This is a genomic window from Aureimonas sp. AU20, assembly GCF_001442755.1.
Lineage (GTDB): Bacteria > Pseudomonadota > Alphaproteobacteria > Rhizobiales > Rhizobiaceae > Aureimonas.
The window spans coordinates 2,892,171-3,339,711 of the sequence record NZ_CP006367.1; the positions used below are offsets into that span (position 1 = coordinate 2,892,171).

General features: G+C 66.6%; 445 protein-coding genes, 9 tRNA genes, 3 other RNA genes, 1 pseudogene and 1 other annotated feature (2 of these 459 only partly in view). Of the genes and pseudogenes, 159 read left to right on the plus strand and 299 right to left on the minus strand.

The window, feature by feature from the left end; translation table 11 throughout:
- Positions 1–93 carry the 5' end (the start) of an SOS response-associated peptidase gene (locus tag M673_RS12940; RefSeq protein ID WP_061976437.1) on the minus strand. The gene continues 642 nt to the left of window position 1, outside the view, so 93 of the gene's 735 nt are visible here — the first part of the coding sequence; it begins with the start codon at positions 91–93; its stop codon lies off the left edge, out of view.
- A 130-nt stretch (positions 94–223) separates the two neighbouring features.
- Between M673_RS12940 and M673_RS12945 the strand changes: the two genes are divergently transcribed.
- The 4 genes from M673_RS12945 (at position 224) to M673_RS24270 (ending at position 2,446) form a co-directional block, all read left to right on the plus strand.
- A complete protein-coding gene (locus M673_RS12945; protein WP_061976438.1) occupies positions 224–670 on the plus strand; it encodes an NUDIX hydrolase in 447 nt (148 codons plus the stop codon).
- A 115-nt stretch (positions 671–785) separates the two neighbouring features.
- On the plus strand, positions 786–1,196 hold the full coding sequence (locus M673_RS23695) for a TIGR02301 family protein (RefSeq protein ID WP_187301266.1): 411 nt from the start codon (positions 786–788) through the stop codon (positions 1,194–1,196).
- An 86-nt stretch (positions 1,197–1,282) separates the two neighbouring features.
- Entirely contained in the window at positions 1,283–1,543 is a 261-nt protein-coding gene (locus tag M673_RS12955) for a hypothetical protein (protein ID WP_061976439.1), read from the plus strand.
- Positions 1,544–1,570: 27 nt separating this feature from the next.
- Positions 1,571–2,446, plus strand: coding sequence for a hypothetical protein (locus tag M673_RS24270; protein WP_148640067.1), 876 nt, complete (start codon positions 1,571–1,573; stop codon positions 2,444–2,446).
- A gap of 33 nt (positions 2,447–2,479) precedes the next feature.
- On the opposite strand, the gene M673_RS12965 is transcribed toward M673_RS24270, so the two are convergent.
- Positions 2,480–3,820 carry a dihydroorotase gene (locus M673_RS12965; protein WP_374755555.1) on the minus strand — a complete coding sequence of 447 codons (1,341 nt, stop codon included), beginning with the start codon at positions 3,818–3,820 and terminating at the stop codon, positions 2,480–2,482.
- 111 nt (positions 3,821–3,931) lie between these two features.
- On the opposite strand from M673_RS12965, the gene ygfZ reads away from it, so the two are divergent.
- Genes ygfZ through M673_RS12980 form a run of 3 tightly spaced genes read left to right on the plus strand, consistent with a single transcriptional unit; the run spans position 3,932 to position 5,948 of the window.
- Positions 3,932–4,777: a CAF17-like 4Fe-4S cluster assembly/insertion protein YgfZ gene (gene ygfZ, locus M673_RS12970; RefSeq protein ID WP_061977837.1), complete on the plus strand. Its 846-nt coding sequence runs from the start codon at positions 3,932–3,934 to the stop codon at positions 4,775–4,777.
- The gene (locus tag M673_RS12975; protein WP_061976441.1) at positions 4,774–5,436 is read left to right on the plus strand and encodes an HD domain-containing protein; all 663 of its coding nucleotides are present in this window, start codon (positions 4,774–4,776) and stop codon (positions 5,434–5,436) included. Before ygfZ ends, M673_RS12975 begins: the two co-directional genes overlap by 4 nt.
- The gene (locus M673_RS12980; protein WP_061976442.1) at positions 5,433–5,948 is read left to right on the plus strand and encodes a tyrosine phosphatase family protein; all 516 of its coding nucleotides are present in this window, start codon (positions 5,433–5,435) and stop codon (positions 5,946–5,948) included. The genes M673_RS12975 and M673_RS12980 overlap by 4 nt, the downstream gene beginning before the upstream one ends.
- Here the strand turns inward: M673_RS12980 and recO are convergent.
- The 9 genes from recO to rpoZ all read right to left on the minus strand — a co-directional run bounded on the left by recO (position 5,931) and on the right by rpoZ (position 13,773).
- Positions 5,931–6,665 (minus strand): DNA repair protein RecO, encoded by a 735-nt coding sequence (recO, locus tag M673_RS12985; RefSeq protein ID WP_061976443.1) that lies wholly within the window; start codon positions 6,663–6,665, stop codon positions 5,931–5,933. The genes M673_RS12980 and recO overlap by 18 nt on opposite strands.
- Positions 6,666–6,771: 106 nt before the next feature.
- A complete protein-coding gene (gene era, locus M673_RS12990; protein WP_082639438.1) occupies positions 6,772–7,722 on the minus strand; it encodes a GTPase Era in 951 nt (316 codons plus the stop codon).
- A gap of 86 nt (positions 7,723–7,808) precedes the next feature.
- Positions 7,809–8,534 carry a ribonuclease III gene (rnc, locus tag M673_RS12995; RefSeq protein WP_061976444.1) on the minus strand — a complete coding sequence of 242 codons (726 nt, stop codon included), beginning with the start codon at positions 8,532–8,534 and terminating at the stop codon, positions 7,809–7,811.
- A complete protein-coding gene (gene lepB, locus M673_RS13000; RefSeq protein WP_061976445.1) occupies positions 8,522–9,256 on the minus strand; it encodes a signal peptidase I in 735 nt (244 codons plus the stop codon). Before lepB ends, rnc begins: the two co-directional genes overlap by 13 nt.
- A 169-nt stretch (positions 9,257–9,425) precedes the next feature.
- Positions 9,426–9,833 carry a holo-ACP synthase gene (gene acpS / locus M673_RS13005; RefSeq protein ID WP_061976446.1) on the minus strand — a complete coding sequence of 136 codons (408 nt, stop codon included), beginning with the start codon at positions 9,831–9,833 and terminating at the stop codon, positions 9,426–9,428.
- The gene (locus M673_RS13010) at positions 9,830–10,426 is read right to left on the minus strand and encodes a DUF2062 domain-containing protein (protein ID WP_061976447.1); all 597 of its coding nucleotides are present in this window, start codon (positions 10,424–10,426) and stop codon (positions 9,830–9,832) included. The genes acpS and M673_RS13010 overlap by 4 nt, the downstream gene beginning before the upstream one ends.
- A gap of 27 nt (positions 10,427–10,453) precedes the next feature.
- Positions 10,454–11,032 (minus strand): orotate phosphoribosyltransferase, encoded by a 579-nt coding sequence (pyrE, locus tag M673_RS13015; RefSeq protein ID WP_061976448.1) that lies wholly within the window; start codon positions 11,030–11,032, stop codon positions 10,454–10,456.
- A 40-nt stretch (positions 11,033–11,072) separates the two neighbouring features.
- On the minus strand, positions 11,073–13,253 hold the full coding sequence (locus M673_RS13020) for a RelA/SpoT family protein (RefSeq protein ID WP_061976449.1): 2,181 nt from the start codon (positions 13,251–13,253) through the stop codon (positions 11,073–11,075).
- Positions 13,254–13,365: 112 nt separating this feature from the next.
- A complete protein-coding gene (rpoZ, locus tag M673_RS13025; RefSeq protein ID WP_061976450.1) occupies positions 13,366–13,773 on the minus strand; it encodes a DNA-directed RNA polymerase subunit omega in 408 nt (135 codons plus the stop codon).
- Positions 13,774–14,007: 234 nt separating this feature from the next.
- Here rpoZ and M673_RS13030 point away from each other — a divergent pair, with 234 nt between their 5' ends.
- On the plus strand, positions 14,008–14,610 hold the full coding sequence (locus tag M673_RS13030) for a LabA-like NYN domain-containing protein (protein WP_061976451.1): 603 nt from the start codon (positions 14,008–14,010) through the stop codon (positions 14,608–14,610).
- A complete protein-coding gene (locus tag M673_RS13035; RefSeq protein ID WP_061976452.1) occupies positions 14,607–15,299 on the plus strand; it encodes a uracil-DNA glycosylase in 693 nt (230 codons plus the stop codon). The genes M673_RS13030 and M673_RS13035 overlap by 4 nt, the downstream gene beginning before the upstream one ends.
- A 4-nt stretch (positions 15,300–15,303) precedes the next feature.
- Here M673_RS13035 and M673_RS13040 read toward each other — a convergent pair whose 3' ends face one another.
- The 3 genes from M673_RS13040 to dapA all read right to left on the minus strand — a co-directional run bounded on the left by M673_RS13040 (position 15,304) and on the right by dapA (position 17,429).
- Positions 15,304–15,888, minus strand: a complete 585-nt coding sequence (locus M673_RS13040; protein ID WP_061976453.1) for a peroxiredoxin — start codon at positions 15,886–15,888, stop codon at positions 15,304–15,306.
- 89 nt (positions 15,889–15,977) lie between these two features.
- Entirely contained in the window at positions 15,978–16,454 is a 477-nt protein-coding gene (gene smpB, locus M673_RS13045) for an SsrA-binding protein SmpB (RefSeq protein ID WP_061976454.1), read from the minus strand.
- A gap of 90 nt (positions 16,455–16,544) precedes the next feature.
- Positions 16,545–17,429, minus strand: a complete 885-nt coding sequence (gene dapA, locus M673_RS13050) for a 4-hydroxy-tetrahydrodipicolinate synthase (RefSeq protein WP_061976455.1) — start codon at positions 17,427–17,429, stop codon at positions 16,545–16,547.
- Between the two features lie 315 nt (positions 17,430–17,744).
- On the opposite strand from dapA, the gene M673_RS13055 reads away from it, so the two are divergent.
- Together M673_RS13055 and M673_RS13060 are read left to right on the plus strand one after the other, a co-directional pair.
- Complete coding sequence (locus M673_RS13055; RefSeq protein WP_061977839.1) at positions 17,745–19,940, plus strand: lytic transglycosylase domain-containing protein; 2,196 nt, start codon at positions 17,745–17,747, stop codon at positions 19,938–19,940.
- Positions 19,941–20,183: 243 nt separating this feature from the next.
- Positions 20,184–22,178 (plus strand): BCCT family transporter, encoded by a 1,995-nt coding sequence (locus tag M673_RS13060; protein WP_202814320.1) that lies wholly within the window; start codon positions 20,184–20,186, stop codon positions 22,176–22,178.
- Between the two features lie 108 nt (positions 22,179–22,286).
- Here the strand turns inward: M673_RS13060 and M673_RS13065 are convergent, their stop codons facing one another.
- The 7 genes from M673_RS13065 to M673_RS13095 all read right to left on the minus strand — a co-directional run bounded on the left by M673_RS13065 (position 22,287) and on the right by M673_RS13095 (position 30,848).
- Complete coding sequence (locus tag M673_RS13065; protein WP_061976457.1) at positions 22,287–24,005, minus strand: glycerol-3-phosphate dehydrogenase/oxidase; 1,719 nt, start codon at positions 24,003–24,005, stop codon at positions 22,287–22,289.
- Positions 24,002–24,778, minus strand: coding sequence for a DeoR/GlpR family DNA-binding transcription regulator (locus M673_RS13070; protein ID WP_061976458.1), 777 nt, complete (start codon positions 24,776–24,778; stop codon positions 24,002–24,004). The genes M673_RS13065 and M673_RS13070 overlap by 4 nt, the downstream gene beginning before the upstream one ends.
- Complete coding sequence (locus tag M673_RS13075) at positions 24,778–26,310, minus strand: FGGY-family carbohydrate kinase (RefSeq protein WP_061976459.1); 1,533 nt, start codon at positions 26,308–26,310, stop codon at positions 24,778–24,780. The genes M673_RS13070 and M673_RS13075 overlap by 1 nt, the downstream gene beginning before the upstream one ends.
- A gap of 200 nt (positions 26,311–26,510) precedes the next feature.
- Positions 26,511–27,455 (minus strand): D-ribose ABC transporter substrate-binding protein, encoded by a 945-nt coding sequence (locus M673_RS13080; protein ID WP_061976460.1) that lies wholly within the window; start codon positions 27,453–27,455, stop codon positions 26,511–26,513.
- Positions 27,456–27,538: 83 nt separating this feature from the next.
- The gene (locus M673_RS13085; protein ID WP_061976461.1) at positions 27,539–28,627 is read right to left on the minus strand and encodes an ABC transporter permease; all 1,089 of its coding nucleotides are present in this window, start codon (positions 28,625–28,627) and stop codon (positions 27,539–27,541) included.
- Positions 28,628–28,653: 26 nt separating this feature from the next.
- Positions 28,654–30,189, minus strand: coding sequence for a sugar ABC transporter ATP-binding protein (locus M673_RS13090; protein ID WP_061976462.1), 1,536 nt, complete (start codon positions 30,187–30,189; stop codon positions 28,654–28,656).
- Entirely contained in the window at positions 30,189–30,848 is a 660-nt protein-coding gene (locus M673_RS13095; protein ID WP_148640068.1) for a DUF2291 family protein, read from the minus strand. Before M673_RS13095 ends, M673_RS13090 begins: the two co-directional genes overlap by 1 nt.
- Positions 30,849–31,275: 427 nt before the next feature.
- Between M673_RS13095 and M673_RS13100 the strand changes: the two genes are divergently transcribed.
- The 4 genes from M673_RS13100 (at position 31,276) to M673_RS13115 (ending at position 36,619) form a co-directional block, all read left to right on the plus strand.
- Positions 31,276–32,241 carry a sugar-binding transcriptional regulator gene (locus M673_RS13100; protein ID WP_061976463.1) on the plus strand — a complete coding sequence of 322 codons (966 nt, stop codon included), beginning with the start codon at positions 31,276–31,278 and terminating at the stop codon, positions 32,239–32,241.
- Positions 32,242–32,467: 226 nt separating this feature from the next.
- Positions 32,468–34,108 (plus strand): FGGY-family carbohydrate kinase, encoded by a 1,641-nt coding sequence (locus tag M673_RS13105; protein ID WP_061976464.1) that lies wholly within the window; start codon positions 32,468–32,470, stop codon positions 34,106–34,108.
- Positions 34,108–35,619, plus strand: a complete 1,512-nt coding sequence (locus M673_RS13110; protein ID WP_061977841.1) for a glycerol-3-phosphate dehydrogenase — start codon at positions 34,108–34,110, stop codon at positions 35,617–35,619. The genes M673_RS13105 and M673_RS13110 overlap by 1 nt, the downstream gene beginning before the upstream one ends.
- A gap of 67 nt (positions 35,620–35,686) precedes the next feature.
- On the plus strand, positions 35,687–36,619 hold the full coding sequence (locus M673_RS13115) for a sugar phosphate isomerase/epimerase family protein (protein ID WP_061976465.1): 933 nt from the start codon (positions 35,687–35,689) through the stop codon (positions 36,617–36,619).
- A gap of 136 nt (positions 36,620–36,755) precedes the next feature.
- Here the strand turns inward: M673_RS13115 and M673_RS13120 are convergent.
- Positions 36,756–36,840, minus strand: a tRNA-Leu gene (locus M673_RS13120).
- A gap of 132 nt (positions 36,841–36,972) precedes the next feature.
- Positions 36,973–37,057 (minus strand) — tRNA-Leu (locus tag M673_RS13125).
- Positions 37,058–37,232: 175 nt separating this feature from the next.
- Here M673_RS13125 and lipB point away from each other — a divergent pair.
- The 4 genes from lipB (at position 37,233) to M673_RS13145 (ending at position 40,134) form a co-directional block, all read left to right on the plus strand.
- Positions 37,233–37,994, plus strand: a complete 762-nt coding sequence (lipB, locus tag M673_RS13130) for a lipoyl(octanoyl) transferase LipB (protein ID WP_082639441.1) — start codon at positions 37,233–37,235, stop codon at positions 37,992–37,994.
- 5 nt (positions 37,995–37,999) lie between these two features.
- Entirely contained in the window at positions 38,000–38,452 is a 453-nt protein-coding gene (locus M673_RS13135; RefSeq protein ID WP_061977843.1) for a YaiI/YqxD family protein, read from the plus strand.
- A gap of 84 nt (positions 38,453–38,536) precedes the next feature.
- Positions 38,537–39,358 (plus strand): cytochrome b/b6 domain-containing protein, encoded by an 822-nt coding sequence (locus M673_RS13140; protein WP_061976466.1) that lies wholly within the window; start codon positions 38,537–38,539, stop codon positions 39,356–39,358.
- Positions 39,355–40,134 (plus strand): molybdopterin-binding protein, encoded by a 780-nt coding sequence (locus tag M673_RS13145; RefSeq protein ID WP_061976467.1) that lies wholly within the window; start codon positions 39,355–39,357, stop codon positions 40,132–40,134. Before M673_RS13140 ends, M673_RS13145 begins: the two co-directional genes overlap by 4 nt.
- 6 nt (positions 40,135–40,140) lie before the next feature.
- On the opposite strand, the gene M673_RS13150 is transcribed toward M673_RS13145, so the two are convergent.
- The 53 genes from M673_RS13150 to M673_RS13405 all read right to left on the minus strand — a co-directional run bounded on the left by M673_RS13150 (position 40,141) and on the right by M673_RS13405 (position 82,801).
- Positions 40,141–40,872 (minus strand): ATP12 family chaperone protein, encoded by a 732-nt coding sequence (locus M673_RS13150; RefSeq protein ID WP_061976468.1) that lies wholly within the window; start codon positions 40,870–40,872, stop codon positions 40,141–40,143.
- A 21-nt stretch (positions 40,873–40,893) separates the two neighbouring features.
- Positions 40,894–41,592: an HAD-IA family hydrolase gene (locus M673_RS13155; RefSeq protein ID WP_061976469.1), complete on the minus strand. Its 699-nt coding sequence runs from the start codon at positions 41,590–41,592 to the stop codon at positions 40,894–40,896.
- A gap of 3 nt (positions 41,593–41,595) precedes the next feature.
- Positions 41,596–42,588: an RluA family pseudouridine synthase gene (locus M673_RS13160; RefSeq protein WP_061976470.1), complete on the minus strand. Its 993-nt coding sequence runs from the start codon at positions 42,586–42,588 to the stop codon at positions 41,596–41,598.
- An 80-nt stretch (positions 42,589–42,668) separates the two neighbouring features.
- Positions 42,669–43,052 carry a fluoride efflux transporter CrcB gene (gene crcB / locus M673_RS13165; protein ID WP_061976471.1) on the minus strand — a complete coding sequence of 128 codons (384 nt, stop codon included), beginning with the start codon at positions 43,050–43,052 and terminating at the stop codon, positions 42,669–42,671.
- 6 nt (positions 43,053–43,058) lie between these two features.
- The gene (locus M673_RS13170; protein ID WP_061976472.1) at positions 43,059–44,408 is read right to left on the minus strand and encodes a replication-associated recombination protein A; all 1,350 of its coding nucleotides are present in this window, start codon (positions 44,406–44,408) and stop codon (positions 43,059–43,061) included.
- Positions 44,409–44,421: 13 nt separating this feature from the next.
- A complete protein-coding gene (locus M673_RS13175; RefSeq protein WP_374755556.1) occupies positions 44,422–45,849 on the minus strand; it encodes a DegQ family serine endoprotease in 1,428 nt (475 codons plus the stop codon).
- Positions 45,850–45,996: 147 nt separating this feature from the next.
- Positions 45,997–46,167, minus strand: a complete 171-nt coding sequence (locus tag M673_RS24635) for a hypothetical protein (protein ID WP_156421120.1) — start codon at positions 46,165–46,167, stop codon at positions 45,997–45,999.
- A 263-nt stretch (positions 46,168–46,430) separates the two neighbouring features.
- Entirely contained in the window at positions 46,431–47,456 is a 1,026-nt protein-coding gene (locus tag M673_RS13180; RefSeq protein ID WP_061976474.1) for an NAD-dependent epimerase/dehydratase family protein, read from the minus strand.
- Between the two features lie 91 nt (positions 47,457–47,547).
- Positions 47,548–47,973 carry a 50S ribosomal protein L17 gene (gene rplQ / locus M673_RS13185; protein WP_061976475.1) on the minus strand — a complete coding sequence of 142 codons (426 nt, stop codon included), beginning with the start codon at positions 47,971–47,973 and terminating at the stop codon, positions 47,548–47,550.
- A gap of 141 nt (positions 47,974–48,114) precedes the next feature.
- Positions 48,115–49,134, minus strand: a complete 1,020-nt coding sequence (locus M673_RS13190; RefSeq protein ID WP_019998928.1) for a DNA-directed RNA polymerase subunit alpha — start codon at positions 49,132–49,134, stop codon at positions 48,115–48,117.
- A gap of 134 nt (positions 49,135–49,268) precedes the next feature.
- The gene (rpsK, locus tag M673_RS13195; protein ID WP_019998927.1) at positions 49,269–49,658 is read right to left on the minus strand and encodes a 30S ribosomal protein S11; all 390 of its coding nucleotides are present in this window, start codon (positions 49,656–49,658) and stop codon (positions 49,269–49,271) included.
- A 116-nt stretch (positions 49,659–49,774) separates the two neighbouring features.
- Positions 49,775–50,143, minus strand: coding sequence for a 30S ribosomal protein S13 (rpsM, locus tag M673_RS13200; protein ID WP_061976476.1), 369 nt, complete (start codon positions 50,141–50,143; stop codon positions 49,775–49,777).
- A gap of 212 nt (positions 50,144–50,355) precedes the next feature.
- A complete protein-coding gene (locus tag M673_RS13205; RefSeq protein ID WP_061976477.1) occupies positions 50,356–50,949 on the minus strand; it encodes an adenylate kinase in 594 nt (197 codons plus the stop codon).
- Positions 50,946–52,289 carry a preprotein translocase subunit SecY gene (gene secY, locus M673_RS13210; RefSeq protein WP_061976478.1) on the minus strand — a complete coding sequence of 448 codons (1,344 nt, stop codon included), beginning with the start codon at positions 52,287–52,289 and terminating at the stop codon, positions 50,946–50,948. The genes M673_RS13205 and secY overlap by 4 nt, the downstream gene beginning before the upstream one ends.
- 200 nt (positions 52,290–52,489) lie before the next feature.
- On the minus strand, positions 52,490–52,969 hold the full coding sequence (rplO, locus tag M673_RS13215; protein ID WP_061976479.1) for a 50S ribosomal protein L15: 480 nt from the start codon (positions 52,967–52,969) through the stop codon (positions 52,490–52,492).
- Positions 52,970–52,984: 15 nt separating this feature from the next.
- Positions 52,985–53,188 carry a 50S ribosomal protein L30 gene (gene rpmD / locus M673_RS13220; protein ID WP_061976480.1) on the minus strand — a complete coding sequence of 68 codons (204 nt, stop codon included), beginning with the start codon at positions 53,186–53,188 and terminating at the stop codon, positions 52,985–52,987.
- Positions 53,189–53,253: 65 nt separating this feature from the next.
- Positions 53,254–53,811, minus strand: coding sequence for a 30S ribosomal protein S5 (rpsE, locus tag M673_RS13225; protein ID WP_061976481.1), 558 nt, complete (start codon positions 53,809–53,811; stop codon positions 53,254–53,256).
- A 170-nt stretch (positions 53,812–53,981) separates the two neighbouring features.
- On the minus strand, positions 53,982–54,344 hold the full coding sequence (gene rplR, locus M673_RS13230) for a 50S ribosomal protein L18 (RefSeq protein ID WP_061976482.1): 363 nt from the start codon (positions 54,342–54,344) through the stop codon (positions 53,982–53,984).
- A gap of 11 nt (positions 54,345–54,355) precedes the next feature.
- The gene (gene rplF / locus M673_RS13235) at positions 54,356–54,889 is read right to left on the minus strand and encodes a 50S ribosomal protein L6 (protein ID WP_061976483.1); all 534 of its coding nucleotides are present in this window, start codon (positions 54,887–54,889) and stop codon (positions 54,356–54,358) included.
- A 43-nt stretch (positions 54,890–54,932) separates the two neighbouring features.
- Positions 54,933–55,331 carry a 30S ribosomal protein S8 gene (rpsH, locus tag M673_RS13240; protein ID WP_061976484.1) on the minus strand — a complete coding sequence of 133 codons (399 nt, stop codon included), beginning with the start codon at positions 55,329–55,331 and terminating at the stop codon, positions 54,933–54,935.
- 12 nt (positions 55,332–55,343) lie between these two features.
- The gene (gene rpsN / locus M673_RS13245) at positions 55,344–55,649 is read right to left on the minus strand and encodes a 30S ribosomal protein S14 (RefSeq protein ID WP_061976485.1); all 306 of its coding nucleotides are present in this window, start codon (positions 55,647–55,649) and stop codon (positions 55,344–55,346) included.
- Between the two features lie 21 nt (positions 55,650–55,670).
- Entirely contained in the window at positions 55,671–56,234 is a 564-nt protein-coding gene (gene rplE, locus M673_RS13250) for a 50S ribosomal protein L5 (protein WP_061976486.1), read from the minus strand.
- Complete coding sequence (gene rplX / locus M673_RS13255; RefSeq protein ID WP_061976487.1) at positions 56,227–56,550, minus strand: 50S ribosomal protein L24; 324 nt, start codon at positions 56,548–56,550, stop codon at positions 56,227–56,229. The genes rplE and rplX overlap by 8 nt, the downstream gene beginning before the upstream one ends.
- A 12-nt stretch (positions 56,551–56,562) precedes the next feature.
- Positions 56,563–56,931, minus strand: coding sequence for a 50S ribosomal protein L14 (gene rplN / locus M673_RS13260; protein WP_061976488.1), 369 nt, complete (start codon positions 56,929–56,931; stop codon positions 56,563–56,565).
- 70 nt (positions 56,932–57,001) lie between these two features.
- Positions 57,002–57,247, minus strand: coding sequence for a 30S ribosomal protein S17 (rpsQ, locus tag M673_RS13265; protein ID WP_061976489.1), 246 nt, complete (start codon positions 57,245–57,247; stop codon positions 57,002–57,004).
- Positions 57,248–57,261: 14 nt separating this feature from the next.
- Positions 57,262–57,462, minus strand: coding sequence for a 50S ribosomal protein L29 (gene rpmC, locus M673_RS13270; RefSeq protein WP_061976490.1), 201 nt, complete (start codon positions 57,460–57,462; stop codon positions 57,262–57,264).
- A gap of 12 nt (positions 57,463–57,474) precedes the next feature.
- Positions 57,475–57,888, minus strand: coding sequence for a 50S ribosomal protein L16 (rplP, locus tag M673_RS13275; protein ID WP_058599894.1), 414 nt, complete (start codon positions 57,886–57,888; stop codon positions 57,475–57,477).
- A 24-nt stretch (positions 57,889–57,912) separates the two neighbouring features.
- Positions 57,913–58,635: a 30S ribosomal protein S3 gene (gene rpsC / locus M673_RS13280; RefSeq protein WP_061976491.1), complete on the minus strand. Its 723-nt coding sequence runs from the start codon at positions 58,633–58,635 to the stop codon at positions 57,913–57,915.
- A complete protein-coding gene (rplV, locus tag M673_RS13285) occupies positions 58,635–59,021 on the minus strand; it encodes a 50S ribosomal protein L22 (protein WP_061976492.1) in 387 nt (128 codons plus the stop codon). The genes rpsC and rplV overlap by 1 nt, the downstream gene beginning before the upstream one ends.
- Position 59,022: 1 nt before the next feature.
- Positions 59,023–59,301 (minus strand): 30S ribosomal protein S19, encoded by a 279-nt coding sequence (rpsS, locus tag M673_RS13290; protein ID WP_061976493.1) that lies wholly within the window; start codon positions 59,299–59,301, stop codon positions 59,023–59,025.
- A gap of 12 nt (positions 59,302–59,313) precedes the next feature.
- On the minus strand, positions 59,314–60,150 hold the full coding sequence (gene rplB / locus M673_RS13295) for a 50S ribosomal protein L2 (protein WP_061976494.1): 837 nt from the start codon (positions 60,148–60,150) through the stop codon (positions 59,314–59,316).
- Between the two features lie 25 nt (positions 60,151–60,175).
- Positions 60,176–60,469 (minus strand): 50S ribosomal protein L23, encoded by a 294-nt coding sequence (locus tag M673_RS13300; protein WP_061976495.1) that lies wholly within the window; start codon positions 60,467–60,469, stop codon positions 60,176–60,178.
- Positions 60,466–61,086, minus strand: coding sequence for a 50S ribosomal protein L4 (rplD, locus tag M673_RS13305; RefSeq protein ID WP_061976496.1), 621 nt, complete (start codon positions 61,084–61,086; stop codon positions 60,466–60,468). Before rplD ends, M673_RS13300 begins: the two co-directional genes overlap by 4 nt.
- On the minus strand, positions 61,086–61,808 hold the full coding sequence (rplC, locus tag M673_RS13310) for a 50S ribosomal protein L3 (RefSeq protein WP_061976497.1): 723 nt from the start codon (positions 61,806–61,808) through the stop codon (positions 61,086–61,088). Before rplC ends, rplD begins: the two co-directional genes overlap by 1 nt.
- A gap of 65 nt (positions 61,809–61,873) precedes the next feature.
- On the minus strand, positions 61,874–62,182 hold the full coding sequence (gene rpsJ, locus M673_RS13315; protein ID WP_007066362.1) for a 30S ribosomal protein S10: 309 nt from the start codon (positions 62,180–62,182) through the stop codon (positions 61,874–61,876).
- A 172-nt stretch (positions 62,183–62,354) separates the two neighbouring features.
- Positions 62,355–63,530, minus strand: a complete 1,176-nt coding sequence (gene tuf, locus M673_RS13320; RefSeq protein ID WP_061976498.1) for an elongation factor Tu — start codon at positions 63,528–63,530, stop codon at positions 62,355–62,357.
- 68 nt (positions 63,531–63,598) lie between these two features.
- Positions 63,599–65,689 carry an elongation factor G gene (gene fusA / locus M673_RS13325; RefSeq protein ID WP_061976499.1) on the minus strand — a complete coding sequence of 697 codons (2,091 nt, stop codon included), beginning with the start codon at positions 65,687–65,689 and terminating at the stop codon, positions 63,599–63,601.
- Between the two features lie 30 nt (positions 65,690–65,719).
- Positions 65,720–66,190 (minus strand): 30S ribosomal protein S7, encoded by a 471-nt coding sequence (rpsG, locus tag M673_RS13330; protein ID WP_061976500.1) that lies wholly within the window; start codon positions 66,188–66,190, stop codon positions 65,720–65,722.
- Positions 66,191–66,222: 32 nt separating this feature from the next.
- Positions 66,223–66,594 carry a 30S ribosomal protein S12 gene (gene rpsL, locus M673_RS13335; RefSeq protein WP_019998957.1) on the minus strand — a complete coding sequence of 124 codons (372 nt, stop codon included), beginning with the start codon at positions 66,592–66,594 and terminating at the stop codon, positions 66,223–66,225.
- 404 nt (positions 66,595–66,998) lie between these two features.
- Positions 66,999–71,198 carry a DNA-directed RNA polymerase subunit beta' gene (gene rpoC / locus M673_RS13340; protein ID WP_061976501.1) on the minus strand — a complete coding sequence of 1,400 codons (4,200 nt, stop codon included), beginning with the start codon at positions 71,196–71,198 and terminating at the stop codon, positions 66,999–67,001.
- A gap of 140 nt (positions 71,199–71,338) precedes the next feature.
- Positions 71,339–75,490, minus strand: a complete 4,152-nt coding sequence (gene rpoB / locus M673_RS13345; protein ID WP_061976502.1) for a DNA-directed RNA polymerase subunit beta — start codon at positions 75,488–75,490, stop codon at positions 71,339–71,341.
- 262 nt (positions 75,491–75,752) lie between these two features.
- Entirely contained in the window at positions 75,753–76,127 is a 375-nt protein-coding gene (rplL, locus tag M673_RS13350) for a 50S ribosomal protein L7/L12 (protein ID WP_061976503.1), read from the minus strand.
- Between the two features lie 51 nt (positions 76,128–76,178).
- Positions 76,179–76,697 (minus strand): 50S ribosomal protein L10, encoded by a 519-nt coding sequence (gene rplJ / locus M673_RS13355; protein WP_061976504.1) that lies wholly within the window; start codon positions 76,695–76,697, stop codon positions 76,179–76,181.
- 358 nt (positions 76,698–77,055) lie between these two features.
- A complete protein-coding gene (gene rplA, locus M673_RS13360; RefSeq protein ID WP_061976505.1) occupies positions 77,056–77,757 on the minus strand; it encodes a 50S ribosomal protein L1 in 702 nt (233 codons plus the stop codon).
- 4 nt (positions 77,758–77,761) lie between these two features.
- Positions 77,762–78,190, minus strand: a complete 429-nt coding sequence (gene rplK / locus M673_RS13365) for a 50S ribosomal protein L11 (RefSeq protein WP_061976506.1) — start codon at positions 78,188–78,190, stop codon at positions 77,762–77,764.
- A gap of 143 nt (positions 78,191–78,333) precedes the next feature.
- On the minus strand, positions 78,334–78,864 hold the full coding sequence (gene nusG / locus M673_RS13370) for a transcription termination/antitermination protein NusG (RefSeq protein WP_061976507.1): 531 nt from the start codon (positions 78,862–78,864) through the stop codon (positions 78,334–78,336).
- Positions 78,865–78,886: 22 nt separating this feature from the next.
- The gene (secE, locus tag M673_RS13375) at positions 78,887–79,087 is read right to left on the minus strand and encodes a preprotein translocase subunit SecE (protein WP_061976508.1); all 201 of its coding nucleotides are present in this window, start codon (positions 79,085–79,087) and stop codon (positions 78,887–78,889) included.
- Positions 79,088–79,217: 130 nt separating this feature from the next.
- Positions 79,218–79,293 (minus strand) — tRNA-Trp (locus M673_RS13380).
- 53 nt (positions 79,294–79,346) lie between these two features.
- On the minus strand, positions 79,347–80,204 hold the full coding sequence (locus M673_RS13385) for a hypothetical protein (protein ID WP_061976509.1): 858 nt from the start codon (positions 80,202–80,204) through the stop codon (positions 79,347–79,349).
- Between the two features lie 5 nt (positions 80,205–80,209).
- The gene (locus M673_RS13390; RefSeq protein ID WP_061976510.1) at positions 80,210–80,908 is read right to left on the minus strand and encodes a hypothetical protein; all 699 of its coding nucleotides are present in this window, start codon (positions 80,906–80,908) and stop codon (positions 80,210–80,212) included.
- Positions 80,909–81,151: 243 nt separating this feature from the next.
- Positions 81,152–82,327: an elongation factor Tu gene (tuf, locus tag M673_RS13395; RefSeq protein WP_061976498.1), complete on the minus strand. Its 1,176-nt coding sequence runs from the start codon at positions 82,325–82,327 to the stop codon at positions 81,152–81,154.
- A 291-nt stretch (positions 82,328–82,618) separates the two neighbouring features.
- Positions 82,619–82,692: transfer RNA gene (locus tag M673_RS13400), tRNA-Gly, on the minus strand.
- 24 nt (positions 82,693–82,716) lie between these two features.
- Positions 82,717–82,801, minus strand: a tRNA-Tyr gene (locus M673_RS13405).
- Between the two features lie 259 nt (positions 82,802–83,060).
- Here M673_RS13405 and M673_RS13410 point away from each other — a divergent pair.
- Positions 83,061–83,927 (plus strand): TrmH family RNA methyltransferase, encoded by an 867-nt coding sequence (locus tag M673_RS13410; protein ID WP_061976511.1) that lies wholly within the window; start codon positions 83,061–83,063, stop codon positions 83,925–83,927.
- A 9-nt stretch (positions 83,928–83,936) separates the two neighbouring features.
- On the opposite strand, the gene M673_RS13415 is transcribed toward M673_RS13410, so the two are convergent.
- Positions 83,937–84,143: a hypothetical protein gene (locus M673_RS13415; protein WP_061976512.1), complete on the minus strand. Its 207-nt coding sequence runs from the start codon at positions 84,141–84,143 to the stop codon at positions 83,937–83,939.
- A gap of 175 nt (positions 84,144–84,318) precedes the next feature.
- On the opposite strand from M673_RS13415, the gene M673_RS13420 reads away from it, so the two are divergent.
- Both M673_RS13420 and M673_RS13425 read left to right on the plus strand, forming a co-directional pair.
- Entirely contained in the window at positions 84,319–84,858 is a 540-nt protein-coding gene (locus M673_RS13420) for a TRAP transporter small permease subunit (RefSeq protein WP_061976513.1), read from the plus strand.
- 24 nt (positions 84,859–84,882) lie between these two features.
- Positions 84,883–86,481, plus strand: a complete 1,599-nt coding sequence (locus tag M673_RS13425) for a TRAP transporter large permease subunit (RefSeq protein WP_061976514.1) — start codon at positions 84,883–84,885, stop codon at positions 86,479–86,481.
- Between the two features lie 59 nt (positions 86,482–86,540).
- On the opposite strand, the gene M673_RS13430 is transcribed toward M673_RS13425, so the two are convergent.
- Together M673_RS13430 and M673_RS13435 are read right to left on the minus strand one after the other, a co-directional pair.
- The gene (locus M673_RS13430; protein WP_061977844.1) at positions 86,541–87,611 is read right to left on the minus strand and encodes a TRAP transporter substrate-binding protein; all 1,071 of its coding nucleotides are present in this window, start codon (positions 87,609–87,611) and stop codon (positions 86,541–86,543) included.
- 173 nt (positions 87,612–87,784) lie between these two features.
- Positions 87,785–88,879 (minus strand): TRAP transporter substrate-binding protein, encoded by a 1,095-nt coding sequence (locus M673_RS13435; RefSeq protein ID WP_061976515.1) that lies wholly within the window; start codon positions 88,877–88,879, stop codon positions 87,785–87,787.
- Between the two features lie 221 nt (positions 88,880–89,100).
- Between M673_RS13435 and M673_RS13440 the strand changes: the two genes are divergently transcribed.
- Positions 89,101–89,176 (plus strand) — tRNA-Thr (locus M673_RS13440).
- Between the two features lie 55 nt (positions 89,177–89,231).
- Here M673_RS13440 and M673_RS13445 read toward each other — a convergent pair.
- Both M673_RS13445 and M673_RS13450 read right to left on the minus strand, forming a co-directional pair.
- Positions 89,232–89,582, minus strand: a complete 351-nt coding sequence (locus M673_RS13445) for a hypothetical protein (protein WP_061976516.1) — start codon at positions 89,580–89,582, stop codon at positions 89,232–89,234.
- Positions 89,540–90,268: an acyltransferase family protein gene (locus tag M673_RS13450; RefSeq protein ID WP_061976517.1), complete on the minus strand. Its 729-nt coding sequence runs from the start codon at positions 90,266–90,268 to the stop codon at positions 89,540–89,542. Before M673_RS13450 ends, M673_RS13445 begins: the two co-directional genes overlap by 43 nt.
- A 333-nt stretch (positions 90,269–90,601) precedes the next feature.
- Between M673_RS13450 and M673_RS13455 the strand changes: the two genes are divergently transcribed.
- From M673_RS13455 to modC, 4 genes are all read left to right on the plus strand, one after another.
- Positions 90,602–91,045 (plus strand): hypothetical protein, encoded by a 444-nt coding sequence (locus tag M673_RS13455; RefSeq protein WP_148640070.1) that lies wholly within the window; start codon positions 90,602–90,604, stop codon positions 91,043–91,045.
- 153 nt (positions 91,046–91,198) lie between these two features.
- On the plus strand, positions 91,199–91,342 hold the full coding sequence (locus M673_RS24640; RefSeq protein WP_156421133.1) for a hypothetical protein: 144 nt from the start codon (positions 91,199–91,201) through the stop codon (positions 91,340–91,342).
- A gap of 23 nt (positions 91,343–91,365) precedes the next feature.
- A complete protein-coding gene (modB, locus tag M673_RS13460) occupies positions 91,366–92,070 on the plus strand; it encodes a molybdate ABC transporter permease subunit (protein ID WP_061976519.1) in 705 nt (234 codons plus the stop codon).
- Positions 92,067–93,170, plus strand: a complete 1,104-nt coding sequence (gene modC, locus M673_RS13465; protein ID WP_061977845.1) for a molybdenum ABC transporter ATP-binding protein — start codon at positions 92,067–92,069, stop codon at positions 93,168–93,170. Before modB ends, modC begins: the two co-directional genes overlap by 4 nt.
- Here the strand turns inward: modC and M673_RS13470 are convergent.
- Together M673_RS13470 and M673_RS13475 are read right to left on the minus strand one after the other, a co-directional pair.
- Complete coding sequence (locus M673_RS13470; RefSeq protein WP_061976520.1) at positions 93,167–93,724, minus strand: hypothetical protein; 558 nt, start codon at positions 93,722–93,724, stop codon at positions 93,167–93,169. The two genes, modC and M673_RS13470, sit on opposite strands and share 4 nt — an antisense overlap.
- Positions 93,724–95,871, minus strand: a complete 2,148-nt coding sequence (locus M673_RS13475) for a glycoside hydrolase family 3 N-terminal domain-containing protein (protein WP_061976521.1) — start codon at positions 95,869–95,871, stop codon at positions 93,724–93,726. Before M673_RS13475 ends, M673_RS13470 begins: the two co-directional genes overlap by 1 nt.
- 189 nt (positions 95,872–96,060) lie before the next feature.
- On the opposite strand from M673_RS13475, the gene M673_RS13480 reads away from it, so the two are divergent.
- The 6 genes and pseudogenes from M673_RS13480 (at position 96,061) to M673_RS13505 (ending at position 101,980) form a co-directional block, all read left to right on the plus strand.
- Positions 96,061–96,993 carry a transglutaminase family protein gene (locus tag M673_RS13480; protein ID WP_061976522.1) on the plus strand — a complete coding sequence of 311 codons (933 nt, stop codon included), beginning with the start codon at positions 96,061–96,063 and terminating at the stop codon, positions 96,991–96,993.
- Between the two features lie 74 nt (positions 96,994–97,067).
- Entirely contained in the window at positions 97,068–97,883 is an 816-nt protein-coding gene (locus M673_RS13485; protein ID WP_061976523.1) for a transglutaminase-like domain-containing protein, read from the plus strand.
- Positions 97,884–98,003: 120 nt separating this feature from the next.
- Positions 98,004–98,225 (plus strand): annotated as a pseudogene (locus M673_RS13490) (DUF2171 domain-containing protein); the annotation flags it as partial.
- Between the two features lie 83 nt (positions 98,226–98,308).
- Complete coding sequence (locus M673_RS13495; RefSeq protein ID WP_061976524.1) at positions 98,309–99,466, plus strand: SMP-30/gluconolactonase/LRE family protein; 1,158 nt, start codon at positions 98,309–98,311, stop codon at positions 99,464–99,466.
- A gap of 187 nt (positions 99,467–99,653) precedes the next feature.
- Positions 99,654–101,276 (plus strand): peptide chain release factor 3, encoded by a 1,623-nt coding sequence (locus M673_RS13500; RefSeq protein ID WP_061977846.1) that lies wholly within the window; start codon positions 99,654–99,656, stop codon positions 101,274–101,276.
- 125 nt (positions 101,277–101,401) lie between these two features.
- The gene (locus M673_RS13505; protein ID WP_061976525.1) at positions 101,402–101,980 is read left to right on the plus strand and encodes an NADPH-dependent FMN reductase; all 579 of its coding nucleotides are present in this window, start codon (positions 101,402–101,404) and stop codon (positions 101,978–101,980) included.
- A gap of 21 nt (positions 101,981–102,001) precedes the next feature.
- Here M673_RS13505 and pncA read toward each other — a convergent pair whose 3' ends face one another.
- A complete protein-coding gene (pncA, locus tag M673_RS13510) occupies positions 102,002–102,631 on the minus strand; it encodes a bifunctional nicotinamidase/pyrazinamidase (RefSeq protein ID WP_061976526.1) in 630 nt (209 codons plus the stop codon).
- Between the two features lie 135 nt (positions 102,632–102,766).
- On the opposite strand from pncA, the gene M673_RS13515 reads away from it, so the two are divergent.
- On the plus strand, positions 102,767–103,195 hold the full coding sequence (locus M673_RS13515; protein ID WP_061976527.1) for a DUF4174 domain-containing protein: 429 nt from the start codon (positions 102,767–102,769) through the stop codon (positions 103,193–103,195).
- Between the two features lie 3 nt (positions 103,196–103,198).
- On the opposite strand, the gene M673_RS13520 is transcribed toward M673_RS13515, so the two are convergent.
- Positions 103,199–104,029, minus strand: a complete 831-nt coding sequence (locus M673_RS13520) for a polyphosphate kinase 2 family protein (protein WP_061976528.1) — start codon at positions 104,027–104,029, stop codon at positions 103,199–103,201.
- A 162-nt stretch (positions 104,030–104,191) separates the two neighbouring features.
- Here M673_RS13520 and M673_RS13525 point away from each other — a divergent pair, with 162 nt between their 5' ends.
- The 4 genes from M673_RS13525 (at position 104,192) to M673_RS13540 (ending at position 111,108) form a co-directional block, all read left to right on the plus strand.
- Positions 104,192–107,503 carry a helicase-related protein gene (locus tag M673_RS13525; protein ID WP_061976529.1) on the plus strand — a complete coding sequence of 1,104 codons (3,312 nt, stop codon included), beginning with the start codon at positions 104,192–104,194 and terminating at the stop codon, positions 107,501–107,503.
- Positions 107,500–108,387 (plus strand): metallophosphoesterase, encoded by an 888-nt coding sequence (locus tag M673_RS13530; protein WP_062215205.1) that lies wholly within the window; start codon positions 107,500–107,502, stop codon positions 108,385–108,387. Before M673_RS13525 ends, M673_RS13530 begins: the two co-directional genes overlap by 4 nt.
- A gap of 299 nt (positions 108,388–108,686) precedes the next feature.
- Positions 108,687–109,727 carry an SOUL family heme-binding protein gene (locus M673_RS13535; protein WP_244493232.1) on the plus strand — a complete coding sequence of 347 codons (1,041 nt, stop codon included), beginning with the start codon at positions 108,687–108,689 and terminating at the stop codon, positions 109,725–109,727.
- Between the two features lie 103 nt (positions 109,728–109,830).
- Positions 109,831–111,108, plus strand: a complete 1,278-nt coding sequence (locus tag M673_RS13540; protein ID WP_082639450.1) for a cytochrome P450 — start codon at positions 109,831–109,833, stop codon at positions 111,106–111,108.
- Here the strand turns inward: M673_RS13540 and M673_RS13545 are convergent.
- Positions 111,095–111,436 (minus strand): cupin domain-containing protein, encoded by a 342-nt coding sequence (locus M673_RS13545; protein ID WP_061976531.1) that lies wholly within the window; start codon positions 111,434–111,436, stop codon positions 111,095–111,097. The two genes, M673_RS13540 and M673_RS13545, sit on opposite strands and share 14 nt — an antisense overlap.
- A gap of 352 nt (positions 111,437–111,788) precedes the next feature.
- Between M673_RS13545 and rplM the strand changes: the two genes are divergently transcribed.
- The 4 genes from rplM (at position 111,789) to argC (ending at position 114,827) form a co-directional block, all read left to right on the plus strand.
- Positions 111,789–112,253, plus strand: a complete 465-nt coding sequence (gene rplM, locus M673_RS13550; protein WP_061976532.1) for a 50S ribosomal protein L13 — start codon at positions 111,789–111,791, stop codon at positions 112,251–112,253.
- The gene (gene rpsI, locus M673_RS13555; protein ID WP_061976533.1) at positions 112,253–112,726 is read left to right on the plus strand and encodes a 30S ribosomal protein S9; all 474 of its coding nucleotides are present in this window, start codon (positions 112,253–112,255) and stop codon (positions 112,724–112,726) included. Before rplM ends, rpsI begins: the two co-directional genes overlap by 1 nt.
- A 147-nt stretch (positions 112,727–112,873) precedes the next feature.
- Positions 112,874–113,845, plus strand: a complete 972-nt coding sequence (gene speB / locus M673_RS13560) for an agmatinase (protein ID WP_061976534.1) — start codon at positions 112,874–112,876, stop codon at positions 113,843–113,845.
- 52 nt (positions 113,846–113,897) lie between these two features.
- Positions 113,898–114,827: an N-acetyl-gamma-glutamyl-phosphate reductase gene (argC, locus tag M673_RS13565; RefSeq protein WP_061976535.1), complete on the plus strand. Its 930-nt coding sequence runs from the start codon at positions 113,898–113,900 to the stop codon at positions 114,825–114,827.
- Positions 114,828–114,831: 4 nt separating this feature from the next.
- On the opposite strand, the gene M673_RS13570 is transcribed toward argC, so the two are convergent.
- The gene (locus M673_RS13570) at positions 114,832–115,923 is read right to left on the minus strand and encodes a COX15/CtaA family protein (RefSeq protein WP_061976536.1); all 1,092 of its coding nucleotides are present in this window, start codon (positions 115,921–115,923) and stop codon (positions 114,832–114,834) included.
- 214 nt (positions 115,924–116,137) lie between these two features.
- Between M673_RS13570 and M673_RS13575 the strand changes: the two genes are divergently transcribed.
- Complete coding sequence (locus tag M673_RS13575) at positions 116,138–116,356, plus strand: DUF2842 domain-containing protein (protein WP_061976537.1); 219 nt, start codon at positions 116,138–116,140, stop codon at positions 116,354–116,356.
- Here M673_RS13575 and M673_RS13580 read toward each other — a convergent pair.
- Complete coding sequence (locus tag M673_RS13580) at positions 116,353–118,305, minus strand: hypothetical protein (protein ID WP_061976538.1); 1,953 nt, start codon at positions 118,303–118,305, stop codon at positions 116,353–116,355. The two genes, M673_RS13575 and M673_RS13580, sit on opposite strands and share 4 nt — an antisense overlap.
- A 193-nt stretch (positions 118,306–118,498) precedes the next feature.
- Here M673_RS13580 and M673_RS13585 point away from each other — a divergent pair, with 193 nt between their 5' ends.
- Complete coding sequence (locus M673_RS13585) at positions 118,499–119,056, plus strand: polysaccharide biosynthesis/export family protein (protein WP_061976539.1); 558 nt, start codon at positions 118,499–118,501, stop codon at positions 119,054–119,056.
- Positions 119,057–119,150: 94 nt separating this feature from the next.
- Positions 119,151–120,692, plus strand: a complete 1,542-nt coding sequence (locus M673_RS13590; RefSeq protein ID WP_061976540.1) for an undecaprenyl-phosphate glucose phosphotransferase — start codon at positions 119,151–119,153, stop codon at positions 120,690–120,692.
- Positions 120,693–120,734: 42 nt separating this feature from the next.
- Here the strand turns inward: M673_RS13590 and M673_RS13595 are convergent, their stop codons facing one another.
- Positions 120,735–121,079: a RidA family protein gene (locus M673_RS13595; protein ID WP_061976541.1), complete on the minus strand. Its 345-nt coding sequence runs from the start codon at positions 121,077–121,079 to the stop codon at positions 120,735–120,737.
- 127 nt (positions 121,080–121,206) lie between these two features.
- Positions 121,207–121,383, minus strand: coding sequence for a hypothetical protein (locus M673_RS24645; protein ID WP_156421134.1), 177 nt, complete (start codon positions 121,381–121,383; stop codon positions 121,207–121,209).
- 276 nt (positions 121,384–121,659) lie between these two features.
- Here M673_RS24645 and osmF point away from each other — a divergent pair, with 276 nt between their 5' ends.
- A complete protein-coding gene (gene osmF, locus M673_RS13600) occupies positions 121,660–122,571 on the plus strand; it encodes a glycine betaine ABC transporter substrate-binding protein OsmF (protein WP_061976542.1) in 912 nt (303 codons plus the stop codon).
- Positions 122,572–122,654: 83 nt separating this feature from the next.
- On the opposite strand, the gene M673_RS24650 is transcribed toward osmF, so the two are convergent.
- The 8 genes from M673_RS24650 to M673_RS13635 form a co-directional block, all read right to left on the minus strand.
- On the minus strand, positions 122,655–122,819 hold the full coding sequence (locus M673_RS24650) for a hypothetical protein (protein ID WP_187301267.1): 165 nt from the start codon (positions 122,817–122,819) through the stop codon (positions 122,655–122,657).
- A gap of 66 nt (positions 122,820–122,885) precedes the next feature.
- Complete coding sequence (minE, locus tag M673_RS13605; protein ID WP_061976543.1) at positions 122,886–123,155, minus strand: cell division topological specificity factor MinE; 270 nt, start codon at positions 123,153–123,155, stop codon at positions 122,886–122,888.
- Positions 123,152–123,967, minus strand: coding sequence for a septum site-determining protein MinD (minD, locus tag M673_RS13610; protein ID WP_061976544.1), 816 nt, complete (start codon positions 123,965–123,967; stop codon positions 123,152–123,154). The genes minE and minD overlap by 4 nt, the downstream gene beginning before the upstream one ends.
- A gap of 60 nt (positions 123,968–124,027) precedes the next feature.
- Positions 124,028–124,777, minus strand: coding sequence for a septum site-determining protein MinC (gene minC / locus M673_RS13615; protein WP_061977849.1), 750 nt, complete (start codon positions 124,775–124,777; stop codon positions 124,028–124,030).
- Positions 124,778–124,989: 212 nt separating this feature from the next.
- Positions 124,990–125,853 carry a formyltetrahydrofolate deformylase gene (purU, locus tag M673_RS13620; protein WP_061976545.1) on the minus strand — a complete coding sequence of 288 codons (864 nt, stop codon included), beginning with the start codon at positions 125,851–125,853 and terminating at the stop codon, positions 124,990–124,992.
- 108 nt (positions 125,854–125,961) lie between these two features.
- On the minus strand, positions 125,962–126,723 hold the full coding sequence (locus M673_RS13625) for an SDR family NAD(P)-dependent oxidoreductase (RefSeq protein WP_061976546.1): 762 nt from the start codon (positions 126,721–126,723) through the stop codon (positions 125,962–125,964).
- A gap of 84 nt (positions 126,724–126,807) precedes the next feature.
- Complete coding sequence (locus M673_RS13630; protein WP_061976547.1) at positions 126,808–127,284, minus strand: TspO/MBR family protein; 477 nt, start codon at positions 127,282–127,284, stop codon at positions 126,808–126,810.
- Between the two features lie 12 nt (positions 127,285–127,296).
- On the minus strand, positions 127,297–127,794 hold the full coding sequence (locus tag M673_RS13635) for a DUF3429 domain-containing protein (protein WP_061976548.1): 498 nt from the start codon (positions 127,792–127,794) through the stop codon (positions 127,297–127,299).
- Positions 127,795–127,929: 135 nt separating this feature from the next.
- On the opposite strand from M673_RS13635, the gene M673_RS13640 reads away from it, so the two are divergent.
- A complete protein-coding gene (locus tag M673_RS13640) occupies positions 127,930–129,054 on the plus strand; it encodes a glycosyltransferase family 4 protein (RefSeq protein ID WP_148640072.1) in 1,125 nt (374 codons plus the stop codon).
- 171 nt (positions 129,055–129,225) lie between these two features.
- Complete coding sequence (locus tag M673_RS13645; RefSeq protein ID WP_061977850.1) at positions 129,226–130,377, plus strand: DegT/DnrJ/EryC1/StrS family aminotransferase; 1,152 nt, start codon at positions 129,226–129,228, stop codon at positions 130,375–130,377.
- Positions 130,378–130,416: 39 nt separating this feature from the next.
- On the opposite strand, the gene M673_RS13650 is transcribed toward M673_RS13645, so the two are convergent.
- Genes M673_RS13650 through rfbC form a run of 4 tightly spaced genes read right to left on the minus strand, consistent with a single transcriptional unit; the run spans position 130,417 to position 133,895 of the window.
- Complete coding sequence (locus M673_RS13650) at positions 130,417–131,376, minus strand: rhamnan synthesis F family protein (RefSeq protein ID WP_061976550.1); 960 nt, start codon at positions 131,374–131,376, stop codon at positions 130,417–130,419.
- Entirely contained in the window at positions 131,373–132,257 is an 885-nt protein-coding gene (rfbD, locus tag M673_RS13655) for a dTDP-4-dehydrorhamnose reductase (protein ID WP_061976551.1), read from the minus strand. The genes M673_RS13650 and rfbD overlap by 4 nt, the downstream gene beginning before the upstream one ends.
- A 5-nt stretch (positions 132,258–132,262) precedes the next feature.
- Entirely contained in the window at positions 132,263–133,321 is a 1,059-nt protein-coding gene (gene rfbB / locus M673_RS13660; RefSeq protein WP_061976552.1) for a dTDP-glucose 4,6-dehydratase, read from the minus strand.
- A gap of 1 nt (position 133,322) precedes the next feature.
- The gene (rfbC, locus tag M673_RS13665; protein WP_061976553.1) at positions 133,323–133,895 is read right to left on the minus strand and encodes a dTDP-4-dehydrorhamnose 3,5-epimerase; all 573 of its coding nucleotides are present in this window, start codon (positions 133,893–133,895) and stop codon (positions 133,323–133,325) included.
- Between the two features lie 141 nt (positions 133,896–134,036).
- Between rfbC and rfbA the strand changes: the two genes are divergently transcribed.
- The 6 genes from rfbA to M673_RS13695 all read left to right on the plus strand — a co-directional run bounded on the left by rfbA (position 134,037) and on the right by M673_RS13695 (position 140,420).
- Entirely contained in the window at positions 134,037–134,909 is an 873-nt protein-coding gene (rfbA, locus tag M673_RS13670) for a glucose-1-phosphate thymidylyltransferase RfbA (RefSeq protein WP_061976554.1), read from the plus strand.
- A 146-nt stretch (positions 134,910–135,055) separates the two neighbouring features.
- Positions 135,056–135,895 carry an ABC transporter permease gene (locus M673_RS13675; protein WP_061976555.1) on the plus strand — a complete coding sequence of 280 codons (840 nt, stop codon included), beginning with the start codon at positions 135,056–135,058 and terminating at the stop codon, positions 135,893–135,895.
- Positions 135,896–135,901: 6 nt separating this feature from the next.
- Positions 135,902–136,657 (plus strand): ABC transporter ATP-binding protein, encoded by a 756-nt coding sequence (locus M673_RS13680; protein ID WP_061976556.1) that lies wholly within the window; start codon positions 135,902–135,904, stop codon positions 136,655–136,657.
- 403 nt (positions 136,658–137,060) lie between these two features.
- The gene (locus tag M673_RS13685; RefSeq protein WP_187301268.1) at positions 137,061–138,473 is read left to right on the plus strand and encodes a circularly permuted type 2 ATP-grasp protein; all 1,413 of its coding nucleotides are present in this window, start codon (positions 137,061–137,063) and stop codon (positions 138,471–138,473) included.
- 121 nt (positions 138,474–138,594) lie between these two features.
- Positions 138,595–139,536: an alpha-E domain-containing protein gene (locus tag M673_RS13690; protein ID WP_061976558.1), complete on the plus strand. Its 942-nt coding sequence runs from the start codon at positions 138,595–138,597 to the stop codon at positions 139,534–139,536.
- 137 nt (positions 139,537–139,673) lie between these two features.
- Complete coding sequence (locus M673_RS13695; RefSeq protein WP_061976559.1) at positions 139,674–140,420, plus strand: proteasome-type protease; 747 nt, start codon at positions 139,674–139,676, stop codon at positions 140,418–140,420.
- An 11-nt stretch (positions 140,421–140,431) separates the two neighbouring features.
- Here M673_RS13695 and M673_RS13700 read toward each other — a convergent pair whose 3' ends face one another.
- The gene (locus M673_RS13700) at positions 140,432–140,794 is read right to left on the minus strand and encodes a gamma-butyrobetaine hydroxylase-like domain-containing protein (RefSeq protein ID WP_061976560.1); all 363 of its coding nucleotides are present in this window, start codon (positions 140,792–140,794) and stop codon (positions 140,432–140,434) included.
- Positions 140,795–140,901: 107 nt separating this feature from the next.
- Between M673_RS13700 and moaA the strand changes: the two genes are divergently transcribed.
- Both moaA and M673_RS13710 read left to right on the plus strand, forming a co-directional pair.
- Positions 140,902–141,936, plus strand: coding sequence for a GTP 3',8-cyclase MoaA (moaA, locus tag M673_RS13705; protein WP_061976561.1), 1,035 nt, complete (start codon positions 140,902–140,904; stop codon positions 141,934–141,936).
- A gap of 75 nt (positions 141,937–142,011) precedes the next feature.
- Positions 142,012–142,248 carry a YMGG-like glycine zipper-containing protein gene (locus M673_RS13710; RefSeq protein WP_061976562.1) on the plus strand — a complete coding sequence of 79 codons (237 nt, stop codon included), beginning with the start codon at positions 142,012–142,014 and terminating at the stop codon, positions 142,246–142,248.
- A 166-nt stretch (positions 142,249–142,414) separates the two neighbouring features.
- On the opposite strand, the gene M673_RS13715 is transcribed toward M673_RS13710, so the two are convergent.
- On the minus strand, positions 142,415–142,684 hold the full coding sequence (locus tag M673_RS13715) for a hypothetical protein (RefSeq protein ID WP_061976563.1): 270 nt from the start codon (positions 142,682–142,684) through the stop codon (positions 142,415–142,417).
- A 305-nt stretch (positions 142,685–142,989) separates the two neighbouring features.
- Between M673_RS13715 and M673_RS13720 the strand changes: the two genes are divergently transcribed.
- The 6 genes from M673_RS13720 (at position 142,990) to M673_RS13745 (ending at position 148,066) form a co-directional block, all read left to right on the plus strand.
- On the plus strand, positions 142,990–143,898 hold the full coding sequence (locus tag M673_RS13720; protein ID WP_061976564.1) for a DMT family transporter: 909 nt from the start codon (positions 142,990–142,992) through the stop codon (positions 143,896–143,898).
- Complete coding sequence (mobA, locus tag M673_RS13725) at positions 143,895–144,515, plus strand: molybdenum cofactor guanylyltransferase (RefSeq protein WP_082639451.1); 621 nt, start codon at positions 143,895–143,897, stop codon at positions 144,513–144,515. Before M673_RS13720 ends, mobA begins: the two co-directional genes overlap by 4 nt.
- A 107-nt stretch (positions 144,516–144,622) precedes the next feature.
- Positions 144,623–145,420, plus strand: a complete 798-nt coding sequence (locus M673_RS13730; protein WP_061976566.1) for an ABC transporter substrate-binding protein — start codon at positions 144,623–144,625, stop codon at positions 145,418–145,420.
- Positions 145,421–145,624: 204 nt separating this feature from the next.
- On the plus strand, positions 145,625–146,338 hold the full coding sequence (locus tag M673_RS13735; protein WP_061977851.1) for an ABC transporter permease: 714 nt from the start codon (positions 145,625–145,627) through the stop codon (positions 146,336–146,338).
- On the plus strand, positions 146,335–147,123 hold the full coding sequence (locus M673_RS13740; RefSeq protein WP_061976567.1) for an ABC transporter permease: 789 nt from the start codon (positions 146,335–146,337) through the stop codon (positions 147,121–147,123). Before M673_RS13735 ends, M673_RS13740 begins: the two co-directional genes overlap by 4 nt.
- Positions 147,124–147,196: 73 nt before the next feature.
- Positions 147,197–148,066: an NAD(P)-dependent oxidoreductase gene (locus M673_RS13745; protein WP_061976568.1), complete on the plus strand. Its 870-nt coding sequence runs from the start codon at positions 147,197–147,199 to the stop codon at positions 148,064–148,066.
- Between the two features lie 19 nt (positions 148,067–148,085).
- Here the strand turns inward: M673_RS13745 and M673_RS13750 are convergent, their stop codons facing one another.
- Entirely contained in the window at positions 148,086–148,571 is a 486-nt protein-coding gene (locus M673_RS13750; RefSeq protein WP_061976569.1) for an Lrp/AsnC family transcriptional regulator, read from the minus strand.
- A gap of 56 nt (positions 148,572–148,627) precedes the next feature.
- Positions 148,628–149,320 carry a uracil-DNA glycosylase family protein gene (locus tag M673_RS13755; RefSeq protein WP_374755569.1) on the minus strand — a complete coding sequence of 231 codons (693 nt, stop codon included), beginning with the start codon at positions 149,318–149,320 and terminating at the stop codon, positions 148,628–148,630.
- 76 nt (positions 149,321–149,396) lie between these two features.
- Here M673_RS13755 and M673_RS13760 point away from each other — a divergent pair, with 76 nt between their 5' ends.
- The 3 genes from M673_RS13760 to M673_RS13770 are packed head-to-tail and all read left to right on the plus strand — an operon-like array spanning position 149,397 to position 151,850.
- Positions 149,397–150,902, plus strand: coding sequence for a sensor histidine kinase (locus M673_RS13760; protein ID WP_061976570.1), 1,506 nt, complete (start codon positions 149,397–149,399; stop codon positions 150,900–150,902).
- A gap of 47 nt (positions 150,903–150,949) precedes the next feature.
- Positions 150,950–151,153, plus strand: coding sequence for a DUF1289 domain-containing protein (locus tag M673_RS13765; RefSeq protein ID WP_061976571.1), 204 nt, complete (start codon positions 150,950–150,952; stop codon positions 151,151–151,153).
- Between the two features lies 1 nt (position 151,154).
- Complete coding sequence (locus M673_RS13770) at positions 151,155–151,850, plus strand: retropepsin-like aspartic protease family protein (protein ID WP_061976572.1); 696 nt, start codon at positions 151,155–151,157, stop codon at positions 151,848–151,850.
- 6 nt (positions 151,851–151,856) lie between these two features.
- Here the strand turns inward: M673_RS13770 and M673_RS24655 are convergent, their stop codons facing one another.
- Entirely contained in the window at positions 151,857–152,009 is a 153-nt protein-coding gene (locus M673_RS24655) for a hypothetical protein (RefSeq protein ID WP_156421135.1), read from the minus strand.
- Between the two features lie 52 nt (positions 152,010–152,061).
- Positions 152,062–153,084: a tRNA dihydrouridine(20/20a) synthase DusA gene (gene dusA / locus M673_RS13775; protein ID WP_061976573.1), complete on the minus strand. Its 1,023-nt coding sequence runs from the start codon at positions 153,082–153,084 to the stop codon at positions 152,062–152,064.
- 293 nt (positions 153,085–153,377) lie between these two features.
- Here dusA and M673_RS13780 point away from each other — a divergent pair, with 293 nt between their 5' ends.
- The 7 genes from M673_RS13780 (at position 153,378) to M673_RS13810 (ending at position 160,954) form a co-directional block, all read left to right on the plus strand.
- On the plus strand, positions 153,378–153,659 hold the full coding sequence (locus M673_RS13780) for an acyl carrier protein (protein WP_019996367.1): 282 nt from the start codon (positions 153,378–153,380) through the stop codon (positions 153,657–153,659).
- 139 nt (positions 153,660–153,798) lie between these two features.
- Positions 153,799–154,995 (plus strand): beta-ketoacyl-ACP synthase, encoded by a 1,197-nt coding sequence (locus M673_RS13785; protein WP_061976574.1) that lies wholly within the window; start codon positions 153,799–153,801, stop codon positions 154,993–154,995.
- Positions 154,996–155,061: 66 nt separating this feature from the next.
- Positions 155,062–156,348, plus strand: a complete 1,287-nt coding sequence (locus M673_RS13790; protein ID WP_061976575.1) for a beta-ketoacyl-ACP synthase — start codon at positions 155,062–155,064, stop codon at positions 156,346–156,348.
- A gap of 22 nt (positions 156,349–156,370) precedes the next feature.
- The gene (locus M673_RS13795; protein WP_061976576.1) at positions 156,371–157,420 is read left to right on the plus strand and encodes a zinc-binding dehydrogenase; all 1,050 of its coding nucleotides are present in this window, start codon (positions 156,371–156,373) and stop codon (positions 157,418–157,420) included.
- Complete coding sequence (locus M673_RS13800; protein WP_061976577.1) at positions 157,417–158,337, plus strand: lipid A biosynthesis lauroyl acyltransferase; 921 nt, start codon at positions 157,417–157,419, stop codon at positions 158,335–158,337. The genes M673_RS13795 and M673_RS13800 overlap by 4 nt, the downstream gene beginning before the upstream one ends.
- Positions 158,338–158,443: 106 nt before the next feature.
- Entirely contained in the window at positions 158,444–160,399 is a 1,956-nt protein-coding gene (locus M673_RS13805) for a putative bifunctional diguanylate cyclase/phosphodiesterase (protein WP_061976578.1), read from the plus strand.
- Positions 160,400–160,624: 225 nt separating this feature from the next.
- Positions 160,625–160,954 (plus strand): response regulator, encoded by a 330-nt coding sequence (locus tag M673_RS13810; protein WP_061976579.1) that lies wholly within the window; start codon positions 160,625–160,627, stop codon positions 160,952–160,954.
- Positions 160,955–161,184: 230 nt separating this feature from the next.
- On the opposite strand, the gene M673_RS24660 is transcribed toward M673_RS13810, so the two are convergent.
- A complete protein-coding gene (locus M673_RS24660; RefSeq protein WP_187301269.1) occupies positions 161,185–161,331 on the minus strand; it encodes a hypothetical protein in 147 nt (48 codons plus the stop codon).
- A gap of 341 nt (positions 161,332–161,672) precedes the next feature.
- Here M673_RS24660 and M673_RS13815 point away from each other — a divergent pair, with 341 nt between their 5' ends.
- Positions 161,673–162,623, plus strand: a complete 951-nt coding sequence (locus M673_RS13815) for a lysylphosphatidylglycerol synthase transmembrane domain-containing protein (protein WP_061976580.1) — start codon at positions 161,673–161,675, stop codon at positions 162,621–162,623.
- A gap of 64 nt (positions 162,624–162,687) precedes the next feature.
- Here M673_RS13815 and M673_RS13820 read toward each other — a convergent pair whose 3' ends face one another.
- Positions 162,688–163,527: a DUF1194 domain-containing protein gene (locus M673_RS13820; protein ID WP_061976581.1), complete on the minus strand. Its 840-nt coding sequence runs from the start codon at positions 163,525–163,527 to the stop codon at positions 162,688–162,690.
- A gap of 232 nt (positions 163,528–163,759) precedes the next feature.
- Here M673_RS13820 and M673_RS13825 point away from each other — a divergent pair, with 232 nt between their 5' ends.
- Positions 163,760–165,493: a hypothetical protein gene (locus M673_RS13825; RefSeq protein WP_148640073.1), complete on the plus strand. Its 1,734-nt coding sequence runs from the start codon at positions 163,760–163,762 to the stop codon at positions 165,491–165,493.
- An 85-nt stretch (positions 165,494–165,578) separates the two neighbouring features.
- Here the strand turns inward: M673_RS13825 and M673_RS13830 are convergent, their stop codons facing one another.
- From M673_RS13830 to M673_RS13880, 11 genes are all read right to left on the minus strand, one after another.
- Positions 165,579–167,051 carry an aspartate aminotransferase family protein gene (locus M673_RS13830; RefSeq protein ID WP_061976583.1) on the minus strand — a complete coding sequence of 491 codons (1,473 nt, stop codon included), beginning with the start codon at positions 167,049–167,051 and terminating at the stop codon, positions 165,579–165,581.
- A 13-nt stretch (positions 167,052–167,064) separates the two neighbouring features.
- A complete protein-coding gene (locus tag M673_RS13835) occupies positions 167,065–168,078 on the minus strand; it encodes an NAD-dependent epimerase/dehydratase family protein (protein WP_061976584.1) in 1,014 nt (337 codons plus the stop codon).
- A complete protein-coding gene (locus M673_RS13840; RefSeq protein ID WP_061977853.1) occupies positions 168,078–168,518 on the minus strand; it encodes an EamA family transporter in 441 nt (146 codons plus the stop codon). The genes M673_RS13835 and M673_RS13840 overlap by 1 nt, the downstream gene beginning before the upstream one ends.
- A gap of 87 nt (positions 168,519–168,605) precedes the next feature.
- Positions 168,606–169,961: an FAD-binding oxidoreductase gene (locus M673_RS13845; protein ID WP_061976585.1), complete on the minus strand. Its 1,356-nt coding sequence runs from the start codon at positions 169,959–169,961 to the stop codon at positions 168,606–168,608.
- Entirely contained in the window at positions 169,954–171,396 is a 1,443-nt protein-coding gene (locus M673_RS13850; protein WP_061976586.1) for a UbiA family prenyltransferase, read from the minus strand. Before M673_RS13850 ends, M673_RS13845 begins: the two co-directional genes overlap by 8 nt.
- Before the next feature lie 176 nt (positions 171,397–171,572).
- Complete coding sequence (locus tag M673_RS13855; RefSeq protein ID WP_061976587.1) at positions 171,573–171,875, minus strand: YkgJ family cysteine cluster protein; 303 nt, start codon at positions 171,873–171,875, stop codon at positions 171,573–171,575.
- A 106-nt stretch (positions 171,876–171,981) separates the two neighbouring features.
- Positions 171,982–172,057, minus strand: a tRNA-Lys gene (locus M673_RS13860).
- A gap of 147 nt (positions 172,058–172,204) precedes the next feature.
- The gene (locus M673_RS13865) at positions 172,205–172,633 is read right to left on the minus strand and encodes a PilZ domain-containing protein (RefSeq protein ID WP_061976588.1); all 429 of its coding nucleotides are present in this window, start codon (positions 172,631–172,633) and stop codon (positions 172,205–172,207) included.
- A 212-nt stretch (positions 172,634–172,845) separates the two neighbouring features.
- Entirely contained in the window at positions 172,846–173,865 is a 1,020-nt protein-coding gene (gene ilvC / locus M673_RS13870) for a ketol-acid reductoisomerase (protein ID WP_061976589.1), read from the minus strand.
- Complete coding sequence (locus tag M673_RS13875) at positions 173,849–174,532, minus strand: TetR/AcrR family transcriptional regulator (protein ID WP_061976590.1); 684 nt, start codon at positions 174,530–174,532, stop codon at positions 173,849–173,851. The genes ilvC and M673_RS13875 overlap by 17 nt, the downstream gene beginning before the upstream one ends.
- A 115-nt stretch (positions 174,533–174,647) precedes the next feature.
- Complete coding sequence (locus tag M673_RS13880) at positions 174,648–175,775, minus strand: ATP-dependent DNA helicase (protein WP_061976591.1); 1,128 nt, start codon at positions 175,773–175,775, stop codon at positions 174,648–174,650.
- A 194-nt stretch (positions 175,776–175,969) separates the two neighbouring features.
- Between M673_RS13880 and M673_RS13885 the strand changes: the two genes are divergently transcribed.
- Positions 175,970–176,887 (plus strand): sugar phosphate isomerase/epimerase family protein, encoded by a 918-nt coding sequence (locus M673_RS13885; protein WP_061976592.1) that lies wholly within the window; start codon positions 175,970–175,972, stop codon positions 176,885–176,887.
- Between the two features lie 65 nt (positions 176,888–176,952).
- Here M673_RS13885 and M673_RS13890 read toward each other — a convergent pair whose 3' ends face one another.
- From M673_RS13890 to miaA, 6 genes are all read right to left on the minus strand, one after another.
- On the minus strand, positions 176,953–177,546 hold the full coding sequence (locus M673_RS13890) for a LysE family translocator (protein WP_061976593.1): 594 nt from the start codon (positions 177,544–177,546) through the stop codon (positions 176,953–176,955).
- 79 nt (positions 177,547–177,625) lie between these two features.
- Positions 177,626–178,207, minus strand: a complete 582-nt coding sequence (ilvN, locus tag M673_RS13895; protein WP_061976594.1) for an acetolactate synthase small subunit — start codon at positions 178,205–178,207, stop codon at positions 177,626–177,628.
- Positions 178,208–178,267: 60 nt separating this feature from the next.
- Positions 178,268–180,061, minus strand: a complete 1,794-nt coding sequence (locus M673_RS13900) for an acetolactate synthase 3 large subunit (RefSeq protein WP_061976595.1) — start codon at positions 180,059–180,061, stop codon at positions 178,268–178,270.
- A gap of 202 nt (positions 180,062–180,263) precedes the next feature.
- On the minus strand, positions 180,264–181,112 hold the full coding sequence (locus M673_RS13905) for a DUF1206 domain-containing protein (RefSeq protein ID WP_082639453.1): 849 nt from the start codon (positions 181,110–181,112) through the stop codon (positions 180,264–180,266).
- A 73-nt stretch (positions 181,113–181,185) separates the two neighbouring features.
- On the minus strand, positions 181,186–181,959 hold the full coding sequence (locus M673_RS13910) for a transporter substrate-binding domain-containing protein (RefSeq protein ID WP_061976597.1): 774 nt from the start codon (positions 181,957–181,959) through the stop codon (positions 181,186–181,188).
- A 99-nt stretch (positions 181,960–182,058) separates the two neighbouring features.
- Complete coding sequence (gene miaA, locus M673_RS13915) at positions 182,059–182,976, minus strand: tRNA (adenosine(37)-N6)-dimethylallyltransferase MiaA (protein ID WP_061976598.1); 918 nt, start codon at positions 182,974–182,976, stop codon at positions 182,059–182,061.
- Positions 182,977–182,994: 18 nt separating this feature from the next.
- On the opposite strand from miaA, the gene serB reads away from it, so the two are divergent.
- Both serB and M673_RS13925 read left to right on the plus strand, forming a co-directional pair.
- The gene (gene serB, locus M673_RS13920; RefSeq protein ID WP_061976599.1) at positions 182,995–183,876 is read left to right on the plus strand and encodes a phosphoserine phosphatase SerB; all 882 of its coding nucleotides are present in this window, start codon (positions 182,995–182,997) and stop codon (positions 183,874–183,876) included.
- Complete coding sequence (locus M673_RS13925; protein ID WP_061976600.1) at positions 183,876–184,430, plus strand: GNAT family N-acetyltransferase; 555 nt, start codon at positions 183,876–183,878, stop codon at positions 184,428–184,430. Before serB ends, M673_RS13925 begins: the two co-directional genes overlap by 1 nt.
- A 3-nt stretch (positions 184,431–184,433) precedes the next feature.
- Here M673_RS13925 and M673_RS13930 read toward each other — a convergent pair whose 3' ends face one another.
- The 4 genes from M673_RS13930 to M673_RS13945 all read right to left on the minus strand — a co-directional run bounded on the left by M673_RS13930 (position 184,434) and on the right by M673_RS13945 (position 189,327).
- Entirely contained in the window at positions 184,434–186,095 is a 1,662-nt protein-coding gene (locus tag M673_RS13930; protein WP_061976601.1) for a DegQ family serine endoprotease, read from the minus strand.
- Positions 186,096–186,340: 245 nt separating this feature from the next.
- On the minus strand, positions 186,341–187,375 hold the full coding sequence (gene hflC / locus M673_RS13935) for a protease modulator HflC (RefSeq protein ID WP_061976602.1): 1,035 nt from the start codon (positions 187,373–187,375) through the stop codon (positions 186,341–186,343).
- The gene (gene hflK / locus M673_RS13940) at positions 187,375–188,601 is read right to left on the minus strand and encodes an FtsH protease activity modulator HflK (protein ID WP_061976603.1); all 1,227 of its coding nucleotides are present in this window, start codon (positions 188,599–188,601) and stop codon (positions 187,375–187,377) included. Before hflK ends, hflC begins: the two co-directional genes overlap by 1 nt.
- A 183-nt stretch (positions 188,602–188,784) precedes the next feature.
- Complete coding sequence (locus tag M673_RS13945; protein ID WP_061976604.1) at positions 188,785–189,327, minus strand: dihydrofolate reductase; 543 nt, start codon at positions 189,325–189,327, stop codon at positions 188,785–188,787.
- Positions 189,328–189,516: 189 nt separating this feature from the next.
- On the opposite strand from M673_RS13945, the gene thyX reads away from it, so the two are divergent.
- The 6 genes from thyX (at position 189,517) to M673_RS23700 (ending at position 193,940) form a co-directional block, all read left to right on the plus strand.
- A complete protein-coding gene (thyX, locus tag M673_RS13950; protein ID WP_202814331.1) occupies positions 189,517–190,464 on the plus strand; it encodes an FAD-dependent thymidylate synthase in 948 nt (315 codons plus the stop codon).
- 104 nt (positions 190,465–190,568) lie between these two features.
- A complete protein-coding gene (locus M673_RS13955) occupies positions 190,569–191,981 on the plus strand; it encodes a sensor histidine kinase (RefSeq protein WP_187301270.1) in 1,413 nt (470 codons plus the stop codon).
- Between the two features lie 84 nt (positions 191,982–192,065).
- Positions 192,066–192,432, plus strand: a transfer-messenger RNA (tmRNA) gene (ssrA, locus tag M673_RS13960).
- Between the two features lie 54 nt (positions 192,433–192,486).
- Complete coding sequence (locus M673_RS13965; RefSeq protein ID WP_061976606.1) at positions 192,487–193,095, plus strand: SspB family protein; 609 nt, start codon at positions 192,487–192,489, stop codon at positions 193,093–193,095.
- Positions 193,096–193,101: 6 nt separating this feature from the next.
- Positions 193,102–193,290 (plus strand): DUF4169 family protein, encoded by a 189-nt coding sequence (locus M673_RS13970; protein ID WP_061976607.1) that lies wholly within the window; start codon positions 193,102–193,104, stop codon positions 193,288–193,290.
- Positions 193,287–193,940, plus strand: a complete 654-nt coding sequence (locus tag M673_RS23700; RefSeq protein WP_082639457.1) for a ribbon-helix-helix domain-containing protein — start codon at positions 193,287–193,289, stop codon at positions 193,938–193,940. Before M673_RS13970 ends, M673_RS23700 begins: the two co-directional genes overlap by 4 nt.
- 543 nt (positions 193,941–194,483) lie before the next feature.
- Here the strand turns inward: M673_RS23700 and M673_RS13980 are convergent.
- Positions 194,484–198,218 carry an AsmA family protein gene (locus M673_RS13980; RefSeq protein WP_061976608.1) on the minus strand — a complete coding sequence of 1,245 codons (3,735 nt, stop codon included), beginning with the start codon at positions 198,216–198,218 and terminating at the stop codon, positions 194,484–194,486.
- A gap of 195 nt (positions 198,219–198,413) precedes the next feature.
- Between M673_RS13980 and M673_RS13985 the strand changes: the two genes are divergently transcribed.
- On the plus strand, positions 198,414–201,038 hold the full coding sequence (locus tag M673_RS13985; RefSeq protein WP_061976609.1) for an ATP-dependent helicase: 2,625 nt from the start codon (positions 198,414–198,416) through the stop codon (positions 201,036–201,038).
- Between the two features lie 198 nt (positions 201,039–201,236).
- On the opposite strand, the gene M673_RS13990 is transcribed toward M673_RS13985, so the two are convergent.
- The 3 genes from M673_RS13990 to M673_RS14000 are packed head-to-tail and all read right to left on the minus strand — an operon-like array spanning position 201,237 to position 203,748.
- The gene (locus tag M673_RS13990) at positions 201,237–201,830 is read right to left on the minus strand and encodes a hypothetical protein (RefSeq protein WP_061976610.1); all 594 of its coding nucleotides are present in this window, start codon (positions 201,828–201,830) and stop codon (positions 201,237–201,239) included.
- Positions 201,827–202,300, minus strand: a complete 474-nt coding sequence (locus M673_RS13995; RefSeq protein ID WP_061976611.1) for a hypothetical protein — start codon at positions 202,298–202,300, stop codon at positions 201,827–201,829. The genes M673_RS13990 and M673_RS13995 overlap by 4 nt, the downstream gene beginning before the upstream one ends.
- Positions 202,301–202,350: 50 nt before the next feature.
- Positions 202,351–203,748 (minus strand): hypothetical protein, encoded by a 1,398-nt coding sequence (locus M673_RS14000; protein WP_061976612.1) that lies wholly within the window; start codon positions 203,746–203,748, stop codon positions 202,351–202,353.
- 403 nt (positions 203,749–204,151) lie between these two features.
- Here M673_RS14000 and M673_RS14005 point away from each other — a divergent pair, with 403 nt between their 5' ends.
- Entirely contained in the window at positions 204,152–204,658 is a 507-nt protein-coding gene (locus tag M673_RS14005; protein ID WP_082639460.1) for a BA14K family protein, read from the plus strand.
- A gap of 127 nt (positions 204,659–204,785) precedes the next feature.
- A complete protein-coding gene (locus M673_RS14010) occupies positions 204,786–205,265 on the plus strand; it encodes a BA14K family protein (RefSeq protein WP_061976614.1) in 480 nt (159 codons plus the stop codon).
- Here the strand turns inward: M673_RS14010 and M673_RS14015 are convergent.
- Positions 205,262–207,094, minus strand: coding sequence for an aminopeptidase P family protein (locus M673_RS14015; protein WP_061976615.1), 1,833 nt, complete (start codon positions 207,092–207,094; stop codon positions 205,262–205,264). The genes M673_RS14010 and M673_RS14015 overlap by 4 nt on opposite strands.
- A 186-nt stretch (positions 207,095–207,280) precedes the next feature.
- Between M673_RS14015 and M673_RS14020 the strand changes: the two genes are divergently transcribed.
- Together M673_RS14020 and M673_RS14025 are read left to right on the plus strand one after the other, a co-directional pair.
- Positions 207,281–209,077 carry an acyl-CoA dehydrogenase C-terminal domain-containing protein gene (locus M673_RS14020; protein ID WP_061976616.1) on the plus strand — a complete coding sequence of 599 codons (1,797 nt, stop codon included), beginning with the start codon at positions 207,281–207,283 and terminating at the stop codon, positions 209,075–209,077.
- Positions 209,078–209,344: 267 nt separating this feature from the next.
- Positions 209,345–210,553, plus strand: a complete 1,209-nt coding sequence (locus tag M673_RS14025; RefSeq protein ID WP_061976617.1) for an acetyl-CoA C-acetyltransferase — start codon at positions 209,345–209,347, stop codon at positions 210,551–210,553.
- Between the two features lie 57 nt (positions 210,554–210,610).
- Here M673_RS14025 and M673_RS14030 read toward each other — a convergent pair whose 3' ends face one another.
- Complete coding sequence (locus M673_RS14030) at positions 210,611–211,399, minus strand: EAL domain-containing protein (protein WP_061976618.1); 789 nt, start codon at positions 211,397–211,399, stop codon at positions 210,611–210,613.
- A 144-nt stretch (positions 211,400–211,543) separates the two neighbouring features.
- On the opposite strand from M673_RS14030, the gene M673_RS14035 reads away from it, so the two are divergent.
- Positions 211,544–213,742: an FAD-dependent oxidoreductase gene (locus tag M673_RS14035; protein WP_061976619.1), complete on the plus strand. Its 2,199-nt coding sequence runs from the start codon at positions 211,544–211,546 to the stop codon at positions 213,740–213,742.
- A 64-nt stretch (positions 213,743–213,806) separates the two neighbouring features.
- Here the strand turns inward: M673_RS14035 and M673_RS14040 are convergent, their stop codons facing one another.
- Positions 213,807–214,835, minus strand: coding sequence for a YihY/virulence factor BrkB family protein (locus tag M673_RS14040; RefSeq protein ID WP_061976620.1), 1,029 nt, complete (start codon positions 214,833–214,835; stop codon positions 213,807–213,809).
- Positions 214,836–215,260: 425 nt separating this feature from the next.
- Between M673_RS14040 and M673_RS14045 the strand changes: the two genes are divergently transcribed.
- Together M673_RS14045 and M673_RS14050 are read left to right on the plus strand one after the other, a co-directional pair.
- Positions 215,261–215,905, plus strand: coding sequence for a S24 family peptidase (locus M673_RS14045; RefSeq protein ID WP_061976621.1), 645 nt, complete (start codon positions 215,261–215,263; stop codon positions 215,903–215,905).
- Between the two features lie 73 nt (positions 215,906–215,978).
- Entirely contained in the window at positions 215,979–216,755 is a 777-nt protein-coding gene (locus tag M673_RS14050) for a thermonuclease family protein (RefSeq protein ID WP_061976622.1), read from the plus strand.
- Between the two features lie 72 nt (positions 216,756–216,827).
- On the opposite strand, the gene M673_RS14055 is transcribed toward M673_RS14050, so the two are convergent.
- Both M673_RS14055 and M673_RS14060 read right to left on the minus strand, forming a co-directional pair.
- Positions 216,828–218,489, minus strand: coding sequence for a lysine--tRNA ligase (locus M673_RS14055; RefSeq protein WP_061976623.1), 1,662 nt, complete (start codon positions 218,487–218,489; stop codon positions 216,828–216,830).
- A gap of 102 nt (positions 218,490–218,591) precedes the next feature.
- The gene (locus M673_RS14060) at positions 218,592–219,461 is read right to left on the minus strand and encodes a transporter substrate-binding domain-containing protein (RefSeq protein WP_148640075.1); all 870 of its coding nucleotides are present in this window, start codon (positions 219,459–219,461) and stop codon (positions 218,592–218,594) included.
- A 110-nt stretch (positions 219,462–219,571) separates the two neighbouring features.
- Here M673_RS14060 and M673_RS14065 point away from each other — a divergent pair, with 110 nt between their 5' ends.
- Complete coding sequence (locus M673_RS14065) at positions 219,572–221,533, plus strand: glycosyltransferase family 2 protein (protein WP_061976625.1); 1,962 nt, start codon at positions 219,572–219,574, stop codon at positions 221,531–221,533.
- On the opposite strand, the gene M673_RS14070 is transcribed toward M673_RS14065, so the two are convergent.
- Positions 221,506–221,751, minus strand: coding sequence for a DUF2188 domain-containing protein (locus M673_RS14070; RefSeq protein WP_061976626.1), 246 nt, complete (start codon positions 221,749–221,751; stop codon positions 221,506–221,508). The genes M673_RS14065 and M673_RS14070 overlap by 28 nt on opposite strands.
- 469 nt (positions 221,752–222,220) lie before the next feature.
- On the opposite strand from M673_RS14070, the gene M673_RS14075 reads away from it, so the two are divergent.
- The gene (locus tag M673_RS14075) at positions 222,221–222,640 is read left to right on the plus strand and encodes an NUDIX hydrolase (RefSeq protein WP_061976627.1); all 420 of its coding nucleotides are present in this window, start codon (positions 222,221–222,223) and stop codon (positions 222,638–222,640) included.
- 60 nt (positions 222,641–222,700) lie between these two features.
- Here the strand turns inward: M673_RS14075 and fdhD are convergent, their stop codons facing one another.
- Positions 222,701–223,507 (minus strand): formate dehydrogenase accessory sulfurtransferase FdhD, encoded by an 807-nt coding sequence (gene fdhD, locus M673_RS14080; protein WP_061976628.1) that lies wholly within the window; start codon positions 223,505–223,507, stop codon positions 222,701–222,703.
- Positions 223,508–223,758: 251 nt separating this feature from the next.
- On the opposite strand from fdhD, the gene M673_RS14085 reads away from it, so the two are divergent.
- The 3 genes from M673_RS14085 (at position 223,759) to ribB (ending at position 226,088) form a co-directional block, all read left to right on the plus strand.
- On the plus strand, positions 223,759–224,421 hold the full coding sequence (locus M673_RS14085) for a TerC family protein (RefSeq protein ID WP_061976629.1): 663 nt from the start codon (positions 223,759–223,761) through the stop codon (positions 224,419–224,421).
- Complete coding sequence (gene queF, locus M673_RS14090) at positions 224,418–224,885, plus strand: preQ(1) synthase (RefSeq protein WP_061976630.1); 468 nt, start codon at positions 224,418–224,420, stop codon at positions 224,883–224,885. Before M673_RS14085 ends, queF begins: the two co-directional genes overlap by 4 nt.
- A gap of 72 nt (positions 224,886–224,957) precedes the next feature.
- Positions 224,958–226,088 (plus strand): 3,4-dihydroxy-2-butanone-4-phosphate synthase, encoded by a 1,131-nt coding sequence (gene ribB, locus M673_RS14095; protein ID WP_061976631.1) that lies wholly within the window; start codon positions 224,958–224,960, stop codon positions 226,086–226,088.
- Positions 226,089–226,400: 312 nt separating this feature from the next.
- Here ribB and M673_RS14100 read toward each other — a convergent pair whose 3' ends face one another.
- On the minus strand, positions 226,401–227,672 hold the full coding sequence (locus tag M673_RS14100; RefSeq protein WP_061976632.1) for a porin: 1,272 nt from the start codon (positions 227,670–227,672) through the stop codon (positions 226,401–226,403).
- Between the two features lie 650 nt (positions 227,673–228,322).
- On the opposite strand from M673_RS14100, the gene M673_RS14105 reads away from it, so the two are divergent.
- Entirely contained in the window at positions 228,323–229,414 is a 1,092-nt protein-coding gene (locus tag M673_RS14105) for a pyridoxal phosphate-dependent aminotransferase (RefSeq protein ID WP_061976633.1), read from the plus strand.
- A 30-nt stretch (positions 229,415–229,444) separates the two neighbouring features.
- Here the strand turns inward: M673_RS14105 and M673_RS14110 are convergent, their stop codons facing one another.
- Entirely contained in the window at positions 229,445–229,708 is a 264-nt protein-coding gene (locus M673_RS14110) for a hypothetical protein (RefSeq protein WP_061976634.1), read from the minus strand.
- Between the two features lie 282 nt (positions 229,709–229,990).
- On the opposite strand from M673_RS14110, the gene M673_RS14115 reads away from it, so the two are divergent.
- Complete coding sequence (locus tag M673_RS14115; protein WP_061977856.1) at positions 229,991–230,341, plus strand: DUF2147 domain-containing protein; 351 nt, start codon at positions 229,991–229,993, stop codon at positions 230,339–230,341.
- 76 nt (positions 230,342–230,417) lie between these two features.
- Here the strand turns inward: M673_RS14115 and M673_RS24275 are convergent, their stop codons facing one another.
- On the minus strand, positions 230,418–230,699 hold the full coding sequence (locus tag M673_RS24275) for a hypothetical protein (RefSeq protein ID WP_148640076.1): 282 nt from the start codon (positions 230,697–230,699) through the stop codon (positions 230,418–230,420).
- Between M673_RS24275 and M673_RS14120 the strand changes: the two genes are divergently transcribed.
- Together M673_RS14120 and M673_RS14125 are read left to right on the plus strand one after the other, a co-directional pair.
- Complete coding sequence (locus M673_RS14120; RefSeq protein WP_061976635.1) at positions 230,692–231,963, plus strand: porin; 1,272 nt, start codon at positions 230,692–230,694, stop codon at positions 231,961–231,963. The genes M673_RS24275 and M673_RS14120 overlap by 8 nt on opposite strands.
- A gap of 283 nt (positions 231,964–232,246) precedes the next feature.
- Positions 232,247–232,591: a DUF2147 domain-containing protein gene (locus tag M673_RS14125; protein WP_061976636.1), complete on the plus strand. Its 345-nt coding sequence runs from the start codon at positions 232,247–232,249 to the stop codon at positions 232,589–232,591.
- A 207-nt stretch (positions 232,592–232,798) separates the two neighbouring features.
- Here the strand turns inward: M673_RS14125 and M673_RS14130 are convergent, their stop codons facing one another.
- On the minus strand, positions 232,799–233,506 hold the full coding sequence (locus tag M673_RS14130) for a glutathione S-transferase family protein (protein ID WP_061976637.1): 708 nt from the start codon (positions 233,504–233,506) through the stop codon (positions 232,799–232,801).
- Between the two features lie 177 nt (positions 233,507–233,683).
- Here M673_RS14130 and M673_RS24665 point away from each other — a divergent pair, with 177 nt between their 5' ends.
- From M673_RS24665 to sbmA, 4 genes are all read left to right on the plus strand, one after another.
- Positions 233,684–233,842 (plus strand): hypothetical protein, encoded by a 159-nt coding sequence (locus tag M673_RS24665; RefSeq protein ID WP_156421136.1) that lies wholly within the window; start codon positions 233,684–233,686, stop codon positions 233,840–233,842.
- Between the two features lie 76 nt (positions 233,843–233,918).
- Positions 233,919–235,421 carry an AMP nucleosidase gene (locus M673_RS14135; protein ID WP_148640077.1) on the plus strand — a complete coding sequence of 501 codons (1,503 nt, stop codon included), beginning with the start codon at positions 233,919–233,921 and terminating at the stop codon, positions 235,419–235,421.
- 4 nt (positions 235,422–235,425) lie between these two features.
- Entirely contained in the window at positions 235,426–236,451 is a 1,026-nt protein-coding gene (locus tag M673_RS14140) for an endonuclease/exonuclease/phosphatase family protein (protein WP_061976638.1), read from the plus strand.
- Positions 236,452–236,573: 122 nt separating this feature from the next.
- Positions 236,574–237,806, plus strand: coding sequence for a peptide antibiotic transporter SbmA (gene sbmA, locus M673_RS14145; RefSeq protein ID WP_061976639.1), 1,233 nt, complete (start codon positions 236,574–236,576; stop codon positions 237,804–237,806).
- 27 nt (positions 237,807–237,833) lie between these two features.
- On the opposite strand, the gene M673_RS14150 is transcribed toward sbmA, so the two are convergent.
- Positions 237,834–239,510, minus strand: a complete 1,677-nt coding sequence (locus M673_RS14150) for an electron transfer flavoprotein-ubiquinone oxidoreductase (RefSeq protein WP_061977858.1) — start codon at positions 239,508–239,510, stop codon at positions 237,834–237,836.
- A 161-nt stretch (positions 239,511–239,671) separates the two neighbouring features.
- Between M673_RS14150 and M673_RS14155 the strand changes: the two genes are divergently transcribed.
- Both M673_RS14155 and M673_RS14160 read left to right on the plus strand, forming a co-directional pair.
- Positions 239,672–240,568, plus strand: a complete 897-nt coding sequence (locus tag M673_RS14155) for a uracil-DNA glycosylase (RefSeq protein WP_244493234.1) — start codon at positions 239,672–239,674, stop codon at positions 240,566–240,568.
- A 124-nt stretch (positions 240,569–240,692) separates the two neighbouring features.
- Positions 240,693–241,943 carry an MFS transporter gene (locus M673_RS14160; RefSeq protein ID WP_061976641.1) on the plus strand — a complete coding sequence of 417 codons (1,251 nt, stop codon included), beginning with the start codon at positions 240,693–240,695 and terminating at the stop codon, positions 241,941–241,943.
- A gap of 9 nt (positions 241,944–241,952) precedes the next feature.
- On the opposite strand, the gene M673_RS14165 is transcribed toward M673_RS14160, so the two are convergent.
- Positions 241,953–242,903, minus strand: coding sequence for a DMT family transporter (locus M673_RS14165; protein WP_061976642.1), 951 nt, complete (start codon positions 242,901–242,903; stop codon positions 241,953–241,955).
- Between the two features lie 272 nt (positions 242,904–243,175).
- Between M673_RS14165 and pepN the strand changes: the two genes are divergently transcribed.
- Together pepN and M673_RS14175 are read left to right on the plus strand one after the other, a co-directional pair.
- Entirely contained in the window at positions 243,176–245,824 is a 2,649-nt protein-coding gene (gene pepN / locus M673_RS14170) for an aminopeptidase N (protein ID WP_187301271.1), read from the plus strand.
- 444 nt (positions 245,825–246,268) lie between these two features.
- Positions 246,269–248,473, plus strand: a complete 2,205-nt coding sequence (locus M673_RS14175; RefSeq protein ID WP_244493235.1) for a PAS domain-containing sensor histidine kinase — start codon at positions 246,269–246,271, stop codon at positions 248,471–248,473.
- A gap of 203 nt (positions 248,474–248,676) precedes the next feature.
- Here M673_RS14175 and M673_RS14180 read toward each other — a convergent pair whose 3' ends face one another.
- From M673_RS14180 to M673_RS14335, 32 genes are all read right to left on the minus strand, one after another.
- The gene (locus tag M673_RS14180) at positions 248,677–251,652 is read right to left on the minus strand and encodes a bifunctional [glutamine synthetase] adenylyltransferase/[glutamine synthetase]-adenylyl-L-tyrosine phosphorylase (RefSeq protein ID WP_061976644.1); all 2,976 of its coding nucleotides are present in this window, start codon (positions 251,650–251,652) and stop codon (positions 248,677–248,679) included.
- Complete coding sequence (locus M673_RS14185; RefSeq protein ID WP_061977860.1) at positions 251,642–253,060, minus strand: sensor histidine kinase; 1,419 nt, start codon at positions 253,058–253,060, stop codon at positions 251,642–251,644. The genes M673_RS14180 and M673_RS14185 overlap by 11 nt, the downstream gene beginning before the upstream one ends.
- Before the next feature lie 40 nt (positions 253,061–253,100).
- Positions 253,101–253,817, minus strand: coding sequence for a response regulator transcription factor (locus M673_RS14190; protein WP_061976645.1), 717 nt, complete (start codon positions 253,815–253,817; stop codon positions 253,101–253,103).
- 110 nt (positions 253,818–253,927) lie between these two features.
- Complete coding sequence (locus M673_RS14195; RefSeq protein ID WP_061976646.1) at positions 253,928–255,445, minus strand: Do family serine endopeptidase; 1,518 nt, start codon at positions 255,443–255,445, stop codon at positions 253,928–253,930.
- 120 nt (positions 255,446–255,565) lie between these two features.
- Positions 255,566–256,057, minus strand: coding sequence for a cytochrome c-type biogenesis protein (locus tag M673_RS14200; protein WP_061976647.1), 492 nt, complete (start codon positions 256,055–256,057; stop codon positions 255,566–255,568).
- 2 nt (positions 256,058–256,059) lie between these two features.
- Positions 256,060–258,039, minus strand: a complete 1,980-nt coding sequence (locus M673_RS14205; protein ID WP_061976648.1) for a heme lyase CcmF/NrfE family subunit — start codon at positions 258,037–258,039, stop codon at positions 256,060–256,062.
- Positions 258,036–258,539, minus strand: coding sequence for a cytochrome c maturation protein CcmE (gene ccmE, locus M673_RS14210; RefSeq protein WP_061976649.1), 504 nt, complete (start codon positions 258,537–258,539; stop codon positions 258,036–258,038). The genes M673_RS14205 and ccmE overlap by 4 nt, the downstream gene beginning before the upstream one ends.
- Positions 258,536–259,714 (minus strand): c-type cytochrome biogenesis protein CcmI, encoded by a 1,179-nt coding sequence (gene ccmI / locus M673_RS14215; RefSeq protein WP_061976650.1) that lies wholly within the window; start codon positions 259,712–259,714, stop codon positions 258,536–258,538. The genes ccmE and ccmI overlap by 4 nt, the downstream gene beginning before the upstream one ends.
- Positions 259,715–259,825: 111 nt before the next feature.
- Positions 259,826–260,233 carry a hypothetical protein gene (locus M673_RS14220; protein WP_061976651.1) on the minus strand — a complete coding sequence of 136 codons (408 nt, stop codon included), beginning with the start codon at positions 260,231–260,233 and terminating at the stop codon, positions 259,826–259,828.
- Positions 260,234–260,446: 213 nt separating this feature from the next.
- The gene (locus M673_RS14225; RefSeq protein ID WP_061977861.1) at positions 260,447–261,790 is read right to left on the minus strand and encodes an ATP-binding protein; all 1,344 of its coding nucleotides are present in this window, start codon (positions 261,788–261,790) and stop codon (positions 260,447–260,449) included.
- Positions 261,791–261,877: 87 nt separating this feature from the next.
- Positions 261,878–262,540, minus strand: a complete 663-nt coding sequence (locus M673_RS14230) for a response regulator transcription factor (protein ID WP_061976652.1) — start codon at positions 262,538–262,540, stop codon at positions 261,878–261,880.
- 35 nt (positions 262,541–262,575) lie between these two features.
- Positions 262,576–262,908 carry a hypothetical protein gene (locus M673_RS14235; protein ID WP_061976653.1) on the minus strand — a complete coding sequence of 111 codons (333 nt, stop codon included), beginning with the start codon at positions 262,906–262,908 and terminating at the stop codon, positions 262,576–262,578.
- A 79-nt stretch (positions 262,909–262,987) separates the two neighbouring features.
- Positions 262,988–263,194: a hypothetical protein gene (locus M673_RS14240; protein ID WP_061976654.1), complete on the minus strand. Its 207-nt coding sequence runs from the start codon at positions 263,192–263,194 to the stop codon at positions 262,988–262,990.
- Positions 263,195–263,234: 40 nt separating this feature from the next.
- Positions 263,235–267,113: a baseplate multidomain protein megatron gene (locus tag M673_RS14245; RefSeq protein ID WP_061976655.1), complete on the minus strand. Its 3,879-nt coding sequence runs from the start codon at positions 267,111–267,113 to the stop codon at positions 263,235–263,237.
- A 3-nt stretch (positions 267,114–267,116) separates the two neighbouring features.
- Positions 267,117–267,563, minus strand: coding sequence for an NlpC/P60 family protein (locus M673_RS14250; RefSeq protein ID WP_061976656.1), 447 nt, complete (start codon positions 267,561–267,563; stop codon positions 267,117–267,119).
- Positions 267,563–268,450, minus strand: a complete 888-nt coding sequence (locus M673_RS14255; protein ID WP_061976657.1) for a DUF2163 domain-containing protein — start codon at positions 268,448–268,450, stop codon at positions 267,563–267,565. The genes M673_RS14250 and M673_RS14255 overlap by 1 nt, the downstream gene beginning before the upstream one ends.
- A complete protein-coding gene (locus tag M673_RS14260; protein ID WP_061976658.1) occupies positions 268,447–269,073 on the minus strand; it encodes a DUF2460 domain-containing protein in 627 nt (208 codons plus the stop codon). Before M673_RS14260 ends, M673_RS14255 begins: the two co-directional genes overlap by 4 nt.
- A gap of 1 nt (position 269,074) precedes the next feature.
- A complete protein-coding gene (locus M673_RS14265) occupies positions 269,075–269,668 on the minus strand; it encodes a phage tail tape measure protein (protein WP_082639465.1) in 594 nt (197 codons plus the stop codon).
- Position 269,669: 1 nt separating this feature from the next.
- Entirely contained in the window at positions 269,670–269,900 is a 231-nt protein-coding gene (locus tag M673_RS14270) for a phage tail assembly chaperone (RefSeq protein WP_061976659.1), read from the minus strand.
- Positions 269,897–270,235, minus strand: a complete 339-nt coding sequence (locus tag M673_RS14275; protein WP_061976660.1) for a gene transfer agent family protein — start codon at positions 270,233–270,235, stop codon at positions 269,897–269,899. Before M673_RS14275 ends, M673_RS14270 begins: the two co-directional genes overlap by 4 nt.
- A complete protein-coding gene (locus tag M673_RS14280; protein ID WP_061976661.1) occupies positions 270,235–270,648 on the minus strand; it encodes a phage major tail protein, TP901-1 family in 414 nt (137 codons plus the stop codon). Before M673_RS14280 ends, M673_RS14275 begins: the two co-directional genes overlap by 1 nt.
- Before the next feature lie 81 nt (positions 270,649–270,729).
- On the minus strand, positions 270,730–271,143 hold the full coding sequence (locus M673_RS14285; protein WP_061976662.1) for a DUF3168 domain-containing protein: 414 nt from the start codon (positions 271,141–271,143) through the stop codon (positions 270,730–270,732).
- Between the two features lie 62 nt (positions 271,144–271,205).
- Positions 271,206–271,388, minus strand: a complete 183-nt coding sequence (locus M673_RS14290) for a hypothetical protein (RefSeq protein ID WP_061976663.1) — start codon at positions 271,386–271,388, stop codon at positions 271,206–271,208.
- Positions 271,385–271,717 carry a phage head closure protein gene (locus M673_RS14295; protein WP_061976664.1) on the minus strand — a complete coding sequence of 111 codons (333 nt, stop codon included), beginning with the start codon at positions 271,715–271,717 and terminating at the stop codon, positions 271,385–271,387. Before M673_RS14295 ends, M673_RS14290 begins: the two co-directional genes overlap by 4 nt.
- A gap of 1 nt (position 271,718) precedes the next feature.
- Positions 271,719–272,279, minus strand: coding sequence for a head-tail connector protein (locus M673_RS14300; RefSeq protein WP_061976665.1), 561 nt, complete (start codon positions 272,277–272,279; stop codon positions 271,719–271,721).
- 75 nt (positions 272,280–272,354) lie between these two features.
- Positions 272,355–273,608: a phage major capsid protein gene (locus M673_RS14305; RefSeq protein WP_061976666.1), complete on the minus strand. Its 1,254-nt coding sequence runs from the start codon at positions 273,606–273,608 to the stop codon at positions 272,355–272,357.
- Positions 273,596–274,147 (minus strand): HK97 family phage prohead protease, encoded by a 552-nt coding sequence (locus tag M673_RS14310; protein ID WP_061976667.1) that lies wholly within the window; start codon positions 274,145–274,147, stop codon positions 273,596–273,598. The genes M673_RS14305 and M673_RS14310 overlap by 13 nt, the downstream gene beginning before the upstream one ends.
- Positions 274,144–274,491, minus strand: a complete 348-nt coding sequence (locus M673_RS14315; RefSeq protein ID WP_061976668.1) for a DUF6107 family protein — start codon at positions 274,489–274,491, stop codon at positions 274,144–274,146. Before M673_RS14315 ends, M673_RS14310 begins: the two co-directional genes overlap by 4 nt.
- 19 nt (positions 274,492–274,510) lie before the next feature.
- Positions 274,511–275,707, minus strand: coding sequence for a phage portal protein (locus M673_RS14320; protein ID WP_061976669.1), 1,197 nt, complete (start codon positions 275,705–275,707; stop codon positions 274,511–274,513).
- A gap of 289 nt (positions 275,708–275,996) precedes the next feature.
- Positions 275,997–277,313, minus strand: coding sequence for a DNA-packaging protein (locus M673_RS14325; RefSeq protein ID WP_082639466.1), 1,317 nt, complete (start codon positions 277,311–277,313; stop codon positions 275,997–275,999).
- 44 nt (positions 277,314–277,357) lie between these two features.
- Positions 277,358–277,723 (minus strand): hypothetical protein, encoded by a 366-nt coding sequence (locus tag M673_RS14330; protein ID WP_061976670.1) that lies wholly within the window; start codon positions 277,721–277,723, stop codon positions 277,358–277,360.
- A 117-nt stretch (positions 277,724–277,840) separates the two neighbouring features.
- The gene (locus M673_RS14335; protein WP_082639467.1) at positions 277,841–278,335 is read right to left on the minus strand and encodes a YcgN family cysteine cluster protein; all 495 of its coding nucleotides are present in this window, start codon (positions 278,333–278,335) and stop codon (positions 277,841–277,843) included.
- Between the two features lie 180 nt (positions 278,336–278,515).
- Between M673_RS14335 and M673_RS14345 the strand changes: the two genes are divergently transcribed.
- The 3 genes from M673_RS14345 to M673_RS14355 all read left to right on the plus strand — a co-directional run bounded on the left by M673_RS14345 (position 278,516) and on the right by M673_RS14355 (position 281,925).
- Positions 278,516–280,690 (plus strand): transglycosylase domain-containing protein, encoded by a 2,175-nt coding sequence (locus tag M673_RS14345; protein WP_061976672.1) that lies wholly within the window; start codon positions 278,516–278,518, stop codon positions 280,688–280,690.
- 61 nt (positions 280,691–280,751) lie between these two features.
- Positions 280,752–281,339, plus strand: a complete 588-nt coding sequence (locus M673_RS14350) for a DUF1214 domain-containing protein (protein ID WP_061976673.1) — start codon at positions 280,752–280,754, stop codon at positions 281,337–281,339.
- On the plus strand, positions 281,332–281,925 hold the full coding sequence (locus M673_RS14355; RefSeq protein WP_061976674.1) for a DUF1254 domain-containing protein: 594 nt from the start codon (positions 281,332–281,334) through the stop codon (positions 281,923–281,925). Before M673_RS14350 ends, M673_RS14355 begins: the two co-directional genes overlap by 8 nt.
- Positions 281,926–282,149: 224 nt before the next feature.
- Here M673_RS14355 and M673_RS14360 read toward each other — a convergent pair whose 3' ends face one another.
- Entirely contained in the window at positions 282,150–282,347 is a 198-nt protein-coding gene (locus tag M673_RS14360; RefSeq protein WP_061976675.1) for a hypothetical protein, read from the minus strand.
- A gap of 310 nt (positions 282,348–282,657) precedes the next feature.
- Between M673_RS14360 and M673_RS14365 the strand changes: the two genes are divergently transcribed.
- Complete coding sequence (locus tag M673_RS14365; protein WP_061976676.1) at positions 282,658–283,779, plus strand: hypothetical protein; 1,122 nt, start codon at positions 282,658–282,660, stop codon at positions 283,777–283,779.
- A 393-nt stretch (positions 283,780–284,172) separates the two neighbouring features.
- On the opposite strand, the gene M673_RS14370 is transcribed toward M673_RS14365, so the two are convergent.
- From M673_RS14370 to M673_RS14380, 3 genes are read right to left on the minus strand one after another with little or no spacing between them, the layout of a single operon-like run.
- Entirely contained in the window at positions 284,173–284,520 is a 348-nt protein-coding gene (locus M673_RS14370; RefSeq protein WP_061976677.1) for a DUF1491 family protein, read from the minus strand.
- Between the two features lie 10 nt (positions 284,521–284,530).
- Positions 284,531–285,382 (minus strand): peptidoglycan-binding domain-containing protein, encoded by an 852-nt coding sequence (locus M673_RS14375; RefSeq protein ID WP_061976678.1) that lies wholly within the window; start codon positions 285,380–285,382, stop codon positions 284,531–284,533.
- Positions 285,324–286,961 (minus strand): sensor histidine kinase, encoded by a 1,638-nt coding sequence (locus M673_RS14380; protein WP_244493245.1) that lies wholly within the window; start codon positions 286,959–286,961, stop codon positions 285,324–285,326. The genes M673_RS14375 and M673_RS14380 overlap by 59 nt, the downstream gene beginning before the upstream one ends.
- 454 nt (positions 286,962–287,415) lie before the next feature.
- Between M673_RS14380 and M673_RS14385 the strand changes: the two genes are divergently transcribed.
- On the plus strand, positions 287,416–288,162 hold the full coding sequence (locus M673_RS14385; RefSeq protein WP_061976680.1) for a DUF5330 domain-containing protein: 747 nt from the start codon (positions 287,416–287,418) through the stop codon (positions 288,160–288,162).
- Positions 288,163–288,225: 63 nt separating this feature from the next.
- Positions 288,226–288,657: a SufE family protein gene (locus M673_RS14390; RefSeq protein WP_061976681.1), complete on the plus strand. Its 432-nt coding sequence runs from the start codon at positions 288,226–288,228 to the stop codon at positions 288,655–288,657.
- Here the strand turns inward: M673_RS14390 and M673_RS14395 are convergent, their stop codons facing one another.
- Both M673_RS14395 and M673_RS14400 read right to left on the minus strand, forming a co-directional pair.
- Positions 288,658–289,128 carry a DUF6456 domain-containing protein gene (locus M673_RS14395; RefSeq protein WP_061976682.1) on the minus strand — a complete coding sequence of 157 codons (471 nt, stop codon included), beginning with the start codon at positions 289,126–289,128 and terminating at the stop codon, positions 288,658–288,660. It lies immediately after the preceding gene.
- 2 nt (positions 289,129–289,130) lie between these two features.
- A complete protein-coding gene (locus tag M673_RS14400; RefSeq protein WP_061976683.1) occupies positions 289,131–289,535 on the minus strand; it encodes a helix-turn-helix domain-containing protein in 405 nt (134 codons plus the stop codon).
- Positions 289,536–289,756: 221 nt separating this feature from the next.
- On the opposite strand from M673_RS14400, the gene M673_RS14405 reads away from it, so the two are divergent.
- Positions 289,757–290,227 (plus strand): hypothetical protein, encoded by a 471-nt coding sequence (locus tag M673_RS14405; RefSeq protein WP_061976684.1) that lies wholly within the window; start codon positions 289,757–289,759, stop codon positions 290,225–290,227.
- On the opposite strand, the gene M673_RS14410 is transcribed toward M673_RS14405, so the two are convergent.
- From M673_RS14410 to M673_RS14420, 3 genes are all read right to left on the minus strand, one after another.
- Entirely contained in the window at positions 290,190–290,582 is a 393-nt protein-coding gene (locus M673_RS14410; RefSeq protein WP_061976685.1) for a winged helix-turn-helix domain-containing protein, read from the minus strand. The genes M673_RS14405 and M673_RS14410 overlap by 38 nt on opposite strands.
- 66 nt (positions 290,583–290,648) lie before the next feature.
- The gene (locus M673_RS14415) at positions 290,649–291,332 is read right to left on the minus strand and encodes a RibD family protein (RefSeq protein WP_061976686.1); all 684 of its coding nucleotides are present in this window, start codon (positions 291,330–291,332) and stop codon (positions 290,649–290,651) included.
- An 84-nt stretch (positions 291,333–291,416) separates the two neighbouring features.
- Complete coding sequence (locus M673_RS14420) at positions 291,417–292,484, minus strand: NAD(P)-dependent alcohol dehydrogenase (protein WP_061976687.1); 1,068 nt, start codon at positions 292,482–292,484, stop codon at positions 291,417–291,419.
- A 200-nt stretch (positions 292,485–292,684) separates the two neighbouring features.
- On the opposite strand from M673_RS14420, the gene M673_RS14425 reads away from it, so the two are divergent.
- Together M673_RS14425 and M673_RS14430 are read left to right on the plus strand one after the other, a co-directional pair.
- Positions 292,685–293,611 (plus strand): ribokinase, encoded by a 927-nt coding sequence (locus M673_RS14425; protein ID WP_061976688.1) that lies wholly within the window; start codon positions 292,685–292,687, stop codon positions 293,609–293,611.
- Positions 293,611–294,585 carry a sugar kinase gene (locus tag M673_RS14430; RefSeq protein ID WP_061976689.1) on the plus strand — a complete coding sequence of 325 codons (975 nt, stop codon included), beginning with the start codon at positions 293,611–293,613 and terminating at the stop codon, positions 294,583–294,585. Before M673_RS14425 ends, M673_RS14430 begins: the two co-directional genes overlap by 1 nt.
- Before the next feature lie 60 nt (positions 294,586–294,645).
- On the opposite strand, the gene M673_RS14435 is transcribed toward M673_RS14430, so the two are convergent.
- From M673_RS14435 to M673_RS14465, 7 genes are all read right to left on the minus strand, one after another.
- Positions 294,646–296,892, minus strand: coding sequence for a xanthine dehydrogenase family protein molybdopterin-binding subunit (locus tag M673_RS14435; protein ID WP_061976690.1), 2,247 nt, complete (start codon positions 296,890–296,892; stop codon positions 294,646–294,648).
- Entirely contained in the window at positions 296,892–297,875 is a 984-nt protein-coding gene (locus tag M673_RS14440) for an FAD binding domain-containing protein (RefSeq protein WP_061976691.1), read from the minus strand. The genes M673_RS14435 and M673_RS14440 overlap by 1 nt, the downstream gene beginning before the upstream one ends.
- Positions 297,872–298,375 (minus strand): 2Fe-2S iron-sulfur cluster-binding protein, encoded by a 504-nt coding sequence (locus M673_RS14445; RefSeq protein ID WP_148640079.1) that lies wholly within the window; start codon positions 298,373–298,375, stop codon positions 297,872–297,874. The genes M673_RS14440 and M673_RS14445 overlap by 4 nt, the downstream gene beginning before the upstream one ends.
- Before the next feature lie 158 nt (positions 298,376–298,533).
- Positions 298,534–299,682 carry an anhydro-N-acetylmuramic acid kinase gene (locus M673_RS14450; RefSeq protein WP_061976693.1) on the minus strand — a complete coding sequence of 383 codons (1,149 nt, stop codon included), beginning with the start codon at positions 299,680–299,682 and terminating at the stop codon, positions 298,534–298,536.
- 116 nt (positions 299,683–299,798) lie between these two features.
- Positions 299,799–300,650 carry a DUF2793 domain-containing protein gene (locus M673_RS14455; protein ID WP_061976694.1) on the minus strand — a complete coding sequence of 284 codons (852 nt, stop codon included), beginning with the start codon at positions 300,648–300,650 and terminating at the stop codon, positions 299,799–299,801.
- Positions 300,651–300,762: 112 nt separating this feature from the next.
- A complete protein-coding gene (locus M673_RS14460) occupies positions 300,763–301,725 on the minus strand; it encodes a DMT family transporter (RefSeq protein WP_061976695.1) in 963 nt (320 codons plus the stop codon).
- 411 nt (positions 301,726–302,136) lie between these two features.
- Complete coding sequence (locus M673_RS14465; RefSeq protein ID WP_082639472.1) at positions 302,137–302,736, minus strand: DNA-3-methyladenine glycosylase; 600 nt, start codon at positions 302,734–302,736, stop codon at positions 302,137–302,139.
- A gap of 249 nt (positions 302,737–302,985) precedes the next feature.
- Here M673_RS14465 and M673_RS14470 point away from each other — a divergent pair.
- Together M673_RS14470 and M673_RS14475 are read left to right on the plus strand one after the other, a co-directional pair.
- Positions 302,986–303,062 (plus strand) — tRNA-Met (locus M673_RS14470).
- A gap of 173 nt (positions 303,063–303,235) precedes the next feature.
- Positions 303,236–304,186: a Gfo/Idh/MocA family protein gene (locus tag M673_RS14475; RefSeq protein WP_061977866.1), complete on the plus strand. Its 951-nt coding sequence runs from the start codon at positions 303,236–303,238 to the stop codon at positions 304,184–304,186.
- A gap of 15 nt (positions 304,187–304,201) precedes the next feature.
- Here M673_RS14475 and mnmA read toward each other — a convergent pair whose 3' ends face one another.
- Positions 304,202–305,356: a tRNA 2-thiouridine(34) synthase MnmA gene (gene mnmA, locus M673_RS14480; protein ID WP_061976696.1), complete on the minus strand. Its 1,155-nt coding sequence runs from the start codon at positions 305,354–305,356 to the stop codon at positions 304,202–304,204.
- A 254-nt stretch (positions 305,357–305,610) separates the two neighbouring features.
- Between mnmA and sciP the strand changes: the two genes are divergently transcribed.
- Entirely contained in the window at positions 305,611–305,901 is a 291-nt protein-coding gene (sciP, locus tag M673_RS14485) for a CtrA inhibitor SciP (protein ID WP_026358527.1), read from the plus strand.
- 286 nt (positions 305,902–306,187) lie between these two features.
- Here the strand turns inward: sciP and M673_RS14490 are convergent, their stop codons facing one another.
- Positions 306,188–306,550 (minus strand): flagellar FliJ family protein, encoded by a 363-nt coding sequence (locus M673_RS14490; RefSeq protein WP_061976697.1) that lies wholly within the window; start codon positions 306,548–306,550, stop codon positions 306,188–306,190.
- Positions 306,551–306,925: 375 nt separating this feature from the next.
- Here M673_RS14490 and ctrA point away from each other — a divergent pair, with 375 nt between their 5' ends.
- Positions 306,926–307,621: a response regulator transcription factor CtrA gene (gene ctrA, locus M673_RS14495; protein WP_019996509.1), complete on the plus strand. Its 696-nt coding sequence runs from the start codon at positions 306,926–306,928 to the stop codon at positions 307,619–307,621.
- Between the two features lie 168 nt (positions 307,622–307,789).
- Here the strand turns inward: ctrA and M673_RS14500 are convergent, their stop codons facing one another.
- On the minus strand, positions 307,790–308,161 hold the full coding sequence (locus tag M673_RS14500) for a response regulator (protein ID WP_061976698.1): 372 nt from the start codon (positions 308,159–308,161) through the stop codon (positions 307,790–307,792).
- Between the two features lie 112 nt (positions 308,162–308,273).
- Positions 308,274–308,909: a histidine phosphotransferase ChpT gene (chpT, locus tag M673_RS14505; RefSeq protein WP_061976699.1), complete on the minus strand. Its 636-nt coding sequence runs from the start codon at positions 308,907–308,909 to the stop codon at positions 308,274–308,276.
- A 300-nt stretch (positions 308,910–309,209) separates the two neighbouring features.
- Here chpT and M673_RS14510 point away from each other — a divergent pair, with 300 nt between their 5' ends.
- Together M673_RS14510 and M673_RS14515 are read left to right on the plus strand one after the other, a co-directional pair.
- Positions 309,210–309,803 (plus strand): DUF1134 domain-containing protein, encoded by a 594-nt coding sequence (locus M673_RS14510; protein WP_061976700.1) that lies wholly within the window; start codon positions 309,210–309,212, stop codon positions 309,801–309,803.
- A gap of 205 nt (positions 309,804–310,008) precedes the next feature.
- A complete protein-coding gene (locus M673_RS14515) occupies positions 310,009–311,106 on the plus strand; it encodes a hypothetical protein (protein WP_061976701.1) in 1,098 nt (365 codons plus the stop codon).
- On the opposite strand, the gene M673_RS14520 is transcribed toward M673_RS14515, so the two are convergent.
- A complete protein-coding gene (locus tag M673_RS14520; RefSeq protein WP_061976702.1) occupies positions 311,045–311,866 on the minus strand; it encodes a TrmH family RNA methyltransferase in 822 nt (273 codons plus the stop codon). The genes M673_RS14515 and M673_RS14520 overlap by 62 nt on opposite strands.
- A gap of 162 nt (positions 311,867–312,028) precedes the next feature.
- Here M673_RS14520 and M673_RS14525 point away from each other — a divergent pair, with 162 nt between their 5' ends.
- Together M673_RS14525 and M673_RS14530 are read left to right on the plus strand one after the other, a co-directional pair.
- Positions 312,029–312,751 (plus strand): DUF2161 domain-containing phosphodiesterase, encoded by a 723-nt coding sequence (locus M673_RS14525; protein ID WP_244493238.1) that lies wholly within the window; start codon positions 312,029–312,031, stop codon positions 312,749–312,751.
- A complete protein-coding gene (locus M673_RS14530; protein WP_061976703.1) occupies positions 312,748–313,281 on the plus strand; it encodes a metallophosphoesterase family protein in 534 nt (177 codons plus the stop codon). The genes M673_RS14525 and M673_RS14530 overlap by 4 nt, the downstream gene beginning before the upstream one ends.
- On the opposite strand, the gene M673_RS14535 is transcribed toward M673_RS14530, so the two are convergent.
- From M673_RS14535 to M673_RS14550, 4 genes are all read right to left on the minus strand, one after another.
- Positions 313,264–313,653 (minus strand): response regulator, encoded by a 390-nt coding sequence (locus M673_RS14535; protein ID WP_061976704.1) that lies wholly within the window; start codon positions 313,651–313,653, stop codon positions 313,264–313,266. The two genes, M673_RS14530 and M673_RS14535, sit on opposite strands and share 18 nt — an antisense overlap.
- A 182-nt stretch (positions 313,654–313,835) precedes the next feature.
- Positions 313,836–314,363 carry a YbaN family protein gene (locus M673_RS14540; RefSeq protein ID WP_306302821.1) on the minus strand — a complete coding sequence of 176 codons (528 nt, stop codon included), beginning with the start codon at positions 314,361–314,363 and terminating at the stop codon, positions 313,836–313,838.
- 665 nt (positions 314,364–315,028) lie between these two features.
- Positions 315,029–315,103 (minus strand) — tRNA-Glu (locus M673_RS14545).
- Between the two features lie 50 nt (positions 315,104–315,153).
- Complete coding sequence (locus M673_RS14550) at positions 315,154–315,519, minus strand: hypothetical protein (RefSeq protein WP_061976705.1); 366 nt, start codon at positions 315,517–315,519, stop codon at positions 315,154–315,156.
- Between M673_RS14550 and M673_RS14555 the strand changes: the two genes are divergently transcribed.
- The 3 genes from M673_RS14555 to recQ all read left to right on the plus strand — a co-directional run bounded on the left by M673_RS14555 (position 315,518) and on the right by recQ (position 319,759).
- Positions 315,518–316,585 carry an RluA family pseudouridine synthase gene (locus M673_RS14555; RefSeq protein ID WP_061976706.1) on the plus strand — a complete coding sequence of 356 codons (1,068 nt, stop codon included), beginning with the start codon at positions 315,518–315,520 and terminating at the stop codon, positions 316,583–316,585. The genes M673_RS14550 and M673_RS14555 overlap by 2 nt on opposite strands.
- A gap of 239 nt (positions 316,586–316,824) precedes the next feature.
- Positions 316,825–317,736, plus strand: coding sequence for an RNA polymerase sigma factor RpoH (rpoH, locus tag M673_RS14560; protein ID WP_061976707.1), 912 nt, complete (start codon positions 316,825–316,827; stop codon positions 317,734–317,736).
- Between the two features lie 145 nt (positions 317,737–317,881).
- Complete coding sequence (gene recQ / locus M673_RS14565; protein ID WP_061976708.1) at positions 317,882–319,759, plus strand: DNA helicase RecQ; 1,878 nt, start codon at positions 317,882–317,884, stop codon at positions 319,757–319,759.
- Positions 319,760–319,996: 237 nt separating this feature from the next.
- Here recQ and M673_RS14570 read toward each other — a convergent pair whose 3' ends face one another.
- Complete coding sequence (locus M673_RS14570; RefSeq protein ID WP_061976709.1) at positions 319,997–322,012, minus strand: hypothetical protein; 2,016 nt, start codon at positions 322,010–322,012, stop codon at positions 319,997–319,999.
- A 241-nt stretch (positions 322,013–322,253) separates the two neighbouring features.
- Positions 322,254–323,546 (minus strand): adenylosuccinate synthase, encoded by a 1,293-nt coding sequence (locus M673_RS14575; protein WP_061976710.1) that lies wholly within the window; start codon positions 323,544–323,546, stop codon positions 322,254–322,256.
- Positions 323,547–323,857: 311 nt separating this feature from the next.
- On the opposite strand from M673_RS14575, the gene M673_RS14580 reads away from it, so the two are divergent.
- The gene (locus M673_RS14580) at positions 323,858–324,781 is read left to right on the plus strand and encodes a DMT family transporter (RefSeq protein ID WP_061976711.1); all 924 of its coding nucleotides are present in this window, start codon (positions 323,858–323,860) and stop codon (positions 324,779–324,781) included.
- Between the two features lie 73 nt (positions 324,782–324,854).
- Here M673_RS14580 and serA read toward each other — a convergent pair whose 3' ends face one another.
- The 15 genes from serA to M673_RS14655 all read right to left on the minus strand — a co-directional run bounded on the left by serA (position 324,855) and on the right by M673_RS14655 (position 342,341).
- Positions 324,855–326,447, minus strand: a complete 1,593-nt coding sequence (gene serA / locus M673_RS14585; RefSeq protein ID WP_061976712.1) for a phosphoglycerate dehydrogenase — start codon at positions 326,445–326,447, stop codon at positions 324,855–324,857.
- A 203-nt stretch (positions 326,448–326,650) separates the two neighbouring features.
- A complete protein-coding gene (locus M673_RS14590) occupies positions 326,651–327,826 on the minus strand; it encodes a phosphoserine transaminase (RefSeq protein WP_061976713.1) in 1,176 nt (391 codons plus the stop codon).
- Positions 327,827–328,027: 201 nt separating this feature from the next.
- The gene (locus tag M673_RS14595) at positions 328,028–328,813 is read right to left on the minus strand and encodes an outer membrane protein (RefSeq protein ID WP_061976714.1); all 786 of its coding nucleotides are present in this window, start codon (positions 328,811–328,813) and stop codon (positions 328,028–328,030) included.
- 218 nt (positions 328,814–329,031) lie between these two features.
- Complete coding sequence (locus M673_RS14600) at positions 329,032–329,829, minus strand: outer membrane protein (RefSeq protein ID WP_061976715.1); 798 nt, start codon at positions 329,827–329,829, stop codon at positions 329,032–329,034.
- Positions 329,830–330,045: 216 nt separating this feature from the next.
- Entirely contained in the window at positions 330,046–331,395 is a 1,350-nt protein-coding gene (glmM, locus tag M673_RS14605; protein WP_061976716.1) for a phosphoglucosamine mutase, read from the minus strand.
- Positions 331,396–331,617: 222 nt separating this feature from the next.
- Positions 331,618–333,555, minus strand: coding sequence for an ATP-dependent zinc metalloprotease FtsH (ftsH, locus tag M673_RS14610; protein WP_061977869.1), 1,938 nt, complete (start codon positions 333,553–333,555; stop codon positions 331,618–331,620).
- Positions 333,555–335,009 (minus strand): tRNA lysidine(34) synthetase TilS, encoded by a 1,455-nt coding sequence (tilS, locus tag M673_RS14615; RefSeq protein ID WP_061976717.1) that lies wholly within the window; start codon positions 335,007–335,009, stop codon positions 333,555–333,557. Before tilS ends, ftsH begins: the two co-directional genes overlap by 1 nt.
- Positions 335,009–336,010, minus strand: coding sequence for a tol-pal system protein YbgF (gene ybgF / locus M673_RS14620; RefSeq protein WP_061976718.1), 1,002 nt, complete (start codon positions 336,008–336,010; stop codon positions 335,009–335,011). Before ybgF ends, tilS begins: the two co-directional genes overlap by 1 nt.
- Positions 336,011–336,206: 196 nt before the next feature.
- Complete coding sequence (gene pal, locus M673_RS14625; RefSeq protein ID WP_061976719.1) at positions 336,207–336,764, minus strand: peptidoglycan-associated lipoprotein Pal; 558 nt, start codon at positions 336,762–336,764, stop codon at positions 336,207–336,209.
- A 93-nt stretch (positions 336,765–336,857) separates the two neighbouring features.
- Positions 336,858–338,192: a Tol-Pal system beta propeller repeat protein TolB gene (gene tolB / locus M673_RS14630; RefSeq protein WP_148640080.1), complete on the minus strand. Its 1,335-nt coding sequence runs from the start codon at positions 338,190–338,192 to the stop codon at positions 336,858–336,860.
- A 114-nt stretch (positions 338,193–338,306) separates the two neighbouring features.
- Positions 338,307–339,464 (minus strand): hypothetical protein, encoded by a 1,158-nt coding sequence (locus M673_RS14635; RefSeq protein ID WP_061976720.1) that lies wholly within the window; start codon positions 339,462–339,464, stop codon positions 338,307–338,309.
- Positions 339,465–339,471: 7 nt separating this feature from the next.
- Positions 339,472–339,972 (minus strand): protein TolR, encoded by a 501-nt coding sequence (tolR, locus tag M673_RS14640; RefSeq protein WP_061976721.1) that lies wholly within the window; start codon positions 339,970–339,972, stop codon positions 339,472–339,474.
- 42 nt (positions 339,973–340,014) lie between these two features.
- The gene (gene tolQ / locus M673_RS14645; protein ID WP_061976722.1) at positions 340,015–340,734 is read right to left on the minus strand and encodes a protein TolQ; all 720 of its coding nucleotides are present in this window, start codon (positions 340,732–340,734) and stop codon (positions 340,015–340,017) included.
- A gap of 283 nt (positions 340,735–341,017) precedes the next feature.
- On the minus strand, positions 341,018–341,473 hold the full coding sequence (ybgC, locus tag M673_RS14650; RefSeq protein WP_244493240.1) for a tol-pal system-associated acyl-CoA thioesterase: 456 nt from the start codon (positions 341,471–341,473) through the stop codon (positions 341,018–341,020).
- 46 nt (positions 341,474–341,519) lie between these two features.
- Positions 341,520–342,341: an MBL fold metallo-hydrolase gene (locus M673_RS14655; protein WP_061976724.1), complete on the minus strand. Its 822-nt coding sequence runs from the start codon at positions 342,339–342,341 to the stop codon at positions 341,520–341,522.
- A 205-nt stretch (positions 342,342–342,546) separates the two neighbouring features.
- Between M673_RS14655 and M673_RS14660 the strand changes: the two genes are divergently transcribed.
- A complete protein-coding gene (locus M673_RS14660) occupies positions 342,547–343,296 on the plus strand; it encodes a YebC/PmpR family DNA-binding transcriptional regulator (RefSeq protein ID WP_061976725.1) in 750 nt (249 codons plus the stop codon).
- Positions 343,297–343,353: 57 nt separating this feature from the next.
- On the opposite strand, the gene M673_RS14665 is transcribed toward M673_RS14660, so the two are convergent.
- The gene (locus M673_RS14665) at positions 343,354–344,418 is read right to left on the minus strand and encodes a serine hydrolase domain-containing protein (RefSeq protein WP_082639715.1); all 1,065 of its coding nucleotides are present in this window, start codon (positions 344,416–344,418) and stop codon (positions 343,354–343,356) included.
- Positions 344,419–344,629: 211 nt separating this feature from the next.
- Between M673_RS14665 and ruvC the strand changes: the two genes are divergently transcribed.
- From ruvC to ruvB, 5 genes are all read left to right on the plus strand, one after another.
- Positions 344,630–345,148 (plus strand): crossover junction endodeoxyribonuclease RuvC, encoded by a 519-nt coding sequence (gene ruvC, locus M673_RS14670; protein ID WP_061976726.1) that lies wholly within the window; start codon positions 344,630–344,632, stop codon positions 345,146–345,148.
- 65 nt (positions 345,149–345,213) lie between these two features.
- Positions 345,214–345,483 (plus strand): AbrB/MazE/SpoVT family DNA-binding domain-containing protein, encoded by a 270-nt coding sequence (locus M673_RS14675; RefSeq protein WP_061976727.1) that lies wholly within the window; start codon positions 345,214–345,216, stop codon positions 345,481–345,483.
- Positions 345,464–345,877: a type II toxin-antitoxin system VapC family toxin gene (locus tag M673_RS14680; protein ID WP_187301272.1), complete on the plus strand. Its 414-nt coding sequence runs from the start codon at positions 345,464–345,466 to the stop codon at positions 345,875–345,877. Before M673_RS14675 ends, M673_RS14680 begins: the two co-directional genes overlap by 20 nt.
- A complete protein-coding gene (gene ruvA / locus M673_RS14685) occupies positions 345,874–346,494 on the plus strand; it encodes a Holliday junction branch migration protein RuvA (protein ID WP_061976729.1) in 621 nt (206 codons plus the stop codon). Before M673_RS14680 ends, ruvA begins: the two co-directional genes overlap by 4 nt.
- A 153-nt stretch (positions 346,495–346,647) precedes the next feature.
- Positions 346,648–347,691 carry a Holliday junction branch migration DNA helicase RuvB gene (gene ruvB, locus M673_RS14690; protein ID WP_061976730.1) on the plus strand — a complete coding sequence of 348 codons (1,044 nt, stop codon included), beginning with the start codon at positions 346,648–346,650 and terminating at the stop codon, positions 347,689–347,691.
- A gap of 6 nt (positions 347,692–347,697) precedes the next feature.
- Here ruvB and M673_RS14695 read toward each other — a convergent pair whose 3' ends face one another.
- From M673_RS14695 to M673_RS14705, 3 genes are all read right to left on the minus strand, one after another.
- Positions 347,698–347,928 (minus strand): hypothetical protein, encoded by a 231-nt coding sequence (locus M673_RS14695; protein ID WP_061976731.1) that lies wholly within the window; start codon positions 347,926–347,928, stop codon positions 347,698–347,700.
- 116 nt (positions 347,929–348,044) lie between these two features.
- Positions 348,045–348,866 (minus strand): TIGR00282 family metallophosphoesterase, encoded by an 822-nt coding sequence (locus M673_RS14700; protein WP_061976732.1) that lies wholly within the window; start codon positions 348,864–348,866, stop codon positions 348,045–348,047.
- Positions 348,863–349,510 (minus strand): glutathione S-transferase N-terminal domain-containing protein, encoded by a 648-nt coding sequence (locus tag M673_RS14705; protein ID WP_061976733.1) that lies wholly within the window; start codon positions 349,508–349,510, stop codon positions 348,863–348,865. Before M673_RS14705 ends, M673_RS14700 begins: the two co-directional genes overlap by 4 nt.
- Before the next feature lie 150 nt (positions 349,511–349,660).
- Here M673_RS14705 and M673_RS14710 point away from each other — a divergent pair, with 150 nt between their 5' ends.
- Positions 349,661–350,209 (plus strand): CAP domain-containing protein, encoded by a 549-nt coding sequence (locus M673_RS14710; protein ID WP_148640081.1) that lies wholly within the window; start codon positions 349,661–349,663, stop codon positions 350,207–350,209.
- Here the strand turns inward: M673_RS14710 and M673_RS14715 are convergent.
- Entirely contained in the window at positions 350,163–350,711 is a 549-nt protein-coding gene (locus M673_RS14715; protein ID WP_061977872.1) for a 5-formyltetrahydrofolate cyclo-ligase, read from the minus strand. The two genes, M673_RS14710 and M673_RS14715, sit on opposite strands and share 47 nt — an antisense overlap.
- A gap of 240 nt (positions 350,712–350,951) precedes the next feature.
- On the opposite strand from M673_RS14715, the gene M673_RS24280 reads away from it, so the two are divergent.
- The gene (locus M673_RS24280; protein WP_061976735.1) at positions 350,952–351,383 is read left to right on the plus strand and encodes a hypothetical protein; all 432 of its coding nucleotides are present in this window, start codon (positions 350,952–350,954) and stop codon (positions 351,381–351,383) included.
- 99 nt (positions 351,384–351,482) lie between these two features.
- Here M673_RS24280 and ssrS read toward each other — a convergent pair.
- The 4 genes from ssrS to M673_RS14740 form a co-directional block, all read right to left on the minus strand.
- A non-coding RNA gene (gene ssrS, locus M673_RS14725) (6S RNA) lies at positions 351,483–351,641 on the minus strand.
- An 80-nt stretch (positions 351,642–351,721) separates the two neighbouring features.
- Complete coding sequence (gene bluB, locus M673_RS14730; RefSeq protein ID WP_061976736.1) at positions 351,722–352,357, minus strand: 5,6-dimethylbenzimidazole synthase; 636 nt, start codon at positions 352,355–352,357, stop codon at positions 351,722–351,724.
- Positions 352,354–352,707, minus strand: coding sequence for a cell division protein ZapA (locus tag M673_RS14735; protein ID WP_061976737.1), 354 nt, complete (start codon positions 352,705–352,707; stop codon positions 352,354–352,356). The genes bluB and M673_RS14735 overlap by 4 nt, the downstream gene beginning before the upstream one ends.
- A gap of 46 nt (positions 352,708–352,753) precedes the next feature.
- A complete protein-coding gene (locus tag M673_RS14740; RefSeq protein ID WP_061976738.1) occupies positions 352,754–353,035 on the minus strand; it encodes a DUF4164 domain-containing protein in 282 nt (93 codons plus the stop codon).
- A 437-nt stretch (positions 353,036–353,472) separates the two neighbouring features.
- On the opposite strand from M673_RS14740, the gene gap reads away from it, so the two are divergent.
- The 5 genes from gap to M673_RS14765 all read left to right on the plus strand — a co-directional run bounded on the left by gap (position 353,473) and on the right by M673_RS14765 (position 359,121).
- A complete protein-coding gene (gap, locus tag M673_RS14745; protein ID WP_061976739.1) occupies positions 353,473–354,486 on the plus strand; it encodes a type I glyceraldehyde-3-phosphate dehydrogenase in 1,014 nt (337 codons plus the stop codon).
- 5 nt (positions 354,487–354,491) lie between these two features.
- Positions 354,492–355,052 (plus strand): putative glycolipid-binding domain-containing protein, encoded by a 561-nt coding sequence (locus M673_RS14750; protein ID WP_061976740.1) that lies wholly within the window; start codon positions 354,492–354,494, stop codon positions 355,050–355,052.
- A 45-nt stretch (positions 355,053–355,097) separates the two neighbouring features.
- Positions 355,098–356,291: a phosphoglycerate kinase gene (locus M673_RS14755; protein WP_061976741.1), complete on the plus strand. Its 1,194-nt coding sequence runs from the start codon at positions 355,098–355,100 to the stop codon at positions 356,289–356,291.
- A gap of 28 nt (positions 356,292–356,319) precedes the next feature.
- On the plus strand, positions 356,320–357,045 hold the full coding sequence (locus M673_RS14760; RefSeq protein WP_061976742.1) for an SGNH/GDSL hydrolase family protein: 726 nt from the start codon (positions 356,320–356,322) through the stop codon (positions 357,043–357,045).
- Positions 357,046–357,303: 258 nt separating this feature from the next.
- Positions 357,304–359,121 carry a glucan ABC transporter ATP-binding protein/ permease gene (locus M673_RS14765; protein ID WP_061976743.1) on the plus strand — a complete coding sequence of 606 codons (1,818 nt, stop codon included), beginning with the start codon at positions 357,304–357,306 and terminating at the stop codon, positions 359,119–359,121.
- 22 nt (positions 359,122–359,143) lie between these two features.
- Here M673_RS14765 and M673_RS14770 read toward each other — a convergent pair whose 3' ends face one another.
- Positions 359,144–360,175 carry a ligase-associated DNA damage response exonuclease gene (locus M673_RS14770; protein WP_061976744.1) on the minus strand — a complete coding sequence of 344 codons (1,032 nt, stop codon included), beginning with the start codon at positions 360,173–360,175 and terminating at the stop codon, positions 359,144–359,146.
- A gap of 222 nt (positions 360,176–360,397) precedes the next feature.
- Here M673_RS14770 and M673_RS14775 point away from each other — a divergent pair, with 222 nt between their 5' ends.
- The 4 genes from M673_RS14775 (at position 360,398) to M673_RS14790 (ending at position 365,522) form a co-directional block, all read left to right on the plus strand.
- Positions 360,398–361,315: a class I SAM-dependent DNA methyltransferase gene (locus M673_RS14775; protein ID WP_244493242.1), complete on the plus strand. Its 918-nt coding sequence runs from the start codon at positions 360,398–360,400 to the stop codon at positions 361,313–361,315.
- 299 nt (positions 361,316–361,614) lie between these two features.
- Positions 361,615–362,250, plus strand: coding sequence for a YitT family protein (locus M673_RS14780; RefSeq protein WP_061977874.1), 636 nt, complete (start codon positions 361,615–361,617; stop codon positions 362,248–362,250).
- A 221-nt stretch (positions 362,251–362,471) separates the two neighbouring features.
- On the plus strand, positions 362,472–362,801 hold the full coding sequence (locus M673_RS14785) for a hypothetical protein (RefSeq protein ID WP_148640083.1): 330 nt from the start codon (positions 362,472–362,474) through the stop codon (positions 362,799–362,801).
- Between the two features lie 168 nt (positions 362,802–362,969).
- Positions 362,970–365,522, plus strand: coding sequence for a ligase-associated DNA damage response DEXH box helicase (locus tag M673_RS14790; protein ID WP_061976746.1), 2,553 nt, complete (start codon positions 362,970–362,972; stop codon positions 365,520–365,522).
- Here the strand turns inward: M673_RS14790 and M673_RS14795 are convergent.
- Both M673_RS14795 and M673_RS14800 read right to left on the minus strand, forming a co-directional pair.
- The gene (locus tag M673_RS14795) at positions 365,491–366,678 is read right to left on the minus strand and encodes an HPP family protein (RefSeq protein WP_061976747.1); all 1,188 of its coding nucleotides are present in this window, start codon (positions 366,676–366,678) and stop codon (positions 365,491–365,493) included. The genes M673_RS14790 and M673_RS14795 overlap by 32 nt on opposite strands.
- Before the next feature lie 97 nt (positions 366,679–366,775).
- The gene (locus M673_RS14800) at positions 366,776–368,260 is read right to left on the minus strand and encodes a SulP family inorganic anion transporter (RefSeq protein WP_061977875.1); all 1,485 of its coding nucleotides are present in this window, start codon (positions 368,258–368,260) and stop codon (positions 366,776–366,778) included.
- Between the two features lie 80 nt (positions 368,261–368,340).
- Positions 368,341–368,394 (minus strand) — a sequence feature (sul1 is cis-regulatory element that is thought to sense ions involved in sulfur or methionine metabolism; They are found in Alphaproteobacteria).
- Positions 368,395–368,529: 135 nt separating this feature from the next.
- Between M673_RS14800 and pdeM the strand changes: the two genes are divergently transcribed.
- Positions 368,530–369,240 (plus strand): ligase-associated DNA damage response endonuclease PdeM, encoded by a 711-nt coding sequence (gene pdeM, locus M673_RS14805; protein ID WP_244493247.1) that lies wholly within the window; start codon positions 368,530–368,532, stop codon positions 369,238–369,240.
- A gap of 4 nt (positions 369,241–369,244) precedes the next feature.
- On the opposite strand, the gene M673_RS14810 is transcribed toward pdeM, so the two are convergent.
- The 4 genes from M673_RS14810 to M673_RS14825 all read right to left on the minus strand — a co-directional run bounded on the left by M673_RS14810 (position 369,245) and on the right by M673_RS14825 (position 375,491).
- Complete coding sequence (locus M673_RS14810; protein ID WP_061976748.1) at positions 369,245–369,739, minus strand: DUF3429 domain-containing protein; 495 nt, start codon at positions 369,737–369,739, stop codon at positions 369,245–369,247.
- Between the two features lie 3 nt (positions 369,740–369,742).
- Positions 369,743–370,552 carry a TIGR02186 family protein gene (locus tag M673_RS14815; RefSeq protein WP_061976749.1) on the minus strand — a complete coding sequence of 270 codons (810 nt, stop codon included), beginning with the start codon at positions 370,550–370,552 and terminating at the stop codon, positions 369,743–369,745.
- A complete protein-coding gene (locus M673_RS14820) occupies positions 370,549–371,478 on the minus strand; it encodes a sulfite exporter TauE/SafE family protein (RefSeq protein WP_061976750.1) in 930 nt (309 codons plus the stop codon). Before M673_RS14820 ends, M673_RS14815 begins: the two co-directional genes overlap by 4 nt.
- A 125-nt stretch (positions 371,479–371,603) precedes the next feature.
- Positions 371,604–375,491, minus strand: a complete 3,888-nt coding sequence (locus M673_RS14825; protein ID WP_148640084.1) for a peptidoglycan-binding protein — start codon at positions 375,489–375,491, stop codon at positions 371,604–371,606.
- A 265-nt stretch (positions 375,492–375,756) separates the two neighbouring features.
- On the opposite strand from M673_RS14825, the gene M673_RS14830 reads away from it, so the two are divergent.
- Both M673_RS14830 and M673_RS14835 read left to right on the plus strand, forming a co-directional pair.
- Entirely contained in the window at positions 375,757–376,221 is a 465-nt protein-coding gene (locus M673_RS14830) for a MerR family transcriptional regulator (RefSeq protein WP_082639485.1), read from the plus strand.
- Positions 376,222–376,381: 160 nt separating this feature from the next.
- The gene (locus tag M673_RS14835; protein ID WP_148640085.1) at positions 376,382–376,585 is read left to right on the plus strand and encodes a hypothetical protein; all 204 of its coding nucleotides are present in this window, start codon (positions 376,382–376,384) and stop codon (positions 376,583–376,585) included.
- A gap of 116 nt (positions 376,586–376,701) precedes the next feature.
- On the opposite strand, the gene M673_RS14840 is transcribed toward M673_RS14835, so the two are convergent.
- Both M673_RS14840 and M673_RS14845 read right to left on the minus strand, forming a co-directional pair.
- Positions 376,702–377,580 (minus strand): 50S ribosomal protein L11 methyltransferase, encoded by an 879-nt coding sequence (locus M673_RS14840; protein ID WP_061976753.1) that lies wholly within the window; start codon positions 377,578–377,580, stop codon positions 376,702–376,704.
- 43 nt (positions 377,581–377,623) lie between these two features.
- On the minus strand, positions 377,624–378,259 hold the full coding sequence (locus M673_RS14845; RefSeq protein ID WP_082639488.1) for an SCO family protein: 636 nt from the start codon (positions 378,257–378,259) through the stop codon (positions 377,624–377,626).
- A gap of 89 nt (positions 378,260–378,348) precedes the next feature.
- On the opposite strand from M673_RS14845, the gene M673_RS14850 reads away from it, so the two are divergent.
- Positions 378,349–379,017 (plus strand): DapH/DapD/GlmU-related protein, encoded by a 669-nt coding sequence (locus M673_RS14850; RefSeq protein ID WP_061976754.1) that lies wholly within the window; start codon positions 378,349–378,351, stop codon positions 379,015–379,017.
- On the opposite strand, the gene M673_RS14855 is transcribed toward M673_RS14850, so the two are convergent.
- A complete protein-coding gene (locus M673_RS14855; RefSeq protein ID WP_061976755.1) occupies positions 378,992–380,188 on the minus strand; it encodes an MFS transporter in 1,197 nt (398 codons plus the stop codon). The two genes, M673_RS14850 and M673_RS14855, sit on opposite strands and share 26 nt — an antisense overlap.
- 197 nt (positions 380,189–380,385) lie before the next feature.
- On the opposite strand from M673_RS14855, the gene M673_RS14860 reads away from it, so the two are divergent.
- Complete coding sequence (locus M673_RS14860; RefSeq protein ID WP_061976756.1) at positions 380,386–381,390, plus strand: Tim44 domain-containing protein; 1,005 nt, start codon at positions 380,386–380,388, stop codon at positions 381,388–381,390.
- A 64-nt stretch (positions 381,391–381,454) separates the two neighbouring features.
- On the opposite strand, the gene M673_RS14865 is transcribed toward M673_RS14860, so the two are convergent.
- From M673_RS14865 to M673_RS24670, 28 genes are all read right to left on the minus strand, one after another.
- The gene (locus M673_RS14865; protein ID WP_061976757.1) at positions 381,455–381,754 is read right to left on the minus strand and encodes an AzlD family protein; all 300 of its coding nucleotides are present in this window, start codon (positions 381,752–381,754) and stop codon (positions 381,455–381,457) included.
- The gene (locus M673_RS14870; protein WP_061976758.1) at positions 381,751–382,443 is read right to left on the minus strand and encodes an AzlC family ABC transporter permease; all 693 of its coding nucleotides are present in this window, start codon (positions 382,441–382,443) and stop codon (positions 381,751–381,753) included. The genes M673_RS14865 and M673_RS14870 overlap by 4 nt, the downstream gene beginning before the upstream one ends.
- Before the next feature lie 166 nt (positions 382,444–382,609).
- Complete coding sequence (locus M673_RS14875; RefSeq protein WP_061976759.1) at positions 382,610–383,476, minus strand: 3'-5' exonuclease; 867 nt, start codon at positions 383,474–383,476, stop codon at positions 382,610–382,612.
- Between the two features lie 142 nt (positions 383,477–383,618).
- Complete coding sequence (ligA, locus tag M673_RS14880; RefSeq protein ID WP_374755567.1) at positions 383,619–386,114, minus strand: NAD-dependent DNA ligase LigA; 2,496 nt, start codon at positions 386,112–386,114, stop codon at positions 383,619–383,621.
- A gap of 87 nt (positions 386,115–386,201) precedes the next feature.
- Complete coding sequence (gene recN / locus M673_RS14885; RefSeq protein WP_061976761.1) at positions 386,202–387,875, minus strand: DNA repair protein RecN; 1,674 nt, start codon at positions 387,873–387,875, stop codon at positions 386,202–386,204.
- Between the two features lie 155 nt (positions 387,876–388,030).
- Positions 388,031–388,927 carry an outer membrane protein assembly factor BamD gene (locus M673_RS14890; protein ID WP_374700938.1) on the minus strand — a complete coding sequence of 299 codons (897 nt, stop codon included), beginning with the start codon at positions 388,925–388,927 and terminating at the stop codon, positions 388,031–388,033.
- 437 nt (positions 388,928–389,364) lie between these two features.
- Positions 389,365–390,306: a UDP-3-O-acyl-N-acetylglucosamine deacetylase gene (lpxC, locus tag M673_RS14895; RefSeq protein WP_061976763.1), complete on the minus strand. Its 942-nt coding sequence runs from the start codon at positions 390,304–390,306 to the stop codon at positions 389,365–389,367.
- A gap of 301 nt (positions 390,307–390,607) precedes the next feature.
- Complete coding sequence (gene ftsZ, locus M673_RS14900; RefSeq protein WP_061976764.1) at positions 390,608–392,194, minus strand: cell division protein FtsZ; 1,587 nt, start codon at positions 392,192–392,194, stop codon at positions 390,608–390,610.
- Between the two features lie 118 nt (positions 392,195–392,312).
- Entirely contained in the window at positions 392,313–393,641 is a 1,329-nt protein-coding gene (ftsA, locus tag M673_RS14905; protein WP_061976765.1) for a cell division protein FtsA, read from the minus strand.
- On the minus strand, positions 393,638–394,546 hold the full coding sequence (locus M673_RS14910; protein ID WP_061976766.1) for a cell division protein FtsQ/DivIB: 909 nt from the start codon (positions 394,544–394,546) through the stop codon (positions 393,638–393,640). Before M673_RS14910 ends, ftsA begins: the two co-directional genes overlap by 4 nt.
- Complete coding sequence (locus M673_RS14915) at positions 394,534–395,457, minus strand: D-alanine--D-alanine ligase (RefSeq protein WP_061976767.1); 924 nt, start codon at positions 395,455–395,457, stop codon at positions 394,534–394,536. Before M673_RS14915 ends, M673_RS14910 begins: the two co-directional genes overlap by 13 nt.
- Before the next feature lie 232 nt (positions 395,458–395,689).
- A complete protein-coding gene (gene murB / locus M673_RS14920) occupies positions 395,690–396,685 on the minus strand; it encodes a UDP-N-acetylmuramate dehydrogenase (protein ID WP_061976768.1) in 996 nt (331 codons plus the stop codon).
- The gene (murC, locus tag M673_RS14925; RefSeq protein WP_061976769.1) at positions 396,634–398,046 is read right to left on the minus strand and encodes a UDP-N-acetylmuramate--L-alanine ligase; all 1,413 of its coding nucleotides are present in this window, start codon (positions 398,044–398,046) and stop codon (positions 396,634–396,636) included. The genes murB and murC overlap by 52 nt, the downstream gene beginning before the upstream one ends.
- Before the next feature lie 29 nt (positions 398,047–398,075).
- Complete coding sequence (gene murG, locus M673_RS14930; protein WP_061977879.1) at positions 398,076–399,179, minus strand: undecaprenyldiphospho-muramoylpentapeptide beta-N-acetylglucosaminyltransferase; 1,104 nt, start codon at positions 399,177–399,179, stop codon at positions 398,076–398,078.
- 5 nt (positions 399,180–399,184) lie between these two features.
- Complete coding sequence (ftsW, locus tag M673_RS14935) at positions 399,185–400,351, minus strand: putative lipid II flippase FtsW (protein WP_061976770.1); 1,167 nt, start codon at positions 400,349–400,351, stop codon at positions 399,185–399,187.
- A 3-nt stretch (positions 400,352–400,354) separates the two neighbouring features.
- Positions 400,355–401,749, minus strand: coding sequence for a UDP-N-acetylmuramoyl-L-alanine--D-glutamate ligase (gene murD / locus M673_RS14940; protein ID WP_061976771.1), 1,395 nt, complete (start codon positions 401,747–401,749; stop codon positions 400,355–400,357).
- Positions 401,750–401,759: 10 nt separating this feature from the next.
- On the minus strand, positions 401,760–402,842 hold the full coding sequence (gene mraY / locus M673_RS14945; protein WP_061976772.1) for a phospho-N-acetylmuramoyl-pentapeptide-transferase: 1,083 nt from the start codon (positions 402,840–402,842) through the stop codon (positions 401,760–401,762).
- 4 nt (positions 402,843–402,846) lie between these two features.
- On the minus strand, positions 402,847–404,316 hold the full coding sequence (locus tag M673_RS14950) for a UDP-N-acetylmuramoylalanyl-D-glutamyl-2,6-diaminopimelate--D-alanyl-D-alanine ligase (protein ID WP_061976773.1): 1,470 nt from the start codon (positions 404,314–404,316) through the stop codon (positions 402,847–402,849).
- A complete protein-coding gene (locus M673_RS14955) occupies positions 404,313–405,764 on the minus strand; it encodes a UDP-N-acetylmuramoyl-L-alanyl-D-glutamate--2,6-diaminopimelate ligase (protein WP_061976774.1) in 1,452 nt (483 codons plus the stop codon). The genes M673_RS14950 and M673_RS14955 overlap by 4 nt, the downstream gene beginning before the upstream one ends.
- 275 nt (positions 405,765–406,039) lie before the next feature.
- Positions 406,040–407,761 carry a peptidoglycan D,D-transpeptidase FtsI family protein gene (locus M673_RS14960; RefSeq protein ID WP_061976775.1) on the minus strand — a complete coding sequence of 574 codons (1,722 nt, stop codon included), beginning with the start codon at positions 407,759–407,761 and terminating at the stop codon, positions 406,040–406,042.
- Complete coding sequence (ftsL, locus tag M673_RS14965; protein ID WP_061976776.1) at positions 407,758–408,117, minus strand: cell division protein FtsL; 360 nt, start codon at positions 408,115–408,117, stop codon at positions 407,758–407,760. The genes M673_RS14960 and ftsL overlap by 4 nt, the downstream gene beginning before the upstream one ends.
- Before the next feature lie 8 nt (positions 408,118–408,125).
- Entirely contained in the window at positions 408,126–409,157 is a 1,032-nt protein-coding gene (rsmH, locus tag M673_RS14970; RefSeq protein WP_061976777.1) for a 16S rRNA (cytosine(1402)-N(4))-methyltransferase RsmH, read from the minus strand.
- The gene (mraZ, locus tag M673_RS14975; protein ID WP_061976778.1) at positions 409,154–409,615 is read right to left on the minus strand and encodes a division/cell wall cluster transcriptional repressor MraZ; all 462 of its coding nucleotides are present in this window, start codon (positions 409,613–409,615) and stop codon (positions 409,154–409,156) included. The genes rsmH and mraZ overlap by 4 nt, the downstream gene beginning before the upstream one ends.
- Before the next feature lie 705 nt (positions 409,616–410,320).
- An RNA gene (gene rnpB / locus M673_RS14980) (RNase P RNA component class A) lies at positions 410,321–410,711 on the minus strand.
- 111 nt (positions 410,712–410,822) lie between these two features.
- Entirely contained in the window at positions 410,823–411,404 is a 582-nt protein-coding gene (locus tag M673_RS14985; RefSeq protein WP_061976779.1) for a lytic transglycosylase domain-containing protein, read from the minus strand.
- 201 nt (positions 411,405–411,605) lie between these two features.
- On the minus strand, positions 411,606–412,349 hold the full coding sequence (locus M673_RS14990) for an N-acetylmuramoyl-L-alanine amidase (protein WP_061976780.1): 744 nt from the start codon (positions 412,347–412,349) through the stop codon (positions 411,606–411,608).
- Positions 412,346–413,065 carry a J domain-containing protein gene (locus M673_RS14995; protein ID WP_061977880.1) on the minus strand — a complete coding sequence of 240 codons (720 nt, stop codon included), beginning with the start codon at positions 413,063–413,065 and terminating at the stop codon, positions 412,346–412,348. Before M673_RS14995 ends, M673_RS14990 begins: the two co-directional genes overlap by 4 nt.
- Before the next feature lie 182 nt (positions 413,066–413,247).
- Positions 413,248–413,487, minus strand: coding sequence for a hypothetical protein (locus tag M673_RS24670; RefSeq protein WP_187301273.1), 240 nt, complete (start codon positions 413,485–413,487; stop codon positions 413,248–413,250).
- A gap of 200 nt (positions 413,488–413,687) precedes the next feature.
- Between M673_RS24670 and M673_RS15005 the strand changes: the two genes are divergently transcribed.
- The gene (locus M673_RS15005) at positions 413,688–414,497 is read left to right on the plus strand and encodes a glycoside hydrolase family 25 protein (protein WP_061976782.1); all 810 of its coding nucleotides are present in this window, start codon (positions 413,688–413,690) and stop codon (positions 414,495–414,497) included.
- 70 nt (positions 414,498–414,567) lie between these two features.
- Positions 414,568–415,767, plus strand: coding sequence for a lytic murein transglycosylase (locus M673_RS15010; RefSeq protein WP_061976783.1), 1,200 nt, complete (start codon positions 414,568–414,570; stop codon positions 415,765–415,767).
- An 87-nt stretch (positions 415,768–415,854) separates the two neighbouring features.
- On the opposite strand, the gene M673_RS15015 is transcribed toward M673_RS15010, so the two are convergent.
- The 5 genes from M673_RS15015 to M673_RS15035 form a co-directional block, all read right to left on the minus strand.
- On the minus strand, positions 415,855–416,808 hold the full coding sequence (locus tag M673_RS15015) for a glycine--tRNA ligase subunit alpha (protein ID WP_061976784.1): 954 nt from the start codon (positions 416,806–416,808) through the stop codon (positions 415,855–415,857).
- A gap of 298 nt (positions 416,809–417,106) precedes the next feature.
- On the minus strand, positions 417,107–417,298 hold the full coding sequence (locus tag M673_RS15020; protein ID WP_061976785.1) for a hypothetical protein: 192 nt from the start codon (positions 417,296–417,298) through the stop codon (positions 417,107–417,109).
- 61 nt (positions 417,299–417,359) lie between these two features.
- A complete protein-coding gene (locus M673_RS15025; protein ID WP_148640086.1) occupies positions 417,360–418,238 on the minus strand; it encodes a S49 family peptidase in 879 nt (292 codons plus the stop codon).
- 72 nt (positions 418,239–418,310) lie between these two features.
- On the minus strand, positions 418,311–419,108 hold the full coding sequence (locus M673_RS15030) for a tRNA1(Val) (adenine(37)-N6)-methyltransferase (protein WP_082639492.1): 798 nt from the start codon (positions 419,106–419,108) through the stop codon (positions 418,311–418,313).
- A complete protein-coding gene (locus M673_RS15035; protein WP_061976788.1) occupies positions 419,086–419,313 on the minus strand; it encodes a putative signal transducing protein in 228 nt (75 codons plus the stop codon). Before M673_RS15035 ends, M673_RS15030 begins: the two co-directional genes overlap by 23 nt.
- 143 nt (positions 419,314–419,456) lie before the next feature.
- On the opposite strand from M673_RS15035, the gene M673_RS15040 reads away from it, so the two are divergent.
- From M673_RS15040 to moaB, 4 genes are all read left to right on the plus strand, one after another.
- Complete coding sequence (locus tag M673_RS15040) at positions 419,457–420,470, plus strand: polyprenyl synthetase family protein (protein ID WP_148640087.1); 1,014 nt, start codon at positions 419,457–419,459, stop codon at positions 420,468–420,470.
- 158 nt (positions 420,471–420,628) lie between these two features.
- Positions 420,629–422,464, plus strand: coding sequence for a tetratricopeptide repeat protein (locus M673_RS15045; protein ID WP_061976789.1), 1,836 nt, complete (start codon positions 420,629–420,631; stop codon positions 422,462–422,464).
- An 11-nt stretch (positions 422,465–422,475) separates the two neighbouring features.
- Entirely contained in the window at positions 422,476–423,387 is a 912-nt protein-coding gene (locus M673_RS15050; protein ID WP_061976790.1) for a 4-(cytidine 5'-diphospho)-2-C-methyl-D-erythritol kinase, read from the plus strand.
- Positions 423,384–423,935 carry a molybdenum cofactor biosynthesis protein B gene (gene moaB / locus M673_RS15055; RefSeq protein ID WP_061976791.1) on the plus strand — a complete coding sequence of 184 codons (552 nt, stop codon included), beginning with the start codon at positions 423,384–423,386 and terminating at the stop codon, positions 423,933–423,935. The genes M673_RS15050 and moaB overlap by 4 nt, the downstream gene beginning before the upstream one ends.
- A gap of 47 nt (positions 423,936–423,982) precedes the next feature.
- Here the strand turns inward: moaB and M673_RS15060 are convergent, their stop codons facing one another.
- Complete coding sequence (locus M673_RS15060) at positions 423,983–424,474, minus strand: hypothetical protein (protein ID WP_061976792.1); 492 nt, start codon at positions 424,472–424,474, stop codon at positions 423,983–423,985.
- Positions 424,475–424,670: 196 nt separating this feature from the next.
- On the opposite strand from M673_RS15060, the gene M673_RS15065 reads away from it, so the two are divergent.
- Both M673_RS15065 and M673_RS15070 read left to right on the plus strand, forming a co-directional pair.
- Positions 424,671–425,771 (plus strand): PA0069 family radical SAM protein, encoded by a 1,101-nt coding sequence (locus M673_RS15065; RefSeq protein WP_061977882.1) that lies wholly within the window; start codon positions 424,671–424,673, stop codon positions 425,769–425,771.
- Between the two features lie 289 nt (positions 425,772–426,060).
- The gene (locus M673_RS15070; RefSeq protein ID WP_061977883.1) at positions 426,061–426,753 is read left to right on the plus strand and encodes a ribonuclease HII; all 693 of its coding nucleotides are present in this window, start codon (positions 426,061–426,063) and stop codon (positions 426,751–426,753) included.
- 158 nt (positions 426,754–426,911) lie between these two features.
- On the opposite strand, the gene M673_RS15075 is transcribed toward M673_RS15070, so the two are convergent.
- From M673_RS15075 to M673_RS15190, 24 genes are all read right to left on the minus strand, one after another.
- On the minus strand, positions 426,912–427,394 hold the full coding sequence (locus tag M673_RS15075) for a F0F1 ATP synthase subunit B (protein ID WP_061976793.1): 483 nt from the start codon (positions 427,392–427,394) through the stop codon (positions 426,912–426,914).
- 12 nt (positions 427,395–427,406) lie between these two features.
- Positions 427,407–428,015, minus strand: coding sequence for a F0F1 ATP synthase subunit B (locus M673_RS15080; RefSeq protein ID WP_061976794.1), 609 nt, complete (start codon positions 428,013–428,015; stop codon positions 427,407–427,409).
- A gap of 73 nt (positions 428,016–428,088) precedes the next feature.
- Positions 428,089–428,313, minus strand: coding sequence for a F0F1 ATP synthase subunit C (locus M673_RS15085; protein WP_019996925.1), 225 nt, complete (start codon positions 428,311–428,313; stop codon positions 428,089–428,091).
- A 72-nt stretch (positions 428,314–428,385) separates the two neighbouring features.
- Positions 428,386–429,135 carry a F0F1 ATP synthase subunit A gene (locus M673_RS15090; protein WP_061976795.1) on the minus strand — a complete coding sequence of 250 codons (750 nt, stop codon included), beginning with the start codon at positions 429,133–429,135 and terminating at the stop codon, positions 428,386–428,388.
- Positions 429,136–429,253: 118 nt separating this feature from the next.
- Positions 429,254–429,586, minus strand: a complete 333-nt coding sequence (locus tag M673_RS15095) for an AtpZ/AtpI family protein (RefSeq protein ID WP_374755568.1) — start codon at positions 429,584–429,586, stop codon at positions 429,254–429,256.
- A 133-nt stretch (positions 429,587–429,719) separates the two neighbouring features.
- Positions 429,720–430,859, minus strand: coding sequence for a cell wall hydrolase (locus tag M673_RS15100; protein WP_061976797.1), 1,140 nt, complete (start codon positions 430,857–430,859; stop codon positions 429,720–429,722).
- 154 nt (positions 430,860–431,013) lie between these two features.
- A complete protein-coding gene (gene der, locus M673_RS15105; RefSeq protein WP_061976798.1) occupies positions 431,014–432,423 on the minus strand; it encodes a ribosome biogenesis GTPase Der in 1,410 nt (469 codons plus the stop codon).
- Positions 432,424–432,448: 25 nt separating this feature from the next.
- Positions 432,449–433,312: a tetratricopeptide repeat protein gene (locus tag M673_RS15110; RefSeq protein ID WP_061976799.1), complete on the minus strand. Its 864-nt coding sequence runs from the start codon at positions 433,310–433,312 to the stop codon at positions 432,449–432,451.
- A gap of 248 nt (positions 433,313–433,560) precedes the next feature.
- Positions 433,561–433,821, minus strand: coding sequence for a hypothetical protein (locus tag M673_RS15115; protein ID WP_061976800.1), 261 nt, complete (start codon positions 433,819–433,821; stop codon positions 433,561–433,563).
- A 100-nt stretch (positions 433,822–433,921) separates the two neighbouring features.
- Positions 433,922–436,054: a DUF1217 domain-containing protein gene (locus M673_RS15120; RefSeq protein WP_187301274.1), complete on the minus strand. Its 2,133-nt coding sequence runs from the start codon at positions 436,052–436,054 to the stop codon at positions 433,922–433,924.
- A 207-nt stretch (positions 436,055–436,261) separates the two neighbouring features.
- Positions 436,262–436,777 (minus strand): hypothetical protein, encoded by a 516-nt coding sequence (locus tag M673_RS15125; RefSeq protein WP_061976802.1) that lies wholly within the window; start codon positions 436,775–436,777, stop codon positions 436,262–436,264.
- Positions 436,774–437,127 carry a hypothetical protein gene (locus tag M673_RS15130; protein ID WP_061976803.1) on the minus strand — a complete coding sequence of 118 codons (354 nt, stop codon included), beginning with the start codon at positions 437,125–437,127 and terminating at the stop codon, positions 436,774–436,776. Before M673_RS15130 ends, M673_RS15125 begins: the two co-directional genes overlap by 4 nt.
- A gap of 72 nt (positions 437,128–437,199) precedes the next feature.
- The gene (locus tag M673_RS24800) at positions 437,200–437,628 is read right to left on the minus strand and encodes a rod-binding protein (protein ID WP_061976804.1); all 429 of its coding nucleotides are present in this window, start codon (positions 437,626–437,628) and stop codon (positions 437,200–437,202) included.
- 68 nt (positions 437,629–437,696) lie between these two features.
- The gene (locus M673_RS15140; RefSeq protein WP_061976805.1) at positions 437,697–438,101 is read right to left on the minus strand and encodes a hypothetical protein; all 405 of its coding nucleotides are present in this window, start codon (positions 438,099–438,101) and stop codon (positions 437,697–437,699) included.
- Entirely contained in the window at positions 438,098–438,853 is a 756-nt protein-coding gene (locus M673_RS15145; protein WP_061976806.1) for a flagellar biosynthetic protein FliR, read from the minus strand. Before M673_RS15145 ends, M673_RS15140 begins: the two co-directional genes overlap by 4 nt.
- Positions 438,850–440,940, minus strand: a complete 2,091-nt coding sequence (gene flhA / locus M673_RS15150) for a flagellar biosynthesis protein FlhA (RefSeq protein ID WP_061976807.1) — start codon at positions 440,938–440,940, stop codon at positions 438,850–438,852. Before flhA ends, M673_RS15145 begins: the two co-directional genes overlap by 4 nt.
- 219 nt (positions 440,941–441,159) lie before the next feature.
- The gene (gene fliQ, locus M673_RS15155; protein WP_061976808.1) at positions 441,160–441,426 is read right to left on the minus strand and encodes a flagellar biosynthesis protein FliQ; all 267 of its coding nucleotides are present in this window, start codon (positions 441,424–441,426) and stop codon (positions 441,160–441,162) included.
- A gap of 2 nt (positions 441,427–441,428) precedes the next feature.
- Complete coding sequence (flgD, locus tag M673_RS15160) at positions 441,429–441,842, minus strand: flagellar hook assembly protein FlgD (protein ID WP_187301335.1); 414 nt, start codon at positions 441,840–441,842, stop codon at positions 441,429–441,431.
- Positions 441,842–442,246 (minus strand): flagellar biosynthesis repressor FlbT, encoded by a 405-nt coding sequence (locus tag M673_RS15165; protein WP_244493248.1) that lies wholly within the window; start codon positions 442,244–442,246, stop codon positions 441,842–441,844. The genes flgD and M673_RS15165 overlap by 1 nt, the downstream gene beginning before the upstream one ends.
- Positions 442,247–442,307: 61 nt before the next feature.
- A complete protein-coding gene (flaF, locus tag M673_RS15170; RefSeq protein ID WP_061976811.1) occupies positions 442,308–442,658 on the minus strand; it encodes a flagellar biosynthesis regulator FlaF in 351 nt (116 codons plus the stop codon).
- A gap of 92 nt (positions 442,659–442,750) precedes the next feature.
- Positions 442,751–443,860 carry a flagellar hook-associated family protein gene (locus M673_RS15175; protein ID WP_061976812.1) on the minus strand — a complete coding sequence of 370 codons (1,110 nt, stop codon included), beginning with the start codon at positions 443,858–443,860 and terminating at the stop codon, positions 442,751–442,753.
- 14 nt (positions 443,861–443,874) lie between these two features.
- On the minus strand, positions 443,875–445,326 hold the full coding sequence (gene flgK / locus M673_RS15180; RefSeq protein ID WP_061976813.1) for a flagellar hook-associated protein FlgK: 1,452 nt from the start codon (positions 445,324–445,326) through the stop codon (positions 443,875–443,877).
- Between the two features lie 97 nt (positions 445,327–445,423).
- Positions 445,424–446,857, minus strand: coding sequence for a flagellar hook protein FlgE (locus M673_RS15185; protein WP_061976814.1), 1,434 nt, complete (start codon positions 446,855–446,857; stop codon positions 445,424–445,426).
- 214 nt (positions 446,858–447,071) lie between these two features.
- Positions 447,072–447,541 carry the 3' portion of a response regulator transcription factor gene (locus M673_RS15190; protein ID WP_061976815.1) on the minus strand. It continues 202 nt past the right edge of the window, so 470 of the gene's 672 nt are visible here — the last part of the coding sequence; its start codon lies beyond the right edge, outside the window — the gene reads right to left on this strand; it ends in the stop codon at positions 447,072–447,074.

Genomic DNA, 447,541 nt, shown 5'->3' on the forward strand with positions numbered 1-447,541 from the left:
GTTGTATCGCGGCGGAAAGGGTTCGACAGCGTCCAGATGGAAGCGGTCGGCGATCGCGCTCGGAGAGTCGGTCAGGGTAAAGCGGCCACACATAAGCCGAAGGTGGCGCGGCGCGGTGGCTCGGGCAAGACCCGGCGACAAAAGCGGTCGGTGCGGGGCGGTGAGAGCAAGCTTCGCGGGCGGGGTCTGGCGGCCCCCGGCCGAACCGGCTACCCCTTTCGCCATGACAACGCTCCGCCCCCTCCTCGGTGCCTCGATCTGCGTCCTTCGCGGCGAAGAGGTTCTTCTCATCCTGCGCGGCCATGCACCCTTCGCGGGCCTTTGGAGCCTGCCCGGCGGGCGGGTGGAGTTCGGCGAGCGGCTGGAGGACGCCGTGCGCCGGGAAGCCTTGGAGGAGACCGGCCTCGCCGTTACCGACATCGCCTTCGTGACGCTGCACGAGGCGATCGATGCCGCCAACGGCGCCCATGCCGTGATCGCGGTGTTCCGCGCCCTTGCCCCGATCGGCGCGAACAGCGCGGCGCTGGCGGGGGACGACGCGGCGGAGGTGCGCTTTGTCTCCCTGCCCGAACTGGAGGCGCTCGACGCGCGCGGCGAGACGACCGAGGGGCTGGCCGGCGTGGTGCGAGCGGCCTGGGGCCCGCATCGGGGCGAGGCCCTGGCGCGATAACCATATTGGCGGGATCTGGGCTGCCACAACAAGCTTGTCTTGCAATCTCCTTAATCGGCCGGCAAACCTCGGACGTATGATCCTTCGGCGCAATTTGCCTCAAATCTTGTGCGTTTTGAGCCTCGCCCTCGCCCCCTTGGCGAGCGGGCAGGCGCAAGCGCAGGACAAGAAGGGCAAGTCGGAGGAAAGCAAGCCTGCGGCCGAGGAGACCGTGAAACCGACCAACGCGGCCTATATGAAGCCGCTTGGACGGCTCGCGACGATTCTCGGCTCCATGCACTTTCTGCGCGGCCTGTGCGGGGATGCGGATGCCGATGTTTGGCGCGCCAAGATGGACGCGATTCTCGCGGCCCAGGCGCCCAACGAAGCGGATCGGCGCATTCTCGTGGCGAGCTTCAACCAAGGCTACCGGGCCTTCGCCTCGACCTATCGGATGTGTACCCCGGCTGCGACGGTGGCCATGGAAAGATACCGCCAGGAAGGCGCCAACCTTTCGCGAGAGATCAGCGCAAGGTACGGAAATTAAGATTGGATTAAGAAACGGGGTGGCCTGCCTCGTTTCGACCCGCGCATGATGCGTGAGGACAAGACCAAAAAGATGGAGTCATCGGCATGATCGATCTGCACGGTTCCGAACTCGACGAGATGATCATCGCCGAAAAGAAACAGGTCGCCATCGAGTATCACAACGAGGCCTGGGCCGACGGCATCTCCGACGGGATCGAGACCGAGATCCTGGCCGAGACCGCGATCGCCACCGCCGTCACAGAGCTCGTGCGCCGCTATGGCGAGACCGAGGTGCTCGACATGATCGACGCGCTGCGCAAGCGTGTGGAGTTCGGCGAGTTCAGGGCCGACCACACCCTGCAATAGGGCCTTTCCAGCTTTCCGAGGTTTCCCATGCCACCCCGTTCGTTCCGCGCGCTCCGGCTGACGGGGGCGCTGGCCATGGCGGTCGGCGTCTCCTCCCCCGCGAGCGCCTTCTCGCAGATCACCGACCAGGACGGCGCGAGCGCCAACCGGCAGGGTGGCATCGTGTCGGTGCCCTTGCCGCCGGTGCCGGACGCCGCACAGCCGAGCCCGCCCGCCGGCGAGAGCGCTCCAGCCGCAGCGCCGCCCGCGGGCGCGCCAGGAGCCCCTACGCCCTCAGCACCCGTCGCACCGGCCACCAATGCCGCGCCGGTCGCCGAACCGGCGACGCAAGCCCCACCCGCGCCCGCCACACCCCAGCCCGAAGCACCAGCAATGCCTCCCGCCGGGGGCGATCCTGATTCCGGCATCAGCCAGCCGCGCGCGGCGGACGTGCCGCCGGCCGAGATCTTCTACGGCGAAGAGAAGCTGCCCGCCCCGGTGAGGGATCTGCGCCGCAAGCTGATCGAGGTCGCCAAGACCGGCGAGATCGAAAAATTGAAGCCGCTCCTGGAAACCGGCCCCGAGGGCACGGCGGTCTCCACCAGCGACGACGGGCAGGACCCGATCGAGATTCTCAAGAACGCGTCCGGAGACGGCAAGGGTGTCGAGCTTCTGGCGATCCTCCTGGAAACGCTCCAGGCCGGCTATGTTCATCTCGACCCCGGCGGTGAGAACGAACTCTACATGTGGCCCTACTTCACGCAGGTGAATTTGGAGAAGCTGACAAAGCCGCAATTGGTCGAGCTGTTCGAACTGGTCACGGCGGGCGACTACGAGCGCATGGTCGGCAACGGGTCCTACGACTTCTACCGCGTCGGCCTGTCCCCCGAAGGACGCTTCGAGTTCTTCATCGCCGGCGACTGAGCGTCGCCGGCTTTTCCGTTTCAGAGATCGGTCTCAGGCGCGCGGCGCCAGCGTCTCCACGAAGCGCGCGGCCTCGCCGAGCGAGGTCTCCACCAACGCCCCGTCCCACATCACGCGCCGTCCGCGCACGATCGTGCCGACCGGCCAGCCCGTGACCTCGCGCCCGTCATGCGGCGTCCATTGCGACTTGGAGCCGATCCACGCGTCGCGGATCGTCTCGCGCCGCTTGAGGTCCACCACTGTGAAGTCGGCATCCCAGCCCACCGCGATCCGCCCCTTGCCGGACAGGCCGAAGATGCGCTGCGGGCCGGCGGAGGTAAGGTCCACGAAGCGCTCCAGCGACAAGCGCCCCTTGGCGATATGGTCGAGCATCACGGGCACCAGAGTCTGCACGCCGGTCATGCCCGAAGGCGAGGCGGGATAGGGCTTGGCCTTTTCCTCCAGCGTGTGCGGCGCATGGTCGGAGCCGAGCACGTCGACGATCCCCTGCTCGATGCCGAACCAGACGCCGTTGCGATGCCGAGCGTCGCGCACCGGCGGGTTCATCTGGAGCTTGGTGCCGAGCCGGGCATAGTCCTCGGCGGACAGCGTCAGATGGTGGGGCGTGGCCTCGCAGGTCGCGTTGGTCTTGTGGTCGGCGAGAAAGAGGATTTCCTCGGCGGTCGAGATATGGAGCACATGGATGCGGGCACCGGTCTCTTCGGCGATGCGCACCAGCCGCTCCGTGCACTGGAGCGCGGCCACCTCGTCGCGCCAGACGGGGTGCGAGGCCGGGTCGTTCTCGACCCGCAGGCTCATGCGCTCGCGCAGGCGAAACTCGTCCTCCGAATGGAACGCGGCGCGGCGGCGCGCGCGCTTCAGAATCTCCCGCACGCCCTCGTCGTCCTCCACCAGGAGCGAGCCGGTGGACGAGCCCATGAAAACCTTGATGCCGGCCGCGCCCGGCAGGCGCTCCAGTTCGGCGACGTCGGGCGCGTTCTCGCGTGTGCCGCCGACCCAGAAGGCGAAGTCGCAATGCATGCGATGATGCCCGCGCTTCACCTTGTCGGCCAGCGCCGCCTCGCTTGTGGTGAGCGGATCGGTGTTGGGCATTTCGAAGACGCAGGTGACGCCGCCAAGCACCGCCGCGCGAGAGCCTGATTCGAGGTCTTCCTTGTGCGTCGGGCCAGGCTCACGGAAATGAACCTGGCTGTCGATGACACCGGGCAGGATGTGGAGCCCGGTGCAGTCGATCTCCTCGCCCCCGCTGCCGGACGGTATCGCGCCGATCGCGGCGATCCGGCCGTCTCGAATGCCAATGTCGCGCAGGCCGATCCCATCCGCGTTGACGACGGTGCCGCCTCTCAGAACCCGCTCGAACCCTTTGCTCATCATCCCGTCCTTGCTTCTTGGCGCCGTTCCGTCAGATACGAATGAAGCTTCTAGCGAATGCCCCGGCGCATCGAAACCTCATTTGCCGGGCGCGCCGACATGGGATGTCCGTTCATGCCCTCCGCCCGACTGATCGACCGCGCCGTGCTTCTCGTCTCCGGGCCGGAGAGCCGCCCCTTCCTGCAAAATCTCGTGACCGCCGATCTCGACAAGCTCGCTGCCGGCGAAGCGCGGCCGGCCGCGCTGCTGACGCCGCAGGGCAAGATCCTGTTCGATTTCCTCGTGAGCCTGGACGGCGAAGCGTTGCGCCTCGATGTCGCGGCCTCAGCGCGCGGCGATCTCGCCAAGCGCCTGACGCTCTACAAGCTGCGCGCCAAGCTCACCATCGCACCGAGCGACGAGGCGGTGGCGGCGAGTTGGGACGAACCGGTGCCCGACGGCGCGCTTGTTGATCGGCGCTTTCCGGCAGGCGTCTATCGTCTCTACGGGCCGGCGGCAGAGGGTGCGGGCGAGGACCGGGAGGGGTTCGAGCAGTTGCGCCTTTCGGCCGGCATCGCCGAAGCGGAGCGGGACTTTCCCGCATCCGACGTGTTCCCGCATGATGTGCTGCTCGACCAGAATGAGGGCGTTTCCTTCCGCAAGGGCTGCTATGTCGGCCAGGAGGTCGTCTCCCGTATGCAACATCGCGGCACCGCGCGCCGTCGCATCATGATTCTTCGCACGGAGAGCCATCTGACGCCGGGCGCCGTGGTCGAGGCGGGGGGCAAGCCGATCGGCACGGTTCTCTCGGCGAGCGGCGGGCTCGGCATCGCCATGATGCGCATCGACAAGCTGGCCGACGCGCTTCGGGCCGATCAGCCCATCTCGGCCGACGGCGTGCCGGTCGAGGCGGAGGTGCCCTCCTGGGCCGGCTACACCCTGCCCGAGGCTGCGGGCGCCCCGACTGAAGGGGACGCATGAGCTCGGCGGCCCTTCCCAACGGCGCCGCCCGGCGCGCGGCCAAGGTGCCGCGCGTCTGGCAGCGCATGCTGTCGGGGCGGCGACTCGATCTTCTCGACCCCTCGCCGCTCGACATCGAGATCATCGACATCGCCCATGGGCTAGCCCGCGTCGCCCGCTGGAACGGGCAAACATTGGGCGACCACGCCTTCTCCGTGGCGCAGCATTCGCTGATCGTGGAGGAGATCGTCGCGGCCGAGGAAAACGACCCGCGCTGGCGGCTGGCGGCGCTTCTGCATGACGGGCCGGAATATGTGATCGGGGACATGATCTCGCCGTTCAAGGCCGTGCTCGGCGGCGACTATCGCAGCGTCGAGCAGAGGCTGCAGACCGCGATCCACCATCGCTTCGGCCTGCCGGCCGCGCTGCCGGCCCCGATCGCCCGTCTCGTCAAGGCGGCGGATCGCGTGTCGGCCCATTTCGAGGCCAAGCTCCTGGCCGGCTTCACGGCGGCGGAGGCCAACGCCCTGTTCGGCCGATCCGGCGCGCGCGCGCCGGACGAGGCGCTGTTTCGCCCCCTACCGGCCGCCGAGGTGGGCGAGGCCTTCCTGCATCGATTCCACACGCTCGATGGCGCGCTGCGCGCCCAGGCTTCGCTTCCCGAAAAGGCCCGCTCATGACCTATCTCGTCGTTTCCTCCCTTGCCGACCTGCCGGGCACCGTAGCGCAGCATGGCGCGCTCGACGTCGTCACGCTGATCAACGCCGACACGCCGGTGGAGCGACCGAGCGGCGTCTCGGCCGAACGGCACCTGTTCCTCGGCATGAACGACATTTCGGCGCCCTCCGAAGGCATGACGCATCCCGGCGAGAACCATCTGGAAGAGCTTCTGGAGTTCGGCATGCGCTGGGACCGGCAGCAGCCACTGGCGATCCACTGCTGGGCCGGCATCAGCCGCTCGACGGCAGCGGCCTATATCCTGGCCTGCGCAATCAACCCGGCGCTGGACGAAATGAAACTGGCGCAGGAGCTTCGCCGCCGCGCGCCCTCCGCCACGCCCAACGCGCTTCTGGTCGCCATCGCCGATCGCAAGCTGGGGCGCGACGGGCGGATGATCGAGGCGATCCGCTCCATCGGCCGGGGCGAGAACGCCTTCAGCGGCACGCCCTTCGTGCTACCGCTGGAGCTCTAAGCCGCGCTCTATCGCGCCGAGCGCGCCCGTGCGCGAGGCCGGCTCCTCCAGCGCGCGTGGCTCCCAGACATGGCGCGCCAGGAAGAAGCGCGTCATCCGAAACCCTTGCGCCAGACCCGTCCGGTCCGGCGCCTCGGCCTCGCCCGCGAGAAAGGCCGGCAAGGGAAGAAGCCGGTCCTTCCAAGGCTCGCCCGCCTCGCGGCTGACCGCACGTCCGGATTTGGGCGAGACATAGACCAGCTCGTCGCGCCGGCCCGAGGCCGCGCAGGTCTCCAAATCGAGGCCGAAGCCGAGATCTTCCAGCAGCATCACCTCGAAGCGCAGGATCAGGGCGCCCGCCAGAATCGGATTCTCAAGATGGGCGACGATGGTCTGGATCGCGTCGTAGAGGCGCGGGTGCGGATCGCGCTCCGGCAGGAGGCGGATATGGGCGGCCAGAAGCTGGATGCCGTGGAGCCCGACCGCGCTTTCCATCAGCCGCGCGGCGCGCAGGAGAACCGGCTCGATCGTCATGAAACCGAGATGCTCGTCCAGCCGCGCGCGCCAGGTGGCCTCGATCTGGTTGCCGGGCTGGAGAACCGGCTGGAGCTTGCGCGAGCGCCCACCCCGCACGAGGCCGAGATGACGCCCGCGCTCGCGCGTCATCACCTCCGCGACGGCGCTGGTCTCGCCGTGGCGGCGCACGCCGAGCACGATGCCCTCCTCGCGCCATTCCATGCAGGGTCTTCCGAAACGGAAAGGACCGCGAGGACGCCCCTCGCGGTCTGTTTGTTACTCAGAAATAAGATCGGCGGGACGCGCTTGCAACGCTGCCTGGCGCCGCTCAGGACGAGTAGTCGAGGCCCATCTCGCGATAGCGCTCGGGATCGTCGCCCCAGTTCTCGCGCACCTTCACGAACAGAAAGAGATGCACCTTCTGTTCGGCGGCCTCGGCGATCTCCTTGCGTGCGGCCTGACCGATGGCCTTCACCGTCTCGCCCTTGTGGCCAAGCACGATGGCCTTCTGCGAGTCGCGCTCAACATAGATTGTCTGCTCGATGCGCACCGAGCCGTCAGGCCGACTTTCCCAAAGCTCGGTCTCGACGGTCGAGGCATAGGGGATTTCCTGATGCAGGCGCAGGAACAGCTTTTCGCGCGTGATCTCGGCGGCCAGCTGGCGCAATGGCAGATCGGAAATCTGGTCTTCCGGGTAGTACCAGGGGCCTTCCGGCAGGCGAGTGGCGAGATAGGCCATGAGATCGTCGCAGCCCGAGCCGTTCAGCGCCGAGATCATGAAGACGCGCTCGAAATCGCCCTTGGCGGAGATTTCCTGCGTCATGCCGAGAAGCTTCTCGCGGCGGATCTGATCGACCTTGTTGAGCAGGAGGATCTTGGGCTGCTTCACGTCCTTGAGGCGCTGGAGGATGGTCTCGACCTCCTCGCTCACGCCGCGCTGCGCGTCGATGATCGGCAGAACAAGATCGGCATCCTTGGCGCCGCCCCACGCGGTGCGCACCATGGCGCGATCGAGCCGGCGCTTGGGGTTGAAGACGCCGGGCGTATCGACGAAGACGATCTGCGTCCGATCCTTGATCGCGATGCCGCGCACCAGGGCACGGGTCGTCTGCACCTTGTGCGTGACGATCGAGACCTTCGTGCCGACGAGCTGGTTGACCAGGGTGGACTTGCCGGCATTGGGCGCGCCGAGCAGCGCCACGAAGCCGGAGCGCGTCGGGGCGAGCGCGGTCTCGCCTCCCTCGGTGGCAGGCTGGTCGTTCGGCAGGTCGTCGGTCAATCGGCTCTCCTTGAATGGGCCGCTGGGAAGTCGGCCTCGGATCATCTTAGCACGGACGGCGCATCATGCGCGGCCCTGCCGGAATTTCAGTCCTCGCCCGAACGCTCGGACACCTGCCAGACACCCTCGCGGAGAAGGATCGTCTCGGCGGCGTTCTGCTCGGCGATGCGCTTGGAGCGGCCCCGCCCTTCGGCGGGCTCGCGATTGGGAACCAGGGCGCGAACGGTGAAGACCGGCTCGTGGTCCGGCCCGCTGCGCTCGATCAGGTCGTAGGTCGGCGGCACGCCGGCCTGCTTGTGCGACCATTCCTGCAGCTCGGTCTTGGGATCGCGCCGCGCCTCGCTGACGCTGTGGAAGCGCTCGCGCCAATGGGTCAGAATGAAGCGACGCGCCACCTCCAGCCCATGGTCGAGATAGATCGCGGCGATCAGCGCCTCGACGACATCGGCGCGGATGTTGCGGTTGCGGCCCGCCGCAGCGCGCTTCAAGTCGGCGCCGTGGCGAATGAACTCGGGCAGGCCGAGATCGTCGGCGACGGCCGCGCAGGTCTCAGCGCTTACCAGCGCGTTGAGCCGCAGCGAGAGATCGCCCTCGTCGGACTGGGGAAACAGCTCGAACAGCTTTTCCGCGACCGTCAGGCCGAGGACCCGGTCCCCTAAAAACTCCAGCCGCTCGTAGCTGGCCTGTGAGCCGGTGTTAGCCAGACTCGAATGCGTGATCGCGCGCTCCAGCCGCGCGCGATCCTTGAAGGTCAGGCCGAGGCGCTCTTCCAGCCGGTCGAGCGCGGGCGCCGATCCCCTCACCCGAGCCATGTCAGGAGCCGGCTCGGACGCAGACTCGTCGGCCAGCGCCACACTTCCAGCGGGGAGGCATCGTTCTCCATGGAGAAGAAGATCACCTGCGCCTTACCGACGAAGTTCTCGAAAGGGACGTAGCCGACGTCGAAGCGGCTATCGAGCGAGTTGTCGCGATTGTCGCCCATCATGAAATAATGCTCAGGCGGCACGACGAATTCGCGCGTGTTGTCGCCGATCGAATCGGGATCGGCGTCGAGCGTGACATAGCTCACGCCGTTCGGCAGGGTTTCCCGGAACTGCGGGATCTGCGTGCCGCCGCCCGTCACGAAGAAGCCGGCCGGCTCCTTCGGCACGGCCTGCCCGTTGATGTAAAGAACGCCGCCCTGCATCTGCACCCGGTCACCCGGCAGGCCGATCAGCCGCTTGATATAGTCGGTCTGCGGCTCGCTCGGCTTGCGGAACACGACGATGTCGCCGCGCTCGGGGTCGGAAGCGAGAATGCGCCCCTGGAACAGGTCCGGCGAGAACGGCAGCGAATATTTGGAGAAGCCGTAGCTCCATTTCGACACGAAGAGATAGTCGCCGATCAGGAGCGTCGGCATCATCGAGCCGGATGGGATCGAGAACGGCTGGAACAGGACGGTGCGGATGACGAGCGCCAGAAGAAGCGCCTGGACGACGACCTTGACCGTCTCGCCCCAGCCTTCCTTCTTCTTGCCTGCGGTCCGATCGACCATGCTAAACCCTTCCTGTTTGCCGCCCCGGCCTGCCTTCGCCGCGCAGACGGCCGAGGGCCGCCGAATGAGCGAGGGACATGAGGGGATTCGGCGCAAGACCCGCCACGGAGCCACGTCTGGAACGGCTCTGTAAAGCGTCGGCGGCTCTCAGGCAATCGTTAGAAAATTGTTAAGCCACCTCTTCCGGCAAGGCTTCGATGATGACGAAGGCCTGGGCCAGCGGAAAATCGTCGGTGATGGTGACGTGGATGACGGGGCGGTGGCCGCTGGGCATCAGCGCCGCCAGACGCTTTGCCGCGCCGTTGGTGAGCACCATGGTCGGCTTGCCGCCGGGCAGATTGACGACGCCCATGTCGCGCCAGAAGACGCCCTGCGCCAGCCCGGTTCCCAGCGCCTTGGCACAGGCCTCCTTGGCGGCGAATCGCTTGGCGTAGGAGGCCGCGCGCTGGGCCCGCCGTTCGGATTTGGCGCGCTCAACCGGCGTGAATACGCGGGCGACGAAGCGCTCGCCATGCCGCTCCAGGGTCCCCTCGACGCGGCGAATATCGATGAGGTCGCTGCCGATGCCGACGATCATGAGCGCACGTCCGACGGTGTGCGCACTGCCACGGGGCGCGTTCGCGCGGCGGTGCGCTCATGCGCGCGCCGCGCCCGGCTCGCCTGGAAAGAGGCCGCGCCGAAGCGCACCAGCGCGTAGGTGAGGCCGGCGAACCCCAGGCCGAGCGGGATCGAGCCGACCAGCATGGGCTTGAGATAGGGCTCCCAGATTGAGGCGATGTCGAGATGCGTCAGCGCCCTTTCCAGCCCCGGCGGGGCCGAGCCGTCAGGCACTTCGGCGCGCAGGATGGCGCGGCCGACCTCGTAGGTCGAGGCCCAGACGAGTGGGAAGGTCAAAGGATTGCCGGCCAGGCACCCCAGCGCCGCAGCCGCCATGTTGCCGGCGATGCAATAGGCGATGGCGAAGGCCAGGATGAAGTGGAAGCCGAGAAAGGGCGTGAAGGTGGCAAACACGCCCGCCGCAACGCCTGCCGCGATGGCATGGGGCGTAGCGCGAAGGCGCAGGACACGCTTCTGCATGTAGCGCAAGGACCGCCGCCAGGACCGGCGCGGCCAAAGCGCCCCGCGCAGGCGCTGCAGTCGTGTTTCAGGCTGGCGCCGCCGGAACAGCATTGGGAACCTAGCTTCCGAGAAGGAACGTCAGAGGGAGCGACTACCCGGCTTGATCGGCGCAATTGCGGCAAGCTCAGGCGGCAGATTGTCCGGATGATAGGCCGGGACTTCATATTGTGCGAGCGAGATCAGTGGGATACCGATATCGGCCTTGCCCGCCGAGCGGTCCACCACGCAGCCGGCGGCCAGCACCTCGGCCCCGAGGTCCCGCAGGCAGGTGATCGTCTCGCGGATCGATAGGCCCGTGGTGACGATGTCCTCCACGATCACCACGCGCGCGCCGGCCGGGATTTCGAAGCGGCGCAGGCGGAACGTGCCGTTCTCGCGCTCGACATAGATCGAGGGCGCGCCGAGATGGCGGGACGTCTCGTAGGCGGGAATGAGACCGCCGACGGCCGGGCCGACGATGAAGTCGATCGGCCCCTCGACGCCAGCGCGCAGCTTCTCGGCCAGCGCCTTGCACAGGGTCTCGGTATAGTGCGGATGCATGAAGACCCGCGCCTTCTGGAGAAAGATCGGGCTCCGCAGGCCGGACGTCAGAATGAAATGTCCTTCCAGAAAGGCGCCCGCCTTGCGGAAGATGTCGATGACGTCGTTCGTGTCCATGATGGTCCGGCCCAGCTTTCGTGTCGATTCCCTGCCGGGCTTAGCCGTTCACACGAACCACGTCTGTCACGCAAGGCTTTCCGCGCAACTGATTGAGCGTGCGCGTCAAATGCTGGAGGTCCCAGACTTCGAGATCCATCACCATGCTGGACACGTCCGGCGCGGTGGCCGCCATGCTCAGGGCGTGGATATTGGCGTCGTTGAGAGCGATCGTCTCGGCGATCTCGGCCAGCGCGCCCGGTTCGTTGAGCGCGGAAAGCTTGACGCGCGCGGGGAAGCGCTGCGTCATCTCGGCGTCGAGATCCCAGCGCACGTCGATCCACCGGTCCGGCACGTCGTCATAGGCAGTGAGCGCGGACGATTGGATGGGGTAGATCGTGATCCCCTGCCCCGGCTCCAGAATGCCGACGATGCGATCGCCCGGCACGGCGCCGTCCGAATTAAAACGCACGGGAACGTCCCCCTGCGAAAAGCCGTTCGGCCCGCCGTCGAGATGGCCCGGCAGGCGGAACACCATGCCCGCCCCGCCCGATTTGAGCGGGAACCAGCCGTCGCCGTCCGGCCGGGCGGCGGGGCGGGTGACACGCGTGTCCTGGAAGTCGGGATGCACGGCGCGGAACACGTCGTTGGAGGCGAGTTCCCCCCGTCCGACCGCCGCCAGCGCATCTTCCACTTCGCGATGTCCGACCTTGGACAGGTAAGGCTTCAGCCCGTCGCGGGTGAAGGTCTTGCCGGCGCGCTGGAAGGTGCGCTCCAGAATCTGTTGGCCGAGGCCGCAATATTGCTTGCGGATTGCAAGGCGCGTGGCGCGCCGGATCGCGGCCTTGGCCTTGCCCGTCACCGCGACACTTTCCCAGGCCGGCGGCGGTGTCGCGGCCTTGGAGCGGATGATCTCCACCTCGTCGCCATTGGCGAGCTCGGTCACCACCGGCATGATGCGCCCGTCGATCTTGCAGCCGACGCAGGTGTCGCCGACATCGGTGTGGACGGCATAGGCGAAGTCGATCGGCGTTGCGCCGCGCGGCAGGGCGATGAGCCGGCCCTTGGGGGTGAAGCAGAAGACCTGATCCTGAAACAGTTCGAGCTTGGTGTTCTCGAGGAACTCCTCGGGCTGGTCGCCCTCGGCCAGCATCTCCACGGTGCGGCGCAGCCAGGCATAAGCGGAGGACTCGGTGGACAGCGCGTGCTCGCCGTCCTTGTAAAGCTCGTGCGCGGCGATGCCGTATTCGGCGATATGGTGCATCGCCCGGGTGCGGATCTGCAGCTCGACGCGCTGGCGCGACGGCCCGACGATCGTGGTGTGGATCGAGCGGTAGTCGTTCTGCTTCGGGATCGAGATGTAGTCCTTGAACCGGCCGGGCACGAGAGGCCAGGTGCGGTGGACAATGCCGAGCGTGCGGTAGCAGTCCTCCTCGGTATCGACGAGGACGCGGAACCCGAAAATGTCGGAGAGCTGCTCCAGCGAAAGCGCCTTGCGCTGCATCTTGGAGAAGACCGAATAGGGCTTCTTCTGCCGGCCCGAGACCTGCGCCTCGATGCCGTTCTCCTTCAGCTTCTCGGTCAGCGTGCGCTCGATCTCGTTGATCGTCAGCGCGTGGCGCTCCATCAGCTCGGCAAGGCGCGTCGAGATCGTCTCGAAGGCTTCCGAGTTCAGGTGGCGGAAGGAGAGCGTCTCCAGCTCCTCGCGCATGTCCTGCATGCCCATGCGCCCGGCGAGCGGGGCATAGATGTCCATGGTCTCCTGCGCGATGCGCGCGCGCTTTTCCGGCTTCATGTGATGAAGCGTGCGCATGTTGTGCAGGCGGTCGGCGAGCTTGACCAGGAGAACGCGGATGTCGTCGGCGATGGCGAGCAGGAGCTTGCGCAGATTCTCGGCCTGCGCGGCCTTCTTGGACACGAGATCCAGGCGCTTGAGCTTGGTGAGCCCTTCCACCAGCTGGCCGATCTTGGCGCCGAAGAGCTGGTCGATCTCCTTGCGGGTGGCGTCCGTGTCCTCGATCGTGTCGTGCAGCAGCGCGACCGCGATCGTCGCCTCGTCGAGATGGAGCTTGGTGAGGATCGCGGCGACCTCGAGCGGATGCGAGAAATACGGATCGCCGTTCACGCGCATCTGCGCGCCATGCTTCTGCATCGCGTAGACATAGGCTCTGTTCAGCAGAGCCTCGTCGAGGTTTGGCTTGTAAGCCGCCACGCGCTCGACAAGCTCATACTGCCGCATCATGACCGGACGCCGTCTCCATCATCGAACGAAAAAGGGACGCCGGCCATCGAGCCGGCGTCCCCCAATATAGGTTGCAATGCGGAATCGGAGAAAGGGTCAAACCGCCCTAAGATTAGAAATCTTCGTTCTTTTCCGGCGGGATGAGCCCCTCGATGCCGGCCAGAAGCTCGTCCTCCGACATGCGGTCGAAGGCGATGTTGTCGTCCTCGTCCTCGCCGGCGGTGATGACGCCGTCGGCCTGCGACTCCACCAGCGCGCCGGCGGTCGGCGCGGCCGGCTCGGGCTCGTCCACCTCGACATGCTTCTGCAGCGAGTGGATCAGGTCTTCCTTCAGATCGTCCGGCGACAGGGTTTCGTCCGCGATCTCGCGCAGCGCGACGACGGGATTCTTGTCGTTGTCGCGGTCCACCGTGATCGGCTGACCCTGGGCGATCTGGCGCGCGCGGTGGCTGGCGAGCAGGACGAGCTCGAAACGATTCTCGACCTTATCGACGCAATCTTCTACGGTGACGCGGGCCATGGCCTGTCTCCTTGGGAACGGGGGCAATGAGCTGAACCGTCCGTGTAGTCTCTTGACAAATGAATCTCAAGGGGCAAGCGGCGCTTTATGCCGTCATCCCGGCCGGGCGTCCTGTTGGCAGGCCGCCGACATCACCCTATTGTGTGTCCCTGACCGATTGACCCGGCGCGCGTTTCGGCGCGCCGAGGACCCTGCGGCCTTGCCCGGCCTGCTCGCCTGACTGGAAAGCGAACGATGTTCGACCCCCGTGAAAAGATCGCCCTCTTCATCGACGGCGCCAATCTCTATGCCACCTCGCGCGCGCTCGGCTTCGACATCGACTACAAGAAGCTCCTGACCGCTTTCCAGAAGCGCGGCTACCTGCTGCGGGCCTATTATTACACCGCGATGATCGAGGATCAGGAATATTCCTCGATCCGCCCCCTGATCGACTGGCTCGACTACAACGGCTACACCGTCGTCACCAAGCCGGCGAAGGAATTCACGGACGCGATGGGCCGCCGCCGGATCAAGGGCAACATGGACATCGAACTCGCGGTCGACGCCATGGAGCTGGTGGAGACGGTGGACCACTTCGTCTTGTTCTCAGGCGACGGCGACTTCCGTTCGCTGGTCGAGGCCCTGCAGCGCAAGGGGCGCAAGGTTTCGGTGGTCTCCACCCTCGCCTCGCAGACACCCATGATCGCCGATGACCTGCGCCGGCAGGCCGACCATTTCATCGACCTTCGCTCGCTTCAGGGCGAGATCGGCCGCAATCCGGCCGAGCGCGAGGCACGGCTCGCCCGCCGCATCGAGGCCGGCACCGAGGACGCACTGCCGGCGGATGCGCAGGATTGAGCGCGCATCCCAGCCCCGCCAAGCAGCCCGCCGAGCCCGACGCCGTCGCCCCTCCGGCGGACTGCCCGATCTGCCCGCGCCTTGCCGCCTTTCGCCACGAATGGCGCGAGCGCGAGCCCGGCTGGCACAATGCGCCCGTGCGCTCCTTTCTGCCTAGGGAAGGCGCGGGAAGCGTGCGGCTTCTCGTCGTGGGTCTGGCGCCCGGGGTACGGGGGGCGAACCGAACCGGCCGTCCTTTCACGGGCGATTATGCCGGCGATCTTCTCTACAGCACGCTGAAGCACTTCGGCTTCGCGGCCGGGGAGTTCGAGGCGCGGCCGGACGACAGCTTGCATCTCGTGGGCGCTGCGATCACCAACGCGGTGCGCTGCGTGCCGCCAGAAAACAAGCCGACGGGCCAGGAAATCAACGACTGCCGGCGCTTCCTCTCGCCGACCATCGAAAGCCTCCCCTCGCTTCGCGCCATCGTGACGCTCGGGCGCATCGCCCATGACTCGACGCTGCGCGCGCTCGGCGCCAAGCTCAAGGACGCTCCGTTCAGCCATGGTGGCACGCATGAGGTCGGCGGCTTCCTGGTCGCGTCGAGCTATCATTGCTCGCGCTACAACACGAACACGGGCCGGCTGACGGAGGCGATGTTCCACGACGTCTTCGCAAACGTGGCCGAGCATCTGAAGGTCCAGCCCTAGCCCCTCACATGCGGGGGTGGCTGAGCGCCTCGCGATGCTCCGCCAGCCACTCCGCCACGTCCTCGGCGTTCCGGTCCGGCGGGAAGACGGGGTAGAAGACCTTCACGATCTCGCCATCGCGGGCGATCAGCGTCAGCCGCTTGAACAGCGTATCGCCGTCAACGTCGAAGACTGGGACGTCCAACATCTCGGCCAGTTCCACGGAGGCGTCGGAGAGAAGCGGGAACGGCAGATGCAGCCGCTCGGCCGCTTCGCGCTGATAGGCGGTGGTCTGCGTCGAAACCCCGAACACATGCGCAACGCCGAGCCTGTGCATCTCGGCGAAGTGATCGCGAAAGCCGCAAGCCTGCGGCGTGCAGCCGCGCGCGCCGGGAATCTCGTCCCAGCCGCCCGGCAGGGGCAGGCCCGGGCGCCCGGTCATGGGGTAGAGATAAAGAACGGCCAGACCCTTGAGCCGAGCGAGATCGACCTGCCCGCCCGCCGTGGAGGACAAGGCCAGGGACGGCAGCCGCCGCCCGGTCAGATGGGCCGCGCCGCCGTCGTCCAGCGGCGCTTCGAGCCCTTCCGGCAGAATGGTGAAGTCCGTCATGTCGCAACCTCCCGAATGCCAAGGCGGCATGCTGGAGCCGAACGCCGCGACGCGCAAGGAGGAATGCGCCCTGGTCGGCGCTCAGACGCTCAGTCGCGCCCGCCTTCCTTGAGGACGCGCTGCTTCTGGCGGTTCCAGTCGCGCTCCTTCATCGTCTCGCGCTTGTCGGGCGCGTTCTTGCCCCGCGCGACGGCGAGTTCCAGCTTCGCCCGTCCCTGCTCGTTGAAGTAGATCTTCAACGGCACGAGCGTCATGCCGTCGCGCTGCACGGCACCGGCGAGCCGGTTGCGCTGGGCGGCGTGGACGAGGATCTTCCGGCGCCGCTTCGGCTCGTGGTTGAAGCGGTTGGCCTGGAGATATTCCGGCACGTTGGAATTGATGAGCCAGATCTCCCCGCCCTCCTCCGTGGCGTAGGATTCGGCGATCGTCGCCCGGCCCTCGCGCAGAGATTTGACCTCGGTGCCCGTGAGCACCAAGCCGGCTTCCAGCGTGTCGATGATCTCGTAGTGGAAGCGCGCCTTGCGATTCTCGGCGGCGACATTGTTTCGAGCCGGCTTCTTGGCCATGGGTCCGTCCGGTTGCGGGACGGGCCAACTTATCTGCCCCGTCCGCTGCTGATGCTGTGACGCCTTAAGTGAGGGCGACGCCCGCGTTCGTCAATTCAGGAGGCCGGCATGGCGCAGCGCAGCGTCGATCGCCGCCTCGGTCGAGGCCTCGATCGGCACCAGCGGCAGGCGCACGACGTTGCGGCCTTTGCCGAGCCGCGACAGGGCGTATTTCGTGCCGCACAGACCCGGCTCGATGAAGATCGCCTTATGCAGCGGCATGAGACGGTCCTGGTATTCCAGCGCCTTGGCGAAGTCGCCGCTGAGGCACGCATCCTGGAACTCGGCGCACAGGCGCGGCGCGACATTGGCCGTCACCGAGATGCAGCCATGGCCGCCATGCGCGATATGGCCAAGCGCGGTCGCGTCCTCGCCCGACAGCTGGATGAAGTCCGTCCCGCAGGTGATGCGCTGCTCCGACACACGGTCGAGCTTGGCGGTGGCGTCCTTGACGCCGACGATATTGGGGAAGTCGTGCGCCAGACGGCCCATCGTTTCCGGCGTCATGTCGATCACCGAGCGGGGCGGAATGTTGTAGATGACGATGGGCTTCGTCACAGCGCGGGCGATCGCCGCATAGTGTTCGTAGAGGCCGCGCTGGGTCGGCTTGTTGTAGTAGGGCGTCACCACCAGAATGCCGTCCGCGCCAGCCTCCTCCGCCGAGCGGGCAAGGTCGATCGCCTCGACCGTGTTGTTGGAGCCCGCGCCCGCGATCACCGGCACGCGGCCGGCGGCGGTCTCGATGCAGAGCTCGACCACGCGCTTGTGTTCGGCATGGGTCAGCGTCGGACTTTCGCCCGTGGTGCCGACGGGAACGAGGCCGTGGGTCCCCTCCGCGATCTGCCATTCCACGAAGTCGCGAAACGCGCCTTCGTCGACGCTGCCGTCGGCGGCAAAGGGGGTCAAGAGAGCCGTCATCGAGCCCTTGAAGGTCATGTCGTCACTCCCGGCGACCGAATGAGGAGAAGGTCCGCCGCGCGAAGCGCAAGAGCCGGCAGCTTTCGACCATCCGCGCGGCCACCGGGCGACACTGAAGCGCACTCGGCCCGCTTACGGACGCGGCACCATAATAAAGCCGCCGAACGGAGACAAGCGACAACGAAGCGGCGAGACACGCCGCGCGTCTCCCTCGCCCGGCGGCGAGCGATGGCCGCGAGCATGGTTTACGAGTTCTTCATCGCGTTGATGGAAAGTCTGACGAACCGGCGCCTTTCGGGGCGCCTCTGTGATGGCAATGCAACGGGACGACCCATGAGAAACGCGATCCGCGCCAAGGCTCTTCTTCTGCCCGTCGTCATGGCGGCGCTGATGGCCGGTTCGGCGAATGCGGAATCGCTGCTCGACCGCATCCCGATGCCGAACTTCAAGATGCCGACGCTGGGCCTGGGGCGCGAGCGCCCCGCTCCCGAGCCGACGCCCGAGCGCTTCGGCGCGCCGCCGCCCTCCGGCAACCCGCTGCTGCGCCAGCCCGCCGCCCCGGCGCCGCGCGCTGCCGCGCCGGCCGACGCGACCGCCTTCACCTCCTCGATCGCAGCCATGGGCGCGCGCGTATCTAGCGTCGCGCCCATGCGAGGCGACCTGAAGGACGGGCTCGACGCGACCTGGCGCGACATCCCCCGCGCGTTGGCGATCCGCGAGGGCATGACACCCGGCTCGCTCGACCGGCATATCCTGTCCTGGGCCATCGCGCTGCGAGGCACGACCGACGTGCCCGCCGCCGAGATCGCCCACACCGCCATGGAGCTGCGCGGCTGGCCCGGCATGAAGACCATCCGCGCCAATCTGGAGCGCGCGCTGAACCGCGAGCGGATGCGCGCGCCCGATGTCGTGGCCGCCTTCGCGCAGGACGCTCCGCAGACTCCGGAAGGCGCCATGGCGCTCGCCCGCGCCTATATCGAACTTGGTCAGGCCGGCAAGGCCAAGGCGCTCGTCGTCCAGTCCTGGCGTACGGACAAGTTCGACAAGGCGATCGAGACGCAGATGCTCTCGAACTTCGGCGCGCTGCTGACCAGGGCGGACCACAAGGCCCGCATGGACATGCTGCTTTACGGCGACCGCGTTTCGGACGCGCAGCGCGTCGCCTCGCTCGCCAACGCCGAATCGCTGTTCCGCGCCCGCGCCGCCTCCATTCGCGGCGAATCCAGCGCCGACGCGCTGCTGGCCAAGGTGCCGGCGAACCTGCGGTCAGACCCCAGCTATCTCTTCACCGCCGCCGAGAACCTTCGCAAGAAGGATCGCATCGCGGAGGCAGCAGCACTGATCGAGCGCGCCCCGCGCGACCGCGCCAGCCTGGTCGACCCCGATGCGTGGTGGAACGAGCGGCGCATCATCTCGCGCATGCTTCTGGAGAAGGGCGACCGCAAGGCCGCCTACCGCATCGTCGCCAACCATTCCGCCGAAGGCCAGACCGAGGCGGTCGAGGCCGAGTTCCATTCCGGCTGGTACGCGCTGCGCTATCTCAACGATCCCGCGACGGCGGCCAAGCATTTCGGCCGCATCCAGCAGATCTCCTCGCGCCCCCTGTCGCAGTCCCGCGCCTTCTATTGGCTGGGCCGCGCGGCGGAGGCCGGCGGCCCCGGCAGCGCGCGAACCTATTACGAGCAGGCCGCACGCCACGCCGCGACCTTCTACGGCCAGTTGGCCGCCGCCAAGCTCGGCCGCAATCCCGGCCCGATCGCCTATCCCCGCCCGTCCGACAACGAGCGCCGCACGTTCGAAAGCCGCGAGGCGGTGCGCGCCATCAAGCGGCTGGAGCAGATCGGCTCGGAAAGCCGGGCCGACGCTTTGTACAAGGCGCTGGCGGACGATCTGACCAGCCCCGGCGAACTTGCCATCCTATCCTCCATGGCGGAGCGTCGCGGCGACCATGCGCTGGCGCTCACCGTCGGCAAGACCGCCTATGGGCGCGGCGTCAACGCCCCGGCGCTGGCCTTCCCGGTCGGCGTCATTCCCGAAAGCGCCAACATCTCGGCCAGCGGCAAGGCGCTCGCCTACGCCATCGCGCGCCAGGAAAGCGCCTTCAACCCGCGCGCCAAGTCCCCGGTCGGCGCGCTCGGCCTGCTGCAGGTCATGCCGGCCACGGCCAAGGGTCTCGCCAAGAACGCCGGCCTTCCCTATTCCGAGACGCGGCTCCTCAACGACACGTCCTACAACGCGCTTCTGGGCAGCCAGTATCTCGGCCAGCAGATCTCGAATTTCGACGGGTCCTACATCCTGACCTTCGCGGCGTACAATGCCGGTCCGCGCCGGGCGCGCGAATGGATCGACCGGTTCGGCGATCCGCGCGGCCAGAACATCGACAAGGTCGTGGACTGGATCGAGCTGATCCCCTTCACCGAAACGCGCAACTACGTGCAGCGCGTGATGGAGAACTATCAGGTCTACAAGATGCGCCTCGGCGCCGGCTTCGACATCGAGCGCGACCTGACGCAGGGTCGCCGGGGCTGATCGCCGGCGATCCGACCGCCCGCACGGGCGAGCCAACGGCCATACGCCTGTTCAAAAAAAAGCCCGCCTGCGCAACGTCGCGGGCGGGCTTTCTCGTGTGGGGAAAGGCTTTTGCAGGGCCGCCCGATCACCCTTCATGGCGAAAAAGTGTTCCCATGACCGGATCACGGCCTAGATCTGATAGCGGTCGCGCCGATCCTCCGGGCGCGGCATCGCTTTTCTCGCCCATGGAATGCCCTGCCCTTGCCCACATCGACCCTCAACAGGCCTGTCTTCTTCACGGCCAGCGCCATCATCGTCCTGCTTGCCCTGGTGGGCGTCGTTTATCCCGACGATTCCGCCCGCATCTTCTCGGCCGTGCAGGGTTTCGTTCTGGAAACCTTCGGCTGGTTCTATCTCCTGGCTGTCGGCATTCTGGTCGTCACGGTCCTCTTCCTGGCGGTGAGCCGCTACGGCACGCTGAAGCTCGGGCCGGACGATTCCGAGCCGGATTATCCCTATGTTTCCTGGCTCGCCATGCTGTTTGCCGCAGGCATGGGCATCGGCCTCATGTTCTACGCCGTGGCCGAGCCGATCCTGCATTATTCCGTGCCGCCGGAAGAGGCGCCGGGCAGTTTCGCCGCCGCGCGGCAGGCCATGTCGATCGTCTATTTCCACTGGGGCATCCACGCTTGGGCGATCTATGCCGTGGTGGGCCTGTCGCTTGCCTATTTCTCGTTTCGCTACAACCTGCCGCTCACGATCCGGGCCGGCTTCTACCCGCTGATCCGCGAGCGCATCTATGGGCCGATCGGCCATGCCGTGGACATCTTCGCCATCTGCGGCACTATGTTCGGCATCGCGACCTCGCTCGGCCTCGGCGTTCTGCAGATCAACGCGGGGCTGAACTATCTCGTGGGCGTGCCGCAGACGCCCTGGATTCAGGTCGGGCTGATCGCGCTCGTCATGGCGATGGCGACCGCCTCGGTCGTCTCAGGCCTCGACAAGGGCATCCGGCGTCTTTCGGAGGGCAATCTCCTCCTCGCCATCGTGCTCATGCTCTTCGTGCTCGTGGTCGGGCCGACGGAGTTCCTGTTCCGCGCCTTCGTCCAGAACACGGGCACCTATCTTTCCGGCTTCGTGGAGCGCACGTTCAAACTCTATGCCTACGAGCCGAAGAACTGGATCAGCGATTGGACCCTGTTCTACTGGGCCTGGTGGATTTCCTGGTCGCCCTTCGTCGGCATGTTCATCGCGCGCATCTCGCGCGGGCGCACGGTGCGCGAATTCGTGGTGGGCGTCCTGTTCGTGCCCTCCGCCTTTACCTTCTTCTGGATGACCGTGTTCGGAAACACGGCGATCTCGCTTGATATGGGGCCGGCCGCCGGGGCGATCGCGCGCGCCGTGGGGGAGGACATTTCGGTTTCGCTGTTCCAGTTCTTCGAATATCTGCCCTGGACGCTCGTCACCTCGACGCTCAGCTGCGCCCTTGTCGCCGTCTTCTTCGTCACCTCGGCCGATTCCGGCTCCATGGTGATCGACACGATTGCAGCCGGCGGCAACTCCAACACGCCGGTCTGGCAGCGCATCTACTGGTGCGCTCTGGAAGGGCTAGTGGCTGCGGCCCTGCTGCTCGCGGGCGGCCTTGGCGCTTTGCAGACCATGACGCTGATCACCGCCCTACCCTTTGCCTTCATCCTCCTGCTTCTGGCCTTCGGACTGGTGCGCGGCATGCGGGCGGACATGGCGCGGCTGACCGCCCATCGCGAGGCTCGCCCCGCCATCCGTGCCCGCTCGGCGGGGTGGCAGGCGCGGCTTGGCGCCATTCTCCACCAGCCGACCAAGCGCGACATTCTCGCCTTCATCGAGCGCACCGCTAGGCCGGCTCTGGAGGAGGTCTGCCGCGAGTTGAACAAGCGGGGTCTCGACGCCGCTACCGAGCGGGACGAGGACGGCGGCGCGACGCTGACCGTGCGATCCGAGGCAACGCGCAACTTCGTCTACGGCGTCAATCCGGCGGCCCGGCCCGCCATGGTCTTCTCCGCCGCCGACGCCTCTCGGCCGGAAGCACGGCGCGAGCAGGTCTGGGCCGCGCGCACGGCTTTCTCCGATGGCACACGGGGATACGACGTCGCCGATTTCAGCCGCGACGATCTGATCTCCGACGTGCTGGCGCAGTTCGAACGCTACCGCGTGCTGACGCAGGCGCCGAGCACCTCGCTCTATACCGGCTCGCCGGACCCGGCGCCGGCCACGTAGAGCATCTCCCGGCAAAACGAAGACGCTTGGCCGGGCTAAGCGATAGACACCGGAAACCGAAAGCATCACGGTCGGGAGGGCGGCACGCGCCCTCCCGTCCATGCTCCGTCAGAGCGTCACGCCATGGAGCGTGGTGAGGACCTGCCTCGTCTGTTCGCATTCCGCGATCTTTCGCTCCTCGCTCCAGCCCAAGACCTCGGCGGCGACATCCGCCAAACGCGCGAGCAGGTCGCCCGTCACCTCGCCCCGAACGGCCAGCGTCGTGCGACGCAGGACGAGATCGGTGAGATGCAGCACGCCCTCATGGCGCAGGAGATAGTCGAGCTCGGACAGGCTGTAGCTATCCGCCTCCGGTAGGCGATCGGCATCGCTCCACCGGCCGCGATGCGTGGCAATGGCGAGCGCCGTGGTTCCGTAGCGCGACAGGAGTTGGTCGATGCGCGCGGGCGCTAGCCCGGTTTCCCCGGCCGCGCGGACGATGAAGGCGTCGCGCGCCATGGCGTCGGCCGGAAAGTCGCGGCCGCCGCCGATCGGCAGATGCTGCGTGGAAACGCGGCGGCTGCGGCCAAGCCGGCCGAGGATCGTGTCGGCCACTTCCTCCGCGAAGCCCCGGAAGGTCGTCCATTTGCCACCGACCAGCGAGATGATGGGAAAGCCGCGCCCCTCGGCCGGCTCGATCACCGGCGCGGAATGATCGCGGCTGATAAGGCCGGGATTGGACGCGTCGGAGGCCGGCAGCGGCCGGATGCCGCTATAGGTGTAGACGATCTGGCCGCGATCGAAAGAAAGGCCCGGCAACAGACTGCGCAGGCTGTCGAGGAAGTAGTCGATCTCCTCCGCCTCGCAGCGGACCTCGTCCGGGTTGGCGGCCTTAATGTCGGTCGAGCCGACCAGCGCCCGGCCGAGATAGTCGAACACGAGGCAGATGCGCCCATCGTCCGCCTCGAAATAGATCATCCGTCCCGCAAGTTGGCGCAGGAGTTCGGGATGGTCGAGCAGGATATGGGAGCCCTTGGTGCCGCCGATCAGCTTCGAGGGCGCGCCGAGCGATGCGTTCACATGATCGATCCAGGGACCGGCCGCATTGACGGTGATGCGGGGCCGGACGGACAGCCGCCGCCCGTCCGGCGCGCGGAAGGCGACGCTCGAGTCTTCCGCGCCGATCAGCTCCGTGCCATTGGCCGCCGCCGAGCGGGGCGAGGCGCGCAGGCCGTCCTCCACCAGTTCGAGCACGAGGCGCTCGGGCCGGGCGATCTTGGCGTCGTAGTAGAGGCCGGTCGCCTTGATGGCGGGCGTCAGCATCGGCATATCGCGCAGCGACTTGGCCCGGCCGGAAAGCGTGTGGCGCGGCATGACGCGGTGGCGCGCGCCGTAAAAGTCGTAAAGCGCTAGCCCGATCTTGACGAGAACAGCGCCCCGGCTGCGCGGCGCGGTGGTGGAGCCCAGCAGCGTGCGCAGCGCTGCGCCGATCCCCTTGGTCCAGGAAAAGGCGGGGATGATCGTCGGCAACGGCTCGACGCAGTGGGGCGCGTTGCGCAGGAGCAGGTTGCGCTCCAGGGTCGATTGCGCGACGAGGCCGAACTCGCCCGTCTCCAGATATTTCAGCCCGCCATGGATTAGGCGCGAGGGCGCAGCGCTCGTCCCCGACCCGAAGTCACCCTTGTCGAGAAGGACGCAGGTCAGCCCCTGCTCGCAAAGGTCGCGGAACAGACCGGCGCCGTTGACGCCCGCTCCGAGGATGAGAACGTCCACCTCCGCCCCGTCGAGCGCGGCGAGGCGTTGCGGGTCGAAGAGCGGGGCGGATCGGGGCGTCGCGTTTACGTTCATGCGGGGTCGGTCTCCACGAGACGAAGCGGAATGCCGGAATCCTTCAGCGCGCGGGCGGTCTGCGGCGCGATGGCGGAGCTGGCGAGGACGGTGTCGAAATCGGCGAGATCGGCGAAGAGATGCAGGGCGGTCTTGCCGAACTTGGTGGAATCCAGAAGCAACAGGCGCCGGGCGCTGGCGGCCATCATCGCCTGCTTGGCGCGCACCATCTGCCCGTCTTGGATGAAGGCTCTGCGACCCGACACGGCCGAGGCCGAGCAGACCAGCACATCGGCCCGCAGCCGCGCCACCGCGCTCTCGCAGACATGGCCGATAAAGGCGTCGTAGGTCGGGTGGTAATGGCCACCGAGACAAATGAGGTCGATCCCCTCGCCATGCCGCACACGCTGGGCGACGCCGAGACTGTTGGTGACAATGGTCAGCGGCGCGCGCGTTTCCAGAAGCGGCGCCAAGGCGCTGGCGGTGGTGGAATCGTCCATCATCACCACCTGCCCCGGCTCGATCAGTTCGAGCGCCGCCCGGGCAAGCGCCTGCTTCTCTTCCGGCGCGACGGTCTCACGATAGCGGAACAGGCTCTCGTAGATGCCGCTCGGCTGGGCGGACACGGCGCCGTGCAACTTGCGCAGAACGCCCTGCGCGGCCAACTGGTCGATATGGCGGTGGACGGTCATGCGGGAGACGCCGAACTCGGCGACGAGATCGTCGATCCGCACCTGGCCGCGCGCAATGACGAAGCTCGCGATCTCCTCCCGCCGCGCGTCGCCCTTGCCCATCAAGGCCGCCCCGGAGAAGCCGCGCCGATCGCCTCCAGTTCGAGCCAGTAGGGCTTCATCGCCTCGGCCAGCCGGGTGAAGAGGCCGAAGCGCTCGTTCATCTCGGCCGCGCGTCGGGCATCGGGCTCGAACGTGCGCGTCACCACTGAGAGATCGCGCGGGTCGGCGAGCGGCGAGGCGTAGAGGCCGACGGACGCCCCGGCGCAGAGCGCCGCGCCGAAGGCCGCCGCCTCCTCCGTTCCCGGCACGCTGACCGGCATGGCGAGGACATCGGCGAAGAGCTGGGCGAAGGCGGGGTTGCGCGAGCCCCCGCCCGTCAGCATCGCGCTCTCGAAGGGAAAGCCGTCGCGCAGCGCGTCGACATGGGTGCGGTGGTTGAAGGCGATTCCTTCGAGCACCGCCCGCAGCATGTCGCTCCGGTCGTGCCAGCCATGAAGGCCGAGAAAGCTCGCGCTGGCTGCGTCGCCATGCGGCGAGCCGAAGAGATAGGGATGGAAGAACAAGGTGGAAGGCCGCGCGAAGGCCGCCTCCATCTCCGCCGCCAGAACCGCATGGATCGACTGGCCGGCCTCGATCGCGGCTTTCTGGTCGCGCTCGCAGAGCCGGTCGAGGAACCAGTCGTAATTGGCGGTGGAGGCCGGCGAGATCGACATGCTGTTCCAGCAACCGGGCTCGATGGCGTTGCGGCAGAACCAGCGCGGATCGGTGCGCGGCGCCTTGCTCACCACTTCGTTGATGGAATAGGTGCCGGCGACGATGCCGACGCAGCCCGGCCGATGAGCCGCAATGCCGAGCGCCGAAGCCGTCACGTCGTGCAAGCCGGCCGCGACGGGCGTGCCCGCGACGAGGCCCGTGGCTTCGGCGGCTTCGCGCGTCACCACGCCGGCGATCTCGCCCGAGCCGAACATCGGCGGCAAAGCCGAACCGAGCTCCGAAAGCCCGAACAACTCGAGCGCCTCGGCCGAATAGATCTGCGTGCGAACATCGGTGAAGGACGTACTCGCCTCGGTCCGATCGGTGCCGACCTCGCCGGTGAGGCAGAAGCGCAGCCAGTCCTTGCAGGCGAGGACATGGCCGATCTCTGCGAAGGTTTCCGGCTCTTCCGCCTTCAGCCAAGCGAGCAGCGCGGAAGGGGCCGAAACATGCGGCGTCTGCCCGGTCAGCGCGAGCGCCTTTTCGAAAAGCGGCCCCTGGCGCCAGGCAGAGACCAGATCCAGCGCCCGGCTGTCGAGCGACAGGATGCCGGGTCGCAGCGGGCGCCGGTCGCGATCGAGGAGATAGACCCCGTCGCCATGGGCCGTCGCGGCGACGGCGCGAATATCCTCCGCCGGCCGGCCTGACAAGGCGATCGCCTCGCGAATGGCCTCTGCGGTCGCCGTCCAGAGACCGGCGGGATCGCGCTCCACCCAACGCGGCCGGGGCATGGACTGCGGCACCCGCCGCCGCGCGACGGACAGCTGCGTTCCATCGATGTCGAAGACGACCGCCTTGGTGACGGTCAAACCATTGTCGATGCCAAGCAGGCTGGCCATGGGCGATCTCGCGAAGGACAGGCAGCCTCCCCGGCCGCACCAGACCCCGAATGTATCACCGGATGCCGATATTGTAACAGATGAATCCGATCATTTCGCCATTTTCGTCCCATGCCCCAAACACGAAAAGGCCGGCCGCAGCAGCGCTGCGACCGGCCCCAAAGCGTCGGGAAGATCGGGCCGGAAGCGACCCGGCCGCCTTACTCCTTCATGACGAAGGGCGAAGCGTAATCGTCCACATTGTCCTTGTTGATGATGATGCAGTCGAAGAGCTGCTTCTCGCTGGCAGCGCCCGTCTTGCCGGTCTTGATGAAGCTGTCGGCCTGACGCACGGCTTCCTTGGAGAAGACCGCGACCGGCTGCAGCACGGTGTAGGCGAGTTCGCCGGCCTTGATGGCGGCGACCGCGTCCGGCGAGCCGTCGAAGCCGCCGACCGTGATCTTCGACAGGGCACCGGCTTCCTTCAGCGCTGCGATGGCGCCGAGCGCCATCTCGTCGTTGCCGGAGATGACGCCGTTGATGTTCGGGTTGGCCTGCAGAAGGCTCTGCATCTTGGAATAGCCCTGGCGGCGATCCCAGTTGGCGACGTCCGAAGCGGCGAGCTTCAGGTCCGGGTACTGGCTGAGAACGGTCTTGTAGCCGTTGGAGCGCGTGGCCGCGTTGTTGTCCGAAGGCGCGCCGAGCAGCTCGACATAAGTGCCCTTGTCGCCGACCGTCTCGACCCAGGCCTGGGCGCCGAGCGCCGCGCCCTGCGCGTTGTTGGAGACGAGCTGAGCCTTGGCGAGGCCTTCCTGGTTGATCTCGGCGTTCACGAGGAAGACCGGGATGCCGGCCGCCACCGCCTTCTTCACCGCGCCGACCGAACCGTCCGCATTGGCGGGATCGAGAATGATCGCCTTGGAGCGGTTGGTGATCGCCGTGTCGATCAGGTTGCTCTCGGTGTTGGTGTCGCCCTTGTGCGAGGAGACCACCGCCTCGTAGCCGAGGTCCTTGGCGGTCTTGGAGGCGATCTCGCCTTCCGTGAACCAGTAGGGGTTGGACGGATCGTTGACGATCACCGTCACCAGCCCTTCGGCCGCGGCGGCGCCCGTGAAGGCCATGGCGACGATGCCCGCGAGCAGAAGGCTCTTGCCTTTTTTCAGCATGTTGTCTCTCCCTTGAAGTCTTTGGCTGGTGATGCGTCGGGCCCGGGCCGGGTCCGGCGTTTTCCGCGCGTCGGTCAGGCCCGTCAGGCCTTGGCTCCCTGCTGCGGGGAAGGCGTCGCAGCAGCCGCAGGGGCGCGCTTGGGGCGCCGGCCATACTGGATGCTGTTGAGAAGAACGGCGAGCACGATCACCGCGCCGGTGAAAACGGTCTGCCAGTAGGAGGACACGCCGATGATGACAAGGCCGTCCGACAGGAAGCCGATCACGAAGGCGCCGAGCAGCGTGCCGCGGATCGTGCCGCGCCCGCCGGTGAGCGCCGCGCCGCCGACGACCACGGCAGCGATCGCCGTCAGCTCGTAGGTGGAGCCGGCCGTCGGGCCCGCCGAGGTCAGCTGCGAGGACAGGACGAGGCCGGCGATCGAAGCGCAGACGCCCGACAGGACGTAGACCAGGATCTGCGTGCGCTTGACCGGCACGCCCGAGAGCTCCGCTGCGCGTGCGTTGCCGCCCGTCGCATAGACCCAGCGGCCGAATGCGGTGCGGGCGAGAAGGACGCTGCCGATGATGGCGATGACGATCAGGATGAGGACGCCGATCGGCACGCCGAACAGGCGGTTGAAGCCGAGCCAGTCGAAGCCGGTATTGCCGAGCTCGGCCCGGCCGCCGAGATTGTTGTAGGTCAGGCCGTTGGTCATCAAGAGCGCCACGCCGCGCGCGACATAGAGCACGCCGAGCGTCGCGACGAAGGCCGGCACCTTGAGATAGGCGATCAGCGCGCCGTTGAGGACGCCGATCAGCGCGCCGAGGGCGCAAGTCAGAACCACCACGGCCCAGACCGGCGGGTAGAGAATGACGCCCAGCATCGGCAGCGTGACGCCCTGCATCAGGAAGCCCGCGATGACGCCGGCGAGGCCCAGCGTCGAGCCGACGGACAGGTCGATGCCCCCCGTCAGGATCACCAGCAGCATGCCGATGGCCAGAAGGCCGAAGATGGCGACATGCGAGGACATGATGAGGAAGTTGTTCACCGTGAAGTAGAACGGCGACAGGATCGAGAAGACGACGATGATCGCGACGAGCGCGAAGAAGGCGCGTCCTTCCAGAAGCAGGCGGGCGAGGTCGAAGCCTTCGGACCCTGCCTTGGCGGATGGGGCGGCGGTGCTGGTGCTCATGATCGGGTTTCCCATCTCTTTCTGGTTCAGGCGACCACGGCTTCGCCCGACGCGGCCATGATCTTTTCCTTGGTGACGTCGGAGGGAAACTCCGCCGAAATGCGGCCCTTGCTCATCACGATGATTCGGTGGGCGACGCTCAGGCATTCGCTGACCTCGGAGGTCGAGAACACCACGGCGAGCCCTTCGCGCGCGCGCTCGGCCAGAAGCTTGAAGACCTCCGACTTGGCGCCGATGTCGATGCCCCGGCTCGGCTCGTCGAGCAGCACGACCTTCGGATGGGTCGCCAGCATCTTGCCGATCACGACCTTCTGCTGGTTGCCCCCCGAAAGCGACCCGATGGGCGCCGACCCGCCGGAGGTCTTCACGTGCACGCGGCGGATGGAGTCGGCCACCAGCCCCTCCTCCGCCCGCTGCGAGGTGAAGAGCCGGCGCGTGAACGCCTTGATGCTGGCGAGCGACAGGTTCTCGCCGACCGACATGGTCTGCACCAGCCCGTCGCGCTGGCGATCCTCGGGCACGAGCACGAGCCCGGCCTCGATCCGCTCGGCGATGGAGAGATCGGAAATGTCCTCGCCGCGCAGGAGCACATGCCCACCGCTGACTGGCACGCGGCCGGCGACGGCTTCGAGCAGCTCGGTGCGCCCTGCGCCCATCAGCCCGTAGATGCAGACGATCTCGCCGGCGCGCACGTCGAGCGACAGGCGATCCACCGCGTCCGCGCCGGACGGCAGCGTGACGCTCACGTCGCGAACCGACAGCGCGGTGTCGCCGAACGCGTAGCCGGACGGCGGCGAGCCGAGATCGAAATTCTCGCCCACCATGTGGCGGACGATCCATTCGAGATCGATGTTCTTGCGCTCGGCATAGGCCGTCATCGCGCCGTCGCGCAGCACCACGGCATGATCGGTGATCTGTAGGGCTTCTTCGAGATGGTGCGAGATGTAGACGATCGACACGCCCCGGCTCGTCAGGTCGCGGATCACCTTGAAGAGAACTTCGACCTCCGAGGCGCTGAGCGCCGAAGTCGGCTCGTCCATGATGAGGATGCGCGACTTCATCGACAGCGCGCGGGCGATCTCGACGATCTGCTGCTGGCCGAGACGAAGCTCCTCCACCGGCGTCAGCGGGTCGATGTCCTCTTCGAGTTCCAGCATCAGGGCGCGGGTGATCTCGGCCTCGCGCTCGAAATCGACGCCGGTCGCCGTTTGGATCTCGCGACCCATGAAGATGTTGTCGCGGACGCTGAGGTTCGGCGCGAGACTCAGTTCCTGGTGGATGATCGAGATGCCCCGGTCGCGCGCGTCGTTGGCGGAGCTGAACTGCACGGGCTCCCCGTCCAGCACGATCTCGCCGGAGGTCTGCGGCGTGACGCCCGACAGAATGCGCATGAGCGTGGACTTGCCCGCTCCGTTCTCGCCGAACAGGGTCGTCACCTGGCCGCGATGAATGTCGAAGTTCACACCCTTCAGCGCGTGGACGCTGCCGTAGGACTTGGCGACGTTTCGGGCCGAAAGGACGGTCTCGCCTTTCGTGAAGGCCGGGGCGGACGTCTTCGACATCACTGCACCGCCAGCTTGACGGGCGTAACCAGCCAGTTCTTGGCGTTCACGAGGCGGAACACGCCGGTGACCGCGACCGTCTTGCCGGACAGCGCCTTCACGTCGACGGGCGAGAGAACCTCGGCCTTCATCGCGTTGTTCAGCGCCGAGCCGGCGTCCTGATATTCGATCTGGTTGGTGAACTGGCCGAACTGGATCGTCCCCGTCGCATCGCGCAACTCCGTTCCGTTGATGGCCGGGCCGGTCTGGACGCGCAGCGTGGTGCCCTCCGGCATACCCGGCACAGCGATCGTGGTGATGCCCGCCTTCGGCTCGCTGGCCGTGCCGCTGAAGGAAACCGAGAACAACACCGTGCCGCCCGAGCTGACGCCGTATTTCTCGCTCGCCGCCGCCTTGTTCTCGAGGAGAGCGGCGGCCAGCGTCGGAGCGTCCACGGCCTTGGCGACCACCGCGTCGCGAATCTTGGGGAACTCGCTCTGGCCATAGGTCGCCGGCGAGAAGCCGGCCGGGCCGGCGGCCGCCTCGGAGCCGATGCGCACCACCACCGTGTCGTAGGCGATGCCGACGAGAAGCGCGAGGCTGACGAGCGAGGTGACGATCGTGCCGGTGCCGATCACGCGACGCTTCGCCTTGGGGGCGGTTAGGCCAGATACAGTCATGAAGCGACCTCCCATGAGGTTGAGGCCGGACACGCGGGCGAGATGTGCCCAGCCGGCCCCGGCCGAAGGATCGGCGGGTGTTGTCAGGCGTGGCGGGGACAGGCGCGCGGAAGCGAAAGCGCGGGTCGCCCGGATGGGCAAGGCGTCTTCGTCGTCGTGCTGCGCATCGGTCTGTCCTCCCACCTGAAGCCGGCCCGACCCGATCCTCCTCGCCGGGCGGCTTCCCATCAATTCGCACGGGGCTCGAAGCCCCGCCATCTCGCGTCTCGCGCCCGCCTTACCCTCTCTCACCCTGGTAAGGACAGCGAAGCATCCACGCTGTTCGGCCCCACTCGAACCCTTGTGACTTCGTTGACAAGGACGAGTCTGCGTGAAAGACTTTGCACCAATTGAAAAATAATTCAATACGCAAACCACGGGATCGGACATGGCACGGATCGCCACGAAGCGTGTCGATGACGACAGCCTCGCCATTCGCGCGGCTTGGCTCCACTTCGCCGCCGGCCTGACGCAGGCCGAGGTGGCGGAGCGGCTTGGCGTGTCCAACGTCAAGGCGCACCGGCTGGTCAGCTGGGCCAGCCAGTCCGGCGCCGTGAAGGTGACGATCGACGGCGACGTGACGGAGTGTCTGCGGCTGGAGGAGCGGCTCTGCCGGCGCTTTGGCATGAGTTACGCGCAGGTCGTTCCCAATCTCTACGAGGACGGGCTGCCGCTGCGCGCGCTGGGCATTGCCGGGGCGGGCTTCCTCAAGCGCGAGATCGAGAATTCGTCGGACAAGATCATCGGCATTGGCCATGGGCGCACGCTGGCGGCGGCGATCGCCGCCTCGCCGCGAATCGACTGCGGCTCGACCCGGTTCGTCTCGCTGATGGGCGGCCTGACACGCAACTTCGCCGCGAACCCGCACGACGTGATGTATCGTCTGGCGGAGCGGACGGGCAGCGCGGCCTATGTGCTGCCGGTTCCCTTCGTCGCCAATTCCGCCGCCGACCGGGACATTCTCCTGTCGCAGCGCGGCGTCGCCGACGTGTTCGATCTGGCGATGCGCGCCGACCTGATGATCGTCGGCATCGGCACGACCGAGCCCGACGCCCAGCTCGTGGGTGCTGGAATGATCGATCTGGAGGAAATCCGTGAGGTCCAGGCCGGCGGCGGGATCGGCGAAATCCTCGGCCATTTCTTCGACGAGACGGGCCAACCCGTCGAGACCTCGCTCGCGGCCCGCACGCTTTCGCCCGACCTCGCCTCGCTTTCGGGGCGACGCATCGTCGCGATCGCTGGCGGCGGGGCCAAGATTCGCGGCATCGGCGCCATTCTTCGCAGCGGCCTTCTCGCCGGTCTGGTGACCGACGAGGAGACCGCGACCGCGCTCATGGCCGACGAAACCGCCTGAGACGCCCATTAGAGGCAGATTAGGGATGGGGGCGACAAACGCGCGCTCGTTGCGTTTGCCCCATCACAAGACGAGACGCATCCGGCTGTCAGACGATCGGAACGATCGCGCCGCCGATGCCAACGGGGAGGAATTGGGATGCGAGGCTCGACCGCCCATCCATTCGGCCGGCGCACGCCGCAAGTGCGCGTATACGCGTCGGCCGGCCGGCACGCGGGAGCGCGCCATGTCTGACACCAGGGACATCCTGATCGGCATCGACGCCGGCACCTCGGTCATCAAGGCCGTGGCCTTCGACCTGGCCGGGCGGCAGCTCGCCGTCGCCTCCGTGTTGAACCATTACGCGATCGGGCGCGATGGCTCGGCCCGTCAGTCTCTTAAGCAGACTTGGGACGACTGCGCCCGCGCCTTGCGCGATCTCGGCGAGCGGGTCCAGGACTTGGCGCGCCGCACGGCAGCGCTCGCCGTCACAGCGCAGGGCGACGGGACATGGCTGGTCGGCGCCGGCAATCGGCCGGTGACGGACGCCTGGCTTTGGCTCGACGCGCGCGCCGCGCCGAGCGTGCGCCGGCTCGTGCGCTCGCCGCTGGAGCGCCAGCGCTTCGAGCGCACCGGAACGGGCCTCAACACCTGCCAGCAGGGTAGCCAGATGGCGCATATGGACGCCACCGCGCCCGAGCTTCTGGACGGCGCCGAGGTCGCGCTCCACTGCAAGGACTGGCTCTATCTCAATCTCACCGGCGTGCGGGCGACCGATCCCTCAGAGGCAAGCTTCACCTTCGGCGACTTCCGCACCCGGCGCTACGACGACACGGTGATCGAATCGCTCGGCCTGACCGCGCGCCGTCACCTCCTGCCCGAGATCGTGGACGGGACCGAGATCACCCATCCGCTGTCTCGCCAAGCCGCCGAGGCAACGGGCCTCCTGGCGGGAACGCCGGTGAGCCTCGGCTATGTCGACATGGTGATGACGGCCCTTGGCGCCGGCGTCCATGCTGGCGGCGCGCCGGCCGCCTGCTCCACGGTCGGCTCCACCGGCGTCCACATGCGCGCGGTGGCGCAGGGCGACGTGATGCTGAACGCGGAAGGAACGGGTTATGTCATCGCGCTGCCGGTTCCCGGCATCGTGACGCAGGTCCAGACCAACATGGCCGCGACGCTGAACATCGACTGGGTTCTGCGCGTCGCCGGGGATCTCCTCTCCGAGATGGGCAGCGAGATCAGCCACGGCGATCTGGTGAAGCGCATCGAGGGCTGGATGGAGAAGAGCCAGCCGGGCGCCCTCCTCTATCACCCCTATATTTCCGACACCGGCGAGCGTGGCCCCTTCGTGAATGCCGACGCGCGCGCCGACTTCATCGGCCTGTCCGCCAACCACCGTTTCCCCGATCTGCTTCGCGCCGTGGTGGAAGGCTTGGGCCTTGCCGCGCGCGATTGCTACGCCGCGATGGGCGATCTGCCGAAGGAGCTTCGCCTGACCGGTGGCGCCGCCCGTTCGCGCTCGCTGCGCGGTGTGCTGGCGGCCTGCGTGGAAGCGCCGGTGCGTGTATCCGCGCGCGAAGAAGCGGGCGCGGCGGGCGCGGCGATGATGGCGGCGGTCGCGGTCGGGGCCTATCCCACGATGGACGCTTGCATCGCGGAATGGGTGACGCCGCTTCTGGGCGAGCCGGAGGCGCCCGACGCCGGCCTGATCCGTACCTATCGCGGCCTCTTTCCGGCCTATTCGCAAGCCCGCCGCGCACTGGTTCCGGTGTGGAACACGCTGGCCGAGGTTCGCAATGCGGCGCCCGACGCGGGCGCCGAGGCCGAACCCGAACACACAGAACAGACACTCATCGCGGCGATATCCGCCGAAAGGAGCGCATGATGGCGGAACATCCGATGGTCGATCTCTTCGTGATCGGCGGCGGCATCAACGGCGCGGGCATCGCGCGCGACGCGGCCGGACGCGGACTGAAGGTCATTCTCTGCGAGAAGGACGATCTGGCGCAGGGCACCTCTTCGCGCTCGGGCAAGCTCGTCCACGGCGGCCTGCGCTATCTCGAGTATTACGAGTTCCGGCTGGTGCGCGAGGCGCTGATCGAGCGCGAGGTGCTGCTCGATTCGGCAAGCCACATCATCTGGCCGATGCGCTTCGTGCTGCCGCACAGCCCCGAGGATCGCCCGGCCTGGCTCGTGCGTCTCGGCCTGTTCTTCTACGACCATCTAGGCGGCCGCAAGCGCCTGCCCGGCACGCGCTCGCTGGACCTGCGGCGCGACCCCGAAGGTGCGCCGATCCTCGACCAGTACACCAAGGGCTTCGAATATTCGGACTGCTGGGTGGACGACGCGCGCCTCGTGGTGCTGAACGCCGTCGGCGCCGCCGAGAAGGGCGCGGAGATCCTGACCCGCACCGCCTGCACCAGCGCGCGGCGCGAGAACGGCCATTGGCGCGTCGAGATGCGCGACGAGCGCACCGGCAACACGCGCACGGTTCTCGCCCGCTGCATCGTCAATGCCGGCGGCCCCTGGGTGAACGACATCGTGGGTCGCGTAGCGGGCAGCAACTCGCGCCGCAACGTTCGCCTCGTGAAGGGTAGCCACATCATCGTTCCCAAATTCTGGGACGGCGACCACGCTTATCTCGTCCAGAACCACGACAAGCGCGTCATCTTCATCAACCCCTATGAGGGCGATAAGGCGCTGATCGGCACCACCGACATTCCCTACGAGGGGCCGCCGGAGCAGGTGAAGGCCGACGAGTCGGAGATCGAATATCTGCTCGCCGCAGTGAATCGCTACTTCAAGGAGAAGCTTCGGCGCCAGGACGTGCTGGAGACCTTCTCCGGCGTGCGCCCCCTCTTCGACGACGGCCAGGGCAATCCGTCCGCCGTCACGCGCGACTACACGTTCGATCTCGACGAGACCGGCGGCGCTCCGCTCCTCAACATTTTTGGCGGCAAGATCACCACCTTCCGCAAGCTGGCCGAACACGCCGTGCAGAAGGTGGCCAAGTTCTTCCCCAATATGGGCGGGGACTGGACGGCCGGGTCCAAGCTGCCCGGCGGCGAGATCGCCAATGCCGATTTCGTGCAGTTCAGCGAGGACATGCGCAACGCCTATCCCTGGCTGCCGCGCGGGCTCCTGCATCACTACGGCCGCCTCTACGGCGCGCGGATGGAGCGGCTCCTGGCGGGCGCGACCTCGATGGACGGGCTCGGCCGGCATTTCGGCGCCAAACTCTATGAGGCCGAGGTGCGCCATGTCGTCAACAACGAGTGGGCCTTGAAGGCCGAGGACGTCCTGTTCCGCCGCACCAAGCAGGGCCTACACATGAGCCCGGCCGAGCGCGAGGCCTTCGCGCAATGGTTCGACACTGAGCTCCTGCGCGCCGCCTGACGGAGGCCCGGCGCGGCTTGTGACGGTCGCGCCCCTTCCCCGTTCTTCGAATTCTCAAGGAGCCCCGATGGCCCTGACGCTGTCCCTCAACACCAATCCGCTGGTGAACCGCTTCGCCGACCCGGACGATCTCATCGAGACCGTGGCGCGGGACCTGCGCATCCGCGACCTGCAGCTAACGCACGAGTTCATCAACCCGTCCTGGCCGGCGCCCGTGATCCGCCGCCTGACCCGGCAGATGGGCGCCGCGCTGGAGCGCACCGGTGTACGCGTCACTTCCGGCATGACCGGACCCTATGGCCGCCTCAACCATTTCGGCCATCCCGACCGCGACGTGCGCCGCTACTATGTCGACTGGTTCAAGACCTTCGCCGACATCACCGCTGATCTCGGCGGCACGTCCGTGGGCACGCAGTTCGCGATCTTCACCTTCCAGGACTATGACGATCCGGCGCGGCGCGAGGCCCTGATCCAGACCGCCATCGACTGCTGGGCCGAGGTGGCCGAACACGCCAAGACGGCGGGCCTATCCTACGTCTACTGGGAGCCGATGTCGGTGGGCCGCGAGTTCGGTCACACGATCGCCGAGACCCTGGCGCTGCAGGACCGGCTGACGGCGGCCGGCATGGCGGTGCCGATGTGGATGATGGCCGATATCGACCATGGCGACATCACCTCGCCCAACCCCGACGACACCGATCCCTATGCCTGGGCGCGCGCCGTGCCGAAGGTCTCGCCGATCATCCACATCAAGCAGAGCACGATGGACAAGAGCGGCCATCGCCCCTTCACGGCCGAGCACAACGCCAAGGGCCGCATCCAGCCCGAGCCCCTGCTCCAGGCCTTCGCGGAGGGCGGCGCGGTGGACAACGAGATCTGCCTGGAACTCTCCTTCAAGGAGCGCGAGCCGAACGACCGGGCCGTCATCCCCGCCATTGCCGAGAGCATCGCCTTCTGGGCGCCGCATATCGACACCGGCGCATCGGATCTGAAGATCTGACGACGCGACAAGGCCGGCCTTCGGGCCGGCCTTCTCTTTCCGGTGAAGGAAAACCCACGCCGCGAACGCGCAAACGCCACCCGCGATCGGCTGGGATCGTTCGGATGGCTCGATATAGATCTTGTCTGGAAAAGAATGGTGCGGTCGAGAAGACTCGAACTTCCACGGGTTGCCCCACAGCGACCTCAACGCTGCGCGTCTACCAATTCCGCCACGACCGCACGCCGTGTTCCCGGGCTTCCACCGAGCGCCGATCTCGCGACCGGTTGGAAAGGCTGCAGGCAGCGCTTCCGATGTCGCAGAGCTCTAAGAGCGCCTGAGACAGGTCCTTCAAATTGGCATGAAGGAGAGAATGGTGCGGTCGAGAAGACTCGAACTTCCACGGGTTGCCCCACAGCGACCTCAACGCTGCGCGTCTACCAATTCCGCCACGACCGCACGTCGTGCCCGAGCTTTCGCTCAGGGCCGGCCTCGCGACCGGTGTGCGGCGTTTAGCAAACGGCCCCCAAGCGCACAAGCGTTTTCGCGGGCGCTCGCCGGATTTTCTTCGAAGCCCTTGATCGCGCACGCGAACGCACTTTGCAGTTTCGTCGTGGAAGGCTAGAGACATTCCATGGACGCTCCCTCTCCGCTCCCCCAGCCCAGCCCCCGACTCGCGACGCAGGCCGTGCGCTTTCAGGCGGCGGAACCGGGCGCGCCGGTCGAATGGATCTTCCGCGACGGGCTCATGCCCTACCCCGAAGCGCTGGCCTGGATGGAAGCGCGGGTGGACGCCATCTCGCGCGGCGCGGCGGCGGAAGCCGTGCTTCTGGTCGAGCATCCCGCGCTCTACACCGCCGGCACGTCGGCCCGGACGGCGGACCTTCTCCAGCCCGACCGCTTTCCCGTCTATGCGGCGGGGCGCGGCGGCGAATACACCTATCACGGGCCGGGCCAGCGCGTGGCCTATGTCCTGCTCGACCTCAAGCGTCGGCGCCCGGACATCCGCGCCTTCGTCTCCGCCCTGGAACATTGGGTGATCGAAACGCTCGCGCAGTATCACGTGCGCGGCGAACGCCGGGAGGACCGGGTGGGGGTCTGGGTGCCCCGGCCCGATAAAGCCCCTCTGCCCGGCGACGCTGGGGCGGAGGACAAGATTGCCGCGATCGGCATCCGCCTGCGCCGCTGGGTGACGTTTCACGGCATCAGCCTGAATGTCGACCCGGATCTCACGCATTTCTCCGGCATCGTGCCCTGCGGCATCGCCGGCTATGGCGTCACCAGCCTCGTCGATCTCGGCTTGCCGATCTCGGTGCCGGAGGTCGACAGCGTCTTGCGCGCCCAGTTCGAGACGGTCTTCGGCCCGACCGAAAGCCGCCCTTTCGAGGCCGCATGAGCAACCTGCCGCCGGTCCGTCTTCTCATCGACGCCGATGCCTGCCCCGTGAAGGACGAGGCGCTGGAAATCGCGGATCGCTTCAAGGCTGAGACGGTGATGGTGTCGAACGGCGGCCTGCGCCCGTCCCGCTATCCCGGCGCGCGGCTCGTCACCGTGTCGGCCGGGGCGGACGCGGCCGATCATTGGATCGCGGAAGAAGCCACCGCGAGCGACATCGTGGTGACGGCGGATATTCCGCTGGCCGCGCGGGCGCTGGAAAAGGGCGCGCTGGTCCTCCATCCCGACGGGCGACCCTTCACGCCGCAATCCATCGGCTACGCCCTCTCAATGCGCAGCTTCAACCAGCACTTACGCGAGACCGGCGAAAGCAAGGGGCTGAACAAGGCCTTCACGCCGCAGGACCGCTCGCGCTTTCGCGGCGAGCTCGACCGCGCCCTGCGACGGCTCACCGCATAAAAAGCCGCAGGCCGCCGCATCCCTGCCGGCTCGCGTGCCGTATATGAAGCATCAGCCTTTCGCCGATCGCATGGTGTTCGCCCGATGAAACTCACCGCCCCGCGCGACGGACCGCTTGTCCGCCGCCACGCCCTGACGACGCGCCTCACCCATTGGCTTTGGGCGCTCTGTCTTTTCTTCCTGCTTCTGTCCGGCCTGCAGATCTTCACCGCGCGGCCCGATCTCTATATCGGCCAGCAGTCGGGCTTCGGCTTCGACAACACGATCTTCTCGATCGGCGCAGCCTATCAGGACGGGCAGTTGACCGGCGTCACGCGTCTGTTCGGCTCGACCTTCGACACGACCGGATGGCTGGGCGTGATCGACCGCGCGGGAACGCCGCAGCCGCAGACCTTTCCGGCCTGGATGACGGTGCCCTCCTATCGCGATCTCGCGACCGGACGCGTCGTGCATTTCTTCTTCGCCTGGCTTCTGGCCGGCACGCTGCTGCTCTGGCTGCTCGGAAGCCTGTTCAACCGGCATCTGGCGCGCGACATCGTGCCCAAGGGGCGCGATGCCAAGCACCTGCCCCGCGACATCGCCGATCATGCCAAGCTGCGTCTCCATCATGGCCGCACCTACGGCCCGCTGCAGAAGTTCTCCTACTTCGGCGTCCTGTTCGTCGCTCTGCCGCTGATGATCGCGACGGGGCTCACCATGTCGCCCGGCATGAACGCTTATGCGCCGTGGCTGCTCGATCTCTTCGGTGGCCGGCAGACCGCGCGCACGATCCATTTTGGGATCATGCTGCTGCTCGTCGCCTTCTTTGTCGTGCATGTGGCGATGGTGCTGCTCGCCGGTCCGTTCAACGAATTGCGCTCCATGATCACCGGCTGGATGCGGATCGACCGGGAGGACGCCCGATGACCATCAAGCTCGATCGCCGCCGCTTCCTAACCGGGGCCGCCGTCGCCTCCACATCGGCGCTGGCGGGTTGTTTCGACCCGCTGTTGGCCAATGATTCGCAGGTGCGCGGCGTCTTGGAAAAGGCCAACGAACTCACCTATCGCGCCCAGCGCCTGCTTCTCGGCAGCGACCATTTGGCGCGAGAGTTCTCGGCCTCCGAAATCCGCCAGCCAATGCGCCCCAACGGAATCACCGATCCGCAGGACAACGACTATCTCACCCTGGCCGGCGGACAGTTCGAGGCCTATCGGCTGCAAGTCGACGGGCTCGTGGAACGCCCGGCGAGCTTCTCGCTCGGGGAGTTGCGCAACATGCCGCCCCGCACGCAGATCACTCGGCACGACTGCGTCGAGGGCTGGAGTTGCATCGCGCAATGGACGGGCGTGCCGCTGGCCCTCGTGCTCGATCAGGTCAGCCCCAAGCCGGCGGCCCGCTACGCCGTCTTCTCCTGCTTCGACACGATGGAGAACGGTTTCACCGGCCCGATCCGCTACTACGAATCGATCGACCTGATCGACGCCCGCCATCCGCAGACGATCCTCGCCTATGGCATGAACGGCCAGCCGCTGCCGGTCAGCAACGGCGCGCCGATCCGCCTGCGAGTCGAGCGGCAGCTCGGCTACAAGATGGCGAAATACGTCAGCGCCATCACACTGACCGATGGTCTTGCCGGGTTCGGCGACGGCGCCGGCGGATATTGGGAAGATCGTGGCTACGAATGGTTCGCCGGGATCTGACCTCGCTCACCGAGGGCGCGAGGCGTCCAGCATCAGCGCTGCCATGCGCATGTCCTCGAACCGGTTGGCGCGCCGGTTCTGCGCCTCGGCGTCCTCGCCCCACTGTTCGATGTTCCAGTCCTCGTCAATATGGGCGAGCGCCCAAGCCCGCTCGGCATCGAGGAAGCCCTCCGAGACCGCCAATGCCAGAAGCAGCGAGCCGGTCAGCGTCGTGATCTGATGCAGCGACGCGAGGCGAAACGGATCGACCTCGGCGCGCACCAGCGCACGCAGCGCCTCCACGGTCGGCTCGGGCTGCGCGACGAACATGACGCCGACGCCCCGCGCGAAGCTCTTCCCCGTGCGCTGGCTGGCCCAATCCATCACCGGGTCCCACCCTTCCGCCTGAAGGGCGGCAAGACGCTGCGGCTCCGCAGCGCGATAGGCCAGGAGATCGGTCTCGGCATAGCGGCCAAGGTCCTCGGCCACGCTCGCCGGGTCTGGTGCGACGCCATCGAGCACGGTGTTCACCAGCCGCGTCATCGGCATAGTGGCGGGGTCGATATGCGTGCCCTGCGCCCGCCATTCCCGCGCCACCTCCTCCGCCACCGCCCGAGCGGGAACGCTGAGCACGGCGCGCGAGGGCGTGCGCACCGCGCGCCCGTCGAGGCGGATCGAAAAGCCGCCCTCCTCCTCGACAAGGGTTACGTCGGTGTAGAAGCGCTTCGGCAGGTCCGGGCGGGCGGGCAGAGTGGACATCAGATTCTCCGGGATAAACGCCTAGCGGAGGGCGAGCCGTTCGGCGGCGGAGGGCGCGTTGGCCACCCAGTCGTCGATCCAGGCTTCCAGCCCCTCGGCCGTGGCGGCGACGGCGCTGGCGCCGTGGAACAGGAGTTCGTTGGTCGAGCCGGCGCCCCAGTCCACCCCGATCGCTTCCGCCCCGGCCGCCTTCGCCATCTGCATATCGTAGATGGCGTCGCCGATCACGACCGTGTCGGCCGGATCGACGCCGAGCTCGGCGCAGCATTCCAGAACCATCGCGGGATGCGGCTTGGACGGGCAATCGTCGGCCGTGCGCACGGCCAGAAACATTCCCTCAAGCCCATGCGCCTCGACGATCATCCGCACGCCCCGCTGCGACTTGCCGGTGACCATGCCGAGCAGCACCTCATCGCGCGCCGCCAAGCGGCGGAGCATCGGCTCGATCCCGGGGAACAGCGCCTCGGAATGAACGCCCTCGGCCCGCACGCGGTGGAACGCGTCCTTATAGGCTTGGACGAGACGGGGAAGTTCGCTCTCCGGGACGGTCGGTGCCAGGGTATGGATCGCCCGGTCGAGCGATAGGCCGATAATGCCCCGCACGGCCGCCTCCTCCGGGTCGGGCAAGCCCAATTCTTCGAAGCAACGTCGCATGGTGCCGACGATCAGGCCGAACGTGTCGGCCAGCGTGCCGTCGCAGTCGAAGAGGACGAGGTGCATGGATCAGTCGTTCTCGGCCGCTTCGTCGAAGCCGAAGAGGTTCCAAGTCTGGACCATGTGCGGGGGAAGCGGCGCGATCTGGTCGATCATCTTCCCGCGCCCGTCGGGATGGGGAATCGTGATGCGGCGGGCGTGGAGATGCAGTTTGTTCTGCACGCCGCCGGGGAACTCCCAATTGGTGTCGTGCTCGAAATATTTGGGATCGCCTAGGATCGGGTGGTTGATATGCAGCGCATGGACGCGAAGCTGGTGCGTGCGCCCGGTATAAGGCTCGAGCTCCACCCAGGAGAAGTTCTGCGCCACCTGATCGATCACGCGGTAATGCGACAGGGCGTGGTCGGCCCCCTCCTCGCCATGGCGCGCGACGCGCATCCGGTCGCCGTCGGCGGTCGCTTCCTTGACGAGATAGGTCGAGATGCGCCCGTCTTTGGGCTGCGGCACGCCCTTCAGGATCGCCCAATAGCGCTTCTTGGTGTCTCGCTCACGAAACGACTTTGTCAGCGCCACGGCCGCGCCGCGCGTGCGCGCCACGACCAGGATGCCGGACGTGTCGCGGTCGAGCCGGTGCACGAGGCGCGGCTTCTCGCCCTTCTTCGAACGCCAAGCCTCCAGCATCTTGTCGACATGGCGCGAGAGGCCCGAGCCGCCCTGCACGGCGAGTCCCGCCGGCTTGTTGAAGACGAAGACCTTCTCGTCCTCGTAGAGCAGCATCTGGCTTAGGACGTCGCCATCGTGCTTGTCGCGGATCGTGTTGGCCGTGAGCGGCGCCACCTTCAGCTTGGCGGACTCGCCGCCCATGGGCGGAATGCGGATCAGTTGGCCGGCTTCGACCCGCGTGTCGGTCTTGGCGCGACCGCCATCGACGCGCACCTGGCCCGAGCGCAGGAGCTTCTGCAGATGGCCGAAGCCGAGGCCGGGATAGTGAAGCTTGAACCAGCGGTCGAGACGCAGCCCCGTTTCGTCGGGCTCGACCCGGATCTGTTCCACGCTAACCATTGGTGACGTCCTTTTCGCTTTCCCCGGCCATAGCGCAAATACGCCGGGGCGGAAACGGCTTTGGCGCCCGAGGCTTCGCGTCAGAACAGATGGCGCGCCAGCGCAAGGCCCGCAAACAGCGCGCCGACGCCGACCAGGATCGATGCGGCGAGATAGAGGAAGGCCGTTAGCAGCGCTCCGCGCTCGGCCAAAACCGCGACATCGAGCGAGAAGGTGGAGAAGGTCGTGTAGCCGCCGAGGATGCCCGTGGCGAGAAACAGCCGCAGGGCCGCCCCGGCCGTGCCGGCATAGCGGCGCGAGAGATACTCGACGAGCACGCCCATGGCGAAGGAGCCGGTGACGTTGACGAAAAGCGTGCCGAAGGGAAAGGCCGGCCCGAACCAGCGCGTCGCGGCCACCGCCGCACCATAGCGTAGCAGCGAGCCGAGACCGCCGCCGACCGCCACGAGAACCACATTCAGCATCGAGGGTCAGCCCTTTCCGCCGCGCGCACGGCGCAGGCGATCCCACTCGTCCATGCGGGCCGCGATGCGCGCCTCCTCGCCTCGCTCGGTCGGGCGATAGAAGCTTTGCCGCCCCAGCGCTTCGGGGAAATAGTCCTGGCCGGAGAAGGCGCCCGGCTGGTCGTGGTCGTAGGCATAGCCCGAACCGTAGCCCTCTTCCTTCATCAGCTTGGTCGGGGCGTTCAAGATATGACGCGGCGGCAGAAGCGAGCCGTTTTCCTTAGCGACCCGCATGGCGGCCTTGTAGGCGGTATAGACGGCGTTGGATTTCGGCGCGGCCGCGAGATAGACGGTCGCCTGCGCCAAAGCAAGTTCGCCCTCGGGAGAGCCGAGATAGTCGTAGGCGTCCTTCGCCGCATTGGCGATCGAGAGCGCGCGCGGGTCGGCAAGGCCGATGTCCTCCACCGCCATGCGCACCAGCCGGCGGCCGAGGTAAAGCGGGTCCTCACCCGCATCGAGCATCCGGCAGAGATAATAGAGTGCGGCGTCCGGGTCCGACCCGCGCACCGACTTGTGCAGGGCCGAGATCAGATTGTAGTGCCCGTCCTGGCTCTTGTCGTAGACGGGCGCGCGGCGCTGCACGACGCGCTGCAGCGTCTCGGCGTCGAGCGTCTCCCCGGGCTTGGCGGCACGCCAGACCTCCTCGGCCAGCGTCAACGCCGCCCGTCCGTCGCCGTCCGCCATTCGCAGGAGAACGGCGCGTGCCTCCTCGTCCAGAGGTAGCGGCCGGTTCTCCGCCGCCTCGGCCCGCTCCAGGAGCTGCCGAAGGCTCGTCTCATCATGGGCGCGAAAGGTCAGGACACGGGCGCGGGAAAGAAGCGCGGCGTTCAGCTCGAAGGACGGGTTCTCCGTGGTCGCCCCGACGAGCACCACGGTTCCGTCCTCCATCACGGGCAGGAAACTGTCCTGCTGCGCTCGGTTGAAGCGGTGGATCTCGTCCACGAAGAGCAAAGTCTGGCGGCCGTTGGAGCGGCGCATCCGCGCCGTCTCGAACACTTTCTTCAGGTCGGCGACGCCGGAAAAGATCGCGGAAATCTGCTCGAAGGCGAAATCCACCTCGTTCGCCAGCAACCGGGCGACGGTCGTCTTTCCCGTGCCGGGCGGGCCCCAGAAGATGATGGAGCCGAGGCTTCCATTGGCGAGCATGCGGGTGAGCACGCCGTCCGGTCCGGTCAGATGCTCCTGCCCGACGACCTCGGACAGGCTCTGCGGGCGAAGCCGCTCGGCCAAGGGCGCGCCGCGCGCCGGGCCCTTGGGGTTCGCAGGCTTGTGGTTCGCGGGCCGGGCTTCCGGCGCATCCCCGAACAGATCGGCCATGCGCCGTCCTCCCTTAACGCACGAACTGGGTCAGCACCTTGCCGTCCCGCTCCACCTCCAGGCGCCAGCCGCGACGCCCGTCCTCCGCGCGTCGTTCGAGATCGGCCGACGAGGCCACTTCCCGCCCGTTCAGCGACAGGACGATATCCTTCGGCTGAAGCCCGAGCCGGGCGGCCGGGCTGCGCGGATCGACCTCGGTCACGACGACGCCACGCTTGGTCTGCGCCATCTCCAATTCGTCCGCAAGCCGGGGCGAGAGATTGGCAACGCTAGCGCCGGAGAAGGGTGTCTGGCCCTCCAAGCCGCGCTCGTCGCGCACCGGGGTCTCGGGCGCTTCGTCGAGTTCGAGGCGCACCCGCTCGGTCTTGCCGTCGCCGGAGCGCACCGTCAGGTCCGTCTGGCGCCCGAGGCCGGCGGTCGCGAGGCGATATCCCAGCGAATCGGGGCCTTCGATCGGGAATCCGTCCATCGACAGGACGACATCGCCGGGCCGCAGCCCCGCTTCCGAGGCCGGTCCGCCTTCCACGACGCCCTGGATCAGCGCGCCGGACGGCCTGTCCAGCCCGATCGCTTCGGCGATGTCGGACGTGACCGGCACGAAGCTCGCGCCGATGTAAGGCCGCAGGAACGGCCGTCCGTCGCGCGCGGCGTCGACGAAGGCGCGCACCATGTTGGAGGGAATCGCGAAGCCGATGCCGAGCGAGCCGCCCGAGCGGGAGAAGATCGCCGTGTTCACGCCGACCAGTTCGCCCTTCATGTCGATTAGCGCACCGCCGGAATTGCCGGGATTGATGGCGGCATCGGTCTGGATGAAATAGCCGAAATCGTCGGAGCCGAGATGGGTGCGCGCCAGGGCCGAGACGATGCCGCTCGTCACCGTCTGGCCGATTCCGAACGGGTTGCCGATCGCCAGCACGAGATCGCCGATCTCGGCCGAGTCCGAATCGGCGATCGGCACCACCGGGAAGGGCTGGTCCGACCCGATGCGCAGCACGGCAAGGTCCGCCCGCTTGTCCTTCAGGAGGATCTTCGCGTCGAACTCGCGCCCGTCGGCCAGCGCCACGCGCACCTCGTCCGCCCCTTCGATCACGTGGTTGTTGGTGACGATCAGCCCGGACGAATCGACGATGACGCCCGAGCCAAGGGAGGACTCGAGCCTTAGGCGACGAAGCTGATTGCCGAAGAACTGCTCGAAGAACGGGTCTCCCGCAAAGGGGCTGCGCTCGGGCACCCGTTTGGCGGCGTAGACATTGACCACCGCCTGCGCCGTCTTCTTCACCAGCGGCGCGAAGGTCAGCTTGATCTCTGCCTGGGCGCTCGGCGCACGCTCCACCGGCTGAACGGGAACCGGCATGTCGGCGGAGGGCTGTGCCGCCGCACCCTGCGCCAGACCCGAGACGGACAGGAGAAGGGCGGCCCCCGCCAGCTTTAAGCGTGTCATGCAATGCTCCATGGGACATGCGAACCGATGATTCGATGGCTCGCAGCTTCTGGCGCTAAATAGGGCTCAATCCCGGCAGAAGGGAGCGCCCATGAAAAAAGGGCCTCGCGGCCCTTTTCTCTCGATCTTATGCGGGAAGCGCCGAGATCAGCGCGCCACCACCGTCCGGTCCATCGAGACGGACGCCGTCTCGGGAAGCTCGGCCGTGGCGTAGCTGGCGGTCAACACGCCGAAGGCCAAGGTCGCGCCAAGGAGAGTCAGCACAGTACGACGCATCGAGAACCCGTCGGTTGGGATGGAATTGACGCGATTGTCCATGATTTTCGTTTATTCCGTGTAAAGCTTGCGACCGCTCGGGGGCGGTGATCCCGTTGCCTCGAAAATGCCATGGAGCCGAAAAGGTTGCCGGGCTCCGACACGTCTTTCGAGGGGGGTGTCTCCGTTGCAACAGCTATCGCACAGCCTCGCGCAAGCCCGCTATTACGCATCTGCAACAGGGGGCATTTGTCGAAAACTTCGGGCTTCACTTGTGGAGACTGGGTGAAACGCGAAATTGACTTCGCGTCTTCACCTTTCATTCATCATCTCACCAGACCGAAGCGGATCAACGACTCGCCAAGCGCGCGAACGGCCTCACGAGGCTCGCGAAACTCCATTCCCAACACCTCCCGTGCCGGGCCTGTGTCCAGCCGCTTCGCGTCCCCCAGTTCGGCGGCGAGCATACGCGCGCGCCGCGAAACGCGGGCGGCCAGCCGAATCGGAGTGGATGGGAAAAGATGTTTCGGCATGCGCCGCGCCAGCTGCGGAAAGGAGGCTCGCAACTCGTCTGCGATGTCCATCAAGCTCAGCGCCCCGCCGCTCACGATGAAGCGCCGCCCGGCCGCCGCCGGATGCGTCAGCGCCGCCACATGCGCCGCCGCCACGTCGCGGACATCGACTACGCCGAAGCCGATCTTGGGCACGGCGGGAATCCGTCCGCTCATCATCAGCCGCACCAATGTGGCCGACGTACCAAGGCGCTCGTCCAGCAGGGGGCCGAAGACGAGCGAAGGGTTGATCGTGACGAGCTCGGTTCCACTCCCGGCGAGGGTCTGCCACGCCGCCTTCTCGGCTTCCGTCTTCGAAACGGCATAGGGCGAGATACTCTCGCTTTCGACATTCGACACGTCGCGATCGGTGAAGAGCTTCGAACGCTCGCCCTCGTGCCCATAGAAGATGGACGCGACCGAGGAAGTCAGAACCACACGCTCGACATGGGCGGCCTTCGCGGCCTCTAGAACACGCACCGCCCCACCCCTGGCTTCCGGCACAAGCGCGAACTTGTCGCGCGGCTGCGAGGCGGGAAAGGGCGACGCCGTGTGAAGGACGAACCGACATCCTTCCACCGCCTCCCGCCAGCCCTCCTCCCGGTTCAAGTCCGCGCGGACGTTTTCGAACCGATCGACCGGCAAGCCGGCAGCTTGGAGCAGGCGTTGAAGCTCGACAGCACGGGCCGGGTCCCGCAGACTTCCGCGCACGCGAGCGCCCTCACGCACCAGCGCCAGAACGATATGCTTGGCGATGAAGCCGGTGCAGCCGGTGACGAGGACGGTTTCACCCTGGAGCATGGTCTCGGTTTCCTATGGCTCCCATGGGGAGAGGAGCCCCAAAAGTAAAAAGGGCCCCGAAGGGCCCTTTCCATATCGATATTAGCTGAAATTAGCTGGCGTCGGAGGCGGACGCCTCGGCTTCCAGGCGGGCCCGGTCAACGGCGCCGCGCGCATCGACGTCGCGATCGACGAACTCGATCACGGCCATCGGGGCGTTGTCGCCACGGCGGAAGCCGGCCTTGAGAACGCGAGTGTAGCCACCGTTGCGGTCTGCGTAGCGCGGAGCCAGTGTCGCGAACAGCTTCCGGATCACGGTCTCGTCGCGAACCTGGCTGATCGCCTGGCGGCGGGCGTGCAGATCACCGCGCTTGCCGAGCGTGATCATCTTCTCGACGATCGGGCGAAGTTCCTTCGCCTTCGGCAGCGTCGTCACGATCTGCTCGTGCTCGATCAGCGAAGCCACCATGTTGGCGAACATCGCCTTGCGATGCTCATGGGTGCGGTTGAGTTTACGGCCGCTATTACCGTGACGCATGTTCAGTCTCCATCATTAAGGTCCGACTCGCGCCGGGGACGGCATCCTCGCAACCCGGGTTGGCCCCGGTGCATGTGCCTTTGAATCTTTGGGCTAGTTCGAGGGGCCGGCGGCGAACCGCCGGCTCTTCATGACGTTGGATCAGTACTGATCTTCGTAGCGCTTGGCCAGGTCGTCGATATTCTCCGGCGGCCAGGCGTTCACTTCCATACCAAGATGCAGACCCATCGAGGCCAGCACTTCCTTGATCTCGTTCAGCGACTTGCGTCCGAAGTTCGGCGTGCGGAGCATTTCCGCCTCGGTCTTCTGGATCAGGTCGCCGATATAGACGATATTGTCGTTCTTCAGGCAATTGGCCGAGCGGACCGAAAGCTCCAGCTCGTCCACCTTCTTGAGCAGCGCCGGGTTGAAGGCGAGCTCGGCGATCTGCTCCTCGGCGCCGCGCACTTCGCGCTGCGGCTCCTCGAAGTTCACGAACACGGAAAGCTGGTCCTGCAGGATGCGCGCGGCATAGGCCACGGCGTCCTCACCGGTGATCGAGCCATCCGTCACGATTTCCATCGTGAGCTTGTCCTTGTTCAGGTCCTGCCCCTCGCGGGTGTTCTCGACCTTGTAGGACACCTTCTTCACCGGCGAGAACAGCGCGTCGACCGGGATCAGCCCGATCGGCGCATCCTCGGCGCGGTTCTGGTCGGCGGGCACGTAGCCTTTGCCGGTGTTGACCGTGAACTCCATGCGGATTTCGGCGCCCTCGTCGAGGGTGCAGATTTCGTGCTCGGGATTCAGAATCTCGATGTCGCCGACCGTCTGGATGTCGCCAGCGGTGACGACGCCCGGGCCGGACTTGCGCAGAACCATGCGCTTGGGGCCTTCGCCCTGCATGCCGATCGCGACTTCCTTCACGTTCAGGACGATGTCGGTGACATCTTCCCGCACGCCGGCGATCGAGGAGAACTCGTGCAGAACGCCGTCGATCTGGATCGCGGTGACGGCCGCGCCCTGGAGCGAGGACAGAAGAACGCGGCGAAGCGCATTGCCCAGCGTCAGGCCGAAGCCGCGTTCCAGCGGTTCAGCCACAAGCGACGCCTTCGTGCGGCTTCCGCCGCTCTTGAAGACGACCTGGTTCGGCTTGGTAAGGTTTTGCCAGTTGCTGGCGATCATGACGCGAGCCTTTCAGTAACGTCGCCACCATCCAATCGTGGCGAGTGATCTGATCGGGAAGGATCGGCTTCCCTCATACGGCGAAAGCCGCGCACCCGGGGGCGCGCGGCAATTCGATCGACCCTGACGGATCGTTAGACGCGGCGCTTCTTGCGCGGGCGCACGCCATTGTGCGGGATCGGCGTCACGTCGCGGATCGACGTGATCGTGAAACCCGAAGCCTGAAGCGCGCGCAGAGCCGACTCACGACCCGAACCCGGGCCGCAGACCTCGACTTCGAGGGTGCGCATGCCGTGTTCCTGCGCCTTCTTGGCGGCATCTTCGGCCGCAATCTGCGCCGCGAACGGCGTAGACTTGCGCGAGCCCTTGAAGCCCTGGGCGCCAGCCGAAGACCAGGCAATCGTGTTGCCCTGCGCGTCGGTGATGGTGATCAGCGTGTTGTTGAACGAGGAGTTCACATGCGCCACGCCGGAGATGATGTTCTTGCGTTCCCGGCGGCGGACGCGCTGCGCTTCTTTAGCCATTTTGTTTTTCCTTGGATCTCGACACCGCCGTAACACCGGCGGCTCCACCTGCCTCGAAGCGACGTTCGAGGCATGAATGCATCAGGCGAGCGCGAATGGCCCACCGCGCATCCAGATTACTTCTTCTTGCCTGCGATCGGCTTCGCCGGACCCTTGCGGGTGCGGGCGTTCGTGTGGGTGCGCTGACCGCGAACCGGCAGACCGCGACGATGACGCAGACCGCGATAGCAGCCCAGATCCATCAGACGCTTGATGTTCATCGAGTTTTCGCGACGTAGATCGCCCTCGACGCGGTAGTCGCGGTCGATGATTTCGCGAATCTGCAGCACTTCCGCGTCCGAAAGGTCGTTCACACGACGCTCGGCCGAAAGGTTGACCTTCTGCACGATCTCCGCCGCGAAACGCGGGCCGATGCCGTGAATGTACTGAAGCGCGATGACAACGCGCTTCCCGGTCGGGATGTTGACGCCAGCAATACGGGCCAAGGTAGCCTCCTTATGTCGCGGATCCGCCGCGACGAACCATGGTCGAGCGGTCTGGAACCGCTCTCTTCAAACGCGGAACGACCGGCGCCACCCCGCCGGGTGGCGAACCGATCGCTCATTTTTGCGCGAATTGAGCCGACCCTTATAAGATTCGGGGTCGTTTCGTCAAGTTGCCGATGTGACGGCCCGGTGACAAGACCGGGCCAGCAGGTTCAGGCGGCGACCGCCTGCTTGAGAATCGCGTCGATCTGCGTGCTCACCTCGTCGATCGAGGCCATGCCGTCGATCTGATGCGACACGCCACGCTCGCGATAGAAAGGCGCGACGGCCGCGGTCAATTCCCGGAACTCCACCAGCCGACGACGGAAGACGTCAGGCGTGTCGTCCTTGCGTACCGGCAGACCGGCGGCTTCGGTTTCGCGAGCGCGCTTCTCGATCCGGGCGACGAGCTTTTCCTCATCGACCTTGAACTCGATCACCGCGTCGATCGACAGGCCGCGCGCGTCGAGCATTCTGTCCAGCGCCTCGGCCTGAGCCAGCGTACGCGGAAACCCGTCGAGCACGAAGCCCTTGCGCGCGTCCGGCTGCTCGATGCGATCGGCGACGATGCCGATCACGATCTCGTCGGACACGAGCTGGCCCGCATCCATCACCGCCTGCGCCCGCTTGCCGATCTCCGTCTGCTTGGCGACGGCCTCGCGCAGCATGTCCCCCGTGGAGAGCTGCGGGATCGCGTATTTTTCGATGAGCCGATGGGCCTGCGTGCCCTTCCCTGCCCCCGGAGGTCCCAGCAAAATCAGTCTCATCGCGTTCCCCGTCTGCCTCCGCGCAGCTTCGCCTTCTTCACGAGGCCTTCATATTGATGGGCGAGCAAATGCCCCTGCACCTGCGCCACAGTGTCCATGGTGACCGATACGACGATCAAAAGCGAGGTCCCGCCGAGATAGAACGGGATGCCAGCCGCCGAAATGAGGATCTCGGGCAGAAGGCAGATCACCATGAGATAGATCGCGCCGATCACCGTGATGCGGGTCAGCACATAATCGATATAGTCGGCGGTACGCTCGCCCGGGCGGATGCCCGGAATGAAGCCGCCATGCTTCTTCAGATTGTCGGCCGTCTCCTTCGGGTTGAAGACGATGGCCGTATAGAAGAAGGCGAAGAACGCGATCATGGCGGCATAGAGCACCATGTAGAGCGGGCGACCGTGGCCGAGCGAGGCGATGATGCCCGTCGCCCAGCCGGGCAGCCGGCTCGTGTCGGAGAAGTTCGCGATCGTCACCGGCAGAAGCAGCAGAGACGAGGCGAAGATCGGCGGGATGACACCGGCGGTGTTGAGCTTCAGCGGCAGGTGTGACGTGTCGCCCTGGAACATCCGGTTGCCGACCTGGCGTTTAGGATACTGGATCAGCAGCTTGCGCTGTGCCCGCTCGAAGAAGACGACGCCGGCAATGCAGAGCACGACGACGACGATCACCAGAAGGATGATGGCCGTCGAGAGCGCGCCGGTACGGCCGAGCTCGAGCAGGTTCGCCATCGCCGACGGCAGGTTGGCCGCGATGCCGGCGAAGATGATTAGCGAAATGCCGTTACCGATGCCGCGCGCGGTGATCTGCTCACCCAGCCACATCAGGAACATCGTGCCGCCGACCAGCGTGATGACGCTCGACACAATGAAGAACGTGCCGGGATTCATGACGATGTTGCTGGAGGACTGAAGCCCCGCCGCGATGCCATAGGCCTGCACGGTCGCCAGAAGCACCGTGCCGTAACGCGTGTACTGGTTGATGACCTTGCGCCCCTGCTCGCCCTCTTTCTTCAAGGTCTCGAGCGAGGGAATGACCGAGGTCATGAGCTGGATGATGATCGAAGCCGAAATGTAGGGCATGATGCCCAGCGCGAAGATCGCCATGCGCCCGACGGCACCGCCGGCGAACATATTGAACAGCCCGAGAATGCCAGTCGACTGCTGCTGGAAAGCCTGCGACAGCGCATGCGGGTCGATACCGGGCATCGGGATGTAAGTGCCGAGCCGATAGACCAGCAGCGCTCCGAGGGTGAACCAGATGCGCTTCTTTAGGTCCTCCGCCTTCGAGAAGGCGGCGAAGTTGAGATTTGCGGCGAGTTGTTCCGCAGCGGATGCCATGAGTGAAATCTCTCCGGGTTGCCCCCGAGCGCAGGTTTCCCCTCCCCTGAACCGACACGATTCAGGAACGCTCATACTGCTTTGTTTCAAACGATTTTGCCGAAGGAAAGACAAGCGCTTTCCGTCTCAAAATGACGGAGATACGAAAAAAGCCGCCTGCGAGGCAGGCGGCTTTCCGTTTCAACCGATCGGACGAAGCCTTACGCCTCGACTTCGGCCTTGTTCTCGGAGACCGTCAGCGAACCGCCGGCTTTCTCGACTTTCTCGATGGCCGACTTCGACGCGCCATCGGCCGCGATCGTCAGCTTGGTGGAGACGTCGCCGTCGCCGAGGACCCGGAGACCATCGCGCTTGCGGCGAACGATGCCGGCCGCCTTAAGGGCCGCCACATCGATCACGGCCGAAGCGTCGAGCTTGCCGGCCTCGATGCCCTCGACGATGCGCGCGAGCGACACGATGTTGTAGTCCTTCGCGAAGATGTTCACGAAGCCGCGCTTGGGGAGACGACGGTACAGGGGCATCTGACCGCCCTCGAACCCGTTGATCGCCACGCCCGAACGCGCCTTCTGACCCTTCACGCCGCGACCACCGGTCTTGCCCGAACCCGAGCCAATGCCGCGACCGAGACGCTTGCGCGAATGCGTCGCGCCATCCTTATCGGCGATTTCGTTAAGCTTCATCATCTCGCTCCCGGCTTACTGGCCGTCGACGACGCGAACGAGGTGGCTGACCTTGGCGATCATGCCACGAACCGAAGGCGTGTCCTCCAGCGTGCGCGTGCGGTGCATCTTGTTCAGGCCCAGTCCGATCAGCGTCGAACGCTGGTCGCCCGGACGGCGAAGGGGGCTGCCGACCTGCTGAACGGTGACGGTCTTGCCCGTGGGGTTCTTCTCAGCCATGTCTAGGCTCCTCTGATCCTACGAAGAGATACGGCCGGGGCAGCGAAACCGCGCCCCTGCCCGCATCAATCTTCCGCGCCGCCGCCGACAACGTCGCGACGACGTGCCTGGAGCGTGGAATACTTGATACCGCGACGAGCGGCGACGTCCTTGGGGTGCATCTGACCCTTCAGCGCGTCGAACGTGGCGCGAACCATGTTGTAGGGGTTGGAGGACCCGAGCGACTTCGCGACGACGTCGTGCATGCCGACCGCCTCGAAGACCGCGCGCATCGGACCGCCCGCGATGATGCCCGTACCGGCTTCCGCCGTGCGCAGGATCACCTTGCCGGCGCCATGCCGACCGTGCACATCATGGTGCAGCGTGCGACCGTCGCGCAGCGGAACGAAGATGAGCTCGCGCTTGGCCGCTTCCGTGGCCTTGCGGATGGCCTCAGGCACTTCACGCGCCTTGCCATGGCCGAAACCGACGCGGCCCTTGAGGTCGCCGACGACGACGAGAGCGGCGAAGCCGAAGCGACGACCACCCTTCACCACCTTGGCGACGCGGTTGATGTGAACCAGCTTGTCGACGAAACCGTCATCCCGCTCTTCGCGGTCGTTGCGTTCGTTACGAGGCGCCATATCCTATCCTTGTTTTTTTCCGGAGGCGTCTTGGGAAAGATGCCGATCATGCGGCATCCGGCGGCGAGCGCCGACTCGGCGGCACCCGGCTTAAAGCATGAACGGCGCAGCGAGAAAACCCGCTTCGCCGCACATGCGAGCATCGATCCCGCCTATCGGGCGGGATACGATTAGAAGTTGAGACCGCCCTCGCGAGCGGAATCGGCCAGCGCCTTGACGCGGCCGTGATAAATGAACGCGCCGCGGTCGAAGACGACATCGGTGACGCCTGCCTGCACGGCACGCTCGGCGACGAGCTTGCCAACGGCCGCGGCAGCCGCCGCGTCGGCACCGGTCTTCAGGTCCCCGCGCAGCGACGTGTCGAGGGTCGAAGCAGCGGCCAGGGTCTTGCCCTGCGCGTCGTCGATGACCTGCGCGTAGATGTGCTTGGACGAGCGGTGAATCGAAAGGCGCGGACGGCCGTTCGAAACGGCCTTCAGCGCACGACGCACGCGGGACGCGCGGCGGCGGAGGAGTTCCTTCTGCGTAGCCATTTTTCCGAGCCTTACTTTTTCTTGCCTTCCTTACGGACGATCTTCTCGCCCGCGTACTTCACACCCTTGCCCTTGTAGGGCTCGGGACCGCGAAACTCGCGGATCTCGGCAGCGACCTGACCGACCTTCTGCTTGTCGATCCCGGTGATGACGATTTCCGTCGGCTTCGGGACGACAATCTGGATGCCTTCCGGCACCGGATACAGAACGTCGTGGCTGAAGCCCAGGGCGAGCTGGAGATTCTTGCCCTGCATGGAGGCGCGATAACCCACGCCGTTGATCTCGAGACGCTTCTCGAAACCGTCCTTAACACCCGAGAGGATGTTGACGATCATCGTGCGGGACATGCCCCACTTCGACCGAGCATCCTTCGACTCGTCACGCGGATCGACCTTGATCGAGCCCTCTTCCATCTTCACGAGGACTTCCTCGTTGACGACGAAAGACAGTTCGCCCTTCGGACCCTTCGCCTTGACCGTCTGACCGTCCACGGAGGCGGTCACGCCTGCCGGCACAGAAACCGGCTTCTTACCAATACGAGACATCGTTGAACCTGTCGATTAGTCGAAAACGGATCTCGGTGTCGCGTCAGAAGACGCGGCAGAGGATCTCGCCACCGACATTCTGTTCACGGGCAGCGTGGTCGGCCATGACGCCCTTGGGGGTCGACAGAACCGAGATGCCGAGACCGTTGGCGACATGCGGGATCGTCTTGGACGAGACGTACACGCGGCGGCCGGGCTTCGACACGCGGGCGATCTCCTTGATCACCGACGCGCCTTCGTAATACTTGAGCTCGATCGTGAACTCAGCCGTGCCGTTCTCGAAACGAGTTTCGGTGTAGCCACGGATGTAGCCCTCGTCCTTCAGGACGTCGAGGACGCGGGCGCGAAGCTTCGACGCGGGAGTCGACACAGTCGACTTGTTGCGCATCGTCGCGTTGCGAATGCGGGTCAGCATATCGCCGAGAGGATCGGACAAAGCCATCTCAGATGCTCCTTACCAGCTCGACTTGACGATACCGGGCACTTGGCCCGAGTTGCCGAGGTCGCGAAGCGCGATACGGCTCATCTTCAGCTTGCGGTAATAGGCGCGCGGACGGCCCGTCACTTCGCAGCGGTTGCGGATGCGCACCTTCGCCGAGTTCCGCGGCAGTTCGGCGAGCTGGAGCTGAGCGCGGAAACGCTCTTCCATGCTGGCCGACTGGTTCATCGTGACGGCCTTGAGAGCCTCACGCTTCACCGCGTACTTGGCGACTAGCTTTTCCCGCCGCTTGTTCTTCTCGATGGCGCTTTTCTTAGCCATTATCTGTCCTTTCGCCTGCCGTTACTGGCGGAACGGGAAGTTGAGCGCCTTGAGAAGGGCCCGCGCTTCCTCGTCGGTCTGCGCCGTCGTACACACGATGATGTCCATGCCCCACATCTGATCAACCTTGTCGTAATTGATCTCGGGGAACACGATGTGCTCCTTCAGGCCCATGGCGAAATTGCCACGACCGTCGAAGCTCTTGGGGTTCAGGCCGCGGAAGTCGCGAACGCGCGGAAGCGCGATCTGGACCAGGCGATCCACGAATTCATACATGCGGTCCTTGCGGAGGGTGACCTTCGCGCCGATCGGCATGTTCTCACGGACCTTGAAGCCCGCGATGGAGTTGCGTGCGCGGGTGATGACCGGCTTCTGGCCAGCGATCAACGCGAGGTCTTCGGCTGCCACGGTCGGCTTCTTCGAGTCGCCAGTGGCTTCACCGACGCCCATGTTGATCACGACCTTGTCAAGCCGCGGCACCTGCATCTCGTTCGCGTACTTGAATTCTTCAAGCAGCTGCTTACGGATCTCGGACTTGTAGACCGATTTCAGGCGCGGCGTGTACTGGGTGTTGGTGTCAGCCATCGATCTGTTCTCCCGAACGCTTGGCGAAACGGACCTTCTTGGCGTTCTCACCTTCACCGACGACCTTGAAACCGACGCGGGTCGGCTTGCCATCCTTCGGGTCGGCAACCGAAAGGTTGGAGAGATGAATCGCCGCTTCCTTCTGGACGATGCCAGCTTCCTGGCTGGCCGTCTGCTTCTGGTGGCGCTTCACCATGTTGACGCCGGAGACGACCGCACGGTCGTCCTTCGGCATCACCTGAGTGACGGTGCCGGTACGACCCTTGTCCTTACCGGCGAGTACGACGACTTTGTCGCCCTTCTTGATCTTTTGCATCGAGCCGGCTCCTTACAGCACTTCAGGTGCCAGGGAAATGATCTTCATGTGGTTCCGCGCGCGAAGCTCGCGGGGAACCGGTCCGAAGATACGGGTGCCGACCGGCTCTTTCTTGTTGTCGATGAGAACGGCCGCATTGCGGTCGAACCGGATCACCGAACCATCGGCGCGACGGATGTCCTTGGCGGTGCGAACGACCACCGCCTTCATCACGTCACCCTTCTTAACGCGGCCACGCGGAATGGCTTCCTTGATCGAAACGACGATGATGTCGCCGACCGAAGCATACTTCCGCTTGGAACCGCCCAGCACTTTGATGCACATGACACGACGTGCGCCGGAATTGTCCGCCACGTCGAGGTTTGTTTGCATCTGAATCATGTGAGGCCGCCTTCAAATAAACGAGCGGCCGGGGAGCGCGGGATCGCGCGCTTCACCCCGGCACAAGAGTTCAACGAGCCGCTGCTTCGCCTGCAACGACGATCCAGGTCTTGTCCTTGGAGATCGGACGGGTCTCCTCGATGGAGACCATGTCGCCGACCTTGAACTGGTTCGACTCGTCGTGCGCCTTGTACTTCTTGGACCGACGAACGGTCTTCTTGAAGAGCGGATGCGTGAAGCGACGCTCCACGAGCACGACGACCGTCTTGTCATTCTTATCGGAGACCACAGTCCCCTGCAAAACGCGTTTCGGCATAGTTTAATCTACCTTCAGGCCTTGGCCGTGTCCGCCTTCTGGCGGGCGATGGTCTTGATACGGGCGATGTCGCGGCGAATTTCCTTGACCCGAGCCGTATTTTCGAGCTGGCCTGTAGCACGCTGGAAGCGCAGATTAAACTGCTCTTTTTTCAGCTTGCCGAGTTCTTCGGTCAGTTCGTCCTGCGTCTTGGAGACGATATCGGAGGCTTTCATGATCCCTCCCCCTTATTCGGCGATGCGCTGAATGAAACGGGTACGGATCGGAAGCTTCGCCGCACCGAGACGAAGCGCCTCGCGAGCGACCTCCTCGGCAACGCCGTCGATCTCGAACATGATGCGACCGGGGGCGACGCGTGCCGCCCAGTATTCGATCGCGCCCTTGCCCTTACCCATGCGGACTTCGGTCGGCTTTGCGGTGACCGGAAGGTCGGGGAAGATACGGATCCACACCCGGCCCTGGCGCTTCATCTGACGCGTGATCGCGCGGCGAGCCGCCTCGATCTGGCGTGCGGTGACGCGCTCCGGCTCAAGAGCCTTGAGGCCGAACGTGCCGTAGCTGAGTACGGCGCCGGCCTTGGAAGCCCCGTGAATGCGTCCCTTGAACGCCTTCCGGAACTTCGTGCGCTTTGGCTGCAACATTTCATCTACTCCGGAGCTGGCCTATCAGGCGTGATCGCGATCGCGCTCGCGACGACGGTTGTTGCCGCCACCCGAGGCTTCACCTTCAACCGCGCGGCGCTCGGAAGCCATCGGATCGTGCTCAAGGATTTCGCCCTTGAAGATCCAGACCTTCACGCCGCACACGCCATAAGCCGTGTGCGCCTCGGCCGTGCCGTAGTCGACGTCCGCACGAAGGGTGTGCAGGGGCACGCGGCCCTCGCGGTACCATTCCATGCGGGCGATTTCCGCGCCGCCCAGACGACCCGAGCAATTGATGCGGATGCCTTCGGCGCCCAGACGCATCGCCGACTGGACCGCGCGCTTCATGGCGCGACGGAAGGCGATACGACGCTCGAGCTGCTGCGTGATACCCTGCGCGACCAGCGTCGCGTCGGTCTCAGGCTTGCGCACCTCGACGATGTTGATGTGCGTCTCGGCGTTCGTCATGGTCGAGAGCTTCTTGCGAAGCTTCTCGATGTCGGCGCCCTTCTTGCCGATCACGATGCCCGGACGAGCCGAATGGATCGTGACGCGGCACTTCTTGTGCGGGCGCTCGATGACGACCTTGGAGACCGCCGCCTGCTTCAGCTCGTTCAGAAGGTACTTGCGGATCGCAAGGTCCTCGTGAAGCAGCTTGCCGTACTCGTTGGTATTCGCGAACCAACGCGAATCCCAGGTCCGGTTGATGCCGAGTCGGAGGCCGATCGGATTGACTTTCTGACCCATTACGCGGCTCCCTCTTCGGCCACTTCACGCACCACGATCGTGAGGTGCGAGAACGGCTTCTCGACACGGCTCGCGCGACCACGGCCACGAGCGTGGAAACGCTTCATCGTGATCGACTTGCCGACGAACGCCTCGGAGACCACCAGGGCGTCGACGTCGAGATCATGATTGTTCTCGGCGTTCGCGATGGCGCTTTCCAGCGTCTTCTTCACGGTCTCGGCGATCCGCTTGCGCGAGAAGGTGAGGTCCGCGAGAGCGCGCTCCACCTTCTTGCCGCGGATCAGCTGCGCGACCAGGTTCAACTTCTGCGGGCTGACGCGGATGGTGCGAGCGACGGCCCGCGCCTCGTTGTCTTTGAGCGCCCGCTCAGTTTTGGCCTTGCCCATGTTACTTCCTCTTCGCCTTCTTGTCGGCGCCGTGGCCGTAATAGGTGCGGGTCGGGGAGAATTCGCCGAACTTGTGTCCGACCATATCCTCGTTGACCGTGACCGGGATGTGCTTGTTGCCGTTGTAGACGCCGAAGGTCAAACCGATGAACTGCGGCAGAATCGTGGACCGGCGGGTCCAGATCTTGATGACTTCGTTGCGACCGCCGGAGCGGACCTTATCGGCCTTCTTCAGCAGGTAGCCATCAACGAACGGACCTTTCCAGACGGAACGTGTCATGGAGTGTTTCCCTTACTTCTTGCGCTGATGGCGCGAGCGCATGATGAACTTGTCCGTGGACTTGTTCTGACGCGTCCGCTTGCCCTTCGTCGGCTTGCCCCACGGCGAGACCGGATGACGGCCACCCGAGGTGCGGCCTTCGCCACCACCATGCGGGTGATCGACCGGGTTCATCGCGACGCCGCGAACATGAGGCCGACGACCGAGCCAGACCGCGCGACCGGCCTTGCCCAGATTGATGTTGCCATGGTCCGGGTTGGACACGGCGCCGACCGTGGCGAAGCACGAGCCGGAAACGAGACGCTGCTCGCCCGAGTTCAGGCGAAGGATCGCCATACCCTGGTCGCGACCAACGAGCTGCGCGTAGGCACCGGCGGAGCGAGCAATCTGACCGCCCTTCTCCGGCTTCATCTCCACATTGTGGATGATGGTGCCGACCGGCATGGCCGAGAGCGGCATCGCATTGCCGGGCTTCACATCGACGCCGGTCAGGCCGGAGATGATCTGATCGCCGGCAGCGAGACGCTGCGGAGCCAGGATGTAGGCGAGCTCGCCGTCCGCATAGCGGATCAGGGCGATGAACGCAGTGCGGTTCGGATCGTACTCGAGACGCTCCACCGTGCCGGCGACATCAAGCTTGCGACGCTTGAAGTCGATCATGCGGTAGGTGCGCTTGTGACCGCCGCCCTGGTAGCGGGCCGTGATACGGCCCATGTTGTTGCGGCCGCCCTTCTGGGTCAGGCCTTCGGTCAACTGCTTGACCGGCTTGCCTTTCCACAGACCCGAACGGTCGACGATGACCAGCTGGCGCTGGCTCGGGGTGACCGGGTTGAAGCTTTTCAGTGCCATGTTCTCAATTCCTCGCGGCCAACCGTCAGAGACCGGTCGAGACGTCGATGGACTGGCCTTCGGCCAGCGTCACGATCGCCTTCTTCTGGTCGCTCTGGCGGCCGAGACGGCCCTTGAAGCGACGGGTCTTGCCCTTGCGGTTCAACGTGTTCACAGCGGTGACCTTCACGCCGAACAGGGCCTCGACGGCTGCCTTGATCTGCGGCTTGGTCGCGGTGTCGGGAACGTTGAAGATCACCTGGTTGAAGTCGGACACGAGGGTCGACTTCTCGGTGATCACCGGGCTGGTGATGACGTCGTAGTGACGAAGATCGGTCATTTGAAGCGCTCCTCGAGAGCCTCGACGGCCGCCTTCGACAGGACAAGCGTCTGACGGCGAAGAATGTCATAGACGTTGATGCCCTGAACCGGCAGCACGTCGATGTTCGGAAGATTGCGGGCCGAACGCGAGAAGTTCACGTCGAGCTCGGAGCCGCCGATGATCAGCGCATTGGTCCAGCCGAGACCGGCGAGCTGGGTGGCGACCGCCTTGGTCTTGCCGTCGCTCGATGCGATCTCGTCGACGACGATGAGGCCGCCCGACTTCGCCTTGGCCGAAAGTGCATGCTTCAGGCCGAGGGCGCGGAGCTTCTTCGGCAGGTCATGGGCGTGCGAGCGCGAAACCGGGCCGTGGGCCTTGCCACCGCCGCGGAACTGCGGAGCGCGAGCAGAACCGTGACGAGCGCGACCGGTGCCCTTCTGCTTGTAGAGCTTGGCGCCGGTGCGGGCGATCTCGGCACGGCCGAGCGTCTGGTGCGAACCCTGCTGTCGCTTGGCGAGCTGCCAACGCACGACGCGCTGAAGAATGTCCTCGCGGGGCTCGAGACCGAAGATCTCGTCCGCCAGCGTCACCGAGCCAGCTTCGCCGCCGGAAAGGGATGTGATCTTGATGTCCATTATTCCGTACCCTCGGAAGCGGCTTCAGCTGCCGAGCCGTTGTTGCCGGCCTGGCGGATCGCGGCGGGCTTGGGCGCGTTCGCGGGCAGCGGCACCTTGACCGCATCGCGAACCAGGATCCAACCGCCCTTCGAGCCCGGAACCGCGCCACGGATCAGGAGCAGGCCCTTGTCCGCATCGGTCCGGATGACTTCGAGGTTCTGGGTCGTCACGCGGGTCTGACCCATGTGACCGGCCATCTTCTTGTTCTTAAAGACCTTACCCGGATCCTGACGCTGACCCGTCGAACCATGCGAGCGGTGCGACACTGACACGCCGTGCGTGGCGCGCAGACCACCGAAATTGTGGCGCTTCATGGCACCGGCGAAGCCCTTACCGATCGAGGTGCCGGTGACGTCCACCAGCTGGCCCGCGACGAAGTGCTCGGCCGTGATCTCCGCGCCGATCTCGACGAGATTGTCGTCGGAAACGCGGAACTCGGCGACCTTACGCTTGGGCTCGACCGAGGCCTGGGCGAAGACGCCGCGCATGGCCTTGGACGTGTTCTTGACCTTGGCGAGACCGACGCCGAGCTGGACGGCGGTATAGCCATGCTTCTCCTGGGTCCGCTGACCCACGACCTGCAGGTTTTCGATCTTTAGGACCGTGACCGGAACATGCTCGCCTGCATCATTGTAGATGCGCGTCATGCCGACCTTCTGTGCAATCACACCTGAACGCATATATTCGTTCTTTCTTCAGAGGAACCTATCGGGTGTGTCGCCCGGTTCGGTTCTTGTTGAGCTCGTTAGAGCTTGATCTCGACATCCACGCCGGCGGCGAGATCGAGCTTCATCAGCGCGTCCACGGTCTGCGGAGTGGGGTCGACGATGTCGAGAAGACGCTTGTGCGTCCGCATCTCGAACTGCTCGCGCGACTTCTTGTCGATATGGGGCGAGCGGTTCACCGTGAACTTCTCGATGCGCGTCGGCAGCGGGATCGGCCCGCGCACGTTGGCGCCTGTACGTTTCGCCGTGGATACGATCTCGCGAGTGGAAGCGTCGAGCACACGATGGTCGAACGCCTTCAGGCGGATGCGGATATTCTGGCCGTTCATTGCATTCGTCCTTCCGTCGGAGACATGCCGGAGAGCCGGCGCTATCCGAGCGCTAAAACAGTCTTCAGCCAATTCAAACAGGACGCCTCAACGGCGTCCAAACCGCCCCGAAGGGCAAAGAGAACGCGGCGGTGTAGACCGCCGCGTTCTCTAATTCAAGTGTTTACGTCGATTACTCGACGATGCTGGCGACGATACCGGCGCCGACGGTGCGGCCGCCTTCGCGGATGGCGAAGCGCAGCTTCTCTTCCATGGCGATCGGAACGATCAGCTTGACGTCCATCGTCACGTTGTCGCCCGGCATCACCATCTCGGTGCCCTCGGGAAGCGTCACCACGCCCGTCACGTCCGTCGTGCGGAAGTAGAACTGCGGACGGTAGTTGGTGAAGAACGGCGTGTGGCGGCCGCCCTCTTCCTTGGTCAGGATGTAGGCCTCGGCCATGAAGCGCGTGTGCGGCTTCACCGAACCCGGCTTGCAAAGAACCTGACCGCGCTCCACGCCCTCGCGATCCACGCCGCGAACCAGCGCGCCGATGTTGTCGCCCGCCTGGCCCTGGTCCAGAAGCTTGCGGAACATCTCGACGCCCGTCACCGTCGTCTTCTTGGTGTCGCGGATGCCGACGATCTCGACTTCCTCGCCCACCTTCACGATGCCGCGCTCGACGCGGCCCGTCACCACCGTGCCGCGGCCCGAGATCGAGAACACGTCTTCGATCGGCATCAGGAACGGAAGGTCGACCGGACGCTCCGGCGTCGGGATGTAGGCGTCGACTTCCTTCATCAGCGCGCGAACCGCGTTCTCGCCGATCTCCTTGTTGGAGTCTTCGAGAGCGGCCAGGGCCGAGCCCTTGACGATCGGAATGTCGTCGCCCGGGAACTCGTAGAGCGACAGAAGCTCACGCAGCTCCAGCTCGACCAGCTCGAGCAGCTCGGGATCGTCGACCTGGTCCACCTTGTTCAGGAACACCACGATCGCGGGAACGCCGACCTGACGCGCCAGCAGGATGTGCTCGCGGGTCTGCGGCATCGGGCCGTCGGCCGCCGAACACACCAGGATCGCGCCGTCCATCTGCGCCGCGCCCGTGATCATGTTCTTCACGTAGTCGGCGTGACCGGGGCAGTCGACGTGCGCGTAGTGACGGTTCTCCGTCTCGTACTCCACGTGCGCCGTCGAGATCGTGATCCCGCGCGCCTTCTCTTCCGGCGCCGCGTCGATCTGGTCGTAGGCGCGGAACTCGCCAAAATACTTCGTGATCGCAGCCGTCAGCGACGTCTTGCCATGATCGACGTGGCCGATCGTGCCAATGTTCACGTGCGGCTTGTTGCGCTCAAATTTGCTCTTGGCCATTGCGGCACTCCATCAATTCGTTCGTTCGGCTCCTGGGAGCCAACAAGGGTTCGCCTTCGCCTGACGCGTCAGGCGAACTTCTTCTGGATCTCTTCCGCGACCTGGTTCGGGACCTGCTCGTAGTGATCGAACTGCATCGAGTACTGGGCACGGCCCTGAGACATCGAACGCAGCGTGTTCACATAGCCGAACATATTCGCGAGGGGAACCATCGCATTGACGACAGTCGCGATTCCGCGCGATTCCGTGCCCTGGATCTGGCCACGACGACTGTTCAAGTCGCCGATGACATCACCGACGTAGTCTTCCGGCGTCACCACCTCGACCTTCATGATCGGCTCGAGGAGCTTCGGACCCGCCTTCTGGATGGCTTCGCGGAAGCCAGCGCGCGAGGCGATTTCGAAAGCCAGGACCGACGAGTCGACGTCGTGATAGGCGCCGTCGATCAGCTCGGCCTTGATGTCGACCATCGGGAAGCCCGCGAGAGGACCCGAGGTCATCACTGAAGCGATGCCCTTCTGGACACCCGGCACGTATTCCTTGGGAACCGCGCCGCCGATGATCTTCGACTCGAACACGTAGCCCGTGGTGGGCTCGCCCGGCTCGATGTGCAGCTTCACGCGAGCGAACTGGCCGGTACCACCGGTCTGCTTCTTGTGCGTGTAGTCGACATCGGCCGCGCGCGTGATCGTCTCGCGATAGGCCACCTGCGGGGCACCGATATTCGCTTCGACCTTGAACTCGCGCTTCATGCGATCGACGAGAATGTCGAGGTGAAGCTCGCCCATGCCGGCGATGATCGTCTGGCCGGACTCTTCGTCCGTCTTGACGCGGAAGGACGGATCCTCGGCCGCGAGACGGTTGAGCGCGAGGCCCATCTTTTCCTGATCGCCCTTGGTCTTCGGCTCGATCGCGATCTCGATGACCGGATCGGGGAATTCCATGCGCTCCAGGATGACCGGCTTCAGCGGATCGCAAAGCGTGTCGCCCGTGGTGACTTCCTTGAGGCCAGCCAGAGCGACGATATCGCCGGCGAACGCCTCTTCGATGTCTTCACGCGAGTTCGAGTGCATCTGCAGCATGCGGCCGATGCGCTCGCGCTTTTCCTTCACCGTATTCTGGACGCCGGTGCCCTTGGTCAGCTTGCCGGAGTAGATGCGGCAGAAGGTGAGCGAACCGACGAACGGGTCGTTCATGATCTTGAAGGCGAGCATCGAAAGCGGCTCGTCGTCCGAAGACACGCGCGTCGTCTCGGTCTCGTTCTTCGGGTCGATGCCCTTGATGGCGGGCACATCGACCGGCGAAGGAAGAAAGTCCACCACGCCGTCGAGCAGCGGCTGAACGCCCTTGTTCTTGAAGGCCGAGCCGCAGAAGATCGGCGTGAACGTGACTTCGCAGGTGCCCTTGCGGATCAGCGCGCGGAGCTGGTCGTTGTCCGGCATGTTGCCTTCGAGATAGGCTTCCATGGCGGCTTCATCGACTTCGACCGCGGTCTCGATCATGAGCTCGCGATATTCCTGCGCCTGATCGGCGAGGTCGTCCGGGATCTCGACGACGTCCCACTGGGCGCCGAGCGACTCGTCGCGCCAGACCAGAGCCTTCATCTCGATCAGATCGACGACGCCCTTGAACTCGTTCTCGGCGCCGATCGGCAGCTGCACGACGATCGGACGCGCGCCGAGGCGGGTCTTGATCATGTCCACGCAGCGGAAGAAGTCCGCGCCCGTCTTGTCCATCTTGTTGACGAACATCATGCGCGGCACGTGGTACTTGTCGGCCTGGCGCCAGACGGTTTCCGTCTGCGGCTCCACGCCGGCATTGGCGTCGAGCAGCGCGATGGCACCGTCGAGAACGCGCAGCGAACGCTCGACCTCGATCGTGAAATCGACGTGTCCCGGCGTGTCGATGATGTTGAAGCGGCGCATTTTCTCATCGCGCCCCTTCCAGTAGGTCGTGGTCGCGGCGGACGTGATCGTGATGCCGCGCTCCTGCTCCTGCTCCATCCAGTCCATGGTCGCGGCGCCGTCATGGACTTCGCCGATCTTATGGGACTTGCCGGTGTAGTAGAGAATCCGCTCGGTGGTCGTCGTCTTGCCGGCATCGATGTGGGCCATGATGCCGAAATTGCGGTAGTCTTCGATCTTGTATTCGCGGGCCATCGGGCGTCGCCTTTCGGATTGAAGCCGGACTTACCAGCGGTAATGCGAGAACGCGCGGTTCGCTTCCGCCATGCGATGGGTGTCTTCGCGCTTCTTGACGGCGCTGCCGCGGTTGTTCGCCGCGTCGAGCAGCTCGCCCGAAAGACGATCGACCATCGTGGTCTCGTTGCGGCTGCGGGCCGCATTGATCAGCCAACGGATCGCCAGAGCCTGACGGCGCTCGGGACGAACATCGACCGGGACCTGATAGGTCGCGCCGCCGACGCGGCGCGAGCGCACTTCGACATGCGGCGCGACGTTCTCGAGCGCCTGATGGAAGATGCCGATCGCATCCTGGCGGGTCTTCTCGCCCATGATGTCGAAGGCACCGTAGACGATGCGCTCCGCCACCGACTTCTTGCCGTCATACATGACGGCGTTCATGAACTTCGTAACGACGAGATCACCGAACTTCGGATCCGGGTTGATCTCGCGCTTTTCTGCAGAGTGACGACGGGACATCGAATATTCTCTCTAAACTCGGTCGTTCAGGCTTACTTCGGACGCTTCGCGCCGTACTTGGAACGGCGCTGACGACGATCCTTGACGCCCTGCGTATCGAGCACACCGCGGATGATGTGGTAGCGCACGCCCGGAAGATCCTTCACGCGCCCGCCGCGGATCATGACCACGGAGTGCTCCTGAAGGTTGTGGCCCTCGCCCGGGATGTAGCCGATCACCTCGAAGCCGTTGACCAGACGCACCTTGGCGACCTTACGAAGAGCCGAGTTCGGCTTCTTCGGGGTCGTGGTATAAACACGGGTGCAAACACCGCGCTTCTGGGGATTGGCCTGGAGGGCCGGAACCGTGTTGCGCTCGCTTGGGCGAACGCGCGGCTTCCGGATCAGCTGGTTGATGGTCGGCATTCCAACCTTCCTTCTTCTCAAATCTCGGTTCGAAACGGTCGACGCCAGCCGCGATTCGAGCCGTATAGCTCATACGCGAAACCGGGCGTCGACCTCATCTAATAAGAGGTCTGCCCGGAATGAAGCAGAGGATTACGGGCAAAACCGCAATCGTGCGACCAGCAATGGTGCGTCTCGTTGAACGAAGCCTTGTTTGAGGAGCTAGTCCCGGACGCGTCGTCCGAGAAAACTGGTGCCTCACATCGGCTCTGTTGGCGGGTGTTTAACGATTCTACGACGCCTCGTCAAGCCCTGGTTCAGAAAGGGTTCTTGACAAGACGAACGGCAGCCACAAGGGCTCGCCGGTCTACGGAAAAGGGCCGCCCCATTGGGACGGCCCTCCCCTCTTTCGCTCCGCGCAGCGCTTATTCGGCGGCGTTGGTCAGGTTCGTCAGAAGCCGTTCGGCATTCGGAGACGTCGAGGCCTTGCGACGGTCGTCGATGATCAGGTCGTCGCGCGACGAAGCGATGCGACGCACCTGGGTCATCATGCCGCCCGTACCGGCCGGGATAAGACGGCCGACGATGACGTTCTCCTTGAGGCCCTGCAGCGTGTCCATCTTGCCGGCGACCGCTGCTTCCGTGAGGACGCGCGTGGTTTCCTGGAAGGACGCCGCCGAGATGAAGCTCGGCGTCTGCAGCGAGGCCTTGGTGATGCCCAGCAGAACCGGATTGCCGGAGGCAGGCTTTTTGCCTTCCTCTTCCAGCCGCTCGTTGACTTCGGCCAGCTCGATCCGGTCGACATTGTCGCCCGGAATATAGCCGGAGTCCCCGGACTCCACGATCTCGACCTTCTGCAGCATCTGGCGAACGATCACCTCGATGTGCTTGTCGTTGATGAGCACGCCCTGCAGACGATAGACTTCCTGGATTTCGTTCACGAGGTAGGAGGCCAGAGCCTCCACGCCGCGAATGGCCAGGATGTCGTGCGGCGCCGGGTTGCCGTCGAGAATGTGGTCGCCCTTCTCGATGACATCGCCTTCCTGAAGATGGAAGGGCTTGCCCTTCGGGATCAGGTACTCGACCGGCTCGATGCCGTCTTCGTGCGGCTCGATGATGATGCGACGCTTGTTCTTGTAGTCGCGTCCGAAGCGAACCGTGCCGTCGATCTCCGCGATGATGGCGTTGTCCTTGGGACGACGCGCCTCGAAAAGTTCGGCGACGCGCGGCAGACCGCCCGTGATGTCCTTGGTCTTCGCGCTTTCCATCGGAATACGCGAAAGAACGTCACCGGCCCGAACCTTGGCGCCCGGCTCGACCGAGAGGATCGCGTCCACCGACAGGAGGTAACGCGCATCGGTACCGCGCTGCAGCTTGGCGATGGTGCCGTCTTCCTTGCGGATGACGATCGCCGGCTTCAGATCGGAACCGCGTGGGTTGGCGCGCCAGTCGATGACCTGACGCTTCGTGATGCCGGTGGACTCGTCCGCCTGCTCCAGAACCGACAGACCTTCGACCAGGTCCTCGAACTCGATCACGCCGTCCATTTCGGTCAGAACCGGGCGGGTATACGGGTCCCATTCCGCGATGCGCTGGCCGCGACGGACTTGATCGCCATCGTCCACGAAGATTCGCGAACCGTAGGTGACGCGGTGCGAGGCCCGCTCCTTGCCCGACGGGTCGAGGATCAAGATCGCCATGTTGCGGCCCATGGCCACAAGACGGCCTTCCGAGTCGCGAACCACGTTGCGGTTGCGGATCTGGACGCTGCCTTCGTACGAGGCTTCCAAGAACGACTGATCGACCACCTGCGCCGTGCCGCCCATGTGGAACGTGCGCATGGTGAGCTGCGTGCCCGGCTCGCCGATCGACTGCGCCGCGATGACGCCGACGGCCTCACCCATGTTGACGGGCGTGCCGCGCGCGAGATCGCGACCGTAGCAGACGGCGCAGATGCCGGTGCGCACCTCGCAGGTCAGCGCCGAGCGGATTTTCACCGACTGCACGCCAGCCTTCTCGATGATGTCGACGTCGCGTTCCTCGACCGTGATGCCGCCCTTCACGAGCACGTCACCAGTGACGGGATGGAGGATATCCTCCAGCACCGTGCGGCCGAGAATGCGCTGGCCGAGCGTCGCCACCACCTGACCGGCGTCCACGATGGGCTGCATGGTCAGGCCGTTCGGCGTGCCGCAATCGGTCTGCGTGATGATGCAGTCCTGCGCCACGTCGACCAGACGACGGGTCAGATAGCCCGAATTCGCGGTCTTCAGCGCCGTGTCCGCGAGACCCTTGCGGGCGCCGTGGGTGGAGTTGAAGTACTCGAGAACCGTGAGGCCTTCCTTGAAGTTCGAGATGATCGGCGTCTCGATGATCTCGCCCGAAGGCTTGGTCATCAGGCCGCGCATCGCGCCGAGCTGGCGCATCTGCGTGGGCGAGCCGCGGGCGCCGGAGTGCGACATCATGTAGATGGAGTTCATCGGCTTCTGACGGCCGGTCTCCTCGTCGAACTCCACCGCGCGGATGCGGCTCATCATCTCGTCGGCGATCTTGTCCGTGCACTTGGCCCAGGCGTCGACGACTTTGTTGTACTTCTCGCCCTGGGTGATCAGGCCGTCATTGTACTGCTGCTCGTATTCCTTCGCGAGCGCCTGCGTCTCGCCGATCAACTTCGGCTTGGTCTCCGGAATGACCATGTCGTCCTTGCCGAAGGAGATACCGGCGAGGCAGGCATGCTTGAAGCCAAGCTGCATGATGCGGTCGCAGAAGATCACCGTGTCCTTCTGACCGCAGTGGCGGTAGACGGTGTCGATCATCTTGGAGATGTTCTTCTTCGTCATCAGGTCGTTGGCGATGTCGAAGGTGATCTTGTGCGTCTTGGGCAGAAGCTGCCCGATCAGCATGCGACCGGGAGTCGTCTCGTAGATCTTCGAGGTGGGATTTCCATCCTTATCGATCGAACGCACGCGGCCGCGGATCTTCGTGTGCAGCGTCACCGCCTTGGAGGCGACGGCGTGCTCGAGCTCCCCGAAATCGGCGAAGGCCATGCCCTGACCCGGCTCGTTCTCGTTCATGATCGAGAGATAATAGAGGCCGAGCACCATGTCCTGCGACGGCACGATGATCGGAAGACCGTTCGCCGGATGCAGGATGTTGTTGGTCGACATCATCAGGACGCGCGCTTCGAGCTGCGCCTCGATCGAGAGCGGCACATGGACCGCCATCTGGTCGCCGTCGAAGTCCGCGTTGAAGGCCGTGCAGACCAGCGGGTGAAGCTGAATCGCCTTGCCTTCGATCAGCACCGGCTCGAAGGCCTGGATGCCCAGACGGTGCAACGTCGGCGCGCGGTTCAGAAGAACCGGGTGCTCGCGAATGACCTCGTCCAGGATGTCCCAGACTTCCGGACGCTCCTTTTCGACCAGCTTCTTGGCCTGCTTCACCGTGGAGGAGAAGCCCTTGGCGTCGAGGCGCGCGTAGATAAAGGGCTTGAAGAGCTCGAGCGCCATCTTTTTCGGCAGGCCGCACTGGTGCAGCTTCAGGCTCGGGCCGGTCACGATGACCGAACGGCCGGAATAGTCGACTCGCTTGCCCAGCAGGTTCTGGCGGAAGCGGCCCTGCTTGCCCTTCAGCATGTCGGACAGCGACTTCAGCGGACGCTTGTTGGCGCCCGTGATGACGCGGCCACGACGGCCGTTGTCGAACAGCGCATCCACCGCTTCCTGAAGCATGCGCTTCTCGTTGCGGATGATGATGCCCGGCGCGCGCAGCTCGATCAGCCGCTTGAGGCGGTTGTTGCGGTTGATGACGCGGCGGTAGAGATCGTTCAGATCGGACGTGGCGAAACGGCCGCCGTCCAGCGGGACGAGCGGGCGCAGATCCGGCGGGATCACCGGAATGACGCTCATGATCATCCACTCGGGTCGGTTACCCGACTCGAGGAAGTTCTCAACGATCTTGAGACGCTTCATGAGCTTCTTGGTCTTGAGCTCGGACGTCGTCGTCGCAAGCTCCTCGCGCAGATCGCCAGCGATCCGCTCGAGATCCATCGAGGCCAGAAGCTCCTGGATCGCCTCGGCGCCGATCAGCGCAGTGAAGCTATCCTCGCCATATTCGTCCACCGCGATGAGGTACTCCTCCTCCGACAGGAGCTGATGCTCCTTCAGGGCGGTGAGACCAGGTTCGGTGACAATGTAGTTCTCGAAATAGAGAACCCGCTCGATGTCCTTCAGCGTCATGTCGAGCAGCGTGCCGATGCGGCTCGGGAGCGACTTCAGGAACCAGATGTGAGCGACCGGCGCGGCCAGTTCGATATGGCCCATGCGCTCGCGCCGCACGCGCGAGAGCGTGACCTCGACGCCGCACTTCTCGCAGATGATGCCCTTGTACTTCATGCGCTTGTACTTGCCGCACAAGCACTCGTAGTCCTTGATCGGCCCGAAGATGCGCGCGCAGAACAGGCCGTCGCGCTCGGGCTTGAAGGTCCGGTAGTTGATGGTTTCCGGCTTCTTGATCTCGCCGAAGGACCACGAAAGAATCTTCTCCGGGCTCGCGATCGAGATCCGGATCGAGTCGAACGTCTGCGCCTGCACCTGAGGATTGAAGAGATTCATAACCTCTTGGTTCATGGTGCTGTCTCCTTATGAGGCCCGGGGCCTCCCAACGCGCCGGGCGGGGCCGGCGCCAAGATCTATCCGCAAAGACCGATCGGCGCCCCCGCATGTGGGCGCCGATCCTTGGCCGCACAAGGCGGCGTTTGCGAGGCGGCTTACTCGGCCGCGTCGGGAAGCCGCTCGTCGGGCGTCCCGGAATAGGGCAGTTCGACCACCGTGTTGGCCAGATCGACGTCGAGGCCGAGCGAGCGCATTTCCTTGACGAGAACGTTGAAGCTCTCGGGAATGCCGGACTCGAAGGCGTCGTCGCCGCGCACGATCGACTCGTAGACCTTGGTGCGGCCCGCCACGTCGTCCGACTTCACGGTCAGCATTTCCTGCAGCGTGTAGGCGGCACCATAAGCTTCCAGCGCCCAGACCTCCATTTCGCCGAAGCGCTGGCCGCCGAACTGCGCCTTGCCACCGAGCGGCTGCTGGGTGACCAGCGAGTACGGGCCGATCGAACGGGCGTGGATCTTGTCGTCCACGAGGTGGTGCAGCTTCAGCATGTAGATGTAGCCCACGGTGACCTGACGGTCGAAGGGCTCGCCCGTACGGCCGTCATGCAGCGTGACCTGACCCGAACCGTTGAGCCCGGCCTTTTCGAGCATCTCCACGATGTCGCGCTCGTTGGCACCGTCGAAGACGGGCGTGGCGATCGAGACCCCCTTGCGCAGTTGCTTGGCGAGCGTGACGACGGATTCCTCGTCGTATTGCTGCACCTTTTCGTTGCGCTCGCTGTCGCCCATCAGTTCCGCGATCTCGTTGCGCAAAGGGGTGACGTCGTGGGTCTGCTGGTAGGCTTCGAGAAGCTCACCGATCTGCTTGCCCATGCCGGCGCAGGCCCAGCCGAGATGCGTTTCGAGGATCTGACCGACATTCATGCGCGAGGGCACGCCCAGCGGGTTCAAGACGATGTCGACATGCGTGCCGTCGGCGGTGAAGGGCATGTCCTCCACCGGAACGATGCGCGAGACGACGCCCTTATTGCCGTGACGGCCGGCCATCTTGTCGCCCGGCTGAATCTTGCGCTTGACGGCGACGAAGACCTTCACCTGCTTCATGACGCCCGGAGGCAGCTCGTCACCGCGCTGCACCTTCTCGACCTTGTCCATGAAACGCTGCTCCAGCGTCTTCTTGGACTCGTCGTAGACACTGCGAAGCCCTTCGAGCTCGGCCTGGACGCGCTCGTCCTCGACCGCGAACATCCACCACTGCGAGCGGGGATACTCGTTCATGACATCGGGCGAGACCTGCGTCCCCTTGCGGAAGCCGCGCGGGCCGGCGACCGCCGCCTGCCCGTCCAGCATCTCGACCAGACGACCGTAGACGTTGCGATCCAAGATCGCCTGCTCGTCGTCGCGATCCTTGGCGAGGCGTTCGATTTCCTCGCGCTCGATCGCCATCGCGCGCTCGTCCTTCTCCACGCCGTGGCGGTTGAAGACGCGCACTTCCACGACCGTGCCGTAGGTGCCGGGAGGCATGCGGTTCGACGTGTCGCGAACGTCCGAGGCCTTCTCACCGAAGATGGCGCGCAGAAGCTTCTCTTCCGGCGTCATCGGGCTTTCGCCCTTCGGCGTGATCTTGCCGACGAGGATATCGCCCGGCTGCACTTCGGCGCCGATATAGACGATGCCGGCTTCGTCGAGGTTCTTCAGCGCTTCTTCCGAAACGTTCGGAATGTCGCGCGTGATTTCCTCGGGGCCGAGCTTGGTGTCGCGCGCCATGACCTCGAACTCCTCGATATGGATCGAGGTGAAGACGTCGTCGGCGACGATGCGCTCGGACAGAAGGATGGAGTCCTCGTAGTTGTAGCCGTTCCACGGCATGAACGCGACGAGCACGTTCCGGCCCAGGGCGAGATCGCCGAGATCGGTGGACGGGCCGTCCGCGATGATGTCGCCGCGATTGACCCGGTCGCCCATCTTCACCAGCGGGCGCTGGTTGATGCAGGTCGACTGATTGGAGCGCTGGTACTTCATCAGACGGTAGATATCGACGCCGGACCGGCCGCCCTCGAGATCTTCCGTCGCGCGGATGACGATACGCGTCGCGTCGACCTGATCGACCACGCCGCCCCGACGGGCCGCGATGGCCGCCCCGGAGTCGCGTGCCACGACGGCTTCCATGCCCGTGCCGACGAACGGCGCTTCGGCGCGCACCAGCGGCACGGCCTGACGCTGCATGTTCGAGCCCATGAGTGCACGGTTCGCGTCGTCGTTCTCAAGGAACGGGATGAGCGCGGCCGCAACCGACACGAGCTGCTTGGGACTCACGTCCATCAGGTCGACATTTTCGCGCGGCGTAATGATCACGTCGCCGGCATGACGGCAGATGACGATCTCTTCGGCAAAGCGCATGTCGTCGGTCAGCACGGCGTTCGCCTGGGCGACGTGGTGCTTGGACTCTTCCATGGCAGAGAGGTAGACGACCTCCTTCGTCACCACCCCGTCCACGACGCGGCGATACGGGCTCTCGATGAAGCCGTACTTGTTGACGCGGGCGAAGGTCGCGAGCGAGTTGATCAGGCCGATATTCGGGCCTTCCGGCGTTTCGATCGGGCAGATACGGCCATAGTGCGTCGGGTGCACGTCGCGGACTTCGAAGCCGGCGCGCTCACGGGTCAGACCGCCGGGGCCGAGCGCCGAAAGACGACGCTTGTGCGTGATCTCGGAGAGCGGGTTGGTCTGGTCCATGAACTGCGACAGCTGGGACGAGCCGAAAAACTCGCGCACGGCTGCGGCCGCCGGCTTGGCGTTGATCAGGTCCTGCGGCATGACCGTGTCGATCTCGACCGAGCTCATGCGCTCCTTGATCGCGCGCTCCATGCGCAGCAGGCCGACGCGATACTGATTTTCCATCAGCTCGCCCACCGAACGCACGCGGCGATTACCGAGATTGTCGATGTCGTCGATCTCGCCCTTGCCGTCGCGAAGGTCCACGAGCGTGCGCACCACCGCAAGGATGTCTTCCTTGCGGAGCACGCGCACCGTGTCCTCGGCCGCCACGTCGAGGCGCATGTTCATCTTCACGCGGCCGACCGCGGAAAGGTCGTAGCGCTCGGAATCGAAGAACAGCGACTGGAACATGGCCTCGGCCGTGTCCATCGTCGGGGGCTCGCCCGGGCGCATGACGCGGTAGATGTCGAACAGCGCGTCCTGGCGGTTCTCGTTCTTGTCGGCCGCCAGCGTGTTGCGGATGTAGCCGCCGACCGTGACATGGTCGATGTCGAGAACCGAGATCTCCTCGTGCCCTGCGTCGAGCAGAACCTTCAGCGTCTTCTCGTCGATCTCGTCGCCGGCTTCGAGATAGATCTCGCCCGTTCCGTAGTTGACGATGTCCTCGGCCAGATAGTTGCCGTAGAGGTCTTCCTCGGTCGCCCGCAGGGCAACGACGCCCCGCTCCTTCATCTGGCGAGCCTGGCGCGCGGTGACCTTCTTTCCGGCTTCCACCAGCACTTCGCCCGAGTCCGCATCGACGAGGTCGGTCAGCGTCTTCTGGCCGCGCACGCGCTCGACCGAGAACGGGATCCGCCAGCCCTGCTTGCCCTTCTCGAACTTCACCACATTGTAGAAGGTCGAGAGGATTTCCTCGCCGTCCATACCGAGCGCCATGAGAAGCGACGTCACGGGAATCTTGCGGCGACGGTCGATGCGCGCGAACACGATGTCCTTGGCGTCGAACTCGATGTCGAGCCAGGACCCGCGATAGGGGATCACGCGCGCGGCGAAGAGCAGCTTGCCCGACGAGTGCGACTTGCCCTTGTCATGGTCGAAGAAGACGCCCGGCGAGCGGTGCATCTGCGAAACGATCACGCGCTCGGTGCCGTTGACGATGAACGTGCCGTTCATGGTCATCAGCGGCATGTCGCCCATGTAGACGTCCTGCTCCTTGATGTCCTTGATGGACTTGGAGCCGGTATCCTCGTCGACATCGAACACGATGAGGCGCAGCGTCACCTTCAGCGGCGCGGCATAGGTCAGGTCGCGCTGACGGCACTCGTCGACGTCGAACTTCGGCTGCTCGAACTCGTACTTGACGAATTCCAGCATCGAATGGCCGGCGAAGTCGGAAATCGGGAAGACGGAGCGGAAGACGGCCTGGAGCCCCTCTTCGGGGCGTCCGCCCTCGGGCTCGTCCACCATGAGGAATTGATCGTAGGAGGCCTTCTGAACCTCGATCAGGTTGGGCATTTCGGCGACTTCGGGGATCGACCCGAAAAACTTGCGTACGCGCCTGCGACCGCTAAACGTCGTCGTCTGAGACATCGTCGCTCCTTGCTCTCGTCAGTGCCCTTGACCGAAGGGCTGAACTCTTCTGTCCTCCCGCCGGGGAGGAACGCCTGTCGCGGTGGGCCCGCCGCGCGGCGTCAGACATGGGGGACTGCCGGCCAGTCCAGGTCTCCGGAGGGCCGAGGCGGCCTTCGGGAGACATGCACCGTGCGGCACGGGATGCCGCGAGCACGGAAGGCGGAACGGCAAAATGCCGCCCCGCCCGCCAGTTTTATCAGCAAGACGCCAAGTGGCGGTCTTACTTGACGTCGACCTTCGCGCCAGCCTTCTCGAGCTGGTCCTTGATCTTGGCAGCTTCGTCCTTGGAGACGGCTTCCTTGACCGGCTTCGGAGCGCCGTCGACGAGGTCCTTGGCTTCCTTGAGGCCGAGGCCCGTGATCGCACGGACTTCCTTGATGACGTTGATCTTGTTCGCGCCGGCTTCGGCGAGGATCACGTCGAACTCGGTCTTCTCTTCCACTTCGGCAACCGGGCCAGCGCCACCGGCGGCGGCAACGGCGACAGGAGCGGCGGCGGAGACGCCCCACTTCTCTTCGAGCATCTTCGAGAGCTCGGCGGCCTCGAGGACGGTCAGGCTCGACAGGTCATCAACGATCTTGGCGAGATCAGCCATGGGTGTATTCCTTTATGGTTCGAATGTTCTGAATGCAGCGAGGAACAAGCCTCACGCCGCCTCGTCCTTCTTGGCATAGGCCGCGAAAACGCGCGCGAGCTGAGCCGCGGGCGCTGCAACGACGGCTGCGATGCGGGTCGCCGGCGTCTGGATCATGCCCAGCAGCTTTCCGCGCAGTTCGTCGAGCGACGGAAGGGCGGCCAAAGCCTTGACCCCTTCCGCATCGAGGGCCGTGGTGCCCATCGCACCGCCGAGGATCACGAGCTTGTCGTTGCCCTTGGCGAAGTCGTTGGCCACCTTCGGAGCCGCGATCGGATCGGCGGAGTATGCGATCAGGGTCTGACCCTGAAACAATCCGTCGATCTTCTCGGCATCCGTGCCTTGAAGAGCGATTTGGGCGAGACGGTTCTTCGCGACTTTGACGGTTCCACCCTGCGCACGCATCTTCGTACGAAGATCGTTCATCTGCGCGACGGTGAGACCGGCATAGCGAGCCACCACGATCGAGCCGGAAGCCTTGAAGGCTCCGTTCAGCTCGGTGACGAACTCGCGCTTTTCCGCTCTGTCCACTGCCACTCTCCAGTTGGACCCTACCCTTGCAGGCAAGGTCCGGTTGCCGTTTGCCGTTCGGCGAACCGAACGACGCTCGAGGATCCTGTCCCCTTGGCTTCCCTGGATCCGCATGGGAACCGTAGACAACACAAGGCATTCAGAGGTTCGAACCGAAGGTCTTGGCCGGAGCCAACGAATTCGGATCTTTCCCCGTCTCATGCAGGCCGGAGGATTAAGACAGGCCGGACAAGTCCGAACCGTCGCCCGCAATCTTGGACAGGAAGCAAGGCCCGGGGGCCTTGCCCATCCGAACCGCCGAAGCGGTTCGAGATTCAGATGGAAGCCCCGATATGACTCAAGGGACTTCCGATTTCAATCATGCGCTCGGACGAACCGTGGCGGGATCGATCTTGATGCCGGGGCCCATGGTCGAGGAGACCGCGATGCGCTGGACATAGTTGCCCTTGGCGCCCGAGGGCTTCGCCTTGGTAACCGCGTCCGCGAACGCGCGGATGTTCTCGAGCAGGGCGTCGGAGCCGAACGAGGCCTTGCCGATGCCGGCGTGCACGATGCCTGCCTTCTCGACACGGAACTCGACCGCACCGCCCTTCGACGCCTTGACGGCGGCGGCGACGTCCATGGTCACGGTGCCAACGCGCGGGTTCGGCATCAGGCCGCGCGGGCCAAGAACCTTACCGAGACGGCCGACGAGGCCCATCATGTCCGGGGTCGCGATGGCGCGATCGAAGTCGATCTGGCCACCCTGGACCTGCTCGACGAGATCTTCCGCACCAACGATGTCGGCGCCGGCGGCGCGCGCTTCGTCGGCCTTGGCGCCGCGCGCGAAGACCGCGACGCGGACCGTGCGGCCCGTGCCGTTCGGCAGGTTGACGACGCCGCGGACCATCTGGTCGGCGTGACGGGGATCGACGCCGAGATTCATGGCGACTTCGATCGTCTCGTCGAACTTGGCGGTGGCGCGCTCCTTCAGGAGCGTGATCGCCTCGGCGAGATCATAGAGCTTCTCGCGGTCGATGCCCTCGCGGGCCTTCGCAGTGCGCTTTGCAATCTTGGCCATCGGTTCAGCCCACCACTTCCAGACCCATGGAACGCGCGGAGCCCATGACCATCGCCATGGCGGCATCGACGTCGTTCGCGTTCAAATCCTTCATCTTCTTCTCGGCGATCTCGCGGACCTGAGCCTGCGTGACCGAGCCAGCCTTGACCTTGCCGGGCTCCTTCGAGCCGCTGGTCAGGCCCGCCGCCTTCTTGAGGAAGAAGCTCACCGGAGCCGTCTTCATCACGAAGGTGAAGGACTTGTCGACGAAGTAGGTGATCACCACCGGAACCGGCGACCCCTTCTCCATCTCCTGGGTCTGCGCGTTGAACGCCTTGCAGAATTCCATGATGTTGATGCCGCGCTGGCCGAGGGCGGGACCGATCGGGGGCGACGGGGTCGCCGAACCGGCCTTGACCTGCAGCTTGAGCTGGCCTGCTACTTTCTTAGCCATAAGCTTCTGCCTTTTCGTTGCGCCGGAGAACCGGCCTTTGAACCCTCAGGCCCAGTGCAGATGTGCGGTTCGGATCTTGACGCGCCGGCTCAGCCTGCCTCACCTTCCGCACGTTTGGACCCTCGCTTGGAGGGCCCTTGCGATCAGATCTTTTCGACCTGACCGAATTCGAGATCCACTGGCGTCGCACGGCCGAAGATCGAAACTTCGACCTTGAGGCGGGACCGCTCGTGATCGACTTCCTGAACCACGCCGTTGAACGAGGCAAAAGGACCGTCCGAAACCCGGATCTGTTCGCCGACATCGTAGGAGACCGACGACTTCGGGCGCTCGACACCTTCCTGAACCTGGCTCAGGATATGAGTGGCTTCGGCTTCCGAGATCGGAACCGGCCGATTGTCCGGCCCAAGGAAACCCGTGACCTTCGGCGTGTTCTTGATGAGCGAGAACACCTGATCGGTCAGCTCGGCCTTCACCAGGACGTAGCCCGGGAAGAACTTGCGCTCGGAATCGACCTTCCTGCCGCGACGCACTTCCGTCACCTTTTCGGTCGGAACGAGGATCTTCTCGAACTTGTCCGAAAGCCCCTTCTGACGCGCCTGTTCCTCGATGGATTCGGCGACCTTCTTCTCGAAGTTCGAATAGGCGTGGACGATGTACCAGCGAGCGGCCATGAAATTCCTGCGATAAAGTCTTTTAGCGCCCGGCGCTCATAACGGCGCCGACACCATATCCGATCGCCTGATCGGCGACGAAAAGAAAGGTCGCGGCGAACGCGACCATGACGAAAACCATCACGGTCGAAATCATCGTTTCGCGGCGCGTCGGCCAAGTCACCTTGGAGACTTCGGTCCGCACCTGCTGCAGAAACGTGAAAGGATTTGTCTTAGTGGCCATGCACCGCTCACGGCAGAAGGCGCGAAAAGCTGGCTAGCCAGCCCTGCGCGCCGCGCGTCTGTTAAAAACTACATAAACCGACCCGAAGCGATTCACAAGGGGCTCTAGGTCAATTCGTGGAAAAGGAAACTGGCAGGGGCAGCAGGGCTCGAACCTGCGACCTGCGGTTTTGGAGACCGCCGCTCTACCAACTGAGCTATACCCCTGCGGGCGCTATCGCGGATTTCCGAATAGCCAGATCGTCGGTGATTTGCAAGCCCTATTGCTGCGCCTTGCTCTCGGCCAGCTTGGCCTTGCGCGTTTTCGGCTTCAACCGGCGCAGGAGCATGTCGAAGCGCCTTTGCGGCCGGGTCAGCTTCAAAAGATCGTCGATCGCGAGATTGGCCCCTTCCAGCCGCTCCGCCAGGACCTCCGCCGCGACATTCGACACCTCGCCCGCAGAGAACTGCGGGAAGCGGCGTGTGACCGCGCCCAGGAGATCATCCGCCACCGCGCCGGTCGTCCCCAAGCGACCAGAGCGCAGCAGGAGGCGCAGCACGATCTGCTCGAAGGTCCAGTCATGGTCGGCGAAGAGCTTCCACTTGGCGCTGCGCCGCGCGGTGAATCCGGCCAGAATCACACGCGAGTTCGGCGCGGCCTCCAAGAGGAAGAGCGCGAGCGCAAACCCGCTGGTCGCCAGATGCGTTGGCGGATAGAAGCCCGCGAGATCGGGGGCGAGATCGAGATGGCCGACCGGCTCGAAGATGCCGAACTCGGCAGGCGCGCTGAAACGCTCACTCTCCCCTGCCCTCAAATTGCAGATGCCATGGAAGCGTGGCGATCGCACGAGGCGAACGACATCGGCCACCTCGCGGCGATAGACGATATTGGCCCCCGCCGGACCGGACCGCGCGACAAGCAAGGACGGCCCGTCGAAGGGCCGATCCAGAACCTTGTAGACCTTATTGAAGAAGACGAAGAGCGCGTCGTCGCCATAGCGCTGGCGCAGCTCGTCGATATCGACCGCGTCGCTATTGGCGACCAGAAGGATCGTCGCAAACCTCCCGAAGAACGCGGGCCAGCTTGCCGCCGCCCGCTCTTCGCCCGCCAGTGGGAAACCCGCGCTCTCGCCCGCCATGCCGCTCAGGCCTTCGGCGCGCGCTGCGTGACGCTCAGCATGCGCTCGCGCATGGCGAACCATTCCTCGGCATAGTCGTCATCGCGGTATTCGTCGAAGTAAGGGCCGCCATCGGTGAAGTGAACGTTCTTGGCGGCGGGGTCGTGCTCGTATTCATTGACCAGCCAGTTCCAGCTCGCCGGCAGCTCGCCGATCTCGCTGTCGCTTTCCAGCCATTTGAACTGGTGCAATTCGAGGCCCGTGGCGGTGTTGACGAAGTCCGGCGTCAGGGCGCGGCAACGCGCATTGTTGAAGAGCATGACGCTCGACCAGTTCTTCTTCTCGTACTTGGTCTGCACCTGGCCGAGGAACTTGGTCTCGACCTTGGGCTGGTAGTCGTGCTTGACGCACATGACGGCGGCATTCTCGTCGCGCAGCGCCCAGAGTTCGGCGATGTCCGCGCGCATCAGCATGTCGCAGTCCATGAACAGGCTCCAGCCCTCGTAGCCGCTGAGATAGGGCACGAGAAAGCGCGAAAAGGAGAATTCGGTGGACTGGAGGGCGTTGCGCTCCCGCGTGAAGATCCCTTCCAGATGCGGCAGCACGATGGGCGAGAACAGGACGGGCATCGTCGCGTGTTCGATGATGCTCTGCGCGAGCACGTGATAGGCGACGACTTCCTTGGAGTCGAAGCCGACGAAGACGCGGGCGATCTCGGCATTCATGGCGGCATCCTTCCGTTGACGGCTGGGGCGTCGCGCGCGTCAAAGCCAGGGCGCAACCACCTCGGACCCAAGACTGCGGCGAGCGGAAACCCTGGCCCGTCAGCCGGGCTGAGTTTCCCAAGGCCTGCTCTAGTCCCCGCTCCCCTCGCCAAGCAAGCGAGAACGCTTCCAATCTTGGCAAGCGCCACAAACGAAAACGGGCCCCGAAGGACCCGCTCATGCTGTTCCAAAGGTTGGACAGACTTACTCGACGATGCTGGCGACGATACCGGCGCCGACGGTGCGGCCGCCTTCGCGGATGGCGAAGCGCAGCTTCTCTTCCATGGCGATCGGAACGATCAGCTTGACGTCCATCGTCACGTTGTCGCCCGGCATCACCATCTCGGTGCCCTCGGGAAGCGTCACCACGCCCGTCACGTCCGTCGTGCGGAAGTAGAACTGCGGACGGTAGTTGGTGAAGAACGGCGTGTGGCGGCCGCCCTCTTCCTTGGTCAGGATGTAGGCCTCGGCCATGAAGCGCGTGTGCGGCTTCACCGAACCCGGCTTGCAAAGAACCTGACCGCGCTCCACGCCCTCGCGATCCACGCCGCGAACCAGCGCGCCGATGTTGTCGCCCGCCTGGCCCTGGTCCAGAAGCTTGCGGAACATCTCGACGCCCGTCACCGTCGTCTTCTTGGTGTCGCGGATGCCGACGATCTCGACTTCCTCGCCCACCTTCACGATGCCGCGCTCGACGCGGCCCGTCACCACCGTGCCGCGGCCCGAGATCGAGAACACGTCTTCGATCGGCATCAGGAACGGAAGGTCGACCGGACGCTCCGGCGTCGGGATGTAGGCGTCGACTTCCTTCATCAGCGCGCGAACCGCGTTCTCGCCGATCTCCTTGTTGGAGTCTTCGAGAGCGGCCAGGGCCGAGCCCTTGACGATCGGAATGTCGTCGCCCGGGAACTCGTAGAGCGACAGAAGCTCACGCAGCTCCAGCTCGACCAGCTCGAGCAGCTCGGGATCGTCGACCTGGTCCACCTTGTTCAGGAACACCACGATCGCGGGAACGCCGACCTGACGCGCCAGCAGGATGTGCTCGCGGGTCTGCGGCATCGGGCCGTCGGCCGCCGAACACACCAGGATCGCGCCGTCCATCTGCGCCGCGCCCGTGATCATGTTCTTCACGTAGTCGGCGTGACCGGGGCAGTCGACGTGCGCGTAGTGACGGTTCTCCGTCTCGTACTCCACGTGCGCCGTCGAGATCGTGATCCCGCGCGCCTTCTCTTCCGGCGCCGCGTCGATCTGGTCGTAGGCGCGGAACTCGCCAAAATACTTCGTGATCGCAGCCGTCAGCGACGTCTTGCCATGATCGACGTGGCCGATCGTGCCAATGTTCACGTGCGGCTTGTTGCGCTCAAATTTGCTCTTGGCCATTCTTTCTACCTTGCGGAGCCTGTGAGAACCGGGCCGCGACATAACGAGTGCGATCGGGAAACACAAGCACCGGCCGAATCGCGACCCGAGGCGAAAGGTAAAAACTCCATTGAGAACGACGGCGAAAACTACGCAGAGCCGGCCCCGACGTCGGCCTTGGCGCTCAAGCGTCGGATAAACCGTGAGATCACACTTGGCGGCCGCCGTGCTTCACTGGAGACGCAACGACTGCAATCCGATCGGACAGGGCGATCGGATACGTCAGATTTATCGAAGTGGAAGAAAAGGTTCTGGAGCGGGTAGCGGGAATCGAACCCGCATATTCAGCTTGGAAGGCTGCTGCTCTACCACTGAGCTATACCCGCGTCAGAAATTCCCTGGAAAACATATGGTGGAGGGAGTTGGATTTGAACCAACGTAGGCTAAGCCAACGGATTTACAGTCCGTCCCCTTTAACCGCTCGGGCATCCCTCCATACTGCTTTCAGGGTCTGGAAGCAGGAAGCAATCGGCTGGCCGTCGCTTCGTGGGGGCCTTATGCAGCGGGTCGGCGCGCCTGTCAACACGCCATCACAAACATCCCCTATCGTTCCTGCGGCCTCTCTTTTCGGTGCCCATGGGTGGCCTTCCGCCCCGCCAAACCCGACCTTTCCTCGGGGTATCAAGGCGCCTTACCCGAGGCTTTTCGTGAAATGCCGCTATCCCTCGCTCGGCCGGATGCTCTAGAAAGCGGCATGACCGACGAGAAATATCCGACCCACACCCCCAAGGACGCGCATTACGCCAAGCTGCGGCGCGCCCATCGCGAGCGCACGCGGGGGCCCGACGCCTCCGAGCCGCACAAGAAGCCGCCCGTTCGCCCAGGCAAGTCCGGCCCGGCCGATCGTGTGCGCCTTTATGGCCTGCACACGGTCGAGGCTGCCCTGCGCAATCCCGAGCGCAAGCTCCATCGCCTCTTCGCCACGCGCAACGCGCTGAACCGACTGGAGTTGAGCGAATCGGACTTGCCCTGCCCGTTCGAACTCGTCGAGCCGCGCTTTCTCGACACGGAGCTCGGCAGCGATGCGGTTCACCAGGGCGTCATGCTGGAAGCCGATCCGCTGGGCACCAAGCGCCTGTCAGATCTTGGGGCGAGCGATCTGATTCTGGTGCTCGATCAGGTGACCGATCCGCACAATGTCGGCGCGCTTCTGCGTTCAGCCGTCGCCTTCGGCGCCGGCGCCGTCGTGACGACGAGCCGCCACTCGCCGCAGGAATCGGGCGTGCTCGCCAAATCCGCCTCCGGCGCGCTGGAGCTGATTCCCTATGTCCAGATCACCAACCTCTCGGACGCCTTGAGCGAAATCGCCTCGCTCGGCTTCCAGACGATCGGCCTCGATTCGGACGGCGAAGGCGAGTTGGAAACCTCCTTCGACGGCCAGCGAATTGCCCTTGTTCTGGGCTCGGAAGGCAAGGGCCTGCGGCAGAAGACGCGCGAGACCGTTTCAGTTCTCGCCCGCCTGGAAGTACCCGGCGCGATTCGTTCGCTCAACGTCTCCAACGCGGCGGCCGTCGCGCTCTATGCCGCGCGCCGCTTCATGACGGCCGCGCGTTCGGCCTGAATTAAACCGCTACCGGGCGGCTCGCGATCGGGCCGCCCGGTAGACATCCCCGATCGACACAAGCGAGCCGACGGGCTCCGGCTTCGCACCTTGGGAGTCCGCCTCCCCGGCGCCTCGCGCCTCCAATCGACCCAGCACCAGTCTCTCGAAGACGAGACGCCGTTCGAGCGTCTCGACCAGATGGCGCTGGCGCTCGATCCGTTTTTCCAGTCGCATGTCACTTCCACGTCAGATCCGGCCAGCCCAGCCTCTTGCGCACCCGCGCATGGGAAAAGGACTGGCTTTGTCCAGTGCTTATGTCATAGGCGAAGAGTGAACGCAGCGAGCGAGGCGCGGCGGATCGTTTCGCCTCCCGCGTGTCGCTTCGTCCTTTGCGTCGTTGGGGGAGACGATGAACGCATTTCTGCTCGTCAGTCGCGGCATAGACCGCCTTTCCGCGGGCTTCGCCGTGATCGCGGATTATCTCGTTCTCATCGCGGTTCTGGTCAGCGCCGGCAATGCGCTGCTGCGCTACACGCTGAACATCAGCACCAACGGGCTGCTCGAAGTGCAGTGGTACATGTTCGCCGCGATCGTCTTGCTGGGCGCGTCCTATACGCTGCGCATGAACGAGCATGTCCGGGTCGATCTCGTTTACTCCATGATGTCGGCGCGCGGGCGGATCCTGATCGACATCTTCGGCTTCGTGGTTCTGTTCCTGCCGGTGATCGGCTTTCTGTTCTACCTGACCTTTCCGTTCTTCTGGCGATCCTTCGTCACGGGCGAGGCGTCGATGAACGCGGGCGGGCTCATCCTCTGGCCGGCCAAGCTGACCCTGCCGCTCGGCTTCGGGCTTCTGTTCCTGCAGGGCCTGTCGGAGCTCATCAAGCGTGTGGCCGCTCTGAACGGGCTGCTGACGCTCGAGACCAAATACGAAAAGCCGCTTCAGTAATCCGGCGTCCGGGGGGACTTCTTCATGTTCGAATACGGTCCGATGCCGCCGATGATGTTCGGCGCGATGATCGTCTTTCTGCTGCTGGGCTTTCCGGTGGCTTTCACGCTCGCCGCCGTCGGAATGCTGTTCGGCGTTCTCGGCATCGTGTTCGAGCATTTCAACCCGTCTCTGCTGAACGCCCTGCCGCTGCGCTTCTACGGCGTGATCTCGAACGACCTCCTGCTCGCCATCCCTTTCTTCACCTTCATGGGCGCGATTCTGGAGCGCTGCGGCCTGGCGGAAGATCTATTGGAGGGGTCCGGCCAGCTCTTCGGGCCGATCCCTGGTGGCCTCGCCTATGCCGTGGTAATCGTCGGCGCGGTGCTCGGCGCCATCACCGGCACGGTCGCCGCCTCGGTCATCGCGATGGGCGTCGTCTCGCTGCCCGTCATGATGCGCTACGGCTACGACATGCGGATCGCGACCGGCGTCATCGCCGCCTCGGGCACGATCACGCAGGTCATCCCGCCATCTCTCGTGCTCATCATCCTGGCAGACCAGCTCGGCCGCTCGGTGGGCGACATGTATGCCGGCGCGATCGGCCCTTCGCTCCTGCAGATCGCGCTGTTCCTCGCCTTCATCTTCGTGGTCTCGAAGCTGCAGCCGCACCGCATGCCGCCGCTGCCGCCCGAGGCGCGCACCAAGAGCGGGCGCGAGCTTCTCTGGCAGGTCGCCAAGGGCATGGTGCCTTCGCTGGCGCTGATCTTCCTTGTGCTCGGCACCATGTTCATGGGCCTCGCGACGCCGACGGAAGCGGGCGCCATGGGCTCGGTCGGCGCCATCGTTCTGGCCGCCCTGCACCGCCGCCTGTCCTGGTCGCTGACCCGGCAGGCCATGGCCATGACCATGCGTCTCACCGCCATGGTGGTGTTCATCCTTATCGGCTCCACCGTCTTCAGCCTCGTGTTCCAAGGCATGGATGGCGGTCACTGGATCGAATATCTTCTGTCCCACATTCCCGGCGGGGTCGTGGGCTTCCTGATCTTCGTCAACATCTTCATCTTCTTCGTGGCGTTCTTCCTCGACTTCTTCGAGATCGCCTTCATCATCGTGCCGTTGCTGGCCCCCGTGGCGAACTCGCTGGGCATCGACCTCGTCTGGTTCGGCGTCCTTCTCTGCGTGAACATGCAGACGGCCTTCATGCACCCGCCCTTCGGCTTCGCGCTGTTCTACCTGCGCGGTATCGCGCCGCCCAACGTGAAGACCTCCGACATCTATCTCGGCGCCATTCCCTGGCTCGGCCTCCAGCTCATCCTGGTTCTGGTGCTGATCCTCTGGCCGCAGTCGGTGACCTACTTCATCAAGAAGGAAGCGGTGGTGGATCCCAGCACGATCCAGCTCAACATCCCGATGCCGGGCATGCAGAGCGCGCCGGGCGGCGCGCCCTCAGTCGGAGCTGCGCCGAGCTTCGGCCAGCCCGCCGCCCCCTCCTTCGGGCAGCCGGCGGCTCCAAGCTTCGGCGCGCCCGCTGCGCCCAGCTTCGGCCAACCGTCGGCCCCGGCAGCGCCGTCCTTCGGCCAGCCGCCATCGCCCGCCCCCACACCGGTGGCGCCCAGCTTCGGCGCCCCGACCCAGCCCTGAACGCAGAAAGCCGGCGGTCTCCCGCCGGCTTTCCAATTCGCGAAGAGGGCGCGAGCCGTCTACTTGCCCGCCGCCTGCTGCGAATAGCCGTAGGTGTCGTAGGAATATTCGGCGACGCGGAACCACTCGTAGACCTGGGACCGGAAGGTCTTCCAGGGATCGTAGATCGCCTTCCACTTCGGACTGCTCTCCGACAGCGAAGCGTAAAGCTTCATCGCCGAATCATAGGACGCATCGAGAATGTCGCGCGGCAGCGGCCGCAGCTGCACGCCCTTGCCGACGAGCGAGCGGATCGCCTGCAGGTTCTTCACGTCGTAGAGCGCCAGCATGTTGATGTTGACGGCCTTGGCGGCCGTGTCGAGCGCGGCCTTGTAGCCGGCCGGCAGAGCCTCGTAGCGCTCCTTGTTGAAGAGGAAATGCACGGTCAGCCCGCCCTCCCAGAAGGCGGGGTAATAGTAGAAGGGCGCGACCTGATAGAAGCCGAGCTTCTCGTCGTCATAGGGGCCGATCCATTCCGTCGCGTCGATCGTGCCGCGCTCCAGGGCGGGATAGATGTCGCCGCCGGCCAGCTGCTGCGGCACGACGCCGAGCGGTTCCAGCACCCGGCCGGCGAGGCCCGCGATGCGCATTTTCAGGCCCTTGAGATCAGCCACCGAATTGATTTCCTTGCGGAACCAACCGCCCATCTGAACGCCGGTGTTGCCTCCCGGCAGCGCCTTCACGCCGTAGTCGGCGAGGAACGCGTCGAACAGTTCGTTGCCGCCGCCGTGGTAGAGCCAGGCGTTCTGCTGGCGGGCGTTGAGGCCGAAGGGGATGGTCGCGCCGATGGCGAAGGTCGGGTCCTTGCCGACATAGTAATAGCAGGCGGTGTGCGCGGCCTCGACCGTGCCGCCCTGCACGGCGTCGAGCGCCTGCAACCCGGGCACCAGCTCACCGGCCGGAAACACGTCGATCTTGAACTTACCGTCCGTGATGTCGGACACGGCCTTGGCCAGAACCTCGGCGCCGCCGAAGATCGTGTCGAGCGTGTTGGGAAAGCTGGAGGTCAGGCGCCAGCGAACCTCCGGCGCGCTCTGCGCCAAGGCCGGCGCCGCCAGACCCGACCCGGCCGCGGCGGCACCTCCCGCCATGCCCGCTTGAAGAATGAATTTGCGACGATCCACGTCACGTCCTCCCTAGCTGCCCCCTCCTCGGGGTGCGGCATTCTGAGAGGACACAAGCGACGCGCGCAAGACGCGCGGCGCCTATCACGAAAGCGTGTGGAGGGGCGATCCGTCGAGCCGACCCTGCCAGGGCTCAGGCCTTACTTGCCGGCCGCCTGCTGCGAGTAGACATAGGTGTCGTTGGTGTATTCCGCGACGCGGAACCACTCGTAGACCTGCGTGCGGAACTGGCTCCAGGGATCGTACATCGCCTTCCACTTCGGGTTCGAGGCGTCGAGCTGGGAGTACAGTGTCTTCGCCGAATCATAGGCGGCGTCCAGCACGTCGCGCGGCAGCGGGCGAAGCTGAACGCCCTTGCCGACCAGCGAACGGATGGCGCGCATGTTCTTCACATCATAGTCGGCGAGCATCCGCGTGTTGCAGACGGTCGAGGCCGTCTCCAGCGCGGCGCGGTAGGTCGCGGGCAGTTCCTCCATCTTCACCTTGTTGAAGATGTAGTGGACCGTCGGGCCGGCCTCCCAGAAGGCGGGGTAATAGTAGAAGGGCGCGACCTGATAGAAGCCGAGCTTCTCGTCGTCATAGGGGCCGACGAACTCGGTGGCGTCCAGCGTGCCGCGCTCCAGCGCGGGATAGACGTCGCCGCCAGCCAGCTGCTGCGCCACGACGCCGAGCGGCGCCAGGACCTGGCCGGCGATGCCGGCAATGCGCATCTTCAGGCCCTTGAGATCGGCCAGCGAATTGATTTCCTTGCGGAACCAGCCGCCCATCTGCGTGCCCGTGTTGCCGCCGGGATGGGCGACCACGCCATAGTCGGCGAGGAAGGCGTTCACCGCCTCGTTGCCGCCGCCATTGTAGAGCCAGGCGTTCTGCTGTCGGGCGTTGAGGCCGAAGGGAATGGCCGAGCCGATGGCGAAGGTCGGGTCCTTGCCGACATAGTAATAGAGAACGGAATGGGCCGCCTCGACCGTGCCACCCTGCACGGCGTCGAGCGCCTGCAATCCGGGCACCAGCTCGCCGGCCGGAAACACGTCGATCTTGAACTTGCCGCCGGTGAGGTCCGACACGGTCTTGGCGAAGAGCTGCGAAGACCCGAACAGCGTGTCGAGCGTGTTCGGGAAGCTCGACGTCATGCGCCAGCGCAGGTTGGGCGTGCTTTGCGCGAGCGCGGGCGCCGCGAGCGTCAGGCTGGCGCCGGCCGACAAGCCGGCCGTTTGAATGAAACGACGACGATCCATGAATTCCCCCCAGGAGGCCCGCCTTCTCGCTCGAAGGCTCTGGCCGAATGCGATGCTGCTTAAGGCGTGAATGATGCGAAGGCTCGGCCGTGGACGCAAGGCACGAGACCGTCTCGGCCTCCCCCCGCCCCCGCGTTTCGAGACTTCCCTACACGAACTTACCCGAAACGAAAATTTAAAGGTGCAGCGCTCGCTGCAGCGTGATATCAACCGCCCCGGTCGCCGGCTTAGCTCAGCTGGTAGAGCACCTGATTTGTAATCAGGGGGTCGCGGGTTCGAGCCCTGCAGCCGGCACCATTCCTCCTTCCGATCCTCGATTTATGCGCTCATTGATAGCGCGCTCCGTCTCGTCTCAGGCGAGTTGCGGGCGCCGCGATGGCGCGAGAACGCGCTGTGCGGGAACCTCGACAAGCGCGCGGACGGCGAAAGCCAGGAGACCGACGACGAGCAGGGCCGTAAGAATGGAGAGCGAAGCAGAGACGCCCGCCTGTTGAAGCTGTCGGATCACGAAGAAGCCGATCGTCTCGTGGACGAGATAAAGGGCGTAGGACAGAGCGCCTAGACCGAGGCAGACGCGATTGTTCAGCGGACGAAGCCAGCCTTTGGCGCAGGCGAAGACGAGAGCGGCATAAAGCAGCGTCTTCGCCGGAGCCGTAAGGTCTAGCCGTTGCAGGACCGGCCATTCAGAAACGGCCGACGCCACGAAGGCAAGGCCGATGCCGAGGATGACCAGCGATGTCCCCTGCCTGCGATAAAGCCGGCAGGCGAAGAGGCCAAGCGCGAAGAGATAGGAAACTGAACGTTCAGGACGATCGAGAGGACGTCGATCGGCGTCTGCGGCGCATAGAAATTGCGCCCGGCGAAACTGAGATTCGCCGCGACGGAGAAGAGCAGCCAAGCCACCACGAAGCGATCGAAATGCCGCGCCCCGAGCCCGAAGAAGGCGCAGCCCGCCAAGGCGTAGAAGCCAATCTCGCGCGTCAAAGTCCAATAGGCGGCCTCGACATGGCCGAAGCCGATCAAGGTCGGCGCCATGGTCAGGCTGGCCAGCGCGTCCTCACCGCTGACGGACCGTGGGTTGAAGCCCGTCGCGGCGATGAGGCCGAATGTGAGAAAGAGGCAGGCGGCATAGGCGGGATAAAGGCGGGCGAAGCGAGCGCGCATGAAGGCGCCGAGACCGGCCGAGCGCTCCAGCGTCATGAGAATCACGAAGCCGCTGATGACGAAGAAGACGCGCACCGCGAAACCGCCCCAGGGCACGCTCAGCGCCGGTGGCGCGCCCAGCCAGTCGAAGCGCAGGGGATAACCGGCCGTGAAGTGGTAGAGCACCACGCTCGCCGCTGCGAGACCGCGCAAGGCATCGAGCTGCTGCAACCGAACCACCGCCATGGACCGAACGCTCCCTGCCGGCAGCCCGCATCGACGCGCCAACAGCCGGAAGCCGCGACAATGCCGCGCGGCACCGCTCCTGTCGATGACGGGCAGGCGAGAACCTCAGGTGATTCTTCTCAGGGTTGCGCCGCTTGCAGAGGATTCAATTCGAGATAAATCGCGCGCCCTGTGGTTCCGAGGCTTTCACCATGCGGCGATGCAACCCGGCCTCGGCAGGCCCGGACATGCCGTATGGCTGCGGATGGCTCGCAGTTTAACGAGTTTCTCCATTCGTCCTGCACGCGCCCCGCCCATCCTCGCCCCATGTTCGAACCGCGAATGGAGCAGACGGTGGCGAAGAAGATAAAAGCGGCGACGGCGCAAACCGCAGAGGGCGGCAAGCCTGCCAAGCGTGGCCTGTCGCGCAAGGTCAAGATCATGGCGGGCGGTGCCCTCGCCTTCGCCCTCGTGTCGGCCGCCGGCGGCACCTATCTCCTGACGCAGGCCTCCAGCCACGCGCCAGGCCGAACCGCCGAAGCCGAATCCCCCGCGAACGAGGGCATCCCCGTTCCCATGCCCGTGGTCAGCGTCGCGTCGGCGGCACAGGCCAAGCCCAGCGACTACCAGATCGTCCAGATCTTCAAGGGCGAGGCTCTCCTGGCGACGCGCGACAATCTCGTTCGCGTCAAGGTCGGCTCCTCCGCGCCCGGCATCGGGACGGTGACCGACATCCAGACCGGAACCAACGGCGGCGGCGCGGTGATCGGAACCGACGCGACGCTTCGCAGCCTCTGACGAAACCGAACCCGCAACGTTCGGACAGGCCGGCCCTCGTGCCGGCCTTTTCTATTTGCGGGTGCGGGATTTGTCCCCGCCCGGCCGGACCCGTCTTTCCCGCCGAAAATTCCCGCTATATCCAGATCGATATATCGGGACGGGGAATCACGCATGTCGATTCGGGAATGGCTGGCGAAGGGTTTCGCCGCTTGTGGTCTTGAGGACGCGCGCGCCTGTCTGGCCTTCCTGAAGAGCGAGAAGCCGAAGGCCCTGTTCCGCCAGCAGGGCTTCAGCATCCTGCCGACGAACTGCTAGCGCACGCAGCGGCAGACGCGCTCATGGAACCCTGGTGGGCCTTCAGCCCGGAAGAATGGACGGCCGTGCGGCTGAGCCTTCTGGTGGCCAGCGTCGCGACGCTGGCCAGCTTGCCCTTCGGCTTGCTGGTCGCCTGGCTTCTGGCGCGGGTGCGCTTCCCCGGCAAGACGGTGCTCAACGGGATCGTCCATCTGCCGCTGGTTCTGCCGCCGGTGGTCACCGGCTATCTGCTGCTGATTCTCTTCGGTCGGCGCGGCCCGCTCGGCGCCTTCTTCGAATCCTGGTTCGGCCTCGTCTTCTCGTTTCGGTGGACCGGGGCGGCGCTGGCCTCGGCTATCATGGGCTTCCCGCTCATGGTGCGCGCCATGCGCCTGTCGCTGGAGGCGGTGGACCGCAAGCTGGAGGACGCGGGCGCAACGCTCGGCGCGAGCCCCGCTTTTGTGTTCCTCACCGTCACCCTGCCGCTGGTCGCGCCGGGAATCCTCGCGGGCATGATCCTCGCCTTCGCCAAGGCGATGGGCGAATTCGGCGCGACAATCACCTTCGTCTCCAACATTCCCGGCCAGACGCAGACCCTGCCCGCCGCAATCTACACGCTGACCCAGGTTCCCGGCGGCGACGGCGCCGCGCTGCGCCTGACGGCGCTGTCGGTGGCCCTGTCCATGGGCGCGCTCATCGCGTCGGAATGGCTGGCGGCGCGGCTCGGCCGCCGGGTCTCCGCCGCATGAGCCTCGACATCGACGTTCAGCAGCGGCTCGGCGCCTTCGATCTCGACATCCGCTTTCGCGCCGAGGGGCGGCTGACCGTCCTGTTCGGGCAATCGGGCTCGGGCAAGACGTCGCTGGTCAATCTCGTCGCCGGTCTCGCCAAGCCTGACGCGGGGCGGATCGCGATCGACGATCGCGTTCTCTGCGACACGGCGCGCGGGCTTTTCTTGCCCGCCCATCGCCGCCGCATCGGCTACGTGTTTCAGGACGCCCGGCTTTTTCCGCATCTCAGCGTGCGCCAAAATCTCCTGTTCGGCCGCTGGTTCGCGCCGAGCGCCGAGCGCCGGACGGAGCTCGAGGCGGTGGTCGATCTCCTCGGCCTGTCGGCCCTGCTCGGGCGGCGGCCCGCCGGGCTTTCGGGCGGGGAAAAGCAGCGGGTGGCGATCGGCCGGGCGCTCCTCGCCAGCCCTCGGCTTCTCCTGATGGACGAGCCGCTGGCCGCGCTGGATGAAGCGCGCAAGGCCGAGATCATCCCCTATATCGAGCGACTGCGGGACGAGGCCGGCGTGCCGATTCTCTATGTCAGCCATTCCGTGACCGAAGTGCGCCGGCTCGCCTCGCATCTCGTCATGCTGGCGAATGGCCGGGTCGTGACCGAAGGGCCTGCGCGTAGCGTCATGGACCGGCTCGATCTCTTCCCTTTGGCAGCGGATCAGGAGCCCGGCAGCGAACTCGCCGGAAGGGTCCTGTCGCACGACCGCCCCTATGGGCTGACGGCCGTCGCGCTCGCGGGAGCGGTGTTCCAGCTTCCGAGCCTCGATGCCCCGATCGGTGCGTCGCTCCGCCTTCGCATTCGGGCGCGGGACGTGATGATCGCGACACGGCCGCCAGCGGGCCTGAGCGCGCTCAACATCGCGCCGGGCCGCATCCTTTCCATCGACTCGGCGGACCCGACGAGCGCGGATCTCCGGTTGGACTGCTCGGGCGACATCGTCCTCGCCCGCATCACCCGTCGCTCGGTGGAAGAGCTGGACCTCGCCGTTGGGCGCACCGTCTTCGCCATCGTCAAGGCGGTGTCGTTTCGCCGTCTCCCCCCGAACAAACCGGCGAGTCCGCATTAGCCGCGAAGCGTCCGCGCGAACGGTGCCAGCGAGGCTTCGAACCGGATTTGGCCATCGGCGTGCAGACGCTTCATGCCGCTAAGCGCGACGACGCAGCAGGCAAGTTCCGGCACCAAGCCGAGAAGCGTTGCGAGGCGATCCAGCGCCAAACCCGTCGGCGGGGGCGCGATGGACCAGGGCGCGGTGATCTGAGCCGGCCCCGGCTCGGCAAGCAGGCGGGCCAGCCTTTCCGGCGGCAGCGCGGTCAAGGCGGCGGGCGTGAGAAGCCGCCCCGCAAAGCCAGCCGGGCGCGTGCCGTCCGCCACGAGGAGATCCACGGCGTCGATCGCGAATCCTTCACGGACCAGCAAGGGGGCGGCCTGCGCCAGCGCCGCCTCCGCCGAAACAGGACCCGCCGTCTCCAGGGTGAGAATCAGCCGACCTCTCGCGCCCTCCGGCGCGGTCGCTCCCGCGCCCGTCGCGCCGACAAGGCCCGCCCCCGCTAGGGCAAGGCCGCCGGCAAGAACGTCGCGCCGGGTCGGCTGAAACCGGCGATCCCGCTTCGTCTCCCGCATCACGCCCCCCCTTCCTCGACATGGACGACCTGCCGCAGGAGCTGCGCCCGGTCCGCCGAAGGCCCGACGAGAATTTCATAGTCTCCGGGCTCGACAGCGGGCCGGAGGTCCGGGCCGGGAAAGGCCAGCGCCGAAACGGGCAGCGCCATCACGGTGCGCGCCCGCTCGCCGGGAGCAAGGCTGAGCCGGCTGAAGCCTTTCAGTTCGAGCAGCGGCCGGGCGACGCGCGCCACGGGCTTGCGAATGAAGAGAAAGACCGTTTCCTCGGCCGGGTGCTCGCCGTCGTTGAAGAGGTCCACCGCCACCGTGATCGTGTCCCCTCGCCTCGGTCTCGGCGGCTCGACGCCGAGCGCGGAATAGGAGACGCGGCCATAGGTCAGGCCGTAGCCGAAGGCGAAGAGCGGCGTCGTCGGCAGGTCGATATATTTGCTGGTGTAGTGCCCGTCCGAGGCCGGGCGCCCGGAGGGACGCTCGCCGAAGAAGATCGGCACCTGACCGACCGAGCGCGGCCAGGTGATCGGCAGTCGGCCGGAGGGCGAGGCGCGACCGGTCAGGAGGTCGGCGACGGCATGGCCGGCCTCGCTGCCGAGAAACCAGGTGGCGAGCACCGCGCCCGCCCGCTCGAACAGCCAGGGCACCGCGAGCGGCCGGCCGGAGGACAGGAGGACAACGGTCGGCCGGCCGAGGTCCAGCACCGCGCGGGCGAAATTGGCCTGGTCCCCCGGCAGGTCGAGCCCCGTCCGGCTTGCCGCCTCGCCGCTCATGTCGCGCGCTTCGCCAATGGCGAGGATCACCAGATCGGCCTCGCGCGCCAGGGCCAGAGCGGCGTCGGGGCCCGATTCGTCGGCTTCGTCCACGCCGACGCCGCGCGCATGGCCGATATCGCAATCGGGCCGCGCGGCGCGCAGGCCATCGAGAACGGTGACGCTGTCGCGCGCCTCGCCCGCGCCCGACCAGCTGCCCATCATGTCGGTCGGCGCATCGGCCAGCGGGCCGATCAGGGCGATGCGCTGGGGCCGCTCCGATAGGGGAAGAATGTCGCCGCGATTGCGCAGGAGAACGGCGGAGCGCCGCGCGGCCTCCCGCGCCAGCTCGCGATGCGCCGCCATCAAGGGCGCCGCCCCGTCCGCGCCCAACCCGCGCATGGGATCGTCGAACAGGCCGAGCCGCTCCTTGAGCTCCAGCACGCGCCGCACGCTCGCCTCGATCTCACCGAGCGTCACCAGCCCGCGCTGCAGCGCCAGCGGCAGGCCCTGCTCGTAGGCGCCGCTCATCATGTCGATGTCGACGCCCGCCCGCAGCGCCAACGCGGCCGCTTCCGCCAGATCGGTGGCGACGCCATGCGCCACAAGCTCGGCCACGGCGTTGTAGTCGCTGATCACGACGCCCCGGAAGCCCGCTTCGCCCCGCAGCCAGCCGTCGAGAAGCGGCCCGTTGGCGGTCATCGGCACGCCGGACAGATCGGAAAAGGCGGGCATGACGGCGGCGCAGCCGGCCGCGATCGCGGCCTGGAAGGGCGGCAGGTAGGTTTCCCGCAGCGTGCGCTCGGACATGTCGGTGGAGGCATAGTCGCGGCCCGCCGACGCCGCGCCATAGGCGACGAAATGCTTGACCGTCGCGGCCACAGTGCCGCTTTCGCCAAGGCTCTCACCCTCGAAGCCGCGCACCTTGGCCGCGCCGAACAGGGACTGGACGAACGCGTCCTCGCCCGCCCCTTCCACGACCCGGCCCCAGCGCGGGTCGCGCGACACGTCGAGCATGGGCGCGAAGGTCAGGGCGACGCCGTCCGCCGCCGCCTCCCGCGCGCTGGCCCGCGCCGTCTGTTCCCAGAGCGTGGGGTCGAAGGCCGCCGCCTCGCCAAGCGGCACGGGAAACACCGTGCGATGCCCATGCACAACGTCGAAGCCGAGGATCAGCGGGATCTTGAGGCGCGACTGCTCGATCGCGACGCGCTGAATGTCGCGCACCGCGCCGGGGCCGAAGACGTTGAGGAGGCTTCCCGCCCGCCCCTCGCGCACCGCGCCGGACGCGTCGCCGCCGATGATCGGGCCGGTCACGGAAAAGCCGGCGGCCAGCATGACGAGCTGGCCGATCTTCTCGCTCAGCGTCATCTGCGACAAGAGCGCTTCGATGCGCGGTCCCGACATGGCGACGTCTCCGACAGGGGCATGGGGCCTGCTGCGATTGTGCAATCGCGAAGGCGATGGTGGCAACGCCTATCGGCCGAGGCTGCGACGAGAATGAGGCTGGCGCGCCCCGCTCGCGGGCCGGCCGGCTTGCCGGGCCGGCCTCGCAACCGCTAAGCAAGGTCTTTAGACTTCATGGAAGGTGCTGGAATGACCGTCTTCTCGGTTCGCCACAAGACGGTGTTCTATTATGCCCGCCCGGTGTCCTTCGGCGAGCATCGGCTTCTGTTTCGCCCGCGCGACAGCTACGATCAGCGCCTGATCTCGTCCACGCTGGAAATCGAGCCCAAGCCGAGCGACACGAGGTGGATTCACGACGCCTTCGGCAATTGCGTCGCGCTCTACAGCTTCGAGGGTACGGCCAAGCGCCTGTCTTTCGACGCCCGGCTGACGGTGGACCATTCCCCGCAGGCCGCGCCGGACTTCCGCATCGACCCCGAGGTGCTGACCTATCCGTTCGAATACGGCGCGGACGACCGGATCGATCTCGGCCGCACGATCGAGCGCCATTATCCCGATCCCGGCGACGAGATCGGCAAATGGGCGCGCCGCTTCCTCGCCCCGGGCGAGCGGCACACCGACACGGGCAAGCTTCTGATGACGCTGTGCTACGCGATCCGCGAAAGCTTTTCCTACGCGCGGCGGCACGAGAAGGGCACGCAGACCCCGCTCGAGACACTGATGACGCGCAAGGGGACCTGCCGGGACTTCGCGCTCTTCATGATGGAGGCGGTGCGGTCGCTCGGCTTCGCCGCGCGTTTCGTCACCGGCTATATCTACGTTCCCGACCGCGACGGTTCGGACACGCTGGGTGGCGGCGCCACCCATGCCTGGGCGCAGGTCTTCCTGCCGGGCGCCGGCTGGATCGAGTTCGACCCCACCAATGGCATCGTCGGCAACAGGGATTTGATCCGCGTCGCCGTGGTGCGGGATCCCTCGCAGGCGACGCCCCTGTCGGGCACATTCTCGGGCGCCTCCACCGACAGTCTCGGCATGAAGGTGCAAGTGAACGTCACGACGGAAGACGAAACACCTCCCTCCTTGTCCCCGGCTCATCTGCTCAACAAGGATGCAAATTTCTAAAAGACTGGAACCTGTGCAGTTTTGATGGCTTCATAGCGAAGCGGCGATCCTCGCCGTGGAACCAGGAGTATCGAATGCGGATCAGGGCCGGCTTCACGCTTGGGTATGAGTGTGCTCAGTCCACGCCCATGCTGCTCATGTTGGACATCCACCCCTCGCGGCGGCACGATCTCTTGACCGAGCAGGTCCTGCAGTTCGACCAATATGTCCAGCCGCGCAAATACACCGATGGGTTCGGCAACAGCTGCACGCGTATCGTCGCGCCGCCGGGCCTCACGCATATCACCACCAGTTTCGACATTCAGGACACGGGCGAGCCGGACGAGGTCAACTGGGGCGCGATCCAGCACGAGGTGCAGGACCTGCCGGACGAGGTGCTGGTCTACCTCCTGGGCAGCCGGTACTGCGACACGGACAAGCTCGCCAGCTTCGCCTGGAGCCAGTTCGGCTACACCGCACCGGGTTGGGGCCGGGTGCAGGCGATCTGCGACTACGTGCACAACCACATCACGTTCAACTACCAGAACGCCGATTCCACTCGCTCGGCCTATGGCGGCTGGATCGACCGGACGGGCGTGTGCCGCGACTTCGCGCATCTGGCGGTGACGCTCTGCCGCTGCATGAACGTGCCGGCGCGCTACTGCACGGGCTATCTCGGCGATATCGGCGTGAGCTTCGTTCCCTCGCCCATGGATTTCAGCGCCTGGTTCCAGGTCTATCTCGGTGGCCGCTGGTACACGTTCGACGCGCGGCACAATTTCCCGCGCATCGGCCGCATCCTCATGGCCACGGGCCGGGACGCGACGGACGTCGCCCTCTCCACCAATTTCGGCTCGGCCATCCTGTCGCGTTTCGAAGTGGTGACGGACGAGCTGGTCGGCGTTTCCTGAGCCGCCCATCGAAAGTCGTCAGCCGCCTCACGAGGCGGGAACGGCCTCATCCGCTTCGGATTGCTGCTGGGACGGCGCCCGCTCGGGCGCCCCGAAGCCTCAAAGCGAGACGGTTGGACCATGGCGGACAGCACGCACATCCAAGAGCATATGGAGATCCTGGGCTCCGACGGCGATCATGTCGGGACGGTGGACCGCGTCGAGGGCGCGCGCATCAAGCTGACGCGCACCGACCCGGCGGCCGGCGGCGAGCATCACTTCATCCATGTGGATAGCGTGGACGCGGTCGAGGACGGGAAGGTCCGGCTCAACCGGACGGGCGCCGAGGCGCGGGACGAATGGGGCGTCGAAAGCGTCGGCGGGCCGGCCAGCACCACCTTGAAGGACGAACATCGCGCGGAAGCGGGCTCGGCGAGGGTCGGCCCATGAGACAGGCTTTCCACGCTCGCCGAGTGAACCTCGCCTCCACCCTGTTGGCCGCGACGCTCCTCTCCGCCGCCCCCGCGGCCCTGGCGCAGACAGCGGCGCCAGCCGCCGCGCCCAAGCTGGAAAAGCTCGCCGACTTTCCGCATCAGGTGACCGGCGTGACGGTGGCCGAGGACGGCCGCGTCTTCGTCAACTTCCCGCGCTGGACGGAGGATTCGCCGGTTTCCGTTGCCGAACTGACCAAAGCCGGCACACTGAAACCCTATCCCAGCGACGATTGGAACGCTTGGCGCAACGCCAAGAAGGACGAGATGGACCCGGCCAACCATTGGGTCTGCGTCCAAAGCGTCGTGGCGGACGGGCGCGGCCATGTCTGGGTGTTGGACGCCGCCGCGCCCGCGCAGGCGCTGCTCGTGCCGGGCGGGCCGAAGCTGGTGCGGGTCGATCTCGCCACCAACAAGGTCGGCCAGACCATCGCATTCGACGAGACGGCGGCGCCCCAAGGCTCCTATCTCAACGACGTTCGTTTCTCGCCGGACGGACGCCACGCCTTCATCACCGATTCGGGCGCCAAGGGTGCGCTTCTCGTGGTCGACCTCGAAAGCGGCAAGACAAAGCGCGTGCTCGACGGACACCCTTCGACGCAGGTCGAGAAAGGCCTCACCGTGAAAGCCGACGGCAAGCCGCTGCGCCGGCCGGACGGGCGCGGCGTCGAGTTCTCGGCGGACGGCATCGCCCTTTCGAAGGACGGGAAGCATCTCTACTGGCAGGCGATCAAGGGCAAGACGCTCTATCGCATCCCGACCGAAACGCTGGTCGGAGCAGGTCTCAAGGGCGAGGACGTGTCCAGCGCGGTGGAGCCCTTCGGCGAGAACGGCGTCGCCGACGGCCTTCTGATCGGGCGCGAAAGCGGCGCGATGTATGTTACCGCGCCGGAAGAGGACGCGGTGAAGCGGCGCGACCTCGCCGCCGGCCCGGCGGCCAAGCCGGAAATCCTGGTGAAGGACGACCGTCTGCGCTGGCCGGACACGTTCAGCGAAGCAACGGACGGTTCGATCTACGTCACGACCTCGCACATTCAGGACTCCGCCTTCTTCAAGCCGGACGCGCCCGCCAGCCTGCCGACACAGCTCTGGCGCATCAGCTTCGGCAAGTAGACATGATATGCGAGGGGCCGGTCAAACGCCGGCCTCTCGCCCTCCAAGCCTCTTCTCACGCCCTTGTAGGCGCAATAGAAAAGCGGCGCCGCGCTTGCAGCTAGGGCGCGCAAGCGGCATGGAGACGGCACGAGTGATTTTCGGCCGCGCTGTGATCGCGGCCCTTGAGACCACAGAGGCTGAATTCATGAGCGCCGCAACGGACCTGACGCAGGCTGCGTCCGCCGTGCCGACCGGCTATGCCGCCCGTCGCACCTTCGCCATCATCTCCCACCCCGACGCCGGCAAGACAACGCTGACCGAGAAGCTGCTCCTGGCCGGCGGCGCCATCAACATGGCGGGCGCCGTGAAGGCGCGCGGCGAGAACCGGCGTGCCCGGTCCGACTGGATGGAAATCGAGCAGTCGCGCGGCATCTCCGTCACCTCCTCGGTGATGACGTTCGAGCGCGAGGGCATCACCTTCAACCTGCTCGACACGCCGGGCCACAGCGACTTCTCGGAAGACACCTATCGCACGCTCACCGCCGTCGACAGCGCCATCATGGTGGTGGACGCGGCCAAGGGCATCGAGTCGCAGACGCGCAAGCTCTTCGAGATCTGCCGCCTGCGCGACATTCCCATCATCACCTTCGTCAACAAGGTGGACCGCGAAGGCCGCAGCCCGTTCGAAGTCCTGGACGAGATCGAGGAAGCGCTGGCGCTCACCGTCTCGCCGCAGGTCTGGCCGGTCGGCATGGGGACGGACTTCCAGGGTTGCTACGACTTCGCCCATGACGAGTTCATCTACTCCAAGACACGCGCCAACGGCCCTTGTGACAGCTTGAAGAAGGTCGATGGGCTCACCGACCCGGCCTTTACCTCGATGATCGCGCCCCACGTGCTGGAGCGCTTCGCGGAAGAAGCGGAGCTGGCGCGCGAGGGTTACGCCAGCTTCGACGTCGAGGCCTATCGGCAGGGTCACCTGACGCCTGTCGTGTTCGGCAGCGCGCTGCGCGACTTCTCTGTGGACCAGCTCCTGCGCATCGTGGCGCGCTTCGCCCCGCCGCCGCGCCCGCAGCCCTCCGACAAGGGGCCGGTGGCGCCGACCACCGACGAGGTCTCGGCCTTCGTGTTCAAGGTCCAGGCTAATATGGACCCGAACCACCGGGACCGCGTCGCGTTCGTTCGCTTCTGCTCCGGCCATTTCAAACGCGGCATGAAGCTGAACCATGTTCGCTCGGGCAAGCCGCTGGCGGTCAACAATCCCATCTACTTCTTCGCGCAGGAGCGCGCGCTGACGGAGGAAGCCTTTGCCGGCGACGTGATCGGCATTCCCAACCACGGCACGCTGCGCGTCGGCGACACGCTGACCGAGGGCGCGGCTTTCCGCTTCACCGGCCTGCCCTCCTTCGCGCCCGAGGTCATGCGCCGTGTGCGGCTGGAAGACACGATGCGCATGAAGCAGCTGCGCCGCGCGCTGGAGGATCTGGCGGAAGAGGGTCTGGTGCAGGTCTTCAAGCCGATGTTCGGCTCGAACTGGATCGTAGGAGTCGTCGGCCCGCTGCAGCTCGACGTTCTCGCCTCGCGCATCCGGGGCGAATACAAGACCGACATCGGCTTCGAGACCGTACCGTACGCCACGGCGCGCTGGATCTCCTCGCCCGACGAGCGCAAGCTCAAGGACTTCATGAAAGACAACACGATGAGCATCGCGCTCGACCGCGACGAGCGGCCCGTGTTTCTGCCCAAAAGCGACTGGGAGCTCCGCTACGCCCGAGAGCGCAACCCCGACATCTCGTTCGACGAAACGCGCGAGCTGGTCTCCGTCTGAATGGGCCGAGCGGTACCGTCGGGGGTGACGGATTGTTTCCTCCCGGCGGCGTTGACCGATCGCTGCTGCGTCGCGACATTCCGCGCAGCAAAAACCCGCTCCCGGGTAGATCCAAGAGGTTCGAGATGAAACAGGTCGCCGTTCTCGTCGGCTCGCTCCGCAAGGACTCCATCAACCGCAAGTTCGCCGAAGCGCTGGGCAAGCTGGCCGCCGGGCGTCTGGAATTCCGCTTCGTCGAACTCGGCGACGTGCCGATGTACAATGACGACCTGTTCGAGAACCTGCCGGCCTCCATCACGCGGCTGAAGAACGACATCGCCTCGGCCGACGCCGTGCTCTTCGTTTCGCCGGAATACAACCGCTCCTTCCCGGCCGTGCTCAAGAACGCCATCGACTGGGGCACCCGCCCTTATGGGCAGAATTCGTTCGCGGCCAAGCCCGGCGGTCTCGTCGGCACCTCACCCGGCGCGGCCGGCGGGGCGGCGGGCCAGAACCATCTGAAAAGCGTCCTCAACGTTGTGGACGTGGTGCTGATGGGCCAGCCCGAGGTCTATTTCCAGTACAAGCCCGAACTCTTCGCGGAAGACGGCTCGGTCAAGGACGAGGCCACCAAGGCGTTCCTGGAAGCCTACATCTCCCGCTTCGTGCAGTGGATCGAGCGCACGTCCGAGCCCAAGACCTCGGCCCAGGCCGACGCGGCCTGAGCTTGGTTCTCGGCCGGTCTCCTAGCCGAGATCGGCCGATGTGATTCGCATGATGCCGCGTGCGTCCATCTCGGCATGGGCGCGCGCCAGCGATCCACCCAGATCGATGCCGCGGCAGGCATCCTCGACCAGAACCACGTCCAGCCCCGCCTCGCGCGCGTCGTAACCCGTCCAGGCGACGCAGAAATCCGTGGCGAGGCCGCAAAGAAAGACGCGGCCGACGCCGAGATCCCGGAGATAGCCGGCAAGGCCGGTCGGCGTCGTGCGATCCGCTTCGCGGAAGCCGGAATAGCTGTCCACCGCAGGGTTCAGGCCCTTGCGGATGACCGCGCGCGCGTGGGGAATGTCGAGGCCGGGATGGAAGGCCGCGCCATCCGTGCCCTGGACGCAATGGTCGGGCCAGAGAACCTGCGTGCCGTAGCTCAGCTCCACCGTCTCGAATGGCGCCTCGCCATGCGTCGAGGCGAAGGAGGCGTGGCCGGCGGGGTGCCAGTCCTGCGTCAGCACCACATTCCGGAAGCGCCGCGCCAGCGTATTGGCAAGCGGCACCACCGCATCGCCCTCCACGACAGCCAGCGCGCCGCCGGGGCAGAAGTCGTTCTGCACATCCACCACCACCAGCGCGTTCTGGTCGCTTACCGTCAGGCCCATGGAATCGTCCCCTTGATCGTTGTGCCGAGCTAATCGCCTCGCCCCTCGCCTGCCAAGGGACTTGTCGGCGGGGTTCAGGAACGATCTCTCGCCTTCGTCGGTTCGAATCCGACACGCGCTGGAAAGGTAGCCCCGATGAAATGGACCCTTCTCATGGCGTCATTGATCTTGATGGCGGGTCTTTCCACGGCCTCCGCCCAAAGCGATCTCGACGCGCTTCGATGGAAGAATCGCATCCTGGTTCTCTTCGCGCCCTCGGCCGACGATCCCGCCTTCGTTCGCCAGAGCCGCACGCTCCTGGCCGACCGCGAGGCGCTAGCCGAGCGCGAGCTCGTGGTTCTCGGTGTTGCGGGCGACCGGGTGGAGACCCTGTACGGCGACCCGAAGGCTCGGCACGAAGCCGCCGCACTGCGCCGCCATTTCGGCCAGGCCGCCGCGTCGCCTTTCGAGGCGATCCTGATCGGCAAGGACGGCGGCGTGAAATGGCGGCGGGACGCGCCCTTCGACATCGGCGGTCTCAATGCGGTGATCGACGCGATGCCGATGCGGCGCGCCCTGCGCTGAGGTTCATCCCTTCCGCTTCTTCTTCTCCCGCTCCACCATGCGCTCGTACTGCTCGACCAGCTTCGGGTCGGCGGGCTTGGGCGAGAGATCGACGCCCTCCGACAAGCGGTCGGCGATCGTGCCGAGCGCCTCGATCCGGGCGAAGCGCTTGTCGTTGGCCGGCACCACCAGCCAGGGCGCGGAGCGGCTGGAGGTGCGCTCCAGCATCTCGTTGGCGGCGTCTTCGTACTCGCCCCATTTGTCGCGGTTGCGGAAATCCTCGTAGGAGAGCTTCCAACGCTTCAGCGGGTCCTCCATCCGATCCTCGAAGCGCTTCATCTGCTCGTCCTCGGTGATGAACAGAAAGAGCTTCAACACCCGCGTTCCCGCGTCCGTCAGCAGCCGCTCGAACTCGTTGATCTCGTCATAGGCCCGGCCCCATTCGGCGGGCTTGGCAAAGCCCTCCACGCGCTCCACCAGGACGCGCCCATACCACGAGCGGTCGAAGACGCAGATCTCGCCCTTGGCCGGCAGCCGCGCCCAGAAGCGCGAGAGATAGTGGTGCTGCAAATCCTGCGGCGTCGGCGCGGCGATCGGCCAGACCTTGAAGCCGCGCGGGTCCATCACGGCCGACATGCGGCGGATCGTTCCACCCTTGCCACCCGCGTCCCAGCCTTCGAACACGACCACGGCGCTGTCACCGGTGTGGAGATAGGCCTGCTGGATCTCGCGGAACTTCAGCTGGATGGCTTCCAGGCGGCTCTCGTAAACGTCCTTTTCGAGGCTCGAATCCATGTCGAGCCGGTTCAGCGGCCGGTTTGCCGACACCTCGGCGGTGTTCTCGTCCTTCGCCATCGCAGCCTTTTTCCCCTTGCTTTTGCCCGTCACTACCTAGCGCCGGCCGCCCCGCGTCCAGGGGCCTGAATCGAACCAGTCGGCAAACGAAGAGGGATCGTTGCGCACCAACATACGTTGGTAGGAAAGGCCGCGTGAGGCGGCTAGGAATTCAGGGAAACCATGCTGCAATCCGTGACGGTCGAAACGCAGGCCTCGAATGTCGATGCCCTGACGCCCCTCCATCCGCTCGGCGCGACGGCCGCCCTGATCCGCGACCGGGCGGCCGAGATCAAGACCCGCCCCCTCGTCTATGTCGCGCAGACCGTGCGCCGGGCGAAGGAGCTGATGGCGATCATCGAGGCCTTCGATCCCGGCCGACCCATGGCCTTCTTCCCGCCCTGGGACTGCCTGCCCTATGACGGAAGCTCGCCGTCGCGCTCGGTCATGGGGCAGCGCATGGGCGTTCTGCGCTGGCTGACCAACCGCGACAACAAGCCGGACATCGTTCTGACAACCGGCGAGGCGCTGCTTCACCGCGTGCCCCCTGCCCGCATCTGGTCCGGGCTGCACCGCGAGTTCCGGGTGGGCGATCCCATCGACATCGGCGAGGTCGAAGCCTTTTTGCGCGGTGTCGGCTATGTCTTCGACGACCGGGTGGACGAGCCGGGCGAGGCCGCGATCCGGGGCCGAGTGATCGACTTCTTTCCCGCCGCCTCGCCGCTGCCCTGCCGGATCGAGCACGAAGAGGGCCGCGTCACGGCCATCCGCTCCTACGACCCGGTGACCCAGCGCACGCTGGCCAGCAGCGACATGCTGATCGTCGATCCCGCGAGCGAGGTGCCCGGTGCCGCCCCACCGCCGGGCGGCGAGGCGGTGGGCCGTGAGCACTGGCTCTGCCAGCATTACGAGGGCGGGCTGGAAACGGTGTTCGACTATGTCGGAGACGCCGCGATCCTTCTGGAAGACGGCGTCGATCTGCGTGTCTCGTCCTTTCTGGAGACCGTCGCCACCGGCTTCGAGGAAGCCAGCCAGAGCAAGAACCGCCACCGGCCGCCCAAGCCCGAGCGCATGTATCTCGGTGCCGACGAATGGCAGGCAATGGTGGGCGGGCGGCTGGACGCCACCATCAACGAAGACGCGGGCGACGACGATTTCGAGCTTCCTCGCTTCGTGGCCGAAGACGCACCCTGGCGCGCGCTGGACGGTCTCCTGTCCGAGGAAGCTGCGGGTTCGACGGTCATTCTTGCGGCTCCGAACGCCGCCCTCCTGGCCGAATGGTCGCGCCGCTTCCGGCGCAATCTCGGCCGGCCCGTAAAGCTCGGCGCGACCTGGGACGGCGCGATGAAGGCCAAATCGGGCGCGACGCTCGGCCTCGTCCTGCCCGTCTCGCAAGGTTTCCGCGTGCCCGGCCACAAAGCCCTGGTCGTGACCGTTCAGGACATCGGCGGGTTGGCGGCCGTCGCCAGTCGAGCCGACCGCGCCTCGCCGCTCGTCCCGGCGGACGCGATGTTCTCGATCGGCGATGCGCTGGTGCATCTCGACCACGGGATCGGCCTGTTGGAGGGCCTGTCGGAGGTCGAGCAGGACGGCACCAAGCGCGACACGATCCGCCTTCGCTATGCCGACGACGCCACGCTTCTGGTTCCCGTGCGCGAAGTCGGCGCGCTCTGGCGCTATGGCGGCGCGGGAACGGGCGTCACGCTCGACAAGCTGAAGGGCGGCAACTGGATCGAGCGGCGCAACAAGCTGCTGCAGGCCGTTCATGCCACGGCTGAAGGGCTGGTCGCGATGGCGCGCGAAAAGGCCGAGCGCCGCTGCGCGCCCTCCAAGCCCGATCGGCGGGACTTCGAGCGCTTCTGTGGTCGTTTCCCGCACGAGCTTTCCGACGACCAAGCCTTGGCGGTCGATACCGTTCTGTCCGATCTCGCCAGCGGCAAGCCGATGGACCGGCTGGTCTGCGGCGATGTCGGCTTCGGCAAGACCGAGGTGGCGCTGCGGGCCGCCGCCGCCGTCGCGTTCGGCGGACGTCAGGTGGCGATCATCGCGCCGACCACGGTTCTGGCGCAGCAGCACGCCCGCACCGTCGCCCGTCGCTTCGCCAATTTCGGCATCGAGGTCGCGCAACTCTCCCGCCTTTCGACGCCGACCGAGGCCAAGCGCGTCAAGGCCGGGTTGGCGGACGGCTCGATCCGCGTGGTCGTCGGCACCCATGCCGTGGGCGGCAAGGGCGTCTGTTTCGCCGATCTCGGACTGATGGTGATCGATGAGGAGCAGCGCTTCGGCGCCAAGCAGAAGGCGACCCTACGCGCGCTCGGTGAGGACGCCCATCTCCTGACGCTGACGGCGACGCCTATCCCGCGCACGCTCCAGGCGAGCTTCGTCGGGCTCAACGATCTCAGCATCGTCGCGACCCCGCCGGTTTTGCGCCAGCCGATCCAGACCGTGGTGGCGCCCTTCGAGGACGACCGGGTGCGCGATGCCCTCTATCGCGAGAAGCGGCGCGGCGGCCAGAGCTTCGTCGTCTGCCCGCGCGTCGAGGACATCGAGCCCATGCGCGCCCGTCTCCAGCGCATCGCGCCGGACCTGCAGCTCGCCGTGGTCCACGGCCAGTTGCCGGCCGACGAAGTGGACGAGACCATGCTGGGCTTCACGGAAGGACAAGGCGACGTTCTTCTTGCGACCAACATCATCGAGAGCGGGCTGGACGTGCCGGCCGCCAACACGATGATCGTCTGGCATCCCGACCGGTTCGGCCTCGCCCAGCTTCACCAGCTGCGCGGACGCGTCGGCCGGGGGAGCCGGCGGGGCGTCGCCTATCTCCTGACCGAGCCGGGCCGGCCGCTGCCGCCCGAGACCGACCGCCGCCTGCGCACCCTGGAGGCGCTGAACCGCCTCGGGGCCGGCTTCGAGATCTCGGCGCGCGACATGGACCTTCGCGGCGCCGGCGAGTTGCTGGGCGAGGAGCAGGCGGGCCACCTCCAGTTCGTCGGCCTCGCGCTTTATCGCCATGTGTTGCAGCGCGCGCTGGCCGTGGCGAAGGGCGCTTCGGTGATTGACGAGTGGATGCCGGAGGTGGCGCTGGGCGTCGCCGGTCGCATCCCGGACGACTACGTGCCGGACGAGGAAACCCGGATCAATCTCTATGCCGAGATCGACCGGGCGCGCGATCGCGCCAGCCTCGAGGCGCTGGCCAGCGACATCGAGGACCGGTTCGGTAAGCCGCCCACTGCTACCCGCACGCTTCTCATGCTGGCGGAAGCGCGGGTGCGCTGCGCGGAACTCGGCATCGCCAAGCTCGCGGCCGGGCCGAAGGGCGTCGCCGCGACCTTCCGCACCAAGCCTGATGCCGAGGGCGCCCGAACCCGAAAGCTGCTGGCCGATTGGAAATGGACCGACATGAAGCTGGTCTACCCCGTCGCGACGGCCAGCGTGGCGGAGCGCTTCGAGGCGGCGACCGCGCTGTTCGACAGGGTGGACCCCGCGGAAGAATGAACCCAGCGCCCTGCCCGCCCGTGACCCGCCACCACGCGATCCCCGACGCAATCGAACGGATCGTCGCGATCGGTGACGTGCATGGACGGGCAGATTGTCTCTCGGCGCTTCTGCGGCACATGGAGGCGACCGATCGGGAAAGGGAAAAGACCGCGATCGTCCTTCTCGGCGATCTCGTGGACCGGGGCCCCGCGAGCCGGGAGGTTCTGGCGCTTGCGGCCGGCGCGCTCGGGCGCTGGCCGGACAGCGTCCTGTGCCTTGGCAATCACGACGACTGGTTTCGTCGCTTCCTGCTCGGCGATCCAGAGTTAGCGGACGGCATCGATCTCTGGCTGATGCAGGGCGGCGAGGAAACGCTTCTTTCCCTCGACGTCAATCCCGAGGCTCTCGGCCGGGCGCGCGACACGATCCGGCGGGACCATCCTGAAATTCTCGACCTGCTGGCCGCCAGCGCCATGCTCGGGACCTTTGGCGCCCTCGTCTTCGTTCATGCCGGGATCGATCCCAAACGCTCGATCGAAGCGCAGCGAAACCGCGACTGCCTGTGGATTCGCTCGCCCTTCCTCGACCATCGCGGCCCCCTGCCCGGCCTTGTCCTACACGGCCACACGCCGCAGACGCCACCGCTCGCGCATGTCACGGAAAACCGCATCTCTCTCGACACCGGTGCTTTCGCGACCGGCATCCTGACCGCCATAGATATCGACACGCGCCAAAGCGAGGCGCGGTTCTGGGCGACGCAACCGGGAAGTCTGGAGATTACGAGCGTCGAGCCACGTCTTCTGGAGCGCGGCTTCGGAACGGCGGTGGTGGCGAAGCCGGGTTCGCCCGGCGTCTATGCCCTCAGCTCCGCTCCGGCACGCCAACGATCGTCCGACGCCTGAAGCGCGAGACGCCGTTCCGCGCCAAAATCTGAGCAAAAAAAGGGGCGGCCGGAGCCGCCCAGTTTTGGCTGGAGTATCAGGCCATGAAAGAAACCTGATGCCTGTAAAGTGGTTGACCGCCGCGAAGGTTGCCAGAATCGTTACGAATCTTTCACGATCTCCCTTCGGCATTTTCCCACCGCGCCGCAACCAAGCGGGAAGCGCGACGTTATTGCACCGCTGGCAGGCTCGGCTTGCTAGGCGTGTTTCTGTCTGGCGATCGCACAGCGATACGCTCCAGCGAAGTTGAGGAGAACGACATGTTCCGCGACAAGCCTTCGACCTACGAGCGCGTGACGGACGCCTTGAGCGATATCGGCGAGCGTATCGGAGAACTCGAATCCCAGGTTGCGGACCGTCTCCACCTCCGTCCCTCCCGCACCGAGCGCGTCCGCCGCGCGGTGGAGCATGAGATCGACCGTCTCTACGGCAACACCGGCTATTCCCGCTATATTCCCGCATTCCTGAGTGGCTGGTCCCTGCCGTCGGCGAGCGAAGCCAAGTCGCAGCTCTACAAGGCACGCCGCTCGGTTGCCGACAGCGCCTCCGACGCGGGCCGCAGCTTGGCGGACGGCGCGTCCGACGCGCGCGATCGCCTTTCTTCCTACTCGCTGCCCTCGTTCTTCAGCGAGCGCGCCAGCCTCAAGGGCGGGCGTGGCTATCAGCGCGGCGTCGATTTCTTCCGCGAGCGTCCCAACACCTCGGCCGTCTTGATCGCCGGCGGCGCGATCGTTGCACTCGGCGCAGCATTCTATGTGTCGAAGAAGATCGCCGACCATGCCGAGGAGCCGGACTACGAGGTCGTGCGCCGCGACGGCGATTTGGAAGTTCGCGACTATGACGCGATGATCGTGGCCGAGACCGTGAAGACCGGCTACCACGAGAAGGCACGCCGTCGCGGGTTTGAAACGCTCTATGACTTCATCTCGTCCAACAACCGCTCGGGCAAAAAGATCGCCATGACGGTTCCGGTGCTGCAGCAGCTTTCCGAAAGCGAAGGCCGCACCAAGGGTTGGGCCGTACGCTTCATCATGCCGAAGAAGTACACCAAGGCCAGCCTGCCGACCCCGAACTCGCACGACGTGGCGATCAAGGAAGTCGACGCCAAGCGTCTGGTTTCCATCCGCTTCAGTGGCAACTTCACGGCCTCGACCGCATCGAAGAAGCTCATGACGCTCTATAACTACCTCGCGGACGAGAACCTGAAGCAGAAGGGCGACCCGATCTACGCGTTCTACAACGCGCCCTGGACGCCGGGCTTCATGCGCCGCAACGAGATCCTGATCGAAGTCGAGCGCTGAGCGCTCATCTCCTCTCATGAGAAAACGCCCGCCTTTCCCGGCGGGCGTTTTTCGTTCAGGCTACCCCTGCCGCCCTGATCCGTTCCATGCCGCCGAAGTCGTGATGCTCGATTCCCCCGCCGCCTCCACTCTGCCCCCGTCGTTTCACATAGAGGAAGATGGGCGCGCCTTTCGGCTGGATCCGCGCGATCCCCATTTCTTCGCGAACCCCTATCCGACCTATGTCGCGCTCCATCGGACCGCGCCGCTGGCCTTCTGGCACGAGGCGGGATGTCTTGCGGTCGTGTCGCATCCGCTCGTGGAGCGGGTTCTAAAGTCGCGCGATTTCGGCCGCGTCCTGTCGGAGGACGGCAGCGGCCGCGCCCCAGCGAGGGAGATCGCCGACCATCTCCGGCATTTCCAAGAGGTGGAAGCGCATTCGCTGCTCGATCTCGAAGCCCCCGCTCACACCCGTCTGCGCACGCTACTGACCCGCGCCTTCGTGTCTCGCCGGGTCGAGGCGCTGGCTCCTACGATTACGACCATTGCCCATGAGTTGATCGACCGTTTCGACCCGTCCGGCCCCGTGGAACTCGTCTCCGCCTTCGCCGAGCCGCTGCCCGTCGCCGTCATCGCCGGGTTGATCGGCGTTCCCCGCGAGGATGCCGGCCATCTCCTGCGCTGGTCGCACGCCATGGTCGCCATGTATCAGATGGGCCGCACGCCCGAAGTCGAACTGGCAGCGGATGCGGCGGCGCGCGAGTTCCGCGACTATCTCGTGGCGCTAATCGCCGAGAAGCGCCGTAAGACGGGCGACGATCTCGTCTCGGCCCTAGCGGAAGCCGAGACCGACAAGGGAAAGCTGAGCGATGCCGAACTCGTCTCGCTCGTGGTGCTGCTCCTCAACGCCGGTCATGAGGCCACGGTCCACCAGATCGGCAATGCCCTGGCCGCCTTCGCCCGGTCCGGCGTGCCGCTGGCGCCGCTGGCCGAGAACGAGCCGCTGCTGGAGCGCACGGTGGAAGAGGCTCTGCGCTTCGACACGCCGCTCCATCTCTTCCGCCGCTTCGCCCTTCGCGACGTTGAGCTTGGCAAAACGACGCTCAAGCGCGGCGAGGAGGTCGCCCTGCTCCTGGCTGCCGCCAATCACGATCCGACGGTGTTTCCAGAGCCCGACCGGTTCGATCCGTCGCGCCCGCGCATCCCGCATGTCTCCTTTGGCGCAGGCGTGCATTTCTGCATCGGCGCGCCGCTGGCCCGGTTGGAACTGAAGCTCGCTTTTCGCTCGCTCGCGGAGCGTTATCCCGATCTCCAGCCGATCGCGCCGCCGCGCTTTCGCGACAGCTACCATTTTCGCGGTGTCGAGCGGTTGGACGTCACCCTTCAGCCTAAAGGCGAATGACGTAACGCTTGCGCGTGGTCTCCTCCACGCGCCAACGCCCCTTGAAACCGGGGCGGATGACGAAGGCGTCGCCGGGCCGCACCCGGCGCTCCGCGCCGCCCTCTTCGATCAGCACCGAGACGCCGGCGACGATCTCGCAATATTCCCATTCCGTATAGTCGATCCGCCACTCGCCCGGCGTCGATTCCCAGACCCCGGCATAGAGCCCGTTGGCCTCCTCGATGTTCCAGGTCCGATGCACGGGATTGCCCGCAACAAGCTTTTCCGGCGTGGGGCGGCTTTCCTCCGGCTCGATCCCGTCGATGTCGACAGCGAGAAAATGGGACATTGGCGAAACTCCGAAGCGCGTTGGACGAAGCGCAATCTATCAGTTCGATCCAGCGTCGGCAGAATGGAACGCGGATAGCAGGTCGGCTAAGCCGGCGGAAAACGGGACATCCAAAACAATCTAGCTTGCGGTTCCTGGATACCAAATTTACGGTATCATGAAACCTCATACCTAAACTATTGTTTTAAATATTCTTTCCGACAGAAATGCAAGTTGCCTCGCATCACCCCGCCCTTGATCTTTCCATCCGACACCGTTATGGAACCGTCATCAAGAGCGGCGCGAGCCGCCTTTTTCGTATGGCCGGGGTCAAGTCCGCGGCTGACGCGTGACTGACCCAAAGGGTAGATTTATGAAGACCTTCTCGCAGAAGTCCGAGACGGTGGTGAAGAAGTGGATCGTCATCGACGCCGAAGGGCTCGTTGTCGGCCGTCTCGCCTCTCTCGTGGCGCTTCGCCTTCGCGGCAAGCACAAGCCCACTTTCACCCCGCATGTCGATGATGGCGACAACGTCATCATCGTCAACGCGGACAAGGTCGTGTTCACGGGCAAGAAGTACCAGGACAAGACCTACTACTGGCACACCGGCTATGCCGGCGGCATCAAGGAGCGCAAGGCGCGCGACATTCTCGAGGGCCGCTTCCCGGAGCGCGTCGTCGAGAAGGCCGTCGAGCGTATGCTGCCCCGCGGCCCGCTCGGCCGTCGCCAGTTGAAGAACCTGCGCGTTTATGCCGGTGCGGCGCATCCGCATGAAGCCCAGATGCCTGAGGCGTTCGACGTCAAGGCGCTGAACTCCAAGAACTCGAGGGCTGCATAATGGCCGACCTGACCTCGCTGCAGGGCCTCGCCGCCTCCGGCGCCACGGAAGTGGCCGCTCCGGTCCATGTCCAGAAGCTCGACGCCCACGGCCGCGCCTACGCGACCGGCAAGCGTAAGGACGCGGTCGCCCGCGTCTGGGTGAAGCCCGGCTCCGGCAAGATCGTCGTCAACAACAAGGACTTCGCGGACTACTTCGCCCGCCCCGTCCTGCAGATGGTGCTCCAGCAGCCGATCGTCGCGGCTTCGCGCGATGGCCAGTTCGACATCGTCGTCACGGTTGCCGGCGGTGGTCTGTCCGGTCAGGCCGGCGCGGTGCGTCACGGCATCTCGCGCGCCCTCACCTACTACGAGCCGGGCCTTCGCGCCGTGCTCAAGAAGGGCGGCTTCCTGACCCGCGACTCGCGTACCGTCGAGCGTAAGAAGTACGGCAAGGCCAAGGCCCGCCGCTCCTTCCAGTTCTCGAAGCGTTAATCGTCTTACCGCTTCACGATCGAACGAATGGGAAAGGGCTTCGGGAAACCGAAGCCCTTTTCGTTTGTCTAACGCTGGGCAATCGAGCGACTTCAAGCTGTCGCCGACTTGTTCTATCTCTGCGCCACACGTCGAAGCAGGAATTTCATGGCCAGCCAGTCGATCGACAACGCCTTCACCGCCCCCGCCACGCTCGGGGCCGCGAGCGATCCGACCTATGCGGGCGCCCTGTCCTTCATGCGGCGGCGCTTTTCCAAGGACGTGTCGGGCTCGGACGTCACCGTCTGGGGCATCCCCTTTGATTCCGCCGTTTCGAACCGGCCGGGCGCGCGCTTCGGGCCACAGGCGTTGCGGCGCGCCTCGGCGATCTTCGACAACGACCCGCAATATCCCTTCCATGCTGACTTCTTCGAGACGCTTTCGGTCGTCGATTATGGCGACTGCCTGCTCGACTATCGGCTGCCGGAGCGGGCGCATCTCGCCATGCGCGAGCAGGCCTCGGCGCTCTTGGAGAAGACCGGCTTCCTGCTGACGCTGGGGGGCGACCATTCCATCACCTTCCCGCTTCTGCAGGCTCATGCCGCCCGGCACGGCAAGCTCAGCCTCGTGCATTTCGACGCGCATCAGGACACCTGGCCGCTGGCCACCGACACCCATGGCCGGCCGCGTGTGGACCACGGCTCCTTCGTCTCGGCCGCTCTGCGTGAGGGGTTGATCGATCCCGACAGCTCGATCCAGATCGGCATCCGCACCCATGCGCCGGAAACCGGCGGGGTGGAAATCCTGTTCGGCCATGAGGTCGAGGACCTCACCTCCGCCGAGATCGCCAAGCGGATCTACGAGCGCACCGGCGGCACCAATTGCTATCTCAGCTTCGACATCGATTGCCTCGACGTCGCCTTCGCGCCCGGCACGGGCACGCCGGTCGCGGGCGGACCGTCCAGCGCCAAGATGCTCGCGGTTCTCCATCACCTGAAGAACCTTCAGCTCGTCGGCGCCGACGTGGTGGAAGTCTCACCGCCCTACGACCACGCCGACATCACCGCCGTCGCGGGCGCGACCGTCGCCATGTATCTTCTCGGCATTCTCGCCGACAAGAAAGCCGCTGTCGCGCGCTGACCGGCGCGCCGATTCGTCCTTCGCTTCCAACATTCAACAGGTCCAGACGCTCATGAAACCGCGCATCTTCATCGACGGCGAACACGGCACCACGGGTCTCCAGATCCGCGCCCGCATGGCGGATCGCAGCGACGTGGAACTCCTGTCGATCCCGGAAGCGGAGCGGCGCAACGCCTCGCTGCGCGAGGAACTTTTGAAGGCCGCCGACATCGCTATCCTCTGCCTGCCGGACGATGCCGCGCGGGAGGCTGTGGCCTTTCTCGGTCCGGACGCCTCGACCCGGGTGATCGACACCTCGACGGCGCACCGGGTCGATCCGAACTGGGCCTATGGTTTTGCCGAACTCGCCAAGGGCCAGGGCGAGGCCATCGCCAAGGCGCGGCTGGTCGCCAATCCCGGCTGCTACCCCACGGGCGCCATCGCCCTGCTGCGCCCCTTGCGGGACGCGGGGCTCCTGCCCGAGGGCCAGCCGGCGACGGTCAATGCCGTGTCGGGCTATACCGGCGGCGGCAAGCAGATGATCGCGCAGATGGAAGACGCCGCGCGCGAGGATCACATCGCCTCGCCGCATTTCCTCTACGGGCTCGACCTCGCCCACAAGCACCTGCCCGAGATGCGCGTCTTTGGCCGGCTCGATCGCGACCCGATCTTCGCCCCCTCGGTCGGCCGCTTCGCGCAGGGCATGATCGTGCAGGTTCCCATCCATGCCGATGCGCTGAACGGCGCCAGCGCCGAGCGGCTGCGCGAAGCGCTGGCCGACCATTATGCCGGCCAGTCGATCGTGGAAGTCGCGAGTGCGGAGGAAACGGCTGGTCTCAAGCGTCTCGACCCGACGGAACTCGCCGGAACCGACGGCATGAAGCTCTTCGTCTTCGGCTCGAAGGACGGCTCGCGCTTCAATCTGGTCGCCCTGCTCGACAATCTCGGCAAGGGCGCATCAGGCGCGGCGGTTCAGAACATGGACCTGATGCTGCGGGGCTGACCCGTCAGGCGAGGGCTGGAAGGGGGTACGCCCCCTTCAGCTCCCGCGCATGGAACACGGCACTGCCGAGCACGAGGAGCGCGCCGGCCTGATGCAGCAGCGCCCAGCCGATCGGCACCTGCAGCAGCAGCGTGGTGATTCCGAGCGCAGCCTGCAGCGTCACCATGCCCGCCAGATGCGTCGCCATTTTGGCATGGCGCGAGCCGGGCGAAAGCCGCCGCGCGGCAATCGCGTGAAGCACGGCGACGGTGAACAATAGATAGGCGCCGCAGCGATGCGTGAACTGCACCGTCATCACGTTCTCGAAGAAATTGCGCCAAGCGGGTGTCATCGCTAGGAGATTGGCCGGCACGATCTGCCCGTCCATCATCGGCCAGGTGTTGAAGCTCATGCCCGCATCGAGGCCGGCCACCAATCCGCCGAGATAGATCTGGAGAAGCGCGAGCCCGACGAGCAGGGCGCCGACCTTGGCCGAATGGCCCGTCGGCGGCGGCGCGATGCGGCGCGGCGACAGACCCTTGGCTATCCAGAGCGTCGCCGAAAAGATGATGCAGGCCATGGTGAGGTGGACGGCAAGCCGATACTGGCTGACCTCCGTGCGCTCCACGAGGCCCGAGGCCACCATCCACCAGCCGATGGCGCCCTGCAGGCCGCCCAGCGCCAGAAGACCGACGAGACGGGGCTTCAGCCAGGGCTCGACGCGGCCCGCGATCCAGAAGAAGGCCAGCGGCAGTGCGAAGGCGAAGCCGACGCTGCGCGCGAGAAATCGGTGCGCCCATTCCCACCAGAAGATGGTCTGGAACTCCGACAGGCTCATGCCCTTGTTGAGGATCTGATATTGCGGGATCTGGCGGTAGAGGTCGAACTCCTCCTGCCATTCCGCCTGCGACAAGGGCGGGATCATGCCGTGGATCGGCTTCCATTCGGTGATGGACAGGCCGGATTCGGTGAGGCGCGTTGCGCCGCCGACCACGACCAGCGCCAGGATCATGGCCGCCACACAATAAAGCCAAAGCCGGATCGCGCGGCGCGATCGCACCCGGCGGTCGTGCTCGCGGGACAGGGCTTGGAGGGGGGCCTGCGTCGATACGCTCATGTCAGTCTTGAAGCGCTTGGTGAAGAAGCCGCTTCATCCCCTTGTTTTCGGCCGATCGGCTCGGCAATCTGGCCTGAGAGCAAGGCTGGTTCGCGCGATCTCGGGCCGTTGGGGCGGAGGTTTGGTCCCAAGCGCCCCACTTGGCAAGAGCCATCGCGTCGCGGCATGGTCACGCTTTGGCGCGCCCGGGGCGCGAACGGCAGGGAGGGTCGTCATGCCCATCAGACTGAAGAAGCTCGTCGGCACGCTGCTTCTGGTCGTCTTCGTCGCCGTCTATGCCGTGCTCGCGACGGCCTATGCCACGCTTTATCTCTCGGCGTCAGCGACTTACGTGCATCTGCTCTACTTCTTCGCGACCGGCATTTTGTGGATCGTCCCGGCCATGTTCGTGATCCGCTGGATGGAAGGCGGCCGGGCGCAGCGGAACGGCTAGTTCGGCCGCTGGTCGCGAACCAGAATCATGTCGGCGAAGCCCTTGGCTTTGAGCTGGCTGGTCGCCGCTTCGATTTCCCGCTCCGAGCACCCCTCCACCCAGACGAGAAGCGCCGCTTCGGGGTCGAGAATGGCGCCCAGGAACGGCGCGTCGATGCGGCCGCAGTCGATCACCAGCGTCTCGTAGCTGCGCTCCATGAAGTCGAGCGCATGGCGTCGCTCGCTCCAGAGGCCGGGGCGGCTTTCGTCGTCCAGCCGATGGCCGCTGGCGACGATCTCGGCACCGGTCGCAAAGTCGCGCCGGGCGATCTCGGCAAAATTGGCGTCGCCCCGCGCGAGGTCGAACAGGCCTCGCGTGTCGGCCGGCAGGCCCATAGCGCGCGCGCCATCCTGCGCTTCGGAAAGATCGACCACCAGGACAGAGCGGCCGCGAAGCGCCAGACGCCGCCCGATATCGACGCCGAGCGTGCGCGTGTCGGCGCTTGCGGCCGAGACCACCACCGCGCGCGCGACCGCGCTGAACTTCAGCGCTTCGATCACGTCATCCACCATCGCGACGTCGGGATGGCCGGGTATCTCGGGTGCGGGCACTGGCTCCAGCGGAAGGCCGACCGACCCAGTCGCATCCTTCCCCTTCATCCGCCGCAACGGCATCGCCAGCGCGACGAAAAAGGCCGAGCCGAGAAATCCGACGACGCCGCCGGCAAGGGCAGCGGGCCAGAGCGACAGGGAGCGCGTCGTGAGCGGCAGAACCTTCTGGCGAATGGCCGGCGCCCCTGCCGAGGCGGGCTCGGGCGGAGGCTGGAAGGCCGGCGTTGCCAGGGCGGAGAGAACCTCAGCCTCGTCTCGCAGGCGCGCGAGATCGGCGCGGGCCGAAACCAGCGCACTAAAAAGGTCGGCTCGCTCCCGAGCGCGCTCGGCGGCCGTCTGTTGCGGGGTCGTGGGCTGCGCGACTGGCGCAGGCTTTTGTTCCGTTAACAGGCGCAGGGCCGCCGCGTTGGCGTCGCGCTGCGCCTCCAGCTGCGTTAGGAGCGTGTCGTGCCGCGTGGCGATCTCGCTATCGAGCTGTTGCAGACGCAGGCGGACGATGCGAACCCGGGGATGATCCGCGTTCAAGCTCGCGGCCAGTTCCTCGGCTCGGGGGCGAAGGCCGCGACGCTCGCGCATCAGAGCGCGCCAAGCGTCCCATCCACCCCAGCTTCCCGGCATGTCCTTCTGTTCGTCATCGCCCTCGACGGCGGCGATGGCGGCGTCCAATTCCGCGCGCCGGCTTTCGAGCGCCGCCTTCTGGCTGGGGTCCAGCAGCACGGGCGGGCTCGCACTGACGACCGGCTCCGCGGAAGGCGCAGGCCTGGCGTCGAAATCGGCGAGCTGCCGCTCCGCGTCAGTCACGCGCGCCTCGGCCCGCGCCAAGCGCCCGTCTATGTCGGCGTCCGCGACGGGAGGGGCTGGGGGCGGGCTCGCGGGCTCGACCTGTCGCGCCGGCTTGGGAGCTCGCGCCAGAAGCTGATCGGCGATGAATTGAACGCGGACCCGCGCCTGATCCGCGCTCGGTGCCTCCGCCCAGACCACACTCTTCGTTCCCGACAGGACCTGAATGCCGGTTCGCCGGCTCGCCGCCCCTTCCAGCGGCCCACGCGGCTGACCGACGAGGTCGAGAAGCGATCGCGACCCGTCCGCGCCGCGCTCCAACGTCAGGCCGGGTCCCGTGTCGAGACCGGGCTCGCGATCGGCGATCACCTGGATCTCGGCGGCCGTCCAGCTCGGCAGCGGCCCTCCCTCGGCGCTCATTTCGATACGCGCCCGGTGCACGGGGGGAACGAGCGACACTGCGAACGAGGCCGCCGCGCCGGAGAGCAAGGTCGCCGACGCGACGATGGCAAGCCGCCGTCCGATGGGCATCGGCCGCTTGTCTTCGCTCTGCGCTGGCATGACCCATTCCGGAGACATGGCTCGTTCTTCTTCTCAAGACTCGGCGCCCGAGGGCGCACCTGTTTCCTGCGGTTACGAGGGAAGGATACGGGGTTGGGCCGGCAGCACAAGGCACGGGCACATTTACGAGTGTTTAACCCTAATTCGAGATTGTGGGCGACAGAGTTCGGCCTGCTTCAGGCAATGGAAACATCTTGCGGAGTGGGAACGAATGCGCGCCGGGTTTGTGACACTCGCTTTGGTCGGTGCGGTCCTGTCCGGCTGCGTCACGGCCGCCCCGCCCGCGCCCGCCTTCCATGCCATGCTGAACCAGCCCTACAAGCTGGATGCGGGCGACCGGCTGCGCGTCACCGTGTTCGAGCAGGACAATCTCTCCGGCACCTATGCCGTGGACAAGTCGGGCTATCTCTCCCTGCCGCTGGTCGGCGCCGTTCCGGCGCGCGGCAAGACGACCCAGGAGATCGAGGCTGCGGTAACGGCCGCGTTGCGCAACGGCTATCTGCGCTCGCCCGACGTGTCCGTGCAGGTCGAGCAGTATCGCCCCTTCTTCATCATGGGCGAAGTCTCGAGCGGCGGCCAGTATTCCTACGTTCCCGGCATGACGGCGCAGAACGCCATCGCCATCGCCGGCGGCTTTTCCTCGCGCGCAGACCAGCGCACGGTGGACATTACGCGCCAAGTCAACGGACAGGTCATCACCGGCCGCGTCCTGATCTCCGACCCGGTTCTTCCCGGCGACACGATCTCGGTTCGCGAGCGCCTGTTCTGATCCGCGCCTGTTTCAATCGAAACCGAACTGCTCAGTCTCCTTTAGCCTTTTCCTGCTAACCCTTGGAATTAAGCGTTCGGGGCTGGCTGTCGAGATGAAAAGCAAGAAGCGGAAGGCCAATCTCTTCGAGCGCGAAACGGTTCGCGTCTACCGGCTCGCGGACGCGCCTGCGGGCGTCGCCGGCCAGACGGCCGAACTCCCGGTCAATGCCCGCCGCATGGCGCAGATGCTGGAGCGGCGCGGTCTGTCGCCGGGCCTCGCATGCGGGCTGGTGCGCCTGTTCGAGATCGCGGTGCTGGTGATCGGCGGCATCCTTTGCCTGCGCGTTGGGTCGGCCGGCTGGCTCCCTCTCGCGCTGTTCAGCACGCTTCTGGCGCTGGTGACGGTCGTCACCGTCAACATCCTGAACGGCTACGATTCGCTTCTTCTGCGCTCCCGCCGCGCGCAGTTCCCGCGTCTGGCCGGCGCCTTCGCCTTCGCCACGTTCGTGGCGATCTGCGCGGCCGAACTGGCGGACCGGCTGGACCGGCCATTTCTGGAAAGTCTGGCGCTTTGGGGCGCGAGCGGTTTCGCGATCCTCGGCGTGACGCGCGTCTGCCTTGGCGCGCGAATGCGCCTTTGGGTGCGCAACGGCTTCATGGAGCGGCGGGCGGTCGTGGTCGGCGGCGGCGGAGCGGCGGAGGCCTTCATCCGCCGGCTCGAAACCAATCCCGACAACGACGTGCGCATCTGCGGCATTTTCGACGATCGCAACGACGATCGCTCACCCGCCATCGTGGCCGGCTATCCCAAGCTCGGCTCGGTCTCGCAGTTGACGGAGTTCGCGCGCAAGGCGCGGATCGACATGCTGATCGTGACGCTGCCGGTCAGCGCGCAGGCGCGTCTTCTCACCATCATGCGCGAGCTTTGGGTTTTGCCGCTGGACATCCGCGTGGCAGCCTCCTCGCCGGACCTGCGCTTTCGCGCCCGGTCGCATTCCTTCCTCGGCGACATTCCGCTTCTCAACGCCTTCGACCGGCCGCTCGCGGAATGGGACATGGTGTCGAAGCGCTGCCTCGACCTCGTGGTCGGCCTCTTCGCCCTGGTGGCCCTGAGCCCCCTGATGGTGGCGACCGCCATCGCCATCAAGCTCGACAGCACCGGCCCGGTCTTCTTTCGTCAGAAGCGCCATGGCTTCAACAACCAGATCATCAATGTCTGGAAGTTCCGTTCGCTGCGGCACGAGATGTCCGACCCCACCGCGCGCCGGATCGTCACCCACAACGACCCTCGCGTCACCCGCGTCGGCCGCTTCATCCGCCGCAGCTCGATCGACGAACTGCCGCAGCTCTTCAATGTCCTGACGGGCGAGTTGTCGCTGGTCGGCCCTCGCCCCCACGCCGTGCACGCCCGCTCCAGCTTCGACCAGAACTTCACGGAAATCGTGGACGGGTATTTCGGGCGACACAAGGTCAAGCCGGGAATCACCGGCTGGGCGCAGGTCAATGGCTGGCGAGGCGAGATCGACGAAGGCGACAAGCTGCAGAAACGCTTCGAATACGATCTCTACTATATCGAGAACTGGTCGCTGCTTTTGGACCTTCGCATTCTCGCCTTGACGCCGATCAGCCTCTTTCGAAGCAGCGGCGCCTACTGAGACGAAGGCCGGCGCCCGAACTTAGGCGCCGGCAAAGCGGAGTCAGACCGCCGCGACGACGATGATCTCGACGAGATACTCGGGCGCCGCCAGCTTGGATTCACCGGTCGCGCGCGCGGGCGTGTTGTCCGGGTCGACCCAGGCGTCCCACACCGCGTTCATCGCGCCGAAATCCTTCATGTCGGCGAGCCAGATCGTCGCCTGAAGGAGCTTCGACTTGTCGGTGCCGGCCTCGGCCAGCAGGCGATCGATCTCGGACAGGACCGTCTTGGTCTGCGCCGTCACGTCCTCGCCGGGATTGCCGACCTGACCCGCCAGATAGACCGTGTTGCCGTGAACCACCGCACCGCTCATGCGACGGCCGGGCTGGATGCGACGAATGCTCATGCGTAATCCTTCCGAGTTCGGCTTGCTGCCGAGCGCGTTCTAAAGGCGAACGCATCGGGGCAGCAAGCCTTGTCGGCCTTGAGAAAGAAAGGTGTCGTGATGAAAATGACGGGCGAATCGGTCCGTCTTAGCGTGTGGCAAGCCCAGCCGCGCGCACGCCTTGCGCACGTTGCGAGCGCCAACGCGGCGAACTCGACGGGTGCTCGTAGAGATCGGCAAGCCGATCGACCATGGCCTGTTCCATGGCTTCGTTTTCGGTGATCAGACCCGCTTCGAGAGCGGTGACGATATCAGACGCGGTCATGAAAGTCCCCATTTCAGCAGGATCGCGAATCACCCGAACCGTCCGATTCGGCCTTCGTTCCGCTAATCCCTAAAAATTTATGGTGATCTCTTTGGGTGCCCAAACGATCGGGAGGGAGAACGGAGGGAAGGAGCCTCAGGAGGTCCGAGCTGTGGAGAAGAACCGGAGGTCCCCGCCCGCGCACTGGCGAAGGCTTCGCGCTGCTCCAATTTGCACCGGGAGATCAAACCTGCCCGGCCTCGCAATGGTCCGGATCGCTCGACCAGGAGACATTCGATGCGCCTTCCTCTTTTCGCAGCCGCCCTGCTGCTGGCTTCGTCGCTTGCGTCCGGCGCCGTGGCGGCCCCCGTGGTCGTGTCCAGCAAGATCGACACGGAGGGCGGCGTGCTCGGCAACATGATCATGCTCGCCCTGCAGCATGGCGGGATTGAGACGACCGACCGCATCCAGCTTGGCGGCACGCCGGTGGTGCGCAAGGCGATCACGGCGGGCGAGATCGACATCTATCCCGAATATACCGGCAACGCGGCCTTCTTCTTCAACCGTGCCGAAGACCCGCTCTGGAAGGACGCGGCCAAAGCCTACGAGGAAGCCAAGAAGCTCGATCTCGACGCCAACAAGATCGTGTGGCTGACGCCCTCGCCGGCCAACAACACCTGGGGCATCGCGCTGCGCGGCGACGTGGCGGACGCGGACAAGCTCGCGACGCTCAGCCAGTTCGGCCAATGGGTGGCCGGCGGCGGCGCGGTGAAGCTCGCGGCGTCCGCCGAGTTCGTGAACTCGGCCTCCGCCCTGCCTTCGTTCCAGACGACCTATGGCTTCACGCTAAAGCCGGACCAACTCCTCACCCTGTCGGGCGGCGACACGGCGGCGACGATCGCGGCCGCGGCGCAGAACACCAACGGCGTCAACGCCGCCATGGTCTACGGCACCGACGGCGGCATCTCGGCGGCGGGTCTCAAGGTGCTGGAAGACGACAAGGGCGTGCAGCCCGTCTACCAGCCCGCGCCGATCGTGCGCCAGGCAGTGCTGGAGGCCAATCCGAAGATCGCCGACGTTCTGAAGCCGATCTTCGAGAGCCTCGACCTCGTGACGCTGCAGGAGCTGAACGGGCGCGTGCAGCTGGGCGGCGAGCCGGCCCGCGCAGTGGCGCAGGACTATCTTCAGACCAAGGGTTTCCTGAAGTAGGCTTGGCCGAGCTTTGGAAGCAAGAAAGGCCCGGGCGCGTCATGCGGCCGGGCCTTCGATTCGTGCATGATGGAGGATGAATCCTACTGCTTCGTCTCGCTCTTGCGGGCCTGCGCTTCGCAGACCTCGACATGCTTGCGAAGCGCCTCGGTCGACAGGATCGACGCGATGGAGCGGATGTTGCGACCCTGCATCTGCGGAAGGTTCTGCACCTCCTGCAAACGGAGAAGAAGCTCGGCTCGGCTCATGGCTCTCCCCTTTTCCCTCTGGTTGGAACGGCCGTCACCAACCGGACCGCGAAGGCCCGGCTGGCGTCAGTGGGCCGTCAGGAGTCCCGCTTGCTGCGGGAGTTCGATATCGACCTCGAGGGTCGACATCTGATCTCGCTTGTCCATCTTGACCTTCACCTTGTCCCGATTGATCGGAACGTGGCGGGCGATCACGGCCAGGATCTCCTCGCGAAGCACGGCGACGAGGTCGGACTGGCCGATCTCGGCCCGCTCGTGCGCGAGCAGGATCTGAAGGCGCTCCCGCGCGGCGGGGGCGGTGGTGCGCTGTTTCTGAAAGAAGCTGAAAAGGCTCATGCAGCCCTCCGGCTGAAGAACTTGCCGAGGAGACCGCGCTTGTCCGACGGCACGTTCATGGGGACGGTCTGACCCATGAGCCGCTTCGCGGCGTCGGCATAGGCCCGGGCCGGGGCGCTCGAGGCGTCCGACAGCGTGACGGGCGTGCCGAGATTGGAGGCGCGAAGCACTTCCGGGCTTTCCGGCACGATGCCGAGCAGCGGGATCGACAGGATTTCGAGAACGTCGTCGACCTTGAGCATGTCGCCGCGCTCGGCGCGAATGGGGTCGTAACGGGTCAGAAGCAGGTGCTTCTCGATGCGCCCGCCATTTTCGGCGCGCAGCGTCTTGGAGTCGAGAAGGCCGATGATACGATCGGAATCGCGCACCGAGGAGACTTCCGGATTGGTGACGACGACGGCGAGATCGGCATGGCGCATGGCGAGCGTCGCGCCGCGCTCGATACCGGCCGGGCTGTCGCAGATCACCCAGTCGAACTGCGCGCGGAGCTGGTCCATGACGCGGTCGACGCCGTCCTGGGTCAGGTTGTCCTTGTCGCGGGTCTGCGAGGCCGGCAGCAGGCAGAGCGTGTCGACCCGCTTGTCGCGGATCAGCGCCTGGTTCAGGTTCGCGTCGCCCTGCACCACGTTGATGAGGTCGTAGACGACGCGCCGCTCGGCGCCCATCACGAGGTCGAGATTGCGCAGGCCGACGTCAAAATCGACCACGACGACCTTCTGGCCGCTCTGTGCGAGCGCTGCGCCCAACGCGGCGGTCGAGGTGGTCTTTCCGACGCCCCCTTTGCCCGATGTCACCACCATAACCTCAGCCATGTCAGGCCTTTCCTCGTTGTTTCGTTTCGTGCGGCCGTCGGACACTGCCGACCGCCGGGCTCAGTTCGAAAGCAGGACGGTCTTGAGAACCGTGTCGTCGAGCCAGATGTGAACGGGCTGGCCCAGAGTCTTGGGGTCGAGATCCTCGGCGGTCTTGTAGAGACCGTCGATGGCGATGAGTTCGGCTTCGAGCTTGCGGCAGAAGATGCGGGCGTTGGCATTGCCCGCCGAGCCGGCCAGCGCGCGCCCCCGCAGCGCGCCGTAGACATGGATCGAGCCGCCGGCGATGACCTCGGACCCGGACGCGACATGCCCGAGCACGGTGACGTCGCCCTCTGGGAAGATGATCGACTGGCCGGACCGGACCGGCGTCTCGATCAGCAGCGAAGGCGTGACGGGCGGCGGCACGAGGCGCGCTCCGGCGGGCGCGGCCTGAGGCGCGCTGCCGGGCTTGGTCGGCGCCGCGCTCGTCTCGTCCGGCATCTCGATATCGGCGGCGTTGCGGCCGCCCCGCATTTCGGGCGGCATTCCGGGTCCGAGAATGGAAGGCAGCGCGCCTTCGATGCCCATGACGCGGACATTGCGCTTGTTCAATTCGCTGAGGAGCTCGGCCAGCTGCTCGCGGGTGATCGGCAGGCCGGCCACGTCGAGGACGATGGGTCGGCCGAGAAAGAAGCCCGTGGAGCGGCGGGCCAGATCGTCCAGCTGCGCCAGCCAGTCGCGGAACGGCAGCTCGGGCGACAGGACCAGCGCCAGGAAGGATCGGCCGCGGAGGCGGACCGCTTTGCGGTTCGGTAGGACTTCGGTCATCTTCATTAACGCTTTGTTGCTGGTGGAGTTAAACCCCTCAGCCTTAACTGAGGGTTAACTCTCGGCCGAAGAGAGGCGGACGGAGGGAACAAACGGCACGATGGCCACCTTGGCGGAACCCCACGCCTCGCCGCCGGAAACAAAAAAGGCATCCCCTTCAGAGGGATGCCTCCGATGTCTCGCGTAGGGTCGCAGCGGGAGCCGCGCGCCGATCAGTCGCGGAAGATCACCGTCTTGTCCTTGTTGGGGATCACGCGGTTCTCCAGATGCCAGGCGATCGCCCGCGACAGGACGCGTCGCTCGATGTCGCGGCCCTTGCGCACCAGGTCGTCCGGCGAGTCCTGGTGCGATATGCGCTCCACGTCCTGCTCGATGATCGGCCCCTCGTCGAGATCGGCCGTCACGTAATGCGCCGTCGCGCCGATCAGCTTCACGCCGCGCCGATGCGCCTGGTGATAGGGCTTGGCGCCTTTGAAGCCGGGCAGGAACGAATGGTGGATGTTGATGCACTTGCCCGAAAGCCGCGCGGACAGCTCGTCCGACAGGATCTGCATGTAGCGGGCAAGCACCACGAGATCGGCGTCGGTCTCCTCTACGATGCGGACGATCTCGGCCTCCTGCTCGCGCTTGGTCTCGCGCGTGACCGGCAGGTAGTGAAACGGGATGCCGTCGAAATCGTGATGCGCATAGGTCTCGCGCGGATAGTTGGCGACGATGCCGACGATGTCCATGCGAAGCTCGTCGATGCGCCAGCGGTAGAGAAGATCGGCGAGACAATGGTCGAAGCGCGACACGAGGATCAGCACCTTCTGCCGATCTTCGGCCCCCGAAATGCGCCATTCCATGCCGAAACGCTCGGCGATGGCGCCGAAGGCGCCGGTCAGGCTCTCGATCCGCACCACGGATTCCACCATGGCGAAGCGCACGCGCATGAAGAAACGGCCGGTTTCGGGATCGTCGAACTGATGCGCCTCGCGAATATCCGCGCCATTGTCGAAGAGATGGCGCGACACGGCGGCGACGATGCCCGGGCGGTTCGGGCAGGACAGGGTCAGGATATGGTCGGGGCTGGGCACGAAGGCACTCCGGCGAAGACGGGAAACTGACCCTCCCCTAACCGATCGCGCCGCAGCATGAAAGAAAGCCGGCGGCGCGACGGGCAGGTCAGCGTGTCGCGATCGGGATCAGATCGACCCTGCTTCCACCATGTAGTTGTTGGCCGTGCACATGGCCGAGTCGTCGGACGCAAGGAACAGAACCATGCGGGCGAGATAGACCGGGTCGATCGGCACGGGCAGGCACTGGCGCTTGAGATGCGCGTTCAGCGCCTCTTCGGTTACCCAGAGCGTCTTCTGGCGCTCGGTCATGATCCAGCCCGGCACCACGGTGTTGACGCGAATGCGGTGCGGCCCGAGGTCGCGCGCGAAGGATCGCGTCATACCGTGCACGGCAGCCTTGGAGGTCGTGTAGACCGGCATTCCACCGCCCGCTTCCCACCAGGAATTGGAGCCGAAATTGATGATCGATCCGCCCCCAGCGGCGATCATGCCGGGCGCGACGGCCTGGATGGCGAAGAACAGGTGGCGCAGATTGGTGGCGATCCGCTCGTCGTAATAGTCGGGCGTTACGTCCTCCCAGCCGTGCCGATCGTCCCGCGCGGCGTTGTTGACGAGAACCGTGGCGGGGCCGAGCCGGGCATCGAGCTTGGCGAAGGCGGCGCGCAGGGCCTCGATGTCGCGCAGGTCGCAGGGCTCGAAGGCGACCTCGTGCCCCTCGCCCGTTATGGTCTCCGCGAGCTTGGCGCCGCCCGCCGCGTCGATGTCCACGAAGCCGACGCGCGAGCCCTGGTCCGCGAAGGCGCGCACCATGTCGGCGCCGATGCCGGACGCGCCGCCCGTGACGAGCACCGTGCGTCCGCTAAGGCTGGGATAGATGGCAAAGGACATGGTGTTCTCCCAAAGGCGGACCGGTGCCCGGCCGCTCGAAACCTGGGGCTTGGCCTCTGCGCTCCGGCCGGTCAAGTCTTCCAATTAAGCAAAGACCCCGCGATCGCGGTTCAAGCGCCAGACCGAAAGGTTGAGCGCCCCGGCGACGCAGACCCAGGCGAGGTAGGGCACGAGCAGTAGCGCGGCCGCTTGGCTGTGCGGCCAAAAAGCGAGGATGTTGGCCGCGATGGCCAGCGCCAGCAGCGTGATGTCGAGAAAGGCGAGATCGGGCCGCTTGCGCCCGAAGAAGAGCATCGACCAAAGAAAGTTCAGCACCATCTGCACGACGAACAGGCCGAAGGGGATGAGCACGAACCCCGCCTTTCGCCAGACAAGCCAGCCGCTCACCGCGATCAGAAGATAGAGCACGCTCCAGACGATGGGAAAGGCGCGGTTGGGCGGCGTCCAGGACGGCTTGACGAGCGTCCGATACCAAGTGCCCGGCCGGAACACGATGCCGCTCGCCGCGATCAGCGCGGAGAAGAGAACGAAGCCGACAAGGATCAGGATCGATGTTGTCATGAGAAGGCCTCCTCAGGCGAAGCCCGCGACCCGCAGGCCGAGCAAGGCGAGCGACAGGACCGCCAGTCCCATCTGATAGGGCCGCAACCCGGCGAAACTGCTCGGCACCTCGCCAGAACGCGCGGCCAGCGGGTCCAGAACGGCGAGCGAGAGATAGGCAAGGATCAGAACGACCGTCGCAGCCCCGAACCATTGCGCGCCCGTCAGGAGGATCGAGCCAAATCCTGCCAGAAACAACCAGAGCATCATGGCGAGCTGCGAAATCGTGGCGCCATCCGGCATGCGGAAGCTGACGCCGCGCCGGACGCCCGACAGGAACGTGACGATCGCGCCGGCCCAGATCAGCGTCAACGGCAGCACGGCGTCCGACCGCGCCGGCCAGACATAGAGCGACACCGCGCCGGCCGCGATCGGGACGATCGCGGCATAGGCGAAGAGGATGTCGATCAAGGGCGAACGGGTCGGTTCGCGGACGGGAATGGTGATCGTGTCAGGCGCGCGCTGGCTCATGCTGTGGCGAGCTAGGGGCGGCGTTCTTCGATTCCACTGCCGCCCCGGCTTTTCCACGCCATCCTCGCAGCGGCCCTTTCGGCCACGCCCGGATCGGGTTAGAGCGGGCGCATCGTCTCGAACACGGTCCCCGACTTGCCGAAGCTGCTTTTCGTCGTCACCGAAGACTGGTTCTTCGCCTCCCACTTCCTGCCCATGGCGCGCGTCGGGGTCGAGATGGGCTGGGAGGTCGTGGTGGTCGCCCGCGTGCGCGAACATGCGGGGGCGATCGAGGCGGTTGGCGCGCGGGTCGTGCCGCTGGAGGCCGAGCGGCGCAGCGTCAATCCGCTGCAGGCCCTGGCCACCGCCCGAAAGCTGGCCGCGATCCTGAAGCGCGAACGGCCCGATCTCGTCCACTGCATTTCGCTGAAGCCAATTCTCGTCGGCGGCCTTGCCGGCCGCATGGCCGGCATCCGCGCCCAGGTCTTCGCGCTGACGGGCCTCGGCTTTCTCGGCGCGCGGCAGGACGGCGCCGGGCGCCTCGCGCGCCGGGTCCTGCGCCTCGCGGTTCGCGGCGTGCTGGAGACGAAGGGCACGCATTATCTCTTCGAGAACCGCGACGACCCCCGGCTTCTCGGGCTGAGCCTCGACGATCGACGGGTCACGATCGTCAACGGCGCCGGCATCGACCCCGATCGCTATCCCGCCACATCCCTGCCCGGCGGCGCGACGCTGAAACTCGCGCTGGTCGCACGGCTTCTCTGGTCCAAGGGCGTGGACATGGCGGTGGAAGCGGTTCGCCTCGCCCGCGCCCGAGGCTGCGATGTCGCGCTCGATCTTTATGGCGCGCCCGATCCGTCCAATCCCAAGGCCGTTCCGCTAGAGACCTTGCGGGAGTGGACGGCAGGCGATGGCGTCCGCTGGCTCGGCGCGACGCGGGACGTCGCCTCGGTCTGGCGCGAGCACGATCTCGCCATTCTGCCCTCGCGCGGCGGCGAAGGCCTGCCGCGCACGCTTCTGGAATCCTCGGCCTGCGGGCGCGCCGCGCTGACCACGGACGTTCCCGGCTGCCGCGATCTCGTGCGCGACGGGGTGGACGGCTACGTCCTGCCGGTCGGCGACACCGAGGGTTTCGCGCGGCGCATCGAAGCTTTGGCGAGCGACCGCGCTCTGCTGCAATCCATGGGGAATAGCGCTGCCGCCCGCGTGCGAGGCTCCTATACCGAGCGCCACGTCATGGAGACGATTGCCGCTCTCTACCGCCGCCTCGTCGCCAGTTGAGCCGAGTGGGCGGGGAAAATCGCGTTCTTTTGACATCACGCGCGGGTCGCCCGGACGCATCAAACGTGATGCAGCGGCGCCACGCCCCGCTTGGAATTTTTGGCGCAATTCATTAGCGCTTTGCGCACCCGGAGGCGCCGGTCGCCCCCGGTTCGAAAAAAGGACGACATGATGACCCAAGCGATTCCGTTCATCGATCTGGCGACGCAGCGCGATCTCATCCGCGAGGGGATCGAGGCGCGTCTCGGCCGGATCATGGATCAGGGATCGTTCATCCAGGGGCCGGAGGTCGCCGAGTTCGAGGCCGGGCTGTCGGCCTTCAGCGGCATGGCGGAGACCGTCTCCTGCTCCTCCGGCACCGACGCGCTTCTGATGCCGCTCATGGCCTGGAACATCGGGCCCGGCGACGCCGTCTTCGTTCCCAGCTTCACCTTCGCGGCGACGGCCGAAGTGGTGGGCCTCGCCGGAGCGACCGCCGTCTTCGTCGAGGTTCTGCCCGACACGTTCAACATCGACCCCGAGCACCTCCGCCGCACCGTCGCCGCCATCGCCCGCGCCGGCGAGTTGCGCCCGCGCGCCATCATCGCGGTGGATCTCTTCGGCCAGATCGCGGACTACGCACCGATCCGCGCGGTGGCCGACGAGTTCGGCCTGAAGCTCATCTCGGACGCGGCGCAGGGCTTCGGCTCGACACGCGGCGGGCATCTGGCCGGCCATTGGGCCGACGTGGTGGCGACCAGCTTCTACCCGGCCAAGCCGCTCGGCTGCTATGGCGACGGCGGCGCGATTCAGACCGACGACGCCGAGCTTGCCGCGATCCTGCGCTCGATCCGCGTCCATGGCGGGGGCAGCGACAAATACGACAATGTTCGGCTCGGCCTCACCGCGCGGCTGGATTCCTTCCAGGCCGCCGTTCTCAACGAGAAGCTGGCGCTCTTCCCCGGCGAGATCGAGGCGCGCATGCGCATCGCCGCCCGCTATGGCGAGCATCTGGCCGGCGTCGCGCCGCAGACGATCGCGGGCGATGTCGTCTCGACCTGGGCGCAATATACGATCCGCGTCCCCGGCGGGCGGCGCGATGCGTTCATGGCCGAGATGAAGGACCGCGGCGTTCCGACCGTGATCTATTACGGCAAGGCCCTGCACCAGCAGACGGCCTATCGTCACTTCCCGGTCGGCGGCAACGGGCTGCCCGTGACCGAGGCGCTTTGCGGCGAGGTCGTGAGCCTGCCCATGCATGCCTATCTCGACGAGACGGTGCAGGATCGCATCGTCGAGGCGGTGGCAGACTCGCTGCGCGCGGTCGGCCTGCCCGCCGCCTAAACGCGAAAAGCGGGCAAGGCGCACCCGGCGCCCTGCCCCTCACCCGGCCTTGGGGCCGCGCTCGCGTCTCATGATCAGGCGGAAGCCGACTCGTGCGACGGCGAAGAGCGGGCGCGGCAGGTGGTGATAGAGATGATGCGCCACCAGCATCAGGCGCGGATGCCGGCGCCAGAGTTCCGGCACCGGGAGAATGAACGGGTTCTCCAGCGGCCGCAGTTCCGAGCGGGCCAGCGCTCGCAGGTCTTCCAGCGACGCGCCTTCGCGCGCTGCCCGGCGCAGCGCCGGAACGGCCTCGGCGGCCGTCGCGACGGTTCCCCGCCGCTCCGCCAGAAGCGCGAAAAGCCGCTCCAGCGCGTGGGCCGTGGTGCCGTCGAGCTGGCCCTTTTCGCGCTCGAACAGGGTTTCCAGTTTGGGCTCGGCCAGCGCTTCCAGCGCACTACGTCGAAACCAGAACATGGAACTGGCGGCGAAATGATCGGCCTCCAGCGCCTCCAGATCGAGCGGCAGTCGCAGCGCGCCGGCAACGCGCCTCAGCGCCTTGGCGTTGAGGCCGATCCGGCTTTCCAGAGGCAGCATGTGGTTGGCCGGGGCGACGAGGCCGAGCCTCGGCTCTTCCTCCATCAGGGCGAGCACGTCCGGCCCGGTCTCCGCTTCGTCGCGGCGAAGCAGGGTGCCGGTGAGGTGCTTGCGCCAGGCTTCGCCATCGCTGCGGTGCTTGGAGCGCTTGGTGTGGAGCTTCAGCCCGACCGAAAAGCTCGGGCCGACCTCGCGCAGCGCCCGCAGGAACGGCAGGACGTCCCGCCCCCGGTTTTCCACGTCGATGCGCCGCTGGCGCACGAGATGCGGGCTCTGCACCGTAACCAGTTCCAGCGCCGGGTTCGGGCAGGTCACCACGACCTCGAAGGGCCGATCGAAGCTTTCGGCGATCTCCAGCGCCATCTCCGCCCAGACATCGGCGTAGAAGGCATGGACGAAGATGACGGGAACGTCCGGCTTCAAGGCGCTTCGTTCGCGGCGAGCGCCGCCATGCAGCGGGTCACGCCGTCCGTCCAGACCGGCAGGGAATGGCCGAAGGCGGCGCGGAAGCGCGCGGTGTCGAGCCGCGAATTGGCGGGTCGGCGCGCCGGCGTCGGATAGTCCGCCGTGGTGATGGGCTCGACGCGAACCGTCTTGCCGCCCGAGGCGGCCAGGCGCTCGAACACGGCCTCGGCAAAGCCCGCCCAGGTCGTCTCGCCCTCGGCCACCATGTGGAACGTACCGCGTGCCTCCGGTGCGCCGGACACGAGCTTGCGGGCCACCGCCACGATGCCTCCCGCGATATCAGGCGCGTAGGTCGGCGTTCCCCGCTGATCGCCCACCACACGCAGTTCGTCCCGCGTCTGCGACAGGCGCAGCATGGTCTTCAGGAAGTTCGCGCCATAGGGACCGTAGACCCAAGCCGTGCGCAGGATGGCATGGTTCGGGTTCGCCTCCGCCACGAGCCGCTCGCCTTCCAGCTTGGAGCGGCCATAAACGCCCTGCGGCCCGGTCGGGTCGGTCTCGACGTAAGGCGCGCTCTTGTCGCCGGCGAAGACATAGTCGGTCGAGATGTGGATCACGGGAAGGCCGGCGGCCGCCGCAGCAGCGGCGGCGTTTCCCGCCCCTTCGGCGTTGACGGCGAAGGCCGCCGCTTCCTCGCTCTCGGCCTTGTCCACCGCCGTATAGGCGGCGGCGTTCACCACCGCGTCCGGCCGGTGTTCGGCGATCGCGAGATCGAGCGAGGCGCGGTCTGTGATGTCCAGCGCCGGGCGCCCGAGCGCCACGAGCTCAAGGTCGCCGCCCGACAGAGTCAGAAGCGCCTGCGCGACCTGACCGTCGCGCCCCGTCACGAGAAGCCGCATCCCGCTCAACCCTTCGCGCCGAGGCGCTGGCCGCTATAGCGACCCTCGCGGATCGGCTGCCACCAGTCGCGATTGTCGAGATACCAGCGGACGGTCTTTTCCAGACCCGTCTCGAACGTCTCCTCGGCCTTCCAGCCGAGTTCGGTCTCGATGCGCGTGGCGTCGATGGCATAGCGCAGGTCGTGGCCCGGGCGATCCGTCACGAAGTCGATCAGCGAGCGGCGCTTGGTGCCGTCCGCCAGCGGCGACAGGCGGTCCAGCGTGTCGCAGATCGTCTCGACCACAGCGAGGTTCGAGCGCTCGTTGCGCCCACCGATATTGTAGGAGCGGCCGATCTCGCCCTTGGTCGCGACCAGCGCCAGGGCGCGGGCGTGATCCGCGACGAAGAGCCAGTCGCGCACGTTCTCGCCCCGGCCGTAGACCGGCAGGCGCTTGCCCTCCAGCCCGTTCAGGATGATGAGCGGGATGAGCTTCTCGGGGAAATGATAGGGCCCGTAATTGTTCGAGCAGTTCGAAAGCACCACCGGCAGATGGTAGGTGTGGTGCCAGGCCATGACGAGATGGTCGGACGAGGCCTTCGACGCCGAATAGGGCGAGGACGGCGCGTAGGGCGTGTCCTCGGTGAAGAGGCTGTCGTCCAGCGGCAGGTCGCCGAAGACCTCGTCGGTCGAGATATGGTGGAAGCGGAAGGCCGCCTTGCGCTCGCCTGAGAGCTCTGACCAGTAGGCCCGCGCCGCTTCCAGAAGCTCGTAGGTGCCGACGATGTTGGTCTGGATGAAGTCGCCCGGCCCGTCGATCGAGCGATCGACATGGCTTTCGGCGGCCAGATGCATGATCGCGTCGACCTCTTCCCGGCGAAGGATGTCCAGCACGAAGGCGCGATCGAGAATGTCGCCCTTCACGAAGGTATAGCGCGGGTCGTCGGCGATCGAATCGAGCGAGGACAGGCTCGCCGCATAGGTCAGCTTGTCGAGATTGACGACGGAATGCTCCGTGTCGTTCACGAGATGCCGGCAGACGGCCGAACCGATGAAGCCGGCGCCGCCGGTGACGAGGATCTTCATGTCAGGCCTCGTTCTCGTAGACGAAGGGCGATTCGATGTCGCGAAGGTTCGGAGCCGCCTCGTCCTTGGCGGACAGGACCGGTTCGCGGCCGCCGAGAGGCCAGTCGATGGCGAAGTCCGGATCGTCGAAGCGGATGGAGCGGTCGTGCTGCCCGCTATAGGGCGCGCTCACCTTATAGAAGACCTCGGTGTGCGGAACGAGCGTGACGAAGCCGTGTGCGAAGCCGACCGGCACGAGGATTTGGTTGAAGCTTTCGGCCGAAAGCTCCAGCGACACCCACTTGCCGAAGGTCGGCGAGCCCTTGCGGATGTCCACCGCGACGTCGAGGATCTTGCCGCGCAGCACGCGAACCAGCTTGTCCTGGGCGAAGGGCGGTTCCTGATAGTGCAGGCCCCGCAGCGTAAACGCCTCGGCGGAGTAGGACTGGTTGTCCTGCATCCAGTCCTTATCGACGTTATTGGCGCGAAGTCGGTCGCGGTTGAAGGTTTCCGAGAAGAAACCGCGGTCATCCCCGAATTTCCTCGGCACGATTTCCAATACGTCCGGAATAGCCAGAGCGCGGACTTCGAGCATGAAACAACCTTCGCCTGTTGGTTTTGAAAGCGTTTAACGCTATTGCCCGGCTTGCGGCAAGAAGGGAAGCAGCGCAGCTTGGCTCCCGCCTGCCGGCTTGAACGGTTGGTTAATGTCGACAGGACGGATGGAGCAGTGGCGATGAAGGGCATCATTCTGGCGGGCGGAAGCGGCACGCGGCTGCATCCGATGACGCTGACGGCGTCGAAGCAGCTCCTGCCGGTCTACGACAAGCCGATGATCTACTATCCGCTGTCGGTCCTCATGCTGACCGGCATCCGGGACATTCTCATCATCTCCACTCCGCACGACCTGCCCCGCTTCCGCGCCCTGCTGGGCACGGGCGAGCGCTGGGGCATGAAGTTCACCTATGCCGAGCAGCCGAGCCCGGACGGGCTCGCGCAGGCCTATCTCATCGGCGAGGAGTTCGTCGGCGGCGAGAAGTCGGCGCTGATCCTGGGCGACAACGTGTTCTACGGCCACGGCCTGCCAGAGCTTCTGGGCAGCGCGGTGACGCGCGACAAGGGCGCCAGCGTCTTCGCCTATCATGTGAACGATCCCGAGCGTTACGGCGTCGTGGCCTTCGACGAAGCGGGCCGCGCCACCTCGATCGAAGAAAAGCCTCAGAATCCCGCCTCCAACTGGGCCGTCACCGGGCTCTATTTCTACGACGGGCGCGCCTCCGAGTTCGCCCGCGCGCTGAAGCCCTCGCCGCGCGGCGAGCTGGAGATCACCGATCTCAACCGCGTCTATCTCGAGGAAGGCTCGCTCAGCGTCGAATGCATGGGCCGGGGCTTCGCCTGGCTCGACACGGGCACGCCCGATTCGCTGCTGCAAGCGGCCGAATTCGTGCGCACGCTAGAGCATCGCCAGGGCTTCAAGGTCTGCTGCCCGGAGGAGATCGCGTTCAATCTCGGCTTCATCGACGCCGACCAGCTGACGCGCCTCGGCAAGGAACTCGGCAAGAGCCAGTACGGCGTCTATCTCCAGAAGATCGCCCAAGGCGGCCTCTGACCCCGGTCGCCTCGCGCTTGTTAGCAGCGGGGCGAATGGCTACTAGCTGAGAAGTCCGGGCGATCCGTCGCCCGGCAGCCTCCCGCTGCCCGCGTGCCGTGGAGGCGCCGGACCATCCGGCCCCGACAGAAGGACCATCGGATAGCATGGCTTTGACGGACGCTCCTGTTTTCGTCTCCACCGGTCACTCCGACCGGAAGGCCCGGATGCGCGAATGCGTGGCGGACTTTTCCAAGGGTCTGGGGATGCGCGAGCTCTGGCTGTTTCTGGGCTGGCGGGACGTGCGCAAGCACTACCAGCGCTCCGTGCTCGGCCCGTTCTGGCTGACGCTGTCCATGGGCCTGATGGTTCTCGGCCTCGGCATCCTCTATTCGCAGATCTTCGGGCAGGCGATCCACGACTACCTGCCCTTCCTGGCGATCGGCTTCATCATCTGGGGGCTCATCAGCGGCCTGATCATCGGCGCGTGCGACGTGTATTCCGGCGCCGCCGCCTCGGTACGGCAGGTGCGCATGCCGCTCAGCATCTACGTCTTCCAGTTCGTCTGGCGCCAGTTCATCACCTTCGCCCACAACTTCATCATCTATATCGTGGTGGCGATCTTCTTCGGCCTTTCGCCGGGGCTGAATGTGCTGATGTTCTTGCCCGCCCTCGTTCTGGTGGTGCTGAACGGCTTCTTCGTCACCATGATCCTGGCGCCGCTCTGCGCGCGCTTCCGCGACATTCCGATGATCGTGCAGAGCGTGGTGCAGATCGTGTTCTTCATGACGCCGATCCTGTGGGACCCCAAGCTCGTTCCCCAGCGCGCCGTCTTCCTTCAGGCCAACCCGTTCTACCATTTCATCGAGATCATCCGCGCGCCGCTTCTCGGCCGCGTGGCCTCGCTGGAGAACTGGACGATCTGCCTCGGGCTGACCGCCGTTCTCGGCTTCCTCGCCTTCCATTTCTTCGCGCGCTATCGCCCGCGCATCGCATATTGGGCCTGATCCCGAATGGCTTCGATCCAGTTCGAGAACGTCTCGGTCGACATTCCCGTCTTCAACGCGAGCAACCGCTCGCTGAAGAACAATGTCCTGTCCGCCGCCACCGGCGGCCAGATCCAGCCGCGCGACAGCGGCCGCATGGCCGTGCGCGCCATCGACAACCTGTCCTTCGAGCTGACGCATGGAACGCGGGTCGGCCTCATCGGCCATAACGGCGCCGGCAAGTCCACCATGCTGCGGGTCATCGCCGGCATCTACACGCCGACGGGCGGGCGCGTCACGGTCGAGGGCGACGTCGCGCCGATGTTCGACATCGGCTTCGGCATGGACCCGGACGCGACGGGCTGGGACAACATCATCCTGCGCGGCATGCTGCTTGGCTATTCCAAGCGCGAAATCCAGGAAAAGGCGCGCGACATCGCGCTCGTCAGCGATCTCGGCGAATTCCTCGACATGCCGCTGCGGACCTATTCGGCCGGCATGTCGACCCGCCTCGCCTTCGCCGTCTCCACCTCGATCAGGCCCGAGATCCTCCTGATCGACGAGGGCATCGGCGCCGGTGACGCGGCCTTCCTGGCCCAGGCGCGCGAGCGCATGCAGCGCTTCATTAGTGAAGCCGGCCTCCTCGTGCTCGCCTCGCATGCCGACGACCTCCTGCGCCAATGGTGCCGGACCGGCATCTGGATGGAGCACGGCCGAATGCGCATGCATGGCGAGATCGAAGAGGTTCTCGCCGCCTATCACGCCTCGCTCGCGGGCGGTTAAGCTTCGCCCCCCTCCTCAATCTAAGGACGCGCCTCCTCGAATACGGTTGGAGAGCATTCCCTTTTGGGTGGGGGTGTATCCAGCCGCTTCAGACGTCCGGACTGAGTCGCGCATCCCGCTTTCGCTAGGCCTCGTCGCGGTACGCCTGCCCTCGACTTGAGCAGAGAATGGATCGCGAGCACCAAGACCGAGCCACAACCTGCCCGTTCATTGATTCTCGTGTTCATTCACAGCCCGTTCGATCAGGGAATAAGCACCGAACGCTCAAACCCTGGGCGTGGTGAACTCGTCTTGAGCAGCTCCCCATCCCGCGCTGCAGGAATATCAGGAATGCCGCTCGGCGAGGCTTGGCATTTGCCCGGTTTGGCCCATTCTTGTCGGGTCGAAACGTGGGGGGTTCGGGTTGAGTGCATTTGACGAAATGCTGGCGAGCGAAGCGGGCGTGCGCGAGCCGTATCGACGGTTCCAGTCCTGGTTCGAGACGCAGGTTCCCCAGACCTTGGCCCGCAAGGCCGGCGAGGCGGAAGGCTTCTTCCGACGCACCGGCATCACCTTCAACGTGTATGGCGAACAGGAAGCGGCCGAGCGCCTGATCCCCTTCGACCTCGTTCCCCGCATCATCGCCGGCCGCGAATGGGCGCGCCTTGCCGAGGGCATCGAGCAGCGCGTGAAGGGCCTCAACGCCTTTCTCGACGACATCTATCACGATCAGGAAATCGTGAAGGCCGGCATCGTTCCCGAACGCCTCATCAAGGGCAACGAGGCCTTCGTGCCGCAGATGAAGGGCTTCCGCCCGCCCGGCGGCGTCTACACCCACATCATCGGCGTCGACATCGTGCGCACGGCTGAGAACCAGTTCTATGTCCTCGAGGACAACGCGCGCACCCCCTCCGGCGTCTCGTACATGATCGAGAACCGCGAGACGATGATGCAGATGTTCCCGGAGCTGTTCGCGCAGAACCGGGTGCGGCCGGTGGAGACCTATCCCCGGCATCTGCGCCGCTCGCTCCAGGCCGTCGCCCCCCCGGCCTGCAAGGGCACGCCACGCGTCGCCGTGCTCACCCCCGGCATCCACAATTCCGCCTATTACGAGCACGCCTTCCTGGCCGACCAGATGGGCGTCGAGCTGGTCGAAGGCACGGACCTCAAGCTGGTGGACGGGCGCATCGCCATGCGCACGACGCAAGGCTATCTGCCGATCGACGTGCTCTACCGGCGCGTGGACGACGCCTATCTCGACCCGCTCGAATTCAACCCGGACTCCGTGCTCGGCGTGCCGGGGATCATGGATGTCTACCGCAGCGGCGGCATCACCATCGCCAATGCCCCGGGCACGGGCATTTCCGACGACAAGGCGATCTATTCCTACATGCCGGAGATCGTCGAGTTCTACACCGGCAAGCCGGCGATCCTCGAAAACGTGCCGACCTGGCGCTGCGCCGAGGAACAGAGCCTGGCCTATGTGCTGGAGCACCTAGACGAACTCGTGGTGAAGGAGGTCCATGGCTCGGGCGGTTACGGAATGCTGGTCGGCCCCGCCGCCTCCAAAGGCGAATGCGAGGCCTTCGCCGCCAAGCTGCGCGCCCGACCCGGGAACTACATCGCCCAGCCGACCCTGGCGCTTTCCACCGTCCCAATCCTGACGGAAAAGGGCCTCGCCCCGCGCCACGTGGACCTTCGCCCCTTCGTGCTCGTGTCCGACACGATCAAGATCATTCCCGGCGGCCTCACCCGTGTCGCCCTCAAGGAGGGCTCGCTCGTGGTGAATTCGAGCCAGGGGGGCGGCACGAAGGACACTTGGGTGCTAGAGGACTGAACCGGAGGCGACAGGTCGGGCGGGTTCCCGCTCGGTCCCTGTCGCTCCCTTCACCAGCCCTTCCGCTCCCGGCGGAAGTTCCCGGCGGCGCGCCGCGCAAACAGGATCAGAATCGCGACAGATGGCACTTCTCGGACGCACCGCCAACGGACTCTTCTGGATGCAGCGCTATATCGAGCGGGCCGAGAACATGGCCCGGCTTCTCGACGCGGGTCTTCGTCTGTCGCTGACCAATCTTTCCGCCGAGCCCGACGAGTGGCAGTCCGTTCTGGTCTCGGCCGGCGTCGAGAACGGCTATCTCGCGAAGTACGAGAGCTTCGAGCCGGCGCAGATCATCGACTACATGCTTCGCGACTTCGACAATCCGTCGAGCGTGCTGTCCTCCATGGGTACCGCGCGCACCAACGGGCGCATGGTGCGCACGGCGTTGACGCGCGAGACCTGGGAGGCAATCAACGAAAGTTGGTTGATCCTACGCCAGCAGTTGGCAAGCCCGGTCGACGATCTGCCGGCCATCCTCGACCTCGTGAAGGCGCGCACAGCGCTGATCCGAGGCTCGTTCTACGGAACGATGCTGCGCAACCCGATCTTCGACTTCTGCAATCTCGGCACCTTCGTGGAGCGGGCCGACAACACCGCCCGCATTCTGGACGTGAAATACTGGGTGCTCATGCCCCGGCATTCCTCTGTCGGCTCCTCGCTCGACAATTATCAATGGGGCTCGATCCTGCGGTCGGTCTCGGCGCTGCGCTCCTATGCCTGGGAATACGACGCGGATCTGAGGGCCGTCGACATCATCGACTTCCTCCTCCTCAACCGGCGCATGCCGCGCTCGCTCGCCTATTCCTATCGCTGCATCCACGACAGTCTGGATTATCTCGAACGCGCCTATGGGCAGGAGCGCGAGTGCCACGCCACGGCCCGCGCCATCTCGGCCCGGCTGGAGCAGCACACCGTCACCGAGATCATCGAGGCCGGGCTTCACGAGTTCCTGGAAACGCTGATCCTCGACAACAACCGCCTGTCCAACGAGATCGCCCGAGACTTCAGCTTCTATTCCTGACCTCCCCATCCTGAAGGCTCGCGCAAGCCTCGGGGCCGTTTCGCGGCGCCGGGGCTTGTGATTGCGCGCGCGCACCGGCATATCCTCGCGCCCAAAGGCCCGTCTTCCGTCCACCCGGGGTCTCAGGAGCAGTCGAAGTGACCTATTGCGTTGGTCTTCTTCTCAATCGCGGCATGGTCTTCATGTCAGACACCCGGACCAATGCCGGGATCGACAACATTTCCGTGGTGACGAAGCTGCGCACCTGGAACGTGCCGGGCGATCGCTTCATCTGCCTCATGTCGGCCGGCAATCTGGCGACGACGCAGTCCACCATCTCGCTTCTGGAAGAGCGCGGCCTCGCCCCGCACCAGCGCACACCGACGCTTCTGACGCAGCCGAGCATGTTCCAGACGGCCAAGCTCGTCGGCGAGACGCTGCGCGAGGTGATCTCCTATACCAACGAACCCGGCAGCGAAGGTGGCAGCCGTTTTCTCGGCTCCTTCATCCTCGGCGGCCAGATCAAGGGCGGGCGCCCGCGCCTGTTCATGATCTATCCCGAAGGCAATTTCATCGAGGCGGGGCCGGATAATCCGTTCTTCCAGATCGGCGAGCACAAATACGGTCGGCCGATCCTGGTGCGCACCTACGAGCCGGAGATGGCGCTGGAAGACGCGGTGAAGCTGCTGCTCGTGTCGTTCGACTCCACGATCAAGTCGAACCTCTCGGTCGGCCTGCCGATCGACCTCCAGCTCTATGAGACCGACCAACTGGAAGGCGGCCATCGCCAGCGCTTCGACGATCGCGACCCCTACTACCGTCAGATCTCGGAAGGCTGGGGCGACGCGCTGAAATCGGCCTTCGACCAGCTCCCCCCCTTCAACGCCGTGCCGGCGAAAGTCTGACGACCGACCCCTTACGGATCGCGGCTGAGGCCCTTGGCCTCCAGCTCGGCGAGATAGGCGTTCCACAGCCGCTCGCCGTCCCGCGCGAGCTGCAGGAGGTACGACCACGTGTAGATACCGGTGTCGTGCCGATCGTCGAAGACGATGCGCACGGCATAATGACCGACCGGTAGAATATTGGCGATCGCGACATCGCGCTTGCCGCCGAGCGTCACGCGCTGGTCCGGCGAATGGCCTTGCACCTCGGCCGAAGGCGACAGGACGCGCAGCATCTCGGCCGAAATCTCGGCCGCCGGGGCACTGGGGAAACGCAAGGTCAGGCTCCGCCGGTCGGGCGAAACACGAATTTCCTGGGGGATCGGGCCTGCGGACATCGGGATTCTCCTCGGGCGCGGTGATGCGCCGGCTTGACCCGGTTGGCAAGCCTTTCCACATTCGGCTGACGACGCGAAGGAAAGGACGGCGGCTCCGGTCGCCCAGCATGAGCATCATCACGCCTCTCGCCCCGTCCGCCGGCAAGCCCGCGCTGATCGATCCGTTCCAGCGGGCGATCACCTATCTCCGGGTTTCGGTCACGGACCGCTGCGACTTCCGCTGCACCTACTGCATGGCGGAGGACATGGAATTCCTGCCCAAGCGCGACCTGCTCACGCTGGAAGAGCTCGACCGCCTGTCCACCGCCTTTATAGAGCGCGGCGTGCGGCGGCTGCGGCTGACGGGCGGCGAACCGCTGGTGCGCCGCAACGTCATGAGCCTCATCCGCTCCCTGTCCCGGCATCTCAGGAGCGGACAGTTGGACGAGCTGACGCTGACCACCAACGGCTCGCAGCTTCAACGCTTCGCTGGCGAGCTGGCCGATTGCGGCGTGCGCCGGATCAACGTGTCGCTCGACACGCTGGATCCCGACAAGTTCGCCCACATCACCCGGCGCGGAGAACTGCCGGCCGTGCTCGCCGGCATCGACGCGGCGCTGGCGGCCGGTCTCAAGATCAAGCTCAACGCGGTCGCGCTCAAGAACTTCAACGAGGGCGAGTTGCCCTTCATGCTGCGCTGGGCGCACGAGCGCGGCATGGACATGACGGTCATCGAGACCATGCCGCTCGGCGAGATCGACGAGGACCGCACTGACCGCTACCTGCCGCTGACGCTGGTGCGCAAGCGGCTGGAGGAGCGCTTCACGCTTGTCGACATTCCCTACAAGACCGGCGGTCCGGCGCGCTATGTCGAGGTGGCCGAGACCGGCGGCCGGCTCGGCTTCATCACGCCGATGACGCATAATTTCTGCGAAAGCTGCAACCGCGTCCGCATCACTTGCACCGGCACGCTCTTCATGTGCCTGGGCCAGGAGGACGCGGCCGATCTGCGGGCGGCGATGCGCGGCTCGGAGGGCGACGAGGCCCTGCACCGCGCGATCGACGAGGCGATCGGGCGCAAGCCCAAGGGGCACGACTTCGTCATCGACCGGGCGACCAAGCGCCCTGCGGTTTCGCGTCACATGAGCGTGACGGGCGGCTAGCGGCCAAAGTGGAACCGAGGGGCTGAACGCGGCGTTTGCCCGACATGTTAACGCCAGCGTCCGAAAGGCCCCGCCATGAAACCTCTCGTTAAATCCTCGCTTGCTCTCGGTGCGATCATGATGCTCGCGACCGGCTGCACCACGACAGAGCGCACGGTGGGCGGCGCTGCGATCGGCGGCGTCGGCGGCGCGGCCGTGGGCAACGCGGTCGGCGGTTCGGGCGGCGCGATCATCGGCGGTTTGGCCGGCGGCACCGCCGGCGCGCTCATCGGCCGCGAGTCCGGCCGCCGCGCGAATGGTTATTACTACTAGGCCTGTTTCGGCGAAGAATTGCAAAACACCCGCTTTCGACCTTTGAGGGTCGCAAGCGGGTGTTTTGGTTTGAACAGAGTACCGATGCCGCAGAGGGGGAAAAGGGCAAGTGCCCTTCCCTCCCCGATCAGGCTGCGATTTCACACACCTCGTAACCGCCTCGCGATTAGTCGCGACCGTCGCGATAGGCGTTCATCGCGCCGGCCGGCGAGATCGCATAGGCTCCGCCAGAGGAAGAGGACGGCAGCGCCGCCGCGAAAGCCAGCGGCATGACGCTCGCCGCCATCGCACTTGCGGCGGCTACGCCAAGGCTGCCGGGGCTCGCCAGCGGGGTGCTGGCGGTGTCGACGCGGGTCGGCTCGGCCCAGGTCGCGCGCCATTGCGCCAGTTGAAGCGTGCGCAGCGTGTCTTCGGTGGAGGCAAATCGATTGATCATGACGGGCGATCCAAACTCGAACCAGAAGCGGTCTATCCCAACAGTTTCGATGCATGCCGGTTGCGACGAGTTCGGAAAGATTAGCCGGCTCCGCCTTTCGGATGTCTTGGAGCAAAACCTAAGATTATAGGCATCGCTGCGATCGTTTTTTGAGGAGCAAGACCATGGGCGTGCTCGTGGCTGAGCTATCGACGCGGGGCATGACAAGCCCGGCTCCCATCATCCCTTCCCCGACATCGCCGCTCGCCTTCCACGGTGCGAGTCTCTAGAAGCGCCTCAACCGTCGCAGCCAAGCGGACCCGATCATGCCCCCATCAGGCGGCTTCCTAGCCGGTGAGAACGCGCGCGCCAGTCTTCTGATGATCGGCGCCATGGCGTGCTTCTCACTGAACGATATGATGGTGAAGCTTCTCTCGGCCACGATGGACTTTCCCCAGATCATGGCTCTCCGCGGCGTGATCGTTTCGACGCTCCTGATCGCGCTGGCCCTCTATCGCGGCACGCTGCGCCCGCTCGGCAGACTTCGCCATCGCAGCGTTCTCCTGCGCACCTTGGCCGATATCCTGACCACCGTCTCCTACATCTCCGCGCTCAAGCATCTGCCGCTCGGAAACGCCTCGGCCGTGTTCCAGGCTCTCCCCTTCACGATCACGATCGGCGCCGCGCTGTTTCTGGGCGAGCGGGTCGGCTGGCGGCGCTGGCTGGCCATCGCGGTCGGCTTTCTCGGCGTTCTCGTGATCCTCCGACCCACCGGCGACGGTTTCAACATCTATGCCGTGTGGGTTCTGGTGTCGGTCGTCTTCGCGGCCATGCGCGATCTCGTCACGCGGCGCATGCCGGCTTCGATCTCCTCGCTTCAGGTGGCGACGGTAACCTCCATCGCTGTCGCGACCACCGGCTTTCTCATGCTCCCCGCCGTCGGCTGGTCACCCGTCTCGGCCACCAACTGGCTGACGCTCGTGTTCGCGGCCTTCGCCATCGGCAGCGGCTATATCCTGATCGTCGCCTCCATGCGCACCGGGGACATGAGCTTCGTCGCTCCCTTTCGCTATTCCATCCTTCTCTTCGCCATGGTGCTCGGCGCCACGGTCTTCGGCGAGCGGCCGGACGTCTACGAGATCGCAGGGTCGCTGATCGTGGTGGGGAGCGGCGCCTACACGATCCACCGCGAAGGCGTGGTTCGCCGCATGGCGCGGCGGGCAGCAGCGGCGTGAGGCTGTTCGGTGCCGTGCTGGCGGGGGGCGGCGCGACGCGCCTCGGCGGCGTGCCCAAGCCCCTACTGGAGGTCGGCGGCCGAACCATGGCCGACCGCGCGCTCGATCCGCTCCGCCCTCACGCAGAGCGGCTCTTCGTCTCGACGCATCAGGGCGCGCTCTATGCGCCGCTCGGGCTCCGCACGGTGGAGGATGGCCGGCCGGACAAGCTCGGGCCGCTGGCGGGCCTCGCCGCGCTCGCCCGCGCCATTCGGCAGGAGACGGAAGCGCCCTTCCGGCTTCTCACCGTGCCTGGAGACACGCCCTTTCTACCGCCCGATCTGGCGATGCGGCTGCTGGATGGTGCCACGCCCGGCGAGGTTCGAGTGGCGAGCTTTCTCGGCCGCTGGCAACCCACCGTCGCGCTCTGGCCGGGCGAAGCGCTGGAGGGCCTGCCGGACTGGCTGGAAATCCCTGGGCGTGATCTGTCGATTCGCCGCTGGATCGAGCGCCATCCCCACCAGCCCATTGCGTTTCTGCACGTCTCGCAAGCGCCGGACGGCGATCCGTTTTTCAACGTCAACACGCCGGAAGACCTGGCGCGCGCACGCGGCTGTTTCGAGCCGGGGGAAAGGTGACCGCGACCGGAGCGAAGGCTTGCCAACGGGCGAAGCCAGCCCTTATTGCTTGTGGAATGGGCATGCCCTTTTGTCGGGCTGCCAGGCTTCTGCGAGAAGGTTGATCCATGCGATCCATCAAGACGGTTCTTTTCGCCCTGTCGGCGCTGGCGCTGACCTCGTCCCTCGCCTCGGCGCAGGAAAGCGACGCCAACAAGACCTGGACGGAGGTTCGTATCGGCTCCGAGGGCGCCTATCCGCCCTTCAACTCGCTCGACTCGTCCGGCCAGCTCAACGGCTTCGACATCGACATCGCCAATGCGCTCTGCGCCGAGATGAAGGTGAAGTGCACCTTCGTGACGCAGGACTGGGACGGCATCATCCCAGCCCTTCAGAACGGCCGCTTCGACGCGATCATGTCCGGCATGTCGATCACGCCCGAGCGCGAGAAGCAGGTCCTCTTCACCAACAAGTATTTCAACACACCCGGCGCCGTCGCTGTGCCGAAGGACTCCAAGATCGCCGACATCTCGGCCGCCTCGCTGGCCGGCAAGACGATCGGCGCGCAGGCCTCCACGACCCATTCCCAGGCGGCGGAGAAGTTCTTCCCCGACGCCGACGTGCGCGTCTATCCCACGGCCGAGGAATACAAGCTCGACATCGCGAACGGCCGCCTCGACGCCGTGACCGACGACATCGTCGTGCTCGGGCCCTGGCTGGAAAGCACGGAAGGCGCCTGCTGCAAGCTGCTCGGCACGCTGCCGATCGACGAGAGCGTCTATGGCAAGGGTCTCGGCATCGCCGTTCGCCAGGGCGACTCGAAGCTGAAGAAGATGTTCGACGACGCGATCGTCGCGATCCGCGCCAACGGCACCTACAAGACGATCCAGGACAAGTATTTCAAGTTCGACGTCTACGGCGGCTGAGCCATCGGCACCAGATGCCGGGCGGGGTGAGCGGCGGCCGAGCCGCCGCCCCGCCCTCTCCGCTTCATCCGCCGCACGGGCTGGTCGCGCCGCCGATCTTCCAAGCCAGCGCGCGAGGTGCTACCAGCGGCCTCCCCAATTCAAGGCCAGGGACCCGATGAGACCAGTCCGCAGAGGCGCCCTTCGCTGCGTCCGGTGCGCTTCGTGACGAGCGACTATCTCACGCTTCTGTCCTACGGCGCGGACGGCTGGGGCGACGAGCTTCTGTCCGGTCTTCTCGTCACCTTCTCGCTGGCGCTGGCGACCCTGCCCCTCGGCCTCGTTCTCGGCCTTGCCCTGGCGTTGGCCAAACGCGGTTCCGACCCGGCCTTGCGGCTGTCGGCCAATGTCTACACCACGCTGTTTCGCGGCCTTCCCGAGCTGCTCACGCTGTTCCTCGTTTATTACGGCGGGCAGAATTTGCTGAATTCCGTCAGCGGCGCGCTCGGCTTCGGCAATATTGAGATTTCCAGCTTCCTCGCCGGCATGATCGCGCTCGGCCTCGTGTTCGCGGCCTATTCCAGCGAGGTGTTCCTGTCCGCCTTCCAGGCCATTCCGAACGGGCAATGGGAAGGCGGCCGGGCGCTCGGCCTGCGCGAGCGGCGCATCTTCCGGCTGGTGGTCTTTCCCCAGCTGCTGCGAATCAGCCTGCCCGGCCTGTCCAATGTCTGGCTAAATCTTTTGAAGGACACTGCGCTCGTTTCCGTGGTCGGCCTCGCCGACATTCTTCGGCAGACCGGCGTCGCGGCGCGGGTGACGCGTGAATCCTTCTTCTTCTTCGCGCTGACCTGCGTCCTCTACCTCCTCCTCACCTTCGTCTCCTCGATCGCGCTTCGGCAGTTGGAGCGCTGGACCCGGCGCGGGGAGATGGCCCGATGAGCGTTCGAACCTTCGTTTCAAGGTCGAGTTGGGGCGGCCTCGCCACGCTCGGCGTGTGGCTGGCAGGCGGTATCGGCCTCGTCGCCTATCTCGTGTCGGCGTGGAACCCCGATCTCGTCGCGCGCTATGGGCCACTCTACCTCCAGGGCCTTCGCACCACGCTGATCCTCGTTTCCCTGTCCTATCTCTTCGGCATGGCGCTGTCCGTGCCGCTCGCCGCCGGGCGCCTGTCGCAGAACCGGCTGGCGCTGGCGCTGACGGGCGCCTATGTCGGCTTCTTTCGCGGCACGCCCCTGATCGCCCAGCTCTTTCTGATCTACTACGGCTTCGGCAGCTTCCGCCCCGCCTTCGAGGCGGTGGGTCTCTGGTGGTTCTTCCGCGAGGCCTGGTACTGCGCGGTGCTGGCGCTGGCGCTGAACACAGCGGCCTATCAGACCGAAATCCTGCGCGGCGCGATCCTCAGCATTCCCAAGGGCCAATGGGAGGGCGCCCGCTCGCTCGCCCTGCCGCGCTGGGTCACGCTTCGCCGGATCATCGCCCCGCAGGCGCTCATGGTCGCGCTGCGCCCCTATGCCAACGAACTGATTCTAATGGTGAAGGCCTCGGCCATCGTCGCCATCATCACGGTGTTCGATCTCTTCGGCGAAACGCGGCGCGCCTTCTCACGCTCCTTCGACTTCCAGACCTATGTCTGGGCCGCATTGTTCTATCTCGTGATCGTCGAGATCGTGCGCAACCTGACCGCGCTCGCCGAAAAGCGTCTGACGCGGCACCTCCAGCGCTGATCCCTCCTCTCCGCCACCGGACGGAATGATGCTATGGGGCAGCCAACCTCCATCCATGCGAAAGGCACGCGGCGTGGCGAAGACAGCTTTCATCGGACTGGGCGTCATGGGCTTTCCCATGGCCGGGCATCTCACGGCCAAGGGCGGGCACGAGGTCACGGTGTTCAACCGCACGACTGACAAAGCCGAGCGCTGGGCGAGCCAGCATGGCGGCGCCTTTTGCGCCACCCCGCGCGAGGCGGCCGAGGGCGCCGATTTCGTCTTCGTCTGTGTTGGCAATGACGACGACGTTCGCTCCGTCGTGCTGGGTGCGGACGGCGCCTTGGCCGGCATGAAGCCCGGCGCCACGCTGGTCGACCACACCACGGCCTCGGCGGAGCTTGCCCGCGAGCTCGACCAGGCGGCGCGCGAGAAAGGCCTGCGCTTTCTCGACGCTCCGGTGTCGGGCGGTCAGGCCGGCGCGGAGAACGGGGTTCTCACCGTCATGGTCGGCGGCGAGAGCGAGACATTCGAGGCGGCGCGGCCGGTGATCGATTCCTACGCCCGTATGGTCGGCCTCATGGGCCCGGCGGGCTCGGGCCAGCTTGCCAAGATGATGAACCAGATCTGCATTGCCGGGCTGGTGGAAGGGCTCGCCGAGGCCATTCATTTCGGCCAGAAGGCCGGGCTCGACATCGCCACCGTCGTGGACGTCATCTCCAAGGGCGCCGCCGGCTCCTGGCAGATGGAGAACCGGCACAAGACCATGGCCGCCGGGCAGTACGAGTTCGGCTTCGCGGTGGAATGGATGCGCAAGGATCTCGGCATCTGCCTCAGCGAAGCCCGCCGCAACGGCGCCTCGCTGCCCGTCACGGCGCTGGTGGACCAGTTCTATGCCGAGGTCGAGGCCGGCGGCGGCAAGCGCTGGGACACGTCTTCGCTCCTGTCGCGCTTGAACCGCTGACGCCGAATTGGCGGGAGGCTCAGGCCTCCCGCTGGTCCTTCTCCAGGATCATGTAGTCGAGCGGCAGTTCGGTGGTGGTCTTGATCCGCTCCATCGCGAAAGCGGAGGACACGTCGCGAATGTCGATCTTCGAGATCAGCCGCTTGTAGAACCCGTCATAGGCCGCGATATCGGGCACGACGACGCGCAGGAGATAATCCACGTCGCCACTCATGCGATAGAAATCAACCACTTCCGGAAATTCGTTCACCACTTCCGAGAAGCGCTTCAACCATTCCGACGAGTGCGAATGGGTGCGGATCGACACGAACACGGTGACGCGCGTGTTGACCTTGTCGGGATCGAGGATCGCGACGCGCCGGCGAATGACGCCTTCCTCCTCCAGCTTCTGGATTCGGCGCCAGCAGGGCGTCGTGGACAGGCCGACCCGTTTGGCGACATCCGCCACCGCAAGGGTCGCATCCTCCTGAAGCAGCCTCAGGATCTTCTTGTCCAAACGGTCCATGGCCGCCTCTCACATCTGCACAACGTGCACTTTGTACAACAGGCGGGGACGTCTTGTCAGAGCAGGCGCGCGATCCTCCGCCGAAGTTCAGGCAAAATCGTCTCCTCGAACCAGGGATTGCGCGAAATCCATCCGCTGTTGCGCCAGGAGGGATGGGGAAGCGGCAGAATCGTCGGCCCCTCGCGCACCTCGCCCGCACCCGCCCGCCAGAGGTCCAGCACCTCCGCAACGCTGCGCCCGGCCAACCCCGCTTTCCCCAGGTGCCAGAGCTGAGCGGCGCGGCCGACCGCCAGGATCAGCTCGAGCCGCGGCATGGCGGCGAACACCTCCCCATGCCAGCGCTGGCGGCATTCCGGGCGGGGCGGGCGGTCGCCGCCCTTCGGGTCGGTTCCGGGGAAGCAGAAGCCCATCGGCACGATGTTTATGCGCGCCGCGTCGTAGAACACGGCCTCGCCGACGCCCATCCAGGCCCGCAGGCGGACGCCGGACGGATCTGTGAAAGGCCGGCCGGAGCGATCGGCGAGATTGCCGGGCGCTTGTCCCGCGATACAGATGCGCGCGGTGTTCGACAGAGTGAACACGGGATTGGGCTCGCGCTCCAGCGGCGCGCCGAGCGGCATATCTCGGCAGATGCGGCAGGCGCGAATGCGCCGATCGAGCGAGGCGATCTCCCCGCCCTGTGCGTCCGGCCGGGCCACAGCGGGCGCCTTTTCGTGCGCGGGATGTCGTTCCTTGAGGCTTGTCACCAGCTCTTAATCCAATTTCTTAAGCTTTTCGCAAGAGCATGAGGGACCGTCTGCGCGGCAACCTCGTGTTCTAGAATTCATGTCCATTGCGGCCCCTCCTTCCCTGAACGAGAAGCTGCCCCGGCGCGGGCAGGTGCCGCGGCGTGGAGATGTCGCGGAGACCGTGCGCTCGGCGCGCGACCGGCTTCTGTCGCCCGCTGGCCTGCCGCCGCGCATCGAACTGGCGCTTCTGCGCCAGCATGTGTCGCAGCTTTTTCTCGGCCTGCCCGTGGTCGCGACGATCGTCGCGACGTTGGCCATCGCCATCGGGCTGCGCGAGACCCTGTTCGCCTGGAGCTGGATCGCCGCCAACATCGCCGGCTGTGGCCTCCTGGTTCTGGCCGTGCTCCGCTTCGAAACCTCGAACCGGCCGATCTTTCAGGCGCTGGCCTGGAAGCGTCTGTTTCTGGTCGTGCATTTCCTGGCGGGACTGCCATGGGCGCTGCTCTGGCTCTGGCCTTTGTGCGAATCGTGCGGCCTCGTCGATACGCAGGCCCTGCGCTTTGCCGCCTCCATGGGCGCGGTGGCGACGATCGCGATCATCGGCGCAGCGCTAGGCGGTGTCGTGGTCGCCATGTTCCTGCCCCTGATCGGCGCCCTTCTCTACCGGCTGGCGACGGGCACGAACGTTCTGGATCAGGCGATGCACGGGCTGCTGATCGGCGCCGTGCCGTTTTTCGCCCTGGTCGCCGACCGGCTGCGCAAGGGCGCGGTGGAGCGGCTGCGCCATCAGGCCGAGAAGGACCAGCTCGTGTCCGAGATCGAGACCGCGCGCATCCAGTCCGACGAGGCGCGCCAGCGGGCCGAGCATGCCAATCTCGCCAAGTCGCAGTTCCTGGCGACTATGAGCCACGAGTTGCGCACGCCGCTCAACGCCATTCTGGGCTTTTCCGAGGTCATCACCAACGAGATTCTCGGCCCCGTCGGCAATGCGACCTATAAGGACTATGTCCACGACATTCACAATTCGGGCCAGCATCTCCTGGATCTCATCAACGAGATCCTGGACCTGTCGCGCGTCGAGGCCGGCCGTTACACGCTGAACGAAGAGCCGCTGCTTCTGGCCGACACGGCGCGCGAGGGCATCGGCTATGTCCAGATGAAGGCCGACACCAAGCGCATCTCGATCGTCTCCGAGTTCGAGCCCAACCTGCCGCAGCTCTGGGGCGACCAGCGCTCGCTGCGACAGGTGGTGCTGAACCTCCTGTCCAACGCGGTGAAGTTCACGCCCGAGGGCGGCCGCGTCGTCTGCCGCGTGGGCTGGACGGCGGGCGGCGGGCAATATGTCTCGGTCAGCGACAACGGGCCCGGCATCCCCGAAGACGAGCTTCCGACCGTCCTCTCCTCCTTCGGGCAGGGATCGAGCGCGATCAAATCCGCCGAACAGGGAACGGGCCTCGGCCTGCCCATCGTCCAGGCGCTGATGGCCCTGCACAATGGCCGGCTGGACCTTAATTCCAAGCTCGGCCACGGCACGGAGGCCATAGCCATCTTCCCGCATTCGCGGGTGCTCGAAGTCATGCCGGCGCTGCAGGATTTCGTCTGACGAAACCTTCATTTGCGCCATCCCCGACCCCGCCCCATCTAGCCGACATGCCGACCCTTTCCCCACCCGCCACCTCGCCCTGCATCAAGGTCTGCGTCATCGAGCCCGCCAGCGGCTGGTGCCTGGGCTGCGGCCGTACGATCGAGGAAATCATGGCCTGGGGCTCGCTGAACGAGGGGGACAGGCTCACGGTCATGGCCGGGCTGCCGGAGCGGATGAGCGCGCTCGCGGCAGGGCAGGAGGCGAGCTGACATGCGCTTTCTCGCCATCCTGGTCGCCCTCTTCGCGGGCATCGTCCTTCACTGGGCCTATGGCGCGGGCGAGCCGGTGATCCCGGGGCTCGACAGCGACCGCACGGCTTCCCTCCTTTATCTCGGCCTGTGGTCGATGCTCCTCGGCAGCAGCGTCTTCGTGCTGTTTCGCCATCGCTGGGGTGAGGCGTTTCGTGCGCTCGTCATCTGGGGCTTCGCCTTTCTCGTGCTGATCGGCGCCTATGCCTATCGCGACGAGTTCGCAGCGGTGCGCAACCGCCTCATGGCCGAGCTCTGGCCGGGCTATGCCGTCAGCGCCGGCACGGGCGGCGAGGTCATGGCCGTACGCGCCGACGACCGGCATTTCCATGTCGACGCCATCGTCAACGGGCGTCCCGTCTCGTTTCTGGTGGACACCGGCGCCAGCGTCGTGGCGATCGACCCGGCGGTGGCGCGCCGGATCGGTATCGACACCGACCGCATCGCCTATACCAGCCGCATCCAGACCGCCAACGGCGTCGCCCGTGCGGCGGAGGTGACGCTCGAGAGCGTGCGCATCGGCTCGATCGAGCGCCGCAACGTGCGCGCCGTGGTGTCGGAAGGCTCGACTATCGGAAGCAGCCTTCTCGGCATGAGCTTTCTCGGCACGCTCGGCTCCTTCGAGTTTCGCGGCGACCGGCTCATCCTTCGCGATTGACGCGATCTACTTCGAGATCATGCCCAGGAAGAGATAGCCGACGATCGACAGATTGCCGATCAGGCCGAATGCCAGAACGACCCAGATGAACAACCAGAGCGGCGAGCGCTTCGGCTTGGAGAATGGGGCGGGCGGCGGGCTGGGGCGTTTGGCCTTCAAGACGACGGGTCCTTTTCGATTGCGGCGAGGTAACGGAAAACGAGTGCCGCCGTCAGGCCGCGTTCTCGGCAGTGGGCGGGGCGAGTTCGACATGCGAGAACGCCTCCAGGATCAGGTCCGGCGTGGCGTCCGGCCGCACGGCTCGCTCCGATAGGATCTGCCGCCAGCGCCGGGCGCCGGGCTGGCCCTGGAACAGACCGACCATGTGCCGCGTGACTTGGGCGAGACGCCCGCCCCGCGCCATATGCGCCGCCGCGTAGTCCGCCATCCGACTCAGAAGCGCGGGATAGTCGACGGGCTGCGCCGGACGGCCATGGATCAGCGGCCCAACCTCGGCGAGATCCGACGGATTGCCATAGGCGCCTCGTCCCATCATCACGCCGTCGAGACCCGAAAGCTGCTCCGCCGCCATGCGCACGCTGGTCAGGCCACCGTTCAAGCCGATGAACATACCCGGCATGCGCGCCTTCAGACGATGAACGCGGCCGTAGTCGAGCGGCGGAATGTCACGGTTTTCCTTGGGGCTGAGGCCCTGGAGCCAAGCCTTGCGGGCGTGGACCCAGATGGCCGAGACGCCGGCCTCGGCGGCCGCATCGGCCAGCGCGTCGAGCGCGGCTTCGGGGTCCTGCTCGTCCACCCCGATGCGGCACTTTACCGTCACGGGGATCGACACGGCGTCGCGCATCGCTGCGAGACATTCGCCCACCAGCGCCGGCTGCAGCATGAGGCAGGCGCCGAACGCGCCGGACTGGACCCGGTCCGACGGGCAGCCGACATTGAGATTGATCTCGTCGTAGCCGAACCCTTCCGCAATGCGCGCCGCCTCGGCGAGCTTGGCGGGATCTGAGCCGCCGAGTTGCAGCGCCAGCGGATGCTCCGCCGCGTCGAAGCCTAGCAGCCGTTCGCGATCACCATGCAGGACGGCGTCCGCCACGATCATCTCGGTATAAAGCAGCGCGTCCGGCGCGAGCAGCCGGTGGAAGAAGCGACACCGTCTGTCCGTCCAATCGATCATCGGCGCGACGGCGAAGAGCGGGCCTTGCGAGTAATGAGAGGGGCGTGGGGGGGCGGACATGGGACGTGCGGCTCTTCCGGTCTGACGGCTCCCGCCGGTGGAGGCGGCGTGCGGCTGGCGTCTGACCCCGACCGGGCCTGGGCGCGCCGACGGGAGCGGCATTTTCTTGGGCTTGCCCCTATATGCGTGACAAGACAGGCTTGCGCCACCCGCCGAGGGCTCGGGCGGGTGCGCGCTTGGCCATCCCGACTCGAGCGATCGGGGGCCTGGGCGCGGTGTGCTTTGCAAAATCGCCGTGATTGCCTATAGGGTCCCGACTCGATCAGCCAGCGCTCTTTGCGAAGGAAACCGTCTTGACTTCAACGTTCGACCGGGTTGCCGACATCATCGCCGAAACGAGCGAGATCGATCGGGACAGCATCACGCCGGAAAGCCACACGATCGACGATCTCGGCATCGACTCGCTCGACTTCCTCGACATCGTCTTCGCGATCGACAAGGAATTCGGCATCAAGATCCCGCTTGAGAAGTGGACCCAGCGTGTCAACGAGGGCGAGGCCAACACGGAAGAATATTTCGTGATGAAGAACCTCTGCGCCAAGATCGACGAGTTGCGCGCCGCCAAGGGCGCTTGAGCCGAGCATTGACGAACAGGATGCGCCGGCCGATCCGACGCATCCCCTGAAACGACGACCGACCCTCCGGCGAGCGCCCCGGCGTTCGCGACCTCGATCCGGCGCCCGCGCGCGCCCGGCTCGCGCTGAGAGACCTTTGATGACCCAAGCCGCCCGCGACGTTCTCATCACCGGACTGGGACTGGTTTCCTCCCTCGGAGAAGGCGTCGAGGCGCATGTCGCGCGGCTGACCGCGCCGGGAACCCCGCAGCCCGTGCTCGAGGCGGAGCGCTTCGCCCCTTATCTCCTCCATCCCCTGCCCCAGATCGACTGGAGCCGCCAGATCCCCAAGAAGGGTGACCAGCGGCAGATGGAGACCTGGCAGAAGCTCGGCGTCTATGCTGCGGGCCTCGCGCTGGAGGATGCCGGCATTCCCGCCGACGAGGCGACGCGCGCGGGCATCGACATGATCGTCTCGGCCGGCGGCGGCGAGCGGGACCCGGAGGTGGACGCGCTGGTCATGTCGCGCGCGCGCGGCCTCGCCGAGCCGCAGCCCCTGATGAACGAGCTTCTGTCGAGCGAGCTTCGCCCGACGCTGTTTCTCGCCCAGCTCTCCAATCTCATGGCCGGCAACATTTCGATCGTCCACAAGGTAACGGGCTCCTCTCGCACCTTCATGGGCGAGGAAAGCGCGGGCATGTCGGCGGTGCAGATCGCCAGCGCCCGCATCCGCTCGGGCCAGAGCCGGGTCTGCCTGGTCGGCGGCGCCTTCTCGGCCGAGCGCAAGGACCTTTTGACCAATTACGAACTCGGCGGCTTCCTCTTGCGCGACCAGTGGCTTCCGGTGCCGGGCCGCGCGGGCGAGACGGCTGGCCTCGCGCCCGGCAGCATGGGCGCCTTCCTGATCCTGGAAGACGCCGAGCACGCGGCTGAGCGCCATGCCACGGCCTATGCCAAGCTGCGCTTCGTGGCGGGCGATCGCGGCGGGCGGGACGATTCGGCCTTCCGCCGCCGCTTCGGACGCCTGTTGGACGAGGCGGATGCGCGGGACGAAGAGCTTCTGGTTCTCTCGGGCGCGACGGGCCTCGACGGGGTGACCGAAGCGGAGACCGAGCTTTTGCGCGAGCACTATCCTCACGCGGCCCATCGCGCCTATGGCACGGCGATCGGCCACGGGTTCGAGGCGCATTTTCCGGCCGGCGTGGCGCTCGCCGCCGCGCTGCTCGCGGCCCGCAAGCTGCCCTCGCCGGCGGCGGGCGGCGAGGAGCGGCCGGCCGAATTCGAGCCAAAGCGCGCGCTGGTGACCGGCGTCGGCCATGTGCGCGGCGAAGGCGTCTGCCTGATGGAAGCGGTCTGAGGCGGGCTTCAGCCACCTCACCCACGGATCGGCGCGGCGCACCGTGCCAGGGACGAAAAGACGATCATGGCTTCAAGCGATCTCGATTTCCTCGGCCGCCCGGTGGTCGCCATCACCGGCATCGGCGTCGTGTCCTCGCTCGGGCGCGGCGTCGCCGACAATTGGTCGGCGCTGGTGTCCGGCCGCTCCGGCATCCACACGATCACGCGCTTTGCCACCGACAATCTGCGCACCACGATCGCCGGCACGGTGGACTTCATGGCCGTCGAGCCTTGGAGCGGCATCGATCTTTCCTATGCGCTGGCGGAAGCGGCCGGCACCGAGGCGATCGCCATGGCGGGTCTCGACCCCACCGGTTTCGACGCGCCGCTGTTCCTGGCCGCCCCGCCAATCGAGCTGGAATGGTCGCAGCGCCTGGCACTCGACAAGCTGACCGGCGAAGCGCGCGAGGAAGCCGGCTATGACCGGCTGATGGAACTCGCCCGCCAGCACCGCTCGCGCGCCGTCTACGACCTCACCCTGTTCGGCGGCATTTCCGACCGATTGGCCGACAAGCTCGGCACGCGCGGCCTACCCGTCACGCTCTCCACCGCCTGCGCGTCTGGCGCCAGCGCCATCCAGCTCGGCGTCGAGGCGATCCGGCGCGGCGATGCGGAGCGCTGCATCGCCATCGGCACCGACGGCTCGGTCGGCGCCGAGGCGCTAATCCGCTTCTCGCTCCTCTCGGCTCTCTCGACGCAGAACGAGCGGCCGGAAAAGGCCTCCAAGCCTTTCTCCAAGGATCGCGACGGCTTCGTCATGGCCGAAGGCGCAGGCGCGCTGGTGCTGGAATCGCTGAGCGCCGCTAAGGCGCGGGGCGCCACCATCCTCGGTGTTCTGCTCGGCGTCGGCGAGAAGGCCGACGACTTCCATCGCACCCGCTCCAAGCCGGACGGCTCGCCCATCATCGCGACCATTCGCGCGGGTCTGGAGGATGCCGGGTTGCAGCCCGCCGACATCGGCTATGTCAACGCTCACGGCACCTCGACGCCCGAGAACGACCGTATGGAATATACCGGCCTCTCCGCGGTGTTCGGCGACGTGCTGACCGGCGTGCCCGTCTCCTCCAACAAGTCGATGATCGGCCACACGCTGACGGCGGCCGGCGCCATCGAGGCGGTGTTCTCGGTGCTTTCCATGCGCGAGGGCACGCTGCCCCCTACGATCAACTACGACCAACCCGACCCGGCCATTCCGCTCGACATGGTGCCCAATGCCGCGCGCTCGGCCGACGTTTCGGCGGTTCTCTCCAATTCCTTCGGCTTCGGCGGCCAGAACGTCTCGCTCGTGATCGGGCGCGAGCCGCGTAGCTAGGCTCCAAAGGGTTCATCTCTCCATGCAGGCTCTGCAGCTCGTCGCCGACAAGGATCTTCGCCGCGTCGAGATCGACGAACCCGGCGCGCCCGGTCCCGGCGAAGTCACCGTCCGCATCCAGGTCGTGGCGCTCAACCATATCGACGTCTGGGGCTGGCGGGGCATGGCCTTCGCCAAGCGCAAGATGCCGCTGACGATCGGCGCCGAGGCTTCGGGCGTGGTGGAGCGGCTGGGCGAAGGGACGTCCGGCCTCGTGCCCGGCCAGCTCGTGTCGATCTACGGCGCGCGCACCTGCGGCCTGTGCAAGGCCTGCCGCGAGAAGCGGGACAATCTCTGCGAGCACGTCTCGGGCGTCCACGGTTTCCATCTCGACGGCTTTGCGCAGGAACGGGTGAACCTGCCGGCCCGCCTTCTCGTCCCCGCCCCTCCGGGCTGCGACGCGGTCGGCGCTGCGCTCGCCCCCGTCACCTTCGGCACCGTGGAACACATGCTGTTCGACAATGCCAAGCTGGAGCCGGGCGAGACGATCCTCGTTCATGCCGGCGGCTCCGGCATCGGCACGGCCGCGATCCAGCTCGCCAAGCGCCATGGCGCGACCGTCATCACCACGGTCGGCTCCGACGACAAGATCGAGCCCGCGCGAGCCCTCGGCGCCGATCATGTGATCAATTATCGCACCGACCGCTTCGAAGGCGTCGTGCGCAAGCTCACCAAGAAGCGCGGCGTCGATGTCGTGTTCGAGCATGTCGGCAAGGACACGTTCGCCGGCTCCATGCTCTGCATGAAGCGCGGCGGGCGGCTCGTCACCTGCGGCTCGACGTCGGGCGTCTCCACCGAGATGAACCTGATGATGCTGTTCCAGCAGCAGCTGAAGCTCATGGGGTCCTTCGGCTGCCGCATGGAGAACATGGCCGACGCCATGCAGAAGATGGCGCGCGGCTTGGTGAAGCCGGTGATCGACACCGAAGTCGGGCTGGACGACATCGCCGTCGCGCTCGACCGGATGGAAGGGCGCCGCGTCTTCGGCAAGATCATCCTCCATATGGACCGTGGGACCGGCACCGCCGGATGAACCCGACGCTCGCCAAGGCCTGGAAGATCCAGAAGAAGACGCGCGACTTCCTGGCCGCCAAGGCGCTGTTCGCGATCCTGCGCGTCCTGCGCCTGCTTCCGGCCCGTCAGGGTCTGGAGGCGGCTGACCGCCTCGCCCGGATGATCGGCCCCCTCACCTCGCGCCACAAGCTGGCGGTCGAGAATCTGAAGCTCGCCTATCCCGAGAAGGACGCGGCCTGGGTCGAGACGACCGCCCGCGCCAATTGGGGCCAGATGGGACGCATCGCGGCCGAGTACGTGTTCCTGGACGAGATCTTCGACTTCGACCCCGAGCGGCCGCCGGGCGAAGGGCTGATCGAGGTCGATGGGATCGACCTCTTCCTGGAACTGCGCGACAGCGGCAAGCCGATCATCTTCTTCACAGGCCATCTCGGCTGCTTCGAGCTCTTGCCGATCTGCGCCGCGACCTTCGGTCTCGACGTGACCGCGCTGTTCCGCCAGCCCAACAATCGCTATGTCGCCCGCGAGGTTCTGGCCGCGCGCAAGACGCGGGGCGGTCATCTTGTGCCCTCCAAGGCGGGCGCGGCCTGGGCGCTTGCCAGCATTCTCGACCGGCAAGGCAAGGTCGGGATGCTGGTGGACCAGAAATTCGCCAAGGGCGTGCCGACGACCTTTTTCGGCCGCCCCTGCCGCACCAACCCGCTCCTGCCCAAGCTGGCCCGTCAGTTCGACTGCGACGTCTACCCCGCGCGCTCGATTCGCTTACCCAACGGGCGCTACAGGCTGGAACTGCAGCCCCGGCTCGACCTGACGCGCACGGAGACCGGTGAGATCGACATCGCGGCCAGCTGCCAACAGCTGAACGACGTGGTGGAAGGCTGGGTACGCGAGCATCCCGACCAATGGATGTGGTTCCATCGCCGCTGGCAGACGTAAGCCGCGAGCCGGATAAGGGAAAACCCGACCTTCCACGAGCACGAGGCCGCCCGGGCCAAGGATTTTTAAGGTTCTTCGTCTAAGGCTATCGGCAAGGGGAATGCCGATGCTTCGGAAACTGGGACGCAAATACGCCTCGACGGTGGCCGGCGCGATTGCCTTGCTGGCCGTGGTCGCGGCTGCCGGCTTCTATGCCGGACAAGGAGCGGTGGAATCCCTCGTGCAAGGCGAGGTAGAGACCAGGGCTCAGCGTTTCGCGTCCTTTCTGCTCGAAAATGGCCCCCAGCTCGACGCTCTCCTGACGGGCCTTTCCCGAACCGCCGACGCCGAGGTCGAGGCCCGCAACGCGGGCGCGGCAGCCAATCTCGTCAATTTCTCGATCTTCGACGCCAATGGGCACGAGGTCTTCACGCCGCGTTCGACGCGCCAGGAATGGCTCTTGCGCGAGCGCCCGGGCGGCACCGCGACGGGCGTTTCGCTTTCGACAGACTACCTGGAAAAGTCCGGCCCTTGGATCGCGGTGGACGGCGCATCGGGCAGCAAGCCGACGGCGACGCTTCCCCTGTTTCGGGACGGCCAGCGCATCGGATTTCTTTCCGTCAGCCCCGACATGGCAGAGGAACGGCAGCGTTTCGTGTCCGACATCTCGTCGGTTGCCGCCAGCCTCTTTGGGGCCGCCATCCTTGCGATCGGCGTTCCCGCCGCGATCTTCTTCCTGCGTCGCCGGATGATCGAACAGGTCAACGAGCGCATCGAATTCCTCGACAATTTCGACCCCCTGACGCACCTTCTCAACCGGAAGCGCTTTCAGGAACGGGCCGATGGCATCCTGGCGACGTCGCGCGCCACGCGCGAGCGCATGGCCCTTTGGGCGATCAACGTCACCAGCCTGTCGGACATCAACAGCGGCATGGGGCAACAGGTCGGCGACGAGTTGCTGCGCACCCTGTCGGAGCGCATCGGAGCGGTGATCGACAAGGCCGACCTGTTCGGCCGGATGAGCGGCGGCGACTTCCGCCTGCTCCAACGCAACAATCTGAGCGGCGTGCAGGCCGTGGAAACGCTCGCGCAGAAAATTCGCGAGACGGTGGAGATGCCGATCGAGATCGCCGGCCATACGATCGTGCCCAAGCTCGCCATCGGCGTGTCGCTCGTTCCCGATCATGGCCGCAACATTTCCGACATCGAGCGCCATGCCGATCTTGCCCGCACGGCGCACACGGAGGGCAAGTCCGGCTTCTACGCCGTGTTTGATCCGTCCATGGACGTGGAAGCGCATCGCCGGCGGCAGATCGAGCGCGACATGCGCATTGCCCTCAAGAACGACCGGTTCGAGCTCTTCTATCAGCCCATCGTCGGCGCCTCGGACGGCGTGCCCAAAGGTTACGAGGCGCTGATTCGCCTACCCGACGACCAAGGCGGATTCATCTCGCCGGGCGAGTTCATCCCGATCGCCGAAGCGCGCGATCTGATGAAGCCCATCAGCGACTTCGTGATCGACGAGAGCATCCGCCAGATCGCGCTCTGGCCCGAGCATCTCTACATGTCGATCAACCTCTCCCCAGCGCAGTTCCAGGACAACGATCTCGTCGAGATCGTCAGCTCGGCGCTCCAGCGCCACGGGGTCAGCGGCAACCGGCTTCAGATCGAGGTCGTGGAAACGTTGCTGCTCGAGCGCAGCGACATCGTGCTGCACCAGTTGCGCGGCCTGAAGCAACTCGGCATCTCCATCGCCATGGACGACTTCGGCACGGGCTATTCCTCGCTCGGCTATCTCTGGCGCTTCCCGTTCGACACGTTGAAGATCGACCAGTCGTTCATGCTCGCCTTCGACGCCGGGGAAGCCAATGTCCGGCAGATCCTCGAGACGATCATCTCGCTCGCCCACAATCTGGGCATGCGTGTCACCACCGAAGGCGTCGAGACCGCCGAGCAGGCGCGCATGCTCGCAGCTCTGCATTGCGACTCTCTCCAGGGCTTCCATTTTTCCCGGCCCAAACCCGCGCGGCAGATCGACATCGCCCCGAATGCGACTCTGCGCAAGGTTGAAGCCGCCGCTTGAGACCGTAAGACATGGCCGCACGCAAGCATCATGGCTCGCTACCATGCGGACTTATCGAGGCCCCTCTCTCTTTCCTGGCAAAGTCGAGCCTCTTTGATACTCTGGCCGCACGCGAGAGCTTGTTAAGAGTTAAATAATATTTACTTTAAATTGGAAATATTCTCAGCTCTTGCGCGAACCGAACCGAAGTCGGCGCATTCTATCTTCAGGCAACGGAGTTGTGTGATGCGTGTCCTGATTGTCGAAGACGAGCCGCTGATCGCGATGGATCTGGAAGACTTGGTGCTGGAAGCGTCCAATGCCGACTGCGTCTGGGCTCGAGATGTGGCGGGAGGCTTGATGCAGGTGGCCCGTGGCGTCGACTTCGCCCTTCTGGACTTCGACCTCGGTGGGCAGACCTCTCTCCCGGTGGCCCTGCGTCTGCAGGCGCAGTCCATCCCCTTCTGCTTCGTGTCGGGCAGCCTGTCCGACGTTCCGCTTTCGCTGCGGGCCGTTCCCAGCATCGCCAAGCCTTTCCGCCCCGCCGACATCCGGCGCCTGCTCGCTGTGGCCTGACGGCACGAGACGCAGTTCAGCCTTTCAAGGACAGTCGATCTGGCGTCGCGCCCGAAAAGGGCACGGCGCCAATTTCGTTTGCTTTGCGCCAGACTTTCACACGACGACGTTGAATGGCCGGAACATCATTCAGGTAGCATTGGCGTTTGTGCCGGACATGCCAAAAAGGCTGAACCGTCCATCGACGGTTCAGCCTTTCCAGATAGTCTTTGAGAGGAGGCGGCCTGCCGTTAGCGCGCGACATCCTTCACGGCTGCGCCCGTCGCATCGACGGTGTTGCCGACGTCGCGGCCGACGCCACGAACGGTGTTGGCGCATGCCGAAAGCGCCAGAGTGGCGACCAGGGCGAGAGCGACGGAAGTGACGCGACGGGGCATGCTGTGCTCCTATGGACGATGTTCTGGCCTCAAAACAAAGCTGCGGCGATTTGGTTCCCACAATTTCGTCACCTTCGCGACATGGCGAGGTCACGCACTGGGGATAGGCCCGACAGGATTGGGCGCGACGGGAGCGGCCGGGTTCGCCTTCGAAACCAGCCCGCCTCCGTTCGCGTCCTTGCGAGTGGGGAAATGGCTTTCTTCAAAGCCGCGTGTGCCCGATCCGTTTGCTTTGCCTTCACCATTTCAATGGCTTATGTGGCAAGGCGTTGGCAGCAGGAATACCGCGTCGAACGGCCGCCGGAAGGCGGGCCGGCGACACGGGGCGGGAAGGGATTCGCATGAAGTTGAAGGATGCCATCTGGCCCGTGATCGGCATCGGCGCCGTCGTATTTTCCTGCTGGCTCCTGTTCCGCGAAGTGCGGACCATCTCGCTGGACCAGATCTGGGCGAGCTTCACGGCCATCACGGGATGGCAATGGGCGGGTTCGCTCGCCAGCGCGGCGCTGGCCTATGTCATGCTCGCCTATTACGACCGGCTGGCGCTCCGCCATATCGGCCGCTCGGTGCCCTTCCCCTTCATCGCCGCGACATCGTTCGCCACCTATGCGCTGTCGCACAACATCGGCGCTTCGGTGTTCTCGGGGGCCGTGGTGCGCTATCGCGCCTATCGCTCGCGCGGCCTGTCGGGCTCCGAGATCGCGCTGCTGATCGCCTTCTGCTCCTTCACCTTCGGCGTCGGCGTGCTTCTGGTCAGCGCCGTGTCGCTCCTGATTCAGCCGGATATCATCCAGCGCTATTTCGACATCCACTCCTCCGTGCCACTTTTCATTGCCGGCGCGATCGTGGTGGCCATCGCCTTCTACGTGTTCGGAAGTTTTAAGGGCTTCCAGCCGCTGACCATCGGCAAATTCCACCTACACTATCCACGCCGCGACGTGGTGATCCGTCAGTTGATCGCGGCTCCGCTCGAAATCGTGGCCGCCGCCAGCATCATCTATTTCGCCCTTCCTCCCGAGCACAATCCGGGCTTCGTGGTGGTTCTGGCGATCTTCGTCGTGTCCTTCTCGCTGGCTCTGGTGTCCCACGCGCCTGGCGGCCTCGGCGTCTTGGAAGTGACCTTCCTCGCCGGGCTGTCGGACGTGCCGGAAACCAACGTCCTCGCCGCGCTCCTCGTCTTCCGCATCCTCTATCTTCTGATCCCCTTCGCCATCGCGATCGTTCTCGTGCTCCTGTTCGAGCAGAGCGCCCTGTGGCGTCGCAAGTCGGCGGACGGCCCCTCGCAGTCCTGACCGCGTCGGGCGTCTGGCGCGCGCAGCGAGCGGGCGCCTCGGCGCCGATGCGGCAAGGCCGGTTCTAGTTGGCGGGCCCCGCGTCGGTCGGCACGCGCCATTGCCGCTCACCGTCGAGGCAGGAGCCCTTGTCCGGCGCGCCGGCGGTAAGCACGACGCGCGCCATCTCGCGCGGCTTGCGCGGCGCGCGGTCGGCGAGTTCCAGAACCAGCTTGCGCCGGATCGCGTCGGGAAACTGGCTCCACTCAGTGACCGGGATCATGAAGGCGCCGGGGCCGCCGATCACGCATTGGCTGTAGTAGCGGTCGAGATCGGGCATCGATCCCCAGGCGTTAATGTCCTCCGCGCCGCCCTGCGTCATCAAAGGCAGGCCGTTGATGACGATGCCCTTGGCCACCGCCGCGTCGCGCGCCTCCAGCACCGGGCGGCCCTGGTTGTTGGCGCCGTCCCCCGAGATGTCGATGACCCGCCGATCGCCGGCATAGCCATTCCCATCGAATAGCTTTGCGGAAAAGTCGATCGCGGCCGAGATCGAGGTCCGCCTCTGGCGATCTGGCTCAGCCGTCGCCAGAAGCGTGGCAAAGCGCTCGGCGCTTTCCTGGCTGTCGATCAGCGTCCAGGGGATGACGACATTCTGGGTGAGATCGCCCGCCCATTCCACATAGGTGACGGCGACCCGCCCGTTGAGCCCGTCGCGGACGGCGTCCAGCACCTCCTTGCTGCGCCAGGCCGCGACATAGCCCTGGCGCTGGATGGACTGCTCGTCCTCGTTCATCGACCAGGAAATATCGACCGCCATCACCAGTTCGACATCGACCGGCAGATCCTCGGCCGCAGCCGGCCTTCCCTCCTCGATCGCGAGAAGGGCGAGGCATGCGAGCAAGGGGGTCCAAACGCCGCGCATGCAGGAATGGTGAAGTCTTCCTTACGATTTCGCAACAGGCCGGGCGCGAGTTTTTTTGCAAGGCGCCTCCCGGCCTTAGGCGAAAGGTCCGAAGGGCGATCAGCTTTGAAACACCCCTTTTTGCCCGGCTTAGCGCGAGAAAATGCGCTCTTTCGCATGGTCGTTCACTAGTCGTAACCGCGTTCGCGGCAGGATGGGTACAACCCGTTCGCAACTTCCGAGACCCGCGGATATGTCCACGACACCCCTGTCACGTCCGCTTGGCCCTAGGTCCCACCCGTGGCTCTACTGGCTGTCTCGGCGCGGCCATGGGCCGCTGGTGCTCTTCGTGCTGGCCGCCTGTGTCGTCGGGCTCTCGCTGCCGCTCACCCTGCCGCTCGGCCCGTTCTACTGGGACACGGTTCTTTACCTCGACGGCGGCAACCGCGTCCTGACAGGGCAGATCCCCTCGACGGACTTCTTCGCGCCGGTTGGCCCGCTCGGCTATTGGCTGTTCGCCGGCGGGCTTCGGCTCTTCTCGCAGCCACAGCCGCTGCTTCTCGCGCATTGGATGATGTTTCTCGTCACCCTGCCGCCCTTCCTTCCGGTCCTGCTGCGCGTGGCGAAGGAGCGACCGGCCCTCGCCTGGGGTCTTCTCCTACCGCTCGTGTTCTTTCAGCTCCTGCCCCTGAACGTCGAGCAGTTCTCCACCTTTCCGAGCTTCGACGGCTACGGGATGTACAACAGGCAGGTGTCGCAGGTTCTCTATGTGCTCGTCGCTGCCCTTCTGTTCGAGCGCCGCGCCGGGCTGCTCCTATTCGCGATCGCCTGGTGCTGCACGGCGCTGTTTCTTCTGAAGATCACCGGCTTCATCGTCGCCGGGCTGATCTGCCTTCTCGCCTTCGCGGCGGGCCGCGTGCCGCTGCGCGTCGCGCTGGGCGCGGTGGCTTGCTTCCTCCTCGTCCTGGCAGGGCTGGAGCTTCGCTTCGCGTTGGTCAGCCGCTACATTCTCGACATCGCGGCGCTGGTTCGGCTGAACGAGGGCGGCCTTGCCTCGCGTCTGGTTCAGGCCGCGTCGATCCATTTCGGGCTTTTCGGCGCGGGCTGCGCGCTTCTGGTCGGGCTGCTCGTCATCCAGTGGACCTCGGTGCGCGAGAGGCTGACGGCGCTCGGGGCGCGCCGCGATCTTCCCTCGCTCACCGCCGTGCTGGATCAAGACATCGTCTGGCTCGTCGTGCTGCTCGCCGGCGGCATTTTCTTCGAGTCGCAGAACACGGGCGATCAGGCCTTTCTCTTCCTCTGGCCGCTGCTCCTGCGCATTCTGTCGGGGCCGGCGGGGCGCTCCCTGCCCGTTCTCGTACTGGTCGGCGCGGTGGCGCTGCCGCCCTTCGTCAACGTGGCGCACCGGGCGGCGCGCGCGCTGATCGGTCAGATCTACTATGTCGATCTGCCGCTGCCCAACCTGAAGATCCTCGCCCAAGTGAACCAGCGGCCCGAACTGGTGGAGCGCGCCGAGGTCAATCTCGACATTCTCGGCCGCCGCAAGGAAACCTACGAGGCGTTTGCAGAGCACGGGCAGCTGCCGATCTATGCGATGTATGCCGATCTCGATTTCCAGGCGACCTGGCTGCTGGCGACCGATCAGGCGGTCGCGGCCATCCAGGCCTTTGAGGCGCGGGAGGGCGTGCGGTTCGAGACGATCATGACACTCAACTTCACCAACCCCTTTCCCTATCTTCTCGACCGTCAGGCGCCGCGACGGATCGCGATTGGGGCCGATCCATCGCGCGCCGTTCCGCCGCCCGACGCGGAGACGATCGCCGCCGTGCGCGGCACCGATCTCATTCTATACCCCACCTGCCCGATCACGCCCGCCAACATCGCCCTGCGGACCATCTACGAGGCGGGTCTTGCCGGCCACCGGACGGTGGAACTCTCGCCCTGCTGGACCGGCTATGTCCGGGAAGGCCTTCTGGAAAACCGGTGAGCGTCGGCAAGACCGCGCAAACGAAAGGGCCGGGTCCTCGAAGGACCCGGCCCTTTTTGCTTGGGCTGGAAGGGGGAAGCTTCGGTCAGCCAATCTGCGTCTTCACGAAATCCTTGACGATCGAGACGATGCCTCGGCCGAGAAGCGCGTCGAGCGCGTCGCAGAACTGGTCGACATGCTCCGGGTCGCAGATCAGCGGCGGCTCCAGGCGGATGACGTTGCGATTGTACTCGGTGAAGGCCACGAGACAGTCGTAGTCCTTGAGCAGAAGCGCGCCGACGAAGCCCGACAGCGAGCCCTTCAGCTTCTCGTCGAGCAGCGCCACCATCGGCCGAAGCGCGAAGGGCAGCGTCTGCGAGAAGTCGTGGAACTCCAGGCCCACCATCAGGCCGCGCCCGCGCACATCCTTGACGATGCTAGGATATTTCGCCTGGATCGCGGTCAGCCTGTCTTTCAGATAGGTGCCGACGGCCGCCGCGTTGCCGATCAGATCCTCGTCGTAAAGCGTATTCAGCGCCTCGATCGAGGTGGCGCAGCCCTCGCCGATGCCGCCGAACGTGGCGTGGGCGTGGATCATCGCCGTCTTTGGCGTGCCATAGGCCTTCATATAGACGTCGCGGCGCGCGACCATCGCGGCCATGGCCGCCTTGCCGCCGCCGAAGCTCTTGGCGAGCGCCGTCACGTCCGGGATCACGCCGTGATGCTCGAAGGCGTAGAAGCGCCCGGTGCGGCCGTAACCACACTGGACCTCGTCCGCCACCCAGATCACCCGGTGCTGGTCGCAGAGCGCGCGAACGCCCTGCCAATATTCGGTCGGCGCCTCGATGATGCCGCCACCGCCCTGCACGGTTTCCAAGACCACGACCCCGACATCGGGATCGGAGCGCACCACGGCCGTCAGCGCCTTCAGGTCGCCAAAGGGCACGCGATAGGTGTTCTCCACCAGCTTGAAGTCGCCGCGATAGAGCGACGAGTCGGTCAGCGACAGGACGCCCTTGGTCTTCCCGTGGAAGGAGTTCTCGGCATAGACGATCTTGCAATTGGTGCGGCCCGAGGCGCGCTCGGCGACCTTGATTGCCGCTTCCATGGCCTCCGAGCCGGACGAGCCGAGAAACACCATGTCGAGCTCGCCAGGCGAGCACGCCGCGACATTCTTGGCCAGCGCCGCCGCATATTGCGACAGGAAGGCGATGGCGATCTCGTGCCGCTTCTCGTCCTGGAACTGCTTACGCGCGGCGAGGATACGGGGGTGGTTGTGGCCGAAGGCTAGCGAGCCGAAGCCGCCGAAGAAGTCGAGAATCTTCCGGCCGTTCTGGTCGAAATAATACATGCCCTCGGCGCGCTCGACCTTCACCTTGTGAAAGCCGAGCAGCTTCATGAAATGAAACTGGCCGGGGTTGATATGCTCCTTGAATAGGTCCGCCATGGTGGCGAGATCCATCGCCTTGGCCTGTTCGAGGGAGAGCATGGCGGGCTTGGGCGGCCCGCGCCGGGGCGCCGGGGCGGGCGCGTCAGCGGCGTCGAGACGCGGGGCGGTGGTCATCGGGCGATCAAGCATCGAAGCTCAGTCCTCACTCGGCCGGATGGGGATAGGCGGAGCCGGGAGCCGAGTGCCCCACCTTCTTCGCGCGGTATTCGCTATAGGCGGCGATCAGCATGTCCTCGTCGCGGTACTGCGGCACCCAGCCGAGATCGCGCTTGCCCTTGGACACGTCGAGAACGCATTCCTCGTCGGCGATGAGGTACTGCTCGGGGTCCATCAGGGGCTTGTTCAGCCAGTCGAGGAAATCGAGCGTGCGCTTCACCGCGAAGCCCGGCGTCGGCACGAGGATCGACTTCGATCCGGCATGGCGCACGAGGTCGCCCAGGAGCTTCCTGACGGGCGGCGGGTTCAGCGAGCCGAGATTGTAGGCCTCGTTCGGCACGCCCGCCTTCCAGGCCAGGCGCGCGGCCTCGGCGCAGTCGAACACTGAGATGAACTGGTAGGGATTGCGTCCCGAGCCGATCATCGGCACCGGCAGGTTCGCGTCGATCAGCTTGAACAGCTTTTCCAGAATGCCGAGGCGACCCGGGCCGATGATGAGGCGTGGGCGAAACAGCGAGATGCGCATGCCGCGCTCGCGCCAGTCGGCGGCCAGATGCTCGGTGTCGAGCTTGGACTGGCCGTACTCGCCGAGCGGAGCGACCGGATGGTCCTCCGTCATGGGCGTGACGACCGTATGGCCGTAGATCATGTCCGTGGTGAAGTGGACGAGCTTGTGGGCGCCGGCCCGGTCCATCGCCTCCATGATGTGCTTCGTGCCGTCGTAATTGACGGGATAGAAGAAGTCGTGCCGCTTGGCCCGCACCTGGATCGGCGACAGCATCTTGGCAGACAGGTTGTAGACCATGTCGTCCGGCGCGATCGGCGCGGCCATCACGGCGTCGCGGTCGGTCACGTCGAGCGTGAGGTGGCGCACGCTGCCGTAATGCGGCAGGTCGCTCTTGGCAATGTCGAGGACGACGACCTCGGCGCCCTCCTCGGAGAGCTTCTGCGCGAGATGACGGCCGACGAACCCGTCGCCGCCGAAAATCACATGTTTCATCACCGGTTTCCTTCGATCGAATGGGTCTGGGCTTGCGCGGTCTGGGGCGCCTCGTCCGCCACGGTCTGGCTGCCGCCCCGGGCGATGAAGACCGTGCCGAGGCAGATCAGCGCGATGCCGCCGATGCGCGCGGGCGTCAGCGCTTCGCCGAACAGCGTCCAGGCGGCGAAGGCCACCACGACATAGGCCAGCGACAGGAAGGGATAGGCGTAGGACAGCTCGACCTTGGACAGGACGAAGAGGTGCGAGGCCATCGAGATCACGAAGGTCAGCAGCCCCAGGAACACGAAGGGGCTGAAGACGATCTGCAGGATCTTCAAAAGCGGATTGACGCCCGCGAAGGACAGCGGACCCAGTTGCATCATCCCATGCTTCAGAAGAATCTGCGCCGCCGCGTTGGTGAACACGGTGAACAGGATGAAGGGAATGTAACGGCTCATGCGCGCGCCCTTTCGTTCGAGCGCCCGAACCATGGCGCCGGGGGAACTGTTCGGGAGTTAAGACGGGAATGGTTTTCGCTCACAACCTCAACAAACACTTTCTGACGCTGGGGTAGCGGCGTCGAGGGAGGGAAGCGGCAGTCGAAGCGCCGTGCGCCGCCAGAAGTCCGACAGAAGCGCGGGATCGCGCAGAGCCTCGAGTTCGCGCCAGCGCGGAAAGGACGCGGCAAAGGTCGCCGGCGCCATGCGCGCGTCCTTGTAGGGATTGACCCGCCCGCCGGCTGCCACGACGATCGCATCGAGCCTATCCAGAAGCCGTTCGGTCCGGGGACCGAGATGGGGGAAGTCGAGCGTCAGCGTGTAGCCCTCCGTGGGAAAGCTCAGGAGACCGGGGCTTTGGAGAGCGCCGAAGCGCTTCAGCACGGTGAGGAACGACCCCTGCCCCGCTTCCAGAGCCGTTTCCATCAGCGCGCGCACGGTCTCGGCCGCATGGCGCGTGGGAACGAGGCTCTGGTGCTGGTGCAAGCCGCGCGGCCCGTAAAGTCGGTTCCAGCCGCCGATCCGGTCCAGCGGGTAGAAGAAGCCATCGAAGGGCACGGTGCGCCGGCTCATTCCGGGGCGGGCTTTGCGGAAGTACAGCTCGTTGAACGCGCGAAGGCCCAGGCCCCGCAACGGGCTGACCGGCGGCGTCCAGGGCACGGTGGCGAGCGGAGGCCGGGCGCGGCCCGTGCGGTCTCCCTCCGCCGCATGGTCGCCGCAGATGAGATGCCCGCGCCCGAAGGAGGTGCCGCGCGCCAGGGAGTCGATCCAGGCGACGGCGTATTCGTGGCGCTCGTCGGCCGCCTCGGCTCGCTCAAAATAGTCCGACAGGCGGCTGAAACGCTGCGTCGTCTCCAAGATCGACGCGGAGCCGACGCGCATCAACCGCAGGCGCAGGCGCGTGACGAAACCGGTGAGGCCCATGCCGCCGATCGTGGCGTGGAAGAGATCGGCATTTTCGCTCGCTGAACAATGCAGCGTGCCGCGATTCGAACGCTCTAGCTCGAAGCTCTCGACCCAGCGCCCGAACGTGCCCCGGCGGTGGTGGTTCTTGCCGTGGATGTCGTTGGCGAGCGCGCCGCCCAGCGTGACGAATTGCGTGCCGGGCGTGACCGGCAGGAACCAGCCTTGCGGCACGATCCGCTCCGTCACCTCGCGCAGCAGAACGCCGGCATCGGCATCGAGCAGCCCGGTCTCGGCGTCGAACCCGTGGATGCGCGCGCCCTGCGCGGGCGTCAGAAGCCATCCGGAATCGTTGAGGCAGCTGTCGCCATAGGAGCGGCCGTTGCCGTGCGGCAGCATCGTCTCGCCGGCCTGCGCCAGCCTGCCGTCAAAGGGCCGTCGCCTGCGCCCGCCCGGCGGCGGCGCGATCGTCCCGCCCCAGTTGTCGCCGGCATCACGCATAGGCGGCGGCCAGGAAGAGCAGCGCGCCGAGGCCGACCATGATCTGCGAGCGCCAGTCGCGCAGGATGAAGACCACGGGGTCGTCATGCATCTCGTTGCGCTTGGCGAGAACCCAGATTCGCACGATGATGTAGAGAACCAGCGGGCAAAGCGGCCAGATCAGATAGGGATGGGCCTGGAGCTGCCGGATCTCGGCGCTGTCGATGTAAAGCGCCAGAACCAGAACCGAGGCGAAGCCCGAGGCCATGCCGGCCTGCGCCAGCGTGTCGAGATCGGCGGGAACATAGCCCCGGCCCGTGGTGCGGCGCGAGGCGCCTTCGCCGAACTCGGCCAGTTCGACATAGCGCTTCACCAGCGCCAGCGAGAAGAAGAAGAACAGCGAGAAGGCCAGGAGCCAGAAGGACCCGACCGTATCGGCCGAAGCGGCGCCCGCCAGGATACGCAGGGTGTAAAGCCCTGCCAGCGTCAGCACGTCGATCAGGAGCATGCGTTTGAGCGCGAAGGAATAGGCGGTGGTCAGCACGAGATAGATGCCGAGAACGGCGGTGAACTCGATCGGCAAAAGCAGACTGAGGCCGAAGGCGGCCACGAACAGCCCGACGCCCGCCGTTACGCCGATCGGTATGGGCACCTGCCCGCTGGCGAAGGGCCGTCGGCGCTTGGTTCCATGGCGACGGTCCGCCGCGAGATCCAGAAGATCGTTGAAGATATAGACCGAGGAGGCCGCCATGGAGAAGCAGACGAAGGCCAGCATTCCCGCCAGCACCATCGGCACGTCGACATATTCGTGGTTCAGGACGATGGGCACGAAGAGAAGAAGGTTCTTCATCCACTGGTGCGGACGCATCGCCTTGAGAAGGGCGCGGGGCAGGTTCCCCTCCCCCTGGATCAGCCGGCTGGCGCGCTCGCTTTCCCGGTGCCAGCGCGCGGCCGCCCGGTCCGGCTGGACAACGGTCACGCCCTCGGCGGCGTCGAACAGGCAGAGATCGTCGCGCGAATTGCCGATATAGTCGAAGGGGGCGCCGGCGCGCTCGGCCGCGATGCGATCGAGCTTGCGCTCGGCGGACAGATTCTCGTCCCGGTTGCTGGCGATCACCCGATCGAACAGTCCGAGATGGTCGGCCACGCCTTGCGCCAGCCGCTCGTTGGCGGCCGTGGCGAGAACGATGGTGCGCCCGGTCTCGCGCTCGGCGCGCAGGGTTTCGACCACTTCCTCGCGATAGGGCCAGGTCGCGGGATCGACCTCGATCCCGGCCGCAAGCTCATGCTTGAGAACGGACTTGCCGGCCAACAGCCAGCCGAACAGGCGCCAGGCCTGCAAGGGGTTCTGGCGGGCGAACAGAAACAGGCTTTCCCAGAGCAGGTCGCTGCGAATGAGCGTGCCGTCCAGATCGACATAGAGAGGCCGATCGGTTCTTGCCTGGAGCGTATCCATCTGCGGCCGTCGTCGCTTGGTGAAATCGGACCCTATCGTTCCACCCTGGCGGGTTTCGTTCGCGTAAATCCGGCCCCCACGATTCGGTGAGCTGAGAACACCGTGAAGAAGCGCTTAAGAAAGCTGTCGCATTCCGTGCGATCGCGGCTCCCTGCCGCCGATCGCGAAAGCCCGGGTCAGTGGGCCAGCCCGTGGGCGGCGCGCGCCATCAGGCATTCCTCGTCGCCCGGCTGGCAGGTGCGGCAGACATGGGGGCGCAGCGGATAGATGCCGCATCCCGTCCGCTGGCCGACGATCCCCGTCAGCGCCATGCAGCGCTCGCCCTCGCAGCGCATGCCGGACAGATCGGCCGACACAAGTTCTGCGGGAATGCGATCGAGCTCTTCGTCGGTCTCGGTGGAGAAGCGCGGCCATTCCGAGGAATAAGAGCAGCAGGCGCCGCAGCTTTGACAATCGAAGGAAGATGCGTCCGCCGCCATAGTCTCAACCTTTCGAACGCGCTCATCCCGCCCACAAGCAAACCCGAGAGCTAAAAAAGCGCATGGGACCCCGGAGGGGACGTCTTGACTTCATCGGAAGGAGAAATGGTGGGTGATGTAGGGATCGAACCTACGACCCGCTGATTAAGAGTCAGCTGCTCTACCAACTGAGCTAATCACCCGAAGCGCTGTGTTTCGCGCTTTTCAGTGCCGGTCGGCGTCTGTGAGGCGGTGTATACGCAGGGCGATTGGCCCTGTCCACCCTCTTTTTGCACCGCCCTCGATTTTTCTCGTTTGTTCTTGTGCGACAAGGGCTTGCAGCGGATGCCTCAGCCGCGGTGCCAGGGAAGGCGAGAAGCGATGGAGATCGGCAGCGGCTTGGCGAAGAGGCGCAGCCCCTCCTCCGACTCGGCCTGGGCCACAAGACCGGCCATCGAGGCGGCATGGGGCACGACACTGACGGTCTCTTCCCCGTCATGCGCCACGTCGAGGAAATGGATGCCGGCGAAAAGCTCGCGGCGGTAGACCAGCTTGGCGGAACGGATCGCCTCGTCGTCGCCCATGCGGAACTCGAAATGCTTGGGCAGCGGCACCGAACCGTCGATCGTCAGTAGGGCGCCGGTCGCGGAAATGTTGCGAACGATGCAGTCCACCGTCGAATAGCGGTTGTTGAACAGAATCTGGGCGCGCTTGAAGATGCGGGTTCGAGGCGCGACTCGCCGTTCACTGCTGTCGGATTCCGGTTGCGCGAGAGCCATCACTCCGTTCCTTCGCCGATTTCACGACGTAGTTTTAGCTCGCAATGGTTTGTGCTCCCTGAATCCCCGGCCACGAAGTGGCCGCATACGGTTCTTTTTCTCGCCGTTTGCAGTTCCTGAACGAAATCGCCCGCCGGACGCGCGAGGCGTCCGGCGGGCGATCGTGATTCGAAAGCTTGGGCGGGGCGCGAACGGCGCCCCGACGGGATCGATTAGTTGCGAGCCTTGTCGACCAGCTGGTTCTTGGCGATCCAGGGCATCATGCCGCGCAGCTTCGCGCCAACTTCCTCGATCTGGTGCGCGTCGTTCACGCGGCGGATACCCTTGAAGCGGGCGGCGCCGGAGCGATACTCCTGCATCCAGTCGGAGGTGAACTTGCCGGTCTGGATGTCCTTGAGGACACGCTTCATCTCGGCCTTCGTCTCGTCCGTGATGATGCGCGGGCCGGTCACGTACTCGCCCCACTCCGCCGTGTTGGAGATGGAGTAGTTCATGTTGGCGATGCCGCCCTCGTAGATGAGGTCGACGATGAGCTTCACTTCGTGCAGGCACTCGAAATAGGCCATCTCGGGGGCGTAGCCACCCTCGACCAGCGTCTCGAAGCCGGCGCGGATGAGCTCGACCAGACCGCCGCAGAGCACGACCTGCTCGCCGAAGAGATCGGTCTCGCACTCTTCCTTGAAGTTGGTCTCGATGATGCCCGAGCGGCCGCCGCCGACGCCGCAGGCGTAGGAGAGCGCGAGGTCGAGCGCGTTGCCGCTCGCGTCCTGATGAACGGCCACGAGGCAGGGCACGCCGCCGCCCTTCTTGTATTCGCCGCGCACCGTGTGGCCCGGGCCCTTGGGCGCGATCATGACGACGTCGACGCTCTTCTTCGGCTCGATCAGGCCGAAATGGACGTTCAGGCCGTGCGCGAAGGCGATGGCCGCGCCGTCGCGCAGGTTGTCGGCGATCTCGGCCTTGTAGATGTCGGCCTGCAGCTCGTCCGGCGTCGCCATCATCAGGAGGTCGGCCCAGGCGGCCGCTTCCGCGACGTTCATGACCTTGAAGCCGTCGGCCTCGGCCTTCTGGCGCGTGGCGGAACCCTCCTTGAGGGCGATCGCGACGTTGCCGGCGCCCGAATCCTTGAGGTTCAGCGCATGGGCCCGGCCCTGGCTGCCGTAGCCGACGATCGCGACCTTCTTGGACTTGATCAGGTTCAGATCGGCATCGCGATCATAATACACGCGCATGGGTGTTTCCTCTCTCGTTGACGGGTGCGGCACAGGCCGCTTCGTGGGCCCCGTAAAGGGCCAGGAACTGCTGCGTCGCACGCCGGGCGTCCCGGTCGATCTCCGCGTCAGTGATGGGGGTTCGGTCGCCGAGCAGGAGGCGGATCTGCACGTCCCGCACGACGAGGCCGAAGAAAGTGCCGAAGGCGAGGTCCGCGTCGTCGAAGGCGAGCAGCCCCGCCTCGTGCGCGAGATCCAAGAAGGGCCTCAGCCGCGCGCGCAGCGCCACCGGGCCGTTTTCCAGGACGATCAGGCCGAGATCGTGATTGTCCGTGCCCGCCTGCCCGACGGCCACGCGGTTGAGCGCGATCGAGGTGCGGCTGGCGATGACGCGCAGCCAATCGGAGGCGAACTGCTCCAGCCCCTGCACCAGCGATTCCGGGCACAAGGTCTCGCGGCGCATCGGCAGCGCCCGCACCTTCGCGGCCTGCCACTGCACGGTCGCGGTCAAAAGCCCGTCGCGCCCGCCGAACCACTTGTAGAGCGTTTCCTTGGAGCAGCTGGCGCGGCGGGCGACGGCGGTCATGGTGAGCTTGTCGCCATCCTCGACCAGCAGCGACAAGGCAGCGTCGAGCACCGCCTTCTGGCGCTCGCTCAGGGCCTCGTCCATGGGGAAGATCGCACTCATCACCGCTCGACTCTTCGCCGCTCGCGTTTCGCCGGCCGCCCAACACGTACCGTACGTTACGGTTCGCACTACACAAGGCTCTGGCGCGAGGCAAGGGGGCAGAGCGTTCGTTCGGCTATTTCACGACGATCAGACGCTCGGCGGCGCGGGTGATGGCGGTGTAGAGCCAGCGCTCGCGCGATTCCTTGAAGGCCCAGCTTTCGTCGAAGAGCATGACGTCGTCCCATTGCGAGCCCTGCGCCTTATGGACGGTCAGGGCATAGCCATAGTCGAAATCGTCGTAGCGCTTCTTGGTGGCCCAGGGGATCTCGGCCGTCGGGTCCTCGAAGACCTGCTTCAGGAGCTTGATCTTGGCCATGCCCTTGTCGATGTCGTCATCGTCGGGCTTCACCAAGAGATTGGTGCCGGGCTTCACGGTTTCGGGCGAGGCCGTCATGACCTGCCAGAGCGAGCCGTTGAGCAGGCCTTTGGCCGGGTCGTTTCGCAGGCAGACGAGTTTGTCGCCCGACTGCGGCAATGCGCCGGTGAAGCCCTTCAACTCGCGCAGGCGATTGTTGTAGAGGCGGCGCGTGCGGTTGGTGCCGACCAGAACCTGATCGGCCGCCAGAACCTCGTCGCGGTCCACCTCCCGCTTGGTGATGACGCGCGCGGCGCCATGGTCGCCGAGCTGCAGCTCGCGCCCTTCCCGCGCGTCGAGCGCCAAGGCGAGGATCGGATTGTCGCGCGCCTGGCGGTGGATCTCCGTCAAGAGGAAATCCGGTTCGGCTTCGGTGAAGAAGCCACCGCCCGAAACCGGCGGCAACTGGCCGGGATCGCCCAAAACCAGGATGGGCGTGCCGAAGGACAGGAGATCGCGCCCCAGCGCCTCGTCCACCATGGAGCATTCGTCCACCACCACGAGCTTGGCCTTGGCGACCGGGCTCTGGCGGTTGAGCGAGAAGGTCGGCGACACGCGCGCCGTGCCTGTCGTCTCGTCCTCCGAAGCCTCTTCGCCGCGCGGGCGATAGATCAGGGAGTGGATGGTCTTGGCCGACTTGGCGCCCTTGGAGCGGAGCACCTGCGCCGCCTTGCCGGTGAAGGCGGCGAACTGCACGCCGCCTTCCACCCCTTCGGCGAAGTGGCGCGCGAGCGTCGTCTTGCCCGTGCCGGCATAGCCGAACAGGCGGAAGATCGGCTGGTCGCCGCGCCGCAGCCAATCGGCCACACGCGTCAGCGCCTCGTCCTGCTGCGGAGAGAATTTCATGGCGCGAGGCGTCGCAGAAAACCGCGCCTTTGCCAAGCGCTCGATGCAACCGGCGGCGCGCCGACGGCGAGGATCGAGCAGGTAGCATTGTAAAACCGTCATGGGCGCGAACTATGAGCAGTCTCGCGGCCGACCCACCCTCCCCGTTCGGGACGGCGGCCTTTCCCAGCGCCTCCAACCGAGAGACTCGCTCCATGTCCGGCATCATCTCCGCCATCGGCTTCTGCAACAACACCGGCCCCGGCGATCTGTCGACGCTCGACGCCTCGCTGCGCGCGGTCGCCGATACGGGCGCCGACGCCTGCGAAATCGGCATCTATGGCGAGGAGATCATCGCCGGTGGGCGCGTCATCGAAGATCGCCTCGCCCGCGTCGCCGCCATCGCTTCCAACTATCGGTTCCGCAAGCTGTCGCTGCACGGGCAGATCGTCTCCAACTTCATGGACCGCGAGAATCTGCACCTTCAGAAGGGGGTTGTGCGGGCCATGTTGGAGCTTTGCGATCGTCTGGGCGCCGGCGTGCTGGTCCATCATTGCGGCTCGGCCCAGTTGACCGAGGGCGTGACGCCAGCCGATCTCGATCAGATGGAGCGCGAGGCGCTGTTCGAGATGGCGGAGGTCGCCAAGACCTACGGCACGCGCATCGTGCTGGAAAACATCTTCACGACCGAGCCCGGCCAGTATCGTCAGACGCCGACCCAGGTCGCCGAAACCGTGCGCGCCATCGGCCACGCCAACCTCGCGGCGCTGATCGACTTCGGCCATGCCTATATCGAATCGCGCTACAAGGGCCTCGACTTCCGCGCCGAGCTGCGCGCCATGGCGGACGTGACCGGCCACCTGCATGTGCACGACAATTTCGGCCTGCCCTACACGACGAAGACATTCTACCACCGGGCCGAGGCCACGGCGCTCGGCATCGGCGATCTGCACCTGCCGCTCGGCTGGGGCGATATCGCTTGGGAGGACATATTCTCCGAGCTGACCTTCCTGCCCGACACCACCCTCATCATGGAAATCGGCGCGGAGCGCTTCGCGGCCGAGCAGCCCGCCTGCCTGGAGCGCGCCCGCAAGCTGGCGGACCTCGTCAACGCGCGCAGCATGGCGGCCTGAGCCAGAACCATCCCAGCGACCAGCCGGCCCCGCGATGGGGTTCGGCTGGTCGCTTCTCGCCAAGATCAGCGCAGCATGGGCCAGAGCGTCGCCACCAGCGCGAGGCCCATGACGATGTTGAAGACGCGCAGTCGCCTGGGGTCGGAGAGAAACCCGCGCAAAGCCACGCCGAAGCCGGCCCAGATCGAGACGCTGGGAAAGTTCACCAGCGCGAAGGCGGTGCCGACCAGAAGCACCGAGACGACAGGCGATTCGGCCTGCGTGTAGGCGCCCATGGCGACCAGCGACATGGCCCAGGCCTTCGGGTTGACCCATTGGAAAGCTGCGGCCTGCCTGAAGCTCAGCGGCTGGCCGCCCACCTCCGCCTTTCCGATCGAGCGCGAAAAGGCGATCTTCCAGGCGAGCCAGAGCATGTAGAGGACGCTGAGGAACTTCAGCGCGGTCTGGAGCGCGGGCACCGCATGAAGCAGCGCGCCGAGGCCGAAGCCGACCGCGAGAAGCAGCGAGAAGAAGCCGATCGCGATGCCCAGCATATGCGGGATCGTGCGGCGAAAGCCGAAGTTCACGCCCGATGCCATCAGCATCATGTTGTTCGGCCCCGGCGTGATCGAGGTGACGAAGGCGTAGACGAGCAGACCAAGAAACAGGTCGAGAGGCATGGAAAGCTCCGGGCGCGCCAGCGCGCTGCCCGGAAGCGGGAGCGTCAGACGCCTAAGATAGAAAGAATGGCCGAAATCATCAGCTCTCGTGCGCCGCTTCGCGACCGCGCGCCATGGCGGCGACGCCCGTGCGGCAGACCTCTACGAGGCCGAGCGGCGCCATGATCTGGATGAACTTCTCGATCTTGGAGCCCTTGCCCGTGATCTCGAAGACGAAATGGTCCGTCGTGGAATCCACCACCTTGGCGCGGAACACGTCGGAGAGACGCAGCGCCTCGACCCGGTCCTCGCCCTTCCCGGCCACCTTCACCAGCGCCAGCTCGCGCTCGATCGGACCGTCGTCGCCCAGGCCCACCGCCGTCTTGGTAAGGTCCACCACGCGGTGAACCGGGACGATCCGGTCGAGCTGGCTCTTCAGCTGCTCGATGACCGCCGGCACGCCGCGCGTCACCACGGTGATGCGCGAGAGATGCTTGTTGTGGTCGGTCTCGGAGACGGTCAGGCTCTCGATATTGTAGCCGCGCCCGGAGAACAGGCCGATGACGCGCGCGAGCACGCCCGGCTCGTTGTCGACCACGATCGATAGGGTGCGCGATTCCGGCGAGGGCTTCTCGTCGGTGATGAAATAGGCCGAGGCCGGAGGCTGGATCGGTAGGTTCATGGCAAAGGCTTCTCGAAAAGCGAGCGGGGTTCGGCGGGGCTTATGCCCCGCCGCGCGATGTCAGACCAGCGCCTTGCCCTTGGCGTCGATGGCGTTGGCGACGACGTCGTCGCTCGCCTCGTCGGGCAGGAGGATCTCGTTATGCGCCTTACCGCTCGGGATCATCGGGAAGCAGTTGGTGAGATTGGCGACGCAGCAGTCGAAGATGACCGGCCGGTCGACCGAGATCATCTCTTCGATCGCGGCGTCGAGATCGCCCGCCTTTTCCGCCCGGATGCCGACGCCGCCATAGGCCTCGGCCAGCTTAACGAAGTCCGGCATCGCCTCCGAGTAGGAGTTGGACAGGCGGTTGCCGTGCAGGAGCTGCTGCCACTGGCGGACCATGCCCATATACTGGTTGTTCAGGATGAACACCTTGACCGGCGCGCCATGCTGGACGGCGGTCGAGAGTTCCTGCGTCATCATCTGAATCGAGGCGTCGCCCGCGATGTCGATGACCAGCGCATCGGGATGCGCGATCTGAACGCCGACCGCCGCCGGCAGGCCGTAGCCCATCGTGCCGAGGCCCCCGGAGGTCATCCAACGGTTAGGCTCCTCGAAGCCGTAGAACTGCGCGGCCCACATCTGATGCTGGCCGACCTCCGTGGTGATGAAGGTCTTGCGGTGCTTGGTCAGCTCGTAGAGGCGCTTGACCGCGTGCTGGGGCATGATGACGTCGCCTTCCTGGCGATAGGCCAGGCAGTTGCGCGCCTTCCAACGGCCGATCTTGGCGTTCCACTCGGCCATCGCCGCCGGGTCGGCCTTGGCGCCGCTGTCGCGCCAGATCGAGACCATGGCCTCCAGGACATGCGCGACATCGCCGATGATCGGCAGGTCGACGCGCACGTTCTTGTTGATGGAGGACGGGTCGATGTCGATATGGATCTTCTTGGAATTCGGCGAGAAGGCGTCGAGCCGGCCGGTGATCCGGTCGTCGAAGCGCGCGCCGACGCAGATCATGACGTCGCATTCATGCATGGCGAGGTTGGCCTCGTAGGTGCCGTGCATGCCCAGCATTCCCAGCCAATTGTCGCCCGACGCGGGATAGGCGCCGAGGCCCATCAGGGTCGAGGTGATGGGAAAGCCGGTCATCGCGACGATCTCGCGCAGCAACTGCGAAGCGTGCGGGCCGGAATTGATGACGCCGCCGCCGGTATAGAAGACCGGGCGCTTGGCCGACTTCATCAGATCGACCGCCGCCTGGATGCGGCCGCGCTCGGGCTCGACCCGCGGCTGGTAGCGCTGCGTGGCGCGCGAGAGGCTCGGCGGCGTGTAGGTGCCGGTCGCGAACTGCACGTCCTTCGGAATGTCGACGACGACCGGGCCGGGACGGCCCGAGGTCGCGACATGGAAGGCCTCGTGCAGGATCTCGGCGAGATCCTCGACATTCTTGACCAGCCAATTGTGCTTGGTGCAGGGCCGCGTGATGCCGACCGTGTCGCATTCCTGGAAGGCGTCCGAGCCGATCAGCGTGGTCGGGACCTGGCCCGTGATGCAGACGAGCGGGATCGAATCCATCAACGCGTCCTGCAGGGGCGTGACGGCATTGGTGGCACCGGGGCCGGAGGTGACCAGCATGACGCCCGGCTTGCCGGTGGAGCGGGCATAGCCTTCGGCCGCATGGCCGGCGCCTTGCTCGTGGCGAACGAGGATGTGCTTGACGTGGCTCTGCTGGAACAGGACGTCGTAGATCGGGAGAACCGCGCCGCCGGGATAGCCGAACAGGTGTTCGACGCCATGGTCCTTCATCGCCTGGACCACCATCTGGGCGCCCGTCATCTGGCGGGTCCCGGTCTCCATCATCATCTCGTTCATCGTGCGGCCTTTGAGGGTTTCGTGCCGGTCGGCGCGGCGTGTCGAATTTCAGGCAATAAAAAAGGCCCTCCGAGGGGCCTTGGGTTGCGCACACGTGGCAAGAGCCGGACGGTCCCTAGACCGTCTCGCGTGTGCGCCTGCTTACGAGGAGAATGAGCTTCTTCGACATGGGAGCGGACGTTAGTCGCCCGCCCCGCATCCGTCAAGCCGCTCCGCGCGCCTTTCGAATCGCCTCGCTCGGGTCGAGATCGGGCGAGCGGATATGGCCGTAGCGCGCCAGGAGCAGAGCATAGAGGCCGAAGGCGACGAGCCCAAGCCCGGTGGCCGACAAGATCGCCCAGCCATAGGGCCAGGAGCCGATCTCGCCGAGCGCATCCTCCAGGCCCGGCGTATGGTCCGGCGTCCAGCGCGAGGCGCCGGTGAAGAACAGAACCGCGATCGCGGCAAAGACGAGCCCGCGCGCCACAAGGCCGAAGCGGCAGAGCGCGATCATCCACCCGGCATGAGCGGCGGGAAGCGAGAGAAAACGCAGAAAGCTGCCGTCGAAGGCCTTCTTCACCTGTGCGCCCGCGACGCCCAGCATGACGAGCCCGGCCGGCAACGTGAACCAGGGGCCAAAGACCGGACCCCAGCGGTCGAGAATATTGGACCCGCCCTCCCCGCCGCCGGCGGACACGCCGAACAGGAGCGAGGCGGCGTAGAGTGCGAGGAACGTATAGGCGAGGCCCGAGACGAAGCGGCCGATGCGGGTGAAGATGCCCTTGGCGTCGCGGCCATAGCCGTCCGCGTCGAAGATGGCTTGAACGAAGCGCCAGAGCGCGAAACAGGGAAGCGCGAGCACCAGCAGCACCAGCATCACACCGCCGAAGGGCGAGCCGACGATGCGCGAGATCGCCTCCTCCTCGCTCAGCGTGTTGCCGCCGGCGAAAGCAGTGCGGAAGGCGAAATAGCCGATCGTCATGAACACGGCGGCGCGGGCGAGATAGCCGAGCCGCGCGCCCTTCTCGATCGCGTCCCGATGATCGCGGATGCCCATAGGCGTGCTCGACATGGCGTTCCCCCTTTGCGGGTCAGAACGGCACCACGCGATCGCGGGTTCCGCCCTGCCCGGCCGGGCAGGCGTCTCACTTCATGTTGGCATCGACGATCCGGTCGAACTCGCCTGTCGCCTTGGCGAGATGCAGCCACTGATCGACATAGGCTTTGAAGGCGACATCGCCGCGCGGAAGCATGATGCCCATCTCGCCATATTGCAGGGGCCGGTCGGGGTTCACCGCGCAGAGGCCGGGATGCAGCTTTTCCTGCAGCTTCACCTCCACCGATTCGGCCACCATCACGTCGGCCCGCCCTTCCAGGATTTCCTTGAAGATCACCCGGTTGTCGGGAAAGAGCTGGATCGCGGCCTTGCTGAAGCTGGCACGGGCGAACTTTTCGTTGGTGCCGCCGGGATTGACCACGACGCGCGTGCCCTCCCGGTCGATCGCCGCGACGGTCTGATACTTCGACACGTCCTCGCAGCGCACGATCGGCGCCTTGCCGTTGACGAGATACATCTGGCTGAAGCCGACCTGCCGCTGGCGCGGCAGCGTCACGGAAATGCCGCTCAAGGCTACGTCGCACTTGGCGTTGAAGTCCGCGACGAGGTCGGACCATTTGGTCGGCACGAAGACCGCTTCCGCCTCCAGCGATTTCGCCAGCGAACGGGCGAGATCGATGTCGATGCCGGTGAACTCGCCCCCGTCGTCCGCTCGGTACGAGAAGGGCCGGTAGTCGCCCGTCGTGCAGACGTTCAGCACCTTGCGCTCCACCACCTGATCGAGCCGGCTCGACCCCTCCGCAAAAGCGGCGGGCGCGCCGAGAAGGGTGGCGGCGAGAAGGGCTGAAACGAGGGGCTTCATCGATCGGGAACCTCTTGGGATGGATGGGGTCGAAGGCTACACAGGGCGGCATGGCCCGTCATGCGCTTTCGGAAAATCGACGCCTGAGCAGCCGGGGTCTCAAAACCGTTCCGCGAGGTCGGCGAGCGCTTGCGCGGGGTCGGAGAAACGCAGCCAGGACGCGTCGAACTGGTTTCGGAACCAGGTTTCCTGTCGCTTGGCATATTGGCGGGTGCGGGTCACCGCGAGGTCGCGCGCCTCGCCCAAGGTCAGTTCGCCCGCGCGCATCCGGTGGAGTTCCGCAATCCCGATCGCGCTGGCGGCCAGTCCCGTCGCGGCCTTGGGACGAGCCGAAAAGGCAGCCGCCTCGGCTTGCGCTCCCTCCAGCAGCATGGCGTCGAAGCGTTGGGCGATGCGTTGGCGCAAAAGGGAGCGGTCCGGGGCCAGCACGATCTTCAGCGCGCCGTCCGCTTCGACCAACCCGGCGCCCGCGCCCTTCTGCAGCGTGCCGAGCGCCGCGCCCGTCGTCTCGAAAAGTTCCAGCGCGCGCAGAATGCGCTGCGGATCGCTCGGCCGGATGCGCTGGCCGGCCTCCGGGTCCCGCCCGGCCAGCACCGCGTGGAGCGCGGCCGGCCCCTCCTCCACCAAGCGCGCGCGCCAGCGCTCGCGGATCTCGGCCGGGATCTCCGGCAGCGCGTCGAAGCCGCCGAGCAGCGCCTTGAAGTAAAGGCCCGTGCCGCCGCAGAAGACGGGCACGAGGCCCCGCGCGCCGAGATCGGGCAGCAGCGCCCCCACCTCGCGCATCCAGATGCCGGCGGAATAGGGCTCCTCGGGCGAGACATGGCCGTAAAGGCGATGCTCGACGCCGCCCATTTCCGCCTCGGTCGGCCGGGCGCTGAGAATGCGAAGGCCTTCGTAGACCTGCATGGAATCGGCGTTGACGACCGCGCCACCGAAGCGCCGGGCGAGCGCCACGGCCAGGGCCGACTTGCCGCTCGCGGTCGGCCCGGCTATCAGGATCGCCTTCGGCTTTTCCATCGTCAGGCCCCGTCCCCCATGTATGTCGTCACCCTTCTGTCGTCGCGGCAGGACCCCCGCGTTTCGCGCACTCTCGTGAACACCGCCGCCGACCTGATCGGCGAGGTGGACATCCAGTGGCTGGAGACCGAGATCGCCTGCGATCTCGTCACGCAGGAAAAGCCCGACGCGACGTTGATCGACCGCCTGAAGCGCCTGGCGCTGGATGAGGCGGTGGACTGCGTGGTGCAGGAGGTGGCCGGACGGCGCAAGCGGATTCTGCTGGCCGACATGGACTCCACAATGATCGAGCAGGAATGCATCGACGAGTTGGCCGCCGCGATCGGGATCAAGGATCAGGTGGCCGCCATCACCGCGCGCGCCATGAACGGCGAGATCGCCTTCGAGCCCGCGCTGCGCGAGCGCGTCGCGCTGCTCAAGGGCCTGCCGACATCCACCATCTCCGACGTGATCGAGCGCCACATCACGCTGGCCAAGGGCGGGCGCGAACTCGTCGCCACCATGAGTGCCAACGGCGCCCACACCGCGCTGGTCTCGGGCGGCTTCACCGCCTTCACCTCCGTCATCGCCGGCCGGCTGGGCTTTTCCGAAAACCGCGCCAACATCCTGAAAATGGCGGGCGAGACGCTGGACGGCACCGTGGCCGAGCCCATTCTCGGCGCCGAGGCCAAGCTCCAGGCGCTGCGCGAGATCGCTGGCTCGCTCGGCCTTTCGCCAGCGGACGCGATCGCGGTCGGCGACGGCGCCAACGACCTGCCGATGATCCTGGCAGCGGGCACGGGCGTCGCCATCCACGCCAAACCCTCGGTCGCGGCCAAGGCGCCGGTGCGGATCGACCACGGCGACCTGACCGCGCTTCTCTTCCTCCAGGGCTACCGGGCGAGCGAATTCAAACGCTGATGGAGGGCCTTCGCACCGAGCGGCTGGTGCTGCGGCGCTGGGTCGAGAGCGACCGCGCGCTGTTCCATCGTCTGAACCACGACGCCGAGATCATGCGCTTCTTTCCCATGCGCATGACCCGGGCCGAGGCGGACGCCACGATGGACCGCTGGAACGCCGATCTCGACACCGACGGGATGGGTTTTCTGGCCGCCATGCGCCTGTCCGACCGCCGCGTCATCGGAGTGATCGGGCTCTCGCCCGTTGTCGAGCCCGTCTATGACTTCGCGCCGAGCGTGCAGATCGGCTGGCGGCTCCTGCCGGAGGCGCAGGGGCAAGGGCTCGCCACCGAAGGCGCACGCGCCTGCCTCGACCATGGCTTCGGCCGCCTGGCGCTACCCGAGATCGTCTCGCAATGCGTGGTGGAGAATCGGGCGTCGGAAGCAGTGATGCTGCGCCTCGGCCTGCGCTTTCGAAAGACCTTCGACCATCCGCGCGTGCCGCGCAGCCACCCGCATCTCCTGCGCCACAGCCTTTATGGGCTGCGACGGGAGGATTGGCTGGCGAGGGGCTGACAGTCAGTCGATCGGCACCACGACGAGGCGAAGGTCGCCCGCCCGGTCGGCCACCAGAAGCAGCGCGTTCTTGCGCCCGTCCGCCTTGGCCTTGGCGAGCTTGGTCCTCGCCTCCTCGGCGTTGGCGACCTTTTCCTGGCTCACTTCGCGGATCGTCATGCCGGGCTCCAGGCCCTTGTCGGCCGAGGCGGAGTTCGGCACCACCTCCGACACGACGGCGCCTTGCGCCTCCGCCGGCAGATCGAAGCGCTTACGCGTTTCGTCGCTGAGGTCGGCGAAGGTGAGGCCAAGCAGCGGGCCGGCGCTCGCCGTCTCGGTCTGCTCCTCGGGCGCGTCGTCCTCGTCCTGATCGGTTTGGTTCTCGGCCGCTTCGCTGTCTTCCAGCCGGCCGAGCGTCACGTCGACATTGACCGGGACGGCCGGTGCATCGAGGGTCTGCTTGCGCAGGATCTCAAGCTTCACGACCTTGCCGACCGGCGTTTCGGCCACCATGCGCGGCAGATCGCGCGAGGTGGCGACGGCCTTGCCGTCGAAGCGGCGGATGACGTCGCCGATCTCGATCTTGCCGATGTCGGACGGGCCCTGCGGCACGACGCCCATGACCAGCGCGCCGGCCGCGCTCGGCAGGCCGAGGCTTTCGGCGATCTCGTCCGTCACCTCCTGAAGCCGCAGGCCGAGCCAGCCGCGCCGCGTTTCGCCGAACTCGCGAAGCTGCGCCACGACGTTCTGCGCCAGCAGCGAGGGAATGGCGAAGCCGATGCCGATCGAGCCGCCGGTCGGCGAGATGATCGCCGTGTTGATGCCGACGACGCGTCCATACATGTCGAAGAGCGGACCGCCGGAATTGCCGCGATTGATCGCTGCGTCCGTCTGGATGAAATTGTCGTAGGGGCCGGCATTGATGTTGCGCCCGCGCGCCGAAACGATGCCGACCGTGACCGAGCCGCCGAGGCCGAACGGATTGCCGATCGCCATGACCCAGTCGCCGATGCGCACCTGCTCGCTGTCGCCGAAGGGCACGGCGGGAAGCGGCGTCTCGGACTCGACCTTCAGCACCGCGATGTCGGTCTTGGTGTCGATGCCCACGATCTTGGCGTCGAGCTGCTTGCCGTCGGCGAAGTTGACGGTGATCTCGTCCGCGTCGGCGATGACGTGGTTGTTGGTGATGATGATGCCGGACGGGTCGATCACGAAGCCCGAGCCGAGCGACTGCACCTTGCGCGAGCCGTCGCCGCGCTCACCTTGCAGGAGATCGTCGAAGAATTTCTGGAGCGGCGAGCCGTCCGGCGCGGTGAGCGGCGGCACGGGCGCGGAGGGCGCCGGCTTGGGATCGGTTTCCGAGTCGCCGTCCTCGGACTCGCCCGCCTCCACGGTCTGCGAGGTCGAGATGTTGACCACCGCGCCGAGCAGGCGCTCGGCGAGATCGGCCACCGACGCCGGTCCCTGCATGCGCGGCTGCGCCGAACCGGGAGCCGCCGGGACGCCCGAGGCGTTCGGGTTCACCGTGTCGGCAGCCGGCGGCTGGGGCGCAATGGGCTGGCCCTCGGAGGGCGGCGCGATCACCCCCTGCGCAAAGGCCGGCAGCGGCAGCAGAGCCACCGTCGAAAGAAGCACGGCCAAGGCGCGGATGCGCCCACGGGCGCGTCGGGGAAGTGTCTCGTTCATCAAGCGATCCGTGCCGTTGCAGCCAGAGGGGTCCGCGCCATCGGGGCCAGGCCCGAGCGGGCCGAAGCGGGATTCGACCTTATGTCGAGGCAAGCGGATAAAAGCGACCGAATCAAGAAGCGCCGCGCGCCATCCCCCGCTCTCTGGGGCTGGAGGCCTGGCAGGGAGCCCGCGCTGGGTCGGCATGCAAGCTCTTGAAGGCGAACCGCCCGCGCTCATGCAGCGCGCGGGCGGTTCGAGATCGGTCAGTTGGCGGGCGCGGTGGCCGGTGCCTGAGGCGGTGCCGGGGGCGCCGGCACGGCGGCCGGTGCCGGGTTCGGCGCGGCCGATCCAGCCGGTGCCGGAGCCGCACTCGGAGGCGTCGGCGCGGACGTCGCCATCGGCGTCGAGGGGAGATTGCCCCGCGCGGTGCCGGACTCGAAGTAACGGAAGAACTCCGTGTCCGGCGACAGCAGCATCGTGGTGCCGCCCTTCGACATCGCCTCGCGATAGGCCTGGAGCGAGCGGTAGAACTCGAAGAACTCCGGGTTGGCGCCATAGGCGGCGGCGAAGATGGCGTTGCGCTCGGCCTCGCCCTCGCCCTGCAGGATGGTCGCGTCGCGCCGTGCCGCGGCGACGGTCTGCGTCACCTCGCGGTCGGCGCCGGCCCGGATCTCGCGAGCCGATACACGGCCCCGGGCGCGAACCCGCTCGGCCTCGGCCAGACGCTCGGCCCGCATGCGGGCATAGGTCTGCTGGGAGACCTCTTGCGTCAGGTCGGTGCGGCGGATGCGCACGTCCTGCAGATCGATGCCGAGCGAAGCGGCGTCGGGGCGGATCTGATCGCGCACCTCCACCATCATCTGCCCGCGCTGCTCGGACAGGGCCGACTGGAAGTCGCGCAAGCCGTAGACGCGGCGGATCGCCGCGTCGAAGCGCGTGCGAAGCCGCTGCTCGGCCTGCGACACCGAGCCCGACAGAGTCTGGCGGAAGCGGGCCGCATCCGAGATGCGATAGACCAGAAAGGCATCCACCTCGTAGAAGGCGCCGCCGGACACCTGAACGCGGATATTGTCGAGGTCGAGCCGCAGGAGCCGGTCCGGCAGCATGGAGACATTGTCCGCCCCGGCGAAGGAGAAGGGCATCTTGAAGTAGAGGCCGGGCTCGTTCGCAACGCGCTGGATCTCGCCGAAGCGCGTCACCACCGCCTGCTCGCTTTCGCGAACGATGAAGACCGAGTTCCAGAGCACGAATAGGACGAGGGCGAGACCGACGAGAACGCCGTAGAAGCGGTTGCTCATCAGTTGTTCCCCTGCGCAGGCGTCGATACGGAGGCGGTGGCGCCAGTGGCCGGCGCGCGCGTGGTGGCGGCGGTCGGCGTGCCCGTGCCGAGCGTTGCGCCGGGCGCGCCGGCCGGGCGCTGCTGCTGCAGCTCGTTCAGCGGCAGGTAGGGCACGACGCCCTGCCCGCCGGCGGACTGGCGGTCCATGATGACCTTGTTGGAATTGGCGAGCACCGCTTCCATCGTTTCCAGATACAGGCGCTCGCGCACGATCGCCGGCGCCCGCTGGTACTGGGCGAGGATCGCGGTGAAGCGCTGCGATTCACCCTGCGCTTCCTGCACCACGCGGTCCTTATAGGCGGCGGCGTCCTCGCGGATCTGCACGGCCTCGCCTCGGGCGCGGCCGGTCTGCTCGTTGAGGTAGAGGCGCGCTTCCTCGATGAACTGCGACTCGTTCTGCTCGGCGCGCTGCACCTCCTCGAACGCGTCGGCCACCTCGGACGGGGGTGCCGCTTCCTCGATCGAGATCGCGTTCACCACCAGACCCGCCCCATAGGTGTTGAGCGTCGTTTGGGTGATGAGACGCACCTGCTCGGCGATGCCGGCACGGTCGTCGCGGAACACGTCCTCGACCGGCCGACGGCCGACGACCTCGCGCATGGCGCTTTCGGCCACCTGCCGCAGGAGCGACTGCGGGTCCTGCACGTTGAACAGGAAGGCTTTGGGATCTTCCACCGAGTAGAGAACCGCGAACTGCACGTCGACGATGTTCTGATCGCCCGACAGCATGAGGCCGGACGAATCGCCCGCGCGCTGGCCGCTGCCGATGGTGATCTGGTTTTCGACCACCGGAACGGTCTCGACCGTTTCGAAGGGCCACATCACGAAATGGAGGCCTGGCTGCGACAGCTCGGCGCGCGGCTTGCCGAACAGAAGCTCGACGCCGACCTCGTCAGGCTGCACGGTGTAGACCGCGTTCATCAGCCAGACCACAGCGAGGCCAGCGATCGCGAGGCCGCCAAGCGCCAAGCCGCCGCCCGACCCGCCCGAGCCGCCGGGACCAGAACCACCGCCGCCGCCCGGCAGGGCGCGGCGCAGCCGGTCCTGCCCGCGGCGCAGAATGTCCTCGAGATCAGGCGAGTTGTTGCCGCCGGGCTTCGGCCCCTGCGGCCCCTGGCCCCAAGGACCGCCGCCACCGCCGCCGCCCTTCCAGCCGCCATTCCCCGTCTGATTGCTCCAGGGCATGAATGTCCTTCCAATGGATCCAGCCGGGCGCCCAAGCGGCGGCGCGGCGTGTCGAACTCGTCGAAATGCTTATAGGAACTCGAAAAACCGCTTTCAACGAGCGGCCCCCGCTTTCAGGCCAGAGGCGGAAGGCATGGTTAGCGCCGCGCTCCCGCTCCGGTAGCGCTTCGCCGCCCGCTCACGTCAGCCCGGCGCGGACTGCTTCACCCGGCTCCAGGTCTCGAAGCGGATCGGCGCGCTATCCCTTGGATTTTGCGGCGGAGCCCGGCTTTCCAGGCGCGCGAAACCCTCCGTCTCGAAGGCGGGAAAGAACGTGTCGCCCTCGGGTTCGGCCTCCACCAGCGTCAGCTCGATCCGGTCCGTCAGCGGCAGAAAGATGCGGTACATCTCGCCTCCCCCCGCCATCACGATTTCGTTCGCGCCGCGCGAGGCCGCCATCATACGCGCTGCCTTCACCGCCGTTTCGGCATCCGGCACGGTGAGGACGCCCGCCGCTTCGAAGCCGGCTTGTCGCGTGAGGACGATCGTGTCGCGCCCGTCCAGCGCCTTGCCGATGCTCTCATAGGTCTTGCGGCCCATGATCATGGGCCGGCCGAGCGTCAGCTCGCGAAAATGCCGCAGGTCGGTCGGCAGCGTCCAGGGCATCTCGCCTTTCGACCCGATCACGCGGTTGCGCGCAATGGCGACGACCGCAACAAGTTGGGGAGGAGGTTCGAATTGGGTCATAAGGGGACTCGTCATGAATGAGCCCCTAACTAGAAGGGTCGGCAGCGGAAGAAAGCACGACTCGGCGCGTTCATCCCTCTCAGCCTCTCGGTTGGCATCGTTAAGCGGACTTAAACGCTACGGGCCTCATAACCGAACGAACAGCGATCCGCGCCGGACGCGGCCGGGTCGAAACAGGAGATGCATCCGTTGAGCCAGTTCACCAGCGAGCAGATCGCGGAGATCGAGCAGCTGCGCGGGGCGCGCGCCTCCACCATCCGCCCGGTTTCGGACGGGCTGGAGGACATCCTCTATCAGCCGCTTCCCGTGCTCGATCACGGCTTCATCCGCGTCGTGGACTACATGGGCAACGACGACGCCGTGGTGCAGGCGGCCCGCGTTTCCTATGGGCGCGGCACCAAGCGCGTGTCGGAGGATCGCGGTCTCATCCACTATCTCCTGCGCCATTGGCACACGACGCCCTTCGAGATGGCCGAGATCAAGCTGCATGTGAAGCTGCCGATCTTCGTGGCGCGTCAGTGGATTCGCCACCGCATGTCGAGCGTCAACGAGTATTCCGCGCGCTACTCCGTGCTCGACCGCGAGTTCTATATTCCCGAGCCACAGCATCTGGCTGCCCAGTCCGCGTCCAACCGGCAGGGGCGCGGCGAGATCCTGCAAGGCGAGGAGGCAGCCGAGGTGCTCGACCTCCTGCGCCGCGACGCGGCCCGAAGCTACGACGACTACGCCCTGATGCTGAACGAGGGCGGCGCGGACGAGAGCCGCAAGGGCCTCGCCCGCGAGCTCGCCCGCATGAACCTGTCTTTGAACTTCTATACCCAATGGTACTGGAAGGCGGACCTGCACAATTTCATGAGCTTTCTGCGCCTGCGCGCCGACCCGCATGCGCAATATGAAATCCGCGCCTATGCCGACGTGTTGATCGACGTCCTCAAGCGCTGGGTTCCGCTGACGCACGAGGCCTTCCTCGAGCATCGCTTCGGCGCGGCGCAGCTGTCCGCGACCGCGCTTACCGCGGTTCGCCGGATGATCGCGGGCGAGCCGATCGATCAGGCATCGAGCGGCCTCACCAAGCGCGAATGGGGCGAGCTTACCGCCGTGCTCGGCCTGGACGAGAGCGGCGCCTCGGCGAAATAAGGTCGCCCATGCAAGGCCCCGCCGGCTTCGAACCGACCGGGCCTTCTCGCAGATTTCGCCCGTCACCCTATATTCCGTGCCAACAAGCCAGGCGGGGACGGAGCATGGAGGCAGGGACACCGGCGCACAGAGGCATTCCCTCGCTTCCTGTCACCATGGTTCTGGCTGGCGTTTCGGCCATCCTTCTGATCGTCGTCGCCTCGATCGCCATCTGGTCCAGCACCATGGCGCGTGGCGGCGTGGAGGGTTTGCGCGACACATCGCTCGTGCAGTCGAGCGCCCTCACCTTTCTCAGCCGCCTTCAGGACGCCGAAACCGGCCAACGCGGCTATATCCTGACCGGCAATTCCACGTTTCTGGAGCCTTACGAGCGCTCGGTGGGCCAGGTGCCGGCCGATCTGGAGCGCTTGAAAAGCGCGACGGCCGACGATCCCGAACAGGCCCGGCAGGTCGATCACCTCGGCGAACTCTTGAACGCCAAGATTCAGGAGCTGACCCGCACGGTCATGCTGGTGCGCGACGATCGGCGCGACGACGCGCTGGCGCTGGTCTCGGCCGCCGGCGGGAAGGCGGCGATGGACGATATCCGGCTTGTGGTCCGTCATATTCTCGAAAGCGAGGACGAGAAGCAGCTCGAGCGCGAGGCAGCGCTGGCGAGCTGGACGCGCGTCTCGACCCTTGCCATCGCGGCCTCCGCGCTCGTCGCGCTCGTGCTGGTCGCCATCACCTTCCGGGTCGGGCAAAGGCAATACGCCGTGTCGGAAGACATGCGGCGCCGGCTGGCGGAGGCCAACGATCGGCTGGAGGCTGAGGTCGAGCGGCGCACCAGCGAGGCCGAGGGCGCACGCGCCGAGGCGGTGCGAGAGAAGGAACGCGCCGTTTCCGAGCGCTCGCGCGTCGAGCTTCTCCTGCAGGACGTGAACCACCGGGTCGGCAACAATCTCGCCATGGTCTCGGGCATGCTCGGCCTGCAGATTTCGGCGACGGGCGACGCCAACACGAAGATGCAGCTGCGCGCCGCGCAGGAGCGCGTGGCGACCATCGCCAATGCGCAGCGGCGGCTGCGGCTGCGCGATGACCTGTCCACCACGCGGGCGGACGAAATCGTGGAAAGCGCCCTGTCGGACCTGCGCGCGACGCTCGGCCCCGATCGGCCGGTGGAGATCGAGGCGCAGCTGGAGCCGATCGTGGTGGACGGGCGGGACGCGATCTATCTCGCGATCCTGACCAATGAGATCGTCATGAACGCCGTCAAGCACGCGTTCGAGGGGCGTGAGCGCGGGCGCATCCTCGTTTCGCTCGCGCGGGCCGAAGAGGGCGTGTGTCTGACGGTCGAGGACGACGGGCGCGGCATGGCGTCTCCGGCCGCGCTCGGAACGGGCCTCGGCACCAAGCTCGTCACCCGCCTCGCGCGCCAGTTCGGCGGGGAGCCGGACATTTCCTCGCGGCCGGGCGGGGGAACGCGCATCGCCCTGCCCCTGCCCCATCTCGGCGCTCCGCTCGGCGCAGGCGCCTGAACTGGGCGTGCGGGTCTCGCCCAGCCGGCATTCTCGCCTGCGAGCCGAACATTCCTTGCGCAGAGGTTGCGAGTTTCGATTTCAGGCCTTTCCACCACTGCCGCGAATGCCTATATTCGCTGTGCTGGGCTCGTCCTGGCTATGGCAATAAACTGCCGATGTAATAAACCTTTCGGACCCGGGGGCGGTACCCGGCGCCTCCACCTGAGCCCACTTCGCGAGCGTTGCATCGTGGGTTGAGGCGGGGGCGAAATAGGATCGACGAGGGCGTAAAGATCGGACTTTTGCTCGGCATGGTACCACCGTCATCGGGCTGTAAAAGTAGTTGCCAACGACAACTATGCGGAAGTCCGTCTCGCCGCTTAATGCGGTGCGATAGCTTCAAATCAAGCCCTGGGGGTTCGCACTTCTAGGCGGGGCTCGGAGGCGCCTGGCAACAGAAGCCTCCACTTCTTTTTTTAGAGCGCCAGTCCGGCGACCATGTCTGCGAGTTCAGGACGACCGAATGGGTCAGGATCTTATCCGTTACGATGTTCTGGCGCAGGATGCGCTGCGTGGAGTGATCCGCAAGGTGCTGGGCGAGGTGGTGAAGACCGGCCTGCCCGGGGATCATCATTTCTTCATTACCTTCCTGACCTCGGCTCCCGGCGTGCGCGTGTCGTCGCGGCTGCGCGAGAAGTATCCGGAGCTGATGACGATCGTCATCCAGCACCAATACTGGGACCTTTCGGTCAACGACACCGCCTTCGAGGTCGGCCTCTCCTTCTCCGACATCCCCGAGCGCCTGCTCATTCCCTTCAGCGCGATCCGTGGCTTCTACGATCCGGCCGTGAACTTCGAACTCGAGTTCGACGTGCGGGACATGGATGCCGCCAATTCGCAGGGCGAGGAAGCGGCCGCCCCGACCGCACTCGCGCCGGTCTCCAGCGTTCCGGCCCCCGCGCCCGTCGTAGCCGCTGCGCCCGCCAAGGCACCGGCCAAGGCCGCGAGCCCTGCCAAGAACAGCAGCAAGGATGCGGCTAAGGATGTGAAGGACGCGGAACCCGCCGAGGACAAGCCGGCTGAAAAGTCCGCCGAGGTCGTTTCGTTGGACGCATTCCGCAAGAAGACCTGATTCGCCATGGGCGAGATCGTCAATCTACGTCTCGTGCGCAAGCGCTCCGAACGCGCCTGCGCCGAGACCAAGGCCGCTGAGAATCGCGCCCGCCACGGCCGAACTAAGGCCGATCGGGAACGCGACGAACTCGGTAAGGAGCGGGCCGATCGCCTGCTCGACGGCGCCAAGCGCGAGCCCCCCGCTTCCGAATGACCGAAAAACGGTCGCTGTCGATTCGTGGCCACCGCACCTCGATCAGCATCGAGGAGCCGTTTTGGCTGGAACTCAAGCGATTGGCCGCCCGAAGCGGGTGCTCCGTCGCGGAATGCGTGGCCGAGATCGATGGGGTGCGGGACCCCGACACCAATCTCTCCTCCGCCATCCGCCTCCATGTTCTGGCCGCCGCGCAGGCGCATGCCGACAATCCGACCGAGCGCGGCGACCCCAACCACGTCATGCTGTCGCATGTCCATCTCGGCACTGCGGATTTCGATCGCGCCCTCCGGTTCTGGGCGGCGGTGGCACGCGAGATGAACCTGCGCTTTCGTTTCGAAGATGCCGAGCGCGGCTGGGCCGGCTGGCAGCCGGCCGAAGCCGACCGGCCGCTCCTCCTGATAGGCCGCCCCTATGACGGCGGCCCCGCCTCCCCGGGCAACGGCGCCATGGTGGCGTTCAATCTCGGCTCGCGCGGGGCAGTCGATCGAACCCATGCCTTGGCTCTGGCACTAGGCGGGCTAGACGAAGGCGGTCCTGGCCTCCGCCCGCACTACCACCCCCATTATTACGGCGCCTATTTCCGTGACCCCGACGGCAATAAGATCGGCTTGGCTTGCCACCGGCCTGAAGAGGCAACGGCTCTATGACGGAAGCCGGTATTTCGGGAACATGCCTGGGGGTTGAGCCGGCCTTGCCTGCGCAGGCATTCCATCTCTTGGGACCGTAACGAAAGCGACCTGACCGAAGGGTCAAGCGCGGAAAAAGCACGAGCCTGATTTGCAAGGGATGATAGGGCTGCCGTCTGAGCACCCCAGAGGCCGCGCATAGGTGCGTTTGCGACCGATCGCTAGGACGATCAGGCGAGATCCGTTGCGTGATCTTTAATCGCCTTCCTGCTTCGGGCGGCAGCGATGGTGCCAAATCAGATCAAGCTGTCGCTGTTCAGACATCGCTTCTGCATTCAGGCGAAACCTGCTGAGAACAAGCAAATAGCTTTTGTCCGCTTATGTCGTCGCAGATGGCACGCACCGCGCCTCAGCATTACCCCCAAGCCTCGTCCCTAGCGACCGACAAGGCATCACTCCTATCCTCCTGCCAGCAAGTCTGGTCGTAGGCTCCCAAGCGCTGCCTTCCATCGAGAGAGACAGCGATTGCACCTAAGCTCCTATCTCTCAGTCCCCTTGCACCGCTCAGAACCGCGTCGGATTCTGGACACCGGGAAGACTCGGGAAACCGCTCTGCGAGGCGGGTTGCGGCACGGTTACCGGAGGGGCTTCGAGATCGAGCGTGCCGGTCGCGGCGGATGGCGGGGTCGGCGTGGCGGCGGCTTCGCTGGCGGCGCGCCGACGCTCGGTCTCGACCCGGGCGGCCTCCGCGCGAGCCGCCTCCGCACGAGCGGCCTCAGCGCGCTCCAACTCGGCGCGCCGGGCTTCCTCCTCGCTTTTCAAACGTGCGTCGCGAAGCGCGTCCCGCTCTTTCGCCCGCGCCTCATAAAAGCGAACTTCGCGGCGCAGGCGCACGGTTTCGCGTAGCGCCTCTTCGAGCGTGCGAACCCGCGCCTGCTCGATCTGATAGGCGCGGGAGGCGAGATAGCTGGTGAGCGGGGCGACGCCGATGTCGCGGCGCGGCTGCGAAAGCGTGCCCGAGAGCGTGTAGACGAGGGCCGGATCGGGGGCGTCCACGACGTCCTCCTCCACCGGCTTGGGAAGCGCGATGTCGATGCGACCCGAAAGGGCGCGGTCGGCCAACGCGACGCGCGCCTCCCCATTAAGGGTCAGGCCGCTGGCCTGCGCCTCGGCTGGCCCGATCTGCAGCGTGCCGTTGCCGAGCCGCAGCCCGGCCGACACCGTACCGAGATCGAGACTGCTCGCGGTCTGCGCCGCGCCTACGAGACGCGCGACTGCCTCGTCCGTCGCGCTGAAGCCTTTCTCGTCGGCGGCGGCGAGAACGGGTCGCATCACGTCCGGCGACGTGCCGAAGAGCTTGGCGTTGCGCAGCGAGGCGTTTCCGGTTCCGTCGGCCGAAAGGCGCAGCGCCTGCCAGGTCTGCCCGCCCGCCTGGAAGGTCATGTCGGCGTCGAGCAGCCCGGACAGGATAGCGCCCTCCCCGCCTCCCAGTTGCACCGGTCGATCGGCCAGGCGCCAGGTCCAACGCGTGCCGACGAGGCCGCCGACATTGCTGAACCGGCCGCTGCCCTCCACCCGTCCTTCGCCGAGCCCGGCCTCGAAATCGCTGACGGTCAGTTCCGTGGCCGTGCCGTTCACATTCGCCTTGAGATCGCGAAGAGAGCCAGGCGCCCCCTCCAGCGTTCCCGCCTCCAGCGCCAGCCGGAAGGCGCGCTCGGGCAGGAAGGGCGCGGCGAAGGGGCGGGTGTCGGCGTCCGCGCCTTCCTGCGCGACGCCCGTCAGCAGGGTAAGCAGCCAGTCGGCCGAGAGATGGTCGAGCCGCAGCTTTCCGATGACGCCGCTGCCACCTGCCGCCGAAAGCTGCCCGGTGAAGCGATTGTCGGCGACATGACCCTCCACCTCGTCCAGAACCCAGTCGCCGCCGAACCATTTGAGCCGAGCCTTGGCGTCCACCGGCAAGGCGTCGACGCCCTGGCCGAGACCGAGGCCCAGCGTCGTCAGCCAAAGGCTGGCTTCCTCGCTGCGAAGCGCAAGGCGCGCGTCGAGCGAGGCGAGGCCCGCCTCCGCCAGCGCCGCCGTGCCCTCCAGCGTCAGGCTGGAGCCCGGCGCTTCCGCGCTCAGCGAAACGCTCGCCCCCTCGCTCGGCGCGCCGGAGGACACGAGATGCAGGGCGAGCGGACCCGGCGCGCCGAGATCGAGCGCGGGAAGGCCGACCTGCCCGAGAAGATCCACCGGCTTATCGTTGCGCAGCACCATGTCCAGCCCAAAGCGCCCGTCCTTCCAAGCGGCGGCGAGGCCGTTTTCCAACGCGAGCTTGACCGTGAGATCCGTGCCCCCCGCCTGTCCGCTGAGTTCGGCCACGAGATCGCTTCGGCCGGCAGCGGTGACCGGCGAAGCCGTGCCGCTCAGCGACAGCGGCCCGAGCACCGTGCCGCGCGCGGCCACGACCTTGAGAAGCGGGCTTTCCGGCAGGCGGGTGCGCAGGAAGGCGAGGAAGCGGGCCGGCTCGTCGGCGGAGAGTTCGACGCTGAGATCGGGCACCGGGGCGCTCGACACGGTGGCGATCGTGCCCTCGGCATGAATGTCCGCGCCCGCCAAGCCGTTGGCGTCGAAGGCGCTGATGTCGAGGAGGTCTCCCGACAGCGTTACGTCCGCCTCGACGCTATCGGCCTGCATCCCGGCATAGCGCAGGGGCGCGGCGGAGAGTTGCAGCTCGGTCCGCTCCGCCTCGCCCTCGGCCTGCGGCCGCAGCCCGGCCAGCGCCAGAAGCGGTTCGAGGTCCACCGCGTCGCCGCGCAGTTCCACCGCCGTCGCCACGCCCTCGGGCCGCACGGTTCGGTTGACCGTGCCGCGCAGAACTTGTCCGCCGAGATTGAGTTCGAGCTGATCGAAGCGCTGCGTGGCGGCGCCCAGCTCCACCTTGGCCTGGAGGCCGGCCTGCTCCAGCTGCGCCAGACTGGCGGTGCCGCCGAGCCCCGCCCAGTTGAAGAAGGTCGCGGGCTGGCGCGCGGCGAGAAGCAGCAATCCGCGAAACCCAGGGGTTGCGCCGAGTTCCGCGACGCCCGAGGCCTCCACCAGCGTGCGGCCCGGCAGCTCGCCCGACACGCGGTCGATCGACCAGCCGCCCTGCGACGGTGAGCCGGAAAAACGCACCTCGCGGATCGGCGTATCGCCGATCGTCACGATCGGCAGGGCGATGCGCACGCGGCCGGGAAAGGGGCTCGCCGGCAAACGCCGCAGGGCGGCGCGCACGGCCTGCACCCGGTCGGTGAAGCTCGGCGCCGTTCCCGCTTCGGTGCCGGCTGGGGCGATCTGGTCGAGATCGATGTCCTGGCCGGACAGGTCCACGTCGAAATGCGGGATCGGCGCGAGGTTGAGGGACGCCGCGCCGGTGACGAGATAAGGCGTTTCGCCCTCGCCCACCGAGGCGCGAAGGTCCGACAGGGCGATGCGCTGGGTGGAAAGCTGAAAGCCGCCGTGAAGCTGGATGGCGGGCCAGGGCGTCACCGCGCGAAGGCTGGGCTCGGCCAGCGGCGTGCGCAGGGTCAGCGTTCCGTCCACCAGCGGTTTGCCCGGCACGCTGGAGGCGATGCCGGACACGCTGACCGAAAGGCTCGGCGAATCGGACTCGGCCGTCACGCGAAGCGACAGGGTTCCGTCGCCCGGCGCGATGCCGGTCGACAGGCTGACGCGCAGCGGCTGGTCGTTGAGGCGCAGAGTTCCCGTCCCGGAGATGGGGCCGAGAAGCGAGCGGGCGGACAGATCGGCGTCGATCGCATCCAGCCGGACGCGGCGGTCGAGCCTGCGGTCGGTCAGGAGAACCGAGCCGTCGGCGATGCGAACCTTCTCGAACACGACCGGCAGGCTGGTCGGCAGGCTGGAAGCGGCGATCGGCCAGCGCACCGCGCCGCTGGCATCGACGGGCAGCGACAGGCGCGGCGCGTCCAGCTCGGTGTTGAAGATGCGGACTTCGCCCGACAGGAAGGGCGCAAGCTCGGCATCCATGCGGAAGGCCGCCATGGTCAGAATCGGGTCGGCCGCCTCCCCCACCACGACGTCGTTGAAGGCGATGGAGGGAAAGGGCAGGAGCTGGGCGGAGACGGCGCCGCGCACTTCGACCTTGCGCCCGACGAGGCGCGAGGCCTCGGTCTCGAACGCCGTGCGATAGCCCGTCCAGTCCACGAAGCGCGGACCCACCAGAAGAGCTAGAAGACACGCGATCAGCAAGCCGCCGAAGACGATGAACAGCCGCAACGCCTGAGCCTTCCCCTCGAATTTCGCTCGAATCACGGGGCGCATGCCCCAACCTCCGGAAATCCTAACAGTTTTACCACCCGGCGGTCATGCGGCTTGCGCGCATCGGCGATCAACTTGCCAAGCGCGGCAAACAAAGGCTTGCGGGCGAGGATCACGAAGCCTGCGTGCGAAATCCCGCTTCACTCCGTGGGGGCTGTTCCCCTAGTGTTCCCGGAAGAATCCATTAAGTAGTCGGCCATGACCGAGATGACCGATCCATCCGCGCCGCCCCCGAAGAAATCCTCCGGCATCGCCGCGCGCGCCTTGGCCGCCCGCGGTGGCCCCGTGGCGACGCCGGCGGCCGACTATCTCGCGGGCCTCAATCCCGAGCAGCGCGCCGCCGTGGAAACCACGGAAGGCCCGGTTCTGGTTCTGGCGGGCGCGGGCACGGGCAAGACGCGGGTGCTCACCACGCGCATCGCCCATATCCTCAGCCAGCGCCTCGCCTACCCCTCGCAGATCCTGGCCGTGACCTTCACCAACAAGGCCGCGCGCGAGATGAAGACGCGCATCGGGCTTCTGGTCGGCGGCGAGGTCGAGGGCATGCCCTGGCTCGGCACGTTCCACTCGATCGGCGTGAAGATCCTGCGCCGCCACGCCGAACTCGTGGGGCTGAAATCGAACTTCACCATTCTCGACACGGACGATCAGATTCGCCTCATCAAGCAATTGCTGCAGGCCGAGAATCTAGACGACAAACGCTGGCCGGCGCGCACCTTCGCCAATCTCCTGGACGGCTGGAAGAACAAGGGCCTGACGCCGGAGACGATCCCCGAAGGCGACGCGCGCTCCTTCGGCAACGGCAAGGGGCGCGAGCTCTACCGCGCCTATCAGGCGCGGCTGGCGACGCTGAACGCCACCGATTTCGGCGATCTGCTTCTGCATCCGATCGCGATCTTTCGCGACCACCCGGACATCCTCGCCGACTATCACCGGCGCTTCCGCTACATCCTGGTGGACGAATATCAGGACACCAACGTCGCGCAGTATCTCTGGCTGCGGCTGCTCGCCCAAAGCTCGCAGGTGCGCCGCGACGCCGGCCAGGACAAGGTGAACGTCTGCTGCGTCGGCGACGACGACCAGTCCATCTATGGCTGGCGCGGCGCGGAGGTGGACAATATCCTGCGCTTCGAGAAGGATTTTCCGGGCGCGAGCGTGATCCGCCTGGAGCGCAACTATCGCTCCACCGCGCATATCCTGGGCGCGGCCTCCGGCCTCATCGCCGTGAACGAGGACCGGCTGGGCAAGACGCTGTTCACCGATTTCCACGACCCAGAGCACGAGAAGGTCGCCGTCAACGCGGGCTGGGATTCGGAGGAGGAGGCGCGCTCGATCGGCGAAGAGATCGAGCAGCTACAGCGCAAGGACCACAAGCTGAACGACATGGCGATCCTGGTGCGCGCCTCGTTCCAGATGCGCGAGTTCGAGGATCGCTTCGTCACGCTCGGCCTCAACTACCGCGTCATCGGCGGCCCGCGCTTCTACGAGCGCCAGGAGATCCGGGACGCGCTGGCCTATTTTCGCTGTGTCTGTCAGCCGGCGGATGATCTCGCCTTCGAGCGCATCGTCAACACGCCCAAACGGGGCCTTGGCGACGCGGCGCTGAAGCTCCTGCACGAATATGCCAGAGCCAAGGGCATGCCACTTCTGGCGGCGGCGGGCGATCTCGTGCAGGGCGACGAGCTGAAGCCGCGCCCGCGCGCGGCGCTGGCGGATGTCGCGCGCAATTTCGACCGCTGGTCCGGCCTCCTGTCCACGACGCGCCACACCGATCTCGCCGAGATGATCCTCGACGAGTCCGGCTATACCGAGATGTGGCAGGCCGACCGCTCGGCCGAGGCGCCTGGCCGGCTGGAAAACCTCAAGGAGCTGATCCGCTCCATGGACGATTACGAAAGCCTGCCCGGCTTTCTCGAGCATATCGCCCTCGTCATGGACACCGAGCAGAACGCCCAGACCGACGCCGTGTCAATCATGACGCTGCATTCGGCCAAGGGCCTGGAGTTCGAGACCGTGTTCCTGCCCGGCTGGGAGGAAGGCCTGTTTCCGCACCAGCGCTCGCTGGACGAAGGCGGGCGCTCGGGGCTGGAGGAGGAACGGCGCCTTGCCTATGTCGGCATCACGCGCGGCAAGCGGCGGGTGAAGATTTCCTTCGTCTCCAACCGCCGCATCCATGGCATGTGGCAGACCACGATCCCCTCGCGCTTTCTCGATGAACTGCCAGAGGATCATGTCGAGGTCGTCGAGGCCTCCGCCTCCTATGGCGGCTACGGCGCCGGGGGCATGGGCGGCTACGGCGCCTCGCGCTGGGACGCCAACGCCTTCAGCGCCTCATCCTACGGCACGCCGGGCTGGCGGCGCGCGCAAGCTGCGAACGGCTCGGGCAGCACCTACGAGGGCGGGCGCGGCCGGCGCATCGAATATGGCGAGGGCGGCGTTTCCGGCTCGGGCGCCAGAGCCTCCGCCACGGCCGACAAATACATCGCGCGCGACGGCGGCACAGCCTCCGGCGGTGGCAGCGGCTTTGCCGGGCGGATGGAGGACGCCCATTCCGCCCAGCGCTCGCGCGGCTCCAACCAGCCGCCGCGCAAGGGCGGCGGCCTCTACTCATCGGCCAAGAGCGGCGGCCCGCGCGAGATCGAGGGCACGCTCGTCGCCAAGTCCGTATCGGAAGAGGCAAGCCCCTTCTTCGTGGGGGACCGGGTGTTCCACATGAAGTTCGGCAACGGCACGGTGGCCGTGGTGGAAGGCAACAAGCTGACGGTGGATTTCGACCGGGCCGGGCAGAAGCGCGTTCTGGACGGGTTCGTTTCCCCGATCTGAGCGCGGCCGGCTTTGAACGTCTCCGGGCAAAGCGGATAGGTTTTGCCGGGATAAGGCGGAAAGAACCATAGGCTTGAGCATTCCCGGCGGATCGGGATCACCGAGAATGCTCTGGAAGACCAAAACGCGAAACGCCCGGATCGCTTCAAGGCAATCCGGGCGTTCTGCTATTCAGGAGTCTCGGGTCGAGACCCGATTTCAGGACAGGCCGGCCAGAAGCTCGTGGACCCGGCGCAGATAGGCTTCCGCCTGCCGTGCCCGCGCCTCGGCCTCTTCGGCGCGCTGCTCGGCGCGCTTGGCGCGAACGGTCGTTTCCCACTCGTTGTATTCGGCGTTGCGCAGGGCGACTTCGGCACCGGCGATCTTCTCGTCCGCCTGCTTCAGCCGCTCTTCCAGCGACAGGATCTGGGCCTGGGCGCGCTGGTGCTCTTCCGCCGAGCGATCGGCCAGCGAGCGATTCTGCTTCTCCAGCTGCGCAAAGCGCTTCTCGTAGCTGCGGATCGTGCCGGCCGCCTGCTCTACCATGGTGAGCGTCTGCGTCCAGTCGCCGCCGGGCGCGTCGACCGGCAGATTGGCGGCGGGCTCGATCAGGTCCGTCGACGGGGCGACGAGGATCGCGCTGCCCTCGTTGGCGGGGGGCGGAATGTCACCCTCGCGCAGCGGCAGCGGTTCGCCGCCGCGAAACAGGCTCCCGAGTTCCTCGGCCGCCATGTCGAACAGCGCCGAGGGGCGGTCCGGCTGGCCGGGATCGAGATCCAGATCGTCGGCAATCTCGGTGCGGATCGCGCTCATTGCTCATCTCCCTGCGGATTGTTCAAGAAGGCGGCGCGCAGATCGGCCTCGACCTGCGCGTCGTCGCTTTCCGTCCCGACCACCTTGCTGAAACTGCCGATTATGGCGTCGTGCATCTTGGCGAGCCAAGCTTCCGCCTCGCTGGCGCGGGCCTCGGCCCGGCGCGCGCGCGCCTCGGACTCGGCCAGGCGCACCTCGGTCTCGTCGAGCTGCTCCTGCAGAGAGCGGATCTCCTCGGCCGCCCGCTCGGCGTCGAGCCGGTGCTCGATCTCCATCTCGGTCGTGCGCTCGTCGCGGATGCGGATGGCTTCGCTCGCCTCGCGCACGAGGTCGAGCGCCGCCGACCAGTCCCGCTTCGGCTCGCTCCCCGTCGTGACCAGCGAGTAGCCGGCGTCACCGCGCTCGTCGGCCATGTCGGACAGGCTCTGACGCAGGCTCAACCCGATCTCTTCGTTCCCTCTGATCGTCATGCCTCGGTTTCCCCTCGTCCCTTGCCGCATTCCTCAACGCCCGAAGGCGCTCAATCGTTCTTGTCGGGCGCCGTGAAGGGGCGCACGTTGGATGGCCTGTCCTCGCGCGCGGCGGTTTCCGGCGGCAGGTCGATGGCCCCTTCGCCATGGCGGCCGCGCGTGGCGCGTTTGAGGCTTTCGTTCTGCCGCTGGAGCGCCGAGCGGCTTTCGCGCGCGATGTCGAGCGCCCCTTGCGCGAGTGTGCGTTCGGCGCGCTCGTTCTGCAACTCCTCGATCAATCGACGGTTAGCGACCTCGAGCGCCATGCGCTCCTGCTCGAAACGCAGGGTCAGCGCTTCCACCCGGTCGGTGAGATTGGCGGCGCGCGAATTGACGCTTTCGAGCGAGGCGTCCTTGGCCGCCAGCGCCTTCACCAGCATGTCGCAGCGCGCTTCCATCTCGTTGCGGCCCTTGTCGGCCTCCTGGAGCATGGTGGAAAGGCGGCCGTTATCGGCGCGCAGGCTTTCCACGCGCCGCTCCAGGGTGGTGCGGTCGGCCGAAGCCTCCTTCACCGCCCGGTCGGCCGAGCGCACCGTTTCCTCGCGCTCGCGCAGCTGGTTGCGCACCTGCACCAGGATCTGGTCCGTGGCGGCGAGGCGCGCGCTCAAGGTCTCGATCTTCATGGCCGAGTTGGCGCGCTCGGTCTTCAAGGCGCCGAGATCGGCCTCGTGCTGGGCGACGCTGCGCTGGCGCGCCGCCTGCTCGGAGGCGAGCTGGGTTTCCAGCGTCGAAATTGTCTGGAGGTTCTGGTCGACCTGCTGCTCGATCTCGTTGAGGCGACCGTAGAGCGCCACGAGTTCGGCCGACTGCTCCTCGGCCAGAAGCTGCAACCGGCGGTTCTCGCCGTCCAGAATCTGCCGCTTCTCCTCGGTTTCCGACAGCAGCCGCTCGGCCTCGTTGAGGGCCTGTTCGGAAATCTGCGCCTCGGCGCGCAGCGTCTTCACCTCGAGCGAGAGCGACTGGTTCTGCTCGACCTCGGCTAGGAGCTGCCGCTCCAGCGCGTTGGCATGGGAGGTGCGTTCGCGCAGCGTCAGGCGCTGCTCGTCCAGGATCGTCTCGTTCTCGCGCAGCGTGGTTTCCAGCCGCCCGACCCGGCCGGTCATGGCCGTGAGATCGGCCATCGCCTGCGAGTTGCGGCTGAGAAGATCGTCCACCTCGCGGCGGAGCGACTGGTTGCCGTCGACCTCCTGCGAATGGAGCGCTTCGAGTTCGAGAACGCGCGCCTTGGTCTGTGAGAGTTCGCCGGCGATCGTCTCGATCGGCGCAATCAGGAGCGAGAAGTCGTCCGTCAGCGTGCGCAGCTCGCCGAGCCGTTCCGACATTTCGCCGATCCGAACCCGCAGCACCTCGTTGCGCTGCCCGATCCCGTCCAGGGGAGGAAGCGAGGCGGGCACGGACGTCGTCTCCATCGGAGGGGGTCTCCTGACCGTCTGCGCCTGCGGCGGGATCGGCGCCTGCGCCTGGCCTTCGCCATTCCCAGCGGCTTCAGGCCGCGGCGAGCCGAGCCGGAGGAAGAAGGACAAAGGTGACGTCATGGAACGGGACCCCGAAGGCTAAGGCTTCATCGCCTGTCTTGCCGCCTCGCGCGTGCCGAAGCAATTGCCTTAAGAATTGGTAACCGAAGTTTTCCGCAAATTGTCGTTTTTGAACGTCACTCGTCGCACCCAAGCCCCTTTCTCGGGTCAGGTGGCAGATAGAAGCGTCGAGATCACGAGGATATGATCGGCCGAGCCTTCAGGCGGCTTACGTTCAGGAACCGTTCAGGCGGCGCGTTGTTCCTTAGGCAGACTTATAGCTTTGCCGGAGTGATCCATGCGTATCGCAAGAATGCTCGGGGGTAAGGTCTTGGCCGTCGCGATTGCGCTGACCATGTTGCCTGCTGCCATCCCGGCCAGTGTTCCCATCGTCGGCGCCACCGCGGCCAAGGCCGATCCTTATTGGGGCGGCGGCTATGGCTACCGCCCGTACCGGGGTGGCCCCGGCTATTATCGCGGCGGCCCGGGTCCGGGCTATTACGGCGGCGGCCCCGGCTACTACGGGGGCCCGCGCTATTATGGCGGTGGTCCCCGCTACTATCGCCATCGCCACAACAATGGCGGCGCGGCCATCGCTGGCGCGATCCTGGGCCTGGGTGTCGGCGCGGCGATCGCCAGCGCCAACCAGCCCCGCTACGCCGCACCGCGCTATGTGGCACCGGCCTACGGACTCCGCCCGTGGACACGCGATTGGTATCGCTATTGCGCGTCCCGCTACCGGTCCTTCGACCCCGGTTCGGGTACGTTCCAGCCCTATAACGGCCCGCGTCAGCTCTGCCGCTGAACGCATCGGCCTGACCTGCAAGATGGCCGCGTCCCTTGGGCGCGGCCATCTTGCTGTCCGGGGAACTCGAACCCCCATGCCGCATTCCCTCCAGACCAGTTTGGCGCAAGGTTGGGGAGAGGTTGATATGGCGAGGCGAACGAAATTGAAGGCGGGCCTTCTGGCGCTCGCCAGCTTGATGGCGCTCCCGACTTGGGCATCGGCCGGCGAGTTCGTCGGCATCGATCCCTACAATCGCCCCGTCTATGCGCGGGAGACTCAGTTTCCCATTGTGCCAAGCCGGGTCACCGGCCCTTATTATCGCAAGACGGTCGGCCAGTTCGGCGGACCTGCAGTGGCTGGCCCGCTCTATTATGCCGAACCGGCGCCTCCCGTTCCCGGCTACTACAGGCCCGATCCGCTCGTTCAGGCCGGCGCCGTTCTCGCCTTCGACCAGAATGCCGCCATCGGACAGGCCGAGCGCAATGCACGCGCGGAGCGAGGCATTGGTCGCCCCGCTCCATTCAGCGCCGAATGGTATCGCTGGTGCGAGGCGCGCTACCGCTCCTTCGACCACGATTCGGGCACCTTTCAGCCGAGCAACGGCCCTCGCCGCCTCTGCCGCTAGGCGGGGTCGGGCAAGGGCCGGGTCGCCAGTTCCAGCCAGTGACGGTCTTCGGCGTCCAGCCGAGGGCCGATCCGTTTCGCCACCTCGGCATGGTAGGCGTTCAGCCAGTCGATCTCGTCCGCAGTCATGAGTGAGCGCACGACGAGCCGGCGGTCGATCGGCGCGAAGGTCAGCGTCTCGAACCCATGCATGGGCAGATCGCCGCCCTCGATGGGTGCGGCATCTTGCGTCAACAAGAGGTTCTCGATCCGGATGCCGAAGGCGCCCTCACGGTAATAGCCCGGCTCGTTTGAGACAATCATGCCGGGCTCCAGCACCGCCACGCCCCGGCGCGAGATGGATTGCGGCCCTTCGTGAACTGCGAGGAACGCGCCGACCCCATGCCCCGTGCCATGGGCGAAGTCGCAACTTGCGCGCCAGAGCGCGATGCGGGCGAGCGGATCGAGGTCCATCCCGCGCGTGCCCTTGGGAAAGCGTGCCGTGGAAATGGCGATCATGCCCTTCAGCACCAGCGTGAACTTCTGCCGCACCTCGTCCGGCACGACGCCCAGCGCCACGGTCCGCGTGATGTCGGTCGTACCGTCCTGATACTGCGCGCCGGAATCGACGAGAAAAATCTCTCCTTCCCCCAGCGTGCGGTTGGACGCGCGATTGACCCGGTAGTGCGGCAGCGCCGCATTGGGGCCGGCGGCGGAGATCGTGTCGAAGGACAGGTCGCGGAGCGGCATTCCGTCCGCTTCGCCGAACCGGCCGCGGATGGCTTCCAGCCTCTCGGCGGCGTCGATTTCGGTGACGCTGCCGGCCGGCTGCCGGTCCAGCCAGGCCAGGAACGAGGTGATAGCCGCGCCGTCGCGCAGATGGGCGCGTCGCGACCCCTCGATCTCAACCGCGTTCTTGCGCGCGCGGGGCAATCGGGCGGGGTCTTCCTTCTCGACGATGCGCCCGCCCGCGCCCGCTACGATGCGACCCAGCCGGTCGGCGGTGAGCGCGGGGTCCAGCATCACCGTCTTGCCTTCCGCGAAGGCCGCGAGCGCTGGCTCCAGGCGCTCGGGCGCCTCGATCGCGGCGAGGCTGGAAAACGCCGCTCTCGCTTCCCCGTCCAGCTTGTCCCCATCGATGAAAAGCACCGCCGGCCCCGCAGCAGGAATCAGCGCGAAGGACAGCGGCAGGGGCGTGTGGGGAACGTCGCTGCCTCGAATGTTGAAGACCCAGGCGACCGAACTCGGGTCGGTCAGAACGACACCGTCAGCCTTGGCCTTGCGCAGGCCTTCGCGGATCATTTCCAGCTTCTCGCCGGCCTCCACGCCGGCATAGGCGACGGGTTGCAGCGCCACCCGGCCCTTGGGAGCGACCGGGCGATCCTGCCAGATGCGGTCCACCGGATTGTGCTGGAGCGGCACCAGTGCGCCGCCCGCCTCCTCCATGGTCTTCGTCAGCGCCTTCACTTCGGCCAGCGTGTGGAGCCAAGGGTCGAAGCCGATGCGAAGGCCCTTGGCCTTGTCGCCGAGATAGCTGGCGAGCGGCGTCTCGACCGAATTCTCCGGCGTGAAGACCGTGCCGTCGATCTGCGCGCGCACCTGCACGGTGTAGCGCCCATCGGTGAAGAGCACGGCGCTCTGGGGCAGAACCAGGGCCGTGCCGGCCGAACCGGTGAAGCCGGTCAGCCAGCCGAGGCGCGCGGCGGAGGGCGGGATGTACTCGCCCTGGTGCTCGTCGGCGCGCGGCACCACGAACCCATCGACGCCCGCCTCCGCCAGCGCGGCGCGCAGGCGCTCGACGCGCGAAGCCGATTGCGAGGAGTCGGACATCTCGTCGAAATCCTGGAACATGGGTGGCTTCCCTTTGTCGCGGCAGGTTGAAGAGGCAGAGTCTGCCTTCGTCTGTTCCAAATCCGCACGCCCGGCTCAAGCGAAAAGGTTCATCATGGGGGTGCTTGCACGTCGCGATCAGGCTCGCTATGTTCGATCTTACGTTTACGCAAACGTCAAAATCGCTTCATCCGAGGAGGGATCGCGATGCCGGTCTATCAGGCGCCCGTGGCCGATACGCTGTTCGTGCTCAACGATCTGTTGGGTATCGAGCGACACAGCAACCTTGCAGCCTTCGCGGAAGCCTCGCCCGATATCGTGGAAGCCGTGCTGGGCGAAGCCGGACGGTTTGCGCAGGATGTGTTCTTCCCACTGAACCAGACGGGCGACCGCGAGGGTTGCCATCGCCACGAGGACGGCTCGGTCACGACACCCACCGGTTTCAAGCAGGCCTATAACCAGTTCCGCGAAGCCGGCTGGGGCGGGCTCTCGGCCGACCCGGCCTATGGCGGCCAGGGCCTGCCGCACACGGTGGCCGCCGCCGTGAACGAATATCTCTCCTCCGCCAACATGGCCTTCGCCATGTATCCCGGCCTGACGCGCGGCGCGATCGCGGCGCTGGAGCAGCACGGGACGCAGGAGCAGAAGCAGCTCTACCTGCCCAAGATGATCGAGGGCATCTGGACCGGCACGATGAACCTGACGGAGCCCCATTGCGGCACCGATCTGGGCCTCTTGCGCACGAAGGCCGCGCCGGTGGGCGACGGGTCCTATCGCATCACCGGCCAGAAGATCTTCATCTCGGCCGGCGAGCACGATCTCTCCGACAACATCATCCATCTCGTTCTCGCCCGCATCGAGGGCGCGCCGGAAGGCGTGAAAGGCATCTCGCTTTTCGTCGTGCCGAAGTTCCTCACCGACAAGTCCGGTGCCATCGGCGCGCGCAATGCCGTCTCCTGCGGTTCGATCGAGGAGAAGATGGGCATCCACGGCAACGCCACCTGCGTCATGAACTATGACGGGGCAACGGGCTGGCTGGTGGGCGAGGCCGACAAGGGCCTGCGCGCCATGTTCACCATGATGAACGAGGCGCGGCTCGGCGTCGGCGTGCAGGGGCTCGCCGTTTCCGAGATCGCCTATCAGAATGCCGTCGCCTACGCCCGCGAGCGCATTCAGGGCCGTTCGCTCTCCGGCACCAAGGCGCCGGAGAAGCGCGCCGACCCGATCATCGTCCATCCCGACATCCGCCGCATGCTGATGACCATCCGCGCGGTGAACGAGGGCGGCCGAGCGCTGATTCTCTGGACCGCGCTGAAGGGCGACCTGTTCCACCTGTCGCAGGACGCCAAGGAGCGCGAGGCGGCGGACGACTGGCTGGGTCTGATGACCCCCGTCATCAAGGGCGTGCTGACCGACAAGGGCTTCGACAACGCCGTGATGGCGCAGCAGGTCTATGGCGGCCACGGCTATATCGCGGAATGGGGCATGGAGCAGTATGTGCGCGACGCGCGCATCGCCCAGATCTACGAGGGCGCCAACGGCATCCAGGCGCTCGACCTCGTCGGCCGCAAGCTGGCGCTGAACAACGGCCGCGCCGTGCAGAGCTTCTTCGCCGAGGTCGGCGCCTTCTGCGAGGCGCATCGCGCCGACGAGCGCCTGTCGCCCTTCACCAAGGGGCTGAAGAAGGGGCTGAACGACCTGCAGGCGGCGACGCTCTGGCTGATGGGCAACGCCATGGGCAAGCCCGACAACGCGGGCGCGGCCTCGACCGACTACATGCATCTCTTCGGCCTCGTGGCGCTCGGCTACATGTGGGCGCAGATGGCCAAGGTGGCGGCGGAGAAGCTCGGCGACGGCAGCGCGGCCGATCCCGCCTTCCTGGAGGCCAAGCTCGTGACGGCGCGTTTCTTCATGGACCGCCTGATGCCGGAAACGGCCGCCCACCTTGCCCGCATCTCCTCGGGCTCCACCTCGATGATGGCGCTGGACGCCGCCGTCTTCTAAGACGCAAACTTATCTTGGAGTCATCGTGCGAGAGCAGTTTGTAGAATGGGTTACTGCAGCCTTACGAGACCATAGAGATGGAGCAACCATCGTCGAGGTTGCGCGGCATATATGGACTCATCATGAGCCGGAGCTCCGTGATTCCGGAGATCATTTCTACACTTGGCAATACGACGTTCGCTGGGCCGCCAATCAATTAGCTCGAAATGGGCTGCTTGATTACGGCCGTCGCGGGCGAAACAATCTCTGGATTCTTCGAGGCGTCTGATGACTGAAGCCTTCATCTACGATCATGTTCGCACCCCGCGCGGCCGGGGCAAGAAGGACGGCGCCCTTCACGAGGTGCCGGCCGTTCGCCTCGCCGCCCGGGTCTTGGAATCGCTGCGCGAGCGCAACGGGCTGGACACCGCCAAGGTCGACGACATCATCTTCGGCTGCGTCGACCCCGTGGGCGAAGCCGGCTCGGTGATCCCCAAGGCCGCCGCCTTCGAGGCGGGATACGACTTCGCGGCGCCCGGCATTCAGATCTCGCGCTTCTGCGCCTCCGGGCTGGATGCGGTGAACCTCGGCGCCGCCAAGATCGGCTTCGGCTCCGACGACATCGTGATCGCGGGCGGCGTGGAATCCATGTCGCGCGTCGGTATGGGCATGTCGGGCGGCGCCTGGATCATGGACCCCTCGGTCGGCATCCCCGCCTATTTCATGCCGCAGGGCATCTCGGCCGATCTGATCGCCACCAAATACGGCTTCAGCCGAGACGACGTCGACGCTTATGCCGTGGAGTCGCAGCGCCGCGCGGCGGAAGCCTGGGCCGACGGGCGCTTCGCGAAATCGGTCGTGCCGGTGCGCGATCAGAACGGGCTCGTGATCCTCGACCGCGACGAGCACATGCGCCCCACAACGGACATGCAGTCGCTTGGGAGCCTCAACGCCTCCTTCGCCGCGCATGGCGAGATGGGCGGCTACGACGCAGTGGCGATCCAGGCCCATCCCGAGCTCGAAAGCGTCGAGCACGTCCACCATGCCGGCAATTCGTCCGGCATCGTGGATGGCGCCGGCGCCGTGCTGCTCGGCTCCAAGCGCGCCGGGGACACGCTGGGGCTGAAGCCCCGCGCGCGCATCCGCGCCTTCAGCAATATCGGCTCCGACCCCGCGCTCATGCTGACCGGCCCGGTGGACGTGACGAAGAAACTTCTGGAGCGCTCCGGCATGGCGCTCTCGGACATCGATCTGTTCGAGCTGAACGAGGCCTTCGCGGCCGTGGTGCTGCGCTATCTCCAGGCCTTCGAGATCGACCCCGCCCGGATGAACGTCAACGGCGGCGCCATCGCCATGGGCCATCCGCTCGGCGCGACCGGCGCGATGATCCTCGGCACGGTGCTGGACGAGCTCGAGCGGCAGAACAAGCAGACCGCGCTGGTCACGCTCTGCATCGGCGCCGGCATGGGCACGGCGACCATCATCGAGCGCGTCTGAGCCGCGCCCGCCATGGCTGCCCCTCGCCTGTCCCCTTCCGTCGGCCGGCTTGTGCCGTCAGCAGACCTGGACGCCGAGCTCGGCGGCCATGTCGCGCGCGCCGCGCAGGTTCAGCTGGGGCAGCGCCTCGAAGGCGGGGCGGGCGAAGTAGTAGCCCTGGAACAGGCGAATGCCGGCGACCTGCAGGATCGTGAACTCGGCTTCCGTCTCGACGCCCTCGGCCAGAACCTCTATGCCGAGCGCCCGCGCGGCGGAGGTGATCGAGGCCACGACCACCTGTCGGGGATAGCTCGTGTCGATGCCGCGCACGAGCTTCATGTCGAGCTTGATGAGGTCGGGCTGGAAGTCCACCAGGAGACCCAGCCCGGCAAAGCCTGCGCCGAAATCGTCCAGCGCGGTGACGAAGCCCTGTCGGCGATATTCCGACAGGATGCGCTGGAGATGGCCGGTGTCGAGGATCTCCTCGTTCTCGGTGAACTCGAACATCAGCGCGCCCAGCGGAAAGTCGTGCTTGCGGGCGGCGAGAAGCGTCGCGCGCAGGCAGGCTGCCGGCTCGTAGACGGCATTGGGCAGGAAGTTGATGGACAGGCGCACGCTCTGCTCGCGCGGGAAGAGCCGAGAGGCCAGTTCGATCGCCTTGACGCGGCAGCGCTGGTCGAACCGGTATTTCTGATCCGGCCCGACCTGGGACAGGATGCTGTAGGCGCCCTCCCCCTGAAGACCTCGGACCAAGGCTTCGTAGCCCCAGACGCGGCTTTCGCTGATATCGTAGATCGGCTGGAACGCCATCGAGAAGTCGAAATCCAGCGGCTCGCCCGACCGGCATCCGTCACAACCCGAGCTCATTCCGCTTCCTTCCGCAGCCCCTCCGACCTCGGCAGTCTACAAGGGGCCGCCTTAGTAAAGTCTGAAGTTTCCGGGCGGCTTGCGTAGCCGTCCTTCGAATTCGCCCGACCTTTCATCTTGAAACATCCATTTCGGGAAACAGGCATGACCTACAAGAACTTCACTCTCGGCCCGAACGAAGACGGTATCGTCGTGGTCACCTGGGACATGCCCGACCGCTCGATGAACGTCTTCACCGAAGAGGTGATGCGCGAGATCGACGCGTTCGCCGACGCCTTCGCCGCCGACGAGGCGGTGAAGGGCGTGGTGCTGGCCTCGGGCAAGGCGGGGTCCTTCACCGGCGGCGCCGATCTGAAGATGCTGCGCGGCATGTTCGACGCCTTCGAGGCGAAGAAGCGCGAGGACGAGGCGGCGGCCGTGGCCGAGCTGTTTCAGCGCTGCGGCGAGATGGGCCGCATCTGGCGCAAGCTGGAAACCTCCGGCAAGCCTTATGTCGCGGCGATCAACGGCACCTGCATGGGCGGCGGCTTCGAGCTGGCGCTGGCCTGCCACGGGCGCGTGGCCGCCGCGGAAGCCAAGATGGGCCTGCCGGAAGTGAAGGTCGGCATCTTCCCCGGCGCCGGTGGTACGCAGCGCGTGCCGCGCCTCACCGACACGCAGTCGGCCCTCCAGATGCTCCTCAAAGGCGAGACGCTGTCGGCGGCCAAGGCCAAGTCGATGAAGCTGATCGACGAGGTCGTGCCGGCCGACGGGCTGATCGAAGCGGCCAAGGCCATGCTGCGGGCCGGGTTGAAGCCGGTGAAGCCCTGGGACGAGAAGGGCTTCAAGCTGCCGTCCGGCCCGGTCTATTCACCCGCCGGGGCACAGGTCTGGCCGGCCGTCGCCTCGCTCTACCGCAAGGAGACGGCGGATAATTATCCCGGCGCGCGCGCCATCGTGAAATGCGTCTACGAAGGTCTTCTGCTGCCAATCGATCAAGCGCTTAAGGTCGAGCAGCGCTACTTCACGGAGGTCCTCCAGACCACCGAAGCGGCAATGATGATCCGCTCGCTCTTCGTTTCGCTGCAGGCGCTGAACAAGGGCGCCCGGCGCCCGTCCGGGGTCCCCGAGCAGACGCTCGGCCGCGTCGGCGTGATCGGCGCCGGCTTCATGGGCGCCGGCATTGCCTATGTCGCAGCCAAGGCGGGGCTGGAGGTCGTGCTGATCGATCGCGACCAGGAGGCCGCCGACAAGGGCAAGGCGCATTCGGCCGGTCTGATGGACGGTCTCGTCAAGAAGGGCCGCGCCAAGCCAGACGAGGCCGAGGCGCTGCTCGCGCGTATCACTGCGACGCCGGACTATGCCGCGCTCAGCGATGTCGATCTGGTGATCGAGGCCGTGTTCGAGGATCGTGGCGTCAAGGCGGAGGTGACGCGCAAGGTGGCCGAGGTGCTGAAGCCCGGCGCCATCTACGCCTCCAACACCTCGACCCTGCCGATCACCAGTCTGGCAGAGGCCTTCCCCGACGCCTCGCGCTTTATCGGCATCCACTTCTTCTCGCCGGTCGACAAGATGATGCTGACCGAGATCATTCTCGGCAAGGAGACGGGCGACGTTGCGCTCGCCACCGCGCTCGACTTCGTGCGCGCCATCAAGAAGACGCCGATCGTCGTCAACGACACGCGCGGCTTCTTCGCCAACCGCTGCGTCCTGCGCTACATGACCGAGGCCTACGACATGCTGGTCGAGGGCGTGCCTCCGGCCATGATCGAGAACGCGGCGAAGTTCGCCGGCATGCCGGTCGGCCCGCTGGCGCTGAACGACGAGACGGCGGTGGATCTCAGCCATCGCATCATGAAGGCGACCATGCGCGACGAGGGCGAGGACGCGGTCGATCCGCGCCATTTCCAGCTGGTCGAATCCATGGTGACCGAGGACGGACGTCTCGGCCGCAAGGCGGGCAAGGGCTTCTACGACTATCCCGCCAAGCCGGCCAAGAAGCACCTCTGGCCGGGCCTGAAGGAGAAGTTCCCGCAGCAGAAGCCGGAGGACGTGGACTTCGCGGAGCTCAAGCAGCGCTTCCTCGTCACCATGGCGCTGGAAGCGGCGCGCACCATGGAAGAAGGCGTCGTGACCGACCCGCGCGAGGCCGATGTCGGCTCGATCCTCGGCTTCGGTTATGCACCTTATACCGGCGGCACGATCTCCTACATCGACGGCATGGGCGCCAAGGCCTTCGTCGCCCTGTGCGAGAAGCTGGAAGCCAAGCATGGCGAGCGCTTCCGCCCGACGCCTCTGCTGCGCGAGATGGCCGAGCGCGGCGAGAGCTTCTACGGCCGCTTCGGCGCGGCGGAAGCCGCCTGAGCCAGATAAGGCGGCCCGATCGGGCCGCTGCAACCTCTTCTCAACTCGGGCGGGTCCGCTGATTTCAGTGGGCCCGCTTTTCTTTGGCGAGGCTGCGGCCGATCGTGTCTGCGACCCGCGCGCCCCGCGCGCCGAGCGGCTTGTCCGGCTTGTCGGTCGTATCCATCGCGGTCTGGTGCTCCATCTCGGCATTGATTTCGGCGCCGATGATGAAGATGGTCGAGGACAGCCAGACCCACATCATGAAGCCGACCACCGCGCCGAGCGAGCCATAGGTGGCGCCGTAATTGGCGAAGTTCTGCAGGTACCAGGAGAAGCCCATCGAGGCGAGAAGCCAGATGCAGGCGGTCAGCGTGGCGCCGAAGAAGACCCATTTCCAGCGTGCCCGCGCGCGGCTCGGCCCATAGCGGTAGACCATGCTGATGCCGCCGACCGCGAGAACGAAGACCAGCGGCCAGCGGGCCGCCGCGATCAGTTCGTCGGTCAGGCTTTCCGCGCCGATCAGGTTCATGATGATGGGCACCACGCCGACCGTCACGAACATCACGATGCCGATGAAGACCGCGCCCATGGTGAACAGGAAGGCGATGGCGTTGAGCCGAAGGAACGAACGCTCCTCCTGCTCGCCATAGGCGACGTTCATCGCCTCGAACAGCGTCTTCACGCCGTTGTTGGCGCTCCAGAGCGAGAAGAGAAGGCCCGACAGGAAGCCGATCGACAGTGAGGCGGGATCGCGCGTCACGAGATATTGAAGCTGGGAGGTCAAGATGTCGGTGCCGGCACGCGGCAGAAACTGGCCGACATAGGCGATATGGTCGGCGATCGTGGTCGGGTCGGCGACGATGCCATAGAGCGAGACGAAGACCGCCAGCGCCGGGAACAGGGCCAGCAGGAGATAGAAGGTCGCGCCGGCAGCGATCAGCATGACCCGGTCCTCGAAGAACGAGTACCAAAGCCGCCAGGCGATGTCCTTCCAGCCTCGCCAGGGGATGCCCAGCGGCCCACTGGCGTCGCGCCCCCGCCCCGGCTCGCTGGCGCGGCGGCGGGTTTCCTCGGTCGTGTTCGGGGCAAAGCGCAAGCCCGGCACAGGCATGATCATCTCCAGGAAGCACGAGGCCGGACACAGCCCGCGAACCCACCGGAATGCAGCCTCCGCCCGCAGGTTCCCCTTCAGCCTGTGGAGAACCTATATATGAGATTGTTTGACAACTCGGCGGCGGAGGGCCGCCGAGCGATTTTTTGACGTTCGCGAGGCGCCAAACGCAGTCGATGCCGGTGGCATCGGCGAGGATTGGCAACGAAGTGGCGGCGGAAAAGCGCCAGCGGGCCGACCCAACCGAGTTTTCAAACAGTCTCTAAGGCCAAATTCCGCGCAAGCTTGCCGCTCGGGCGTGGAAAACCGGAGCCGTTGCGCTCTCGCCTCTCGACACCGCGCGCGGGCGACCGTAAACAGATGGGAAGGCAAGGATAATATTCCTTGACCTCGGTCTTCCATCCCCGATCCTCGAGACGATCCGCATGTTTTCCCACGAGCGCATCTGGACGGCGATCGATCTTCTGGCCGCCCGCTGCAAGCTGTCCCCCTCGGGCCTTGCCCGAAAGGCGGGGCTCGATCCCACGACCTTCAACCGCTCCAAGCGCTTTGCCGTCGACGGGCGGCCGCGCTGGCCCTCGACCGAATCGATCGCCAAGATCCTGGAGGCGACGGGCGTCGCGTTTTCCGAGTTCTCCTCGTTTCTGGGCAGTGGCCTGTCGCCGGCCAACCTGCCGGCGCGCCCCTCGGCCGCCGTGCCGCTGATCGGCTTCGCGCAGGCCGGCGTGGGCGGCTTCTTCGACGATGCCGGCTTTCCCGTGGGCCAGGGTTGGGACGAGATCGAACTGCCCGGCCAGGACGGCATGCTCTATGCGCTTGAGGTTTCCGGCCAGTCGATGATGCCGCTCTACCGTGAGGGCGACGTGGTGATCGTCTCGCCCGGCGCCTCGGTGCGGCGGGGGGACCGCGTCGTCGCCAAGACGCGGGACGGCGAGGTCATGGTGAAGATCCTGCAGCGGCAGACCGCCAAGACCGTGGAACTCGCCTCGGTCAACCCGGACTTTCCCGACCGCCAGTTCGCCGCGTCCGAGATCGAATGGATCGCCCGCATCCTTTGGGCCAGCCAGTAGGGCCGAGCACCTGCGACATTCCAACCGGAAGGCGCCGCGCTAGATCCCATCGTGGCGAAACCGAGGACCGAACATGCGAACCTTTCGAATCGCGCTGGGTCTCTGCGCGCTTCTTCTGGCGTGGATGTTTCTCCTGCCGCAGACCGCGCTCGGGCCGGTGGAACGGCGCGTCGCGCGGGTCGAGACCCCTGAAACCGCAGCCTCGACGCCGGCTTCGAGCGAAGCGGGCGCCACGCCCAATGAGGCCGAACTCACCCTCGGTCCCGTGCGCACGGTCGGCCCCGTCGCGGTCGAGACCGTCGGCCCCCTGCACCGCCTGCCGCCGGTCGTGAGCGGCGCAGCCGAGCCGCCTGTCGCGGCGATTCCGGCCGCCGAGAGCGAGCCCGAGATCGCGGCCGCCGGGGAGACGACGCAAGCGCCCGTCGAGGAGGCCGCCCTCGCCCCGGAGCCGGCCAAGCCGGAAGTGCCGGGCACACGCCGCCTGCCCTTCCCGATCGCGCTGGACAGCGGCACGATCCGCTCCGGCGAGACGATGATCCATATCGCAGGCGTCGCGCCCATCGCGCCGGACGCGCGCTGCGCCGACGGGCCGCGCTCCTGGCCCTGCGGTGTGCGAGCGCGCACGGAGTTCCGGGCCTGGCTGCGAGGGCGCACGCTGGTCTGCGATCCCGCCGCCGAGCAGGCGCCGGAGGCGCCCGTCGCCTGCCGGCTGGGCGAAGAGGATGTCGGCGAATGGCTAGTGCGCAATGGCTGGGCCAATGCGGAGTCGGGCAGCCGCTACGAGGCGACGGCCAATGCCGCCCGCAAGGAAAGCCGGGGCATCTGGCAATTCGAGATCGCGCAGCAATAGCACCCGCAAGAGGGCGGACGCTCTCAAGCGCTCAAGCCGGGGAAGCCCAGGCACCCCGGCCCTGTCTCCAGTTCAGGCCAGCGGCTGGAGCCGGCCTTCCAACGCATCGCGGATCAGCCGGCGCGTTTCGGCGATGCCGTAGAGTGCGACGAAGGAGCCGAAGCGAGGCCCCCGCTCCTGCCCGATCAGGATCTGGTAGAGCGCCGAGAACCATTCCAGCGACACGCCGGGGCCGCCGTCCGGCCCCTTCTTCTTGGCGTCCTGGTAGCGCGGCAGCGGCCGGGCCACGTCGAGCACTGCGTCCTGAATCGCGCCGGCATCGGCATCCAGTGCAAGGCTGGCGAGTTTCTCGTCCAAAGCTTCCAACGCCCCGCGTTCCACGTCATCCGGCGCGCGGAACCGCTTGGCCGGACGCACGAAATCCTCGAAATAGCGCAAGGCGTAGCTCACCAGCCGATCGAGCTCGGGATCGCTCTCGGCGGTGACGCCCGGCGCATAGCGCGAGATGAAGCCCCAGAGGGTCTTGGCGTCGGAGGCGTTGGAGGCCGAAACGAGGTTGAGCAGCAGCGCGAAGGGCACGGCGATGCCCTTTACCGGCGGCTCGCCATTGTGGATGTGGAACACCGGATTCTGCAGGCGGGACTTGGCGTCTTGCCGGTCGAAGGCGCTGGCGAAGGCGTAGTAATCCTCCACCGCCTTGGGGATCACGTCGAAATGCAGACGCTTGGCGGCGCGCGGCTTGTTGAACATGTAAAGGCCGAGGCTTTCCGGCGAGGCGTAGGTCAGCCAGTCCTCGATCGACAGGCCGTTGCCCTTCGACTTGGAAATCTTCGCCCCTTCCGCGTCGAGGAAGAGTTCGTAGACGAAATGCTCCGGCGCCTCGCCGCCCAAGATCTCGCAGATCCGGTCGTAGACCCCGGCATTGGTCTGATGGTCTTTGCCGAACATCTCGAAATCGACGTCGAGCGCGGCCCAGCGCATGCCGAAATCGGGCTTCCACTGCAGCTTCACCGCCCCACCGGTGACCGGCAGCGTCGTCTCCGTTCCGTCCTCGTCGAGGAAGGTGACGGTGCCGGCCTTGGCGTCGACATGCTTCATCGGCACGTAGAGGACCCGGCCGGTCTTGGGCGAGATCGGCAAGAAGGGGCTGTAGGTCGCTTGGCGCTCCGTCCCCAGCGTCGGCAGCATGACGCCCATGATGTCGTCATAGCGCTCGGCCGCGCGCAAGAGCACCGTGTCGAAGCGGCCCGAGCGATAATAGTCGGTCGCGCTGGCGAACTCGTATTCGAAGCCGAACGTGTCGAGGAAGCGGCAGAGCATGGCGTTGTTGTGCTCGGCGAAGCTCGCATACTGGCCACCGAACGGATTGGGCACATTCGTCAACGGCTTCTGGAGATAGGGCTCGAGCGCGGCGCGATCGGGCACGTTCTCGGGAATCTTGCGCATCCCGTCCATGTCGTCGGAAAAGCAGATCAGCCGCGTCGGCACCTGGTCCTGCGTCAGGATGCGGAAGGCGTTGCGCACCATGGTGGTGCGCGCCACTTCCCCAAACGTGCCGATATGGGGCAGGCCCGAAGGGCCGTATCCCGTTTCGAACAGAGCCTCGCCCTTGCCGGTCCGCTCCAGCCGCTTGACGATCTTGCGCGCTTCCTCGAAGGGCCAGGCATTGGAGGTCAACGCCTCCGGGTGGATCGTGGCATCGTCATAAACGGAAGGCCGCGGCGCGTCGGACATTCGTTCGGTTTCCTTCATGCAAGGGGTGTCGCGCGCCCGGCGCGCGTCGCTTTAGGCCGGTCTATGGGTCGCGCGCGGCCCTTCGTCAACAAACTCGGGCGGTCAGAAGGCGCTGATCGGGAAGTAGCGCAGGAGAAGCTCCGACAGGCGCTTGTCGCGCACGATGCGCCCGATCGCGTAGTCGAAGGCCGCTGCCAGCTGCGGATCGTCCTCGCGCACGGCGATCCCCAGCCCTTCCCCCAGGAACCGATCGGAGAGATAGGGGCCGCCGGCGAACTCGCAGCATTCCCCCGCCGCTTCGCTCGCCTGCCAGAAGGACAGGGCGACGCCGTCCCCGAACAGAGCTCGAACACGGTTGGAGCGCAGCGCCGCTTGCGCATCGGCGGGCGAATCGAAAGCGACGGCGCGCGCCTGCGGGAAGAAGGAGCGGAGCATCGCCTCGTGTGCGCTGCCGGCCACGACGCCGATGTCGGCGCCCGCCAGCCCCGTGCGCAGCGATTGCGAAAGGTCCGTCCCCCGCGCGACGAGAAAGCGGGCGGGGAAGCGCAGGAAGGGCTGCGTGAAGGCGAAGCGCGCGCGGTTCTCGGCCGCGATCGCCAGCCCGGCGACGACGGCGTCTCCCTCCCCGCTCTCCAAGGCGGAGGCGAGCTCGGCGAAGGGCCGCGCCTCGATCTGGCAGATCGCGGTGACGTTCAGCTCCTCGCAGATCGCGCGGGCGAGATCGACATGGAAACCCGTCAGCCGGCCGCGCTGGTCGAGAAAGTTGAACGGGGGATAATCGACCGCCGTGAGGAAGCGAATCCGTGTGCGGGCGGAAAGGTCGGGCTCGGCCAGACGCTGCGCCTGATCGCGGAAATTCGGTGTCTCGACGGCCTGCTGGGCGCTGGCCGGCTCGGCCAGAAGCAGCAGAGCAACCGACAGGTTGCGTAGGCGCGACAAGACGCCGAAGTTTCGCGCGCCGGTTGGTTTCATCCTGCGCGTCATTTCGCAACCATGAAGCGTTGTCCTTCGAGAGGTGACGCGTGTCGGCTGTAACATCCGCCGGGTTGGATGAGAATGAAGCCGCAGCACAGGGATGGCCTTTGTATGGCGCGGCGGCCGGCTTCGGCAAGCCGGCGGGGCTGATCGTCGAACAAGCATCGGACGCGGCGCGGGCCGCCGTCGAGCAGCGCCTGCTTGACGCCTTTCTGCGCCATGCCGGTCTCGACCTCGCTCGTTTCCGCCTGATCCAGGCATCGGCGCGCCACAACGGATCGAGCCTCGACGAAGAGCTTGTGTCCCAACGCGTCCTGACGGAGGAGGAACTGGCGAGCGCGTTCAGCCGAACGCTCGGCCTGCCCTACGAGGCGATCGAGCCCGGCATCACGATCCTGCGCAACGCGCGCGGGGAGTGGCAGTGCGGCCCGAGGCACCTGAAGGGCTGCGGCACCGGGTTCGAGGTGCTCTTCCATTTCAACCCGATGCTCGGCCGACTGGCGGAACTGGCGGAGGCGATCGAAGCGCTCGGCCCCCTTCGGGCGGCGCTGCGCATCGCCACGCGAAGCGACATCGCCCGCGCGCGGGCCGCCTTCACCGCGCAGGAGCGCTCGGATCGCGCGAGACTCAGCTTAGCCGCCGACCATCATCGCCTGTCCGCGCGCGAGGTGATGACGCCGCCCCAGGCCGCGGTGCTGACGCTCACCGTCGTGCTGATTTTCTTCGCCTGGGCCAAGCTGGCCTGGTTCTGGACGGGTGTTCACGCGCTTTGCAGCGTCTGCGCCATGGGGCTCACCAGCTTTCGCCTGGCCGTCCTGTCCGAAACCCCGCCCTTGGCGGAGACGGAGGCGCGGGCCGCCGCCCAAGCGCAGGCGCGGGTGACGGACGAGGGCCTGCCGGTCTATTCCGTGCTGGTCGCGCTCCACCGCGAAGCGGCGATGGCGCCCTCCATCGTGGCGGCCATGGCCGCACTCGACTGGCCCCGCTCCAAGCTCGAAGTCTTCTTCGTCTGCGAGGCGTCCGACCCCGAGACCGTCCATGCCGTGGAACGCGCAATCGGCGGCGAGCCGAACTTCTTCGTCATCGCCACGCCGCGCACCGATCCGCTGACCAAGCCCAAGGCGCTGAACTTCACCCTGCCGCTCGCGCGCGGCGAGTTCCTCGTTCTCTACGACGCGGAGGACCGCCCCGCCCCCAATCAGCTTCGGGCCGCTTTTTCCGCCTTTCGTGAGGGCTCGCCCGACCTCGCCTGCCTTCAAGCGCCGCTGGCCGTCCGCAATGCCGACGACGGCTGGTTCGAAGCCATGTTCGCGATCGAATACGACGTCTTGTTCCGGGCCACCCTACCCTGGCTCGCGGCGTGCGATCTGCCGATCCCACTGGGCGGCACGTCCAACCATTTCCGGCGCGACGTGCTGATGAGTGTCGGGGGTTGGGACAGCCACAATGTCGCGGAAGATGCCGACCTCGGCATTCGTCTCGCCCGCCTGGGATACCGGACCGGCGTCATCGCGGCTCCCACCTCGGAAACCGCGACGGGATGCTGGCGCGACTGGCGTAACCAGCGCACGCGCTGGATCAAGGGATGGATGCAGACCTGGCTCGTCCACATGCGCGACCCCATCCGGCTCCTGCGCGAGCTCGGCTGGCGCAACGTCCTGGCCTTTCAGATCGTCTTCGGCGGGATGGTGGCGTCCAGCCTTCTGCATGTCGTCTTCGGGCTGTCGCTGCTCAGCGCAGGTCTGGCCTCGCTCGCGGGCGACGACGATCCGCTCATAGGCCTCGGCGTGCTGGCGTTTCTGGATGTCGCCAATCTGGCGCTGGCCTATGCCAGCTTCATCGCCCTCGCGCGCCGGGTCACGCCAGTAGGGCGACGTCGCCATCTCACCCGGCTCTGGTCGCTCTGGGCCTACTGGTTCCTGGTCAGCGTCGCCGGCGTGCGGGCCGCGCTCCAGCTGATGCGCGCCCCGCATCGCTGGGAGAAGACCCCGCATGGCCCGAAGGCGATGCGGGTTTCGGCGCAGCCCGGCGCGCGTGTCGTTCAGTCGCCGTCGACGACCTCGGCGTGAGGCCGGTCGTCGCCGCGCGAGACCTCCTCGTGCCAGCCGCCTTCTCGGTCCTGATAGACGATGCCTTCGGTTTCGCCGGCCAGTTCCTGTCGGGCCGAGGCGTCGCGCGCGGCGGCGAGCGCGTCGTCATGCGAGCGAAAGGTCTCGGAAAAAACGTCGCCGACCTTGTAGGCCCAGCCGCCATCGTGTTCAACGACCTCGTAGCGGATGTTCGACATAGGGCTTGCTCCTCATTCTGCGTCTTCGCGACATAGGCATTGGGACGCTGTTCGCTTCGCGCAAAGCTAAATCACCAGTGCCGGAAGGCCAGCCCGTGCCGCTTGAATGAACGTTCAAGAATGCGCATCTCCAGACTGTGCCCTCAATCCGCGGTCTCTTGCCTGCGGATTTCGACAACGGGCTCCGCGTCAAGATCGCACGCGATCATTTTTAAGGGCATAAAACTCGCCATTCCATGGTAAGTTAAGCGAAGAGGCGCGTAGTCGCGCTTCTTCCAGATCCAATTCAGGCCTTTGCAGGAGGTTTTGGCCCGCAGCCGTGGGAACCTTCCTCCATGCCGCCCAGGGATCCACAACCTTCGGTAGGCGCCAGATTGGGTCGTGGCCAATATAATTAGGACTTAGAATCCAGTTTGGCACAGTTAGAACATGTGTTCATTCGGACAAACGCGAGACGAAAGCATCGAACATGAAAGATCGCAGGCAGATCGGCGCCATCGCCTATTCCCATGATGCCGAAGCGGGCCTGCGCATCCTTCTGGTGACGTCGCGCGAGACAGGCCGCTGGGTCATCCCGAAGGGCTGGCCGATGAAGTCCAAGCTGCCGCATCAGGCGGCGGCGCAGGAGGCTTTCGAGGAGGCGGGCGTCGAAGGGTCGATCGCAAAGAAGGCGGCCGGCACCTATCGCTATCCCAAGACGCTGCGCAATGGCGACGTCGTGTCCTGCCGGGTCAAGGTCTATCCGATGGAGGTGAAGAAGCTCGCCTCGAAATGGCCCGAGGCGAGCGAGCGCAAGCGGCGCTGGTTCAGCACCGAGGACGCGGCCGCCGCCGTGGTGGAGCCGGATCTGGCCAAGATTTTCCTCTCGATCGGCCAGATCGTCAGCTAAGGCGGCCGGGCGCGATAACGGGCGAGCCTGTTTCGCGTCCAAAAGGTCACGGGGTCGTCGCTAACCGACCGCGCCGAGAACTCGCTGCGGATGAGTGGCGAGTTCGAAATCAGGGCCTCGCACCACGACGACGAGCGTCAGCCCCGCCACCTCAGCGCTGTCGAGGGCCAGCGCCGTCGGCGCCGAAACAGCCGCGAGCAACTCGCAGCCCATCACCGCGGCCTTTTGCACGAGTTCGACGGACACGCGGCTGGTCATCACCAGGAACCCCTCGCCCGCCGCCACGCCTTCCAAAGCGAGCCAGCCGGCCACCTTGTCGAGCGCGTTGTGGCGGCCGACATCCTCGCGCACCACCTGAATCGTGCCGTCCACCGCAGCGAAAGCCGCCGCATGCACCGCCCTCGTGGCGGCGCCCAGCGTCTGGCGCGCGCCGAGATCGGCCACGGCCTTCACGATGGCCTCGGGCGCGACGCGCAGCCGATCGGCGAGTTCAGGCAATTCGGGCCGCGTTTGCTCCAGGCTCTCGACGCCGCACAATCCGCACCCCACCGGCCCCGTCATCAGCCGCCGACGCGCGACATAGCGGGCCGCAAGGCTCGGCGCCAGCCAGAGCCGGCAGTCGTAGCCGCTGTCCGTTTGCTCGATCTCGAGCGTTTCGATGTCGCCGATGGTGCTCACGATCCGCTCGCTGAGCGCGAGGCCGATGGCGAACTCGCGCAGGTCGGCCGGCGTCGCCATCATCACCGCATGGGTCGAGCCGTTGACCGAGAGGGCGACGGCCGTCTCGGCGGGCACGTTCCGCTCCTGCCTCACGAAATGGCCGTCGCGCCAAGCCAGAAGGGGGGCGGCTCGATAGGTCTCGGCCAAGGCATGTCTCCCGAACAAAGAAGGAAGGACAAAGTGAGCTTTTCTCGATCCGAGTCGAGGGACACCAGGGCAATCCGACCGTGCTGGAGAGCGCCGGGAACAACAGGTCTGGCCCGTCTCCTGCAACACTCCCCTCGGAACCAGCTGCCTGCTCTTCGTCTACACGAAGCACACGCGGATTTGTTATCGACTTTCACGAGAAACTGAACGAAGAACCCGGCACGTCTCCTTCATCAAGGTTTGTCAAACCCGTGAGCGACTTTTTCTCAGCCGAACTGGCCGCCCTGTTCCAGGTTCTGTTCATCGATATCGTTCTGGCGGGCGACAATGCCGTGGTCGTGGGCCTTGCCGCAGCCGGCGTCGATCCGGCGATCCGCCGCAAGGTCATCTTTCTCGGCATTGCCGGCGCGGTGGTCCTGCGCATCCTCTTCGCGCTCGTCGCGGTGCAGCTTCTGGCGATCGTCGGCCTGACGCTGGCCGGCGGCATCCTTCTGCTCTGGGTCTGCTGGAAGATGTTCCGCGAGATCCGCGAGAGCGACAGCGCCGACGAGGAAGCGGCCAGGATCGCGGCGGAAGGCAAGAAGCACAAGACCTTCGGCCAGGCGCTGTTCCAGATCATCATCGCCGACGTGTCCATGTCGCTCGACAACGTGCTGGCGGTGGCCGGCGCGGCGCGCGACCACCTGACGGTTCTAGTGATCGGTCTCCTGATCTCGGTCGTGCTTATGGGCGCGGCCGCCACATTGATCGCCAATCTCCTGCATAAGTACCGCTGGATCGCCTGGGTGGGCCTTGCCGTCATCTTCTTCGTGGCGCTTCGCATGATCTACCACGGGTGGGACGACGTGGCCTGCCATGTCCAGACGCTGTCGAGCTACTGCTCGGGCATCGCCGTTGAAGGAGCCGCCCATTGACCTCAGAATCGACCGAAAACCTGACGCAGCTTGGCCGGGACACGCGCCCGACCGCCAGCCCCGAGGAAGCCGTTCTGGAAACGGTCCCCTTCGCGCGGCGCACCGACCCCGGCGCGGTGGTGCGTTTTACCTGCCCCGAATTTACCTCGCTCTGCCCGGTGACGGGCCAGCCGGACTTCGCCCATATTGTCATCGACTACGTGCCGAATGAGCGACTGGTGGAATCGAAATCGCTTAAGCTGTTTCTGACGAGCTTCCGCAACCACGGCGCCTTTCACGAGGACTGCACTGTGATGATCGCGCAGCGCATCGTGGAGGCGACGCGCCCGCTCTGGCTGCGGATCGGTGGCTATTGGTATCCGCGCGGAGGCATTCCGATCGACGTGTTCTGGCAGACGGGCGCACCCCCTGCCGGCGTGTTCCTCCCCGACCAGGGCGCCCCGACCTATCGCGGGCGCGGCTGATCGAACACAGCGTCCCGGTTGATCGCGACCCCGGCTCGGCCTAATGCCGATGCCAGAAAAGGGGAAAGCCTCATGCAACTGGACCGAATCGAAGACGCCATCGAGGCCATCGCGGCGGGCGAGCTCGTCGTGGTGGTCGACGACACCGACCGGGAGAACGAAGGCGATCTGATCATGGCCGCCGGCAAGGCGACGCCGGAGAAGATGGCCTTCATGATCCGCCACACGAGCGGCATTCTCTGCGTGCCCATGACGGGCGAGCGCGCGGTGCAGTTGAACCTGCCGCCCATGGTCGCCAACAATCTCGACCCGATGCGCACGGCCTTCACCGTTTCGGTGGACTACAAGGTCGGCATGACCACGGGCATCTCGGCCGAGGAGCGCGCCAACACCGCGCGCGCCCTCGTCAACGACAATGCGATGGGCGCCGACTTCATCCGTCCGGGCCACATGTTCCCGCTGATCGGCCGCGAAGGTGGCGTCCTGACGCGCTCCGGCCACACGGAAGCGGGCGTCGATCTAGCCAAGCTGGCGGGCCTCGCCCCGGCCGGTATCCTTGCCGAGATCGTCAACGACGATGGGACGGTGAAGCGCCTTCCCGAACTCTTGGTATTCGCCAAGGAGCATGGCCTGCGGATCATCTCGATCGAGGACCTCATCTCCTATCGCATCCGCCGCGAAAGCTTCGTCAAGAGCGTGCGCGACGAGGACATGACGATCGGCGGACTCAAGGGCCGCGTGAAGATCTACCAGACGCCTTTCGACCCCATTCAGCATGTCGCAGTGGTGTTCGGGAACGTGCGCGGCGCGCGCAACGTGCCGACGCGCATCCACCGCGAGCAGCCGGTGGTCGATCTCTTCGGCCGCGCCTCGGGCGGCAAGCCTTGGGTGGACGCCGCGCTGGCACCGATCCGCAAGGCGGGGAGCGGCATTCTCATGCTGCTTCGCACGGCCAATGTGGACGAGTTCGAGACGGAGGCGCAGGCGCGCATCGAGCCGAATGCGGCGGGTGTCGCCGATGGCGAGAAACACGCCAGCGCCCGCGCCCGCTCGCAGCGCTGGCGCGAGGTGGGCGTCGGCGCGCAGATTCTGCGCGATCTCGGCGTCGATTCGATCGCGGTGATGTCGACCACCGAGCGCGACTATGTCGGTCTCACCGGCTTCGGGATTGAGATCGGCGACACCATCCTGCTGGAAGACTGAGCGCCAGCCGCTCGCGAGCACGGGCTCGCTTATCGCCCGGCTGATGGGTAGCAGCCCTTCGCACCGTTTCACCCTCAGCTCGGATGACCAGTTCTTGGGAGGGTCTGACACGCCCCTTCCCCGCTAAGCCCAAATGTAAAACGCCGTCCGGTCCCTCGACAATCGCTCGAAGGGACCGGACGGCGTTTTGCGTTGAACGGTGGCCATCATTTCAGATGGGCCAGGACAGGCCGACCCGATCCTGCGAAAGGGCTTGAACGCAAAAAGGCCCGGCTTGCGCCGGGCCTCCTCGTTTCGGATCGGCTGAGCCGATTAGAAGTCGCGCTGGAAGCGGAGGAAACCGGCCACCTGGTCGGTGTCGCCGATCGGGCCGCCGAAGTCGACGTTCTTGTAGGACACTTCGCCGAGCGTGGCGAAGTTGTTCGTGATCTGGTATCCGACGTTCGCAACCGCAGCGTAGTAGTCGCCGCGAGAATTGATGAAGGCCGGAGCGCCGTTGACGGCAACCAGGAAGCGCGTGTCGAAGGTCTCGCCGTACTGACCGGAGACCGCGATACCGAGCTTGCCGAAAGCCTGAGCGTAGCCCGCACCAGCGGCCCACTCGAGGAAGATCGGCAGCGAGCCCGGGGTCGGGTTCAGGATGTTCGGGTTGTTCGGCGAGAAGGAGTTGACCGAACCGAGGCCGGAGATCGACGCGTAGACGGTGGGGTCGAAGGCATAGTGACCTTCGATCTTCAGCTGCGAGTCAGCCGCGATCAGGTTCTTGAGCAGCACGCCACCCTTCAGAGCGAAGGCGTCGTTGTTGCCGTTCTGCAGGCGGGTCGGGAAGTTGCCCGACAGCGTAACCGGCGAGAACGACGCGCCGTTGATCTGCTGAGCCGCGAAAGACGAGTAAGCGTTCGCGACGTCTTCAGCGTTGAAGGTCTCGTCGTAGACGGCCGAGAGGTAAGCACCGCCCCAAGCGCCGGAATAGACCAGCTTGGCATGGACGTCCGGAACAGCGTCGCCGGTCGCGTCGTCTTCGAGGCCGATCGTGGCCGAGAAGCCGTTGGCGGCGAACGTGTAATTGATCTGGTTGGTGTTGAAGTCGCCGACCACGAGGTCCGTGTCGGTGAGCAGGCCGTCCTCGAGACCGCCGATGCCCGACGACCACATCGTGTCGCGGTAACCGACCAGCAGGCCGCCGAGCTGGATGTAGGCCTGATCCATCGCGTAGTTCGCGTTGGTGGCGCCCTGGTTGTTGGTGGCCTGGACGCGGGCGAAAGCGCGCAGCGTGCCGAGCTCGGTCTCTTCGCGGGCGTCGAAGTTCAGACGGGCGCGAACCGAGCTGCCGACCTGGTAGTCGTCGCCTTCGAGGTTCACGGCCGGGTCACCGGCGACGTTCACCTGGAAGCGGACGTAACCACCGACGCTGAGGCAGGTCTCGGTGCCGGGGATGTAGTAGAAGCCCTTGCCGTAGACGTCGCAAACGCGGACGTAGTCGACCGGCTCGGGCTCGGCGACGACGACGGCGTCGGCCGCACGAGCGCCGGTGACGGCAACGAGGGCTGCAGCGGAGCCGAGAAGAAGACTCTTGATGTTCATGTCCTGACCTCCAGTCAAGTTATGGATAGGGTTGGGCCTTGTATCGAAGGACAGCCTTCCCTGCCCCATACCCTCAGAAATCCCGGGTCGTCCCCCGCTCTTTCTCGTCTTAGAATATTCACAGTCACGGCATGCGCAATTGCAGAAAGGACACACTGAGGCTGGGGTGACACGTCTTCGCCAGGCTTGTGGCCGGAGAGACACGCATTGCAGGATGGTAATGGGCCGCCAGAAACGGGCGAAACCGCCTTCGAGCCGCCGAACCGGATCGTCGGCGCCTCCTCTCAACAGCCTGTTTTCGATGCCGTTTCGCCCGATTCCGATCGCGCGCGATGGCCGTCATCAGGCGATGCAAAGGCAGCTCGCCTCCTCTCCGCGCCATCGAGACGGGCCGGGCCGAAGCGCCCCGCCATCTCCGCCCGAACGTCAGTCCGAGGTCAGTTTCGAAGCCGGCGGACCCTCGCGAGGTCGATCGCGGCACTCGAATCAAGCCGGAGCGTCTGCCTAGAGGCCATTCCCCGGGCATCGGTCAGTCCATCACACGGTGACTTTTCCAATCGGGGCGACAGGCTTTAAGACGGAACAAGACACCAAGCCGGCGGGTCGCCCGCGCAACGGTCCCCTCCTTATTAAGAAGAGGCGCATCGCCCATGCCGTTCACTGCCCGCACCCTGACTCTTCCAGCTAGCGTTCCCTTCGTGGGCCCCGAGGCGCTGGAACGGCGGCTGGGGTTTCACTTCCGGGCGCGGCTCGGCGCCAATGAAAGCGTGTTCGGCCCCTCCCCGCGCGTCCTGGAGGCCATGGCCGATGCGGCGCGGGATAGCTGGGCCTATGGCGACCCCGAGCATCACGGGTTGCGGGCGGCACTGGCCGCGCATCACGGTCTGGATCCGAACTGCTTCGTGACGGGCGAAGGAATCGACGGGCTGTTCGGCCTTCTGGCGCAGCTGACGCTCGACCCCGGCGACACGGTGGTCACTTCGCTGGGGGCGTATCCCACCTTCAACTATCATGTGAACGGCCATGGCGGCGTTCTGGACTTCGTGCCCTACTGCGACGATCGGGAGGATGCGCAAGCGCTGGCCGCCCGCATGGCCGAGGTCCGTCCGAAGCTCGCCTATTTCGCCAATCCGGACAATCCGACCGGGAGCTGGCTGAAGGCGGAGGCTGTGGAACGGCTGATGGACGCGGTTCCCCAAGGAACGCTTCTGGTGCTGGACGAAGCCTATAGCGACCTGGCCCCGGCCAGCGCGCTGCCGCCGCTTGAGCCTTTGCGGCCGAACGTCCTACGCTTTCGCACCTTTTCCAAGGCCTATGGCATGGCAGGGGTGCGCGTCGCCTATGCGATCGGCGCGCCGGAGACCGTGGCGCAGTTCGACAAGGTGCGCAATCATTTCGGCCTGTCGCGCATGGCGCAGGCGGGCGCCGTCGCGGCCCTCGAAGATCAGGCCTATCTTGAAGAGACAATCGCAAGGATCGAGCGCGCGCGCGATCGCCTTGTCGCGATCGCCGTCGAGGCGGGGCTGCACCCCCTGCCTTCGGCGACGAATTTCGTCGCGATCGATTGCGGCCAGGACGGCGCCTATGCGCGCCGGGTTCTGGAGGCCATCCTGAGCGAGCGCGTCTTCATCCGCATGCCCGGCGTCGCGCCGCTCGATCGGCTGATCCGCGTGACGGTTGGGCGGGACGAGGAGCTCGATCTCTTCGCCCAGGCGCTGCGGATCGCGCTGGAGAAGGCCTGACTCGGAACCCGGAGCGGCAAAGGCGCGGCGTCAGTTGCGGGCGAGCCATTCGCGGGCGAGCCGCTGGGCCCGGGCGACCTGAACCCGCGTCATGCCGCCGGCGAGGTCCTGCCGGTGGAAGGCGGCGTCTTCCACGCCCATGCGGTCGGCGAGGTTGAAGTACATGTGAGCCGAGACGACCTGCGCGGGGTCGGCCGCCAGACGAAGGCCCATGGCGAAGAGCGTGTCGCCCAGCGGCATTGCCGTGCCGAGCGCGGTGCCGAAATCTGCGTCCTGAAGTTCGAAACGTGCCATGTCCTGGTTTCCTTTTTGCTGGCCTTGTCGGCCGATCATGCAAGCAGAATGGCAGCGGCAACTGAACGGGTCTCTAAAAGACTTGGATAATTCGAACTAAAAGCCGTTGCAGGAAATCGAAAACCTTAACCGACCGCCAAACCCAAGGAATACGAAGCAGCAGTCGGATCACGTTGCGCATCGTCCCTTCGACGGCGAAGCCTTTCATCTTCCGCTTGCATGCCGGCGAAAGGTGCATAGCCTGTCCCAAGGCGCGTCAGACGCCGTGTTTGGGAGGATATGATGAAAAAGACCTTGCCGCTGTTGCTGCTTGCAGCGGGCCTTCTGTTTCCCGCCTTGGCGCAGGCCGACCCGATCGAGGGGCGCTGGAAGATGCCGTCGGGCAACGACGCGACGATCGCCCCCTGCTCGGGCGGCTTTTGCCTGACCTATGTCAACGGCCCGTTTAAGGGCAAGCAGTTCGGCCGCATGACCCCCTCGGGCACGGGAACCTACGAGGGCACCGTCACCGACTATACGCGCAACGGCCGCGAGTTCACAGGCAAGGGCAAGCTTTCCGGCGACACGCTCTCGGTTTCCGGCTGCGTGTTGGGCGGGCTGATCTGCCGCTCGCAGGAACTGAAGCGCGTCTGACGCATCTGGGCTGACCAGCCCAACAGGGCGACCACGGCGGCGGCCCGGCAGTTTTGCGGCCGCCGTCAGGCCCGAATCAGGCAAAATTGCGCATTGAAGGTTTGATGACAGATCCGCGATCAATAGAAGAATATTCGCGTTGATAATGGTGCCTTAGCTTGTGATGCAAAGCTACAACGCGGGAGGATGAGCAGCTGTTGCGAAGCTGACTTCCGCCGAAATGACTCTTCTCTGAAGAAACGTTCATGTTAAACGCCTCCCAGAGGGCCTCGCCGCTGCCGCAGGCTTTCGCCAACGAACCGAACGAGCTCGCTAGAAGCTCGATCCGAATGTTGACTGGAGAAAAGAACATGAACATCAAGAGCCTTCTTCTTGGCTCCGCTGCGGCCCTCGTGGCAGTCACTGGCGCTCGTGCGGCCGACGCCGTCGTCGTCGCCGAGCCCGAGCCGGTCGACTACGTCCGCGTTTGCGACGTCTACGGCAAGGGCTTCTACTACATCCCCGGCACCGAGACCTGCCTCAGCATCAACGGCTATGTCCGCTTCCAGGTGAACGTCGCCGGCGACCCGGCTCGCAACCTCGAAGGCGACGACTATCAGGTCGGCTCGCGCGTCCGCGCCCGTCTGAACTTCGACGCCCGCGAAGAGACCGAGCTCGGCACGCTGCGCGCTTTCGCCCGCGTCCAGGCCACCAACGCCCAGGGCGGCTCCAACGCGAACTACGCGATGGACCAGGCCTACATCCAGCTCGGCGGCCTGCTCATGGGTTACCGCGACTCGCTCTGGACGTCGGGCGTCGGCGGTCTCGAGGACGGCCTGCTCACCGACACGGACCTCGTGGTCGGCGACTTCAACACAAACCAGATCAACTACACCTTCGCCGCCAACGGCTTCTCGGCCACGATCGGCCTCGAAGACGACGCGACGGGCGACGTTGTTCCGGACGTCCATGCCAAGCTGGTCTATTCCGGCGCCTGGGGCGGTGCTTACCTCTCGGCCGTCTACGACGAGACCTTCAACGCTGAAGACGTCGCGGCTTCCTACGCTTCGTTCTCGAACCAGCGCCTGAACGGCATCAGCGTCGCTCCGGTGACGCTCGCCGGCGTGATCCCGACCCGTCTGCAGGACGGCAACAACGACGCCTTCGCTCTGAAGGGCGGCGTGCTGCTCAAGAACCTGATCGCGGCTGACTCGCAGCTGAAGATCGAAGGTCACTATGCCTTCGACCCCACCGTCTACGCGTCGATCGCCGGTCTCGGCACGGTCAACTCGCTGTCGGCCAACAACCCGAACATCGTGAACCCGACCCCGGGCGCTCTGCCGATCTACCTCGAGTGGGCCGCTGGTGCGGGTTACGCTCAGAAGTTCGGCAAGTTCGGCGTCGCGGTTTCCGGTCAGTACGGCGAGACGTTCGACACGCGCTTCATCGCGATCGTGAACAACAGCCCGGCTCTGATCAACCTGCGGGGCGAGTACTGGGCGGCCGTCGCCAACGTCGGCTACCAGATCACGAACAACTTCGCCACGCTCGGCGAAGTGTCCTACAAGAACGTCGACTTCGGCGGCCCGGTGGGCGAGACCGACCAGTTCGCCGGCTTCCTGCGCTTCCAGCGCAACTTCTAATCCAAAGTTCCTGCGGGCTCCGGCCCGCAGGTTCTCTCGTCGGTTCGCCGACACATGACCTGCCCTCCAGCAAGTCAAATCCCGGCTGGCGGCGTTTCGTCCACCCGTCGGCCAATGCATGGGGCCGTTCCGCTTCTCGCGGAACGGCTTTTCGCTTTTCTACGGCTTGTCGCTAGGAGATGTGGCCAAGGGCCGCCCCGTCAGCGTTTGCCTTGTGGACGCAGCGATCTTGAATCCCGGCTGATGGCGCGCATGTGAGACCCCGTTCGACTCGGGAGTTCCCATGCTGCATCCCCACCTTCTCGCTTCGCTGGCTCTCCTTGCTGGAACCGGCACGGCACTCGCGGAACCCATTCTGGGAACATGGCGCCTGTCGAACGGCGAGACCGTCACCTATTCCCGCTGCGGATCGAGCTTCTGCTCGCGCGTGGAAACGGGACGCTACAAGGGGAAGTCGGTCGGGCAGATGGGCGGGGCGGCGCCGACCTATACCGGCACGGTGATCGACCCGCGCGACGGCAAAAGCTACGAGGGCAGCGCGGAGGTGACGGGTAATCGCCTCGTGCTGACAGGCTGCGTCGCGCGCATCTTCTGCCGGTCGCAGACCTGGAGCCGGCAGGGCGGCTAAAGAATTTTCCGGCAAAGCGGACAGGTTTTCCCCGGCGGACAATGCTGGAAGAAGATTCACTGAAGCCTGTTCGGCGAATCCGAATCACCGGGCAGGCTCCAAGCGTAAGCAGCGCTGTCTCCGCGCAAGGCGTGGCACGGTGACGGCAAACCAACCGTTCCCGAAAGCTTGAGCCCCGCTTTTACGTGGCTCAAGCTGTTGGATTGCTCAGCGGGCCTTTTGGCCGAACAGGACGCTCTGAGCGTTCTTGTCGGCGGCCAAGTTCAGCTTTTCGCGCTCCGCCTTACCGACGGCCAGGCCCCGTTCCACCGCAGGCCGCGCCTTCATGCGCTCGAACCAAGCCTTCAGATCGGGAAAGTCCTCGAGCGACTGGCCCTGATTTTCGTGCGGCACGATCCAGCCGATCGAGGCCATGTCGGCGATCGAATAGTCGCCGGCCAGGAAGTCGCGGCCCGCGAGGCGCTTGTTCATCACGCCGTAAAGCCGGTTCACCTCGTTCGTATAGCGGTCGATGCCGTAGGCGATCTTCTCCGGCGCATATTGGCGGAAGTGATGCGCCTGACCCGCCATGGGCCCGAGCCCGCCGACCTGCCAGAACAGCCATTCCTCGACCGCGACGCGCGCCCGCTCGTCGCTGGGATAGAAGCGCCCGAACTTGCGTCCGAGATATTGGAGGATGGCGCCCGATTCGAAGACCGAGATCGGCTCGCCGCCCGGGCCTTCCGGGTCCACGATGGCCGGCATCCGGTTGTTGGGCGCGATCGCCAGGAACTCCGGCTTGAACTGGTCGCCCGCCCCGATGTTCACGAGCTTCAGCTCGTAGGGCACACCGAGTTCCTCCAGCATGATCGAGATCTTCCAGCCGTTGGGCGTCGGCCAGTAGTGAAGTTCGATCGGCTTGGTCTGCTGTGTCATGACACGAAGGCTCCATGATGGCTTCGCTTTCAATCTAGGGGGCGCTTTCCCCCGGCAACAGGTCTGCCGGTCCGGCTGTGGCGCGCGGAGATTTTCTGAACGAAAGCTTAACCGCCCGGCCAGTCCAGGTTCAGCTTCATGAGGCAGACTTCGACACCCGACCCGATGGAGACTTCGATGCCGCTTCGCCTCGCCATCCTCTGCAGCCTCTTCGCGCTGTTTGCCTTCGGCTTTTCGGAACTGGTGGAGTCGAAGCAGCATGTCCCCGGCATCGGCGTGGCGAGCGCGGGATGCCTCGACCGCGGCGTGGTCTGCCTCAAGCCGGCGGCGGACTGATCTAGTCCCGGCGGAAGCGGCAGATTTCCCCGGCGCGCCGCATTCCCGCGCGAGGCCGCCTCTTGTATGAGGGGCCATGACCGAACCATTCGCGAGTTCGCCCGTGCCGCATTTCGTCTCCCCCGCCTCGCCGGACGCCCGCAGCTTCACCAATGCCGAGGAGGCGGTGGCGGAACTCGCTCGTCTCTACGCGCGATCGGTCGAGTTTTTGTGCCAGCGCTTCGATGAGGTGCTGACCTCGGGCGACACGTCGCGCCGGTTTCGCGCCTTCTATCCCGAAGTGTCGATCCAGACCGCCGGCCATGCGCGGGTCGATTCGCGTCTGTCCTTCGGCTTCGTGCCCGGCCCCGGCACCTATGCAACGACGGTGACGCGGCCCGATCTCTTCGACCATTACCTGACCGAACAGCTCGAGCAGCTCCTGAAGAACCACGGCCAGCCGATTCTGGTCGGCCCGTCGCGCACGCCCATCCCGCTGCATTTCGCCCTGCCCGAAGGCACCTATGTCGACGGCACGCTGGCGGAAAAGCTGGACAAGCCGCTGCGCGACATTTTCGACGTGCCGGATCTGGCCGCGACCGACGATCGCATCGTCAACGGCAATTTCGAGCCGCAGCCGGGCGAGGCCATGCCGCTCGCCCCCTTCACCGCGCAGCGCGTCGACTATTCGCTGATGCGCCTTGCCCACTACACCGCGACGAGCCCGCGTCATTTCCAGAACTTCGTCCTGTTCACGAACTACCAGTTCTATGTCGACGAGTTCTGCGTCATGGCGCGGCGGCTGATGGACGAGGGCGGGCGGGGCTATGACAGTTTCGTCGAGCCCGGCAACATCCTGACCCGCGCCGGCGCCTCGGAGCCGGAAAGCGGCGTGGCTCCGGTTCGCATGCCGCAAATGCCGGCCTACCATCTGACGCGGCCGGACGGCAGCGGCATCACCATGGTCAATATCGGCGTGGGACCGAGCAACGCCAAGACGATCACCGACCACGTGGCCGTGCTGCGCCCGCATGCCTGGCTGATGCTGGGGCACTGCGCCGGCCTTCGCAACACGCAGGCGCTGGGCGACTACGTGCTTGCCCATGCCTATGTGCGCGAGGACCACGTGCTCGACGCCGACCTGCCGGTCTGGGTGCCGATCCCGCCGCTGGCCGAAGTTCAGGTGGCGCTGGAGCAGGCCGTGGCCGACGTCACGGGCCTGTCCGGCTACGATCTCAAGCGCATCATGCGCACGGGAACGGTCGCCACGATCGACAACCGGAACTGGGAGCTGCGCGACCAGACGGAGCCGGTGCAGCGCCTGTCGCAGTCCCGCGCCATCGCGCTCGACATGGAATCGGCCACGATCGCCGCCAACGGCTATCGCTTCCGCGTTCCCTATGGCACGCTTCTCTGCGTCTCCGACAAGCCGCTGCACGGCGAGCTGAAGCTGCCCGGCATGGCGACCGAGTTCTACAAGCGGCAGGTTTCGCAGCATCTGGAGATCGGCATCCGCACCATGCAGAGCCTTGCCGACATGCCGCACGAGAAGCTGCATTCGCGAAAGCTCCGGTCCTTCTTCGAGACGGCGTTCCAGTAGCCCCATGCAGGACTCGGTCGTCTTGAAGGGGCTGCTCGCCCTGGCGGCGCTGGCCTGCGGCCTCGCCCTTGCCGCCGGCTTCTTCGGGGCCGAGGCCCATCCGTTCGACAGCGCCAGCCATTTCCGGTTTCAGCTGGCGCTCGTGCTCCTCGTCCTCGCGCTTCTGGCGCTGGGTCTGCGCGCCTGGGGCACGCTCGCCGTCTCGCTCGGCTTCGCCGCGCTGGGTCTCGCCTTCAGCCTGCCCTGGCTCCTGCCGCGCGAGGCGCGGCCGCCGGCCGCCGGGCAGCCGGGCTACACCTTGCTTCAGATGAACCTTCTCTACGATGCACCGGATAAGGCCGAAGCCCTGCGGCGCATCGGCGAGGCCCGGCCCGATATCGTGACCGTGCAGGAGGTCACCTACGAGTGGCAGGATCTGTTCCAGAACCTGTCCGAGAGCTACCCATTCCAGGCCTATTGCGGGCTGGAGAACGAGCGGGACGGCGTCGCCATCCTGTCGCGCCGCCCCTTCGTCGGCGAGGCTTTGTGCCAGGCTCGAAATGGACGCGTGACCCAGCTCGTGGACCTCAACGGGCGCACGCTCGCCGTCACCTCGCTGCATCTCGACTGGCCTTGGCCGAAACATCATTGGAAGCAGATCGACGACATGGGCGTCAGCCTGCGGCGCGAGGGCGGCCCCTCGCTGCTCGGCGGCGACTTCAACGCCGCTCCCTGGAGCGCGTCGGTGCGCGCGGTGGCGGACGCGGGCGGCTGGCGGATCGTGCGCGGCATCGGTCCAAGCTGGCTGACGGTCCGCTTCAGCCAGATCTGGCCGCGCTGGCTCGGCCTGCCGATCGACCAGCTTCTGGTCTCGCCCGAAGTTCTAGTGGATCAGGTCGAGACGCTGGCACGCACGAGTTCGGACCACCTGCCCGTTCTCCTGCGCTTCTCGCTCCTGCCCGCGCGCCCCGCGCCGACGCAGAGCGTCGCCGAGCCGGCCACCGCCGCCTTCGAGGGCCTGGAAACGAGGCCGGGGGCCGGCGGTGCCTGAAGCTTCGAGCGCCGCGTCGTTCGGCACCCGATCGTTTATGAAACTTACGTCATGACAGAGACGTAACGGGATCGAGCCCCGCTGGCCTGCCATGATTCGACTCTTCCTGAGGATCAGAGTCGATGTTCGTTTCCTTCTTTCCCCGCCCCCGCCTATTCTTCCCCTCCGTCGCGCTCTGGACGGCGCTCTGCGTCCTGGTCTGGTATGTCGCCGGCCGGCGTTTCGGCGCGCATCTCGGCTTCGGCGGCACAGGGGCGGAGATCGGCATCGCGAGCTTCTGGTCGCCCGCCTCGCTCTGGTTCGACCTCTATTTCGCCGCAGCTGTATCGATCTTCGCCAGCCTCTGGCATCGATTCTCGCCGCACCGTTGGGAGCGCTGGTCGATCCTCGGTTCGGCGCTGATCCTGTTTCTCACCTATTTCCAGGTGGAGGTCTCGGTCGCCGTCAACACATGGTACGGGCCGTTCTATGACCTGATCCAGGCCGCGCTCTCGCATGAGCGATCGGTCACGCCGGCGGACATCTATCGCAGTTTCCTGACATTCGCCGGGCTGGCGCTGGTGGCGGTCACCGTCGGCGTCATCTCCAGCTTCATCGTCAGCCATTACGTGTTCCGCTGGCGACAGGCGATGAACGAGTTCTACATGGCCCATTGGCACCGGCTGCGCGGCGTCGAGGGCGCCTCGCAGCGCATTCAGGAAGACACGATGCGCTTTTCCACGACGGTGGAAGCGCTCGGCGTCAACCTGATCCAAGCGGTGCTGACACTCATCGCCTTCCTGCCGATCCTGATCGGGCTTTCCTCGGCCGTGCGCATATTGCCGATCGTGGGCGAGGTGCCGCATGCGCTGGTCGCCTCGGCACTTCTCTGGTCGGTCTTCGGCACCGGCCTGCTGGCGCTCGTCGGCATCCGCCTGCCCGGCCTGGAATTCGGGAACCAGAAGGTGGAGGCGGCCTACCGCAAGGAGCTGGTGATCGGCGAGGACCGAGCCGATCGCGCCCAGCCGCCGACCGTCGCGATGCTGTTCGCCGATGTCAGGCGCAGCTATTTCCGCCTCTACTTCAACTATCTCTACTTCAACGTCGCCCGCATCGTTTACCTGCAGGTCGACGTGATCGTGCCCTATCTCATTCTGGCGCCGACCATCGCGGCGGGCGCCATCACGCTCGGTGTCATGAACCAGATCCTCAACGCCTTCGAGCAGGTGCGCAGCTCGTTCCAATACCTCGTGACGAGCTGGACGACGATCGTAGAGCTTTTGTCGATCTTCAAACGCCTGCGCACCTTCGAGGCCGTGATCGGGGAGGACGATGCGGCGATCGTCCCCGCCCCTGCGCTGCGGGCCGCCCGATAAGGGAAGGCGGCCCTGCCGGCCTTCGGCCTACATCGTGCCGTAGACCGGCCCTTCACCGCCCTGCGGCGGGACCCAGGTGATATTGCCGTTCGGGTCCTTGATATCGCAGGTCTTGCAGTGGACGCAGTTCTGCGCGTTGATGACGTAGCGCGGATCGGCCGGGTTGGTCTCGTCCCACTCGTAGACGGCGGCCGGGCAGTAGCGCTGCGACAGGCCGGCATAGCGATCGTGCTCGGAGCTCTTCTGCAGCGCCATGTCCTTCACCCGCAGATGGACCGGCTGGTCCTCTTCGTGATTGGTGTTGGACAGGAAAACCGAGGAGGTCTTATCGAAGGTCAGCACCCCATCGGGCTTTGGATAGCGGATCGGCTTGTGCTGGTCCGCCGGCTCGGTGGATTCTGCGTCGGTCTTGCCGTGCGGCATCGTGCCGAAGACGGAGAAGCCCACGAGCTGGTTCATCCACATGTCCAGCCCGCCCAGCGCCACGCCCAGCGCCGTGCCGAAGCGCGACCAGAGCGGCTTGACGTTGCGCACGGCATAAAGATCCGTGCCGATGGGCGAGGCGCGCCAGCCGTTCTCATAGGATTTCAGGAGATCGCCCGAGCGCCCCTCGGCGATCGCCGCAACGGCGGCTTCGGCCGCCTGCATGCCGGACGAGATTGCGTTGTGAACGCCCTTGATGCGCGGCACGTTGACGAAGCCGGCCGAGCAGCCGATCAGCGCGCCGCCGGGGAAGACCAGGGTCGGCACCGACTGGTAGCCCCCTTCCGTAATCGCGCGCGCGCCGTAGGAGAGGCGCTTGCCGCCTTCCAGAAGCGCGGCGATGTCAGGATGCGTCTTGAAGCGCTGGAACTCCTCGAACGGGTTGAGATAAGGGTTCTTGTAGTTCAGGTGCGTGACGAAGCCGACATAGACCTGATTGTTTTCAAGGTGATACAGGAATGAGCCGCCGCCGGTGGCCAAATCCAGCGGCCAGCCGAAGGAATGCTGGATCAGCCCTGGCTTGGCCTTGGCCGGGTCGATCTGCCAGAGCTCCTTGATGCCGATGCCGAACTTCTGCGGCTCGCGGTTCACGTCGAGCCCGTGATGGCGGATCAGCTGCTTGGCGAGCGAGCCGCGCACCCCTTCGCCGATCAGCACGTATTTGCCCATCAAGGCCATGCCGCGCTGGAAGTTCGGCCCCGGCTCGCCCGAGCGCTCGATCCCCATGTCGCCGGTGGCGACACCGATCACCCGATCCTTGTCGTCGGTCAGAAGCTCAGTGGCGGCGAAGCCGGGATAGATCTCGACGCCGAGCGCTTCGGCCTTCTCGGCCATCCACTTGCAGACCAGGCCGAGCGAGACGACGAAATTGCCGTGGTTGCCCATGAGCTTGGGCATGAAGGCGTTGGGCAGGCGCACCGCGCCGTGCGAGCCGTAGAAGTAGAACCGATCCTCGGTCACGGGCTGGCGGATCGGCGTCTCCTCGCTGCGCCACTCCGGCAGGAGCTTGTCGAGCGAGGACGGGTCGAGCACGCAGCCGGATAGGATATGGGCGCCGACCTCCGAACCCTTTTCCAGCACCACGACGGACAGATCCGGATTGACCTGCTTCAGCCGGATCGCTGCCGACAGGCCTGCGGGGCCAGCGCCCACGACGACCACGTCGAACTCCATCGATTCCCGCTCGGGGAGCTCCCGCTCCGGGCTGGCTTCGCTCGCCATGGCTGTTTCCTCCACGCCGTTTTCCATTTTCTCGAACGCTTCTAACGGAATCTTCAGGTGAATGTCTTCCCGATGAAGCGAGCGAAACGGGTTTATGACGCTTTTCCCAAAGCAGGCGATGCCGGTTCCCGTGCCGGAGCCGATCCGGTAAGACGAGGCGTATGACGAGGGCTGAGCCAGAAGCGGACGGACGGATGGGCGAGGCGCTGAGCGCCCTGCTCGACTGGTACGCGCGCGCCGGCATCTCCACCTTCGCCGGCGAAGCGCCGCGCGATCGATTCGCGGAAACCGAGGCCGAGACCGAACGTCGGCGCGCCGGGCGCCCGGCAGCGGGCGGCCCGGCTCCCGCCGCGACGCAAGGGACCGCCGCTCCCGCCGCCCCGGCCGACCGCCGCCCCGCTCCGCTGCCCCCTCGCCCGGCCGCGCCCGCCATCGCGTTGCGCTCCGACGAGGCGCTGGCGGCCGAGGCGCGCGAGCAGGCGGCCAAGGCCGGGAGCCTCGCCGAGCTTCAAGCGCTGTTGGCCGAGTTCACCGGCTGCGGGTTGAAGGCGACGGCCAAGAATCTCGTATTCGGCAACGGCTCGGAAACGGCCGATCTGATGCTGGTGGGCGAAGCGCCGGGGCGCGACGAGGATCTGGCGGGCGAGCCCTTCGTCGGCCGCTCTGGCCGGTTGCTCGACCGGATGCTCGGCTCGGTCGGGCTGAAGCGCGAGGACGTGCGCGTCACCAACACCGTGCCCTGGCGCCCGCCGGGCAACCGCACGCCGACGCCGGCCGAGACGGAGACCTGCCTTCCCTTCACGCTGCGCCATATCGAACTGGTCAATCCGCGCGTTCTCGTCTGCCTCGGCTCGCCCTCGGCCAAGGTGCTCCTGCGCTCGGAAGAAGGGATCATGCGCCTGCGCGGCCGCTGGGCGAGCATCACCCTGCCGAACGGCGCGACGGTGCCGACCATGGCCATGCTGCATCCCGCCTATCTCCTGCGCCAGCCCAGCCAGAAGCGGCTCGCATGGCGCGATCTTCTGGCTCTCAAAGCCAAGCTGGATGAGAAGGATTGACGGCTTTTCCGAGCGCTGTCCGCAAGACGACATGATCCGTCGCTAATTCGGGTGCGCTGCAATGTGGGTTGGGCTAGGAGAGAGCTCGGCTCGCCCCGGCCGACCCCAGCCTCGGAAATGTCCCATGCGCGCCAGCATCCTGCCGATCGTGTCGCTCCTCCTGTCCACCTTCTTCCTGATGGCCGGGGCGGGGCTGCAGGGCATTCTCCTGCCCGTGCGCGCCGCGATCGAAGGCTGGAGCCCCTACGAGATCGGATTGATGGGCACCGGCTACGCCGTGTTCTTCACGGTCGGCTGCATCGTCATGCCCGCCATCGTGCGCTCGGCCGGCCATGTGCGGGCCTTTTCCTCGCTGGCGGCGCTGCTTGCGATCTCGGTTCTTCTGAACGGGCTGATCGTCCATCCGCTCGCCTGGATCCTGGCGCGGGGCCTCGCGGGCTTCGCGCTGGCCGGCGCCTACATGGTGATCGAGAGCTGGCTGAACGAGCGCGTAACCAACCAGACGCGCGGGCGCATCTTCTCGCTCTACATGGTGATCTCCATGGCCGCGATGATCGGCGGCCAGTTCTCCATGCCGCTGGCCCGGCCGGAGCTCGCCACCGGTTTCATGCTCTGCGCGATCTTCTACATCATGGCGGTGATCCCGACCGCCCTGTCGCGCGCCGAGAGTCCCAAGCCGCTGACGCAGGTGCGGCTCGACCTCAAGGCCATCTATCGCAACTCGCCCGCCGCCGTGATGGGCGTCTTCGCCTCCGGCATCCTGTCCGGCGCATGGACCAACATGGCCCCCGTGCTCGGCCAGAAGATCGGCCTGTCCACCGCCGAGATCTCGACGCTGCTCGTCTCCACCATGGCGGGCGGCGCGGTGCTGCAGGTGCCGCTGGGGAGGCTGTCGGATCGGATCGACCGGCGCGCGGTGATGGTGCTGGCCGGCGTCATCGGGCTCGGCGCCTCCACCTTCGCGCTCAGCTTCTGGTCCGGCAACGTGCTGACGCTTTTCGCCATCGCCTTCGTCATGGGCGGGGTGACCTACCCCGCCTATTCGCTGGCCGTCGCCCATGCCAACGACTATGCCGACACCGCCGACTTCGTCAAGATTTCCGGCGGCCTGCTCATTCTCTACGGCTTCGGCACGATGGGCGGGCCGATGCTCGCCGCCTGGCTGATGGAGCGCGGTGGCCCGAGCGGTATCTTCCTGGCGACGGGCGGCGCGCATGCCGCACTCGCGGGCTATGCCGCGTTCCGCATGATGCGGCGACAAGCCCTGCCGGCCGAAAGCCGCGAGGAGTTCAAGTCCGTCCCCTTCGCGCGCACGCAGACGCCCGCCTCGTTCGAACTCGACCCGCGCGCCGAAGGCAATCTGCCGGGCGAGTGATTCTTCGCATCAGCCCTGCGAAGGCGCGGCGACGCGGCGTGCCTTGCGCCGCTCCAGCCCGAGCTTGTGCTCGCGATAGATGATGAAGACGCCCGACGCGATGACGATCGCCGCGCCGATCAGCGTCGAGGCCTGGATCGTTTCCCCGAAGAACTGGACGCCGATCACGATGGCGAACAGCATCGAGGTGTATTCGAAGGGCGCGATGGTGGACGTGTCGGCATAGCGGTAGCAGGAGGTGAGGAGCAGCTGCGCGACACCACCGCAGAGCCCGGCCAGAACCAGCGCGGCGAACTGCGCCGGGTTCGGCCACACCCAGCCGAAGACGATGGTCGATAGCGCCACGATGCTGGAGGTCAGGGAGAAATAGACGACGATGGTCGGCGTGCGCTCCTTGCGCACCAGCCGTCGCACCTGGATCATGGCGATCGCCGCGAAGGCCGATCCGCCGAGCGAGGCCAGGATGCCATAGGCGCGGTCGGGCTTCACCGCCTCGGCCGTGACGCTGAAATTCGGCGCGGCGACCACAAGGATGCCGCATAGGCCGATCAGCACCGCGCCCCAGCGATAGGCCCGCACCGTTTCCTTGAGGAACAGAGCGGCGAAGACCACGGTGATGAGCGGCGTCGCGTAGGAGATCGCGATCCATTCGGGATAGGGCAGCCGCGACAGGGCGAAGAAGCCGAGGCCCATGGAGGTGACGCCGATGATGCCGCGAAGGAAATGGCCTGAGATGTCGTCGGTGCGCAGCGCCGTGCGCAACTCGCCCAAATAGAGGAGATAGATCGCAACCGGCACGAGCGCGAAGAAGGAGCGGAAGAAGACGAGCTGCCCGGCGGGGATCGCCTCGCCCAGCGTCTTCAGCGCGGTTTGCATGCCCACGAAGATGATGACGGAGAGCACCTTGAGCCCGATCCCGAGCATGGGCTGGGGGGACGGGACGAAGGGGGACGCGGACATGGCACCAAGCTTCGGCTGGCCTGGGGCCGCCGTGCTTTGGCCGCCAAGCGATGCGGCCGCCGGCTCGAACCGGGAAAGAACGGGCGACGGCCTGGGATAGGGAGGGTGATAGGAAACTCTCCCCCAGGCGTCGACCCCTGACGCCGTTCCATCGGGGAAACTTGCGTTCGCCCCGGACATATCGCGTGAACGAGCCACCGCGATGTTGGCAAGCCGGCCGGATCGGCGCTATCCCCGAAACACCATCTGGCATTCTGGAAGGCGAGTCCCCCATGCTGCGAACCGACGACGGACAGATCATCCGGCTCGAAGACTACCGGCCCACCGATTTCGTCATCCATCATGTCGAGATGCGGGTCGCGCTGGCGGAGGGCTCGGCGGACGTCTCCACCGACATCGTGCTGGAGCGGCGCGAGGGCGTGCCGGAAACCGTGCCGCTCGTTCTCGACGGCGACGAACTGGTGCTGACCGGCCTTGCGCTCGACGGCGAGCCGCTGACCGCCGATCGCTTCACCGCGACGCCGGAGCAGCTGACGATCGAGGATCTGCCGGCCAGCGGCCGCTTCACCCTGCGGATCGAGACGAAGCTCTCGCCCGAAAGCAACACGCAGCTGATGGGTCTCTACCGCTCCAACGGCGTCTGGTGCACGCAGTGCGAAGCGGAGGGCTTTCGCCGCATCACCTATTTCCTCGACCGGCCGGACGTGCTCGCGACCTATCGCGTGCGCCTGGAGGCGGCCCGCGCGAGCGCTCCCGTGCTGCTGGCCAATGGCAATCCGGTGGAAGCGGGCGAGCTGGAGGGCGGTCGGCACTTCGCGGTGTGGGACGACCCCCATCCCAAGCCCGCCTATCTCTTCGCGCTCGTCGCCGGCGATCTCGATCTTCTGGAAGACCGCTTCACCACGGCGAGCGGGCGCGACGTGCGCCTCGGCATCTACACGGAGAAGGGCCTGAGCCAACGCGCCGCCTATGCGATGGATGCGCTGAAGCGCTCCATGGTCTGGGACGAGCGGCGCTTCGGGCGCGAATACGATCTCGACGTCTTCAACATCGTCGCGATCTCGGATTTCAACATGGGGGCGATGGAGAACAAGGGTCTCAACGTCTTCAACCACAAGTACGTGCTGCTCGATCCCGACACGGCGACGGACGGCGACTATGCCGGCGTCGAGACCGTCATCGCGCACGAATACTTCCACAACTGGACCGGCAATCGCATCACGTGCCGGGACTGGTTCCAGCTCTGCCTGAAGGAAGGGCTGACGGTCTTCCGCGATCAGGAATTCTCCGCCGACGAGCGCTCGCGCGCGGTCAAGCGCATCGCCTCCGTGCATGGGTTGAAGGCGCAGCAGTTCCCGGAGGATCAGGGCCCGCTGCAGCATCCCGTCCGCCCGACGCGCTACCGCGAGATCAACAACTTCTACACCGCCACCGTCTACGAGAAGGGCGCCGAGCTGGTGCGCATGATCGAGACGATCGTCGGCCCGGACGCCTTTCGCGCCGGCATGGACCTTTATTTCGCGCGCCATGACGGCGAGGCCGCGACGATCGAGGATTTCCTCCGCTGCTTCGAGGAAGCGGGACACACCGATCTGTCGCAATTCTCGCTCTGGTATCATCAGGCCGGCACGCCGGTTTTAAGCGTGACCGAGCGTTTTGCCGACGGGCGGCTGACGCTGCGCCTCGAACAGTCGCTCGCCAAGGGCGCGGCCGGAACCGGCACCGAGCCCTTCCACATGCCGGTTCGCTTCGGCCTCGTCGGGCCGGGTGGCGAAGACCTGTCGATCGCGCCCCTCGCGGGCGAGGCGGAGGTGGAGGGCGACGTCATTCACCTCACCACGCAGAGCGCAGAACTGGTCTTCGAGACCGGCGAGACGCGGCCGCTCGTCTCCATCCTGCGCGACTTCTCCGCCCCCGTGACCCTGCGCCACGACCAGCCCCGCGAAGCAAAGCTAGCGTTGGCGCGGCTCGACCCCAACCCGTTCGGCCGCTGGCGCGCGCTGACCGATCTCACCGGCGAGATGCTGCGCGAAGCAGCCCTTGCCGAGACGGCGGGACGCAAGCCGACCTATGACGAGGCCGTGATCGAGGCCCTGTGCCGCTCGGCGGCGGACGAGGCACTGGAGCCGGCGCTGCGCGCGCTCATGGTGACGCTGCCCGGCGAAGCGGAGATCGCGCGGCTGGTCGGAAGCGACATCGATCCCGAAGCGATTCACCGCGCCCGGCGCGGCGCTCTCCGCCGGCTCGCGGAAGCGGGCGGCGCGAGTTTCCCGGCGCTGCGCTCAAGCCTTGCCGATGGCGACGCCCCCTTCAGTCCGGACGCGGCGAGCGCCGGCCGCCGGGCGCTGCGCGCCGCGCTTCTGCCGATCGGCGCCACCACCCTGCCCTCGGCCGAGCCGCTCTTTGCCGAGTTCGAGGCGGCCGGCAATATGAGCGACCGGCTCGCCGCCATCACCGCGCTCGTTCATCTCTTCCCCGAGGCGGAGGAAAGCCGGACCGCCCTCGCCGCCTTCTTCGCGCGCTTCGAAGACGACGCGCTGGTGCTCGACAAGTGGTTCACATTGCAGGCGACGGCCCCGAGTGAGAGCATCGTGGACGCGGTGGAGGCGCTGCGCCGCCATCCCAAGTTCACGCTCGCCAATCCGAACCGGGCGCGGGCGCTGATCGGCGGATTTGCGACCGGCAACCAGCGCGGCTTCAACCGCGCGGACGGGACGGGCTATCGCTGGGTGGCCGAACGTCTGGCCGAACTCGACCGCTTGAACCCGCAGACGGCGGCGCGGCTCGCCACGGCCTTCCGCTCCTGGCGCTCCTTCGACGCGCCCCGGCGCGGGGCGGCCGAGGCGGCGCTGCGCGATCTCGCCGGCCGAGGCGGCCTCTCGCGCGACCTGACGGACATTCTCACCCGAACGCTGGAGTAAGCGTTCGAAGCAGATCGCCGAACGGGCTGGAACGGCGAAAACCGCTTGATTTCGAAGGGATCGAGGAAATGGCCAAATCGATCTTGCGAAGTCCGAAACTGCAGTGTTCACGTTTTGTTAAGGCTAAGGGAAGAAAAGCGGGGGAAAGCCCTGTGTGCAGGGCGCAACAGCAAGATTTGAGGCTTGCTTCGACCCTGCTCTTTGCCTCCCGCAGCGCTGGACAAGCGAGTCGCGCTCTGTTTGATTGACCCCTGAGTCGGGCTGGCGGAGCCCGATTTCATGGACGGCGGACGAGGGGTCGGTTGGATGAGGTCGGACGCTTCGAGCGTACCGGCAAGAGCGGATTCGTCCCGAATTTCGGGCTGGGTCCGCAGCTTGTCGCAAAGAGTTTCACACCCAGCTCTCCTGTCGTTTCGTGATCGTCTGGGCGAATACGAGCCCACTTTGCGCGGCCTGATCCCCTATTGCGTCATCGCCTTCCTGGTAATCATGGCGCTGGTTCGCATCATCTCCGCGATCGACGAGCGGGACGCGATCGAGGCGCGGGCCGCCAACGAGTTGCGCATCGTGGCGAGCCTCCTGCGCGCCGAGGAAGCCGGCTTCGACCCGGCCTTGGCCGATCCGCGCCAGCGCGCCAGCCAGCTTCTCACCTCGACCCTTCCTCTCTTCCTGAAGGACGACGGGCTCGCCGCCCTCGTCACCGATCGGCAGGGCCGCGTCGTCGCGACCACCATCGGCCAGGAAGCCACGCTCGGCCACAGCCTCGACACGGTGCTGGACGGCAGCCAACCCTTGAGCGTTTTCGGCGAGCGAGCGGGCGTCATGTCCGTGCGCCTTGGCGGCCAACAGGCGCAGGCAACCGCTGCGCTCCTGACCGAGCCGCTCGGCAGCGTCGTGCTCGTGCGCGTGGAATCGCAGATGTTCGCCGACTGGCGCCGCACGGCTTCGCTCAGCGTCACGCTCTTCTGCCTCACCTGCCTCGTCTTCCTCGCCATTCTCGTGGCCTACTACCGGCAAGCCGTGCGAGCCGGCATGGCCGACAGGCTGCTTCTCGACCAGCATCGTCGGGTGGAAACGGCCCTGTCGCGTGGCCGCTGCGGCTTGTGGGACTGGGATCTGGCGCGCGGTCGCATGTACTGGTCGCGCTCTATGTACGAAATCCTCGGCATGGCGCCGCGTGAGGAGGTTCTGTCCTTCTCCGAGGTCGCCGCGCTTCTCCATCCCGAGGATGGGTCCTTCTTCGAGTTCGCCCGGCAGATCGCTTCGGGCTCGGTCGGCCATTTCGAGCGCTCCTTCCGGATGCGACGGGCCGACGGGCAGTTCCTTTGGCTGCGCGCGCGCGCCGAAGTGGTGCGCACGCCCGACAACGAGATTCATCTGATCGGCGTCGCCGTCGATGTCAGCGAGAACCAGCTTCTGGCGCGCATGACCGACGAGGCGAACACGCGCCTCCAGAACGCCATCGAGAACATTTCCGAGACCTTCGTCCTGTGGGACGCGGACAAGCGCCTGGTGCTCTGCAACTCGAAATATCAGGAAGTCTTCGGCCTCACCGACGCGGACGTGCAGATCGGCACCGCATTCGAAGTCGTGCGCGCCAAGGGGCGCAAGCCGATCGCCGAGCGCAAGCTCACCAGCTCCACCTTCGTGCAGGGCGAGCGCGCTTCCGAGACGCTTCTGGCGGACGGGCGGTGGCTGCAGATTTCCCAGCGCAGCATGCCGGACGGAAGCCATGTCGCGATCGGCACCGACGTCACGCAGTTGAAAGTTCACCAGGAGCGGCTGAGCGATTCCGAGCGCCGCCTCATGGCGACGATCAACGACCTTTCCGCCTCGCGGCGCGACGCCGAAACCAAAGCGCGCGAGCTGGCTGAACTGAATCACAAATACATCGTGGAAAAGGAGCGCGCCGAGAGCGCCAACCAGGCGAAGACCACCTTCCTCGCCAATATGAGCCACGAGCTTCGCACGCCGCTCAACGCCATCATCGGCTTTTCCGAGATCATGCACGAGGAAAGCTTCGGCCCGATCGGCAACGCCAAATATACGGAATACGCCGCCGACATCCATCAGAGCGGCCATTACCTCCTGAAGCTCATCAACGACATTCTCGACATGTCGAAGATCGAGGCCGGCCGCATGGTGCTGGCCCGCGAGCTGGTCGATTTCCCCGCAATCCTGGCGGAAGCGACCAAGATCGTCGAAGTCCAGGCCGGGTCGAAGAACCTGCGGCTGCGCGTGGAGAGCCCTGACAATCTCACCCTGATCGGCGATCGCCGGGCGGCCAAGCAGATCCTTCTCAACCTCATCGCCAATGCCGTGAAATTCACCGGCGCGGGCGGCGAAGTGCGCGTGCGCTCGCGGGTGAGGCAGGGGCATGTGGTCGTGACCATCGCCGACAACGGTATCGGCATTCCCCGTTCGGCGCTGAAAAGCCTCGGTCGCCCCTTCGAGCAGGTGGAGAACGAGTTGACACGCACCCACAAGGGCACCGGGCTCGGACTTGCGATCGCGCGTTCGTTGGTGGAACTGCAGGGCGGGCGGATGCGCATCGCCTCGACGCCGGGCCAAGGAACGGCCGTGTCGATCCGCCTCCCCTGCGCGGAAGACGGCGAGATGCAGAGCCCGCTGATCTCCGTCGCCGCCTGATCGGCGCGAGGCGACGGCGACATCTCCTGATAAGACGTTAGAGCACCTAACAAAAATCTCATGGGGTCGGCTGGCCGGGTCTTTTCGACGCTGATGTCCTCGCGAATGCTCACCGATGCCGCCGGCATCGACTGCGCTTCGCTCCTCGTCCTCGAACGAAACTTCCTCGCCCATCCTCCGCCCAGAGATTTTGTTAGGCGCTATTAGCCGGCCGGTAGCCGGTCGTCCCCCACCCCTTCGAAGGGGATCAACGCGGTGAAGGCCGCGCGCGTTCGGTGAGCCAAATCCTGGATATGCGGCTCGATGCCGGACGGGTCCGCCAGATCCAGCGCGCGGGCCAGCCGTTCCGAAAGGCCCGCCGGCAGGTCCTCGACCCGGAAGGCCGTGCCCGGGCCGAGGCGCAGGAGCTGCACGACGCGCGTCAGATCGGCCATCGCAGCCGGCAGCGCGTCCACGCCCGGCGTGTCGGGTTGGCGACGGACGAGCTCCGTCAGCACCCGCTCGGTGTTGCGGCCGATGAAGTCCAGCGGCACGATCCCCGACAGGATCGACCATTGCGCGATAAACTCGAGATCGGTGAGGCCGCCGACCAGCCGCTTGAGATCGAGCGGCCCACGAGCGGGCTTCTGCACCTCCAGCCGCGCCCGCATGTCGGCGATGTCGTAACGCAGCAGCGGATCGGCGGCATGGCTTTCGATTGCCGCCTGGATCGCGGCGCGGATTTCCTCGGTCAGAGCGGGATCGCCAGCGAGCGGGCGCGAGCGCGTCAGCGCCATGCGCTCCCAGGTCCAGGCCTCCCGCTGATACTTGCGGAAAGCATCGATATGGGTGGCGAGCGGCCCCTTGTTGCCCGAGGGCCGAAGGCGGAAATCCACCTCGTAGAGCACCCCGTCCGCCATCGGCGCGGTCAAGGCCGCGATCAGCCGTTGGGTCAGCCGGGTGTAATAGGTCGAGACCGGCAAGGGCCTGTCGCCGTCCGAGGTCTCGGCCTCGGCATCGTGGTCGTAGAGCAGCATGAGATCGACATCGGAGCTTGCGGTCAGCTCCCCGCTGCCAAGACGCCCAAGGCCGAGCACCACCAGCCGCCCGCCCGGAACCGTGCCATGGGCGCGGCGGAACTCCGCCTCCACCGCCTCTACCAGCGCCGCCAGCGCCGCATCGGCGAGCGCCGTGAAGGCTGCGCCGGCCACCTCTCCCTCGATCGCACCGGCCAGAAGCCGGATGCCAACGAGAAAGCGCTGCTCGGAGGCGAAGATGCGAAGTCGGGCCAGACGCTCCTCGAAGAAGGGCGCGTCGCGAAGAAAGGTGCCGAGCCGCTCGCGCAAGAGCGCCCGGGTCGGGATCTCGCGATAGAAAGCGGGGTCGAGCAGCGCGTCGAACACATGCGGGCGCAGCGCGATCGTGTCGGCAAGGCGCGGCGCGGCGGTGATCGCCAGCGCCAGAAGATCGAGAAGCCGTGGGTTGGAGGCGATCAGCGAGAAGAATTGTAGGCCCGAGGGCAGGCCGAAGAGGAAACGGTCGAAGCCCGCCAGCGCGGCGTCCGGGTCCCGCCCCCTGGCGAAGGCTTCCAGAAGCGAGGGCAGGACGCGCACTAGCTGGTCTCGCGCCGCGTCCGAGCGGGTGGCGCGATAGCGCCCGCTCGCCCAGCCATGGACGATGCGGCCGATATCGCCGAGGCGGCGATAGCCGATCTGGCCGAGCCATTCGAGCGCGGCAGGATCTTCCGCGTCGGAAAGAAGCGCGACCGCACCCTCGTTCGTCCTCGCCGGGGCGTGACCGGCAAAAAGCGCGGAAAACCGTGCCTCGACCGTTTCCAGCCGTTCGACCAGCGCGCGAGAGAACTCCTCCAACGTCGCGAAGTTGCAAAGGCGTGCGATGCGCAGGAGATCGATCTCCGCCTCCGGCAACGTATGGGTCTGCTCGTCCGCGACCATCTGAACGGCGTGCTCGACGCGGCGCAGGAACCAATAGGCCCCGGTCATCTCCTCGGCGGCGTCCCGCTCGATCCAGCCCTCCTCGGCGAGCCGCGCCAGCGCCTCGTCGGTTCGGCGCAGACGAAGGGACGGGTTGCGCCCGCCGGCGATGAGCTGCTGGGCCTGCGCGAAGAACTCGATCTCGCGAATGCCACCACGCCCGAGCTTCACGTTCTGCCCGGCCACCATGATGCTCTCGAAGCCGCGATGGCGGTCGATACGCATTTTCATGGCGTGGATGTCGCCGATCGCCACGAAGTCGAGATAGCGGCGCCAGACGAAGGGCGTAATGTCGCGAAGAAAGGCCGCTGCCGCCTCTGCGTCGCCCGCAATGGGTCGCGCCTTGATCATCGCCGCGCGCTCCCAGTCGCGCCCAGCGCCCTCGTAATACACGAGCGCGGTCGGCACCGGCACGGCGAGCGGCATGGCGGAGGGGTCGGGGCGCAGGCGCAGGTCGGTGCGGAAGACGTAGCCGTCCTTGGTGCGCTCGCCTATCATCTTCACCAGACGGCGTGCGAGGCGCGAATAAAGCTCGACGCTTTCGGGCGGGTCGAGCACCGCCTCGGCCTCCGGCTCGAACAGAACCACGAGGTCGATATCGCTGGAATAGTTCAGCTCCTCGCCGCCGAGCTTGCCCATGCCGAGCACGAAGAGGCCCGAGCCCTGTTCGGGAACGGCGGAGTTGGGCAGCTTCAGACTGCCCTTTCGATCGAGATCGAGAAGGCAGAAGCGAACCGCCCTCGTCACCGCCGCCTGCGCGAGGCGCGATAGGTGGCACGTCGTAACGGCGGGCGTCGCCGCGCCGAACAGATCGCGCAGCGCGATCAGAAAGCAGGCCTCGTTCTTGGCCTGCCGCAGCTCGGTCATGATGCCGGCTTCGCTGGCGCCGTCCGGAATCGGAGCCTCCAGGCTGGCAACCAGCGCCTCCACCCGCTCACCCGCATCCTCGTCGAACAGATGGTCTAGCCATTGTGGCCCGCGCAGGGCCAGCCCTTCCAGATGCGTGGACAAGGACAGTGCAGCGCCCAAACGCTCGCGATCGGCATCGAAACCATCTGCGCCGAGCCAAGCGACCAGCCTGTTCAGCCGCTGTGCCCCAGCCGCAACCGCCAGATCGGACAGGCAGGCGCTGGCCTTTTCAGCCGTCATCGGCACCAGCGGCAGCGTGCCTCCCAGACGCAGCGCGCCCAAAGCCTCATCCCTCATCGCCGGCCCTTCCCCCCTCGGACGGTATCGAAAGACGAACGATAAGGCCGGGAGCGGCATCGTCCAGCGCCATCGTGCCTTCGTGGATGCCGGCAATGGCCTGGACCAGCGAGAGGCCGAGACCGGAGCCGGGCTTGGTGCGGCTTTCGTCCAGCCGGTAGAAGCGCTCCAGCACGCGCACGCGCTTGTCGGCGGGAATGCCCGGGCCGTTGTCGGCGACCTCCAGTCGGAAGCCGTGATCCTCGGGCGCGAGGGCCACTCGGATGGCGAGCGGCCCCTCGGCCGGCACGCCATACTTCAACGCATTGTCGATGAGATTCGAAAGCGCCTGGGCGATGAGTTCGCGGCTGACCTCGGCCGTGAGGCTGTCCGGCGCTTCGACCGCCAGCGTGCCGCCGGCATCCTCGGCCAAAGGTTCGTAGAGTTCGGTCACGTCGCGCACGATGGCCGCGATGTCGGCCTTCGTCTTCAAGGCCGGATGCGAGCCGGCCTCGACGCGGCTGATCATCAGGAGCGCGTCGAAAGTGCGGATCATGCCGTCCGCCTCGGCCATGACGCCTTCAAGCGCACCGCGCAGCTCGCCGGACGAGGCGTCCTCGGAGCCGCGCAAGGCGGCCTCTACGCGGTTGCGAAGCCGCGTCAGCGGCGTTTTCAGATCGTGGGCGATATTGTCGGAGACCTGCCGCAGACCTTCCTGCAGATGCGAGATGCGGGTCAGCAGCAGATTGAGATTTTCCGACAGCCGGTCGAACTCGTCGCCCGTGCCGGCCACCGGCAGGCGCTCGCCGAGATCGCCCCCCATGATGCGGGCGGTGGCGACCGACATGTTGTCCAGCCGATGCAGCGCCGTGCGACCGACCAGGAACCAAGCGATCAGCGCGCCGACGCTCATAAGGCCGAGCGCCAGAATCAGCGCGTTGCGCACCACGAGACGAATGCGGTCGAGCTCGGTCTGGTCTTGCCCAACAAGAATTCGCAGTCCGTTGGGAAGCTGGATCACCTGCGCGATCGCCGTATGGTAGCGGTCGCTCGGGTCCTCCGTGAAGCGCGCATAGCGAAAGGCGCTGCCGACGAAGCCGGGATCGTCGAGAACGCCCGCCTCCAGGCTTTCGACATTGCCAGCCAGGATGCGCCCAGTGGCGTCCGTCATGAGATAGAGCGAAGCGCCGGGCTGGCGCGAACGGCGGTCGATCGAGCGCACCAGACCGACGATGCCGGCATTCTGATAGACGCGGCCGAGTTCGCCGATCTCCTCGTTGATCGTGTCACGGTTCTGCGTCTGGAGAATCGAGACAGCCGAGCCCGTCACGTAGAAGAGCAGAATACCGGCGAAGACCGCAAAGAGGCTGAGATAGATCGCCGACAGGCGAAAGGCGGTGACCCGCCAGATGTCACGGATACGGGCCATGGTGCGCATGGGATGCGGCGGGGCGACGCGCTACGAGCGCCTAGCCCTGCCCCGCGCGCAGGATGTAGCCGGAACCGCGCACCGTGTGGAGCAGCGGCTCGCCGACATCGCGCTCGATCTTTGAGCGCAGGCGCGAGATATGAACGTCGATGACGTTGGTCTGGGGATCGAAGTGATAGTCCCAGACATTTTCGAGCAGCATGGTGCGCGTCACCACCTGACCCGCATGTTTCATGAGATACTCGAGAAGGCGGAACTCGCGTGGCTGCAGCACGACCGTCTTGCCGCCGCGCTTGACCTCGTGGGACAGGCGATCGAGCTCGAGATCGCCGACGCGGTAGACCGTCTCGATCTCCTTCGTCGCCCGCCGCCGACCGAGGATCTCGACCCGGGCGAGAAGCTCGGAAAAGGCGTAAGGCTTGGCGAGGTAATCGTCACCGCCCGCGCGCAGGCCCGTGACGCGATCATCCACCTGCCCCAGGGCAGAGAGGATCAGCGCGGGCGTCATGTCGCCCTTCTCGCGTAGCGCCGAGATCACCGAAAGCCCATCGCGCTGCGGCAGCATCCGGTCCACCACGAGCACGTCGTAGCCCTGCGTCTCCGCCATATGCAGCCCCGTTTCGCCGTCGGCCGCGTGGTCCGGCACATGGCCGGACTCACGAAAGGCCTTCTGCAGATAGGAGGCGGCTTCTTTGTCGTCTTCGATCAAAAGGATGCGCATGGGTTCGGATGTAGGCGAAACCGCTAACGGCGTCATCGGCCCAGTCCTTTCGGATCGTCGGATTGTGAGAAAAACTGGGTGGCGCCCCGTTTCGGAGACGCCACCCTGCTCAGTCGAACGGCGGAGATACGCCCGCCGCCGGCCGATCAGCTGCCGGAGATCGGCAGGGCGACGAAGCGGTTCTGGTCGCCGTTACGCAGCTGGAACAGCGCCGCCTTGCGCCCGCTGCCGGAGGCACTCTTGATGGCCGCCTCGACATCGCTTTGCGACTTCACCTGCGTGCCGTTCACCGCCACGATCGTGTCGCCGGCCGAGACCCCGCGGGAGGCGGCTTCCGAGTCCGGGTCGACATCGGTGACCACCACGCCCTGACCGTCGTCGGACGGGGTCAGCGTCAGACCATAACCGCGCAGCGAGGACGGGTTGACCGGCACGCTGCTGTTGGAGCCCGCGTTGGAGGCTTCATCAAGCGAGGCCAGATTGCCCAGCGCGACCTTCACCTGCTTGGCCGCATTGTCGCGCCACAGCGTCACGTCGATCGAGGTGCCCGGCTTGAACTCGGCCACCTTGCGGGCCAGCTCGCGCGGGCTCGTCACGGTCTCGCCGTTGACGGCGGTGATGACGTCGCCCGTTCGGATTCCGGCCTTGGTGGCGGGCGTCTCGGTGTCAGGCAGGGTCACGATGGCGCCATGCGTGTTGGCAAGGCCCAGCGCTTCGGCGATGTCCTTGGTCACCGGCGCGATCTGGACGCCGAGCCAGCCGCGCTGGACATTGCCGCTGTCGCGCAGCGACTGGATCACCGACTGCGCGGTGGAGGCGGGAATGGCAAAGCCGATGCCGACAGAGCCGCCCGACGGCGAGAAGATCGCCGTGTTGATGCCGATCACCTGGCCCTGCAGGTTGAAGGCCGGACCGCCGGAATTGCCCCGGTTCACCGCCGCGTCGATCTGGATGAAGTCGTCATAGGGGCCGGCGCCGATGTCGCGGCCCCGAGCCGAAACGATGCCCGACGTCACCGAGCCGCCGAGGCCGAACGGATTGCCGACCGCCACGACCCAGTCGCCGACGCGCACCTTGGAATCGTCGGCCCAGCTGACATAGGTGAACTTGACGTTGGGCGCGTCGACCTTCAGCAGCGCCAGATCGGTGCGCTTGTCGGTGCCGATCAGCTTGGCGTCGTATTCCGTGCCATCGTTGAGGACGACGGTGTAGTTGGTGCCGCCTTCGACCACGTGGTTGTTGGTGACGAGAAAGCCGTCGTCGGAGATGAAGAAGCCGGAGCCCTGGGCCATGCCCTCGCGCGGCTTGCGGTTGGGCGCGCGCTGGCCAGGGGCGGCCGGGCCGTTCGGATTTCCGAACTCGAAGAAGCGGCGCAGCGGGTGGCCTTCAGGCAGGTTGTCGAAGGGCGAGGCCTGCGGACCGCCGCGATCGGCCACGTCCTCGATCTTCTCCTTCACCCGGACGGAGACGACGGCGGGCGACACCTTCTCTACGACATCCGCGAAACCAGCGCTCTGCCCGGCCGGGCTAACCTGCACGGCCTGCGCGAAGGACGGCGTGGCATGGGTCAACACCCCGCCGGAAAAGGCGAGGCCGGCAACGCCCGCAGCGAGAACCGCGGCGGACAGGCGACGCTTGGTCTTGGTCGTGATCGTGTTGGTCATGGGATACCCCTGCTGGTTCCGTTCTCGCGCTCGGCGGGACATTTCCGCTTCGTCGTTGACACGAAACCTAGAGGATCGAAGATTACGGCAAGTTTTCAGGCGTGTGAAAGCTTGGTAAGGTCAGTTTCGACCCGTTTCCTGCTCCAAACGATCCAAAACCTGCGCGACAGCCGCCTCCTCGGAGGAAGACAAGGGCGCGGCCGAGGCGTCCCGCGCGCGCCGGCGCGACAGGACGAGAGCGGTGCCGCCCGCTAGCAGCAGCACGACCGGCATGCTCCAGAGAACCAGGGTCTGCGTCTCCAGCCGAGGGCGCAGAAGCACGAACTGGCCGTAGCGCGCGACGAGATAGTCCAGCACCTGCGCATCGCTGTCTCCCGCCAGAAGACGCTGGCGAACGAGGACGCGTAGATCCTTGGCGAGCGCCGCGTCGGAATCGTCGATCGACTGGTTCTGGCAGACCATGCAGCGCAGCTCCGCGGAGAGCGCCCTGGCGCGGGCTTCCATCCCGGCGTTCGGCAACACTTCGTCCGGTTGCACGGCCGACACAGGAGACGCTGCCAGTAGGCACAGCGCCGCCACGACGAGGCAAAACCGCCGGGTTCCCCATCGCATCGTCAGGCCCTCGCGGCCGACGCGCGCCGCGCGCGGGACGGCGCACCGACCCGCAGCCGTCGGTCGGCCAGCGACACGCAGCCGCCCAACGCCATGACCACGGCCCCCAGCCAGATCAACGTCACCAGCGGCTTTGTCCAAATCCGAACCACGGTCGCGCCGCCATTGGCCGCCGCATCGCCCAGCGAGATATAGACCTGGCTGAACCAGCGAGTGTGGATGCCCGCTTCCGTGGTCGGCATCTGTCGCGCGGGATAGAATCGCTTGGCCGATTCGAGGCTCGCCGTCTCGCCGCCGCCGCGCGACAGGGTGAAGCGACCGACCTCCTCGCGATAGTTCGGCCCCTCGCGCGGCGCCATTCCCTCAAAGCGCACCAGGGTTCCACCGGCCTGGACCGTATCGCCCGGCGCCATCGTGGTGATGGTCTCGGTCGAAAAGGCGCCGACGGAGACGATGCCGAGCAGTGTCACGCCAAGGCCGAAATGGGCGAGCGCCGTGCCGAAGGCCGAGCGCGGCAGGCCGCGCAACCGACGGAGGGCCAAGCGCGGTCCCACCTTCGGCAACCCGGCGCGAGCAGCCAGATCGCACAGACTGCCCGCCAGGAGCCAGACCGCCAGACCGAAGCCCAGCGCCGCGAGGATGCGCGTTCCCTGCGTCAGCGCCAGAACCAGGACGATCGCCACGATCGCCGCGCCGATCGCGGCATAGAGGCGTTGCGCGGCGGCCAGAAGATCGCCTCGCTTCCAGGCCAGCAAAGGACCGAAGGGCACGGCGAAGAGCAGCGGCACCATGAGAGGCCCGAAGGTCGCGTTGAAGAAGGGTGCACCGACCGAGATCTTGGTGCCGGTGACGACTTCCAGCGCCAGCGGGTAGAGCGTTCCGGTCAGAACGGTGGCGCTCGCGGTGGTCAGGAACAGGTTGTTGAAGACCAGCGCCCCTTCCCGCGAGATCGGCGCGAAAAGCCCGCCGCTTTCCAGTTCGCTCGACCGCCAGGCGAAGAGCGCCAGCGAGCCGCCGATGAAGACGCAGAGAATGACGAGGATGAAGACGCCGCGCTCCGGGTCCACCGCGAAAGCATGGACGGAGGTGAGCACGCCCGAACGCACCAGGAACGTACCGAGCAGCGAAAGGGAGAAGGTAAGGATTGCCAGGAGCACGGTCCAGACCTTCAGCGCCGCGCGCTTCTCCATGACGAGAGCGGAGTGCAGCAGCGCCGTGCCGGAGAGCCAAGGCATGAAGGAGGCATTTTCGACCGGGTCCCAGAACCACCAGCCACCCCAGCCGAGTTCGTAATAGGCCCAGTAGGACCCCATGGCGATGCCGGCCGTCAGGAATACCCAGGCGATCAACGTCCAGGGCCGCACCCAGCGCGCCCAGGCCGCGTCGATCCGCCCGTCGATCAGTGCTGCGACGGCGAAGGAGAAAGCGATGGAGAAGCCGACATAGCCGAGATAGAGCAGCGGCGGATGGATCGCGAGCCCGATATCCTGAAGGATCGGATTGAGATCTTGCCCCTCGAAGGGCGCTGGCACGACGCGCGTGAACGGGTTGGACGTCAATAGGATGAAGAGCAGGAAGGCCACCAGGATCCAGGCCTGAACCGAAAGCACATTGGCTTTCAGGCTCGCCGGCAGGTCGACGCCGAAGGAGGAGACCAGCGCGCCGAACAGGGCGAGGATCAGCACCCAGAGCAGCATCGAGCCTTCGTGATTCCCCCAGACGCCAGACACCTTGTAGAGCATGGGTTTCAACGAATGACTGTTCTCAACGACATTCAGAACCGAGAAGTCCGACGTGACATAGGCGGTGGTGAGCGCGCCGAAGGCGAAGGCGAGCAGGGCGAAGCAGCCGAGCGACGTAACGCCGCCCGTGTCCATCAGCCGAGCGTCGCCGAGACGACTGCCGAGAACCGGCAGGATGGATTGCACCAGCGCCAGGCCCAGCGCCAGCACCAGCGCGAAATGACCGAGTTCGACGATCAAAGTCCCGCTCCGCCCGGGCTCGGCGCGCCGATCTTGGGGCTGGACGCCCCTTCGCTGGCGACCACCGCCCCGTCCTTCCAGAGGCCGCGCGCCTTCATGTCGTCCACCACTTCCTTGGGCATGTAGGTCTCGTCATGCTTGGCGAGCACCGTGTCGGCCACGAACACATGGTCGGGCCCGACCACCCCTTCCGCGACGACGCCCTGCCCTTCGCGGAACAGGTCGGGCAGGAGGCCGGCGTAGCGTACATCGACGCTCTCCACCGTGTCGGTCACGCGGAAGCGCACGAGGTGGCTGCCGCCGCGCTCCACCGACCCGCTTTCGACGATGCCGCCGAGGCGGATGCGCTGGCCTTCCGAAGGCGGACGGGTTGCGAGATCGGTCGGCGAGTTGAAGAAGGCGACGCTGTCCGACAGGGCCGTCAGCACGAGCGCGAACGCCGCCCCCACCACGAAGAGAATGCCGAAGATCGAACCGAGGCGCTTTTGCTTGCGGGTCATCGCGTGGCGCTGTCTCCCGAGAGGTCGAGCCCGAGCGATCGCGCAAAGGCCAGGATATCCTTACCCTCAGTGCTTTCGGGTGAGAAGACGCCGAGCGCCTTCTCGCCGGCCGCCGTCGCCTCGCCCGTCTGGCCGAGAACGGTGTAGGAGCGCATCAGGCGCTTCCAGCCTTCCTTATCCTGCGGCGCGGCCTCCAGTCGGCCGGCAAGTTGCGCTACCATGCCCTCGACCATGCCGCGGCGATCGGTCTCGCTCATCTGCCCCGCTGCCTCGATATCGGCCCCGCTCGGGCCGGGCGCCTGCGCTAGGGGCTCGGACGGCGCTGCCGGGGCATTCATGCCGAGCTTGGCACTCGCATCGTCCAGCCCCGCCCGTGCCAATGTCAGCCAAGGCGCATCGGCGGGCGACGCGGCGATCAGCGCTCCCCAGGCCTCGCGCGCCTCGGCATAGCGCTCGGTCTGCGAGAGCTGCAGCGCGAGGTAGAAGCGCGCGGCCGGCGCGTCCCGGTCCAGCGCCAAGGCCGCATCGAACTGCGCCTTCGCCTCCTCGGTCACCTGTCCACCAGCCTGCTGAACCAAAGCCTCGCCGAGACCCACCAGCTTTTCGGCGTTCGGCTTGGTCAGGCGGATGGCGTTTCGGAAAGCCACCACCGCCTTGTCGGCCTCGCCCATGCGCAGGTAGACCGGCGCGACGATGCTCCAGCCGGTCCCATCGTCCGGCTTCTCGACCAGCCTTCGCTCAATGGCGGCAATCATGGTGGAGATATCGTCAGGCGCGCGTTCCTGTTCGCGGCTGGCCAGGGGCAGATCGCCGATCTCCGGCGAACCGGCCCTGTCGTAGAAAAGAAAGGTCGCGGCTGGTAGGAACAGGGCGACCGCAAGTCCGGCTATGATAGCGAGGCGGCCCTGCGCCGACCGGCTCGCGCTCTGGTCGATCGCCAACGCGCTCTCGGCCTTCAAGAGACGGCGGGCGATCTCGGCGCGGGCCGTCGCGGCCTCGTCCGGGCCGATCGCCCCGCGTGCCAGATCGCCTTCCAGTTCCAGAAGCTGTGCGCGATAGACCTCCGCATCATGGCGCGGACGCGGCACCGCCGGCGCGACGCTGGTGCGAAGCAGCGGGCGAACGATCGCGATGGTCGCGATCAAGGTCATGCAGGCGGCGACAAGCCAGAACAAGCGTCATCATCCCATGGGCGGCTTCCGACGAGACCGGCGGCCGGCGAGTAGGCCAAGCTCTATCAAGGGCGCGCAGCCCTGCCTATTCACATCGGCGCAAAGAATGTCTCGTCAGCCGACGGGCGTCCACGTATCGACGCCCGACCGGCAGGCGGTGCCGACCTGGCGCGTCGTCGCGCTTCCACGGGTTACGACATGGGTGTAACCCCGGCAATCCTGCGAGCCGATCCGGTAGAGCTGCGTCGGCACGACTTCGCCGCGATAGCCGTCCGCCGACCAGGGTACGGCCTGCCCGACGGCGCCGAACTGCAACGCCTGATACTGTGCGGCCAAAGCCCCCTGCTCCGCCCGGCCGCTCAGCGGCGCGTTGCCGCTTTTGGGCAGGCTGGGGCGCAGCGACAGAGCGCCGGGCGGCAGAGCAGGCGTGGACGCCTGCGTCAGGGCAGCGCCCGACGACAGGCATCCGCCGAGCGTCAGCGAGGCAAGGAGGGCCGCAAGGGTCTGAAACGCACGACGCATGGGTCAGCCTGATACCGACCGGGGCAAGCCCGGACATTCCGAACGATCTCAGATACTGTCTGACAACTCGGCGGTGGAAGGCCGTCGAGTGATTTTGCGACGTTCGCAAGGCGCCAAACGCAGTCGATGCCGGTGGCATCGGCGAGGATTGGCAACGAAGCGGCGGCGGAAAAGCGCCGGCAAACCGACCCGGCCGAGTTATCAAACAGTCTCTCAGGAGATCGGCGCATCAGCGGAACGTGGCAAGGTCAGTTCGGCGCGCAATCCCCCGAATTCGGACCGGCCCAACCGAAATCCCCCCCGGTATTGCAAAACGGTCTCAGCCACGATCGAAAGGCCGAGGCCGCTTCCAGGCACGGTCTCGTCGAAGCGACGACCGCGCTTGGTCGCCTCGGCGATCTCCGCCTCGCCGAGCCCAGGCCCGTCGTCCGACACGGTGACGAGGAAGGCGCGAGGCACCTCTGCCGAGACCGTGAGCACGATCCGGCTTCGGCCGTATTTCGCAGCATTCTCCAAGAGATTGCCGAGCATCTCCTCCAGATCCTGCTGCTCGCCGGCAAACACGAGACGCTCCAGGGCCGCGTCCATCTCCATATCCACCCGGAACCCTGGATTGAGCTTGGCGATGACCCGGCCCAGACGCTCCACGACGGGTTTGACGGGAGCCCGGGCGATTACCCTTTCGCCGCCCGCCGCGATGCGGGCGCGGTCGAGATAATGCTGGACATGGGCCTGCATCCGCTCGCCCTGCTCGCGCAGCACGCGCCCCTTCTCGCCGCCGATCGCTCCGGCTTCGTTCAACAGGACGGCCACCGGCGTCTTCAGGGCATGGGCGAGATTGCCGACCTGCGTCCGCGCCCGCTCCACGATGCGCCGATTGCTGTCGATCAGCGCGTTCATCTCGGCGGCGAGCGGCTGGATCTCGGTCGGGAACCGCCCCTCGAGCCGTTCCTTCTCGCCGGTACGCACCGAGGCAAGCGCGCGCTGCACGACGGAAAGCGGGCGCAGACCATAGAGGATCGCCAAGGCGTTGATGACCGTGGAACCCAAGCCGAACAGGCCGAGATAAAGCGTCAGCTGCCGGTTGAAGGCCACGATGTCGGCATCCAGCGTGCTGGCATTGCCCATGACGCGAAAGCGTGCGGCATGGTTATCACTGTCCAGAACGACTTCCGCCTCCTCGACATAAAGCGTCTCGCCGTCGAGCCCCGGCACCCGGTAGTCGCGCCGATACTGCATGTCGAACGGCGCCTCGGCCTCCGGTACGTCCGCTATGCGCGCGCGCCCGAGCGAGAAGGACGAAAGGCGGCCGGACGTGTTGGCGCTGGCCGGCAGCACCTCCCAGTACCAGCCGGACAGGGGCTGCGAATAGGCGAGATCGCCGAGATCCGGCACGCCGCGCAAAGCGCCGGTCTCGTCAACCGTCACGGCATTGACGAGGTTGAAGAGCTGAGCACGCACCACGGCCTCGAAGCCCGACAGGGCCGTCCGCTCGTAGAGCGAGGAAATCAGGCCGCCGACCACGAGAAAGGCCGCGATCGCCCAGAGGCTGGACATGCCGACGACACGCACCGTGAGGCTTGCCGAGAAACGGGTCTTCCGCGGCACTTCGCTCACCCGTTCGCGCTCCGGCAGCCGCTGATGTCAGCCATCCCGGTGCATCCGATAGCCGAGGCCCCGCACCGTCTCGATCAGGTCCAGGCCGATCTTGCGGCGCAGGCGGCCGACGAAGACTTCGATCGTGTTGGAATCACGGTCGAAATCCTGATCGTACATGTGTTCGGTCAGTTCGCTGCGCGAGACGATCTCGCCTTGGTGATGCATGAGATAGGCGAGCAGCCGGTACTCGTGCGAGGTCAGCTTCAGCGGCGTGCCGTCGACGGTCGCGCGGGAGGATTTGGTGTCGAGCCGCAGCGGCCCGCAGTGGATTTCGGACGAGGCATGGCCGGCCGCGCGGCGGATCAGGGCGCGAAGGCGCGCCAAAACCTCCTCCATGTGGAAGGGCTTGGCGACATAATCGTCCGCCCCCGCGTCGATGCCTGCCACCTTGTCGCTCCAACGGTCACGCGCGGTCAACAACAGGACAGGCATGGCGCGCCCGTCGCGGCGCCAGCGCTCCAGGACGCTGATCCCATCCATCTTGGGCAGGCCGACATCCAGCACCACGGCGTCGTAGGGTTCGGTATCGCCGAGGAAATGACCGTCCTCGCCATCGACCGCGCTGTCCACGACATAGCCCGCCGCGCGCAGCGCCTCGCCGAGTTGGCGGCTCAGATTGGCGTCGTCCTCAACGACCAAGATACGCATCGTGCCTCCGGTTCGGTGTTTCGATTCGCGAGGCTTTATTGCGGAATCGTGATCGTCTGACGGCGGGGCCGGCTGCCGTCGCGCGCGGGCACCAGAACCGTGACGACGCAGACCGTGCGCCCGCCCTGCTCGGAGATCTGAACGGACAGAACCTGTCCGCCCGTCTGCGCGGAGGCCTGGGCGGCGGCGGACGAGCAACCGCCCTGGGCCAGGAGTTCGGGTCGCTCGCCCGGCTCGTGCGAGGCGGCGGGGGCGAGCGCCGACACGCCGCCCACGCCCGGCGCGGACCAGTTCGCCGAGGAAGGCGAGACCGCCGCCCACAGCGAAAGGCCGGCCATGAGGGGGAGAAGGAGCGTGCGGCGGGTCATCGGCTTTCCCGGTTTCGATCCTCCTTCTTCTAGGCGCCAGCCGCTGAATGTCGAATGAATAGGCCGGGATTTGGCGCGGTCAGCGGATTTCGGTCTGGGCCTGGAAACGGCCGAGAATAGCGATCACAGCGCCCAGCGCCGAGGCGCCGGCCGCGAGCGCTTCGGCCAGTTGGTCTTGCGCTCCGCCGTCGAGCTGGAAGCCGGCGAGGGCGGCAAGGCTGGCGCAAAGCGCCACGAGCCCACCCCAGACGGTCTTCGATTTCCACCATTGTTTCGTCTCGATCATGCTGGTCTCCTTGGGGTTTGGATGGATTGGGTTTGGATGGTCAAGGTCGAACCGCCAGCGCGATTCGCCCGGCCGTGCCGGCTCCCACGCTGGCGCTCATCTGCGAGACGGCGATGTCGAGGCGCGTGCCGGCGGGGCCGAGCACGGAGCGCCAGGTCGATGCGGCAACGCTCAGCCGCGTCGCCGCTGCGGGAAGATCGAGCGAGCCGCCTTCCAGCGTCGACAGCGTGACGCGATAGGTCTCGTTCTCCTCGCCAAGCGGCGGGTCGGCCTCGTCCCACGCGTCCAACACAGCGCGGCTGCGGCGCAACCAGGCGATGGTCAGCGTCCCATCGTCTTCGAAACGGCCCGAGAGATGAGCCGGCGACAAAGGCAGCAGCGCGCGGCGGCCGAGCGCGGCCGTCTGCCGGTCGGCCGCCTCGTCGTCGAGCCCACGCCCGGAGGGAACCGCAAGCCAAGGCAGCTCCGCGCCGAGCCCAGTGAGCGGGGCGGGTATGGCCACGCACGCTCCGTCGAGCAGCACGAAAGGCGCACCGGCCGCTTGCCCCGCCCGCATGGCGTCCTCAGTGCCGCCCAGCGCGCGCACCAAGCCTGCAAGCTGGAAGCGCCCCGGCGCGACCTCCTCGGCATCCCGAAACTGCACGATCTCCCAGGCGCCCGATGTCGAGCGGATCGCCGCTCGGTTGGCGCCCGCCAGAAGCGCCTCTTCCGGCACCGAGGCGAGCGCCCCGCGAACCAGATCGATCTCGATCCGGTTGGCCCGGTCCCACATACCCTCCCGCCCCGCTCCGAGCGGCTCCGTGAGGAAGCCGATGGTGGCGGGGCGGGTCACCCGATCGAAAGGCTGGAAGCCGGAGCCGGTCGGCGAAGCGAAGAGGTCGAGCGGCACGAAGGGCTTAGCGGTCGCCGCCAGAAAGGCGCCTCCCCCGCCCTCGAAGGATGGCAGGTCCATCCAGAGCGCCACCGGCCGCGAGGCGATAAGGGGCTGCGCGGTGGCTGGCCCGGATAGCAAGCCCGCCTCCACGGGCCGCAGCGCGGCCGCGCGAACGCGCCGTGCCTCCACCCGCCGCGTCAAGCCGTCCTCGATCCGCTCGATACGCCAGACGCCGGGCACATCCGGCGCGCGCACGAGGTCGCCCGGTGCGAGCGAAAGCTCGGCCGGCGAAAGGCCGAAGCTCGCCGTCTCGCGCTCGCCCCCTTCCCGATCCAAGAGTTCCGCGGCAAAGCGCCTCGCCTGTCCCTCCGCCAGGATCACCGGCAGGTCCACCGCCGTCTGCCGTGGCCGGTCGGCGTCGCCCATCGCCGCGTCCGCCACCGCCGCCTGATAGGCGCGGGACGGATCGCTGAAACCCACCAGAACCTCCTCCACCGTCTCCACGGGTTCGGAACGGCGGACCTCGAAGCGCGGTGCGTCGTCATCCTCGGCCAGGGCTTCCAACGCGAATGGGTCGGTGCGCCGCGCAAGCGAGCGAAAGCGCAGCTTCCCGCCCTCCGCGCGCACCTCGGTTCCCGTCAGGCGTAGAAGCTCTTCCAGTTCGGCGCGTGCCGATCCCGGACCCGACACGAGATAGCCGCCGAGATCGGCCTCGACCTCCACAGTATCGCCAGAGTCGAACTCATGGTCGGCCAGCAGCTGATCGATCAGCCCATCCAGCGGCGCGCGGCCGAGCCGCCCCGTGAGCCAGTGCCCGCGCTCCCAATTGGCGCCATCCGCCCAGATCTCGGCCCGGTCGGGAAAGGCCGGCGCCGGCCGCGCGTCCCAGCACCAGAGATGGATCGCCTCCGCCGGCACCATGCGCCCGCCGTAAAGCGGCGAGACCGGATTGTCCGCTTCGCGGAAGCCCGGCGAGGCCGGGTCCCAATGGCCGAGATGCGCCTCGAGGAAGCGGCGCTGCGCCAGATCGTCCCGCCCGCCATTGGAAAAGTACGGCCAGTGGCTTTCGGAGGATTTCGGATCATAGAAGACGTTCGGCTGGTTCGCCCCTTTGTCGATCGCAGGGCAGCCGAGCTCGGTGAACCAGATCGGCTTCGACATCGGCACCCAGCCCGTCGGCTGCGCGCTCTCCACCCCGCCGTGCCGCTCGAAATGCCGGTTCGCCCACCAGTTCTTCAGGTCCTTGGGCCGAAACACCCAGGGCTTGCCCAGCCCGTCCGTGATCGGGCTTCGCCGCCCGGCCCGCCGCGCCGCCTCGCTTTCATAGTGCCAGTCGAAACCTTCGCCGGCGCCGATCGATGCGCGTAGCGCCTCCCGGTCGTAGGCCGACGCCGCCTCGCTCGCCTCCCCTTCGTCCCGCCAGTCGGCCAGCGGCAGGTAGTTGTCGATGCCCACCGCCCCGATGTCCGGCGAGGCCCAAAGTGGGTCGAGATGGTAGAAGACGTCGTTCGACCCATCGTGCGGCTGATGGCCGAAATACTCGCTCCAGTCGGCGGCATAGGTAAGGAGCGTGTCAGGCAGCAGCGCCTTCACGTCCCGCGCCAGCGCCACCAGCGCCTCCACGACCGGAAAGCGCCCGGCCTCGTCGCGGATCGCGGTCAGCCCGCGCATTTCCGAGCCGATCACGAAGGCGTCGACGCCCCCTGCGAGCTTGGCCAGATGCGCGGCGTGAAGGATCATGCGGCGGTAGGACCATTCGGCCGGTCCGCCATAGCGCACCTCCCCGCCTACGATGGCAAAGTCGGCAGTACGGGCGGAACCGACGAAGCGCAGGATATCCGTCCGCGCCTGCGCGCTCCGATCGGCCGAGCCCGCCCGGCCCGGAGCCTCGTCGAGCGTCATGCGGCCGCGCCAGGGATAGGGCGCCTGCTCCGCGCCGCCATACGGGTCCGGCAACGCGTTGCCGGCCGGCATGTCCATCATCAGAAACGGATAGAGCGTCACCCGAAGGCCGCGCGCCCGAAGCTGGGCGATGGCGCGCAGGACGCCGGCGTCCGAGGGCGTGCCGCCATAGGCCGGTGCACCGTTCACCTGGCTGACGAGATGCGCCTGGCCGCGCCCTACGCCGCCCCCGCGCCAGACGATCGTCTCGTCGCGCGCCCACACCTCGACGCCCGGCCGCACGCTGGCATGGCCCACGCGAAGGTCGTCCGCGAACCAGCTCACCACCAGCGCCGCGCGCTCCAGGCGCGGGCAGAGCGCCGTCAGCTCCTCCAGCGACGCGGCAAAATCGCTCGCGCCGTGCAGCATGTTGCGGTTCGGAAGCCGGTCTGCCCCCGGCCCGATGCGCTCGCGCACCGGCAGCGGGTCGAGCCCGTGCTCCGTCGCGCCGGGAATGATCGTCACCGCCCGCAGGCCCGCTTCCAGCGCACCCACGGGGCGGATCACCTCGCAGCTGATCTGCGGAATGCGGTTGCCCCAGCGCTCCAGCGCCAGATGCTCGAAGACGAGATAGGCGAGGCCGCGATAGGCCGGCGCGTTGCCCCGCCCCTGCCGAGCTTCGATCAGGGGATCGGGCTCCTGATCCTCACCGCCCTTATGAAGGCGGACATTGACGAGCGACAGGTCGAGTTCCTCACCGTCGGCCCAGATGCGCCGGGCATGGGCGATCGGCCCTTCGCAGAGGCCGATCGCGACATTGCCGAAATAGCTGTAGGTCGTGACCTCGCTACGCCCTCGCCCGGCGCCGCCCTTGCCGCCGCTGCGCTCCGTGGTCGCCGCTTCCTCGAAACGCGTCGTCCAGATCACCTGCCCCGCGATCCGCGCCGTGCCGTAGAGCCGGGCGACGCCCGCGCCCTCGTCGGCCTCCATGATGCGGCTGCCGGACAGGCGCGGCCCCTGCCGCTTCGTGCGCGCGCCGAACAGACGGTCGTCGATAGCGGAACCGCCGAGCGCGCCGATGGCCCGGCCGGCCATGGCGCCGAAAGGGCCGCCGACGAGCCCGCCCAAGGCGCCGCCCACGGCCTGAAGAAGGATCGTCGCCATGCCTCAGCTCCGGTCGATGAATTGAAAGACACCGGCGATCCGCCCGGCCCAGCCCGGCGTCAGCACCGAGGAAACGACGGACGCGCCCTCATAAGCGTGGATCAGGCGCAGGGTCCGACCCAAGCCCCCGTCCGGCGCGTCGAGAATCCCGCAATGCTTGGCCGGCCGTCCCTCGCGCCAGCGAAACAGAACGAGGTCGCCCGGCGCCGCCTCGCCCGGTTCGATCGGCCGGAAAAGCCGCTGCGCGGCATCGCACATCGGATCGCCCGATCCGGTCTCGGCCCAGTCGGCGCTATAGGGGCCGGGCGTTTCCGGCTCGGCGCCGTAGACTTCGCGCCAGACCCCGCGCACGAGGCCGAGACAATCGCAGCCGACGCCCGCGCGGCTGCCCTGGTGGCGATAGGGCGTGCCGAGAAAACCGCGTGCCGCGGCCAGCACAAGCGCGCGCATCACGGCACCACCGGCGAGCCGTCATGCCGCCCGTCGCTCTTGGCGATGCCGAGCGCGCTGTCGGCGCCCGGCAGATGCGGGAAGCCGCGAAAGTTGACGCCGTTGCCGAACCGGTCGCGGCAGGTCGTAAACGAGCGGTCGCAACCCGCCACGAGAGCCACCTGCCCCCCCGCCTCCGGCAGGCGCACGGGCCCCCGATGCAGGAACAATCGCAGCGTTCCCACCTCCTCCCCATCCGCCATTCCGCGCAGCGGCAGCGGCGCCGAGCCGTCCGCCAGGACCAGCCGGCCCTCCGCAAACAAGCCTTGTTCGCCGCGCGCGATCGCCTGAACCGGGCGAACCACGATCACCGCGTCCGAGGCGGACACGACCACGACCGACCGTGTCCAGGGTGCCAGATCGACCCCGCAGCGCCGATCTCCAAGCACCGCATCGCAGCGGCGGCGATAGGTCCGGCCGCGCTGGCGCTCGAGCCGGGCGGCCAAGCCGCGCAGTTCGGCGCGAAAGCCCCCCGGCCCTCGCGTCACCTCGCCGAGATCGGCGACCTCCATCAGAACGTGATGGCTCGGCTCGCGCCAATCGACGCGGAAGCTTTCGACGCTGGAGCCGTCGAACAGGCCGCGTTCCACATCCGTCTCGCGAATCGCCTCGTCGGAAAAGCCGCCGTCCACCGCCTCGGTCCCGGCGCCCAACCCGCGCGCCGCTTCGCTCTCGCCGGCCGTCCAGCCGCTTCGGGCGCGAAACAGCGTTCCGGCGAAGCGGAGATCCTCGTCATGGTCCGTGAAGCCGAACACGGCGCCGTCGCGCCGCGTCAGCCGCCAGGCGCTGGCAAGCGTCGTCGCCGGCTGCTTCAGCCGCGCCTGGAACTCAGAGGACAAGGCTCTCATGGCCGGATCTCCACCAGCGGGATGGACGGGATGTCGCCGGCCTCGAAGGCGGCGACGTTGACAGCGAGATGATCCATGTCGAAGCGCACCGGCACGTCGAACTCGAAACCGGCCGTCACCGCGCTGCCGACCGGCGGCGCGGCGGCGAAGGTCAGGATCCCGGTCGTGGCGTCGATGTCGGCGTCGGTCACGACGCCGTTCACCGCCGCCCGCACCGTGCCGGCCAGCGGCTTGCGGATCGGCCTGACATAGGCGTCCGCGCCGGTGCCGTAGCGTTTGACGAGCTGGAAGCCGCGCGCCGTCCCGTCGCCGGTGCCGAGCGGCTGATCCAGAGCGGTCACAGGCTTGCCCCAGCGCGCCGAGGCAGCGTCGAACGGATCGCGGAAGCGAAAGCCGACGAGCCGCCCACGCCGCGCCTCGAAGAACTCGAGCACGCTGACGAGATCGGCTAGGCTCTTGACGCCCGAGCCCGCGTCGTAGCGCCGCCAGGAATGGCGCGTGCGCTGGTTGCGGTTCTCGTAGCCCGTGGAAAGGCGCACGATGTCGGTGCGCCGCTCCGGCCCGCCCGAAGTGCCGAAGGCGACGGCCAGCGGAAAGCGTTCCTCGCTGAAGGAGGCGACCATCTCAAAGGCCCCTCTGGCCGCGCAGGGCGGCCCGCGCCAGCATCGCCTGGATCTGCGTTTCCGCGCGGCGGAAGCTCTGCGCGTCGGGCGTCGAAACGTTGAAGGTGACCGAGGACCCGCCGCGCCGCCCGCCGTCCACCGCAACGCCGAGCGAGCCGTCCGCGCCGCGCTTCAACGGCATGATCGCCTCCGCGCCCGCCTCGCCCATCAGACCGACCTGCCCGCCGGCCGGAAAGAAGCTCGGCGCGCGCACCACGCCGCCCTTGGCGAAGGGAACGACGCCCGGTGCCGGCTGCCCGCCCGCGCCCTGCCCGCCCGCGCCCCCCGTCAGGCCGGACAGCAACGAACCGACGACGCTTCCGGCCAGATTCGACAATGGCTTGAGCGCCGCGTCGAGGGCGATGGTCGAGATGCGGCTGCCAAGCCCCTTGAGCACGGTGTCGAGGGAGCGCCCGCCGCCGGCCGCCCCCTTCAGCGCGGCCGTCATCGCGGCGCCGAAACGGTCGGCGCGCGTGGAAAGGTCGGTCAAGGCGCGCTCGAAGCCGCTCGTGTCGGCTTCCACGGCAATGCGCATCGTGTCCACGGACGGGTCCATGTCATCTCCGATCGGGATAAAGTTGAAGAAGCTCGCCAAGCCGCGCGCGGCTCGGGCCGCCTCCGCGTGCGCGAGAGAGGGGCGACGCCAAAGCGGCCAGCTCGCGCGGGCTCAAGGCCCAGAAGTCTTTGGGGCTGAGACGAAGCGTGCCGAAGCAGAGCGCCATGGCCTCGTCCCAGGGAAAGGCCGCCACGCCGGCTTCCTTGGCCGGGGCCGGCGCGGCGGCGCTCAAGGGCGCGGCGGGGCGGCCTCCTCGCCCGTGCCGAAGGCCGCTTCCAGAAGCTCGGCCGCCAGCGCCGCCGCGCCGGCCGCGCCCCGGTCGAAGCGCATGGCGGCGACCGCCTCGTCGCTCGCCGTCTCGCCCGCGCCGCGCAGGCCCGCTGCGATGATCCGGGTCAGATCGCGCGCTGAAAGCCGGCCCGAGCCGAAACGCTGGGCGAGCGCGGCGATGTCCTCCAGCGCGAAAGCGTCCTCCAGTTCGGCCAGCGCCCCCAGCGTCAAACAAAGCCGGTGCTCGCGCCCGTCTATCATCGCGGCCACCTCGCCGCGTCGCCGGTTCGCGCCCATTAGATGGCCTCGAAGGTCAGCGCGCCGGCCGATTCCAGCGTCATCTCGAAGCTGACCTCGCCATTGTGCTCGCCGGCATATTCCAGCGCCGTGATCTGAAACGGCCCGCTGACACGCCCAAAATCCGGGATCACTGCCTGGAAGGGCGCGATCCGCCCTTCGAAGAAGAGCTTGCGCACTGCCATGTCGGAGGCCGCGTCCTTGAAGATGCCGGCGCCCGACAGCGCCGCGCGCTGCACGCCCGCCCCGCCCAGAAGCTCGCGCCAGCGCCCGGCGCTGTCGCTGTTGGTCACGTCCACCGTCTCTGCGTTGAAGGAGATGCGGCGCGAGCGAAGCCCCGCCACCGTCTGAAACACGCCGCTCGTTTCCGCGTCGAGCTTCAGGAGAAAGTCCTTGCCCTTTTGCGCGCCCATGGCCGCCTCCAAAATTTTGCGCAACAAAAAAGGGCGGCCCGAAAGCCGCCCTCGTGTCCGATCTGAAAATTGAGTGCTGGCTTAGGAAGCCAGCGGCTCCGTCACCGCGCGAAAGCGCAGGATACCGTGATAGGCTGGCGAGTCCGGCTCCTGCCGCGCCTCGGCGAATTGCAGCCGGAGGTTCACCAGACGGTGCGTCTCAAGCGGCAGGCTCGCGTCGTTCAGTCGGCCCGCGATCTTGTCCATGATCTCGTAGGTTTCCTGCTTCGAGCCGCCCTTGGCCCAGACATGCAGGGTCAGGATATGCTCGGCCCCGTCCTCCGTGCCGGTGGACCAGTCGATCACCGCCGTCCGCCCAAGCGTCAGATAGGGAAAACTCGCCCGCTCGGGCACGCGGTCGAAAATCTTCGGGCCGCCGAGAAGCTTGGTCAGCGCCGCGTCGGCCGTCAGCGCGCCGAGGATGGTCGTCTGCAATTCCGCCGAGGGGTGCGACATGCTCTGAGAACCTTTCCATGCCTGCGATCACGTCTGATACATCATATAATATGACGTGAGCATTACGGGCGCCATTCCCGATTCGTTAAAATTGCGTGAGGATTTTCCCGGCCCGGGTCGCTTTCGCGAAGACGAGCCGCCTCCTCCCGTTGGTCTAAGCGCTCGGCAAGCGCCTCGACCACCCGCCGTCGCATCTCCTCGCGAAGCGCGGCCTTGTCGAAACGCACTTGCACCAAGCCGATCATGCTTCCTCCTCACAGCGGCAGACGAGCCAGCGCCCGGTCTCGTCGGGGTCGTGCAGGCTGCGGATCACGAGTCGCCGCGCTCCCAGGCGAAACGCCATTCCCCGCACGAGGCCCGCCCGAGCCCGCAGGGTGACGCGATGCGTGATCGCGCCGATCCGCTGCCCGAGCCGCTCCTCGACGATCGCGGTCAGAGGCTCGACGCGAACCGAGGTCTCGCCCACCTCCACCCAGTTCTCCCGGGCTCCGCCCGAACCGTCCGTCACAAGGTCGTTGCGCTCGATCGCCGCCCGCTTGGTCAGAAGGCCGGGGTCCAGAAACAGGAGCGCCATGTCAAAGCCTCGGCGCCCGGAAGGGAGCGATCAGCGCGCGCGCCAGCGGCGGCATGAAAGCCGGCTGCAGCGCCGGGCCGACCGTGCCGCGCGTTTCGAACGCGGCCGCCGCCAGGCGCAGGATGGCGAGCTTCAGCGCTTCCGGCACATCCTCCGCGCGCTGCCCGGCCCGAACTTCCACCTCTACCCCGTTCGGCGCGCGACCAGCGAGCCCGGGCGGCAGGATCAGATGTGCGCCGAAGGGCTGGGCCTCCAGCCGAAACGAAGCGGGATCGAGCGGCGCCGCCGTGCCCCGCTCGTCAAAGCCGATCGCCTCCAGCACGCTGCGGATCGGGCGGCGACGGATGGCCAGAACCGCGCTCGCCGGGTCCGGCTCGAAGGCGATGCGCACGCGCCGCTCGGTCAGCACCAGCCCGGTTTCCGCCTCCACCGCCTGCCGCGCGGCCTTCAGGCAGGTGGCCACCAGCGCGTCCTCGTCGTCGCGGTCGAGCCGCAGAAACGTCTTCGCCTCGGCCAGCGAAACCGGCTCCACCGAGGTCTTGTCCAATTCGATCCAGATCATGTCCCGCCAGCCCCGTTTGAAACGAAAAAGGGCCGGGCGTGTCCCGCCCGGCCCCCTCCTGCCGTCGCCCCTCCGTCAGGCGGAGAAGCGCAGATACTTCGCCGCGTCGAAGTCCTGAATGCCGCCGCCGACCCGCTTGGTCGTGTAGAACAGGACATAGGGCTTGGCGGAGTACGGATCGCGCAACACGCGCACGCCCTGGCGATCCACCACGAGGTAGAAGCGCGAGAAGTCGCCGAAGGCGATGGCGCTCGCCCCCGTCGCGATGTCGGGCATCGCTTCCGCTTCAACAACGGAAAAGCCCATCAGGCTCGCCTTGGCGCCGACGGCCGCCGGCGGCTGCCAGAGATAGTTGCCCTCCGCGTCCTTGAGCTTGCGCACCGCGCTCTGCGTGCGTCGGTTCATCACGAAGGAGGCGTTCTGGCGGTAGCCCGCCTTCAGGGCGTAGACGAGGTCGATCAGCGCGTCCGAGCCCCCCGCCGCCGCGAAATTGCCGTTGACGCCGGTCGAGACCGTGCCGACCTTGCCCCAGGCCCATTGCGCCTCGGGCACCGTGTCGTAGCTCATGAAGCCCTTGGGCTTGGCCGCGCCGTCGCCGGTGACGAAGGCGACGCCCTCCTGCGTGGCGAAGGCCTGTTCCACCTCCTCGCCGATCCAACTGTCGATGTTCACCGCCGCGTCGTCGAGCAACGCGTTCGTCGCGGCCGGCATGGCGTAGAGTTCCATGGTCGGGAACACGAGCTCGCCGAGCTGCGGCTGCGCGGTCTGCGGCCGGGCATCGGTTTCGCCCACCCAGCCGGTCTGCGCTCCATTCAGCGCGAACGGCTTCTTCAGAACGGCCGCCGACACAGCGCGGATGCCCGCAATGCCTCGGATGGGCGAGACATTGGCAAGGCGCCGGCCGATCTCAGCCTCGGTCTCGGGCGGCACGAGAAAGCCGCCATCCGCGCCAACGAGGCCGGACATCGCCTTTTCCTCCAGGCGCCGCATCCGTCCCTCGTCGCCGGCGCGGACATAGGCCTCGAAGGCCGAGCGGTGTTCGCTCGGCAGGGCCTGCGCGCCCTCGCCGCCCACCGGCGGGCGCAGGTTGCGCAGCACCAGACGCTCCATGCGCTTCTCATGATCGTCCATCGCCTTGGACAGGCGATCGACCTTCTCGTCGGTCACCGGATCGGCGCTCATGCGTTGCTCGATCTGATCCAGCCGCTCGTCGTTCGCCTCGCGAAAAGCGTCGAAGGCGCGCATCAGCTCGTCCAGCGTGTCCGGCCCCGCCGCGTTCGCGCCCGTGCCGGCCTTGGTCTCGATCGCACCGCTCGTCATCGTCTGCATGGGATCTCCTTGATGGAAGGGGAAAGGGTGGCATCCGCGATCCGCCGGGCGGCGGCCGCGAAACGGTGGAGGAGATCGCCGCGCGCTTCGCGCACCCGCGCCGCTTCCTGCATGGGGAAGGTCACGATGCTGATCTCCAGAAGGTCGATGTCGAGAAGCAGGCGCCGGGCGCCCCTCTCGCGGAGCGGGCGGCTTGCCCGCGTCCGAAAGCCGATCGAAAGCCCGTCCAGCGCCTCGGCGCGAAGCAGCGCGAAGGCCTCTCGGCCCTGCGCCGTGTCAAGCGCGAGCTGCCCCTCGGCCAAAAGCCCGCGCCCGTCCTCGATCAGTCTGGTCCAGACGCCGATCGGCTTCGTCGGGTCGTGCTGCCACAGCATCCGAATGCCGCCGACGCCCCGCTCGTGCAGCGCGCGGGCGAAGGCACCGGGCCGGATGCGATCGCCCGACAAGTCCGTGCGCTCGAAAAGGCTGGCATAGCCTGACACGAAACCGGGCGGCGGCGGCGCGGCCGCCGCGCGCGGAAAGTTGGGCACGCTCCTCACGAGCTGCCCCCGCGCCGGCCGGCGGCGGTCGCCAGCCCTTCGGCAAAGCGCTGGAGAACGCCGAGCGCCCACCAGGCGCAGAGGCTGGCGGCGGCCGAGCCAATCAGCGCCAGTTCCGCCGCGCCAATGCGCTCGGTGAAGCCGAGATGATCGGCCAGCGCTAAGCCGGCCGGGCCGCCGAACACGAGGCCCGTCACCGCGCCGGCCAGAAAGCGCACCGCCGCATCCCGTCGCCCGGCCGGCAGGAGGTAGGCGATCGAGATCACCGATCCACCCACCGCCCCGGCGAGTTTCGCGCCCCAAAGCGCGAGCGGCGAGACGACGTCTCCCGTCATCGTATCCATGATGGTTCCTTTCGAAAGCTCAGCGCCGGCGCGGCCCGTAGCCGACCGCCTCGCGCTTCTCGTCGTCGTCCAGAAAACCCGCGGCCCCCAGCCGCGCCCAAAGCGCCTCGCGCTCGACGGACAGGCCCTCGACCCGGTCGGCGTCGAAGCCGAGCCGCAGCCTTCGGCCGGGCTCGAACCCTTCGCCCAGCCAATCCCCCAGCGCGGTCAGCAGCCGGCCGAGCAGCGGCAGGACGGTGAGCCGGAACAGCGCCCGGTTGGCCTCGGCATAGTTGGCATAGGTCGCGTCGCCCGGAATCCCGAGCAGCATGGGCGGCACGCCGAAGGCGGTGGCGATGTCGCGCGCCGCGCCGTTGCGCGCCTCGATGAAGTCCATGTCGCGCGGGGTCAGCGCCATGGCCTTCCAGTCCAGCCCGCCCTCCAGCAGCATGGGCCGCCCCGCTCTCGCCGCGCCGGCATAGCCGCTTTCGAGTTCGACCTTCAGCCGCTCGAACTGGTCGGCCGAAAGATTGCCGCCGTCGCCGGGCTGGTAGACCAGCGCGCCGGAGGGCCGGGCCGAATTGTCGAGCAGCGCCTTGTTCCAGCGCGTCGCGGCATTGTGCAGGTCGAGCGCGGTCTGTGCGGCCTGGAGCGGCGCAAAGCCCTCGCCATCCCCCAACGGGTGGAACATCCGGATCGCCAGAACCGGCGCCGCCCCTTCCTCCGTTTCCAGCGGCAGGCGCCGCGCGCTGGAGCCGGCACGATACTCCACCGCCTGCGGCCACCCGTCCGCGCCGCAAAGGACGCGCACCCGGTCCGGCCGCAGCGCGTGAAGCTGGCGCGGCTGTCCACCAAGCGAAATCGCCTCGACATGCGCCGCGCCCGAGAGCAGCAGATGCCCGCAGAGCGTTTCCAGAAAGCCCGGCCCGTCCTGCATCGGGTTCGGCCGGCGCAGAAGGTCGAGGATGGGATGCGTCTCGACCTCCGACGGGCCCTCGTAGAGAAGGATCGGAACGGCGGCGGCCGTTTCGGCGATCAACCGGACGCAGCGATAGACGACCGGGTTCTGCATGAAGCCGACCCGGGAGAGCGCGGCATAGGAGCGCTCGCTCCAGGCCGCCGCGTCGCCCGAGCCGCCGCCGAAGACGAGTGCGCCGCCGGTGGATTTGCGTTCGGGCACGCGCGCGCCCTCGCTGCCCAGGCGCGCCAGCGCCCGCAGCCGTAAAGCCAGTCCCATGGATGTCTCCAGATGTTTTGGTGAGCCGCACGGCCTGCTTGGCCACGCGCGGCGAAGGAGAACCAAATTGCTTGTTCGTCCCGCCAAAGGTGGACGGGAACCAACGCCGCGTCGGTCATCGACGCGAGAGAAACGGCACTGAGGCCTTGGGGAAGGCCGCGCTAGGCGAGAGCCGTCCATCGCCTCGAAGAGCGCCTGACGAAATCTCCGGTCAGAGAATGCCGCAGGGCCAAGCCTTCGCGACGAGAAGACCCGACCGGCCGACCCTCGCGAGGCTTTGTCAGGTCCATTAAAGACTGCGAATGCGCGGCGCCGCCTGCGCCTGCGTCAGCGCCGTCACCGCCCAAACCAGCGCGTCCAGCCGGTCGGGCGAGCGGCCGTTCGACAGGCCATCCGGCCCGAAGTCGCACATCTCGTCCTCCAGTTCGGCGAAGCTGCCGGCATGGCGCACGCGCCCTTGTTCGTAGAGCGTGGCGACGGGCTCGGCCCGCAGCCACTTGCCGCGCGTCGCCCGCACGCTGGAAACGGGCAGATGCGGCGCCACCGCCGCAATCACCGATCCCACCATGTCGCCGCCCTGGTTCACCTCCGCGACGATGCGGTCCGCCTCGACTTCGGCAAACAGCGACACGGCCCGCGCCGCCCATTCCGGCGGCTTCAACCCGCGTCGGCTCCGATCGGCCAGCACATAGACGATCCCGTCCTCGCCCATCCCCGCCGCCACGAGGCCGCAGGCGTCGGAGCGCTGCGTCGCCGTTGCCGGCGGGTCCACCGCCACCACGACACGGCGAAGGGCCGGCGCGGCGCGAACCCGCCCTCGGTCGATCGCGGCGCGGCTGAACAGGGCATCTTCGCGCCCGTCCACCAGTTCGCCGTCGAGTTCCTGCCGCCCGAGCCGCGATCCGCCATAGCGCGCCTCCATCGCGGCCAGAAAGCCGGGCGCCAGATGAGCGCGGTTTTCCACGGTGCGCATATGAGTCACCCGCGTTCCCGGCTCGGCCATCAGGCGTTTCAGCAGCGGCACGGCGCGCGGCGTCGTGGTCAGCGCCATGCGGGGCGTCTCGCCGAGACGCAGCGCCAGTTGCAGGTTGTCGAAACAGTCTTCCGCATGGGTCCATTTGGCAAGTTCGTCGCCCCAGGCGGCGTCGAACTGGTAGCCGCGCAGGGCGTCGGGGTCCTCCGAGGAAAAGATCTGAGCCACCGAGCCATTGGCGAAGACCAGCCGCCGCCGCGTCGCCTCGAAGACCGGCCGCGTCTCGTAATGTAGCGCCTTCAAGCCGCTCTCGCCCTCGACCATCACCTCGCGCGCGTCGCCCAGCGTTTCCGCCACCAGCGCGATGCGCCCGTGAACGCGCCCGGCCAGCGGCTTTTGGCCGAGCGCCAACGCGCGCACCCATTCCGCCCCGGCGCGGGTCTTGCCCGAGCCGCGCCCGCCGATCAGCAGCCATTGCCGCCAGTCGCCCGGCGGCGGAAGCTGCGAGGGCCGCGCACAGGCCGCCCAGTCCGGCATGGCACGGGCGATCACCCGCTTGGGCTGGCTGGCAATCTCCGCCTCCACCGCCTGCCAGAAAGCGGCGTCGCCCAGCGCCGCCCCGTCCCCCTCCATCCCTTCCAAATGCGCGCCATCCGCGATCGCTCCGGCCGCCTCTCTCAAGACGCGGCCTCCGGCCCCGGCGCGAACAATCCGCCGCGCTCCGCCCGGCGCGCGTCCAGCGCCCGCAGTCGCTTCAGCATCTCGGCGCGCAGCCGCTCGGTTTCCGCGTCGTCCCCCTCTGCCGCCGCGCTGCGGCCCAGCGCCTCGATCTCGCGCAGTTCCAGAAGCTTCTCCAGGCTACGCGTCAGTTGGCCGATCGCCTCGATCCGCGCCTTCCCGTCCGCCGATCGAAGCGGAGCGTTCTCATCCCCGTCCGTCCCCCTGCGCCGCGTCGGCCGGCCCGCTTCCAGCTGCGCCAGTTCCTCCGTCAGGGCTCGCAGCAGCCGGTCCGACAGCAGTTTGGACCTCGCCTTTCCCGCCATGCCTGTCCCCCAAAGCAAAAGGCGGCCGTTCCTTTCGGAACCACCGCCTCTGAACCCACTCTCTCGATTGTGTCAGTACCCTACCCCGGCACCGTCACGCTGTCAATGACTATTTTCCTATTTAGGAATTTCGACCCTTTCGACGATCGCAAACCCGTCCCCGGGGTCCTCCCCGGGCCAATCGGCCAGATGGTCCTCGTAGTCTTCCAGCTCCATTCCCTCTTCGCTGACGGTCTGGCCCTGCACCGAAATGCCCGCCAGATGCACAGTTTCCGGGTCGCCCGAGATCAGCGGGTGCCACCATCGAAGGTCACGCCCCTCGGCCACCAGCCGATAGCCGCAGCTCGGCGGAAGCCAGGGGATGGAGCGCACCGTCGCGGGGTCGAGCGCGACGCAGTCCGGCACGCTGTCGAACCGGTTGGGATAGTCGGAGCAGCGGCAGCTCTCGCCGTCCAGAAGCTTGCAGGCGACGCGGGTCCAGATGATGTCCCCGGTGTCCCAGTCTTCCAGCTTGTTGAGGCAGCAGCGCCCGCAGCCGTCGCAGAGCGATTCCCACTCCGGCCCGGTCATCTCCTCCAGCGTCTTGCGCTTCCAGAAGGGTATGTTGCTCAAAGACCGCACCTGCCGATTTGCTTCATCATTTCCGCTTTTGGCCTTGTTCCGCCATGCAATCTCCACACCTCTTCCCCCACGAAGGGGCTGGCGAGGAAGGCAGGTTCGATTGTCTCCCGAACCGCTTCCTGTAGAATGAGCCGACAGGCGGCGGAAGCCTGCCGGAGGATGGTGTAGACCGTGCCCAGACAGAGCCCGACCAAGCCCGGCAGACGCAAGCTCCCCTTCGGCCTGATCGAGATCGATGCCTGGCTGGACAGCAGCTTGTGGCGGTTTTTTCATGGCCTTTCCAGCTTTTGGGAAAGCGTCACGATCTTTTCGCGAAGGTTTCGCGTGCGCGGGCCCAACCGTGTGGCCGTGGAGCTTTGCTGCGAGGCGCTGACGCTCGGGCTCGGGGGCTTCGTCGTGCTCCTCGCCCTGTCCCAGCCCGCCATGAAGATGACCCGCCACGGCCTGCCGCAGCAGGCCGACTTTTCCGTCCAGTTCCTCGATCGGCACGGCAACGAGATCGGGCGGCGCGGCATTCTCAAGGCCAATGCCGTGCCGATCGACGAGATGCCCGACCATTTCGTCAAGGCGGTTCTGGCGACGGAGGATCGCCGCTTCTTCGAGCATTGGGGCATCGACTTTCTCGGCCTTGCCCGCGCGCTGGGCGAGAACGCCCGGGCCGGCGGCGTCGTCCAGGGCGGCTCGACCCTGACGCAGCAGCTCGCCAAGAATGTCTTCCTGTCCAACGAGCGCTCGCTCGAGCGCAAGATCAACGAGGCGTTCCTCTCGCTGTGGCTGGAAGCCAATCTCACCAAGCGCGAGATCCTCGGCATGTATCTCGACCGCGCCTATATGGGCGGCGGCACCAATGGCGCGGCGGCGGCGGCCGAGTTCTATTTCGGCAAGAACATCCGCGACGTGAATCTCGCCGAGGCGGCCATGCTCGCCGGCCTGTTCAAGGCGCCGACGCAATACGCCCCGCACAACAACCTGCCGGCCGCCCGCGCTCGGGCCAATGTCGTTCTCGGCGCCATGGTGGATGCCGGCTTCATGACCGAGGGCCAGGTCGTCGCCGCGCGGCGCCATCCCGCGACTGCGGTCGACCGCGCCTCCGTCATGCAGTCGCCGGACTATTTTCTCGACTACGCCTTCGACGAGATCCAGCGCATCGCCGCCGACCTGCCGCAGCGCACCTTCGTCGCGCGCACAACGATCGACATCGGTCTGCAGAAGCTCGCGGACGAGAGCGTCGATTTCCACCTTCGCCAATACGGCAAGACCTACGGCGTCGAGGAAGGCGCCATGGCCGTGCTGGATGACGACGGCGGCATCGTCGCGCTGGTCGGCGGGCGGGACTACGGCCTGTCGCAGTTCAACCGCGCCACCCGCGCGCTCCGCCAGCCGGGCTCGTCCTTCAAGGCCTATGTCTATGCCAGCGCCATGGAGAACGGCCATAAGCCGACCGACTTCATCGTCGATGGCCCGGTGCGCGTCGGCAACTGGATGCCGCAGAACTACGGCAACAGCTTCGCCGGCCGTATCCAGATCCAGGACGCGATGGCCCGGTCGCTGAACACGGTCGCCGTCAAGCTCAGCCAGGAAACGGGGCCGGGCAAGGTCGCAGCGCTCGCGAAGTCCTTCGGTGTGGAGACGCCGCTGCGCGGTGACAAGACCATCGCGCTCGGCACCAACGAAGTCACCGTGCTCGATCAGGCGACGGGCTATTCCGTTTTCCCGGCGGGCGGCCTTTCCTCGCAGCGCCATTCCGTCGAGCAGATCCTGCTGGCAGACGGCACGGTGCTCTGGGACGCGCGCCGCAACCTGCCACCGCGCCACCGCGTCCTGTCGGAGCAGGCGACGAAGAGCATGAACGAGATGTTCGTTCGCATTCCCGAGATCGGCACGGCGCGCCGCGCCCGCCTGTCCATGACCCGCGCCGGCGGCAAGACCGGCACGACGCAGGGCTATCGCGACGCCTGGTTCGTCGGCTTCACCGGCAATTTCACCGCCGCCGTCTGGTACGGCAACGACAGTTTCAAGCCGACCAACAAGCTCACCGGCGGCGGCCTGCCGGCCATGACGTGGCAGCGCTTCATGGAAGCGGCGCACCAGGGCGTGGAGCTACGGCCCATCCCCTATATCGACAATCCCATCCCCGCGCCGGGCTCGGTCGAGGTGGCCAAGGCGGAGGGCGAGGGTGAAATCCCCCGCATCTCGCGCCCCAGCCTCGTCAACAACGCCACGCAAAAGGTGCTGGCCGATCTCGAGCACATGCTTCTGTCCGCGCCGCCCGTGCCGGCCGAGAAGTTCGCGGCAGCAAGCGGCCCCTCCGCCGTGCCGCCGGCCCGCCCCGTCGCCAGCCCATGATGCAAGCCCCTCCCCTCAAGGGGTCTGGCGCGCGGCGGCATTCGGGGCGATAGAGCGGGCGATGCGCTTTCTGTTTCTGATCCTTCTCACCTTCGGGCTCGCCCTTGGCCTCGGCACGCTGTCCGTCGCCTGGATGATCGACCATTTCGAAGGCACCGAGATCGTCGTGGTCGGCCCCTGGCATGCCGACCGCACGGCCGGTTCCCCTTCGGCCGACCCCTATGCCAAGGCGCGTCAGGCCCGCTCGGGCAATCTGACGCTTGGCCTTGGCGAAGGCGTCGCCTTTCGCGCGCGGGTCGATTCCGACAATCGCGAACTCAGGCGTGAATGCTCCTATCGCCTGGAAGGCGCCTATCCCCCGGCGCGCATCGCGACGCTCGCGGCCTATGATTTCGACGGACGCCTGATCGAGGCGGGGGGTGAGCGGCCCGATAATCTCGTATCGCTGAACTGGATGCGCGAGGACGACAACGCGGCGGTGATCGCAGTCGGCCCGGTGGCCCGGCCGGGCAACTGGCTGGCGACGGCGGGGGACGGCGGCTACATTCTCGCCCTCACCTTCTACGACACGCCGGTCAGCACCGACAGCGGCGCCGCGCCCATCCCCATGCCCCATATCGTCAGAACGGATTGCCAACCGAATGGGTAAGCTTCTCCTGGCGATCCTGATCGGCCTCGTCGGCGCGGGCATCGTCCATATCGCCGTCATCCTGTCGATTCCCGGTCAGGCCGACAACGACGCCTGGAGCCGCCTATCGCGGCTCGGCCCGGCTTTTTCGACGGTGCGGATCGGCTTTGCCGAGCCGGAGGGCGATCGCCACGCCGGTTCCCCGGCCGGCTTCGTCTTCGTGGACCCGGCCTTTATCGACGTCGCCTGCCGCTTCTCGGTGGAGGAAGGGCCGGTGCGCCTGTTCTCGGACGACAAGACGCGCTTTTGGACGGCCTCGATCTATGCGCGAAACGGCGACAATCTTTATTCGATCAGCGAGCGCGTGGCGCTCGAAGGACGGCTGGATCTTCTGGTCGGCACGGCCGAACAGCTCGACCTCGCGCGCATCGAAGGCTCCTCCAGCACGATCCCGACCGTACCGGTCGCCGTCACCGGCGAGGAAGGCTATCTCACCGTGCGAGCTTTGGTGGCCGCCGAAAGCGAGCGCCCCTTCGTGGATCGCTTCGCGCGCTCTGTGATCTGTCGCCCCGCGACGGCGGAAGAAGCCGGCACGCCCGCGTCCTGAGAGGTTGTTTGACGGCGCGGCAGCTTAAGGGCCAGCGCGTTATTCCTCGATAACTACGAGGCGCCAAACGCCATCGAGACCTTTGGCATGGCCAGACATTCGCGACGACACCGGCACCGAAAAGAGCCGACGATCGGCCGACACAAAGAGGTTTTGGGTAGCGCCCTGAGGCGCGCCCCACCATTACCGACGACGCCGTGAAAGCCCGGCGCCGTCCGCCCAATTTACGCGCTCTGCTCGTCCTGCGCGACCGACACCCGGCGCATCAGAGACCGATCGTCCCGCGTTAGCGGCCGCAATTCCGACAACCGCTCGCGGCGGATGCAGGGCAGGATGATGATGTTGCCGCCCTCGGGTCCGACCCATTGCCGGCTTGCCAGGAAAGGCCGTCGCGGCGGGACGAGTTGATGAACCTCAGCCATGTGTTTCCCCTCTCTCGTTTGGCCGGACGTCCACTCCTTCCAACGACGCCCAGCCTTGCGACGGAGTCACCGGATACGCGGGGCTCGATCATCGAACCTCCCGTCCCAATGTCCGATCTATGGTTCGCCGATGGGGAAACAACCCGACGGTCGGCGCTGCGATGTCTGAGGCTGGCGCGGGCCTTGCAGCCCCGGCGTCCCACTGCCTCCGACAAGGAAGATTACACATTTGCAAGGTTAACAGGTTGCTAAGAATTTTGCTCTAATCCTGACGGTTGCATGGCCGCCACACTGTAGCTTCTGGAGCACCATGAAGGACGCCGCACCGCGTATCTTCCGATCCCTCGAACGTCAGTTCGGCCTCGGAGAGTTCGACACCGTCGTGGCCGCAGCCGTTGCGACCTTCGGCTCCCTGCGCAATCCGAGCGCCACACAGGTGGAGGATCTCAGCCGCCTCGTCGTGCCCCTCTGGGGGCGCACGCGGGACGAGACCAAGCGCAACGTCGCGGCCTCGCTGTCTCACGCCAAACGTGTGCCGCGCTCGCTCGTGGAACTCCTGATGGAGAGCCCCGTCGAGGTCGCCGCGCCGTTCCTCGTGTCCAGCCCGGCGCTCAACGATGCCGACCTTGCCGCCCTCGCCTCCTCGCCGGACGAGCGAATCGCCAAGCTCGTGCGCAACCGCGACGCTCGCGGCGCGCAGCCGCCGGCCGCCCTGCCGCTGGCGCCCGCAGAACAGGCAGCGCGCGCCGAGGCGCCCGTGCCGGCTGCCACCCTTGCCTCCGCGCCGGAGGCCGTTGCGGCTGCCGTGCAGTCCGCGCCCGAGCCTCAGACGGAGCCGCAGCCTGACCCTGAGCCCATGATCGAGGCGCCGTCTCTCGCCGCCGACTTCCTGTCGCAGACCCCCTTCAACGCCCGTGCCCCGTCTCCCGGGCGCCGCATGCCGCCGCGCAACGCCGACGAAGCGCGCGAGCTTCTGCGCCGCCTCGCCACCGCCGGGCGCGGCCAGCCCAGGCGCGAAGCGCCGGGCTTGCCCGATCTCATGAACGCCGCCTTCGCCCGCGAGGACGTGCTCTTCTACGAGACGCTGAGCGACATTTTCCTCTTCGACCCCGACACGCTTTCCCGCCTGATCGACGAGCCGTCCGGCGAGACGCTGGCTGTCGCGCTTCGGGCGCTGAAGGCGAACTCGGCGGATGCCTTGAGCATCCTGATGCTGATGAAGCCTTCGGTCGGGCTCGACGTTGCGACCTTCGATTCCATGGCGCGCTTCTACAACGCGCTGAAGCCCGAGGATTGCCGAGCCGTGATCGCGGCCTCCGGCACCCGGTACCAGCCGCTGACATCGCCGGAGACCTATCGCCAGGGCGAGCCGGCCCGCCGCGACTTCGGCCGCCGCTCCGAGCGCCCTCTCGGCCGCGAAGCCAAGGGCTGACCGCGCGTTCTTCGACGAATCGGAACGCCGCCGCGCGGGCTTTAATGGCCCGCCGGCGGAGTTCATCGATCGGTCGAATGGGAAAGACCGGCACGCCCACTCAAGAAACCGGAGGCGAAATCTGGCGGTTTCAGCTGCTATTTCGTTTAGCCGCTCACATCGCCTCGAAGGTTTGAGCCAAGGCGCATGCATCGACTGATGCCACTCCTTGTGAGCGACCGAAATCTCTCGCCCATCCTCAGCTTGTAGGTTTTGTCCCAGGGTCTTCGAGCCCTGGGCGGCCCTGGCCGCGCACATCAGCCTATGCTTGAACGGCCCCAAGCTCTCGGAGAGCCTCTGAGGCGGCACGCACCGGGTCCCGGACCGATTCCACAACGCCTCTCTGCGGGCTGTTCAGGGATCGTCGCCCTCGGGCTCGACCACCTCAAGATAGGTTTCCGGCGTTTCGGTCTCGATCTCCACCACCCAGAAATCCGGGTCGAACCTGGCCTCGCGCGCGAGGCGCTGCGAGAGGCCGTCTTCGTCGCGCGCCGCCTCGCGAACGAAGCGGCGCTCTCCGCCCTCCGCGGCCAGCGTCTGGGGAGCGGGGCCAAAGAGCTGGAACTCGCCGCTGCGGCTGCGTGCGACCACGAAGATCGCTCCCGCCGCTTCCGCGCCACGCCGGCCCACAGTCGCAAAGCCGCCGTCGCCGAAGACGCGGCGCACCAGCGCCGCGACGAAGATTTCGCTGGTCAGGCGCATCGTGGCCCGATCATCGCATGGCCGAGGCGCCGCTGTCGCCGAGGCGCGCCAGCACCTCCTCTGACGGCTCGCCGGTCACGTCCAGGCTTTCCAGCGCCTGGAAGGTCCTGATCGCCGCGCGCGTGCGCTCGCCCAGAATGCCGTCCGGCTTCAAGTCCGCGACGCGCGCTTCCGCGAGCCGCGCCTGAATCTGGCGCACCAATTCGCTCCCCCCCGCTGACGCGATGCCGCCCGTCGAGGCCGGATCGACCCCGCCGCCGCTCGCCAGCCGGGCGATCGGATCGTCGCCGAGCGGCGGTGGCGGGTTGGCGGCCTGGCGCAGCTGCGACAGGAGAAGCGGCGTGGCCATGCCGTCCACCTTGAGGCCCTTGGCGGCTTGGAAGTCGCGGATCGCCATGTCGGTCGCCTGTCCGGCGCGCCCGTCGATCTCGGCCCTATAGTAGCCCTGCTGGGCCAGAAGCTGCTGCGCCTCGTGTACCATCGGAAAGGGCACGATGCGCGGATCGTTGGAGGGCACGGGCGGGGTCGCCGCGTGCCGCGCGGTCGGCACCGGGGCGGCCTCGGCCGGGCTGGAAAGGCGGGCCGAGGCGAGGCGCGAGGGCTCGGCGCCGCGCGTCATGAGCATCGGGTGCGGATGGCGTCCGGTCTGCCGATTCAGCGCATTGTCCGCCACGACGCCCGCGAGCGTCGAGAACAGGGCGAGGCTGCCGAACAGGACGGGCCGGGCCGCGACGATCCGCGCCCCCGCGAGAAGAGCGAGGGCTCCGGCGCGACCGGCCGCCGCGCCCAGGCCTTCGGCCTTTTCAGGCCGAGCGGCGGGTCGGGAAGGCTTGCGAGGAGAGACTGGCTTTTTGGCGGGCATGGGTCAGGGCTACGACGTTTTCGGGAGGGGTTTCACCGACGCGCGCGCGCTCGGCACAATTGGTCGGGATGCGCACCGTGACGGTGGTGCCGCGTCCCTCTTGGCTCTCGATCTCCATGGTTCCGTGGTGAAGCTCGGCGAACCCGCGCACGAGCGACAGGCCGAGGCCGGTTCCCTCGTAGCGGCGGCTGGGGCCGTGCGAAAGCTGGACGAAGGGCCGGCCGAGGCGGCCGATATCCTCGTGCGCGATGCCGATGCCGGTGTCCGACACCTGCAGCACGAGATCCTCGCCCTCGATCCGCGCACCGAGGCAGATCGTGCCTTCCTCGGTGAACTTCACGGCGTTGGCGAGAAGATTGACCAGGATCTGCTGGCACACGCGCCGGTCGGCGGTGACGAGCTCGGGCTGCTCTGCCGTGCGCAGAACGAGGCGAAGCTGTTTGCGATCGGCCTCGCAGCCGACCATCTCCGCCGCCGCCAGCGCCACGGCCGCCACGGGAAAGGGCTCCATGGTCAGGTCGTAGCGCCCGGCCTCGATCTTGGACATGTCGAGAAGGCCGTTGACGATCTCGAGCAGGTGCAGGCCCGAGCGGTGGATCACGCCGACATAATCCTTCTGGCGCGGATCGTTGAAGGGGCCGAAGGTCTCGCCTTCGAGCAGCTCGGAAAAGCCGACGATGGCGTTCAGAGGCGTGCGCAGCTCGTGCGAGATCGTCGCCAGGAAGGCGCTCTCCGTGCGGGACGGCGCGGCGGCCTCGGCAAGAGCGGGCGCAGCAGTGCCTTCGGTCTCGCGGATCGCGGCGTCGAGGCGCAGAAGCGTGCCGTCGTCGGAATGGATTGGCGTCAGCGTCACGAGGCAGGTGCGAAACGCGCCGGGCTCGGCGCCGCGCAGGCGAAGCGCGAGCTCCGTCTCACCCTGGCCAAGGCGCATGGCGTCGAGCGTCTTGAGAAAGGCCACGCGGTCGAGAAGGTGGAGGCGCTGGCTGAAGGCCGTGCCGGCCGAGGCGCCGCCGATGAGGCGCCCTTCCGCGTCGAGCGACAGGGCGGCCAATGCGGGCTTGGCGCCGCTTGCGTCCGACGGGCGGACGGCGAGTCTATGCAGGACGAGCGCGACATAGGCGGTGATGGCGGGCAGCGCGAGGGTCGTGCCGGCAAAGCCCTGGTCGCTCGGGCCGAGGCCATGCAGAGACAGGAACCCGACGAGACCCGCGCCCAGAAACACGGCCGGCAGCATCAGGCGAAACAGCAGCGTCTGCCCGGCCAGCCGCGCCTCGACAGGGCCGACGGCGAGCAGAAGCAGCGGCCAGAAGCTATCGACGCGAACCGACAGGAGAGCCAGCATCCCGGCCACCAGCGAGTAAAGGCCGGCAGCGGCCAAATCCGTCTCGCCCGTCGCCGCCACGGCCACGGCCGCGACGAGCGCGCCGAAGCCGAGCACGGCGGCACAAGCGATCGCGGATACGCCGAAACCGGCCGCGCCCAGAAGCGGGGCGGCCATGGCGCAGACGAGGCCGGCCAGAACCAGCGCGCCGCAGAACGAGGCGAGCCGGCGCTTGGCCGCAAGGCTTTCGCCCGGCACGTCGATCAATGCCTGGCACCGATCGGCCCACGCCCTGCCCGCGCGTCGCAGAACTCCTGCATGTCCTGCGTTCCGCGCGTTTTCCAATGGAATCATCATGGATCCACACGTCTCGGTCGGGGCATCCGGCGTCGTCATGACACCTCCGTACCGTCATTCAACATGGGTCCGATCTTGGCTCTTAACCTTTTAAGGAAGCCATAAACCTCAGGACGGGATCGGCCGATCGGCGTCCGGGCGGCCCATCCCCAGGCCCTTTTGGGTTCATGGTTAACCAGCGATTAAGGATGAAATTTCCTTGGCTTAACCTGTGTCGAAATTGCGCCGGGGGGCGATCTTCGGCCCCTATTCCCCGTCCAATCGCTCACGACCCCCTGCAATTCGACTCGAATTCAAGGCAAACTGAACGTCCGGGGATCGTCAACCGGAACAGGGTCTTACAGGTCGTCCGTCCATGCGCTTCTTGATCAAGATCGCTTTTCTCATCGGCCTCGTCGCGCTCTTCCTGCCGGGCCGGTCCGACAAGGAAGAGGGTCACGAGCCCGGCCTATCTCCGGTTGTGCTTCTCTACGGCGTACAGCAGGCCTTCTCCGATCTCGGCAGCTTCTGCGAACGCTCGCCGGCCGCCTGCGCCACGGCGCGGGACGCCGCGAGCTTCGTCGCCCAACGCGTCACCGAAGGCGCGGCGATCGGCTACGGGCTGATCCGCGAGAAAGTCGCGGGCCTGCCGCCCGAGACGCCGGCCGACGCGCGCCCGGCGCCCAAGGCCTATACGCCGCCCGGCGCGGCCAGGCCGGCGGGCGCGCGCCCGGCAGGCGAGATGACGACCGGCGCCGTAGCGCCCAATGCCGCTCCGATGCTCGCGAGCACCAAGGCTCCGGGATCGGCGCAAGCGCCCCGCGCCCTCGCCTTCGCGCCGGCCGAGCGCGTGCCGTCCGCCGGCTTCGCCCCGCGCCCCGCACCGGCGACCGCCCTTCACGCGCCGCAGCCCTATCGCCAGCCCGTGCCCGCGAAGACCGCAAGCGAGCCGGCGCGCACGGCTTCCGCGCTTCCCGCCGAGTTGGACCATGTTCCCGGCAGCCCCAAGCCCTTCCGCATGCCGGCCATGGCGGGCGGCGCGCGCGACGCGGCCCATCCGCTGCCGCAGGCCATCGTGCCGCCGGAGCGCGCGCCGGTTCCCCGATTCGCCCCGCGCGCCTGACAAGCGCGCCCGCTCTTCTTATATGAGCGGTTGAACAGGGCCGGGCCGAAGGAATCAGCTGGTATGAGGACGATCGAGGACATCCAGGGCGATTTCGAGCTTCTGGACGATTGGGAAGACCGCTACCGCTACGTGATCGAACTCGGCCGCGAACTTCCACCTATGCCAGCGGACGATATGAACGAGCACACCAAGGTGCCGGGCTGCGTCAGCCAGGTCTGGCTCACCAGCCAGAGCGACGGGGCGACCCCCCCGCATCTCAGCTTCCGGGGCGAGTCGGATGCCCATATCGTGCGCGGTCTGGTCGCCATTGCGCTGTCGGTCTATTCCGGCCGCAGCGCGCCGGAGATCCTGGCGACCGACGCGGAGACGATCTTCAAGAGCCTCGGGCTCAAGGAGCATCTGACGCCGCAGCGCTCCAACGGTCTGCGCTCCATGGTGGCCCGCATCCAGCGCGACGCGAAGACCGCGCTGGAGGCGCAAGCGGCCGCCTGATCAGGGCTCCGCCGTCCAGCCACGCAGCCCGCCCCTCCCCTCGCCCGCCTGATGAACTAGGCCGTAGTGGCGCGCCAGCGCGCCAAGGCCGGCCTTGAGCATGAGCTTGGCCGAGCGCACCGGCCATTGCCGCTCGCGCTCGACCTGCTCCGTCCCCTTTAGGAAGCAGCAGACATCGACCAGCACGCCTGAAAGCTCCGGCCCCACGGCCGTGAGCGCGGCGCCGACGCGCTTGCGGCAGTCCAGCGCCGCGTCGCCGAGATCGTTTTCCCCTGAGCGGCCGCGCCCCGAACCGGGGAGCCCGTCCCAGCTCTGCGTGACACGCGGCATCATCGCGCCTCGCGTCCAATCCCGCCGCAGACGCTCGCCCGCCTCCGCCTCGGGCGCGGTGAGCCAGGGCTGGCCATCCGTGCCGCGCCGGGTCGCCAGCCGTGCCAAGGGCGATTCGTCGCTGATGCTTCTTGCGGCCATGCTCAGATCCCTTCTCCATCCTCGTTCGGCACGGTGAGCCGGCGGCAGGCCTTGGCCAGATTCTCCATCCGAGTCAGCAGCCGGTCGAAATCGGGATCGTCCCGCTGGTCCTCGATCCGCTGCAGAGCGTAGGCGACGCTCGATCGGTCTCGCCCGAACCCCTCCGCCACCAGAAGCGGCGGAAGCTGGAAGGCGACATGCGCGAGATAGATCGCGGTGTGCCGGGCATGGGCGATGTCGGCCCGCGCACGGTGCCGCGAGAGCATGTCCTGCGCCGAGATGCCGAGAAAGGCCGCCACGATCTCGCACGCCACATGGCACTGCAGCCGGCGCTGCGTGGGCGAGACGGGCACGAAACAGGGATGCGCCCGGGGACCCTGATTCGGCCGATAGGGATGGGGAGACATGAAGGTCCTCGTTTCGGTCACCAGGCGACAAGATACGGCCCGTCCGGCCGTGTAGGAATGTTTTCTTATTTGTTCTCTTTTTGTTCTATCATCAAACCCCTGCCGCCCAAGGGTTTGATGCCGGCTTTTCCACAAGCCTCGCGCGAAACTTCCCCGAATCTGTCCCCCGCTCCCGGGCCGGCCGCACCCTCGAAGCTCCCATTCATTCGAGGAATGCCCCCATGCTCGACCATCCCGCCCCCACCGCGCTCGACCGTTTCGAGGCGCAGCTTCGCCTCTCGGCCGAGATTTTCGCCGCGCGCGCCCTCGGCCCCGGCTCGAGCGACGAGAGCGCGGCGATCGGCTTTGCCCGGCGCTTCGGCTTTTTGACGGGTGGAGAAACTAGTCTCGCGGCGCTCGGGCCGATCGATCGCAGGGGTCTCGTGTCGAGGCTGGAGGAGGAGAACAATCGGCTCGTGCGCGCCGCGCGGCGGCGCTCAGTAGGCTACGATCTAGGGCGCCATATCGCGTTGCGCCGGGCACTGAACGCCCTCGTCCCGCACGGGGATCAGGAGGCCCCGCCCGCTCCGACGCTGCAGAACCCTCTGTCGGGTCGCGAATTGAACGGGCGTTTTCGAAAGAGGGTGGCACGGCCGGCAGAAGTCGAGGAGCGGCTTAGTCCGCCGTCTCGCCGCCTTGGCGCAGCCTGCTGACGAGTTCTTCCAGATCGGCGGCGATGGCCCCGTCGCTCGCCGCCTGCATCCGCCGATAGCGTTCGGTGATCTCAAGCCCGAGCGGGGTCAGCTGCGCCCCGCCATGGCCCGCCCCGCCCCGGTGCATCTCGACCAGCGGGGCGTCGAACGTCGCGTTGAGCTCTTCCACCAGCGTCCAGGCCCGCTTATAGCTCATGCCCATCCGCCGCCCGGCGGCGGCGATCGAACCGGTGGCGCCAATCCCCTCCAGAAGATCGACGCGGCCGGGGCCGAGGATGCGCTTCTCCCCGAAGACGAAGCGCAGCCGGGTGATCGGAGAGGCGTGGCTGGGTTTGGGCTGGGTCGGGTCGTCCATGTCGGTCTCGCGTGGCCTCGCCTTTCCTAGCGAAAAGGCGAACCTGCCGCGAGCCCCGGTAGCCCGTCAGCGATTCTCGACGCGGTAATGCAGCTTCACGATGCCCTTCTCGTCCGCCTCGCAGGAAAGAAGCGTGAGCTTGCGCGAGCCGCGCCAGTCCGGCCGGATGTCGAACAGGCTCGGCGCGTCTGGCCGCCCGTCGGTCAGCGGCAGGACGAACTGGACGATCTCGTCCACCAGCCCAGCATTCAGAACCGAGCCGTTGACCCCGCCGCCGCCTTCGAGAAGCAGGCGCTTGATGCCGAGATCGCGAGCCAGCGTGTCCATCACCTTCGCGAAGTCGATTTCCCCCGCCCCGCCGAAGACATAGGAGACGCCCTGCTTGCGCAGGAAAGCGAGATAATCGTCCGGCACGTCCTCAGCCAGGATCGCGACGAAATGCTCGCCGTCGATCTCGTTGCGCTTCCAGTTCAGCTTGCCGGCGTGGTCGAGCGCGATGGCGAACTGGCCGGCGTCCGGCTTGGCATACCAGTTGGTGCGCTCGATCGGCCCCGTGGCAAGGCCCCGCTCCCACTCGCCGCCCGCATCGAAATCCTCTTCCATCGTGACGCGGCCGACGAGCCAGGCATCGCCCTTCAACTCGTCATGGGCCGATTCGAAAATGTCGGAGGGCGCGTCGATGGCCCAGCCTTCGGTGAGGACGCGTCCGTCCACGGAGGTCATCATCAGGCAGACGATATGAGGCTTCACGGCAGAGCTTTCGCTTGTTGGAGACGAAACGAAAACGCCGGCCCGAAGGCCGGCGTTCCCTGATTCGCGATTGTCGGGGAGCGGTCAGGCCGCCTGCTTGGTCTCGGCGAGCGAGGCCATGTCGATGACGAAGCGATAATGGACGTCGCCCTTCACCGTACGGTCGAAGGCTTCGTTGATCTCGGCGATCTTGATCGTCTCGATATCGCAGGCGATCCCGTGCTCGGCGCAGAAATCGAGCATTTCCTGCGTCTCGGCGATGCCGCCGATCAGCGATCCGATCACGGACTTGCGGCCGAGAATGAGGTTCACGCCGCTGACCGGCGGGTCCAGCGGGCCGATCACGCCGACGATGATATGCGTGCCGTCGCGCTTCAGCGTGGAAATATAGGGGTTGAGGTCGTGCGGCACGGGCACCGTGTCGAGGATGAAGTCGAACGTGCCGGCCGCCGCCTGCATCTGCGCCTCGTCGGTCGACAGGATGACGTTGGTCACGCCGAGCGCGCGCGCCTCGGCCTCCTTGGCGGGCGAGCGGGTGAACAGCGTCACCTCGGCGCCGAGCGCCACGCCGAACTTGATGCCCATGTGGCCGAGACCGCCGAGGCCCACCACGGCGAGCTTGTGTCCCTTGCCGACGCCGGCATGCTTGAGCGGCGAATAGGTGGTGATGCCGGCGCAGAGCAGCGGCGCGGCGGCGGCGAGATCGATGCTCTCGGGCATGCGCAGGACGAACTTGTCTCGCACGATGATCTGGTCGGAATAGCCGCCATAGGTGGTCTGGCCGTCGCGGCGGTCCTTGTCGGCGTAGGTCTGCGTCATGCCGTTTTCGCAATACTGCTCCAGGCCATCGGCGCAGGAGGGGCATTCCTGGCAGGAATCCACCATGCAGCCGACGCCGACCTTGTCGCCGACCTTGTAGCCGGAGACGGCCGAGCCGATTTCGGCCACGCGGCCGACGATCTCATGGCCGGGCACCAGCGGATAGCTCGCCCAGCCCCAGTCGTTGCGGGCCTGATGGATGTCGGAATGGCAGACGCCGCAATGCGTGATCTCGATTCGGACGTCGTCCTCGCGCAGATCGCGGCGCTCGAAGCTCCAGGGCTTCATCGGCGCGCCGGCCTCGGTGCAGGCAAAACCATAGCTCGGTGTCATGCTTCAATCCCTTCAGGCGAATCCGCAAAGCGAAATTGGATCGCGCGCGAGTTATAACGCGCCCGGCCGGCTCGACCAGTCAAAACGCAGGAGGGCTTACGAAACCGCGTCCGGCGACCGACCTGACAGGTGTCTGCAAGCTTGTGGCGGAAATCGTTGTTGTCTAGGGATCGGGCGGCATAATCGGGAGAAGCTCACCCATGATCGTCGTCTTCGGCTCCTTGAACGTGGATCTGGTCTGCCGGGTCGAGTCGATCCCCAAGCCGGGCGAAACGGTGCTCGCGCCGCGCTACGAGCGCATGGCCGGCGGCAAGGGCGCCAACCAAGCGACCGCCGCAGCCCGGGCGGGCGCCGAGACGCTCTTCGTCGGCGCGGTTGGGCGCGACGCTTTCGGCGAGGAAGAGGCGGAAACCCTCAAGAGCGAAGGCATCGACACCTCCGCTCTCGCCCGCGTCTCGGAGGCGACGGGCTGCGCCTTCATTACCGTCGCAAGCGATGGCGAGAACGCCATCACGGTGGCGAGTGGCGCCAACCGGCTGGCCGAGGCATCGCACCTCGCCCCGGTCTGGGCCTCCTCCCCGTCCGCCCTCGTTCTGCAGATGGAACTGCCCTTCGAGGAAACGTTGATCGCGGCGCGCGAGGCGCGCGAGCGCGGCGTGCGGGTTCTCCTGAATCTCGCGCCCGTGCCGGCCGGGGTCGATTCGGCCTCGCTGCGCGCGCTGCTGGCTACGAGCGACGTCCTGATCGTCAACGAACATGAGCTGGCGGAAACGGCTGAGATCCTCTCCGTCACTGGCACGGACGCAGACGACCTCGCCGACCGGCTGGCGGCCGAGACGAAGCTGACGGTTCTGGCGACGCTCGGCGGCGACGGCGCGCTGCTCGCCGGCGGCGACGGCACGACCGAGCGCTTCCGTGCGCCGCGCATCGAGCCCGTGGACACGACGGGCGCGGGCGACACACTCTGCGGCGTCGTGGCCGCCGGGCTCGACGCGGGTCTCTCGCTCGGCCAGGCGACGGAGCGCGCCGTCGCGGCCGCCTCGCTCGCTTGCCTGTCCTTTGGCGCGCGCAGCGCCATGCCGAAGACCGAGGCGATCGACAGCTTCCTGGCGAAGGGCCACGCTTGATGTCCGCACGCCGGCCTCGCATCGCCTTTCTCGGCGAGTGCATGATCGAACTCTACCATCGGCCGGGCGACGAGCCGGGCACGATGCGCCGCACGGTCGGCGGCGACACGCTGAACGCGGCGGTCTATTGCCGCCGCGCGCTGGGCGACACGGGCGCCGCCGAGGTTCACTACGTGACGCGGGTCGGCGACGATCCGTTCGGGCTCGACATTCCCAGCTTTATCGAGAGCGAAGGGGTCGAGGCCGGGCATGTCGAGATCGCCAAGGGCGAGACGACCGGCCTCTACGCCATCAGCCGGGACGAGAAGGGCGAGCGCTCCTTCTCCTATTGGCGCTCCACCTCGGCCGCGCGGCGTTTGTTCGCGCAAGGGCGCGACGAGACGCTGGAGGCCGAACTCGAAGGGTTCGACGGGCTGGTCTATTCCGGCATCTCGCTGGCGATCCTCGCGCCCGAGAGCCGCGAGCGGCTTCTGGCGCTCGCCGGCCGCATGAAGGCCGCCGGCCGCATCGTCGCCTTCGACGGCAATTACCGCCCTCGCCTCTGGGCTTCGAAGGACGAAGCGGCCGAGACGATCGCGCGCGCCCATGCCAATGCCAGTCTCAGCCTGCCCGGCCTTGACGACGAGCAGGCGCTTTATGGCGATGCCGACGCGCGTGGCGCGGTCGGGCGTCTCCTGTCGCTCGGGGCCACCAGCGCGATCGTGAAGTCCGGCGGCGAGCCGGCGCTGCTGGGCGACGCATCGGGCCTGCGCGAGATCGCGGGCGTCAGCGCGCCCGCCATCGTCGACACGACCTCGGCGGGCGACAGTTTCAACGGCGCGACGCTGGCCGCCCTTCTGTCGGGCGGGACGCTGGAGCGGGCGGCGGAGGCGGGCCATCGCATGGCGAGCACCGTGATCGGCGAATATGGCGCCATCGTCTCGCGCGAGACGACCTGGTGGGCCGACGGGCCGTTGGCCACCGCCACGGCCTGACCCAACGAAAAAGGCGCCGGACGGGCCGGCGCCTTTTTCCAATCACTTTGAACGAACGATCTACTCTGCCGCGATCCGGTGCCCGTTGGCCGGCAGGCCGGCCAGGATCTTGTCCAGCGTCATGGGATAGTCGCGCACCCGGACGCCGCAGGCATTGTAGATCGCGTTGGTCACCGCCGCGCCGACGCCGCAGATGGCGAGTTCGCCGATGCCCTTGCCCGCGAGCGGGCTCGCCGCGCGGTCGCGCTCGGGCAGGAGAACCACTTCGAGCTGCGGAATGTCGGCATTCACCGGCACATGATATTCCGCCAGATCGTGGTTCACGAGCAGTCCGCTGCGCACGTCCACGACCAGTTCCTCGGTCAGCGCCGCGCCGATGCCGAAGATCTGCCCGCCATAACATTGCGAGGTGGCGGTCTTCTCGTTGAGGATGCGCCCCGCCGTGCCGACGGTCATCATCCGGCGCACCCGCACCTCGCCTGTCACGGCATTGACTCCGACCTCGCAGAAATGTGCGCCGTAGCTCGCCTGATGGGTGTTCTGCGCGGTCTTGCCCGGCTTGAAATTGCCGGTCATCACGATCGGGCCGTCGGACAGCACCTGCGACAGCGGCGTCTGGCGGTTGCCAGCGATCACCGTCGCATCCTTCAGCGTCATTTCGTCGGGCTTCACGCCGAGCTTCTTGGCCAGCGCCTCCACGATGCCCTCGCAGGCCGTGTAGACCGCCGAGCCCGAGGAATTCGCACCCCAGGAGCCGCCGGAGCCCGGTGCCTGCGGCAGGCGCGAATCGCCGAGCATCACGTCCACATTTTCATGCGGTAGACCCAGCATCTCGGCGGCGATCTGTTGGAGGATCGTGTAGGTGCCGGTGCCGATATCGGTCATATCGGTCTCGACCGTGGCGCGGCCGCTGCCGAGCAGCGTCACGCGGGCCGACGCTTGCTGAAGCTGATTGAGGCGCGAGGCGGCAGCCATGCCCATGCCGATCAGCCATTCGCCCTCGCGGCGCGTGCCGGGCTTGGCGCGGCGCCCCTTCCAGCCGAAGCGGCGAGCGCCCTCGTCCATGCACTCCACCAGCATGCGCGAGGAGAAGGGCAAGCCGTCCTGCGGATCGACCTCCGGCTCGTTGCGCTTGCGGAATTCGACGGGGTCGAGGCCCAGTTGCTCCGCCATCTCGTCCATGGCGTTTTCCAGCGCCAGCATGCCCACGGCCTCGCCCGGCGCGCGCATGGAGGAGGAAAGAAGCAGGTTGAGATTGACCTTGCGGTGGGTGATCTGCCGGTTCTCACCGGCATAAAGGAAGACGGTGGAGATGCCGGCCGGCTCGAAGAATTCGTCGCCTTCCGAATTGCTGGTGATCGTGTCGTGGGCGATGGCCTGGATGCGCCCGCTCTTATCGGTGCCCAGGCGCACGCGCTGGATCGTGTCGGAGCGGCGCGAGGTCGCCTGGTAGACCTGCTGGCGCGTCAACGCGACCTTGACCGGCCGGCCAAGGCGGCGCGAGGCGAGCGCCGCGAAGACGCTCTCGGGTCCGATGCCCAGCTTTCCGCCGAAGCCGCCGCCGATATAGCGGTTCACCATGTGAACCTTCGAGGCCGAGATGCCGAGCGCCTTGGCGAGCTGGGAGACATTGGTCGAGACCAGCTGATAGCAGCCATAAAGCGTCAGCTCGTCGTCCTTCCAGTCGGCGACCGCGGCATGGGGCTCCATCGCCGAATGGCTCTGGCTCGGCGTCGTATAGGTCGCGTCGAACTGCATCTCGGCCTTGGCGAAGGCCTTGTCGAAGTCGCCGCGCGTGACGGTCGAGGGCATGGCGCCGGAGCCCTTGGGCGGCTCGTAGGCCTTGCCCTGTTCGGCAGCGAGATCGAACACGCCTTCGGTCTTCTCGTACTCGATCTCCACCAATCGCGCCGCGTCGCGCGCGATCTCGAAACTGGTTGCCACGACGAGGCAGATCGGCTGACCGTAATGGACGACCGCCCCCTTGATCGGGGCCGGCATCGGGTCGCTCGCGTCGGCCGAGGCGCGGGGTCCGCCGTCCTCGTAGATTACGTCGAGCACGCCCGCCTTGGCGAGCGCGGCCATCACGTCCACCCGCTTGATGCGGGCCGCGCCGGTGCCGGCGGTGACGAGATGCCCGTAGGCGACATTCGCCCCGTGCATGGTCTCATAGGCGTAGCGTGCTTGGCCCGAGACCTTGAGCGGGCCTTCGAACCGGTCGATGCCCTTGCCGATGACGTTCTGCACGCCCGCGTCGAGCCGGGTCTCGCCGACCGGCTCGTTCATCTTCAGATTGAACGTATCCATCAGCTTTGGTCCCTCGTCGCTTCGTGCAGGACGGCCGGCAAGGTGCGGCGCGTCAGCTCCAGCTTGAAATCATTGTCGCCGAAGCCCTTGGCCTCGCGCAGCAGAATGTCGGCGGCCTTGGCGAATAGCGCGTCGCTCGGGGCCTGCCCCTTCAGGGCGTCTTCCACCGCCGCGTCGCGCCAGGGCACGGTGCCAAGCCCACCGAAGGCAAGCCGCGCCTCGGCGATCTTGCCACCTTCCAACCGCACCACGGCGGCGACGGAGACCAGCGCGAAGGCGTAGGACGCTCGATCGCGCACCTTGCGATAAAGATGCGTGCCCTCGATCGGCTTGGGCAGGCGCACGGCTGTGATGAGTTCGCCCGCTTCCAGACTGGTCTCGATCTGGGGCGTGCCGCCCGGCAGGCGGTGCAGCTCGGCGATCGGGATCTCGCGCGTCGAGCCATCGGCCTTCACCGTTTCCACCACTGCGTCCAGCGCCCGCATGGCCACCGCCATATCGGACGGGTGGGTGGCGATGCAGGCCTCGGACGTGCCGAGAACGGCGAGGATGCGATTGAAGCCCTCGCGTCCGTCGCAGCCCGAACCCGGCTCGCGCTTGTTGCAGCGGCTGGTGGTCTCGTAGAAATAGCCGCAACGCGTGCGCTGCAGGAGATTGCCGCCGGTGGTGGCCTTGTTGCGCAGCTGGCCGGAGGCTCCAGCCAGGAGCGCGCGGGAGAGAACGGCGTAGTCGCGACGCACCCGCTCGTCGGCGGCCAGATCGCTGTTGGTGACGAGCGCGCCGATGCGAAGGCCGCCGTCCACCTCCTCGATCGTCTTCAGCGACAGCCGGCTGATGTCGACGAGCTTCGTCGGCACCTCCACCTGCAGCTTCATCAGGTCGAGAAGATTGGTGCCGCCGGCGATGAACTTGGTGCTGGCTTCGGCCGCGACATGGGCCGCCTCGTTCGGGCTGCTGGCCCTGACGTAATCGAACTGCCTCATGCCGCGCCCTTTCCGTTGGCCGAGCGGATCGCGTCGACGATGTTGGGATAGGCCGAGCAGCGGCAGATATTGCCGCTCATGCGCTCCGAGATCTCGGCGTCGCTCAGCTCGACCTTGCCGTCTAGCGCGTCGGAGACATGGCTCGGCCAGTTCTCCTTCGCCTCGCCCAGCATGCCGACCGCCGAGACGATCTGGCCCGGCGTGCAGTAGCCGCACTGGTAGCCGTCATGATGGAGAAAACTCTCCTGCATGGGATGCAGGTGGCCGGGAGCGCCCAGGCCCTCGATCGTGGTGATGGCGTCGCCCTCGTGCATGATGGCGAGCGTCAGGCAGGAGTTGATCCGTCGGCCGTTCACCAGAATGGTGCAGGCGCCGCACTGGCCGTGGTCGCAGCCCTTTTTCGTGCCCGTGAGTTCCAGATGCTCGCGCAAGGCGTCGAGCAGGGACGTGCGGGGGTCGAGATCCAACTCGTGGTCGGCTCCGTTGACGTTCAGTCGCATGACCGATGCCGCTCCTTGTAACGTTTCCAGATTGGACAACGCAGCTAGAGCGGGTTGGGTGCATGAAAATCGCCGCGCGCGATTTTACGCAGAGGCAATGAATAGCCGGGCGTGGAACGGATTGCTGGCCTGGGGAGCTAAAAGTCCGGTGGATCGCCTCAGCTCTCGTCGATGTCGGGCAGCGAGCGCCCGCTCGGCAGGGCAAGGCGGCCGCCGGTCATCGGTTCGGGAACGCCGGTCGTGGTGGGATAGCTGATCGGCAGGCCGCGCAGCGAGCGCACGGCGAGATAGGCGAAGCATTCCGCTTCCACCGTGTCGCCGCGCAGGCCGAGCGCATCGGCGTCCTCCACCTCGACGCGCGCCCGCCGGGCGATCTCACGCATCAGGACCGGGTTGCGCCGCCCGCCGCCTGCGACCACGATCCGGGTCGGACGACGCGGCAGGAGGTCGAGCGCCCGCCCGACCATGCCCGCCGTCACCGCCGTCAGAAGCGCCGCGCCGTCCTCGGTCGAGAGCCCTTCGGCCATGTTGGCGGAAAAATCGTTGCGGTCGAGCGATTTGGGATAGGGCCGCACGCAATAGGGATTGGCCAGAAGCTGTTCCAGCCGCGCCTCGTCCACATGGCCCTTGGCCGCGAACTGACCGTCGCGGTCCATCTCGGCGCCCATGCGCCGGCCCATCCAGTCGTTCAGCGGCGCGTTGGCCGGGCCGGTGTCGAAGGCCTGCATCGTGCCGTCGTCGGCCACCCAGGTGACGTTGGCGACGCCGCCGAGATTGAGAAAGGCCGTCTCCTCGCCGGCGCCGATGCGACGCAGAAGCGCGCGGTGATAGAGCGGGGCCAGCGGCGCCCCCTGCCCGCCCGCCGCCACGTCGGCCGAGCGGAAATCGTAGACCACGGGAATGCCGAGCTTCTGCGCCATCAGCTCGCCGTCGCCGAGCTGGCGCGTCGCGCCCAGCCGCTCCGGGCTCCGCGCCCGGTGCAGCACCGTCTGCCCGTGAAAGCCGACGACGCCGATATCGCCGGCCGACACGCCCTCGTCTTCCATGAGGGAGGCGACAGCCTCGGCTTGCGCCAGGGTCAAGGCGCGTTCGGCCTCGCCGAAGATCTCGGGCTCGGCGCCCTTGAAGCCCCATTCGGCGGCCTCGGCCAGCGTTTCCTTCAGAAGCGGCCGGATGTCGCGCCGATAGGGCGCGAGCAGGGTCGGGCCGAATTCCTCGATCGTCTCGCCGTCCGTGCGCAGCATGGCGATGTCGACATTGCCGTCCAGCACCGTTCCGGTCATCAGACCGATCGCCCAGATCGCCATGCTTGCTCCCCGTATCGAATCGTCTTCGAGTTTGTTTCGGCTATCGCACGACAGGGTTCGCGCCAGGCTGACCATCCGGTCAAGCCCAGCGCAATGCCCCGGGTGGACGGGCGCCGTCAACTCACGGGCGCGCGATCCGTCACTCGGCGCCAGAGCGAACCGTCGCTGAAGGCGAGAACCGCGCCACCGGCCTCGTCCGACACATAGACGATCTGTCCCGAACCGCCAGCGGGGGACGGAAGCGCGTTCCTGGCATAGCTCGCAACGCGCACCGGGCCGCCGACATCCAGCGCACAGACCGGCGCTTCGGCCCGGCCGAGCGCGACGCGCCCGTTGGCCGCCGAGATGCGCAGGGCGTCGCGAAAGGCCGAACCATCCGCCGAGACGCGAATGGTCAGATCGTCGCTGCCGGCCAAGCCGATCTCGGCCCGGCCCGAGAAGTCGGACTGGAACAGGACGGAGGCGGTGCGCGCCGTTCCCGCCTTGTTGATGACCTTGCGCGCGTCGCCGCTGCCGGGCGTGCGCGCGTCGTGCGTTAGCAGTTCGCTGTCGGCCGCGACCGTCAGCCGGTTGGCGTCGGACGGATCGGCGTTCACCGCGAAGCGATCTGCTTGCTTTGGGCGAAACGGCCGGTCCGTCCAACTCGCGCCGTCGAACAGGAGAAACGCGCCGGTGTCGGCGACATAGGCGATCTGACCCGCGACGGGAGCCATCTCGACAAAGGCGCCATCCTCGAACAGAGCGAGCGCGCCGGTCTTCATCGCGCTCCAGCGAGCGCCAGTGGCGGAGGGCGGCAGGATGTAGAGATCGCCCGCGCGCGCTGCGGCCGGCTCGCTCACCGTGCTGGCCGAGACGACGGCCGTCTGCACGATGGCGTCGAGACGACGCATCGCGTCGTTGACCGTGAGATGCTTCTGCGCCTGCTGCGGCAGCACGAAGGGCAGATCGAGGCGAGGCGAGCGGGACATAGGCGGCGCTTTCCGTTCGGGTTGAGGAATGCGCCGAGCGTAGGAGCACCGCACCAGGGCGGGGAAAGATCGGGGATAGATCGGGGATAAACGTCGCCGCCCTCCCCGGTCCTCAGCGCTGGTCGGCCTCCTCCACGATCTGTACGGCGTCCGGCGCGCCGGAGGCGGAAGCCGCGCCCCGCGCCGTGGTGGCGACGCTCAGCCGCTGCTCGCGCAGGAAGATGAAGACGCCGGATGCCGTGATGATCGCAGCGCCCGCCAGCAGCGAAACGCTCGGCGTCTCCCCGAACAGCACCACGCCGAACAGGATCGCCCAGACGATCAGCGTGTACTGGTAGGGCACCACGACGGAGGCAGGCGCAATCAGCAGCGAGCGGTTGACGCAGCTATGGGCGATCATCGACACGACGCCGAGCAGGCAGAGAAAACCGAGATCGAAGGTGCTCGGATTGACCCAGCCGACCGGCGCCAGAATGGCGCCGCCGATCAGCGCCGCCGTGGTCTGCCAAGCGATCAGCGTCACCTCCCCGCTCTTGGCGAGAATGCGCGTCGAGATCATCAAAAGCGCATAGCACAAGCTGCCCGCCACCGCGATCATCGCCGGCCAGCCGGCGCTGGCGAGATCGGGGCCCAGCGCCACGAGAACGCCGACGAAGCCGCAGAGAACCGCGCTCCAGCGCACCCAGCCGACGCGCTCTTTCAAGATAAGCGCCGAGAGCGCGGTCACATAGATTGGCCCCGCGAGATAGAAGGTCATGACATTGGCGAGCGGAAGGTAGCTCAAGGCCCAGTAGAAGAAGCCGACTTCCAGCGTCGAGCCCAGGGCCCGCAGCAGTTGAAGGCGTGGGCGATGCGGCCGGAGCACCCGCCCCCAGCCCTCGCGATGGACGAAGGGCGCGACCACCAAGAGCGCCGCGATGCTGCGCAGAAGCAGAACCTGACCGACCGTATAGGTGCTGACCAGCCATTTCCCCATCGCGTCGTTCACCGCGAAGAGAAACACGCCGAGCAGCATGAAGCCGACGCCCAGAACGGCGCTGGAAGAGGTCCGGGAAGGGAGCGACTGGCTGGTCATGGAGGGCGATCCGCGCGGGTCATGCCTCGGAAACAGGCACGACCAGCGCGTATACCGACCCCAACGCCGATCCAAGCGAAATTGGCGCCCAGGCACGACCTGACTTTCGTAACCGGCCATCTTATCCCGCCACTCCCTCAGGCAGGAGCTGAGAGTCTGTTCGGAAATTCGGCGGCGGAGGCCCGGCGAGGGATTTTTGGGTGTCGCGAGGCGCCAACCGCAGTCGATGCGCTGGCGCATCGGCAAGGATTGGCAACGGTCCATGCGGACGGGCGAAACATCTGCCGCGCCCGCGCGGCTCTGATGCGTTTGCGCAGCACTGCCGCGCTTGCGCGGCATGTCTCGCCCTGGGGTGACGGCGAAAAAGAACCGTCGGACCGGCCCGACCGAGTTTCCAAACAGGCTCTAAGCTCAGCCCGGCGCACCGGTTCGAAAGGCCCGGCTGAGAAAGCGCGAGCCGGCATGGCCGAAACGCCAGGGCTGCTCGACACCCTTGGTGATGCCGATGCGCGGGCCGGCTGAAAGCACGAAGGGCCCGCTTGGCGCTGTCATCGAGAACGGGGCGGCGAGGAGATCGGCGCCATCGTGGGAGCGATCCACGCCCAGCGCCTCGGCCAGTCGCCCGGGGCCGGCGCAGAGCAGCCTTGGGGCGGCGGTTCGCCGTCGCGCCGCCATCACCTCCAGCCCGGCATTGGGCTCCAGCGCGCGGATCAGAACCGCGCTGCCGGGCTCGCCCGCGTCGCAGACGATGTTGAGGCACCAGTGGATGCCGTAGGAGCGATAGACGTAGGCGCGCCCCACTGCGCCGAACATGGCGCGGTTGCGCTCCGTCGCCCCGCGAAAGCTGTGCGAGGCCGGATCGTCCCGCCGATAGGCTTCGGTCTCCACGATGAGGCCGCCGACGCCGTCGAGATAAAGCCCCGCCCCGATCAGCCGCTGCGCCAGCGTCACCGCGTCGAGCCCGAACCAGTCGGCCGGAAAGGGGGAAGCGGAGCCAAGAGGTGGGATCATGAAGCAACCGGGAGAATACGGGAGGGAGGGTTCGAGCGGGAACGGCGCGGGCGCCCTTCCCTTCTCGCCGGCTTTCGTCTCCCGATTCAACCCGTTTCCCGCGCCGAGGGAGAGGGCAGCTCTTGACAGAGGCCGTTCGCCCTTCGTATATCGCGCCCATGCTCGCTACGCCGCAAGGCGACGGGCTCTTTCGAGTTTGGACTAGCGCCGCTCGAAAGTCGGTGGCCTCGAAGCCGCCCGTTTTGGAATGGCAGTGTAGCTCAGCCGGTTAGAGCGTCGGATTCATAACCCGAAGGTCGGTGGTTCAAGTCCACCCACCGCCACCACCAAACCTTCTCCGACATCCTCTCTCGCTTGCCTTATCCTCGCGCCGGATCGCCGTTGCGAAAGCCGTTCGGCCTCTGGCCTTATCGGCTAGCGGCGGTCATTAGAGACACATCCGACTCGGCGTGTCCTTTGCCGCATCGGGCGTGACGAGAAGCGCATGGGGACCTTGACGATGACAATGCGAATCGCCGTGATCGGCTGTGGGCAATGGGGACAGAACCATGTCCGCACCCTGAAGGAGATCGGCGCGCTGGCCGCGATTTCGGACGGGAACGCCGAGCGCGCCGCTGGCCTGTCGCAGCGGTTCGAGATCCCCGCTCGCTCCGTGGAGGAAGTTCTGGCCGACCCCGCGATCCACGGCGTCGTCCTCGCCTTGCCGCCCCGCCTTCATGGGCCGACCGCCCGCGCCGCTTTCCGCGCCGGCAAGGATGTCCTGATCGAGAAGCCGATCGCGCTGGATCTTGCCGACGCCGAGGAGACGGCCCGCGTCGCCAAGGCGGAGAACCGGCTCCTGATGGTCGGCCACGTCCTGCGCTTCCACCCCGTGTTCGAGGCGCTCGACGCCCTCGTGCGCGAGGGACGGATCGGCGACGTCAGGCACATCGTCTCGACGCGGATGGGGCTCGGGCGCTTCCTCGGCATGGATGCCGTCTGGGACCTTGCACCGCACGATCTTTCGCTGGTGCTTCACATGGCGGGCTCGCCGCCCGAAACGGTGGAAACGCTGCGGCGCACGGTGCTGAGCGACGAGACCGACGCGGCCGATATCGGCCTGCGCTTCGCCAACGGTCTTACCGGAGAGATCCACGTTTCGCGCATCTCGCCCTATCGCGACCGGCGCTTTTCGGTAATCGGCACCAAGGGCATGATTACCTTCGACGATCTCGCGCCCGAGGGGCAGAAGCTCGCGCTCTATGCGCACGAGGTCTGGCGCGAGGGCGCGCATTTCGGCTTCCGCTCGGCCGACGCGGACTACCAGCCGACCGAGCCGGGCCTGCCGCTGGACCGGGAACTGCGCCACTTCCTCCACTGCATCGAGACACGTGCCGAGCCCCGCACCGGGGCGGCGGAAGCGGTGGAAACGGTGCGTCTTCTCAATCTCGCCTCGCCCCGCGCCGCCTGAAAGCGGCCGAGAGGATCAGGCCGCGCGCACGGCCGCCGAGACCGGCTCGGTGCGCGCGATGACCCCGCCGCCCAGCACCTGCGCCCCGGCGCCCTCGCCGGCATAGAAGACGCAGGCCTGCCCGGGCGACACGCCCTCCTCGCCCATGGCGAGTTCCACCAGCATCCGGTCCCCTTCGGCGACGAGCCGCGCGGGCGCTGGCGGGCGGGTGGAGCGGATCTTGACGAAGAGCGGCGTCTCGGCCGCCGCCGCCTGTTCGAACCCCTCGGCTCCCAGCCAGTTCACCTCGCGCAGGGCCAGCCGGCGCGTCGCCAGCGCCTCGCGCGGGCCGACGGTCACAGTGCGGCTGCGCGCGTCGATGCCGACGACATAGAGCGGCTCCGCCGAGGATATGCCCAGGCCGCGCCGCTGGCCGATCGTGAAGTTCACGATGCCGGAATGCTGGCCGAGATGGCGCCCGTCGACATGAACGAGATTGCCCGGCGCGCCGGCATCCGGCTTCAGCTTGGCGATGACGTCGCTGTAGCGCCCGTTGGCGACGAAGCAGATGTCCTGGCTGTCGGGCTTGGACGCGACGCCGAGTCCGAAGCGCGCGGCGATCTCGCGCGTTTCGGGCTTGGTGAGCCGGCCCAGCGGAAAGCGCAGGAAGTCGATCTGCGCCTGCGTGGTGGCATAGAGGAAATAGCTCTGGTCGCGGTCGAGATCGGCGGGGCGGTAGAGGCTGCGGCCGGCGCCGTTCGGACGCGACTCGATGTAGTGGCCGGTCGCCAGCGCGTCGGCGCCCAGATCCTGAGCAGTGGCCAGGAGATCGCGGAACTTGACCGTCTGATTGCAGGCGACGCAGGGAATTGGCGTCTCGCCTGCCAGATAGCTTTCCGCGAAGGGATTGATGACCGACTGGCGGAACTTGTCCTCGTAGTCGAGCACGTAGTGGGGAATGCCGAGAATCTCGGCCGTGCGGCGCGCGTCGGCGATGTCCTGCCCCGCGCAGCAGGCGCCGGCGCGCTTGGGCGTCGCGCCGCCGTCATAAAGCTGCAAGGTGATTCCCACGACGTCGTAGCCTTGCTCGCTCAGAAGCGCGGCGGTGACGGACGAATCGACGCCGCCGGACATGGCGACGACGACGCGCGTCTCGGCGGGCGCCTTCGGAAGATCGAGACTGTTCAACATGGCGAAGACTCTGCGATAGCCCCGGCGAGGCGGCCGGTCAAAGCGCGTATGTAAGCCCTATGGACCGTCCTGCCAACCGTATGATGCTGCATGGCTTTTCGCCTCGCTCTGCCATCGCGCCGCCGCGCTTTGTGGCACGGCGGAGTTGAAACAACCTCTTATCAAAGTCTTTCAAGGGGTTTAGCGGATTTTTTAGAAGCTTAGGGCTAACTTCGATTCAGCGATTAGGTCTTTGCGTGAGTGTAGAGAGTTCAATGACCGATCAGGTTAGACCAAGAGTAAAATACGTTATCGGTCCGGACGGTAGCCCGCTGACGATCGCCGATCTTCCCCCGTCCAACACGCGGCGCTGGGTCATTCGTCGCAAGGCGGAAGTCGTGGCGGCGGTTCGGGGCGGCCTTCTCAGCCTCGACGAAGCTTGCTCGCGTTATACGCTGACCGTGGAAGAGTTCCTGTCCTGGCAGGTCTCGATCGACAGTCACGGCCTGGCAGGCCTGCGCACGACGCAGATCCAGGAATACCGAAAGAAGGCCGATCTTCACTAGAAGATTGCGTCATTCGGAATCGAGAACGACCGCATCGAGGGACTGGCGAAAGCCGGTCCTTTTTGTGTGCGCCCTTCCCTCTCAGCCTTTGCGCGGAGCCGCGAGCGATTCGCGACGCCGCCCTGGCGCGGGCGCTGGCTTCGATTCGTTCTAGGATCGAAGCCTTGCTTCAGCCTTGAATCGCGTATCGCGAGCCCCGAATCGCAAAAGGCCCGTGCGCCTACGCGCCGGGCCTTTTTGGGTGTTGATTCGTCCGGGCCGCCGCGTGCGGGCCCGAGGGTCGCCGTCAGGCGACGGCGGGGCGCCGGTCGTCCACCGATTCGCGCTGTTCCAGCTTCTCGGCATTGGCGAACTCGGCTTCCGCTTCCTCCAGCGAGATGCGGGCGGCGTTCATCTGGATGCGCAGATCGCCCACGGAGTTCATCAGGTTGTCGCGCCGCGTGCGAGCCGCCTTGGCGAAGGTGGGATAGGCGAAATGGGTCACATCCGTGATCCCCGCCTTCTTCTCCTCGTTCGCGATCTGGGCGTCCAATTCGGACGCCATGCGCTCGAACTCGTTCAGCATGAGCTGAAGCTGCTCGACCTGACGCCGCTTTTCCGTCACCTTGAAACGACTGAGTCGCATGAGGTTCTCACGTTTCGGCTTCACGGTTCACTCTCCTGTTCCCTAGGACCTCTCGACATGAAGCCCCGTGCCGCGTCGCGAGAGGGGGTTTCGGGCAAGCCTCGCTGGCTAGCTTTAACCACCTGTTTACGCGCGCCGTTAATCATATGCGGCGAGGATTTAAGGCTCAGTAAATCGAACGGTTCAAACGCTTCCCTTCTTGCATGCCCGTGTTGTCGCACTGTGACCTCAGGGCAACTCCCGCCGAACTTAAGCTTCCATCACTACAACAGTTCGAACTAGGACCAGGAATTGAAGCGATTGTTAACCATTCAGTGCCAAGCTTCGATCCATCAGGGCACGAACTCCAACCTTGTCGGTTTCAAGGCGATCGACTGGGCTGACGCAGAGGAATAGATGATGCGCGTTCTTTTGATCGAGGATGACAGCGCCGTCGCGCAAAGCATCGAACTCATGCTGAAGTCCGAAAGCTTCAACGTGTACACGACCGATCTGGGCGAAGAAGGTGTCGACCTCGGCAAGCTGTATGATTACGACATCATCCTGCTTGACCTGAACCTTCCCGATATGTCGGGTTACGAAGTCTTGCGGACACTGCGTCTTGCGAAAGTGAAGACGCCGATCCTCATCCTCTCCGGCATGGCCGGAATCGAGGACAAGGTTCGCGGCTTGGGCTTCGGCGCGGACGACTACATGACCAAGCCCTTCCACAAGGACGAGCTGGTGGCGCGTATTCACGCCATCGTGCGTCGCTCGAAGGGCCATGCCCAGTCGGTGATCGTGACCGGCGATCTGACCGTCAATCTCGACGCCAAGACGGTCGAGGTTAACGGGCAGCGCGTGCACCTCACGGGCAAGGAATATGCGATGCTGGAGCTTCTCTCGCTTCGCAAGGGCACCACGCTCACCAAGGAAATGTTCCTCAACCATCTTTATGGGGGCATGGACGAGCCGGAGCTGAAGATTATCGACGTCTTCATCTGCAAGCTGCGCAAGAAGCTGGCGACGGCGACCGACGGCAAGAACTACATCGAGACCGTCTGGGGTCGCGGCTACGTCCTGCGCGAGCCGGAAGCCGACACCCGCGCCGCCTGATCGAAGGCGACCGACACCGAACAAGCCCGTGCGCCGGACCTCCGGCCGCGGGCTTCTTCATGCCCGCAGATCAGACGATCGAAGGCGGCCGCAGGCGCTCGACCGCTCCACATGACAGCTCGGATGCGTCTGAGGAAAAGCGGGAGTGACCGCGACCCTCCCTCCCCTTCAGGCGGCGACGAGGAACGGCTCGACCCAGGCCGAAAGGCTGGCGCGGTCGAAGGGGCGGAACAGGAAGCCCGAGGCGCCGGCTCGCTTGGAGCGGGTCATCAGGCCCAGATTGGCTTCCACGAGGGACACGAGAATGGGTGCCGAGCCCACCGGGCCCGCCCGCAGCGTGCGCAAGGCCACGTCCACCGGCGTGTCCGGCATAGTCGCGGACAGGAGAACCAGGTCGAACCGGGTCTTCTTCATGCCCAGGATGGCCTCGGCCTCCCGCAGGCCGGACACGGCGACCGTCTCGATATCGAGGCCGGACAGAATCCGGTTGGCGACCTTCTGGACGATGTTGTTCTCGTCGATAACGAGGCAGGACGGCATGGCGCGAGGCTCCGGGCGGCGGTCATAAGCCAGACCCTACGCGCGGCGCCTTTTCGTTCGGTTGCCAAACGCGGCGAAGGAAGCGTTACCCCCTCCCCGCACTTTTGAGCGATCAGTCCCGCTCGACGGTGAGGATCGCGGTCTCGTCTTCCAGCGCGAGCGTGACCTTGGCCCCGCATTCCTGCGCCAGGAGCAGCGTGTAGTATTGCTGGACGCCATGCGCGTCGATCGGCTCGGCCAGGGTCTCGCCGGCCAGCAGCGCCCGAAAGGTCGCGGGAACGCGCAGCGGCTTGCCGCTCGCGGTCACGGTGATGCGAAGGCGCGGCTCCAGCTCCTCCACCTTCACCTCGACGCGCTTGCCGCGCGGCACGGAGGCATTGGCGATCAGAACGAGATTGAGAACCAGCTTGGCGATGTTCTTGGGTACATAGGCCCGCTGCCCGTCCCAGCTGAGTTCCGCCTTCTCGAAGGACATGAAGCCTTCGGCCACGGTTTTGGCATCGCCCATGTCGATCTGTGCGACGGTGGAGCCGGACGAGCCGTAGGCGATGCGGGCGAACTGGAGCTTGGCCACCGCGCTCTGCGTGGAACGCCGCACCAGGGCCATGGCCTCCGGATCGTTCGGCATTTCGTCGAGAAGCTCGAGACCGGCCTGCACCGCCCCCACAGGCGAGATGATGTCGTGGCACAGACGGCTGGCGAGAAGAGCGGCCAGATCCGGCGCGGACAAGTCGGGCAGGGTCGTCATCGAGGCTCCGTTCGTCCTGGTCGTTAAAATTGTCTGACTGCGCGCCTAACATGGACATCGCCGCCCCGCGAGGCCGGATCGCGCCCGGCGCCGATTTCGCGGGCGCGCGTGCGGTAAGAGCAACAGAATTCACGCCTCGCGCCGCGCCGCTTGGGCGGGGGAAACCGGGCCACCCGGCCAGCGTCGGCCGATCTCGCGGTTTTTGTTTCGCATCTTAGGATTTCGTCAACCATGGCGGACCTAGGCTTCGATTTCAAAAGCGCAGCCGCGCGCGCCCGCTCGTTCCCAAGGATACGATCCATGCAGCGCCTCCTTCGGCAGATCCGCCCCCTGTCGCTCGCCCTTCTCACGCTCGGAGCCGTTCTGGCGCCGCCGGCTCTCGCGCCCGCGAGCGCGCAGCAGCAGCAGTCCGGCGGCTACTCGATGCAGGAGATCGTGACCGAAGGGCACCGCTTCTTCGGCGCAACCTCGGGCGGCATCGCCACCGCTGTGGAGCGCGCCTTCCAGCAGCGCGGCCTGCCGAACGGATACATCCTAGGCGAAGAAGGCTCGGGCGCCTTTATCGGCGGCTTGCGCTTCGGCGAGGGCACGCTCTTCACCAAGAACGCCGGCGAGCACAAGGTCTATTGGCAGGGCCCCTCCGTTGGGCTTGACGCGGGTGGCGACGGCGCGCGCACCATGATGCTGGTCTACGACCTGCCCGCCGTGAGTGGCCTCTACGGCCGGTACGCCGGCGTGTCGGGTAGCGCCTATCTCGTGGGCGGCGTCGGCATGACCTTCCTTCAGCGCGACTCCGTCACGATCGTGCCGATCCGCACCGGCGTCGGCGCCCGGCTCGGCGTCAATATCGGCTATCTCAAGCTGACCCCCGCGCCGACCTGGAACCCGTTCTGACGCGGCGCTCGCGCGCCGCTACCCGAAGTCTGGATCGCGACCATATAGGCCGGAGACTGGGCGCGGCGCGCATCGAGGCTAGGCAGGTTGGCCGCCTCTGGCGTAGAAGCCGCGAGCCGGGTCCGGCCGCTTCGCGGCCGTCGGCATGGAGCGTCGGTCCCGTTCTCGCTGGGCCGCTTCCGCGCTTGGGAGCGCTGGGACTTTGATGATCGCGACGGCCCTTATCTTTCTTCTCGGCGCCCTCACCGCCACGTTGATCGCGCTTCTGTTCGTGCCGCTCGTCTGGCGGCGCGCGCAGCGCCTGGCCCGGCGCGCCTTCGATGCGACGATCCCCACCAGCGTCAACGAGATCCGCGCCGAGATGGACCTCGTGCGCGCCACCTCCGCCTTCTCGCTGCGGCGGGAAGAGCGCCGCAGCGCCGACCTGCGCGAGCAGGCAGCCCGCGAGCGCGGCGAGGCCGGGCGCGTGATCCTGGAAAACGGCCATCTCCTGGCGCGTCGCAAGGAGCTGGAAGAGACCTTGGCCGAGCGCGACCGGCGCATCGAGCAGATCGAGGAACGTCTCGGTGCCGTGGTGGCGGAACGGGACGAGCTGGTGCAGGCGCGCCAGGAGCTGCGCGGCCGGCTGCAGGCGCGAGCCGACGAACTCGAAGCGTTCACGCTGCGCCACCGGGCGCTGAAGGAGCGCGCCGAAGAGCAGCGCCAGCGCATCACGCTCGCCGACGGGCGGATCGCGCAGCTGGAAGACATGCTGCGATTGGCGCGCACCCCCGCGCCCAAGCCCGACGCCCGGGTGGCGGACACCGGCCGACCCAAGCCAGAAATCGCAATCACCCCCCCGCCCGTTCGCGCGGAGGGCACTGACCCGCGCCGGAGCGGCAACGAGCGCCTGCGCGCGGTGCTGAAAAGCCAGCCGGGAACGGGAGAGCCGGAGACGCCGGCTCCGGCGGACGGCAACGAGAATGCAGAAATCCGCGAGCGCATGAGCGACATCGCGGCAAGGGTCATCCAAAAGGAGATCGAGGCGGAAGGCGCGCAGTCGCCGCTGAGAGCCTTGATCGAAACGCCCGAGCCCCCGCGCCCGAACGGCGGACTTAGTCTCGCCCAGCGCGTGCGCGCCCTTTTGGCGGATGCGCCGACGCCGCCCGGCGACGGTCCGCAGACAGAGGCACCGACCGAAAGCGAGGCGGAGACGCCCGCGCCCGCCGCGCCGCCCATCCCCGCGAGCTCTGCCGAACGCCCTAGTCCGGGCGCAGCGAAAAGAAATGGTGGAGGGCGATCGCGGCCGAAGTCGCGACGTTGAGACTGTCGAGCCCGGGCGCCATGCCGATGCGTAGCGTCTGAACCTTCTCGAGAAGCGCGGGGTCGAGCCCTTCTCCTTCCGTCCCTAGGAACAGCGCGCGGGGCCGGTGTCCCGTCAGTGCGTGCAGCGCGATCTTGCCGGCGGGCGAGAGGAACAGGCAGTCGAAGCCGAGATGCGCCAAGCGCGAGTGGATGGCGGCTGGGGTCCCCATTCGCAGGAAGGGAACGGTCAGCACAGACCCGACCGAAACACGGATTGCCTTGCGATAAAGCGGATCGCAGGCCGCCCCGTCGAGCAGCACGGCGCCGACGCCGAACGCATCGGAATTGCGAAACAGAGCGCCCATATTGTCGTGGTTCGACAGGCCGCAAGCGACGAGAACGAGCCCGCCTTGATCCCTTATCTCGGTTAGCTGCCGATCCCATTCCGTTTCGCCGTCCGTCCCTTCCACCTTCTCGCCATAAGCGAGGACGCCGCGATGCACGGGAAAGCCGGCAATGGCGTCGAACACCTTTGCACCCGCGACATAGACCGGGACGTCCGGGCCGAAGGCGGCGAGCCGCGCTTCGAGCCCGGCCAGACGGTTTTCGAGGATCAGAAGCGAGCGGGCGCGGAAGGAGCGGGAACGGGCCAATTGGTCCAACACCACGCTGCCTTCCGCGATGAAGCCTTGGCGTCCGCGCAGATCCCGGTCGCGCACGTCGCGAAATGGTTCGATGCGCGGATCGGCCGGGTCGAGGATCACGATCGGATCGGTCATGAGGGCGCGTCCTGCGGAGTTGGAGACCGTTCATACCCTGGCGGCGGAAAGCCGGCGTGGAAGATTCTTGGTTCTGGCAAGGCGCCGACCTTCGAGGGGTGTGCTCCCGCGTCACTCCTAAAGCCGATGCGCCGGCTCGCCTTGTCCTGTATGGGAGGCGCCATGTCCACCGTCCCGACCCCAGCCGGCGAGACCGCGCTTTACCTGCCCGTCAAACGCTTTCTCGAAACGCTCGGCTTCGACGTGAAGGGCGAGATCGGTGCCTGCGATCTCCTGGCCCTGAAGGAGGGCAAGCCGGCCTTCGTGGTCGTGTGCGAACTCAAGTTGCAGTTCAACCTCGAACTCGTCCTGCAAGGCGTCGATCGCGCCCCGGCGGTGGACGAGGTCTGGCTCGCCGCGCGTCTCTCGGCGCGCGGCAAAGGCCGCGAGGGCGACCGGCGCTTTCGCGATCTGTGCCGTCGCCTCGGCTTCGGGCTGCTTGGCGTCGACGCCTCGGACGGGGTTCAGGTGCTCCTGTCGCCGGATTCGCCGAGCCCCCGCAAGAACCCCAAGCGCCGCTCGCAGCTCGTCTCCGAACACCGCCGTCGCGAGGGCGATCCGGCGGTGGGCGGTGGTTCGCGCCGCCCGATCATGACCGCCTATCGGCAGGAGGCGCTGCGCTGCGCCGCCGCGCTGGCCGCGGGCGCGAGTCGGCCGCGCGACCTGCGCCCCGCCTGCCCCCGCGCCTTGGCGATCCTGCGCCGCAATGTCTACGGCTGGTTCACCAATCCCGCGCGCGGCCTCTACGCGCTGACGCCCGCCGGCTTCGAGGCCCTGGAACGCTGGCCCCAGCCCAGCCCTGAGGCACGGAGCGAAGCCTCGGCCGAGGCGTTGAGCGAGCCATGATCTTCTTCACCGCCGACACGCATTTTGCCGATCCGCGCGTCCTGCGCCTGGACAAGCGCCCCTTCGCGACGCTGGCCGAGCACGACGCGGCCCTGACCGACGCCTGGAACGCGGCGGTGGGGCCGGAGGACGAGGTCTGGCATCTCGGGGATTTCGCGCGCGGCTCGCCGGCCCAGAAGACCGATCGTCTCGGCCAGCTCCATGGGCGAAAGCATCTGGTCGCCGGCAACAACGACGACGAGGCGACGCTTGCGCTGGAGGGCTGGAGCAGCGTTTCCCCCTACCGCGAGCTGAGGGTGGACGGCCGGGCACTGGTGCTGTGCCACTACGCCTTTCGCACCTGGAACGGCAGCGGCAAGGGCGCGCTCGACCTGCACGGCCATTCGCATGGCCGGCTGACGCCGATCCCGGGTCAGTACGATGTGGGGGTAGACGTGTTTCGTTTTCGGCCCGTCACGCTGGCCGACATTCTGGTCTCGAGGCGGCGGCGCAAAAGCGCCGAGGCGACGAGCTCAGAGACCCGCCTTTAGCGAGACCTCTCGCAGTGCCCGGACGATCGAAGCCGGAGGATAGGGCTTGGAAAAGAAGAGCCCGTGTTCCGGCAGGTCTTCCTTCGTCACCTTGATATGGCCGGAGGCGACGAAGATCGACACCGGCGGCCAGCGATCCCGCACCGCGCGGGCAAGCTTCAGCCCGTCCATCGAGCCCGGCATGTCGACATCGGTGAACAGCACGCGAATGTCGGGATGATTTTCCAGAAGGCGGATCGCCTCGTCCGCGTTCGACGCCGCATAGGCCTTGAACCCGGCGTCCTCGATCAGGTCCACCGCGTCCCATAGAAGAAGCGGCTCGTCTTCGACCACGAGAACGGCAAACTGGCTGGGATCGAAACACTGGGCCATGGTGGATGAATGTACGGACGCGGTTCTGGTTCAGATGGCGGGGAAGACAACGAGATTCGTGGTTAAGTTAGCGGCTTGGCGCTCGAAGGCTCCATGCGGCCTCCTTCCTAATCGTACTTTGGCCTGGAAACAATCGACCACCAGAGGATCGCGCAGGTCGGCGCAAGCCACCCGTTTCCCGCTCATGCCGAAGGCCGCGTCAGGAGATAGGTCGCGACGCAAAGCAGGATGATGCCGACCCCCAGCAGAACAAGATCAGGCGCTCCGCTATAAACGAGAAGCGCGAAGCTCGCGGACATGGACAGGACGGCCAGCGCCTTGGCCCGGCGCGGCACGGCCCGTCGCTCGCGCCAATTGACTAGGATCGGCCCGAATCGTGGATCGCGCTCCACGCGCGCCGCCCATTCCGGTGAACCGCGCCCGAAGGCCCAGACGGCAAGGAGCACGAAGGGCGTTGCCGGCAGGCCCGGCAGAACCACGCCGGCGATCGCAAGAGCGAGGAACAGAAAGCCCAAGGCTCGATACACCGCTCGCGCTGCGCGGCCGGGTGGCGGACGCCGCGTCGGGTCGGATGTCTCGAACCGGTCCGCGCCCTCGCCTCGCCCATCAAGCAGGACTGCCTCCCGCGCCATCCCCGCGCCCCTCCCGGCCAACGTGGTTCGCTCCGTAAGACGCAGGCTGCTTGGTTTTGAAAAGGGGCCGGCGAACATGGGCGTCGTCACGTTTCAGGCGGTCGAACATAGGGCAAAGACGCGCATCGCCCCCGTCTCGTTCCCAAGCGCATTTCGCAACCTCCGCCTCACCGCGACTTTTGGTCCCCCGCAACTTTCCGTGCCCCGTCTAAAAAGGAACGAGCCGGATGCCCAAATAGGGGGAGACGGCGCCTCGTGGCGGCGTTAACTTGTGATTCGCAGCGCCGTCCTCGCATCCGGACGGGCATTCGAAAAAGGACGCCGACATGGAGCTGATCCTTCTCGCCACCGCCACCGCGCTTCTCGGTGTGTCGGCCCTTGCGCATGCGGCGCGGCCCAAAGCCGTTCCCGTGAAGGTGGCTGCCAAGACGCACCAACGCTAAGACGCGGGCTCGCTGGAAACGCCGACCTCGGTCGGCTTCCTGCGTTCTGCTGTGATCCTCGGATCAGGCGGCACCGGCCGCCCGATCCGCTTCATCTCCACAGCGCCAAGTCCGACCGGCCGGGGCTTAGCACGTTGTGGTCCCCCGGCATGACGGCTGGCCGAATATCCCGCTCATCACGCGTCACCCTCACGCACGATTGGAAAATCGCGCAGAGCCATAGGGCGATGGGTATCGTCAACGCGAAAAAAGCGCGACTAAGACCGCGCTACATATCACATCAATTGTCAAGAAAACGACTGGTACGCCCAAGGGGAATCGAACCCCTGTTTGCGCCGTGAGAGGGCGCCGTCCTAACCGCTAGACGATGGGCGCGAACCAGTGATTGGGTGTATAGCCGCGCCGATCGGGGCTTGCAAGCGCTTTTATGGAGCGGATGGAATTTTCTCGTTTTGGCTGAAAACCAGCGGATAACGCGAAACGATGCGGCCGGAAGGACGGTCCACGAGCAGGATTTCCTCCGAATCGCCGATTGCGACCCGAAGCAGAATGGCGCCCTCGCCAAGGCTGGTTTCCAGAACGCGCGCGCCGGCCGGCAGTGTGATCGGCGCGCCGCCGTCGGCGATGGTGGAAACGGCCGGCCCGGCGCTGCGATAGACAACAGCGCTCAGAACCGCGATAAGGCCGACGAAAAGCACGGCGATCGACAGCGCCAGAAGCCGCACCATCTTGCGCCGGATCTTCTCGAAGGCCGGGTCCAGGGGGGGCTGCGCACCCGTCTCGTCGGTCATGTCGGTCCTGTTCGGAAAATTGGAGGTTCCCATTCCGGCTGTTGGTACAAGCGGATCGGAAGCGGGCGCAAGCCGCTTCCTCGTGTCCGAGGATGATGCCGGCAAGCGGCTCGACCAGTTTCTGACGCAGGCGCTGGAGGGCGATCTGTCGCGCTCGCGCATCCAGTCCCTGATCGAGGCGGGTCAAGTTCAGGTCGACGACGTCGCAGCCCTTTCCCCCAAGCGCAAGATGCAGCCGGGAGAAGCGGTGTCGATCGAGATGCCGGAGCCCGAGGCGCCCGATCCCGAGCCCGAGAACATCCCGCTCACCATTCTCTACGAGGATGCCGACCTCGTGGTTCTCGACAAACCGGCCGGCCTCGTCGTTCATCCCGGCCCTGGCAATTGGACGGGCACGCTGGTTCACGCGCTGCTCTTCCACTGCGGCGACACGCTGTCGGGCATCGGCGGCGTGCGCCGACCCGGCATAGTCCACCGGCTGGACAAGGACACGAGCGGCGTCATGGTGGTCGCCAAGAACGATCTGGCCCATCGCTCGCTCGCCGCGCAGTTCGCCGCCCATGGCGCGGACGGGCGCATGGAGCGCGCCTATCAGGCCGTGGTCTGGGGCATTCCCTCCCGCCCGATCGGCACGGTCGACGCCGCGCTCGGCCGTTCCAACTCCGACCGCACCAAGCGCACCGTGGTGCCGGCGGGCCGCGCCGACGCGCGCCATGCCATCACCCATTTCGAGGTGCTGGAGCGTTACGGCGAAGGCAATACCTCAGCCTCGCTGGTCGCCTGCGTGTTGGAAACGGGGCGCACGCATCAGATCCGCGTCCACATGGCCCATATCGGCCATCCGTTGATCGGCGACGAAACCTACGGCGCGCATTTCAAGACCAAGGCCAAGAAGCTGGGCTCGGCCGCCGAACTGGTCGCCGCCTTCCCGCGCCAGGCGCTTCACGCCTTCCGGCTCGTCTTCGAGCATCCGACGACGGGCGAGAGCATGGAGTTCGAAACCGAACTTCCCGACGATCTGGAGGAACTTGTCGAAGCGTTTCGGCATTTCACCCCCGACAGCTGATCGAGGCCGGCAAAGCGCCGACCTGGACGGACAGCGGATCGCCGCGAACTCGAACCGACCCGCTCCGCTCCGAGCGTCAACGCCAGGTGAACGATTTGTAATCGTCTTCGCCGCGAATTGGCCGTGCAATGCGGCTATCGCATCACCATATCGGGTTGGAGCGAGCTGCGCCTTTCGGGCAGTTCGGCAGGCGATCGGCTCGGGTCCGAGCGTTCGTCTCTGAGAAGGAGGGTTCCCATATGGCGAGAGCCAATCTTCCGAGCATTGCGTCGGGCGAAGGCGGTCTGGCGCGCTACCTCGACGAGATTCGTCGGTTTCCCATGCTGGAGCCGCAAGAAGAATACATGCTGGCCAAGCGTTACGCCGAACACGACGATCGTGGCGCGGCACATCGGTTGGTAACGAGCCATCTGCGCCTCGTGGCGAAGATCGCGATGGGCTATCGCGGCTATGGCCTGCCGATCGGCGAAGTCGTATCCGAAGGCAATGTTGGCCTGATGCAGGCGGTAAAGCGCTTCGATCCCGATCGCGGCTTCCGTCTGGCGACCTATGCGATGTGGTGGATCAAGGCCTCGATCCAGGAATACATCCTGCGGTCCTGGAGCCTCGTAAAGATGGGCACCACGGCCAACCAGAAGCGCCTGTTCTTCAACCTGCGCAAGATGAAGAGCCGCATCCAGGCCCTGGACGAAGGCGATCTGCGCCCCGATCAGGTGCACCAGATCGCCACACAGCTCGGCGTCAGCGAGGAGGAGGTCGTTTCGATGAACCGCCGCCTCTCCGGCGACGCCTCGCTCAACGCGCCCATCCGCGCGACCGAGGGCGAAAGCGGTGAGTGGCAGGATTGGCTGGTGGACCAGTCGGAGAACCAAGAAGACGTCTTGGTCGAGCAGGACGAGATGAATCAGCGGCGCGGCATGCTGCGCTCGGCCATGAACGTCCTGAACGACCGCGAGCGCCGCATCTTCGAGGCGCGGCGTCTGGCCGAGGACCCGATCACGCTGGAAGCTCTGTCCGGTGAGTTCGATATCAGTCGCGAGCGCGTGCGCCAGATCGAGGTGCGCGCCTTCGAGAAGGTGCAGAAGGCTGTGAAGGATACGGCCGAGGCCGCTCGGCGCCAGCTGCGCGTGGTGGCGGAAGCCACCGCCTGATCGCATCGCGCCATACTGATCCCAAGCCTCCGGCTCGCGCCGGGGGCTTTTTTATTGGGCTCCTCGGCTCCTCAATCGACCTTCCAGCGCTTGCGATCCGGGGACCGATCCCCGACATTCCGCTCGCGACATGCGGAGTTTTCCAATGCCTGATACCGGACGCGCCCCGGCGCGATCCAGCGCCACCGCCGCTCTCTTCTCCGGAGAAAGCGACCGCCCCAAGCCCCTCGACGTTCTGAAGACCGTGTTCGGCCACGCGAGCTTTCGGGGCCAGCAGGAAGCCGTGGTCGAGCAGATCGTCGCGGGCGGCGATGCGCTGGTTCTGTTTCCGACGGGCGCCGGCAAGTCGCTCTGCTATCAGGTTCCCGCGCTCTGCCGGCGCGGCACCGGCATCGTCGTCTCGCCTCTGATCGCGCTGATGCGCGATCAGGTGGAGGCGCTGCGCCAGGTCGGCGTGCGCGCGGCATCGCTGAACTCGGCCATGAGCGAGGACGAGCGAAGCGATGTCTGGCGCGAACTGACGGCGGGGCGGATCGATCTTCTCTATGTCACGCCGGAGCGGCTGACGTCGGAAGGGTTCCGCCGCAGCCTCGCCCGGCTCGACATCGCCCTTTTCGCCATCGACGAAGCACACTGCGTCAGCCAGTGGGGCCACGACTTCCGGCCGGAATACCGCGAGTTGGCGAGCTTGGCCGACGAGTTCCCCAACGTGCCGCGCGTCGCGCTCACGGCAACGGCGGACGCGGCAACGCGGGCCGACATCGCAGAGCGGCTGCGCCTGGAAGAAGCACCGGTCTTCGCCACGTCCTTCGACCGGCCGAACATCCGATACGCCATCGTCGAGCGCGACAACGCCCGCAAGCAGCTTCTCCAGTTCCTTCAGGGGCACAAGGGAAACAGTGGCATCGTCTATTGCCTGTCCCGCCGCAAGGTGGAGGAGACGGCGGAATGGCTGAACGCGCAGGGCATCTATGCCCTGCCCTACCATGCCGGCATGGATTCAGGGGTCAAGGCCAAGAATCAGGACGCTTTCCTGCGCGAGGAGAATCTCTGCCTCGTGGCGACGGTCGCCTTCGGCATGGGCATCGATAAGCCCGACGTGCGCTTCGTCGCCCATCTCGACCTGCCCTCCTCCGTCGAGGCCTATTACCAGGAGACCGGCCGCGCCGGACGCGACGGCCAGCCGGCCGAGGCCTGGATGGCTTACGGGTTGCAGGACGTGGTGCAACGACGCCGGATGATCGACGAGGGCGGGTCGGAAGACGCGATCAAGCGCGTCGAGCGCGGCAAGCTCGACGCCCTTCTCGGCATCTGCGAGACGCCGGACTGCCGGCGCGCCGCGATCCTGCGCCATTTCGGCGAGAGCTATGACGGGCGCTGCGGCAATTGCGACACCTGCCTTTCGCCGGTCGAGACCTGGGACGGGACCGACGCGGCCGTGAAGCTCATGGCGGCGGTTTATCGCACCGGCGAGCGCTTCGGCCTCGCCTATGTCATCGACGTGCTCACCGGCAAAGCCAACGACAAGGTGCGCCAGAACGGGCACGATACGATCGCCGTTTTCGGCCAGGGGCGCGATCTCGAAGCCAGGGCGTGGAACTCGGTGGCGCGCCAGTTGACCGCCGCGAGCCTGCTTCTGGTGGATCATCAATCCTTCGGCGCGCTCTATCTCGGCGAGGGCGCGCGCGCCGTGTTCAAGGGCGAGCGGCGCGTCGTTCTGCGCAAGGACCGCACCCGCAAGGCGACCGAGTTCCGCCGCTCCGCGCCGGTCACGGAGGGGCTAAGCCAGGAAAGCGCCTTCCTGTTCGAGGCGCTGCGCAAACTGCGCTCGCGCCTGTCACGCGAGCAGAGCCTGCCGGCCTACATGGTGTTTTCCGACGCGACCCTGCGCGCCATGGCCGAGCTTCGGCCGGGCACGCTGCGCCTGATGGGAAAGGTGCCGGGCGTCGGCGCCGCCAAGCTGGAGCGCTACGGCGAGATGTTCCTTGCTACCCTGCGCGAGGCGCAGGAGGAAATGCCTTAGACTGTTTGAAACCCGGATGGATCTGTCCGTCGGAGCTTTTCGGTGCCTTCGCGTGGACCACTTGCAATCCTCGCCAACGCCTCCCTCGCATCACGGAAATTCAGCGCTTCGCGAACAGATGAAAGATCACTCGGTGGTCGCCACCGCCGGGTTGTCGAAAAATCTCTCACGCCTAATGCCCAGCACGAAAAAGCCCGCCGATCGGCGGGCTTTTCTCTATGCGAGGATTTGCAGTCCTCAGGTCTTGGCGGCCCAGGCGTCCAGCGCTTCCTTGAAAACGCGGCTGCCCGGAATGCCCTTCTCGACCGACATGAGCGCACGCTGGCCGCTCGTGTAGGCCAGCGGAATGTCGATCCATTCCTCGCGGCCGAGCAGCGACAGGTTGGTGCGCATGGCCTGTTCGAGGTCGTTCAGCGCGATAATGAAGAACCCGTCCGAGATCTTGCCGGAAATGCCGATCAGGGGCTCGCCGCGCGCCTGCTCCGTTGGCTTCAGCGCAAGACGCTGGACATTCTCGATCCCGCCGCCCGGCGCGCCGTTGGGCGTGTCGAACATGATCTCGATCACGTGGCTGGCCGGCAGCGTCTCGTCGGCGTTGCGACGGATCGTCATCGTCATCTTCATGCCGGTAGACGGGATTTCCGCCACGCCCCGGATCGCGGGCTCGGGCGGCTGCCCCTCGGCGGGCGCTTCGCGCACCACGCTCCAGACCACGTTGCCGTCTTGCTGCGTGCCTTCGCGATCGGCCGAGCGCTCCTCGTAGAAGACCGCACGCTGTCCGACCGCGATCGGCGCCTGCGCCGGAGGCGTGGCCGCGGCTGGGGGCGTGGTGGCCTCCGGCGTGGCGGGCGTGGTGGCGGCAGGCGTGTCACGAGACTGGGCGGGCGCCGGGTTCACTTCGGCGGCGACGACATTGGTGCCCTCTTCGAAGGCGTTGCCGGCATTGACGCCGGGTCCTTCGTCCACTTCGCTGCCGTCCGCCTGAAGGCGCTGCGTGAACTGGCGCGGACGAACGCCGCCGGCGGCCGGCGTCGCTGCGCCCGGCGCGGTGTCGGTCACCTGCCCCTGCGGCGCGGCGGCGGTCGCGGGCGTCTGGTCACTCGGCACGGCTGTCGGCGGCTCACCCTGATCGGTCGTGCCCGGCGAGGTGGTGGCGACCTGAGTCGAGCCGCCGCCCGTCACGAGCGAGCGGATGTCGTCGAGATAGAACCAGCCGGCCGCGCCCAGGGCGACGATCGCCACGGCCGCGACGCCGAGGCCGAGACGCGAGCGATCCTTGGATCGCGCGCGGCGCGCGGGATAACGCGGCGCGGCAAGATCCGGCTCGGGAATGCCGGCAAACGAGCCCGGGTTCGCCGGCTCGCGCGCGGACGTGCGCTGCGAGATCGTGGCGGGGCGAAGCTGGCGGTTGCCGATCGGATCGGTTGGCGCTTCGGCGGGACCGACCTCGCCGACACGCGGCGCGTCGTCGCCCGCCGCGCCCTGAGTGGCGGACGGCGCGGCACCCGGCGGCAGGGGCCGGCGCTCCGGCACGAAACCATGCTCCGGCGCGGTCACGGGTCCACGGCTCGGCACGGCGGGACGGTCCAGCGTGGGCTCGCCCGGACGCACCACGCCCCCCTGCTCGTTTGTGGAGACGCGCGGGAAAGCGGGCGTCGCGGGTGGGCGGGTGGTCGGCGTCGCGCGCGGAAAGGCGGGCTGCGGCGCGCGCTCGGTCTGGCCGGAGACAGCGGGCGCCTGCGGCTCGTCCAACCGCACGGGCGCGGACCAACCATCGCTCGGCTCGCTTGGCGCGGCGGACTCGCCAGGGACGGCCGGCGTCTGGCGCAGGAGCGAACGCGGCGAAACAGTACCGGGTTCGAAGGTGCGGGGCGGGATCGGCGGAGGCGGCGTCCAGGCGTCCGGCTCGGGGAGTTGCGCCGGGGGCGGTGCAGGGCGGGCGGCCTCTCGCGGCGGCTCGGCGGGCGCAGCCTCTTCGATCTGGCTCGGTGCGAACGTGTCCGGCTCAGCCTGAACGGGTTCGGGCTCGGCGGGTTCGGGCGGCGGCGCGTAATGCGCCTCGGTCTCGCGGATCGCGTCTTCCAGCACGCGGTAGCGCGCCTCGACGACATGGTCGTCCAAAGGCGGATTGGCGGCCTCGATCTGCCGCGTGATCGCCGCCCGCGCCTTTTCGTAGACCTTCGCGCGCAGTTGCGGCGAGGCATTGGGCAATCCGTCGATCGTCTTACGGAGAACGGCGGTCAGGTTCGCCATGGATGGCTGCACTCGCTAAGCTATATGGCTCCGCGTCGCGCGAACCATCGAGGGAAACGTCGCGGATCGGGAGCCGATCCGCCCCCGAATGCCGGGCCATGGCCCACACTCTCGCGCCCCGAAGCGGCCGGCCTCGGTCGATGCTCCGCAGGGGAGCCGACCGAGGGAACCGCCGGGGCGCCGTGCCCGACTGCTTCACCCGAACCGTCAGACGGCGCGGAGACCTTGAATCAACCCTTCCTTAATCCTGAAACGGATCGCGGACAAGGATCGTGTCGTCGCGTTCGGGCGAGGTCGAAAGAAGCGTGACGGGCGCGCCGACCAGCTCCTCGATCTGGCGCACATACTTCACCGCTTGCGCGGGAAGATCGCCCCAGGAACGGGCGCCAGCCGTGGTGCCCTTCCAGCCTTCGAAGCTCTCGTAGATCGGCACGACGCGGCGTTGCGCGCCGAGGCTTGCCGGGAAATAGTCGATCCGCTCGCCATCCAGCTCGTAGCCGACGCAGATGCGGATTTCGTCCATTCCGTCGAGCACGTCGAGCTTGGTGAGCGCTAAGCCATGAATGCCGTTGATGGCCACGGCCTGGCGCACGAGCACCGCGTCGAACCAGCCGCAGCGCCGCTTGCGCCCGGTCACCGTGCCGAACTCGTGACCCTTGGTGCCCAGGAACTCGCCGACTTCGTTGTCCTGCTCGGTCGGGAACGGGCCTTCGCCGACGCGCGTCGTATAGGCCTTGGTGATGCCAAGCACGAAACCGGCCGCCGAGGGGCCGAGGCCCGAACCCGCCGCCGCCTGACCCGCCACCGTGTTGGACGAGGTGACATAGGGATAGGTGCCGTGGTCGATGTCGAGCAGCGTGCCCTGCGCGCCTTCGAACAGGATGCGGTCGCCCGCCTTGCGGCGTTCGTCCAGAAGGCGCCAGACCCGGTCGATATAGGGCGTGATCTCGGCGGCCACCGAGGTCAGCTCCTCGAGGATGGCTTCAGCGGAGACCTCCGGCTGGCCGAGGCCCCGGCGCAGCGGGTTGTGGTGGGCGAGGAGCCGCTCGATGCGCTCGGGAAGCACGTCGAGCTCGGCCAGATCCATGATGCGCAGCGCGCGGCGGCCGACCTTGTCCTCGTAGGCCGGGCCGATGCCGCGCCCCGTCGTGCCGATCTTGGTGCCGGCGGCGGCCGCTTCGCGCGCCGCGTCCAGCTCGCGGTGCAGCGAGAGGATCAGCGCGGCGTTGTCGGCGATGCGCAGCGTCTCGGGGCCGATCTTGACGCCCTGCGCCTCGATCCGCTTCTTCTCGGCGACGAAAGCATGCGGGTCGAAGACCACGCCGTTGCCGATCACCGAAAGCTTGCCGGAGCGCACGACGCCGGACGGCAGGAGCGAGAGCTTGTAGGAGACGCCGTCCACCACCAGCGTGTGACCGGCATTGTGGCCGCCCTGGAAGCGCACGACCACATCGGCGCGCTCCGAAAGCCAGTCCACGATCTTGCCTTTTCCCTCGTCGCCCCACTGCGACCCGACGACGACGACGTTTGCCATGAATGCTCCTTGGCAGCCCGAAGGCCCGTTTCGCGCAAGTCCCGCCACGGGGCCGGGACGCGCCAAAACACGCGGACCCGCGAAAGGTCCGACGCAAAATTCGGCCGGACTATAATGAAGCCCCGCCCGACATGCGAGGGTGGAGGCGGGATATTTCCCGCTGGAACCAGCGGGATCTGTGGAGGACGAAGCGGCCCGGGTGCGTCCGGCTTTCGTCAGGCCGACTTGCCTTTCGCGGCGGGCGGAAACGGGTCTAAGAGAGACCGGCGCCGCTCCTTCGATCGCCGTCCCGTCGCAATGAAAGACCTTCCATGCTCTCCCGCCTTGGCCACCCCTATGTCCTTCTCGGACTGACCGCCCTGATCTGGGGCGCCAACGCGGTGGCCGGCAAGCTCGCGGTCGGCCATGTCTCGCCCATGCTGATGACCTTCCTGCGCTGGGCGATGGCGGTGTTGGTGCTCCTGCCGTTCGTGCGGCCCCATCTCAAGCGGGACCGGGAGGCCTTGCGCGGGCGCTGGGGCTACTTTCTGCTGATCGGCTTTCTCGGCTTCACCGCATTCAACTCGCTCTTCTATCTCGCGCTTTCCTACACGACCGCGATCCACGCGATGATCGTGCAGTCCTCCATGCCGCTCGTGGTCTTCGTCGGCATGTTCGCGATCTTCCGCGCCCGCACCACGGCGCTCCAGCTCGTGGGCTTCGGCCTGACCCTGGTTGGCGTATTGCTCACCGCCGCGCATGGCGCGCTCTCCACTCTCCTGCATCTGGAGGTGAACGAGGGCGACGCGCTGATGGTCGTCGCCGTCTTCTGCTTCGGCGCCTACACCATTCTTCTGTCGCGCAAGCCCAAGGTCCACTGGATCAGCTCCATCTTCCTGATCTCGCTCGCGGCCGCCCTCACCTCCGCGCCGATCGCTCTGGCCGAGGCGGCGCTCGGCCATGCGCAGTGGCCGGACGCACAGGGCTGGGCGGTTCTGGTCTTTTCCGTTCTCCTCCCGTCGATCGCCTCGCAGAGCCTCTACATTCGCGGCATCGAGATGATCGGCGCGAACCGGGCCAATCTCTTCGTCAATCTCGTGCCGATCTTCGGCACGCTGCTGGCGGTCGCGGTGCTTGGGGAACCGCTCTTTGCCTATCACGTCGTCTCGCTGACGCTGGTTCTGGGCGGCATCATGCTGGCCGAGTTCGGCAAGCGGAACCAGCGCGTCGCCACCCGCCCCAAGCCAGCGGGCTGAAGGGCGCATAGCAAAAAGGGCAGAGCGGTTTCCCGCCCTGCCCTCTCATGGCTCGCGCCGATCCTTCGAGGGATCAGACGTCGAAGGTCAGCATCTTGGCCTGGCCGATGGCGTTGAGGCCACGGATCTCGTTCAGGAATTCCTCGCTCAAGGGACCGTCGAGATAGATCACGGCGATGGCGTTGCCGCCCTGCTCGTCGCGGCCGAGATGGAAGTTGGCGATGTTGATGCCGGCCCGGCCGAAGGCCGTGCCGAGCTCGCCGATCACGCCCGGAACGTCCTTGTTCGCGGTGTAGAGCATGTAGCGGCCGACATCGGCCTCCATGTTGATGCCCTTGATCTGGATGAAGCGCGGCTTGCCATCGGAGAAGGTCGTGCCCGCCACCGAGCGGGTCTGCTTCTTGGTCTTCACCGTGACCATGATGTAGCCGTCGAACACGCCGGTCTTGTCGCGGCGCACTTCGGAGACGGCAATGCCGCGCTCCTTGGCCATGAGCGGGGCCGAGACCATGTTGACGGTCTGGACCTGCGCCTTCAGAAGACCGGCGATCGCCGCCGCCGACAGGGCGCGTGTGTTCATCGTGCCCGGCGCGCCGTCATAGACGATCTCGATCCCGTCGATCGCCTCTTCGGTGAGTTGGCCGGCGAAGGAGCCGAGGATCTCGGCGAGCTTCACGTAGGGCGTCAGGATCGGCGCTTCCTCGGCCGTGATGGACGGCATGTTGAGCGCGTTCGACACGGCGCCGTTCACGAGATAGTCGGCCATCTGCTCGGCCACCTGCAGGGCGACATTCTCCTGCGCTTCCGTGGTGGAGGCGCCGAGATGCGGCGTGCAGACCACGTTGTCGAGCCCGAAGAGCGGGCTATCGGTCGCCGGCTCGACCTCGAACACGTCGATGCCCGCGCCCGCCACATGGCCGGCCTTGATCGCGTCCGCCAGGTCCTTCTCGACGATCAGGCCGCCGCGCGCGCAGTTGATGATGCGCACGCCCTTCTTCATCGTCGCGATCGCCTTCGCGTCGATGATGTTGCGCGTCTTGTCGGTCAGCGGCGTGTGCAGGGTGATGAAGTCGGCGCGCTTGAAGAGATCCTCCAGCTCGACCTTCTCGATGCCCATGTCGCGCGCCCGCTCTTCCGAAAGGAACGGGTCGAAGCCGATGACCTTCATCTTCAGCCCGACGCCGCGCGAGGCGACGATGGAGCCGATATTGCCGCAGCCGATGACGCCCAGCACCTTGCCGGTGATCTCGACGCCCATGAAGCGGTTCTTCTCCCACTTGCCGGCCTGGGTGGAGGTGTCGGCGGCGGGCAACTGACGGGCGGTCGCGAACATCATGGCGACGGCGTGCTCGGCCGTGGTGATGGAATTGCCGAAGGGCGTGTTCATCACGATGATGCCCTTCCGGCTGGCGGCCGGAATGTCGACATTGTCGACGCCGATGCCGGCGCGGCCGATGACCTTCAGCTTGCCCGCCGCGTCGATGATCTTTTCCGTGACCTTGGTCGCGGAGCGGATGGCGAGGCCGTCATACTGGCCGATGACTTCAAGCAGCTTGTCCTTGTCCTTGCCGAGATCGGGCAGGTAGTCGACCTCGACGCCGCGATCCTTGAATATCTGAACGGCGGTGGGGGACAGCTTGTCGGAAACGAGAACGCGGGGTGCCATGGGAATGGTCCTTGGGTGCGGATCGGGTGCGGATCGCGCCGGCCGAACGCGGCAACGGGCGAAGCGAAAAACGAGAAACCGGAGAAGAGAATGCGAGCCGGGGGCGGACGGCGCGTCGCGCGCCGTCAGCTTCGAGGCGCCGGGCTCATGGCCGGGCGCCCGGTCCCTTCACCTCGGAAGGGGCCGTCCAGGGTTGGACGAGGTCAGGCGGCCTGAGCCAGCGTCGCCTTCTGGGTCTCGTAGGCGTAGGCGAGCCAGGGCATGAGCGCTTCGACATCCGCCGTCTCGACGGTCGCGCCGGTCCAGATGCGGAGGCCGGCGGGCGCATCGCGATAGGCACCGATGTCGAGGGCGACGCCCTCCTTCTCCAGAAGCGAGGCGACGCCCTTGGCGAAGGCGTCCTGCGCGTCCTTCGGTAGGGCCGTCAGCGCCGGATCGGTGAACTGCAGGCAAACCGAGGTATTTGAGCGGATCTCGGCCGACTTGGCGAGGAAGCCGAGCCAGCTGTTGGCCTCAACGAAACGCTCGATCACCGCGAGATTGGCGTTGGCGCGGGCCTTCAGCCCTTCCAGACCGCCGACCGACTTGCCCCACTGGAGCGCGTCCAGATAATCCTCGACGCAGAGCATGGAGGGCGTGTTGATCGTCTCGCCCTTGAAGATGCCCTCGATCAGCTTGCCGCCCGAGGTCAGGCGGAAGATTTTCGGCAGCGGCCACGCCGGCTTGTAGGTGGTCAGGCGCTCCACCGCGCGGGGGCTGAGGATCAGCATGCCGTGGGCCGCCTCGCCGCCCATGACTTTCTGCCAGGAGAAGGTGACGACGTCGAGCTTGTCCCAGGGGAGGTCCTGCGCGAAGGCGGCCGAGGTCGCGTCGCAGATCGTCAGACCCTGGCGGTCGGCCGGAATCTTGTCGCCGTTCGGCACGCGCACACCGGAGGTCGTGCCGTTCCAAGTGAAGACGACGTCATGGTCGAAATCGATCTCTGCGAAATCCACGATCTCGCCATAGCCGGCTTCGAGGACGCGGGCGTCAGTCAGCTTCAGCTGCTTCACCGCGTCGGTCACCCAGCCGGAGCCGAAGCTTTCCCAGGCGACCATGTCGACCGGGCGGGCGCCCAGCAGCGACCACATGGCCATCTCGACGGCGCCCGTATCGGAGGCCGGAACGATGCCGATGCGGTAGTCCGCAGGGACCTGAAGAATGTCGCGGGTGTCCTCGATGGCCTGTGCCAGCTTGGTCTTGCCGAGCTTGGCGCGGTGCGAGCGGCCGAGAGCGGCGTCGCTCAGGGCTTCCAGCGTCCAACCGGGACGCTTGGCGCAGGGGCCAGAGGAAAAGCGGGGGTTTGCCGGACGCGTGGTCGGCTTGGTGGCGTCAGCCATGTAGCTATCCTCACAGATAGAAGCGCCTCGTTGGGGAGGCGTGTCCCACGGACGGGGATAGGGACAGTTCGTCGCGCAGTCAAGTGACATCGTGATGAAGGCGGCGCGCCCGCGAGGAGCCGACGACCCGAGGTTTGAACGCGAAAAAGGGCGGGTTTCCCCGCCCCTGCCCGATCCTGAAAACTCGGAGATACGCCCGGCCTACCAGAGGCTGTAGCGCAGGCCGGCGGAGATCGTGTGCCGGTCGAACCCGTCGTCAGAGCCGATGCCGGTCTGGCCGGGCAGGCCGACCGTCGCGCCGGCCAGCTTATAGTTGTCGCCGCTCTCGACGTTGAGATAGCGGTAGCCGATGTCCAGCGCGAGGTTCTTGGTGAGGTCGTAGGCGACGCCGGCGGAGAGCGACCAGGCGAAGCGCCACGAATCCTCGCCCTTGGTCGGGGCGGTCGAACAGTAGAGCGCGGAGCAGAACTCCAGGCTCGGCTTGTCGTAGCTGAGATGCACCGCGCCCACGCCGCCGCCGACATAGGGCGTGAAGCCCGCGAGCGTGCCGAGATCGACATAGGCATTGGCCATCACGTCCCACATCGCGGCGTCGCCGCGATCGCGGACCGTGCAGCCAACGCCGCAGAAGATCGACGAATCGGTCCGCGCGTTGAAGTCGGGCTGAGAGTAGCGCGCGGTCACATCGGCGCGCAGCATGTCGGTGAAGCGATAGCCGATGCCGCCGCCCCCGCCGAACGTCTCGTCCAGGCTGGCATCGCGATAGGGCTCGGTGGTGGCGCCGAAGGGGGTGCGCAGCGTGCGCGAACCTTCCAGGTCGGAACTGAAGTCGTAGGTGGCGTCGCCGCGCAGATACCAGCCGGTGCCGATCTCGACGGGCACGAGTTCGGGGGCCTCGCGGTAGATCGGCCCCATGTCGGCGGCAGACGCCATGGTAGGCAGGGAAAGGGCCGCAGCCCCCAAAAAGAGAAGGGTCTTGAAGGTCATCGCGATCGGCCTCGAAACGGTAAAAGCCACGAAAGCGGATCGCAGATGCCGCCTTCCTCGCATTAACCATGCCGCAGGATGATTAACGCAGGGTTAACCCTGTTTCTTAACCCTGAGCCCTCGTTAGGCTTAACGCGAAAAGGCCGCCCTTCCCGGAGGAAGAGCGGCCATGGATGCGTGCAACTATCCCGGGCCCGAGCGGGCCGCGGGGACGGCGCTTAGAAGAAGGAGTAGCGCAGACCGGCCCGAACGGCGTGGATATCGAAGCCGTTGTCGCGGCCCTGAATGCCGGAGGCGCCGGCGGCGCGGTCCTGCGCGTCGAAGGCGAAGGCCTTGCCTTCATAGACGTGCGTCCAGCGATAGCCGACGTCGAGCGCCAGCGAGTGGGTCAGGTCGATGCTCGCGCCGGCCATGAGCGAGTTGGCAAAACGCCAGCTGTCCTCGCCCTCGTGGACGCCGAGATAGTTGTTGGGATCGCCGCAGGTGGTCGAGCAGATCTCGTTGCGCATGTCGCCGTAGCTGACATTGGCGAAGCCGATGCCGGCGCCGAAATAGGGGGTGATCGGGCCGAAATAGGGCAGATCGACATAGGCGTTGGCCATGACGGTCCAGAGATCGGCCTTCGAGCTGTCGTTGAACCGGCAGCCGCTACCGCCGGAATAGGGGCAGTCGCTGCGGCCCTTGACGTCGAAATCGTAGTAATCGATGGCAAGATCGGTGCGGAAGTGCTCGGCCCAGCGGTAGCCGACGCCGGCGCCCAGGCTGTAGCTGTCCTTCAGCTCGATCGAGGAATAGCGGAACTCGTCGCCGTAATTGCCGCTATAGGCGTCGAAATACCGGAACGAGCCGTCCGTCTCCGAGGAGAAGACATAGCCCGCGTCGGCGCGGATGTACCAACCGCTATAGTCGGCCGGCGTTTCCTCGACCACCGGGATCGGCTCGATGATGTCGGCCGCCTTGGCCGCGATGGGAAAGAGAGAGGCGCCCGCCAGAACGGCAACGACAAGCCGATTCATATCAAAGATCTCCAGACTTCGAACAGTCAGCGGCTTGGGTTCCGCGATCGATCGAAATCTAAAGATTAATGCTTAATCCAAAGTTACCTTCCCCAACGCAATGGCCAAATCCGTTGCCTATCCGCAACAGTCGATCCTTTGCGAGCGTCGTTTTGCGAAAGCGACGCCCTCGTACGTTGACGATAGGGCTTCCGTTTCACCCAACAAAGAAGGGACTCAGGCGGCCGCGCGGCGCAGCACATCGCAGATGTCATCCACCACGTCGGCCACGAGACGGGCGTCGTCTCCCTCGGCCATCACGCGGATCAGCGGTTCGGTGCCGGAGGGGCGGATCACGAGGCGGCCGGTGTCGCCCAGCCGCTCGCGCCCGAGATTGATGACGTCCTGCACCTTCGGAAGTTCCAGCGGCGTGCCGCCGCCGAAGCGCACGTTCTTGAGGATCTGCGGCACGGGCTCGAACTTGCGGCAGACATCCGAGACGGTGCCGCCCGCCTTGCGCACCACGGCCAAAACCTGCAGAGCGGACACGAGCCCGTCCCCGGTCGTGCCGAAATCGGACAGGACGATATGCCCGCTTTGTTCGCCGCCGACATTGTAGCCATGCTCGCGCATGTGCTCCACGACGTAGCGATCGCCGACCTTGGTGCGGGCGAGCTGGATCTGCCGGTCGTTGAAGAAGCGCTCCAAGCCGAGATTGGACATGATCGTGGCGACCACGCCGCCGGCCGCCAGACGCCCGTCCTCGGACCAGGCCTCGCCGATCACCGCCATGATCTGGTCGCCATCCACGATCTCGCCGCGCTCGTCGATGATGAGCACCCGGTCGGCGTCGCCGTCCAGCGCGATGCCGATATCGGCGCGCACTTCGCGCACCTTGGCGCGCAGGGCATCCGGGCTGGTGGAGCCGCAGTTGAGATTGATATTGGTGCCGTTCGGCTCGACGCCGAGCTTCACCACTTCGGCGCCGAGCTCCCACAGCACGTCCGGCGCCACGCGATAGGCCGCGCCATTGGCGCAGTCGATGGCGACCCTCACGCCATCCAGCGACAGGTCGCGTGGCAGCGTGCGCTTGGCAAATTCCGCATATCGATCGCGCCCGCCATCATCATAGCGCTTGGCGCGGCCGAGCTGGTCGCCGAAGGCGAGGCGCGAGGTCAGGTCCTCATCGATCAGGCGATTGATCTCGGTCTCCAACTCGTCGGACAGCTTGTAGCCGTCGGGGCCGAAGAGCTTGATGCCATTGTCCTCGAACGGATTGTGCGAGGCCGAGATCATCACGCCGATATCGGCGCGCATGGAGCGCGTCAACATGGCGACCGCCGGGGTCGGCATGGGGCCAAGCATCAGCACATCGACGCCCACAGCCGTGAAACCAGCGCAAAGGGCCGGCTCCAGCATATAGCCGGACAGGCGCGTATCTTTCCCGATCACGACGCGGTGGCGGTAGTTCCCGCGCTTGAAGGCAAGGCCCGCCGCCATGCCGACCTTCATCGCGATCTCGGGTGTCATCGGATGGCGGTTGGCCCGACCTCGAATGCCGTCCGTCCCGAAATAGGATTTCGCCATGGTGATCCCCTCGATCTCTGTTTCGTCGGGCCTGCGGATGGGTCGGCCGGGAGGCTTCGAACGCCTCAGCCAGGCCGCCTGCCGAATGCCTCGCGCCGGTAGACCAGTTTCATCGCCACGCCCCTTGTGGGCCGCGTAGCGTCCTCGCCGCCCCTCCGGCAAGGCCTCTCACAAAAAAGGCGGGCCGGAGCCCGCCTCTCATTCGATACGCCCGCGATCGCCTCAGGCGGTCGGCTGCGGCTCCAGGCCACCATCCGTGTCGTCGCGCGGGCCGCTCGGCTTGGAAGAGCCGGCCTTCGGGACGGCCGAGCCGCGCGAGGGCGGCGTGTCGTCGCCCATGTCGCGGGCCAGCGGCTTGCCGGCCAGGAGATCGCGCACCTCGTCGCCCGACAGGGTCTCGTATTCGAGCAAGCCATTGGCGACGATGTGAAGATCGTTGATGTGCTCGCGCAAGATGCGGCGGGCCTTGTTCTCGGATTCTTCGATGATGCGACGCACTTCGGAGTCGATCAGGCGCGCCGTCTCCTCCGACATGTTCTGCTGCTGAGAAACGGAGTGGCCGAGGAAGATCTCTTCCTGGTTCTGCCGGTAGCGCAGGCGGCCGAGCTTGTCGCTCATGCCGTATTCCATGACCATGGCGCGGGCCATGTTGGTGGCCTGCTGGATGTCGTTGGAGGCGCCGGTGGTGACGTTCTCCAGCCCGTAGATGATCTCCTCGGCCGCGCGGCCGCCGAAGATCATGGAGAGACGGGCTTCCATCTCGTTCTTGCGCATGCCGTAGCGGTCGCGCTCCGGCAGGTTCATCGTGACGCCGAGCGCCCGGCCACGCGGAATGATCGTGACCTTGTGCAGCGGGTCGTTGAACGGCTCGAATATGCCGACCAGCGCGTGGCCCGCCTCGTGATAGGCGGTCAGCTTCTTCTCATCTTCGGTCATGGCCATGGAGCGACGCTCGGCGCCCATCATGACCTTGTCCTTGGCGTCCTCGAATTCCAGCATGGTGACGAGACGCTTGGAGCGGCGCGCCGCCATCAGCGCGGCCTCATTCACGAGATTGGCGAGATCGGCGCCGGAAAAACCCGGCGTGCCGCGCGCGATCGTCTTGAGATCGACATTGGGCGCCAGCGGTACGTTGCGCACATGGACCTTGAGGATCTTCTCGCGCCCGCCGACATCGGGGTTCGGCACCATGACCTGACGGTCGAAGCGGCCCGGACGCAGAAGCGCGGGGTCGAGCACGTCTGGCCGGTTGGTGGCCGCGATGAGGATGATGCCCTCGTTCGCCTCGAACCCGTCCATCTCCACCAGAAGCTGGTTCAGCGTCTGCTCGCGCTCGTCATTGCCGCCGCCGAGTCCGGCGCCGCGATGACGGCCGACCGCGTCGATTTCGTCGATGAAGATAATGCAGGGCGCGTTCTTCTTGGCCTGCTCGAACATATCGCGCACGCGGCTTGCGCCGACGCCGACGAACATCTCGACGAAGTCCGAACCCGAAATGGTAAAGAAGGGAACGTTCGCCTCGCCGGCGACGGCTCGGGCCGTCAGCGTCTTGCCCGTGCCCGGAGGGCCGACGAGGAGGACGCCGCGCGGAATCTTTCCGCCGAGGCGCTGGAATTTCTGCGGCTCGCGCAGGAACTCCACGATTTCTTCGAGGTCCTGCTTGGCCTCGTCCACGCCCGCCACGTCGGCGAAGGTGACGCGGCCATGCGCCTCGGTCAGGAGCTTGGCCTTGGACTTGCCGAAGCCCATCGCCTTGCCGCCCGCGCCGCCCTGCATCTGGCGCATCAGGAAGATCCAGACGCCGAGGATCAGGAGGATGGGGCCGAAGGACACGAGGATCGACCAGATCGGATTGACGTTGTCCGAAGGCGGGCTCGCGTTGATCTGGACGTTCCGCTGCTCAAGCCGGCTGACGAGCTGCGGGTCGCCCGGCGAATAGGTCTGGAACGGGCTCGCGCCGTCGGTATAGGAACCCGAAATCCGCTGGCCCTGGATGGTCACGGAGCGCACGCGACCGGAATCCACGTCGGACAGGAACTGCGAATACGGCACCTCGCGCGAATTCGCGGTCTGCGATCCGTTCGAGAAGAGCTGAAACAACGCGATCAGCAGCAGCGCGATGATCGCCCAAACGGCGAAATTGCGGAAGTTCTGGTTCATCATCCGTCCTGGAAATGCGCCCTGGCGACCTCGCGTCTCGCAACGCAGGCGGCTTCGACTTGCCCTCGAATGTAGGTGTCCGCCACCCCCTTGCCAACAGGTTCACCGCGATTTGCGGCATTTTGGGGCCGGCCGGTTAACACGCTCCGCGCCTCGATCGCCAAATCGGCGCAAAGCCGCCAGCCGACGCGGCTGCAAACCGCCAGCGCCGGCGGGGTTTCGCCCTGTTTCCAACGAAGCGCGGGATGGGCCGCGACGATGGCGCCCGCTTCGTTCACACCAATGGGAAGAGTGCGGTGGCCGAGCGGCCCTCTCCCCCATCGGCCATAGGGCACGAGGCGCGCGATGGGTTCAGCCCCCGCCTCGACGTCGAATCGCGCGTCGAAACAGGCCTGGCTCGCCCCGGCCGGCCAGACGAGGTCCGGCGGTCCGTTGCGCCCATATTCCCGGCGGAGATGAAGGCTTGTCTTGCTCCACGTGACCTGCGCTCCACCCAGCGTCGCCGTGCCGTCGCTCTCGTTCCTCACGCGATGGACCAATGACTCCAGCGCACCGCGTGGCGAGGGATAGGCACCGCCGCCGACTGCCGTTACCGCCCTCGACAGAATACTGACATCGACAGGTTCGGAGCGGCCGAGTTCGAACTCGCCGAGCGGCGAGATCGAGAGATGCCCAACCCGCGTCAGACGCTCGATCCGCTCGGCCAGCGCCGCGTCTTCGCACGCGCGTTGCGCTTGGGCATCGTCCAGCGCTTGGAGCAGCTGGGCTTGATCGGGTTGACAGGAAAGCTCGGCGCGCAGCCGCGCGCGGGCAAACCGCAGGTCGCGATTGCTGGGATCGTCCACGGCCGCGATGCCTTGTCCGCGAACGGCTTCCACCAAAGCGGCCTTTCGCACGCTCAGGAAGGGGCGGACGAGCACAAGGCCCGGCTCGAGATCGCGCCAGGGCCGCATGGCGGCGAGCGCCGCGCCAGCCGCGCCAGCCGCGCCTCGCGCCTTGGCGAGAAGATGGGTTTCGGTCTGGTCGTCGAGATGATGGGCGGTGAGCAGCGCCCCGGCACCGACCCGCCGCGCCTCGCGCGCCAAAAGGGCGTAGCGCGCCGCCCGCGCCTCGGCCGGCAGATTGCCGGCAAGCGGGCCATCTCGGCGCCATTTGAGAACAGTGTGGGAAAGGCCGAGCGCATTGGAAATGCACGCCACTTCGATGGCTTCCGCAGCGCTTTCGGGACGCAGCGCATGATCCACGGTCGCGACATGGACTTGGGCGAGTCGGCCGGCGGCGCGCAGTTCGGCGGCGGCCAGGAGCAGTGCCAGCGAATCCGGTCCGCCCGATACGGCGAGAAGCAGGCCTGCGCTCGCGCGGTCCGCCGGCAGGCGCGTCAGCGCTTCATGCAGCAGCCGGGCCAATGGCCCCGGCGGGTCGACCGGTCCTGTCCGGTCCGGCATGTCGGCCATCAGCCGCAGCGGGCCGTCTTTTCCTCGGTCTGCACCTTGCGCTTCACATTGGCGCTCATGTTGGGATAGCGCCGGTTGATCTCGGCATAGGTGATACAGGCCGTCTCGCGATTGTCGAGATGCACCAGCGACATGCCGAGCTTCAGCATCATCTCGGGTGCCTTGGGCACCTGGGGATGCGCCTTCTGGGCATTCAGGAAGACCTCCGCCGCTTCGCGATATTTCGACTGGGCGTAGAGGCTTTCGCCGAGCCAGTACTGGGCGTCAGGCGCGTCGCTCGAGTTGGGGTAGGTCTGCGTGTATTGGCGGAAGGTCTGCTCGGCCTGCGCATAGTCGCCCGACAGCATGTAATTGTAGCCGAGCCCGTAGAGATCGCCCGGGCCCTTGGCCTTGATCGAGGCGACCTGCATGGGGTCCTGCGCCGGGGCGGCAGGCTTGGCCGGCGAGGCGCCAAGGCCCGTCCCGATCAGGGCGCCGATCTCGTCGCCGCCCGGCGCGGGCGTCGAGGCCGGGGTCGGGCGCGCGGCGGCGTCGCTCATCGTGGCGGGTGCGGCGGAGGCGACGCGGGCGGCAGGCGGCGAAGCGGCTGCGGGCGGCGCCGAGGTTGCCGGCGCCGTCGTCGGCGCGGGCTCCAGTTCGCTGCGGCGCTGCGGCGTGGTCTGCGCGGCACCGCCGCCGCTCTTGGCCTTTTCCAGATCCTGGAAGCGGAATTCGTTGTCTTCCTGCGACTTGCGAAGCTGCTCCTGCAGCTGCAGCACGAGGAAGGACAGCTCCTCCACCTTGCCGGTCAGCCGGCGCATCTCGTCTTCCATCTGGCCGATGCGCACGCCGGCGTCCGACACCTGCGCCATGCGCACGGGCGCCGGCTGCGCGCTCGGCTGCTGCGCGCGCGCGGCCGGCGCGCCGAAGCCGAAAGGCAGGTCCAGGGCCGAGGCCGGCCCGGCGAGGACGGCCAGCGCGGCGCCTGCAACGAGAAAGCGGGAGAAAAGTGTGCCAGCCATGCCTTGTCCCTTGGCTTGCGCGAGAAGGCGGCCCGCAAACCCGGCGGAGGCGACTTCGGCGCCGTGTCGACGTCCTCCCCGTTTTACGAAACGCGAAGGCGTCCAAAATTTGTCCGCTTCTATCACGCAGCCTCGATCGCCAACGCAAAACGGCCCCGAAGGGCCGTTTCGACAGAGGCATTGTTGCCGAAATGCTTCAGGAGCCGGCGCCCGAGAGCACGGTGACGGCGCGGCGGTTCTGCGACCAGCAGGAGATGTCGTCGCAGACGGCGACCGGGCGTTCCTTGCCGTAGGAGATCGTGCGCATCCGGTTGGACGGCACGCCCTGGCTGGCGAGGAAGTCGCGCGTGGCGGCGGCGCGGCGTGCGCCCAGCGCCAGATTGTATTCGCGCGTGCCGCGCTCGTCGGCATGGCCTTCGACCACGATCTGGTAGCGCGGATACTGGTTCAGCCACTGCGCCTGGCGGGTCAGCGTCTGCTGCGCGTCGGCGCGGATCGAGGTCGAGTCCGTGTCGAAGAAGATGCGGTCGCCGACATTGACGGTGAAGTCCTGGCTCGTGCCCGGCGCGGCCGAGCCGTTGCGGCCGTTGGCGCCGCCGGCACCGTAGCCGCCGGCACCGCCCGCGCCGCCGAGGCCGAGGCCTGCGGCGTTGTCGGGAAGAGCGTTGTTCTTCTTGGCGCAGGCCGAAAGAGCCAGCGCTGCCACGAGCGCGAGGGCGATTCGACCATGGACCCCAGTAGCGATGCGGCGCATGGCCGTCTCCTTGGTATGTGGATGGTTCGGAAGATCGTTTACCATTTTCAGGGTTAACGACCGGTCAACAACGCGTTGAAAAATCAACCATAACTATTCGAGAGCCGGCGACCAGGCCGGGTCGGACGCGAAGTTGGGCGTCGAAACACGCTGCTCGTTCCGGCCCGTGAGATCGATCGAGAAGAGCTGCGGACCGCCCCCCTGATCCCGGAAGAACATGATGACGCGCCCGTTCGGCGCCCAGGTCGGCCCCTCGGCATGGAACGAGGAGGTGAGGATGCGCTCGCCCGAGCCGTCCGGCTTCATGACACCGATCTGGAACTGGCCGCCCGATTGCTTGGTGAAGGCGATCAGGTCGCCGCGCGGCGACCAGACGGGCGTCGAGTAGGAGGCGTTGCCGAAGGAGATGCGCTGCTGGCCCGAGCCGTCGGCGTTCATCGCGTAGATCTGCGGGCGCCCGCCCCGATCGGATTCGAAGACGATCTTCGAGCCGTCCGGCGAGAAGGAGGGCGAGGTGTCGATCGCGCTGGTCGAGGTCAGCCGGGTCGTGGCGCGCGAGCGCAGGTCCATGGCGTAGATATTGGCGTTGCCCTCCTGCTGGAGGCTCATCACCACCTTCTGCCCGTCGGGCGAGAAGCGCGGCGCGAAGGTCATGCCGGGGAAGTTGCCGACGACCTCGCGCTGGCCGGTCTCGAGCTGCAGGAGATAGACCCGCGGCTCGCCCTTGCCGAAGCTCATATAGGTGATTTCCTGCCGGTTCGGCGAGAAACGCGGCGTCAGGACCAGATCGCCGCCCTCGGTGAGATAGCGCACGTTCGCGCCGTCCTGATCCATGATGGCGAGGCGCTTGCGCCGCTTGTCCTTGGTGCCGGTCTCGTCCACGAAGACGATGCGCGTGTCGAAATAGCCCTTCTCGCCCGTCAGCCGCTCGTAGATGGAATCGGCGATGATATGGGCGATGCGGCGCCAGTTGTCCGGGCTGGCATAGAACTGCTGCCCGTCGAGCTGCTGGCCGGCATAGGTGTCCCATAGGCGGAACTCGACGCGCAGCCGGCCGTCAGCCTCAGGCGTCACGCGGCCGGAAACCAGCGCCTGAGCGTTGATCACCGTCCAGTCCTGGAACCGGGGCGTGGCGTCGGGCGACAGGTCCTTCTGAATGAAGGCCGTCGGGTTGATCGGCGCGAAGAGACCGGAGCGCTTGAGATCGGCCGCGACGACTTCCATCAGCTTGGCGCCCAAGCCATCGCGCGACTGGAAGGCCGGCAGCGCGATCGGCAGGGGCTGCACATTGCCCTGATTGACATTGATCTCGACCTTCGCATGGGCCGGCATAGCCGCGCCGAGGCAGGCGGCGGTGGCGGCGAGCGCGAGGCCAAGGGTCCGCAGGCTACGGCGAAATGGCGAAGAGGTCGTGCTGGAGCGAGTCATGGGGTGGAACCTTCCCGTTCGGTCACCGGGCCTGTGTCGCGCCATTCGGCGCACCCGTTGTCTCGGAAGCGATGGACGAGAGGACAGCCGAAGCCGTCCTGGGAGATTGGAGGGTTAGAACATCTGGCTCGGGTCGAAATTGACGGTAACTTCGGACCAGGTCTCGTATTTCTCGGCCGGCAGATTGTAGGGCGCGCAGCGGCGAACCGCGCGCACCGCCGCCTCGGCTGCGGCGCGCTGGGCCGGAGACGAGCCGCCCCCCGATTCGATCTGCGGCATGCCCTGCACCGCACCGGACGGATCGAGCTGCATCGAGATCTTCACCTGGAAGGAGGCCGCGTCGGAATTGCCGGCCGGCGGATTCCAGCATTTGGAAATCTGACCTTTCAGCGCATCCATCTCGCTTTGCGACAAGGTTCCGCCCGTCTGCGTCTTGCCGCCGAGCGAAGCCTGCTGGGTCGATCGTTTGGCGCCACCGCCTGTCGTCTCCTGCGTGTTCTTCAGGGCCGCCAGAACCGCATCCTCAAGAGGGTCGTTCTTCGAGTTTTGCTTGCCCGGTTTCTTGGCTTCGTGGGTCTTTTCCTTGGAGGCCTCGGTGGATTTGGTCTTCTCCGTCGCCTTGGCCTTCTCCGGGGGCTTTTCCTTGACCGGCTCAGGCTTCGTCTCGGCCACCTTCACGGGTTCGGGGGGCTTGGGCTTCACCTGCGGCGCGGGCACGTTCTTGGGCGGCGCAGGCGGCTTTTCGGCCTCGGCCTTGGCGATCTCTGCCGCCAGAGGATCGATCTCGGGCGTCGTGTCCTCCTCAGCCGAATCCTCTTCGGGCTCAGGCGGCTTGGTCTCAGGCGGAGGCGGCGTCGGCTCGGGCACGCGAGCGGGAACGGGCTTCGGCTCGGGCTTGGGTTCCGGCTTCGGCTCAGGCTTGGGCTCGGGGGGCTTGGCGGCCGGCGGAGGCGGCGGCGCGTCGTCCACTTTGGTCTTCTGCGACTCGCGCGGAGCGGCCTTCGGCGCTGGCGGCGTCGGAAGATCGACCTCGTTGTCGCCGACATGCTCGGCCGGCATCGGCAGCTTGGCAGCCGTCTTGGTCGGCTGCGGAGCGGGCTTGTCGGTCTGGGGCGCCTTCTCCTCGCCGATCATCGACTGGCTGACGTCGGCGACCAGTGTGACGGGCACGGCTTCGCCGCCCATCTCAAGCTTCTCGGGAGAGCTGAGCGACCAGAGCCCCCAGGTGAGGAGCACGGCGTGAAGCGCGGTGGAGGTTGTGAGCGACTTCATGGGCGCGTCAGCTCTTCGCCCCGGTCTTGGGGGCGATCTGAGAGGCGGCGCCATGCGCGGCGGCCTTCTCCTGCGAGGTGACGAGGCCGATATTCTTGAAGCCGGCGGCCGAGATGCGGGCCATGACCTGCATCACCGTGCCGTAGCTCGCCTCGCCGTCGGCGCGCAGGAAGATGCGCTCCTCGTAGCCCGCTTCCGCGATGGCCTTGAGCTGCTCGACCACGTTGGCGGCTTCGACCGGCGTTTCCTGCAGGAAGATCTCGCCGCCGCGCTGGACGGAAATGGTGATGGGCTGCTTGTCGGCGTTCAGCGCCTTGGCCTGCGTCTTGGGCAGTTCCAGCGGCACGCCAACCGTCATCAGGGGCGCGGACACCATGAAGATGATGAGCAGGACCAGCATGACGTCCACCATGGGCGTCATGTTGATCTCGCTCATCGGCTGCCGGCGCTTGCCGCGGCGGCGTCGCGATCCCCCGCCCGATGACGCGGCGCCCGTCGACATGCCCATGGTGTCAGTCCCCTCGTATGCTCTCGAACGATGCGGGCGCGATCAGCGACCGGCGCTCGCCTTCTCGTCGATCTGACGCGACAGGATGGAGGAAAATTCGTCGGCGAAGGCCTCGAGCCGCATGCCGAGCTTGCTCGCGTCCGCCGAAAGCTTGTTGTAGGCGATCACCGCCGGAATGGCCGCGACGAGGCCGATGGCGGTCGCCAGCAACGCCTCGGCGATGCCGGGGGCGACGACAGCCAAACTCGTCTGCTCGGAGGCGGCGATCGACTGGAAGGCCGTCATGATGCCGACCACCGTGCCGAACAGGCCGATGAAGGGCGCGGCCGAGCCGACGGTGGCGAGGAAGCCGAGGCGCGATTCCAGCTCGTCCATCTCGCGCGCCATGGTTACGTCCATGGCCTTCTCGATGCGGGTCTGCAGGCCGATCGGTGAGCGGGCCCCCTTCTCGAAGCTCTTCTTCCACTCGCGCATGGCGGCGACGAACAGCGCGCCCATGCCCGAGGTCTTGCGGTCGGACAGCGTGTGGTAGAGCTCTTCCAGCGACTGGCCGCTCCAGAAAGTGCTCTCGAACGTGTTGAGCTGGCGGCGGAAGCGGCCGTAGCGAGCCCATTTATCGAAGATGATCGCCCAGGTCCAGACCGACGCCACGAGCAGCCCCAGCATCACCAGCTTCACGACGAAGCCGGCCTGCCAGAAAAGTCCCATCAAAGACATGTCGCTGCCATGGGCGGCGAGCGCAGTCTGTGCGACGTCGTTCATCCTCAGTCCCTCGAATTCGTAAAGCCGGCGGCCCGTCCACGCTGCGGCGCCCCTTCGCGCCCGCCTGCTGGCCGGCCGGTCGGGCAGCCACCCGCACGCGCCGTCCCCCCGGATGTCCGGTACGGGTCCTTTCGCCGGGGAATCCGGTAAAAGAATGGCGCAGCAAGGACTTCGCCGCGAACCGTATGAAGCACCGTTAGGGTTAACAATTCGTTTTCCCTACAGCACGGCCCTGTCCCTAAGCTTTCGAACCGGCGATTTTATTCCGCACTGCGGCAGCGCGTCACGGCGCGTCGGCGGCACCGGCAGGCTGGAGGCGCTCGGCCACGGCCGGGGGCATGCGGCGCGGCTTGCCCTCGGGCGAGATCACCGCGACCTTCACCTTCGCCTCGATCAGAACCTTGCTGCCCTTAAGGATGCGCTGATCGAGAACCACGCGCGCCCCGCCGAGCAGCGCCGTGCGCGTTTCCACCGTGAGCACGTCGTCGATCCGGGCGGGGGCCAGGAACTCGATCTCCATGCGCCGCACGGCGAAGGCCATGGGCTCGCCGAAAGCCCCGTCCATCAGCTCGCGATGGCCGATGCCATGCAGCCGGAGATAGTCTGTGCGGCCGCGTTCCAAGAAGTGAAGGTAGCGCGCGTGATAGACGACGCCGGAAAAATCCGTGTCCTCGAAATACACCCGCACATCGAGACGGTGGCCGAACTCCGTGAGCCGGCCGGCAAGCTGATCGGTCATGCCGGGCGTCATAGCGATTTGGGCGGCGACACGCCACCGGCCGCCGTCAGACGCCCTTCAAAAGGATCACGGTCGGCTGTTTCGGGAGCGTGCGGGCTGAGAGCGTCAACGTATCCTCGCTCCGCCGCTCCACGACGAAATCCGGAATCTGTTCCAGAAACCGCTCGATCGGGGTGCGGAAGCGGTGCATGGGCAGCACCACGGAGGAGTGGAGCTTGGCCGCGATCTCGCCCATGCCGCTCTGGCTCATGGTCCAGGAGCCGTCCACCGGCACCATCAACACGTCGAGCCGGCCGATCGCGGCATAGTCGTCCGCCGCCAGCTTGTGGTGGAGATGGCCGAGATGGCCGATGCACAGGCCATCCATCTCGAAGATGAAGATGGAATTGCCGTCCGCCTCGAACGTGCCGAAGCGGTTGATGTCGGTCGGCACGTTGCGGATCAGCACATCGCCCACGGTCACGTTGTGACGGGCCGCGCCGCCCGCCGGGTTCCAGCCGCGCAGCACCGTCGCGATGCCCGGGTCGGGAAAGTCGGTGTAATGGGTGGAATGGGCTTTGTTCATGGTGACGACGTCGGGCAGCGGCCCCTCGCCCGAGAAGCCGGCATAGTCGGTGGCGATCCGCACCCCCTCGCCGCTTTCGATGAGATAGGTCGCGTGGCTGACATAGGTAATGCGCACCTCGCCCCGCGCGCGCACTTCGTTCGCGGCGACGCGATAAGGCGCGGGCTTGTCGAGCGAGGCGGTGCGGACCCCGGCGCGCTCGGCCATGGCGAGGCAGGCGCTGGGCGTCTCCTCCGGCGCCTGCGCCATCGCGACCGTGCCGAACAGGAGAAGGGGCATCGTCAGAAGAAGAAGCCGGCGCATCGCATCGCCTTTCGGACGGAAGCATTTGCTAAAGCGAACTTATCGTTCCCCGCCCCGGCGCCAAGTCATATTCCCGAGAGCGGGCGCCAGATGGCTCGCTGCCGCAAACTCCCGGCCGGCAAAGCCCGCGACAATCTTGTCCTCGCTCCCCAACAGCCTTTATAGAACCGTCATTCATCTCCAATCCGACGAGACAGGTGCCCCGATGGCCGGTCATTCCCAATTCAAGAACATCATGCACCGCAAGGGGCGGCAGGACGCCGTGCGCTCCAAGATGTTCTCCAAGCTGGCGCGCGAAATCACGGTGGCGGCCAAGAGCGGTACGCCGGACCCCGACATGAACCCGCGTCTGCGGCTGGCGATCAACAACGCCAAGGCGCAGTCCATGCCCAAGGACAACATCCAGCGCGCCATCAACAAGGGCGCGGGCGCCGACACCGAGAACTACGAAGAGGTCCGCTACGAGGGTTATGGTCCGGGCGGCGTCGCCGTCATCGTCGAGGCGCTGACCGACAACCGTAACCGCACCGCCTCCAACGTCCGCTCCTACTTCACCAAGGCGGGCGGCGCGCTCGGCGAAACCAATTCCGTCTCCTTCCTGTGGGACCGCGTCGGCGAGATCGTCTATCCCGCCAAGGCCGGCGACGCCGACAAGGTGATGGAAGCGGCGATCGAGGCCGGGGCCGACGACGTGCAGTCCGACGAGGACGGCCACCGCATCATCACCGCCTTCGCCGATCTCGGCGAGGTCTCCGCCGCTTTGGAAAAGACGCTGGGCGAGGCCGAAAGCGTCAAGATCATCTGGCGCCCGCAGACCGGCGCGCCGGTGGACGAGGACAAGGCGCAGAGCGTCCTGCGCCTGATCGCCAACCTGGAAGACGACGACGACGTGCAGAACGTCTACGCCAATTTCGAAGTGGACGAAGAGGTCATGGCCAAGCTTTCGGCCGCCTGACACGTTTCGCTTTCAGACCAGAGGCCGCGCCGGCTCGCCCCGCGCGGCCTTTTCGTGTCAGCTCTTCGGCAGTGACGTGGCTGCGGGGAATGCCAGACGCGCCTCGGCGGCCGGCACGATCGTCTCCGACACCAGCCGGTGAAGATCGGCGACATAGCCCGAGCGGGCCGAGGGCTGGGTCTCGTCGGATGTGATGGCGACGGTCAGTTGCAGATCGGGAATGACGTAGATCATCTGCCCGCCATAGCCCCAGCCGTAGCGCCCCTCGTGCCCGGCGAACCGGTCGATGAACCAGCCATAGCCGTATCGCCCGTCATGGAAGCGAGACGTGGTGCGCGGCGTCCAGCTTTCCGCGATCCAGCGCTCCGACAGGACGCGCGTGCCGTCGGCGGCGAGCCCGCCGCGACGGTAAAGTTCGCCGAAGGCGAGGAGCGAGCGCGGCGTCATCGCCATCTGGTTGCCGCCGAGATAGATGCCCTGCGGGTCGCGCTCCCAATCCGTCACGCGCACGCCCGCCGGCCCCAGCCAATCGCGCGCCAGCTGCAGGGTGGAGCGGCCGGTCGCCTTGGTGAGGATCGCCGAAAGGAGATGGGTCGAACCGGTGGAATAAAGCATCGGCCCGCCGGGATCGCTCACGAAAGGCCGGCGCAGCGCGTCGCGTACCCAGTTGCGCGAGGAGATCCAGGCGCCGTAGTTGCCGCCCGAGGTGCGCTCCAGCCCCGCCTGCATCGACAGGAGATGGCCGACCGTGACCTGAGCGAGGCGCGGGTCGGGATCGGCGGGGAAGTCGCTCGCCAGAAAGTCCGAGATCGGCTGGTCCACGCCCTTGATCGCGCCCTTGTCGATCGCGATGCCGACCAGAGTTGCGACGACGGATTTCGATGCCGACTTGATGTTCGTCGCCCGATCGGTCCGCTTGCCGCGAAACCCCGCATCCACCAGCGTTTCGCCGCCTTGCGCGATCAGCAGCGTTTCCAGCGCGGCGAAGCCGGCGGCGCGCTCCCGCGCAGCGTCGAAGCTGAGGGCGGCCGGCGTCGCGGCCCCCTCCCCGCGCGCGTCGGGGGGAACGGCGGCCGGCTCAGCGGGACCGGCGGCGTCCTGCGCCCCGGCCGGCCAGACCATGAGCGCGCCGGCGAGCAGCGTGCCCGCAATTCGCGAGATGGGGATCGTGTGTCGTGTCATGCCGGAGAGATGGAAGCCCGCATGGACCGGCAAAAGGCGCGTCACTGCAACTTGATGGGCAGCCGCGCGCGGCATGTTCCGCTGTGTTTTCGATCCGTTCACTCTTTGTCTTTAATCGAAGAATCCGTTAAGCAAGGGGAGGCGCGTTTTCATGCTCCAGGAGCGGACCATTCGGATCATCGGCATCGACCCGGGCCTGCGGCGCATGGGCTGGGGCATTGTGGAGACGGTGGGCAACTCGCTGCGCTTCGTGGCGAGCGGCACGGTTCTGTCCGATGCCAAGCTCGACCTCGCCTCGCGCCTGCGCCAATTGTACGACGGGCTGAGCGCCGTGGTGCATCACCACCAGCCGGACGAGGCGGCGGTGGAACAGACCTTCGTCAACAAGGACGCGGTGGCGACGCTGAAGCTCGGTCAGGCACGCGGCATCGCGCTTCTGGTGCCCGCGCTGGCCGGCCTGCCCGTCGCGGAATACGCGCCGAACGCGGTGAAGAAGGCGGTGATCGGCGTCGGCCACGGCGAAAAGGCGCAGATCCACATGATGGTGAAGGTGCTCATGCCGCGCGCGGTCTTCGACGGCGACGATGCCGCCGACGCGCTCGCCATCGCCATCTGCCACACGCATCACCGCCAGTCCGCCCAGGCCCGCGCCGTGCTGGCGGGACTTTGATGTTCTTGACCTGTTCCTGCCTTTCGATTAGGTAATACCTCTAGGTATTACCTTGGAGTCCCACCATGCGAGTGACCGAAAAGGGTCAGGTGACGATCCCCAAGCCTATTCGCGACAAGCTGGGGATCGGGCCGGGCAGCGAAGTGGCCTTTGTCGACCGGGGCGATGTGGTGGAACTCGTGCGCGAGAGTTCGGCGCAAGACCCCGAGAAGCAGTGGGACGAGTTCCGGCGAGGCGTCGAGGCCGCGCGGGGGACGCTGGACACCAAGGGCATGGACGGAAAGGACTTCATCGACTGGCTGAGAGGTCCACGTGATGATCTCGACCCTCGTTGATTCCAACGTCTTCATCGACATTCTCGGCACGGGCCCGCTGCAGGATTCCGCCCTCGATCTCCTAAGGGAGGCGATGGCGAGCGGGCCAATCATTCTCAGTTCGATCGTCTGGGCCGAACTAGCCTTCACGCCCCTGCCCGAAGAGCAGTTGTTTCGCGCCATCGCCTGGATGCGACCGAAGCGCGAGACCCTCCCCTTCGAAGCCGCCTATCCCGCCGGCCAGGCGCATCGTCTTTATCGCGAGCGCGGCGGGCGGCGGGACCGCACGCTGCCCGACTTTCTCATCGGCGCCCATGCGCTGGCCGCCGGCCACCGGCTGCTGACGCGAGACGCCAGCCGCTACCGCGCCTATTTCCCCGACCTCACCATCATCTGCCCGGAGACCCATCCTTGATCGGCAAGCTAAAAGGCACGGTGGACGAGACCGACGAGGAAAGCGCCACGATCGACGTGCATGGCGTCGGCTATGTCGCCTTCTGCGGCGCGCGCACGCTGGCGCATCTGCCGGGGCGCGGCGAGGCGGCGGAGCTCTTCATCGAAACCTATGTGCGCGAGGACATGATCCGCCTCTACGGCTTCTCGACCAAGGCCGAACGCGAATGGTTCCGCCTTCTCCAAAGCGTGCAGGGCGTCGGGGCGAAGGTCGCGCTCGCCGTGGTCGGCACGCTGACGCCGGGCGACCTCGCCAACGCCGTGGCGCTGCAGGACCGCGCCACCGTCGCCCGCGCGCCGGGCGTCGGGCCCAAGGTCGCCGCGCGCATCGTCGCCGAACTGAAGGACAAGGTGCCGGCCTTTTCGGGCGCCCCAGGCGACGAGACGCTGGGCCTCAAGCGCGAGATCGGCGAAGGCGTGGCGCCCGCGCCCGTGGCCGACGCGGTGTCGGCGCTGGTCAATCTCGGCTATTCCCGCGAGCAGGCGGCGAGCGCGGTCGCCACCGCCCTCCGCGAAGCGGGCGAAGGTGCTGCCTCCACGGCGCTGATCCGGCTGGGCCTCAAGGCTCTCAGCCGATAGAGCTTGGTCCCGGCAAGGCGCGCCCGCTTTCCAGCCCGGCGATGCGGCCGACCAAAAACCTGAAGCCTTTGCGGTGAAGTCGCCTTCATCGCGAAAGCCCACACGACAAACCCGCCCTGCCCGGCCGGGCCTTGAGCGGAACGGACCCGACCCATGAGCCACAACCGCCTCATCACCCCCGAAAAGCGCGGCGAGGACGTCGACGCGACGCTGCGCCCGCAGCGGCTCGACGACTTCGTCGGCCAGGCCGCGGCGCGCGCCAATCTGAAGATCTTCATCGAGGCGGCCAAGACGCGCGGCGAGGCGCTGGACCATGTGCTCTTCGTCGGGCCGCCGGGCCTCGGCAAGACGACGCTGGCGCAGATCATGGCCAAGGAACTCGGCGTCAACTTCCGCTCCACCTCCGGCCCGGTCATCGCCAAGGCCGGTGATCTGGCGGCGCTGCTCACCAATCTGGAAGAGCGCGACGTCCTGTTCATCGACGAGATCCATCGCCTCAGCCCGGCGGTGGAGGAAATCCTCTATCCCGCCATGGAAGATTTTCAGCTCGACCTCATCATCGGCGAGGGGCCGGCGGCGCGCTCGGTGAAGATCGACCTGTCGAAATTCACACTGGTGGCGGCGACGACGCGGCTCGGCCTACTCACCACTCCGCTGCGCGACCGCTTCGGTATTCCGGTGCGGCTGAACTTCTACACGGTGGACGAACTCGAACACATCGTGAAGCGCGGCGCGCGGCTGATGAGCCTGCCGATGAGTGACGACGGCGCGCGAGAGATCGCCCGGCGCGCGCGCGGCACGCCGCGCATCGCCGGCCGCCTCCTGCGCCGCGTGCGGGACTTCGCCACCATGGCGGGGGCCGAGGTGGTGGACCGACGCACCGCCGACGAGGCGCTGATCCGCCTCGACGTCGACTCGCTCGGGCTCGACCAGCTCGACCGGCGCTATCTCGACCTGATCGCCCTCAATTTCGGCGGCGGTCCGGTGGGCATCGAGACGATCGCCGCCGCCTTGTCGGAGCCGCGCGACGCGATCGAGGACATCGTGGAGCCTTATCTCCTGCAACAGGGCTTCATCCAGCGCACGCCGCGCGGCCGGCTCTTGACCCAGCACGCCTTCCGCCATCTCGGCCTCGCTGTGCCGGCGACCTATCAAGGCGTCCAGTCCAGTCTGTTCGAGGGCGAAGACGAGGCCTGAGGAGTCTCACCCCTCGGCTTCGCCCGTGCTCGGATCGTCGTCCGACTCGTCCTTCTCGCGCTCCACCAAGGCGGAGGCCACCTCGCGATCCTCGTCGTCGTCGAGCTGCTGAACCGAAAGCGAGCGCAGGTTCACGTGATGATGGCGCACGAGATGCGGCAGCCCTGGCAGCGACGTGGCGAAGCCGACGGCGGCGAGCAGCAGGCCCAGAAGATGGTGGCGACGTTTGAATGGCATGATCCCCCAGCCACGAAACGCGTCGGCGCAGCGCCGCGCCCCGAGTGCGATGCAGCAGACAGGGCCTTCACGGCATCATTGGGGCGCCACCGGAAACGTCGCTACCAGAAGCGCCGCTACCAGAAGCTCGGCGTGACCTCCTCCAGCCGAGGTCCGATGCGAACGGCCGAGACCTTCTCAGCCAGACCCGTGCGGTCGGAAATCTCCACCGCCAGACCGCAGATCGTCGCCGGACCGCCCGCCGCCTCGAAGCGCCCGCGCGGAATGCGGGTGAGGAAGCGGTTCAGCGGCTCCTCCTTTTCCATGCCGAGCGAAGAGTCGTAGTCGCCGCACATGCCGGCGTCCGACTGATAGGCCGTGCCGTTGGCGAGGATCTGGTGGTCGCCCGTCGGCACATGGGTGTGCGTGCCGACCACGACCGAGACGCGCCCGTCGAGATAATGGCCCATGGCCTGTTTCTCGCTCGTCGCCTCGGCATGCATGTCGATGATGATCGCGTCGGCCTGCTCGCCCATCGGGCAGGCCGCGACGATGTCGCCCGCCGCGCGGAACGGATCGTCGAGTTCGGGATGCATGAAGGCGCGGCCCATGAGATTGGCGACCAGAACCCGCGCGCCGTTGCGCGCCTCGTAGAAGCCTGAACCCTTGCCCGGCGTGCCCGGCGGATAGTTGGCAGGACGCAGGAACCGGTCGTGCCGGGCGGCGAAGACCAGCGCCTCGCGCTGGTCGAACACGTGGTTGCCGGTGGTCATCACGTCGGCGCCGGCCTGGATCGTCTCCTCGAAGATCTCCTCCGTCACCCCGAAGCCGCCGGCCGCGTTCTCGCCGTTGACCACGACGAAGTCGAGCCGCCAGTCGGCGATCAGGCCCGGCAGGCGCTCATAGACTGCGGTGCGTCCGCTGCGGCCGACCATGTCGCCCAGAAACAGAAATCTCATGCGTTCGAAGCCTTTTCGGCGGCGAGGCGCTTGGCCTCCTGAAGACGGTCGAGCGCGCGGACGACGGCGGGCCGCTCGCCGATCCGGTCCACCCAGGCCGAGAGCGCGGGAAAGCGGTCACTGGCACTCAGATCGCGAAGGCCCGAGCGGGCCCAGGTCCAGTTCATCATGTCGGCGATGGAATAGTCGCCGGCCAGGAACTCGACCTCGCGCAGACGCGCGTCGAGCACGCCGAGCAGCCGCTCGCTTTCGCGCTCGAAGCGCCGGATGGCGAAGTCGCTGCGCTCTTCCGCGTTCTTGAAATAATGGATCTGGCCGATCATCGGCCCGGTGCCGCCGACCTGGAAGAAGGTCCAGGCGAAGGCCTCCGAGCGCGCCGGGCCGGAGGGGGCGAGGAACCGGCCGGTCTTCTCGGCGAGATGAACCAGGATCGCGCCAGATTCGAAGACGCGATGCCCCTCGCCGCCGTCCCGATCCACGATCGCGGGAATGCGCCCGTTCGGGTTGATCGCAAGAAAGCCCGATTCCTTTTGTTGTCCGGTCGAGATATCGACAAGGCGCAGGTCGTAGTCGAGCCCGCACTCCTCCAGCATGATCGCCGGCTTTTCGCCGTTCGGCGTCGTCCAGGTGTAAAGCTCGATCACGCTCGGCTCTCCGGTTTCGTCTGGCTTTGGCCTCTAACGCAGGTCGGGCCAAAGGGGGAACGGGAATTTTTGGAAAAAACATCGCGCCCGTGCGCCGTCCAGCGCGGCCGGCGAACCGCAAGCGCCCCGAGCGGGCAGGAAAGACGAGACTTGAAGACCCCTTCCCTTCGCGCCCTCATGCTTTGTCTCAGCCTCGGCCTTGGCGCCTGCACCACCGTCAAGCCGGTGGATACCAGCCGCACCGCGCCGCTCGCCATCGGCCGGGACGAGGGGCTGAAGCTGGTCAACGACTTTCGCGCCCGCAACGGTCTGAAGCCGCTGCGCATCAATGAAAAGCTGATGCAGGCGGCGCAATGGCAGACCGCCGCCATGGCCGAGCGCAACAAGATGGACCATCAGGTGGCGGGCGCCCTGCCCGGGCGCGTGGCGCGCTTCGGCTACGACTGGTCGACGGTCGCGGAAAATATCGCGCGCAACTATTCCGACTATGGCGCAGCCATGGTCGGCTGGATCAACTCCCCCGGCCATCGCAAGAACCTGCTCAACCCCAATGTCACCGAAATGGGCTTTGCCGGCGGCCGCTTGAGCGAGGGCGGGCCGACCTACTGGACGCAGATCTTCGGCGCGCCCAAGCCCGTGGCACCCGTCGCCGTCAGCCAGAAGCCGATGCGCTGGGGTCCAGAACTCCGCTTTCCCTGACGATCCGATCGAGAAAGCGGTCGCCCGGCGCCATCGGCACCTCCGGCACTTCCTGCGCGTCGAAGGCGAGGCCCAGCGTGTCGACGCGGCCGTGCAGCGCATCGAGCCGGGCGATGGCGCGATCGTAGAAGCCCTTGCCATAGCCGATGCGCCCGCCCCGCCGGTCGAAGGCCAGCAGCGGCACGAGAAGAAGCGTGGGGTCGAGCTCGGGCGCATCCACTCCCGGCCCATGCGTGCCGAAGCCCTGGGGCACGAGTTCGGCCCCGCGCCGCAATTCGCGAAACACGAGATCGCCCCCCACGATGCAGGGCAGCGCCAGACGCGCACGACGATCCTGCAGCCGCGCCATGAGCGGGCGTGGGTCGACCTCGGTGCCGATCGGCAGAAAGGCGCCCACCACCGTGCCCGGCTCGAAGCGGAGCGAGGTCTCGGCATGGTCCGCGATCGCGAGCGAAGCCTCGATGCGCGCGACCGCCGGCAGCGCGGCGCGCCGCGCCATCATCTCGCGCCGCAGCGCCTGCTTGCGATCCGCCACGAGGTCCACCGGGTTCGTCCTCCGCCGTAGTTCTCAACACGCTCTTAGCAGCTTTGGCGGATAGGCAAAACGACGGGCATTTCTCTCTCGGCAATCCACCGCAACCCATTGATACAATTTGAAATCCAGTGGAGGGCGCAAGGCGATCCCCGCGCAAGCGAGCGGCGTGACACCGGAAGGGTTCCTCGGAACTCCAACGGAGATCGCATGACATCCATCTCATCCCTATCCTCGACATCTCAGGCCGCGACCTCGCTGGTGAAAAGCGTTTCGGCGCTCGACACCAACGGCGACGGCGTCGTCAGCGCGGCGGAACTGGCAGCGGCGCAAAGCACGGGCAGCGACGAAGGCGCGGCGGACAGCAGCACGGAGGCCTCGGCCACCGCCAAGCTGACCAGCCTCCTGACCAATCTGTCGCTCGACGGTGCCGAGAGCGGCCCTGGCGCGGCGCAGGGCCATGGCCCGGGCGGTCCGCCCCCGGCCGGTGGGCCTCCTCCAGGCGCACCGCCTCCCGGCGGCAAGCCGCCCGCTGGCGGTGCGCCGGGCCAGGGCGACGGCGCGCAGACGCAAGGCACGAGTTCGTCGGACACGGCGAACACGCTGCTGGCCTCAATTCTGGAAAAATATCAGGCCAATTGAGCCCTTCGCCGAGAAGGCCGAGGCTCATGGGGCTCGGGGCGGCGCAGAGCCGCTCCGGTCTTCGCCCCGGAAGGCGGACCATTGATGAGGGGAGGATAGTGGCGAGCCACCTCGGCCGATGAGAAGGTTGATCCCGGGAACCTACAAAGTAGGTGGGCGCCGTGTGCCACAGTCCACGGACCGCAGCAGGGACAGCTCCCTAAGGGATGAGTAAGGCCCCGGGGAATAAGTTATCCCTGTCGAACCGCGCAGCCCGCCGAGACCGAATATAGGCCTTCGCGGCCTTGAGCGCCAGAGGTCGGCGCGCAAGCATTTCGGCCCTCAAGCATTTGCAGCCCTCAGCGATAAACCAATTTGCTTATCAGCGTCCGTCGCCGCTCCCAGCCGGCGCGCTCGAGTTCGGGGCTGGCAGCTGGCGCTTCGGGATAGCCCAGGCAGAAATAGCCGATGAAGCGCCAGCCGGTCGGAACGTCCAGAATGCCTATTACCTCGGCGGGGTCGAGGATCGACACCCAGCCAAGGCCCAGCCCCTCCGCCCGGGCGGCGAGCCAGAGCGTATGGGCGGCGAGCACCGCGCTGTAGGCCGCCGTTTCCGGCATGGAGCGTCGGCCGAGCCCATTCAGTTGCGCGGGGTCGGGATCGGCGAAGAGCGCGAACTGAACCGGCGCCGCCTCCATTCCCTCCAACTTCAGCCGGGCATAGAGGGTCGCGCGCGCTCCCGCCTGCTTCTCAGTCGCGAGTGCGTTCTGCCGGGCAAAACCCGCGCGGATCGCGGCGCGGCGCGCGGGATCGCTCACCAGAATGAAGCGCCAGGGCTCACTGAGGCCGACGGAGGGGGCAAGCGACGCGGTTTCCAGGAGACGCTCCAGCGTCCCCTCCGGCAGCGGGTCGCGGCGAAAGTGCCTGACGTCGCGCCGCCATTCGAAAAGGGTCCGCAGTTCGGCGCGAAAGGCGGCGTTGAACTGCGGTGTCAGCGGCCGGTCTCCAGCCGCTCCGCGATCCGCTCAACGATGTCGCTGACGCCCAGCAGATGCTCGATCAGGCGCTGGTCGCCCACCGTGGCGGCCAGATCGCCCGCCGAGCCGGCGCGGGCGAGTTCCGCTTCCAGTTCGGCGACGCGCCGGCGCTGTTCAGACAATTCGTCGCTCACCATGATGGCGGCCATGACGGTGATGCGCAGATCGCCGATCTCGCCGAACGAGCCGCGCAGCTCGTTGATCCGCCCGTCGAGATCGGCGGCGAGGCCGGTCAGGTGCTCTTCCTCGCCATCGGCGCAGGCCATCCGGTAGGTCTTGCCATCGATGGAAACGACGATCTGGGGCATGGCGGTCTTTCAGAGGTTCGGCGGCGTCGGGGCGGAGGGCGAGGCGCTAGCCCCGGCGCTGCGCCAGGACGTCGCGGATCGTCTCCATGGCGTTGACGAGGCGGCGCGACACTTCGCGGTTGGCCGCGTCGAGGCGCGAAGCGCGCGTCAGCGCCGCGTCCAGTTCGGTGGCGAGGCGGGAGCGGTCGGCCGTCATGCGCTGCACCTCCTCCTCGGCGGAAACGACGATGTGGTCACGCGAGACGCGCCTCTCCACCGCACGCTCCAAACGCTCGAGAGCCGCTTGAAGGCGATTCGTCGCGTCGGTCAGCGGGCCCGCGTCCGGCATGAAAACCCCTTTTCCCTCACCCTTCGAGACATCGGCGGCCCGGCCGAACGCCAGAGCTCGGAAGGCCACCCACCCGCTTTAACGGGAACGCAAGGGCGTGAAAAGCTTTTCCACGCCGGAGCTTCGCGCCGCGATGATTGACAGGCGCGAAGAACCTATGATGAGTGCGCGCGACAGGCGCCGAGTGTCACTCGCAAGGCGCATCCGGGAGGACGTTCGACCCATGCCTTTCGCCCAGAGGCCCGCTTCCCCCTCGCGCCCGGCCCCGCGCCGCCCGCGTGCGACGCGCGCCTTCGGAGCGAAGGGCGCCGCCTTCTCCTGATCCCTCTTCGTCCGGCGCCCCGCCGGCGCCATGCCATCGCAGCCCGCCGCCGCTCCCCTGGCGCCGGCGAATTCGGACGAGGCCCGGCGGCCTCGCCCTCCAGGAAAGGAAGACCATGGCAGTACGTGTCGCCATCAACGGATTCGGCCGCATCGGCCGCAACGTGCTTCGCGCCATCGTGGAATCGGGCCGCACCGACATCGAGGTCGTCGCGATCAACGATCTCGGCCCGGTGGAGACCAACGCCCACCTGATCCGCTACGATTCGGTCCATGGCCGCTTCCCCGGAACGGTGAAGGTCGACGGCAACACGATCGACGTCGGCCGCGGGCCGATGCGCGTCACCGCCGAGCGCGACCCCAAGAACCTGCCCTGGGGCGAGATGGGCATCGACATCGCTTTCGAGTGCACCGGCATTTTCACCGATCCCGGCAAGGCCTCGGCCCATCTGGAAGCCGGCGCCAAGAAGGTGCTGATCTCCGGCCCGCTGACCAACGCGGCCGACGAGAAGACCGTCGTATATGGCGTCAACCACGACACGCTGACGGCCGCCGACAAGATCGTCTCCAACGCCTCGTGCACGACCAACTGCCTGGCGCCGGTCGCCAAGGTGCTGCACGAGACGATCGGCATCGAAACCGGCTTCATGACTACGATCCACTCCTACACGGGCGACCAGCCGACGCTCGACACGATGCACAAGGACCTCTACCGGGCGCGCGCCGCCGCCCTGTCGATGATCCCGACCTCGACCGGCGCCGCCAAGGCGCTCGGCCTCGTGCTGCCCGAGCTCAAGGGCAAGCTCGACGGCTCGTCGATCCGCGTGCCGACGCCCAACGTCTCGGTGGTGGACTTCAAGTTCGTCGCCAAGCGCGCGACCTCCATACAGGAAGTGCAGGAGGCGATCCGCGTCGCCGCCGACGGCCCGCTGAAGGGCATTCTCGGCTACACGCTCGACCCGAACGTGTCGCACGACTTCAACCACGACCCGCATTCCTCGGTCTTCGCGATGGACCAGACCAAGGTCATGGACGGCACGTTCGTGCGCATCCTGTCCTGGTACGACAACGAGTGGGGCTTCTCCAACCGCATGTCGGACACCGCCATCGCCATGCACAAGGCGGGCTGAACCCGATGAGCTTCCAGCCCCTCTCCGCGCGCGACGTCCGCTGGGCGCCCGTTTCCGGGCCGGGGCTGGAGCACCTGCATCTGACGGCGACGCCGGACGGCGTCGTCGCCCGCTCGGTCGTGATCGGCGAGCGGGGCGGACGCGCCTATGGCGTTTCCTACGAAATCCGGCTCGACACGCTTTGGCATGTCGAGCGGTTCGAGATCGTCGCCACGCATGGCGACCACCTAACGCTCATACAGGATCGGCCCGGCCGCTGGATAACCACCGATGGTACGGAGCGCGCCGATCTTCACGGCTGCCTCGACATCGACCTTGCAGGCACGCCCTTCACCAACACGCTGCCGATCCGCCGCCTCGGCGAGGCCCTTGCCGCGCCGGCCGAGCTGCGCATGGTCTATGTGCCGTTCGACACGTTCGAGCCCGTCGTGGACGCGCAGCGCTACACCCGGCTGGCGCCGCGCCTCTTCCGCTACGAGGCGGTGGACCGGACCTTCGCGGCCGACCTGCCGGTGGACGAGGACGGCCTCGTCACAGACTATCCCACCCTATTCAAACGCCTTTGAGGCGCCGGGCGCCTTTCGCGGCGCCCCTTCCGACGGAGCCATGAGATGACGCTGTTCAAGACGCTCGACCAAGCCGACCTCCAGGGTAAGCGCGTTCTCGTGCGGGTGGACCTCAACGTTCCCATGAAGGACGGGCGGGTGAGCGACGCGACGCGCATCGAGCGCATCCTGCCGACGATCCGCGAGATCTCCGACAAGGGCGGGCGCGTCCTTCTCCTAGCCCATTTCGGTCGTCCCAAGGGCAAGGTCGATCCCGAGCAGTCTTTGGCGCCGATCGCCCCCGTCCTTTCGGAAAAGCTCGGCCGCCCCGTGGGCTTTGCCGAGGATTGCGTCGGCCCGGTGGCGGACGGCATCGTCGCCAACATGAAGGACGGCGACGTCCTGCTTCTGGAAAACACTCGTTTCCATGCCGGTGAAGAGAAGAACGACGAGGCTTTCGTTGCCGAACTGGCGAGCCTCGGCGACGTATACGTCAACGACGCCTTCTCGGCCGCGCACCGCGCCCATGCCTCGACCGAAGGGCTCGCCCATCACCTGCCCTCCTATTGCGGGCGCACGATGCAGGCCGAGCTGGAGGCGCTGGAAAAGGGTCTCGGCAACCCGGAAAAGCCGGTGATCGCCATCGTCGGCGGCGCCAAGGTCTCGACCAAGATCGACCTCCTGCAGAACCTCGTCGCCAAGGTGGACTGCCTCGTGATCGGCGGCGGCATGGCCAACACGTTCCTGGCCGCGCAAGGGATCGATGTCGGCAAGTCGCTCTGCGAGCACGATCTCGCCGACACGGCGCGCCAGATCCTCGAAAAGGCCAAGACGGCGAACTGCACCATCCTTCTGCCGACCGACGCCGTGGTGGCGCGGGAGTTCAAGGCCAATGCGGCGAACGAGACGGTCGCCGTCGCCTCCGTTCCGGCCGACGCGATGATCCTCGATGTCGGCCCGGCCAGCGTCGAAGAGATCAAAAGCTGGATCGAGAAGTCCAAGACGCTGGTCTGGAACGGCCCGCTCGGCGCCTTCGAGATCGAGCCCTTCGACCGGGCGACCATGGCGGCCGCGCGCTTTGCGGCCGACCAGACCGAGGCCGGCAAGCTCGTCTCCGTGGCGGGCGGCGGCGACACGGTGGCCGCGCTGAATCAGGCCGGCGTCGCGGAGCGCTTCACCTATGTCTCGACCGCCGGCGGCGCCTTCCTGGAATGGATGGAAGGCAAGGCCCTTCCCGGCGTCGAGGCCTTGAAGGCCTGACGATCACGACCGAAGGAGGGTTTCATCCGTGACGGACACGCTGCTCTCCTGGCTGCTCCTGCCGGTCTATATCTGGCAGGGCATCGGCATCCGTCGCCGCATCGAGCGGATGCCCCCCGCCGCCGGCCCGCAACACGGGCTGGTCGGCCCCGGCGACGATGCACCAAGCATTCGGCTTCTGGTGATCGGTGATTCCTCGGCGGCCGGCGTCGGCGTCGAGCGGGTGGAGGAAAGCCTTGCCCCGCGCTTGGCCGAACGCCTCTACGCGCTGACGGGCCGGGTCGTCGCCTGGCGCGCGGCGGGCTCCAACTCCGCCGTCTCGGCCGAGGTGCGCGACTATGTCGTGCCGCTTCTGCCCTATGACAGCTTCACCCATATCGTCCTGTCGATCGGCACCAACGACATCAAGAACTTTCATTCCGGCCGGCGCTTCAAACGCGCCTTCGGAACGCTTCTCTACGCCCTGCGCGCCCGCTGGCCGGAAGCGCGCATCGTCTGGTCGCAGCCCGTCGACATGCTGCGGGTGCCCGCCCTGCCGCGCGGGTTGGCGCTGGTTCTGGAACTGCGCGGCCGCATCCTGCGCCGCATCGGCACGCGCCTTTGCCTGGAGCGCGGCGCGGTGCCCGCTACGACCCTGCCGCGCGTCGAACCGCTCGGCTTCTCGCGCGACGGGTTCCACGCCTCGGCCGAAGGCCATGCTTATGTCGCGGGGCATCTGGCGACCTATTGCCTGGGCGAGCGGGCCGAGGCCTGAGAGGCTGTCCGAGCCGTCCCGGCGCGCCCATCACGGGAAGCGGTCTTTCGCAACATAGGTTAAGAAAACTTCATCGAGTGCGATGGATTGCGGCAAGATTTGCGCCGCATCCCTGCCTTAGGAGAACTGCTAGCGCAGCCCCTCACGGTTTCAAGACTCGCAAGTCGCGAATTGTCGAAGCTCCGGCGATCAAAAGCCGCGCCGCACGCTTCAGCCCCGATCCCCAGACGGATCGCCCGCGACCTTGGATGCATCGCCATGTCGGCCCTGTCCCAGTCTTTTTCCGCCTATTCCAAGGCTCTCGCCCTTCTGCGCCCGGAGCGCGGCCGGGCGTTGGGCATCGTCCTCGCCGGCATCGCCGTCGCGGGCATTCAGGTCGCCGAGCCGGTCCTGTTCGGCCATGCGATCAACGCGCTTCTTTCCGGCGGTGGCGCGCTGTCGCTCGTGCTCCTCTGGGGCGCGGCGAGCTTCGTGTCCTTTCTGTCGGCCATGGTGATCTCGCTGCTGGCCGACCGGCTCATGCATCGCCGCCGGCTCGCGGCCATGGCGACCTTTCTGGAGCATGTCCTGGCGCTGCCGGCCTCGTTCCATTCGCGCTCACAGTCCGGCCGCCTGATGCGGGTGATGATTTCGGGCGTCGACACACTGTTCGGCTTCTGGCTGCCGCTGTTTCGCGAGCAGATCGGCAATGTCGTCGCGCTGACTGTTCTCCTGCCCGTGGCCTTCTGGATGAACTGGCGCCTCGCCGCGCTGCTCGGGCTGCTGATCGTGGTCTACACGCTGGTCAATCTCGCCGTGGTGCGCCGCACCTCGGGCGGCCAGAGCGAGGTCGAAGACCACTTCACGCAGGTCTCCGGCACGGTGGGCGAACTCTTCGGTAATGTGCCGATGCTCCAGAGCTTCCTGGCGGTGCCCAAGGAGATCCACTCCGTCCGCTCCTCGCTCGATCGCATCCTGTCGGCGCAATATCCCGTGCTCAACTGGTGGGCTGTCATGGCGGTGCTGACGCGCGGCGCCTCCTCGATCTCGATCGTCGCCATCTTCGCCTATGGCGCCTGGCTCGCCTCGCGCGGCCTTTCCACCGTGGGCGAGATCGTCTCCTTCGTCGGCTTCGCGACGCTGCTGATCGGCCGGCTCGACCAACTCACCGGCTTCCTCATGGGCCTCTTCACCCGCGCGCCCATGCTGGTGCAGTTCTTCGCCGTCCTGCGCGAGCGCACCGACGTGATCGAGTTCACGGACGCGCAGCCGCTGAAGATCACCGAAGGCCGCGTGCGCTTCGAGAATGTCGAGTTTCGCTACCCCGAAGGCTCGGGCGCGGTGCGCGGGCTCGACTTCGAGGCCGCGCCCGGCGAGACGGTGGCGATCGTCGGCCCGACGGGCTCGGGCAAGTCCACCGCGCTGGCGCTTCTCCAGCGCGCCTACGACCCGGAAAAAGGCCGCATCACGATCGACGGGCAGGACATCCGCCATGTCACGCTGAACTCGCTGCGCGGCTCGATCGGCGTCGTGTTCCAAGAGGCCGGCCTGTTCAACCGCACGATCCGCGAGAACATCGCGATCGGCCGGCCGGAGGCCTCGATGGGCGAGATCGAGGAGGCGGCCAAGCTCGCCGGCGCCTTCGACTTCATCCAGCGCAAGGAGGACGGCTTCTCCGCCATGGTGGGCGAGCGCGGCGCCGGCCTGTCGGGCGGCGAGCGCCAGCGCCTTGCCATCGCCCGCGCGCTGCTCAAGGACGCTCCGATCCTGATCTTGGACGAGGCGACCTCGGCGCTCGACACCGCGACGGAAACGCGCCTCCAATCGGCGCTGGAGCGGCTACGCGCCGGGCGCACGACCTTCGTCATCGCCCATCGCCTTTCGACCATCCGCTCGGCCGACCGGATCATCGTTCTCGACAATGGCGCGATCGTCGAGACCGGGACCTTCGACGAACTGGTGGCGCAGGGCGGCGTCTTCGCGGGCCTAGCGCGCGATGCCGGCGTGTCCTCGCTCCGCCGCCCCCTGTCCGAAGCGCTGACGCAGGACAACGCGCCGGCGGGCGACGGCGAGGGTTTCATGGAAGCGGCGGAGTAGCACGCCCGAGGCGAGGGAGACGTCAGTCCCCCTCGTCCTCGTATCCGACGAGATGGAGCGGGCGGGCGCGCACGCCGCGCAGCGAGCACCAGCGCACCAGCGCCTCCTCGCGCCCATGCGTGACCCAGACCTCCTGCGGCGCGATCTCGGCGATGGTCAGGGTCAGCTCGTCCCAGTCGCAATGGTCCGACAGGATCAGGGGCAGCTCGACACCGCGCTGCCGCGCCCGGCCGCGCACCCGCATCCAGCCCGACGCGAAGCAGGCCACGGGGTCGGGAAAGCGCCGCGCCCATTTGTCGGCGAAGGCCGAGGGCGGGCCGACAACGATGGCGCCGGCGAACTCGGCCTTGGCCGCCCCTTCGTCGCTCTTGGCGCGCGCGATCGTAGCGGGCCGGAGCTCGCCAAGATCGATCCCCTCGCTCTCGTAGAAGTCGCAGAGCTTCTTCAGCGCGCCGTGGATGTAGATCGGCTCGCGGTATCCTTCCTCGCGCAGCATGCGAATGACGCGCTGCGCCTTGCCCAGCGCATAGGCGCCGACGAGATGGGCGCGCTCGGGAAACTGGCGCGTGGAGGCGATGAGCTTGCGCACCTCGCCGCGCGAGTCGGGGTGGCGGAAGACCGGCAGGGCGAAGGTCGCCTCGGTGATGAAGACATCGCAGGGCACCGGCTCGAAGGGCTCGGCGGTCGGGTCCTCCCGCCGCTTGTAGTCGCCGGACGCGACGATGCGCATGCCCTCCCATTCCACCAGGATCTGCGCCGAGCCCAAAACATGGCCGGCGGGGTGGAAGGACACGGCGACGCCGTTCACCCGGAGCACCTCCCCCCAGGGCGCCTCCTGCCGCGCCCCGGCAAAATCCTCGCCATAGCGCAGCGCCATGATGGCAAGCGTCCGGCGCGTCGCCAGCACATGCTCGTGCCCTGAGCGAGCATGGTCGGCATGCCCATGGGTGATCAGCGCGCGCCCCACGGGGCGCACGGGGTCGATATAGAAGTCGCCGGGTGGGCAATAGAGCCCGTTCGGCGTCGGGCGAAGCAGGTCTTCGAAACGGGCCATGCGCGAAGAGATAGGCGCTCGGGCCTCCAGCGGTAGCGCCGGGATGTCGGCCGCTGCCAGTTGGCGCGGGGCTGCCCGGCCGCTGCGCCCCCGCCGCCCCGTTGCGGATGGAGCCGATCGAGACGCCCGGCATCGAACCAAGGTGTCGGCAGGCCTGAAAATCCGCTTGCGCGGCGGGAGGCCGCGCCCGATAAGCGGGCGCTCCTGCCGGGAACACGCCCCTTGCCCCACGACACCCACCGCTCCGGCAACCCGCTGGCCGACCGGCGCGCCGACTATGCCGAATCCTATGCCGGCGCGCGCGACTATGCCGCCGCCGCCGACCTCATGCGCCAGGCCGTGGAACTCGCGCCCGGCTGGACGCTCGGCCGGATGCGCCTCGGCGCCTTTCTGGAGGAAACGGGCGAGCGGGAGGAAGCCTTGCGGCTCTACCGCGCGGCTTTGGCCGAGGACGCGGCCGATCCCTACGGCGCCGGGCTGAAGCTCGCGGCCCTCGGCGCCGCGCCCGTGCCGGAGGCCCCGCCCCCCGCCTTCGTCGCCGGCCTGTTCGACCAGTATGCCGAAGGGTTCGAGACCGCGCTGGTGCAGCGCCTCGGCTACCGCGTGCCCGACCTCCTGTTCGAGGCCTTGATGGCGCAAAGCCCCTCGCTCCGCTTCGGTCGCGCGATGGATCTGGGCTGCGGCACGGGGCTGATGGGTGAGCGGCTGCGCCCCGTCACTGAGACGCTGCACGGCGTCGACCTGTCGCCGGGCATGCTGGACAAGGCGCGCCGCAAGCGGATCTACGACCATCTGGCGGAAGGCGACGTAGCGCTTGCCGAGGCGCCGGACCGCCGCCTCTACGACCTCCTGACCGCCGCCGACGTTCTCACCTATCTCGGCGATCTCGCGCCCGTCTTCGCCCGCGCGGCCAAGCTTCTGGCGCCCGGCGGTCTTTTCGCCTTTTCGGTGGAGGCGGACGACGGCACGGAGGGCGGCTACGCCCTGCGCCCATCCCTGCGCTACGCCCACGCGCCCGCTTGGCTGGCGGCAGGCCTTGCCGAGGCCGGCTTCACGCTCCTGTCGGAGCGGCGCGAGGAGCTGCGGCGCGACCGGGGCGAGCCGGTACGCGGCGCCTTGCTCGTCGCGATGAAGCGCTAAGAGACCGTTTGACAGCTCGGCGACGCAGGTCCGTCGAGTGATTTTGCGACGTTCGCGAGGCGCCAAACGCAGTCGATGCCGGCGGCATAGGCGAGGCTTGGCAACGAAGCGCCGGCGGACCGACCCGACCGAGTTGTCAAACAGTCTCTAAAGCGCATGGCCGCCATGCGCGGGCGGGCTTTGTGCGCGAGCGCGCCAGCCTTTAGCCTACTTCAAGGACACATCCATTGGGACGGCAAGGCGTGAGCGCATCGGTCGAACAGCCGGCGGACGGAGAGACCGAGCGCCAAGAGGAGGCGCTGGTGCGCCGCGCCCATCGCTTCGGCAACTGGGCCGCCACGGCCACGCGGCACAGCCCCTGGGAAGACGGGCTTGGCATCGTCGCGGGCGTCATGCTGACCGCCTTCGGCATCGCGCTGCTCGGCCATCTCGGCTTTCTCACCGGCGGCATGGCGGGCCTCGCCTTCGTTGTCCACTATCTCACCGGCTGGAATTTCGGCCTCGTCTTCTTCGCGCTCAACCTGCCGTTCTACGGGCTCGCGGTCGGGCGCATGGGCCGAGCCTTCACGGTCAAGACCGCCTTTGCCGTCGCGCTTCTGTCCGTCATGACGGCATTCAGCGGCGATTTCGTCCGCTTCGCCAATGTTCAGCCGCTGCTCGGCGCATGTCTCGGGGGGCTTCTGATCGGCTTCGGCCTGCTCGCCCTGTTCCGCCACCGCTCCTCGGCGGGCGGGGTCGGCATTCTCGCCATCTATCTGCAGGATCGGTTCGGCTGGCGCGCGGGGCTGACGCAGCTCGGCGTCGATCTTCTCGTGCTGGTCACGGCCTTCCTCGCTGTCCCGCCGCTCGCGGTCTTCTACTCCGTCCTCGGCGCGCTGATTCTCAATCTCTTCCTCGCCATCAATCATCGCGCGGATCGCTATCTCGCGAGCTAGTGGATCGTCATCATTACAAATAAAATCGAGCAGGCTTACAGAAGCTTAAGACTCCTCTCGTTGACGAATCTTTCTCTCGAATGCCAATCCCTCAGCAGAAGCGAGCCGGAAGACGCGCTCGACTGACCGAGAGGGCCGAATTGAATTATAAGATTGCCATTCTTTCAGCATCTATTCTGTCCCTCCCGCTTTCGGGCTGCGTCACAACCGGCGCGGACGGCGTGAAGACCAGCCGATCCCAGGTGACCGTGGTGTCGGGGGAGCGCACCCAGATTCGCCGGAACTGGTCCGTGGACAACGACTGCTTGTCCGATGGCCTTCCCAAGGTGCGCGTGCTCGAAGGCCCGGCGCATGGGCGGGTCTCGATCGTGAACGAGAAGCTGTTTCCCAACACGAGGCGCGCCAAGTGCCGGACCCAGAAGGTCATGGGAACCGTGACCTACTACACGCCCGACAAGGGTTATGTCGGCCCCGATCGCGTGAAACTGCGGCAGTCCTATCCTGTGAACGGCGTGGACGACACCAAGATCGACATCAACGTGGTGAGATAGTCCTCAATGAAGGCCGGGCGGCCCGCCCTTCTCGGATAGGGATACCGACCTTGGAGACCATCCGATGAACCAGGGTTCACCGGATGGTCTCCAAGGTTTTTGGTTTTGCCGCATTATCCCGCGGCAAAGCGTATCCGCTTTGCCTGGAAATGCTCTAGATAGACGAGCGTGAACTCCGCGCTCGCCTCTCCCCCGCCGATCCCGACCCTTCCCTCCCGCTTCGCCGACTGGTTCGCGGGCAAGGGCTGGAGCCCGCGTCCGCACCAGCTCGACCTTCTCGCGCGGGCCGAGCGGGGCGCTTCGGTGCTGCTCATCGCGCCGACCGGCGCGGGAAAGACGCTGGCCGGCTTCCTGCCTTCGCTCGTGGACCTGTCGCACCGACCAAAGCGCGTTCCCGGCCGCAAGCCACCAGGCGTCCACACGCTCTACATTTCACCGCTGAAGGCGCTGGCGACCGACATTCGCCGCAATCTGGAAAAGCCCGTCGAGGAGATGGGCCTTTCCATCAGCCTAGAAGCGCGCACCGGCGACACGTCGCAATCCAAGCGCCAGCGCCAGAAGCTGAAGCCGCCCGACATCCTGCTCACCACGCCCGAGCAGCTGGCGCTCCTGATCGCCAGCCCCGACGCGGAGATCTTCTTCTCAGACCTCACGACCGTGATCTTCGACGAGCTGCATTCGCTCGTCGCCTCCAAGCGCGGCCATCTCCTGGCGCTGGGTCTCGCGCGCCTGCGCAAGCTCCGGCCGGAGCTTCGCACCGTCGGCCTGTCAGCCACCGTGTCCAACCCGGACGAGCTGCGCGAGTGGCTGGTGGCGCAGGCGCCCGGCACCTGTCCCATGGCCGATCTCGTCACCGTCGACGGCGGGGTGACGCCGGAGATCACCATTTTGAAGTCGCAGGCGCGCGTGCCCTGGCAGGGGCACATGGCGCGCTACGCCATGCCGGAGATCTACGAGGCGATCCAGGCGCATCGCACGACGCTGCTCTTCGTCAACACGCGCAGCCAGGCCGAGCTTCTGTTTCAGGAGCTCTGGCGCATCAACGACGATACGCTGCCGATCGCGCTGCATCACGGCTCACTCGACGTGACGCAGCGTCGCCGCGTGGAAGCGGCCATGGCGGCCAACGAACTTCGCGCCGTGGTCGCCACCTCGACGCTCGATCTCGGTATCGACTGGGGCGATGTCGATCTGGTCGTGCATGTCGGCGCGCCCAAGGGCGCCTCGCGCCTTGCCCAGCGCATCGGCCGGGCGAACCATCGGATGGACGAGGCATCGAAGGCGATCCTAGTTCCCGCCAACCGGTTCGAGGTGATGGAGTGCCAGGCCGCGCTCGACGCCAGTTATCTCGGAGACCAGGATTCGCCGCCGATGCGCGAAGGCTGTCTCGACGTGCTCGCCCAGCATGTGCTCGGCATGGCGGTTGCTGCGCCCTTCCGCGCCGATGATCTCCACCGCGAAGTGTCCAGTGCCCTGCCCTATCGCGATCTCGACCGCGAGACCTTCGACCGCGTGGTGGATTTCGTCGCGACCGGTGGCTACGCGCTGCGCGTCTACGAGCGCTATGCCAAGATCCGCCTCACCGAGGACGGGACGTGGCGGATCACGCACCCGTCCGTGGCGCAGGCCTATCGGATGAATGCGGGCACGATCATCGAGTCGGAATCGCTGCTCGTCCGCCTCATCCGCGCCAAGACGCGCTCGGGCATGGCGCGCGGCGGGCCGGTGCTCGGCAAGATCGAGGAGAACTTCCTGGAGACGCTGGCCACCGGCGACACGTTCCTCTTCTCCGGCCAGGTCCTGCGCTTCGAAGGCATTCACGAGATGGAATGCCTCGTCACCAAGACGCAGGACGACGAGGCGAAGGTGCCCTATTACGGCGGCCAGAAATTTCCGCTCACCACCTTTCTCGCTGGAAAGGTGCGCGAGATGCTGGCCGACCCGGCGAAATGGGGCAGCTTGCCCTCCCAGGTCGGCGAATGGCTCGCCATCCAGAAACGCAAATCCGCCATTCCCGGGCCGAACGATCTCCTGATCGAGACCTTCCCAAACGGCAACCGCTTCTTTCTCGTCGCCTATCCGTTCGAAGGGCGGCTGGCGCACCAGACGCTCGGCATGCTGCTGACCCGCCGATTGGAGCGAGCGCGCGCCAAGCCGCTCGGCTTCGTCGCCACCGACTACGCGTTGTCGATCTGGGGCCGGGCCGACATGGGCGCGATGATCGCGGATGGACGCCTGTCGCTGGACGAGCTGTTCGACGAGGACATGCTGGGCGACGATCTGGAAGCCTGGATGGCCGACTCTTGGCTGCTCAAACGCACCTTCCGCCAATGCGCCATCATCAGCGGCCTCGTGATGAAGAACCAGCCGGGCCGCGAGAAGACCGGGCGGCAGATGACGGTATCGTCCGACCTCGTCTACGACGTGCTGCGCGCCCACGAGCCGGACCACATCCTCCTGCGCGCCACCTGGGCGGACGCGGCGACCGGACTTCTCGACGTGCGCCGCGTCTCGGACCTCCTCGCCCGCATCAAGCGCCACATCCTGCACAAGAACCTCGAGGAAATCTCCCCTCTCGCCGTGCCGATCATGCTGGAAGCCGGGCGCGAGCGGATCGAGGGCGAGGCGCGCGACGACCTCCTGGCCGAGGCCATGGAGGAGGAACTGATCATCAAGGCGCTGAGCGAATTCACGGATTTCCGCTCGAACTATCTGAACTGAGCGCGCGCCGCTCGACCGAGGCGGCCTCTGCCAGGATCGCGACGATCAGGTCGGATTGCGAGACGATGCCGGCGAGGCGGCCGTCGGGTTCCACGATCGGGATATGGTGCAGGCCCGTCGCGGCCATGAGGCGCACGACATCGGCCAGAAGCGCGTCCGGCCCGGCGGTGCGCACGGGCGTGGTCATGATGTCGGCGATGCTGCCGTTCGGCGCCCGGCCGCGGCTGAGCGTCAGATGGAGACGATGGCGGAAGCCGAGGCGCGGGCCCCGCGCGCCCCAGCTCGGCTTGTCCAGGAGATCGGTCTGGGTGACGATGCCGACCACCCGCGCGTCATCCGTGGTGACGGGCAGAACCTTGATGTGATGCGAGCGCAGAAGCACCAGCGCCTCGGCGATCGCAGCGTCGGGCGCGATGGCGACGACGTCGCGCGACATAATCGCCGCGCAACGCATGAGGCCGGAGCGGCGGCGATAGGAGCGGATTTCGGCCTGCCGCAGAATGGTTTCGAGATCGCCGCGATCGACGTCGAGAAGCTGGTCGTATTCGGCCAGCACGGCGTCGAGATCCTCCGAGGTGAAACCGACGCGCTCGGGCGCGGGCTTGTCGGCGGTGTTGCGGCTCGGCGCCGCGGAAAGCGGACGGTGCGGATAGGCGCGCCCCGCCATCCGGTTGAACAGGACGGCGACCAGCAGCATCAGGAGCGAATTGGCGAGCACCGGCCAGAGCACGAAACCGTAGCCGAGATTGCGGACGGCCTCCCCGCCCAGCACCGCCGTCAGCGCCACGGCGCCGCTCGGCGGATGAAGGCAGCGAAGGCTCATCATCAGGGCGATGGCCACGCCGATGGCCAGCGCAGCCGCGAGAAACGGATCGGGCACGAAGAGCGCCGCGCTGACGCCCACCAGCGAGGACACGAGATTGCCCCCGACCAGCGACCAGGGCTGGGCGAGCGGGCTCGCCGGCACGGCGAAGAGCAAGACGGCGGAGGCGCCCATGGGCGCGATCAGCACCGGCAATCCGCTCGTCCCGCCGAGCGCGAGACGGCAGACGAGGCCGGTCACGAGAATGCCGATCAGCGCGCCGGCGGCGGAGCGGAGCCGCTCCCTGGCACTGACGGGCGGCGATGCGGGAAGGAGAGCGAGAAGGCGGTGCATGGACCTCCCCATATCATCGGGAGGCTCGGGTCCGCCAAGAGTCTTGGCATGCGTGGCAGGACCCGCCCAGGCGGGCCGCGCGGGTCCTGCCGGGAGGTCAGTGGCCCGAGGTCAGCTCCAGCGCATCGGCCCGGTTCTGGATCGTCAGCTTGTCGACCATCGTGCGCGAGGCCTCGTTGAGGCCGATGGTCTCGACTTCCACACCCTTCTTGCGAAAGCGCAACACTACCTTGTCCAGCGCGCCGACGCCCGTCAGGTCCCAGATATGGGCTTGGGTCACGTCGATCACGACGCGACTGAGCTCCTCGCGCAGGTCGAAGCTCGACACGAAGCGATCGGCCGAGGCGAAGAAGACCTGCCCCTCGACGCGGTAGGTGCGGGTCCGCTCATCCGGCGACAGCTCCGAGGTCACGCGGAAGATCTGCGCGATCTTGGAAGCGAAAAAGAGGCCCGAAAGGAGGACGCCGGCAAAGACACCGAGCGCCAGATTGTGCGTCCAGACCACGATCACCACCGTCGCCAGCATGACCACGGAGGAGCGGCGCGGATGGGTGACGAGGCTCTTCAGCGAGCCCCAGTCGAACGTGCCGATCGAGACCATGATCATGATGGCGACCAGCGCCGGCATGGGGATCACGGCGACCCAGTCTCCCAGCACCACGATCAGGAACAGGAGGGCGACACCGGCGAAGAAGCAAGACAGGCGCCCGCGCCCGCCGGAGCGGATGTTGATGCCGCTCTGGCCGATCATGGCGCAGCCGGCCATGCCGCCGAAACAGCCGGTGACCGCGTTGGCGATGCCTTGGCCGACGCACTCTCGGTTCTTGTCGGAGCCCGTGTCGGTGAGATCGTCGACGACCTGCGCGGTCATCAGCGATTCCAAGAGGCCGACCAGCGCGATGCCCACCGAATAGGGCGCGATGATGCGAAGCGTCTCGAAGTTGAAGGGCACGTCCGGCAGGAGGAAGACCGGCAGGCTGGAGGGCAGCTGGCCCATATCGCCCACCGTGCGCACATCGATGCCGAAGGCGAGCGCGACGGCGGTGATCGCGACGATCGCGACCAGTGGCGAGGGGATCGCCTTGGTAAGGCGGGGAAAGAGATAGATGATGGCGAGCGCGGCCGCGCAGAGCACATAGGTCATGCCCGGCACGCCGATCAGCTCTGGCATCTGCGCGAGAAAGATGAGGATCGCCAGGGCGTTGACGAAGCCGGTCATCACCGAGCGCGAGACGAAGCGCATGAGATCGCCCAGCCGGCAGAAGCCCGCCGCGATCTGGATCAGGCCCGCCAGGATCGTGGCGGCGAAGAGATATTGCAGCCCGTGGTCGCGCACGAGCGTGACCATGAGAACGGCGGTCGCGGCGGTGGCCGCCGAGATCATGCCGGGCCGGCCGCCGAAGATCGAGATCAGGACGGCGATGGAAAAGGACGCGTAGAGGCCGACCTTCGGATCGACCCCGGCGATGATGGAAAAGGCGATGGCCTCGGGGATGAGGGCCAAGGCGACGACCAGCCCAGACAGCAGATCGCCGCGGACATTGCCGAACCATTCGGCCTGCCAATTGCGTGTGGAGAACATAGGAAACAACGAAATCTCGACGACGTCCCGCAAAGCCCGAGCGGGCTCCGGCGGTCGCATCACATTTTCAACGTCGTCTGGATTGGCCGAGGGATAGGCGCCCGGCATAGCCACTTGGGAGCCCCAAGTCCTTGTGCCCCTCGTTCCTGCCTCAATCGCCAGCGGGAATCAAGGCTCGCGCAATCGTCGCACCGCCTTGCCTTCGCCACGGATTTGGATTCGAAAGGGAACAGGTTGTGAACAGACGGTAAATGAGCCCGCGCATGAACATGGTCGACCGGCGCTTTCGGCAGGCAGACGGCGAAGGGGTCGAAACCGTCCTGAACGGCGGCCGGCTCGTCTGCGATCCGAGCGGCGTCGTCTTCGCCCCCGAGCACGGGCTCCTGATCGTGTCGGACCTGCATCTCGAAAAAGGCGCGGCCTTCGCCCGGCGCGGCATGATGCTGCCACCCTACGACACGCAGGCGACGCTGGCGCTGCTGGAGGCGGCCGTCGCACGCCACCGGCCCGCGCATGTCGTGGCGCTGGGCGACAGTTTCCACGACCGGCACGGTGCGGCGCTGATGCCGACGGCCTCGCGCGAGCGGCTGGGCGCGGTCATGGCCGGGCGGCGCTGGACCTGGATTTCCGGCAATCACGACCCGGAGCCCCCCGCGGGCCTCGGCGGCGAAACGGCGGAGGAGATCGTGGTGGGTCCCTGGACCCTGCGCCACGAGCCCTCGCCTTTTGCGAGAGCCGGCGAGATCGCCGGGCATCTTCACCCCGTGGCGCGCGTGTCGGGCCGGGGCCGCTCGGTGCGCGGCGCGTGCTTTGCCAGCGATGGCTCGCGCATGGTGATGCCCTCGTTCGGCGTTACCACGGGCGGGCTCAACGTGCTGGACCGGGCGTTCCAGGGGCTCTTCGCCCCGGATCGGGCGAAGGCCTATGTGATCGGCGTGGCCCGAATCTATCCGATCCCGTTCCACGCCCTCTCGGTCTAGCCGTTTAGAGTGCCACCGGCTGGTTGGTGGCGAAGGCGACGGCGACCATGCAGAGCACGACGACGGCGGTCAGCACGAGGCGCAGCTGCGCATACCAGGGCGCCTCGATGCGCCCTTCGCGCGTCGCGGTGTAGTCCCAGACGCCCTGCACGCTGAAGGCAACGGCGAAGCCCACGAAGTTCCAGGGCTGGGGCACCTGCACCAGAACCCAGGCGGCCAGCGATGGCACGACCGAAAGGGCCAGCGTGGTCGGGCTCTTGCGCGCGGTCTCGTTCAGCGCCGCGCCCCAGCGCGCCCCGCCGAGGAACGACAGGATAACCGCCGCCCAGGCCGAAACGGCGAGCCAGAGATAGGACGGGTCCGCGATCTCGGAATAGGTGGCGATCAGCAGCGTTCCCACAACGAAGGGCACGAGCCCGCCGACACCCAGGATCCAGGCGGCGCGAACGAATTGGTCGGCGCGGCTGCGCGTCGGCGCGCCGTGAGCGGTGTTCTGCATTGGTCAGTCCCGTTTGAAGATGATGCGGCCGAACCAGCCGGTGAACACGGCGACCACGACGGCCATGAGACCGTAGAGCGCGCCGTTGCGAGCGGCAAACACGGAGATCTGGTTTTCGATCCCCGTCTTCACCACCCAAAGATCCTCCGAGCGCTCGCGCACGAAGACGCCCTCGCGAAACAGAATGGCGCGGGCGACGTGGCGGCCGACCGGCATGTCCGGCGGCAGCTGGAGATTGGCGCGAAACAGGGTGGCGCTGACGAACTCGATGGCGCCCGAGGTCTCGCTGTAGAGGCCGGCATCCTTCTTCAGCCGCTGCAGCGCGTCGGCATAGGCCTGCGTGTTGCCGGGCACGCCGCTGCGCGGCGGGGTGCGCTCGAAGGCCTGGTTCTGCATGCCGATGCCGAGCTGGCGCAGCGTGACGCCAGGGGCGATGTCCTGAATCGGGCGGGTGGAGGCCAGCGCATAGGAGGCCGGCACGCTCTCGAAGCGCTCCGAGCCGCGATTGATCCAGACGCCGAAAAGCCGCTTCTTCTCGCGCACCACGAGATTGCTACGCGGCCCTTCCAGAATCACCACGATGTCGTAGCGCCCCTGGCGCATGATGCGCGGATCGGCATTGTCGAGCGCGCCGAAGACCACGAGCCGCGCGCCGCCGAAATTCGAGCCTACCGCGATCGTCTCGGTGGACAGGCCGATCTGAAAGCTTTCGGGCACCGGCGGCGGGTTGGCGGCGGGCGCCCGCAGCTGTGCGCCGGCCGGCGGCGACAGGAGGGCCAGCGCCAGCCCGAGAAGGACCGCCGGCCGCCTCATCCGCTTTCACCGCTGGGCAGGCTGATGGTGAAGATCTCGCCGGGCACAACGACGAGCTCGATGAAGAGGCGCACGGCGACCGCGAGAACCAGAAGCGCCAGAAGTGCGCGCAGCTGCTCGCCGCGCAGCTTGCGCCCCGCCTGCGCGCCGAACTGCGCGCCGACCACGCCGCCGATCATCAGGAGAAAGGCCAGAACCACGTCCACCGTGCCGTTGCTGGCCGACTGAAGAACCGTGGTGACGGCGGCGGTGAACATGATCTGCATCAGCGAGGTGCCGATCACGACGCTGGTCGGCACGCGCAGGAGATAGATCATGGCCGGCACCATGATGAAGCCGCCTCCGACGCCCATGACCGAGCCGAGCACGCCGATGGCAAAGCCGAGACCCAGCACGGGCACGACCGAGACATAGAGCTTGGAGCGCTTGAAGCGCATCTTGAACGGCAGGCCGTGGACCCAGCTGTGCTGCCCCGTGCGGCGGATCTCGCCCGAGCCGCCGCCCTTGACGCGGCGCATAGCGCGCAGGCTTTCCGCCAGCATCAGGCCGCCCACCGTGCCGAGCAGCAGGACGTAGAGAACCGACACGGCAAAATCGAGCTGGCCGAGCCGGCGCAGAATTGTGAAGAGCCAGACGCCGACCCCCGAGCCCAGCGCGCCGCCGACCACCAGCATGGCGCCGAGCTTCAGGTCCACCGTGCCGCGCTTGTAATGGGCGAGCGCGCCGGAGACGGACGAGGCGATAACCTGGTTGGCGCCGGTGGCGACCGCGACGGCGGGCGGGATGTTGTAGAAGATCAGAAGCGGGGTGATGAGAAAGCCGCCGCCCACCCCGAACATGCCCGACAGGAAGCCGACGGCCGCGCCCATGCCGACGATGACGAAGATGTTGACCGAGATCTCGGCGATCGGAAGGTACAGCGTCACGGATTTCGGCTCGCCGACTGGAGGCTTTCGCGAACGTTGGGTGAGGTTCGGGCACGAAAAAGGGCAGCCCAGTCTTTGAGCCGCCCTTCCCGTCAAGTCAAATGGCTTGGGCGCCCCGAGAAGACTCAGGCGTCCTTGCGCTCCAGAAGCGCGCGGATCAGCGGCTCGTCGATCTGGCCCGTGGCCTGGAGGCCCGTCTTCTCCTGGAACTTGCGGATGGCGGACTGCGTCTGCGCGCCGACCACGCCGTCCGGCCGGCCCGGATTGTAGCCGAGCTTCAGGAGAATGGCCTGCACGTTGCGGATCGCCTTGGACATGTCCACCAAGGCGGTCTGGCCCGACTTCTCGTTCCAGCTCGCCGGCAGGTTCACCGTGTTCACGGCATCGATGCGCGGCTCGGGCTTCCAGGCGGCGGTCTCTGCGTCGATCCGGCTGCGCAGTTCGGGGGCCAGCGTCTTGCCGACCTCCTCCATCTTGTTCTGCGCGTCCTTGTCTCCGGCCGCGCCGACGATGCGGAACCAGCGGTAGGATTCGCCGAGGTCCTGCTCCAGACCGACGCCCCGGGCATAAAGAATGCCCAGATTGTACTGGCTGTCGCGCATCCCATGCTGGGCGGCGCGCAGGAACCATTCGGCCGCCGTCTTGGGCTCGGAGGCGCCCTCGATGCCGGTGGCATAGAGAACCGCCAGATTGTGCATGGCGCGGATGTTGCCCTGGTCCGCCGCGAGACGATACCAGTCGCGCGCCGCGCCCGTATCACGGGCGACGCCGTTGCCCTTCTCGAACAAGGTGCCGACGCTGTACTGCGCCGGCGCATAGCCGCGCGAGGCGGCTTGGCCGAACCAGGCGATCGCCGCCTTCGGGTCGGACGGGCCGACCCGGCCTTCCATCAAACGCAGGCCGACTTCGAACAAAGCCATCGGCTCGGCCTTGGCGGCGGCGCTGCGCAGCGCCTCGGGGCCGATCTTCTCGGGCGCGGTCGGCAAGGCGCCGCGCGCCTCCGCCGGCAGGCGGGCCTCGGCCGAGGCCAGAAGCGAGGAGGTGGCCTGCATGGCGGGGGGCGCTGCGGGCGTTTCGACCGACGCCTCGGCCGGGAGTTCGGCACTCTCGGTCGGAGCCGCCGGGGCTTGCGCCTCCATAGCGGCCGGTACGGCGAGGCTCGCCATGCTGGGGGTGGCGGTCATCTCGCCGGCATCGGCCTGCAGCGTCTCGTCGGGCGTTCCGGCCGGCACCGCGAGCGGGTCGAGGCTGCCGGTTTTCTCGGGGGTCGCAGGGGCCTGCTCTTCGAGAACGGGAGCCTCCGGCGCCGGCTGGATGGCGGCCGGTGCCTGCGCAGGCGCATCCGAAAGCGACGAGGGGGTGGCCGGCGAAACGACCGGGGCTTCCGGCTCCGCCGGCTGCGAAGCGAGGTAGCGCTGGCCGAGCGGAATGGCCATGAGCGCCAACAGCACTGCGCCGACCGCCATCAGAATGGGCTTGCGACGGCGGCTGCCCTGCTCGGCGTCCATTTCGCCGAGCATCGGCTCGGCCTTCAGCGCCTCGGCCTCGGCCGCCGCCGCCATGGCCGCCTTACGGGCAGCGGCGATGAAGTCGGCCTTGGCGACGGGATCGGAACTGTCCGAGCCGCCGCGCTGCTGGGTGCGTACGCGCTCGATCAGCGCGGCGATGTCGGGCGCGCCGGAGCCGGGCTCGAGCGGGCGATCAGCCTCGCGCGAAACGAAGCTGTCGGCCGCGTCCAGCGACGGCGCGTCGATCTCGAGCGAGGGCTCGGACGCGCGCGCCTCGGCAAAGGGCGGCTGGACTGTGGGAACGAGAGCGACCGGGCGAACCCGCTCGACAAGGCTCGGCTGCGGCTCGGCCACGGCCTTGTCGGCCCGGCGCAGGCGACGTGCCAGCGCGCCGCGCAACCCCTTGGGCTCCTCGGACGCGGCCTCCGGCGCGGCGTCGGCGAACACGGACTGAGGCGGGATCGGCGCGAAGGCTGCGACCGAGGCGGCAACCGGGCCGGAACGGCCGGCGGCGCTCTCGGCGCGCAGGTCGCCCTCGATCGCCGTCAGGCGCTCGACGATCTTGATGAGCGTGGCGTGAACCGCGTCGAACACGCCTACCGCCCGCTCGTCGGACTTGCGGCAAAGGTCTTCCAGGCGGCGCAGGTCGCCGGCGAGATCGCGGACATAGCCGTTCTGACGCGTGTCCTCGCCATCCTGCATCCGGCGCACGGCCTCTTCGGCGGCGGCGCTGGCGGCGGCGATGACGCTGTCGCGATCCTTGTCGAACTTGCGCTCCAGCGCTTCCAGGCGACGTGCGACTTCAGCCGAATCGCCGTCGAGCGGCGCGGGCACGCCGGCCAGCACTTCGGCCAGCCGGCCGATCTGCGATTCGAGCGAGCGGATGACGTCGTTGTCGACGCCCACCGCGCCGGCCGACTGTTCCAGCCGCTCGGCCAGCGCCTGAAGGCGGGCTTCCAGGGCGTTGGAAGCGATCTCGCCGCCGGCCGTGCTGAACAGGCGCTCGACGCGCTCGCTCAGGCGGTCGATGCGCGCGCCGAGTTCGTTCACCGCCGGCTGGGCGGAAAGCTCCTCGATCTGCTCCGACATGGCGGCGAGCTGCGCCGACAGGAACTCGGCGTCGCCGGTCTCGGCGATCCGGTCCACCCGGCCGGCGAGTTCCGTGACGCGCGCCTCGATGCGCTCCAGCGGGCCGGACGCACCGGCGGCGGCCCCGGAGAGGCCACCCGTCAGAATCGCGGCGGAAATTTCGTCCAGGCGCTCTTCCAGAACGGCGAAATGGCTGAGATCGGGCTCGCGCATTTCGGCCGCCAGCGTCTCGACGCTGTCCGCCAGCGCCTGGATGCGCGCTTCCATCTGGTCGATCTGAAGGATCTCGGGCAGGCCGACAAGCGCCAGCTCGATCTCGCCCATACGCTCCGACAGGCGGTTGATGCCCGCTTCCAGCGCCTTGATCGGCAGTTTCTCGGCCATGGCCTCGAAACGGGCCTCGAGCGCGGCGCCGCTGGCCTCCGAGGAAATCTCGTCGAGCTTGGCGCGCAGCGTGTCGAGCTCGCCCTTCAAGAGGCGTGTCAGCGTTTCCTCGGTCTGGGTGCGGACCGTGTCGACATAGCGCGCCTCGAACTCCTCCCAGCGCTGCTGGACGGCGAGGATCTGCTCTTCGGTCGAAAGCGAGCGCAGCGAGCCGCGAAGGCGCTCCAGCTCCACCCGCAGGTCGCGCTTGGACTGGTTGTCCAACTCGATCCGGTCCGTGATGCGCGCCTCGAAATCGTCCCAGCGCTTCTGCACGGCCTGGACGGATTCCTCGCGCGCCATCTGCGTGACCAGCGTGGACACAGTGTCGAGTTCGGCCCGCAGCTCCATCAGCGAGGCTTGGTCGGCATTGCTGGCGGTCAGCTCGGTAAGCTGTTCCATGAGCGCGAATATCTCGGCGCCGATCTGGTCGGCGCCCTTGCTCTCGCCGATCAGCCGCTTGATCTGACCGAGCGAGCCGCGCATCTCCTCGAAGCGCTGCGTCAGATGCGCGCCCGTGAGGCTGGTCTGGATCTCGCTGCGCAAGGCGCTGACATCGGCCGCCAGATCCTTGACGATCGCCAGCGTCGCGCCCTGCGCCTGAAGATCGCCGACCTCGCCCGCCAGCGCGCCGAGGCGCTTGTCGGTGGCCGGCTTGGCCGTGGTGGCGGCAGGGCGTTTGGCGACCCGGCCCGCCGCCGGGTCCGCGTCCAATTGCCGCTCCAGCGCGAGGGGCGAGGCTGCGGCGTCGAGAGCGGGGCGCGTTGCGCGGCGAGCGGCGGCGATGGAGCGAAGCCGCGCCGCTGCGTCGCGCGCCGGCTGCTCCTCGGCCTTCGTTTCCGCATCGTCCTCGACCGGCCGCTTGCCCATGGAAAGCCGCGTCAGGCGGGCTTCCAGGTCTTCCAGCGTTTTTGACAAAGATTTGAACGAGCCTTCGGCGACCTGCGCCTCGGCATCGGAGCGTGCCTTCAGATGCGGATCGTTGCGGGACATGCCGTCTTCCTCTTCGTCCAAAGTCCGATCGGCTCTGACGCCCGCGTAGGGATGGCGCCGCACTGCCGCTAGGTTGACGATCGCTTAAGATCCAACCTCTGCGTTAAGGGAGTATAAAGACAACCGGGACTGAAGCTGGATTCCTGACGGCAAGCCGCTTGTATGCGATCGGTGAAAGTTAATACAAAATCCAGCGATCCGATGGGCGATCTCGGGCCCGGTCGAAACCGATAGCAAGCAGGCGCGCGGCCAAGCGTGAAAAAGCATGACAAATCCGATTGAGGACGCGAACGAGCAGGAGTTTCGCATCACGGCGGAGCAGCTGCTCCAATGCGACGACCCGGCCGGCGGAGGCCCGAGCGAATTCCGGATCGGCGACTTGTCGCGCGAGTTCGGCGTAACCTTGCGCACCCTGAGGTTCTATGAGGACCGGGGTCTTCTTTCACCGGACCGGCGCGGCACGACGCGGATCTATTCGCGCCAGGACCGGATGCGGCTGCGGCTTGTGCTGCTCGCCAAGCTTCTAGGCTTCTCCCTGACGGAGGCCAAGCAGCTGATCGACCTCCATCACCAGCCCGACGGGCCGCGCAAGCAGCTGAAGACCGCGCTGGTGCGGTTCGAGGAGCAGCGCCAGATCCTGGAGGATCAGAGGCGCGAGATCGAACAGTCGCTGGAGGCCATGCGCCTCACCACCGCCTTCGTTCGTGCCCGGCTGGAGACGATGAGCTGAAGCGATCATGCTTCATGAAAGAAGTATGAAGATATTGAAGAAACAGCCCTGCATTTGGGTAAGGCGAGATATGCAATGCGAGGCATAGCTCTTCGTGTTGCAGTGCATCATATGTGGAGTGGGAGTTGAAGAAACCCCATATCCTATCGAGGCTTTTATGATGACCGCCCAAACCGAACGCCATGGAGCCATGCCGGCGCATCTCGGCTACTCCTCGCGCCGCCCTGCCGGTGCCGACCGTTCGCGTCCGTCCAATCGTTCGATCCAGAGCGGCCGCGCCGTGTTTCTGGAGATGGACCCGCTGACAGCCATGTCCGGTCTGCGCGGCTCCATGTTCGAATCGGCCGCACCCCAGCGCTTCTAAGCCCGTCGGCCCGACCTAGCAGGGCCCTCCCCACTTCCCCTCTCGCGAGCCCGGCCGCAAGCTCTGCGTCCGGGTTCGTTTCGTTTGTGAAGCAAGGTCCGCTCCCGCTTGGCCCCTCAGGCCAACGGCCGGTCGTTGCGCGTGAGGTGCAGCGTCACCCATTCGTTGCGGCGCAGCGTCTTGGTATGGAACAGCCCTTGCGCGCGGTAGGCGGCCAGGACGGCATCGCGCTGCTTGGCGAGGATGCCGGACAGGACGAGATCGCCACCCGGCGCCAATTGCCGCGCCATGGCCGGCGCCAGCATCATCAGCGGCCGGGCCAGGATATTGGCCACGATCAGCGAAAACGGCGCATAGGCCGCGAAGGCCGGCCCGTCGAAGCCCTTGGCGGTTTCAGCGCGCACCAGCGTGTGCGTGCCGTTGGCGCGAATGTTCTCGCGCGCCACCTTGGTCGCCACCGGATCGATGTCCGTGGCGAGAACCGGCACATGGGCGAGCTTGGCGATGGCGATGGCGAGCACCGCGCTGCCCGTTCCGAGGTCCAGCGCGTTGAGCGGCCGGCGGCGCCGCACCACCTCCTCGATCATCGACAGGCAGCCCGCCGTCGTTCCGTGATGACCTGTCCCGAAGGCTTGCCCCGCCTCGATCTCGATGGCGAGATCATGCGCGCGAACCTTGTCGCGATCATGCGCGCCGTGGACGAGGAAGCGCCCGGCCCGCACCGGCTTCAGGTCGGCCAGGACCTGCGCCATCCAGTCGATGTCGGGCAGGTCCTCGCGGGTCGGCTCCAGCGGCGCGAAGGCTTCGCGCAGCGTCTCTTCGTCCGCATCCCCCTCACCCTCGAAATAAACGGACGCCTCGTGAAGATCGGCGGCCTCGTCGATTTCGATATGGGCGATCGGCCAGCCATCCTCGGCGAAGGCGGCGTCGAGGCGCTCGTAGAGCGCCTGGGTCTCCTGCTTGCCGCCACGGGCAAAATATCGAACCTGGCCCAAGGGCGGTTCCTTCTCAAAAAGTCGGGTTGATCGATGAGAGCGGTCAGGACGCGCTGAGGCGTTCCAGCTTGGCCTTGGCGGCGGCGGGGTCCTCGCCATAGGCGATAGTGCCCTGGAAGACGCCGGCCCGGTCGAGCAGGAGCACCGAGGCTGTGTGGTCCATCGTGTAGTCCGTGCCGTCCTGCGGCACTTTCTTGGCGTAGATGCCGAAGCCCTTCAGCATGGCCTCGACTTTCGCGGGATCGCCGGTCAGCGCCGTCACGTCGTCCGACAGGGCGCCGACATAGGTGCGCAGGATGTCGGGTGTGTCGCGCTCGGGATCGACCGAAACGAAGACGATGCCGAGATCGCGCCCCTCGGCCTTCAGCGCCTTCTGGTAGCCGGCCAGTTCGAACAGCGTCGTCGGGCAGACGTCGGGGCAATGGGTGAAGCCGAAGAACAGCGCCGTCGGCCGGCCGCGCAGCACGGCTTCCGTCGCCGGCGCGCCGCTCTGGTTCACCAGTTGGAACGGCGAGCCATAGGGCGCCGAGGCACTGACGCCCATCGCGCCCTCGATCTCCTTGCGGCCGAGCGCGAAGACGAGGATCGTCAGCGCCAGAACGGCGGCGACGAGAAACCAGAGCCCGTAGCGCAGAGCGACGGCGCGGCGACGGCGGGGCGTTCGGGCGGGATCGGCCATGATGTTTGCTCCTGTCTCGGCACATCGGATACATCAGCCGGGCCGGGCGGCAAAGCCGCTCTCCCGCCCTTTGTATTGAGACCGCCTTCATGACCGACGCCGCCGAGCCGGATCTGCGCTTCCGCGCCGACGAACCCAAGCAGCATCCGAGCGCGGAGCTGAAGGAGGTGCGCCTCGGCCGCTTCTGCGACATCGGGCAGCGCGTGAAGTTGCGGGACGTGACGGTCGGCGACTACAGCTATTTCGAGCGCGGCGGCGAGGCCGTAATGACCGATATCGGCAAGTTCTGCTCGATCGCCGCCCATGTGCGCCTCAACGCGCTGGAGCATCCCGTCGAGCGCGTCACCACCCATAAGATCAGCTACCGGCCAAACGAGTATTTCCGCTTTCTCGGCGTCGACCATGGCTTTCGCCAGACGCGGGCGACGCGGCGGGTCGCGATCGGCCACGATGTCTGGATCGGCCACGGGGCGGTGATCCTGCCGGGGGTCTCGGTCGGCACCGGCGCGGTGGTCGGAGCCGGCGCGGTGGTGACGCGCGACGTCCCCCCCTACACGATCGTCGCCGGCGTGCCCGCGCGGGTGCTACGCCCGCGCTTTGCGCCCGAAACCGCCGAGCGTCTGTTGCGCCTCGCCTGGTGGGACTGGCCGCGCGAGACGCTGTTCGAGGCTATCCCCGACATGCAGGCTCTCTCGATCGAGCATTTCCTGGCGCGATGGGAAGAGCGCGGCGTCAGCGAGACCGCCCCTCCCCGGTGAGGAAATAGACCAGTGCCAGCCCCGGGAAGAGGCAGCCCATGGCGGCGACGCCCTGCCAGCCGAAGCGCTCCAACACCGGGCTGGTCAGGCTGGAGCCGACGGCGCCGCCGAGAAAGAAGGTCGTCATATAGACCGCGTTCAGCCGGTTTCGGATCGAGGCGTCGAGCTGGAAGATCTCCCGCTGGCCGATCACCAGATTGGCCTGCACGCCGAGATCCACCAGGATGCCGGCGACCACCAGGGCGGCCAGCGAATGCGTGCCGAGAAAGGCGATGGCCATGGCGACGAGGACCAGCGAGATGGCCAGCAGCGTGCCCAGCCTGGAATGGCCCCGGTCCGCCATGCGGCCGGCGACGGGCGCGGCGAGAACGCCGAGCGCGCCGCTCAGCGTGAACAGCGCCACCCATTGCGGCGAGAGATTGTAGGGCTCGCGCAGGAGGAGGATCGGCGCGCCGGTCCAGAACAGGCCGAAGGCGGCAAACAGCGCGGCATGATAGAGCGCCCGCCGCCGCAGCACCGGCTCGGCCACGAAGAGCCGACCGAGCGAGCGGATCAGCGCGCCGTAGCGCTCGCGCCCCGCCGGGTGCCGGCTGGGAAAGAGCCGGCGACCGGCCAGCGCGAGGGCCGCGATCAGAACGGCCGACAGGAGGAAGATGCCGCGCCAGCCGGCAAAGCCCGCCACGAAGCTGGAGACCGGGCGCGCCAGGAGAATGCCGCCCAGAAGCCCCGTCATGATGTTGCCGACGATCCGCCCCCGCTCTTCCGGCCGGGCGAAGCTGGCGGCCAGCGGCACGATCATCTGCGCGGCAGTGGAGGCGACGCCGACGACGAGCGTCAGCGCGAAGAGAAGCGGCAGGTTGGGCGTCAGCGCAAGGCCCACGAGGCCGATGGCCGCCGCTGCCATGGTGAGGAGAATGAGCCGCCGGTTCTCCACCACGTCGCCCAGCGGCACGAGGAGAACGAGGCCGAGCGCGTAGCCAATCTGCGAGGCGGTGACGATCGTGCTTTCCGCCGCCGGGCTCATGCCGAGATCGGCGCCGATCAGCGCGACCACGGGCTGGGCGTAGTAAAGATTGGCCGCGAGCGCGCCGGCGGCGAGCGCCATGGCGAAGGCCGCGCCGCGTGACAGGCGGGGCGTGGCATCGGTTGCGGCAAGATCGGGCAAGGTCACGGGCGGGACATCCCAACTGGTCAGTTTGGCTGACCTATACGCCCCTCGCCCCGGGGCCGAAAGGCGCGACCTCACCGGCCGATGGCGAAATCTTGATCGTCTCTCCCGGCTTGAATCGGGCCTGTGGCTTCTCAGCGCCGTCATCGGCTTCCTATATGGAGCCTACCCAGTTTCAACGCTTGCCGAAGGACCCTTCCATGAACCCCTCCCGAACCGGACGTTTCACGGCTTTGCTCGCCGTGCTGACGCTGGTCTTCTCGACGATGGTCGTGGACTATGCGGAAGCGCGCCGTGGCGGCAGCTTCGGCAGCCGCGGCGGCCGCACCTACCAGTCCGCGCCGGCCACCAACACGGCACCGAGCGTTGCGCCCGTGCAGCGCTCCATGACAACGCCGGGCCAGGCGACGGGCGCTGCGGCGGCGGCACGCCCGGCGGCGGGCCAGCGCTCCGGCCTGTTCGGCGGCGGCTTCGGCGGCGCGATGATGCGCGGCCTTTTGATCGGCGGCCTGTTCGGCCTTCTGATGGGCTCGGGCTTCGGCGGCCTCGCGGGCATGCTCGGCCTTCTCGTCCAGGTCGCGCTGATCGGTCTTCTCGTCATGCTGGCGCTGCGCTTCTTCCGCTCGCGCTCGGGCCAGACGGCGGCGGCGGGGGGCCCCAACCCGGCCTCCGGGAACCGCTCGATGTACGAGGGTCGCGATCCCAACAACGGTCGCAGCCCGGGCACCAGCGGTCTCGGCGGCATGGGCGGTCTCGGCAGCCGCTCGGCCGCGTCCACCAAGCCCGGCAAGGGCGGCGACGAGATCGGCATTTCGGAGCAGGACCTCAACATCTTCGAGAGCCGCCTGAAGGCGCTTCAGGCCGCCTATAGCCGCGAGGACTACGAGGCCCTGCGCGAGATCGCGACGCCGGAAATCGTCTCCTATCTTTCGGAAGAGCTGGCGCAGAACGCCTCGCGCGGGGTGCGCAACGAGGCGCGCGATGTCGAGCTTCTGCAGGGTGACGTGGCCGAAAGCTGGCGCGAAGGCACGCGCGACTACGCCACCGTCGCGATGCGCTACGGCATGATCGACGTGGTGCGCGACCGTCAGTCGGGCCGCGTGGTGGAAGGCGACGAGACCAAGCGCGTCGAGTCCACCGAAATCTGGACCTTCGTGCGCGAGCGCGGCACCGAGTGGAAGCTTTCGGCGATCCAGGAAGCCTGATCGCTCCATGCATTAGACATGCGAAGGCCGCTGGCGAAAGCCGGCGGCCTTTTTCGTATCGGGTTCAGGCCAAGCCGGCCGCGCGCGCCAGCGCCACCAGAACCGTGCCGAGAACGACGGTGGCGAGCAGCGACAGGCGCAGGGCGAAAACGGCGCACAGGAGGATCACCACCTTCTCGGCGATGTCGCCGTCGATGAAGACAGGCATGACGATGCTGGTGAGAACGGCCGCGGGCACGGCGTCGAGCGCCGCTTCCAGGCGCGGGGGCACGCGCTCCATCCGCGCCAAAACGAGATGCCCGCCGACGCGCGTGAGATAGGTGAGCACGGCAGAGGCGAGGATGATGACCCAGGTCTCGCTCATTGCGCGGCCCTCTTTTCGGGGTTGCGCAGCGCGGCCACGAGAATGCCGGCGAGCCCGCCGAGCGTGACATGCCAGGGCGAGCCGAGCGTGGCATAGGCGACGAGCGCCGCGAGCGCGCTGGTGCCGGCCACCGGCCAGAACTGGCGGCGATGGCGGAAGGCCATGGTCTGCGCCAGGAAGTAGATCGGTAGCGCGAAGTCGAGCGCGTAGCGCTCAGGGTTCTCGATCAAACGCCCGAACAACGCGCCGAGCAGCGTCGCCAAGGCCCAGCCGACATAGAGCATCAGCGCGAAGGTGAAGTAGTAGGTCTTGCGCACCCGCCCCTCGCTCGCCCGCGCTTCCGCCGCCGCGAAGGACGGGTCAACCAAGAGGAAGAAGGCCAGCGCCTTTTCCCAGGCGTTGAAGCGCGTGAGATGCCGCCCGACGGAGGCGGAATAGAGGACATGGCGGAAGTTGATGGCGAAGACGCCGATCAGGATGGCCCAGACCGGCGCACCGGTGCCGATCATTTGAAGGGCCAGGAACTGGCTGGAGCCGGCATAGACGGTGAGCGAGAAGCCGAGCGTCTCGGCAAGGTCGAAGCCCGTGCGCGTGGCGAGCGCGCCGTAAACGGCGCCGAAGGGCATGAGCGCGAGGAGCAGCGGCGCGGAATGGGCGACGCCCAAGCGGAATTCGGAAGAGCGGGACACGGGGAAAACCGAAGGAAAGAGCGCGTGGGTTCGCCCTTCTACGGCGTCACCGAGGGCAAGAACAAGCCGCGTGCCGACGTCCTTCCCGCTCGAATGGCTTCGTACTTACACGGGATGGCACGTTCGACGCGCGCCCTCGAGAACCGAGAGAGGGCGCAAAGCCGCCTCAGACCCTCGCCCGCTCCAGCACGAAGCGTTCGAGATGAGCCATGGCCGGCGCCTCGGTCGGGACGAGATCGGTGAAGTCGCCCTCGTGCAGTGCGCGGACATGCCGGCATTCCGAGCGAAAGCGCGCGCCGGGGCAGGAGCAGGCGAGACGCCAGGCGCCAGCAACGCCGAAGGGCGCGAGCAGGACATCATAGGGCGTGCCGCGCGAGCCGCGCACGGTGAAGCGGAACGGCCCCTTGGTGGCCGCGCCCGCCGGGCGCACCTGCGCCTTCAAGGCCCGGTCTGCGATGCCGCCCGCAGCCCGCGCCCGCTGCGCGGTGACGGCGCGGCGCAGACCCAGGTGGTCGGTCATTTCGTTCACGTCCCGCGCGCCGGAGGCCTGGACGCCCTCCAACGCGATGGTGGCGCAGGCATAGGCGTCGTCGCCGGCATGGTGATGGCGAAAGCCCAGGCCGAAGCGCGCCGCCATGGTGGAGAGCTTGTGGTTGGGCGAATCCGGCCAGAGCCGACGCGACAGAGCCACCGTGCAGAGCGCGGAGAAGCGCGGCAGCGGCAGATTGTAGAGCGACAGGCTTTCGCGCAGCACCTTCAGGTCGAAGCTCGCATTGTGAGCGACCACGAGCGCGCCGTCCAGCCGATCCGCAAATCCGGCGAAGACTTGCGGGAAGCTCGGCGCATCCAGCACGTCATGCGGTCGAATGCCGTGAACGCGGATATTGCCGGGGTCGAAGCGAAGGTCGGCCGGCCGGATCAGGCTATAGGACCGCTGCGTCACCGCGCCGTCCTCGATAAAGGCGAGGCCGACGGCGCAGGCGCTGGCCGCCGCGCTGGTGGCGGTCTCGAAATCGATGGCGAGGATGGTCATGCCACTGATGGTTAAGGCGTCCGCCGCAGCTTCGCAAGAGCGGCAGCCCACCGCAGGAGGGCGCCGCGCCTCGGGGGCCTGCGCCGATCAGGCCGGCATGTGGCCTCCCCCGTCCCAGGCCCCGTCCCGGGTCCAGGCTGGTTCAGCCGATCATCGCCAGCCACTCGTCTTCGGAAATGACCTTGACCCCGTGCTTCTGCGCGTCCACGAGCTTGGAGCCGGCGCCGGGCCCCGCCACCACGAGATCGGTCTTCTTCGACACGGAACCCGAGACCTTGGCGCCCAGCGCCTCGGCCCGTTCCTTCGCCTCGCCGCGCGTCATCTTCTCCAACGTGCCGGTGAAGACGACGATCTTGTCCCTGACCGGGGAGGAAGCGGGCGGCGGCGCGGCGCGCTCGTTGGTGGTTGAGACGCCGGCGTCGAGCAGCGCCTCGACCGCCTCGCGATTGTGCGCTTCGGCGAAGAAATGGATGAGTGACAGCGTTGCGACCGTGCCGATGTCGCCGTCGCGCGTCAGCCGCAGGAAGGCATCGCCCGGCGCGCCGGCCTTGGCGCGGCGCAGCGCCTCCACCAGGCCTTCGCCTTCCTCGCCATAGCGCTCGCGCAACGCCACGCGCTGGTTGGCCTTGAGACCGAGCTCACCGTCGCGCAGCGGCTTCCATTCGGTGTCGTTCAGCTTGGCCTCGTCCACCGTCATGAGCCGCTCGAAGGTCACGCCGCCGATCGTGTTCAGCGAGCTCAGCTCCGCCCAGTCTTCGCCCGGGCGCCCGCGCTCGGCGGCGTCCACCCCCCCGATCAGCGCGCGCACATCGTCGAAGTGACGCGCCAGCGCCTTGGCCGAAGCTTCGCCGATCTCAGGGATTCCGAGCGCGAAGATGAAGCGGTCGAGCGAGACGGTCTTTCTCGCCTCGATGGCGCCGAGAAGATTGTCGATCGCCTTGGTGGTCTCGTTGCGTTTGGCGGGCTTGGCCGGCTCGGCCTTGCCCTCGGCCTGTCGGCGCGCCTCGGACAAGGCGCGACGGCGCGCCTCGATCACATCGCGCAGCCGATCGAACTCCATGCGAAAGAGGTCGGCGGGCTGGCGCGCGAGGCCGGCGTCGAACAGCTCCTCCACGAAAGTCCCCCCCAATCCCTCGATGTCGAAGGCGTTGCGCGAGACGAAATGCTTCAGCCCTTCCTTGGCCTGGGCGGGGCATGTCATGGCCGCCGTGCAGCGGCGCACGGAGTCCAGCCGCCCGGTGCGCGGATTGATCTCGCGCTCCGCCTTGGAGCCGCAGATCGGGCAATGGTCGGGATAGAGGAAGGGCTCGGCGCCGTCGGGTCGCTTCTCGATGACGACGTCCACGACCTGCGGGATCACGTCGCCCGCGCGCTGGATCACCACCGTGTCACCGATGCGAATGTCGCGCCCACCCCGGATCGGTTGGCCGTCGGCATCGCGCCCGGCCACATAGTCCTCGTTGTGCAGCGTGACGTTCGACACGACGACGCCGCCGACCGTCACCGGCCGCAGCTTGGCCAGCGGCGCGAGCTTGCCCGTGCGGCCGACATTGATGACGATCTCCTCCACGACCGTGGTCGCCTGCTCGGCGGAGAACTTGTGCGCGATGGCCCAGCGCGGCGCGCGCGAAACGAAGCCGAGTTCGCGCTGCTGTTCGAGATCGTCCACCTTGTAGACGACGCCGTCGATGTCGTAGCCCAGGCTCGCTCGCTCCGCCTCGATGCGGCGGTAGTGCTCGATCAGGCCGTCGACTGTCTCCAAGCGGCGCATCAGGGGCTCGGTGCGCCCGTTCTGCGGCACGGCATTGGTCTGGAAGCCCATCGCCTGGAGAGCGGCCACGACCTCGCTCTGCGTCTCGCCCGGCAGCTCGCTCGTCTGTCCCCAGGCATAGGCGAAGAAGCGCAGGGGCCGGGACTTGGTGACGGTGGCGTCCTTCTGGCGCAGCGAGCCGGCGGCCGCGTTGCGCGGGTTGGCGAACTGGCGCGCCTTCCGGGCGCCCTCGCCTTCGCCCTCTGCCCCTTCGCCGGCTTCCGCCAGAAGCCGGGCGTTGAGGGCGGCGAAGTCGGCATGGGTCATGTAGACCTCGCCGCGCACCTCGAAGATTTCGGGCGAAAAACCCGTCAGCTCGCCCGGAATGTCGTCCAGCGTCCTGGCATTGGCCGTCACGTCCTCGCCCACCTGACCGTCGCCGCGCGTCGCGGCCGAGACGAGGCGCCCCTTTTCGTAGCGTAGAGAGAGGGACAGGCCGTCGATCTTCGGCTCGGCCGTGATGGCGAGCTTGGCATCCTCCGACAGGCCGAGGAAGCGGCGCACGCGGCGGGCGAAGTCGGCGACATCCTCGTCCGCGAAGGCGTTGTCGAGCGAGAGCATGGGCACGGCGTGCCGGATCTTGGCGAACTTGGCGGACGGCGCCGAGCCGACCTTGCGGGAGGGTGTGTCCGCCCGCACCAGATCGGGAAAGCGCGCTTCGATCGCCTCGTTGCGCCGACGCAGCGCGTCGAACTCGGCGTCGGTGACGGTTGGCGCGTCGTCTTCGTGATAGCGCCGATTGTGCTCGGCGATTTCGAGAGAGAGCCGTTCCAGCTCCGCCGCCGCCTCGGCCGGAGTCATCGTGTCGAGATCGAAAAGGTCGGACATGGCGCGCATCGGCTCAGATGAGGGGAATCGGTGAAAGCGATACACCGATTCTGGGGCAGGCAGGCAAGATGTCCCGTGAGCCGACGCTTAGCCGGCGACGCCGATCAGCCGCGCCGCCGCGGCCCGCGCCTCGTCGGTCACGATATCGCCGGCCAGCATGCGGGCGATTTCCTCGCGCCGGGCGGGAACGTCGATCGTGGCGACGCGGGTCGACAGGCGCTCGTCGCCGGGCGTCATCTCGGCCTTGGAAATCAGGAGATGCGTGGTGGCGCGCGCGGCCACCTGCGGCGCGTGGGTGACGGAGAGAACCTGCACCCGGTCCGCCAGCCGCGCCAGGCGGCGGCCGATCGCGTCCGCCACCGCGCCGCCGACGCCCGTGTCGATCTCGTCGAAGACAAGGGTCGGCGCCGAGCCCTTGTCGGCCAGCGCGACCTTCAGCGCCAGGAGGAAGCGCGACAGTTCGCCGCCCGAGGCGACCTTCATCATCGGCCCGGCCCGCGTGCCGGGATTGGTGCGAACCCAGAACTCCGCCGTGTCGATGCCGCTCGCCGCCCGCGCTTGCGGATCACTCGTCAGTTCCACGATAAAGGCGGCGCGTTCGAGCTTCATGTCGGGAAGCTCGGACATGACGGCCGCTTCCAGATGAACGGCCGTGTCGCGGCGCTTGACCGAGAGATCGGCGGCGAGCCTGTCGAAGACCTCACGCCGCTCGGCGACATCGGCCTCGAGCTTCACGAGCCGTTCCTCGCCGGCATCCAGCTCGGCGAGATCGGCCACCATCTTGGCGGTGAGATCGGCCAGTTCGTCCACCGGCACGTTGTACTTGCGGCCGGCCGCGCGCAGCGCGAAGAGGCGCTCCTCGCATTGTTCGAGCGCGCGCGGGTCGAACTCCAGCGTGCGCAGGGCGCCCTGCAGGCACATCTGCGCGTCGGACAGCGCGTCCAGCGCGGTTTCCACCCGCGCCAGCGCCTCGTCCAGAAGGCCGGGCAACTCGTCCTTCTTGCGGTCGAGCCGGCGCAGCAGGCTGGCAAGGCCGGGAATGGGCGACTGCGGGCCGGCCAGTTCCTCGTGCGCGTCGTTGACGTCGGTCGCGATCTTTTCCGAGCGCATCATGACCTGACGCTTCTCGGCCAGTTCCTCTTCCTCGCCCGCCAGCGGCGAGAGCGTCGTCAATTCCTCCACCGAAGCGCGGAGATAATCGGCCTCGCGCGCCGCGGCCTCCACCCGCGCCCGGTGGCGCGACAGTTCCGTCTCGGCCTTGCGCCAGGCGCCAAAGGCCTCGGCCACGGTGCCGGCCTCCGTGGCGAGGCCGCCATATTCGTCCAGCAGCTGGCGATGGGCTTCGGGATCGACCAGCGCGCGGTCGTCGTGCTGGCCGTGGATCTCCACCAGCGTCGTGCCTATCTCGCGCATCAGGCCGACGCTGGACGGGCGATCGTTGATGAACACGCGGGTGCGCCCGTCGGCGCTCTGCACGCGGCGCAGGATCACGTCGCCGTCGTCGTCGAAGCCGTTGTCGAGAAGCAGACGCCGGGCGGGATGGGCGGCCGGCAGGTCGAACACCGCCGAAACCTCGCCCTGCTTGGAGCCGTGGCGCACCAGCCCGCCATCGCCGCGCCCGCCGAGCGCGAGCGACAGGGCATCCAGCAGGATGGACTTACCCGCGCCCGTCTCGCCCGTGAGGACGGACAGCCCGTGGTTCAGCCCGAGATCGAGCCGGTCGATAAGGACGATGTCGCGGATCGAAAGGTGAACAAGCATGCGCGCGAAGGGCTAGTCCGTGTTGGGCCGCAAAGCAACAGGCAAGCGCAGAGATAGGATGGAAGGCGGAGGGGCGGAAGGGGGCAAGCCGGCCCTCCCCGCACGAAAAAGGCCGGCTCCCGAGGGAGCCGGCCTTTTTCATGTCCTGCCAGCGATCAAACGCGCGGGGCGCGAAGCTGGGTGGCCGAGGCGGACGCCGCAGCGGTCGTCTGCGGCACGGGATCGCGCCCGGCGCCGGTGATGAGGCGCGTGGCGTTGCCGAACCAGGAATTGCCGGTACCCGCGCGCGGCTGAAGGCCGTTGGTCTGCAGAAGGGCGTAGGAGTCCTTGTACCACTGCGACTCGGGGAAGTTCTGGCCCAGCACCGAAGCGGAGGCCTGCGCTTCCTGCGTCAGGCCCATGGCGTAATAGGCTTCCGTCAGGCGGGCGAGCGCTTCCTCGACGTGGCGGGTCTGCGGGAACGTGTCGACGACGTTCTTGAAGCGGTTGATCGCCGCGATGTATTCGCGCCGCTCCAGATAATAGCGGCCGACCTGCATCTCCTTGCCGGCGAGCTGGTCGCGGCCGATGCGGACCTTGGCCTTGGCATCCTCGACATACTCGGAAGTGGGATAGCGATCGACCACTTCCTGCATCGCGGCCACGGCGCGCGCGGTGTCGGTCTGGTCGCGCGTCACGTCCGGGATCTGCCGGAAATAGGACAGGCCGATAATATACTGAGCGTAGGCCGCCTCGCTCGACCCCGGATAGGTCGCGAGATAACGCTTAGCCGAGGACACGGCCTCGTCATAGTCGCCCTTGCGGTAGCTGGCGAAGGCGCGCATCACCAGCGCCTTGCGGGCGTATTCGGAATAGGGATGCTGCTTGTCGACGGCCTCGAACTTCTTGGCCGCTTCGCCCAGTCGCCCGCTTTCCAGATTGGCGAGGCCCTGGTTGTAGAGCACGTCGGCCGGTTCGGTCTGCGATGCGAGGGCGAGCGCGTCGACATCGTTGTCCTTCGACGACATGCAGCCCGAGAGCAGCAGCGTCGACGCGGCCAGAGCCAGCGCCATCGGGGCCGCGCGGTCGCGGCCGAACAGCGGCTTCTTGATACCCATCGAACTCAAGTCCCCCTGGCTTTCCCGAACGCCAAGCTCACGGCGTTCCGCCATGCCCCTCCTAGCGCGAGGGAGCCGGCGCATACAACGGTTCAAGGCGGGTTAACACGCCTTTTTTGTGGCGCGCGCCCCGCCGGCTGGCGCGAGGCTGGGCCCAAACGCGAAAGGCGGCAGGGCTGCGCCTCGACGCCGCCCCACCGCCCATTCCGTCAGTCCATACGATCGATCTTAGAGTCTGTTTGAAAACTCGGTCGGGTCGGTCCTACGGGTCTTTTTCGCCGTCGCTTCGTTGCCAATCCTCGCCGATGCCGCCGGCATCGACTGCGGTTGGCGCCTCGCGACACCCAAAAATCCCTCGCCAGCCCTCCGCCGCCGAATTTCCAAACAGACTCTTAGAGAATCTGCGGGCCGAAGGTGGGAGCGGCGGCCGCCACCAGCGGCGACTGGCGCAGCGGCGCGAAGCGCTGGGTGCCATCCACGATCTCGTAGGCCGAGCGATCCGACATCAGGGCTTCCAGCGCCATGGCGTTAAGGCGATGACCGCCGCGGAACGAGCGGTAGCAACCGAGGATGCGATAGCCAGCCAGCGCCTGATCGCCCACGGCGTCCAGCGTCTTGTGACGAACGAACTCGTCGACATAGCGCAGGCCGCCCGGATTGATGACCTTGTCGTCGTCGCCGATCACGACCGAGTTTTCCAGCGAGGAGCCGAGTGCGTGGCCCGAGGCCCAGAGACGCTCGACATCCTTCATGAAGCCGAAGGTGCGGGCGTTGGCGAGTTCCTCGCGGAAGAGGCTGGGCGACAGGTCGCCCGAGAAGCTCTGGCGGCCGATCGCGGCGGTGGCGAACTCGATGTCGATCTCGAAGCGGGTGCCATCATAGGGGCGGTACTCGGCGAAGCCGCCGTTGCGCTCGATGCGCACCGTCTTGAGGACGCGGATGAAGCGGCGCGAGGCGCGCTGGGCGACAAGTCCGGCCTGCTCGATGGCGCGAACGAAGGCCCCTGCCCCACCGTCCATGATCGGCGTCTCGCGGCCGTCGATCTGCACCACGACGTTGTCGACCTCCATGGCGTAGAGCGCAGCCATAAGATGCTCGATCGTCGCCACATGAGCGCCCTTGAGGTCGCCGACGATCGTGGAGAGATCGGTGGACGAGACGTTGGCGGAGACGGCAGGGATTTCGTGGATCAGGCCCGAGGGCTCGAAGACGTGGAACACGATGCCCGTGTCGGGCTCGGCGGGATGCAGCGACAGTTCGACCGTCGCGCCGCTATGGACGCCCACGCCCTCGAACCCGATCCGCGCGCCAATCGTGTGCTGCTTCGTGACCACGTGACTCTATCCTACTCATTGCCGGAACCGTCTGACGCCGCTTCGCAAGCGCGAAGGGCGGATGGGCTCGGCTACTCCAACTCGACTGGGCTCCGTGGAGCCGAGGCGTCGCGCTTGGCGATCGAACTTGGAGAGGAAACTAGGTCTCGGGTCGATTGTGGCCAAATCACGCTTTCTTACCCCTTGTTACCGGGATGTTCGTTAACCCCACCCGAAGGCTCGGATTCCTTGCGGTGCAAACGAAAGAGCCCGCCCCTTGCGGGGCGGGCTCGTTAAGTGTTTCGTGACAGCTTCGTGAAGATCAGTTCGACTGACGACGCAGGAAAGCCGGGATTTCGAGCTGGTCCTCGTCGCCGATCGGGCGCGCGGCGACCGGCGGGCGGGCGGCGGAATCGGCGGCCGAACGGCGCGGAGCGTAGGGGCTTGCCTCGGTCGGACGACGCTCGCCCTGCGGGCGCGGCTGGCGGTTCTGATCGCTCAGGACCACCTCGTCCTCCTCGCGGCGCGACAGGCCGGTGGTGAGGCGACGCAGTAAGCCCATCGGACCGCGATCCTCGGCCGCCGGCTCCATGGAGCCGCTGCGACGCTCGATCTCGGCCTGCACCACGGGCGGGAAGTCTTCCACGCGCGGCATGCGGGTCTGGGCGGCCTGGGTGATCGGCGCGCGAGGCGCCGCCGGGCGGGGCTGGACCTGGGCGATCTCGGCCTGGAGAGCGGCGGTGAAGTCGTCCTCCATGTCGGCCGCCTGGGCGACCGGAGCCGGACGCGGCTGCTGGGGCTGCGGCGCGGCGACGACGGCGGCCGGCTGGAGAGCCGGTGCGGTCTGCACCGGGGCCGGCTGCGGCGCGGGCGCTGCTGCCGGCACGGCGGCGCGGGCAGCGGCGGCCCGCGTTTCGGCGGCGCGCTCGTAGACTTCCATCGCGGCCTTGTCGATGCCGGTGGCGACCACCGACACGCGGATCACGCCTTCCAGGCTCTCGTCGAAGGTCGCGCCGAGGATGATGTTGGCGTCCTGATCCACTTCCTCGCGGATGCGGGTCGCCGCCTCGTCCACCTCGAACAGCGTGAGGTCACGCCCGCCGGTGATGGAGATGAGGAGGCCCTTGGCGCCCTTCATCGAGGTTTCGTCCAGCAGCGGGTTGGCGATCGCGGCCTCGGCGGCGGCCATGGCGCGGCCCTCGCCGGACGCCTCGCCCGTGCCCATCATGGCCTTGCCCATCTCGCGCATCACGGAGCGAACGTCCGCGAAGTCGAGGTTGATGAGGCCTTCCTTGACCATCAGGTCGGTGATGCAGGCGACGCCGGAATAAAGAACCTGATCGGCCATGCCGAAGGCGTCGGCGAAGGTCGTCTTGTCGTTGGCAATGCGGAAGAGGTTCTGGTTCGGAATGACGATCAGCGTGTCGACATTCTTCTGCAGCTCTTCGATGCCCTGCTCGGCGATGCGCAGACGGCGCTGGCCCTCGAAGTGGAACGGCTTGGTGACGACGCCGACCGTGAGGATGCCTTTTTCGCGCGCCGCGCGGGCGACGACGGGGGCCGCGCCCGTGCCGGTGCCGCCGCCCATGCCGGCGGTGACGAAGCACATGTGCGAGCCGAGAAGATGATCGCAGATCTCGTCCAGCGATTCTTCGGCGGCCGCGCGGCCGACCTCGGGCTGCGAACCGGCGCCGAGGCCTTCGGTCACGGCGACGCCCATCTGGATGATGCGCTCGGCGCGCGAGGAGCGCAGCGCCTGGGCGTCGGTGTTGGCGATCACGAACTCCACGCCTTCGAGACCGGCGTTGATCATGTTGTTGACGGCGTTGCAGCCGCCGCCGCCGACGCCGAAGACGGTGATCCGGGGCTTGAGTTCGGTGATGTCGGGCTTCTGCAGGGTGATGCTCATCTCATTGCCTTTCGGAGGGGCCGGGCCGCCGCGCCAGCCTGAAGGGTTTGAACCGGTCCGGCGCGCCGTCAGCGCCGGATGTGAATAGGTCGTTGGTCAGTGTCCCACGCGAACCTTGTCAGAAGCTCTGCCGAAGCCAGGAGCCGAGGCGTCCGACCCGCGTGCGCTGGTCGAAGGCGAAGTCCAGGACCGAATGTTCGGGCACATGCTCGAGCATCGACACCTGCGGGTAGATCAGAAGCCCCACCGACGTGGCGAAAGCGGGGCTCTTGTTGGCCGCCGCAAGGCCCGCCACGCCGACCGGGCGGCCGAGGCGGACATTGCGGTTGAGGATGGAGCGGGCCGCGTCGCCAAGGCCGGCAAGCTGGCTGGCGCCGCCCGTCAACACCACGCGCTTGCCGATGACATGCCCGAGATTGGACTGGTGCAGCCGGTCGCGGATCAGTTCGAGCGTTTCCTCCACCCGGGGGCGGATGATGCGCGCGATCAGCGAGCGCGAGACCTGGATCGTCGCCTCGTTGTTCTCGTCGCCCAGCGGCTCGACCGAAACGGTGTCGCCGTCGGCCATCATGCTGGGCAGGGCGTTGCCGTGCATGACCTTCAGCCGTTCCGCCTGTTCGGGGCGGATCGAGAGGCCGCGCGCCAGGTCCATCGTGATGTGATGGCCGCCGAGCGCCACGGCGTCGGCATAGGCGAAATGGCCGTTCTGGAAGATCGAGATCGAGGTGGAGCCCGCGCCCATGTCGATGCAGGCCGAGCCCATCACGGCCTCGTCGTCCACCAGGGTGGACAGGCCGCTGGCGTAGGGCGTGGCGACGAAGGCCTCGACCACGAGATGCGCGCGGTTGATCGCCGCTTCCAGATTGCGCAGCGGCGTTTCCTCGGCCGAGAGGATGTGCAGCTCGGCGCCGAGCTCCGCGCCGGTCATGCCGACGGGATTTTCCAGGCCCGCCTCGTTGTCCAGCATCAGGTCGAACGGCACGCGGTGAAGCGCCACGCGCCCCTCGCGAAGCGGCGTGCGGGCCGCCTGGTTGAGAACGCGCTTGAGGTCCAGCTCGGAGACCTCGGTGCCCTCGACCTGGGCACGGGCCGAGCCGCGAAGGCTCTTGAGACGCCCGGCGCAGACGGAGACGATCAGCGACTCGATGGTGAGCCCGGCCATGCGCTCGGCCGCGTCGACGCAGTAGCGGATCGACTTCTCGGCCGCGTCGAGATCGACCACGACGCCCGACTTCACGCCGCGCGAGCGCTGGTGGCCGATGCCGATCACTTCCACCACATGGGTTCGGCCGGGCAGCACCTCGCTTTCGGGGCGCGGCTTCAGCTTGGCGATGAGGCAAGTCACCTTGGACGAGCCGACATCGAGCACCGAGATGGTGCGCGGGCGTCGGTCCGAGGGCTTCTTCATGCGCGGAAGTTGGTCCGTGGGTTTGGAGAACAGCGTCATACCGGCTTCTCCTTGCGGGCCTGCTTCACGATCTTGTCCCGTTCCTTCAGCGCCTTGAGGCGTCGCTCCTGCGCCGCCGGCGTCAGCTTGATGACGACGCGATCCTCGAGCCGCATATCGACGGCCTCGATGTCGCGCGAGAGAAGTCCGACGTCGCGGTCGAGCCGCATCACGGCGGCGGCCGCCTCGATCGGGTCCAGCTCGGGCAGGCGCACCACGACGCCATTGTCGAGCCTGAGGTCCCAGCGCCGGTCGCCGACGCGGACATAGGCCTTGATGCGCTGGTCCAACTCCGGCACGAGCGCCATCTTGTCGAGGATGTCGGTCGCCTCGCGCGCCGCGCCCGGGCCCACCACGAAAGGCAGGTCGGTGAAGCGCGTCGTGGCGTAGGGCACGATTTCCTTGCCCTCGCGATCGACGATCCAGAGATCCTTGTCGCGCTGCCAGAGCGCGAAGGGCTTCTTCTCGACCAGCGCGATGCGCACGCGGTTGGGATATTCCTTCTCGATCCGCGCGCTCTCGATCCAGGGCATGGCCTCGATCGCCTTGCGCGCGGTGTCGACGTCGAGCGCCGGCAGGGTCGTGGCTCCGGTCGCCCAAAGCTCCTGCAGGATGTCGATCTCGCTCGTCTCGCTATAGCCGGTGACGTCGACCTGCTCGATCGACAGGCCGAGCGGCTCGGCGATGGCGTCCACGACCTTTACCGTGTGGCTGCCCAGCACCATGCCATAAAGCGCGGTGGAGCCGAGAAGGCCGATCGTCATCGTGCGAAAGCGCGGCAGCGACATCTCGCGCAGATTCTTGATCCACACGATGATCTTGCGGCCCAGGCGCTGGGCGCGCAGCGCCAGCGGGTGCATCCGCTCGAAATCGGTCAGCGACAGGCGGCGGTTCAGCGCTTGCATGAGGCGTCCCTCACCATCCAGCTCAGGAGATCACCGAAGGAATGGCCGGCCGCGCGGGCGATGTCGGGCACGAGCGAGGTCGCGGTCATGCCCGGCTGGGTGTTGATCTCCAGCCAGATCAGCTCGCCGCCTTCGCCGAAGCGGTCGTCGTAGCGGAAGTCCGAGCGCGACACGCCGCGGCAGCCGATGGCGCGGTGGGCGGCCAGCGCCGCTTCCTGCACACGCTTGGTCACTGCCGGGGAAATCGCTGCGGGAATGACGTGCTTGGAGCCGCCCGGCAGATACTTGGACTCGTAGTCGTAGAAGGCGTGGCCCTCGGTCGTGATCTCGCAGACCGGCAGCGCCACGTCGCCCATGACGGCGCAGGTCAGCTCGCGGCCGGCCACGAAACGCTCGATCATCACCTCTTCGCCGAAGGCCCAGTCCGTGCCGTGAAGCTGCTGCGGCGGGTGGGCCTGATCCTCGCGCACGATCAGGACGCCGAAGGAGGAGCCTTCCGCGATCGGCTTCACGACGTAGGGCGCGGGGATAACGTGGCTCGTCGCCGCCTTGCGGCGGTCCACCACCAGGGTTTCGAGCACGGGAACGCCGGCCGCGCGGGCGACGGTCTTGGCCTTCACCTTGTTCATGGCGAGCGCCGAGGCGAGCACGCCCGAATGCGTGTAGGGAATTTCCAGAAATTCGAGCACGCCCTGGATCGTGCCGTCCTCGCCGAACGGCCCGTGCAGCGCGTTGAAGGCGACATCGGGCTTCAGCTCGGCCAGGACCTGGGCGATGTCGTGGCCGACATCGATGCGGCTGACGCGGAAGCCCTCGGCCTCCAACGTGTCGGCGCACTCCCGGCCGGAATTGAGGCTCACCGGCCTTTCCGACGAGAAGCCACCCAACAGCACCGCCACATGCAAGGTCATCGACCCACGATCCCATCAACGATATTTCAGGGATCATTCATGAGGCCGGTTTGGTTAAACGAAGGTTAATCAAACCGGCACGATGAAACAAAATCGTAAGGCCGTTCCGGAACCGCGCGTTAACCTTTCGCCGCTGTGGCCGCAGCGCCATGCGCCCGCAAACGCGAAGCTCTCATCTTCCAACGAAAAAGGGCGCCGTCGCGGCGCCCTTGGCAGAAGCATCGTCCCCCGTTCAGGGTTGGAAGGGCTCGACTTCCCGGCCCGGCTCGAACCGTCCGAGCCGCTTGATCTCCCATTCGAGGAGAATTTCGCTCGTCTCGAAGACGCGCCGACGCACGGTCTCGCCCAGAAGCTCGAGATCGTGCCCCCTCGCCTCGCCCGCGTTGATCATGAAATTGCAATGGAGCGCCGACATCTCGGCGCCGCCGATCGCCAGACCCCGGCAGCCGGCCAGGTCGATCTCCTTCCAGGCCGAGGTGCCCGGCGGGTTCTTGAAGGTCGAGCCGCCGGTCTTCTCGCGCACCGGCTGAACGGTTTCGCGGTGATGCTGCACCTCGTCCATCGCCGCGCGGATCGCGTCCCGCTCGGCAGGCGGACCTTCGAACAGGACGGAAACGAAGGTCAGGTCTTCGGCCGCGTCGGCATGGCGGTAGCTGTAGCCCATGTCGGCACGCGTCAGGACATGGCGGTTTCCCGCGCGGTCATAGGCCACGGCCTCGACCAGCCGGTCCGCCGTCTCGACGCCGTTGGCGCCGCCGTTCATGCGGATCGCGCCACCGACCGAGCCGGGAATGCCGTGGAAGAAGTGAAATCCACCGATGCCGGCCTCCAGCGCGACCGCTGCCAAGCGCTTGTCGCTCGCCGCCGCACCGGCGCGGATGCGCCCTTCGCCGGCCGGCTCGACGTCGCCGAAACCCTTGGTGGGCAGGCGCAGCGTCACCCCGCCGATCCCGCCGTCGCGCACCAGAAGGTTGGAGCCAATGCCGACCGTGGTGAGCGGCACCTCGGGGGGAAGCGCTTTCAGAAAGGCTTCGAGATCGGCCTCGTCAGCCGGCTGGTAGAGAAGATCGGCCGGGCCGCCGGTGCGGAACCACGTGATCTTCGACAGGTCCGCGCGCTCGCTCAGCTTCCCGCGCAAGCCCAGCGCGGGGTCCGACAGATGGGCGTGGATCTGGCTCACGTGCGCGCGCCCAGGGCGTCCAGCTCCTTGGGCAGAGCATAGGCCCATTGGGTGATGGAGCCGGCGCCGAGGCACACGACCATGTCGCCCGGCCCGGCGACGCGGTGGACGAGCGGCGCAAGGTCCGCCGGCCCGTCGATCAGCTGAGCGTCGCGATGGCCGCCAAGGCGCAGGCGCTCGGCCAGCATCTCGGAATTGACGAACTCGATCGGCTCCTCGCCCGCCGCGTAGACAGGCGCGAGGATCACCGTGTCGGCGTCGTTGAAGCAGGCCGCGAAATCCGCGAACAGGCTTTGCAGGCGGGTGTAGCGATGGGGCTGCACCACGGCGATGACCCGGCCGGACGAAGCCGAGCGCGCCGCCGAAAGCACGGCGCGGATTTCGACGGGATGGTGGCCGTAATCGTCGTAGACGTCGATGCCGTTGGACTGGCCGGTGTGGGTGAAGCGCCGCTTCACGCCGCCGAAGGCGCCGAGCCCCTTGCGGATCGCTTCGTCGGTGATGCCGATGCGATGGGCGACGGCGAGCGCGGCCGTGGCGTTGGAGACGTTGTGCCGGCCCGGCATGGGCAGGGCGAGATCGGTCAACTCGCGCGTCGTGCCGGTGATGCGGTCGCGGATCGTCACGTCGAAGATCGAGCGCGCGCCTTCCATGCGAAGGTTCTGGAAGCGCACGTCGGCCTGCAGGTTCTCGCCATAGGTGATGATGCGCCGGTCCTCGATCTCGGCCACCAGCGTCTGCACCTCGGGGTGGTCGAGGCACATGACGGCGAAGCCGTAGAACGGGACGTTCTCGACGAAAGCGCGGAAGGCCGAGCGCACCTTGTCGAACGTGCCGTAATGATCGAGATGCTCGGGGTCGATATTGGTGACCACGGCGACGTCGGCCGGCAATTTCAGGAAGGTGCCGTCGGACTCGTCGGCCTCCACCACCATCCAGTCGCCCTCGCCCATGCGGGCATTGGTGCCGTAGGCGTTGATGATGCCGCCGTTGACGACGGTCGGGTCCATGCCGCCGGCGTCGAGGAGCGTCGCGACCATCGAGGTCGTCGTGGTCTTGCCGTGCGTGCCGCCGATGGCGATGGCCTGACGAAAGCGCATGAGTTCGGCCAGCATCTCGGCGCGCCGAACGATCGGCAGGAGCCGAGCGCGGGCCGCCGAAAGCTCAGGGTTCGAGCGCTTGATGGCGGTGGAAACAACCACGACCTCGGCAAGTCCCAGATTCTCGGCGGCGTGGCCGATATGGACCGTCACGCCCTTTTCGCGAAGGCGCTGCACGTTGGCGTTCTCGGCCGCGTCCGATCCCTGCACGGTGTAGCCGAGATTGACCAGAACCTCGGCGATGCCGCTCATGCCGATGCCGCCGATCCCGATGAAATGCACAGGGCCGATATTGGGCGGCATCTTCATGAGACGCTCCTTTTCTTGGTTTCTCTGAATCATCGGGACCCGCCGGCCTCCGCGAGGCCGACCAGGAGATTGGCCAGCTGGCGCGCGGCGTCGGGAATGCCGACCGAGCGTGCGACCGTCGCCATGGCCTCGGCGAAGGCTGGGTCTTCCGCGACCTCGCGAATGTGCCCGGCGAGGCGCTCGGGGCTGAGCTCGGACTGCTTGGCGAGCACGGCGCCGCCCCCTTCGGTCAGCCGCGCGGCATTGGCCGCCTGATCATGATCGAGCGCATAGGGATAAGGGACCAGCACCGACGGGCGGCCGATCACGCAGATCTCCGAAACGGTGGAGGCGCCGGAGCGGCTGATCACCAGATGGGCTCGGCCGATACGCTCGGCCATGTCACCGAAGAAGGGCGAGACCTCAGCCGGAATGCTCATGCGCTCGTAGAAGGCGCGCACTTCGGCTTCGTCCTCGCGCCGCGCCTGCTGGGTGACGCGAAGCCGCGCCTGGAGCGGCGCAGGCAGGCGCTCGATCGCATTCGGCACGGCCGTGGAAAAGAACTGCGCGCCCTGGCTGCCGCCGAACACCACGAGATGGAAGGGCTCGTCGCCCCGGCTCGGCTCATAGGGGCGTTCGGCCGCCTTCAACACGGCGGGGCGCACCGGATTGCCGGTGACCTTCATCTTGGCCGCGACCGCCGGGTCGGCATGGGTCTGCGGAATGCCGGCTGCAATCGCCCGCACGCGGCCGGCCAGAAAGCGGTTGGCCCGGCCCATCACGGCGTTCTGCTCGTGGATCAGGGTTGGGTACCCCGTCTTTACGGCGGCGAGCATCGGCGGCACGGTGGGATAGCCGCCGAAGCCGACCACGGCGGCGGGCTTCAGATCGCGCATCAGCGCGCGCGCCTGCCGGTAGCCGTTCAGGAGCTTCAGGCCGGAGCGCAGAATCGCGATCGGGTTCTTCGAGCCGAAGGTCGCCGAGGGGATGACATGCGTGGCGTCGGCCGGGAAACTGCCGGCATAGCGCCCGGCGCGTTCGTCGGTCGCCAGATGCACGCTGAGGCCCCGCGCGCGCAGCTCGTGCGCCAGGGCCTCGGCCGGGAAGAGATGCCCGCCCGTGCCGCCGGCGCAGAGAAGGATTGGTCCTGCCACACCCTTCACCGGGGGCTCGCCGCGGTCTGAAAAAACAGCGTGCGGTCCACCAGCCGGTCGGTCTGCGAGACGTTCTCAGCGCGCTTGCGCGTCAGCGCCAGGACGAAGCCGGCGGTGATCGCCACCGCCATCATGGACGAGCCGCCATAGGAGATGAAGGGCAGCGTCATGCCCTTGGCCGGCATGAGATGCAGGTTCACCGCCATGTTGATGATCGACTGGAGGCCGAAAAGCATGACGAGGCCGGTGATGGCGAGGCGGCAGAACGTGTCGCGCTGGCGGAAGGCGACCGACAGGCCTCGCAGCACGATGAAGGCGAAGACCGCCGTCAGCGCCATGCAGGAGATGATGCCGAACTCCTCCGCGATCACGGAATAGGCGAAGTCGGTGTGGCTGTCGGGCAGGATGCGCTTCACCGTGCCCTCGCCCGGACCTTGGCCGAACCAGCCGCCGCGCATGATGGCCTCGCGCGCCGTGTCGGTCTGGAACGTGTCGCCCTCGCCCGTCATGAAGCGGTCGATGCGCGAGGCGACGTGCGGGAACACGAAATAAGCCGAGCAGAAGCCGACGAGGCCGATGCTGCCGAGCATGACGATCCACATCCAAGGTAGGCCGGCCATGAAAAACAGGCCACCCCAGACCGAGGTCGACAGGATCGTCTGCCCGAGATCGGGCTGCGCCACGAGCAGCGCGCAGACCACCATCAGGATCAGGATGGAGAAGAGATTGCCCGGAATGTCCTTGCGGCGAGAATGCTCGGCGAAGAGCCAGGCGCAGACCACCACGAAGGCCGGCTTCATGAACTCGGAGGGCTGGATGCTGAGCGGGCCGATGTCGACCCAGCGCCGCGCCCCCTTGACCTCGGTTCCGAAGAACAGCGCCAGAACCATGAGGCCCAGGGCGCCGCAGAGCATGACGATCGAGGCGCGCCGGATGCCGCGCGGGCTGAGCAGCGAAGTGGCCAGCATCACGGCGATGCTGGGAAACAGGAACAGGGCGTGGCGTTTCACGAAGTGGAAGGGCTCGAGGCCGATGCGCTCGGCAACCGGCGGACTGGCCGCAAAGGACAGGACCATGCCGCCGATCATCAGGATCAGGAAGGCGGCCAGGAACCAGCGGTCGATCGACCGCCACCAGTCCGTGATGAGACCCTTCTTGGCGCGACTGACCATGTTCTAACCCCTGCGGAAGACATCGACCCCCGGCAAGGCTTCCACCAGATGGCGGAAGCTTTCGCCCCGGATCTCGAAATTGCGGAACTGGTCGAAGCTGGCACAGGCCGGCGACAGGAGAACGACCTCTTCCTCGCCGGATCGGGCGGCGTCGCGCGCCGCGTTTTCGACCGCGACGTCCAGCGTACCCGAAATTTCGTAAGGAATTCGTTCACCAAGAGTCGCGGCGAAGGCGGGCGCCGCCTCGCCGATCAGATAGGCCTTGGCAACACGCGGGAACAAGGGCTCCAGCGAGGCGATACCGCCCTCCTTGGGCAGGCCGCCGGCGATCCAATGGATGCGCTCGAAGCTCGCCAGCGCGGGCGCGGCGGCATCGGCATTGGTGGCCTTGGAATCGTTGACGAAGAGCACAGGGCCGGCGCGCCCAACCTGCTCCATGCGGTGAACGAGGCCGGGAAAGCTTTCGAGCCCCGCCTGGATTTCGTCCTGCGTCAGCCCCAGCGCCGTCAGCGCCGCGACGGCAGCCGCCGCGTTCTGCCCGTTGTGCCGGCCGCGCAGCGAGCCAATGCCGGCGAGGCAATAGTGCGCCTCTTCGACGCCGTCGCGCGCCAGCACCAGTGTGCCGTCGCGGTAGAAGAGCCCGTCCTGAAGCGGCTTCTCCTTGGAGATGCGCAGCACGACATTGCCTTCGCTCTCGTGCCAGTCGGCAATGCCGGCGCCGTAATCGTCGTCGACGCCGATCACGGCGGTCCCTGCATCCTTCAGGAGCCGGGCCTTGATCGCGGCATAGTTCTCCATGGTCCCGTGCCGGTCGAGATGATCGGGCGTGAGGTTCAGGAGAATGCCGACGGTCGGCGCCAGCGAGGGCGCCAGATCGATCTGATAGGAGGAGCATTCCACGACATAGTGCCGCTCGGGCGCGGGCGGCTCCAGCGTCAGGACGGCGACGCCGATATTGCCGCCGAGCTGCGTGTCGCGACCGGCATGCCGGAGGCAATGGGCGATCAGCGCCGTGGTGGTGGACTTGCCGTTGGTGCCGGTGATGGCGATGAACGGCGCGCGGGGGCAGGTCGCCTCCCGCTCGCGCACGAAGATCTCGATATCGCCGATGATCGGCACGCCCGCCTCGCGGGCCAGCTCCGCCGCCCAGTGGGGCTTGGGATGGGTCAGCGGCACGCCGGGCGAAAGCACCAGGGCATCGAGCCGCGACCAGTCGAGACCGTGGAGATCGCCGCTCGGCAGGCCTTCGGACGCGGCGGCCTCGACGCTCTTGGGATTGTCGTCGAAGACGGTGAGATCGGCGCCGCCCGCCAGCAGCGAGCGGGCGGTGGCGAGGCCGGAGCCGCCGAGGCCGAACAGAGCGACCCGCTTGCCGCTGAAACTCGTCGCGGGGATCATCGGCCCCTCCTCAACGCAGCTTCAGCGTGGACAGGCCGACGAAAGCGAGCATCAGGGCGATGATCCAGAAGCGGACGACGACCTGGCTCTCGGTCCAGCCGAGCTTCTCGAAATGGTGGTGGATCGGCGCCATCAGGAAGACGCGCTTGCCGGTGAGCTTGAACGAGGCGACCTGGATGATGACCGACAGCGCCTCCATGACGAAGAGGCCGCCGATCACGGCGAGCACCAGCTCGTGCTTGGTCGCGACCGCGACCGTGCCGACGAGGCCGCCCAGTGCCAGCGAGCCCGTGTCGCCCATGAAGATAGCGGCGGGCGGCGCGTTGAACCAGAGAAAGCCGAGCCCCGCGCCGATCACCGCGCCGCAGACCACGGCGAGTTCGCCGGTGCCGACGACATAGTGGATCTGCAGGTAGTTGGCGAAATTGGTGTTGCCGGCGAGATAGGCGATCAGCGCGAAGGCCGCCGCCGCGATCATGATCGGCATGATGGCGAGGCCGTCGAGACCGTCAGTGAGGTTCACGGCATTGGCCGCGCCTACCACGACCACGGCCGCGAAGGCAGCGTAGAACCAGCCGAGATCGATCAAGAGCGACTTGATGAAAGGCACTGAGAGGGAGGTCGCGAAACTGCCGGACTGCGCGAGGATGATGAGGACGCCGGCGGCCAGCGCGATGGCGAACTCGATGGCGAGGCGCGCCTTGCCGGATAAGCCCTTGTGGCTCTGCTTGGTGACCTTGAGATAGTCGTCATAGAAGCCGATGGCGCCGAAGCCGAGCGTGACGAGTAGCACCGTCCAGACATAGAGATTGGTGAGGTCGGCCCAGAGCAGCGTCGCGGCGAGAAAGCCCGACAGGATCATCAGCCCGCCCATGGTCGGCGTGCCGGCCTTCTTGAAATGGGTCTGAGGCCCGTCGGCGCGGATCGGCTGCCCCCGCCCCTGCCGGATGCGTAGGTTGGCGATGATCGCCGGGCCGAACAGGAACACCACGATGAACGAGGTGATCATCGCGCCGCCGGTGCGGAAGGTGATGTAGCGGAAGACGTTGAAGACCTGCGCGTCTTCGGTCAGCGCGGCGAGATAGGTGAACATGCGATCAGGCTCCCTGCCGGAACGAGTGGGGGGCAGGTTCGCCCGTTGAAGGGGCGGCGGATGCGGCGAACTGGGCGATCAGATCGTCCACGACCTTCGAGAAACCGATACTCTTCGACGCCTTGATCATCACGACGTCACCGGGCCGAAGGTGACGCAGGAGGCTTGCGCGAAGCTCGTCGGTGGAGGAATGCCACTCGTGGCGCACGAGGCGCTCCAGCGCCGCGTCGAGCGCCGTCATCTCGGTTCCCGCCAGCAGCACGAGATCGGGATGAGCGTCGAGAACCGCCGAGGCGAGCTCGACATGCAGGGCGCGCGACTGGGCCCCAAGCTCCAGCATGTCGCCGAGAACGGCGATGCGGCGCGCGTCCTCGCCCGGCGCGCATTGCGCCAGAAGCGCCAGCGCGGCGCGCATCGAGGCCGGGTTGGCGTTGTAGCTTTCGTCGATCAGCGTCCATTCGCCGCCACTTGGAAGCGAGAGGACATGGCGCTCGCCCCGGCCCTTGCTGGCGCCCCAGCTGGCGAGATCGCCCGCCGCCTGTTCGACATCGGCGCCGAGCAGGTCGGCCGCGCCGAGAACGGCCAGAACGTTCTGCGCGATATGGCGCCCGGCCGCGCCGATCTCGGCCGTCACGTCCGTTCCGTCGATGCGCGCGGCAAGCCGCTGGCCGGCGCCGGTGGAGCGCAGCGCCGTCAGGCGATAATCGGCATCCGCCGCTTCGCCGAACGTGGTGATGCGGGTGACGCCGGCCGCGCGGGCACGCCGGGTGAGATGGGCCAGTTGCGGGTCGTCGGCGTTGAGCACGGCGGTTCCGCCCGGCACCAGCCCTTCGAAGATCTCCGCCTTGGCCTCGGCGATCTCGTCAATGTCACGGAAGAAGCCGAGATGGGCAGCGGCGATCAGCGTGACCACCGCGACATGCGGCTGCACCAGCTTCACCAGCGGCCGGATCTCGCCGGGATGGTTCATGCCGATCTCGAACACGGCGAAGCGCGCGTCGGCCGGCAGGCGCGCCAGCGTCAGCGGCACGCCCCAATGGTTGTTGAACGAGGCGACCGAGGCATGGACCTCGCCCTGGCGCTCCAAGACATGGCGCAGCGCATCTTTGGTCGTGGTCTTGCCAACGCTGCCCGTCACCGCGACGATGCGGGCGCGCGAGCGGGCGCGGGCGGCGAGCGCCAGCCGCTCCAGCGCCTTCAACACGTCGTCCACCACCAGCAGCGGCACGGTTACGCTACCGAGCGCCGGCAGCTTCTTTTCCGCCACCACGAGCAACCCCGCCCCGGCGGCGATCGCCTGGCGCAGGAAAGTGTGGCCGTCGAAGCTCTCGCCCTTGATGGCGAAGAAGACCTCGCCCGGCGAAAGTGTGCGCGTGTCGATCGAGATGCCGGAGATCGAGGGGGGCAGCGTTCCGACCGGACGCCCGCCCGTGGCAGTGGCGATGTCCGAACCTGTCCAGAGAGGTGCGGTCATGCGCGCTCCTTTCCGGCGATCGCGAGCCGAACTTCCTCATGGTCGCTGAAGGGCACGGTCCGCCCGCCGGCCGTCTGGCCGTTTTCGTGGCCCTTGCCGGCGACGATCACCGTGTCGCCCGGCCCGGCCAAGGCCACGGCAGTTCGGATCGCCTCGCGCCGATCCCCGATCTCTCGCGCGCCCGGCGCGGCGGCGAGGATCGCGGCGCGGATCGCGGCCGGCTCCTCCGATCGCGGATTGTCGTCGGTGACGATCGCGACGTCGGCAAGGCGCGTGGCGATGGCGCCCATGATCGGCCGCTTGCCGGTGTCCCGATCCCCACCGCAACCGAACACGAGGATGACGCGGCCCGTCGTGAAGGGGCGCACGGATTGAAGCACGTTCTCCAGCGCTTCCGGCTTGTGGGCATAGTCCACGAAGACCGGCGCCCCCTCGCCCGTCGTGCCGGCGAGATCGAGCCGCCCAGGTGCGCCGCGCAAGCCTTCCAGCGCCCGCAGCGCCATCGCCGGCTCGACGCCGGTGGAGATCGCAAGACCCGCGGCCACCAGCGCGTTCGCCATCTGGAACTCGCCGGCAAGCGGCAGGACGATACGGTGAATCTGGCCCGCCGCCTCGATCTCGGCGATCTGGCGATGGCGCTCGTGTTCGAGGCGCTTGAGGATCAGGAGTTCGCCCGCCCGGCCGACGAGGCGGACATCGGCGCCCGCAGCGCGCGCGGTCTCGGCCGCCCTCGCGCTCCAGGCGTCGTCGGCATAGATCACGGCCGGGGCGCCCTTGGGCAACAGCGTGTCGAACAGCCGCATCTTGGCGCGGAAATAGTCCTCCACCGTCGGGTGGTAGTCCATATGGTCACGGCCGAGATTGATGAAGCCGGCGGCCGACAGGTTCACGCCGTCGAGGCGGCGCTGGTCCAGCCCGTGGCTGGAGGCTTCCATCGCGGCATGGGTCACGCCTTCGTCGGCGAGCTCCGCCATCAGCTTGGCGAGCGCCACCGGCTCGGGCGTCGTCAGGGTGCCATAGTCGTCGCGCGTCGGCGACACGACACCCGTCGTGCCGATCGAGGCGGAGACGAGGCCGCTGGCGGCCCACATCTGGCGGGTGAAGGCGGTGATCGAGGTCTTGCCGCTGGTGCCCGTTACGGCGACGACATGGGCGGGCTGCCGGCCGTAGAAGCGCGCCGCCATGAGGGACAGCGCGCGGCGCGTGTCGCTTACGCGAACCAGCGGCAGGGAGCTTTCGACGCTCGCGCCGTCGGAGACGAGAAGCGCGGCGGCGCCGCGCGCCTGCGCATCCGCCGTAAAGCTTTCGCCATGGCCCTTCGTGCCCGCATGGGCCGCGAACAGGAAGCCGGGTTCCACCATGCGCGAATCCGAGGTCAGTCCCGTGATCTCGACATTCGCTCCGTCGGGGCCGGTGCCGAGGTCACCGGCGAGGTCGCAAAGCTTCATTCACCATCTTCCACGTCGCAGAAAAAAGCCGGCGGCACGCCGCCGGCTTTTCACAGTTTTCTTATCGCGCTCCTAGAGCGCCTGACCAAACCTCATGGGGTCGGCTGGTCGGTGCTTTCCGCCGAGGGCATCGTCGCGAATGCTCGACGATGCCGCCGGCATCGACTGCGCTTCGCTTCTCGTCCTCGGACGAAAATCCCTCACCCATCCTCCGGCCATGAGATTTGATCAGGCGCTCTTAGCCCACACAGCCCGGCGATTGAAGCAATTTGGCGTCAGTAGGAAACCAGAAGCTGCTTTCCGCTCTCGCCGAAGTCGGGCTTCACGTTCAGGAAGGTCGCCGCGCGGCGCACGATATTGCCGACCATGGGCGCCGCATTCCAGCCGGCCTGGGCGTTCGGCTTGCCCGGCTCGACCTTGGGATCGTCGACGATGGACATGACGATGTAACGCGGCTTGTCGATCGGGAACGCGCCGACATAGGCGTTGAAGCGCTGGTCCTTGGAATAACGACCGTTGACCACCTTTTCCGCCGTGCCGGTCTTGCCGCCGACATTGTAGCCGGGAACGTTGGCGGCGCGGCCCGAGCCTTCCTCACCGTTGAGCCGGAAGATGGTGCGCATGTCGAGCGCGGTCTTTTCCTGCACCACGCGGTGCTTGAGCTCGTCGGCCTTTTCCTTCGTGCGCGGCAGGAAGGTGGGCGGAATGTAGTAGCCGCCATTGATGATCGCGGCGGCCGCCACGGCGGTGTTGAGCGGGGTCGTGGACACGCCGTGACCGAAGGCGATGGTCATGGAGTTGATTTTCTTCCAGACCTTGGGCTGCGTCGGCATGGCGACCTCGGGCAGCTCCGTCTTGAGGCGGCTGAGAATGCCGAGCCGCGTCAGGAACTCCTGATGGCTTTCGGTTCCGACCATGTCCGCCTCGCGCGCCGAGCCGACGTTCGAGGAATATTTGAAGATGTCGGGCACCGAGAGCGAGGCGCCCTTGTTGTGGAATTCCTTGATCGTATGGCCGGCGACGAAGAAGGGGCGCGTGTCGACCATCGAGTTGATCGACACCTTGCCGAAGTCGAGCGCCATGGCGGTGGTGAAGATTTTGAAGGTCGAGCCCATCTCGAACGTGCCGGCCGAGAACCGGTTGAGGTTCTCCTTCTTCAGCGCGTCGCCTGGGTTGTTGGGATCGTAGTCCGGCAGCGAGGCCATGGCGATGACCTCGCCCGTCTCGACGTCGAGCACGAGGCCGCCGGCCGCCTGGGCACGGTACTTCTGCATGGCGGCGACGAGCTCGTCGCGCACGATGTGCTGAACGCGCAGGTCGATCGACAGTTTCACGGGCTCCAGATTGTCGCCCGAGGCGAAGCCGCTCGCCTGCAGCGCGCGGAAGCCGCTGTCGTCGATATATTTCTCCATTCCCGCGATGCCCTGATTGTCGATATTCGTGAGGCCCACGATATGCGACGCGGTCGAGCCGCCGGGATAGAAGCGGCGCTTCTCGGTGCGGAAGCCGATGCCGGGAATGCCGAGCGCCAGGATTTCCTGCTGCTGGCGCGGCGTCAGCTCGCGCTTCAGCCAGGCGAAGCCCGCTTTGGAGGACAAGCGGTCGTGCAGCACCTTGGGGTTGAGGTCGGGGAGGACGGTGAGCAGCGCCTCGGTCGCCTCGTCGGCGTCCACGATGCGGCGCGGCTCGGCAAAGAGCGAAGCGGTCTTGAGGTCGGTCGCCAGAACCTCGCCGTTGCGGTCCACGAGGTCGGGCCGGGTCACCGGGCCGGCATTGGCCATGGCGCGATAGGCGTCGTTAGGGTCCGCGACGGCGCCCCAAAGTAAGAGCCGCATGCCGATCACGCCGTAGATCGAGCAGAACAGGCCGGTGGCGATCAGAAAGCGCGCCTTGTTGCGCGGCGCTTCCGAGCGGCGACGCCGGAGGCCGGCGGCGAGCCCGCTCCCCGGCTTGGTCTGGCCGCCGAGAAAGGCGAGCTTGCGACGGAAATCGATCATCGGGACTTGCTCCGATCCACGGCTGCGAACCGGTCGTGAGGCTTCTGTTCGGCGTCGGGCACGACGGGCAGCGGGGGCGAGGGCAATTGGTTCGGCTCGACAATCTGCTCGGGATCGGTCGGGTCGAGCTTCAGCGTGTCCTGGAAGGCCTTGGCCAGCTGCTCCAGGCGGCTGGGCTGGTTGAGAAGGCTCCAGTCCGCGTCGAGCAGCTGGATCGTCTCCTTTTCGAGGGCGATCTTGCGGTCGAGCAGCGCGATCTGATGCTCGACCGCCTCGGCCGAATATTTCTGGCCGAAGGTCCAGGCGGCTGCGCCCAGCATGAGAACGACGAGGAGAACGTCGAGCGTTTTCAACATGGGACGGTTCAAGCTCCGGACGGCAGGTCGGCGAGCGACGGCAGATCGATGAAGTCCGTCGCCTCCCCTTCCGCGCGCGGAGGCGCCTGGGTGCGGACGGCGGATCGCAGCTTGGCCGAGCGGGCCCGAGGATTGAGGGCGATTTCCTCCTCCTCGCCGCCCACCGGCCGGTTGCGCGATTCGAATGTGCGGTCCTTATGCTGAACATCCGGTAAATGCCGCGAGGTCGTCGCCGCTTCCGAGCGATCGCGCAGGAAGCGCTTCACGATCCGATCCTCCAGCGAATGGAAGGTGACGACGGCAAGCCGGCCGCCGGGCTTCAACACGCGCTCGGCCGCGACAAGGGCGCGCGTCAGCTCGCCGAGCTCGTCGTTCACATAGATGCGCAGCGCCTGGAAGGTGCGCGTCGCGGGGTCGATCCGATCCTTGGGCGCGCGCCCGATGACGCGGCCGACGAGTTGAGCGAGATCCAGCGTGCGCTCGAACGGGCGCTCGGCGCGCCGCGCCTCGATGGCGCGCGCGATGCGCCCGGCCTGGCGCTCCTCGCCGAGGAAATTCAGGATGCGCGCGAGATCGCCCACCTTCAGCCGGTTCACCACATCGGCGGCGCTTGGGCCGGAACGGCTCATGCGCATGTCGAGCGGCCCATCCTTCTGGAAGGAGAAGCCGCGCTCGGCCTCGTCGATCTGCATTGAGGAGACGCCGATATCGAGCACCACGCCGTCCACCATCCTGCCGGCCTCGCGCTCGACGATGGATTGGAGATCACCAAACTGGCCATGAACGAGACTGAGGCCCGGCTGGGCCGCCAGCATGGGCGCGGCCGCCGCGATCGCCGTCGGATCGCGGTCGATGCCCAGAATGCGGGCGCCAGACGCAAGAAGGGCGGCTGAGTAGCCGCCCGCCCCGAACGTCCCGTCGACGATCAGATCGCCGGGACCGGGATCGAGCGCCTCCAGAACTGGCCGGAGGAGCACCGGAATGTGACGAACCGGTCCGCCATCGGCAGGTTCCTCAACCGTGCCGTGATCCGTCATCATTCCGGCGCACCCTCGGACATGCCTCGAGTGGTGCGACGCGCCGTCAGACGGGCACGCGCTTCCGCTCGATAGGCCTCGAACCGAGATGGCTCCCAGAGTTGGAAGAAGTGGTTGCGCCCCACGAAGGCGACGCGATCCGTGATGCCCGTGTGGGAGCGTATGAAGTCGGTCACCATGATGCGCCCCTCGGCATCGAATTTCAGAAAGGCGCCGTCGCCATAGGCAAAGAGCGACATGTCCGAATAGTCCTCGCTGAAGGGGTCCTCCTGGGCCATGCGCGTTTCGTAGCGCTCTAGGAGATCCATCCCGCCCACGTCGATCGCGGGCTGGCCGATGGCCTGCAGCGCGTAAAGCTCCCGCTGCCCGCGCGCGGCCAAGACCTGCCGAAAGGGAGCTGGAACGGAAACGCGGCCCTTGGCGTCGATATTGTTGACCGAATTGGAAAGGAACCGGTCCATCGTCGCCGTCGACCGCTCCTCTTTTCTCCCGATCCCTCACGACACCCCCACCCGCGCTTCACGCCGAAATCAGCACACAAACTCACACGCAGAAGGCAGAACCGCCCACGCCGCCCGGCCAAAACACGCCGGAAACGATGCTCGCCAATGTTTGAATTCGGCCCGAAAACGGGCCTTCAGGATGAATTTGGGATACCATGGGACCCTATGGGGGTCAATGGGAACGGGCCGTTCACGAGGTGGCAGACGACCTGTTGCAGCCTTGCCGCAACCTCTTTCGTTAACCAATCTTTACAGATGCTTAAAGCCACGAATGCAAGCATCGCTGGAAGGTAAGACCAGCCTTGCGGCTCGGGTGAGCAAGGACAGTCGAGCTAGCCTAAACAAGCAGTTACGAGCGCCGATTGAAATTTCGTAAGGCAGCACAAGGTTCGGAAAGTTTTTTCCACCGCTCGAATCCACCAGATCAAAAACCTGCGGGCCGCTCTTGAAGTTTCCGAAAACAGGAAATTTACAGCAAGCCGGTCCGGCAGACCAAACTGTCGCAGGGCTTGCGGCTCTCGAAGGCCCAAACCGGATCGAATGTGGGGCGCCCTCCCATGGTCGGGTGGGACGCGCTCCCATGCCGCGAGCGAGCCTAACCCCAAGACTCGAGGAAGCCTTTGGAAGACCCCAGCGGCAGGGCATATCCGATGTCACGTGCGAAGAGCCAGCCGGCCTATAAGCCGGGTTCTGTGCGACGGCTTGCGCCGTCCGGCGACCATTCCTCTGGGATGCCGCTCGCGCGGCACCTCAAGCAACCCACCCGAACGATCGACCCGGAGAGGGCTGGCGGTTTCCCGCCGCGTCGTTCCTATTCGGTCTTGCTCCCGGTGGGGTTTGCCCTGCCGCCGCCATTGCTGGAAGCGCGGTGGGCTCTTACCCCACCGTTTCACCCTTACCCCTTGCACGAAGCGAAGGGCGGTTTGTTTTCTGTGGCACTTTCCCTGGGGTCGCCCCCGCCGGGCGTTACCCGGCACCGTTTCTCCGTGGAGCCCGGACTTTCCTCCCCCGCCGTCTTTCGACTTATGACGGGAGCGGCCGCCCGGCCGGCTGGCAAGCGGTCATGTCGCCCGCCCGGCCGAACGTGTCAAGCGAGCAGACTGCCTGGGGGCCTGTTTCGACGCCTCGGACGGCGAGATCCGCGCCCCACTATTTCGGGATGGCCTCAGAGCGAGGCGAGAACCAGTTTCACCTTCTCGCAATAGCGCGCCGAGGTGGGGTTCATGCGCCGCGAATAATGGCCGGCATTGTACTTGAGGATCGTGCCGCAAAGCGTTCCACCGCCACGCCGTTCGGCGCCGGCGAGATATTTCATGCCGTATTTGATGTTGACTTCCGGGTTGTAGAGATCGGTCGCATCGCCGACGAAGCCCATGTCGCGGGCGGTCGCGGGCTTGATCTGCATGAGGCCGATCTCGCCGGCCCGGCCCGTCACTTCGATGCGGTAGTTGCTTTCCACGGAGACGATGGCATGCGCCAGTTCCACCGGCACGCCGTTGGCCCGCGCCTCGCGCTCGATAATGTCGGCGAAGGGCTTTTCCGAAAGGCGATCGGCCTCCGTTTCGGCTTCATCCGTCTCGACTGCATTCGCCGGGGCGGCAGTCTCGTCGGGGTCGGTCAGGTTCTGGCTGGAGACGATCTTCTCGATCGGGGCGGTGGAAGTGGAAGAGGCGGTATCGGCGGTTGCGGCGGAAACATGCGCAAGCGCAAGCGTCACGGCGGTGGCCATGGCAGGCAGTCGTCTCATTTCGGTCCTGTGGTCTTCGACCCGGCCGGCGCAACAAGCCGGCGGCATCGTCCCCTCTCGGCCGCAAATCCTCAGCGGCGGTGCAGAGGCGTTTTGCCCCGCAAATCGACCCGGAGTGCGGCGGCGAAGTAACGGAATGTTAACGCCTGAAACAAAACGCGCTTGAACCAAGCCCTGGCTAACGCGTTTGAGGCGCCCAGATCAGACCTGCTTGAGCAAAGTTCGAAGGATTTCGACGGTCTCGCGATCGGCCCGGCCATCGACGTGGCGTGGCCGGAAGTGACGCTGGAAGGCCGCTGTCACCAACCGGGCCTCATCCCCGAAGATGCCGTCGATTCGCAGTCCATAACCATAGGCCGCGAGATGGCGTTGGTAGGCCTCCACCTCCGCTCCGCGATCCCCTTCGCAGAGCAAAACTTCGTTTTCCTTAATATTGGTCGTGCACCAAACACCGATGCCCGCTTGAAAAAGTTGATCCCAAGGGAACAACTCGCCGGGGTCTTCCTTCCGATCCGGCGCGATATCGGAATGAGCCAGCACCAAATGTGGCGCGATTTTCCATCTCTCGCCACAATCTCTACACAATTCGATCACCGCCTCGATCTGCCGTTGAGGAAACGGGCGGTAGCCGTGCTCGTGTCCGGGATTGACGATCTCGATGCCGATCGAGCGCGAGTTGATGTCGGTGTGGCCTTGCCAGCTTCCCCTCCCCGCATGCCAGGCGCGCTGCGCCTCGGGAACGAGTTGCAGAATCTCGCCGTCTTCCTCAACGACATAGTGGGAGGAAACTTCGCTGGCGGGGTCGGTCAGCCGCGCCAGCGCCTCTTCGCCGCTGCGCATCCCGGTGTAATGGAGGAGGAGGATATCGGGGCCAGCAACACCGCGCCGGCCGTTCTGGTTGGGAGAGGGGACGAGTCGGGAGACGAGCGGCGTGTCCGCCTTCATTCCGCGGGCGCCAGCTTGCCGACCGTTGCCCAGGCCGCGTTGATCGCCTTCATACGCTCGGTCGCGATCGCCATGAACTCCTGCGGAACGCCCCGCGCCACAAGCCGGTCGGGATGGTTCTCCTTGACCAGTTCAAGATAGCGGCGGCGGATCGTCTCGACGCTGTCGGTCGGCTCGACGCCCAGCACGGCATAGGCGCCTGTCTCGCCGCCCACGACATGGCGCGCCTTCAGGCGCTCGAACTCGCGCTCGCTGATGTCGAAGAGTTCCGCCACGCGGTGCAGGAAGCTCATCTCGCGCTCGTGCACGAATCCGTCCGCGCCGGCGATATGGAACAGGCCGTCGAGAACGTCGGTCAGAAGCGCGCAGTCCCGCTGCTCGCTGCCGCAGAGCGAGCGCATGCGCAGCGCATAGGCTTCGAAGCCCGCCGTGTCCTGCTTGGCGAGGTCGTAGAGCCGGAAGACGTTGCGCACTTCCTCGGGCGGAATCGCAAAGATCCGGCGGAAGGCGTTGATCTCATTCTGACTGACGACGCCGTCGGCCTTGGCCATCTTGGCCGAGAGGGCGATCATGGCGACGGAAAAGGCGACGCGATTGCGCGTTTCGCGGTCGGCCGCGAAGGCCGAGCGGATACGCTCCACCAGGGCCTCGACGGTGGCCGCACCGCTGGCGGCGAGATCCCGCACGAGTTGCGCGAGGCTCGAATAGATCGACATGGTCTTTCCGTTTCCGTCGCGCCGCAGGAGCGCCCGAGTCGGCATCTTATCGCAGCCAGCAATTTCGCAACAGCGAAAGCGTGCAGGGAAAGCCGGCCTTGCGTCACGAAAAAGGGCCCGCGCTGATGGCGCGAGCCCGGTCTGGCGTGGGCCGATCCCACGCGCCCGAAGGCTGAGATGGGTTACGGCGTCGTGGTCGTGCCCGACGTGCCGGTGGTGCCGGTTGCGCCCGGCGTGGCGGTCATTCCGGTGGTGCCCGTCGTACCCGTGGCCGGCGTCGTGGTGGTGCCGGTGGCGGGAGCGGTCGTCGTGGCCGGAGCCGTCGTGCTAGCCGCAGGGGTGGACGTGCTGCTTTTGTTGTCGGAGCAGGCCGACAGCGCCAGAAGAGCAGCGGCGCCGAGAGCAAGAGAGATCGTCTTCATCTGAGGTCTTCCTGTTGTTGGTCTGCTGCACACTGAACGAGCCAAATCCCATTCGGTTCGCCCAAAAACCGATCACGCTGCATTTCAGCGATCACATTAAAGCCGGCTCACCAATCGGTGAGACTGCGTAAGGAACAGCCCGGCGTAAGGTCCGATCCTCAGTTTGCCGCCGCAGAACGAGGCGGGACGGGAGCGGCACGATGCGGGTTGAAGGCGGGACGACCCCATTCGGTCTGCCGTTCGGGCGGCGCCGGGCCTGCCGCAGCCTCGCCCTCCTGGCTCTCGCCTGCCTTGCCCTGTCCAGCTGCCGCTCCGTCTCGCTCGACGCGACCGAACTCGGCCTGACACCCATTGCCGGCTCGAAACCCGAGCACTATCCCGTCCACGGCATCGACGTGTCGAAATACCAGGGCGACGTGGATTGGGACGCGGCGCGCAGCGGCGGCGTGGCCTTCGCCTATCTGAAATCAACCGAGGGCGGCGACCGCGTCGACTCTTCCTTCCTGCGCAACTGGAAATACGCCAAAGCCGCCGGCGTGCCGCGCGGCGCCTATCACTTCTTCTATTGGTGCCGGCCGGGCATCGAGCAGGCGCGCTGGTTCATCGCCAACGTGCCGCGCGACCCGGACGCCCTCCCCCCGGTGCTCGATGTGGAGTGGACGCCGGATTCGCCGACCTGCACCCGCCGCCCGCCGCGCGAGGAGATGGTGCGTGAGATGACCGCGTTTCTGAACGCGGTGGAGCGCTACTACGGCGTCCGGCCCATCATCTACGCGCCGATCGACATTCACCGCGACCGGCTGGAGGGCACCTTTCCCAAGCACCAGTTCTGGCTGCGCGGCGTGAAGGATCATCCGAGCGAGAACTATCCCGGCCGCGACTGGCGCTTCTGGCAATGGACGGCGACCGGCACCGTGCCGGGCGTCGAGGGCGAGGTGGACCGCAACGCCTTCGCCGGCACGAAGGCTGACTGGCAGGCCTGGCTCAAGACCCATCGCCCTGCTTCCTAAGCTGCCTTCTTCAAAGCGCCGCAGTTTGTCTGTTAGGCCGGGCGCATTCTCCTCCCGAAACGGACCCGCCATGACCTCTTCGTTCAGACATGTGCTTCTCGCCTCCACCTTGCTTCTGGCCGGCGTCGGCTCGGCCGCGGCGCAGAGCGCGCAATGCGGCGGGGACTGGAACGGGTTCTTGCAAGGCGTGCGGGCAGAGGCCGAGGCCAAGGGCCTGTCGAAGAGCGGCGTCGATCGGGCGCTGGCCAATGTCCGCCAAGACGAGAAGGTCCTGGCGCGCGATCGCGGACAGGGCGTGTTCCAGCAGGAATGGCTGCGGTTCCAAGGCCGCATGGTGAACAAGGATCGGCTGGCGCGCGGCAAGGCCAACATCCAGAAATACGCCTCGACCTTCCGCGACGTGGAGGCCAAGACCGGCGTGCCGGCCGCCGTCATCACGAGCTTCTGGGGCCTTGAGACCGACTACGGCGCGGTGCTGGGCGATTTCGACACGCTCTCGGCGCTGGCGACCCTGGCGCATGACTGCCGCCGCCCGGAGATCTTCCGCCCGCACCTGATCTCGGCGATCGAGCTGGTGGATCGTGGCTATCTCCGGCCCGACCAGATGAAGGGCGCCTGGGCCGGCGAGCTCGGTCAGACGCAGATCCTGCCGGAGGACTACATCGCCTTCGGAACGGACGAGGACGGCAACGGCCAGATCAACCTCCTGACCGACGTGCCGGACGTGTTGATGACGACCGGCAAATTCATCCAGTCCATGGGCTGGCGCAAGGGCGAGCCCTGGCTGGAAGCCATCCGCATGCCGGCGAACTTCCCCTACGACCGCGCGGCGCTGGTCAACAAGGAGCCGCGTTCCGAGTTCGCCAAGCTCGGCGTCACCAAGTCCGACGGAACGCCGCTGGAGCGCGACGGCATGATGGCCTCGATCATCCTGCCGCAGGGCAAGGGCGGCCCGGCCTTCCTCGCCTTCCCGAATTTCGACATCTACCTCAAGTGGAACAACTCGCTGACCTATTCGCTGACCGCCGGCTATTTCGGCACGCGGTTGGCGGGCGGCCCGGAGGTGGACGCCGGCAAGCCGCAGCCCGGCCTCGACGGCGAGGGCATGAAGCGGCTGCAGCAGCGCCTCGTCTCGCTCGGCTACGATGTCGGCAAGGTGGACGGGATCTTAGGCGCCAACACCCGCGCGGCGGTGGCGACCGAGCAGCAGAAGCACGGCATGGCGCCGGACGGCTGGCCGACCGCCGAACTCCTGGCCAAGCTGGGCTGAGCCGGATCACCATCAAACGAAAAAGGGCGGCCTCTCGGGGCCGCCCTTTTTTATTCCATCCCCTCCCCCTCGACGGGGAAGCGAAAGTCAGGCCACGGCCTTCCAGTGGATGCCGCCGGCATCGGTCAGGAGGAAGGCCTCGCCGCAGGCTTTAGCCAGCGTGCGAACGCGCAGAATGTAGCTCTGGCGTTCCGTCACCGAGATGACGCCGCGCGCGTCGAGCAGATTGAAGACATGGCTCGCCTTGATCGCTTGGTCATAGGCGGGGAAGACGCATTTGTGCAGGGCCTGATTGGCGCCCGCGCCCGGCGCGCCGGCGTCGAGCAGCGCGCGGCACTCGGCCTCCGCGTCCTCGAAATGGCGCAAGAGCGTCTGCGTGTTGGCGAACTCGAAATTGTGCCGGGAATATTCCTGCTCGGCCTGCAGGAACACGTCGCCGTAGGTGACCTTCTCGTCACCCTCGCGGCCGTTGAAGTTGAGGTCGTAAACGTTGTCGACGTTCTGCACATACATGGCGAGGCGTTCCAGGCCATAGGTCAGCTCGCCCGCCACAGGCGCGCATTCGATGCCGCAAACCTGCTGGAAATAGGTGAACTGAGAGACCTCCATCCCATCGCACCAGCATTCCCAGCCGAGGCCCCAGGCGCCCAGCGTCGGCGACTCCCAGTCGTCCTCGACGAAGCGGATGTCGTGCAGCGCTGTGTCGATGCCGATCGCCTTCAGCGAGCCGAGATAAAGCTCCTGAAGGTTGGACGGGTTGGGCTTCAGGAGCACCTGATACTGATAGTAATGCTGGAGCCGGTTCGGGTTCTCGCCGTAGCGCCCGTCTTTGGGCCGGCGCGAGGGCTGCACATAGGCCGCGTTCCACGGCCGGGGTCCGAGCGCGCGCAGCGTGGTGGCGGGATGGAACGTGCCCGCGCCGACTTCCATGTCGTAGGGCTGAAGAACGACGCAGCCGTAATCGGCCCAATAGCGATGCAGCGCCAGGATCAAGCCCTGGAACGAGCGTTCGGGCCGCATGTGGGGGGCGAGGTCGGACATGGGGCACCTTTCCGGCTAACCAGCATGGCGGCACTCCGATCCGCGATCGGGGCCGCCTCTTTGAGGGCGAGTTGCCACGGAGCCGCCGGAGGGGTCAAGCCTCACGCTCAGAACACGGACCAAAACCTGCCGGGGTCGGCTGGCCGGTTCTTTTGCCCGGTCACTCCGTTGCAAATGCTCGCCGATGCCGCCGGCATCGACTGATGCTTCGCTCCTTGCGAACCGGTCAAATCCCTCGCCCATAATTTGCCCGCAGGTCTTGTCCCGCGTTCTCGGTCTCGGGCTTCACCCGGCGCGATCAATCCCGCCTGAGGCGAAACACGCCGTCCTCGTCCCGCACCAGCGTTCCTTGCGCGCCGGTGCGCATTTCCGCCTCGGAGCGCCGGTTGCGCTCCGACACGCGCGCGGCATCGCGCTGCATCTGCTGGTATCCGAAATAGGCCGCCGCGCCGACAAGGCCGAAAAGCAGGATGGGCATCAGATCCGCCATGGTTCGTCCATCCCGACTTTCCTTCCCAATCCCGGCAAAGGCAAGGCGCCGGCCTCTCGGCTCAGAGCCCGTAGCGCGCCCAAAGCGCACGCTCCTCCGCCGCCTCCACGAGGCCGGACCCCAGCCCCGCGCCGATCTGCGACAGATCGAGGCCGCCGCCGAGCCGGCTCGACGCGCCGCCGCCCCGCAAGCCGAACAGGCCCCGCTTGGGGCCGATCAGCTGCAGCTTGACCTTGTCGCCATAGTGACCGCGCAGAACGGTGCGCAGATCGCTCAAGCAATCCACCAGCCCGAGATCTAGCCCCCGCGTGCCCGACCAGAACAGGCCGGTGAAGAGATCGGGATCGTCGGCGAGCTTGGCGCCGCGCCGGGCCTTCACGAGATCGATGAAGGTCTTGTGGACGTCGAGCTGAAGGGCTTTCAGATGTTCCACGTCCTCCGGCCGCTCGGGGCGGAACGGATCGAGCGTCGCCTTGTTCTGTCCGGCCGTGTGGACGCGCCGCTCCACCCCGATCTTGCGGATCAGCTCCACGAAGCCGAAGCCGCCGGACACGACGCCGATCGAGCCCACCACCGTCGAGGGATCGGCCACGATCTCGTCGCCCGCGCAGGCGATCATGTAGCCGCCCGACGCGGCCACGTCTTCGCAGGCGACGATGACGTGCTTGCGCTTTTCCTCGGCGAGATCGCGGATGCGCTGGAACACGAGACGAGACTGCACCGGCGAGCCGCCCGGCGAGTTGACCGAAATGGCGACCGCCGGCGCATCCTTCATCGCGAAGGCGCGCTCCAGAAGCGGGGCAACCGAGGCGAGAGAGATGGACTGGCGGAACGGCCCGGAGGCGCCGGCCATGATGACGCCCTGGAGGCGCACCACGGGAACCACGAGCTCCTCGGAACGAAAGCGCTTGGGCAGGAGCTTCTTCAGGCGGCTGGGCACGGGGGAAACCTCGGGTCGCATTGCGTGAGGCCCCATGTAGGAAGGCGCGCGAGCCCACGCAAAGCGCTTGCGTCACGAAACGGAGAGATCGACCTCGCCGCGTGAGATCGCGCCCCGCAGCGCTTCGTCCAGAACCAGCGCCGGCAGAATGCGCAAGGGCGCGCGAGAGCCGCGAACCGCCGAGACGAGAAGCCGGATGGCGGGCCCCTCCGCCGCCGACTGCACCGGCCGAAGCGCGATCGCGCCGAAGCGCCCCTCCGCGCCCTGGAGGATCTCGCCGAGATTGTCCGGCCGCACGATCAGCGCCAGCGGCGCGCCATGGCGTGCCATGGCGCCCGCCACCGCCAGCCACCGGCCGAGAAAGCCCGGCTCGGGCAAGGATTTCGCCGCCCCGCGAAGGGCGTCCGGCGAAACCCGCCCGCCGGCGGGATGGAAAGGCGGGTTGGAGAGAATGCGGTCGAAGCTGCCGTCCGGCAGGCCCGCCGCCTCGCGCGCCGGGCGGGGGCTAAGAAGATCGAGTTCCACCACCTTCAGTCGATCAGCCAGGGCGCGATTCTCGGGCAGGGCGAGGCTTGCCCGCGCCAGATGCGCCATGTCGGGGCTGCGTTCGGCGAGGACCAGGGACAGGCCCCGAGCGCGGCTGGCGCTGGCAAAGGCGACCGCCCCCGCGCCGCTGCCCATGTCCAGCGCCAACCCCTCCGCCTCGCGCGGCACGGCGGCGGCCAGAAGCAGCGCGTCGTGCCCGGCGCGAAAGCCGCCGCGCCGGGGCTGGAGAAGATGGAAGGCACCGCCGAGAAAGGCGTCCTTCGACATGTCCCCCGCAAAGCCGGGTTCGGTCGCCGTCGCCTCAGCGGGTGTCGGAGAGTTCATGGCCGAGTTCCGCGTCGCGCAGGAGGCGGCGCGCCTCCTCGATCCCGTCCTCCTCCACCAGCAGGCGGCGCGGAATGGCGCCGATGGAGCCGTCCAGGATGCTCATGTGACCATCGGCCACGAAGTGGGCGATCCCGGCATCCTTCAGGAGGGCGGAGAGAAAGGACAGAAGCACCGGGTCGTTGGAGCGCACGAGTTCGATCATGATCCGACTTGGCGCGAAACCGGGGCGCGCCGCAAGGGCCGCCGGGCGCCTCTTTCAGCCTGCGGCGGAACTTGTCGCTCCATTCGCTCTTGCCGCTGGCCCCCCGCCCCGCTATTGCCCCGGCAACCGAATGGAGAATTGTCGTGAGCCTAGCCAGCCCCGTGGGTACGAAAAGGCCAGTCGCCTCGATCGATCCGATCCTCGGTCTGACGCGCGCCGACATGAACCGCGTCAACGACATGATCTTCGCCATGGCGGGATCGAATGTCGAACTGATCCCGCAGATCGCCGAACACCTGATCTCCTCGGGCGGCAAGCGCCTGCGCCCAATGCTCACCATCGCCTCGGCCCTCCTCTTCGGCTACGAGGGCGAAGGCCATGTGAAGCTCGCCGCCAGCGTCGAGTTCCTCCACACCGCGACGCTCCTGCACGACGACGTGGTGGACGAGAGCGACCTTCGGCGCGGCCGCAAGACGGCGCGCACCATCTGGGGCAACCAGGCGAGCGTTCTGGTGGGCGACTTCCTGCTCGGACAGGCCTTCAAGACTATGGTCGAGGTCGGCTCGATGCGCGCGCTCGCCATCCTTTCCAACGCCTCGGCCGTGATCGCCGAGGGCGAAGTCTGGCAGCTCTCCGCCGCCAAGAAGATGACCACCACCGAGGTTGACTACCGCGCCGTGATCGGCGCCAAGACGGCGGAGCTCTTCGCCGCCGCCGCCGAGGTCGGGCCGGTGATCGCCGAGGCCGGCGAGGACGCCGCGCGCGCCATGCGCGCCTATGGCATGCATCTCGGCATGGCCTTCCAGCTGGTGGACGACGTTCTCGACTATGGCGGCTCGGCCAGCGATCTCGGCAAGAATGTCGGCGACGATTTCCGCGAGGGCAAGATCACCCTGCCCGTCATCCTCGCCCATGCGGCGGGCGACGAGGCCGAGCGCGCCTTCTGGCGCGAGGCCATGGAAGACGGGCGCAACGACGACACGGCACTCGCCCGCGCGCGCCAGCTGATGGAGCGTCACGGCGCGCTGGAAGCGACCAAACAGCGCGCCCGCGACGAAGGCCGCCTCGCCTCCCAGGCGCTGGCCGCCATGCCGGCGGGCCCGGTGCGCAACGCGCTGGAAGCCGTGGTGGAGTTCAGCATCGACCGGATTTCTTGAGCGGCGTTTCGCCCCTGCTCTTGCGCACGGCCCCAAAATGAACAAGCTGGATTGACAAGGGAACTGGTCGGCGCCTGACGCTTGTCGGCCGCGGCGGCTTCGCCGGAGCTACGCCGGCCGTTCCGGGCCGCTCCCGCCCTTCGCAAAGGAATTCGACGTTGGATACATCGCGCATTTCGCGGATCGCTCTCTCAGCGGCGCTTGCGGCCTCGATGTTGGCGATCGGCGCGGCCGGAGCGCAGGCGAAGCCGACCAAGCCGGCCCCGGTCGTGGTGTCCAAGGGCCCGATCGAGGTGAACTCGCTGTCGGGCGCCTATCTCGCGGCCAAGCAGGCGCGCGAGAACCGCCAGCCCGACGTTGCCGCCCAATATTACGAAAAGGCGCTGTCGCTCGACCCGACCTCCGAGACACTGCAGCAGGAAGCCATGTTCGCCTATCTGGCGGACGGGCGCTTCGCCGAGGGCGTGAAACTCGCCGCGAAGCTCGCCAACAACGAGGACGTCGGCAAGGTCGCGCATATCGCGCTGGGCCTCGACGCGCTGCGCGCCAGCCGCTTCGACGCCGCGATCAGCCAGCTGAAGCTCGACGACACGAGCGACCTCGACACGCTTCTGGTCGGCCATCTCTCGGCCTGGGCCGAACTTGGCGCCGGGCGCTCCAAGGATGCGCTCGCGCGTGTCAACGCGCTGTCGGGCGCGTCCTGGTTCGCGGTCTTCAACCAGTATCAGACCGGCCTTCTCGCCGGCCTCTCGGGCAATCTGCCCGCCGCGCGCACCGCGCTGAACAGCGTGATCTCCGATCAGGCTTCGGCGCAGACCTCCGTCGATGCCTTCCTCGCCAGCGCCGAAGCGCTCGGGCGGCTGGAAGCGCGCGCCGGCAAGAAGGCCGACGCGCTCGCCGCGATCGACAAGGGCCTGGAGCTCGCGCCGGGTTACGACCCGCTGACGCAGCTGCGCGCCGAAGTCGAGGCCGGCAAGAAGGTGGCGCCGCCGATCGAGAACGCGCAGGACGGGGCGGCCGAGACGCTCTACATCCTCGGACAGGCGATCAACCGGGGAGATGGGCAGGACGTCGCCCTTCTCTACTTCCAGTTCGCCAAGGCCGTGTCGCCGACGGTCGATCCCAAGCTCCTGACCGCTATGGCCGGCGTCGCCGATCGCACGCAGCAGATCGACCTCGCCCTGTCCTACTACGAGCAGATCCCCAAGACCTCGCCCTACCGGCGCACGGCCGAGCTGCAGATGGGCCTCGATCTCTGGCAGTCTGACCGCAAGGACGACGCCAAGACCCATCTTCGCAAGGCCGTCAGCGACTATCCCAACGATCTTCAGGCGCATCTCGCCTTCGCCGACATCCTGTCGGCCGACAAGTCCTTCGCCGAGGCCGTGCCGCTGCTCGACCGCGCGCTGGAGCTCGCGCCCAAGGATTCGTCCACGCTCTGGAACATCCATTTCCAGCGCGGCATCGCCTTCGAGCGGCTGAAGCAGTGGGACAAGGCGGAGCCGGAGTTCAAGAAGGCGCTGGAGCTTTCGCCCGACCAGCCGCAGGTCCTGAACTATCTCGGCTACAGCTGGGTGGACATGAACCGCAACCTCGACGAGGGGCTGCAGATGATCCGCACCGCCGTCGATCTCAGGCCGAACGACGGCTACATCATCGATTCGCTGGGCTGGGCCTATTATCGCCTTGGCCGTTACCCCGACGCGGTGGAGCAGCTGGAGCGCGCCATTCTGCTGACGCCCGCCGATCCGACGATCAACGACCATCTGGGCGATGCCTATTGGCGCGTTGGGCGCACGCGCGAGGCGCGCTTCCAGTGGAACCGCGCGCTGATCGGCGAGCCCAAGCCCGAGCCGAACGTGGTGGAAACCGTCAAGCGCAAGCTGGCCGAGGGACTCGGGCCGGAAGCGCCCACCAAGCCGGGCGAGGTCGCGCCCGACACGGACGCGCAGCGCGCCGCCAACGAGGCGCCGGCAGCCGTCCGCCCGAACTGACGCGCATAACGGTGGACCTTCTGAAGCCATCCGCCCCGGCGCTGCATCGAGCAGCGCTGGCGCCGGCAAAGATCAATCTCGCGCTGCATGTCACAGGGCGGCGCGAGAACGGCTATCACGATCTCGACAGTCTCGTGGTCTTCGCCCGTGACGGGGATCGGCTCGCGCTGGCGCCCTCACACGAGGATCGGCTGACGATCGACGGCCCGTTCGCGAGCGACCTGCCGCTCGATCGGGGCAATCTCGTTCTGCGCGCCTTGGATCTGGCGCGCATCGGTGCCGCAGGCCTCGGCCTCGCGCTCCCTCCCCTCCACATCCATCTGCAAAAGAATCTGCCGCTCGCATCGGGCATTGGTGGCGGCTCGGCGGACGCCGCCGCGCTTCTGCGCATGCTCGGCGCGATCTGGCCCGCCATCCAGCCCGCTCTGGCCACGGAATGCCTCGCGCTCGGCGCGGACGTTCCGATGTGCCTGTCCGGCCGGGCGGCCCGCGTGCGCGGCGTCGGCGAGATCGCGGCCGCCGTCCCGCGCCTGCCGGGCTTCGGTCTCTTGCTGGTCAATTGCGGCGCGCCCGTCTCCACGCCCACCGCCTTCGCCGGGTTGGAGCGGCGCGACAACCCGCCTCTGCCTCCCCTGCACGAGGACGGCTTTATCGACCTCGCCGCCTTGGTCGACTATCTCGCAGGCACGCGCAACGATCTGGAGGCCCCGGCGCGGCACATCGTGCCCGCCATTGCCGCCGTGTGCGACGCCTTGCGCGCAGAAGAGCCGCTGTTTCACCGCATGTCCGGCTCCGGCGCCACCGTCTTCGCCCTGTTCGAGGACGAGGCGCGGGCCGAGCAGGCGGCCGTGCGGCTGCGCGCGCGCCATCCCGGCTGGTGGATCGCCTCCACCGGCGTTGATCCGATCGGAGACCGGCCATGAGCGCCCCTGACCGCCTCTTTCTTCCGCTCGGCATCGCCGTCCTTACCGTGTCCGATACGCGCAAGGCGGGGGATGATCGCTCCGGCGATACGCTGGCCGCGCGCCTCACCGAGGCAGGCCATCGCCTCGCCGCCCGCGCTATCGTGCCGGACGATCGGGACGCCATTCGCAATACGGTGCTCACCTGGTCCAGGGACCCGGAGGTGGACGTCGTCATCACGACGGGCGGCACGGGCTTCACCGGCCGCGACGTGACGCCGGAGGCGCTGGAGCCGATCTTCGAAAAGCGCATGGACGGGTTCTCGGCCGTGTTCCATCGCGTGTCGTTCGAGACGATCGGCGTATCGACCATCCAGTCCCGCGCCACGGGCGGGGTGGTGAACGCGACCTTCGTCTTCGTCCTGCCCGGCTCGCCCGGTGCCTGTCGCGACGCCTGGGACCATATCCTGAAGCCCCAGCTCGACTACCGGCACAAGCCCTGCAACTTCGTCGAGATCATGCCGCGCCTGGACGAACATCTCCGGCGCAAAGGCGGCGCGGCAGCCTGAGGGCCAGCCGTCTCCGCTCCTCCATCGGCTGAGGCAGGGCTAGGCGTTCAATCGTCGCGCTTGCGCAGCCGCTCGCTGGGCAGGCCTTCGGCCGCCTTGCCGATCGCGACTCCCGCAGCCAGACGCTTCGCCAGATGCGCTTTCGGCACCAGCCGCGCGTTGGGCCTTGCGGCGAACCAGCGTCGCCAACCCGCACGATCCCCCACTTGCAGCACGAAGCGGCCGCCTCTCGGCGCCTTCTCACGCAACTGGTTTTCGATGTGATGCGCCGCGCGCTCCGGCCAGTTTCCAGGCAAGCGGCCGCCCGCACGCAGCACCAGCACCCACTCGCCCTTCAGCATCGCGGCCGACTGGCGCAACTCGGCCAGCGAGCGCACCGAGCAGCCCGCATGGTCCGCGACGTCCAGAACATCCTTGCCGTGGGGGTCCACGACCACGACATCGCGTAGCACACCCTCGACCACGCCGGTTACCAGCGAGGACAGGGTCAGGGTCAGTTCCAGCGGGTCTTCGGCATCGAAAACAAGGACGCTCAGCATGGAACCGGCTTAACCGAGCCGAAGCGCGCTGACCAGAGCGGCGCGGATTCGCAATTTTGTTCTTGAAATGTTCTCATATGATGAATAGGACTATGGTCACAACGAGAGCAGCCACAGGGAAGCTTGTCCCATGTCCGAGATCCGCAGCCTCGAGAGAACCGACAGCCTGGGCCTGACCGGCCGCGAAGGCATCGACATGGCGCATCATGTCGTGGCGCAGTCCGGCCTTCGCATCGGCTTCGAGCGTCGGCGCGGCCGCGCGGCGGGCATCAACCCGACGGGCCGCTTCGAGCCCTTCTCGCGCTCTGTCTTCGACGATGGCTGGGCGACGATGGACGAGTTGCCGAGTTTCAAGACCGAGGTGCAGACGGAGATGGCCCGCACGGTCATCACCCGCAACACCTCCCCCGACATTTCCTTCGACCGGTCGGTGAACCCGTATCGCGGCTGCGAGCACGGGTGCATCTACTGCTTCGCCCGGCCGACACACAACTATGTCGGCCTTTCGCCGGGGCTCGATTTCGAGACCAAGCTTTTCGCAAAGCCCAACGCTGCGGAACTCCTGGAGGAAGAGATCGGCCGCGCCGGCTACGAGCCGAAGGCCATCGCGATCGGCACCAACACCGATCCCTACCAGCCGATCGAGCGCGAGCGGCGCATCATGCGCGACATGCTGGAAGTGCTGGAGGCCGCCAACCATCCGGTTGGCATCGTGACGAAGTCGGCCCTTGTGCTGCGCGATCTCGACATTCTTTCGCGAATGGCGGCCAAGGGCCTCGCCAAGGTCGCGATCTCGGTGACGACGCTCGACCGTCGTCTCGCCCGAACCATGGAGCCACGCGCCGCGACGCCCGCCAAGCGTTTGGAAGCGGTTCGCGAACTCACCAAGGCCGGCGTGCCGACCATGGTGATGACCGCGCCGATCATCCCGGGCCTGACGGATTCGGAGATCGAGCGGCTTCTGGAAGCGGCGGCGGAAGCGGGCGCTCGCGAGGTCGGCTACGTTCTTCTGCGCCTGCCGCTGGAGGTCGCACCGCTCTTCAAGGAATGGCTGCTGCAGCACTATCCCGATCGCTACCGGCATGTCCTGTCGCTCCTGCGCTCCATGCGCGGTGGTAAGGACTATGACGCGGAGTGGAACAAGCGGATGACCGGCAAGGGTCCCTACGCCATGCAGATCAAGCATCGGTTCGAAATGGCGGCCCGGCGCTTCGACTTGAACCTTGAGCGCACCCAGTTGCGCACCGACCTGTTCAGGGCGCCCAAGGGCGCTGGCGTCCAGCTGTCGCTGCTCTGAGAGACGACCGAAACCCGCGAGCTGGAAAAGCAGAGACTTTCGTTCGCGGCAGCAAGCGGGCTTTCAGTTGATGCGGGGCGTGTGTCCGCATCAATGACGAAGCTCTAACGGAACCGGATCAGCCAGATCGGTGCTGGCACTATGTCCATTCCGAAGGCACATCAAACCATTCGGGTTCTACCCGCACCAGTTCCGGCGTTTGTCCCCGACGCCGGATCGCTCGCCCGCCGTCCGCACCCGGCTCGCGAGCCTTGAGGAGAATCGGAGAATGCGCGAGTCTCGCCGCACCATGGCTCGCCGTTCCTCCGATTCTCCACCCCTTCCCCCTCGCCCTGCCCGGCGCGCCGAGCCGCATCCCGGCCCGGATTTCGCGCGCGAGGCCGCCCTTCTGCAGAAAGGCGTCCACTGCGTGGCCGGCGTGGACGAGGCCGGGCGCGGTCCGCTCGCCGGACCGGTCGTCGCCGGCGCGGTGATTCTGCGCGTCGGGCACATTCCCGAAGGGCTGGACGATTCCAAGAAGCTCGGTGCCCGTGAACGCGAGCGCCTGTTCGAGGCGATCCTCGATATGGCCGATGTCGGCCTCGGCAGCGCCAGTGCCGCTGAGATCGATCGGCTCAACATCCGGCAAGCGACGTTCCTCGCCATGCGGCGCGCGCTGTTTGCCCTTCCCAGCAGGCCCGACCACGCCTTGATCGACGGTCGCGACGTGCCGCTTGGCCTTCCCTGCGCCGGGTCGGCGGTGATCGGCGGAGATGCGCTCTGCGTGTCGATCGCGGCGGCGTCAATCGTCGCCAAGGTCATGCGCGATCGGCTCATGACCGCGCTTTGCGCGAGCGACCCGCGCTACGGTTTCAGCCGGCACATGGGCTATCCCACGGCCGCCCATCGTGCCGCGCTCGCCGAGCATGGCGTTGGCCCGCATCACCGGCGCAGCTTCGGGCCGGTGCGAGCCCTCATGCTGGCAGGCGAGTCGGACGGTTAGGCGAGGCCCCACTCGTGCCATCTCCCATGTGCAAACCCCATCGCATCGGTGCGGGTTTGCACACTTCCCGATTTGACGCTTGCCGGCATTCCGCAGACAAACGAAAAAGGCCGGCTTTTCAGCCGGCCTTCGTCTTATCCAAGAGCTATTGGTGCGGATCAGTTCAGACGACGGCGCACTTCGGCGATCGACTGGTCGGTGATGCGCGGGTCGGCGCCGACATTGCGCTCGGTCATCACGCGCGTAGCCGCCTCGATGGCAATGTCCACCGCACGAGCGCGGACTTCGGACACTGCCTCGATCTCGGCCTGCTTGATCTTCTGCTCGGCAACCTGCGTACGGCGAGCGACGTAGTCTTCGCTCTTGGCGCGAGCCTCGGCGACGATGCCCTGCGCCTCGCGCTGCGCGACGGCGAGGATTTCCTGCGCCTCGCTCTCCGCCTCGCGGCGGCGGCGCTGGTATTCGGCCAACTGCTGTTTGGCCTCTTCCTTCAGCTCGCGCGCCTCGTCGATCTCGTTACGGATCTGCGCGGCGCGCTTGTCGAGCGCCTTCGCCATGATCGAGGGCGCCTTGAGATAGGCGATCAGCGCCAGGAAGAGGATGAGGCCGACGAGAGCCCAGAACGTATTGTCGAAAGCCATGGCGACGCCCTTTTAGGAACGAACGGAACGGACGGCGTGGGAGACGTCCTCGCGCGACACGCCGAGGCCGGCAATGTCGTTGAGAATGGCTTCGGCCGCATCTTCGGCGATCGTGCCGACATCGGCGAGCGCGCGCGTCTTCACCTCGGCGATGCGAGCCTGGGCGCTTTCAAGGCGACCGTCGAGTTCGGCCTCGATGGTCTTGCGCTGCGCATCCGCATCGGCGCGCGCCTTGTCGCGAGCTTCCGTGGCGATGCGGGCGGAATTCTTGCGAGCGGAGGCGAGTTCCTGCTCATAGGCGGCCTGTGCCTCGTCGGCGTCGAGGCGCATGCGCTCGGCGGCCTGGAGATCGAGGGCGATGCGCTCGCGGCGGTTCTCCAGAACCGTGGAGATGCGCGGCACGATCGTCTTGGACAGGACGTAGTAGAACACGCCGAAGGTGATCGCGAGCCAGAGGATCTGCGACGCGAAGAACTCGGGGTTCATCGGCGGGAAGCCGGCTTCCTCGTGGTGACCGGGCTCCACGGAGATCGCTTCGCCCGTGGGCGGAACGGGTGTTTCCATCAGGGTCGGACCTGCATCTGGCGATTGGACCTGGGCGAAAGCCTGAGTGACGAACATGTCGGACTCCGATGATACGGGTCCGGCCGCCCCAGCAGGGGCGGCCGGCTGCACAATCCCTTATGCGACCTGCTTAGACGAAGAGCAGCAGGAGCGCGATCAGGAGCGAGAAAATGCCCAGAGCTTCCGTCACGGCGAAGCCGAACACGAGACGACCGAACTGGCCATCGGCTGCCGACGGGTTGCGCAGGGCGCCCGTGAGGAAGCTCGAGAAGATGTTGCCGAGCGCGAGAGCGGTGCCGGCCATGCCGAAGCAAGCGAGACCAGCGCCGATGTAACGTGCAGCTTCCGCGTCCATGGGAACTCCTTTGGTTGGATCGTGCGGGGGTAGGATCCGCGGCGCCATGCGTCCGCGAAAGGGGGAGAGCGGTCAGTGGTGAACGTGAACCGCGTCGTTGAGGTACATGCAGGTCAGGATCGCGAAGACATAGGCCTGCAGGAAGGCAACCAGGAACTCCAGCGCCGTGATGCCCACCGTCATGACGAGCGGCAGGAGAGCGCCGAGGAAGCCGAGCGCGCCCATGCTGCCCATCGAGACCACGAAGCCCGCGAAGACCTTCAGCGTGATGTGGCCGGCCAGCATGTTGGCGAAGAGACGAACCGAGAGCGAGATCGGGCGCGACAGGAACGAGATCAGCTCGATCAGCACCACGAAGGGCAGGACCGCCCCTGGAACGCCGGAGGGAACGAAGACCTTGAACCAGCCGAGGCCGTTCTTGCGGATGCCGTAGACCACGACCGTGCCGATCACCAGCATCGCGAGCGCGAAGGTGACGATCAGATGGCTGGTGACGGTGAAGAAATAGGGGAACATCCCGATGAGGTTGGCCACCAGGATGAACATGAAGAGCGAGAACACGAACGGGAAGAACTGCATCCCGTGCGAGCCCGTCGCGTCGCGCAGCATCTTGGCGATGAACTCGTAGGAGAGTTCGGACACCGACTGCGCGCGGTTCGGGACTAGGCCGCGTCCCCGGGTCGACCAGTAAAGGAAGCCCGTCGCCACCGCCACGGTCGCGACCATGAACAGCGAGGAGTTGGTGAACGACAGATCAAGGCCGCCGATCTCGATCGGAACGAGCCGAGAAATCTGGAACTGGTGAAGCGGATCGTTCGCCAAAACGTCTGGTCCTCTTGATGCGGAGCCCTCGGAGAGCGAGACTGCCATAGCGTCCCGAACCGCGCTTCGCAACTCCCTGACGTCGAAATGCACCTTTGCTTTCCGAACGATCGCTCCGCTAGCGACGTTCGGTCGGGTTCTTCTCGCCGCTGGCGGACCGCACGACGTTGAGAACGCCGGCGGCGAAGCCCAGCATGAGGAAGACGATGAGACCGAAGGGAGACACCCCGAATAGACGGTCGATCCCGTAACCGATGGCCCCGCCGACCATGATGCCCGCGATGAATTCGCTGGCGATCTTGAGGCCCTGGGCCATGCCCTGCATGCTGCCCTGGCCACCCTCCGGCACCACTGGCTCGGCCGTCGCGGCTTTCAGCCGGTCGATCCGCTCCTTCAATTTGCGGCGATCCGCCTCCAGATCCGCTTCGCTTCGAGGCTCAGGCTCGCTCATCGTCATTCGTCCATCCGGCCGATCTGTCCGCCCGCCGCATGGCGAAACAAAGGCGGTTCAAGTTTGCGTGTTCGCCGCCGGAAGCGTCACTCGCGCGAACATACACCGCAGCGCCCAAAACCGAGAGGGCCGGCTAACGCCAGCCCCCGCCGAAGGTCCGGTAGAAGATGTGAAGGCCGATCTTGTCGACCTTTTCCATGGTCTTGGCCCAGCGCGGGTGGACATAGGTCGCGTGGTAATGGGTCGCCGAGCCGACTTCGGGAATCCAGATCTCGCCGTTGGTCGCCTGCCGGGCGATTCGCTCGGCCAGGGCATAGGCCGGGCGATTCCAGATGACGTCCTTGATGCCGTCGCAGGCGAAGGAGAACTGGCAGCGGCCGAACCAGTCCTGGTTCTGATAGACGACGCCGCAAATCGTCTTGGGATAGGCGGGATTGCGCACCCGGTTCAGGACGACCTGCGCGACCGCCCCCTGGCCCTGTTCCGTTTCCCCGCGCGCCTCGAAATAGATCGCCTTGGCGAGGCAGGTCTGCTGCTCCTCGGTGTAGGACGACGCCGGGAGGGGCGTCGCGACCCAGGAATGGTCGTTCTCGCCCTTGGGCGGAATGAAGCCTCGCGAGGGCCCGAGAACCGCGTCGAACAGGTTCGACACGCCGGGCCGCGGGGTGCCGGCATAGGCCGTGACGCTTGAGCCGGCGACGTCGTTGGATGACGGGGTGGGCGCCAAAGCGGCAATGGCCCGCAACGCGTCCGGCTTAGGCGCGGCGATTTGTCCCTTCGGGCTTTCGGGCGCAAGCGGCGGCGCGAAACTTTCCGCGACCAGCACGGCGCCGCCCGAGCTATCGGGTGCGGCGAAGGCCGCGCGCAGATTCTCGTCGCCCAGCGCGATCCCGGCCCGGAGGAGGCCGGCGGGATCGACGAGTCGCCCGGCCGCGAACTTGGCCTGCACGGTGGCAAGCGGCGTCGGAGCGACGCGCCCTCCCCTCTTGGCGGGAATGCGCGCCACGGGGTCTTTGATGTAGAGGGGTCCGGCGAGCGCGCTCGTGCCCAGATCGTCGCCATCCTCGGCGAAGACCGTGAGATCGGCCATCTCGGGCGGAAGGCTTGCCTGGAGTTCCGCCTGCGTTGGTACCGGCGGCATGGCAATTGTGGCGGGAAACAGGGGCAGCACCGCGAGGGCGAGCGGCAGCGAGGCGAGAAGACGGGCGCGCGCGCGGGCACCATTTCGGCGCGGCGCGCTGCCCTTAAGTCTCGATCGAGCGTGAACGGCCATCGTCGGCTTTCCGAAGTGTCCTTGGAAAGCCGAACATCTCTTATTAACCTTAGCGGACGGTTAATGCTCGCTGGAATGGCGCGCTGCCAGGCCGAAGCCGAACGGGGTCCAGGCGCGCGGGCCCCTCGCCCCACGCGCCGAACCAAAACCGCTCTTAGAACTTGCGCGCCTTATGCGCGAAGGGATTCTCCGACTTGCGCATGGTGATGCGGATCGGGATGCCGGTGAGGCCGAACTGATCGCGCAGGCCATTGATGAGATAGCGCATATAGGCCGTGCCCACGGCCTCGGGCCGGGACGTGGACAGGATGAAGGTCGGCGGGCGCGTCTTCACCTGCGTGATATACTTGATGTTCACGCGGCGGCCCGCCACGGCCGGAGGCGGATGATGCGACACCATCCGCTCCAGCCACTGGTTGAGCTTGGCGGTCGAGACGCGCTTGTTCCAGATCTCGTGCGTTTCGGTGACCGCCTTCATCAGGCGATCCAGCCCGTCGCCGGTCTCGCCCGAGACCGTGACGGCCTTCACGCCGCGCATCTGCGGCAGGAGGCGATCGGTCTTCTCGCGCAGGTCCGCCAGCACGGCCTGCCGATCTTCCACGAGGTCCCATTTGTTGAAGGCCAGGACCGGCGCGCGGCCTTCGCGCGAGATCAGATCGGCGATCGAAAGGTCCTGCTTCTCGAAGGGCACGGTGACGTCGAGGACGATGATCACGACTTCGGCATAGCGCATGGCGCGCAGCGCGTCGGCGACCGACAGCTTTTCCAGCTTCTCCTCGACGCGCGCGCGGCGGCGCAGGCCGGCCGTGTCGAACATCTTGATCCGCCGGCCACGCCATTCCCATTCCACCGAAATCGAATCGCGCGTGATGCCGGCCTCCGGGCCGGTCAGCAGCCGGTCGTCGCCGAGGAAGCGGTTGACCAGGGTGGACTTGCCCGCATTGGGCCGGCCGACGATGGCGATGTTGAGCGGCTTGGTGGCGTCGTAGCTGTTGATGGGCTCGCCGTCGGCGTCGAACTCCACCGTGCTCTCGATGTCCGCCTCGTCCTCCTGCCAGCCCCGGAAGGCGTCCCGTCCCAGCTTTTCGACGATGGCGTCGCGCAGGTCCGCCATGCCCTCGCCATGCTCGGCCGAGATGGCGACGGGCTGACCGAGGCCGAGCGAATAGGAATCGTAGAATCCGGCGTCCGAGCCCCGCGCTTCCGACTTGTTGGCCACCAGCACGACCGGCTTGTTGCGCTTTCGCAGAAGCTCGCCGAAGACCTCGTCCTGCGGGGTCATGCCGCTTTTGGAGTCCACCACAAAGAGCGATAGATCGGCATCGTCGATGGCGCGCTCGGTCTGGGCGCGCATACGCCCTTGAAGTGAATCGGCTGTGGCCTCTTCGAGGCCGGCCGTGTCGATGACGCGAAATTCCAGATCCTGGAGCGTCGCTTCGCCTTCACGCCGGTCGCGGGTGACCCCGGGCCGATCGTCCACCAGCGCGAGCTTGCGGCCGACCAGGCGATTGAAGAGCGTGGACTTGCCGACATTCGGCCGTCCGATGATGGCGATCGTCACCATGGCTGGGTCTCGCTCCTTCGGAAAATCAAGCCGGGGGCTGGTTGGCAGCGGGCGCGGCCGGGGCCGGCTCCGTCGCAGGCGCGGCCGGTATCGGCGCGGCGGCGGGTTCGGCCGTCGCGGGGGCCGGTGCAGAGGCTGCAGGCTCAGGCGCGGCGGGCGTTTCGCTCACCTCAGCGGCATCCGGCGCAGCCGTGGCGGCGGGAGTCGCAGCGGCGGGCGCGGTGCCGCCCTTCGGGCCATGCTCGGCCTCGATGAGTTCCACCATCAGGCCGGCGCGGCGCTTGATGCCGGCGGGCGTGCCGAAATCTTCTTGAAGCTGCGTGAAGAAACCGCGCGCCGTCTCGAAGTCGCCGGCCTTCCAGGCGGCGAGGCCGATGGCTTCGCGCGCGCCATAGCGCAGCGGCTCGCCGTCGGTCGCCAGCCGCTCGGCGCGGGCGCGCACGTCGCCGAGCGAGCCATTGTCGACCAGCACATAGGCCGCGCGCAGAGCTGCCATGTCGCGAAGATCCTGCGCCACGCCCGCATCCCCGGCAATCGCGTCGAAGCCGGCGATTGCCTTGGCGGGTTCGGTGGCGAGGTCGAGCTGGGCCAGGCGCATGCGCGCCAGCGCGGGATAGCTCGCGACGCCGCTTTGCGACAGGGTTTCCAGGATCGCCCGGCCTTCCTGCGTTTTCCCGTCTTCCAGAAGCGAGGTGGCGGCGAGCAGTCGGTCACCATCGGCCGCCTGAAGACCCTGCTGGTGATGCTGCCAGAGCACGTATCCGCCGACGGCAAGCACGATCAGAACCGCGAGAGCGAGCGCGATCCGCCCGTAGCGAATCCACAAGGCGCGGACCCGCTCCTGGCGAAGCTCCTCGTTCACCTCGCGGATGAAGATGTCGTTGCTCATAGGCGGCTGAACCCTGCGAAAGATCGGGATGCAAAGCGGATAAGGCGAGCCGATGCTCGGCCTTGTCCCGGCTTTCTAACGATTTTTCGACGAAGCGAAAGGCGGGGATCGCCAATCGCACCGCGCGGGCTCCGAATCCGAGCCGCGTCTCTCCCCTCTTCTGGGAAAGCCCGGACATGATTTCGCCCAGCTCGCAGGAAGCTGGGCGATCTCGTCATGACGATTTTCGAGCGATCGGAGCGGGCCTGTCAGCCTTTGCCAAAACGGTCCACGACGTCGCGCTGCGCTTCGCTTGCCGCGCGCGCGCGGGCGATCTCGTCCTCGCCGCTGCCGCCTTCGGGACGTGCCCCGCCGTCCGACAGGTTTTCGGCGAGCCCCGATGGCGCGTCAGGCGCCGGCGCGCCGCCGACGCGCGAGACCTTCGGCTCGCCGCCCCGGTCGTCGCCGAGAACGCTGACATCGGCGTCGAGACGCGTGTCCTTCAGTCGGTTCGGTTCGTTGTCGCTCATGGCAAAGCTCCCTTTCTCTTTGGAGAAGGACGCTTGGCCATCCCGACTTGTTCCCCAGACCAGGGATTCGGTGGCCCGGCGAGAGGTCGCAGGGTTGGCCTTAGAGGAAGCTTAGAATGTTCGTGCCACCGCTGGACGAGCCGCCGAAGAGCTGCAGCACCGGATTGGACGACCCGTCGCTACTGGTGGCGTCATACATGCCGGCAAAGCGGGCGACGAACTTGTCGAGCTTCTTGGGATCGTCGAAATCATCGACATTCAGCTTCTTCTTGATAAGCGAAGCCTGCTTATCGACATCCATGTTCACCATGCCCTCGGGCAGGTTCAGCGCCGTGCGCACCACCTGATAAAGCGCCTTGTCCGCCAGGACACCATAGACGCTGGTCAGCCCCGGTGCCTTGCGCAGGAAGTAGAGCGCAAGACGCGTTCCCTCGCTCGTGTCCCCGGCCTTCTCTTCCATCTTCTGCAGGACGTAGAGATTGTCGGTCGCCAGCTTGTCGCCGCTCGACTGAGCGCCAGAGGCGGCTTCGCGTACGCTGCCGTCGGTCTCGAAGTTGAAGGCGGCGGCGAACTTGGCGATGGCCTTGTCGGTCTGCGCGTTGGCGTAGCTTTTGGGGTCGCCAAGATCGCTGGTGAGGATCTTCTTCAGGTCGGCGGTGGAAAGGTCTTTGTTCTTCACGCCATAGGCAGTGAGCGCAAACTGCACCGCCTTCTGATCCTTCACGAAATCGTCGATCGTGACGGCCGACCCGATCGAGGCAAGATAGGTCTTGGTGTCGGCGGTGATTTCGGCCTTCTTGGCCGCGCTGATGGGCGTGGCGAATGTCGCGGCATAGAGCGTGCCGGTCTTGGTCTGACCGGAGACGGACTGGACGAGGCGCTCGGCCCGCAGCTTGCCGTTGGCGTCGAAGTTGAAGGCGGCGGCGAGCTGGGTGTAGCGGTCGTCTTTCAGTTTGGCGACATAGCTGTTGGGATCGCTCGGATCGCTGGTCAGGACGGCGCGGATCTTCGTGAGGCTCGCGGTCGCGGGATCAATGCCGAACGCCTTGAGGGCGTAGTTCAGGGTGCGGCGCTTGCCATCTTCCGACGTCGACATGAGATCGGTGACGGATTTGATATCCGTGAGCTTGGCCTTGAACTCGGTCGTGTCGAAGTTCACCGACTTGTTGAAGGCGGTCTGGTAGTTGTTGCCGTAGCCGGTCTCGATCTGCTGAAGGCCGGCTGTCGTCGGGCTCAGGGCGCCGCCACTCTGAGCGTTCAGCGCGTCGTGCAGGGTCTGGAACCGCGCCTGCTCGACGCTGGAGACCGAGCTTGGAATCGTGGACGGGTCCGTGATGTAGCTTGCCGCCGCGCTGGCGGCATAGGTGATGTCCGACCCCATCGCGGTCATGGCGATCTTCAGCAGGCGATCGTCGCTCGTGAAGGCGGACACGGTCTGGGTCGAGTTGCTGCTGGAAAAGAAGGCGTGGAGATAGTCGATGTCGGCCTGCTTGGCCTGCGGGCTCGTCGCGTTTCCGGTCGCACCGTTGTAGGCATAGACGGTATTCGACGCCATTTTCACGGTCTGCGCAATCCAGGTCCGCTGTGCGCCGCTCGTCGCTGGGGCGGCCGTGAACTGCGTGCGCAGCGTCGCCCAGGCTGAATCCCCGTTCGCGACATCGCCTTTCAGAACGAAGGCGGCATAGTCCGAAGAGATCGAACTCGGATCGGCGAAGCCGGAGGCGCGCAGCGCCACGTCGAGCAGACCGCGATCGGCGACGAAAGCGTCGATCGAAGTGATGGAGCCGATATTATCGGAATAGTAGCCCGTCGCCTTGGCCGCTGCCGGGGCGGCCTTGTCCACGCGCTCGGCATAGGCTTCCACCAGACGCTCGGTCTGCGAGGTGGACTGGGCGGTCGTCGCCGTGCCGGCGCCGAAGCTGAAGGCGGCGGCGAAGTCGCGGTAGCGCTGGTCGGACAGCTTGTTGGCAAAGCTCGTGGAATCCGTCAGGTCGCTCTGCAGCACCTTGCGGATCATGCCCTTGGCGGAGATCTGGTCCTCCAGTCCATAGGCTTTCAAGGCATAGGAATAGAGCTTGTAGTCGCCCATGAACTGGTCGACCGTCGTGACCTTGCCGATATGCTCGTCGTAATAGGCCTTGTCGCGCTTGACGTCGGTCTGGCTCGACAGGCGCTCCAGCGTCTGGGCCATGTTGTTCGTGTAGAGCCGATAGTTCAGAAGGGTCGAGATCACCACCGGTCTCCATACGAACGCGCGCCGGCCGTGATGGACCGGACGCGCCATGAGGGAACCCTAGCAAAACAGGGTTTATGCAACGTAAAGTCCGGCTGGAGCCGATGGGATGAGCCCGATTCCGACAGGCAAGCTCCAGGTCCTCGGTTTGGCCGCATCATCCAGTGGAGAAGCGTGTCCGCTCTGCCGCCGGATAATTTTCCAGGCTCAGGACTTGTGGTCCTGCTTGGCCTTTTCGATCTGCCCCTTGGCAAGGTCGCCGCCGGTGTCGCCGGGCATCTGGCTCTTGGGCAGGAAGTCGAACTGGTCCACCATCACGTCCTCCACGACCTTCTGGCCGTAGCGCTTGTTCACGGTCTCCTTGATGGAGGAGAGAAGCGAGGCGAGGTCGTAGCGCTCCGGGTTCTTGAAGTCGAAGCCCGAGACCGAATAGACCGCGCGAAAGGCCTCGTCGAGAATGATCGGGTCCGGCGGCACGGCCAGTGTCGCGGCGAGCTTGCCGTCGATCGTGTAGACGAAGCGCGCCAGGACATAGCCCTGGATCGCGTTGTCCGAGATCAACGGCACGGCGATGCTGTTGGTCTTCTTGTAGTCGAGCCCTTCAAAATAGGTCGGCTGCTTGGGCGCGTCGGCCGTGCCTCCGCCGCTCAGCGTCGCCATGGCGTAGCCGGCGCCCAGAGTGACGAACATCACCCAGACGCCGATCCCGAGAAGCTTGATCATTTGGCGGTCCGGGCTCCCGACACGCTGTTGCTGTAGGTGCCGTCCGACTCGGCTGCTGCCATCGCGCGGGTGATGACCTCGGCGACCTCGGCGGTGGCCTCGATATGGATCTGCAGAAGGCGGCTGTTGTCGCCGAGGCGCTCGCGCAGGACGCCGAGCTTGGCGCGCATCTCCTCGCTGAGGGCGGCCGGCTCGATGCCGCGTGAGATGCGCGTGAGTTCGAGCAGGCTCTGGTTCTTGCGATTGCTGATGTCGCCAAGGCCCGTGCTGTCGCCCGAACGCAGCGCCAGGCTCTCCCCCGCGAGAACGGATTCCAACCGGTTGATGGCTTGAGACAGAACCGCTTCCACTTGACCTTATCCCTTAGTGATGCGGCCATGCCGCGTGTTCGCTTCGCCGCCCGGAGCCGGGCGGCACGTCTCTCAAGGCTTGGCGGCCGCGGCCGCGCCGGTTTCGCGTTTTTCCAGCATGTCGGCGATGCCGATGCCGCCCGAAGCGGCCATCTCGTCGCCGATGCGCTCGGCCAGCATGGACTTCCAGATCTGCCCGGCCGTGCCCGTGCCGAAGAAGCTCGTGTTCTGCTGCGGCAGCATGCTCTCCACGAAGGAGCGCAGAACGAAGCTTTCGAACCGCTGCAGGGGCTCCAGCTGGCCGCTATGCGAGGTCTGGTGGTGAAACCGGGCCACCTCGTCCCGCGCCGCCTCGGCGGCGCCAGCGGCTTGCTTTGCCGAAACAAGATCGGCGAAGTCGGCAGCGCCGGCCGACGACGCGGCGGCGGACGCCGGAGCGGCAGCGGAGCCGCGTTCGATCGCGGAGGCCGAGACGGAGGATGCGAGGGCGGACAGGATCATGGGTCCCCGGTCTTCAAATGCGAGGCGCGAATGCGAGCCGTCGGTTAACCCGTCTTAAGCCGCGCCACTTATTCCAGGCTTGCGGCGCGCGCGACGAGATAGTCGTCGAGGGTCGAAAGAAGCTCGGCCGTGTCTTCGGCCATACGATCCTCCACCAGCGCCGCCTCCGCCGCGCGCTGGACGCGCTTCTCGGCAAGGTTCGCCGCCTGGACCTCGCTCCTCGCCTCGGCCTGGCGCTCGACGACGCCTGAGAGCGTCACGTCGTTTCGCCTGAGTGCCGACACCTTCGCATCCAGAAACAGGCCTTGCATCAGGGACTGGGCGCCGAGCGTGTCGAGAAGTTCGTCGCGCGTGTCCTCCAGCCGCTTTTCCTCGCGCACGAGTTCGGCCAGCGCCCATTCGGCGAGCTGGCGCTTGCGCTCCTGCACGGCGAGGACGCGGGCGAGACGGTCGGAACGCTTGCCCTCGCTCATCCGAACAGCACCCATTGGCGATAGGCGCCCGCGAAGATCGACAGGAAGTTGCCGACGCAGAACCAGAGAAGGAGGAGGCCGCCGGCCAGAACGAAGGGCATGGAGATGAAGTAGATCGGGATCTGCGGCGTCATCTTGTTGGCGAGGCCGATCGCGAAATTGACCACCACGGCATAGACCACGAAGGGGCTCGCGATGCGAAGGCACAGCATGAAGGTCTGCCCGAGATTGTCGACCAGCGCGTCCAGCCCCGAGCGGATGGAAAAGCCAAGTTCCACCGGCATGGCCCGGTAGGAGGCGACCAGCGCGTTGACGATCTCGGCATGAAGATTGAGCGAGAAGATCATGACGGTCGCCGTCAACGTCACCAGCGAGACCAGCGCGGGGTCGGCCTCATGCCCTTCCAGCGGCACGCCAAAGGATTGGCCCATGCCGATCGCATTGGCCACGATCGCGCCCGAGAACTGCAGCGCCAGCATGAAGACGCGGCCGAGAAGGCCGATCAGGAGGCCGTTCAGGATCTCCCCCGCCGTCATGTAGATGCGCATGTCGTCGCTGGCGTTCTGAACCAGCGGCATCACCTGCGGCAGAAGGCGGGGCGAGACGGCGAGCGCCACCGCGATCGCCACGAAGAGCCGGATGTGGCTCGGAACCCGGGCGCTGGAATAGCCCGGCAGCATCATCAGGCAGGAGCCGATGCGGCAGAAGATCAGGAAGACCGCGATCACCAGGGCCTGGGCGTCGGCGCTCACGAGATCGTTCCGAGCGCCTTGATGTCGACGCCGCGCGCGATCTCCAGATGCGAGAGCACCGGCAGGTTGACGAAGATGCGCTCGATCATCATCCGCACATAGGGACGCGCGTCCGGCGAGGCGACGAGCACGAAGTTCTCGCCCTGGTCGGTCTTCTCGCGGATGACCTTGGTGGCCTCGCCCGCGAACTGCTCGACCAGGCGCGGGTCGATGTCGAACTCGATGACGTCGCCCTTGGCGTCGCGCTTGAGCGCCTGATGGAAGGCGAGATCCCAGCGGTTGCCGAGGCGCAGGACGCCCAACTGCCCGTTGTGCAGGAGATCGCCGCAGATCTGCTGCGCCATGCGGGTGCGCACATGTTCCACGATTCGCTCGGAGCGGCGCACATGCGGCGCGATTTCGGCGATGGCTTCCAGGATCAGCGTCAGGTTGCGCACCGAGACGCGCTCGGCGAGCAGCAGCTTCAGCACGGCCTGAAGACCGGAATAGCTCATATGGGCCGGCACGATCTCGTCGATCAGCCGCTTGTATTCCGGCTCCAGCCGGTCGAGCAGCGAGCGCATGTCCTTGTAGGACAGGAGATGGGCGAGGTTGTTGCGGATCACCTCGGAGAGGTGCGTCAGGATGATCGAAAGCGTGTCCACCGGCTCGAACCCGGCCCGGCGGGCGGCGGAGGCGAACGTGTCGGAGATCCAGGCGGCGCGCAGGCCGAAGGCGGGTTCCTTGGTCAGATCGTGCGGGATATCGGGCGCGGGCGCGTCGCCGAGCACGATCAAGAGATCGCCGAGGCGGATCGGCTGGCTGGCCACCGTCGTGCCATGGACCTTGATCGAATAGGAACGCGGGTCGACCGACAGATCGTCCGACAGCTTGATCTCGGGAATGACGAAACCGTAGCGCGAGGCGAATCTACGGCGCATCTTGGCGACGCGATTGGCCAGTTCTTCTCGCGAGAAGTTGAGATGGGCGGCGACCTGCTTGCCGAGAACCAGCTCCACCTCGATGATGCGCAGCGATTCCTTGACGGACTGGCGCTCGGCCTCGATCGCCTTGTCCTCGACCGCCTTCTTCTCCGCCTCTTCCTTCTGCACGACCTCGGCGCGGCGACGCGGAATGGTGTAGGCGAGCGCGGCGAGCCCGAAGGCGGTGAGCGCGAAGGGCAGGAACGGCAGGCCCGGCAGAAGCGCCAGGACGCCGAGCAGCGCGGCGGCCACCATCAGCGCCCGGGGATAGTGCCCGAGCTGCGTCATGATGGCCTTTTCGGCCGCGCCCCTCGTTCCGCCCTTCGACACGAGAAGGCCGGCGGCGAGCGAGACGATCAGCGCCGGGATCTGCGTGACGAGACCGTCGCCGACCGAGAGCTTGACGAAGACGTCGGCGGCGTGGCCGGCATCCATGCCGTGGCGCGTCACGCCGATGATGATGCCGCCGAAAATGTTGACGGCGGTGATGATGAGGCCGGCGATCGCGTCGCCGCGCACGAATTTCGAGGCGCCGTCCATGGAGCCGAAGAAGGAGCTTTCCTCTTCCAGCTCGCGGCGGCGGGTCTGGGCCTGCTTCTCGTCGATGAGGCCGGCCGAAAGATCGGCGTCGATCGCCATCTGCTTGCCGGGAATGGCGTCGAGCGTGAAGCGCGCGCCGACTTCGGCGATACGCGTCGCGCCCTTGGTGATGACGAGGAAGTTCACCGTGATCAGGATGATGAAGACCACGATGCCGATCACGAAGTCGCCGCCCATGACAAACTGCGAGAAGCCGCCGATGACGTAGCCGGCGGCGTTGTGGCCCTGGTCGCCATGGCTGAGAATGACGCGCGTCGTCGCGATGTTGAGCGACAGGCGCAGCATGGTGGCCAGAAGCAGGACGGTCGGGAAAGCCGAGAAGTCCAGCGGCTTCTCGATCCAGAGCGAGACCATCAGGATCAAGATCGACAGCGCGATGGAGATCACCAGCCCCGCGTCGATCAGGAAGGCCGGAATGGGCACGAAGAGCACCGCCAGCATCGCGACGATGCCGACGGCAAAGCCGATGTCGCGGCGAGAACTCGCAGGCAGGCTGGGCGCGATCTTGAGCGTATCGACCGACATTCGGCTCGTTCCCCGGAAGCGATGGGCCGGGCAAGGGAGCCCGGCTCGGCGGCGCGCGCACGACCGTCGGTCGCGGCGCAATCCTTAACGCTTTATTTCAAAAGGGACTGGTGCCGGGCTGGCGCGCCCTTGAGCGCCTCAGCCCGGCCCAAACGAAAAACGCCCGCCGGACAAGCCGGACGGGCGCATGGGATGGGAGCGTCGGTCGAGCGCCGGCTTCTAGAAGCCGTGCTGGATGCGGGAGTAGCTTTCCTCGGTGAAGGCGTAGACCTGCGCGCCTGTGAAGCCGGCGGTGAGCGCGATGATGACGAAGATCGCCAGGATCTTCGGCACGAAGGTGAGCGTCACTTCCTGGATCTGCGTCAGCGCCTGGAACAGCGCGATAACGACGCCCACCAGCATGGCGCCGGCGACGGCCGGGCCGCAGGCGAGCACGACGGTCCAGATCGCGTGCTGGACGATATCGATGGCATCGGCCTCGTTCATCGCTATTCGACCTTCACGCCGTTGCCGAGCGTCAGCTCCTTGCCGGAGGTGAGCGTGGCGATCGTGCCGTCGCTGGTCACCTGGATCGACTTCACCACGCCGCTGATCGAGGCATCGCCGTTGGTGACGGTGCGGCCGATCAGGAGATTGGCGCTGGTGAGCGCGGTGAGCGTCGTCATCGATTCCAGCTTCTGGTTGAGCTTGATCGACTGTTCCACGTTGGAGAACGAGGCGAGCTGGCTCATCTGCTGGGTCGGGTCGGTCGGGCTCAACGGGTCCTGGTTCTTCATCTGCGTGACGAGAAGCTGCAGGAAGGCGTTGTAGTCGAGACCCGTCTTCAACTCGGACGACTTCGCGGCGGAAGCCGTCGTGTCCACTGCGGAGGTTGAGGAGGTAACGCCGGAAACGGACATGATCAACGGGCTCCCACGGCGACCGGCGCGCGGTCGGTCACGGTGATGGTGGACAGGTTGGCCGGGGCTTCCGTCTCGGCGGCGGAGAGAATGGCGTCTTCGAGCGGGATCAGCGCGCGCACGCGCTTCAGGGCGTCGAACACGCGCTCGCGCTCGATCAGCTCGGCCGCGTCCTGCAGGCCGGAGCGGATGGCGGGCGAGGAGAAGGCGGCCATGAGGGCGGGGAAGCTGCGCTCGAAGAGCTTACGCGTCTCGGCCGCCGCGGCCGGGTCGATCAGCATGAGCTGGACGACGAAGTAGAGCTGGCGGATCGGGGTGGTTGCGTCCTCGGCCTGCATGACGTGGCTTTCCAGAAGGAAGGTCACGTCGTTCAGGAACTCCAGATGCGTCTTGCGATCGACGCGCATGACGGCGCCGTTGACGAAGATGCGCTCGCCGGCGCGAAGGGTGATGCGAAGCGTCGACACGTTACTCTCCCAGGCCGTCGCGGATCATGGTGGTCACCTCGATCATGGTCGAGAAGCTTTCGCGCTGGCCGAGCCGGATGGCCTCGGCCTCGCGCATGACCCAGAGCCCGATCGAAATCAGACTGGCGCGCAGCTCCTCGGGGAGCGCGTTGCCGGGGGTGGCGAGGTCTTCCACCAGGATCGACCAGAGATTGCGCGTCAGGTAGATCGCCTCGATCGCCTCGCGCGAGCGGGGGCCGGCCGCATCGGCGCGCTTGAGCGCGTCGACCATGCGGTCCAGCGCCTCGCGCTCCCTCTCGCGAGCCGTCGCCGAACTGTCCTGCGTGACCTCGGCATAGGAGAATTGATACATTCCCATTCCTCAAAGCGGCGGGCTGTCATGCCCTTTTGTTCGGGGTGTCGCGCGGCCGGAACCGCGCTCAGAGAGGGTGGCCGGGGCGACTCTCAGAGGTAATTGAGGATGCTCAAGCCCTGGAGCTTGCCGGTGACGGCGAAGGTCGCGTCGAGCTGCGTCTTCAACTGGTTGATCAGAAGGCCGGCTTCGGTCTGGTCGACGCCTTCCAGACGATCGTAGGCAGCAGCCACGATGTCCTTCTGCTTGGTCAGAAGCGTGTTGGCGGCTTCCACCCGATTCTGTCGCACACCAAGATCGGCTTGAACCTTGACGATTCCGTCTTGTCCGGCCTTCAGCTTGCTCTGAGCTGCCGTGGTCAAGGCCTGGCGCGCGGAGTCGCCCATCTTGCTGATGTCGAGGGCGCCGATCATGGCATAGGCCGCGACCGTATCCTTGAAGGCGTCGGTGTTGACGTTCACCGACGTGTTGATCTGCTCGGACCGGGAGATGTAGGCCGTCGAAGCCGCCCCGCCCGTATCGGCGATGCCATCCCAGATGCCTGGAACGGCAGGAACGGCGGCGGTAGGGGGATTGGCGGGCACAGCCGGCACGCCGTAGAAATCGACTTTGAAGCTACGGGCCGTGGTTGCCCCCGCCTTGGTGTAGCCGCTGTCGCTGAAGTAAGCCTGCACCTGCGCTTGCGTCGCCTGTGAGACATCCGAGATTCCGAGCGCGTCGAGAAACTTGGACTGCACGGCACCGTACAATCCTGTTACAGCCGTGTTGTCGCTCTGAATCGGCTGCGTGTTGGCATGTGTGCCCCCGAACAGGAACTCGCCGCTGCTGCTGACATTCACCGCGCCCAGGACCTGCTGGAGGCCCTGCTGCGCGCTTTGCACCAAAGCCGCGGTGCCCGTGCCCGTCGCAGTGCCGTTGATCAGCGCCTTGGAATAATCGTCGGCGCTGGTCCGGACCGAGGACAGGGCATTGTCCATGAGCTGGAAGCGGCTGGTGATCAGCTTGTTGGAGGTCAACATGCTGTCGTAGGTGTCTTCCTGCGAGCGGTAGGAGATCGCGTTGCCCGTGACGCGGCCGAGCGTGCGGCCGACATCGGCGTGACGACCGGTATTGAACTCCTTCTGCGCATCCACGAGCTGGGTCTGGACCCTCTGGATGGTGGAGCGCGAGAAGTTGCTGAAGGTCAGGCTGGAGATCGTCATGAGGTCGGACTTCCTCAGATGGCTTGCAGAAGGGCGGCCATCATCTGGTCCACCGTTGTGATGATCTTGGACGAGGCCTGGAAGGAACGCTGCAGATCGAGAAGGCGGGTGAGCTCGGTGTTCAGGTCGATGCCGGTTTCATTCGACAGCGTCGATTGCGTCTTCTCGAGAAGCGTCTGCTGGTACTCGTTGGTCGCCAGCGTCTGGGAGCGTGTTCCCTGAAGCCAGCTCATGGACGAGGCGGCGAAATTGGCGATCGTTCCCGTCGTGTCGGCGCCGGTGGCACTGTAGTTGCGGCTCGTGCGGATCGTTGTAACGAGGGCCGTCAGCCGGTCAGTGTAGCCGGTGGCGGCCGAATCCGTGTTGAGCTTCGTCCCACCGCTGACGCCGCCGTCGCGGAGCAGGGTCGGATCACCCAGCACCGAACTCGCAACCTTGATGCGGCCAGCTGCGCCTGCAAGCGTCGAGGCGACGACCGCAGGTGTTCCGCTCGTCGACACAGTAGCGCTCGCATCCTGGAACAGGCCTTGCGCCGTCCCGCTGCCGGACGTCTCGGAAAACACGTCGATCAGATTGTTGGCGATCGCGTCGAGCTGCGTCTGGAACTGCGGGGCGACCTTGTCGCGAAGCTCCACGAGGCCGGCGATCTTGCCGCTCGTGATCGGCATGAAGGCGTTGTCGCCGGTCACCACCGTTCCGTCGATGCGGAAGGCGCCACCGGCATCGCCGGGCTTCAGCGAGGGCGTTGGCGTGAAGTCGATGCTGCGCGCCGTGCGGTCGAACATGGTGACGCCGCTGTCGGTGTAGATCACGACGTCGTTGTCGCCGCGCGACTGGACGGTGATGCCGACATATTCGGACAGTTTCTGGATCTGCTGGTCGCGCTTGTCGACCTCGTCCGTCACGTCGCGATTGGCCGACGTGCCGGCCATGATGCGCTGGTTGAGATCCTCGATCTGCTTGAGGATCTGGCGCATGTCGGTGGCCGCGAGCGCCAGTTCGTGATCGGCGTCCTGGCGAATTTCCTGCACCGTGTCGCTCGCCGAGTTGAGCGAGGTAACGAGATTCTGCGCGGCCGCAACGGCGGCGCGCCCGACTTCGGAATTGGCGGGCGCCTTACTGTAGCTGACCAGGGCGTCGGTCAAAGCAGAAACGCGCGCAGCCGGCGATCCCTTGGCGTCGGTGTCGCCGATCACCTCGTTCAAGCGGTCGAGCCCTCCCGCCAATACGCCGGACCTGGCGACGTCGGACGTGCCGTTCAGAACGTTGCGGAACAGGGCGGCATTACCGGACTGGGCGACCGAGCGGACCTCGAGGCGACCATCGGCGCCGGTGACGACATTGGCGTATTTGCGCGTCGCGCCGGCGACATTGGCGTTCGCGATGTTGCGCGACACGAGCGCGGTCTGCGTCTGGGCAGCCTGAAGCGACGACGTCGCCGTGTTGATGGCAGACGAAAGGGTCATGGGGAACACGTCCGCTAAAGAGGATCCGTCGGTGGCCGGCCGCAGGTTTGCGGCCGCGCCCTGATCTGGGAGGGGCGCCGAAGGCGCCCCCGGCCGCTTAGCGCTTCAGATTGACCAGCACGTCCATGATTTCCGAACCAGTCTGGAAGACCTTGGAATTGGCCGTGTAGGAGCGCTGCGATTCGATCATGGTGGTGAGCTCGCTCGCCATGTCGACGGTGGAGTTTTCGAGCGCGCCCGACTGGAGCGTGCCCAATCCGCCGCTGCCGCCAAAGCCCATCAGGATCGTGCCAGACTCGACACCGGCGGAATAAGCATTGCCGGAAACGCCGGTCAGATTATCGGGCGCCGCCACATTGGCGAGCGGAATCTTATAGAGGTCTCGCGACGTGCCGGAGGTGAAAGTTGCCGTCACCGTGCCGTCCTTGCCGACCGACACCTTGTCGATCACTTCGGCGGGGTTGCCGTTCACGGTCGCCGCCAGCGGCAGGTAGTCCTTCGAATACTGCGTGAAATCGCTGACGTTCAGGGCAATCTTCGAGCCGTTCACGGCGACACCGGGCTCGGTTACCGACAGGTCGATATTGAGGAAGCCGGTGCGGGAGACCGTATCGACCGTTGTGGCGGTGCCGGAGTTGGGCGTGATGGTCTTTAGCTTACCGGTGGTAGAGTCGAACTCGAACTGGGCGGTAGTGATCGGCGCGGTGCCTTTGCCATCCGAGGTGCTCGCGCCGTAGGGGAAAGGCGCCTTGGTCGAGGCGTTGGTACCAGTCGCCGGGTTGGCGTCGGCGTGGTTGAAGACCGCAACGTCCCACTTGTTGTCGTCGACTTTCGTGTAATAGATGTCGAGCGTGATCGCCTTGCCGGTGTTGTCATAGGTGGTGATCGAACTGGCGGAGGTGAACTTTACCTCGGTGTCGAGAGCCAGGCCGGCAGTGTCTTTCGGTGTCTTGGGAGCGGTACCTGTGGCGGGGATGACCCTCGCGGCGTCCTTGTTGAGGTTGGCCGTCAGATCGCCCTTGGTCGTCGGCGTCGCGCTCAGCAGCGAAGCCCTTAAATTTACAGGCTGAAGACCGGCAAAACCGTTCAGCGTGTAGGCCGTGCCGCTGGTGGTAACGGGGTAACCCATCAGCGTATAACCGGCAGCGTTTACCAGCGAACCATCGGCCTGTTGCGTGAAGGAGCCGGCGCGCGTCAGATAATTGCCGCTGGAGCCGCCCTTCGTGCTGCCATCGTTCACCACGAGGAAGCCATTGCCGGAAATAGCGAGATCCACCTTCTTGGAATTGGTGGAATTGGCTGTGTAGGAAATACCGCCCTGCTCGCTGACCAGTGTGCGCACATTGGCTTCTACGGCACCGGAATTATACTGACCTGCGCTGCTCGGCAGGATCTGTGATGAGAATTCCGTCGTGGTCTGCTTGTAGCCGTTGGTGTTGGAGTTCGCGATGTTCTCCGACACGGCGCTGAGCCGCGTGGCCTGCGCGTTCATGCCCGAAACGCTCGTGCGCATTAGTCCGCCGATGCTCATACCTGCTCCTTGCTGCCGAAACGGGGGATTGGCGTGAAGCTAGCGGCTAGGGCTTGCGTCAAACTGCATTACGGAATGTAAAGCATAATTGGAAATTAACGTTTTATTAGTAATCAAAAATAAACCCGGCGCAAGAGCCGGGTTTAATATTTAAGTCATTATTTCAGACGTCAGGAGGATTTGAGCAACGCCGTACTCGGCGAAGCGTCCAACGTCAGACGCCGATGCCGTAGCCGAGGTAGCGCTTGGAGGAGACCGGATCGTAGCCGAGGCGCATCTTGAGCTTCTTGCGCAGCTTGGAGATGTGGCTTTCGATGACGTTCTCTTCAACGTTCTCGTCGAAAATGCCGTAGATGGCGCTGAAGAGCTGCTGCTTGGAAACGCGGCGGCCCTTGTTGGCAACCAGATATTCCAGGATGCGGCGCTCGCGGCGCGGCAGGACCAGCGCTTCGCCGCCGACTTCCGCGTCGCGGCCATCGGTGAAGACGCAGATTTCATCAACCGAGGTGCGGTTGCGGTCAACCGCCACGTCGCGGCGACGGATGGCGCCGACGCGCGCCAGGATTTCCTTGACGTGAACCGGCTTGGCCACCACGTCATCGATGCCGGCGGCGAAGAGATCGAGGGTGGAGTTCAGCGCCTTGGTCTCGGCGAGGGCGATCATCGGGGCGGTGGAGCGGCTGC

Excerpts from the sequence above, each read along its gene's own strand:
- rpoC (WP_061976501.1), bottom strand. The coding sequence starts at position 71,198 with ATGAACCAAGAGGTTATGAATCTCTTCAATCCTCAGGTGCAGGCGCAG.
- rpsQ (WP_061976489.1), bottom strand. The coding sequence starts at position 57,247 with ATGCCGAAACGCGTTTTGCAGGGGACTGTGGTCTCCGATAAGAATGAC.
- M673_RS13180 (WP_061976474.1), bottom strand. The coding sequence starts at position 47,456 with ATGCTCCAGGGTGAAACCGTCCTCGTCACCGGCTGCACCGGCTTCATC.
- M673_RS13160 (WP_061976470.1), bottom strand. The coding sequence starts at position 42,588 with ATGGTTAGCGTGGAACAGATCCGGGTCGAGCCCGACGAAACGGGGCTG.
- M673_RS13205 (WP_061976477.1), bottom strand. The coding sequence starts at position 50,949 with ATGAGACTGATTTTGCTGGGACCTCCGGGGGCAGGGAAGGGCACGCAG.
- rpoB (WP_061976502.1), bottom strand. The coding sequence starts at position 75,490 with ATGTCTCAGACGACGACGTTTAGCGGTCGCAGGCGCGTACGCAAGTTT.
- M673_RS13815 (WP_061976580.1), top strand. The coding sequence starts at position 161,673 with ATGAAGTTGAAGGATGCCATCTGGCCCGTGATCGGCATCGGCGCCGTC.
- serB (WP_061976599.1), top strand. The coding sequence starts at position 182,995 with ATGTATGTCGTCACCCTTCTGTCGTCGCGGCAGGACCCCCGCGTTTCG.
- M673_RS14375 (WP_061976678.1), bottom strand. The coding sequence starts at position 285,382 with ATGCCCGCCAAAAAGCCAGTCTCTCCTCGCAAGCCTTCCCGACCCGCC.
- rfbC (WP_061976553.1), bottom strand. The coding sequence starts at position 133,895 with ATGCTCGAAGTCCGCGCTCTGGCTATTCCGGACGTATTGGAAATCGTG.
- M673_RS14995 (WP_061977880.1), bottom strand. The coding sequence starts at position 413,065 with ATGTCGATCTATTCGAGCCTCGCGCAACTCGTGCGGGATCTCGCCGCC.
- M673_RS14750 (WP_061976740.1), top strand. The coding sequence starts at position 354,492 with ATGAGCTTCCAGCCCCTCTCCGCGCGCGACGTCCGCTGGGCGCCCGTT.
- rplE (WP_061976486.1), bottom strand. The coding sequence starts at position 56,234 with ATGGCTGACACCAACACCCAGTACACGCCGCGCCTGAAATCGGTCTAC.
- M673_RS14765 (WP_061976743.1), top strand. The coding sequence starts at position 357,304 with ATGTCGGCCCTGTCCCAGTCTTTTTCCGCCTATTCCAAGGCTCTCGCC.
- M673_RS14590 (WP_061976713.1), bottom strand. The coding sequence starts at position 327,826 with ATGGCTGACGCCACCAAGCCGACCACGCGTCCGGCAAACCCCCGCTTT.
- rsmH (WP_061976777.1), bottom strand. The coding sequence starts at position 409,157 with ATGATGACGGATCACGGCACGGTTGAGGAACCTGCCGATGGCGGACCG.
- M673_RS13410 (WP_061976511.1), top strand. The coding sequence starts at position 83,061 with ATGACCGACGAGAAATATCCGACCCACACCCCCAAGGACGCGCATTAC.
- M673_RS14305 (WP_061976666.1), bottom strand. The coding sequence starts at position 273,608 with ATGCAGACGATGACGAGCGGTGCGATCGAGACCAAGGCCGGCACGGGC.
- secY (WP_061976478.1), bottom strand. The coding sequence starts at position 52,289 with ATGGCATCCGCTGCGGAACAACTCGCCGCAAATCTCAACTTCGCCGCC.
- dusA (WP_061976573.1), bottom strand. The coding sequence starts at position 153,084 with ATGTCCGCCCCCCCACGCCCCTCTCATTACTCGCAAGGCCCGCTCTTC.
- M673_RS13040 (WP_061976453.1), bottom strand. The coding sequence starts at position 15,888 with ATGACGGACTTCACCATTCTGCCGGAAGGGCTCGAAGCGCCGCTGGAC.
- mraZ (WP_061976778.1), bottom strand. The coding sequence starts at position 409,615 with ATGGACCGGTTCCTTTCCAATTCGGTCAACAATATCGACGCCAAGGGC.
- M673_RS24650 (WP_187301267.1), bottom strand. The coding sequence starts at position 122,819 with ATGAGCCGAGCCGAGCTTCTTCTCCGTTTGCAGGAGGTGCAGAACCTT.
- rpoH (WP_061976707.1), top strand. The coding sequence starts at position 316,825 with ATGGCGAGAGCCAATCTTCCGAGCATTGCGTCGGGCGAAGGCGGTCTG.
- M673_RS14985 (WP_061976779.1), bottom strand. The coding sequence starts at position 411,404 with ATGAGACGACTGCCTGCCATGGCCACCGCCGTGACGCTTGCGCTTGCG.
- M673_RS13420 (WP_061976513.1), top strand. The coding sequence starts at position 84,319 with ATGAACGCATTTCTGCTCGTCAGTCGCGGCATAGACCGCCTTTCCGCG.
- rpmD (WP_061976480.1), bottom strand. The coding sequence starts at position 53,188 with ATGGCTGAGAAGAACCCCACGGGCAAGACCGTCACCGTTCAGCAGGTC.
- minE (WP_061976543.1), bottom strand. The coding sequence starts at position 123,155 with ATGAGCCTTTTCAGCTTCTTTCAGAAACAGCGCACCACCGCCCCCGCC.
- ftsH (WP_061977869.1), bottom strand. The coding sequence starts at position 333,555 with ATGAACCAGAACTTCCGCAATTTCGCCGTTTGGGCGATCATCGCGCTG.
- M673_RS24800 (WP_061976804.1), bottom strand. The coding sequence starts at position 437,628 with ATGATCCTGTCCGCCCTCGCATCCTCCGTCTCGGCCTCCGCGATCGAA.
- M673_RS14440 (WP_061976691.1), bottom strand. The coding sequence starts at position 297,875 with ATGAGGCAGTTCGATTACGTCAGGGCCAGCAGCCCGAACGAGGCGGCC.
- recQ (WP_061976708.1), top strand. The coding sequence starts at position 317,882 with ATGCCTGATACCGGACGCGCCCCGGCGCGATCCAGCGCCACCGCCGCT.
- M673_RS13720 (WP_061976564.1), top strand. The coding sequence starts at position 142,990 with ATGCCCCCATCAGGCGGCTTCCTAGCCGGTGAGAACGCGCGCGCCAGT.
- hflC (WP_061976602.1), bottom strand. The coding sequence starts at position 187,375 with ATGAGCAACCGCTTCTACGGCGTTCTCGTCGGTCTCGCCCTCGTCCTA.
- ilvN (WP_061976594.1), bottom strand. The coding sequence starts at position 178,207 with ATGAACCTACCGATCCAGCCTCCGGCCTCGGCCTATTTCATCACCGAC.
- M673_RS14160 (WP_061976641.1), top strand. The coding sequence starts at position 240,693 with ATGCGCGCCAGCATCCTGCCGATCGTGTCGCTCCTCCTGTCCACCTTC.
- M673_RS14300 (WP_061976665.1), bottom strand. The coding sequence starts at position 272,279 with ATGATCTGGATCGAATTGGACAAGACCTCGGTGGAGCCGGTTTCGCTG.
- mraY (WP_061976772.1), bottom strand. The coding sequence starts at position 402,842 with ATGTTCACCTATCTCGCCGCGCTGACCGAAGACGCGCAGGTCTTCAAC.
- M673_RS14500 (WP_061976698.1), bottom strand. The coding sequence starts at position 308,161 with ATGCCGTCCTGCCTCGTTATCGACGAGAACAACATCGTCCAGAAGGTC.
- ccmE (WP_061976649.1), bottom strand. The coding sequence starts at position 258,539 with ATGACCCGCAAGCAAAAGCGCCTCGGTTCGATCTTCGGCATTCTCTTC.
- M673_RS14155 (WP_244493234.1), top strand. The coding sequence starts at position 239,672 with ATGACGAGGGCTGAGCCAGAAGCGGACGGACGGATGGGCGAGGCGCTG.
- rpsJ (WP_007066362.1), bottom strand. The coding sequence starts at position 62,182 with ATGAACGGCCAGAATATCCGCATCCGCCTGAAGGCGTTCGACCATCGT.
- hflK (WP_061976603.1), bottom strand. The coding sequence starts at position 188,601 with ATGCCCTGGAGCAATCAGACGGGGAATGGCGGCTGGAAGGGCGGCGGC.
- M673_RS13435 (WP_061976515.1), bottom strand. The coding sequence starts at position 88,879 with ATGGATCGTCGTCGTTTCATTCAAACGGCCGGCTTGTCGGCCGGCGCC.
- lepB (WP_061976445.1), bottom strand. The coding sequence starts at position 9,256 with ATGGTCGATCGGACCGCAGGCAAGAAGAAGGAAGGCTGGGGCGAGACG.
- ybgC (WP_244493240.1), bottom strand. The coding sequence starts at position 341,473 with ATGACCGATCAGCTTGCCGGCCGGCTCACGGAGTTCGGCCACCGTCTC.
- M673_RS14635 (WP_061976720.1), bottom strand. The coding sequence starts at position 339,464 with ATGAAGTCGCTCACAACCTCCACCGCGCTTCACGCCGTGCTCCTCACC.
- M673_RS14445 (WP_148640079.1), bottom strand. The coding sequence starts at position 298,375 with ATGCGACTGAACGTCAACGGAGCCGACCACGAGTTGGATCTCGACCCC.
- secE (WP_061976508.1), bottom strand. The coding sequence starts at position 79,087 with ATGGCCACTAAGACAAATCCTTTCACGTTTCTGCAGCAGGTGCGGACC.
- M673_RS13905 (WP_082639453.1), bottom strand. The coding sequence starts at position 181,112 with ATGTCGAGCACGCCTATGGGCATCCGCGATCATCGGGACGCGATCGAG.
- M673_RS15035 (WP_061976788.1), bottom strand. The coding sequence starts at position 419,313 with ATGATCGAACTCGTGCGCTCCAACGACCCGGTGCTTCTGTCCTTTCTC.
- M673_RS14825 (WP_148640084.1), bottom strand. The coding sequence starts at position 375,491 with ATGTCCCGCAACGATCCGCATCTGAAGGCACGCTCCGATGCCGAGGCG.
- M673_RS24640 (WP_156421133.1), top strand. The coding sequence starts at position 91,199 with ATGTCGATTCGGGAATGGCTGGCGAAGGGTTTCGCCGCTTGTGGTCTT.
- M673_RS24660 (WP_187301269.1), bottom strand. The coding sequence starts at position 161,331 with ATGCCCCGTCGCGTCACTTCCGTCGCTCTCGCCCTGGTCGCCACTCTG.
- M673_RS14600 (WP_061976715.1), bottom strand. The coding sequence starts at position 329,829 with ATGAATCGGCTTGTCGTTGCCGTTCTGGCGGGCGCCTCTCTCTTTCCC.
- rplN (WP_061976488.1), bottom strand. The coding sequence starts at position 56,931 with ATGATTCAGATGCAAACAAACCTCGACGTGGCGGACAATTCCGGCGCA.
- M673_RS13090 (WP_061976462.1), bottom strand. The coding sequence starts at position 30,189 with ATGTCGAAGACGTCCGCCCCGGCCTTCACGAAAGGCGAGACCGTCCTT.
- acpS (WP_061976446.1), bottom strand. The coding sequence starts at position 9,833 with ATGATCGTCGGCATCGGCAGCGACCTCATCGATATTCGCCGCGTCGAG.
- murD (WP_061976771.1), bottom strand. The coding sequence starts at position 401,749 with ATGATCCCCGCGACGAGTTTCAGCGGCAAGCGGGTCGCTCTGTTCGGC.
- M673_RS13430 (WP_061977844.1), bottom strand. The coding sequence starts at position 87,611 with ATGGCGGGAGGTGCCGCCGCGGCCGGGTCGGGTCTGGCGGCGCCGGCC.
- M673_RS14460 (WP_061976695.1), bottom strand. The coding sequence starts at position 301,725 with ATGACCAGCCAGTCGCTCCCTTCCCGGACCTCTTCCAGCGCCGTTCTG.
- M673_RS13155 (WP_061976469.1), bottom strand. The coding sequence starts at position 41,592 with ATGCACCTCGTCCTCTTCGACTGCGACGGCACGCTGGCCGACACGTTC.
- tolQ (WP_061976722.1), bottom strand. The coding sequence starts at position 340,734 with ATGAACGACGTCGCACAGACTGCGCTCGCCGCCCATGGCAGCGACATG.
- rplD (WP_061976496.1), bottom strand. The coding sequence starts at position 61,086 with ATGGACATCAAGATCACATCCCTTTCCGGCGGCGAAGCTGGCTCGGTG.
- M673_RS13030 (WP_061976451.1), top strand. The coding sequence starts at position 14,008 with ATGTTCGACCCCCGTGAAAAGATCGCCCTCTTCATCGACGGCGCCAAT.
- ctrA (WP_019996509.1), top strand. The coding sequence starts at position 306,926 with ATGCGCGTTCTTTTGATCGAGGATGACAGCGCCGTCGCGCAAAGCATC.
- M673_RS13910 (WP_061976597.1), bottom strand. The coding sequence starts at position 181,959 with ATGAAGCCCCTCGTTTCAGCCCTTCTCGCCGCCACCCTTCTCGGCGCG.
- M673_RS13965 (WP_061976606.1), top strand. The coding sequence starts at position 192,487 with ATGGGTCAGGATCTTATCCGTTACGATGTTCTGGCGCAGGATGCGCTG.
- M673_RS13485 (WP_061976523.1), top strand. The coding sequence starts at position 97,068 with ATGCGGATCAGGGCCGGCTTCACGCTTGGGTATGAGTGTGCTCAGTCC.
- M673_RS13645 (WP_061977850.1), top strand. The coding sequence starts at position 129,226 with ATGACCCAAGCGATTCCGTTCATCGATCTGGCGACGCAGCGCGATCTC.
- argC (WP_061976535.1), top strand. The coding sequence starts at position 113,898 with ATGAAACCGCGCATCTTCATCGACGGCGAACACGGCACCACGGGTCTC.
- M673_RS14115 (WP_061977856.1), top strand. The coding sequence starts at position 229,991 with ATGAAAAAGACCTTGCCGCTGTTGCTGCTTGCAGCGGGCCTTCTGTTT.
- M673_RS14050 (WP_061976622.1), top strand. The coding sequence starts at position 215,979 with ATGCGAACCTTTCGAATCGCGCTGGGTCTCTGCGCGCTTCTTCTGGCG.
- M673_RS14125 (WP_061976636.1), top strand. The coding sequence starts at position 232,247 with ATGCTGCATCCCCACCTTCTCGCTTCGCTGGCTCTCCTTGCTGGAACC.
- M673_RS12965 (WP_374755555.1), bottom strand. The coding sequence starts at position 3,820 with ATGATGAGCAAAGGGTTCGAGCGGGTTCTGAGAGGCGGCACCGTCGTC.
- M673_RS13595 (WP_061976541.1), bottom strand. The coding sequence starts at position 121,079 with ATGAGCATTCGTCGCATCCAGCCCGGCCGTCGCATGAGCGGTGCGGTG.
- M673_RS14040 (WP_061976620.1), bottom strand. The coding sequence starts at position 214,835 with ATGCCTGTGCCGGGCTTGCGCTTTGCCCCGAACACGACCGAGGAAACC.
- M673_RS13585 (WP_061976539.1), top strand. The coding sequence starts at position 118,499 with ATGCGCGCCGGGTTTGTGACACTCGCTTTGGTCGGTGCGGTCCTGTCC.
- M673_RS14700 (WP_061976732.1), bottom strand. The coding sequence starts at position 348,866 with ATGAGATTTCTGTTTCTGGGCGACATGGTCGGCCGCAGCGGACGCACC.
- M673_RS13385 (WP_061976509.1), bottom strand. The coding sequence starts at position 80,204 with ATGGCGGGCGAGAGCGCGGGTTTCCCACTGGCGGGCGAAGAGCGGGCG.
- M673_RS13450 (WP_061976517.1), bottom strand. The coding sequence starts at position 90,268 with ATGGCGGTGGTTCGGTTGCAGCAGCTCGATGCCTTGCGCGGTCTCGCA.
- M673_RS14675 (WP_061976727.1), top strand. The coding sequence starts at position 345,214 with ATGCGAGTGACCGAAAAGGGTCAGGTGACGATCCCCAAGCCTATTCGC.
- miaA (WP_061976598.1), bottom strand. The coding sequence starts at position 182,976 with ATGGAAAAGCCGAAGGCGATCCTGATAGCCGGGCCGACCGCGAGCGGC.
- M673_RS14135 (WP_148640077.1), top strand. The coding sequence starts at position 233,919 with ATGACCGAACCATTCGCGAGTTCGCCCGTGCCGCATTTCGTCTCCCCC.
- M673_RS13525 (WP_061976529.1), top strand. The coding sequence starts at position 104,192 with ATGCTGCAATCCGTGACGGTCGAAACGCAGGCCTCGAATGTCGATGCC.
- M673_RS14400 (WP_061976683.1), bottom strand. The coding sequence starts at position 289,535 with ATGTCTCCCCATCCCTATCGGCCGAATCAGGGTCCCCGGGCGCATCCC.
- M673_RS13635 (WP_061976548.1), bottom strand. The coding sequence starts at position 127,794 with ATGAGCCAGCGCGCGCCTGACACGATCACCATTCCCGTCCGCGAACCG.
- rplK (WP_061976506.1), bottom strand. The coding sequence starts at position 78,190 with ATGGCTAAGAAAGTAGCAGGCCAGCTCAAGCTGCAGGTCAAGGCCGGT.
- tolB (WP_148640080.1), bottom strand. The coding sequence starts at position 338,192 with ATGACTCGCTCCAGCACGACCTCTTCGCCATTTCGCCGTAGCCTGCGG.
- M673_RS13885 (WP_061976592.1), top strand. The coding sequence starts at position 175,970 with ATGTCCGGCATCATCTCCGCCATCGGCTTCTGCAACAACACCGGCCCC.
- M673_RS14230 (WP_061976652.1), bottom strand. The coding sequence starts at position 262,540 with ATGCGTATCTTGGTCGTTGAGGACGACGCCAATCTGAGCCGCCAACTC.
- M673_RS12955 (WP_061976439.1), top strand. The coding sequence starts at position 1,283 with ATGATCGATCTGCACGGTTCCGAACTCGACGAGATGATCATCGCCGAA.
- M673_RS13105 (WP_061976464.1), top strand. The coding sequence starts at position 32,468 with ATGTCTGACACCAGGGACATCCTGATCGGCATCGACGCCGGCACCTCG.
- M673_RS14450 (WP_061976693.1), bottom strand. The coding sequence starts at position 299,682 with ATGGCGATCTGGGCGATCGGTCTGATGACCGGAACGGTGCTGGACGGC.
- rpoZ (WP_061976450.1), bottom strand. The coding sequence starts at position 13,773 with ATGGCCCGCGTCACCGTAGAAGATTGCGTCGATAAGGTCGAGAATCGT.
- M673_RS13900 (WP_061976595.1), bottom strand. The coding sequence starts at position 180,061 with ATGAACGAGATGATGATGGAGACCGGGACCCGCCAGATGACGGGCGCC.
- M673_RS14365 (WP_061976676.1), top strand. The coding sequence starts at position 282,658 with ATGAAGGACGCCGCACCGCGTATCTTCCGATCCCTCGAACGTCAGTTC.
- M673_RS14285 (WP_061976662.1), bottom strand. The coding sequence starts at position 271,143 with ATGTCGCACCCCTCGGCGGAATTGCAGACGACCATCCTCGGCGCGCTG.
- M673_RS15005 (WP_061976782.1), top strand. The coding sequence starts at position 413,688 with ATGCGGGTTGAAGGCGGGACGACCCCATTCGGTCTGCCGTTCGGGCGG.
- minD (WP_061976544.1), bottom strand. The coding sequence starts at position 123,967 with ATGGCTGAGGTTATGGTGGTGACATCGGGCAAAGGGGGCGTCGGAAAG.
- M673_RS14910 (WP_061976766.1), bottom strand. The coding sequence starts at position 394,546 with ATGCAAGCGCTGAACCGCCGCCTGTCGCTGACCGATTTCGAGCGGATG.
- M673_RS13630 (WP_061976547.1), bottom strand. The coding sequence starts at position 127,284 with ATGACAACATCGATCCTGATCCTTGTCGGCTTCGTTCTCTTCTCCGCG.
- M673_RS14425 (WP_061976688.1), top strand. The coding sequence starts at position 292,685 with ATGATCGTCGTCTTCGGCTCCTTGAACGTGGATCTGGTCTGCCGGGTC.
- M673_RS13825 (WP_148640073.1), top strand. The coding sequence starts at position 163,760 with ATGTCCACGACACCCCTGTCACGTCCGCTTGGCCCTAGGTCCCACCCG.
- rplV (WP_061976492.1), bottom strand. The coding sequence starts at position 59,021 with ATGGGCAAGGCCAAAACTGAGCGGGCGCTCAAAGACAACGAGGCGCGG.
- M673_RS13800 (WP_061976577.1), top strand. The coding sequence starts at position 157,417 with ATGAACCCGACGCTCGCCAAGGCCTGGAAGATCCAGAAGAAGACGCGC.
- M673_RS13470 (WP_061976520.1), bottom strand. The coding sequence starts at position 93,724 with ATGCGGGAGACGAAGCGGGATCGCCGGTTTCAGCCGACCCGGCGCGAC.
- M673_RS13545 (WP_061976531.1), bottom strand. The coding sequence starts at position 111,436 with ATGTCCCATTTTCTCGCTGTCGACATCGACGGGATCGAGCCGGAGGAA.
- M673_RS13945 (WP_061976604.1), bottom strand. The coding sequence starts at position 189,327 with ATGACCCAATTCGAACCTCCTCCCCAACTTGTTGCGGTCGTCGCCATT.
- M673_RS14200 (WP_061976647.1), bottom strand. The coding sequence starts at position 256,057 with ATGCGATGGGGAACCCGGCGGTTTTGCCTCGTCGTGGCGGCGCTGTGC.
- M673_RS15110 (WP_061976799.1), bottom strand. The coding sequence starts at position 433,312 with ATGAGCAACGACATCTTCATCCGCGAGGTGAACGAGGAGCTTCGCCAG.
- M673_RS13820 (WP_061976581.1), bottom strand. The coding sequence starts at position 163,527 with ATGCGCGGCGTTTGGACCCCCTTGCTCGCATGCCTCGCCCTTCTCGCG.
- M673_RS14665 (WP_082639715.1), bottom strand. The coding sequence starts at position 344,418 with ATGGTCTGGCCGGCCGGGGCGCAGGACGCCGCCGGTCCCGCTGAGCCG.
- M673_RS15075 (WP_061976793.1), bottom strand. The coding sequence starts at position 427,394 with ATGGCTTTCGACAATACGTTCTGGGCTCTCGTCGGCCTCATCCTCTTC.
- M673_RS15060 (WP_061976792.1), bottom strand. The coding sequence starts at position 424,474 with ATGCTGAGCGTCCTTGTTTTCGATGCCGAAGACCCGCTGGAACTGACC.
- M673_RS15100 (WP_061976797.1), bottom strand. The coding sequence starts at position 430,859 with ATGGCCGTTCACGCTCGATCGAGACTTAAGGGCAGCGCGCCGCGCCGA.
- M673_RS15140 (WP_061976805.1), bottom strand. The coding sequence starts at position 438,101 with ATGAGCGAGGGCAAGCGTTCCGACCGTCTCGCCCGCGTCCTCGCCGTG.
- M673_RS14845 (WP_082639488.1), bottom strand. The coding sequence starts at position 378,259 with ATGGCCGATCCCGCCCGAACGCCCCGCCGTCGCCGCGCCGTCGCTCTG.
- M673_RS14660 (WP_061976725.1), top strand. The coding sequence starts at position 342,547 with ATGGCCGGTCATTCCCAATTCAAGAACATCATGCACCGCAAGGGGCGG.
- M673_RS13785 (WP_061976574.1), top strand. The coding sequence starts at position 153,799 with ATGACCCAAGCCGCCCGCGACGTTCTCATCACCGGACTGGGACTGGTT.
- pyrE (WP_061976448.1), bottom strand. The coding sequence starts at position 11,032 with ATGGACACGAACGACGTCATCGACATCTTCCGCAAGGCGGGCGCCTTT.
- M673_RS13390 (WP_061976510.1), bottom strand. The coding sequence starts at position 80,908 with ATGAATGCCGAGATCGCCCGCGTCTTCGTCGGCTTCGACTCCAAGGAA.
- M673_RS15095 (WP_374755568.1), bottom strand. The coding sequence starts at position 429,586 with ATGAGCGAGCCTGAGCCTCGAAGCGAAGCGGATCTGGAGGCGGATCGC.
- M673_RS14575 (WP_061976710.1), bottom strand. The coding sequence starts at position 323,546 with ATGGCAAACGTCGTCGTCGTCGGGTCGCAGTGGGGCGACGAGGGAAAA.
- pepN (WP_187301271.1), top strand. The coding sequence starts at position 243,176 with ATGCTGCGAACCGACGACGGACAGATCATCCGGCTCGAAGACTACCGG.
- moaA (WP_061976561.1), top strand. The coding sequence starts at position 140,902 with ATGAGCATCATCACGCCTCTCGCCCCGTCCGCCGGCAAGCCCGCGCTG.
- M673_RS13115 (WP_061976465.1), top strand. The coding sequence starts at position 35,687 with ATGGCCCTGACGCTGTCCCTCAACACCAATCCGCTGGTGAACCGCTTC.
- M673_RS14890 (WP_374700938.1), bottom strand. The coding sequence starts at position 388,927 with ATGGCGCTGGCTCTGGCCGCGTCGACGCTGCTGCTCTCGGGCTGCATG.
- M673_RS13855 (WP_061976587.1), bottom strand. The coding sequence starts at position 171,875 with ATGGCGGCGGACGCATCTTCCTTCGATTGTCAAAGCTGCGGCGCCTGC.
- M673_RS14465 (WP_082639472.1), bottom strand. The coding sequence starts at position 302,736 with ATGATCCCACCTCTTGGCTCCGCTTCCCCCTTTCCGGCCGACTGGTTC.
- M673_RS14185 (WP_061977860.1), bottom strand. The coding sequence starts at position 253,060 with ATGGCCCGTATCCGTGACATCTGGCGGGTCACCGCCTTTCGCCTGTCG.
- M673_RS14325 (WP_082639466.1), bottom strand. The coding sequence starts at position 277,313 with ATGGAGGGGGACGGGGCGGCGCTGGGCGACGCCGCTTTCTGGCAGGCG.
- rpsE (WP_061976481.1), bottom strand. The coding sequence starts at position 53,811 with ATGGCGCCTCGTAACGAACGCAACGACCGCGAAGAGCGGGATGACGGT.
- M673_RS14370 (WP_061976677.1), bottom strand. The coding sequence starts at position 284,520 with ATGCGCCTGACCAGCGAAATCTTCGTCGCGGCGCTGGTGCGCCGCGTC.
- M673_RS14860 (WP_061976756.1), top strand. The coding sequence starts at position 380,386 with ATGAACCCCTCCCGAACCGGACGTTTCACGGCTTTGCTCGCCGTGCTG.
- M673_RS13100 (WP_061976463.1), top strand. The coding sequence starts at position 31,276 with ATGGCACGGATCGCCACGAAGCGTGTCGATGACGACAGCCTCGCCATT.
- rplB (WP_061976494.1), bottom strand. The coding sequence starts at position 60,150 with ATGGCACTGAAAAGCTTCAACCCGGTCACCCCGAGCCAGCGCCAGCTG.
- rplQ (WP_061976475.1), bottom strand. The coding sequence starts at position 47,973 with ATGCGTCACGGTAATAGCGGCCGTAAACTCAACCGCACCCATGAGCAT.
- ilvC (WP_061976589.1), bottom strand. The coding sequence starts at position 173,865 with ATGCGCGTGTATTATGATCGCGATGCCGATCTGAACCTGATCAAGTCC.
- M673_RS12980 (WP_061976442.1), top strand. The coding sequence starts at position 5,433 with ATGACCTATCTCGTCGTTTCCTCCCTTGCCGACCTGCCGGGCACCGTA.
- M673_RS14195 (WP_061976646.1), bottom strand. The coding sequence starts at position 255,445 with ATGACCAACACGATCACGACCAAGACCAAGCGTCGCCTGTCCGCCGCG.
- M673_RS13740 (WP_061976567.1), top strand. The coding sequence starts at position 146,335 with ATGAGCGTTCGAACCTTCGTTTCAAGGTCGAGTTGGGGCGGCCTCGCC.
- M673_RS12975 (WP_061976441.1), top strand. The coding sequence starts at position 4,774 with ATGAGCTCGGCGGCCCTTCCCAACGGCGCCGCCCGGCGCGCGGCCAAG.
- rfbA (WP_061976554.1), top strand. The coding sequence starts at position 134,037 with ATGAAGGGCATCATTCTGGCGGGCGGAAGCGGCACGCGGCTGCATCCG.
- ruvB (WP_061976730.1), top strand. The coding sequence starts at position 346,648 with ATGAGCCACAACCGCCTCATCACCCCCGAAAAGCGCGGCGAGGACGTC.
- M673_RS15015 (WP_061976784.1), bottom strand. The coding sequence starts at position 416,808 with ATGTCCGACCTCGCCCCCCACATGCGGCCCGAACGCTCGTTCCAGGGC.
- M673_RS14055 (WP_061976623.1), bottom strand. The coding sequence starts at position 218,489 with ATGTCCGACGCGCCGCGGCCTTCCGTTTATGACGATGCCACGATCCAC.
- rpsC (WP_061976491.1), bottom strand. The coding sequence starts at position 58,635 with ATGGGTCAGAAAGTCAATCCGATCGGCCTCCGACTCGGCATCAACCGG.
- M673_RS13140 (WP_061976466.1), top strand. The coding sequence starts at position 38,537 with ATGAAACTCACCGCCCCGCGCGACGGACCGCTTGTCCGCCGCCACGCC.
- M673_RS14025 (WP_061976617.1), top strand. The coding sequence starts at position 209,345 with ATGACTGAAGCCTTCATCTACGATCATGTTCGCACCCCGCGCGGCCGG.
- M673_RS14865 (WP_061976757.1), bottom strand. The coding sequence starts at position 381,754 with ATGAGCGAGACCTGGGTCATCATCCTCGCCTCTGCCGTGCTCACCTAT.
- M673_RS13075 (WP_061976459.1), bottom strand. The coding sequence starts at position 26,310 with ATGGCCAGCCTGCTTGGCATCGACAATGGTTTGACCGTCACCAAGGCG.
- M673_RS14570 (WP_061976709.1), bottom strand. The coding sequence starts at position 322,012 with ATGGCGAACCTGACCGCCGTTCTCCGTAAGACGATCGACGGATTGCCC.
- M673_RS14290 (WP_061976663.1), bottom strand. The coding sequence starts at position 271,388 with ATGATCGGCTTGGTGCAAGTGCGTTTCGACAAGGCCGCGCTTCGCGAG.
- M673_RS13995 (WP_061976611.1), bottom strand. The coding sequence starts at position 202,300 with ATGACGATCAGAGGGAACGAAGAGATCGGGTTGAGCCTGCGTCAGAGC.
- M673_RS14715 (WP_061977872.1), bottom strand. The coding sequence starts at position 350,711 with ATGATGGCGCGGCGCGCCGCGCTGCCGGCGGTCGCGCGCATCGAGGCT.
- M673_RS14075 (WP_061976627.1), top strand. The coding sequence starts at position 222,221 with ATGAAAGATCGCAGGCAGATCGGCGCCATCGCCTATTCCCATGATGCC.
- M673_RS14390 (WP_061976681.1), top strand. The coding sequence starts at position 288,226 with ATGAGGACGATCGAGGACATCCAGGGCGATTTCGAGCTTCTGGACGAT.
- serA (WP_061976712.1), bottom strand. The coding sequence starts at position 326,447 with ATGGCACCCCGCGTTCTCGTTTCCGACAAGCTGTCCCCCACCGCCGTT.
- M673_RS14315 (WP_061976668.1), bottom strand. The coding sequence starts at position 274,491 with ATGGATACGATGACGGGAGACGTCGTCTCGCCGCTCGCGCTTTGGGGC.
- rpsL (WP_019998957.1), bottom strand. The coding sequence starts at position 66,594 with ATGCCGACCATCAACCAGCTGATCCGGAAGCCGCGCGTTCGCCCAAGC.
- M673_RS15030 (WP_082639492.1), bottom strand. The coding sequence starts at position 419,108 with ATGAACTCTCCGACACCCGCTGAGGCGACGGCGACCGAACCCGGCTTT.
- M673_RS13865 (WP_061976588.1), bottom strand. The coding sequence starts at position 172,633 with ATGGCTCTCGCGCAACCGGAATCCGACAGCAGTGAACGGCGAGTCGCG.
- M673_RS14515 (WP_061976701.1), top strand. The coding sequence starts at position 310,009 with ATGATCGCGACGGCCCTTATCTTTCTTCTCGGCGCCCTCACCGCCACG.
- M673_RS14420 (WP_061976687.1), bottom strand. The coding sequence starts at position 292,484 with ATGACACCGAGCTATGGTTTTGCCTGCACCGAGGCCGGCGCGCCGATG.
- M673_RS24280 (WP_061976735.1), top strand. The coding sequence starts at position 350,952 with ATGACATCCATCTCATCCCTATCCTCGACATCTCAGGCCGCGACCTCG.
- M673_RS13110 (WP_061977841.1), top strand. The coding sequence starts at position 34,108 with ATGGCGGAACATCCGATGGTCGATCTCTTCGTGATCGGCGGCGGCATC.
- M673_RS13955 (WP_187301270.1), top strand. The coding sequence starts at position 190,569 with ATGGAGGCAGGGACACCGGCGCACAGAGGCATTCCCTCGCTTCCTGTC.
- M673_RS14455 (WP_061976694.1), bottom strand. The coding sequence starts at position 300,650 with ATGTCCCGCTCGCCTCGCCTCGATCTGCCCTTCGTGCTGCCGCAGCAG.
- M673_RS14110 (WP_061976634.1), bottom strand. The coding sequence starts at position 229,708 with ATGGCACGTTTCGAACTTCAGGACGCAGATTTCGGCACCGCGCTCGGC.
- mnmA (WP_061976696.1), bottom strand. The coding sequence starts at position 305,356 with ATGTTGAACAGTCTCGATCTTCCGAAGGCGCCCGCCGAGACGCGCGTC.
- M673_RS13515 (WP_061976527.1), top strand. The coding sequence starts at position 102,767 with ATGAAATGGACCCTTCTCATGGCGTCATTGATCTTGATGGCGGGTCTT.
- M673_RS14740 (WP_061976738.1), bottom strand. The coding sequence starts at position 353,035 with ATGCCGGACGCGGGCCCGCTGACCGACGCGACGAATCGCCTTCAAGCG.
- M673_RS14140 (WP_061976638.1), top strand. The coding sequence starts at position 235,426 with ATGCAGGACTCGGTCGTCTTGAAGGGGCTGCTCGCCCTGGCGGCGCTG.
- M673_RS13875 (WP_061976590.1), bottom strand. The coding sequence starts at position 174,532 with ATGAGTGCGATCTTCCCCATGGACGAGGCCCTGAGCGAGCGCCAGAAG.
- ybgF (WP_061976718.1), bottom strand. The coding sequence starts at position 336,010 with ATGGCTGGCACACTTTTCTCCCGCTTTCTCGTTGCAGGCGCCGCGCTG.
- M673_RS14735 (WP_061976737.1), bottom strand. The coding sequence starts at position 352,707 with ATGCCCCAGATCGTCGTTTCCATCGATGGCAAGACCTACCGGATGGCC.
- speB (WP_061976534.1), top strand. The coding sequence starts at position 112,874 with ATGGCCAGCCAGTCGATCGACAACGCCTTCACCGCCCCCGCCACGCTC.
- M673_RS23700 (WP_082639457.1), top strand. The coding sequence starts at position 193,287 with ATGACCGAAAAACGGTCGCTGTCGATTCGTGGCCACCGCACCTCGATC.
- M673_RS14915 (WP_061976767.1), bottom strand. The coding sequence starts at position 395,457 with ATGACCTTGCATGTGGCGGTGCTGTTGGGTGGCTTCTCGTCGGAAAGG.
- ftsW (WP_061976770.1), bottom strand. The coding sequence starts at position 400,351 with ATGGTCAGTCGCGCCAAGAAGGGTCTCATCACGGACTGGTGGCGGTCG.
- M673_RS14320 (WP_061976669.1), bottom strand. The coding sequence starts at position 275,707 with ATGGGACTGGCTTTACGGCTGCGGGCGCTGGCGCGCCTGGGCAGCGAG.
- M673_RS13890 (WP_061976593.1), bottom strand. The coding sequence starts at position 177,546 with ATGCCTCTCGACCTGTTTCTTGGTCTGCTCGTCTACGCCTTCGTCACC.
- M673_RS14235 (WP_061976653.1), bottom strand. The coding sequence starts at position 262,908 with ATGACCCGCCGCACGCTCCTTCTCCCCCTCATGGCCGGCCTTTCGCTG.
- lipB (WP_082639441.1), top strand. The coding sequence starts at position 37,233 with ATGGACGCTCCCTCTCCGCTCCCCCAGCCCAGCCCCCGACTCGCGACG.
- rpsK (WP_019998927.1), bottom strand. The coding sequence starts at position 49,658 with ATGGCTAAAGAAGCGCAGCGCGTCCGCCGCCGGGAACGCAAGAACATC.
- M673_RS15165 (WP_244493248.1), bottom strand. The coding sequence starts at position 442,246 with ATGCGCGTCGATCGCAAGACGCATCTGGAGTTCCTGAACGACGTGACC.
- M673_RS13730 (WP_061976566.1), top strand. The coding sequence starts at position 144,623 with ATGCGATCCATCAAGACGGTTCTTTTCGCCCTGTCGGCGCTGGCGCTG.
- tuf (WP_061976498.1), bottom strand. The coding sequence starts at position 63,530 with ATGGCCAAGAGCAAATTTGAGCGCAACAAGCCGCACGTGAACATTGGC.
- rfbD (WP_061976551.1), bottom strand. The coding sequence starts at position 132,257 with ATGCGGCTTCTCGTGACGGGGCGCGACGGTCAGGTCGCGCAGGCGCTT.
- M673_RS13840 (WP_061977853.1), bottom strand. The coding sequence starts at position 168,518 with ATGAGCCGTTACATTCCCTTCATCCTGTTCACCGTGTTCACCAACGCG.
- M673_RS14990 (WP_061976780.1), bottom strand. The coding sequence starts at position 412,349 with ATGAAGGCGGACACGCCGCTCGTCTCCCGACTCGTCCCCTCTCCCAAC.
- M673_RS14225 (WP_061977861.1), bottom strand. The coding sequence starts at position 261,790 with ATGTCCAGCCTCTGGGCGATCGCGGCCTTTCTCGTGGTCGGCGGCCTG.
- M673_RS14955 (WP_061976774.1), bottom strand. The coding sequence starts at position 405,764 with ATGAAGCTTTGCGACCTCGCCGGTGACCTCGGCACCGGCCCCGACGGA.
- M673_RS13495 (WP_061976524.1), top strand. The coding sequence starts at position 98,309 with ATGAGACAGGCTTTCCACGCTCGCCGAGTGAACCTCGCCTCCACCCTG.
- M673_RS15010 (WP_061976783.1), top strand. The coding sequence starts at position 414,568 with ATGACCTCTTCGTTCAGACATGTGCTTCTCGCCTCCACCTTGCTTCTG.
- M673_RS13070 (WP_061976458.1), bottom strand. The coding sequence starts at position 24,778 with ATGGGCAAGGGCGACGCGCGGCGGGAGGAGATCGCGAGCTTCGTCATT.
- M673_RS15065 (WP_061977882.1), top strand. The coding sequence starts at position 424,671 with ATGGCGCATCATGTCGTGGCGCAGTCCGGCCTTCGCATCGGCTTCGAG.
- M673_RS13055 (WP_061977839.1), top strand. The coding sequence starts at position 17,745 with ATGAGAAACGCGATCCGCGCCAAGGCTCTTCTTCTGCCCGTCGTCATG.
- M673_RS15115 (WP_061976800.1), bottom strand. The coding sequence starts at position 433,821 with ATGAGCGACAACGAACCGAACCGACTGAAGGACACGCGTCTCGACGCC.
- M673_RS14035 (WP_061976619.1), top strand. The coding sequence starts at position 211,544 with ATGACCTACAAGAACTTCACTCTCGGCCCGAACGAAGACGGTATCGTC.
- M673_RS13700 (WP_061976560.1), bottom strand. The coding sequence starts at position 140,794 with ATGTCCGCAGGCCCGATCCCCCAGGAAATTCGTGTTTCGCCCGACCGG.
- M673_RS14525 (WP_244493238.1), top strand. The coding sequence starts at position 312,029 with ATGTCCACCGTCCCGACCCCAGCCGGCGAGACCGCGCTTTACCTGCCC.
- M673_RS14520 (WP_061976702.1), bottom strand. The coding sequence starts at position 311,866 with ATGACCGATCCGATCGTGATCCTCGACCCGGCCGATCCGCGCATCGAA.
- M673_RS13625 (WP_061976546.1), bottom strand. The coding sequence starts at position 126,723 with ATGTCCTTTGCCATCTATCCCAGCCTTAGCGGACGCACGGTGCTCGTC.
- M673_RS13980 (WP_061976608.1), bottom strand. The coding sequence starts at position 198,218 with ATGCGCCCCGTGATTCGAGCGAAATTCGAGGGGAAGGCTCAGGCGTTG.
- rplM (WP_061976532.1), top strand. The coding sequence starts at position 111,789 with ATGAAGACCTTCTCGCAGAAGTCCGAGACGGTGGTGAAGAAGTGGATC.
- M673_RS14800 (WP_061977875.1), bottom strand. The coding sequence starts at position 368,260 with ATGTTCTCCACACGCAATTGGCAGGCCGAATGGTTCGGCAATGTCCGC.
- rplR (WP_061976482.1), bottom strand. The coding sequence starts at position 54,344 with ATGGCTACGCAGAAGGAACTCCTCCGCCGCCGCGCGTCCCGCGTGCGT.
- M673_RS24645 (WP_156421134.1), bottom strand. The coding sequence starts at position 121,383 with ATGACCGCGTCTGATATCGTCACCGCTCTCGAAGCGGGTCTGATCACC.
- recO (WP_061976443.1), bottom strand. The coding sequence starts at position 6,665 with ATGGAATGGCGCGAGGAGGGCATCGTGCTCGGCGTGCGCCGCCACGGC.
- nusG (WP_061976507.1), bottom strand. The coding sequence starts at position 78,864 with ATGGCCGCTCGCTGGTACATCGTCCACGCCTATTCGAACTTCGAGAAG.
- M673_RS14695 (WP_061976731.1), bottom strand. The coding sequence starts at position 347,928 with ATGCCATTCAAACGTCGCCACCATCTTCTGGGCCTGCTGCTCGCCGCC.
- modC (WP_061977845.1), top strand. The coding sequence starts at position 92,067 with ATGAGCCTCGACATCGACGTTCAGCAGCGGCTCGGCGCCTTCGATCTC.
- M673_RS14755 (WP_061976741.1), top strand. The coding sequence starts at position 355,098 with ATGACGCTGTTCAAGACGCTCGACCAAGCCGACCTCCAGGGTAAGCGC.
- M673_RS14150 (WP_061977858.1), bottom strand. The coding sequence starts at position 239,510 with ATGGCGAGCGAAGCCAGCCCGGAGCGGGAGCTCCCCGAGCGGGAATCG.
- ftsA (WP_061976765.1), bottom strand. The coding sequence starts at position 393,641 with ATGACGCTGTTCTCCAAACCCACGGACCAACTTCCGCGCATGAAGAAG.
- tuf (WP_061976498.1), bottom strand. The coding sequence starts at position 82,327 with ATGGCCAAGAGCAAATTTGAGCGCAACAAGCCGCACGTGAACATTGGC.
- M673_RS14530 (WP_061976703.1), top strand. The coding sequence starts at position 312,748 with ATGATCTTCTTCACCGCCGACACGCATTTTGCCGATCCGCGCGTCCTG.
- M673_RS13575 (WP_061976537.1), top strand. The coding sequence starts at position 116,138 with ATGCCCATCAGACTGAAGAAGCTCGTCGGCACGCTGCTTCTGGTCGTC.
- M673_RS13425 (WP_061976514.1), top strand. The coding sequence starts at position 84,883 with ATGTTCGAATACGGTCCGATGCCGCCGATGATGTTCGGCGCGATGATC.
- M673_RS14295 (WP_061976664.1), bottom strand. The coding sequence starts at position 271,717 with ATGGCGCTCCTGTTTCTGGACCCCGGCCTTCTGACCAAGCGGGCGGCG.
- M673_RS14190 (WP_061976645.1), bottom strand. The coding sequence starts at position 253,817 with ATGACGCCGTTAGCGGTTTCGCCTACATCCGAACCCATGCGCATCCTT.
- M673_RS13835 (WP_061976584.1), bottom strand. The coding sequence starts at position 168,078 with ATGAAACATGTGATTTTCGGCGGCGACGGGTTCGTCGGCCGTCATCTC.
- M673_RS14360 (WP_061976675.1), bottom strand. The coding sequence starts at position 282,347 with ATGGCTGAGGTTCATCAACTCGTCCCGCCGCGACGGCCTTTCCTGGCA.
- ftsL (WP_061976776.1), bottom strand. The coding sequence starts at position 408,117 with ATGTTGAAAACGCTCGACGTTCTCCTCGTCGTTCTCATGCTGGGCGCA.
- M673_RS13760 (WP_061976570.1), top strand. The coding sequence starts at position 149,397 with ATGTCCATTGCGGCCCCTCCTTCCCTGAACGAGAAGCTGCCCCGGCGC.
- M673_RS13690 (WP_061976558.1), top strand. The coding sequence starts at position 138,595 with ATGGCACTTCTCGGACGCACCGCCAACGGACTCTTCTGGATGCAGCGC.
- M673_RS14275 (WP_061976660.1), bottom strand. The coding sequence starts at position 270,235 with ATGGGCGCGAACCGGCGACGCGGCGAGGTGGCCGCGATGATAGACGGG.
- M673_RS14815 (WP_061976749.1), bottom strand. The coding sequence starts at position 370,552 with ATGAGGCGGCCGGCGGTCCTTCTCGGGCTGGCGCTGGCCCTCCTGTCG.
- tilS (WP_061976717.1), bottom strand. The coding sequence starts at position 335,009 with ATGGCCGACATGCCGGACCGGACAGGACCGGTCGACCCGCCGGGGCCA.
- M673_RS13880 (WP_061976591.1), bottom strand. The coding sequence starts at position 175,775 with ATGAAATTCTCTCCGCAGCAGGACGAGGCGCTGACGCGTGTGGCCGAT.
- fliQ (WP_061976808.1), bottom strand. The coding sequence starts at position 441,426 with ATGAACGAGGCCGATGCCATCGATATCGTCCAGCACGCGATCTGGACC.
- M673_RS14875 (WP_061976759.1), bottom strand. The coding sequence starts at position 383,476 with ATGACCATCCTCGCCATCGATTTCGAGACCGCCACCAGCGCGGCGGCC.
- M673_RS24635 (WP_156421120.1), bottom strand. The coding sequence starts at position 46,167 with ATGGACAATCGCGTCAATTCCATCCCAACCGACGGGTTCTCGATGCGT.
- M673_RS13770 (WP_061976572.1), top strand. The coding sequence starts at position 151,155 with ATGCGCTTTCTCGCCATCCTGGTCGCCCTCTTCGCGGGCATCGTCCTT.
- glmM (WP_061976716.1), bottom strand. The coding sequence starts at position 331,395 with ATGGCGAAATCCTATTTCGGGACGGACGGCATTCGAGGTCGGGCCAAC.
- M673_RS13765 (WP_061976571.1), top strand. The coding sequence starts at position 150,950 with ATGCCGACCCTTTCCCCACCCGCCACCTCGCCCTGCATCAAGGTCTGC.
- M673_RS14255 (WP_061976657.1), bottom strand. The coding sequence starts at position 268,450 with ATGAGAGCCTTGTCCTCTGAGTTCCAGGCGCGGCTGAAGCAGCCGGCG.
- M673_RS14260 (WP_061976658.1), bottom strand. The coding sequence starts at position 269,073 with ATGGTCGCCTCCTTCAGCGAGGAACGCTTTCCGCTGGCCGTCGCCTTC.
- M673_RS14770 (WP_061976744.1), bottom strand. The coding sequence starts at position 360,175 with ATGGCCCGTTTCGAAGACCTGCTTCGCCCGACGCCGAACGGGCTCTAT.
- rplO (WP_061976479.1), bottom strand. The coding sequence starts at position 52,969 with ATGAAGCTTAACGAAATCGCCGATAAGGATGGCGCGACGCATTCGCGC.
- M673_RS14000 (WP_061976612.1), bottom strand. The coding sequence starts at position 203,748 with ATGGAGACGACGTCCGTGCCCGCCTCGCTTCCTCCCCTGGACGGGATC.
- M673_RS12945 (WP_061976438.1), top strand. The coding sequence starts at position 224 with ATGACAACGCTCCGCCCCCTCCTCGGTGCCTCGATCTGCGTCCTTCGC.
- M673_RS13175 (WP_374755556.1), bottom strand. The coding sequence starts at position 45,849 with ATGACACGCTTAAAGCTGGCGGGGGCCGCCCTTCTCCTGTCCGTCTCG.
- M673_RS13190 (WP_019998928.1), bottom strand. The coding sequence starts at position 49,134 with ATGATCGCCAGCAACTGGCAAAACCTTACCAAGCCGAACCAGGTCGTC.
- rnc (WP_061976444.1), bottom strand. The coding sequence starts at position 8,534 with ATGGCTCGGGTGAGGGGATCGGCGCCCGCGCTCGACCGGCTGGAAGAG.
- M673_RS13830 (WP_061976583.1), bottom strand. The coding sequence starts at position 167,051 with ATGCTTGATCGCCCGATGACCACCGCCCCGCGTCTCGACGCCGCTGAC.
- M673_RS13300 (WP_061976495.1), bottom strand. The coding sequence starts at position 60,469 with ATGACCGATCTTCGTCACTACGACGTCATCACCAGCCCGGTGATCACC.
- M673_RS14165 (WP_061976642.1), bottom strand. The coding sequence starts at position 242,903 with ATGTCCGCGTCCCCCTTCGTCCCGTCCCCCCAGCCCATGCTCGGGATC.
- M673_RS13065 (WP_061976457.1), bottom strand. The coding sequence starts at position 24,005 with ATGAACGTAAACGCGACGCCCCGATCCGCCCCGCTCTTCGACCCGCAA.
- M673_RS13085 (WP_061976461.1), bottom strand. The coding sequence starts at position 28,627 with ATGAGCACCAGCACCGCCGCCCCATCCGCCAAGGCAGGGTCCGAAGGC.
- M673_RS13020 (WP_061976449.1), bottom strand. The coding sequence starts at position 13,253 with ATGATGCGGCAGTATGAGCTTGTCGAGCGCGTGGCGGCTTACAAGCCA.
- M673_RS13810 (WP_061976579.1), top strand. The coding sequence starts at position 160,625 with ATGCGTGTCCTGATTGTCGAAGACGAGCCGCTGATCGCGATGGATCTG.
- M673_RS13805 (WP_061976578.1), top strand. The coding sequence starts at position 158,444 with ATGCTTCGGAAACTGGGACGCAAATACGCCTCGACGGTGGCCGGCGCG.
- M673_RS13095 (WP_148640068.1), bottom strand. The coding sequence starts at position 30,848 with ATGACTGTATCTGGCCTAACCGCCCCCAAGGCGAAGCGTCGCGTGATC.
- pdeM (WP_244493247.1), top strand. The coding sequence starts at position 368,530 with ATGGTCGACCGGCGCTTTCGGCAGGCAGACGGCGAAGGGGTCGAAACC.
- M673_RS13530 (WP_062215205.1), top strand. The coding sequence starts at position 107,500 with ATGAACCCAGCGCCCTGCCCGCCCGTGACCCGCCACCACGCGATCCCC.
- sbmA (WP_061976639.1), top strand. The coding sequence starts at position 236,574 with ATGTTCGTTTCCTTCTTTCCCCGCCCCCGCCTATTCTTCCCCTCCGTC.
- M673_RS14220 (WP_061976651.1), bottom strand. The coding sequence starts at position 260,233 with ATGCGTCGTGCGTTTCAGACCCTTGCGGCCCTCCTTGCCTCGCTGACG.
- M673_RS13415 (WP_061976512.1), bottom strand. The coding sequence starts at position 84,143 with ATGCGACTGGAAAAACGGATCGAGCGCCAGCGCCATCTGGTCGAGACG.
- M673_RS14510 (WP_061976700.1), top strand. The coding sequence starts at position 309,210 with ATGCAGCGCCTCCTTCGGCAGATCCGCCCCCTGTCGCTCGCCCTTCTC.
- der (WP_061976798.1), bottom strand. The coding sequence starts at position 432,423 with ATGGTGACGATCGCCATCATCGGACGGCCGAATGTCGGCAAGTCCACG.
- recN (WP_061976761.1), bottom strand. The coding sequence starts at position 387,875 with ATGCTTGTTCACCTTTCGATCCGCGACATCGTCCTTATCGACCGGCTC.
- M673_RS14005 (WP_082639460.1), top strand. The coding sequence starts at position 204,152 with ATGCGTATCGCAAGAATGCTCGGGGGTAAGGTCTTGGCCGTCGCGATT.
- rpsN (WP_061976485.1), bottom strand. The coding sequence starts at position 55,649 with ATGGCTAAGAAAAGCGCCATCGAGAAGAACAAGCGGCGGGAAAAGCTA.
- M673_RS14950 (WP_061976773.1), bottom strand. The coding sequence starts at position 404,316 with ATGACCGCACCTCTCTGGACAGGTTCGGACATCGCCACTGCCACGGGC.
- M673_RS14265 (WP_082639465.1), bottom strand. The coding sequence starts at position 269,668 with ATGGACCCGTCCGTGGACACGATGCGCATTGCCGTGGAAGCCGACACG.
- M673_RS14810 (WP_061976748.1), bottom strand. The coding sequence starts at position 369,739 with ATGCAGAACACCGCTCACGGCGCGCCGACGCGCAGCCGCGCCGACCAA.
- M673_RS15125 (WP_061976802.1), bottom strand. The coding sequence starts at position 436,777 with ATGATCAAGCTTCTCGGGATCGGCGTCTGGGTGATGTTCGTCACTCTG.
- M673_RS13540 (WP_082639450.1), top strand. The coding sequence starts at position 109,831 with ATGCTCGATTCCCCCGCCGCCTCCACTCTGCCCCCGTCGTTTCACATA.
- M673_RS15175 (WP_061976812.1), bottom strand. The coding sequence starts at position 443,860 with ATGACGATCTCCAGCCTGACCTTCAGCAACTTCTCGCGCTCCACCATC.
- rfbB (WP_061976552.1), bottom strand. The coding sequence starts at position 133,321 with ATGAAGATCCTCGTCACCGGCGGCGCCGGCTTCATCGGTTCGGCCGTC.
- ligA (WP_374755567.1), bottom strand. The coding sequence starts at position 386,114 with ATGTCCGACCTTTTCGATCTCGACACGATGACTCCGGCCGAGGCGGCG.
- M673_RS24670 (WP_187301273.1), bottom strand. The coding sequence starts at position 413,487 with ATGAAGACGATCTCTCTTGCTCTCGGCGCCGCTGCTCTTCTGGCGCTG.
- tolR (WP_061976721.1), bottom strand. The coding sequence starts at position 339,972 with ATGGGCATGTCGACGGGCGCCGCGTCATCGGGCGGGGGATCGCGACGC.
- M673_RS14330 (WP_061976670.1), bottom strand. The coding sequence starts at position 277,723 with ATGGCGGGAAAGGCGAGGTCCAAACTGCTGTCGGACCGGCTGCTGCGA.
- M673_RS13675 (WP_061976555.1), top strand. The coding sequence starts at position 135,056 with ATGGCTTTGACGGACGCTCCTGTTTTCGTCTCCACCGGTCACTCCGAC.
- flgK (WP_061976813.1), bottom strand. The coding sequence starts at position 445,326 with ATGACCCTTTCGTCTGCCATCAACACGGCGACGTCGTCGCTTCAGGCT.
- M673_RS13500 (WP_061977846.1), top strand. The coding sequence starts at position 99,654 with ATGAGCGCCGCAACGGACCTGACGCAGGCTGCGTCCGCCGTGCCGACC.
- rplF (WP_061976483.1), bottom strand. The coding sequence starts at position 54,889 with ATGTCTCGTATTGGTAAGAAGCCGGTTTCTGTGCCGGCAGGCGTGACC.
- M673_RS24270 (WP_148640067.1), top strand. The coding sequence starts at position 1,571 with ATGCCACCCCGTTCGTTCCGCGCGCTCCGGCTGACGGGGGCGCTGGCC.
- M673_RS13535 (WP_244493232.1), top strand. The coding sequence starts at position 108,687 with ATGTTCCGCGACAAGCCTTCGACCTACGAGCGCGTGACGGACGCCTTG.
- sciP (WP_026358527.1), top strand. The coding sequence starts at position 305,611 with ATGACCGATCAGGTTAGACCAAGAGTAAAATACGTTATCGGTCCGGAC.
- gap (WP_061976739.1), top strand. The coding sequence starts at position 353,473 with ATGGCAGTACGTGTCGCCATCAACGGATTCGGCCGCATCGGCCGCAAC.
- M673_RS14795 (WP_061976747.1), bottom strand. The coding sequence starts at position 366,678 with ATGCACCGCCTTCTCGCTCTCCTTCCCGCATCGCCGCCCGTCAGTGCC.
- M673_RS14030 (WP_061976618.1), bottom strand. The coding sequence starts at position 211,399 with ATGAGCTCGGGTTGTGACGGATGCCGGTCGGGCGAGCCGCTGGATTTC.
- M673_RS15185 (WP_061976814.1), bottom strand. The coding sequence starts at position 446,857 with ATGAGCATCGGCGGACTAATGCGCACGAGCGTTTCGGGCATGAACGCG.
- M673_RS13010 (WP_061976447.1), bottom strand. The coding sequence starts at position 10,426 with ATGCTGTTCCGGCGGCGCCAGCCTGAAACACGACTGCAGCGCCTGCGC.
- M673_RS13145 (WP_061976467.1), top strand. The coding sequence starts at position 39,355 with ATGACCATCAAGCTCGATCGCCGCCGCTTCCTAACCGGGGCCGCCGTC.
- M673_RS13985 (WP_061976609.1), top strand. The coding sequence starts at position 198,414 with ATGACCGAGATGACCGATCCATCCGCGCCGCCCCCGAAGAAATCCTCC.
- M673_RS14060 (WP_148640075.1), bottom strand. The coding sequence starts at position 219,461 with ATGAAACCAACCGGCGCGCGAAACTTCGGCGTCTTGTCGCGCCTACGC.
- ygfZ (WP_061977837.1), top strand. The coding sequence starts at position 3,932 with ATGCCCTCCGCCCGACTGATCGACCGCGCCGTGCTTCTCGTCTCCGGG.
- M673_RS14540 (WP_306302821.1), bottom strand. The coding sequence starts at position 314,363 with ATGTTCGCCGGCCCCTTTTCAAAACCAAGCAGCCTGCGTCTTACGGAG.
- M673_RS15070 (WP_061977883.1), top strand. The coding sequence starts at position 426,061 with ATGGCTCGCCGTTCCTCCGATTCTCCACCCCTTCCCCCTCGCCCTGCC.
- M673_RS14395 (WP_061976682.1), bottom strand. The coding sequence starts at position 289,128 with ATGGCCGCAAGAAGCATCAGCGACGAATCGCCCTTGGCACGGCTGGCG.
- flaF (WP_061976811.1), bottom strand. The coding sequence starts at position 442,658 with ATGTATCAATTCTCCTATGCCGAGGTCACGCAGGACAGTTCGGCGACG.
- M673_RS13150 (WP_061976468.1), bottom strand. The coding sequence starts at position 40,872 with ATGTCCACTCTGCCCGCCCGCCCGGACCTGCCGAAGCGCTTCTACACC.
- M673_RS14350 (WP_061976673.1), top strand. The coding sequence starts at position 280,752 with ATGCGCTTTCTGTTTCTGATCCTTCTCACCTTCGGGCTCGCCCTTGGC.
- M673_RS14835 (WP_148640085.1), top strand. The coding sequence starts at position 376,382 with ATGACCGCCCAAACCGAACGCCATGGAGCCATGCCGGCGCATCTCGGC.
- M673_RS14120 (WP_061976635.1), top strand. The coding sequence starts at position 230,692 with ATGAACATCAAGAGCCTTCTTCTTGGCTCCGCTGCGGCCCTCGTGGCA.
- ftsZ (WP_061976764.1), bottom strand. The coding sequence starts at position 392,194 with ATGAGCATCACCCTGCAGAAGCCCGACATCACCGAACTCAAGCCCCGG.
- M673_RS24275 (WP_148640076.1), bottom strand. The coding sequence starts at position 230,699 with ATGTTCATGTTCTTTTCTCCAGTCAACATTCGGATCGAGCTTCTAGCG.
- fusA (WP_061976499.1), bottom strand. The coding sequence starts at position 65,689 with ATGGCCCGCGAATACAAGATCGAAGACTACCGCAATTTCGGCATCATG.
- M673_RS14550 (WP_061976705.1), bottom strand. The coding sequence starts at position 315,519 with ATGACCGACGAGACGGGTGCGCAGCCCCCCCTGGACCCGGCCTTCGAG.
- rplC (WP_061976497.1), bottom strand. The coding sequence starts at position 61,808 with ATGCGTTCAGGTGTGATTGCACAGAAGGTCGGCATGACGCGCATCTAC.
- M673_RS14595 (WP_061976714.1), bottom strand. The coding sequence starts at position 328,813 with ATGACCTTCAAGACCCTTCTCTTTTTGGGGGCTGCGGCCCTTTCCCTG.
- M673_RS13715 (WP_061976563.1), bottom strand. The coding sequence starts at position 142,684 with ATGATCAATCGATTTGCCTCCACCGAAGACACGCTGCGCACGCTTCAA.
- rpsG (WP_061976500.1), bottom strand. The coding sequence starts at position 66,190 with ATGTCCCGTCGTCACTCTGCAGAAAAGCGCGAGATCAACCCGGATCCG.
- M673_RS14020 (WP_061976616.1), top strand. The coding sequence starts at position 207,281 with ATGCCGGTCTATCAGGCGCCCGTGGCCGATACGCTGTTCGTGCTCAAC.
- rpsS (WP_061976493.1), bottom strand. The coding sequence starts at position 59,301 with ATGACACGTTCCGTCTGGAAAGGTCCGTTCGTTGATGGCTACCTGCTG.
- M673_RS24665 (WP_156421136.1), top strand. The coding sequence starts at position 233,684 with ATGCCGCTTCGCCTCGCCATCCTCTGCAGCCTCTTCGCGCTGTTTGCC.
- osmF (WP_061976542.1), top strand. The coding sequence starts at position 121,660 with ATGCGCCTTCCTCTTTTCGCAGCCGCCCTGCTGCTGGCTTCGTCGCTT.
- M673_RS14430 (WP_061976689.1), top strand. The coding sequence starts at position 293,611 with ATGTCCGCACGCCGGCCTCGCATCGCCTTTCTCGGCGAGTGCATGATC.
- pal (WP_061976719.1), bottom strand. The coding sequence starts at position 336,764 with ATGCGCCGCATCGCTACTGGGGTCCATGGTCGAATCGCCCTCGCGCTC.
- M673_RS13520 (WP_061976528.1), bottom strand. The coding sequence starts at position 104,029 with ATGGCGAAGGACGAGAACACCGCCGAGGTGTCGGCAAACCGGCCGCTG.
- M673_RS13475 (WP_061976521.1), bottom strand. The coding sequence starts at position 95,871 with ATGTCGGGACCGCGCATCGAAGCGCTCTTGTCGCAGATGACGCTGAGC.
- M673_RS13710 (WP_061976562.1), top strand. The coding sequence starts at position 142,012 with ATGAAACCTCTCGTTAAATCCTCGCTTGCTCTCGGTGCGATCATGATG.
- M673_RS13850 (WP_061976586.1), bottom strand. The coding sequence starts at position 171,396 with ATGGATACGCTCCAGGCAAGAACCGATCGGCCTCTCTATGTCGATCTG.
- M673_RS13790 (WP_061976575.1), top strand. The coding sequence starts at position 155,062 with ATGGCTTCAAGCGATCTCGATTTCCTCGGCCGCCCGGTGGTCGCCATC.
- M673_RS13570 (WP_061976536.1), bottom strand. The coding sequence starts at position 115,923 with ATGAGCGTATCGACGCAGGCCCCCCTCCAAGCCCTGTCCCGCGAGCAC.
- murB (WP_061976768.1), bottom strand. The coding sequence starts at position 396,685 with ATGGGCCTATGCTCTGCCCAAGGAGCTGGACGCCCTGGGCGCGCGCAC.
- M673_RS14045 (WP_061976621.1), top strand. The coding sequence starts at position 215,261 with ATGTTTTCCCACGAGCGCATCTGGACGGCGATCGATCTTCTGGCCGCC.
- M673_RS13480 (WP_061976522.1), top strand. The coding sequence starts at position 96,061 with ATGACCGTCTTCTCGGTTCGCCACAAGACGGTGTTCTATTATGCCCGC.
- M673_RS14105 (WP_061976633.1), top strand. The coding sequence starts at position 228,323 with ATGCCGTTCACTGCCCGCACCCTGACTCTTCCAGCTAGCGTTCCCTTC.
- M673_RS14475 (WP_061977866.1), top strand. The coding sequence starts at position 303,236 with ATGACAATGCGAATCGCCGTGATCGGCTGTGGGCAATGGGGACAGAAC.
- M673_RS13970 (WP_061976607.1), top strand. The coding sequence starts at position 193,102 with ATGGGCGAGATCGTCAATCTACGTCTCGTGCGCAAGCGCTCCGAACGC.
- M673_RS15080 (WP_061976794.1), bottom strand. The coding sequence starts at position 428,015 with ATGTTCGTCACTCAGGCTTTCGCCCAGGTCCAATCGCCAGATGCAGGT.
- M673_RS14180 (WP_061976644.1), bottom strand. The coding sequence starts at position 251,652 with ATGAGGGATGAGGCTTTGGGCGCGCTGCGTCTGGGAGGCACGCTGCCG.
- M673_RS15020 (WP_061976785.1), bottom strand. The coding sequence starts at position 417,298 with ATGGCGGATCTGATGCCCATCCTGCTTTTCGGCCTTGTCGGCGCGGCG.
- M673_RS14830 (WP_082639485.1), top strand. The coding sequence starts at position 375,757 with ATGACAAATCCGATTGAGGACGCGAACGAGCAGGAGTTTCGCATCACG.
- M673_RS14535 (WP_061976704.1), bottom strand. The coding sequence starts at position 313,653 with ATGGCCCAGTGTTTCGATCCCAGCCAGTTTGCCGTTCTCGTGGTCGAA.
- M673_RS15085 (WP_019996925.1), bottom strand. The coding sequence starts at position 428,313 with ATGGACGCGGAAGCTGCACGTTACATCGGCGCTGGTCTCGCTTGCTTC.
- M673_RS13580 (WP_061976538.1), bottom strand. The coding sequence starts at position 118,305 with ATGTCTCCGGAATGGGTCATGCCAGCGCAGAGCGAAGACAAGCGGCCG.
- rpsH (WP_061976484.1), bottom strand. The coding sequence starts at position 55,331 with ATGGCTTTGTCCGATCCTCTCGGCGATATGCTGACCCGCATTCGCAAC.
- M673_RS13930 (WP_061976601.1), bottom strand. The coding sequence starts at position 186,095 with ATGAACGAGACACTTCCCCGACGCGCCCGTGGGCGCATCCGCGCCTTG.
- modB (WP_061976519.1), top strand. The coding sequence starts at position 91,366 with ATGGAACCCTGGTGGGCCTTCAGCCCGGAAGAATGGACGGCCGTGCGG.
- M673_RS14410 (WP_061976685.1), bottom strand. The coding sequence starts at position 290,582 with ATGGACGACCCGACCCAGCCCAAACCCAGCCACGCCTCTCCGATCACC.
- M673_RS13680 (WP_061976556.1), top strand. The coding sequence starts at position 135,902 with ATGGCTTCGATCCAGTTCGAGAACGTCTCGGTCGACATTCCCGTCTTC.
- rplL (WP_061976503.1), bottom strand. The coding sequence starts at position 76,127 with ATGGCTGATCTCGCCAAGATCGTTGATGACCTGTCGAGCCTGACCGTC.
- pncA (WP_061976526.1), bottom strand. The coding sequence starts at position 102,631 with ATGGGCCTGACGGTAAGCGACCAGAACGCGCTGGTGGTGGTGGATGTG.
- chpT (WP_061976699.1), bottom strand. The coding sequence starts at position 308,909 with ATGACGACCCTGCCCGACTTGTCCGCGCCGGATCTGGCCGCTCTTCTC.
- M673_RS13925 (WP_061976600.1), top strand. The coding sequence starts at position 183,876 with ATGGAGGGCCTTCGCACCGAGCGGCTGGTGCTGCGGCGCTGGGTCGAG.
- M673_RS13170 (WP_061976472.1), bottom strand. The coding sequence starts at position 44,408 with ATGGCCGATCTGTTCGGGGATGCGCCGGAAGCCCGGCCCGCGAACCAC.
- rpsI (WP_061976533.1), top strand. The coding sequence starts at position 112,253 with ATGGCCGACCTGACCTCGCTGCAGGGCCTCGCCGCCTCCGGCGCCACG.
- ruvC (WP_061976726.1), top strand. The coding sequence starts at position 344,630 with ATGCTCCAGGAGCGGACCATTCGGATCATCGGCATCGACCCGGGCCTG.
- M673_RS13990 (WP_061976610.1), bottom strand. The coding sequence starts at position 201,830 with ATGAGCGCGATCCGCACCGAGATTGCCGACGATCTGGATCTCGATCCC.
- M673_RS14680 (WP_187301272.1), top strand. The coding sequence starts at position 345,464 with ATGATCTCGACCCTCGTTGATTCCAACGTCTTCATCGACATTCTCGGC.
- M673_RS14245 (WP_061976655.1), bottom strand. The coding sequence starts at position 267,113 with ATGGCGACGATCCTTCTTCAGGCCGTGGGCGGCGCCTTGGGCGGGCTC.
- M673_RS14405 (WP_061976684.1), top strand. The coding sequence starts at position 289,757 with ATGCTCGACCATCCCGCCCCCACCGCGCTCGACCGTTTCGAGGCGCAG.
- rplX (WP_061976487.1), bottom strand. The coding sequence starts at position 56,550 with ATGCAAAAGATCAAGAAGGGCGACAAAGTCGTCGTACTCGCCGGTAAG.
- M673_RS14355 (WP_061976674.1), top strand. The coding sequence starts at position 281,332 with ATGGGTAAGCTTCTCCTGGCGATCCTGATCGGCCTCGTCGGCGCGGGC.
- murC (WP_061976769.1), bottom strand. The coding sequence starts at position 398,046 with ATGAAGATGCCGCCCAATATCGGCCCTGTGCATTTCATCGGGATCGGC.
- M673_RS14240 (WP_061976654.1), bottom strand. The coding sequence starts at position 263,194 with ATGATCGAGACGAAACAATGGTGGAAATCGAAGACCGTCTGGGGTGGG.
- minC (WP_061977849.1), bottom strand. The coding sequence starts at position 124,777 with ATGACCGAAGTCCTACCGAACCGCAAAGCGGTCCGCCTCCGCGGCCGA.
- M673_RS14655 (WP_061976724.1), bottom strand. The coding sequence starts at position 342,341 with ATGCGCCGGCTTCTTCTTCTGACGATGCCCCTTCTCCTGTTCGGCACG.
- M673_RS13590 (WP_061976540.1), top strand. The coding sequence starts at position 119,151 with ATGAAAAGCAAGAAGCGGAAGGCCAATCTCTTCGAGCGCGAAACGGTT.
- crcB (WP_061976471.1), bottom strand. The coding sequence starts at position 43,052 with ATGCTGAATGTGGTTCTCGTGGCGGTCGGCGGCGGTCTCGGCTCGCTG.
- smpB (WP_061976454.1), bottom strand. The coding sequence starts at position 16,454 with ATGGCCAAGAAGCCGGCTCGAAACAATGTCGCCGCCGAGAATCGCAAG.
- rplP (WP_058599894.1), bottom strand. The coding sequence starts at position 57,888 with ATGTTGCAGCCAAAGCGCACGAAGTTCCGGAAGGCGTTCAAGGGACGC.
- rpmC (WP_061976490.1), bottom strand. The coding sequence starts at position 57,462 with ATGAAAGCCTCCGATATCGTCTCCAAGACGCAGGACGAACTGACCGAA.
- M673_RS14555 (WP_061976706.1), top strand. The coding sequence starts at position 315,518 with ATGTCGGTCCTGTTCGGAAAATTGGAGGTTCCCATTCCGGCTGTTGGT.
- M673_RS13845 (WP_061976585.1), bottom strand. The coding sequence starts at position 169,961 with ATGCGTGATGCCGGCGACAACTGGGGCGGGACGATCGCGCCGCCGCCG.
- M673_RS13795 (WP_061976576.1), top strand. The coding sequence starts at position 156,371 with ATGCAGGCTCTGCAGCTCGTCGCCGACAAGGATCTTCGCCGCGTCGAG.
- moaB (WP_061976791.1), top strand. The coding sequence starts at position 423,384 with ATGAGCGCCCCTGACCGCCTCTTTCTTCCGCTCGGCATCGCCGTCCTT.
- ribB (WP_061976631.1), top strand. The coding sequence starts at position 224,958 with ATGCAACTGGACCGAATCGAAGACGCCATCGAGGCCATCGCGGCGGGC.
- dapA (WP_061976455.1), bottom strand. The coding sequence starts at position 17,429 with ATGACCTTCAAGGGCTCGATGACGGCTCTCTTGACCCCCTTTGCCGCC.
- M673_RS14015 (WP_061976615.1), bottom strand. The coding sequence starts at position 207,094 with ATGTTCCAGGATTTCGACGAGATGTCCGACTCCTCGCAATCGGCTTCG.
- M673_RS14435 (WP_061976690.1), bottom strand. The coding sequence starts at position 296,892 with ATGGATACGTTCAATCTGAAGATGAACGAGCCGGTCGGCGAGACCCGG.
- rplA (WP_061976505.1), bottom strand. The coding sequence starts at position 77,757 with ATGGCCAAGATTGCAAAGCGCACTGCGAAGGCCCGCGAGGGCATCGAC.
- M673_RS14130 (WP_061976637.1), bottom strand. The coding sequence starts at position 233,506 with ATGACACAGCAGACCAAGCCGATCGAACTTCACTACTGGCCGACGCCC.
- flhA (WP_061976807.1), bottom strand. The coding sequence starts at position 440,940 with ATGTCGGTCGATACGCTCAAGATCGCGCCCAGCCTGCCTGCGAGTTCT.
- M673_RS14010 (WP_061976614.1), top strand. The coding sequence starts at position 204,786 with ATGGCGAGGCGAACGAAATTGAAGGCGGGCCTTCTGGCGCTCGCCAGC.
- M673_RS13505 (WP_061976525.1), top strand. The coding sequence starts at position 101,402 with ATGAAACAGGTCGCCGTTCTCGTCGGCTCGCTCCGCAAGGACTCCATC.
- M673_RS13080 (WP_061976460.1), bottom strand. The coding sequence starts at position 27,455 with ATGCTGAAAAAAGGCAAGAGCCTTCTGCTCGCGGGCATCGTCGCCATG.
- M673_RS13750 (WP_061976569.1), bottom strand. The coding sequence starts at position 148,571 with ATGGACCGTTTGGACAAGAAGATCCTGAGGCTGCTTCAGGAGGATGCG.
- M673_RS14580 (WP_061976711.1), top strand. The coding sequence starts at position 323,858 with ATGCTCTCCCGCCTTGGCCACCCCTATGTCCTTCTCGGACTGACCGCC.
- M673_RS14100 (WP_061976632.1), bottom strand. The coding sequence starts at position 227,672 with ATGAACATCAAGAGTCTTCTTCTCGGCTCCGCTGCAGCCCTCGTTGCC.
- M673_RS14070 (WP_061976626.1), bottom strand. The coding sequence starts at position 221,751 with ATGTCGAACATCCGCTACGAGGTCGTTGAACACGATGGCGGCTGGGCC.
- M673_RS14280 (WP_061976661.1), bottom strand. The coding sequence starts at position 270,648 with ATGGGCGCGCAAAAGGGCAAGGACTTTCTCCTGAAGCTCGACGCGGAA.
- M673_RS14250 (WP_061976656.1), bottom strand. The coding sequence starts at position 267,563 with ATGCGCGCGCTTGTGCTGGCCGCGGCACGCGGTTTTCTCGGCACGCCC.
- M673_RS14385 (WP_061976680.1), top strand. The coding sequence starts at position 287,416 with ATGCGCTTCTTGATCAAGATCGCTTTTCTCATCGGCCTCGTCGCGCTC.
- M673_RS14850 (WP_061976754.1), top strand. The coding sequence starts at position 378,349 with ATGACCGACGCCGCCGAGCCGGATCTGCGCTTCCGCGCCGACGAACCC.
- M673_RS14960 (WP_061976775.1), bottom strand. The coding sequence starts at position 407,761 with ATGATCGATTTCCGTCGCAAGCTCGCCTTTCTCGGCGGCCAGACCAAG.